This is a genomic window from Thalassobaculum sp. (genome assembly GCF_040219215.1).
Taxonomy (GTDB): Bacteria; Pseudomonadota; Alphaproteobacteria; order Thalassobaculales; family Thalassobaculaceae; genus Thalassobaculum_A.
Genome location: NZ_JAVJSX010000007.1, coordinates 1 through 361,354 on the forward strand (window position 1 = coordinate 1; position 361,354 = coordinate 361,354).

Consider the following 361,354-nt stretch of genomic DNA (forward strand, 5'->3'; position numbering starts at 1 on the left):
CGGCGGTGCCGGCGACACGGTGGTCGGCGGCGACGGCGACGACACCCTGTACCTGGGCTCGCCGGAGGACCTCGACGGGGTCGACTTCGACGGCATCGAGCACCTGGTGATCGACGGCGTCACGGCGCCGGCGGCCGGCACCAACCTGCTGATCAACGGCGGCTTCGAGAGCACCGGCCCGCTGAATACCAACAGCGTGTGGACGAGGTTCCAGTCGATCGAGGGCTGGACCGCCGAGGATCCCGACCCGAACCTGCCGGGCACCCCGCCGATCGAGATCCAGCACGGCCGGATCAACGGCGCGCCGGTGTCTCCGGACGGCTGGTCGCCGAGCAACAACGTCATCGAACTCGACTCCGGCCCGGAGGAAGGCGGCCAGGCCGTCGGTCACAACAACGCCGTGGTGTCCCAGACCTTCACGGTCTTTGAGGGTGGTACCCACGCGCTGTCGTTCGACTTCACGGCGCGCCAGTACGGAAGCCTGACGAGCGAGACCAGCGGCTTCTCGATCCAGATCGATGGCGAAACGGTCTACAGCAACCTCGGCCCGCAGTTCGGGTGGACCAGCGACTGGCTGAATCTGGACCTCGGCGTCGGCAGCCACACCATCTCGTTCACCGGCGAAGGAATTGCCGACCGCCACGGTGCGCTGATCGACAACGTCGAACTGGTTCTGGGCGACGCGCCGGTCCGCACGTTGCTGACGGATCTGGTGTTCGGCGGACCGACCAACCATGCCGATACCATCACCGGCACGAGCGGCGACGATGTGATCGACGCGCTGAACGGGGCGGACCTGGTCTACGGCGGCGACGGCAACGACACGCTGTACGGCGGCAACGGCGACGACTCCCTGCTCGGCGAGGACGGCGGCGACCTGTTGGTCGGTGGTAACGGCGACGATCTGATCATCGGCTCCACCGGTGCCGACACGCTGGTCGGCGACCATGGCAACGATCGTCTCGACGGCGGCAGCGGAAACGACGTTCTGTCGGGCAGCACGGGGGATGACGCCCTGTCCGGTGGCGCCGGGGACGATACGTTGTACGGCGGCGACGGCGTGGACTCGCTGTATGGCGGTGCCGGCAACGATGTAATCTACGGCGGCGACAACGACCGCGTGGTCGACGGCGGCGACGGTCAGGACACCCTGTACCTCGACTCGGCCGACGATCTCGACGGCATGGATGTATCCGGCATCGAAACGTTGGTCATCGCTGGCGTGACCGCTCCGGCGGCCGGGGCCAACCTGCTGATCAACAGCGATTTCGAGAACGTGTCCGGCTTCAACCACGGCAGCTGGGGCACCTTCAGCCAGATCCCGGGTTGGGTCGCCGAGGATCTCGATCCGAACGCGCCGGGGACCGCACCGCTGGAGATCCAGGTCGGCACCCAGAGCGGCGCACCGACCCGGCCGGCCGGCTGGGCGACCGACAACCAGGTGCTCGAACTCGACAGCCACGGCGAGAACGGCGGGGTCGGCGGCCACACCAACGTCAAGGCGACCCAGACCTTCACGGTCTTCCAGGCCGGCACCCACGCCCTGTCCTTCGACTTCGCGGCGCGGCTGTACCAGGGCCAGACCGCAGCGACCAGCCAGTTCTCGATCCAGATCGACGGCCAGACGGTCTACAGCCAGACCGACGCGCCGAACGCCTGGCAGAGCGACTGGTTCACCGTCGAGCTCGGCGTCGGCAGCCACACCCTGTCGTTCATCGGCGGCGACGCCGACGGCACCTCGGACTCCTACGGCGCGCTGATCGACAATATCGAGCTGGTGCTTGGCACCGAGCCCGCCCGCACCCTGCTGCCGGCGCTTGCCGTCACCGGGACCGCCGGCAACGACACCATGATCGGCACCGACGGCGACGACACGCTGGTGGCGCTCGCCGGCAACGACGTGGTGTCCGGCGGCGATGGCAACGATGTGCTCTCGGGCGGCGATGGCAACGACCTGCTGGTCGGCGGTGCCGGTGCCGACACCATCCTCGGCGGCAACGGCATCGATACCATCATCGGCACGGCGGCCGACCTGAACGGCGACTCGATCTACGACCTCGGCGCCGGCGACGTGCTGATGGTGTCCGGTGTCTCGGCCGCGGTGGCGACCATCACGGTGGCGGCGACCGCCGGAAACACCACGATCTCCATCGACGTCGATGGCGACGGGACGGTCGATACCGTGTTCACGGTCAACGGAACCTATGTCGGGGCGGCCCTGCAGGATGATGGGGCCGGTGGCGTCACCGTGCTGCTGGCCACCCCGCAGAGCAACATCGCGACCGCCGGCAACGACATCTTTATCGGAAACCAGTGGTCCGAAACCTTCCCCAATCTGGCCGGCGGCGAAGACCTCGCATTCGGCAACCAGGGCTCCGATACGATCAGCGGCGGCGACGGCAACGACACGCTGTACGGCGGCGCGGGCTCGGATCATCTGTTCGGCGGGGCCGGCAACGATCTGCTCGATGGCGGGACCAACAACGATACGCTGTACGGCGGGGCGGGCGATGACGTGCTCTACGGCGGCGGCGGCGACGCCCTCGCTGGGGGCGGCAACCGTGACGCGCTATTCGGCGAGGACGGCGATGACACGCTGTACGGCGGGGTCGGTAACGACTTCCTCTACGGCGGACAGGGCGCAGACACGCTCTCCGGCGGGGCCGGAAACGACAGGCTCAGCGGCGGGGCAGGAAACGACCTGCTCATTGGTGGGGCTGGCATCGACAGGCTCAGCGGCGGAGCAGGAGACGATACGATCTGGGGGGATGCGCTTGACAGTGTCCCCGACGGCGGACTCGACAGCGCGCTCGTAGGCGGTGACGGCAATGACGTCCTGGTCGTCGCCCAGGGTACCGACCTCAACACCCTGTCGCACAGCGGCTTTGAGACGGCATGGTTCGTCGATGGCAGCGGCACGGTGGTGGAGGTTCGCGATCTGACGGCCCCGCCGGCGCCGACCGGTCCGGTCGTCGCCTTCATCCATCCCGACGGCGTCGTGCAGTCGATTCAGTTCGAAGCCGGCATCCCGATGGCGACGGTCGACGTTGCTGGCCTTGCATCGACCTGGCAGTCGGCAGGTGCCGCCGACTTCGACGGCGACGGCATTGATGACGTGCTGCTCCGCAACGGCGATACCGGGTCGATCGCGATCTGGAGCTTCGACGATACCGGCATCGACATGGGTATCCTGCAGAGCATCAGCACCGATTGGCAGGTCGGCGCCCTGGCCGATTTCGATGGCAACGGCAAGGCCGACATCCTGTGGAGCAACTCTGGCCTGAACGCAGTGGCCGTGTGGACCGATGCGTTCGGACGCGGGCCGGTCAACTTCTTCGGTGAGTCCGGCTGGGAGATTGCCGAAACCGCCAATTTCGACGGCATCGGCGGCGACGACCTGCTGCTGCGGAACTCGAGCACCGGCGCGGTCTCGCTCTGGAACTTCGATGCGACCGGAACCCCGGCCAAGGGCGTTGCGCAGGGTGTCGACACCAGTTGGCAGATCGAGAAGCTGGGCGACTTCGACGGCGATGGCGGCACGGACATCCTGTGGCGCAACGACACCACCGGCCAAGTATCAGTGTGGACCAACAACGGTCTTGGCGGATCCACGCTCGGCGATGTCCACGACCTCGACTCGATCTGGACCGTGGCCGGCGTGGCCGATGTCGGCGGCGACGGCAAGGACGATCTGATCCTGCGCAACGCCCAGGACGGCCAAGTCACGGTCTGGGAGATGGACGGCGGCGCAGTCACCAACCGCGGCCAGACATTCGGCGATATCTCGGCCGATTGGAGCATCGCGGCGGTCCACGACTTCGACGGCGATGGCAAGTCCGACATCCTGTGGCGCAACAGCGTGACCAACACCGCGTCGGTCTGGGAGATGAACGGCGCGGACAGCGAGGTCCGGTACGACTTCGGCCTCGATGCCGACTGGGAGATCATCCGGATCGGCAAGCTGAACGGCGACGCCACCGACGACATCCTGCTGCGCAGCTCCGACGGCCGGTTCGCGACCATGGCGATGGTCGACGGCGGACCCCCGGAGATCACGCTGGTCGGCTCGCTGGATCCGGACTGGACCACGCTCTGACGGTCGATGACACTGCCGGCAGCGGATCGGCATCGACGACGAGCCCGGAGCCTGAATGCGAACGTATTGGTGGTCCAGCCCCGGCTGGGTGACGCTGCTGCTGATGGTCCCCATCGGCCTGTCGGTCGCCGCCATGCCGAAGCGCGTGTATCTCGACTTCGACCAGACGCGGCAGTTCCTTTCGGGCAACCAGCTTCTGGTGCTTCTGGCGGCCCTGCTGGCCTTTTCCGCTGGGTGCGGAGTCGTCGGATACGTCTCGCGCGGCGCCCGGTTGCAACGGAAGACCGGCGGCCCATCCAGCCGGATCCTGCATTCACACTACCGGCGCGTCATGCTGGCGATTGGCCTGATCGCGTTCGCCGGGAACATTGCCGTGGTCCTGCCGATCCTGGCCAATCCCGGGCTGGTTTGGGCGTTTCTAAGCGGCAAGGCGGCAATCTTCTCGCTGCTGAAGGAGCAGACCCTGCAGGTTCCGGGGCTGACATCGGTCAGCAACCTGGCCGCCCTGTTCGCAACGCTGTACGCGCTGAAGGACAAGATCGCCGACCGTCCCCTGGACAAGTTCGATCACATCTTCGCCGGTACGGTGTTCTTTGCCGTGATTCTGCGCGCGGTCTTCAACTCCGAGCGGCTGGCGATCATCGAGGTTGTCCTGCCGATCGGCATTGTCTGGTTCGGGACGGTCGGCAGCCGCTGGCGCTTCTCGTTCGCCATGGCCCCGGTCCTCGGGATCGCCGGCATCATCGGCCTCTTCGCCGTGACCGAGTATTTTCGATCATGGACCGTCTATAAATACTACTACACCGACTACACCGATTTCATTCTTTCGCGTATTTGGGGATATTATCTGACCGCCCTGAACAACGGGGCCGGACTGGTCGAGCTCTATCCGGCGACCTTTGACGGCACCTACACCATGAACTGGTTCTACCGGTTCCCGCTGTTCCCGTGGGTCAAGGCGGAAGAATCGGCTTTCTGGGACTATGCCTTCCAGTTCGCCAGCGCCGAGTTCAACAACACCTCAGGTGTCTTCGCTCCGATCCAAGACTGGGGAGTCATTCTGGGCGTTACCCTGTGGTTCTTTCTCGGCGTTCTCAGCGGGCGCATCTACGACGGATACAAGCAGGGAAAATTCCAGTACATGATCATCCATCCAACCTGGATGATTGGTGTTTACGAGATTCTTCGATTGTTTTACTGGGGATCGTCCAAGTATTTCCCAACCATGATCTGCACGATCGCCATCATCATGTTCATGGTCCGGCATCGAGCGGTCGCAACCGCGCCGATCATGCGCGGCGGTGTCCACCCGCTGGCGCCGGTCGCCGCCCGCGGAGACCGATCCCGCCCGTAAGCGGCTCACCCGTCGTCGAGCGAGGCGAGCCAGCTCCGGATGCCGGACGCAAGGTCGGTCTCGAACCGGTATCCGTCGGCTGTCAGACGGTCCGGGCGGACATCGGTGCTGATCAGCAGCTTGCGGACCCGGTCGCGGTCAACGCCGGTGCGCAGTCCAAAGCGCGCCAGAACCTCGAACCCCCACGCCGCCGCCATCACCGCCCCGGTCGGGACCGTCCACCTTGGGGCGCGCAGGCCGGCCGCCTTCGACAGGGTCCGGGCGATGGCTTCGATCGTGTGGGGCTCGGGATAGGCGAAATTCGCGTGGTAGACCCGGTCGTCCCGTGCGACCGCGAAGCCGATCGCCCGGACCAGTTCGCCCACATACCCGCAGCCCTTGATCGTGTCCCGGCGCCCGGGAAACACGAAGGCTCCGCGCCGCATCTGGCGCAGCAGCCGATCGAAATTGCCGTTCTCGCCACGGCCGAACACCACGCCCGAACGCAGCACCGCAAGCCGCCGGCTTTCGGGATCGACGTCGGCCCACTGCTCATGGATCGCTTCGGCCAGCGCCTTCGACCGCCCATAGGCCGACACAGGCCGCAGTGGGGTCGACTCCGTGCACGGCTCCTCGCGCGGTCCGTAGACCGCAATACTGCTGGTGAACACAAGGCGTTGCACACCGCGCCGCGCAGCGTACCCGCAGGCGTTCAGCGCCCCGGCGACGTTGGTGTCGTAGTAGGCGTGGTCGGGGTGGCCGGGTGTGCGATGGACCGCCGCGAGGTTGTAGACGACCGAGACCGCCTCGGGCACCAGCTCGTCGAACGGTGCTCGAACATCCCCATGCCGATAGTCGACGCCGTCAACCGGTCGTTCCGGTTTCGCAATATCAAGGCAGATCAGAGGCCGGACCCCGCGCGCCGCAAGGTCGGCCAGGAGATGGCTCCCGATGAAGCCGGCGCCGCCGAGCACCAGGGCGCCAGCACTCATGTGCCGGCCGGCCGCGGTATCAGAACGAGGTCGGCGTCTTCCCGCGGGATCCCGCCCGGCAACGGCCGCGAGGCGTGCCGGTCGGAATCGAAGACGTCGTAGCGGAGATCGTCAAAATAGGCCTGCAATGCCCCGACATCGGCGCCAAGCGACGGATGGGTGTCGAGAAGCACGATCGGGCGATGCCGTTCCAGCGTGGCCCGCGCGCCCGCCAGGACTGCCGCCTCGGCGCCCTCGACATCGATCTTGATCATGTCGACCCGGTCGAGGTCCAGGCTGTCGAGGCGCGCCACCGGCACGGTCGCGGGGGTTTCTCCACGTTTCTCGAGACCCGACACCAGCGAGTGCCAGCCGCTGACCGACGAGCGATAGAGCGTCGCTTCGCCGTCGCTGTCCGACAACGCCAGGCCGTGAACCGTGATCGTACCGAAGCCGTTGAGCGCCACATTCGCGCGGATGCCGTCAACATCGTCCGGATCGGGCTCAAACGCGTGGACACGCCCGGTCGGGCCGACGATACGGGCGGCGATCAGCGCGAAGTCGCCCTGGCTGGATCCCACGTCGACGAACACCGAACCGGCAGTCAGACGCCGCTCGATCTCGGCCGTCTTGCGCAACTCGTAAAGCCCGAGCGCCCGCAACAGGGTCATGTGGGACTCGCCGATGTCGATCAGCATGTCGACGCCGTTCGACCGGAACCGCCGACGCCGACCGCCCAGGATCACTCGGGCCACCGGAAACAGGGCGGTGATCAGACCGGCTTTGAGAGTCGAAAGCATTGAAAAACCTTGCCCATCCCCGTTCCCGCCGTCTGGTATGTATACCGGAGCATCGGCCCCGGTGCTACGGTGACGGTGTTGCTTGGTGCCGGCGGACGGGCGGGTTGCGAATGCTGAACGACATGGTTGTCGTGACCGGCATGAAGGTCGCGGGAACGCTTCTCTGGCTGATTTACACCGTGCTCCTTGCCAGGTTGCTGCCGCCGGACGACTACGGGCTGGTGATGTACGCGATCACCGTCCTGTCGATTGCCGGGCCGTTGACCTGTTTCGGGCTGAACAGCGCGATGCTGCGCCATGGCTCGGTCTACTGGCACCAGGATCGCCCGCACGCCCTCAAGGCCCTGCTTGCCGAGGCGCGCCGCGTCATCGTCATGGCGGCGCTGATCGGCGTGCTGGTAGTCGTTGTGGTGTTCCAGGTCGCCCTCGGCATCGGCGACGGGATCGGGTGGCCGACCGTCGCGATTGTCGCGATCGGGATGCCGCTGTATGGCGCCATGGACCTGCACCGCGAAACGCTCCGGGCGCTCGACCGGGTTATTGCCGGCTTTCTCGGATTCAACATCCTGCGTTCGCTGATCCCGGGCGCGGTGGCCGCGGCCCTGGCCGTCGTCGGCTGGCTTTCGGTCGACACCGCCCTCGCCGGGTTCGTCGGCGGGCTGGTCGTCATCGCCACCCTGGATGCCCGCCGGATCGCCTCCATCATGGACGCTCGTCGGTCCGCATCGGCGGTCGACCGGAGCGATCGATCGGACTGGTACCGGATCGCCCGGCCGATGGTCCTCGCCGAGGCATTGGTGTACTGGACCGCCCGTGGCGACATCCTGATTGTCGGCGCGATGATCGACCTGAAGGCAGCCGCAATCTACCTGACGGCGCAGCGCCTTGCGGTGCTGGTGACCTTCGTCGTGGACGCGGTGCGGTTGACCCTGGAGCCGATGATCGCCCGGCGGTTCGCCGACCGCGACCAGGCCGGAATGCAGGATCTGCTGGCCCGGGGAAGCCTCGCCTCGCTGGTGAGCGGATTGCCGATCGGGTTCGCCATCATCGCCGGCGGTTGGCTGCTGCTCGGCCTGTATGGCCCGGAATTCCAGCAGGGCTGGGCGGTTCTGGCGATCTTGACCGCCGGGCAGATGTCGACCGTGCTTGCCGGGCCGGTCAGCGCGGTGCTGCGGATGACCGGCCTGGAGCGGCCGTTGACCGCGATCCTGATCGCCGGCGCCGTCGGGCAGTCGGTGGCGGTCCCGGTCGGCATCCTCGCCGGCGGGCTGGAAGGCGCCGCGGCGGCTGCCGCCCTTGTCACCGTCGCCAGCAACTTTGCCTATCTGGCCATCGTCCGGCGCAGGCTGGGGCTGCGCAGCGGCCCGGGCAGCGGCATGTTCGAGCCGGCGCTGATCCGTTCCACCTTGGACGCCGTGACCGAGCGAGCCCGCACGCTGCTGGCCGGTACCGGCCGATGACCCCCGCCGAACCCGCCGCCGGCCCGGCGCTGTCGATCGTGATTCCGTCGCTCGGACGGGTCGACGAAGTCGCGGTCCTGCTGGCATCGCTGCGCGGCCAGTGCCGGGCCGACGATGAAGTGGTCGTGGTCGACCAGAACCCGGATCAGCGGCTGCTGCCGGTGCTGGCCGCAGCGGCCGACCTCGGGCCTCGCCACGTGCGCGCTACCGCACGCGGGGCGTCGCACGCCCGCAATGTCGGCCTGCTTCATGCGAACCGCGACCTCATCTGGTTTCCCGATGATGACGGCTGGGCGACCCCCGGCCAACTCGACGCGGTTCGGCACGCCGCGCGGGCCGAGCCGGAGGTGGACGTGTTCGGCGGGCGGTGCGTCGATGAGACCGGAGCGCCGTCCATGGGGCGTTGGCCCGAGCAGCCGGTGACCGCGACGCGGCGCAATGTCTGGCGGGTCGGAGCCGAGGCGACGCTGTACTTCCGCCGACGGTTCTTCGAGCGTGCCGGCGGATTCCGGGAATCGATCGGAGTCGGCACCGGCGGTCGCTGGGGTGCCGGCGAGGGCCAGGACCTCCTGCTGCGCGGCCTGTCGGCGGGTTGCCGGATCGTCTACCGACCGGCCATCGTGTTCGGGCACCCCAACAAGTTCGAGACCGACTCCGCCGCCATCCTGGCCAAGGGAGCGTCCTACGCCCGGGGCGTCGGCTATGTGATGGGAGTGAACGACTACTCGCCGGTCGAGATGGCTCCGCACCTCCTGAAGCCGCTGATCGCCGTCGTCGGCTACGCGCTGATGGGCCGGATCGGCCGGGTGCGCTACTACGCCGGGCAGCTCAGCAACCGCTGGATCGGCTGGCGCGCTGGCCGGCGTGACCGAGGGCATCCAGTAGACGCCGGGCCGAGTTCCGCCAGCTGAAGGCGCCCGCCCGCACCCGGCCGCGCTCGACCAACCCGGCCCGCCACTCACTGTCGGCCGACAACCGGTCGATCGCGACCGCCATGCCGGCGGTATCGTCGGGGTCGACCAGCACCGCGGCGTCGCCACACACCTCGGGAAGCGACGCCCGCGTGCTGGCAATGACCGGACAGCCCAGGGCCATGGCCTCCACCGCCGGCAGGCCGAAGCCCTCGTAATAGGACGGGAACAACAAAGCCAGTGCGCCGGCGTAGAGCGCGGCCACCGCCGCGTCGTCAACCGACCCCAGGAACACCACCCGGTCGCCGCCGCTGCCGCTCCCGGTCCGATCGGCGCCGAACACCCGCGGATCGGCGGCACCCACCACCGCCAGTCGCAGGGAGGGATCGGCGACCCGCTCGATCGCCGCCAGCGCGCCCGCCAGGTTCTTGTTCGGATGCAGGGAGCCGAGGAACAGCACGTACCGGCCGGCGGCGAGGCCGTGCCGGGCGAGGGCATCACGGTCCGGCTCGATCCGTGCGATGTGCTCCACGCCGTTGGGAATAACCGTGTAGCCGCCGGCGTTGGCGATCCCATGGTGGGACAGTTGCCCAGCCGAGAACGCCGAGACCGTGAACAGCGCCGCTGCCCGCCGGGCAAGCCGGGGCAGCATCAGCCGCATCGCCAGCCGGAACCGCCAGCTGTAGGCATCGGGCCGGTCGAACACCGACGCGTCGTGGATCAGGATGGCGTTGCGCGGATGACAGAGCGGCGCCACGTTGCCCAGGTTCAGCACCACCCGTCCGCGCGCGGCCCTGGGCAGGTCCCACTGCTCCCACAGATAGCCGATGTGATGGCCGACCCGACGAATGGCGATCGCGCGGAGATTGAGGCGGTCGAGGTCGGCATCCGGGGGGGCCAGAATCGTGGCCGCAACCGCCCGACCGTCCGGCGCGCTCAGCAGATCGTCCAGCGCCCGGACCAGCTCCGCCGCCGCGCGTTGGACGCCGGTCTGACGCTGCGCCAGGAAACGGCCGTTGATGATGAGCGTCTCGGCTCGGTCTCCTGACAAGCGCTTCTCCTGCGGGGCGGGAGCGAAGCGCGTAGCCTAGAGCAACTCCCAGTCGGTCGACAGCTGCCCGATCGGCGTGAATGTCGGAGCCTCGCCGTCGTTGAACATGAACACACCCAGATCCCCGGTCGGCGCACGGGCGAGGATTCCGGTGTCGCCGTCGGCCGACAGCTCGCGGATCTCCAGGATCTCCAGATTTCCGTCGAAGCCGAAGTCGTAACGCTGCTCCGGCGAGTCGCCGTTCATCTCCCAGACCGACATGACGCCGGCCTGTTCGTTGCGCCACAGGATATCGGCGTTGCCGTCGCCGTCGAAATCGCCGCCCCCGGCGACCGACCAGTCGGACGAAACGCCGTAGGTGATGCCTCGGGTCGGCTCGCCGGTGCCGTCCATCTGCCAAACCGCGATCAGGCCCTCGCTCTCGTTGCGCAGCAGAAGATCGGCTTTGCCGTCGCCGCCGAAATCGTCGACGCCCGCGATCGTCCAGTCGCTCGACAGCCCCAGCACGTCACCTCGACCGACTTCGCCTTCGCCCTCGGACGTCCAGACGGCCAGCGAACCGTCGTTCTGATTACGCAACAACAAGTCATCGTCGCCGTCGCCGTCGAAATCAGCGGTCGTGTTCAGTTCCCAGTCGGTCGAGAGACCGTGAACGACGCCTCGGATCGGCTGCGACGTCCCATCCATCTCCCACACGGCAATCGCGCCGGTATCGGAGTTGCGCCACAGGATGTCCTGCCCCCCGGTTCCGAACTGGCCGACCGCCGCGATCGACCATGTTTGATCGATGCCGAGCAGATCGCCCTTGGACAGGTCGTTGACGCCGTCGGTCGTCCACACGGCAACGTTCCCGGTCTCCTGATCGCGCCAGAGATAGTCGTCGGTGCCGTCGCCGTTGAAGTCCTGGAACGCCGCCAGGCTGTACTTCGACTCGATCGCCTGGACGTTGCCAAGTTCGATCGCGTTGGTTTCATCCGCCGACCAGACCGCAAACGCTCCAGTCTCCTGATTCCGCCAGAGATAATCGTCCTGGCCATCGCCGTTGACATCGCCCTTGCCGCCGAGTTGCCACTCGCTGCCCAACCCGGCCTGGGCGCCGAACTGCACGGCGGCACCGCCGTCGACCTGCATCGCGACTACCGGTCCGGCGCTGGATCGAAAAAGAAAGGTCGGGCCGTTGAGGTCGATCGGCGCCGTCAGGTCCTGGGTGTCCACAACGCTCCCGGACTCGTCCACGAACCACACGGTCTCGAAGCCGGTGTGGTCCAGCGAGTTCAGATCCGTGCCTTGCGCCACCACCAGCACGTCGGTGCCATCGCCGCCATCGAGCGTGGCATCACCGAACGCGCCCCAGATCGTGTCGTCGCCGGCCCCACCCGACAATGTGTCGGCGCCGTTGCCGCCGTAGAGGATGTCCGCATCCGCACCACCGACCAGCACATCATTGCCGTCCCCGCCCGACAGCGTGTCGGCACCGGCACCGCCGGACAGCGTGTCGTCGCCAAGCCCACCGATCAGCAGATCGCTGCCGTCCTGGCCGAACAGACCGTCCTCGCCGACGCCCCCCGACAGCACGTCGGCACCGACGCCGCCGAACAGCACGTCATTGCCGACTCCGCCGGACAGAACATCGTTCCCGCTGCCGCCCGACAGGGTGTCGGCACCGGCCAGGCCGGAGATCGTGTCATCGGCCGCGGTGCCGGTCAGGACATCGCCACCATCGGTCGCGCCCGCCACCGTGTCGTCACCGAACGGGTACTCCCAGCCCTGGCTGATCAGCCATTCGAGGTCGGCCGGATCCGGGTTCGCGGCCTTGGTCGTCACGGTCTCGACGCCGTCCAGGTCATACGTCATGACCAGCGTGCCCGACCCTTCTTCGATCCAGAAGAAACTGTCGCCCGGCGGCACGGTAACCGTGCCTTCCTGGGGGTCATCGGCCCCATACAGGTCAATGGTTGCCTGAAAGGACTCCGCGTTCGGATTGCGCAGGCGCCAGATCTGCTCTTCGTCACCGTCGCCGTCCAGATCGACGGTACCCATGGCGGTCAGCGTCAGCGGCGCGGCCGCAACCGTGTCATCGCCATCACCGCCAGAGATCGTGTCGTCGCCGTCGCCACCGGACACCGTATCGTCGCCGTCACCACCGGACACCGTATCGTCGCCGTCACCGCCGGACACCGTATCGTCGCCGTCACCGCCGGAGATCGTGTCGTCGCCATCGCCACCGGAGATCGTGTCGTCGCCGTCACCGCCGGAAACCGTGTCGACCGGATCTGTGTAGACAATGGTCTCGACATTGCGAACGTCGATACCGTCCAGGTCGGCCGCGGATCCGACGTAGAGCGTGTCGTTGCCGTCACCGCCGTCGATCACGCCGTCGCCGGCGTCGCCATACAGCGCATCATCGCCGGCGCCGCCGGAAAGAGTGTCGCGACCGGAACCGCCATACAGAACGTCCGACCCACCGGCGCCCGCCAGTCGGTCATCGCCGTCGCCGCCGGACAGCGTGTCGGCCGCCCAATCACCGGTCACCGAGTCGTTACCGGCCCCGCCCGCCAGAATGTCGGCCTCGCCGCCGCCAGTAATTGAGTCGTCGCCATCGCCGCCGACGATGGTGTCCCTGGCCCAACCGCCAACCAGCGTGTCGTCGCCGGCGCCGCCGTCGATGCTGTCGGTGCCGCCACCGCCGGACACCAGGTCGTTGCCGTCGCCGCCGGACAGCACGTCCGCGGCATAACCACCGGACAGGGTGTCGTTGCCGCCACCGCCGAGCAGCGTGTTGTTGCCGCCGCCGGCCTTGATCAGGTCCGCACCGTCACCCCCCGACAGGGTGTCGTCACGCCAATCGCCGACCAGGGTCTGGGCCTCGCCCGGCGCCGGCGCGTCGCCGTACACGATGGTTTCGACGTTGCGGACCGTCACTCCGTCGAGATCCGACCGGGACGCGACGTACAGCGTGTCGTCGCCGTCGCCGCCGTCGATCACCAGGTCACCGGCCCCACCGTACAGGACGTCGTCGCCTGCGCCGCCATCGATCGAGTCGTTGCCGGCGCCGCCCGACAGAACGTCGGCACCGTCACCGCCCGACAGAACATCGTTGCCGGCGCCACCGACCAGCGTGTCGGAGCCTACACCGCCGTACAGGGAATCATGGCTCGCGCCACCGGACATTTCATCATTGCCGGCACCGCCCGACAGCAGGTCATTGCCGTCGCCGCCGACCAGGGCGTCGTCGCCCAGCCCACCGAGCAGGCTGTCGTTGCTGCCGCCGCCGGAGAGGGTATCGGAACCGCCGCCGCCCGACAGCAGATCGTTTCCGCCACCGCCGGCCAGCGCGTCATCGCCTGCACCACCGCTCAGCGTGTCGTTGGCGTCACCGCCCCACAGAGCATCGGCTTCGCCGCCGCCAGCCAGGAGGTCGTTGCCGGCACCGCCCGAGAGCGCGTCGGCACCAGCACCGCCCGACAAGGTGTCGTCGCCCTCGCCGCCATACAGCGTGTCGGCGCCATCACCGCCGGCCAGCACGTCGGCGTCGCCCAACCCGAACAGCCGGTCGTCGCCGGTGCCACCGGACAGGGTGTCCTTGGCCCAGCCGCCGGACAGGGCATCGTTGCCGCCGCCACCGGACAGCAGATCGCGTTCACCCTTGCCCTGGATCAGGTCATCGCCGTCGCCGCCGCGGATCGTATCGCGCGACCAGCCACCGGAGATCGTGTCGTTGCCGCCTGCGCCATCCAGCACATTGGCGCCGCCGCCGCCCTGGATCAGGTCGTTGCCGGCGCCGCCGGACAAGGTCTCGTCCTGCCAGTCGCCGACCAGTGTCTGGTCGCCGCCCTGACGGTCGCCCCGGTCGTTCTCAATCTCGTCGGTATAGACGATGGTCTCGACGTTGCTGACCTTGACGCCCTCAAGGTCGGCGCGGGACGCGACGTACAACGTGTCGTCACCCTTGCCGCCGTCGACCGACTTGTCGTCGGCGTCGGCGTACAGCACGTCGTTGCCGTCGCCCCCGACCAGCGTGTCTTCGCCCACGCCGCCTGACAGGACGTCATCGCCGTCGCCGCCGGACAACCGGTCGTCGCCGGCACCGCCGAACAAGCTGTCGTCGCCGTCGTCGCCCTTTTCGGTATCGTCACCCGCGCCGCCCGACAGCAGGTCGTTGCCGTCTCCGCCGTCCAACCGGTCGTCGCCGTCATTACCGGTCAGCGCATCGTCGCCATCGCCGCCGGACAGCGTGTCCTTGTCGGAGCCGCCGATCAGCGTGTCGCTGCCGGCACCGCCCTCGAGTTTGCCTTCCGACTCGCCACCATCGATGCGGTCGTCCCCGTCGCCGCCTTCGATGGTGTCCTTGTCGGATCCACCGAACAGGCTGTCGGAGCCTTCCAGGCCATAGATCTTGTTGTCGCCGGCGCCGCCATGCACCACGTCGTCGCCCAGACCACCGGACAACGTGTCCTTGTCGGCGCCGCCAGAGAGGGTGTCGTTACCGGAACCGCCGTGCAGCAGGTTGTCACCAAGGCCGCCCAGCAGAACATCGCTGCCGTCGTCGCCGTAGAGCGTGTCCTTGTCGGCGCCACCCGAAAGGGTGTCGGCACCGTCACCGCCGTAGAGCAGATCGTCGTCGTCACCGCCCGAAAGAAGATCGTTGCCCGCGCCACCATAGATCCGGTCGTCGCTGTCGCGACCCGAGATGACGTCATCACCGGCCAGCCCCGACAGCGTGTCCTTGTCGGAGGTGCCTGCGATCAGATCGCCGCGTTCGGTGCCTATGATGTCGTCGTCCGTCTTCTTCTTCGCCACGGTGGCTCCTCATTTCGACCGCTGACCGGTTCCATCAGCACCTGCCACGTCCGATCCCGTGAAGGACGCGGCAGTAGTCGTTACGTTTCGGAGGGGAGAACGGATGACACGAACGCGACCGCTATCAAGCACCCCACCCCTGCAGGATAAGCGGACAGTGTCAAATTACGGCTATCAGGCGCAAATTTCAATAAAATTTTAGGTAGTTTGAATGGAATATCCCGCCCCAGGCCTGAGACCGGCAGCCTAAGCACGACCCCGCGCGCCCGCAGACGCCCGGAACAGGCGTCCAGGGACGTCACGGGAAATACGGTGGGTGGGCGCTGCTAGAGCAGGTCCCAATCGGTTGACAGTTGTCCGACGTGGGTGACGGTCGGCGCGGCGCCGTCGTTGAACATGTACACGCCGATATCACCGCCCGCGCTCTGGGCCAGGATGCCCTTGTCGCCGTTGGCCGCCAGATCGCGGATCGCCAGGATCGTCAGATCACCGTCGAAGCCGAAGTCATAGCGCTGCGCGGACGCGTCGCCATCCATCTCCCAGACCGACACCACGCCGGCCTGCTCGTTGCGCCAGACGATGTCCGCCTTGCCGTCGCCGTCGAGGTCGTCCACCGCGGCGATCTTCCATTCCGCCGGCACCGAGAATACCGCGCCACGGAGAGGCTCGCCGGTACCGTCCATCTGCCAGACCGCCACCGATCCGGTGGCCTCGTTGCGCAGCAGCAGGTCGGCCTTGCCGTCACCGCCGAAATCGGCCGCACCCGCAACCTGCCAGTCGCTGGACAGGCCCAGCACGTTGCCCCGGCTGACCTCGCCGCCGCCGTCGGACGCCCAGATGGCCAACGAGCCGTCGTTCTGGTTGCGCAGCAGCAGGTCGCTGTCGCCATCGCCGTCGAAGTCGGCGGTCGTGGCGATCTGCCAGTCGGTCGACAGACCATGGACCGCGCCGCGTGTCGGCTCCGCAGTGCCGTTCATCTCCCAGATCGCGATGTCACCGGTGGTGTCGTTCCGCCAGAGTATGTCGTGCCCGCCGGTACCGAACTGGTCGACCGCGGCAACGCTCCAGGAGTTGTCGATGCCGATCAGGTCGCCCTTGGCGACGCTGTCGAGCCCGTTGGACGTCCAGACGGCGATGTCGCCGGTGTTCTGGTCGCGCCAGAGGTAATCGTCGCTGCCGTCACCGTTGAAGTCCGCAAGTGCGGCGAGCGTGTAGTTCGGTTCGATTCCATGAACGGTGCCGAACTCGATCGGGCGGGTTTCATCCAGCGACCAGACGGCGAACGATCCGTCGTTCTGATTGCGCCAGACGTAGTCGTCCTGCCCGTCGCCGTTGATGTCACCCTTGCCGGCCAGCTGCCACTCCGTGCCGAGCCCGGTCACATCGCCGAACTGAACCATCTCGGCGCCGTCGACCTGGACGGCCTGCACCAGCCCTTCGGAACGGAACAGGAAGGTCGGCCCGTTGAGGTCGACCGGGGCGTCCGTCAGGTCCTGGGTTTCGACCACCGCGCCACTCTCGTCGACGAACCAGGCGGTCTCGAACCCGGCGTGCACGAGCGTGTTCAGGTCGGTGCCCTGGGCAACCACCAGCACGTCGTTGCCATCTCCACCTTCGAGGGTGCTGTCGCCGACGGCCGCCCAGACGGTGTCGTCACCGGCTCCACCGGACAAAGCATCGCTGCCGTCGCCACCGTACAGCAGGTCGCCGCCCTCGCCGCCCAGCAGCAGGTCGTCACCGTTTTCGCCGTACAAGACGTCGTTGCCGCCGCCGCCCGACAGGGTGTCGTTGCCGGTCCCCCCGTACAGGGTATCGTCGGCCACCGTGCCCAGCAGCAGGTCGTCACCCGCATTGCCCGGCACGGTCTCGGGATTCAGGTAGACGATGTGCTCTATGTTGCGAAGCTCGATGCCCGCAAGATCGGCTTCCGAGCCGATATAGAGGGTGTCCTCGCCGGCGCCGCCGTCGATCACGCCATCCCCGGCCCCGCCATACAGAACGTCGCGCCCGGCTCCGCCGAACAGGTCGTCGCTGCCGTCACCACCGTACAGAACATCGGCGCCGTCTCCACCGCGCAGGGTGTCGTTGCCGGATCCGCCGTAGAGCGTATCGCGCCCTGCCCCGCCGAACAGTTCGTCATCGCCCACGCCGCCGGACAGCACGTCCCTGCCCTTGCCGCCGCGCAGAACGTCGTCGCCCGAACCGCCTTCCAGCGTGTCGGCACCCCTGCGGCCAAACAGGAGATCGTCGCCGTCGCCCCCGGACAGCTCGTCGGCGCCACGGCCGCCGCCCAACCGGTCGTCGCCGGCACCGCCCGACAGCGTGTCCTTGCCCTTCGAGCCGTGCAGCGAATCGTTGCCGTCGCCGCCGGACAACAGGACGCGTCCGACGCCACCCGGGAGGAGGTCGTCGCCGTCCAGCCCGGACAGGGTATCGCCGCCGGCACCGCCGCGCAGCGTGTCGGCATCCGCCGTTCCGGTGATCCGGTCGCTGCCGCTGTTCACTTTGTTCTTAGCCACGGGCGTCTCCAAACATGCTGATACCTAGTCAACCGGCGTCGTTTGCGGCGCACGAACGTCGCAGGCGTGCCAATCGTTGGCGGAAGCGGTGCGCGTGCCCCACACACGAACAGACAACAATTTAGTTTGTATTATATTAACATTATTACGGTTTCCATGCAATTCGATGCGATTCCAGCGTACTCAGGGACTCGACCGCAATGGCATGGGCAGACCCGCCGGTGTTAGGGTTGTTGGATTGAAACGGGGGGGCGGCTTGAAGGTTGCAATCATTCACTATTGGCTGGTCACCATGCGCGGTGGCGAGCGTGTGATCGAGGCATTGCTCGACCTGTATCCCGACGCCGATGTGTTCACTCATGTCGTCGATCCTGCCGCGATCTCGCCGCGAATTGCCGCGCGCCTGAAAGGCACCACCTTCATCAACCGGATACCCGGCGCCCGGCGGTTCTATCAAAGGCTGCTGCCGCTGATGCCGCTGGCGCTGGAACGGCTGGACCTGTCGGGCTACGACCTCGTGATCAGCAGCGAAGGCGGCCCGACCAAGGGCGTGCTGGCACCGGCCGACGCGCTGCACGTCTGCTATTGCCACAGCCCGATGCGCTATGTCTGGGTGATCCCGGAAGGCTACTTGGCGGAACTGCCGGCCCTGGTAAGGCCGCTGGCGGCCTGGATGCTGCACCGCCTGCGCATATGGGACGTCACAACGGTCCCCAGGGTCGACCACTTCATCGCGAACTCGCAAACCGTGGCCCGTCGCATCCGGCGATACTGGGGGCGCGACTCGGTGGTCGTGCACCCGCCGGTCGACATCGACAAGTTCTCGGTCGATGCCGACGGGCCGGGTGACGCCTATCTGTTTATCAGCCAGCTGGTCAGCTACAAGCGTGCCGACATCGCGGTCCGTGCGTTTGCCGGCACCGGGCGAAAGCTGCTGGTGGCAGGCGAAGGCCCGGAGGAAGCGGCCCTGCGGCGAACCGCGTCCGGCAACGTGCAGTTCCTGGGACGGGTGTCGGACGCCGAGTTGGCCGGCCTGTACGCGCGCTGCCGCGCGCTGGTGTTCTGTGCCGAAGAGGATTTCGGAATCGTTCCCCTGGAGGCAATGGCGAGCGGTCGCCCGGTGATCGCGTTCGGGCGCGGCGGCGCGCGCGATACCGTGGTCGACGGCGTTACCGGGCTGTTTTTCCACGCCCAGACGGCGGAGTCCCTGCGGACAGCACTCGACCGGTTCGAGGACATGGAAAGCCGGTTTGATCCGGCCGCTATTCGTCGACACGCCGAAAGCTTCAGCAGCAGCCGCTTTACCCGCGAACTTGGAAGCCTGGTCCAGTCCTGGATGGCCGAGAACGCCGCCGGCAGTCGGGCCGATCAGTAGGCGTTCGGATCGCCCAGCAGAATGGTGATGGTCTGGGCGATGATCCGCAGGTCGAACAGCAACGACCAGTTCTCGATGTAGTGAAGGTCGTATTCGAGGCGCCGGTGCATCTTCTCCGGCGTGTCGATCTCCCCGCGCAAGCCGTTCACCTGCGCCCATCCGGTGATGCCCGGCTTCACCCGGTGGCGACCGAGGTAGCCGTCGATTGACTCCGCGTACTGGTCGTTGTGCGACACGGCATGGGGGCGCGGGCCGACCAGCGACATGTCGCCCTTGATGACGTTCACCAACTGCGGCAGCTCGTCCAGGCTGGTACGCCGCAGGATCCGGCCGAGCGGCGTGATCCGCGGATCCCCCCGACGGGCTTGCGGGACCACCGGACCATCATCGCTGGTGGTCATCGTGCGAAACTTGTAGACGCCGAAGGTGTTGTTGTTGAACCCGTGGCGCTGTTGCCGAAACAGCACCGGCCGACCGGTGGTCGCCAGGATCAACACGGCGATGATCAGCATCACCGGCGCGGCAAGAACCAGCAGCAGCGAACCGAGGACCAGATCCTCGATCCGCTTGACCACCGAGCTCCAACCCGACAGCGGGACTTCCGACAGGGACAGCGCCGGTACACCTGCCGGGCGCTCGAACCCCAGAACCGGCACCTGCCGAAGCGTGGACGGCAGAGCCAGCCGTACCGTGACCGCTTCGGACTTCAACTCGTTCATCAGGCTCTGCAGCGTAGTGTCGGGTTCACTGAGCGCAATCAGCACTTCCGATACCTTGCCGGCGCGGATGGTCTTCACCAGCCGTTCCAGGGCGGCCTCGGGGCTCGGATCCAGATCGTGCGCCTCGATCAGACGCGCCAGACCAAGCGGGTCGCGCAGCACCGCCTGGGCGGTTTCGTGAAGCGCCGCTCCACGCCCGATCACCGCTACCCGGGGCCCCAGCCGGCCCTCGGCCCCCAGATGCCGCAGATAGCGCAACGCCATCGCCCGGGCCAACACCAGGCAAAGGACGCCCAGGACAAAGGTTGCCACGATCCAGGAACGCGAGAACGCGTCTGTCGTCTGGGTCAGGTTGGTGACGGCGAGAAACATCCCGAACACGGCGGCCCAGCCGGCAAGCGCCTGGAACACCCGCGGGTCGAGCGGCTCCAGGGGATTCACCCGGTAGGCGCCGAACGGCCGAAGCAGGGCGAGTGCCGCAACGCCGAGCGCCAGCGACGTCTCGGGATACCATCCGGCCGAAGCGGCGTCCGGACTGACAATGACGTGGGCGAGCAGGCCACAGAGCGCCAGCATTGTCGCCTCGACAACCGAGAGCACGCCCATGGCGATCGAAAGGGTCTGTCTCACCTTCGGGATCCCCTGTCGTCCGACGTACAGCTCCAGCCCAACTCCGCGGCGGCCGGTCGGTCAGGCGGCATCCGACCGCCGATCGTCCTGGCCGTAGTAGTAGTACTCCGTGCCGCTGTCGAAGGACTGGATGCGCACATCGACCTTCGTCAGCACCAGCCCCAATACGTTCTCGCCGATCTCGTAGATGTCCCGCAGGCTCTGAATCACCATCTCGCGATGGGTCCGCTCCCACTCCACGACGAACAGGACGCCGTCCACCCGCGGCGTGACGATCAGCGCGTCACCGACGCTCGACACCGGCGCGGTGTCGATGATGACCAGGTCGAACTGGTGGCGGGCGGTGCGCAGCAGAACGTCCATGGCATCCGAGCCCAGCAGATCGTCGGGATTCGGGACACTGTGCCCGCGGGCCATGAAGTAGATCCCGGTTGCCGGGTCGAACTCGACGGCGTCATCCATCAGGACCGCGCCGGTCAGAACCTCCGACAGACCGACGAAGTTCGACATGCCGAAACGGGAGTGCAGGGTCGGGTTCTGCATATCGGCATCGATCACCAGCACGCGGCGTCCAGCCTGGGCCGACAGCGACGCCAGACCTTCGACCACGGAGCTCTTGCCCTCGCTGGATATCGTCGATGTCACCAGCACCACACGGCTGGCCTCGGTCTCACCCAGGCTGAGCGTGATCGTGGTGCGCAAGCGGCGCAGGGCCTGGGTGACCGACGACCCCGGTCGCTCGGCCACCAGGCGGTGCAGCGGCATCGACTGCTTGATGTCGGTGTTCAACGGAATCTGCGCCAGCACCGGCAGGCCGGTCGCCAGCTCAAGCTGCTGGGAGGTCTTGAAGCCGCGGATCGCAAACTCGATGATCAGGATCAGGAAGCAGCCGATCACCATCGCGCCGAGCACCGAGGCCAGCACCGCAATCCCGCGCCGCGGCGCAACGGCGGTCTGCGGCGTGACCGCGCGCGAGATGATGCGCGCTTCCGGGGCGTTGGCCGACTCGTCCTGAACGTTCGTTTCCTTCAAGCGGGTCAGGATCAGTTCATACAGGTCGCGGCTGGCCTCCACCTCGCTCTGGAACGAACGCAGGGTGGCCTCGGCGTCGGCCTGACCTTCCATCTTCTCCTGCAGGCGGCGGATTGCCGCCGACAGGTTCGCCTCGCGGACCCGCGCAATCTGCACGTCGTTGCGCAGGCTCTGGACGATCCGGTCGACCTCGGCACGGATCAGCGCCTGCACGTCGGCGAGTTGATCGCGCGCCTGCACCAAGGCGGGGTACTTCGGCTGGAACTGGTTCGACAGCTCCGCGATGCTCCGGCGCAGCTGGGTTTCCTGGGTACGGAGCGCGGCGATCACGTCCGACTTCAGCACCGGCTCCAGGCTCTCCAGCCCTCCCCTTTGGTCGGTCAGCGCGCGCACCTGGCTGTACCGGGCCTCAATCTCGGCACGCGAGGTTTCGGCCGCGATCAGCTGTTCGTTCAGATGGGTGATCTGCTGCAGGAGCAGCGATGCACCACCGGTCGAAACCAGCCCATTTTCGCGCCGGAACTGTTCCAGCTTCTGCTCGGATTCGATCACGTTCTGACGAAGGCCGCTGACGCGGTCGGTCAGGAACAGCGAAGCGCGTCTCAGCGCCTGCTCGGCCCGGTCGCGATTGTCGCGCAGGTAGGCGTCGGCGACGCCGTTGGTGATTCGCGCCGCGTTCTCGGGGCTGGTGGAGCGAAAGCGGATGGTGATGACACGGGCGAACCGCGACGCCTCAACCGAAAGCTTGGACAGGAACTCGTCGGTGACCATGGCGAGTTCGTCCGGCACTGGTGACGCCGGGCGTGACGGGTCCCCGGCCACAACCTGCTCGTCGCCGGACGGCAGCCACTCCAGAATGGGCTCAGCCCACGGCAGGACTTCCTCGGGCAGGGCCTCGCGGACACGGGTCGTCCAATGGACCTCGGCGTACTTGGCAAGCAGTGGATTGAACTCGGGATCGTCCGTGAGGTTGAGGGCCTTCACGGTCTTGATGGCGATGTCGCGTGAGGCGATGAACTCGGCCTCGGTCTGGACCGTGTTGGAGTCCCCTCCGAGCCCCGGGACCACGGCCTCGATTCCCAGCACCCGCTCGCGCTGCGCCTCGATCAGCAGACGGGACTCGGCAGAGTACTGCTTGGGCAGAAAGCTGACATACAGGGCGGTCAGGACCGGAATGACGGTCACCACGACCAGCAGCAGCTTCATGCGCCGCCGCATGATGCTGATCAGCCACCAGACATCATACGTCTCGGTCGTCATGAACACCGGTGCGGCCGGCGCGCGGCCGGCGCCGGTATCGGTATTGTCCGGATCGCGACGGCGCGGAAAGGCGGTAACGTTCGACATGGCCGGCCCTAGAATACCCGACGGTCGACTTCGATCACGTCACCCGGATAGAGCCGGGTTCCGAGGCCGACGAGCCGGCGGTCGCTGCGTCCGGCGATATCGCGCACCAGATAGGCCGCCCCGGTATCGGCGCGGCGGGTGAACCCTCCGGCGATGGCGACCGCCTTTCGGATATCAACCTCCGGTTCGAACGGATAGCTGCCCGGCCGGTTGACCTGGCCGAGCACATAGAACGGCCGGTACTTCGCCACGTCGAAGTTGACCTTCGGGTCCTTGATGTAGTCGCGGGCCAGCCGCTCGGTCAGCGCCGCGCGCGCTTCCGAGGCCGTCCGCCCGGCCACCCGCAACGAGCCGACCAGGGGCATCTCGATCGTGCCGTCGTCCGCCACGTCGGTCTCGATGGTCATGTTCTCCTGCTCGAGTACCGTCACCTTGACCCGATCCCCGGCGCCGATCACGTAGCTCTCCAGCGACGGCGTCGGCTCGGGCGGCGGCGGTGTCCCGGCGCAGCCGGCCACCGCCGCCAGAAGGACAGCGGCAAGCCCGATGGACCTCAACCGGGTCAAGGCAGTCCGGCGACGGAGGTCAGCGAAACACATCACCCACCACTCCCTTCCTCAACCAACGGCCATCCCGGCCCTCCATCGAATGATCGATCAAACAGCACAGCTTCAGACCGAACCGCAGCGAAGCCACCGTTGCCCGATACTCTTCGTTCGGATCGTCCGATGCCTGATCCTCCCACGAAAGCCCCGCACCCAGGTATGCATACTCGTTCAGCAGGTAGCGGACATCGACTCCGGTCTCCACCAACCGCTCATCGGCTACCGATCCCTGGTAGCGTTGGCTGGTCCATCGAACCTTCGTACCGAAGATCAGGTTGTCCAGCACCTCGTAGTCAACGCCCAACCCCAGCTTGGTCGTGGTCACGCTGCTGGCCGCCGACAGTTCGGAGTCTTCGTTCGACAACGACAGATCGGCGGTCACCGTCATCAGGTCCGTCGCGTTCCACAGCGCGTCCATACCGACGAGGGCGGACAATTCGGGATCGATGCCGGATTGATCGAATGTCCGGCGCGACGCTCCGACGAAGCCGGAGATCTGCGTGACGTCGCCCCCCGCATAGAACGCGCCCAGCGCGAGGTCTAGGCGGGTCGAATCGGGGTTTCCGGCCGTGTTGTCCACATAGTCGACACGCTGCACGGCAGGCTGGACGAAGAACGACACCTCGCCGAGGCGCGCAAAGCCGACCTTGGCGCTGCCGACTCCGATCCAGCGGTCGAGCGCGCTGCGATCGACGCCGGCCACATCGTCGAACCGGTACCATGTCGACCGCAACGTCCCGGTCATCGGGGTATCGGGGAGCATGACCGAGCTGAGTTCGGCACCGGCCGAGTAGGTCCGATAGGTCTGGACCCCGAAGGTCGGACCAAGGTCAAGGTCGGATCCCCGGTCGATGTGAAACCGGCCGACGTCGCCGGACAGAACCAGGCCCACATCGTCATCGACCTCGATCCGGCTCAGCAAGCCAAGTTCGAGATCCTCGTAGTTGTCGCCGCTGGACGCGCCGTAGCGGCCGACCGCTGCCTGTCCGGTCACCGCCGAGCGGTGGGTCTCGCCGTCCCACTGCACCGAGACACCGGGGCGCGTAACCGCAAAGGCGCTGGCGGTGGTACCCGTCGCGGTACGGCGGACGTTGCTGTCGTAGCCACCCTCGACCTCCAGGCGGGTGAAGGCATACACCGGCGATGTCCCGGTCGATCGGCCGCTGCGATCGACCGGGTCGAGCGACAATCCGTAGCTCTCGTAGTCCAGCCGCATCCGGCGCTCGACCGAAGCCGCTTCGGCCTCGTCGGACTGCGCCGACGCCGGGCCGGCGGCCCACAGGCACGATGCCACGCCGACAACCATCATCAGGAGATGAGGAATCTTTGGGGTCGGAACGCGCCGCGAAAACCGCGCCCGGGCCGGGATGGGACATGCCATGAGCGTGGTCGCTGTCCGTTCAACTCAGTTCAAACATTAATATATCCCACTAAATTATTGAAGAGAAGCTATTATTTCTCAGTAGTTGATGTAAGAACGCCAGACTGGACAGCCCTGTCATTGAATTTCCTGGAGTTTATCTCGATTTGAAGCTAATTGGCTAGCCTCGTGCCGCTCGTTTACGCGGACACTAGGCGGTGCTAGCGTGCATACGGCGCGGGTGGGGAGCGCCGTCACGCCGACACCATCGCTTCGACGGACGGGAGTTTCATGGCGGTCAGTCAGGTTCAGAACAGGTCGCGGGGCCCGAGTCAGGAGTATCTCCTGCTCGACTACCTGCAGCGTCTCGGGCGCAATCTCGCAGGGCGGATGGCTGTGCACGTGCACCTGTCGCGTCTGCGGCCGCAAAACCGCCAGGATCACCATATCCGGATTGCGGCGGCCACCTTCGAAGGGATGGTCAACAACTACGAAGGCCAGATCTTCGTGTTGTCGAACTCCGACCTGTTCTTCATCTGCAAGGACGCGGCGATCGAGGACATCGACGCCGCGATCATGAAGGTCCGCTACCTGTTCAGCGAAGACCCGCTGAGCCAGGGCGACGAAGAAGAGGATCTCGCCCGCTTCTGCACCTGGTACAATGTGGAAAGCCAGTTCGACGAGTTGCTGGACGTCGTCAAGTCCATGCACCGCGAGCGTGAACGCAAGGCGCGGCTCGCGGTAGCCAGCGACCAGGGTGCGCAGAAGGCCAAGGGATCGCGCAAGGCGCTGGATCCCGAGCAGCTTGGCAAGCTGGAGAATTTCCTGCGCCGGGCCGACCTGTCGAACCTGATGCGCCGGCAGGCGATCTGCGCCATCACTCCGGGCAGCACCGCTCCGCAGCCGGTGTTCCGCGAGCTGTACATCTCGATCGCGGACCTGCAGCAGTCGGTGTTGCCGGAATTCGACCTGGCCTCGAACCTGTGGCTGTTCCAGCACCTCACCCAGACCCTGGACAGCCGGATGCTGTCGATGCTGGTCCGCAACGACGACAGTTCGATCGCCAGTTCGTTCAGCATCAACCTCAACGTCGGCACGATCCTGTCACCGCCGTTTCTGAACTTCGACTCCTCGCTGAAGGCGATCGCACGGGGCACCGTGGTCATCGAACTGCAGAAGATCGACATATTCGGCGACATGGGCGCCTACATGTTCGCCCGCGACTTCATGCGCGAACGCGGCTACCGGATCTGCCTGGACGGGCTGAACCACCTGACCCTGCAGTTCATCGACCGGGAACGTCTCGGTCTCGATCTGGTCAAGCTGATCTGGTCTCCGGACATGGCCGACGATCTGTCGGGCAACCGGACGTCGGAGCTGAAAGAGCACATCGACCGGTGCGGCCGGGCGCGCATCATCCTGGCGCGCTGCGATTCCGACGAGGCGGTCCGCTTCGGCCAGTCGCTGGGCATCACGATGTACCAGGGCCGCTACATCGACAAGCTGCTGACCAGCGAGTCGCGGATCTGAGTCCATAGCAGTGTCTGCATGACCCGGCGGGAACGCCTGCCGGCTACCCGCGCGGTGCGTGCTTGGCCAGGATACGCTGCAGCGTCCGGCGGTGCATCCGCAGCCGGCGCGCGGTTTCCGACACGTTTCGATCGCACTGCTCGTACACCCGCTGGATGTGCTCCCAGCGCACCCGGTCGGCCGACATCGGATTCTCCGGCGGCGGCGGCAGGGCATCGGCATGGTCCAGCAAAGCGGCGGTAATGGCGTCCGCATCGGCCGGTTTCGGCAGGTAATCGATCGCCCCGGCCTTCACCGCGGCAACCGCGGTCGCGATGTTGCCATAGCCGGTCAGCATTACGATCCGGGCATCCGGTCGCGCCTCACGCAGGGAAGCGACCACGTCGAGGCCGCTGCCGTCGGCCAGCCGCAGGTCGATGATGGCGTAGGCCGGCGGATGCGCCCGGGCGGCCGCCAGACCTTCCCGCACGCTCTCGACCGCCGTCACCACGAATCCCCGCCGCTCCATCGCGCGCAACAGGCGATTCCGCAGCGGACCGTCGTCGTCGACGATCAGCAGGGTCGGGTCGACACCCGCGGGGACCACGATCGGCGGTGGGACGGGAGTTTGATCAGCCGTAGACATCGCTCTATCAAATGTCCTGATTGCCGACTCGGATCAAGTCTTTCGATGCGCCACGCGGAATACCGGCCGGTCACCGCGGTGTTTCAAGCCGGATACCGCCCAACCAGCGTACGTCGACCCGTGCTCCGCCATCGCTCCTGTTGGCAAAGCCGACCTCCGCGCCCGTCCGCTCCAGAAGCGTGCGGGCAATGAACACGCCCAGGCCCATATGGCCGTCCCGCCCGGTGCGGGTCGACACGTAGGGCTCGCCCAACCGCGACAGCACCGACGCCGCAAAACCCGGGCCATCATCCTCGACTTCGACGGACAGCGCGCCGGTGTCGTCCCAGGATACCGTCACTTCCACCGTGGCCGTGGCGAACTGCACCGCGTTCTGCACGATCGATCCCAAGCCGTGGAGCAGTTCCGGAGTCGGGCGGACCGTCGGCGGCCGCGCCGTGATCGGCGCGCCATCCGGCCCGTGGGCCTCAATGATCACGGCGATGCCGTCGCGCTGGTGCGGTTCGGCAGCTTGTTCCACCAGCGTATCGAACGGCACTTCCGCGAACGACGAGTGCGTATCGGGTTCGGACCGCCGCGCGAGACTCGCCAGGATGTCCCGGCATCGCTGGCTTTCCGACAGCAGCAATCGGGCATCCTCCGCGACGTCGCTGTCGGGCGGAAGATCGCGCACCAGTTCGCGCGCCACCACGGCGATGGTGCTCAGCGGACTGCCCAATTCATGGGCCGCCGCCGCCGCCAACGCGCCGACCGCCGCCAGGCGCTGCTGGCGCGCAAGCGCGGCCTGGGTGGCCGACAGCGCCGCCGAGATCCGGCGCGCCTCCTCCGCCACCCACCACGCATAGGCCGCGTTGAACACCAGCGCCACCACCAGTGCCGCCCACAGTCCGGCGGTGTAGATCGCCGGCAACCGGAAATCCTGGGCCGCCCATGGCAGCGGCAGATGGGCGAAAGCCAGTACCGACGCGCAGAGCAACGCTGCCAGGCACAGGTTGATGGTCGAGCGACGGGTCAGGATGGTCGCCGATACCGTGACCGGAGCCAGCAGCAGCAGGGCGAACGGGTTGCCCAGCCCGCCGGTCACGAACAGCAGGGCTGCCAGCTGGAGGATGTCGAAGCCCAGGTAGAACGCAGCTTCGCGCTCGTTCAAGCGGTCGCGGCCCGGACGTCGGCGAATCAGGGTCAGATTGAGGACCGCCGACGCGGCGACGATGGCCAGCGCCAACGCCAGCGGCAACGGGAAGCCCAGCCCGACATGCACGACGAGCAGGGTCACGACCTGCCCGGCTAGTGCCACCCAGCGGATCGCCGCCAGGGTCCGGGCGGCAACGGTTCGCGGTGCCGCTCCGGAATCGGGATCGAGAGATGTGGATTCGAAGGTCATCGCACGGAGCATGGCCGGTTCGCGGATTCCGCGCCAGCGCCGAGCCGCGCCATCGCCCCGGCTCGTTGTTTCCACTAGACGTATGGATTGATCGCGTTGGATCGCTAGACTGCAGCATCAGGCTGGCGACGCTGGGGCGATGGGCATTGGTTCGGAGGCGGTAAAGAGGCGCACCGCCGGCCGCACCCGGACTGCGAGGGCGCAAGGGCGGCAGATGATTGTGCACACCGAGATCACTGAGGGTATCGACCTGCTGGTCGAGAACCGGACCATCAGAGATCTGTATGCCGACTGGTCGAGCCTGAGCCGAGGCGGAAGCGCCCCTGCCTTGGACGCCTTCACGCCCGAGCGTCGACCGCTGATGCGGGACAATCTGATGGTATTGGTCCCGGAGGACGACGGCGAGTTCCGCTACCGGTACTATGGCGCCGCCATCGCCCGGCGCTCCGGGTTCGACATGACCAGCCAGTCGACACGGGACTTCAACAGCGAGATCGGACAGTTCTTTCGGGACAAGTACGCGGTCTGTCTGTCCACGCGGCGCCCGATCTACACCCTGCATCAGGCCGACCATGCCAAGGCGGTGCTGTCCTGGGAGCGGCTGATATTGCCGGTGGTGGACGCCGCGGGGCAGCCGCTCATCGTCTGCTACAACGCGCCGCTCGACAACAAGTCCGACGTCTTCGACGCGCTCATGGACAGCAGCCTCGAAGGCATCATCCTGATGCGGCCGGCCTACGGTGCCGACGGGGAGATCGAAGACTTCACGGTACTCGCCATCAACCAGCAAGCCGCTGGAATTCTAGGTTCCACGCCCACCGAACTGATCGGAACGGGCATGGTCGAGCGGTATCCGCGAACCCGGCGAACGACCTTCCCACGCTACTGTCGGATCTGGGCCGGCGGCAGTGCGGAGCGGTTCGTCGTCGACTACCGTCCCGAGGGCATTCCCTCCGTGTTTCAATTGAGCGCCTGCCGGGCGACGGATCGCCTGGTGGTGACCCTGACCGACATCACCGAGATATCGGAAACCCAAGCGATCCTGGAGCAGAAGCAACGGCAGCTCGAAGAGGCGGTGCAGTCGCGCACGACCGCGCAACACCGGGAAGAGGAGGCCCGCAACCGGCTGATCGGCGCGATCGAGGCCCTGCCGGACGGTTTCGCGCTGTTCGATACCGACGACCGGCTGGCGTTGTTCAACCAGACCTACGTCGAGATGTACAAGGAGAGCGGAGCGCTGATCAAGCTGGGCACCCTCTACGAGGATGGCATCCGGTACGGCGTCGAGCAGGGTCAGTACCCACAGGCACTGTCGCATCCCGACGGGCCGGAGGCATGGATCCGCGACCGCGTGGAGCGGCACCAGAATCCGGAAGGTCCGATCGAGCAGCGGCTCCCGAACGGACGGTGGGCCCGGATATGGGAGCGACGGACGCCAAACGGCGAGATCGTCGGGTTCCGGGTCGACATCACCTGGCAGAAGCAGGTGTCCGAGACCCTTCAGCGCCTCCAGGAAATCGGCAGCGACGACGCCCTGGACCCGGCCGAGCGATTGGCCAAGGCGATGGACCTGGCCCTGGAGATGACCGGCCTCGACATCGGTGTGATCCTGAAGACGCTCGGCGATGGACGGTACCAGATCATCGCCGCCAGCGGCGGAGCACGAAACGGCATTTCCGTCGGCTACATCGTGCGCACCGAGCCCGATGGGCAGGACGACACCACCGTGCTGCCGATCAATCAGCCGCTGCATGTGCCCGTCACCGTCGACAGCCGCACGGCCGGGCTGCTGAGCCTGGGGAGCACCTCCGAAACAGTCGAGCTCAGCGAGCGGCAACGCGACCTTGCTGAACGGATCGCGCACTGGATCGGCATTGAGGTAAGCCGCCAGGAAACGCTCGACGAACTGCGCCGGGCCAAGGAGGAGGCCGAGGCGGCGAGCGAGGCGAAGTCCCGGTTCCTGGCGATGATGAGCCACGAGATCCGCACGCCGATGAACGGGGTCCTCGGCATGATCGGGCTGGTCCTGCGGTCGGAGCTCAGCGCCGAGCAGCGCTCGATGATCACGCTGGCCAAGCAGTCGGCCGACAATCTGCTGATGATCCTCAACGACATCCTCGACTTCTCGAAGCTCGAATCGGGCCGGCTTGACCTCGAGGAGGTCGAATTCGATCTGGCCGACGTGATCTCCAGCGTCGCCGAGCTGTTGAGCCCCCAGGCCGAGGCCAAGGGCCTGGATATCATCAGCTTCATCGATACCCGGATGACCCTTGCACGGCTGGGCGATCCGGGAAGGCTGCGTCAGATCCTGATCAATCTGGCGGGCAACGCGGTCAAGTTCACCGAAGCCGGTTCCGTCGTCATTCGCCTGGAGCCGGCAGACGGCAACGAGGTTCGGTTCGACGTGATCGACACCGGCATCGGAATCCCCGCCGACATCCTGCCCCTGCTGTTCCAGGAGTTCACCCAGGCGGATTCCAGCGTTTCCCGTCGCTTCGGTGGAACCGGCCTGGGACTGGCAATCTGCGAACGCCTGACCCGCCTGCTGGACGGCACCATCTCGGTGACCTCCATTGAGGGAACCGGCAGCACCTTCAGCGTGACCATCCCGCTCACGATCGCTGAGAGCCCCGCCGAGTCCGCTGCCGATCTCGAACAGCTGCGCGGGCTTCGTTGCCTGGTGGTCGACGACACGCCGCTGAACCTCGAGATCTTTGAACGCCAGCTGGGAATCTGGGGGGTCGAGGTCCACACCACCACCGATCCCGAAGAGACCGAAGAAATCCTGCGCGTTGCCCGACGGGACGGCCGGCCCTTCGATATCGTCCTGCTCGATCACCGCATGCCCCGCATGACCGGAGTCGAACTCGGCCGCCGGATCCGCAGCGACCCGGAGATCGCGGCGACCCGACTGGTGCTCGCCAGTTCAGACGACGTCCACTTCGGCGACCGGAGCGAGGCGGCCACCGATTTCGACCGCGTCCTCGACAAGCCGGTGCGTCCTCTGGACCTGATGACCAGCCTGACCGCCGCTGCCGAGCCACATCGCCGTCAGGCAGGCGAGCCGATCAAGACCCTCGATCCCACGCTGGAACCCTTGGAGCCGGCGGTCGGCCGCCACCTGCTGGTCGCCGAAGACAATTCGATCAACCAGATGCTGATGGAGATGACGCTGAGCCGCCTCGGGCACTCGGTGGTTCTGGCGGCGACCGGGGTCGAAGCCGTGAACGCCGCGCTGAGGGAGCGCTTCGACCTGATCCTGATGGACATCGAGATGCCGGAGATGGGTGGTGTCGAGGCCGCGCAGCGAATCCGCGCCAGGCTCGGCAAGCGCACCCCGCCGATCATCGCCATGACCGCCCACGCCATGGACGGCGCACGGGAGTCGCTGATCGCCAGCGGGCTGGACGACTACCTGCCGAAACCGGTCGATCTCGGCGCTCTCGACAAAGCCATCCAGCGCTGGTCGGCAGAGACCAAGGCCGACGGTCCGATAGACGCTGAACCGGCCGCCTCGCCACCGGAGGCATCCGACCCCCGGTCGGGCCCGATACTCGACCTTGGCCGCCTGGAAACGCTGCGCGCCGTCCTGCCGGGGCCGCGCCTGGCCGACATGCTCGACGACTTCGCCGGAACGATCGTGGAGTACCAAGCCAAGATCGAGGCGGCGGCGGCCGGAGAGGATGCGCAAAATCTGGCGCGTGAGACCCATTCCCTGAAAGGGCTGTGCCTGAACTTCGGCGCGCCGGCTCTCATGCAGGTCGCCGCCGAGATGGAACAGATGGCCCAGAACTCAGACATCGAACGGTGCCGGGCGGCCCTGGACCGCTTGCCGGCGCTGGTGGGCCAAACCCAGGCGGCGGCGCAGGACCAGGCCAGACAGTGGCGGGACGCAGTGGATGCCGGACAGGCCCCGGATGGCCAATGACCGTGTGTTCCAGAATTCCACCGATTGCGCGACCGTCGTGCTCGGCATGATCCGCTGTGTCGGTTGCGGCGAACAAGGATTTGAGGCCGGGTCACCTGACCGCCTGATCAACCGGGAGAACCGGCGGTGACCGTATCGCTTCGCGCATTGACCGCCGGCTTGATCGCCTTGATCGCGGTCAACGCCATCGTTGTGATCAGCGGCGCGAAGCTGATCGCCGATCTGGTCGCGAACAGCCAGGAGGAGTGGCAGGGCTACCGCGACGCCAGTTCCCGGCGGGCGATCGCCCTGGTCGACCTGGGCAATCACCTCGGCTACGGCGGGGTGGTCCACAATCTGAAGAACTATGTGCTGCGGGGCGAGGCATCGAACCTCGCTGACCTGAGCGAATCGGCCGGCAGCGTGCGGGCGGCAATCGAGCGCTATCGCTCCGCCAGTCCTGACGCACGGGAACAAGCGGCCCTCACAACCATCGAGAAAACCCTGGTTCGACTCGAACGCGACGCCGGCACCGTGCGAACGATGCGAGCGGACAACATACCGGTCGAGGTGATCGAAACCGCCATCGCGTTCAACACCATGCCGACCCTCGACGCGCTGACCGTCCTCGACGCCGCGGTGGCCGAGCGCCGCGGCAGCCATGGCACTCCGCGCACCAAGCTCGAGATGCTCTACCGGCTCCGCCGGGCGCTTGGCTTCGGTGGCATGATCGAAGACTTCAAGGATCTGGTGCTGCTGTCCGACAAGCACCTGGTCGCCGACGTCCACAGGTCGATTGAGAGCGCCCGGGGCTATCTCAGCGGGTACCGGGCGCTCGGTGCGTCGCAGGACGAAGAATCGGCCCTGAATGCCATCGAGAGCGTACTCGACCAGTACTATGCCAACGCCAACATCATTGCAGGCATGGCTGCGGCCGGCGCCACCGCGGCGAGCATCGACCAGCAGGTCCGCATCGACGACGGCCCGGCACTGTCCGGGCTGCATGCTCTGGAAATCGCGGTGGCTCGGGATGCCAGCGCGCGCACCCAGCGGATCGATGAGGCGCTGAACTTCGTGGCGAACCTGTCGCGGGCGCGAATCGTGATCAACGTTCTGGTCACCCTGGCGGCCAGTGGCATCATCGCCTGGATTCTTCTCAGGGCCGTCCAGGCCCCGCTGACCCGCATCACCCAGGCGATGATCCGGGTCGCCAGGGGCGAAACCGGCGGTGCGATCCGGACCGGCAGCCGTGTGACCGAGATCGTCGCTCTCAGCGAGACGCTGGAGGTGTTCAACGCCCACGCCAAGGAGCTGGCCCTGAACGCCCGCAGTCTGCAGCAGTTCCAGCAGGCGTCGACCGACGTGGAGCTGAGTCTCGACCAGCGGATCGAGCGCATCCTGCGGTTCAGCCTTGAGCGTTTCGGCATGGAACAGGGTGCGGTGAGCTGTATCCGAAACGGAAGCTACATCGTCGAGCACTCTGTCGGAGGCTCGTCGGCCCGGCCTCGCGGCGCCCGTTTCGACCTCGACATCACATACTGCTCGCACACGCTCGGCGCCGGCCATGCCATGGCGCATCACGATGTAGCCAACAGCCCGCTTGCAGACGAGGCATGCTATCGAGAATTCGGGCTGAACGCCTACATCGGCGCCCCCGTGCAGGTGAACGACACGGTGTACGGCACGGTCAATTTCTCGGCACGCGACGCCCGCTCCCATCCGTTTGCCGATGGCGACCTCGCATTCATCGAGTTGATCGCGCGCTGGCTTGGCATGGAGCTCGAACGCGAGTTCACCTTGGAGAACTTGGCGAACGCCACGGTCGAGGCCGAGAAGGCGACCCGCGCCAAGGCCGAGTTTCTGGCCAACATGAGCCACGAAATCCGCACGCCGATGAACGGAGTGATCGGCCTGAGCGGACTGGCATTGAAATCGGAACTGCCGGAGCACGCCCGCGACTATCTGGAAAAGATCAACCGATCATCGCTGATGCTGTTGCGCATCATCGACGACATTCTCGATTTCTCGAAGATCGAGGCCGGCCAGATGTCGATCGAAGCCACCGAGTTCGATCTGGACGATGTCCTGCAGGACGTGGCCACCTTGGTCGCCGACCGGCAGGAACAGAAATCGGTCGAGGTGGTGTTCTCCTCGGATCCAAACCTGCCGCGAACCCTGGTCGGCGACCCGCACCGGCTGGGTCAGGTGCTGCTCAACCTGATCGGGAACGCGCTGAAGTTCACCGAAGCCGGGGAGATCGTGGTCCGGATTTCCGCGACCGAGCGAACCGGCGACCAACTGCGGCTGCAGGTCAGCGTCGCCGATACCGGGATCGGCATGACCGAAGAACAGGTGGCCCGGCTGTTCAAGGCATTCTCGCAGGCCGACGGGTCCACCACCCGTCGGTTCGGCGGCACCGGGCTGGGTCTGGCGATCTGCAAGCAGTTGGTCGAACTGATGGGCGGCACGATCTCGGTCGAGAGCACCCCCGGTTCAGGCAGCACGTTCAGCTTCAGCATCCTCGTCGGCTATCGTGAAACCGGCGAAGGGCGCCAGTTGGCACGACAGGTGGATCCCTCCGCCATCCGGGCATTGATTGTCGAGGACAACGCGGTGGCGCGCGCCGTGCTGGCCGATACCCTGAGGGGGCTGCGCTTCACCAATGTGGAGGCTGTGGCCGATGGTCCTGCCGCCCTCAGTACCTTCGCCGAAGCGCAGTTGCGCGGCCAACCGTTCGACCTTGTCCTGGTGGACTGGAAGATGCCGGGCATGGACGGCATCACCACCGCCCAGCGCCTGAACGAACTGTCGACGCCGGACGCCGTGCCGTCGATCCTGATGGTGACCGCCCACTCGCGCGCCGACGTCGTGAAGCGCGCGCAGGAAGTCGGGATACTCAAGGTCCTGGTCAAGCCGGTGAACGTCTCGATGCTGGTTGACGGCATTGCCGAGGCGCTCGATGCCGGCGCGCAGACCCACGCGGTCAGCGGCGCGGATCGCGATCGGGAAACCGCTCCCAGGCCCGCCCTGCAGGGTCTTCGGATCCTGCTGGTCGAGGACAACGAGATCAACCAGCAGATCGCCCGGGAGATTCTGGAGGATGTGGGAGTCACGGTTGCGATCGCCGACACCGGAACCACGGCGCTGTCGATGCTGCGCGGCGACGGCCAGCTACCGGACGCCATCCTGATGGACCTGCAGATGCCGGAAATCGACGGGTACGAGACCACGCGATGGATTCGCGCCGACGACCGGCTGGCCCACATTCCGGTCATTGCGATGACCGCGCACGTCACCGACGACGAGCGCAAGCGCTGCATGGCCGCCGGGATGGTCGATCACGTGGCCAAGCCCGTCGACGTCCGCAAGCTCCTGGACACGCTGGAGCGCTGGACGGGGGGCGGGACGCGGCAGCCACAGAAACCAGAAGGCCGTACGGCCGAGGTTGCCGCAGAACCGGTTCAGCAGGGTGCGGCTCCGGCCCTTGACCTGGCAGCCGCGTCCAGGCGCCTCGGCCTGCCGTTGAAAGCACTGCAGCGGGCGGCCCACCAGTTTGCCGCGACCTATCGCGACGCTCCGGCGACCCTCGCCGATCAGCTGGAGCGCGATCAGCGAGCGGAGGCGCAACGCCTCGCCCACACCATCGTTGGCCTGGCTGGAACCATCGGCAGCGAGGAGCTGGCAACGGAAGCCCGAGCGGTGGAAACCGCGCTGAAGCAATCCGACGGCGGACGGCCCGATCTGACCGCGCTGACCCGGGCGCACGCAACACTGTTCGCGGCACTGGACGAACTCACGACACCCCGGGAGCCGGTCCAACCGCCAGCCGCACCGGCGCCCGCGATCGATCGCTCCGGGTTGGCTGAGCTGATGGGGGAGATGGACCGCGGGCTGGCCACCAACCGCATGTCGGTCCGGCGGCGACTGGATGACCTGCGGTCAATGTGCGACGAACGGGCGTCCGGCGACCTTGAGCAACTGGCTGCCGATCTGGGGGCGCTGAACTACCCTGCCGCGCGCACGGCGCTGCGTGCAATTGCCGCCCTGTATCAGATCGAGATAGGCTCCGACGATGCCTGACGCCGCCCCCCTGCCGAAGATCCTGATCGTCGACGACGAGCCGACCAACATCGATCTTCTGGCCGCGGTTCTGGAGGATGACGGCGAGATCCTGTTCTGCACCGACGGCGCGTCGGCGATTGCGACCGCCGAGTCCGAACTGCCGGATATCGTCCTGCTGGACGTGGTGATGGGCGGGATGGATGGCTACGAGGTGTGCCGGCGCCTGAAAGACAACCCGATCACCGCCCAGATCCCGGTGATCTTCGTCACCGCCCTCGACCAGAAGACCGACGAGGAAGCCGGGCTCGCCCTCGGCGCCGTCGACTACGTCGCCAAGCCGATCAACGCCTCGATCACCCGCGCCCGGGTCCGCACCCATCTGGAACTGAAGCGCCATCGCGATCACCTGACCAACCTCGCCTATCTGGACGGCCTGACCGGTATCGCGAACCGCCGACGGTTCGATGAGTACGCCGCCGTCGAATGGCAGCGGGCGCGCCGGCACGCCCGGTCGGTGTCGGTCATCCTGATCGATGTCGATCAGTTCAAGCACTATAACGATCGCTACGGGCATCAGGAGGGCGACGCCTGCCTTCAGCAGATCGCCAATGCGTTGAGGACGACCGTGCATCGTCCGGCGGACCTGGTGGCCCGCTACGGTGGCGAGGAGTTCGTGTGCCTCCTGCCGGAGACCCCGGCCGAAGGCGCCCGGGAAATCGCCGAGCGCATGCGTGCCGCCGTGGCGCAGCTTGGCATCGCGCACGTTGGTGCAACCGCCGCCGAGTGCGTGACGATCAGCCTCGGCGCTTCCTGCACCGTCGTCGATATGGATACCGAACTCGAGACAGCTCTGAACGCCGCGGACGAGAACTTGTACAAGGCCAAGGCCAACGGCCGAAATCAGGTGGTAGGCCCCTGACGGTCGGCACGTCGCCGGCAGCGGCGGCTCAGTCGACCTTGTCGCCGGTCATCTGGCTCATCACTTTCTGAAACGCATCAGGCGGTATCGGCTTCTCGATCGTCGCCACAATGTTCAGGCCCAGCGCTTGGCCGTAGCTCTCGACCACTCCCAACATGGACGCGAGCTGCCCACTGACGATCATCACCGGAGCCTGCTGAACCTCCGCGGCTGCCAGCTTCTCCAGCGCCTGGACACCGTCGACGCCAGCCCCAAGGACCAGATCGAGGACGACCAGGCAATCATCCTCGATCGGCCTGTCGAACGACTTCGGGAACGCTGCGTAACCGGTCACATCCGCGATTCCGGACGCAAGCAGCAGCTCCAGCATCAACTCCCGGTCGCCTTTGGTGTCTTCGATTACGATTGCCCGATGTACCGGCATGCGGTGATCCTGTGATATCTCGCTGGTTCAATTTCAATCAATGCTTATAGCATTTGCAACGCATTCGATGAATGGACGATCACGGACGGTAGATCGTTCCCGCAGCATCATCCTTACGATATGATGAGGCGTAGTTCTATTTCCCGGATCCAGCATCTTCGCGGTTCAGACCTCGTTCCACAGGTTCAGAACCCACATCGTGAGACAAGCCGGCAATGGCAACACGTAGATGGTCCGTCGTCCTGGGCGCGGCAATCGCGCTGGCGCTTGGTGGTGGCGTGTTCGTGCTCCAGCAGTCGCAATCGACGGTTGCTCCGGCAAACGCCAACCCCGCGCCGGTGCCGGCGCGGGCCCGAGTGGCGGTGGAAGCCGTGGCCGTGACCCTCGACACCATCGTCGAGGACATCCGGGCCTTCGGGACCCTGGTGGCAAACGAGTCGGTGGTGGTCTCGCCGGAAATTCCCGGCCGGGTCGCCCGCATCAACTTCCAGGAAGCGGACAGGGTCGAGGCGGGTGCCGTCCTGATTGAGCTGGACGCCGACATCCTGAGCGCCGAACTTGCCAAGGCGCGATCCGACGTCAATCTGGCGACCGCCAACTACGAGCGTGCGTCGACCCTCGCCAGCCAGGGCACTGGAACGTTACGATCCCGCGATGAAGCCTCCGCCGCGTTCCACGCCGCGCGCGCCAACCTGACGCTGGCCGAGGCCCGGCTCGCCAAGACCAAGATCGTCGCGCCGTTTGCCGGGGTGGTCGGCTTCCGCTCGATCAGCGCCGGCGCCTATCTCAGTCCGGGCGACAGCATCGTCGAGCTGGCCAGCATCGACCCGCTGAAGGTCGATTTCCGGGTGTCGGAGACGTACCTGCCGAACCTCCGCGTCGGCCTGCCGGTGCGGATGACCGTGGACGCCCGTCCGGGCGAGACCATCGTCGGCGAGATCGTGGCGGTTGACCCGATCGTCGATGTCGACGGTCGGGCGGTCCGGCTGCGCGCCCGGGTCAACAATCCGGATCGCCAGCTCCTGCCCGGGTTGTTCGCGCGCATCCGCATCGTTCTCGAGCAACGGCCGAACGCCGTCATCATGCCGGAGGCCGCGCTGTTCCAGGATGCCGGCAAGCTGTTCGTTTACCGCATCGACGGCGGCAAGGCCGTCCGGACCCCGGTATCCATCGGTCAGCGCCTCCCCGGCTTCGTCGAGGTGCGCAGCGGCTTGAGCGCCGACGCGGTGGTCGCGACCGCCGGCCACCAGCAATTGCGGGACGGCGCGCAGGTCGACGTCGTGAACGGGCCGGGGGCGGGCAAGTCCTGACATGGGAACGCTGGAGTTCTTCATTCGGCGGCCGGTGTTCTCGACCGTCGTCAGTCTGCTGGTCCTGCTGATCGGCATCGTCTCGTTCTTCCGCCTGACGGTCCGCGAATACCCGAACATCGACCAGCCGGTGGTCTCGGTCGCCACCAACTACCCCGGCGCCAGCGCCCAGATCATCGAAAGCCAGGTGACGCAGATCCTGGAGGCGTCGATCGCCGGCATCGAGGGCATCGAGATCCTGGAATCGGTCAGCCGGCCGGAGACCAGCCGCATCACGGTGCGCTTCCTGCTCAGCGCCGATTCCGACGTCGCCGCCAGCGACGTGCGCGACCGGGTCAGCCGGGTGCGCGGCCGCCTGCCCGACGAAGTCGACGAACCGGTGATCGCCAAGGTCGAGGCCGACGCCCAGTCGATCATCTTCATCGCGTTCACCAGCGACCGGCACAGCCCGATCGAGATCTCCGACTACGCCGACCGCTACATCCGCGACCGGTTGCAGAACCTGCCCGGCGTGGCGGAAGTCCGGATCTTCGGCGAACGGCGCTACGCCATGCGGATCTGGGTCGACCGCACCCGGATGGCCGCCTACGACCTGACGGTGCAGGACATCGAGAACGCGTTGCGCCAGCAGAACGTCGAGGTGCCGTCGGGTCGGATCGAGAGCCTGGACCGCGAGTTCACGGTGCTGTCGCGCACCGGCCTGACGACGCCGGAGCAGTTCCGCCGGATCGTGGTGAAGGATGCCGCCGGCTTCGCGGTGCGGATCGGCGATCTGGCCCGCGTCGAGATCGGGCCCGAGGACGAGCGCCGCACCACCCGCTACAAGGGCGACAACGCGGTCATCCTGGGCATCGTCAAGCAGGCCGTCGCCAACCCGCTCGACGTCTCGGTGGCGCTGCGCGAGGCCATGCCCGACATCCAGCACGACCTGCCCGCCGGAATGAACGCCGAGGTCGCCTACGACAAGTCGATCTTCATCGACCGATCGATCGAGGCGGTGTTCATGACCATCGCCGAGGCGGTGGTGCTGGTCGTCCTGGTGATCTTCTTCTTCCTGCACACCGTCCGCGCCACCCTGGTGCCGCTGGTCACCATTCCGGTGTCGCTGATCGGGGCGTGCGCGTTCATGTACGCACTCGGTTTCTCCATCAACACGCTGACCCTGCTGGCCATGGTGCTGGCGATCGGCCTGGTGGTCGACGACGCGATCGTCGTGCTGGAGAACATCCACCGGCACATCGAGAACGGCATGAAGCCGTTCCGCGCGGCAATCGTCGGCATCGGCGAGATTTCCGGCGCCGTGGTCGCGATGACCCTGACCCTGGCCGCGGTCTACGCGCCGGTTGCGTTCTCGCCGGGCCGGACCGGCAAGCTGTTCACGGAGTTCGCGCTGACGCTGGCGGCGGCGGTGCTGGTGTCGGGCATGGTCGCCCTCACCCTGAGCCCGATGATGTGCTCCAAGCTGATGCGCGACCATGAGAAGCCGGGACCGATTGCCGGGTTCCTGGAGCGTGGGTTCGACGCCCTCAACAGCGGCTACCGACGCCTGCTGGTCGGCACCCTGACCGTCCGGTGGTTGATCGTCGGTTTGGTGATCGCGGTCGCCGGCGGCTCGTACTTCCTGCTGACATCGCTGAAGTCCGAGTTGGCGCCCATCGAGGACCGTGGCGTTCTGTTCATCGCCGGCTCGGCCCCGGAAGGCTCGACCATCGACTTCACCAGCCGATACGGACTTCAGGTCGAGACCTTGCTCACCAAGGTCCCGGAGGTCAGCCGCTACTTCATCATCTCCGGCTCGCCCGAAGTGACCGACTTCATTTCGTTCTCGCAACTTGACGACTGGGAGACGCGGGAACGCTCGCAGATGGACATCGCCGGCCAGCTGCAGCCGAAGATCCGCAAGGTCGCCGGTTTGCGCGCCTCGGTGAACAACCCCGGGTCGTTCGGACAGAGCCCGCGGGCCAGGCCGATCGAGTTCCTGATCCTGACCGCCGAACCCTATGAGCAGCTTGACCTGTACGTGAAGCAGTTCCTTGAGGCGGTGTCGGCGAACGACAAGCTGATCAACCTGGACAGCGACCTGAAGCTGAACAAGCCGCAGATCGAGGTCGAGCTGGACCGTGACCGGATCGCCGACATCGGCGCCGGCGTGCTAACCGTCGGACGCACGCTGGAAACCTTGCTGGGCGGCCGCAAGGTGACCCGGTTCAATTCCAACGGCGAACAGTACGACGTCATCGTGCAGGTCGCCCCGGGCGACCGGCGTACCCCCGGCGACCTGCAGGACATCTACGTCCGCGGCCACGACGGCGGGATGGTGCAGCTGTCGAACCTGATGTCGGTCGAGGAAACCGTCTCGCCGAAGGCACTGAACCGCTTCAACCAGCTGCGCGCCGCCAAGATCACCGGCAACCTGGCACCCGGCTACACGCTGGGCGAGGCCCTGACCTACCTGGAGGAGACCGCCGACCGCATCCTGCCGACCAGCACCCGGCACGACTACGGCGGCATCTCCCGCGAGTTCAAGCAGACCGGCGCCAGCCTCGTTTTCATCTTCATCCTGGCGCTCGGCTTCATCTACCTGGTGCTGTCGGCCCAGTTCGAGAGTTTCGTCGACCCGTTCATCATCATGCTGACGGTGCCGCTGTCGATGGCGGGCGCGCTCGGCGCGATGCACCTCACCGGCGGAACCCTCAACATCTACAGCCAGATCGGGCTGATCACGCTGATCGGCCTGATCACCAAGCACGGCATCCTGATCGTGCAGTTCGCCAACCGCCTGCGGGACGAAGGCAAGTCGGCGCTCGACGCGGTGGTTGAAGCGGCGACGCTGCGGCTGCGGCCGATCCTGATGACCACCGGCGCCATGGTCGGCGGCGCGGTGCCGCTGGCCCTGGCGCACGGCGCCGGGGCGGAGAGCCGGCAGGCCATCGGCTGGGTGATCGTCGGCGGCATGACCTTCGGCACGGTTCTGACCCTGTTCGTGGTGCCGACCGCCTACACCCTGCTGTCCCGAAGCCGCGGAACCGCCGCTGACAGTGCCGTCACCCCGGCGGCCCTGCACCGCCCCGCGGAATAGGCGCCGGTTGCGTCCGGGTGCGCGGCGTGGACCAGCCATCTCCGCACCGGTATCAAGACTGGATGCACGGTCGAGTTCACCTGGAAGTCGGGGAGGTTGCATATGACCGATTCGGTGCGGAAAGACATCGACATCACCTATTTCACCGAGGCCAACTCCGCCGATGCGGTGATCGAGCGGATGACCGGGGCGGGCACGCCGCGGATGGCCGAGGTCATGGGATCGGTGATCCGGCACCTGCACGCCGTGGTGAAGGAGGTCGAGCCGACCCAGGACGAGTGGATGGCGGCGATCCGGTTCCTGACCGCCACCGGCCAGATGTGCGACGACCGGCGCCAGGAGTACATCCTGCTGTCCGACGTGCTGGGCGTGTCCATGCTGGTCGACGCCATCAACACGCGCCGGCCGACCGGCGCCACCGAAAACACCGTGCTCGGCCCGTTCCATGTCGAGAACGCACCGGCCCGTCCCATGGGGGCGACGATCTCCGACGACGGCAAGGGCGAGCCGCTGGTGGTCACCGGCAAGGTCGTCGATACCGAGGGAAAGCCGATCACCGGCGCCGTGGTCGATACGTGGCAGACCAGCCATGACGGGTTCTACGACAGCCAGCAGCCCGGCATTCAGCCGGAGCACAATCTGCGCGGGGTGTTCAGAACCGGCCCCGACGGGCGCTTCTGGTACCGGACGATCAAGCCCTGCTACTACGGCATCCCGGACGACGGGCCGGTCGGCCAGATGCTGCGCGCCATGGGCCGCGGCAACACCCGGCCGGCGCACCTGCACTACATCGTCTCGGCCGACGGCTATGAGACCGTGACCACTCACATCTTCGTGGATGATGATCCCTACCTGGCCGAGGACGCGGTTTTCGGGGTGAAGGAGAGCCTGATCCGGAGCTTCGTGCACCACGACGACCCGGCCAAGGCTACCGAACTCGGAGTGTCGAACCCCTACTCGACGGTAGAGACCGATTTCGTCCTGACCGAAAGCCGTTGATCCGCACCGTTCCGCACGCTGGATGCCTGCAAACTGTTGACAGCATGACCGGAGCGGACCTGACTCCACGGAACCGCTCCGTTCGGCCGCGGTGCTCCGGAGGTCCCGTTGCCCGATCCTTGCCACCTGTCCCTGGCCGAGGCCGCCCACGCCATCGCCGCCGGGTCGCTGACCTCACGAACGCTGGTGGAGTCCTGCCTCGAGCGGATTGAACGGCTGGATCCGGTCATGCGCGCCTGGGTCGTGCTCGACCTTGCCGGTGCCCGGGGCCGTGCCGATCAGGCCGACGCCGAGATCCGGGCCGGGCGCCGCCGTGGGCCACTGCACGGCATCCCTTACGGTCTGAAGGACATCCTGCGCACCACCGAGATGCCGACCCGTGCCAACTCGCGGTTGCCGATCGGCGATGGCGCCGAAGCCACGGTCCACCGCAGGTTACGCGACGCCGGCGCCATCCTGATCGGCAAGCTCAACACCTACGAATTCGGGACCGGCACCGGCGCGGTGTACGACGACCTGCCGATGGCGCCGGCCCGCAACCCGTGGAACCCCGACCACTTCACCGGTGGCTCCAGCACCGGGGCGGGGGCGGCGGTCGCGGCCCGCATGGTACCGTTCACCCTCGGCACCGACACCGGCGGATCGGTTCGCCTGCCGGCCGCCGCCTGCGGGCTGGTCGGGCTGAAGGCGACCTATGGTCTGGTGCCGCGCACGGGGATGCTGCCGAACTGTCCGTCCCAGGATCACATCGGCCCGCTGGCCCGCACCGCCGAGGACGCCGGTCTGGTGCTGCAGGCGATCGCCGGGTTCGATCCGGCCGACCCCGGCAGTGCCGCCACCACCTTTACCGCTTCGACGGCGACCGCCCGGACCCTGGAAGGGCTGAGCGTCGCCGTGGTTCGCCCGTCCCATGATTCCGATCCGGTCACCGACCCGGCCATCGCCGAAGGATTCGCGCGAACGGTCGACGCCCTCGCAAGGCTGGGCGCACGGACCGTCGAGCGCGCCCTGCCCCACGGCGCCCGCGACTTCCGGGCCTGCGGGCGGATCATCAACGCCTGCGAGAGCTTCGCCATTCACCGGCGCTGGCTCGACGCCCCCTCGGCACCGATCGGTTCCGCCCTGCGCGACAAGCTGGAAGCCGCCGCCGGGGTCACGGCAGCCGACTACCTCGATGCGCTACGCTGGCGCCGCACCCTGTCCGCAGCCGTTCTCGACACGATGGCCGGCTGCGACGCCCTGCTGTGCCTAGGCACCGCCACGCCGGCGCCGCGCCTCGACGACGAACAGGGCTGCATCCGTTTCACCGGCGATTCCACCATGGCACCGTTCAGCCTGTCCGGGCTGCCGGCGCTGTGCCTGCCGACCGGGCTTGACCCCGACGGCCTGCCGATGAACGTCCAACTGGCGGGGCCGGCGTTCGGCGAAGCCGTCCTGATCCGCATTGCGGCGGCGCTCGACCCGCTGGTCGGGCTTGGCGACCGGCGTCCCCCCGAACCGGACCGGTTGCCCGACCGCTATGCCCCGCCCCCGCCGGCACCGCCGCGTGACGGCCGGGCGGCACGGCTGCGGCGCAGCATGGCCGAGAGCATCGCCCGCCTCCCCCACCCGCTTCCGGACGCCTTGGAGTCGGCGCTGGTGTTCAACGCGACCACCGATCGCGAACAGTCGACGAGGACCACCGGATGACGCCCGCACACCTGACCGCCTCCGAAGCCGTCCGGGCGATCGCCGAGGGGTCGCTCACCGCCACCGCATTGGTGCAGTCCTGCCTGGAGCGGATCGACAGCCGCGACGGCGCCGTGCGGGCCTGGCTGCACGTCGACCGCGGCGGTGCGCTGGCCGCCGCCGCCCGCCTGGACGCCGAACAGGCTGCCGGCACCCGGCGCGGCCCGTTGCATGGCGTGCCGTTCGGGGTGAAGGACGTGATCGACGTCGCCGGACTGCCCGGAACCCACAATTCACCGCTGCACGCCGACCGGATCGCCATCGACGACGCGGGAAGTGTCGCCCTGCTGCGCGCCGCCGGCGGCATCCCGCTTGGCAAGACCGACACCATCGAGTTCGCGTCCGGCGGTCGCCTGCCGCGCACCTTCAATCCCCACAACCCGGCGCGCACCGCCGGCGGATCGTCCAGCGGCTCGGGCGCCGCGGTCGCCGACCTTCAGGTCCCGCTGACCCTGGGAACCCAGACCGGCGGATCGGTGATCCGCCCGGCCGCCTATTGCGGGGTCTACGCCATGAAACCGACCTGGGGGGCCGTCAGCCGCGAAGGCGCCAAGCTGTACGCAGCGACCCTCGACACCATCGGCTGGTACGGCCGCAGCGTCGCCGACCTGTCCCTGATCGCCGCGGTGTGCGGCTTGCCGACCGAAGCCGCTCCGGAGATCCGCGGTCTGCGCATCGCGGTGTGCCGCACGCCCTATGCTGACACTGCCTCGGACGATGCCCACGCCGCCCTCGATACCGCCGTGCGGAAGCTCGAAGCCGCCGGCGCCACGGCAATCGTACGTGAACTGCCGAGTTCGTTGCGCAACCTGAACGATGCCAAGGAAACCGTGATGCGCGGCGAGGGCAGGGCCGCGTTCCTGCCACACGCCCGCGCCTACGGCGACCGCCTGCACGACGGCCTGCGCAGCCACGCCGAGAACCGCACCGGCATCAGCCCGGCGGATCTGAAAGCCGCCCTCGACTATGCGGCCCACAGCCGGGTGGCGTTCGAGGGCCACTACCGCGACGTCGACGCGGTGCTGACCCTGGCAGCGTCCGGCGAAGCCGACGTCCTGAGCGACAGCCACACCGGCAGCCCGATCCTGCAGTCGCTGTGGACCCTGCTGCACGTTCCGACGGTGGCGATCCCGGTCGGCGACGGCCCGAACGGCCTGCCGCTGGCGGTCCAGATGGTCGGATTCAGGTTCGCCGACGGGGCGCTGCTGGCGGTGGCCGACGCGGTCTCCCGGATCGTCGACCCGTGGGCCGGCCGGATCAGGATCCCGGGATGATCCCGGCCGGCAGGTCGGCGCAGTAGCGGGCGATCTCGCCCGGCGTGGTGACCCACAGCTGGTCGCGCTTGGCCAGGATCCGCTCCATCGCCCGGCGCAGGGCGCGCAGCCGGAACGGCTGGCCGATCACGAACGGATGGATCACCACGGTGAACACCAGAGGCCACTTGGCCGACTGCAGCAGCATCTCGTCGAACTGGTCGACGATCATGTCCTCGAACTCGCGCGCCGAGTGCTGCCGGAACACCATGGCCGGGGAATCGTTCAGTTCGATCGAGTACGGCACCGACAGCAGCGGCCCGGAGCGGGTGCGCATCCAGAACGGCTGGTCGTCGGCCGGCCAGTCCATGACATAGTCGTAGCCGGCCTCCTTCAGCAGATCGAGCGTGACCGGGGTCTGCGCCAGATACGGCCCGAGCCAGCCCTTGGGCCGCGTTCCGATATGACGGGCGATGCCGTCGGTGGACTCCGCGATCAGCCGGGCCTCGTCGGCCTCGTTCAGCACGTCCTGGCGCTCGGCGTTGGTGCGGCCGTGCCCGACCGCCTCGTCACCACGCTGGCGGATCCGCTCGCCGATCTCCGGGCAGTCGTCCAGCAGCAGCGAATTGAGATTGTGCGATGCAGGGACCTGCATCTCGTCGAGCAGGTCGAACAGGTACCACTGGCCGACCCGGTTGCCGTAGTCGCGCCAGGCGTAGTTGCGGGTGGTCTGCGGCGCGTTCAGCACCGTGCTGTCGCTGCCAAGCCCGGACAGGAAACCGAACACCTCGATGTTGTTGCAGAAGCACACTGCCAAGCGCTTGCCGTCGGGCCAGGAGTAGTCGGGTCGGCGGCTGAGCGGGACGTAGTCGTAGCGGTCGTGTTTCGGCAATTGCATGGGTCGGTCCATCGGTCAGCCGCGTTCGGGAAAGGGCGGAAGCGCGCCATCGGCATCTTGACAACGCGCCGGACGCTCCGTCAACTGTCGACAATTTTACGGCGTCGAATCATCGGTTGGGAGGCCATAATGCGCCCTTGGAGCAGCGTCATCACCGAGGAGGAGGAGCGGCGCTACGAAGCCGCCGGATTCGGCCGCTCCGGCGGGGTCGGCGTCCGACCGGCGCTGCTGATCATCGACGTCCAGTACCGCACCGTCGGCACTAGGCGCCTGCCCTACTGGGACGCCATCACGGAGTACCCGACCGCCTGCGGCGACGTCGGCTGGGCCGCCGTCGACCACATCGCCCCGCTGCTTGCCGAATTCCGGCGGCTTGGCCTGCCGGTGCTGTACCCGCACGTGGCGCCGAAAAACGCCGACACCGATTCCGGCCGGCTGGCCGAGAAGGTGCCGTCGATCATGACCATCGACGCCAAGGGCTACGAGTTCGTCGCCGAGGTCGCGCCCCGGAAGGGTGACGTGCTGCTGCCGAAGAAGCATCCGAGCGCGTTTTTCGGCACCCCGTTGGTCAGCCACCTGATCGACCTGGGCGCCGACACCCTGTTCGTGACCGGCTGCACCACAAGCGGCTGCGTGCGGTCCTCGGTCAGCGACGCCTTCGCCTACAACTTCAAGGTCATCGTCCCGCAGGAATGCGTCTACGACCGCAGCCCGACCTCGCACGCCGCCAACCTGTGGGACATGAACGCGAAATACGCCGACGTCATGCCGACCGCCGACGCGATCTCCGCCCTGCAAAAGGCGGTCACGGGCAGTGGCGCGTCACGCGCAGCCGGGGAGTGATCGACATGGACGGCACCAAACCTTCGTCATCCGACGCCGCCCGCATCGCCGAAGGCCTCGCCAACCTGACCCGGTGGTCGTCGACCGTGCGTTGGTCCGACATTCCGCCGGCGATCCAGCGCCGCGCCGCCGTGGTGCTGGCCGACGACCTCGCGGCGATCGTGGCGGCCCGCGACGAGCCGGAGTTGATCGGCCTGCACGACGGCATGGCGCGTTCATCGGGCGCGGCCGAGGCCACCGTGTTCAACGCGCGTGGCCAGAGGCTCGACCGATACTCCGCGGCGACCGCCAACGGCAGCGCCGCCGACTGGTGCGAACTCGACGAGGGCTACCGCCGGGTGATCTGCCACGCCGGGCTGTACTGCGTTCCCGCCCTGCTGGCGGAGGCCGAGGCGATCGGCGCGTCCGGCGAGGACACCCTGCGCGCACTCGCCATCGGCTACGAGACCTCGGCCCGGGTGGCCCGCGCCTTCACCTGGTCGACCCTGACCCTGCATCCGCACGGCAGCCTGGCGGCGGTCGGCGCGGCCGCCACGGTCGCCGCCCTGCGCCGACTGCCGGCCGAAACGGCGGCCGCCGCCATCGGTTCAGCCGCCACCATGGTCGTGCCGGGACCGTTCAACCACACCGTCCAGGGCGCGCTGGTCCGCAACGTCTGGCCGGGCGTCGGCGCCTGGTCCGGCCTGCGCGCCGTCGACTGGGCGACGGTCGGCATCACCGGTCGGCCGGAGAGCCTGCACGACGTCTACGCGGCCGCCTTCGGTGGCCACACCCACCCGGACGAGCTCACTGTCGAGCTCGGGTCCGCCTGGGCCTTGGCCGACGGCTATCACAAGCTGCACGCCTGCTGCCAGTACGCCCACTCAGCCGTCGAGGCGATGCTGGCGGCCCTGGAACAGGTCCCTGGCGGCGGCGCGTCGGTCAAGAACATCCACATCGACACCCACTGGCGCGGCCGGAAGCTCGACAACGTACACCCGGCCACGACCCTCGCCGCCAAGTTCTCCATGCAGCACATCCTGGCTTCGACCGCCCGCCACGGTCACGCCGGTGCCGAGGCGTTCCACGCCTCGACCCTGGGCGACCCGGCAACGGCGGCACTGCGCGAGACCGTGTCGATCGGGGCATTCGATCCGGAACCGGAATGGCCGAACGACCGGCCGGCCCGGGTAACCGTCGAAGCCACCGACGGCACCAAGGTGACGCAGGAGTGCCTGAGCGCGCGCGGCGGGCCGGACCGGCCGTTCGATCCGGCGGAGATCCGCGACAAGATCGTCGGCATCGTGGCCGCCCCCTATCCGGCGATGGCGCCGCTACTGGAACGGCTGATCGCGCTTGATCCGGCGCTGCTGGCCGCTCCGTGGGACCGGACGGTCGCGGACATGACCAAAGGCGCCCGCCCGTGAGTGCACAAGACACGCTCGACCTGCTGGTGATCGGTGCCGGCGCCTGCGGCCTTGCCGCCGCGGTCGCCGCGCACGACGCCGGCATCCAGGTGGCGATCGTCGAGAAGATGGACCGCCCCGGCGGCAACTCCTCGCTCAGCACCGGATCGGTGCCGGGGGCCGGCAGCCGCTACCAGCGCGACGCCGGCATCGAGGACTCGCCAGACCGGATGGTCACCGACCTGATGGGCGTCAGCAGGCACCACGACGCCGATCCGCTGACCCGCCTGATGGCCGAACAGTCGGCATCCCTGGTCGAATGGCTGATCGACGATCTCGGTGCCCGCATGGGGTTGATCACCGAGTACAAGCACGTCGGCCACTCGGTCCCACGCCTGCACGCGCCACGGTCACGCCGCGGCCAGGATCTGGTCGACGATCTGTTGCGGTGTGTTAATGATCGTGGAATCCCGCTGGCGGTAGGCAACCCGACCGAAGGCTTGGTGGTCGAGGGCGGCGCCGTCGTCGGAGCACGGGTCGGTGGAGAGGTTATCGCCTGCCGCAAGCTGCTGCTGGCGACCAACGGCTTCGCCGGCAATCGAGAGATGGTGGCCCGCTGGTGCCCGGAGATTGCCGCCGCCGACTATTTCGGCGCGCTCGGCAGCACCGGCGAGGCGGTCGCCTGGGGCGAACAGGTCGGCGCCGCGCTCGGCAACATGGGCGCCTACCAGGGTTACGCAGCTGTCGCCTACCCCCAGGGCAGCCTGTTGTCCTGGACCACCATCGAGAAGGGCGGGATCCTGGTCAGCGTCGACGGCACGCGCTTCGGCAACGAGGATGCCGGTTACTCCGGCTTCGCACCCGACGTGATGGCGCAGGGCGAGTTCGCCTACGCGGTCTACGACCGGCGCATCCACGCGATCGCCGAGCACGAGGAAGAGTACGCCGAGATGGCGGCGATGGGCGGCGTGCGCTGGGCCGATACACCGCAGGCTCTGGCGCACGCGATGGAACTCGACCCGCAGGGCCTGGCCGCCACGGTGGCCGCCTACAACGCCGCCGCACGCGGCGAGGCACCGGACGCGTTCGGCCGCACGCATTTCAACCTTGCGCCGCTGCAGCCGCCGCTCGGCGTCGTGCGGGTGAAGCCGGGGCTGTTCCACACCCAGGGCGGCCTGCTGGTCGACGCCGACGCCCGGGTGATGCGGCCGGACGGCACGGCGGTGCCGAATCTGTTCGCCGGTGGCGGGGCCGCGGCCGGGATCAGCGGACAGTCCGGCGCCGGCGGATACGCCTCGGGCAACGGCCTGCTGACTGCCCTCGGCCTCGGCCGGATCGCCGGTCTGCGGGCCGCTGCCGAGATCCAGGGCAGGGCATGACCACAGCCCGGCGCATCGCGTGTTTCGCCACGACCCTGCGCCTGGACGAGGTCCCGGCCCCGGTCGTGGAGGCGGCCAAGCTGCACCTGCTGGATGCCCTCGGCGTCGGGTTGGCGGCGTCGACCGTTCCGCTCTCGCAGCGCTGGGTGGAGGCGGCACGACGGATCGGCGGGAACACCGGCCGGTCGACCGGCCTTGGAGGGTCCAACGGGCTGACCGCGACCGCGGCGGCGCTGCTGAACGGATCGCTGATCCATTCGCTGGAGTTCGACGACACGCACACCCGCTCGGTGGTGCACGGCAGCGCGGTTGCGGCTTCGGCCGCTTTGGCGGCTGCTGAGGAGGCCGGCAGCGACGGCGGGTCCCTGCTGGCCGGTTATCTGGCCGCCTGGGAGGTGATGATCCGCCTTGGCTTGTCAGCGCCGGGCGCGTTCCAGGCCAACGGCTTCCAGATCTCGGCGGTCGGCGGGGCGATCGGCGGGGCGGTTGCCGCCAGCGTGGTCGGGCAGTTGGGTGAGGCGGCCGCGGTGTCGGCGATCGGCATCGCCGGCAGCCAGGCGTCCGGGCTGATGGAGTTCCTGAGCGACGGCAGCACCGTCAAGGCGCTGCACCCCGGATGGGCGGCGCACACCGGGATCGCGGCGGCCGCTTTGGCGCAGTCCGGGATGACTGGCCCCGCCAGCATTCTGGAGGGCCGGTTCGGATTCCTGGCGGCGTTCGCCCGCGATCCCGAAGCGGCCGGCCGGCTCGACCGGGCGCTGGACGATCTCGGCACCGTCTGGCACCTGCCGGACGCCGCATTCAAGCTGTACCCCTGCTGCCACTACATCCACCCGTTCCTGGAAGCCCTGCAGGACCTGATCGACGGCGGGCTGACGGTCGAGACCCTTGAGTCGCTGATCTGCGAGGTGCCGCAACCGGAAGCCCCGCTGATCTGCGAGCCGTGGGAGCGTCGCCAGCATCCGGCCAGCGGCTACGATGGCAAATGGGGGCTGGCCTACTGTCTGGCCGCCCTGCTGGTCGACGGCCGGATCGATGTCGACACGTTTGCCGGACCGCCTGCACCCGAGATCGCGTCGGTGGCGCGGCGCATGGCATGGCGGCCGATGGAGGGCCACCGGTTCCCGCACCGCTTCGAAGCCGCCCTCGAGGCGCGCCTGACCGACGGCGCGGTTCGCCGGGTGCGGGTCGACGACGTGCGCGGCGCGCCTGGGCGGCCGGTCGCCCCGGATGCCGTCTTGGCAAAGTTCGCGAACAACGCCGGCCGGACCCTCACCACCGACGCGGCGGCCGCCGTTCAGGCAGCGGTGCTCGGTCTCGATCGCGCGCCCGACCTCGGGCCGCTGACCCAGGCGCTGCGGGCGACCGGTCAGTAGCTCATCAGGTTCGGCAGGAACAGCGAGATCGCCGGAAACGCGATCAGCAGTCCAAGGGTGAACACGTCCATCAGCACGAACGGCGTCACGCCGGCGAACGCCTCTTCCAGGCTGAGCGGAACCGGCGAGGCGCTGCGCACCACGTAGACGTTGAGCCCGACCGGCGGGGTCAGCAGCGAGATCTCCGCCAGCTTCACCGAGATCACCCCCAGCCAGATCGGGTCGAAGCCGGCGCCGACCAGAATCGGGAACATGATCGGCAGGGTCATGACCATGATCGCGATCGGCTCCACGAACATGCCGAGGATCAGGTAGAGGCCGGCAAAGCACAGCAGGTAGAGGTAGGGGTTCAACTCCATTGCCAGCAGGCTGTCCGAGATCCCCGAGATCAGGCCGGTATAAGTCAGGAACCGCGCGAACAGCATCCCGCCGATCACGATGATGAAGATCACCGTGGTGGTGGTGCCTGCGTCCTTGAAGGTGTCGACCATGCCGGCGCGCGACAGCCGGCCCTTGCCCAGCACGATCAGGAACGCGCCGAACGCACCGATCGCTCCGGCGTAGGTCGGAATGAACCAGCCGAAGTAGATGCCGCCGATCACCAGCACGAACAGGAACCCGATGCCCCAGACGTGCTTGAGCGACTCCCAGCGCTCGCTCCATGGGATCTGGATGTCCGGGCGCGGGCAGAAATCCGGCCGCCAGTAGGCGATCGCCACGATGCCGGCCACGAACACCGCCGCCGACAGGAGGCCCGGCACCAGCCCGGCCATCAGCAGCTTGGCGATCGATTGCTCGGTGATGATCGCGTAGACCACCATCAGGATGCTGGGCGGAATCAGCGACGCCAGGGTCCCCGCCGCCGCGATGCAGCCGGCGCTCAGCCGCTTGTCGTAGCCGAACCGCACCATCTCCGGCATCGCCATCCGGGTGAACACCGCGGCATTGACAATGGTCGACCCGCAGGCCGCCCCGAACGCCGCTGACGCCATGGTGGTGGCGATCGCCAGCCCACCCGGCAGCCGGCCCATCCAGGCATAGGCGGCCCGATACAGGTCGGTCGTCAGCGACGCCTGGGTGGCGAGCGATCCCATCAGGATGAACAGCGGGATGACCGCCAGGGTGAACGAGTTGGTGGTGCTGAACGGGATGGTCGCCAGCTGCGCCCAGGCGGCATCCGGCCCGATCGCCAGATAGATGCCGAGAATGCCGCCGAGGCCGAGCGAGACCCCGATATGCACGCCCAGGGCAAGCATGACGAACAGCACCACCGTGACGATGATGCCCGTCGTGGCCGGATCCAGCACCGCGCTACCTCTCTGCTGCTCTAGTTTTTCTTGGCGTCGAGATCGATCAGATCGGCATAGGCCGGATCGACCGGGATCTCGAGTTCGGTGCCGTCAATCAGCCGCTGGGTATCGACGAACACGTCCAGGACCAGCCGCACCAGCAGCAACGCGGTGCCGGTCGCCAGAATGATACGCGCCGGATACAGCGGGAATCGGATCAGGCCGTCGGTCGCCTCGCCGATCTGCATGCTGAACTGCGCTTCGTTGATTGCCTGCCAGAGCAGCAGGCCGAAGAACAGCAGTCCGCACAGATCGGCCAGGATATCCAGGGCCGCGCGTCCGCGCGGCGGCAACCTCGTGTACAGCAGCTCGACCCGGATGTGGCTGCGCCGGATCTGGCCGTAGGTCAGCGCTCCGAACACGATCAGCACCATGGTGCTCTCGGTGATCTCCAGCGCTCCCGGCACCGGGCGGCCCAGCATCTGGGTCCCGACAACGTCGGCGGTGCCGAGGAACATCGACAGCAGCATGCCGATCCCGCCCACCAGGAGGACACCGAGGGCCAGCCGCTCCAGAAGTTTTGCGATCACGGTCATGGAACAGGGGCCGCCTTCCGCAAATGGTACCGGCCGGTGCCCGGACAGGGCACCGGCCGGAGATCAGTGTGGTCGCCGCATCAGTTCGCGGTCAACTCGCGCCAGCGCTTGGCAACCGCCTCGGCTTCGGCACCGCGGCCATCGGCTTCCATGCCCTTGACCCAGGCGGCCAGAAGATCCGGCGAGGCCTTGCGCCACTTCGCCATCTCCGCCGCCGGGAACGGCTTGAACACGCCGCCGCCCGCCTTGATCTTCTCCATCGCCTCGCCCTCGATCGTATCGAGGAACGGGATGTACTCGGCCTGGCTCTTGGCCGCCTGGTCGATGAAGATGTCCTGGATGTCCTTGGGCAGACGATCCCAGGTCCGGTTGCCGATGACAATCAGATGGCCGGCGATCGACATGATCGGGCCGCAGCTGTATTTGCCCGGCTCATACAGCTTGTTGGCTTCGATGTTGCCCGGGTTGAGGAACGAATAGTCCAGCGAGCCGCGCTGCAGCGCCTCGTAGATGTCGCCGACGCCGATCGTCACCGGAACCGCGCCGATCGCACCCTGGACCTGCGGAATGTCGGCGCCGAAGCTGCGGACCTTCTTGCCTTTCAGACCGTCGACCGAGTCGCAGTCCGGCGACGGGCCGGTCAGGTAGTACTGGCCGAGCGGCTGATGGAACAGGAACCGCACGTTCATCTTGTCGAGTTCGGCCTTGAACGGCGGCAGATCCTTGTAGGACGCGATCGACACCTCGATTGCCTGCTTCGGCGAGCTGAACACGAACGGAATCTGGAAAGCCTTCCAGAACCGCAGCTGGTCTGCGTAGTAGCCTGGAACCACCGAGGCCATGTCGATGGCGCCGCGGCCGGCCAGGGTCAGAACCTCGTTGCCCTTGCCGAGCGCGCCGGCATAGGCGATCTCGATCGTCACGCGTCCCTTGGTGCGCTCCTCGATCGCCTTGGCGAAGTCCTGCTCGGGCTTCAGGAACTTGCTGTTGCCGAGATAGTGACCCCAGCGCAGCTTGAATTCGGCCTCGGCCTGGGCTGCAGCGGCGATCGACACCGTCGAAAGCACGACCGCGGCCTGGACGAGCATGCGCATTGGCTTGTTCATTGCTTACCTCCGTTCCCCGTAGACGCTCTGGCTTCTTAAGTCCCCTGATCACCGTCGACCGGCATCTCGTCCCGTCACCTTGCAGGATCACGAACGAAAGAGCGCATCGACCGCCGGGGCAGAGCCTGAGCGCAACCACGACAATCGGTCAACTGTTGACATTTTTGCGGTGCGACGGCCTGCTGTCAACGCATTGCTGGAACAAGGATGCGCGGGCTGGAATACCCGTGCAAACGGGAGAAAGACGGGATGTCCAAGGGCGCTGCTGCCAACGCACCAATGACGGCGGACCCAGTCGAGGCCATGGCGCCGGCACCGCGTCGACCCGATTGGCGGGAGATCCTGGACCTGCTCGCCACCCGCTGCTCCTGCCGGGATTTCGACGGCTCGCCGATCGATCGAGCGGTCCTGGCCGACATCGTGGCAGACGGTACCGAGGCGCCGTCGTCGTGCAACCAGCAGCAATGGCACTTCATCGTGATCGACGAGCCGGCGCTGAAGCTGCGGGCGCACGAGATCTCCGGCGGCAACCATCACTTCGCCGAATGCTCGGCACTGATCTACCTGTGTTTCCAGAAAGGCTGGACCCACGGCAATTTCTCGGTCGTGCAGTCGGTTGCCGGCGCCGCCTACCATATGATGCTGAGCGCGCACCTGCGCGGGTTCGCGGCGATCTGGAACGCCGGGATCGGCGACAAGGCCGCACTGGCCGAGATGATGGGTGTTCCCCCGACCTTCGAGATCCAGGGCGCCCTTGCGATCGGCCGGCCGCGCCCATCGGCCCCCGCGATGAAGGCGCCGCGCCGGCCGTTTGCCGAGGTGCATTCCTGGAACCGCTTCGACCGGCCGGCGGTAACCCGCTATCCGGTCAAGCAGGCGGACGACTATCCATTCTTCCGGATTCGCAACGATGACAACCCGTTCGCGCTCTGGGACCCACAGCAATGGAGCTGGGACCAGATCGGCGATTTCCGTGGGTACTCGGTGTGGGCGAAGTCGCCGTTGGCCGGGGTCTACGTGTCGCGGCGCCAAGGTGCCGCGACCGAGGTCGAACTCGACCTGCTGCCGGACCTGCCGGCAGGCGCACGCGTCGTCGAGGTGATGCCGTGGGGCGGCACCTACAGCGTCGAGCTGCGCCGCCGGCTGAGTCCCGGGACCGAGCTGCATCTGGCGGAACTGTCGCCGCACAACCTGACCTTCATCGCCGAGCGCTTCCGGCAGGAACGGCTGCCGGTCGACCGCCTGCACACCGAGCTGATGCCGCAAGGCGTGCTACCCCATGCCGACGCCAGCGTCGATGCCGTGGTCCTGCCGCAGGTGCTGGAACACATGCCGGAGCCGGAACGAGTGCTCGACGAGGCCCGCCGTGTGCTGAAACCGGGCGGCCATGTCGTTGCCAGCGTGCGGAACCTCGATTCCGACTACGGCCGGCACTGGCGGGAGGTGGAATCCCGCGCCCAGATCCCCAACCAGGGGCCGTTCCGGCCGCTGCCGGCGGCGACCGTCCGGGACTGGCTGGCCGGCCGGTTCGGCGTCGAACGCGAGATCGGGATCGGCCGCGAGGTCGCCTCCGACGCGACCGTGCTTGACGGTCCGGACATTCTGGCCGGCCGGCTGTACGCCGCCCGGTACCGCCGTGACTAGGCGCAGCCCCTGCGCGCCGACCGCTGGGAGATCAGGCGAGGCGGCGGGGCAGGAAGCGGCCGGTGCCGCGCGCGCCGGCATTGAGCTGTCCATCCCGCACCGCGAATCCGCCCCGCACGATGGTGTGAACCACCCGGCAGGTCATCTCCTGGCCCTCATAGACCGAGTAGCCCGCGTCGGTGGCAAGGCCGGAGCGCTCCACCGTCCAGCGCGACTTCATGTCGAGGATGCTGAAATCGGCGTCGGCACCGGGCACGATCCGGCCTTTGCGCGGCGACAGGCCCATGGCGTCGGCGGGTTTCGCGGTCACCAGGTCGGCCAGCCGCTCCAGCGGGATGCCGCGGCGGTGATGGCCCTCGCTGAACAACGCCGGCAGGAACGCGTCCAACCCCGGAAATCCCGGCTGGGCCTTCCAGATCCCGCCATCCTTCGAAGACATCGGGCGGTGGATGTGATCGGTCGCCACGGTGTCGATGTCGCCGTTGCGGATGCCTTCCCACAGCGCCTCGCGGTCGGCCGGATCGCGCAGCGGCGGGTTGACCTTGGCCAGCGCGCCGACGGCGCTGGTGGTGTCGTGGGTCAGGTAGTGGGTGCAGGTCTCGATCGTGACCCGGCTGCCCTGGCGGCGCTGCTCGACCGCCGCCGCCAGCGCCTCGGCCGACGAGGTGTGGACCGTGTAGACCGGCGCGCCGACCACGCGCCCGAAATACGTTGCGCGGCGGATCGCATCGGCCTCCACGAACGGCGGGCGGGTGGCGTTCCAGGTGGCGAGCCCGCCGGCTCCCGCCGGATCGGCATCCAGCACCCGGTCGCGCAGCACCCAGGCCACCTCGATGTTCTCCGGATGCGGGCACAGCATGCCGCCATGGGCCTTCAGCACTTCCAGAAGCCGGAACAGGAAGCCATCATCGGTCCCCGGCAAGCCGAGCCGTGCGCCCTCGTCGCCGCGGATGTTCATGAACAGCTTGGCGGTCGGCACCCCGAATTCGGTGATGTAGCGCGGCAGTTCGGCCAGCTGCGCGTCGGTGCTGATGACGAAGTGGAAGCCGAAATCGATGCGCGCGCCCTCCTCGGTGATCGACTTAAGCTCGTCGAACAGCGAGGCGTACGGCGTGGTGCTCATGACATACGGGATGAAGCTGGTCACGCCGCCGATGGCGGCGGCAGCCGTTTCGGTATCGGCGTCGGAAGGCTGGCGCGGCCGGGAGATATCGCTGCCGTGGCCGAGATGCAGGTGCACGTCGCAGGCACCGGGCAGTACCGTCAAGCCGCCGAGCGCGATCGTTTCGGTAGCGGCGGGACCGCTGCCGGGTTCGGTAACCGCCGCAATGCGGCCGTCGGCGACCAGCACGTCGACCCGGCGGAACCCCAGGCCGGGCAGCAACACATCGCCATCCGCCAGTCTCAGGTCGATCTTGGTCATGAAATCTTCTCCTCTGCTGTCCGGCACCGGCCGGAGCCTTTTCCGGGAGGGTAGCGATGAGCGCTGATCGCATACCGTACTCGCCGATCGTGACCCGCCCGCGCCTGCGCTGGCCGAACGATGCCCGTGTGGCCGTCTGGGTGGTGCCGAACGTCGAGCATTACGAGTACCGCCCGGACCCGATCGGCATGCGGGATCCGTGGCCGCGCATGCCGCACCCGGATGTGCTCGGCTACGGCACCCGCGACTACGGCAACCGGGTCGGATTGTGGCGGATGATGGAGGTCACCGACCGGCTGAACATTCCGTGCACGGTGTCGCTCAACCTGGCCAACTGGGAACATTACCCCGATATCTGTGCGGCGATGATCGAGCGCGACTGGGACGTGCTGTGCCACGGTGTCTACAATACCCAGTACCATTGGGGCCTGGCCGAGGACGATGAGCGGGCGATCATCGCCGACTGCGTCGAGACATACCGGCGGTTCACCGGCAAACAGCTCGCCGGCTGGTTCTCGCCGGCCGCCACCTTCACCCACAACACCCCCGACCTCGTTGCCGAGGCCGGCATCACCTACTACTGCGACTGGTACCATGACGACCAGCCGACCCGGATGCGGGTGCGCAACGGCCAACTGGTGACCGTGCCGTACCAGATGGACGTCAACGACGCGATGGTCTGGCGCCACCCGTTCGAGGGCGAGGAATTCGCGCGGATGGTGACCGATCACTTCGACACCCTTTGGGACGAGGGTGCCGAACATGGCCGCGTGGTCTGCATCGCGCTGCACCCGTACATCATGGGTCACCCGCACCGCATCCGGCACCTGGAGCGCGCGCTGCGCCACATCGTGGAGCACGACGGGGTGTGGCTGGCCACCGGTAAGCAGATCGCCGACTGGTACGTGGCCCAACAGCCGGCCGGGGAGTCCTGAGATGCCGTCGTTCCGCGCACCCGGCATGGACCACGATTTGTACCCGTTCTCGGCCCTGCCCAGCCGGCCGCCGCTGTCCTGGCCGGGCGGCGCGCGAGTGGCGTTCGCGGTCGTCCTGCATCTGGAGCACTGGGAGCTGGACCCGCCGGCCGCCGCCGTCCGCGACCCGCGCTTCAAGGATCCGATGGGCGATTTCCGGCCCGACTTCCGCGCCTACACCCTGCGGGAGTACGGCAACCGGGTCGGCATCTTCCGGATCTTCGACGCGTTGGACCGGCACGGCATCCGCCCGACCGTCGCGGTCAACGCCGCCGCCTGCGAACGCTATCCCTACCTGATCGAGGAGTGCCGGCGGCGCGGCTGGGAGTTCGCGGCCCACGGCAGCCACGCCACCCGCATGGTCACCGCCAAGTTGACCGAACGCCAGGAGCGCGACCTGATCGACCGGTCGATCGCGACCGTTGGCCGTGCGACCGGCAGCCGGCCGCGCGGCTGGATCGCCCAGGACTATGGTGAGACGGCCCGCACGCCGCAACTGTTGGCCGAGGCCGGCTTGGAGTATGTTGCCGACTGGCCGAACGACGACCAGCCGTACCGGATGACCACCACACCCTCGCTGATCTCGATCCCCAGTCAGGCGGAATGGGACGACGTGCAGTTGCTGTGGCACCGCCGGGTCTTCACCCAGCGCTACCCGGCGCTGATCGAGGAGGCGCTGTCGGTGCTGCACGCCGAGGGGGCGTCGTCCGGCCGGTATTTCGGTCTGGGCATTCATCCCTGGCTGTTCGGGATGCCGCACCGCATCCGGTACCTGAACGAGGCGCTGGACCGGATCGTCGGCTTCGACGGCCTCTGGCAGGCGACGCTCGGCGAAGTGGCCGGGCACATGCAGACGCAGCCGGCCGACGGCTGACAAGACAAACGCGGGACAACGCCCGCGACGGTTCGAGGAAACAGAGACGTGACACAAGCTGACTACGCGCAACCCCTGGTCTCCGCCAACCTGTCCTCCCTGGCGTTCGAGCGCCTGGAGCAGGCGATCATGACCGGCGAGCTGAAGCCCGGTGAGCGGCTCAGCGAGACGACGCTGGCCAAACGCTACGGCATCAGCCGCGGCCCGCTGCGCGAAGCGATCGGCCGGCTGGAAGGCCGGAACCTGGTGGAGCGGGTGGCCAACCAGGGCGCCAGGGTGATCTCGCTGCGCAACGACGAACTCATCGACCTTCTGGTGATCCGCGAGAGCCTGGAGGGAATGGCCTGCCGGCTGGCGGCCACCCGGATCAAGCCGGCCGAGCTGAAGCGCCTGCAGAAGATGCTGGAGCAGCATGCCCAGGACGATGCCGTGGTCAGCGGCCGAGGGTATTTCCAGGGCGGCGGCGACCTCGACTTCCACTACCGGATCGTCAAGGCCAGCGGGAACGCCCGGCTGTTCCAGATGCTGGACGAGGAGTTGTATTCGCTGCTGCGCCTGTACCGCCAGCGGCTGAGCACCCGCCCCGGCCGCCCCAGGCAGGCGCTGGAAGAGCATCGCCGGGTGCTGCAGGCACTTGAGGCCCGCGATCCCGACGCCGCCGAGGCCGCGATGCGCGCGCACATCCAGAGCAGCCGGGCCAGCCTGGAACATCACATGGCAAGCGAGGCGGCGCCGGCCAGCGACGTCGCCTGAGGTCATGACCGTGAACCGATGACCCACCGGATCCGCCTCACCGGTCTGCCGCCGGCCAGTTGACCGGGATGTCCACCTCCAGCAGCGGCGCGTGCTGCTGGCAGCCGTATACGTCGGTGTCGCCGAGGTCGCCCGCCGGGATCGCCCGTGGAATCGTCGCCTTGAAGGCGAGGCCCGCCGGGTAGGGCGTGAACAGAACCTCGGCCGGCTCCACCCCGTACAGACGGCCGATCAGCTCGGCGTTCAGCACCCCGGTCGCCGCCACCGAATCGTACTGGGCACGGGTTTCAAACACCACGTCGATGGTCAGCTGAAACGGGCCGGCGTTCTTGCTCTTGCAGACCTTCGCGATATCCCGGATCGCCGCCATCACAAATCCTCGTAATGAATCGGGAACGGCGCCAGCGGATCGTCCAGCGCCATGGTCTGGAACACCGAGAACCGGTAGACCGGCCCGGTGGAGATATCGGACGGCGAGTACGGGAACGCCATGTTGCCCTCACGGCACAACCGGCCGGGAAAATCGGTGTGCAGCATGGTCACCCGGGCCAGCGCCAGCACCGAATCGGCGGTTTCCTGATCAGAGGCCACCACCTCGATGACGAAGCCGATCTCGTGCGGGGAGGCGTTGCGCAGCGGCTCGGCCGCTCCCATCACCCCGTCCACGCCGTAGCGCCGGATGATCAGGCGGTATTCGTCAGGCTCCACCCCGAGGGCGGCCGCCTTCTGGGCGACCGCGTCGCGGACCCGGGTCAGGAAGTCGTCGCGGGTGGCTATCAGCAGCGGGTCGCGGGTGCCGCACACCGTGATCGCGCGGTAGCCGGCGAGTTCCGCACCTTCCAGCTTCACGGTGTAGGGCTGCGGCTGCCAGGTCATGCCGGACACCCGCACCGCCCGGTCCGAGACGGCTTCGAACAGGCAATCAGTAGTGTCCAGGATGCCACCCGGCTCGACATGGATGCACGGGCTCGGGTTCTCATGCAGGCTGTGGTTGGCGACCGACGACGGCGTGCAGCGCCGCTCCGGCGCCGCCGGCTCCAGGACCACCCCGTCGCCGTCGACATCGACCAGCAGGCAGTCATGGCCCTTCGGCACCGCCGGCGTGGCGCCGCATTCCAGCATCTTGCCGGCATACCAGGCAGGCGCCGGCGGCAGGCCGTTGCGCATCGCCAGCGCGGCCCACGGTGCGGGATCGCTGGAGCGGCCGGCCAGCACCACCTCGGCCCCGCCATCGAGGGCGGCGGCGATCGGTTCGGGCCCCATCATGGCGACGACCCGCTCCGACCGCTCGATGGCTGCCGGGTCCGGCACCGGTCCGCCCGGCAATCGTGCCATGCGGCCGTCATCGTGGGCGCGCTTGAGCACCTGCTTGTCCTGCTCGGCCTCTATGGTCGCCAAGCGGAAGTGCAGGCCGTCTTCGGCGGCCAGCGCCCGGACGATGTCCGCGGTCATCGCCACATGCGGGGCGCCGCCGGCCCCGCCGCAGGTGCCGATGACCAGCGGCACGCCGTGCTTGCGGGCGGCGCGCAGCATCAGCTGGAGGTCCCGGCGCATGGCTCGGCGGGAGTTCAGGGTCTTGCCGGACCCCAGATAGTGCGGCCCCGGATCGGTGCTGCCGCCGTCGACGCCCAGCATGTGGATGCCGCGGTCCATGCCGCGTTCCAGCGAGCTTTCGGGAAAACCGTAGCCGAGGATCCCGCTGGTCGACAGCATGCGGCAGGTGGCGCTTGGGACAGCCACGATTCTCCTTCCGGCGCGGACGCGCTCGACCGACAATGAACCGGCGGATCGTCCAACGCCGTTCCGTAAATTGTCAACAGTTGACGGAGCCCATGAGTCATCGTTTATTGACCGTCAAACGGGAACAACACGTTCAAGCAGCCGGGACGGGAGTGAACGATGGCAGGTGGCAGCGCTTCGGGTGACCGGATCTCCGATCGGCGCAAGCGCCTGCGCGCCGCCGTCGACGAGCGCCGCGCGATACTGGTGCCGGGTGCCGCCAACGCGCTGACCGCCCGGGTCATCCAGGATGTCGGCTTCGACGCGCTGTACGTCACCGGCGCCGGGATCGCCAACACCCTGCTGGGCGTGCCGGACATCGGCCTGGTGACCCTGACCGAACTGGTCCACACCACCGAAGCGATCGGCGAGATCTGCACCCTGCCGATGATCGTCGACATCGACACCGGCTTCGGCAACGCCGTCAACACCCGCCGCACAGTGCGGGTGCTGGAGCGCGCCGGCGCCTGCGCGGTGCAGATGGAAGATCAGGTGTTTCCGAAGAAATGCGGTCATTTCGACGGCAAGGGCGTGATCCCGGTCGCCGAAATGGTGTCGAAGATCAAGGCTGCGGTCGATGCCCGCGAGGACTCCAACCTGCTGGTCATGGCCCGCACCGATGCCCGCGCCATCGAAGGCCTGGACGCCGCCATCGAACGGGCCGAACGCTACATCGAAGCCGGCGCCGACATGACGTTCGTGGAGGCTCCGACCACCGAGCAGGAGATGCGCACGATCACCGAGCGTCTGTCGGTGCCGCAGGTCGCCAACCTGGTGGTCGGCGGCCGCACGCCGCTGCTGTCGCAGCAGGCTCTCGCCGATATCGGGTTCTCGATCGTACTGTACGCCAACACCCCGCTGCAGGCCGCCATGCGGGCGATGGGCGAGGTGCTTGGCGCCCTGAAGCGCGACGGCGGCCTGGACGCGGTCAAGGACCGACTGGCCGGGTTCGAGGAACGCCAGCGGCTGGTCGACAAGGCGTCCTACGACGCCCTCGAAAAGCTGTACGCGGTGGAGTAAGCACGGCTGTCGGGCCCGATCCGGCCCCGCCGAATCCACAGGCCGCGAGGACCGTCGACATGAGCGCATCGCATCCCACGCTCCGCAGCCAACTGGCCGGCGATGAACTGGTGGTCGCCCCCGGCATCTACGACGCCCTGTCGGCACTGATCGCGTCTCAGGCCGGGTTCGGAACGCTGTACCTGTCGGGCGCGTCGATCGCCTACACCCGCTACGGCATGCCGGACATCGGGCTGATCGGCATGGCCGAGGTGGCCGACACCCTGACCGCGATCACCGACCGGGTCGCCACCCCGGTGATCGTCGACGGCGACACCGGCTTCGGCAACGCCCTGAACGTGATCCGAACGGTACGCAGCTTCGAACGTTGCGGCGCCCAGGCGATCCAGCTCGAAGACCAGGCCATGCCGAAGCGCTGCGGCCATCTCGCCGGCAAGACCCTGGTGCCGGCCGCCGACATGGTCGGCAAGGTCAAGGCCGCGGTCGACACGCGCGGGAACGAGGATTTCCTGATCATCGCCCGCACCGACGCAATCGCCGTGGAAGGCTACGAGCCCGCCCTGGAGCGGGCGGAACGCTACCTCGAAGCCGGGGCCGACGTGCTGTTCATCGAAGCTCCGCGCAACCGGGCCCAGATGGACGGCATCGTCGCCCGGTTCGGCGCGCGGGTGCCGCTGCTGGCCAACATGGTCGAGGGCGGGCACACCCCGCTGCACGACGCCGCCACCCTGCAAGAGATCGGCTTCAAGCTGGCAATCTTCCCCGGCGGCACCGTGCGGGCGCTGTCGCGCCTGCTGGGCGAGTACTACGGCAGCCTGAAGGCTCACGGCGGGACCGGACCGTTCCTGGACCGCATGAACCTGTTCGATTCATTGAACCAGCTGATCGAAACCCCGGCCTTTCTGGCGCGCGGCAAGGCCTATGACGGCTCGAACTTCGGAGACGATGCATGATCGACCCGGTCACCCTGGCGGTCATGAAGGGCCGGCTGGAGCAGATCGCCGACGAAATGGACGCGACCCTGTTCCGCAGCGCCTTCAACCCGATCATCGCCGAGGCCCACGACGCCTCGCACGGTCTGTACGACCCGCAGACCGGCGACACCCTGGTGCAGGGCAAGTCCGGCCTGCCGATCTTCGTCGGCAGCAACGCGTTCGCGGTACGGGCGGTGATCGACAAGGCGGCGCGCAGCGGCGGCATGGCCGAGGGCGACCTGTACATCTTCAACGATCCGTACGACGGCGGCACTCACCTGTCTGACTTCCGGCTGGTGCGGCCGTACTACCGGGACGGGGAACTGGTCTGCTACCTGGCGTCGGTCGGGCATTGGCACGATGTCGGCGGCAACGTCCCCGGCAACTACAACCCGGCCGCCACCGAGTGCTTCCAGGAAGGCATGCTGATCCCGCCGGTCAAGCTGTACGACCGCGGCACCTTCCGCCAGGACATCGTCGACATCCTGCAGAGCAACTCGCGCCAGCCCGGCTCGCTGTACGGCGACCTGAACGGCCAGCTCAGCGCCCTGGAACTGGGTGCGCGCCGGCTCGACGCACTGATCGACGAGTACGGCGTTGCCATCATCCGCGAGGCCCTGGTCGAGCTGCGCCGCCGCGCCGAACAATTGATGCGCGCCAACATCGCCGAACTGCCGGACGGCACCTATTCGGCCGAGGACTGGCTGGACAACGACGGCATCGTCGACGAGCCGCTGCGGATCGCCCTCGACCTGACGATCGCCGGCGACCGCATGACGCTGGACTTCACTCGCTCGGCCAAGGCCTGCCAGGGGCCGGTGAACATCGCCCGCTCGACCGCCGTCGCCTGCTGCTATGTGGCGCTGAAGCACGTCTTCACCGACGTGCCGGCCAACGCCGGCGTGCTCGACCCGATCACCTTCGTGATCCCCGAGGACTCCCTGCTCAGCGTGGTCGCGCCCAAGCCGGTCGGCGGCTACACCGAGACCATCCTGCGGATCATCGACGTGGTGTTCAGCGCGATCGCCCAGGCCGATCCGGCGCGCAGCAACGGCCATGCCTACGGCACGATCAATGCCTTGTCGCTGGCCGGGCACCGGGCCGACGGGCGGCGCTGGGTGATGTTCTCGTTCTTCGGCGGCGGCCACGGCGGCCATCCGCAGGGCGACGGCCTGAACCACGGCAACGCCCCGATCTCGACCGCGACCATCCCGCCGCTGGAGATCCTGGAGGCCGCCTATCCGATCCGCTTCACCCAATGGGCGCTGCGCCCGGACAGCGGCGGGCCGGGCCGCAGCCGCGGCGGACTGGGCGCGATCTACGAGATCGAAGTGCTGGAGAAATCCGGTGAAGCCTTCCTGTTCGGCGACCGCGGCCGGCACGCGCCGAAGGGCATCGCCGGCGGCGCCGATGCGGCGATGAACGCCTTCTTCTTCGACACCGACACCGGCGAGGTCAGCCCGCCGATGGCGTCGAAGATGGTCGGCATCAAGCTGCGGCAGGGCCAGCATGTCCGCATCGAAAGCCCCGGCGGCGGCGGCTACGGTGCGCCGCTGGAGCGCGATCCCGACCAGGTGGCCCGCGACGTGCGCCTCGGCTATGTCAGCCGCGGCCGCGCCGACTCCGACTACGGCGTGGCGCTGGGCGCCGATCTCACACCCGACCGGCCGGCGACCGCGTCCCTGCGCAACCGGAGGGCCGCGTCGTGAGCGGGCGCTACGTCATCGGGGTCGACGTCGGCGGCACCTTCACCGATGTGTTCATCCTGGATCAGCAGACCGGCACCGGCGAGATCCGCAAGGTGCCCTCGACCCGGCCGGACCAGTCCCAGGGCTTCCTGGCCGGCATCCGTTCCGGTGTCGATACGGTCGCTGCAGTCGCCACGGTGGTGCACGGCACGACGGTGGGCACCAACGCGCTGCTGGAGCGGCGCGGCGCCGCCACCGGCATCATCACCACCGCCGGCTTCCGTGACGTGCTGGAGATGCGCCGGCGCGACCGGCCGACAACCTGGGGCCTGTGGGGCCAGTTCGAACCGGTGATCCCGCGCGACCGGCGGCTCGAGGTGCCGGAGCGGGTGCTGGCCGACGGCAGCATCCACACGCCGGTCGACCTCGACGCCGTGACGGCCGCCGCCAACCAGTTGCTGGCCGACGGCTGCGAGGCGGTGGCGGTGGCGTTCATCAACGCCTACGCCAACACCGCCAACGAGGAAGCCGCGCTGGAAGCGGTGCGCGCGGTCTGGCCGAACGAGCACGTCACCGGATCGCACCGTATCTTGCCGGAGATCCGGGAGTTCGAACGGATCTCGACCGCCACGCTGAACGCCTACCTGCAGCCGGTGGTCGCCAATTATCTGCAGCGGCTGCAGGACGCGTTGCGCGGCGACGGATTCGCCGGCGACGTGCTGATCGTGCAGTCGAACGGCGGGGTGATGACGGTGGACACCGCGCGCCGGGTACCGATCCGCACCGCGCTGTCGGGACCGGCGGCCGGGGTGATCGCCGGCGCCCACATCGCCACCTCGGCTGGGTTCCCCAACATCGTCACCTGCGACATGGGCGGTACCAGCTTCGACGTATCCCTGGTGGTCGACGGCCAGACCGCATTGACGCCGCAGACCTCGATCGATTTCGGCATGGTGGTGCGCCAGCCGATGATCGAGATCACCACCATCGGGGCCGGCGGCGGCTCGATCGCCTGGGTCGACCGTGGCGGGCTGTTGCAGATCGGTCCGGAATCCGCCGGCTCCGATCCCGGTCCGGTGTGCTACGGCCTCGGCAACGACCGGCCGACCGTGACTGACGCGAATGTGGTGCTCGGGCGGATCAACGCCGAGCGGCCGATCGGCGGCAAGCTCGCCCGCCTCGACGTCGAGGCCGCCAAGGCGGCGATCGAAGCGACCGTGGGGCAGCCGCTCGGCCTGTCGGTGATGGCGGCGGCCGAAGCGATCATCAAGGTCGCCAACAGCCGGATGGCCGGCGCGATCCGATTGGTCTCGATCGAACGCGGCCATGATCCCAAGAGCTTCGTCGCCATGCCGTTCGGCGGCGGCGGCGCGCTGCACGCCGGGGCGCTGATCAAGGAGGTCGGACTGGCCGGTGCCCTGGTGCCGCGCTTCCCCGGGGTGACCAGCGCGCTGGGCTGCGTGATCGCCGACATGCGCCACGACTTCGTGCGCACCATCAACGGCCTGCTGGACACCGTCGACATCGCGTTCCTGGACGGTGAGGCGGCGGCGTTCCGCAACGAGGGGCAAGCGCTGCTCGACCGTGCCGGCGTCGCGTTTGAAGGCCGCGAGACCCTGGTCGAGCTCGACATGTCCTATCTGGGCCAGACCCACACCGTGGCGGTGCCGCTGACGGTCCATGGCACCGACGGCGACAGTCTGGGGATTGCGCGCGACGCCATTCGGACAGCCTTCGAGGCGCGCTACCACGAGGTCTACGGCAGGGTGCTGGAACGGCTGCCGATCCGGGTGCTGAACGTCCGGGTGACGGCCGTCGGTCGCCGGCCGAAGTTCGATTTGTCGATCCTGGCGCCGGGTGTGGACGGATCGGTGGAAGTCGCCGGTCGAGGCAATCGCCCGGTGTTCGTCGACGGCGCCTGGCACGACGCTGCGATCTTCGACCGCCTTGCCCTGCCGGTCGGGGCCGTGATCCCCGGCCCGGCGGTGCTGGAGCAGTCCGATGCCACGATCTTCGTCGAGCCCGACCTGCAGGCCGAAGTCGACCGCTTCGGCAACCTGATGGTCCGACGCAAGGAGCCGTCATGAGCCTCGGAGTTTCCGACCCCCAACGCACCGCGCTGGTGCTGGTCGACCTGCAGAACGACTTCATCCACCCGGACGGCGCCTATGGCCGCGGCGGTGCCAAGGTCGCCGAGATCGGCGCCCTGCCGGCCCGGCTGACGCCGCTGATCGACGCCGCCCGGCGCGCCGGCAGCCCGGTGATGTCGACCCACTTCACCCTGGTGCACGGCCCGGACGGCGAGCCCTACATCAGCGAGCACCTGCTGAAGATCCGGCCGTTCCTGCGGGCCGGCGACTTCGTGGCCGGAGGCTGGGGCCATGATCTGCTCGACGAGTTGCAGCCGTCGACGTTCAAGATCGAGAAGGTGGCGTTCTCGGCGTTCTACATGAGCCGGATGGAATGGGTGCTGCGCCGGGCCGGGATCGAGACCCTGGTGTTCGCCGGCATCGTCACCAATGGCGGCGTCGCCTCCACGGTTCGCGACGCCCACGTCCGCGACTTCCACGCCATCGTGCTGGCGGACGGCTGCGCCGCCTTCACGCCGGAGATCCACGATACCGCCATCGCCGCCTTGCGCCCGGTCGCCGAAATCTGGACCGTCGAACAGGCGACCGCGGCGTTCCGGGCCGCCGGGTCATGACCGTCCGGCCGCTGGCCGAGGCCGACTTCGCCGCCGAAGCCCCGGTGCTGGTAGTCGGCGGCGGGGCCTGCGGCCTGATCGCGGCCCTGGCGGTGCGCGACGCCGGTTGCGAGGTGGTGGTGCTGGAGCGCGATGCGGCGCTGTCGGGATCGACCGCACTCTCCTCCGGGTTCATCCCGGCCTGCGACACCCGCTTTCAGGCGTCCGCCGGCATCGAGGATCCGGTGGATCTGATGGCGGCTGACATCCAGCGCAAGAACGGCGGGCAGGCCGACTCGGCGATTGTCGAAGCGGTGTGCCGCCGCTCCGGCCGGACCATCGACTGGCTCGCCGAACGATGGGGCCTGCCCTTCGTGCTGCTCGACGGCTTCCTGTATCCCGGCCACAGCGTGCGACGGATGCACGCCCATCCGGAGCGGACCGGTGCGGCGCTGATGGGCGCCCTGCTGAACGCCGCCGAAGGTGCGGGCGTCGACATCGTCGGCAACGCCCGGGTGTCCGCCCTGTACGCCGGCACCGACGGCCGGATCAGCGGGGTGCGGATCGAGCGGCCGGACGGCGGCGGCGAGGATCTCGGCTGCCGGGCGCTGGTCCTGGCCTGCAACGGCTACGGCGGCGACCCGGCGATGGTGCGCCGCCACATCCCGGAAATGGCCGACGCGCTGTATTTCGGTCACGCCGGCAACCGCGGCGACGCGGTGCGCTGGGGCGAGGCGCTGGGCGGCGAGGCCGTCCACATGACCGCCTACCAGGGCCACGGCTCGGTCGCCCACCCGCACGGCGTTCTGATCACCTGGGCGCTGATGATGGAGGGCGGCATCCAGGTCAACCGCGAGGGCAGGCGGTTCTCCGACGAGCATCACGGGTACTCCGAGCAGGCGGTCAGCGTACTGGCCCAGCCGGACGGCATAGCGTTCAACCTGTACGACCAGCGCCTGCACGACCTCGGCCTCGGCTTCGACGACTACCGCGCCGCCGACAAGGCCGGGGCGGTGCGGCGGTTCGAGAGCCTGGATGCCTTGGCGTCGGCGCTGGACCTGCCGATGGCGGCGCTGGCGGAAACCGTGGAGCACGCCGCCCGTTGCGCCCGTGGCGAGACGACCGACCCGTTCGGTCGCGACTTCACCGGACAGCCCGAACTGCAGCCGCCCTACTACGCGGTCCGGGTAACCGGCGCGCTGTTCCACACTCAGGGCGGGCTGCGCATCGACGCCACCGCCCGGGTGCTGCGCCGCGACGGCACGGCGCTGCCGAACCTGTTCGCCGGCGGCGGGGCCGCGTGCGGGGTGTCCGGCTCGCAGGTGTGGGGTTATCTGTCCGGCAACGGGCTGCTGACCGCCACGACCCTGGGGCATATCGCCGGCGAGCAGGCGGCACGACTGGCCGCCAAGGCTTAGGCCGCGTTGTCCCTGGCGTAGCGCGCCACCTCGGCGTGGGTCGCGAACCAGGCGTCGCCGGTCGCCCGGATGTGCTCGATCAGCCGCTCCAGGATCCAGATGCGCGACCGGTAGCCGATGACGTGCGGATGCATGGTCAGCAGGAACAGCCCGCCCTCCTCGTGCGCCCGGTCGAACTCGCGGCGGAACACGTCGAACACGGTGTCCGGCGCGGTGTACGGGCGCAGGCCGGAAAACCGGTGCATGTTGAAGTACACCGCGTCGTCGCGGATCCACTCGACCGGCAGCTCGACGATGCCGGTCGGCTCGCCGGCTTCCAGCAGCTCGTAGCAGTCGTCGTCGGCCATCAGCGAGGAATCGTAGAGCAGCCCCAGCTCACGCTCGATCCGCAGGGTGCTGGGACTGAAATCCCAGCTGGGCGTGCGCAGGCCGACCGGGCGGACCCCGGTGATCCGCTCCAGGGTGTCGGTGGACCGGAACATCAGGTCGCGCTCGGCCTCGTAGGGCAGCACCGAGTTCAGCTCGTGGATCCAGCCGTGGATGCCGATCTCGTGGCCCTCGGCGGCCAGCATGCGCTGTTCGTCGGGATGCAGGAGGGCGGTGACCGCCGGCACGAAGAACGTCGCCTTGATGCCGGCCTTGTCCAGCGCCGCCTTGATCCGCGGGATGCCCTTGCGAGTGCCGTACTGGCCCCAGGACATCCGGCCGATCGAGCGGCCGCCGTCCCGCAGCTCGTTGGTCTCGTGATCGGAGTCGAAGGACAGCGCCACCGCGACCTTCTTGCCGCCCGGCCACGTCGCCGGCCGCAGCGTTCGTCCGGCGCGCACCTGGTCGACCGTGCGGCGCCAGGTTTCCTCGGGCCACTGCCAGGGTTCCGGATCGGTCATCGGTCGTTCTCCCGAGTGGTCGTTTCGGTATTGTTTCGTTCCATCGCGCGGACGTGACAGGCGACCAGCCGGTCCGTACCGTCTGCCATCAGAGCCGGCACGTCGCGCCGGCAGGCGTCGACCGCCAGCGGGCAGCGCGGGTGGAAGGTGCAGCCGGGCGGCGGTGCCAGCGGCGACGGAATCTCGCCGGTGATCGCGTTGAACTCGACCAGCGCGTCGTCCTCCAGAACCAGCCGCGGCACGCTGTCCAGCAAGGCGCGCGTGTACGGGTGCTTGGGGTCGCGGTAGATCTGCTCGGTGCTGCCGACCTCGACGATCCGACCGAGATACATGATCGCCACCCGGTCGGAGACATGCCTGACCACGCCCAGATCGTGGCTGATGAACAGGCAGGTGATGCCCAGGTCGCGGCGCAGTTCCAGGAACAGGTTGATGATCTGCGCCTGGATCGACACGTCCAGCGAGGCCACCGGCTCGTCGCAGACCAGCAGGTCGGGCTGCATCGCCAGCGCCCGGGCGATGGCGACCCGTTGGCGCTGGCCGCCGGAGAACTGGTGCGGGTAACGGCCCGCGAACTCCGGCTCAAGGCCGACGCGCTGCAGCCAACCGCGCACGTAGTCGACCGCGTTCGCCTTGGTGACCAGGCCGTGGGCGATCGGCCCCTCGGCCACGGTGTCGCCGATCCGCATGCGCGGGTCGAGCGAGGCGAACGGGTCCTGGAACACCGTCTGCACCCGGGTGGTGACCTTGCGGCCGTTCTGCAGCACCGGCTCGCCGTCGATCGTCACCGTGCCGGCCGTCGGCGGCAGGATCCCGGCGACGATCCGGCCCAGGGTCGACTTGCCGCAGCCGGACTCACCGACCAGTCCCAGGGTTTCGCCGGGATTGATCGTCAGGCTGACCTCGGTCACCGCCCGCACCGGCCGGTCCTCCACCGTGGCGCCGAAGCGCGCCGCGATGCGGTCGCCCAGGGTCAGGCGCGGATCGAACCGCTTGCTGATGCCGTCGAGGGTGAGGAACGCCGTGCTCATGCCGCGCGCTCCAGCGGGTGATGGCAACGGAAGGCCCGCACCGCGTCGACGCTGTGCTCGGGATCCACCACGCATCGTTCGCTCGCCCGCACGCAGCGCGGCGCGAACGGACAGCCTGGCGGCAGCGCCAGCAGCGACGGGGTGTTGCCGGGCACCTGCCGCAGTTCCTGCCCGGGCCGCGCGGTGGCCGGCAACGAGTCCAGAAGGCCGCGGGTATAGGGATGCCGCGGATCGCGCAGCACGGTCGAGGTCGGCCCCTCCTCCACCAGACGGCCGGCGTACATCACCATGATGCGCTCGGCGACGCTGGAGACGGTGGCCAGGTCGTGGCTGATCCAGACAAGCGCGGTGCCGCTCTCACGCGACAGCTCGCGCATCTCATGGAGGATCTGGGCCTGGATCGAGACGTCCAGTGCGGTGGTCGGCTCGTCGGCGACGATCAGGCCAGGGCTGTGGGTCATGGCGATGGCGATCGCCACCCTCTGGCGCATACCGCCGGAGAATTCGTGCGGGTAGGCGTCCAGCCGGGCGGCGGCGTCCGGAATGCCGACCCGGGTCAGCACGCTCGCCGCCCTTTCGCGTGCCGCGACGCCGGTAACCTTCTCATGGGCGCGGATCGCCAGGGTCATCTGGGCGCCGACCGTCAGCACCGGGTTCAGGGTCATCATCGGATCCTGGAACACCATGGCGATCTGCCGACCGCGCAACCGGCGCAGCTCGTCCAGCGGCATGCCGACCAGTTCCTCGCCGTCGAGCCGGATCGAGCCGCCGACGATCCGGCCGGGCGGATCGACCAGGCCGAGCAGCGAGAAGCCGGTAACCGACTTGCCGGACCCGCTCTCGCCGACCAGCCCCAGGACCTGGCCGCGCTCCAGGGTGAAAGACACGCCGTCGACGGCTTTCACCACGCCAGCGCGGGTGAAGAAATGCGTGCGCAGGTCGCGAACTTCGAGAAGCGGTGCACTCATCGCCGGAGCCTCGGGTTCAGCTGGTCGCGGATCTGATCGCCGACCAGATTGATGGCGACGATCAGGACGATCAGCGCGATGCCGGGATAGACCGAGATCCAGTAGCGACCGCTCATCATGTAGACGAAACCGTTGGAGATCAGCATGCCCAGGGACGGCTCGGTCACCGGCAGGCCGAGGCCGAGGAACGACAGGGTGGCCTCCAGTGAGATCGAGTTGGCGATCTGCACGGTCGCCACGACGATCAGCGGCGGCATGCAGTTCGGCAGCAGGTGCCGGAAGATCACCCGGGCGCGGGACAGCGGCGTGGCGGTGGCGGCCTCGATGTAGTCCTTGCGGCGCTCCGACGTGGCCGCACCATAGGCGGTACGCGCGAAATAGGCGTACTGTGCGGCGACCAGCGCGGTCACCAGCTGGGCCTTGCCCTGGCCCAGCAGGGCCACCAGGACCAGCGCCAGCAGGATCGCCGGAAACGACAGCTGCAGGTCGACGATCCGCATGATCAGGGTTTCGACGAGACCGCCGGCGTAGGCCGCGACCACGCCGAGCGACGCGCCGACCGCCAGGGCGACGCACCCGGCCATGAACCCGATCTGCACCGAGATCTGCAGTCCGTAAAGGATCGCGGACAGCAGGTCGCGGCCCTGGGCATCGGTACCCAGCAGGTGAACGTAGCCGCCGGTGCCGGTATGGCCGGGCGGGCGCCGGGCGTCGAGCAGCGATAGCCCGCCGAGGTCGTAGGGGTTCTGCGGGGCGATCCACGGAGCGCCGACCGCCAGCACGACGATCGCGACCACGACCACCAGCGCGACCACCGCCACGCGATTGTCGCGGAACTCGACCCAGAACCGGCCCAGCGGAGTGGCTGCCTGGGTCATGCGGCACCTCTGCGGGCGACCCGCGGATCGAGCACCGCGTAGGCGAGATCGATCAGCAGGTTGATGGTGACGAACAGCAGGGCCACCAAGATCAGGTAGGCGACCATCACCGGCCGGTCGAGGCTGGTGATCGAGTCGATGATCAGCTTGCCGACGCCCGGCCAGGAGAAAATCGTCTCGGTCACCACTGCGAACGCCAGGGTCGAGCCGAGCTCAAGGCCGAACACCGTGACGATCGGCACCGAGATCAGCTTCAGGACGTGGCGCAGCACGATGGTGCGCTCGGCCAGTCCGGCTGCACGCGCGAACTTGATGGTGTCGGTCAGCATGACCTCGCGGGTGCCGGCGCGCGCCAGGCGGATCATCATCGCCAGCTTGAACAGCGCCAGGTTGACCGCCGGCAGCAGCAGGTGGGACAGGCCCTCCAGGCTGAAAATGCTCCATTCCACACCAAACACCACGTCGACCGGGCCGCGCCCTCCGGCCGGCAGCCAGCCGAGCCAGACCGCGAAGGTCAGGATCAGGATCAGCCCGACCCAGAAGGTCGGAACCGAGAAGCCGAGGATGGAGACCCCCATGATGGTCTTCGACGACAGCGAGTCGGGCCGATAGCCGGCCCAGATGCCCAGCGGCACGCCGATCACCGCCGCTCCGATGACTGCCGCCAGGGTCAGTTCCAGGGTCGCGGGCAGACGGCTGGCGATCAGGTCCAGTACCGGGATGGCGTAGACGAACGAGCGGCCGAAATCGCCCTGCGCCACGTTCCCGAGGAAGATCAGGTATTGCCGCCACAGCGGCAGGTCCAGCCCGAACCGGGCGATGATCAGCTCCCGCACATCCTGCGGCGCGTCCAGCGGGATCAGCACGTCCATCGGGTTGCCGATGGCATACACCCCGACGAACACGATCACCGACATGGCGAACATGACAACGACGGCCTGCAGGCAGCGTTGAATGATGAAGCCGGACATTGCCCGGGCAGCCTCCGCTCATACGATTGGTCGCAACGCGATGGGCCGGGCGATTGCTCGCCCGGCCCGCCGCTGGGGTCAGATCCGCCGGATCACGTCGCCGGCTTGATGAAGAACGCCAGCGTGTCCTCGTCGGTCCGCGGGGTCATCTTCAGCTTGCCCTTGTCGGCCGCCCACACGGTCTGCAGGGTGACGATCGAGATGTAGGCGCGATCGGCCATGATCAGGTCCATCGCCTGCTCGTACAGCGCCTTGCGCTTCGGCGCGTCCAGTTCCCGCCCGGCGGCCTGCAGCAGTTCGTCGACCTTCGGGTTGCTGTACTCGATCCGGTTGAAGGCCCCCAGCTTCAGCTCGGCGTTCGGCGAGTGCGCCATCGAGCCGAGCGTGTAGGACGCTTCTCCGGTGAGCGTGCCCCAGCCGTTCATGAAGATCGAGTATTCCTTCTTCGCCTGGGCGGGGAAGTAGACCGACCGCGAAATGGCGTTGACGTTGGTCTTGACGCCGATCTGCGCGAACATCTGGCCGAGGCCCTGGCAGATCGCGCCGTCGCCCGGCAACCGGTCGCTGGTGCAGTACAGGTCCATCATGAAGCCGTTCGGATAGCCGGCTTCGGCCAGCAGCGCCTTGCCGCGCTTCGGATCGGGCGAGCGTTCCGGAACCTTCGCGCTCCAGCCGAAGAAGCCTTTCGGCATCAGCTGGTTGTTCGGCGTTCCGAGGCCCTCGAGAACCACCTCGACCATCGTCTGGCGATCGATGGCGAGATCGAGTGCCTCACGCACCTTGGGATCGCGCAGCGGGTTCTTGGCCAGCGGCTTGCCGTCGAGGTCGTAGACCTTCGGCGTGCTCTCGCGCTGGTCGAGCTGCAGGTTCATCACGTAGACGCTGTCGGCCAGGAAGGTGTCGGTCTTCGGGTCGCGCTTCAGCGCCTGCCAGTCGGCCGATGAGACGTAGTTGATCAGGTCGACCTGGCCGGCCTTCAGGGCCGCCAGCCGCGAGGAATCGTTCGGCATCTCCTTGCGCACGACCTTGGCCCACGGGCCCTTGCCGCGCCAGTAGCCGTCGAACCGCTCCAGCACGAGATCGCCCTTCGGCTACCAGGACACGAACTTGTAGGGGCCGGTGCCGATCGCCGCCTTGCCGGAGTTGAAGCCGCCGGCCGCGGTCTCCTTGGTCGAGTAGTCGGCCGCCGCCTTGTGCGAGACGATGAACAGGCGCACGAAATCGTTCGGCAGGGTCGCTGCCGGGCCATCGGTCTTCAGGTGCACGGTGTGGGGGTCGACGATCACGACTTCCTTCACCCGCCGCACATAGATCAGCAGCGTCGTCGGACCGGTCACCACCGGGATCCGCTCGATCGAGAACTTCACGTCCTCGGCGGTGAAATCGGAGCCGTCGTGGAACTTCACGCCCTTGCGGAGCTTGAACTCCCAGGTGGTGTCGTCCAACGGCTTCCAGGATTCAGCCAGCCCCGGCTCGATCTGCAGGTCGTCGCCCGACCAGACCAGGGTGTCGAAGACATGCTTCATGGCGTCGGCGTGCACGCCGAGCGCCGAATAGTGCGGGTCCATGGATTCCGGCCCGCCGCGCACACCCACGGTGAGCGTCTGCGCCGAAGCCCCGGCTGCGGCCACGCCGAGCCCGAGGGCTATGGCGCTGACCTGGAGCAATTTTGCGAATTTCATCCTCTGCCTCCTCGTCGTTGTCCTTGAAGGTCCGACGCCCCCGGCGGCGGCTCTCCGCGCTCCGGCCGGCGGATCGACCTGGAGCACCAAAGCTTCCATTTGGAACTTGTTTTTGACAGATTGAGAGGCGAGAATTTCCCAGCCAAGTTCGATTTGGAACTAATTGGTCATTCATGGCACGCCCCAATCACGTTTCCGGGAGGGACGACAACGTCCTTCCGATGTCGATCCCGCGCGGCACCACCGGGCTGGAAGCGCTCACCGAGGCCAAGCTGTGGCGGAACCCGTGCTGGTTCGCGTTCCGGTTCAACCACATCGCGCTGCGCTACAACTCACCGCTCTACGGCTGGATCAAGAAACAGACCGGGTTGAGCCGGCCGGAGTTCGTGGTGATCTACTCGCTCGGCCTGTTCGACGGTGCCCTGGCCCGCGACATCGCGATCTCCTCGGGCTTCCCGAAAAACACTCTGAGCCGGGCGATCGAGAAACTGGTCAGCCTCAGCCTGATCGAGAAGCGCGCGGACGCCGCCGACCGCCGCAACCAGACGCTGCACCTGCTGCCCGCGGGCCGGAAGATGTTCGACGATACCCTACCGCAGTTCGTTCTGTTTGAGGAACGAATGCTGCAGACCCTGTCGCCGGCCGAACGCGACACCCTGTCCAACCTGCTCGCCAAGATCGTTCTCGATACCCCCAACTGGGCGGACGAGATCGAGGACGACGCCCTTACCGGGAAGGATTCCGCCTGATGCGCATTGCCGACATGAACTGGATGCAGGTCGAGCGGTACCTGAAGGACGACGACCGCTGCGTCCTGCCGATCGGCTCGACCGAGCAGCACGCCCAGCTGTCCCTGTGCGTCGACATGATCCTGGCCGAGAAGGTGGCGGTCGACGCAGCGGAACCGCTGGGCGTGCCGGTCTACCCGGCGATCCCGTTCGGCATCGCGCCGTATTTCGGCGCGTTCCCGGGATCGGTCACCCTGCGGGTCGAGACCCTGCTCGCCGTGGCGCGCGACCTAGTGGCGTCGTTCCGGCGCAGTGGCTTCCGCCGGGTACTGCTGGTCAACGGCCACGGCGGCAACCAGCCGGTCGCCGCCCTCGCCCAGGAACTGATGGCCGAATGGCCGGAAATGTCGATCCGCTGGCACCAGTGGTGGAACGCGCCGCGCACCTGGGCGGAAGTCCAGCGCATCGACAAGGTCGGCAGCCACGCCAGCTGGATGGAGAACTTTCCCTGGACCCGGCTGCCCCACGCACCCGCACCCGACGGCGCCAAGCCGATGGTCGACACCGGCCTGCTGAAGGCCTGCGGGCCGGACGCCGCCCGCCAGTTGCTGGGCGACGGCAATTTCGGCGGCGACTGGCAGAAGCCTGACCCGGACATGCTGGCGCTGTGGAAGATCGGCGTCGAGGAAACCCGCGAGGCACTGGAGGGACCATGGCCGATCCGATCCTGATCTGGGGTGCCGGCGCCATCGGTGGCACGCTCGGCGCGTACTGGGGGCGGGCCGGTATCGACGTGTTGATGGTCGACATCGTGCCCGAGCATGTCGAGGCCTGCCGGACCACCGGCCTGACGATCGAGGGGCCGATCGACGAGTTCACCCAGGTGGTCCCGTCGGTGACGCCCGACCAGCTGACCGGCACCTACTCCCGGATCGTGCTGGCGGTGAAGGCCCACCACACCGCCGAAGCGGTCGACCGGCTGGCGCCGCATCTGGCCGAGGACGGCTTCGTTCTGTCGGCGCAGAACGGCCTGAACGAGATCATCATCGCCCGGCGGGTCGGCGAGGCGCGCACCATGGGCTGCTTCGTGAACTTCGGCGCCGACTGGCATGGGCCGGGTCGGATCCTGTACGGCAACCGCGGGGCCTGCGTGGTCGGCGAGGTCGACCGGACGATCGGCGAGCGCACCCGCGCCATGCACCAACTGATGCAGGTGTTCGAGCCGGACGCCGAGCTGACCGACGACATCTGGTCCTACCTGTGGGGCAAACTCGGCTACGGCGCGATGCTGTTCGGCACCGCGCTGACCAACGACTCGATGTCGGCCAACTTCGCCGATCCGGCCCGCACGCCGGCCTGGATCCGGCTGGGCCGGGAGGTGATGGCGGTCGCGGTGGCCAAGGGTGTGAAGCCGCGGGGATTCTCCGGATTCGATCCGGAAGCCTTCCTGCCGGGTGCGTCGGAAGATGCCGCGCGTGCCTGCATCGCCGCGCTGGCCGACTATACCAGCCGGACCGCCAAGACCCATTCCGGGGTGTGGCGCGACCTGGCGGTGCGCAAGCGCCGCACCGAGGTCGACGTGCAGATCGCCATCATTGCCGAGATCGCCGCCGAGGTCGGGGTCGACGTCCCCGGCATCCGCACCCTGGTCGGCCTTGTCCATGACGTGGAAGAAGGCCGGCGTCCGCTTTCCGGTGAAACCCTCCAGATCCTGGTCGACACATGCAACTCCGCTTCGACGGCCGCGTCGTAATCGTCACCGGTGCCGCCCAGGGCATCGGACGGGCCATTGCCAAGGCGTTCCGCGACGCCGGCGCAACCATCCACCTCGCCGACCTTGACGGCGACGGCATCGCCAAGACGGCGGACGAACTGGGCGGCACGCCGCATGTCCTGGATCTGTCGGACCGCGACGCGACCCACGGGCTGGTCGCCGATGTGATCGGGCACAGCGGCCGGGTCGATGTGCTGGCGCTCGCGGCTGGCGGGGTGCGCGGCCAGGTCGGCGGGCCGATCGAGAAGGTCTCGCAGCAGGACTGGCACCGGCTGTTCCAATCGAACGTCGACGGCGCGTTCTGGCTGGCCCAGGCCGCAGCACCGTCCATGAAGGCCACCGGTCGCGGTCGTATCGTTACCGTATCGTCCGGTGCGGGCCTGCGCCCCAGCCTGACCGGCATCCAGGCCTACGCCGCCGCCAAGCACGCCCTGGTCGGGCTGACCCGGCAGCTGTCCTGGGAGCTCGGGCCGTTCGGCATTACCGTGAACTCGGTCGCACCCGGCTTCGTGCGCTCCAACCCCGCCACCGAGCGGCAATGGGAAAGCTACGGTTCGGAGGGCCAGAAGCGGCTGGTCGACGGCATCCACACCAAGCGGCTCGGCACCGCCGACGACATCGCCGCAGCGGTGCTGTTCTTCGCCTCCGACGCGGCCGCCTGGATCAGCGGACAGGTTCTCTCGGTCGACGGAGGCCGCTCGTGAGCGATCCGGTGCTCGCCCGCCTGGCGGCCGACCGGGAGGGCATCCTGGAACGCCTGGGTGAGCTGCTGCGCGCGCCCTCGGTCAGCACCGATCCGGCCTATGCCGACGGCATGGCGGCCGCCCGCACGATCCTGATGAGGCGGATCACGGCTGCCGGGTTCGCCAATGTCCGTCTGCTGGACGCCGGCGGCCATCCCGCGGTCTACGGGGAATGGACCGGGGCGCCCGGCCGTCCGACGGTCCTGGTCTACGGTCACTACGACGTGCAGCCGCCGGACCCCACCGGGCTCTGGCACAGCCCACCGTTCGAACCGACGGTCCGCGACGGCCGCCTGTACGCCCGCGGCGCCTCCGACGACAAGGGACCGTCCTCGATCGCGCTCGAGACCCTGGCGGCGTTCCTGGCCGCCGAGGGCCGGCTGCCGGTCAACGTCAAACTGCTGCTGGAAGGCGAGGAAGAGGTCGGCAGCGCCACCCTCGGTGCCATCCTGGAGGGCAACCGGGCGTCGCTCGACGCCGACGTGGTGCTGTCGGCCGACGGCGGCCGCTGGCGTGCCGACCTGCCGACCATAGCGGTCGGCTCGCGGGGCATCGCCGCCCTGGAGTTCAGCGTCACCACCGCGGTGAAGGACCTGCATTCCGGCCGGTACGGCGGAATCGTGCCGAACGCGCTGCACGTCGCCGCCCGCCTGATCGCCAGCCTGCACCGGCCGGACGGGACGCCGGCGGTCAAGGGCTTTCTCGACGGCGTGGTCGAGCCTTCGGATGCCGAGCGCCGGTCGCTGGCGGCGATTCCGTTCGACGATCCCGGGCTGTTCGCCGGTCTTGGCGCCGAACCGGCCGGCGAGTCCGGCTACGGCACCCTGGAGCGGCTGTGGTACCGGCCGACCATCGACGCCAACGGACTGTGGGGCGGCTATACCGGCGCCGGCGGCAAGACGGTCATCCCGAACCTCGCCCACGCCAAGCTGTCGATGCGGCTGGTGCCCGGCCAGGACCCAGCCAACGCCGCGGCGGCGGTGATTCGCCATCTGCGATCCCACTGTCCGGCCGGCACGGCCCTTGCGGTCCGCGAGGGGCACCACTCGGCCGCCTATCTGGTCCCTGACACGCACCCGCTGCTGCTGGCCGCCGAGGCGGCGCTGGAGGAGACTACGGGAACAGTGCCGTTGCGGGTGCGCAACGGTGCCACCCTCCCGCTGTCCGACATCGTGCGCGGCGCGCTCGGCATCGACACCGTGATGTACTCGTTCTCGACCTCGGACGAGGATTTCCATGCGCCGAACGAGTTCATCCGGCTCTCGGCATTCGACGACGGCTTCGCCGCCTGGGTCGCCCTGCTGCGCCGGTTGGGACAGCAGACCTCCGCCGACTACGCCGGTTTCCGCCGCTAGCTCCTCGACAGCCGCCGGGGCCCAAAACGAAACGAGGCCCGAAGCGCTGTGCTTCGGGCCTCGTAGCGGATTTGGTGGAGCCAGACGGGATCGAACCGACGACCTCTACAATGCCATTGTAGCGCTCTCCCAGCTGAGCTATGGCCCCGAAACCTGGGTGCCCCGGTCTCCCGAAGCGCCCGCAGTAGGTAGCGGGTACGCCCTGGGTGATCAAGGGGTTTATCGAGGGGACTTCAGGTCGGTCCCCGTGCCTTGAATCAGCGTTCTTCCTCGTCCGGCTCGTCGGCTTCCTCGACCTCGTCCAGAGAGATCGTATCGTCATCGTCGTCGTCGGCGACGACCACCGCGTCATCGTCGTCATCGTCATCGGCAACGACCGCGTCCGGCGAGCGCTTCACCGGGTCGACGACCACATCGTCTTCTTCCTCGTCGTCGATATCATCGTCATCGACGATGACATCCTCGTCCTCGTCGAGTTCTTCCTCGTCCTCGTCGTCCGCCTCTTCGGGGTCGACCTTGTCCTTGACCCGCGCCTTGGGCTTGGGATCGTCGGCCGGCAACGGCCGCGCGCGCCGACTCTTCAGCACAGCCTCCGAATCGAACGTCGTGCCGCAACTCGGGCACACGATCGGGCTGCGTTGAAAGTCGTAGTAGCGCGCCCCGCACGATTGGCAGAGACGCTTGATGCCCCATTCCGGCTTGACCACCGTCGTTGCTCCGCGTCTGTCCGACGTTATCGCCCCGCGAAAACACCCGGAGGGCGGTGTGGCGGCGGAATATCCATGTTCGTGAACTCATGTCAAAGGCAAACTTCCCCGACCGGTCACCTAAAACGAAATCGGACCTCCGTATGACCCCGGCCGATCGCTGGCACAAACGCGCGTCGCTGACCCATCTTGCAGGTGACGCCACCGCTACGATCCGATCGGCCCGACACGGCGTCGCGCTGGATCCGGGCCGGCATGCGCTGGTGGCGATGCTCGCGTTCGCCCACCAGCGGTCCGGAACCTTCGACACCGGACGAATCGAGGCGGAACGGGCAACGATCCTTGCGCCGGCCCACGTCGACAGTTGGTGCCTGCTGGGCGCGCTCGCCCACGTGCTTGGCAGGCCGGAGCAGGCGCGCCGCGCCACCCGGCGGGCGCTGCTGTTGAAGCCGGCGGACCAGGCGGCAGCGCACAATCAGTTCGCCGCCCTTCGTCACGCGGGTGACTGGGACCGGGCCGTGACGGCCGGCCGACGGTCCCTGGCGATCGATCCACGCTTCGACAGCAACGCCTTCGAGCTCGGCATGCTTCTGCTTTCGCTGGAACGATGGAGGGACGGGTGGCCGTTGTACGACAGACGGCTCCGCCTCAGGCACGCCCGGCCGCGTCCGGACCGATTGCCGCAGCCGTTCTGGGACGGGCATGCCGACCCGAAGCTGTCGCTGGCGGTGTGGGGTGACCAGAATGTCGGCGACGAGATGCAGTTCGCCAGCCTGTTGCCGGAGGTGGCGCCAAGAGTCGGCCGCATCATCCTGGAATGCGACCCGCGGCTGGTGCCCCTGTTCGCCCGCTCGTTTCCCGAACTCGATGTGGTCGCCCGCGCCGACCCGCCTGATCCCCGGCTGATGGCTGCCTCGATCGGCGCGCAAGTTCCCCAGGGGAACCTGGGACGCCTTCTGCGTCCCGACACGGCTTCGTTCGGACGGGGGCCGCGATCCTGGCTGGTCGCCGATCCGGGCCGGGTCGCCGCCCTGCGCGCCCGGTATCGCGCCTGGTCCAGCGGCCGCCCGGTGATCGGGGTCGCCTGGAAATCGACCAACGCAGCGTTCAAGGGCAAGAACGTGCCTCTCGCCCAGTGGCGGCCGATCCTGTGCGGGCAGGAGGCGCTGTTCCTGTCCGTCCAGTACGGCGACGTGTCGGCCGACCTGGACGAGGCCCGAACGGTCACCGGGGTCGACATCGCCCACGATCCCGAGATCGACGCCTTGAGCGATCTGGACGGGTTTGCCGCCCAGTTGGCGGCGACCGATCTGGTGATCTCGATCTCGAACTCGACGATTCACCAGGCCTGCGGCCTCGGCCGGCCGGTCTGGGGCATTCTGCACATCCGCCCGGACTGGCGCTGGGGTGTTGGCGGCGACACCTGCCCCTGGTTCCCGACGCTCCGGCTGTACCGGCAGGCGACGCGCGGCGATTGGCCTCCGGTGCTGGACGCGATTGGCCATGACCTGCGGCGCTGGCTCGCCGACCGGCCGGGAGCGTGCTAAGACGCCGCCGATTCAGAACCTGTCGATCCAGAGGTCAGGAGGATCCGATGCCGACCCCGCTGCTGTCACGCCGCGCGCGCCCGCTGACCGGCACGCTGCGGATTCCCGGCGACAAGTCGATCTCGCACCGTTCGTTGATCTTTGGCGGCCTGTCGGTCGGCGAGACCACGATCGAGGGCCTGCTGGAGGGCGAGGACATCCTGGCCACGGCGAGCGCCATGCGGGCGTTCGGCTGCGAGGTGGAGCGTGGCAAGGACGGCCGGTGGCATGTGCACGGCCGAGGCGTCTCAGGGTTGGACGAACCGGCCGACGTGATCGACTGCGGCAACGCCGGGACCGGGGCCCGGCTGCTGATGGGCGTGGCCGCCCAGCAGCCGATGACCACGATCTTCACCGGCGACGGTTCGCTGCGCCGCCGGCCGATGGGCCGGGTGATGACCCCGCTGTCGCAGATGGGGGTACGGTTCGCCACTCGCGAGGGCGGGCGCCTGCCCGGCGCCGTCATCGGTCCCGAGACCCTGATCCCGATCGAATACACACTGCCGATGGCGTCGGCCCAGGTGAAGTCGGCGATTCTGCTGGCCGGGCTGGGGGCGGCCGGCCACATCACCGTGATCGAGCCGAAGCCGACCCGCGACCACACCGAAACCATGCTGCGTCATTTCGGCGCCGACGTGCGGGTCGAGGACATGCCCGGCGGCGGCCGCCGCATCACGCTGGTCGGACAGCCGGAGCTGACCGGCCGCAAAGTCGTCGTGCCGGCCGACCCGTCCTCGGCGGCATTCCCGGCCGTTGCCGCTCTGCTGGTTGAGGGCTCGGAGATCACCCTCCCCGGTGTCGGCACCAACCCGCTGCGCTTCGGCCTGTTCGAAACACTGATCGAGATGGGCGCCGACATCACCCTGACCAACCGGCGCACCGAAGCCGGCGAGCCGGTCGCCGACCTGATCGTCCGGCACGGCCCGCTGAAGGGCATCGACGTGCCGCCGGAACGGGCACCGACCATGATCGACGAGTATCCGATCCTGGCGGTCGCCGCCTCGGTTGCCGAGGGCACCACCGTGATGCGCGGGCTGGAAGAACTGCGCGTCAAGGAAAGCGACCGTCTCGGCGCCATGGCCAAGGGCCTGACCGCCTGCGGGGTGCGGGTCGATGTCGACGGCGACGACCTGACCGTGCGCGGCGCCGGCAACGGCGTGGCCGGCCGGACCACCATCCCGGTCGACCTCGACCACCGCATCGCCATGTCCTTCCTGGTGCTGGGCATGGTCTCGGAGGAGTTCGTGGCGATCGATGACGCCGCCGCCATCGCGACCTCGTTTCCGGGATTTGCCGACCTGATGAACGGTGCCGGCGCCGCGATCGCCCCGGCGACGGATGTGGCGGCGTGATCATCGCGATCGACGGTCCGGCCGGCGCCGGCAAGGGAACGCTGGGTCTGGCGCTGGCCAGCCGCCTCGGCCTGCGCCACCTCGATACCGGCGGCCTGTACCGCGCGACCGCCCTTCAGATCCTGCGCTCCGGCGGCGACCCGCACGACCCGGAGACCGCCGAGCGGGCGGCCCGCGCCCTCGACGTCGCGCTGCTCGGCTCGGCCGATCTGCGCCGCCCTGACGTCGGCACGGCAGCCTCGGTGGTGGCCGCGATCCCGGCGGTCCGCCAGGCGTTGCTGGACTTTCAACGCGAGTTCGCCAACACCCCGCCGGGCGCGGTGGTCGACGGCCGCGACATCGGAACCGTGGTTCTGCCCGACGCCCCGGTGAAGCTCTACGTGACCGCGTCGACGGAGGAGCGGGCCCGGCGGCGCCACAAAGAGTTGCTCGAACGCGGGGAGGCCAGTATATACCAGCGCGTTCGCGCCGAGATCGAGGCGCGCGACGCGCGTGATGCTGGACGGGCCGTGGCGCCGATGCGCAAGGCCGACGATGCGGTCGAGATCGACACAACCGATCTTTCCCCTGATCAGGTCCTGGCACGCGCGCTCGCCGCGATCGACGCACGGGCATAGCCGACACCGGCCGAGGCATGACGCCCGGTCGGTATATCAACCACCAACCCGGCGGCCGCGGATTTCGGTCGACACCCGGGAACGGAGACCCGGGGCGCCCGAGTTCAGGATCGGGCCTTAAGCGATCCCAGTTCGAGCCGCCGATGCGACGGACGCGCCCAGCGCGGACGTCCGTTCGCTTTCAGGAGAATTCATGGCTACCAGTAACGTCCTAATTGAAGATTTCGAGGCTCTGCTTGAGGAGTCCTTCGGCCAGGTGACCTCGATCGAGGGCAGCGTGGTCAAGGGGACCATCGTCAGCATCGAGAACGACATGGCGCTGATCGACGTCGGGCTGAAGTCCGAAGGTCGGGTCGCGGTCAAGGAGTTCGCGTCCCCGGGCCAGAAGTCGGAACTGAAGCCGGGCGACATCGTCGAGGTCTATGTCGAGCGCCTCGAGGACCGCAACGGCGAAGCGATGCTGAGCCGCGACAAGGCCCGCCGCGAGGAAGCCTGGGCGCAGCTCGAAGGCGCCTTCAACGGCAACGAGCGCGTGACCGGCGTGATCTTCAGCAGGGTCAAGGGTGGCTTCACCGTCGACCTGTCGGGCGCCGTGGCGTTCCTGCCGGGCTCCCAGGTCGATATCCGGCCGGTGCGTGACATCGGCCCGCTGCTGGGTACCCCGCAGCCGTTCCAGATCCTCAAGATGGACCGCCGCCGCGGCAACATCGTGGTGTCGCGCCGCGCCGTTCTCGAAGAGAGCCGCGCGGAAGCCCGCTCCGAGCTGGTCGCCTCGCTGAAGGAAGGCATGGTCCTGTCCGGCGTGGTCAAGAACATCACCGACTACGGTGCGTTCGTGGATCTCGGTGGCGTCGACGGCCTGCTGCACGTCACCGACATCGCATGGCGCCGCATCAACCACCCGACCGAAGCGTTGCAGATCGGCCAGACCGTCAAGGTCCAGGTCATCCGCTTCAACTCGGAGACCCAGCGTATCTCCCTCGGCATGAAGCAGCTCGAGGCGGATCCGTGGGAAGGCGTGGACGTCAAGTACCCGGTCGGTACCAAGTTCACCGGCCGCGTGACCAACATCACCGACTACGGTGCCTTCGTGGAGCTGGAGCCGGGGATCGAGGGCCTGGTGCACGTCTCCGAGATGAGCTGGACCAAGAAGAACGTCCATCCGGGCAAGATCGTCTCCACCTCCCAGGAGGTCGAGGTGATGATCCTGGACGTCGACCCGAACAAGCGTCGGATTTCGCTCGGCCTCAAGCAGTGCATGGGCAATCCCTGGGACGAGTTCGCCAGCAAGTACCCGACCGGCACCGAGATCGAGGGCGAGGTCAAGAACATCACCGAGTTCGGTCTGCTCGTCGGCCTGCCGGGCGACATCGACGGCATGGTTCACCTGTCGGACATCGATTGGGAGACCCCCGGCGAGGAAGCCATTCAGAGCTTCAAGAAGGGCGACATGGTCAAGATCAAGGTCTTGGATGTCGACACCGACAAGGAGCGCATCTCGCTCGGCATCAAGCAGCTGACCAGCGATCCGTTCGCGTCGGGTGCCGCCAGCCTGAAGAAGGGCGTGGTGGTGACCTGCACGGTGACGCAGATCACCGAAGGCGGCATCGAGGTCCAGCTGAGCGACGGCATGACCGGCTTCATCCGCAAGTCGGACCTGTCGCGCGAGCGTTCCGAGCAGCGGCCCGAGCGGTTCGCGGTCGGCGAGAAGGTCGATGCCAAGGTGACCAACATCGACGCCAAGAGCCGCAAGGTGACCCTGTCGATCAAGGCGCGCGAGACCGCCGAAGAGAAGCAGGCGATGGCCGAGTACGGCTCCTCCGACAGCGGCGCCAGCCTGGGCGAGATCCTCGGTGCGGCACTGCGTCAAGGCGAACAGGCGGCCAAGACCGACGACTGATTCCCGTCGGATCTGGAACATCGGACGGGCCGTTCGCCGCAAGCGAACGGCCCGTTTCCGTTGGAGGCCGCGGCGTTAGTCAAAAAACGGTTCTATTAGAGATACTTACGCTTGACCTGACCGACAGGCGCTGGCAATCTCCCAATTGGGGCGGGACAGTGTGCCGGTGAACTGGTGCTGGCCGCTTCGCGACAGGGAATCGCGGAGGTTCGCGATCATGACGAAGTCCGAATTGATCGCGCGGCTGGCGGAAGCCAACCCACACCTGTTTCAGCGGGATGTCGAGCGGATCGTTTCGACGATATTTGACGAGATCTCGAACGCGCTGGCCCGCGGCGACCGGGTCGAATTGCGCGGTTTCGGGGCGTTCTCGGTCAAGCAGCGGGAGGCCCGGGTCGGGCGCAATCCCCGTACCGGCGAAGCGGTAAAGGTCAGCTCCAAGTTCGTGCCGTTCTTCAAGACCGGAAAGCTGCTGCGCGACAAGCTCAACACCTGACCGGCATCAGCGTCCGGAGCCCGATCGTCCCGCTTGGTCGATCGCTTCGCGCACCATTCGGGCCGCCCAGGTCGCCCGTGCCCGCGGCAGCGAGGCAAACCCCACCAGCAATCCGTTGCGTTTGGCGGCCCCCCGGTAGAAACCGGACAGTGACGCCGGCGATACGCCGCGCGACCGCGCCGCCTCGACGACGGCCACATCGGACGAACCATCCACCAGATCCACCGTCAGGTTGATGCCGGTCTCCGGTCGCTCGACCCGCGCGCGTGCGCCGACGGCGGACTCCAGGGCATCGGCCAACGCGTCACGGCGGTCACGGTACAGGGTCCGCATCCGGCGCAGGTGCCCGGCCATATGGCCGTCGTCCAGGAACCGGGCCAGGATCACCTGGGCGTCCAACGCCGGCTGCCGGTCGAAGTGGCCGCGCAGCCGAACCAGCGTCTCGGCCAGGGGCGACGGCGCCACCACGAAACCGATGCGCAACGCGGGCGCCAGGGCTTTCGAGACCGTGCCGACATACAGCACCCGCCCGGCGCCATCGAGCGCCTTCAGCGGCGGGACCGGCCGGCCGCTGTAGCGGAACTCGCCGTCATAGTCGTCCTCCAGGATCCACGGCCCGTCGTCCCCCGACCCCGAACCACCGGCCCAGTCGACCAGCGCCCGGCGACGGGCGAGCGACAGGGTCACACCGAGCGGGAAATGATGGGTCGGCGTCACGGTCACCAACCGGGCATCGGGTGCCGATCGCCGCGCCGCCGCAACGTCCAGGCCCTCGCTGTCGACCGGCACCGCCACCAACCGAGCCCCGGTCGCAGCCATCGGCCCGCGCAAGCCAGGATAGCAGGGCTCCTCCAGCACGACGGCGTCGCCGGGATCGAGCAGCGCGCGCGACACCAGGTCGATGGCCTGCTGGGCGCCGGAAGTGACGATGACCGCATCGGGATCGAGCGACAGACCACGGAAGGCGCCGAGGTAGCGGGCCAATGCGTGGCGCAGCAACGGATGCCCCGCCGGATCGCCGTAACCGAAGTCGGTCGCTGGGGTCTCCCGCCAGAACCGTCCGGCGAGGCGGGCCCAGACCCGGCCCGGAAACGCGTCGAGGCCCGGTCGGCCGGGTTGCAGCGGCTCGGGAATCGAGGCGGAGCCCGATCCTCCGGTTCCGACCCGCTCGCCCAGCATGATCCGCGCGGCTGCCGACAACCGGACCGGCGGCGCCATCGCCGGGGTCGATCGTGTTGCAACCGGAATATTGGGCGTCAGATCGGGAAGATCGCGTGCGACCCGGGTCCCGCCGCCGCGCCGGCCCTCGACATAGCCTTCGGCGGCCAGCCGCTCATAGGCCAGGCTGACGGTGTTGCGTGCCACCACCATCTGCTCCGCCAGGCTGCGGGTCGACGGCAGTCGGGCACCGGGCCCGAGACGGCCGTCGGCGATCGCCCGCCGGAAGAACGCCGCTATCTGCTCCTGCATCGGCGCGGCTTCGCTGCGGTCGACTTGGAACACGCTCCAGACCGGCAAGGCATCTGCCATCTCTTGGCCCCATGAATGAAACGACTTTGGCCCTCATGATACGACCAACATCGGCGTAAGCGAACCCCTGTTCTGCCGCCCCGTTGGAGCCAACCATGTACATTCCGCCCGCCTTCAGGCTTGCCGATCACGCCGCCGCCCTGGAGGTCATGCGCGAGCATCCGTTTGCCCTGCTGATCGCGGCCACCGGTGCGGGCTCAGTGGAAATCGCGCACCTGCCGATCCTGGTGGACGCAGACGGCGAGGCCCTGGAGCTGCGCGGTCACGTCGCCAAGGCCAACCCGATGGCCCGGCTGATCGCCGAATCGTCCACCGAAGCGCCGGTGCGGGCGACCGTGGTGTTCACCGGGCCGAACGCCTATGTCTCGCCGGACTGGTATGTCACGGAGAATCAGGTGCCGACCTGGAATTATCTGGCGGTCCACGCCGCCGGCCCGCTGACCGAGGTCGACGACGGCGAGGCGGTCGTGGCGCTGCTGGCCGACCTGTCGGCCGAGCATGAGGCGGCACTGTTGCCGAAGCGTCCCTGGACCATGGACAAGATGATCCCGGGCACCGTCGATCGGATGCGCAAGGGCATCACCGCCTTCCGGATCGCGGTCGACCAGTTCGAGACCAAGGCCAAGCTGTCGCAGAACAAGAACGCCGCCGATCGCGGCGGGGTGGTGGCGGCGCTCCAGGCGCTCGACCGGCCGGGTACGTTAGCGACGGCCGGCTGGATGCAGCGACTGGCGGAGTAACGTTGAGATCCTTTCCGGTATTGTGAACCGGACACCCCGGCGCTCCAGCAATCCGAAGGCTGCCATGAATCTCCTGGTCAACATCGACGTCGACGACCTTCCAGCCGCCGAACGGTTCTATGTCGAGGCTTTCGCCCTGCGGGTCGGTCGTCGGCTCGGATCGGACGTCGTCGAACTGCTCGGCCTGGGTGCGCCGATCTACCTTCTGCGAAAACCGGCCGGGAGCACGCCGTTCAAGGGGGCGCACCAGACGCGCGACTACGCCCGGCACTGGACCCCTGTCCACCTCGACCTGGTGGTGGACGATGTCGATGCCACGGTGTCCCGTGCCGTTGCCGCCGGGGCGGTGCTGGAATCGCCGGCGCACAGCTACGAATGGGGGCGCGCCGCCGGTCTCGCGGATCCATGGGGAAATGGTTTCTGCGTGCTGCAGTTCCTGGGCCGCGGCTACGACGCGCTGGTCGACGCTTAGCGCCCGCATCGGTCAAGCCGCAGCCTTCTCCCCGGTGCCCTCACTGGCTAGGATGCCGCCTTCGGGCCACCGGCGCTGCGCCAGAAAGACCGCGAATGAGCAACGGCAAGAAGCTTGGTGATCGGGTCGGTCTTGCGGCCCGGGACGTTCAGTCGACCGGCGATCTGTACGATCTGTTCCTGTCACGAAATGACCGCGGCATTCACAAATGGCATCACTATTTCGATGTCTACACGCGTCATTTGGGCCGGTTCCGCGGCACGGCGTTCCGGGTTCTGGAGATCGGCGTGAGCAAGGGCGGGTCGCTGTCCCTGTGGTCCGAGTTTTTCGGCCCCGAAGCCAGGATCGTTGGTGTCGACGTCGACCCGCAGACGCTGGCGTTCGACGGCGGCTGGGCGAACGTCACCGTCCGCATCGGCGATCAGGCCGACCCGGAGTTCCTGGCGCGGCTGGATGACGAGTTTGGGCCGTTCGACGTCGTGATCGACGATGGCGGGCACACCGCCCGTCAGCAGATCAACAGCTTCAACCTGCTGTACCCGCGCATGACCGAGCGTGGCGTCTACATCTGCGAGGACACCCATACGAGCTATTGGGCGCGGTTCGCCGACGCCGGCCCGGGGGTGACGATGATCGAGCACGCGAAGAAGATGATCGATCATCTGCACGAACCCTATCGAGGCGGAGACAAGGCTTTTGACCGGTTCGGCATCCGACCGACGGACCGCGAGGGCAACCTGCAGGTTACGCGCTTCGCCGCCGAGACGTTCTCCGTCCTGTTCTACGATTCGATGATCGTCTTTGAACGGCGACCGCGCGCGGAGCCTTTCCGGGAGATCCGGTAGCGACCGAACTCTTCTCGCCGGCGCTGTCCAAGTGTCAGCGCCGGCATCGACTTTTCCCAAACGGTGTCGTTGTCTAGGATGCCGGCCGCGCGCGCAGGGCCCGCATTGCACCGGGAAACATCGGAATGAGTGACGACAAGAAGCTTGGTGACCGGGTCCGGATTCCGGCACGCGCCACTCAGTCCAGCGGCGATCTATACGACCGCTTTCTGTCGTCCGACGATCGCGGGATCTTCAAATGGCACCATTATTTCGACATCTATGAGCGCCATCTTGCCCGGTTTCGTGGATCGCCGGTCCGCATCCTGGAGATCGGTGTGAAGAACGGCGGCTCCCTGTCCCTGTGGTCGGAGTACTTCGGCGAGGCGGCAACGATCGTGGGACTGGATATCCAGCCGCGCTCGATGGTCCACGACGGCATGCGGCCGAACGTTTCCGTGCGCATCGGCGACCAGGCTGACCCGCAGTTCCTGCGCAAGGTCGAGGAAGAGTTCGGACCGTTCGAGGTGGTAATCGACGACGGCGGGCATTCCGCCCGCCAGCAGATCAACAGTTTCAATTTCCTGTATCCGCGCATGACGGCCCACGGCATCTACATCTGCGAAGACACCCACACGAGCTATTGGCCCCGGTACGCCGACGCCGGGCCCGGCGTCACGATGATCGAGCATACCAAGAAGCTGGTGGACCACCTGCACGAGCCGTATTTCGACGAAGGCAAGTCCATGCAGCGTTTCAGCATCGGTCCCGAGCAGCGCTCCGGCGATCTTCTGGCAACCCGGTTCGCCGCCGAGACGTTCTCGGTTCAGTTCTACGACTCGATCGTGGTGTTCGAGCGACGGCCGCGGTCGGAGCCGTACCGCGAGCAGCGCTGACACCGCAGCCGGGAGTGCACTGGAGAATCCGCTGAGGGTGACCATCTGATGGGGTATCGGCGGCGTGGCCCGGCGTTGTTCGGCGGCCGATGCGCCGATATGCTGCCGGCAACCGGATCTGGCGGCATCCGAACCACTTGAGGAGACGGCATCATGGCTCGACGCAACTGGGCGGTGCGACTGGCGTCCTTCATCGTGGTGTTCCCGATCACCGTACTGGTGGTCCTGTTCGCGATCTCCAACCTGCATCCGGTTCCGATCCAGTTCTGGCCGCTGCCCGGCGAGGTCGAGGTCTCGCTGTCGCTGATCGTTCTGCCCGCTATGGGGCTGGGCCTGCTGGTCGGCGAAGTGATTGCCTGGGCCGGCGAATTGGGGCACAAGCGCCGCGCGGAGCGCGCTGAGAAGCGGGCCGACGACCTGGAGCGCGAAATCGCCGTCATGCGCATCCGCGAGGAAGAGCTGCGGGCTCGCGCCGTGCCGGCGGAGCGGCGCCCGGCCCTGGTCGACCGGCGTCCCGGAAAGGCCGCATGACCCACAGCCCCGTCCAACCGAAAGACCGCATCCTTGTCGGCATCGACACCCCGGATCGCGGCGTCGCGATCGGCCTTGCCGAACGGCTGAGCGACTCCGTCGGCGGCATCAAGCTCGGCCTGGAGTTCTACAACGCCCAGGGCCCCGAGGGTATTCGCGCGGTGGCCGGCGCGATCCCGCTGTTCCTGGACCTTAAGTACCACGACATCCCGAACACGGTGGCCGGTGCCGTGCGCTCGGCGGTTGCCGCCTGCCAACCGCGGATTCTGAACATCCACGCCTCCGGCGGTACCGCCATGATGAAGGCGGCCGTCGCCGCCAACCACGAGACCGCCCAGGCGAACGGCATCGAGCGTCCCAAGCTGATCGCCGTCACCGTGCTGACCAGCCTGGACGATGAAGACCTGGACGCCGTCGGCCAGCACGGGCCCGCGGCCGAGCAGGCGCTGCGCCTGGCCCGACTGGCCCAGGACGCGGGCTGCGACGGTGTGGTGTGCTCGCCGCTGGAGATTGCCGCCATCCGCGCCGCCTGTGGACCGGACTTCCTGCTGATCGTCCCCGGCATCCGGCCGGCCGGCAGCGTTGGCGACGACCAGAAGCGCACGATGACCGCCGGAGCCGCGGTTGCCGCCGGCGCCGACTACGTGGTGATCGGCCGTCCGATCACCCAGGCCGCCGATCCGGTGGCCGCCGCCCGGGCGATGGCGGCCGAGATCGCGGCATGACCGCGATCCAGGTCAAGATCTGCGGCATCAACGATCCGGTGGCCGCCCGCACGGCGGCTGAAGCCGGCGTCGACATGATCGGCTTCGTGTTCTATCCGCCCAGCCCGCGCGCGGTGACACCGCAGCGCGCCGTCGAACTGGCGCGCGAGTTGCCCGCCGGTGTGATCCGGGTGGCTCTGCTGGTCGACGCCGACGACACGCTGGTCGATGCCGTGGTCGCGACCGGCGTGGTCGATCTGTTGCAGCTGCACGGCCGCGAAACCCCACAGCGAGTTTCCGCAATAAAGGCCCGGACCGGCCTGCCCGTCATGAAGGTGCTGGCGGTGGCGGTCCCCGCCGATATCGAGGCTGCCCGCGCGTTCGACGGCATCGCCGACCGCATCCTGTTCGACGCCAAGCCACCGAAGGACCTGAAAGGCGCCTTGCCGGGCGGCAACGGACTCAGCTTCGACTGGCACCTGCTGGATGGCCTGGCGCTCGACACGCCCTGGACGCTGTCCGGCGGATTGGACGCCGGGAACGTTGCGGCGGCTATCCGCCTGACCGGTACCGCGTCGGTCGATGCCTCTTCCGGGATCGAGGATCGGCCCGGTGTGAAGAATCCCGACAAGATCCGGGCGTTCGTCGCCGCGGCCAGGGCCGCCGGCGCCAACGACGGCCGTCCGGGCCTTGCGCCGTCCGGCGCCCGGCCTTAAGACCGGGACGGTATGCAGTTCGCGCGAAACGAGGTCTGACATGGCCGGTACGGCCCAACCCAACACGCTGCGCTCCGGTCCGGATGCCGACGGGCATTTCGGCATCTTCGGCGGGCGCTACGTTGCCGAAACGCTGATGCCACTGATCCTCAGCGTCGAGAAGGCGTACGAGCAGGCCAAGGCCGACCCCGAGTTCCAGCGCCAGATCGCCTACTACCACACCCACTACATCGGCCGGCCGAGCCCGCTGTACTTCGCCGAGCGGCTGACCGAGCACTTCGGTGGCGCCAAACTGTACTTCAAGCGCGACGAGCTGAATCACACCGGCGCCCACAAGATCAACAATGTCATGGGTCAGGCCCTGCTGGCCAAGCGCATGGGCAAGACCAAGATCATCGCCGAGACCGGCGCCGGCCAGCACGGCGTGGCGACCGCCACCGCCTGCGCGCTGTTCGGCATGGAATGCGAGGTCTTCATGGGCGCCGAGGACGTCGAGCGCCAGAAGCCCAACGTCGACCGCATGCATCTGCTGGGCGCCAAGGTCCACCCGGTCACCTCCGGGTCCGGCACCCTGAAGGACGCCATGAACGAGGCCCTTCGCTACTGGGTCTCCAAGGCCGAAACCCATTTCTACATCATCGGCACGGTCGCCGGCCCGCACCCCTACCCGGCGATGGTCCGCGACTTCCAGGCGATCATCGGCCAGGAAGTGAAGCATCAGATGATGGCGGCCGAAGGTCGGCTGCCGGACACCCTGGTCGCCTGCATCGGCGGCGGCTCGAACGCCATGGGGCTGTTCCACCCGTTCCTGGACGACGCCGACGTCGAGTTGATCGGCGTCGAGGCCGGCGGGCTGGGGATCGACAGCGGCAAGCACGCCGCCTCGCTGAACGGCGGCCGGCCCGGCGTGCTGCACGGCAACCGGACCTATCTGCTGCAGGACGACGACGGCCAGATCACCGAGGCACACTCGATTTCGGCCGGGCTGGACTATCCCGGCATCGGGCCGGAGCATTCCTGGCTCTACGACATCAAGCGGGTCAAGTACGTCGCCGCCAATGACGACGATGCGCTGCGGGCATTCGCGCTGTGCACCCGCAAGGAAGGCATCATCCCGGCCCTCGAGCCGTCGCACGCGCTGGCCCATGTCGGCACCTTCATCGGCGACCGGCCGAAGGATCAGATCGTGGTGATGAACCTGTGCGGCCGTGGCGACAAGGACCTCGGCGCGGTGATGCCCAAGCTGAAAGCCATGGGGTTGTTGTCGTGAGTGCGGCCATGACCGCCGGGGTCTCCCGCATCGACGCCCGTTTCGCCGCCCTGAAGGCCGAAGGCCGGGCCGCGCTGGGCGTGTTCGTCAGCGCCGGCGATCCGGATGCCGAGACCGGGCTTGCGATCCTGAAGGGCCTGCCCGGCGCCGGCGCCGACATGATCGAGTTCGGCATGCCGTTCACCGACCCGATGGCCGACGGCCCGGCGATCCAGGAGTCCAGTCAGCGCGCCCTGAAGGCCGGTATGACATTGAGCGGTGTGCTCGACATGGTGCGGGCGTTCCGTACCGGCGACCAGGACACCCCGATGATCCTGATGGGTTACTACAACCCGATCTACAGCTATGGGGTCGAGCGGTTCATCGCCGATGCACTGGCTGCCGGGGTCGACGGGCTGATCGTCGTCGACCTGCCCCCCGAGGAAGACGGCGAACTGTGCCTGCCGGCGCTCTCCAAGGGCCTTGGGTTCATCCGGCTGGCCACCCCGACGACCGACGATGTCAGGCTGCCGGCGGTGCTGAAGAATACCGCCGGATTCGTCTACTACGTCTCGATCACCGGTATCACCGGCTCCGCGGCGGTGCCCACCGACATGGTCAACAAGTCGGTCGAGCGCCTGAAGCGGCACACCGACCTGCCGGTCTGCGTCGGTTTCGGCATCACCACGCCGGAACAGGCGGCCGGGATCGCCCGCTGCGCCGACGGTGCCGTCGTCGGCACGGCGGTGGTCAAGGCCCTGAAGGCGTCCCTGGATGCCGACGGCAAGGCGACCGCAACTACGGTGCCGGCCACGCTCGACTTCGTGCGCGGGCTCGCCGAGGGCGTGCGGGGAGCCCGCCGCTGATCTGCCGCCGCCGAAAGGAAGGCTGACGATGAACTGGATCACCAACTCGGTCCTGCCGAAGATCCAGGCGCTGGTGCGCCGCGAGGTGCCGGACAATCTCTGGCACAAATGCGTGGCGTGCGGGCAGATGATCTTCCACCGCGACCTGGAGCAGAACCTGCACGTCTGCCCCGAATGCGGGCATCACCTGCGGATCGGCCCGATCGACCGGTTGAAGATGGTGTTCGACGACGGCAAGTACGACACCATCCAGCTGCCGAAGCCGGCGCTCGACCCGCTGAAGTTCCGCGATCAGAAGCGATACACCGACCGGCTGCGCGAGGCCCAGGCCAAGACCGGGCGGAGCGACGCCATGGTGGTCGCCCACGGAACCATCGGCGGTACGCCGGCTGTGGCGGCGGTCTTCGATTTCGGCTTCATGGGCGGCTCGATGGGCACCGGCGTCGGCGACGCCCTGGTCCGCGCCGCCAAGCTGGCCGAGACGCAGAATGCCGGCTTGCTGGTGTTTCCGTCGTCCGGCGGCGCCCGCATGCAGGAAGGCATCCTGTCGCTGATGCAGATGCCGCGCACCGTGGCGGCGGTCGACCGGGTCAAGGAACGCGGCCTACCGTTCATCGTGGTGCTGACCGACCCGACCACCGGCGGCGTGACCGCATCCTTCGCCATGTTGGGTGACATCCACCTGGCGGAACCGGGCTCGATCATTGGCTTTGCCGGCCAACGGGTCATCCAGGAGACCATCCGCGAGCAGCTGCCCGACGGCTTTCAGCGGGCCGAATACCTGCTGGAGCACGGCATGGTCGACGCGGTGGTGCACCGCAAGGATCTGAAGGCGACCCTGGGGCGGATCCTGGCCCTGCTGCTGCGGCCCCGCCCGACGGCGCAGATCGTGGCGCTGCCGCAGCCCGATGTCGACATCCCCGGCAAGGCGCCGGCGGCCAAGGACGGCGGGAAAGCGACGATCCAGGTCGCCGATACGCGCACCCCCACCGGCGAGTCCGACTAGAGTCCGCCCCATCGCCGGCCCGCGCCGGCCCAGACCGGAGGATGCTCCGATCACCGCCCCTCTGCCCGCGACGCCCGAGACCATCCTGGAGCGCCTGCTGCGCCTCCATCCCAAGGCGATCGACCTGTCGCTCGGCCGGATGGAAGGCATCCTGGCAGCACTGGGTCACCCCGAACGGGCCCTGCCGCCGGTGATCCATGTCGCCGGCACCAACGGCAAGGGCTCCACGGTCGCCAACCTGCGCTCGATCCTGGAAGCCGCCGGGCACCGGGTCCACACCTACACCTCGCCGCACCTGGTCCGCTTCAACGAGCGAATCGTGCTGGCCGGGCACGAGATCGACGACCCGGCGTTCGCCGCGATCCTGGAGGAATGCGAGCAGGTCAACGCCGGCAAGCCGATCACCCTGTTCGAGATCACCACGGCGGCGGCGTTCCTGGCCTACGCTCGCACCCCGGCCGATGCGCTGGTCCTTGAGGTTGGCCTCGGCGGGCGGTTCGATGCCACCAACGTGATCGACCGTCCGCTCGCCACCGCGATCTCGCCGGTGTCGATGGACCACCTGCAGTATCTGGGCGACACGCTGGAGAAGATCGCGTTCGAGAAGGCCGGCATCCTGAAGCCCGGCGTGCCGGGGATCATCGGCCCGCAGGATCCGCGCGGGCTGGCCGTGATCGAGGCCCGCGCGGCCGAGATCGGTGCGCCGCTGCATCGCTGGGGCCATGAGTTCACCGCCCGGATGGAAGGCGACCGGCTGGTGTTCGAGATGGCAGGCGTCCGCGAAATCCTGCCGCGCCCGGCGCTGCCCGGCGCCCACCAGGTCGGCAACGCCGCCATTTCGCTCGCCGTGGCCCGGGTGATCGAAGGCCACCTCGCCAACGCGCCGGTCGATCGCGCCCACGGACTGGAACGCACCCGCTGGCCGGCACGGCTGCAGCGACTGACTCGCGGCCCGCTGGTCAACCGGTTGCGCCCGGATTGGACGCTTTGGCTGGATGGCGGCCACAACGAGGATGCCGGCCGGGTGATCGCCGAGCACATCGCCGGCTGGCGCCGCGCCGAACCGGACGCGCCTGTCCATCTGATCCTCGGCATGCTGAACACCAAGGACCCGCGCGGCTATCTGCGGCACTTCAAGGGGCTGGTCGCCAGCCTCGCGACCGTGACGATCCCGGGCGAACCGGCCTCGCTGTCGGCTGAGGACGCGGCGGCGGCGGCCCGCGACGTCGGTATTCCGGTGTCGGTCGCGGCCAGCGTCGCCGAAGGCGTGGCGCGGGCTGCCGCCGATCCGAACGAACGCGGGCATGTCCTGGTCGCCGGCTCGCTTTACCTCGCCGGCAAGGTGCTCGCCGACCACGGGTAACGGGCGGGAGCGCGTTGCGCCATCCGGAAACAAAGCGGCCTCGCCGAAGCGAGGCCGTGAGCGTCGCACACACGCTTTTGGGAGGTTAGATCGACGATTCGATCCAGGCTTTGAGGTCGCCCTTCGGAAGCGCGCCGATCTTCATGGCGGCCACTTGGCCGTCCTTGAACAGCATCAAGGTCGGAATTCCTCGAACCCCGTAAGCTGCCGGGGTCTTTGGATTGTCGTCGATGTTGACCTTGGCCACGGTGACCTTGTCGCCAAGTTCGTTGGCGATCTCCTCCAGGGCTGGAGCGATCATCTTGCAGGGTCCGCACCATTCCGCCCAGAAGTCGACGACCACTGGCTTTTCGGACTTCAGTACGTCGTCGTCGAAGGAGCCGTCGGAAACCGGGACCGTCACCATCGAGTTATCCTCTCCAAGGATGCGTTGGGGGCGAATCTAGGAACGCAGGGGTGGGGGGTCAAGCTTCACCGCACGTCGACCCAGACCGACGCCCGGAACTCCGGGGCTAAAGCTCCATCAGCCGCGGGCCATCGGTCCACACCAGCGCACAGCGAATCGCATGCATCGGATAAAGGCCGGCAAGCAGAGTCCGGTAGGTGCCGAGCTGGCGTCGGTATGCTTCCGGTACGGCATCGACGGTCAACGGCGCCGGCCGGTTGGTCTTGAAGTCGACCACCAGCACCTCGTCATCGGTCACCGCCAGCCGGTCGATCCGCCCGGACACCACCACCGGGCCATCGGCGCCCTCGACCACGCCGACAATCGGAACCTCGGCCCGCGAGCCGGCAACGAACGCGGCGGCGAAGGCTGGATCGTCCAGCACCGCCATGGCCTCGGCGAGCCAAGCTTGGGCGGTAAGCGGGTCCAGCCCGTGAACCGGGCGCTGCAGGAAACGCAGGCCGGCGTCGGCGCGGCGTTCCGCCGCGATCTCCGGTAGGGTCTGCAGCAGCCGGTGCAGGATCAGGCCACGCTTGAAGCGCCGGCCGTCATCGGGGTCGAGCGGCGAGCGAACCGGCGGCTCCTCTCCGGCCGGGCGCGACGGCGCCAGCGGGACCGGCGGGCTCGGCTCGGGCTGCAGGGGCGGGCGTAACGCCCATTCGGGCAGGGTCGCCGCCTGCTGTGCGGTTTCGGGTGCGGGCGACGGCGCGGGCGCCGTCTGAGGGGTCTCCAACACCAGCATCGGCGGACCATCGGGGTCGTCCGGCACCGGTTGCTGCCCGGCGAACGGCGCCAGGCCGTTGCGGATCAGCTCGTACCAGTTGCCGGCGGTCCCGGCGCGCCGCTGCTGCCAGCCGCAGACCACCAGCCGGTCCTCGGCCCGGGTCATCGCCACGTACAGCAGACGCCGATATTCCTGGTCCTGCCGGCGCTTGGCCTCGGTCCGCGCCAGCGCAGATACCCGGTCGGCGGCCTTGCTCGACGCGGTCCACAGCGGGATCTCCGAACCGCCATCGGTCCCGTGCCACAGCCACTGATCCTGCAACCGGGGCACCCGCAGGGTATCCGGCAGGATCACGATCGGCGCCTGCAGGCCCTTCGCCCCGTGGACGGTCATGACGCGGACAGTGTCGCCGGCGCCTTCCAGCTCGCGCTTCACCTCGAAGTCGCCGACCACCAGCCAATGCAGAAAACCCTGCAGCGACGGCGTGCTTTCGCGCTCATAGACCAGGGTCTGGGCTAGGAACTCGTCGATGGCGTCCTCGGCCTCGAAACCAAGCCGGTGAATCAGTTGCTCACGCCCGCCGCGCGCCAGCACCCGTTGGTAGAAGTCATGCGGCGGCACCCGGTCGGCGAGGCGCAGCCAGGAGCGCACGCGCTCGTAGGCCTGCTGGTAGACCCCGCCCTCGACGGCCCGCCGCCGCAGCTCGCGCCACACCCGCTTCTCCCGCCGGCCCTGGCAGAGGCGATACAGTTGGTCTTCGTTCAACCCGACCAGCGGCCCCTTCAGCACGGTGGCGAGCGTCAGATCGTCCTCCGGCAACAGCACCGCCTGACCGATCGCCACCAGGTCCATCACCGCCATCTGGTCGGTCAGCATCAGCCGATCGACGCCGGCCACCGGAACCTCGGCCTTCTTCAGGGCAGCCACCAGCTCGTGGACGAACGGGCCGCGGCGCTGCACCAGCACCATGACGTCGCCCGGTCGGATCGGCCGGCCCCGCGCCGGAAGCGGTTCCTTGGTTGCAATCCAGTCCCTGATGCGTGCGGCAATCCGTGCCGCCAGCCGAGCCCGCGGTTCGTCGGTCGACCGCCGCTCGATCGGCGGCGCCCATATCTCGCCGGCCTCTTCATCCTGCGGCTCGACCAGCGGCCAGACCTCGACCCGGCCGGCATGGCCGGCCCGCACCGCGCTGTGCACGATCGGAACCGGTCCACCGGCGGATTGCACCTCGGCAACGCCGTCCTGCGCCTCCGGCTGGGCGAACACCGCATCGACCGCCCGAAGGACGGCGTCGGTCGACCGGAACGACTGTTCCAGCGGGACCCGGCGGAACAGCTTCTCGGCCTCCGCCACGCGCGTGGCGAAATGCCCGCGGGCGATGCCGAAGCCGGCCGGATCGGCGCCCTGGAAGCTGTAGATCGACTGCTTGACGTCGCCGACCGCGAAGATCGAGCGTTCCACCGTCGGGTGGCGGGCATCGTGGGCACCGGCGCCGGCGAAGAACTCCTCCGCCAGGGCCCGCACGATGTCCCATTGCGCGGGGCTTGTGTCCTGGGCCTCGTCGATCAGAATGTGGTCGAGCCCGCCGTCCAGCTTGAACAGCACCCAGGCCGCCACTCCCGGCCGGTGCAGCAGCGTCCGCGCCCGCTCCACCAGATCCTCGTAATCCAGTTCGGCACCCCGGTCCTTGGCGGCCTCATAGGCCCCGATCACCGACGCCGCCAATGTGACCAGGGCGATTGTCCGCTCGGCGGTGGCGCGCCCGCGACGCGCCTCCTCGACAAGGCACAGGCGCCCGGCCTCGGTCAGCAGCGTGTCGGCGGCGGCGGCGTCGAACGCCAGCGCTGCCTTGGTCGCCAGCGTCTTGCGCGGCTGCCCCTCCGCGGTCAGGAACACCCCGCGATAGGCCTCCCACGCGGCCGCGCGGCGGTCCGCTCCACCCAGCGCCAGCCAGTCCGCCAGGGTGCCGCTCCGTTCGACATCGGTCTTCGAGCCGTGGCCCAGCGCCTCGCAGGCCCGGCGCAGGCCCGCCGCGTCGAGCGCGGTGTCCGCGCAGGCGGCCCGCAGCAGGTCCAGGTCGCTCGACCCCGGCTCGACACCGAGACACGCGTGGATCGCCGCCGCCAGCCCGGCAAGCCCACCGGCGGTCTCGAGCGCTCCCGTCAGCCGGGTCCGCGCACCCAGGGCGGCGCGCATCAGGTCGCGGAATTGCTCCTGGCTGGCCCGCTCGGTGACGATGGACAGCGCGGCCGCGAGATCGGCATCGGCCGCCGAACGGGCGCGGGCCAGCATCGAAGCTTCCGCCTCGGCCAGCAGGGCGGCGCTCGCCCGGTCGTCGGCCAGCCGGAAGTTCGGCGGCACCCCGGCCTCCAGCGGAAACCGGCCCAGCAGCGACTGGGCGAAGGCGTGGATGGTCTGGATCTTCAGCCCGCCGGGCGCGTCCAGCACCTCGGCGAACAGCCGCCGGGCCTTGGCCAGCCGCGCCTGGGCCGGCGTGACGCCTGACAGCCGCGCCAGATCCTCGACCAGCGACGGCTCGTCCACGACGGTCCAGGCCGCCAGCCGGGACTGCAGCCGGGTCGCCATCTCCGCCGCCGCCGCCTTGGTATAGGTCAGGCACAACAGCCGCTCCGGCGACGCGCCGTCGAGCAGCAGGTTCAGCAGCCGGTCGGTCAGCACCTTGGTCTTGCCGGAGCCGGCCGACGCCGCCACCCACACCGAGGCCGCCGGATCGGCCGCCAGCCGCTGGCGCTCGTTGGCGGCGGCGAGGACGCTGGCGGCTGTCACGACCGCCCTCCATCCGAAATCGGCGCACTGTCACCGACAGTCGACCAGTTCGATATCGAAACGACCATTTCAGCCATCCTCGTCGCCCGCCGCCCACTCACCGATCCGGGCAAGATGGGCGTAGTCATTGAAGCGCGGCTTGCGGCCGGCGTCCGGGACCGAGTGATAGGGAGTGTCCTTGTCATCGAAGGTCGCGATCAGGGTGCGCAGCCCGGCCTCGGCCTCGGCGACCAGCTCGGCGACACCCGACTCCACTGCGTCGATCGCCCCCGGCGGATCGCCGCCCCCGACCCGCCAGTAGGCCAGCGACGACACCGGGGCGACCGGCAGGTCCGGGAACCCGCCCCCGGCCAGGATCAGCGCCTCCAGCGGCAGCTGCGGTGCCGCGCCGTTCTTCAGGTCGTTCTTCGACGGGTAGCCGCCGGTCTTGTAGTCGACGATCGCGTAGGTACCGTCGCCCAGCCGGTCGATCCGGTCGGCGATGCCGGTCAGCGTGAAGTCGCCGGCCGGGCCCGGGAGCGTCAGCCGGCCCCTCTGTTCGGTGACGGTGGCCGACAGGCTGCGTCGGCGGTCGCGCTCGACCTCGACGAACCAGGCGGCCACCCGCTCGAAGCGCGGCCACCAGAACGCCCACACGCCCGGCCGGTCCAGATGGTCGGCGAAACTCGCCCGCCCGCATTCGAGCAGCCGCTGCAGCGGGTCCGGCGGCAGGTCGCGCGGATGGGCGGCGACGAACGCATCGAGCGCGTCGTGGATCGCGTTGCCGCGCTCGGCGGCGTTCGGATCGGAATCCAGATCGTCCAGCGCCTGCAGATCCAGGATCCGCGAGGCGTAGATCGAGTAGGGATCGCGCAGCCAGGTGTCGATCCGGGTAACCGACAGGGTGCGCGGCCGGACATGAACCGGCGGGCACGGCAGTGGCGCCTTGCCCGGATCGACCCGTGCCGGACGGTCGAGCCGTCCGTGCCACGCCACCGGCGCCGGGTCCGGCCGGAACGCCACCTCGGCTCCCAGGGCGCGCGCCACGGTTTCCAGGCGCAGCAGCCAGCGCGACGGGACCGTCGGGGTGCCTTCGACCCGGGTCGCGCGGGTCAGCACCACCTCCGGCGCGCCAAATGCCATGGACACGTCGTGAGCGGCGAGACCGATCCGCCGTTCCGGCGCGGGCAGGCCGAAGTCCCGCCGCATCGGACGGCTCATCCATGGGTCGGGCGCGGGATCGGCCGGCCAGGTGCCCTCGTTCAACCCTCCGAGGATCACCCGATCGAATCGCTGCAGGCGGGCTTCCAGGGCCCCGAGAATGTGCAGGCGCGGATGCGCCCCCCAGCGCGGGCGGACCACCCGGCCTTCCAGCAGCGCCTCGAACAATCCCGGCCACGCGCGGCCCGGAAGCGGCTCCAGCACGCCAAGGGCGTCGCGCATCTCATCGAACAGTCGCGCCAGGGCTTCCCCGGCGTCACCGCGCCACAGCCGGTCGGCGCCGCTCTGCTGATCGCTCTGCGCCAGCGCCTCGGCGGCGCGCGCATGGGCGTCGGCCAGTTCGGTCGCGGCGACCGCCGGCCGGTCCAGCAGGTCGAGCAACGGACCGAGACGCCCGGCCAGATCGTCGATCCAGGCCAGTAGCCCGGCGCGCGTGTCGGCGTGCTTGTCCTCCAGGGCCTCGATCGCCCGCCGCAGCCCGGTGAATCCCGGCGCCGGACGCGGTCCGCGCAGCACCAGGCGCTCCAGGCGCCGCACCATCCGACGGAAGCCATCCGGCGTCTGCCCGCCGGCGGCCAGGGGGTGCTTCAGCGCGGCCAGCAGCCGAACAGGTGCGGCCTGCTCGGCCGCCAGGTCGCCGATCAGGCGCAGGAACGCCGCCGGCACGCTTTCGGCCAGCGGGCGACCGGCTGAATCGTCGACCGTCAGGTCCCAGCGCTCCAGCTCGCTGGCGACCCGCCGCGCCAGGCCACGGTCCGGCGTCACCAGGGCGGCGGTGCGGCCAGGGGTCTCCAGCACCTCGCGCATCAGCATGGCGATCGCGCCAGCCTCCTCGCGCGGGCTGGGTGCCTCCAGCCGCCGGATGCCGTCGAACGCGCCGGTCGCACGCGCAGCATGCTCCGTCGGAGTCGTCGCCAGCGTCCGCCAGGCCTCGGTGGTCGCGGCCGGGCGCATCGCCTCGCGCAGCATGCGGGCCCGCGCGGCGGTGGCCGGCGCGAAGGTCGTCGCACCCGGCCAGAGGCCGACATCGTCTCGCGGAACCCCAAGCCCGACCAGCAGCCGGTGCAACCCATGCTGGGGATGCGCGGCGTCGGCACCCACGCTCGCCCAGACACCATCGTCGGAATCCTGGTCCAGGCCGGGAAGCACCAGCATGCCCCGCGGCAGGCCGAGCACCGCCGTCATCAGGCCGGCGGTCGCCGGCACCGACCCGGTCGAGCCGGCGATGATCACCGGATCGGGCGGTGGTGCGGCCAGCCAGGCCGTCGCACGGGCGTGCATCAGGGCGTCGCGGCGCACCACCGGATCGACCGCGCCCTGTTCCTCCAGCCATTTCGGCCAGAGCTCGGTGACGATGGTCAGGAACCGCAAGGTGAGGCCCCAATGCTCGGCATATTCCGAAGGCACCAGCCCGGCGAGCGCCTCGAACGCCAGCCCCTCGGCCTGGACCTGGTCGATCAGTCCGGCCAAGGCGGCCGCCAGCCGGGCCGCCTGCTCCGGCGACCGTGGGGCTGCGACCCCGTCGGCCTCAAGCCGGTCGGCGTAGGCCAGAACCAGGCGGGCCAGCAGAAGCTGGCGGCGCAGCGCCGGGATTGCCGGGGGAAGGTCGAGCGCCGCCGCGACACCGGCATCGTCGCCATGCGCCAAGTCAAGCTCCTGCTCGTCGACGTCGGCGATCGCCTGCAGGGCCGGCAGCAGCATCGGCCGGCCGACGCCGAGCCGCAGGAAAGCCTCGGCGGCGGAACGCACCGCGCGCTGGGTCGGCAGCAGCACCGTCGCCCGTGCCAGCGCCAGGGGGTCTTTGCCGACCGCATCCCACAGGCCCAGGGCCAGCGCGTCCAGGAACGGCACGCCGACCGGTATCGAGTAGATGCGGCCCCCGTCCACGGCCCTCAGACGTAGGGTGTGTCCGGCACGTGGCCCTGGGAGAAGCGCCGGTTGGCCTCCTCCAGGTCGGCCGGTGTGGAGATGTGGTACCAGAGCCCGTCATGCACCGCGCCGAACAGGCGGCCAGCCTCCTCGGCCCTGTCGTAGATCCGGTTCAGCGAGAACGGACCGTCCGGGGTATCGGCGAAGATCCGCGGGTGCAAGATCGACACGCCCATGTAGGCGTAGGGCGCGACGTGGCTTTCCGGCTTGCGGGTCAACCGGCCGTCGGGATCCATCATGTAGTCGCCAAGCCCGTGCCAGCTCAGGACCCGGGCGAACGGGTAGAGCAGCAGCAGGACATCCATCTCGTCGCCGTTCCAGATCTCGGCGAAGCGGTGAAGGGAGTCCCGCAACCCGTCGAGCCAGAGACTGTCGCCGTTGATCACGAAGACCGGCTGTCCGTTGAAGTGCGGCAACGCGTTCCTGACCCCGCCGCCGGTCTCCAGGACCTCGTCCTCCCGGATCACCGTGACTTCCGGTTCGGCCCGGGTCGCCAGGTGGGATTCGATCTGGTCGGCCAGGTGATGGGCGTTGACGATCACGCGCGGCACCCCGGCGACGGTCAGCTTGTCCAGTATCCGGTCCAGGGTCGACCGGCCCGCCACCTCGATCAGCGGCTTCGGACAGGTATCGGTCAGCGGCGCCATGCGGGTGCCGTGACCGGCCGCCAGCACCATGGCGGTGTCGGGAACCCAGGATGAGCGTTTCTTCAGGCCTTGCAGGTGCATGTCGCGGTCGGCTCGGTCGGATGGGATGGCAACAGTATCACGTCGGGCGCCGAACCTCGGGCGCCGGCTGCACGCGGGCGTCAGCGGGGATATGGGCGTCGAGCCAAGCGCGGACGTCGTCCAGGCCGGCCAGGATAAGGTCGCGCTCGACATGCCGCCAGATCCGCGGGATGTGGTGCAGGTAGCGCGGATTGTCGTACAGCGCCGACTGCCGGCCGAAGATGCCGAAAACCTTGAGGCCGCGCTGGGCGCCGAAGCCGTAGTAGCTGCGGTCGAAAGCCATCGGATCGGCGATCGGCGTCGCCGCTCGGTAGCGGTCGAGCAGGGCGTCCTCCAGGCCGGGCGCCAGGTCGCGCCGGGAGTCCTGCAGCAGCGAGGCGAGGTCGTAGGTCACCGGCCCTTCGACGGCGTCCTGGAAGTCGAGCAACCCGCATGCGGCGATCCCCGGACGGCCCGGCAGCACCATCAGGTTGTCGACGTGAAAATCGCGCAGGACCAGTGTGTCCGGCGCGCCGCGCAGGACCGCAAGGCCGTCGCGCCACGCGGCCTCATAGCTCGCCCGTTCGGCCTGATCGAGCTCGCGCCCCAGCACCAGCGGGAAGTACCAGTCCAGCGGCAGCACGGCCTCGGCAATGAGCTTGTCGTCGGTATACGGCGGCACGTCGTAGCCGAGCGCACCGGTCCGGCGGTGCAGGTCGATCAGCAGGTCGGTGGCGCGGGCGTAGAGCATCACCTCCTCGGCGCCGCTTCCGAGCGCGCGGGTGTAGGTGATGTCGCCGAGATCCTCCAGCAGCAGGAAGCCGTCGGTGCGGTCTTCCGCCATGATTCGCGGTGCGCTGTAGCCGTAGCGGTGCAGTTGGGCGGCAACCGCCAGGAACGGCCGCACGTCCTCGCCCTTGTCCGGCGGCGCATCCATCAGCACCGCGCGCTCGCTTTTGCGGATCAGCCGGTCGTACGACCGGAACGAGGCGTCGCGCGCCAGCGGCTGGCGCTCGGCGTCGCCCCAGCCGGCGGACTCCAGGAATCGCCGCAACCGGGCCTCGCGCCCGTCGGTCCCCTGCGCTTTGGCATCCGTCGCTATTGCCGTCGTCACACCATCACCCTGTTTCGCGTCAGGCACCGGCCAGCTCGTCCATCCGCACGGCCCAGGCTCCAGAAGCCTTCAGCGTTACCCGCCGTGCGTCTTCCGCTTGTTCGCATATTTCGATGGCGAGTTCGAGGCGATCGGCCGGAAGCCAGGGGCCGAGCCGGTCCGGCCACTCCACCAGCATCACGGCTTCGGCAAAACCCTCGTCGATTCCCAGCTCCTGAAGCTCCTCCGGATCGCCAAGCCGGTACAGGTCGCAGTGCCAGACCGCGCCCCGCGGCCCATCATAGGGCTGGACCAGGGTGAAGGTCGGGCTTGGCACCTCGACCGCCGGATCAGCGACCCAGGCCCGCACGAACGCCCGGGCGAACGCGCTCTTGCCGGCGCCGAGCGGACCGGACAGCAGGACCGCTTCGCCCGGCCGGGCGAGTCCCGCGATCCGCCCGGCCAGCCGTTCGGTCGCCGCCAGGTCGGGCAGATCGACGACCGTCACGATGCGCCGGCGGTCCGTCGACCGGACCGCGGAATGCGGCAGATCACTTCAGTGCCGTGACCGGGCTCCGACAGCAGCTCCACGGTTCCGTGGTGCAGCTCGACCAGCGATTTGACGAGCGCCAACCCCAGTCCCGCACCCGCGTCGCGCCCGGCACGTTCGAACCGGTCGAACACCCGGCCCTGGTCCTCCAGGGCGATGCCAACGCCGGTGTCGGCCACCCGGAACAGAACCAGATCGCCATCTTCCTCCACCGTCACCAGCACGCGCCCGCCGTCGGGCGTGAATGCAAACGCGTTGGAAACGAGGTTGTACAGCGCCTGGGTCAGCCGGCGCTCGTCCACCATGATCGGGGCAACCGTGCCGTCGACCCTCACCGAAAAATCGATCCGGCGGGCCCGCGCCCGTTCTCGGCCCAGGCCCTCGACCGCCTCGATCAGACGCAGCGGGTCGACCTCGATGCGTTCCAGTTCCAGGTACCCGGCCTCGATCGAAGCGAGGTCAAGGATGTCGTTGACCAACCGGACCAACCGGTTCGAGGACTGCAGAATCGCCCGGGCATACTCCTTCTGCCGGTCGTTCATCGGACCCGCGTATTCCTGCTCCAGGATCTCCGAGAAGCCGATGATGGCGTTCAGCGGGGTCCGCAACTCGTAGGAGACGTTCGCCAGGAACTCGCTCTTCAGGCGATCGGCCATTTCCAGGGCCTCGGTACGCTCCTGCAGGGCGCGCTGCACCGCCAGGGTGTCGGTCACGTCCCGGAAGCTCAGCAGGGAGGCGCCGTCCGGCAACGGGACGACGCCGTAGTCCAGCACCCGGCCGTCGCTCTGCTCGATCCGTCCGGAGCGCGGTACCCGCTCGGCCAGCCGGGCGACCCATTCCGCCTTCACGTCGGTCCAGCGATCCTCCTCGGAGAACTTCAGCCGCATCGCCTCCAGCACCAGCCCGACATGCGGCTCGTCGTCGCCGAAATCGCCCGGCAAACCCCACTGATTGCGGTACGTCGGGTTGATCAGCTTCAGCCTGCCATCGGCACCGAAGGCGGCGATCCCGTCGTACAGGTTGTCCAGCGTCTCCTGCTGGACCGCCGTCAGCGTGTTGTAGGACCGCTCCAGGGTCAGGCGGTCGGTGACGTCCTCGAACACCATGAGCAGGCCGCCGAACGGGTGCGAGGTCACCGCCATGCGCACCGTGGTGTCGTCCGGCAGGAACAGCAGTTCCTCGTGACTGCCGATCAGGGTCGTGAACAGGCGGTTGAAGTCGTCCCGCCAGGCCCGGAAGTCGGACTGCTCCGGGAGCCGTCGGTTCTCGCGTGCCCGCTCCAGCACTTCGGTCAGGGTGGGGTCACGCTCCAGCAGGTCGGCGTCCACCGACCACAGCCGGCCGAACGCGGTGTTGGCGAAGATCAGTCGCTTGTCGGGGCCGAAGATCGCGACCGCAGTGCGCAGGGTTTCCAGCACGTCGGCGTGGGCATCGACGTGGCGGGCGAGTTCCGACTGAAGCTGTTCGAGTGCCGTAAGGTCGCGGGCGGTACCGACCGTTCCGCCATCGGCGGCCGGGGTCTCGGTCACGTCGACCAGACGCCGGTCGCCGTGCACCACCATGTTGCGGCTCTCGCTCTGGGCACGGCCGACATGAATTGCCCGCTCGGCCAGAGGGCCGACTTTCTCCAGTTCCGGATACAGAGGCATGGCCGGCGCGTTGCCGTAGCCAAGGCTACCGTCGGGCTTGCGCCGCCACACCGGAACCGCCACGCCCTCCAGGATCGAGCGTTCGTGCTCCTGCAGCCGGGCCGGCAGCGCCCGCTCCAGTTCCTGCACCGCCGCGCGCTCGGCGGCCAGGGCACGTTCGGCGTCCACGGTCTTCTTGATCTGGAGGGCGTACAGCAACGCCAGCAGGACCGTGAAGCCGCCCAGCACCATCATGGTGACGACATCCGTGCCGCCCGGTACCGCGTCTGCCGCGCTCTGGGCAAACGCCGACGCCGGAGCGACCAACGTCGCCCCGGCCCCGAACCATGCCGTTTTCCGCCCGTGTTTCACGCGGCGAGCCTACGCGGCGACGCCGGAGCCGACAAGCGCGCCCGCCGGCCCCGATCGCCGCGACAGGATCAGTCCGCGGCGTCCCGGTCGAGGGCGGCAGCCAGGGCCGACGCCTTGTCGGTGCGCTCCCAGGTCAGTTCCGGCTCGGGCCGGCCGAAATGCCCGTTGCTTGCGGTCTGCCGGTAGATCGGCCGCAGCAGGTCGAGCATCTGAATGATGCCCTTCGGCCGCAGGTCGAAATGCTCGCGAATCAGCTGTTCGATCCGGCGCTCCGGCACCCGCGCCGTACCCTGGGTGTTGACGTGGATGCTGGTCGGCTGGGCGACACCGATGGCATAGCTGACCTGCACCTCGCAGATGTCGGCCAAGCCCGACGCGACCACGTTCTTGGCGACGTAGCGCGCCGCGTATGCAGCCGAACGGTCAACCTTGGACGGGTCCTTGCCGGAGAACGCGCCGCCACCATGGCACCCGATGCCGCCGTAGGTATCGACGATGATCTTGCGACCGGTCAGGCCGCAGTCACCGTGCGGGCCGCCGACGACGAACCGGCCGGTCGGGTTGATCAGGTACTTGGTGTCTGCGGAAATCATCTCGGCCGGCACCACCGGCTTCACGATCTCCTCGATCACCGCCTCGGTCAGGGTGGCGTGATCCACATCCTCGGCATGCTGGGTCGACAGCACGACGGTATCGATGGCGGCCGGCTTGTCGTTCTCGTACCGAATCGACACCTGCGCCTTGGCGTCCGGGCGCAGCCACGGCAGCGTTCCGCTGCGCCGCACCTCGTTCTGCTGGCGGGTCAGCCGGTGCGCCAGCATGATGGGCATCGGCATGAGTTCCTCGGTCTCGCGGCAGGCATACCCGAACATCAGGCCCTGGTCGCCGGCTCCCTGGTCGAGGTCAAGGCCGGAACCTTCGTTGACGCCCATCGCGATGTCGGGAGACTGCTTGTCCAGCGCCACCAGCACGGCGGCGCTGGCGCCGTCGAAGCCGAGACGGCTGTCATCGTATCCGATGTCGAGCACGACATCGCGCGCGACCTGCGCGTAGTCCACCGACGCGGTGGTGGTGATCTCGCCGGCCATCAGGATCAGCCCGGTGTTCACCAGCGTCTCGCAGGCCACCCGGCTGTTGCGGTCCTGGGCGAGCAGCGCGTCGAGGACGGCGTCGGAAATCTGGTCGGCGATCTTGTCCGGGTGACCCGGGCCGACCGACTCCGACGTCAGAATATACGCATCACTCATCAACAACTCCGTTTGGTAGTACAGCAGGGACGACAGGAGGCCGCAGCCTCGGACCGCCGTGACTCAGTGTGTTCTGGCGACGAAATATTCCCAGCCGATCCGCCCGGCATCGGCGGCGTCGACCCAGAACTGCAAGGCCGCCGAGGTCCGGTCGACCGCTTCCTTGCCGATGCGGTCCTCGAACCACTCACGCCGCAACTCGAGCTGGTCGCGCACCCAGGCGTAGGTCGGGGCAACGTGTTCCGACCAGTTCTCGTGGGTTTCGACGCTGAACCCGGCCTGTTCCAGGGCCGTCAGATAGGCGCCGCTGTCCCACATGTCCGGCGACTTCACGCGGTCGTAGATCCGCTCGCGGTCGGCGGCAGGCGTTCCGTCGCGCACCAGCAGGTCCGTGAACACGATGGCGCCGCCCGGCTTCAGGACACGCTGTGCTTCCGTCAGGACCGCCGCCTTGTCGGCGGCGTGAAGGAACGCCTCCTGGCTCCAGTAGTAGTCGAAGCCGTCATTGTCGAACGGCAACGCATGGAAATCCGCCCAGGCGAAGCTGACCTTGTCGTCCAGTCCCTGCTCGGCGGTCAGTTCGCGACCCCACTCCAGCTCGCGCTCGGAAATGTTCGAGGCGACCACGTCGCAGCCGTAGCGCTTGGCCAGGAACCGGGCCAGCGCCCCGTAGCCGCTGCCGACATCGAGAACCGTGTCATCGGAGCCGAGCGCCACGCCCTTGGCCATGCGCTCGTTGGAACGCTTCATGGCCTCGCGCAGCGAGTCCTCCGAGTTCTCGAAATAGCCGATGTGGATGTTCTCGCCCCAGATGTGCCGATAGATCTGATCGGCCGGGCCGTCATAGTAGTCCTTGGTCTGGGCGACGATGCTGTCGACCGCCGCCCGGTCCTGCGTCTGTACGCTCATGCTCTGCTCCTTCCCGGTATCGACAGGGCCGCGGCTCAGTGGCGCGGCTTGACGGCGATCTGCTGGAAGAAGTCGACCTCGTCCGGCTCAAAGTTCTGCTCGAAGTCGCCGTAGGTGGTCACACTGGTGAAACCGGCGTCATCCAGCAGCTTCTGCATGTAGTGCCGACGCAGCGGGAACAGCGACAGGTGGAACTTGTTGCCGTCGGGATAGCTGTATTCGAACTTCACCAGATCGTCCTGGATGATCGCCGGACGCGCATCGACGCCGTTGCCGACGTAGTAGAACTTGCGCTTCGAGCTGTAGCCGTTGTCGAGAATCTTGTCGTAGTTGCGGTGATCGATGATCAGAAGCCCGCCCGGGCGCAGCACGGTGCGCATCGAATCCAGCGCCTTGGTCCGCGCCTCCTCGTCGAACAGGTGGGTGAAGGCGTTGCCAAGACAGACCAGGGCATCGAACCTGTTGGCGCCGAACGCCGTGTCCAGTTCCCGCCAGTCCACGACCTTCGCGTCGGCCAAGGCGACGTCCATGTCCTCGGCGTTCTGTTCGGTCTGCCGGATCATCGCCTCCGATCCGTCGGACGCAGTCGTCTCGAAGCCGGCGTGGGCCAGCCGGATCGCGTGAAATCCGGTTCCAGCGGCGATATCGGCGACCTGCTTGCAGTCGTGGCGGCGCAGGATCCGCTCGAAGAAGCCGTTCTCCCCCTCGGCGCGGCTGTCCCAGCCGATCAGGCGGTCCCAGCGGGATACGAACTCCCGGGTGTACTCCCGCTTGTAGGCATCGTTCTGCATGTCGACGTCTCCATGGTCTCAGGCTGAGCGACCCGATGAGCGGGCCACAATCCGTCACGGCCGCGAAACCAGCGCGGCACAACAACGGACAAGGATTGGGCGACTGCGAATGCTTGCGCAGCCGCACATAAGGTCGACCCGGAGATTCTTTACCTCAACAGGGCCGATTGATGTCTGATGACGACACCGATTCAACCGATTGACGTCTGAAATGCAACCCCGTTTAGAGGAATTTATCTGACAACCACACTTGGTGAATTATAATACATTGATATTGTTATGGAAATTTTGATGGATTGAGTTTAACGTTGATCGCGATCGGTTCAGATCCGCGATTCTCTCGCATCAAATTATCCTAGAATCGGCGTTTATATCTCATACTCGTCATTTCCGGCATCCCTCAGCACAGGATACAGCGCTCATCAAATCAACACAAATAAGACTATAATGGTTAATAGTTTTAATATTTGTGACTTATACACAGCAACGCGCAACCCTTGGAAAAACAAAAAGGGCGCCCACTGGGCGCCCTTTTCGGATTCGATCGCGGCACGCCGCTTCGGCTGACGCCTCAGTAGCGGTAGGTCTCGGTCTTGAACGGCCCGCTCGTCGGCACGCCGATGTAGCTGGCCTGCTCCGTCGACAGCTTCGACAGGTTGGCGTTGATCTTCTTCAGGTGCAGTTCGGCCACCCGCTCGTCGAGCTTCTTCGGCAGCACGTAGACCTGCTTCTCGTACTTGCTGTGATTCTTCCACAGCTCGATCTGGGCCAGCACCTGGTTCGAGAACGAGGCGCTCATCACGAAGCTGGGGTGTCCGGTGGCGCAGCCCAGATTGACCAGCCGGCCTTCGGCCAGGACGATCAGGCGCTTGCCGTCCGGGAACACCACCTCGTCGACCTGCGGCTTGACGTTCTCCCACTTGAAGTTCCGCAGCGCGCCAATCTGGATCTCGGTGTCGAAGTGACCGATGTTGCAGACGATCGCCCGGTCCTTCATGGCCCGCATGTGGTCGATCGTGATCACGTCCTTGTTGCCGGTCGCGGTCACGAAGATGTCGGCCGTCGGGGCCGCCTCTTCCATGGTCACGACCTGATACCCCTCCATTGCCGCCTGCAGCGCGCAGATCGGGTCGACCTCGGTCACCACGACCCGTGCGCCGGCGTTGCGCAGGCCCTGGGCCGAGCCCTTGCCGACGTTGCCGTAGCCGGCGACGACCGCGACCTTGCCCGAGAACATCACGTCGGTCGCCCGGCGGATACCGTCGGCCAAGCTCTCGCGGCAACCGTAGAGATTGTCGAACTTCGACTTGGTGACGCTGTCGTTGACGTTGATCGCCGGCACCGCCAGCGTGCCCTTCTTGGCCATCTCGTACAGGCGGTGGACTCCGGTCGTGGTCTCCTCGGAGACGCCGCGCACGTCACTCATCAGCTCGGGGTACTTCTCGTGCATGATGACGGTGAGGTCACCGCCGTCATCGAGCAGCATGTTCGGGCGCCAGCCGTCCTTGCCGACGATGGTCTGCTCGATGCACCACTCGTACTCCTCCTCGGTCTCGCCCTTCCAGGCGAAAACCGGGACCCCGGTGGCGGCGATGGCTGCGGCGGCATGGTCCTGGGTCGAGAAGATGTTGCACGACGACCAGCGGATCTCCGCACCCAGTGCCGTCAGGGTCTCGATCAGCACGGCGGTCTGGATGGTCATGTGCAGGCAGCCAGTGATTCGGGCGCCCTTCAGCGGCTTGCCCGGGCCGTACTCCTCGCGGATCGCCATCAGACCGGGCATTTCAGTTTCGGCAATCGCGATCTCGCGGCGGCCCCAGTCGGCAAGCTTGATGTCGGCGACCTTGTAGTCGGTAAACGCGGCCATGAACGGCTCCTTGTTCGGCGGAAAACAGACGGGCGCCAAAACGGCTGCCCGGATCCGTGACGGATCTGGCTCCGGTCCGTTGCGGATGTAACTCGAGGCGGGCGTATAGCAAGGTGGACGGCTCGGAGCAAGGTGAGCGGTGCGCATCGGTAACAATCTCGGGCTGTCCATCCCAACCGGGAAGCCCGGAAAACAGCGGTTCACGTACCGTTCAGCGCGGTGGTCACAAAGGTTGCGCAGCCGGACGCGCGGCGATCACAGAAGACGCGCACTTAGGACTTTCACCATGCTCATCGACGTCGGTTCGCTGAATCCCGGATGGGCCGTGCGCTTGGATTCGCGATACCCGAGACGCTCGAACATCGCGATGTTGCCGGGTAGCGCCAGCCGCACCCCCAGGGTCACGGACCGCGCTCCGGCCTCCGCCGCGAATGCCTCGACCGCCGCCACCAAGGTGGACGCCACACCACGCCCCCGACTGGCGGGCGGCACCGCCAGTCGGTCGAGATAGACCATGTCCGCCCGGATTTCCGCGCAGACCGCGCCGAGCACCACTCCGGTCGCGTCCTCGGCCAGGAGCACGGCACCATCGAGCAGCCGACGCGCTAGGCTGTCGGTCGTCTCGTTCAGCGCAGCCGATGGCGGTACCAACCGGTCCCGGTACTGGGCAAAGCCACGGTGAATCGCATCAAGTGCCTCGGGCAGACGCCCCGGACCGTCGAGCCGGACGACCCGGAACGGCGAGTTCACACGGCCCCCCGCAGCCGGTCGCCCACCTCGCCCATCCGCTCCGCCTCCAGATTGGCGAAGGCAAGGCGCAGATACGGGTCCTGGCCGGGTCCAAACACCGTGCCGGGCAGCGCCAGGACTCCATGATCCTGGGCCAGCCGCCTGGCGACCGCAGCCGCCGGCTCACCCGTGAAGGGGTGACGCAGATAGGCGAAGTAGGCACCGGTCGATACCAGTTCGAAGCCGAGATTGCCGGACTCGAACACCCGCAGCAGGGCGGCGCGGCGCTGCGCCATCATCGCCCGCTTCCCGTCGGCCCACGGCAGCAGGTGCCGCAACGCGTACAGGGCGCCATCCTGGGCGATCCGCGCGGTGCAGATCGAGATGGTGTCCATCAGCTTGGCCACCTGATCGACGAAGCCGGCCCCCGCGACGATCGAGCCGACCCGGTAGCCGGTCAGGCTGAACGCCTTGGAGAAGCTGTAGAGCTGTACGACCGTGTCGCCCCAGGCCGGATCGCGGAACAGGTCATGGCGCGGCTGGTCGGGATCGAGGAAGTCCTTGTAGGTCTCGTCCAGCACCAGGGCGACCCCATGTTCGGCGCAGACATCGCGGAATCCGGCCAGCACGTCCGGCGGAATCACCGCACCGGTCGGGTTGTTCGGAGTGACCAGCACCAGCGCCTTGGTGCGCGGGGTGATCAGCCGGACGGCATCCGCCGGGTCCGGCACCCCGCCGCGGTCGGGCCGAAACGGCAGATGCACGGCGGTCACCCCGAGGGAATCCAGCCACATCTAATGATTGAAGTAATAGGGCAGCGGCAGGATCACTTCGTCGCCGCGTCGGGCCAGCGCCATCAGAGTCAGGCTGTAGGCCTGGTTGCAGCCCGCGGTGACCAGCACGTTGTCTGGTTCGATGCTGCCGCCGTACACACCGGCCATGTGCTCGGCCAACGCCTCGCGCAACGGTGCGATCCCGGTGATCGCGGTGTACTGGGCGGTCTCGAACAGCCGGACCCGGTCGGCCAGATGCGCGCGCAGCTCCTCGGCCGGCGGGTAGCTGGGCACCGCCTGGCACAGGTCGAGCAGCGGCCGGTCCGCCGGATAGCTGCGGCCCGCCACCCACCCCTTGGCCTCGGCAATCGGCGGCTCGACGACGGCGATGACGTCGGGATTCGTGGTGTAGCGCATGAGCGGAGAACCGGGCGGCTGCAACGACGTGCGGAGATTAAGGCGTGGCTTGATTGCGGTCCAGCGAAGGAAGGTCGCACACGTTCCCTAATTCAGCCCGCCGGCGTCGATCCACGCGAGCAGCCGGACGACGTCGTCGTCGCTGTTGAACAGGTGGACCGAACAGCGCACCCGGCCGCTGCCGTCCCACAGGTGGATGCCGGCTTCGGCCGCACGTTCGACGATCGCCGCGTTTTCGACGTGGGCAAAGGCGATGTTGCCGGCCCGCTCCGCGCTCGGCGCCGGTGTGATCAGCTCCAGCCCCCGCTCCGTCAGACCGCGGTGCAGCGCCCCGCCGAGGCTGTCGACATGACCGGCGATCGCCTCGATCCCGTACGGCAACAGGCAGTCGAGGGAAGCTTTCAACAGGTAGACGTCCAGATGGTTGGAGTTGCCGGCCTGCGCCCGGCGGGCATCCCCGTGCGGGGCATAGGCCTGGCCGTCCGGCGCATCGCTTCCGGAAGCCCAGCCGACAGCCATCGGGTCGAACTTCGGCCGCCGGGACCTGTTCCAGGCGAGGATTCCCGACTGTGTGGCGCACAGGTACTTGTAGCAGCTCGACACCGTGAAGTCGGCAAGCCGGCCGTCGACCGGCACGACGCCGAGGGCATGGCTGGCATCGACGATCAGCACCGTGTCGCGGTCCGCCAGCCCCGCGGCCAGCGCCGCGATGTCCAGGCGCTGGCCGGTCAGCGACGTGACCTGGCTGACATACAGCACACGGGTCCGCGCGTCGCATGCCGCCAGCAGGTCGTCGACTTCGATCCGCCAGCCGCGCGCCGGAACGATCCGCGGGTTGACGCCAAGCGACCGTAGGCGCAGCAGAGCGTGCCGGCCGGAGGCGTAGTCCTTGTCGGCCACCACCACGTTGTCGCCGGCACGCCAGTCGACCGCCGACAGCACCCGCGCAATCCCCTCCGACGCGCTGCCGATCAGCGCATGGTCCGCAGCCGGCAGGCCGGTCAGGGTCGCCAGCTGTTCCTTGACCTGCGCTCCGACCTCCCAATGCCGTTGATAGCCGGCGGCACCCGCCGCCTTGTCGGCGGCGTAGGCTTCGAAGGCAGCACGGTGAGCCTTCAGCAAGGGCGGCTGCCCGCCGGTCGCGAGATGGACCCGCCCGTCATCCAGGCCGATGAAATCGGATTTCGATGCCAGCATGAAATCCAGTGTAGGCGTGCCGCCGGTCGAGCGAAATGGGCCAGATCGGTGGCAGCCGGTGCCAGTCGGCCCCATATTGCGAGCGTTGTTTGATGAAATGATGCTTCAACTCAAGAAACTCCGCGGTCCGAGAGCCGCGCGTTGCCAACACAGGGAGAAGATGGATGGACAGCAGCGACGGCCCTTCGGTGTTCGTGCGGCGCGACGGCGCGGTGGCGATCGTGACCTTGAACGAACCGGCCTCGCTGAACGCGCTGTCCGGCGGCATCAAGGCCGGGATCGAGCAGCAACTGCCCGCGCTCATCGCCGATCCGGAGGTGCGTGCCATCGTCCTGACCGGCACCGGACGGGCGTTCTGCGCCGGCGGCGACATCCGGGCCATGGACGAGCGCGACACCGTGTCGATGCGCCGGCGGATGCAGCGCAGCTACCGTTGGCTGGTCCCGCTGATGACCGCCGACAAGCCGGTGATCACGGCGGTCAACGGCGTGGCGGCAGGCGCCGGGTTCTCGCTGGCGCTGGCCGGCGACATCGTGTGCGCCTCGGTCGAGGCCAAGTTCAAGGCCGGGTTCCCGGGCATCGGCGCAATTCCCGACTTCGCGCTGGCCTACTCGCTGCCCCGGGCGGTCGGGATGATCCGCGCCAAGGAGATCCTGTTCTCCAACCGCGAGGTCACCGCCACCGAAGCCCACGACCTGGGTTTCGTCTCGCACCTCACGGAACACGCGGCGCTGATGGATACCGCTCTGTCCCTTGCGGCCACTTTGGCCGCCGGGCCGACCATGGCCTACGGCCTGACCAAGCAGTTGCTGCAGCGCGCCTACGAGATGCCGCTGGAAGGATTTCTCGAGCTGGAGGCCATGGCGCAGACGACAGCCTTCGGAAGCGCCGATTTCGCCGAGGGCACGACTGCGTTCAAGGGCAAGCGCAAGCCGGCGTTCCGCGGCAACTGACCGCCTACCCGGACGGCTTCGCAATTCGGCCGATCACCCCGGCGGCCTTCAACCGAGCGATCGTTTCGGAATCGCAACCCCAGTCGGCCAGTGCCTCCTCGGTGCCGGCACCGGCGGGCTCCGGCGGAGTCGGGATGCCGGGCTTGCTCCGGCTGAACCGGGGGGCCGGGGCCGGCTGCATCACCCCGTCGATCTCCACGAAGGTGCCTCGGGCCCGGTTGTGCGGGTGGCCCGGCGCGTCCGCCAGCGACAGGACCGGCGCCACGCAGGCATCGGTGCCTTCCAGAAGAGCGCACCACTCGGCCTGGGTCCTGGTTGCGATGCGCTCGGCTATCAAGCGCTTGGCGGCCGGCCAGTCGGCCGGGTCGGACCCGGTCGGCGCGGTCTCGTCCAGGCCGATCCGGGCGTAGAACTCGCGCCGGAACCGCTCCTCGATCGGCCCGACCGAGAGGTAGGCGCCGTCGGCGCAGACGTAGACCTCGTAGTAGGGCGCGCCGGAGTCCAGCACGTTGGCACCCCGGGTGCCGCTGTGCAGCCCGGCCGCCGAGAGGCCGTAGAACGCGGTCATCAACGAGGCCGCACCGTCGATCATGGCGGCGTCGACCACCTGGCCCTTGCCGGAACGCTGGGCCTCCAGCAGCCCGCACAGGATCCCGAAGGCGAGGTACAGCGAGCCGCCGCCGAAGTCGCCGACCAGGTTCAGCGGCGGAGTCGGCGGCTGGCCGGCGCGGCCGATGGCATGCAGGGCGCCGGTCAGCGCGATGTAGTTGAGATCGTGGCCGGCGGCAGGGGCCAGCGGCCCGTCCTGGCCCCAACCGGTCATGCGACCGTAGACCAGCTTCGGGTTGCGGGCGAGACACGGCTCCGGCCCCAGGCCCAGCCGCTCCATAGTTCCCGGCCGGAATCCCTCGATCAGCGCGTCGGCACGGCCCACCAGATCAAGCACCAGGGCGGTGCCGTCGGGACTCTTCAGGTCGACCGCCGCAGAACGCCGGCCCCGGTTGGTCAACTCGAAGCGCGCCGGGGTTTCGATGCCCAGGTCGGCCGCCGCCACCGGCCGGTCGAGCCGCAGCACCGTCGCTCCCATGTCGGCCAGCAGCATGGCGCACATCGGCGCCGGGCCAATACCGGCGAACTCCAGCACCCGGTAGCCTGTCAGAGGACCCATGTTGATCTTCCGGGTGTCGGAATCAGGATTCGGGGATGTCGCTTCATCTGTTGAAATGGCGTTTCACAAAATGTAGAACTGCGGGGAGCTGCTTCGTTTGCACACCCGTGAGGATAGCATGCCATCGTTCAAACCGGTCATCGCGCTGTCGCGCGGGCTCGACGTGCTGCGGGTGGTCAATCAAGAGAAGCTGGCGACCGTCGGCTCGATCCACAAGGCAACCGGTCTGGACAAGGCCACCGTCGTGCGGATGCTGGAAACCCTGGAGAACCAGGGCTACGTGATGCGCGACACCGAACGCGCGGCCTACGCGCCGACCGGCCGCACCCTGCTGCTCAGCCAAGGCTACGACCGACACCTGTGGATCGGCAGCATCGCTGACCCGATCCTGCAGGAGGTCCGCGACCAGGTCGGCTGGCCGGTCGACATCGCGCTGTTCGACCGCGACGCCATGATCATCTCGCAGACCTTGCAGGAACGCGGCTCGGTGTTCTTCGTCCGCCGCCGGCCGGGGTTCCGGATTCCGGTGCTGACCACCTCGCTCGGCCGCGCCTACCTGGCGTACTGCAGCGACGATGAACGCCGCACCATCGTCGGGCGGCTGGCGGCGATCCCGGGACCGTCGACCGAGCTCGCCCGCCAGCCGGAACGGCTTGCCCGGGCCATCGAGGACGTCCGCAGCCGCGGCTACGCGCTAACCGATCCGAGCTACAGCCACGAGATGTTCGACGACAAGGTCTGGGCGATCGGCGTGCCGGTGCGCAACGAGCAGACCGTGTTCGCCGCGATCAACGTCATGCTGCTGCACGGCGCCATGACCGAAGAAGCCGGCATCCGGCAGTTCCTGGAGCCGCTGCGGCGCACCGCCGACCGTATCGCCGGCGAACTGACCGCCCGCAGCGCGCTTACGCCTTGACGAACCGAAGATAGGCCGGCTCGCGGCCTTCGCGGCGGGCCTTTGCCTCGTACCGGGTCTCCGGCCAGTCCTCGGCTCGGGTGCGCCAGTCGGCGAGGCGCCCGCCGGTCCAACGCAAGCCGGGGTGCGCGGTAACGCGGGCCAGGATCCAGTGCAGGTAGGCGACATCGTCGGTGGCGATCCGCAGCTCGCCGCCCGGCACCAGCAGGTCGTGGAACCGCGCAATCGAGGCGTGCTGGATCAGCCGCCGGAAATGATGGCGCCGCTTCGGCCACGGATCGGGATGCAGGACGAACACCCGCTCCAGCGAGCCGGCGGGCATTGCGTCGATCATCGGCCGGGCATCGTCGGCCAGGATCCGGACGTTGTCGCTTTCGTCATTTTCCAGATGCCGCAAAAGCGAGGCGACACCGTTCATGAACGGCTCGGCGCCGACGATGCCGACATCCGGATTGGAGCGGGCCTGCCAGGCCAGATGCTCACCACCGCCGAAGCCGACTTCCAGCCACGCTGCGCGAACCGGCCGCGCGAACCAGGTCTTCGGGTCAGCCGATGCGGGTTCGGCCGGCACCGCTAGCTCGGGCAGACGGTCGTCCAGCAGCGCCTGCATGTTGGCGCGCAGCGGCCGTCCCTTGCGGCGACCGAAGAACAGCCGGTCGCCGGGGACCCGCCCGGGATCGCGGGGCTGGGGCATAAGGTCGGCGGTGGCGGTCAGGCCAGCGCCGCCTTCAGGTCGTCGACCAGGTCGAGCTTCTCCCAGCTGAACCCGCCGCTGTCGTCCGGCGTGCGGCCGAAATGGCCGTAAGCCGCCGTGCGGGCGTAGATCGGGTTGCTGAGCGCCAATCGGGTACGGATGCCACGCGGTGACAGGTCAACGTTCTTGGCGATGACCTTCGACAGCTTCTCCTCGTCGACCCGGCCGGTGCCGTAGGTCTCGACGAAGATCGACAGCGGATGCGACACGCCGATCGCGTATGAAACCTGGATGGTGCACTTGTCGGCAAACCCGGCGGCAACGATGTTCTTGGCGACCCAGCGCGCGGCATAGGCGGCCGAGCGGTCGACCTTGGTCGGGTCCTTGCCGGAGAACGCACCGCCGCCGTGCGGAGCGGCACCGCCATAGGTGTCGACGATGATCTTGCGCCCGGTCAGGCCGCAGTCGCCGTCCGGCCCGCCGATCACGAACCGGCCGGTCGGGTTGATGTAGTAGACGGTGTCGTCGTCGATCCAGCCTTCCGGCATGGTCTCTCGAATGAACGGCAGAACGATGCCCCGGACCTCGTCCTGCGACAGATTGGCGTCGTGCTGGGTGGAGATCACCACCGAGGTCGCCTTGACCGGCCGGCCGTTCTCGTAGCGCAGGGTGACCTGGCTCTTAGAGTCCGGGCCGAGGCCCTTGACCGTGCCGTCGTGGCGGGCCCGCGCCATGCGGCGCAGAATCTCATGGCTGTAGTGGATCGGCGCCGGCATCAGCGCGTCGGTCTCGGTGCAGGCATAGCCGAACATGATGCCCTGGTCGCCGGCCCCTTCGTCCTTGTTGCCGGCAGCGTCGACGCCAACGGCGATATCAACGGACTGCTCGTGCAGCAGAATGTCGACCGCGGCGGTCTCCCAGTGGAAACCCTCCTGCTCGTAGCCGATATCCTTGACCGCGGCGCGGACCCCTTCTTCCATCAGCGCCTGGGTGACGCTGGACGGGCCGCGCACTTCGCCGGCAAGCACGATCTTGTTGGTGGTGGCCAACGTCTCGCACGCCACCCGGCTGGCCGGGTCGGCCGCCAGGAACAGATCGACGATCGTATCGGAAATGCGGTCGCAAACCTTGTCCGGATGACCTTCGGACACCGATTCGCTCGTAAACAGGTAACTCGACTGGCTCAACAGAACCTCCGCGCGGCAGACCAGGGGACCGGGACTCTCAATGGAGGCGGAATCCCAACGGACCGGGAATCGACGAGGGCCGGCGTCGAACCGGCCCTGGCGTGAGACGGGGCGTTGTGGCCCGAATGCAGGTGCTGGTCAAGAGTGAAGCCGAGCTGTCGCCGCGGCTTCACCGCTCAGGCGGACAACTACCGTCCCCCGCCATCGATGGCATCAGCGATCGAGCGGGTCAGTTCATACAGCCGGCGTCGCGCCGTAGGGTCCGGGATACGATAGAAGGCGCGCACCAACTCTATGGTCTCGCGCTGCTGCATCGGATCGTCTGCCGGCGTGGCCGAGGTCGGCGGATGCTGGCCGTCGACTGCAGCGTCCGCTAGGTCGTCAAAGAAGAATCCAACCGGCACCTGCAGAGCCCGCGCCAAGTCGAACAATCGGCTGGCACCCACCCGATTGGCGCCACGCTCATACTTCTGGACTTGCTGGAACGTCAACCCGAGGGCGTCGCCAAGACGCTCCTGGCTCATCCCGAGCAGGGTGCGGCGCAGCCGGATGCGGACACCAACGTGCACATCTACTGGATTGGGATTCCCTGCGGTTGGCGGTCGACCGACCCGCCTGCGACCCGGCCGTTCGCTCACCATACCGCCCTCACCATTCGTTAACCAAAATTCGCGCGCATTATTCCATACTCATGTATGCAGTCAACGCCGCTCAGCAGCGTTGATGCACAAAAATCCAACAATTCGACGGTGTTAGTGGCGGCGGCGGCGGCTTTGGATACCGGTAGCGGCGAGTAAGGCGGCAACGACAACCAGAAAGATTGTGTCGCCGGCCCGCGAATACACGGTGGGCGCGAGCGCGCGGGGAAGCGGTGCGTCAAGACTGCCTGCAACGCCCAGCCCCAACTCCGCCAGGGTTCGGCCATACGGGTCGGCCACGAACGATATTCCGGTGTTGGCGGCCCGCACGATCGGCAGCCCTTCCTCGACCGCCCGCATCCGGGTGATCGCCTGGTGCTGGTATGGCCCGCTCGACCGGCCGTACCAGGAATCGTTCGTCAGGTTGAGCAGCCACCCCGGGCGCTGGCCCGGTTCCGTGACTTGGCCCGGGAAGATCACCTCGTAGCACACCAGCGGCGACACCGGCGGTGCGCCCGGCAGTTCCAGGGTCTGCAGCCCGCTTCCGGGCGTGAAGTCACGCGCGCCCTGGACCAGCGGTTCGATCGGCAGGACGGCCCGCAACGGCACATACTCGCCGAACGGCACCAGGTGAGCCTTGTCGTAAGCCCAGTTCAGGGCCGTGCCGTCACCGGTCAGGGCCAGGACGCTGTTGTATATCCGGCCGTCCTGTTCCCGCGGCGCCCCGAACAGCAGGGTGCCGCCGGGTGGAATGGCATCGGCCAGCCCGGTCAGCGGCGTGTTCGGACCGACGACATAGGCCACCGCCGTCTCCGGCCAAACCGTCACCGTCGGGATCGCGCCGTCCGCCAGACCGTCGGCGCGGACCGTCGGCGGCGAACCCGGCACGCTCATCGAGAGATAACGCAACATGTGACGCGGCTTCAGGGCAGCCTGCCATTTGTCGCGCTGGTCGACATTGCCCTGCACCACCCGCACGACCACACCGTCCATGGTCGGCGCAGGTCCGTCCGGGATCCGGCTGTATCCCCAGGCGCCGAACCCCAGCAGCAACGCAAGGCTCCCGGCCGTAGCCGCGATGCGACCGCGCCGACCGGCACCCGAATCGAACCACAGCGCCGGTACCGCCGCCGCCAGCAGGGTCGTCAGCGACAGGCCATAGGCGCCCACCAAAGCGGCCGGCTGCAGCATCGCCGGCACCGGATCCCAGATGTAGGCGGACAGGTTCCAGGGAAACCCGGTCAGGACATGGCCGCGCAGCCACTCCGCCACCGCCAGCGTTCCAACCAGAGCCAGCCAACCCGCGACGCCGTCGCGCGCCAGCCGGCGGCCGGCCCAGGCGGCGGCGGCGGTGAACAGGCCGAGAAGCGCCGGCAGGCCGGCAACCGCGAAGGGAATCAGCCAAGCGTGCCGCTCACCGTCGACCAGCAAGGCGTTGGCGATCCAGTACAACCCGGCGACGTGAAACCCAAAGCCCCACAGCCAGCCGGCCAGGGCCGCACCGCGCGGCGTGTCCGCCACCCGCACGGCCCAGACTAGAACGGCCACGCTGAAGATTGCCGGAATCGCGCCGACCGGCGGCAGTGCCGCCGCCGCAATCGCGCCGCTGAGCAACACCGCCCCCGCGCGCGGACCGGTGCGTGCCAAGACGGTCGTCAGTCTGATCGCAAGGCTACTCGGCGGCACGGTCCACCGCGGTCGGTCGGCGGCGCACCCGCAGAGTACGCAGGCGTCGCGGATCGGCCGCCACAACTTCGAAGTCCAGACCGGACGGGTGGCGGATCACTTCGCCACGCGTTGCCACGCGGCCGGCAAGGCTGAACACCAGGCCGCCCAACGTGTCGATCTCCTCGCGCTCCTCGCCGGTCAGCACCGGCCCGACCAGCGCCTCGAACTCTTCGACCGTGGCCCGGGCGTCGGCCAGGATCGTGCCGTCCGGCTTCTCCTCGAGCTTCGGGCCCTCATCGACGTCGTGCTCGTCGCTGATCTCGCCGACGATCTCCTCGACCAGATCCTCGATCGTGATCAACCCGTCGATGCCGCCGTATTCGTCGACCACCAGCGCCAGGTGCCGGCGGGTCATCCGCATTTCCTGCAGCAGGTCGAGCGCGCGCGACGACGGGGCCACGAACAGCACCTCGCGGGCCAGATCGGCAACCGGGACGTCCTCGCCGCGATTCAGATGCCCGACCACATCCTTGATGTGCACCATGCCGATCACGTCGTCGAGCGTGCCACGGTATATCGGCATCCGCGAGTGCGCCGCCTCGCCCATCAGCTTGGCCAGTTCGGCCAATGATATTGACTGTTCGACCCCCAGGATGTCGGCGCGCGGCACCATCACGTCGTAGGCCGTGATGTCGCGCAGGCCGAGCACGTTGCGGATGATGGCACCCTCGTGCGGATCGATCGGCGAGGAGTCCTCGCCGTTCTCCTCGATCAGTTCCTCCAGCGAGGCGCGCACCGCCGAATTGCCGTTGCGCCCCAGGCCGATCGCACGCAACAGCGTGCGCCAGGTATCGGTGCCGTTGCCGTTGTCGCTCATGCCGCCCTCTCGTCGCCGGGCAGGTCCGCATACGGGTCGGCAACGCCGAGACCGGCGAGGATCGTCCGCTCAAGATCCTCCATCTCTTCGGCATCGGTCTCGGTTTCGTGGTCGTAGCCGGACAAGTGCAGCACCCCGTGCACCACCAGATGGCGCAGGTGGTCGACCGCTGCCTTGCCCTGCTCGGCCGATTCGCGCTGCACCGTCTCCAACGCCAGGATCACGTCGCCCAGCGGACGGGGTCCGGCCGGCGGCACGAAGGCCGGTGGAAACGACAGCACGTTCGTCGGTGTATCCCTGCCGCGATGGTCGCGGTTCAGCGCCCGTACCGCGGAGTCGTCCGCGAGCACGACGGACAGTTCCACCGCTTCGGGTTCCAAGGCGTCCAGAGCAGCCAGGACCGCCTGTTCAACCACCGCCTCGGGGTCGTCCAGCAGCGCACGCCAGTCGGTGTGGTCCACCCGAACCATCAGATCGACCGTCGCGGCCGTGGCGCTAGATCGAGAAGGGTCGTCGTCGTTTGCGTCGTCGTCAGTCATCGAGAAACTGGTGTGGGCAGGAGGGATCCCTCCCGGCGATTATAGGCGTGCACGATGCGAGTGACCAACGGATGGCGCACAACGTCCGCGGCGGTGAACTCGATAAAGGAGACACCCTCGACAGAATCAAGAGCCTCGACGGCATCCCGCAGCCCGGATTTGTTGCCGAGCGGCAGGTCGACCTGCGACAAATCACCGGTAATCGCCATCCGAGAGTTCTCGCCCAGCCGGGTCAGGAACATCTTCATCTGGGTCGGCGTGGTGTTCTGCGCCTCGTCGAGAATCACGAAAGCGTTGGCCAGCGTGCGGCCGCGCATGAAGGCCAGCGGCGCCACTTCGATCTCGCCGGCAGCCAGCCGTCGCTCGACCTGTTCGCCCGGCATCATGTCGTAAAGCGCGTCGTAGAGCGGCCGCAGATAAGGGTCGACCTTGTCCTTCATGTCGCCGGGCAGGAAACCGAGCCGCTCACCGGCTTCGACCGCCGGGCGCGACAAAATGATGCGGTCGACCCGCCGGGCCTTCAGCATGGCCGCCGCCGCCGCCACCGCCAGATAGGTCTTGCCGGTTCCGGCCGGGCCGAGGCCGAACACCAGCTCATGTTCCAGCAGGGCCTTCAGGTAGAGCTGCTGGTTGGCCGACCGCGAATGCACCGGCCGCTTCCAGGTCTCCAGCACGCCCTCGCCGGCAGCGAAGCGCCCGACCTCGTCGGCTCCGACGTCGGAGGCCACCCAGGCCATCGCGGCGTCGATGTCGCCGAGTTCAAGCGCCCAGGGCTCGCGCCCCTTGCTGCGGGTCTTCTCCAGCCGCCGGTACAACGCTTCGAGGGTCTTCTGGGCCGCCGGTGCCGAGGCTTCGTCGCCGGAGATCCGCAGGGTGTTGCCGAACGGCGCGAGCGAGACCTTCAGCTTCTGCTCGATCCGCGTCAGGTTGCGATCATGCTCCCCGAACAGCAGCGGCAGCAGCGAGTGGTCGTGAAATTCGAGCTGGATCGAGGCAGCCTGCGTGTCCGAGCTCAAGCGATAGCCCTTTCAGCTGGAGGAAGCGTTCGTTCTGCCGGTGTGTCGCCCACCACTGCGACGGCACCGGACAGGCTGTTGGCATGACCGTCGAGGATCCGGACCGGCACGATCCTGCCCAGCAGCCGGTCCGGCGCGTCGGCATGCACCGACTGCATCCACGGACCGCGGCCAACGAGCTGGCCGGCTCGATTCCCACGACGCTCGAACAACACCGGCTGCACCGATCCGGTTGCGCCGGCATTGAACGCAATCTGCTGGGCGCCGATCAGCTGCTGAAGCGCCGTCAGACGCTCGGCCTTGACCGCTTCCGGTACGGCATCACCCAGATCTGCCGCCGGGGTACCCGGTCGGGCGCTGTATTTGAACGAGTAGGCCTGGGCGTAGCCGACCTCGCGCACCAGCCGCAGGGTGTCGACGAAGTCCTGGTCGGTCTCGCCCGGGAAACCCACGATGAAGTCGGAACTGAACGCCAGGTCCGGGCGGGCGTCGCGCAGCCGGTCGATGATGCAGCGATACGCATCCGCCGTGTGTTTGCGGTTCATCGCCCCCAGAATCCGGTCCGAGCCCGACTGAACCGGCAAGTGCAGATACGGCATCAGCTCCGGGATGTCGCGGTGGGCGGCGACCAGCTCGTCGTCGACGTCACGCGGATGCGACGTGGTGTAGCGGATCCGCTCCAGCCCGTTGATGTCGGCCAGCGCCCGGACCAGGCGGCCGAGGCCCCAGGTCCCGCCGCCCGATGCCGCCGCACCGTGGTAGGCGTTGACGTTCTGGCCGAGCAGGGTGATCTCGACGGTCCCGTTCGCCACCATGCGCCGCGCCTCGGCCAGCACGTCGGCTGCCGGTCGCGAAAACTCGGCACCACGGGTGTAGGGCACCACGCAGAACGTGCAGAACTTGTCGCAGCCTTCCTGGACGGACAGGAAGGCGGCAGCGCCCTGGCTGCGGCTCTCCTCCGGGAGGTGATCGAACTTCGCATCGGCCGGGAAGTCGGTGTCGACCACCCCGGTGCCGCCGGACAGGCTGCGGTCGAGCGCCCGCACCACCAGCTCCGGCAGGCGATGATAGGTCTGCGGACCGAACACCAGGTCGACCGCCGGGGCACGGCGGGCGATCTCCTCGCCCTCGGCCTGTGCCACACAGCCGGCGACCCCGATCAGCATCCGGCGACCCTGGCGCGCCGCCTCGTCCTTCAGGGCGCGCAACCGGCCAAGCTCCGAGTACACTTTCTCGGTCGCCTTTTCCCGGATGTGGCAGGTGTTCAGGATGATCAGGTCGGCATCGTCCGGCGAATCGCCGGGCTCGTAGCCGTGGGGCGCCATGACATCCACCATGCGGGTGGAGTCGTAGACGTTCATCTGGCAGCCGTATGTCTTGACGAAGAGCTTTTTGGCCAAGTTTGCCGCCTAACGCCCTTCAGCAGTACAAGCGGTCAACCGTCCGTATGCGAGCGACTTCAAGTCGGTCTCGATCCCTCTTGGCATGATCGCAAACGATCAGTGCGGATACGCGGTGCGCACCCTTCTCCACCTGCCAACCTACGACTCGCGCGCGGGGTGTCAAGCGACAGTCTCGTGACGCAGGCTCAGCGCCCGGAATTGGCCCGCGACACGCCGTCGGCAACCCGGTCCCGGCAGGTGATTGCCAGCGCCTTGCGCGAGCCGGATTCCGCAAGCGATGTGGGTTCGTGAAACTCCACCACCACCGTGATGCGGCCAAGGGCCACGACATCCCAAAGATGCGGCGCCAGCTCCATGTCGCCGTACCAGGCCAGGAACGGTCGCAGGCCGCGGCCGAGCGGCATGCCGTTCAGCCTGGTGTAGGCGATGGAAACCGGTTGCACCTTCAGCGGCCGTCCGTCCACTTCACGCTCGGCCGCCGCCAGGAGCCCGCTCTTGAACGGCAGAACCCGCGTGCCGTCGGTGCTGGTCCCTTCCGCGAACAGGATCAGGTTGTCCCGCGCCGTCAGGCGCTCGGCGATCGCATCGCCGTGGCGGGCAACCGCCGTGCGGCGGCGCTCCACGAACACCGTGCGCTGCAGCTTGGCCAGCAGCCCGAATCCCGGCCAGCCGGCGACCTCGGCCTTGGCGATGAACGAGCCGGTGATGACCGAACCGAGCACCATGATGTCCAGGTAGGAAACGTGGTTGCAGACGAACAGCACCGGCCGGTCGCGCAGGCGCCGTCCATTGACCACCAGGTCGAAGCCCAGCAGGCGCAGACAAAGCCGGTGATAGAAGCGCGGCAGCTGTTCCGCCAGCCGAAGCCCCAGCGCGACCGCGACCATCTGCACCGGCAACAGGATCACGGTCAGCAACCCGTACTGGGCCAGCCTCCAGACGCCGCGCACCCTCGACCGGATCAACCCGCCATGAAGCTCCAGCAGGCGGTTCTCTTCGGCCTCATCCACCCACACCGGCGGCTGCGGTTGCCGCATCGCATGGCCGGCACCGGACTCATCGATCGCCGGTGCGCTCACGTGCTTCGCGCCTCGCGCTCGTAGTGGCGGTAGTATTTGTCGGTGACCGCGTCGGTCTGCACGATCACGCAGACGTCGGTGGTGTTGAACTGCGGATCGATCACCGCGCCGTCGCCCACAAACCCGCCAAGCCGCAGGTAGCCCTTGACCAGCGGCGGCAGCGCGGCCAGGGCCGCCTTGGCGTCGAGCTGGTCCGCCGGCACCCGGTTCATCTCGACGTGCAGGGCCGGCAACGCGCGTACCCGCAGCCGTTCCGGCGCCAGGTGGTGATGGTGGAGGTAGGACAGCTGGCCGGCGATCGCGTCCACGTCGTTGCCGGGCAGCGACGCGCATCCGAACATCAGGGTGATGTCGTAGCGGAACACGAAGGCGGCGATGCCCTTCCACAGGAGCTGCATCGTCGGCCGGTTGCGGTATCCGGCATCGACGCAGGATCGGCCGAGTTCCAGGATCTCGCCCGGAAAGGCAACGATCTTGGCGATGTCGTACTCGCCCGCCGTGTAGAAGGCCCGCTTCGCTGCTTCGATCCGGCTGCGACGGATCAACCGATAGGTGCCGACGACCGCCTCGGTCCCCGCGCCGCGGGAATGGTCGAGCACCAGAAGATGGTCGGCCACGGCGTCATAGTCGTCGATGTCGCGCCGCAACGTGGCCATGTCGCCGACCGGCCTGGCCGACCGTTCCTCGTAGAACACCCGGTACCGAAGCGCCTGGGCGGCGTCGATCTCGGCATCGCTGGCCGCGAGCCGAACCTCCATGGTTCCTGACAGGGCGACGCCGAGGTCGCTCTCGGACGTGAAGCCGGTCGGGCGGGTGTGGATACTGGCGCTCGTGTCGCTCATCAGCCGCTGTCGATCGACGCTGTCGGGTCGGGCCGGGCCGTTCCCGAGTGAAGATCGGACCCTACATCCGGCCGTGACCCCGGACAACCCGATACCCGGCCGGTCACTGAACGTTCACATTCGGTGGAAAACTCAGCCAATCCTGCGGCGGCGAACCTCGGCGTCTACCGGTTCCGCACGGCCGATACGGTAGTAGTCCGGGCGCCTTGCCACGACCTGGTAGCCGATCGACTCGTACAGCTGCTTCGCCGGGGCATCGTCCGCAGCGACCTCCAGAACAGCCGACACCGCGCCCAGACCCGTCGCCAAGCCCTCGAACGCCAGAAGAAGCCGGCGGCCGATCCCGCGACGCCGAAACGCCTCGGCGACGGCAATCGAGTGAACCTCGGCCTCGTCGGTCACCACCTGGCCGATCAGATAGCCAAGCATCGCCGGGCTCGCAGGTCGTTCCGCAACAAGAACGATGGCCCCCGACAGCCCGGCGAGTTGCTGCACCGACTCGAGCGACCAGCGATCGGCGAACGAGGCTGCCTGAAGCTCCGTGATACCGACCATGTCGTCCGGGACCGCCGGCCGGACGCAAACGATGTCGGGTGCCGGAGTCTTGCGGTCGATCATCGCGGTGGCGTCACATCGGGCGCGCGCAGGTACAACGGGGTCAGGGGCCCGGTCGTCCCGGCCGCCAACCGGCGATACGCGACCGCCGCCACCGCCTGGGCGTCCGGTCCCACCGACCCGACGCGCCGGATCGAAACGCCGCCGGAGGCGACGGCGTCCGACACCGCCGCCGCCGCGTCCCCGGCAATCCGGACACCGGTGGATCCGGCCGGCCGGTCTGACCACAGCGACTCAACCCCGATCGCCCGAGGGGCACCGAGCGCGGCACCGTCCGAACCGAACCACTGGCCATAGAAGTCATTGCGCTTGGCATCGAGCACGATCAGCAGAGGTTCGGGCCCGGGCCCGACGGCCTCGGCCACCGCCTCGAGCGTGGTTACCGGCACCGTCGGCAAGCCCGCCGCCAGGGCAATCCCTCGCGCCGCCGCCAGGCCGATTCGCACACCGGTGAAACTGCCTGGGCCGACGGTCGCCGCAACCGCATCCAGATCGCGAGCGGCGACGCCGGCGTCGGCCAGGACTGCCGCGATCAGCGGCATCAGTGCCTCGGCCTGTCCCCGTTCCATGACGCGGCGCGCGGCCGCCAGCACGCCGGCGGCGTCCACAACCGCCGCCGAACAGGCACCCGCGGCACAGTCCAGCGCCAGCAATCGGGTCAACGGTGGACCTCCGCCGCGACCGTGCGTTGCGGGTGTCTTCGTTTCACATCGACCATCAGGTATTCTCCGCGACCATGAGCCGAACGCTTCTCAATCTGTGCTGCAGCCTGGTCGGTGCCCTGTTGGGCGCCGTCGCCGTTCTTGGCCCGCAACCAGCGCTCGCCGCCGATTGGGCGAGTGTCTTCATGTACCACCGATTCGGCGAGTCGGAATGGCCGGCCACCAACATTCGCCTCGACCAGTTCGAGGCTCATCTGGAGGAAATCCGCGCCGGCGGCTACACGGTTCTGCCGTTGCCCGAGATCATGACGCGGCTGCGCAACGCGGCGGAACTGCCGGATCGCACCCTCGGCATCACCATCGACGACGCCTATGCCTCGGTCTACGCCCAGGCGTGGCCACGTCTGAAGAAAGCCGGCCTGCCGTTCACCCTGTTCGTTTCGACCGACGCCGTCGATCGATCGTCACCCGGCTACATGACCTGGGACCAGATCCGCGAGCTCAAGGCCGCCGGCGCGACCATCGGCAGCCAGACCGCGTCGCACCCGCATCTTCCAGACATCGAGATCGAGCAGGTAAAGATCGAGCTTGATCGGGCCGCGCAGCGGATTGCCGACGAAACCGGCGAAAGACCGACGCTGTTCGCTTACCCCTATGGCGAGTATGGTGCAGCGGTGCAGCGCGTTGTGGCCGCGCGGGGCTATGCGGCGGCATTCGGGCAGCATTCCGGGGTCGCCCACGCCGGCTCCGATCGCTTCGGACTGCCCCGATTCGCTCTCAACGAGACCTATGGCGGCGTTGACCGATTCCGGCTGACCGCCAACGCGCTGCCGCTTCCGGTGCGCGACCGGGTGCCGGCCGACCTGGTGCTCCAGCAGAACCCGCCGACTTTCGGTTTCACCGTCGATCCGTCGATCCCCGACGTCGACCGGATCGACTGCTACGCCTCCGGCCAGGGACGCGCCAAGGTCGAGGCCCTGGGCTCGCGGGTCGAAGTCCGCCTGCCGGAACCGTTTCCGGCGGGACGCGCGCGCATCAACTGCACCATGCCGGGGCCGGACGGCCGGTGGCGCTGGTACGGGGTGCAGTTCTACATCCCCCGCTGATCGCCTCAGCCGTCGGCCAGACCCACCGCAACCGGATCGGCATCGGCGATCCGGCCGACCGCACCGAGAGCGACCCCGTCGAACATCGCCAGCCGGTTGTTCCGGATCATCGCCCGAACCTCCTCGATATAGGCGCCGCCACGCTCGCTGTAGCGCCCCAGGTGACGGGCAAGGTCGCCGCCTGACGGAAGCCCGCCGCTGGTCCGGCGCGCCGCTTCACGAGCCTGCCTGAACGACCGGTAGGCCGGATGGGTGTTGAGATTGAACACGTAGGCCTTCGCCGAATCCGCCAGCTTGTGGAACGCCCGCACCCGATGGGACTTGCCCGGCGCACGGGCGGCAGGAACGATTCCGGACGCGGCATCCCAGGTCCACTGACCGAACAAGGCGTTGCCGTCCACCGCAAACCGGGAAGTGCCCCAGCCGCTCTCCAGGATTGCCTGGGCTACGGCGAGCGATACCGGCACCGCATCGACCCGGCGCAGCAGCCGGCGGATACCGTCAACATCAGTCGCGGTATCGGCAACGCCATAGCGCTCGGCGATCCGGCTGACGTCCCGCAGGTCCGCGCCGCTCGGTGCGCCATCGGCCTCGAGCAGGGCCAGGGCCGCCTCGAGTCGGGCCCGCTCCTCGAGAACCGTCTCGTTCGCGCGCAACACGATCGGCAGGATCGCACGGATGAACAGCGCCTTGCGGTCCTTGATCGACCCCATGTCGGACAGGTCCGGCGGCAGTGCGGCAAGCTCCACGGCGGGCACCGGCACGATCCCGCTGCCGACGGCATCCAGGCGGTAGCCCAACCGATCGAACAGCCGCTCGAGCCGGGCAGCAGACGGGATCCGAACCGGTTCCAGCGGCAGCGGCGCAAAGATCGCCGGCTGGACCGGCCCGGACTGTTCGGAGAAACCCGACAGCCAGGACAGCGGGCCAACGAGCGCGTGGCCGACCGGCGCCATCGTCGCCACGGCCAGGGCAATCATACCCGCCGTCAAACGACGCTGGACTGTAGTGGCTGGTCTGAACAACGAGAGGGCGTGCTTCATGGTCATCGGGATACAGAACCAATCGTCCGGTTCTGTGGTTCCCGATGCCGCGAAGCTGCCGCTATGCGGCGAAATGCAGGCTCAGTAGAGGGCGGCGGCGCGGACTTCCCGAACTTCGGGAATGTAGTGACGCAGCATGTTCTCGATGCCCATCTTCAGGGTCGCCGTCGAGCTTGGGCATCCCGAACAGGCGCCCTGCATCTGCAGGGTCACCACCCCGTCCTCGTAGCCCTGGAAGGTAATGTCGCCACCATCCATCGCCACCGCCGGTCGTACGCGGGTATCAAGCAGTTCCTTGATCTGCGAGACGATCTCGGAGTCCTCGCCCGACTCCTCCGGAGCGCTCGCCGACGCGCCGTCCTCCACGATAGTGGGGCGTCCGGCCACGAAATGCTCCATGATGACACCGAGCACACCCGGCTTCATCAGGTACCACTCCTTGCCGTCGTGCTTGCTGACGCTGATGAAGTCGTAGCCGAGGAATACGCCGCTGACGCCATCCACCTGGAACAACGCCTGGGCGAGCGGTGACCGCGCCGTTTCGTCCTCCGACTTGAACTCGGCAGTGCCGCTCTCCATAACCTGCCGGCCCGGCAGGAACTTGAGCGTCGCCGGGTTCGGCGTCTCTTCCGTCTGAATGAACATGGTCACCCTCCAACTTGCCCTAACACCACGACGCACTGACAGCGGCATCGCGTGCCGGGCTCGACCGCATACTTGGGAGCTAGGACGATGACGTCAAGCGATCCGGGTTCGACGGTCAAGATCGGCCTGCCGAACGTTGACGCCGATTCGGCGGTCGGCCGCCATTTGCGGGTGCTGCACGACGGCGGCGGCTCCGGCATGGAAAGTCCGACCGCGCGCCCCGATCCGGCGCTGCCGCCGATCACCTGGCTGCTGACGGAAGCCAGCAGCCACACCTCCACGCGCACGCTGATCCGCGATCTGTCGGCGCTGCTGACCGACCGTGGCCTGCCGCTCACCCGGGTGACCTGCTTCGTGCGGACCCTGCACCCGCAGACCAGCGGGTCATCGGTGGTCTGGTTGCGCGACCGTCCGGATCCGCGCTCGCTGCGCATCCTGCGCGGCATGGAGGACACGCCGGCGTTCCAGGCCAGCCCGATGCCCCTGATCTTCGAGGGCGCGGCCGCCATCCGCCGCCGTCTCGACCTGCCCGAGCAGGAGCTGGATTTCCCGGTCCTCGCCGACCTGCGGGACATGGGCGCGACGGACTACGTCGCCATGCCGCTGGCCTTCTCCGACGGCATGATCAACTTCATGACCTGGGCCACCGATCGGCCCGGCGGATTCAGCACCGAGGAGCTGACGGTGCTCTGGGACCTGCTGCCGGCGCTGGCGCTGCGCATCGAGGTCATCGAACAGCGCGACCTGACCCGGCAGTTGCTGGAGGTCTATCTCGGCCGCCAGACCGGCCGGCGGGTCCTGGCCGGCGCGATCGCCCGCGGCGAGACCGCGGCGATGCGCGCCGCCGTCTGGTACTCCGACATCAAGGACTTCACCGTGCTGTCGGACAAGCTGCCCCGGCAGGATATCATCGATCTGCTGAACGGCTTCTTAGAGGCCGCGGACCAGGCGTTCGAGGAGCGTGGCGGAGAGATCCTGAAGTTCCTCGGCGACGGCATGCTGGCGATCTTTCCGGCCGAGGGTCCTGTCGACCGGGAGGCCGACCGGGCGGCCTGCGCCGCCGCCATCGGTGCTGCCCGCGACACCGTGCAGCTGGTGCGCGCCCTCAATCGCCGCCGCCTGAAGCAGGACAAGCCGGTGGTCGATTTCGGCATCGCCCTGCACATCGGCGAGGTCGGGTACGGCAACATCGGCGGGCTGGAACGGCTCGACTTCACGGTGATCGGCCCGGCGGTCAATCTCGCCAGCCGAATCGAGGGACTGACCCGCAACCTCGGCGTGCGGGTGCTGGCGTCGGCGGAGTTCGCATCCGCGGCCGACGAGACCCTGACCGCCATGGGGCGGCACCCGGTCAAGGGGCTGGAGCGCCCGGTCGAGGTGTTCGCGCCATCCGACCTGCTGTGAGACGTCCATGACCTCCGAGGCGTCGGTCCCGGCGCATGACGACGACAGGGCGGTCGCGCGCGCCGGACTGACGATCGGCTTGCTGTCGGTGGTCGCCAAGCTGACCGCCTTCGTGCGCGAGGCCACGATCGCGGCGGTCTATGGCCGCGGCCCGGAGGTCGATGCGTTCTTCCTGGCGCTGGCGGTGCCGGTGTTCCTGCTGGCCCTGATTGCCGGTTCGTTTCAGATCGCCCTGGTTCCGGCCTACCTTGCCCGCCGCCGCGCCGCCGGAGAGGCTGCGGCCGACACGCTTTTCGCCGCCGGATTAGGCCGCATGCTGGTGGCCGTTGCTGCCGGCACCCTGGTCATGGCCGCCGCCGCGCCGCTGTACCTGCCGTGGCTGGCTCCATCGTTCGCGGCCGACACCTTGACGCTGACGGCCGACCTGCTGTGGATCATGACGCTGTTCGTGGTGCTGGGGGCCGGCGCGGTGGCCTGGGGTGGGGTGCTGAACGCGCGCCGTCGCTTTGCGCTGCCGGCGATCGCCCCGGCGTTCACGCCGCTGGTGATGGCGATACTGCTCCTGGTTGCCCGCGACCGGCTGGGTATTTCGGCGCTGGCCTGGGGCGCCGTCCTGGGAACGGCGATCGAGGCCGCCCTGGTCGGCGGCGCGCTGCGTCGCCTCGGCGGACGCCTGCTCCCGGTCCTGGCAGCGCCGGATCTGGCTCCGCTGCTTGGCCGCTGGGGGCCGATCCTGCTGGCCAATCTGTTGCTGTACGGCGCCGGCATGCTCGACCAGATGATGGCCGCCCTGCTCGGCCCCGGCGCCGCCTCGGCGATCGGGTACGGCGCCAAGCTGGTTCTGGCGGGTCTGCACGTCGCCACCCTGGCGATCGGCGTGGCGGTCCTTCCGGCCTATTCCGATCAGGCCGCGGCCGGCGACGAGGCCGCCTTGCGCATGCGCCTGCGGCGGCACCTCGCGATCGTCGTCGGGCTGTCGGTTCCGGCGGTCGTCGCCGCCTGGCTGCTGGCCGAGCCGGTCATTCGCGTGCTGTACCAGCGTGGCGCGTTCGGGCCGGACGACACGGCGCTGGTCGCCGAGGTGCTGGCCGCCTATGCGGTCCAGCTCCCGGCTTATGCCGCCACGGTCGTACTGGTCCGGGCGGCGGCCGTTCTCGGGCTCGGGCGGGCCCTGGCGGCGGCAGCCGCAGCCAACCTGGCGCTGACCGTGGCGCTCAACGCCGGCTTCATGGCGTTGTGGGGGGTGGTGGGGATTGCCCTGGCAACCACGCCGGCCTTCATGGCCACGGCGTTCGTGCTGTACGTCGCCGTGATCAGGACACCCGCGACCGGACGGCGGTAGGCAGCGGCTGCGGGATCCCCCGTCCCGCCGGTTGTCGCGCGGGAACCTGTACGTTCAGCGGTGCAACCACCACCAGATAGCGATCGACAGCGGCAGCGCCTGATGCGTCATCTGAACTGAATCCGAATACGCCGCGGTAGATGTCGATGAACTCGCGATTGGCAATTGGCAGCGGTGTCCTGGAATACAGCGGCCCATGGCCGTTGCGAATCTTCTGGAACTCAGCCCGACGCTGGGCCACGACCGATCCCGGGAGGTCTTCACCGAACAGCTTGCCCTGATAGCTCATTCCGAAGGTCTTCCGGCAGCCGTCGCCGCAGATCACATAGCGCAGGCGCTCAGGATCGGCCGGGTCTTCCTGGCGCAGCAGCATCACCCAAGGCAGAACATACGGATAGTCGACGGGATCGAAGCTCGACCACGGCGCGATGCCGGTGGTACCGGCGAAGTTCGCCCAGCCGTCGCGGACATGCGCCACCGGATGCAGCGCAGGGATCTCCGACGGCTCGATCGAACGAAAACTCATGGGCCCGTTTCCCGTCGTTTGTGCAGGGAAACGGCTCATTAACCATCATTCGTCTGTTCAGCAATTCGGGAATATACGCAGTACCACGCGACCGGTCCGATGCCTGTCCCTCGGAATACTTGGCAAGAATTGTTTCACCACAGACGCTTGTGTCCGGATTGGTGGCGCGCCGCCCGGGGTTCGACAAGCCGTTGTTCGTAGAGCTCGATCAGTGATTCCCGCACCGCTGTCAGGCTGAATCGCTGCTCCACCCGCGAACGAGCCGCCGTTCCCATGGCGCGTCGACCCTCCGTGTTGCGGGCCAGATCCGCAATCGCGCTGGCCAGCGCCGGCGGATCGTGCGGCGGCACCAGCAGGCCGGTGACTCCCGGGTCCACCGCCTCGCGGCAGCCGGGCACGTCGGTGGCAACGGCCGGCCGGCCGCAGGCCGCGGCTTCCAGGACGCTCATGCCCAGCCCCTCGCGGTATGACGGCAGGACGGCGATGTGCGCCTGTCGCCACACCGCCGCAACGTCGTCGGTCTGCCCGCTCCAGTCGATTGCGCCCTCCGCCGCCCAGGCGCGCAGGCGGGTCTCCGGGATGGCCGTGGGGCTCTCCGGGTCCGGCGCTCCCACCAGACGGACCCGCACGGGTGACCCTCGGTCGCGCAGCAGACGCGCCGCGGCCAGCAGATCAGCGAGACCCTTCTCCTCCAGCATGCGTCCGACAAAGGCAACGACCGTCGGTCCGTCCGGCTCCGGCGTCGCGACAAACCGGTCAAGGTCCACGCCCGTGCCGGGCATCACCACGACGGAGCCGGCCGGTCTGCCGGAGAGGCGCGCGACCGCCGAACGATCATCGGCGTTCAGCACCATCGGCGTGACCGCCGCCGGCCCGAGCACCCGGCGCAGCAGGAGCGAGACCCCCGGCCGCAGAAGCCGGGCCTTCAGGGAGGTGCCGGTGAACACATGGCCGAGCCCCGGAAGCCAGGCCAGCCGGACCGGTATTCCGGCGCGTTCGGCCGCCAGGGTTCCGTACAGCACCGGCTTGAGGGCAACGCACTGGACCAGGTCGGGCGACAGGGTGCGGCACAGGGCCGTCAGTTCGGATATCGCGCGCAGATCGGCCAGCGGGTCGAGGCCGGTACGGTCAAGCCGGATCAGCGGGTGGACCTGGATGCCGGCATCCCGGATTGCGGCCGCGGCCGCCGGGCCACGCCGGCCGCATCGGGCCGCCAGATGCACTTCGGCTCCGGCGTCGACCAGCGCCGTGGCCAGCGGCAGATAGTGCAGCCGGAAGAACCAGTCCTCGGCGACGATCCACAGCAGACGCCTGCCGGCCAGCATCCGCCGGGCCAGCGTCAGGGTCGCAGGAACCCGACGATGTCGTAGACTTCCTCAAGAATCGGCCGGGCGATCTCGCTGGCCCGCTCGCCGCCGCGGCGCAGGATCGCGTCGATCGTGGCCGGGTCGTTCGACAGCCGCTGCATCTCGCTGCCGATCGGCCCCATGACCGACACCGCAACCTCGGCCAGGGTCTTCTTGAAGTCACCGAAGCCGCGCCCGCCGAACTCGGCCAGTACCTGTTCCGGAGTCTGGGACGCCAGCGCCGCGTAGATCCCGATCAGATTTCGCGCCTCCGGCCGCTCGTCCAGGCCCGCCATCTCGCTCGGCAGCGGCTCCGGATCGGTCTTGGCCTTGCGGATCTTCTGTGCGATCGCGTCGGCATCGTCGGTCATGTTGATCCGCGACATGTCGGACGGGTCGGACTTGCTCATCTTCTTGGTGCCGTCGCGCAGGCTCATCACCCGAGTCGCGGTGCCGAAGATCTGCGGTTCCGGCAACGGAAAGAAATCGACCCCGAACATCGAGTTGAAGGCCTGGGCGATGTCGCGGGTCAACTCCAGGTGCTGCTTCTGGTCGTCGCCGACCGGCACGTAGGTTGCCTTGTAGGCCAGAATGTCGGCTGCCATCAGATTCGGATACACGAACAGCCCGACCGTCGCGTTGTCGCGGTCCTTGCCGGCCTTCTCCTTGAACTGGGTCATGCGGCCGAGCCAGCCGACCCGGGCCACGCAGTTGAACACCCACGCCAGCATGGCGTGCTCGCGCACCGCGGACTGGTTGAACAGAATGCAGTCGTCCGGATCGACGCCACCGGCGATCATGCCGGCCGCGACCTCGCGGGTCGCCTGCCGCAGCGCCACCGGGTCCTGAGGCACGGTGATGGCATGCTGGTCAACCACGCAGAAGATGCACTCGTAGCTCTTCTCGCGCTGCAGAAGCGCCCAGTTCCGGATCGCCCCGAGATAGTTGCCGAGGGTCAGGTCGCCCGAAGGCTGAATGCCGGAAAAGATGCGTCTCATCGTCATACTCGCGATACGCGTGGTTGCTATGATGCCGCCGGGGCGGGTCCGGGTTTATCTCCGCCCCGGCGGCCGGAATCAAGCGTGTCGCAATGCACAGAACCATCCAGGCCCATCAGGAGATCGAAAACCATGCTGACCGTGCTCGATCAGGCGAACGACCCCGGCAAGGGCCGGGATTCCGAGGATCGGGTCGGGCACCGCATGGACGAGGGCATCGCCTGGGTACTGGACGGCGCCACCGATGTCTGCGCGACCCGGCTGTTTCCGAACGCGCCGAGCGACGCCTTCTGGTTCGCCGATGCCGCCGACGAATTGCTCCGGGGTCTGCCCAAGGGCGCTGCCACCGATGTGGTCGGCGCTTTGATTGACGGCTTGCGGGAACGGGTCGAGCGGCGTACCGGCCGAGCCATTGTCGACATCCCGCCCGGCGACATGCCAAGCGCCGCCCTGACCTGGATCTGCCTCAATCCGCAATCGGAACAATTCACTCTGGCATCCTATCCGGACTGCACCACAATCGTGCTGCCGCCGACCGGAGCCGGCTTCGCAGTCGAGCGGGAAGCGCCGCTGCTCGATGAACAGGCGCAGGCACGGGCGCTCATCGGTGCCGGCGCCGATATCCCGGCAATGTTGCGGGCACAGCGCGCCCTGATGAACCGCCCGGACGGCTATCCGGTGCTGAGCGTGCATCGTCAGGCCGTACCGCGGCTGGATATCCGTCAGGTCACGGCGCCGCCGGGAACGCGCGTCCTGCTGTGCACCGACGGATTCTTTCGCCTGACGGACATGTATGCGCTGTACACCGCCGACGCGCTCATCCGGGCCGCGCTCGACGGCGGATTGAGCCGATTGATCGAGCGATTGCGCAGCTTCGAGGCCGACGCCGGCGAGAATGTCCGTTTCGGCCGGTTCAAGACCTCCGACGACGCCGCGGCGCTGTTGCTTCAGGTCACCTGAGCGTCAACCGCCTCGACGCAGGGCGGCCTTCAACTCGGCCGGACGTGCCGCGCCGAACAGCATGCAGGACGCCGCATAGACCGCGATGCCGGCGCCGATCACCGCCGCCAGAGCCACAGCTCCGGACACCGTCCCGGCGGTCAGCCAAGGCTCCAGGCCGCGCGCCGAGGCCCAAACCGCCGCCGCCATCACGAGCACCGCCGCGGCGATCCGCAGGGCCCGGTCGCGCAGCCGCCGATCCGGCCGGAAATGCCCGCGCCGGGCCAGCATCCACGCCAGCAAACCGGCGTTCAGCCAGGCGGCCAGGGTGGTGGCCAGCGCGATCCCCACATGGGCGAACAACGGCATCAGGACCAGATTGAAAGCGAGGTTCGCCACCACCCCGACGATCGCGATCTTGACCGGCGTCGCGGTGTCGCGGCGCGAGAAAAAGCCCGGCTGGAACGCCTTGATCAGCACGAACGCCGGCAGGCCGGCGGCGAACGCCGCCATGGCGGCGGCCGTCGCGTCGCTGTCGCTCGCGCTGAAGCGCCCGCGCTCGAACAGCACCGCGGTCAGCGGGTCGGCGATCACCGCCAGGGCGGCGGCAGCGGGCAGGGTCAGCAGCAGGCCCATCTCGATCGCCCGGTTCTGGGTGTTTCCGGCTTCTGTTTCGTTCCCGGACCGAAGTTGCCGTGCCAGGATCGGCAACAGCGCCGTGCCAATCGCCACGCCGACCACCCCCAGCGGCAGTTGAACCACCCGGTCGGCATAATACAGGAACGACACCGACCCCGCCGGCAACAGCGACGCCAGCATCACGTCGATCAGCAGATTGACCTGCACCACCCCGGCGCCGAGCGCCGCCGGCAGCATCAGCTTCAGCAGCCGGCGCACCTCCGGGGTCAGCCGCGGCCACCGGAACCGCGGCAGCGCTCCCGCCCTTCGGCACGCTTCGGCCAGGAACAGCGCCTGCGCGACCCCGGCCAGCGAGACGCCCCAGGCCAGGGCGTGGCCCGGGGTCGGAGTCCGATCGGCCACCAGGACCAGAGCGGCGATGAGGATCAGGTTCAGCAGGATCGGCGCCGCTGCCATCGCCCAGAACTTGTCCAGGCTGTTCAGGATGCCGCCCCACAGGGCGACCAGCGAGATCAGCGGCAGATACGGGAAGGTGATGCGGGTCAACTCCACCGCCAGCTCGAAGCGCTGCGGATCGTCCGCAAAGCCGGGTGCCAGCACCAGCATCGCCCACGGCATGAAGATCTCGACCACCAGCAGGAACGCTACCAATCCGGCCAGCAGGACCGCCTGAACCTCCGACGCGAAGGCCAGAGCAACCTTGCGGCCGTCGGCCTCCAGCGAACCGGCGAACATCGGCACGAACGCGACGGTCAGGGCACCCTCGCCGGTCAGCCGGCGAAAGAAGTTCGGCAGCTTGAACGCCACGAAGAACGCGTCGGCAACCGGCCCGGCCCCCAGGATCGCGGCGATCAGGATGTCGCGCACGAACCCGGTGACCCGGCTGACCAGAGTGAAGCCGCCGACGGTGGCGATGGCGCGGACAAGGGACATGGGATCGAGGATCTACGCGATTCGGGAGCGGTCGGATAGCGCTGGATAGCGGCGAAACCTGGGCGCGGTCACGCCGCCTTCTTGGCGTCCGCCGCACCAAGGGCCTTCATCAGGGCCTGCCGGATGTCCTCCAGCTTGGACTTGCTGTCGACCTTAAGGCCGAACACGTCCTTCAGATAGAACACGTCGACGAACCGCTCGCCATAGGTTGAGATCGACGCCGAATGGATCTGCACGCCGACTCCGGCCAGCGCCCGGGTCATGCGCCACAGCACACCGGGCTCGTCGCGGCCGTTCACCTCGACCACCGTGTGGGTGACGCTCGCCTTGTTGTCGATCAGCACGCGCGGCGGGATCTTCAGGGCCCGGGTACGCCCGCCAAGAGTCGGCTTGCGCGCCTCCAGCGCCTTGTCGACCCGCAAGGTACCGCTGAGCGCCCGTTCGATTGCCGAGACCAGCTTTGCGATCCGGTCGGGCCGGTCGAACGCCACCCGGTCTTCGTCCTGGATCAGGAAGGTATCGAGAGCCATGCCGTTGGACAGGGTGAATATCCGCGCGTCGACGACATTCGCGCCGGTGGCCGCCATGGCACCGGAAATCCGCGAGAACAGCCCCGGATGGTCGGTGGCATACACTGTCACCTCGGTGACGGCGCGGGCCGCATCGATCCGGGTGTCGACCGCCAGATGCGCGTTGTCGCGGTTGGCCTCGCGAACCAGACGCGCCTGACGGGCATGGGTCTCGGTATCGAACGCAAGCCAGTAGGCCGGGTAGCCCAGCGCGGTGTGCGCCTCGACTTCGCTTTCGCTCCAGTCCGGCAGGGCGTCGGCCAGCCGGCGCTTGGCGGCTTCGATCCGGGTGGCCGTACCGCGCCGCGCCGAGTCCCCCGACAGCGCTTCCTCGGCCCGGTAGTAGAGGTCGCGCAGCAGCTGCGCCTTCCAGCCGTTCCAGACGTGCGGGCCGACGCCGCGGATGTCGGCCACCGTCAGGACCAGCAGCAGGCGCAGGCGCTCCGGCGACTGCACGATCTGGATGAAGTCCTCGACCGTCTTGGGATCGTTCACGTCGCGCTTGAAAGCGGTGTTCGACATCAGCAGGTGCCAGCGCACCAGCCAGGCGACCGTGTCGGTCTCCTCGTCGGTCATCCCGAGCCGTGGGCACAGCCGGCGCGCCACCCGCTCGCCCAGGATCGAGTGATCGCCGCCGCGGCCCTTGGCGATGTCGTGCAGGAACATCGCCACATAGAGCGCCCGGCGCGACAGCACCTTGTGCACCACTTCGGTGGCGATAGGCGCAATCTCCTTCAGCTCCCCGGCCTCGATGGCGTGCAGCACCGACAGGCAGACCAGGGTGTGCTCGTCGACGGTGTACAGGTGGTACATGTCGAACTGCATCTGCGCGACCACGCGGCCGAAATCCGGCACGAACTTGCCCAGAACCCGGGCCTCGCTCATCCGCCGCAGCGTCGGCGCCGGATTCTTGCGCCCCGCCAGAATCTCGACGAACAGCGCGTTGGCCGCAGGATCCTTGCGCAGGTCGGCGTCGATCCGATGCAGGTTCTGGGTGATCAGCCGCAAGGCGTGCGGATGCACCATGGCGCTGCGGGTCAGCGCCTCGTGGAACAGGCGGATGATGTTCACCGGATCGCGGGCGAAGGCCTCGTCGTCGAGAACCGTGATCCGGTCCGACTCGATCTTGAAGTCGCCGAACCGCTCCTCGACCATCAACCGGGCCAGCCGGACCCAGGGCCGGCGGCGCTTGTGCTGGGCCTCGATCGCAGCACAGAAGATCCGGGTCAGGTCGCCGACGGTCTTGGCGGTCAGGTAGTAGTGCTTCATGAAGCGCTCGACCGCGACCGCACCGGCGTGGTCGGTGTAGCCGAGGCGCTCGGCGATCACCGGCTGCATCTCGAAGGTCAGCCGCTCCTCCGGCCGCCCGGCCAGGTAATGCAGGTGGCAGCGGATCGTCCACAGCAGCTTCTGCGCCTTGGCGAAACGCCGCGCCTCGCCGAGCGTCAGGACGCCCCGGTCGACGAGCCGGATCACCTCGTCGACCCGGTACACGTACTTGCCGATCCAGAAAAGGGTGTGCAGGTCGCGCAGCCCGCCCTTGCCGGCCTTGACGTTCGGCTCGACGACATAACGCGAATCGCCCAGCCGCCGGTGCCGGTCGTCGGACTCCTGGAGCTTGGCTTCCACGAAACCCAGCGGCGAACCGGAAGCGATGTCCTTGTAGAACATCTGGCGCAACTCGTCGTAGAGATCGGCGTCGCCCCACAGGAAGCGTGACTCCAGAAGCGACGTCCGGATCGTGACGTCGGCCTTGGCCTGGCGGATGCAGTCGTCGCAGGACCGTGTCGCGTGGCCAACCTTCAGACCCAGGTCCCAGAGCATGTACAGCAGATACTCGACGATCTGCTCGCCGCGCGGCGTCTGCTTGTAGGGTCGCAGGAACAGCAGATCGACATCGGACTGCGGCGCCATCTCGCTGCGCCCGTAGCCGCCGACCGCGGCGATGGCGATGCGCTCCGAGGTGGTCGGGTTGGTCGCCGGGAACTCGTGGTCGGCCGCCAGTTTCGCAGCCGCCCCGATCAACTGGTCCATCAGCCAGGCGTTCTGGCGAACGCAGGCCGCGCCGTCGTTGCTGGCCTCGAATCGCCGACGGACCTCGGCGCTGCCGTCGGCCAGCGCCTCCTTGAGGCAGGCCAGCACCTCGGCGCGTCGTTCGACCGCGTCGCCGTCGCCCCGTGCGATCGCTTCGATGGCGACGGTAAGGGCCGCGACGTCACAGATCGCCTTCGAGTTCGGAACGCGTTTGCGGACGACGCCGAGACCGTCGAGATCGACGGGTCCGATATCGGCTTCGCTCGGCTCGTCCGTCCCAGGCGCCAGTTCGATCGCGGCCATGTCTCCTCCGGCGATTCGGTTCGCGGAGCATAGGGCCACAGCGGGTCGCCGTCACGCGAACAGGCGGTCGGCGGCTGCCACGGCGGCGCTTGCGGCGGCCGGGCAAATCCCCGAGGCTCCACCCTTTCAGAGGACGCAAACCGAGTGCGGGCGGACATGACCAAGGCAGACGTGGTGATCGTGGGCGGCGGGGCGGTCGGCTCGTCCGCCGCCTATTTTCTGGCTGCCGAAACCGGCTTCGGCGGCAGCGTCGTGGTGGTCGAGCGCGACCCGACCTACGCCCGCGCATCCACGCCGCTGTCGGTCGGCGGAATCCGCCAGCAGTTCTCGATCCGCGAGAACGTCGAGATCGGACTGTTCGCCCGGGACTTCATCGGCCGGATCGGCGACCTGCTGGCGGTAGACGGCGAGGCGCCGGATGTCGGTTTCGTCGAGGGCGGCTACCTGTTCTTGGCTTCGGAGGAGGGCCGGGCGGTCCTGGCCGAGAACCACCGTGTCCAGACCGATGCCGGTGCCGCGATAACCTGGCTGGAGCCGGACGCGCTGGCACAGCGCTTTGCCTGGATGAACGTCGACGGGCTGGCCGCCGGCACCCTGGGCGAGCGCGGCGAGGGCTGGATCGACCCGAACACCCTGCTGCAGGCCCTGAAGCGCAAGGCCCGCTCCCTCGGTGCCGAGTATCGGACCGACGAGGTGGTCGGCATCGAACGAGGCGACACCGGCGTGAAGGCGGTGCGTTTAGCCTCCGGGGATCGGATCGAATGCGGAACGGTAGTCATCGCCGCCGGCGCCGGGTCCGGCGCGGTCGCGCGGCTGGCCGGGGTGGAACTGCCGGTCGGGCCACGCATCCGCACGGTCTACCAGATCGCCTGCCGCGAACCCCTGTCCCCGCGCCTGCCGCTGACCATCGATGCCAGCGGAGTCTATGTGCGGCCCGAGGGTGCGGGCTATCTGTGCGGCGTCTCGCCCCCTGAGGACCAGGATCCCGAGACCTGGGAGATCGAGGTCGACTGGCGCTGGTTCGAGGAGACCGTCTGGCCGGCATTGGCGCACCGGATCCCGGCGTTCGAGGCAATCAAGCTGACCGGCGCCTGGGCCGGTCCATACGACTATAACGCCCTCGACCAGAACGCCGTGATCGGCCGACACCCGAAGATCGGCAACCTGCTGTTCGCCACCGGCTTCTCCGGCCACGGCCTGCAGCAGAGCCCGGCCGCCGGGCGGGCCATCATGGAACTTATCGCTCATGGCTGCTTCCGCAGCATCGACCTAACTCGTTTTGGAATCGAACGAATACTCGAAGGCCGCCCGCTGAAGGAGAAGAACGTGGTGTGAGGGCGAGCATCAGCCGGAGGCGGCGCAGCGACGGTCGGTCACGCCTCGGCGAGATTCTGGCGTTGTTCGATCAGCTGCTATGAAGGCCCCAGACGTCGTTCATCGATCCGGCAGCTTGGCCTTCAGCGCGTACAGGGTTTCCAGCGCCTGCCGAGGCGTCAGTTCGTCCGGGTTGACCGCGCCGAGCGCCTCTTCCACCGGGCTCTGACCCGCGGGCCCGGCCGCCTTGGATACTGGCCGGGCGGCCGAGAACAGCGGCAGGTCATCCATCAGGTCGCGGGCCGCCGGTCCCTGCTCGCCGCTCTCCAGCCGGTGTAGGACTTCTTCGGCACGGGCCACCACCGCCGCCGGCAGCCCGGCGAGCTTCGCGACATGGATGCCGTACGAGCGGTCGGCGGCGCCGGCAATCACCTCGTGCAGGAACACCACGTCGCCCTTCCACTCCTTGACCGCCATGGTGCGGCACGACAGCGCGTTCAGGCGATCGGCCAGTGCCGTCAACTCGTGATAATGGGTGGCGAACAGCGCCCGGCAGCGGTTGCTCTCGTGCAGGCTCTCCACGGTCGCCCAGGCGATCGACAACCCGTCATACGTGGCCGTTCCCCGGCCGATCTCGTCCAGGATCACCAGCGCCCGCGGCCCCGCCAGGTTCAGGATCGCCGCGGTCTCGACCATCTCGACCATGAAGGTGGAGCGGCCGCGCGCCAGATCGTCGGCCGCCCCGACCCGGCTGAACAGCCGGTCGACCACCCCGATGCTGGCCCGCGTGCACGGCACATAGCTGCCGGTCTGCGCCAGCACCGCGATCAGGGCGTTCTGGCGCAGGAAGGTCGACTTGCCGGCCATGTTCGGCCCGGTCACCAGCCAGACCCGGTCCTCCGGGGCGAGCCGGCAGTCGTTGGCGACGAAGGCCGACGGCCCCTCCGGCAGGGTTGCTTCGACGACCGGGTGGCGGCCGGCCTCGATCTCGAAGCCGAAGCCATCGTCGACGGCCGGGCGGCACCAGTCGCGGCTTGCCGCCAGCTCTGCCAGCGCCGCCGACACGTCCAATCGGGCCAACGCCGCCGCCGCCACGCCGATCGGCCCGGCCTGCTCCAGCACCGCCGCCACCAGGGTACGGAACACCTCCTGCTCCAGAGCCAGCGCCTTGTCGGCGGCGGTTGACACCTCACGCTCCAGCTCACCGAGTTCGACGGTGGAAAACCGCACCGCGTTCGCCATGGTCTGGCGGTGGATGAAGCCGTCGCGTCCCATCAGCTTGTCGGCATGGGCAGCCGTTACCTCAACGAAATAACCGAGCACATTGTTGTGCTTGACCTTCAGCGAGGCCACCCCGCTCTCACCGGCATAGCGCGCCTGCAGGGCGGCGATCAGACGGCGGCTTTCATCGCGCAGCGCCCGCAGACGGTCGAGCTCCGGCTCATAGCCGGCTGCCACGAGCCCGCCGTCGCGGGCCAGAAGCGGCAGGTCCGCCGCCAAAGCGCGGCCAAGCGTTGCGACCAGGGCCTCGTGCTCGCCGAGGTCCTCCAGCGCCTCCGCCACCGCATCGGGCGGCGGCGTCAACACTTCGGAGCCGGCGACCGCGGCGCGTACCGCGGTGGTCTCAGCCAACGCATCGCGGATCGCGGCGAGATCCCTCGGCCCGCCGCGCTCCAGCGCCAGGCGCGACAGCGCCCGGTCGACATCCGGAATCCGGCGCAGGATGTCACGAAGATCGTTCCGAGACCGCGACGACTTCACGAAGAAGGTTACCGCGTCCAGCCGTCGGTCGATCGCCACAGGATCGGTCAACGGCGCGGAAAGACGGGCGGCAAGCAGACGGGCGCCGGCGCCGGTGACCGTGCGGTCGAGCACTGCCAGCAGGCTTCCCTTGCGTTCGCCGGTCAGCGTGCGGGTCAGTTCGAGGTTGCGGCGGGTGGCGGCGTCAATCTCCATCAGCCCGCCCGGGCTCCAGCGCCGCAGCGCGCCAAGCCGCGGCAGCTTGCCTTTCTGGGTGAGTTCCAGATAGTCGACCAGCGCGCCGGCCGCCCCCAGTTCCGCCCGGCTGAACGCGCCGAACCCATCGAGCACCGAAACGCCATACAACGCCTCGAGCCGACGCCGGCCGTTCTCGCTGTCGAACCGGCTGCCCGGCAGCGCCGCCGCCACCGGCCGCCAATCGGTCAGCGCCGGTTGGTCCTGCAGGCGTTCAGGAAGCAGCAGTTCCGCCGGTCCCAGACGGGCCAGCGCCGCTTCAAGGCCGCGTCCGTCGACCGGCTGGGCCTGGAAATCGCCGGTCGACATGTCGACCCAGGCAAGGCCGAGCGCCCCGCCGGCCTCCGCCAGGGCCGCCAGGTAGTTGTTGCGCCGGGCGTCGAGCAGGCTGTCTTCGGTCAGGGTGCCGGGCGTGACGATGCGCACGACCGCGCGCCGGACCACCGACTTGCCGCCGCGTTTCTTGGCTTCCGCCGGATCCTCGGTCTGCTCGCACACCGCCACCCGGTGGCCCTGGCGGATCAGCCGGGCGAGATAGCCTTCGGCGGCGTGGTGCGGCACCCCGCACATGGGAATCGGCTCGCCCTGGTGCTGGCCCCGGCGGGTCAGGGTGATGTCCAGCGCCTGGGCCGCCACCACCGCGTCCTCGAAGAACATCTCGTAGAAGTCGCCCATCCGATAGAACAGCAGGCAATCCGGGTGCTCCTGCTTGACCTGGAAGAACTGCGTGAGCATCGGGCTGAGCCCGGACATCGCCGCGTCGGCGTCATCGGTACGCCCCCCTCCGGCATCGGATTGGGCAGGATCTGTCTTGAGGGCGCGATCGTTCACAGTCGGCACGGCATCGTCGGGTGGAACGGGGCCGGCACCCTACCATGCCGATCCGGACGATCACCATCGCGCGGGATGACACTTTTCGTGTGGGCTGGTGGCCGCTACGGTTAATGCAGAGGCGCGCAACGACGCCGCGAGGGAACGTCGCCCGATCCGGTCCGGATCGGGCCGACCGCAAGGAGCGACATGGACAACGACAAGAGCACGATGGCCCGCGATGCCCTGCTGTTTCACTCCAGCGGACGGCCCGGCAAGATCGAGATCACCCCGACCAAGCCGTTGACGACGCAGCGCGAGCTGTCGCTTGCATACTCGCCCGGTGTGGCGGTTCCGTGCCTGGAGATCGAGAAGGATCCGGCCAAGGCCTACGACTACACCAGCCGCGGCAACCTGGTCGCGGTGATCTCCAACGGGACCGCGGTGCTGGGCCTCGGCGACATCGGCGCCCTGGCCTCCAAGCCGGTCATGGAAGGCAAGGCGGTGCTGTTCAAGCGCTTCGCCGACGTCGACGGCCTGGACCTGGAGGTCGACACCCGCGACGTCGACGAGTTCGTCAACTGCGTGCGCTTCCTGGGCCAGACTTTCGGCGGCATCAACCTGGAAGACATCAAGGCGCCGGAGTGCTTCATCATCGAGCAGCGGCTGAAGGAGCTGCTGGACATCCCGGTGTTCCACGACGACCAGCACGGCACGGCGATCATTGCCGCCGCCGGCCTGATCAACGCCCTGCAGCTGACCGGGCGCGACCTGCGCGAGAGCAAGCTGGTGGTGAACGGCGCCGGGGCGGCGGCCATCGCCTGCATCGAGCTGCTGAAGGCCATGGGCATGCCCCATGACCATGTCATCATGTGCGATACCCGCGGGGTCATCTACCAGGGCCGCGAGCAGGGCATGAACCAGTGGAAGTCGGCGCACGCCGCCGTCACCGACAGGCGCACCCTGGCGGAGGCGCTGGAAGGCGCCGACGTGTTCTTCGGCCTGTCGGCCAAGGGGGCGGTCACGACCGACATGGTGAAGTCCATGGGGCCGCAGCCGATCATCTTCGCCATGGCCAATCCGGATCCGGAGATCACCCCGGAGGACGTGATGTCGGTGCGCGACGACGCGATCATCGCCACCGGCCGCTCCGACTACCCGAACCAGGTCAACAACGTCCTGGGCTTCCCCTACATCTTCCGCGGTGCGCTCGACGTTCGGGCGTCGGAGATCAACGAGGCGATGAAGATCGCGGCGGCCAATGCGCTCGCCGAACTCGCCCGCCAGGACGTGCCGGACGAGGTCGACGCCGCCTACTCCGGCCGTCGGCTGCATTACGGACGCGAGTACATCATCCCGGCGCCGTTCGACCCCCGGCTGATCGTCCATGTCTCGGCGGCAGTCGCGCAGGCCGCCATGGACACCGGCGTCGCCCGCAAGCCGATCGAGGACATGGATGCCTACCGCGCCTCGCTCAGCGGGCGGCTCGACCCATCCGCCGCCAGCCTGCAGATGATCCTCGACACCATCCGCAAGACTCCGCAACGCGTTGTGTTCGCGGAAGGCGAGGAAGAAAAGACCATCCGCGCCGCCGTTGCCTTCGCCGGCGGCGGCTATGGCATCCCGATCCTGATCGGCCGCGAGGAGCGGATCCGCGACAAGATCGTCGAGATGGGCATCGTCGGCGCCGAGCAGCTGGAGATTCACAACGCCCGGCTGTCCCGCTTCAATCAAAAGTACATAGAGTTCCTGTACAACCGTCTGCAACGGAAGGGCGCGCTGCAACGGGATTGCCAGCGAATGGTCAACCAGGACCGCAATGTCTTCGCCGCCTGCATGGTGGCGACCGGCGACGCCGACGCGATGGTCACCGGCCTGACCCGGAGCTTCGGCGTCGCCATCGACGACATCACGCGCGTCATCGACGAGCGTCCGAACGAGTTGCTGATGGCGCTGACCATGGTGATCGTGCGCGGACGAACCGTGTTCATCGCCGACACCAACGTGCACGAACTGCCCACCCCCGAGCAGTTGGCCGACATCGCCTGCCAGGCGGCCGCCAAGGCCCGGACCTTCGGGCACGAGCCGCGGGTGGCGCTGCTGTCGTTCTCGAACTTCGGCAACCCGATGCGCGAGAAGGCCATGCGGATCCGCTCGGCGGTCGACGTCCTGGACTCGCGGGAGGTCGACTTCGAGTACGACGGCGAAATGTCGGCCGACGTGGCGCTCGATCCGGAGGTGCGCAAGCTGTACCCGTTCTGCCGCCTGACCGGGCCGGCCAACGTGCTGGTGATGCCGGCGCTGCATTCGGCCAACATCTCGTACAAGCTGCTGCAACGTTTCGCCGGCGGTTCGGTTATCGGACCGATCATCATGGGCCTGGAGAAACCGGTCCAGATCGTCCAGATGGGGGCCGCCGTGTCCGATATCGTGAACGCCGCCGCCATCGCCGCCCATGAGGCGATCATCGCCTGATTGCCACCGCCGGTGACATCGGCGACGGGCGGTCAGGCACGGAATTGGGGAGGCCCATGACCGAAGACCGTTCGACGCCGGTGTTTCCGGGCGACGGCCACGGCGACAGTCCGCGACCCGTCGGCATCCCGGTACGGATGGCCGCGGCCCGCGCCACTGCCATTCTGATGGTACCGACCGCAGTCGTACTGCTCGGTCTGGTCGCAACCGGCTGGTTGGAACGCTGGCACGGGCTGGCGGCGATCGCGGCGATCGCGATCGCGACCTTCCTGCTGGTGCGCCGTCACTATGCCGATCTGGCCGTGTTGCGCCGGCATCTGGAAGAGCGTTCCGCGGCGGACAATCCGTGGACCGCCATGGCCGACCGCCGTGGCGCGCTCAGTTCGGTCGGCGAAGTCGGGCCGGTGGGCGAACTCATGCTGGCGCTCGAGCGTGCCGACCGCCACACCCTCGAGTGGGTCGAGCGAAGCCGCCAGCACTCGGAGTCCCGCGAACTGGTCATCGAGTCGATTCCCGATCCTCTGCTGCTGATCGACCCGCGCAGCCGGGTCGCCCTGGCCAACCGCGAGGCGCGCCGGCAGTTCGGACAGCAGATCGTCGGCCGGGACCTGAGCACCGTGATCCGCCATCCCGGAATCCTGGCCACCGTGCGGCGGGTGCTTGCCGGGGAGCCGGGCGGCGACGTCGAGATCGCACTCGCCGCTCCGGTCGAGCGGGTGTTCAACGTGCGCATCGAGGCGCTGATGGAACCGGAGCCGGAGGACGCATCGGCGCTGATGCTGTTCGTCGACCTGTCGGCCATCCGCCGGACCGAGCAGATGCGGGTCGATTTCGTCGCCAACGTCAGCCACGAACTGCGCACCCCGCTGTCCACCCTGCTCGGGTTCATCGAGACGCTGCAGGGGCCGGCCCGCGACGATGCCGAGGCTCGCGACCGCTTCCTGGAGATCATGAAGGTCCAGGGCAACCGGATGAGCCGGCTGGTCCAGGACCTGCTGTCGCTGTCGCGGATCGAGATCAGCGAACACAAACCGCCGTCGGAGCGGGTTGACCTGGAACCGATGCTGAACAGCGTGAAGGCCACGCTCGATCTGGAAGCGCGACGCAAGGACATGCGGGTCGGCCTGGAGGTCGACGCCACCCTGCCCCAGGTGGTCGGCGCCGCCGACGAGCTGACCCAGGTGGTGCAGAACCTGCTCGACAACGCCATCAAGTACGGCAAACCGGGAACCGAGATAACGGTGGCGGCCCGCCGGGCCGACCGGGTGCCCGCCAGCTATCCCGGCGGACCGTCCGGCAAGGCCGTGGCGATCGCCGTGCGCGACCGCGGCGACGGCATTCCGGCCGAGCACATCCCGCGTCTGACCGAACGGTTCTACCGGGTCGACGCCGCCCGCTCGCGCGACCTCGGCGGGACCGGCCTGGGTCTGGCGATCGTCAAGCACATCGTCAGCCGCCACCGCGGCACCCTCACCATCCAATCGACACCGGGCGAGGGTAGCGTGTTCACCGTCTACGTGCCGGTCGGCGAGCCGACGTCGCCGTCGCGGGACGCGACCGCCGCGTAGGGATTCCACGGTGCCCGACCCGATCGTCCGGGCCGTCATAAAACTTTCATCGATCTGACTTAAATTCTTTGTGGCCTGGCCGGTAAACGTCCGCCTGCCAGAGCGGACCAGCTGGGGTCCCGTGGCGCACCCTGAACCTCCCAAGCGAGAGACTGGAGGACCCACATGACGTCTTCTTTCGGTAAAGTGGCTGCGATCGCTGCCCTTGGCGTTATCGCGATGGCCGCGCAGGCCGAGGCACGCGATCAGATCCGCATCGTCGGGTCGTCCACCGTGTTTCCGTTCGCCACCGTCGTCGCCGAGAACTTCGGCAAGGCGACGAGCTACAAGACTCCGGTGATCGAATCGACCGGCTCCGGCGGCGGCCTGAAGCTGTTCTGCCAAGGTGTCGGCACCGAGCATCCGGACATCACCAACTCGTCGCGTCGGATCAAGAAGTCCGAAGTCGAGCTGTGCGCCAGCAATGGCGTGGCCGAGATCACCGAGATCAAGGTCGGCTTCGACGGGATCGTGCTCGCCAACTCCAAGAAGGCGAAGCACTACGAACTGACCCGTGAGCAGATCTTCCTGGCGCTGGCCAAGGAAATCCCGGTCGACGGCAAGCTGGTCGCCAACCCCTATACGAAGTGGTCGCAGATCGACAAGTCCCTGCCGGACGAGCCGATCGAAGTGCTCGGCCCGCCGCCGACGTCCGGTACCCGCGACGCGTTCGTGGAGCTGGTCATGGAGCACGCCGCCGAGAACATCGCGTTCCTGAAGGACCTGAAGAAGTCCGACAGCAAGAAGTTCAAGCAGGTCTACGGCTCGATGCGCGAAGACGGCAAGTTCATCGAAGCGGGCGAGAACGACAACCTGATCGTCCAGAAGCTCGAAGCCAACCCGGCCGCGCTCGGCATCTTCGGCTTCTCGTTCCTTGACCAGAACGCCGACAAGATCCAGGGCTCGACCGTCGAGGGCAACAACCCGACCTTCGAGAAGATCGCCGACGGCGCCTATCCGGTCTCGCGCTCGCTGTTCTTCTACGTGAAGAACGCCCACGTCGGTGTCATCCCGGGCATCCAGGAGTACGTGGCCGAGTTCACCAGCACCAAGGCTGCCGGGCAGGAAGGTTACCTGACCGACAAGGGTCTGATCCCGCTGCCGGAAGCCGACCGCAAGAAGTATGAATCAGCCGGCGCCAACCTGACCAAGCTGGTGCTCTGATCGCTGAACGGATTGCCGGCGGCCGGGAAACCGGCCGCCGGAGCCGTTTCGGACCCTGACGACCAACAGCCTCTCGACGCCGCGTCATTCGCTTCTTCAAGTTTTATTTTTGACATTAGACGCCGTGCCAACGACCTGACACCGCAGGTCACGCCGATCCGGACCAATGCCATCCCCGATCGGGGGCATCGAGTGGGGAGCCGTTATGCAGACCATGATCGTGATCCTCGCCCTCACCGGGCTGGCGCTGATCGGCTACATGACGGGTCGCGGCCGCTCGCTGGTGCTGGCGCGCGGCATCACCCCGCTGCATTCCCTGCCGAGCTACCACGGGCTGTACGTGGCGTTCTGGGTCGCCATTCCGGCGTTGCTGGTACTGGTCCTCTGGCTGGTGATCGAGCCGCGGGTCATCGAATGGATCGTGCTGGGCGCCCTGCCCTCCGGCACGCTGGACGGCCTGGCCGCGGACCGTGTGGGCCTGCTGCTGAACGACATCCGCAACACCGCGTCGGGCAACATCGCGAGCCAGAAGGACAATCCGGTCATCGAGGCCGCGGCCGCGCAGCTCAACAGCCTGCGGGCCATCGGCTTCGTGCTCATGGCCGTGAGCTGTGCCATCGCCGGCACCGGCGGACTGGTTCTGGCACAGCGCCGGATCGCCCCCGGCCTGCGCGCCCGGAACTCGGTCGAGCGGATCATTCACATCATCCTGATCCTGTCGTCGATGATCGCCATCCTGACCACCCTCGGCATCGTGCTGTCGCTGGTGTTCGAGAGCTGGCGGTTCTTCACCAAGGTGCCGGTCTGGGACTTCCTGTTCGGACTGGACTGGAGCCCGCAGACCGCGCTGCGCGCCGACCAGGTCGGCTCGTCGGGCGCGTTCGGCGCGGTGCCGCTGATCGCCGGCACCATGCTCATCACCTTCATTGCCATGATGGTCGCCGCGCCGGTCGGTCTGATGTCGGCGATCTACATGGCCGAGTATGCCGACCCGCGGTTCCGCGCGATCGCCAAGCCGATGCTGGAGATCCTGGCCGGCATCCCGACCGTGGTCTACGGCTTCTTCGCCGCCCTGACCGTCGCCCCGGCGATCCGCGGCTGGGGCGAGGCCATCGGCCTCAGCGTCTCGTCGGAGAGCGCGCTGGCGGCCGGCGTGGTCATGGGCATCATGATCATTCCGTTCGTGTCATCGCTGTCCGACGACGTGATCAACGCGGTACCGCAGTCGCTGCGCGATGGTTCCTACGCGCTGGGGGCCACCCGCTCCGAAACCATCACCAGCGTGATCATTCCGGCCGCCCTCCCGGGTATCGTCGGCGCCATCCTGCTGGCGGTCAGCCGGGCGATCGGCGAGACCATGATCGTGGTCATGGCAGCCGGACTGGCGGCGAACCTGACGATCAACCCGCTCGAGGCGGTCACCACCGTCACCGTGCAGATCGTCACCCTGCTGGTCGGCGACCAGGAGTTCGACAGCGCCAAGACCCTGTCGGCCTTCGCGCTCGGCCTGATGCTGTTCGTCATCACCCTCGCTCTCAACGTGATCGCGCTCGGCGTGGTCCGGAAGTATCGGGAAAAATATGACTGACGCCGCCATTCCCACCCCGGAGGCCACGCCACCGGAGGCTTCGCCGATCCGACGGCCGGTGCTGTCCGGTCCGCATCTGCGCCGCCGCTACGCCGCCGAGCGCCGGTTCCGGCTGTACGGGCTGGCCAGCATCGCGGTCGCCGGATTGATGCTCCTGCTGCTGGTCGGCAGCATCTGGCAGAAAGGCCACTCGGCATTCTGGCAGACCTATGTCCAGATCACGGTCACCTTCGCCGAGGGTGTGCTCAACCCCGACGGCGGTCCGGTCGACCGTCACGAGCTTGAACGCGCCGACTACCTGTCGCTGGTCCGCGATTCGCTCAAGGAGCAGTTCCCGGAGGCGGCCGGTGACCGGCGCCTGCGTCGGCAGCTCTATGGAATCGTATCGACCAACGCCGATTTCGCACTGCGCCGCATGGTGCTCGACGACCCCTCGCTGGTCGGCCAGCGCCGCGCGGTGTGGGTCAAGCTTTCCGACGACCTCGACAGCCTTGCCAAGGGCCACATCCGGCGCGACGTGGTGGAGGCGGACCGCCGCGTCTCGGACACCGAACTCGGGTGGTATGACGCCCTCGACAAGGCCGGGCGGATCGAATCCCGCTTCAACATCGACCTGTTCACCTCCGGCGACAGCCGGGAGCCGGTCGAAGCCGGCATCTACGGCGCCCTGGTCGGCTCGATCCTGACGATGACCGTAACCCTGCTGGTGTCGTTCCCGATCGGTGTGATGGCCGCGGTCTATCTGGAGGAGTTCGCCCCCCGCAACCGCCTGACCGACGTGATCGAGGTCAACATCAACAACCTCGCCGCCGTGCCGTCGATCGTGTTCGGCCTACTCGGATTGGCGGTGTTCCTGAACTTCTTCGGCCTGCCGCGCTCGGCGCCGCTGGTCGGTGGCCTGGTGCTGGCGCTCATGACCCTGCCGACCATCATCATCGCCAGCCGCTCGGCACTGAAGGCGGTGCCGCCGTCGATCCGCGAGGCGGCCTTCGGCCTTGGCGCATCCCCGCTGCAGGTGGTCACCCACCACGTCCTGCCGCTGGCGATGCCCGGCATCCTGACCGGCACCATCATCGGCATGGCGCAGGCGCTCGGCGAGACCGCGCCGCTGTTGATGATCGGCATGGTGGCGTTCATCGTCGACATTCCGCAGGGCTTCACCGATCCGTCGACGGTCCTGCCGGTGCAGATCTATCTGTGGGCGGACAGCCCGGAGCGGGCCTTCGTCGAACGGACGTCGGCAGCGATCCTGGTGCTGCTCGGGTTCCTTGTGCTCATGAACGCGGTCGCGGTGTTGTTGCGCAAGCGTTTCGAACGTCGCTGGTAAGGGAGACCATGATGTCCAACACGAACCAGGCGACAGCGGCGGCTCCAGCCGCCACGCCAGTCGCCCCGACCGGTGATCCAAGCGGCGGTGATCCGCGTCCGGCGACCGCGGCGGCGGTAAAGATCAAGGCCCGCGACGTCAACGTCTACTACGGCGACAAGCACGCGCTGAAGCACGTCGACCTCGACATCAACGAGAACGAGGTCACGGCCCTGATCGGACCGTCCGGCTGCGGCAAGTCGACGTTCCTGCGCTGCCTGAACCGCATGAACGACGTCATCGACTCCTGCCGCGTGATCGGTGACATCACGCTCGACGAGGCCGACATCTACGATCCGGCCCTGGATGTGGTCCAGCTGCGGGCCCGCGTCGGCATGGTGTTCCAGAAGCCGAACCCGTTTCCGAAGTCGATCTACGACAACGTGGATTACGGCCCGCGAATCCACGGTCTGGCCCACAACAAGGGCGATATCGACGACATCGTGCGCCAGAGCCTGGAGCGGGCCGGATTGCTGAAGGAGGTGCACGACCGCCTCGACCAGCCCGGCACCGGCCTGTCCGGCGGACAGCAGCAGCGCCTGTGCATCGCCCGGGCGATTGCGGTGAACCCGGAAGTCATCCTGATGGACGAGCCCTGCTCGGCCTTGGATCCGATCGCCACCGCCCGGATCGAGGAGCTGATCGACGAGCTGCGCGAGAACTTCACCATCGTGATCGTCACTCACTCCATGCAGCAGGCCGCCCGGGTGTCGCAGCGCACCGCGTTCTTCCACCTGGGCGACCTGGTGGAGGTCGGCAACACCGAGCAGATCTTCACCAACCCCAAGGACAGCCGCACGCAGGGCTACATCACCGGCCGCTTCGGCTGAGCCGGCTGCCCCACGTCGCGCAAGCAAGGACGCAAACCATGGCTGATCAACACATCGTCCGGCAGTTCGACGAGGAACTGGACGAGATGCGCGCGGTCATCGCGCAGATGGGCGGGCTGGTCGAACAGCAGATGGCGAACGCCATCGCCGCCCTCGGCCGACGCGACGACGCGCTGGCCAGGCGCTGCCAGGAAGCCGACGCCGAGATCGACGCCATGGAGGACAAGATCGAGGCATTGACGTTGCGCATGCTGGCGCTGCGGCAGCCGGTGGCGCTCGACCTGCGGGCGATCCTCGCCGCCCTGAAGATCGCCCACGATTTGGAGCGGATGGGCGACTACGCGACCAACGTCGCCAAGCGCGCCTCGGCGCTGGCCCAGCTGCCGGAGGTCGGACCGATCAACGGCATCGTGCGGATGGGCCGCCTGACCCACTCGGTGATCAAGGACGTCCTGGACTCCTACTCCGAGCCGAACGTCGACAAGGCGGTGGCGGCCTGGAACCGGGACCAGGAAATCGACCAGATGTACACCAGCCTGTTCCGCGAGCTGCTGACCTACATGATGGAGGATCCGCGCAACATCACGCCGTGCGCGCACCTGCTGTTCGTCGCCAAGAACATCGAGCGGATCGGCGACCACGCCACCAACATCGCCGAGACCGTCTATTTCCAGGAGATGGGCACGCGCCTAGAGGGGCTGCGGCCCAAAGGCGACCGCACCAGCTACGCGGTCGTCGAGCCGCCCGAGCCCGATGCGGCACCTTGATGACGTTGCGCCCGCGAGGATGATGACCATGAAGCCATTGATTCTGATCGTCGAGGACGAAGCCCCGATCGTCACGCTGCTGCGCTACAACCTGGAGCGCGAGGGCTTCCGGGTAGCCGACGCCGGGGACGGCGAGGAGGCCCTGCTGGTCGCCGCAGAGCGCAAACCCGACCTGATCTTGCTCGACTGGATGCTGCCGCTGCTGTCCGGCATCGAGGTCTGCCGCCGCCTGCGCCGGATTCCCGACACCAAGAACGTGCCGATCATCATGCTGACGGCGCGCGGCGAGGAGGGCGATCGGGTGCGCGGCCTCAACTCCGGCGCCGACGACTACGTGACCAAGCCGTTCAGCCCGTCGGAGCTGATCGCCCGGGTCCGCGCCGTGCTGCGCCGGGCCCGGCCGTCGACCGAAGACGAGATGCTGCACTACGGCGACCTGCATATGGACCTGGCGGCCCACCGGGTGAAGCGCAGCGAGCGCGACATCCATCTGGGACCGACCGAGTTCCGGCTGCTTCGGCATTTCCTGGAACATCCCGGCCGGGTGTTCTCGCGCGAGCAGCTGCTCGACACGGTGTGGGGGCCGGACGTCTATGTCGAGCCGCGCACCGTCGACGTGCACATCCGCCGGCTGCGCAAGGCGCTGAACGCCGAGCAGGACGACGACGTGATCCGCACGGTCCGCTCGGCCGGCTACGCCCTCGACGCTGCGGGCGCGCTGACCTGACCCGACCCTATCGCGTGAGCTGGGCCAGGCACCGCTGGTAGACGCCAAGCGCCGCCGCGTCGAAGCAGCAGAATGTGACCTGCCGGATGCGGGGTTCGCGGGCAGTCGTTTCGACAACCGTTGCGACGGCAATCCGCGCCGCCGCCTCCATCGGATAGCGATAGACACCGGTGGAAATCGCCGGGAACGCCACAGTTTCCGCGCCGTGATTGGCAGCCAACACCAGGGCATGGCTGTAACATCCGGCGAGCAGCGCCGATTCTCCGCGATCGCCGCCGTGCCACACGGGACCGACCGCGTGTATGACCCAGCGCGCCGGCAGCCTGAACCCTGGTGTGATCCGGGCCTCTCCGGTCGGACATCCGCCGATCGCCCGACATGCACCCAACAGTTCCGGTCCGGCAGCCCGATGGATCGCGCCGTCGACACCGCCACCGCCCAACAGGCTGGAATTGGCAGCGTTAACGATGGCGTCGACCGCGAGCATGGTGATATCGGCCTCGACCGCAACCAGGCGATCTTGCCCGCCGCTCATGCCGGTTTCTCGGACACGGCTTTCGGCGGGAACAGGCGCATCAGCACCAGCAGCAGCAGCAGTCCCGGCACCGCGATCACGGTCGAGGCGATGAAGAACTCGACCCACCCAAGATTCTCAGCCGCCCATCCGGACGGCGAGGCCAGCACGGTGCGGCCGAACGCCATGAATGAGCTCAGCAGCGCGTACTGCGTGGCGGTGAAGGCGACGTTGGTCAGCCGCGACAGGTAGGCGATGAAGGCGGCGGTTCCCATGCCGCCGGTGGCGTTCTCGACGCCGATGGTGACGATCAGCATGCCGACGTCGTTGCCGATAACCGCCTGCGCCGCGAACACCAGGTTGGAAGCGGCCTGCAGCACGCCGCAGATCAGCAGGGCCCACATCAGGCCGAGCCGGCGCACCATCGCCCCGCCGATCAACAGTCCCGCCAGCAGCGCCACCAGGCCGAACACCTTGGTGACCTCGGCGATCTCGGTCTTGGTGAAGCCTACATCGATGTAGAACGGGTTGGTCATCGCCCCGAGGAAGGCGTCGCCGAGCTTGTACAGCAGGATGAACAGCAGGATCAGCAGCGCCCAGGGTCGCCGCAGGAATTCGGCGAACGGCGCCACCACCGCCTCGCGCAGCCACCGCACGACCTTGCCCGCGGCATCCGCCGGGCCGGAAGCCGCAGGCGCGATCGCGTCGCCGGCCACCACGGGCTCTGAGCTGAGCAGGATGGTGACGAGGCCGACCAGCATCAGGCCAGCCATCACCGCGTAGGCCTGGAACCAGCCAAGGGAATCGGCCAGCAGCAACGCACCGGCCCCGGCCGCCAGGATGCCGACCCGGTAGCCGAGCACGTAGGCGGCCGCGCCCGCGCCCTGCTCGGTCTCCTCCAGGGTCTCGATCCGGTAGGCGTCGATGACGATGTCCTGGCTCGCCGAGAAGAACGCCACCAGCACGCCGAACAACGCCATCAGCCATGGGCTCGACAGCGGATTGGTGGTGCCGAGGCCGAGGAGGGTGACGATCAGCGCCAGCTGGGTGGCGACCATCCAGCCACGGCGGCGGCCCAGCAGCCGGGTCAGCGGCGGCAGCGGCAGCCGGTCCATGGCCGGCGCCCACACGAACTTCAGCGTGTAGGGCAGGCCGACCAGGCCGAACAACCCGATCGTCGTCAGGTCGACCCCGACCTCGCGCATCCAGGTGCTCAAGGTCGAGAACGACAGCAGCAAGGGCAGGCCCGAGGAGAAGCCCAGCAACAGGACCACCAGGACCCGACGCCTGAAATACAGCGTGAGCGTATCGCTGACCGCCGTCTTCCAGGCGCTGGTGTCCATCGCCGTCAGCCGAACCGCGCCGCGACCAGCTGCTTCAGGTCCACCTCGGGACGGGCACCGATGTGCGAGATGATCTCGGCGGCGCACAGCCCGCCCAGACGCCCGCAGGTCGCGGCGTCCCGGCCCTGGGTGTAGCCGTACAGGAAGCCGGCGGCGTACAGGTCGCCGGCCCCGGTGGTGTCGACGACCCGCGTCGCCTTCTCGGCATCAAGGATATGGACCTCGTCGCGGTGCACGACGACCGAGCCGCGCTCGCTGCGGGTCAGGGCCGCGGTCTCGACCTCGAAGCGGACCTTCTGCAGGGCTTCGTCGAAGTCCTTCGCCTCGAACAGCGAGACGATCTCCTGCTCGTTGGCGAACAGGATGTCGACGTGGTGGCGCACCAGCTCCAGGAACTCCGCGCGGTGGCGGCCGACGCAGAACGGGTCCGACAGGCTGAGCGCGACCTTACCGCCGGAGTCATGGGCGATCTTGGCTGCCTTAAGGAAGGCTTCCTTGGCCTGCGGCGGATCCCAGAGATAGCCTTCGAGATAGACCACCTGGGCTTCGGAGATCGCGGCCGGATCGACGTCTTCCGGCGTCAGGTTCACGCAGGCGCCGAGATAGGTGTTCATCGAGCGCTGCGCGTCCGGCGTCACCAACACCAGGCAGCGCGCGGTCGGCGGGCCGTCCATGGCCGGCGCCGTATCGAAGCGCACGCCCTGGGCGGTGATGTCGTGACTGAACACCTGGCCGAGGACATCGTCACGGACCTTGCCGACGTAGCCGGCACGGCCACCGAGCGCCGCCAGCCCGGCGGCGGTGTTGCCGGCCGAGCCGCCCGACACCTCGACCCCCGGCGGCATCGCCGCGTACAGCGACTGCGCGCGCTCGGCATCGATCAGCGTCATGGCGCCGCGCTCGACTCCGTGGGTGGTCAGAAACGCCTCGTCGATCCGGGCGATCACGTCGACGATGGCATTGCCGATCGCCACGACATCCAAACTCTTGGGCATGCACTCCTCCAACACTTCAGGCTTGCCGGAGCGGGTATCGTTCGCCCGCTCGGGCGCGGCCAATCTAACGGCACCGGCAGGGAAAGAGAACCCGGGCCACGGAAACGCCAAGACACGAGCCGCCGCGCTTGCAGAGCAATCCCAGCCATGGTTATTCCGCGGGACACGTGGCACCGGCGACGCATCGGAGGTTCGGGTGTTCCAGTCCATCGCCAAGACCTTGGGCCAGTTGAGCGACCCGCGGCTGCGCGGCGTGCTGGTGACCGCCATGCTGGCCACGCTGGCGCTGATCGTCCTCATCTCGGTGGTGGTCGGCGCCGGGATCGACGCCCTGCAGGCCACCGGCATCGCGTGGCTCGACGGGCTGCTCGGCGTCGTCGGCGCGGTCGGGGCCGTGATTCTCGCCTTCCTGTTCTTTCCGGGCATGGTGCAAGTGATCAGCGGCCTGTTCGCCGACCGGGTCGCCGAGGCGGTCGAGGCCCGGCACTATCCGGACCTGGGCCCGGCGCGTGACCAGTTGGTAACGGAGATCGTCGCCGACGCCTTGCGGTTCGCCGGGGTCTCGATCGGACTGAATCTGCTGGCCCTGCCGCTCTACCTGATTCCAGGGGTCAATCTGGTCCTGTTCTACGGATTGAACGGTTATCTGCTCGGACGCGAGTACGCCGAGATGGTCGCGACCCGGCGCATGGACCGGGCAGCGGTGAAAGCGTTTCGACAGCAAAATCAAGGCGCTCTGTTCGCCGGCGGCGTGATGATCGCCGTGGTCGCTACGATTCCGATCCTCAATCTTGCGACCCCGGTCCTGGCCACCGCCCTGGCCCTGCACGAGCACGAGCGGCTGCGACGGCAAGGAGCGGGCCATCAGGAAATATCAGCGATCCGTCATTGACCTGTTGCGATTCTGCACCAATCGAGGATAATAGCTGTGTTCCAGGGAGTTAGGGTGACGGGTTTCCATAGGAGATAAACAATGTTCGGGCGTCGCAAACCCATCGAATCCCCAACGCGCAACGATCCTTCGGGATCGACCGGTTGGACATCCGATAACCCGTCAGGCGACACCAAGGGCCCGACCCTGGTGTCCAGCAATGCTCCGCCGGTATCCGACGGCACACCCGACAGCACTTCCCCGGACAACGCGAAAGGCGCCACCATGTCGACCCAGCCTTCTTCGAAGCCCTCGACCGGCAGCTACGTGCCCGAGATCCCGCGTCGAGCGGCGGCCGACCACCTTCCCAGCAGCCAGCCCCGGCGGCCAACCCCGCGCTCGAACATTGAGAGCAAGCGGCTCCTGGTCGGCAAGGACATCTCGCTGTCCGGCGAGATCACCGCGTGCGACGTGCTGGTGGTCGAGGGAACGGTCGAGGCGACACTGGAGCAGAGCCAGATGCTGGAAGTGACCGATTCCGGAACCTTCCGCGGCAAGGTGCAGATCGAGGAGGCGGTGATCGCCGGCCTGTTCGAGGGCACGCTGACCGCCCGCGAGAAGTTGACCGTCAAGGGCACCGGGCGGATTATCGGAACGGTGCGGTTTGGCCAGCTTGAGGTTGAACTGGGCGGCGTGATCAAGGGCGATACCGGTCCGCTCGAGGAAACCACCGCGGAAGTCAAAGACATCAAGACGACGGGGACCGAATGACCCGACCACTCGGCGTGCTGACGGCAGGGATTGCAGCGCTGGCACTCGCCGGGTGTGTGACCGCGACCGGTCCGGGAGCGCCAGACGCTTCCCGGGCTGCCGTCGCAGCGGCCGGAACCCCGGCGCACGCGCCGGTTTCGGAAGCCGAGCGCGATCCGAACCGCCTGCGGACGCTCGGTCCGGACTCGGTCGCCCACCTGATCGGCATGCCGCATTATGTCCGCCGCGAAGGCGGTGCCACGGTCTGGCAGTATCACGCCGGCGGGTGCGTCATGGATCTGTTCTGGTACCCGGCGGCCGGCGGCCTCCACCTCGTCCACTATGAAGTGCGGGGTGTCCGGTTGGCCGGTACCGCCGAGGCCAGGACCTGTTTCGGCGACCTGCTGGCCAGCCAGCGCCACGACGTCACAAGCTGATTGCCGGCTACGTGACGGCCGGGGTCTTGTCCGGGTAGTTGCAGAACGCCCGGGAAACGCAGCGCCAGCATTCCGGCTTGCGGGCCTTGCAGACATAGCGGCCATGCAGAATCAGCCAGTGGTGGGCGTGCTGCATGTAATGCGCCGGCACACGCTTGAGCAGCGCCTGTTCCACCGCAAGCGGGGTCTTCCCCGACGCCATGCCGGTTCGGTTGGCCAATCGGAACAGGTGGGTATCGACCGCGATCGTCGGTTCGCCGAACGCGATGTTCAAGACCACGTTGGCGGTCTTGCGACCGACGCCCGGAAGCGCTTCCAAGGCGGCGCGATCCCGCGGAACCTCGCCGCCATGCTCCTCGATCAGTCTGGCCGACAGGGCGATCACGTTCTTGGCCTTGGCGTTGAACAGGCCGATGGTCTTAATGCACTGGCGCACCCCCTCTTCGCCGAGGGCCAGCATCTTCTGCGGGGTGTCGGCAATCGGAAACAGCCGCCGGGTCGCCTTGTTCACCCCGACATCGGTTGCCTGTGCCGACAGCACCACCGCGACCAGGAGCGTGAACGGGCTGGTCCAGTCCAGTTCCCCTTCCGGCTCGGGATTCGACAGCGCCAGGGCGGCGAAGAACCCCTCCACCGCGGCGTTGGTCATGCGTCGGGTCATGCTGGGTGTCTCGTGCCTGTGGAGCCGGGAGCCGAAGGATCGTGCCGGTCGGAACCATAGCAGAGTTCGACGCCGCCGACCGACGGCACAGTGTCACTCCAGGATCCCGCAATGCCTTTGACCGGCGTCGGCAACCGTCCCATATCTGCACCCATGAGCGCGCCGATCGTCCCTGCAACCGATGGCCATGCCCCGTCGCACGACAACGCGGCCTCCCTGCTGAACGTCGTCATGTATCCGCACCGCAGCCTCAGTTCCTCCGGCTTCATGGTTCTGATGGCCGCGCTCTGCGGATGCTCGTTCATCGTCGGCATGGTGTTCTTCCTCAGCGGGGCGTGGCCGGTCGTCGGCTTCCTCGGCCTCGACGTCCTGGTGGTCTACGTCGCGTTCCGGATGAACTACCGTGCCGGGCGCGCCTACGAGACCATAACCCTCACCCCGGCGACCCTCGAGGTCACCCAGGTCGATCCGCGCGGCCGCAGCCGCCGCTATCGCTTTCAGCCCTACTGGCTGGCGGTCGAGTTGGACGATCCGCCGCGCCGAGCCAGCCGCCTGACGCTGCGTTCGCACGGCCGAAGCCTGGAGATCGCCCGCTTCCTGAACGCGCAAGAAAAAGCTGAACTGGCCCGCACGCTGCGCCAGGCAATCCACCAGGGCCGGCAACCCGTGAGCGCGATCAGCACCGACCGATAGGTCGCCGCAACATCCGGTCCGTCAGAGAATGAATCGGCTGAGATCGGCGTTCTTGGCTAGTTCGCCGACGCGGGTCCGCACCAGGTCGGCGTCGATCACGATCGACTCGCCGGTGCGGTCGGACGCCGTGAAGCTGATTTCCTCAAGCAGCTTCTCCAGCACCGTGTGCAGGCGCCGGGCGCCGATGTTCTCGACCGTCCGGTTGATCTCCACCGCCAGATCGGCCAGCGCGTCGATGGCGTCCTCGGCGAACTCCAGCGTCACCCCCTCGGTGCCGAGCAGGGCGGTGTACTGGGTGACCAGGCTGGCCTCCGGCTCGGTCAGGATGCGTCGGAAATCGTTGCGGGTCAGGGCCTGCAGCTCGACCCGGATCGGCAACCGGCCCTGCAGTTCGGGCAGCAGGTCCGACGGCTTGGCGGTGTGGAACGCCCCCGAAGCGATGAACAGCACGAAGTCGGTCTTCACCGGCCCGTGCTTGGTGGCAACCGTCGTGCCCTCGATCAGCGGCAGAAGGTCGCGCTGCACTCCCTCGCGGCTGACGTCACCGCCGCCCCGCTGCTCCGACCGGGCGATCTTGTCGATCTCGTCCAGGAACACGATGCCGTTCTGTTCGACCGCTTCGATGGCGTTGCGCGTGACCAGTTCCTGGTCCAGCAGCTTGTCGGCCTCCTCCTTGACCAGCAGGTCGTAGGAGTCGGCCACCGACATCCGACGCTTGCGCTTCTGGCCGCCGAACGCCTTGCCGAGCATCTCGCTCAGATCGACCATGCCCATCTGGGCGCCGGGCATCCCCGGCAACTCGAAGGTCGGCATCCCCGGCGATCCACCGCCGCCGGTCAGCTCGATCTCGATCTCGCGTTCGGCGAGCGCGCCTTCACGCAGCATCTTGCGGAACTTCTGGCGGGTCTCGGCGCTGGCGTTGTTGCCGACCAGCGCATCGATCACCCGCTCCTCGGCCGCCAGTTCGGCCTTGGCGTGGACCTCGCGGCGCATGCGCTCGCGCGTCATGCCGATCGACACTTCGACCAGATCGCGCACGATCGACTCCACGTCGCGTCCGACATAGCCGACCTCGGTGAACTTGGTCGCCTCGATCTTGATGAACGGCGCCTCGGCCAGCCGGGCCAGACGACGGGCGATCTCGGTCTTGCCGACGCCCGTCGGGCCGATCATCAGGATGTTCTTCGGCAGGATCTCCTGGCGCAGCGCCTCCGGCAGCTGCCGGCGGCGCCAGCGGTTGCGCAGGGCGATGGCGACGGCACGCTTGGCGTCGTTCTGGCCGATGATGAACCGGTCAAGCTCGGAGACGATTTCGCGGGGGGAAAATGCGGTCATAGGGACTCTAGGGTAACCCGGTCGTTGGTGTAGATGCAGATTTCGGCGGCAATCGCCATCGAGCGCCGGGCAATCGCCTCGGCGTCCATGTCAGGCCGGTCGGCCAAGGCGCGGGCGGCCGACAGCGCGAACGCCCCGCCGGAGCCGATGCCGATCAGGCCGTCCTCCGGCTCCAGCACGTCGCCGGTTCCCGACAGGATCAGCGAGACCTCGGGATCGACCACCGCCATCATCGCCTCTAGCCGGCGCAGATAGCGGTCGGTGCGCCAATCCTTGGCCAGTTCGACGCAGGCCCGCATCAGCTGGTCCGGATGCTGCTCAAGCTTGGCCTCGAGCCGCTCGAACAGGGTGAAGGCGTCGGCCGTGGCCCCGGCGAAACCGGCAATCACCTGGCCGCCGGCCAGGCGGCGCACCTTGCGGGCGCCGGCCTTCATCACGGTGTTGCCGAAGGTCACCTGGCCGTCGCCGGCCACCACCACCCGGCCGTCCTTGCGCACCGACAGGATCGTCGTGCCGTGCCAGGTCATGCTGTGTCGGTTGTCTGAGGAATCGGTCATCACGGTCCATGGGACGGGCGTTGAGGCGTCCGCGGAATGTAAGGATCGGACGGCCGGGATCAAGCTCGGTCGTCGTCGACCACCCGGCAGCCCTCGGTAAACTGGCCGGAAACACCTCCCAAACGCTGGCGCCGCGCGTCCGACGCTGATAAACGTCCGCCGACTTCTCCACAAGGAGATCGGCCGAGGAGACCGGCATGAGCCAGGCCCGCACAGCGACCGTCGAGCGGAACACCGCCGAGACCCGGATTTCCGGCACCGTCAACCTGGATGGTACCGGCGTCTATGACGTGAAGACCGGCATCGGCTTCCTTGACCACATGCTCGAGCAGCTGTCGCGGCATTCGCTGATCGACCTGACCCTGCGGGCCGAGGGCGACCTGCACATCGACTTCCACCACACCACCGAGGACTCCGGCTATGTGGTCGGCGCCGCGGTGGCGCGCGCGCTTGGGGAACGCAAGGGCATCGCCCGCTACGGCTCGTGCCTGCTGCCGATGGACGAGGCGCTGACCCGGGTGGCGCTCGACCTGTCCGGCCGGCCCTACCTGTCCTGGGACGTGGCGATGCCGACCCAGAAGCTCGGCGACATGGACACCGAGCTGTTCAAGGAGTGGTTCCGCGCGTTTGCCCAGGCCGCCGGCGCCACCCTGCACGTCGACAGCCTGAAGGGCGAGAACACCCATCATATCGTCGAGACCTGCTACAAGGGCTTGGCGCGCGCCCTGCGGGCAGCGGTCGAGATCGACCCGCGCAAGGCGGACGCCGTGCCGTCCACCAAGGGCGCATTGCGCAGCGACTGACTGGCAACGACCAGATCCCGTCCCGTATCCGGGACGACGAACCAGGCGATCACGATGAGCATCACGGCGATCATCGATTACGGCTCGGGCAATCTGCGGTCGGCCGCCAACGCGTTCGAGCGGGCGGCCCGCGAGTCCGGGGCCCATACCCGGATCACGGTAACCGACGACCCGAAAGCCGTGCGCACCGCCGATCGCATCGTGCTGCCCGGTGTCGGGGCGTTCGCCGAATGCCGACGCGGCCTGCACGCGGTCGATGGCATGGTCGAGGCACTGACGACGCGGGTTCTGGGAGACGGGGTCCCGTTCATCGGCATCTGCGTCGGCATGCAGCTGATGGCGAAGGCCGGATACGAGCATGTGACGTCCGACGGCCTGGGCTGGGTCGACGGTGACGTTGAGATCATACGGCCCGCGCCGGAGCCGGACGGCCGGATGCGCAAGATTCCGCACATGGGTTGGAACGAGTTGCGCCTGGAATCGGTTGGCAGCGCACACCCCGTGCTTGCCGGGATCTCCGATGGCGATCACGCCTATTTCGTTCATTCCTACGCAATGACCATGCACGATGCCTCGCAACGTCTCGCATCCGTCGACTATGGCGGGCCGGTGACCGCCGTGGTGGCGCGCGACAACCTGATCGGCACGCAGTTCCACCCTGAGAAGAGCCAGGCGACGGGACTGCGGCTGATCGCCAATTTCCTCGGATGGCGGCCATGACGGACGGAACCGACAAGGATGTGCCCAGGGCCGGCCGGCCGCCGGAGCCGGCCGTGCCGCCGGTACCGACGGTCGAGCAGGCGGAGGCGCTGAACAGCAACGATCTGCACGACCTGTGCGACGCCGCCGAGGCGGCGATCCGCGACGGCGGCGGATTCGGCTGGCTGCAGCCGCCGCCGCGCCACACCCTGGAAGCCTATTGGAAGGGCGTGTTGCTGATCCCGGAACGGGTGCTGTTCGTTGCCCGGCTGGACGGGGTGATCGCCGGCTCCTGCCAGATCCACAAGCCGCCGCGCAACAACGAGGCGCAGGGCTTCGCCTGCAACCTGACCACCAACTTCCTGGCGCCCTGGTCGCGCGGCCATGGCCTGGCGCGGCAGCTGATCGAGATCGCCGAACGCTACGCCCGGGACGCCGGGTTCCGGGTGCTGAACCTGGACGTGCGCGAAACCCAGCGCGCCGCCATCAGGCTGTACGAGACCCTCGGCTACGCCAAGTTCGGCGAGCATCCCTACTATGCGTTCGCCAACAACCGCTATGTGCGCGGCTATTTCTACTACAAGGACCTGGCGCCGCTGGCGCCGGAGGCCAACCCGGCACCCCAGGAGAAGCCGTCGTGATCCTGTATCCCGCGATCGACCTCAAGGGTGGGCAGTGCGTGCGCCTGCTGCGCGGCGAGATGGCTGCCGCCACCGTCTACAACGACGATCCGGCCGCCCAGGCGCGTGCGTTCCGCGACGCCGGCTGTGCGTGGGTCCACGTGGTCGACCTGGATGGCGCCTTTGCCGGACGCCCAGTCAACGGCGACGCGGTCCGCTCGATCCTGGCCGCCGTCGACGTGCCGGTGCAGCTCGGCGGCGGCATCCGCGACCGCGCCGGCATCGAGGCCTGGCTGGAGGCCGGGGTTTCCCGCGTCGTGCTGGGAACCGTGGCCTTGCGCGACCCGGAACTGGTGATCGCGGCGTGCCGCGCGCATCCCGGCGCGATCGCCGTCGGCATTGACGCCCGCGGCGGCAAGGTCGCGGTGGAAGGCTGGGCCGAGACCGCCGAGATCACCGCCGAGGACCTGGCCCTGAAGTTCGAGGACGCCGGGGTGGCAGCGATCGTGTTCACCGACATCGACCGCGACGGCGCCCTGCAGGGCCCCAACCTGGCGGCAACGGCAGCGCTGGCGCGCAGTCTGTCGACCCCGGTGATCGCCTCTGGCGGGGTGGCGTCGCTGGACGACCTGAAGGCCATTGCCGGGCTGGCCGGCGACGGTGTGGCCGGCGCGATCGTCGGCCGGGCGCTGTATGACGGCCGGGTCGACGCCGCGGAGGCCGCCCGCGTGCTGGCCGAGGCCGCGTGATGCTGAAGATCCGTGTCATCCCCTGCCTGGACGTCAAGGACGGCCGCGTCGTCAAGGGCGTCAACTTCGTCGACCTGGTGGACGCCGGGGACCCGGTGGAGCAGGCCGCGCTGTACGACGCCGAGGGCGCCGACGAGCTGTGCTTCCTCGACATCACCGCCAGCCATGAGAACCGCGACACCATTTTCGACGTGGTCGGCCGCACCGCCGCGCGATGCTTCATGCCGCTGACCGTCGGCGGCGGGGTCCGCACGGTCGATGACATCCGCAAGCTGCTGCTGGCCGGCGCCGACAAGGTGTCGATCAACACTGCGGCGGTGAAGAACCCGGATTTCGTGCGCGAGGCCGCGCTGAAGTTCGGCAGCCAGTGCATCACCGTGGCGGTCGACGCCAAGCAGACGGCGCCCGGCCGCTTCGAGATCTTCACCCATGGCGGCCGCGAAGCCACCGGCCTCGACGCCGTCGAATGGGCGCGGCGCATGGCGGAATACGGCGCCGGGGAGATCCTGCTGACCTCGATGGACCGCGACGGCACCAAGCAGGGCTTCAACCTGCCGCTGACCCGCGCCATCGCCGACGCGGTACCGGTACCGGTGATCGCCTCGGGCGGAGTCGGTACCCTCGACCATCTGGTCGAAGGGGTTCTGGAGGGTCACGCCAGCGCCGTCCTGGCCGCCTCGATCTTCCACTTCGGTACCTACCGGATCTCCGAAGCGAAGGCGACGCTGGCCGCCGCCGGCATCCCGGTGCGCGGGGGCCGCTGATGACGACCGGCAACCCGACCGAGCACATCCTCGATCGTCTGGCCGAGACCGTGGCGGCTCGGCGCGGCAGCGATCCTTCCTCCAGCTATACCGCCAAGCTGCTGGCCGCCGGCCCGGTCAAGGCGGCCCAGAAGGTCGGCGAGGAGGCGGTCGAGACCGTCATCGAGGCGGCACGCGGCAACCTCGACGGCCTGGCGTCGGAGAGCGCCGATCTGCTGTACCATCTGACCGTGCTGTGGGCGGCTGCCGGGCTGGACCCGGCCCGGGTCTGGGCCGAACTGGAACGGCGCGAAGGCACTTCCGGCCTCGCCGAGAAGGCGTCGCGGACCACACCGAGCAAGGAGGGCTGAGGCCATGACCTATGATCCGAACAACATCTTCGCCCGGATCCTGCGCGGCGAGATTCCCAACAAGACCGCCTATGAGGACGAGTACGCGCTGGCCTTTCACGACATCAACCCGCAGACCCCGACCCACGTGCTGGTGATCCCCAAGGGTGCCTACGTCTCGTTCGCCGACTTCTCCGCCAAGGCCAGCGACGCCGAGGTTCTCGGATTCTTCCGCGCGGTCGGCAAGGTGGCGAAGGATCTGGGGGCGGACGAGCCCGGCTACCGGATCCTGGCGAACCACGGCCGCGACGCGCACCAGGAGGTTCCGCACTTCCACGTGCACATCTTCGCCGGCACCAATCTCGGCCGGATGATCAAGCCGGCCGATCGATAAATCGTCCATCCCGGCCCGGCCAAATGCTGATGATATTTTAGGCAAATCCCACAAACCTTTGATATCATTGACGTTTTAGATATTTGTCCACATACTCACGTATGGATTGGCCACGATCGCCACTGGTCGTGGCTGCCGGAGACCCGCGACACAACATGTGGCGGGTGACACGGGACGCGCAAAACGCGCGGGTGGGGACGCGATGAAACCAGCTCAGGATCTCGACTGGGACGTGGCCGAGGCTGTGCGCCGCCACGGCCTGTACCTCAAGGAGTACACCGGGGGCCAGCAGGCCGATTTCCGACACAAGATCCTGCGCGGCACCATGCTGGCGGCCGTCGACCTGCGGCAGGCGCTGTTCGCCGGCGCCGACCTGCGCGGTTCCGTGTTCGCCGGCGGGCACCTTGAGCGCGCCCAGTTCTCGACCGCCCGGCTGGAGCAGGTCGACTTCGCGGGTGCCAAGCTGATGGGCGCCAATCTGCGCGGAGCCAACCTCAAGGGCGCCAAGCTGATGGCCGCCGACCTTACCGACGCCGACCTGCGCCCAGCCAAGATCGTCGACATGAACCGGACGATCGAGCAGTCGGCCAATCTGCACAAGGCGGACGTGTCGAACGCCCAGTTCGTGCGGACCAACCTGTCCGGCGCCAACATGTCCGCCATCATCGCGGTCGGCACGGCGTTTCAGTCCGCCATGCTGCGCAACGTCAACCTGAGCCGTGCCGACCTGTCGAGGAGTTCGTTCAAGGGTTCCGACCTGCGTGGCTCGAACCTGCGCGGCGTCAACTTCGCCGACGCGGTGCTGACCGACACCGACCTGACCGGGTCCGACCTGCGGTCGTGCAACCTCGACGGCGCCGACCTGTCCGGCGCCGACCTGACATCCTGCATGATTGCCACCGGGCTGGAGAACGCTGCCCCCGACATCCAGCAGAAGGTGGTCGAGCATTTCGCCTGGATCAGTTCGGGCGGCAAGAAGGGCGCGCGCGCCTCGTTCAAGGGGCTGGATCTCTCGGGCATCGACCTGTCCGGCGCGGACCTCTCGGCCGCCGACTTCTCCGGAGCCAAGCTTGACGACGCAATCCTCAAGCAGTGCTCGTTCCGGTTCGCCGACCTGTCGGAAGCCACGCTGGAGCGGGCTGATCTGGCGCGCAGCGATCTGCGCGGCGCCCGCCTGAAGGCCGCCCGCCTGGACGGAGCGACGCTAACCCATGCCCGGCTGACGCCGATGCAGATCCTGAACCCGGCCACCCTGGATGTGCTGCGGGAGTGGCCGGCCGATCTGACCGGCGCCTCGCTTGCCGGAGCCAGGGCCGACAAGGCCGATTTCTCGGGCGCCATCCTGTGCGGAGCCGTCCTGGACCGCGCCGACCTCACCCATGCCAGCCTGGCGGGCGCGGACCTCCGCGACTGCTCGCTGGAGGGCGTGGCGGGTCTGGCGCCGTCGGTGTCGAGCGCCGCCGAGTAGATTGGCCGCCGTCGCGCCGATCTTGAATCAGAATACTCTTATATTTCAACAAAATACTGTGTTTTTCGTATACTTTACGTAAATCCATTTAGGGTGTGAATCGTCTTTCTATTAAAGTTTAGTATCAGTTTAAATATATTCTGTATCATATTGATTGAATTAACTTTAATGGACTTCCTCAGATTCGACTTAAACTTTGGCCGTTTTGGATGCTTTCGCTGAACATGAGGAACGCCTCGTAACTCCATGATCTTGTGGAAATACCTTCCCTCTGAATCGACCGCGTGCGTGATGCGATGCGCCGAATTCCTTCCCACCGCCGCCCATAGCCGCCGTACCGTTCACCGGCAGGGAGGTGGGGATGCCCGCCCGCGTGGCCACCGTCGCGTTCCGCGGCATCGAGACCTTGGAAGTCGACGTCCAGGTGCATGTCGGCGGCGGCGGCTGGCCCGGCATCTACGTGGTCGGCCTGCCCGACAAGGCGGTCGGCGAAAGCCGTGAGCGGGTACACGCCGCCCTGTCGGCCCTCGGCCTGGCAATCCCGCAGAAGCGCATCGTGGTCAACCTGGCGCCGGCCGACCTCCCGAAGGAAGGCAGCCACTTCGACCTCGCCATCGCGCTTGCCATCCTGCTGGCCCTCGGCGCGCTGTCGGTCGAGGATCTGGTGGACCGGGTGGTCATGGGCGAGCTGGCGCTGGACGGGCGCATCACCCCGGTGGCCGGCGTGCTGCCGGCGGCGATCGCGGCCGTCGGCGCCGGGCGCCGCGGGCTGATCTGCCCGGAAGCCAACGGGCCGGAAGCGCGTTGGGCCGACGCGCTGGAGATCATCGCCGCCCCGGACCTGTTGTCGCTGCTGAACCACCTGCGCGGCATCCAGGTCCTGCCGGAACCGCCGCGCGCCAACGCCGGGCCGGAACCGCGCTATCCCGACCTGCGCGACATCAAGGGTCAGGAGACCAGCAAACGCGCCCTGGAGGTGGCGGCTGCCGGATCGCACTCGCTGCTGATGATCGGCCCGCCCGGTGCCGGTAAGTCGATGATGGCGGCGCGCCTGCCGGGACTGCTGCCCGCTCTCACCCCGGCCGAGGCGCTGGAAACCTCGATGATTCGATCGATCGCCGGCGAGCTGAAGGGTGGCCGAATCGACCGCGCCCGGCCGTTCCGCACACCACATCACTCCAGCTCGATGCCGGCGCTGATCGGCGGCGGCAGCCGGGCCAAGCCGGGCGAGGTGTCGCTGGCCCATCGGGGCGTGCTGTTCCTCGACGAACTCGCCGAGTTCCCCCGGCCGGTGCTTGATGCGCTGCGCCAGCCGATCGAAACCGGCGAGGCGGTGATCGCCCGGGCCAACCACCACGTGACCTACCCGGCACGCTTCCAGCTGATCGCCGCCATGAACCCATGCCGTTGCGGCCATCTGGCCGATCCGTCGCGCAGCTGCGGGCGGGCGCCGCGCTGCGCCCAGGACTATCAGAGCCGCCTGTCCGGCCCCCTGCTCGACCGCTTCGACCTGACGGTGCAGGTGCCGGCGGTATCGGCCGCTGACCTGTCGCTGCCGCCGCCGGCCGAGGGAACCGCCGAGGTCGCCGGCCGCATCGCGGCGGCCCGCGCGCTGCAGGTCGACCGCTACCGCCGCCTCGACCCGGCCGGCACCACCCTGACCAACGCCGAGGCCGACGGCGAGATCCTGGCGGCGGTGGCCGAGCCCGACCCCGCCGGCCTCGACCTGCTGCGCCTCGCCGCCGAACGCCTGAAACTGTCGGCCCGCGGCTACCACCGGGTCCTGCGGGTGGCCCGCACCCTCGCGGACCTTGACGGCGCCGACAGCGTTACACGCATCCACGTCGCCGAGGCTCTGGGCTACCGTACCGGCGGGGCGTGACCAACGGCGGCAAGGGCAACAGCTATGCGAATCCTACGTTCATCCGACCACCGGACCATGCCGTGGAAGAACGGCGGTGGATCCACCACCGAGGTCGCGGTGTCGCCCGACGGCGCGGGGATCGAGGCCTTCGACTGGCGGATCAGCATGGCGGTGGTGGCGGCCGACGGGCCGTTCTCGGAGTTCCCGGGCATCGACCGCACCCTGTCAATCCTGGACGGCGCCGGGCTGGTTCTGACGGGATTGGCGGGTGGGCCGGTGCGGCTGGAGCGGGCCACCGAGCCGTTCGGCTTCCCCGCCGACGCGGCGGTGTCGGCCGCCCTGGTCGACGGGCCGATCACCGACCTGAACGTCATGGTCCGGCGCGGCCGGTTCCACGACCGCACCCGGCGCCTGTCGGCCAGCCGCAGCGTTTCCGCCCGTTGCCAGGGTACCGTTGCGTTGTTGTTGGCGGAAACGCCGTGCCGCGTGGTGATCGGGTCCGACTCCGTCGACCTCGGCCATCGCGACGCGCTGCGCCTCGACCGGCCGGACGGCGTCACGCTGACGCTGTCGGCCGACGGCCCGCTCGAAGCCTATCTGGTCGAGATGTTCGCAGCCGGCTGACCGGCTCGGCTGCCGACCGTCAGAGCTTGGCCTCGATCGCGTCCCACAGCATGGCCGCCACGTCGATGCCGTCGAAGCGCGACAGCTCCTGGATGCCGGTCGGCGAGGTCACGTTGATCTCGGTCAGGAAGTCGCCGATCACGTCGATGCCGACGAACACCAAGCCTAGCCGCTTGAGCTCCGGGCCGATCGCTTCGCAGATCGCGTGGTCGCGCTTGGTCATCTCGCATTGCACGGCACGGCCGCCGACATGCATGTTGGAGCGCGCCTCGCCTTGGGCCGGGATTCGGTTGATGGCGCCGACGCCCTTGCCGTCGACCAGGATCACCCGCTTGTCGCCCTGGCGGACCTCCGGCAGGTAGCGCTGGACGATCACCGGCTCGCGGTAGAACTGGGTGAACAGCTCCAGCAGCGAGTTCAGGTTCTCGTCGTCCGGCTTGATGTGGAACACGCCGGCACCGCCATTACCGAACAGCGGCTTGACGATGATGTCCTTGTGCTCGTCGCGGAACGCCTTGATCTCCTCGGGATCGTGAGTGATCAGGGTCGGAGGCATCAGCCCTTCGAAATGGGTGACGAACAGCTTCTCCGGCGCGTTGCGCACGCTGGCCGGGTCGTTCACCACCAGGGTCTTGGGGTGGATGTGCTCCAGCACATGGGTGGTGGTGATATAGCTCATGTCGAACGGCGGGTCCTGGCGCAGCAGCACCACGTTCATGGTCTTCAGGTCGACCGCCTCGCGCGGCCCCAGGGTGAAGTGGTCGCCCTGCACCCGGCGCACCTCAAGCGGCGCCACCCGCGCCGTCACCTTGCGGTCGCGGAAGGTCAAGTGTCGCGGAAGGTAGTGGTACAGCCTGTGGCCGCGCTTCTGGGCTTCCAGCGCCAGCGCAAAGCTGCTGTCGCCGTTGATCGATACCGTCTCGATGGGATCCATCTGGATCGCGACCTCGAGGGCCATGGGCGGTCTCCCTGACGTTGCTTGCGCCGGATGTTCAGCGGGCGACCATCCATCGCGACCGGTCGCGACGCAAGGGGGATGCGCGGTCGCGCACCGGAACTTCTGTCAGTTGAGCCGGGAACCGATGCTCGCCAGCTGGGACTGAAGCGCCGCCCTGGCCTCGCCGCCGCCGTGTCCCGCGTCCAGCCACGCGCGCAGCGTGGCGGTCGCCGCCCGCATGGAACCGGATGCCGCCAGCACGCCGGCCTCCTCGCTGACCAGTTCCGGCGCTTCCGGCGCCATGCGCCGCATCCGGGCCAGCGCGGCCAGGCCGCCCGCGGTGTCGCCGGACTGCAGGCGCCGCAGCTTGATGTTGTTCTGCAGGCGCAGCAGCACCGCCCGGTCGGACACCGCCGTCATTGCCGCCTGGGCGCTGTCGGCGCCTGGGCCGACCCGCTGCAGCAGGACCCGCAGCGCCTGGGGTTCGATCGGCTCGCCTCCGTTGAATGGATCGAGCGCGTAACGGTGGCCAGCGACCTCGACCCCGATCAGGAAATGCCCCGGCACGTTCAGACCGGCCGCCAGGTGCCCCTGCTGGCGGGCGGCGTGAATGTAAAGAATGCCGAGCGCCACCGGCAGGCCGCACCGCCGCTCGATCACCTGGATCAGGTCGGCATTGGCCAGATCGTCATAGGTCTCGTCGTCTCCCCGATAGCCCAGCCGGCCGGCAATCCCGGCCGCCAGCGCCGACTGCGGCTCGATGCCGCGAGCCTCGGCGTCGGCCACCGCCGTCTCGATCGCCACCAGCGCCGCGCGGCAGGGCATCAGATCAACGGGCCCACCTCCGGCGCCGGCACGGTCCAGCACGGCGAGCGCAAGGGCAGCTTCGGCAATGGCCAGCGGCGTGTCGCCGGCCGCCGCCACCGAGTCGAGCAGCGCGCCGGCCGCTTCGGGGGTCATGCGCGGCGCCTCACTTCGGCGGGGCGACCCGCACGAACTCCACGACCTGCCGGACATAGGTGATGTCGCGGGCGGTGCCGAGCACCCGCTGCAACTCGGCCTCGGATCGGGCCACGCCCATGATGTAGACGGTCTGGTTGACCACATCGACCGAGTAGTTGATGAACGACACTTGGTCATCGACCAGCAGCCGGGCCCGCAGCTTGGTCGCGATCCAGGCGTCGCGGCCCTTGTCGGTCAGGCCGCTTTCGTCGTCGATCTGGATCTCGTTGATGACCTCGCGCACGTCGCGCACGGTCCATGTCAGCTTTGTCGCCTCGAGCCTCGCCTCCGGCTTGACCACCCGGCCGGTCAGCAGGACGCGGCCCTCTTCCACCGTGAACGAAACGCGCTGGAAGAGATCGGCGTTGGTACGGAAGAACAGGGCGTTCAGCTCGGCGCGGATCCGGGTGTCGTCGACCGCGGCGGCAAATCCCTTCTCTTTCTGCGTGGCGGTCGCGCCGGCGGCGCCGGCACCGACGGCAACGCCGACAGGCGTGCAGGCGGCGACGCTCAGCCCGAGGATACCGGCAGCGAGTACCGTAGCGATTAGGCGAGGCGACATCGGAACTCTCCGCAGGATCAGGGACGCAGTGTGAGGTCTATATCTAGTGCGTTCGGCCGCCGGCGTCACCGTCGAGGTCGCCAGATGTCGACGAGATGCACCGGCAGGCGCCACGGCTGGATGGCGACGAGGTCGAACCGACGGTCGAGGCGGGCCAGCTCGGGCCGGCCTGACAGAAAGCTTTCCAGGCCGAGGGCGACCCGTTGCCGCTGCCGCGACGAGACCGAGTCGACGGCCGCCCCCAGCGTGGCTCGCGCCTTGACCTCGACCGCAATGACGGTTGTTCCCCGGCGGACCACCAGATCGACCTCCCCAGCCGGCGTGCGTACCCGCCGCGCCAGAACGCGGTAGCCGCGCAGCGTCAGCCACAGCGCGGCCAGCCATTCGGCGCGCAGGCCCCGGCGTTCGGCAGAGCGCCGGCGCCTGAGTTGGCCCGACCCGTCGGGCAGCGGGTCCGTCGCCGCTTTCCCGCCACCGCGACCGCGTTTACTTGACCGGCGGGCTCGATTAGCGTCCGTCACTGTCGGCGTCCGTCACCGGAGAACGATCCATGGGCCTTCCGCCACTCCGTCTTGCATCGCGCTGCCGGGTCACCGTCGGTGCCGGAGTGTTGTTCCTGGCGTTGTCGCTCGCCGGGTGTGGTGGTGGCGGAAGCGTACCGCCGCCGCAAACCGCCGGTCCAGCACCGACCGCGCCAGCCGCTCCGTCGACGCCGGCCGGTCCCCCGCCCACCGGGTCGTTGGAGCTCGGCCGATCGCTTCCCGCGACGGCCCCGCCCGTGCCGGCCGGCCCGCCCAACGTCGCGCTGCTTCTGCCACTGACGGGCCGGGCATCCGGGGTCGGCACTGCCATGCGCGATGCCGCGGAACTGGCGTTGTTCGAAATCGCCGACGACGCGTTCACGCTCTCGATCCACGACACCGGATCGACACCCGCTGGCGCCGCCGCTGCCGGCGAGAAGGCGATCGCCGGTGGCGCCAGGATGATCATCGGACCGCTGTTCTCCACCGAAGTGTCCGCCGTGGCGCCGCTGGCACGGGCTGCCGGAGTGCCAGTGGTCGCGTTCTCCAATGACCGCTCCGTCGCCGGCGACGGCGTGTGGGTGTTCGGCCTGCTGCCGGCCCAGCAGGTTGAGCGGGTGGTCCTGTACGCCCGGGCCAGGGGCCTGCAACGGTTTGGCGCGCTGGTGCCGGCCAACCCGTTCGGCTCCGCCGCCCTGCAGGCCCTCAACGCGGCCGTCGCGCGCACCGGGGGTGCGGTCATTGCGACCGACAGCTACCCGGCCGGCCGTGGCACCGACAACGGTCCGCTGGTGGCCAGCTTCGCGCGCCGGGTCGGGGCCAGCGAGACCGGCACCCCGACCATTGACGCCGTGCTGGTGCCGGACGGCGGTGCGGAGATCCGCAATCTCGCTCCATTGATGGCCTATCACGACATCGACAACAGCAAGGTCCGCTATCTCGGCAGCACGCTGTGGAACGAGCCCGAGCTCGGGCGAGAGCCGGCACTGGCCGGTGGCTGGTTCGCCGGACCGTCGCCGCAGATCCGGCGCCCGTTCGAGCAGCGGTACCGCTCTGTGTTCGGCAACCCGCCGCCCGGTCTTGCTTCGCTGGCCTACGACGCCGTGTCGCTTGCCGCGGTGATGGGTCGCCAGCCGGGCGGCCCGGCCTACGACCGGGAATCGCTGACCCAAGTAAGCGGGTTTGCCGGTGTCGACGGGCTGTTCCGGCTGATGCCGGACGGCACCAATCAGCGCGGTCTTGCAGTCCTGCGGTTGACCGCGCGCGGTATCGAGATCGAAGACCCGGCGCCGAGCAGCTTCGAAGCCCTGCTCAACTGAGACGCCCTCGGCCGTCAGCCGGCAGGCGGCAGCCAGTCGATCAGCCCGTGCTTGGCCATCCACACGATAGTCAGCTCTACGAAGTGCCGCCGCGGCTTCGGGAATCGGGCGACCACGTCGCCGACCGTGAGGGCATCGCCGCCGGCGATCATGGCCAGGATCGCCCGGCAGTCCGCCGGGGGCATGCGCCAGGCGGCGAACGCGCGGTCCAGATCGATCGTGCCCATGCGCGCCAGTTCGGCAGCGCCGACTCCGGCGCGCACCGACAGCCTGGTCTCTTCCGACATCTGTTCGGTGGCGAATCCGACGAAGTCCTGGAACGGATCCCCCTTGAGCGGATTGATGCGCCGGCGGCCCGACGGATCACCGGCGCGGGCGCGGATCGCCGACAGGTCGTCGATCAGTTCATTGACCTGACCCGCAATCACCGGCCAGTCGAATGCCTCCTTCACCCGGGCACGACCCGCCTCCCCCATCCGGCGGCGCAACTCGGGCGAGCGGATCAGGGCAGCCAGCGCCCCCGCAGCCCGCCCAACGTGGACAGCGGTGTGCTGTGCCACCGAGCCGGCATAGGCCTGGTAGGAATCGATCCTCAGCGTGTGGCGGGCGATCATCGAGCGCCCCAGCTGTCCCGGTGGTCCAAGCAGGGTCGGGATCAGGAAACCCTGCTCGCCGTCACGGACGGTGTAGCGGTAGCCGTCCCAATCGCTCACCACCACCGGCAGGCCGGCCGACATGGCTTCAATCGGGGTGATCCCGAAGGTTTCCTGGATGTTGTCGACCAGCGACAGGAAAACATCGGCCGCGGCCCACAGGGCACCCAGGCGCTGCCGGTCGTTGCCGTCGATGAAGTGGATCGGGGTCGACGGCGCGTGCGCCCGCGCTGCCTGCTCGTACTGAGCGCGGCCATCGGCGCCGGTCGGGAACCAGCCGGCAAGGGCAAAGTGAACACGGCGGCCGACGGCGCGCCCGGCCTCCTCGACGGCGCGGAACATCGGCTGCGGGAAGGCCTTCTCGAAGAACGACAGCCGCCCCACCCACAGCACGAGGATGTCATCGGCCGCGAGACCCAGTTCATCACGGAGCTCCGCCCGAACGCCCGGCCGGTCGGCGAGCGCTTGAATCGCTGCCTGATCAACCCCCAACGGCACAAGCGGCAACTGCGGCCGGGGCGGTTTACGGCCCCCGAAACGCTCGGCCAGATACTCGTCCCACTCATCGAACATGCAGCCCAGCGCCTGCTGGACGCTGGGCGAGGTGCAGATCATGGCGTCCCACGGTTGGATCGGGGCGACCGAAGCGGCCCCCATGTTCTGCCGAACCGCCGGCGGCGCGAGCGAATGGACCAGTCCGACCAGACTGTAGCTGCGGTCGCCAACCAGTTGATGACGCAACCATGCGAGATCGCCGAGATCGGGGGTGCCGCGCAACAGCGTCCCGGACGCGGCCGGACGCGAGACGTCCAGTATCGATCCGGCTCGCAGCCGCGTATCGGCGTGGTCGCCCTCCAGCAGGCCTTCGACCAGGGCGTCGTCGGTCATCTCGCCGTTGGAGAGAACATCGATCTGCTCAAACCCACCGTGCCGGGCAACGGCTCGCAGGAGCCCGAAGTTCGCGACGCTCATGCCAAAGACGTTGTCTCCGACACCGAGACCCGGCCCGGGCCAATACACCGACAGGCGTGATGCCATTCTGGTCGTTCTCCCTCAGCGAGCGTGAAGATTGCATCCGGTTGGGCCCGCGACAACGCCGCCTGATTGTCGGCGTCCGAGCGTGCTATCGCAGCGGCTGGCGGCCTCGCAGGAGGCGGTCGGTGACCGCATCGAGGCGGGCTCGTCCCATGGCGGTGGCGCGCAGACCGGCATCGTCCAGTTCGAGAAAGCCCCCATTGCCGAGCAGGTTGATTGTTTTGATATCGAACAGGTCTTCCGGTTGGCGTTCGAACAGCGCCTGCCAGCGCGTTCTCGGCATCCCCGCGGCGAGACGCAGCCCGGTCAGCGTTGCTTCCACCAGAACCTCATCGGGATCGAGCGGCTGGTCGTCGACCAGCGCGTGGCCGCCGCGCTCCACCCGGTCCAGCCAGATTGATGGCGCACGGTGGGTTCGGGTCGCGATCTTGCGCCCGCCCTCGGACAGGCGGCCATGAGCCCCGGGGCCGACCCCGAGATAGTCGCGGTAGGTCCAATAGACCACGTTGTGGCGGCATTCCTGGCCCGGCCGGGCGTGATTCGACACCTCATAGGCCGGCAGCCCGGCCGCGTCGAGCGTCTCCTGGGTGACGTCCCAGAGCGTCGCCGCGGTGTCCTCGTCCGGCAGACGGAAGGCGCCGCGGGCGTGCAGCGAGTGGAACGGTGTGGTTGGCTCGATCGTCAGTTGATACAGGGAGAGATGGCCCGCGGCATGCCGCAGCGCCTCGCCAAGCTCGCGCCTCCAGGAGTGCGGGCTTTGGTCCGGCCGGGCGTAGATCAGGTCGAAGCTCACCCGGTCGAACCGCTCGCGCGCCGCGGCCACCGCCGCCAGGGCCTCCGACGCCGCGTGGGTCCGGCCGAGGAAACGCAGCACGTCATCGTCCAGGGCCTGGACACCGAGCGACACGCGGTTGACCCCGGCGTCCCTGAACCCGTCCAGCCGCCCGGCCTCGACCGAAGTCGGGTTCGCCTCCAGGGTCACCTCGAGGTCGTTGGCGATTCGGAACGAACGGCGCACCGTGTCCAGCACCGCCGCTACCGTGTCCGGCTCCATCAACGACGGGGTGCCGCCGCCGAAGAACACGCTCTCGACGCGCCGTCGGCCGACCCGGGCCGCCTGGGTTTCCAGTTCGCGCACCAGGGCCCGCCGCCAGCGGTCATGGTCGACGCCATCGGAAACATGGCTGTTGAAGTCGCAGTACGGGCATTTCGAGCGGCAGAACGGCCAATGGACGTACACGCCCATCGGCTCGTCCGGGGCCGTGGTCAGTTCAGGAGCCGGGACCGCCATCGAAACACCGCTCCACCAGTTGGCGGAAAGCCTCGGCCCGGTGGCTTACCGAGTGCTTCCAAGCCGAATCAGCCTCGCCGAAGGTCTTGTCGTGGCCTTCCGGAACGAACATCGGATCATAGCCGAAGCCGTGATCGCCGCGTGGCGGCCAGACCGCCGTTCCGTGTACTTGGCCCTCAACCGTCTCCACATGCCCATCCGGCCATGCCAGGGTCAGCGCGCAGGTGAACCACGCCCGCCGATCGGTGGAGCCGGAGGCCTGGACCGCCGCCCAGACCTTTTCCATGGCCACGCCGAAGTCCTTCGAGGACCCGGCCCAGCGCGCCGAGTAGATGCCCGGGTCGCCGTTGAGCGCCGCGACGCAGAACCCGGAATCGTCGGCCAGCGCAGGCTTGCCCGCGGCCAGCGCCGCCGCCAGTGCCTTCAGCTCGGCGTTCGCGATGAACGTGTTGCCGGTCTCTTCGGGCTCGGGCAAGCCGAGATCGCCGGCCGAGACGGCGTCCAGCCCGAACGGACCGAGCAACTCGCCGATCTCGCGCACCTTCCCGGGGTTGTGCGAGGCGACGACCAGGGTCTTTCCGGTAAACTTGCGAGCCGGTGAGCCGGTCACGCCACCGCCTCCTCCTGGAGAGCCGCCAGTTCGGTGACCCCCTTGCGCGCCAGCCGGAGCAACTCGTGAAACGCCGCTTCCTCGAACGGCTCGGCCTCGGCCGTCGCCTGAATCTCGACGATGCCGCCGCGACCCGTCAGCACGAAATTGGCGTCGGTCTCGCAGTTCGAATCCTCGGCATAGTCGAGGTCGAGTACCGGCTGCCCCTTGTACAGTCCGCACGAGATCGCCGCGACCTTGTCGGTCAGGGGAAGCGATTTCACCGCTCCGAACCGCAGCAGCGTCGACATCGCCTGATGCAGGGCAACCCAGGACCCTGTGATGGCCGCGGTGCGAGTGCCGCCATCGGCCTGGATCACGTCGCAGTCGACCCGGATCTGCCGCTCGCCGAGCGCCACCAAGTCGGTAACCGAGCGCAACGACCGGCCGATCAGCCTTTGAATTTCCTGGGTCCGGCCGGACTGCTTGCCGCGCGCCGCTTCCCGATCGGTGCGGGTGTGGGTGGACCGCGGCAACATGCCGTATTCCGCGGTGACCCAGCCCTTGCCGCCGCCCTTCAGCCACGGCGGGACCCGGTCTTCCACGCTGGCGGTGCACAGGACATGGGTGTCGCCGAACCGTACCAGGCACGAACCTTCGGCGTGCTTGGCAAACCCCGGCTCCAGGCGAACGTCGCGCAATGCATCGACGGCACGGCCGGACGGGCGGCCGGCAAACGGATTGGTCATCTTTCGGCTCCTGCCGTGGTCGGCGGTGCTGAATTGAGCTCACCACCGGCGGGCCGGGAACCTAGCGCCGCGGCATCGACCCGTCCACCCCGCAACGCAAAGCCTGCCGCCGGACACGGCGTTGACCCGGCCGGGCTGGCTACCTAGATTCACCCGGCCATGAGCGTAAAATCCAGCGAGACCCAAGCCGGCGCAGTCGGCCAGTTGAACGAACGATCGCGGGAGATATTCCGGCACATCGTCGACGCCTATGTGGAGACCGGGGAAGCCGTCGGGTCGCGGACGTTGTCGAGACGGCTCGGTCTGGTGCTGTCGCCGGCAACCATTCGCAACGTGATGGCGGATCTGGAAGAAGCGGGCCTGCTGTACGCGCCGCACACCTCGGCCGGACGTCTCCCAACCGACGCCGGGCTGCGGATCTTCGTCGACGGATTGCTCGAGATCGGCGGCGACCTGAGCGTCGACGAACGCGCCAGCATCGACGGCAAGTGCGCCGCGGCAGGACGCACGGTCGCGGAGATGCTCGAGGAAGCGTCGTCGACCCTGGCCGGACTGTCACGCTGCGCAGGGCTGGTCGTCTCACCCAAATCCGAAGCGCCGCTGAAGCACATCGAGTTCGTGCCGCTCGGCAACCAGCGTGCACTGGTGGTCATGGTGACCGAGGGCGGGCTGGTCGAGAACCGGATCCTGGAGCTGCCGGCGGGACTGCCGGCATCGGCACTGACCGAGGCGAGCAACTACCTGAACTCCCGCCTCAAAGGCCAGATGCTGCAGGACCTGCGCCGTCAGGTGGAAACCGAGATCACCCAGCGACAGGCCGAGCTCGACGAACTGACGAGCCGGGTGGTGCAGGCCGGGCTTGCCGTCCGAAGCGAGGGTCCGCAAGGGCCCGCCCTGATCCTGCGTGGCCAGTCACAGCTGCTGACCGACGTGTCGGCGGTCGAGGACCTGGAGCGTGTCCGCGCCTTGTTCGAGATCCTGGAGGAGAAGGAGAGCACTCTGCGGCTGCTCGATTCCACCGGGGTTGCCGACGGCGTGCAGATCTTCATCGGCGCGGAGAACTCGCTGTTCCGGCACACCGGCTGTTCCATGATCATCTCGCCGTATCACGACCAGCGCCGGATGATCGTCGGCGCGATCGGGGTGATCGGGCCGACCCGGATGAACTACGCCCGGATCATCCCGATGGTCGACTACACGGCCAAGCTGATCGGCCGATTGCTCGACTGAACGCTTTTCATCGCGGGCCATGCGTCCTACATAGCGCCCGACCAGGATGGCGTTGGCTTATCGAGGACCACCCAGCATGTCGAATGAGACCAGCAAACCCGACCCGAACGAGGAGCCTTCGGCCTTTGACGTGGGCATCGACGATGAGGGCACGATCGAGACCGGCGCGCTTGACGACCCGCGCGACGCTCGCATTGCCGAGCTCGAGGCTCAGGCGGCCCAGTACCGTGACCAGGCGCTGCGGGCGCTTGCGGAGTCCGAGAACGTTCGCCGCCGTACCGAGCGCGACAAGGAGCAGACGCGGCTCTATGCCGCCGCCGGTTTCGCCAAGGACCTGCTGAACGCCGTCGACAACCTTCGCCGCGCCCTGGATGCGGCGCCGAAGGATCAGGAAGCGACCGACGAAGCGGTGAAGAACCTGATCGTCGGCGTGGAGCTGACCGAGCGTGAGTTGCTGAACGCGTTCGAGAAGAACGGCATCAAGCGCATCGAGCCGCTCGGCGAGCGCTTCGACCCGAACCTGCATCAGGCGATGTTCGAGGTCGAGAACTCCGGCAAGCCGGCTGGTACCGTGGTACAGCTGTTGGCGCCGGGCTATGTCCTGCACGACCGTCTGCTGCGCGCCGCCATGGTCGGCGTCGCGAAAGGCGGCGCCGCGCCGGGCGGCGACCGGCCGCGCGTCGATACCACCGCCTGAGCGCCGGTTGCTTTCCCGTTTGGTGATTTCGGGCCGGTGCTGGCCTGTGATGTCGCGAATCGGGCGTCCAAGCGGCTTGCACCGGTCACGCCGCCCCCTATATACCGGCTAACTCCAGTCACCCCCGTAGTTGGGGGCGGTCGTTGGTGCCTCCGGGGCCTTCGCCGCCTGCCGAAGAGAGAGGTATGTTCATGAGCAAAGTTATCGGCATTGATCTCGGTACGACCAACTCGTGCGTCGCCGTCATGGACGGCTCGAGCGCGAAGATCATCGAGAACGCCGAGGGCGCCCGCACCACGCCGTCCATGGTCGCGTTCGCCGATGGCGACGAGCGGTTGGTCGGTCAGTCGGCGAAGCGCCAGGCCGTCACCAATCCGGAAAAGACCCTGTTCGCGATCAAGCGCCTGATCGGCCGGCGCGCCGATGACGACGCCTCCAAGAAGTTCAACAAGCTCGTTCCCTACAGCGTGGTTGCCGGCGACAACGGCGACGCGTGGGTCGAGGTTGCCGGCCACAAGCACAGCCCGGCGCAGATCTCGGCGATGATCCTTCAGAAGCTGAAGGAAGACGCCGAGGCATATCTCGGCGAAAAGGTCGCCCAGGCCGTCATCACCGTGCCGGCGTACTTCAACGACGCCCAGCGCCAGGCCACCAAGGATGCCGGCAAGATCGCCGGACTCGAGGTGCTGCGCATCATCAACGAGCCGACGGCCGCCGCCCTGGCCTATGGCCTGGACAAGAAGCAGTCCGGCACCATCGTGGTCTATGACCTTGGCGGCGGTACCTTCGACGTGTCGGTGCTGGAGATCGGCGACGGCGTGTTCGAGGTGAAGTCGACCAATGGCGACACCTTCCTCGGCGGTGAGGATTTTGACCAGCGGGTCATCGACTACCTCGCCGATGAGTTCAAGAAGGACGCCGGCATCGACCTGCGCAAGGACAAGCTGGCGCTGCAGCGCCTGAAGGAGGCCGCGGAGAAGGCCAAGATCGAGCTGTCGAGCTCGATCCAGACCGAGGTGAACCTGCCGTTCATCACCGCCGACCAATCCGGCCCGAAGCACCTGAACATCAAGCTCAGCCGCTCCAAGTTGGAAGCGCTGGTCGATGATATGGTCAAGCGCACCGAAGGCCCGTGCAAGGCGGCGCTGAAGGACGCGGGTGTCTCCGCCGGCGAGATCGACGAAGTCATCATGGTCGGCGGCATGACCCGCATGCCGAAGATCCTGGAGACCGTGAAGAACTTCTTCGGCAAGGAGCCGCATCGCGGCGTGAACCCCGACGAAGTGGTCGCGGCCGGTGCCGCCATTCAGGCCGGCGTGCTGAAGGGCGAGGTCAAGGACGTCCTGCTGCTCGACGTGACCCCGCTGTCGCTGGGCATCGAGACTCTGGGCGGCGTGTTCACCCGGCTGATCGACCGCAACACCACCATCCCGACAAAGAAGAGCCAGGTGTTCTCGACCGCCGAGGACAACCAGACTGCCGTCACCATCCGGGTGTTCCAGGGTGAGCGCGAGATGGCGGCCGACAACAAGATGCTCGGCCAGTTCGATCTGGTCGGCATCCCGCCCGCACCGCGCGGCGTTCCGCAGGTCGAGGTGTCGTTCGACATCGATGCCAACGGCATCGTCAACGTGACGGCCAAGGACAAGGCGACCGGCAAGGAGCAGCAGGTCCGCATCCAGGCGTCCGGCGGTCTGTCCGATGCCGACATCGAGCGGATGGTACGCGAAGCCGAGGAAAACGCCGGCGAGGACAAGAAGCGGCGTGAACTGGTCGATGTCCGGAACCAGGCTGACAACATCCTGCACACCGCCGAAAAGACCCTCTCGGAGTTCGGCGAGAAGGTCGCGGACGCCGATCGCAAGACGGTCGAGACCGATATTGCCGCGTTGAAGTCGGCGCTCGAGGGCGACGACGTAGAGGCCATCCGATCGAAGATCGACGCCCTGCAGCAGTCGTCCATGCGGGTCGGCGAGGCCATGTACAAGGCGGCCCAGCAGGAGAGCGAGGCGGCCTCCGGCGCGGCGGGTGGCTCTGAGGACCAGACGCCCGGCGCCGACGCCAAGAGCGCCGACGACGTGGTGGACGCCGACTTCGAAGAAGTCGACGACCAGGACCGCAACAAGTCCGCCTGATCGCGGACAAGCACCGTGATGACCGCCGCCCCGACCAGTCCCCGCACACCAGCGGCCGGGCTGGTCGGGTGCGCGCGCCCCTTCCTCGCACGGTAATGATCCATGTCGAAGCGTGACTACTATGATGTGCTGGGGGTTAGCCGCGGTGCATCGAAGGACGATCTGAAGCGCTCCTATCGCAAGTTGGCCATGCAGTTCCACCCGGACCGCAATCCGGGCGACGACGAGGCCGAGCGCCAGTTCAAGGAGCTGAACGAGGCCTACGACATCCTCAAGGATGACGAGAAGAAAGCGGCCTATGATCGTTTCGGCCATGCCGCGTTCGAGAACGGCAGCGGCGGGCGACCCGGCGGCGGTGGCTTCGGCGGGGGCGGTTTTGCCGACATCTTCGAGGAGATGTTCGGCGAGTTCATGGGTGGCGCCCGGCGCGGCGGCGGTGCCGGCCGTGGATCGGACCTGCGCTACAACATGACGATCAGCCTGGAGGATGCGTTCCAGGGCCGGCAGACCGAAATCCGAATCCCAACCTCGGCCGCGTGCGAGAGCTGCAACGGCTCCGGCGCCGAGAAGGGCTCCAAGCCGATCGGCTGCCCGACGTGCCACGGTGCGGGAAAGGTGCGCGCCCAGCAGGGATTCTTTACCATCGAGCGGACCTGCCCGGCGTGCGGCGGCGTCGGCCAGGTCATCGAGAAACCCTGCAGAACCTGTGGCGGCGCCGGACGGCAGCGCAAGGAAAAGACCCTGTCTGTCAACATTCCGGCGGGCGTCGAGGACGGGACCCGCATTCGCCTGACGGGCGAGGGCGAAGCCGGGATGCGCGGCGCGCCTGCAGGCGACCTGTACCTGTTCCTGTCGGTCGAGGCGCATCCGCTGTTTCAGCGGGAGGGTGCCGACATCCACTGCCGGGTTCCGGTGTCGATGGTGGTTGCCGCCCTTGGCGGGCAGATCGAGGTGCCGACGATCGAGGGCGCGCGCGCGCGCCTGACGGTTCCGGAGGGCACCCAGTCGGGACGGCAGTTCCGCCTCAAGGGCAAGGGCATGTCAGTCCTGCGCAGCCCGGCCCGCGGCGACATGTACGTCGAAGTCGCGGTCGAAACGCCCATGAACCTGACCAAGCGCCAGCGCGAGCTCCTCGCCGAGTTCAAGGCAGAGGCGGGCGACGACACCACGAGCCCGCAGAGCCACGGCTTCTTCGACAAGGTCAAGGAACTCTGGGACGATCTTCGCGATTGACCGCGTGTTCAGGCGGTCATACCGCCTGAACACGCGGTAGCGAAGTTGGTAGTGTTTCTATAACTCATTGATCTCTAACGCGAGTGCTTCGGTCGATCGACGTCACGATCGCTTGGCCTTCGTGTTCGAGAAAATCGATGGCGGCCGCCAGTACCGTCAGCGAATAGCGGATCGTGAAGCGTTGTCCCTCGGTCATCGAATCCGCCGGCAAGCCCCGCAAACGCCGCTGCTCGCCTCGCAATCCGGCCAACCGCTCGCTCATCAGCCGACGCACGTCGTCCATCTCCAGCAGATGCGCGAAGAACATCCCCGCCAGGAACGGCGATCGGATGGTTTCGCCACCGTCGGTGGCCATCGCAGCGGCCGCCAACTCGGCCCGGCCGATCTCCGTGATCCGGAAATCCCGCTTCTCAAGCGGGGCGTCGGGGGCGCCGATCACCTCGATCGCGCCGCGCGCGGTCAACTTGGCCAGCGCCGGGTAGATCGCCCCCAAACTGGCCTGTCCGAAATGCTGAAACCACTCCTCCACGGCCCTGCGGATTCCGTAGCCGCTGGTGTCGCCGAAGCTCAGAACACCGAGGCAAAGCGCAGCAACATTCATTGTCGATATGTCCTATTGTCTGTCTAGTATATCAGCCCAAAAAATAGCATAGAACAAAGCTACTTGTGAGATAAACTTTGACACGCCGACGGACAGTGGTCCGATCGGCATGCGCCCCAAGCGGCGCGGTCGCCCTGCAGGACGGGAGAAACTCGAATGACCACCCAGATTGGCGTGTTTGGGGCCAACGGACGCATGGGCCGGATGATCGTCAAGGCGGTCGTCGAGGCGGACGGCGCGGCGCTGGCGGCAGCCTCGGTCAGGGCCGGTAGTGCCGACCTCGGAGCCGATGCAGGGACGCTTGCCGGGCTGCTTCCGATCGGCCTGCGGACGACTGACCAACTTGACGCGGTCCTGGCGTCCGACGTGGTGATCGATTTCACCCTGCCGGACGCCACGCTTGTCCATGCGGCCGCGGCGGCCGAAGCCGGCACGCCGTTCGTGACCGGGACCACCGGGCTGAGTGACCAGCAGGAGAGGTCGCTGGAGGCCCTGTCGGCGCGCATTCCCCTGGTCTATGCCCCGAACATGAGCGTCGGCGTCAACCTGCTGCTCGCCCTGGTCGAGCGGGTGGCCGCGGCGCTGGGCGATCCCTGGGATATCGAGATCATGGAGATGCACCACAACCGCAAGGTCGACGCACCGTCCGGAACTGCCATCGGCCTCGGCCGTGCGGCCGCAAAGGGCCGTGGCCGGTCGTTCGAGGACGTGGCCGTGCTGTCCCGCGAGGGTCACACCGGGGCGCGGATCCCGGGCCAGATCGGATTCGCGACCATGCGCGGCGGCGACGTGATCGGCGAGCACACCGTGGTGTTCGCCGGGCCGGCCGAGCGGATCGAGATCGGGCACCGAGCCGGCGGGCGGCACATATTTGCCAACGGGGCGGTCACCGCGGCGCGCTGGGCAGTTGGACGAGAGGCCGGGTTCTACACCATGATGGATGTGCTTGGCCTGCAGGATTCCTGCTGACTCAGGGATCTTCGAGCTCGGCCAGAAGGGTGTCCAGCCGGGCGTCGTCAAGATCGCCGATCCGTGCCGCGAGCCGGTTGGCGAGCTCGGTCGCCTTCGGGCTGAGGCCGGCCGTGTCCAGCACCACGCGAGGATCCGACAGCTCCGCCAACCGCCGCAGGTCCTCGGCGTCATCCCAGCCGAGATTGAAGTAGCCGTTGACCAGCTCCAGGAACACCGCCCGCGGCACTCCGCGCTTGCCGTGCTCCAGCGCGGACAAGTAGGCGGCCGACACCCCGAGGGCCGCCGCCATCTCCGCCAGCGTCGTGCCGCGGTCGGCCCGTAGCCGCCGCAACCGGGCGCCCAGCGGGGTCATGGCGCGCCGTCGCCGGTCGCGTCGTCACGGCGGCGGCGCAGCAGCACGTACCAGGCGCCGGACCCGCCGTCCTGGGGTTGAGCCGGGGCATAGGCAAGGACCCGCTGCTTGTTCGGGTGGTCGTCAAGCCACCCCGGCAGGGCGCGTCGGATCACGCCGATCTCGCGCTCCTCGGAACCCCAGGCCGGCTGCTGCCAGTCCGGACGGCCCTTGCCGGTGATGACCAGCACGCAGCGCCGGCCCAGCGCGTCCTGGCGGGCCAGGAACCGGTTCAAGCCGGCATGAGCCTTCTCGCGGGTCAGGCCGTGCAGGTCGATCCGTGCCTCGATCGGCAGCTGACCGCGCTTCAGGCGCAACTGGGTGCGCCGATCGATGCCGGGCGCCGTGCCATGGCCGTGATCGCTCAGCGCAGTCGGCCCGGGCGGCGGGTTCTTCGGCCCGCCGGAGGGCGGGGTCCTTGGCGACCCCACGGCAACCGCCGCCGGGCCGGGCTTCGCCGGGGCGTCTGGCGGTACGGTGGTCGCGGCCTCCTTCGCCGTGCCACGACGACGGCGCTTCAGCGGTTTGGTCTCGGCCATCACCCGCCCGAACAATTCCAGCTCATCGGGTGTCGGGGGACGCCGGGTCATCGCGGAACCAAGGCGCGGATCAACCGTCGACGACGATCACGTGCAGGCGGCGCGGGCCGTGGGCGCCCATTTGGATCTTCTGCTCGATGTCGCCGGTGCGCGAGGGGCCGGTGATCAGGTTGACCGTCCGCGGCATGGTGTGACCCCCGCCTTCGGCCCCGGCACGCGCCGAGCGCAGCCGCGCCCAGGCATCCTCCAGCGGGCCAACCACTTGGCTGCGGCGCACCACCGCGATGTGGTTCTCCGGCAGGAAGTTCAGCCCGGTCGGTGTTGCGACATCGGATTGCAGCATCAGGGTGCCGGTTTCGGAAACTGCCGCGAACACCGGGGTCACGCTGGTGTCCTCGGACCCGTCAGCGGTCCCGGTCTTGACCTCCAGCGTCGGGGTCTTCGACCAGTCGAGCCCGCCCTGCAGGACCGGCGCCTGAACGAGGCGGGCCGGCAGGTTCTCGCGCTGAAGCCAGGCGGCGATCCGTCCAGGAACCTCGTCGAGCGAGGCCACCTCGTCAACGGTGCAAGCCGCCTCGCCCAGCTTGGTGACCAACTGCCGGACCAGGCCGGAATCGTCCAGGCCGGCCGTCCGGTCGGGGATCAGGTTGCGGGCCGGGCTGGCGAGACGCTGGCGCAGGGCCGCCGCGGCTTCGCCGCCAAGCGCGTCGCGGCCGAGCGACTTGCGGATCGAGCCGAGGATCTGGTCGCGGGCCGAGGTCATCGCGCCGCCCTCCGCTCGGCCCACAGGGCGTGGAAGGTCCTGCCCTCGGGTGCCGGCATGTCGCGTACCCCGGTCCATCCGCCGGCCAGCGGCAGACTCCTGAACCGGCCGGCGCGGCGCCCGAAAGCGCCAAGAACCCGGGCCGCCATGCCCGTCAGGGCGCGGTACAGTGTCGGGCGGGTCGCCAGAAACGCCCAAAGCTTCAAGCCGGCCTTGGCCTTCGGCGGCGCCAGGCCGCGTTCGAACTCACGGGTGCGGTAGTGCCGCATCATCTTCGGCAGCGGGATCCTCATTGGGCACACGCTCTCGCAGCGCCCGCAGAACGTCGAGGCGTTCGGCAGGTGCCCGGCCTCCTCGATGCCGATCAACGACGGGGTCAGCACTGCCCCCATCGGGCCCGGGTAGACCCAGCCATAGGCGTGGCCGCCGACTGCTGCGTATACTGGGCAGTGGTTCATGCAGGCAGCGCAGCGAATGCACCGCAGCATGTCCTGAAACTCGGTGCCGAGCATCGCCGAGCGCCCGTTGTCCAGGAGGACGACGTGGAACTCCTCCGGACCATCCAGGTCCTCGGCGCGGCGCGGGCCGGTCGAGAACGTGGTGTAGACCGACATCTCCTGGCCGGTCGCCGAGCGGGCCAGCAGCCGCAGGATGGTCGCCGCGTCGTCCAGGGTCGGGACCACCTTTTCCAGGCTCGCCACGACCACATGGGCCTTGCCGAGCAGCTGGGTCATGTCGCCGTTGCCCTCGTTGGTGACGATCACGGTCGACCCGGTCTCGGCGATCAGGAAGTTGGCGCCGGTGATCCCGACATCGGCCTGGAAGTACCGGTCGCGCAGCTTGGCGCGGGCCTCGTCGGTGAAGTCGCGGGGTTCCTCCAGCCGGCGGTTCGGGTCGAGGTCGGCGTGGTGCCGGCGGAAATCGTCGGCGATCTGCTCGCGGGTCACATGGATCGCCGGCGCGATGATGTGGCTCGGCGGCTCGTTGCGCAGCTGGATGATGTATTCACCGAGGTCGGTCTCGACCGGCTCGATCGCGTTCGCCTCAAGGTACTGGTTGAGGCCGATCTCCTCGGCCACCATCGACTTGCCCTTGGTCACGGTCTTGGCGTTACGCCGACGGCAGATTGCCAGGATAGTCTCGCGCGCCTCCGCCGGGGTGCGGCACCAATGCACGACGCCGCCATTGGCGACCACGTTCTCCTCGAACCGCTCCAGGTAGAAATCGAGGTTCGCCAGGGTGTGGTTCTTGATGTCGCGGCCTGCGTCGCGCAGGGATTCAAACTCCGGCAGTGCCTCGATGACCTGGCGGCGCTTCTCCTGGAAGCCGGTCTTGATGTTGCCCAGAGCGCGCTGCAGGGTCGCGTCGTTCAGCGCGTGGTGGGCGTTCTGCTTGAACGAATGGCTGGTGGACTGCATGGCGGCTGTCTCCTCAGTCCTTGGCCGGTTCGCCGATCGCCGGGCCGTCGGCCATCCCGGCCAGCACCTCGGCAACGTGGCGTACTTTCGTTCCGGATCCCAGACGGGAGAGCTTGCCGGACATGTTCAGCAGACACCCCAGGTCGCCGGCCAGCAGCGTGGCGGCGCCGGTCCCGACCACGTCGGTCGCCTTCTCGGTGACCATCTTGTCGGAGATCTCCGGGTACTTGACGCAGAACGTGCCGCCGAAGCCGCAGCAGATCTCCGCGCCCGGCAGTTCCTTGAGGCTCAGACCTTCGACGGACGCCAGCAACCGGCGCGGCTGACCCTTGACCTGCAGCTCCCGCAACCCGGAGCAGGAATCATGGTAGGTCACGGTTTCCGGATAGATCGCCTCGACCCGCTCGATGTTCAGCACGTCGACCAGGAACGACACCAGCTCGTGGGTGCGTTTTGCCAGATGCTGGGCGCGCTGGGCGGTTTCCGGCTCGTCGGCAAACAGGGCGGGATAGTGCTCGTGGATCATCCCGGCGCAGGAACCGGATGGCGCCACCACGTAGTCGAAGCCTTCGAAGGCATCGATCACCCCGCGCGCCACCGCCTTGGTGTCGGCCGTATCGCCGGAGTTGAAGGCCGGCTGCCCGCAACAGGTCTGGGCCGACGGCACCTCGACGGTGCAGCCGGCATCCTCCAGCAGCTTGACGGCAGCGAACCCGACGGTGGGGCGATAGAGGTCGACGAGGCAGGTAACGAACAGGCCGACGCGTGGACCGGAACCGGTCATGGAGGGCTCTCCGGCAAGACTGCGGAGGTCATCGGCTAGCACGCGGGCGGGGGTCGGGCAAGGCGCCCGTCACCCGTCCTTGCGCGGATCCAGCCCCTTCGGCAGCAACAGCCAGTAGCGCCCCTTGGCCGCCATCGGGCCGGCCAGCGCCTCGGCCGGCTTGCCGGAGCCCCAGAACACGTCGGCCCGTACAGGGCCGCGAATGGCGCCGCCAGTGTCCTGGGTGATCATCAGCCGGCGCAGCTCGGATCCGGTGTCGGTCGGGTAGGCGACGTCGATCCACATCGGCGCGCCCAGCGGCAGATGCCGGCGGTCGATCGCCAGGCTGCGGCCGGCGGTCAGTGCGACGCCCTGGGCGCCGACCGGCCCCTCGCCGGTGAGCTGACGGAAGAACACGTAGGAAGGGTTGCGGTTGATCAGCTCCTGGCGGCGATCGGGATGGGCCGTCATCCAGTCGCGGATCGCCTGCAGGGACATCTTCTCCTTCGGCACCTCGCCCTCGGCGATCAGCCAGCGCCCGACCGCGTAGTACAGGTGGCCGTTGGCGCCGTCGTAGCCGACCCGGGTCCGGGTGCCGTCGGGCAGCACCACCAGCCCGGAGCCCTGGATGTGCAAGAAGAACGCGTCTATTGGATCGGCCAGAAAGAGCAGCGGATCGGCCTTGGCCACCAGGGCGCCGCCGTCGATGGCGGCGCGGTCGTCGTAGGGAACCAGCTTGCCGTCCTTGACCCGGCCGGCGATGCGCTCGCCCTTCAGCGCCTCGCGGAACGCGCCGAGGTCGACGTCGACAAGGTCGGGGGGCCGCTTGTACAGCGTGACCGGATAGGCCGGCGACTTGACGCGGGAACCCGCCAGCTCCGGCTCGAAGTATCCGGTGAACAGATCATCGTCGGGCTTTTCGTCGCTGGCCCGCCAGACGGCGAAGGTATCGCCAAAGAACCGGCGCACCTGGTCGGCATTGCCGGCATCGATCGCCGACGCCGTGCGGCAGGCCGGTGCCCAGTCCGCGCGGGTCCCGAACCGGCCGTCGGGCCCCATGGCCCGTGATTGGTCGCCTCGCAGCAACGGCGCACAGGAACGCCGGAACGCGGCCAGCGCCGTCCGCGGGTCATCGCGCGCCCATCCGGGCAGATCGTCGACACTGGCCGGCTGCAGGATCAGGCGTTCGTCGGCGTCGGGGGTCGGCTTCGGCTCACGGCCGCAGCCGCTCAGAACCAGCCCGGCAAGCAGCACCAACGCAATAACGCGGCCGGCGTTGCCTTGCATGCGGCCGGGCTCAATCTTCGGGAACACGGGTCGCGACCAGCTCCCAGTTCGGGTCCCGGTTGCCGATATCGCGCGCGAAGGTCCAGATGTCGGTCAGGATGTCGATCCGATCGGGATCACCCTCGATCACCTCGCCGTCCGGGCCGCGCGTGACCTTCACCTGTTCGGTGACGAACTCGACGGTGACCTTGGCGATGCGGTTTTCCAACGACGCCTCGACCACATCGGCCGAACGGATGGTGACGATGGTGGTTTCCTGGACCTCGCCCGCCTTCTCGCGGGCCTCGATGGCCGACGCGAAGCCGCCGTACAGCTCGCGCGACAGCAGCGGTCGCAGCCCGTCGACGTCGCCCTTGGCAAACGCCTCGACGATCATCGCAAACGCCGCCTTGGCGCCGTGCAGGAACTCCCGCTCGTCGAAGCTATCGTCAGCCAGCTTGATCTGCATGATCCCGGCGGCCATCGAGCTGCCCGAGGCATCGTCGTCGGTTGCGTCAAGGCTCTCGGCCGAGCGGTCCGGAAGACGCACGATGTTGCCGTTGTCATTGGTCTCGGGCGGCTCGGCGAACGGATCGGTCGGCCGCCGTTCATGCCCGGTGCGCCGGCCCAGCACGCTGCGCAGCTTGAAAATGACGAAGCCGGCGAGCATGGCCAGGAGGATGATGTCGAGATACGGCACACTGTTGCCTATTTTGATCGCGGCGCCATGCCTGGACCGGGCTGCGCACCCACGGTTAGAGTGGCGTCCGCCGCTGGCGACCAACCGTCAGACGAACGCGGCGCCGGAGCGGTCTCCGGACGTGTCGTTCTAGATAGGGCCTGAACTTCAGAAGGGCAAGCATGGGCTTCCTGGTTTTACTGGTCATCCTCGGCCTGCCGATCATCGAGATCTGGCTGATGATTGAGATCGGCAGCAATATCGGCGCGTTGCCGACTGTTGCGCTGATCCTGGCGACGGCCGGTTTTGGCGTCCTGTTGTTCCGGATCCAGGGCATGGCGACCCTGGCCCGGGTCCAGGAGCATCTGGATCGTGGCGAGACGCCGGTCGGCGAACTGCTGTCGGGACTCGGCCTGCTGGTGGCCGGCCTTCTGCTGCTGATCCCTGGGTTCATGACCGACGCCCTCGGGCTGATCCTGTTCATTCCGCCGGTCCGCCGACTGCTGATTGGCGCCATCCTGGCCTGGGCCATGGCGCGTGGCGGCACCCGGATCTGGGCGTCGCGGTCGACCGGCCCTGGCCAGCCCGCGCGCAGCGGCTCCGGCCCGGTCATCGACGGCGACTTCGAGGAAGTGCCCGAAGAGGACCCCAAGCAGCTCGACGACGAGAGGCGCTGACCCGATGTACCTGCTGCGCCACGGCCAGAGCGAGTTCAACGTTCACTTCGCCAAGACCCGGGTCGACCCCGGCATCGAAGACCCGGCACTGACCGACCTTGGCCGCGCCCAGGCCAGCGCGGCGGCCACCGCCTTGGTGCCGCGCGGGCTGACCCGCATCGTCGCCAGCCCGTACCGGCGCACCCTGGAGACCGCGGCGATCGTCGCCGAAACGCTTGGATTGCCGATCGAGATCGACTCCCTGGTACGCGAGCGCTGCTGGTTCGCCTGCGACATCGGCACGCCGGCCTCGGAGCTGCGCAAGCTGTGGCCGGGAATCGATTTCGATCGGCTGGGAGAGCGCTGGTGGTCGGCGAACGGCGAGTCCGAGGCCCAGCTGTCCGGCCGTTGCGGCGTGTTCGCCAGCCGGATGCACCGCGCGACCGATTGGGGCGAGACCGTCTATGTCAGCCACTGGGGTTTCATCCGTGGACTGACCGGGCTTGCGGTCGGCAACGGGACCGTCGTCGAGTTGCGGCCGGGGCCGGACGCCTCGGTTGTGCACACCCCGGAACCGTGATAGGCGACCGGCCATCCTCTCACTGCGGGAAGCGCTCACGCCATGTCCGACACCTCTGCGCCCCAGCCGGCCGTCGCCCTGCCGATCCAGATCCATGCCCAGTACGTCAAGGATCTGTCGTTCGAGAACCCGAAAGCCCCGGCCAGCCTGCAGCCACAGAGCGAAGCGCCGAGGATCGAGGTGAACGTCGACGTCCAGGCCGCCAAGGTGGCCGACAACGACCTGTACGAAGTCGTCCTGAAGATCACCGCCTCGGGCAAGAACAGCACCTCGCAGCTGTTTCTTGCGGAGTTGACGTATGGCGGACTGTTCACGCTGCAGGGCATCCCCGAAGACTCGTTGCATCCGGTGCTGCTGATCGAGTGCCCGCGGATCCTGTTCCCGTTCGCCCGTGCCATCATTGCCGAAGTGACCCGCGATGGCGGCTTCCCGCCGTTGTTGATCCAGCCGGTCGACTTCGCGTCGATGTACCGGCAGAGTGCCGGTTCCGGCGACGCATCGGAAACCAGCGGTGCCGCGCCGGCGGCAAGCACCCCTCCGGTGATCAACTGAACGGCAGCCGGCCGGGCGCTATCCCGCTGCCCAGATCGGGTCTTTGATCGACTCCAGGAACGCTTGGTGTGCCGCCAGTTCTTCGGCACTCGGCGCGTGCGGACGCGGCTCGCGGTAAGGCCGCGCTTCGCGGAGTTCCGACGTTCGCGCGCCGGATGATTCATCCGACGATTTCTGGGCCGCCAACGCCAGATCCGGCTGCCGGCCACCGATCAACTCCAGGTACACCGCCGCCAGCAGATCGGCATCAAGCAGCGCGCCATGCAGGGTGCGGTGGCCGTTGTCGATCTCGAACCGGCGGCACAATGCGTCGAGGCTGGCCTGGGCGCCCGGATACTTCCGCCGCGCCAGCTGAACCGTGTCGAGCGCCTGGCTCATCGGAATTTCCGGCCGGTTGAGGCGCCGCAGCTCGGCATTTATGAACTTCATGTCGAAGCTGGCGTTGTGAATCACCAGCACGGCATCTCCCAGGAACTCCAGGATCTCGTCGGCGAGCGCTCCGAACACCGGGTAGGCCGACAGGAACTCGCTGGACAGGCCATGCACCTCGAACGCACCCAGCGGCATGTCGCGCTCGGGATTGATGTAGTGGTGCAGGGTCCGCCCGGTCGGAACGTGGTTGATCAGCTCGACGCAGCCGATTTCGACGATCCGGTCACCGGTGTCGGGGTCCAGGCCCGTCGTCTCCGTGTCGAGCACGATCTCACGCATGTCGATCTTTCCCCTCGTCGAAGGTCGTTCACCAGGCGCGCCAGGCGACGCATCGTCACCGCCCGACCCAGGCCGGTCGGGATGACCACATCGGCTCGCCGACGCTTTTCCCGGTCCGGCATCTGCTTGGCTAGAATAGCCTTCAGGCGCGATTCCGTCATCCCCGGGCGGGCCAGGACGCGCTGCCGCTGCACCGCCGGCGGCGCGCTGACCACCGCAACGAGATCGCAACGCCGATGCCCTTTGCCTTCCAGGAGCAGCGGCACGTCCAGCACGGCCAGCGGCGTGCGGAGGCGACGGTGGCGCGCCAGGAAGCGCTCGGCCTCCCGTGCGACCAAGGGATGAACGATCGCCTCCAGCCGGGCCAGCGCGCTCCGGTCGGCGAAGACGATGCCTCCAAGCGCCGATCGATCGACCGCTCCGTCGCGCACCGTGTTTGGAAAAGCCTCGGCGATCGCCGGGACCGCGGCTCCACCGCGCGCCATCAACCGATGCACCGCCGCATCGGAGTCATGCACCGGTACACCGAGGCGACGCAGCATCGCTGCGGCAGTCGACTTGCCCATACCGATCGAACCGGTCAGGCCGAGGATCTTCATCAGCGCGCCAGCACCTGGTGGACCCGCAGAAAGTCCAGCAACGGCAACAGGGGTAGCCCGAGCACGGTGAAATAGTCGCCGTCCACCGCCGTGAACAACTGAGCGCCAAGCCCCTCGAGCTGATACGCCCCGACCGAGGACTGTACGTCGTCGCCGACCGCGTCCAGATAGGCGTCGATATAAGCCTCCGACAACGGGCGCATCCGCATCCGCACGGTCTGCACCGTGTGCCAGATCCGGGTGCCGGCCAGGGCGACCACAGCGCTGGTCACCAGCTGGTGCTCCCGCCCGGCAAGCGCAACCAGACTGGCGCGCGCGTGATCGCGGTCGATCGGCTTCTCGAACCAGATCCCGTTGCAGTCGAGCATCTGGTCGGAGCCGATCACCAGGGCATCCGGGCGGCGGCGCGATACCGCCACCGCCTTCAGTTCGCCCAGTGCGATGGCGACATCATCGGTCGATGCGCCTTCGGCACCCAGCGACTCCCGCACCGCCGCCTCGTCGACGCCCGCGACCACGACCGTGAACGGAACGCCGGCGGCTTTCAGCATCTGCGCGCGGAACCGGCTACCCGAGGCGAGGATGACCGGGGTGGTTGCCGATCCGCGCAGGACGGCGGCCTCATTCACCGGTTCAGCCATTGTCGGCATCGTCGTTCTCCAGATGCTGGAGCACGGCCGCGGCGGTTTCCTCGATCGACCGTCGGGTTACATCGATCACCGGCCATTTCTGCCGCTCGAACAGCCGACGGGCGTCGGAGACCTCCTTGCGGACCCGTTCCAGGGCCACGTAGTCGGTCTCCTCGCGCTGCTTGAGCATGAGCACCCGGTTGCGACGCACCTGGATCAGCCGGGTGGGATCCGTCGTGAAAGCCACGACCAGAGGCTTCTTGAGGTGAAACAGCTCGTCCGGCAGATCGATCCCCGGAACGATCGGGACGTTCGCGGTCTTGTAGCCGCGGTTGGCGAGATAAAGCGATGTCGGGGTCTTCGAGGTGCGCGACACCCCAACCACGACGATGTCGGCGTCTTCCAGGTCGTGCACGAGCTGCCCGTCGTCGTGGGCCAGAGTGAAGTCCATCGCCTCGATCCGGCGAAAATACGCCGCGTCCATCTCGTGCTGGCGACCGGGCCGGCCGTGCGACTGGAGCCCGAGATGCGCGCCCAGTGCCGAGAGGATCGGATCCAGCACGGATATGCACGGCACCTCAAGTCGCCGACACGCTTCCTCGAGACGGCGGCGAAGCTCCGGTTCGACCAGCGTGAACAGCACCGGCCCCGGATGAGCTTCCAGGCCGGTGATCACTTTTTCGAGATAGCTGCGGGTTCGAACCAACGACCAGACGTGCTCCTTGGCCCGCACGCCGTCGAACTGAACCAGACAGGCCCGGGCAATCTGATGATTGGTTTCACCCGTCGCGTCGGACACCAGATGAAGGTGGAGTATCGGGGACGAAGTCATCCACAGCGCCTTGGGGACAGGGTTGGGGGGATCAATGGGGTTATCCACGCCGCACCGGGTTCGAGCGAAGATATGCCGAAGCGTCCCTGGCACAACGCCGGGGCTGTCCCCAAGGGGATTGTTCTGCACGGCCAGCCGGGGAGTCGGGGAGAACTCGGTTGCGCTGGAAACATCCCCGTTATCCCCGTCATTCCGATCCCGCCTACATCGCCACTCTACAATGGACACAACCGGCTCATCCACCAACGCTCCACAACCCGCGACGCGTACGCGTCGACGCCAACAGCTTGTGTGTCGAATCGGGGATAGCAGATAATCCCCGATCTTCATGGGTCCTACTGCTACCTCCCTCCTTCTATTTAAAAATAAATAGATTAGTGATAGGGGCCAACCAGGGAGCCTGACCGGATGACCCAATCTCTGCTGCTGCGTGCGCTGGCCGGTGAAACACTGGATACACCGCCGCTCTGGATGATGCGCCAGGCTGGTCGCTATCTGCCGGAGTACCGGGAGCTGCGGGCCCGGGCCGGCAGTTTCGTCGACCTCTGCCTGTCGCCGGAGATGGCTGCCGAGGTGACATTGCAGCCGATCCGGCGCTACGGCTTCGATGCGGCGATCCTGTTCTCCGACATCCTGATGGTGCCGTATGGGCTGGGCCGTTCCTTGCGTTTCGAGGAAGGCCGCGGGCCGATCCTGGAACCGATCCGGGACCGAGCCGGAATACCGGTGTTCGATCCCGACACCTTCGCAGCCAAACTCGCACCGATCTGCGAGACGGTGGCGCGCGTCCGCGCCGCCCTGGGACCCGAGACGGCGTTGATCGGCTTTGCCGGTGCGCCCTGGACCGTTGCTTCGTACATGGTGGAGGGCGGCAGCAGCCGCGACTTTGCGGCCTTGAAGCTGTGGGCCTACAGCGATCCGGACGGGTTCTCGGTCCTGATGGGAACGCTGGTCGACGCCACCGTTCTCTATCTCGACCAGCAGATCCGGGCGGGTGCCCAGGTGGTGAAACTGTTCGACAGCTGGGCGGGGGCGGCACCAGAGAGCCTGTTCGAAAAATGGGTGGTGCAGCCGACGGCCACGATCGTACAGCGGTTGAATGCCTTGCATCCGGGCGTACCGGTCATCGGCTTCGCCCGCGGTGCCGGGGTGATGACCAGTGGCTACGGCTCGGCAACGGGAGTGACGGCGCTGGCACTGGACTCCGGGATTCCATTGGCGATGGCGTGTGCGTTGCAGGCGGAGCGGCCGGTTCAGGGCAATCTGGACCCGATTGCGCTGGTGGCCGGCGGCGATGCTCTGGCGGCCGAGACCGACCGGATCCTCGATGCGTTGAGCGGCGGGCCGTTCATCTTCAACCTTGGTCATGGCATCTTGCCGCACACCCCGCTGGCCCACGTCGAGGCCCTGGTGGCGCGGGTACGGGGCTGAAGGGGAAAGAGTCGCGATGGACTGGTACGGCATTGCCAAGGCATTGCACATCATCAGCGTGATCGCCTGGATGGCGGGGATGCTGTATCTGCCGCGGCTGTTCGTCTACCACGCGGAAGCGGATTCAGGGACTTCCCAGTCGGAAACCTTCAAGGTCATGGAGCGGCGCCTCTTCCGCGCGATCATGAACCCGGCGATGGTCGGGACCTGGGTGTTCGGTGGGGCCATGCTGGCGCTCAGTCCGGGGTGGCTGTCGGATGGCTGGCTGCATGCAAAGCTAATGCTGGTAGTCGCGATGACTTTCGTGCACCATCTCTTCGGCTACTGGCGAAAGACGTTCGAACGTGATGAGAATCGTCGCTCGCCTCGGTTCTACCGGTTCTGGAATGAGATGCCGACCTTGCTCTTGATCGGAATTGTCTTCCTGGTAGTCCTGAAACCCTTCTGAATGCCGCGTGTATACAACAGACGGTGATTGACAAGCTTCGCGCGTTTCGGTAACGCGTTTGAAAAAGCCCGCCTGAAGGCGGTTTGGGAATCCTTCCGGGACAACTCGCATCGATACGACACTGGCCGCTGGCCGGTGTGACCGGCAAACCGAAACGCCGAGTCGTCCCGCCAATCCATAAGCTCGGATCCAATGAATCTCCAGGAACTGAAAGAAAAATCGCCCGCCGACCTTCTGCAGTTTGCCGAAGAGTTGGAGATCGAGAACGCCAGTACCCTGCGTAAGCAGGACATGATGTTCGCGATTCTCAAGCAGTTGGCCGACAACGACGTGGCGATCTTCGGCCAAGGCGTGCTTGAAACGTTGCCGGACGGATTTGGTTTTCTCAGATCGCCGGAGTCGAATTACTTGCCGGGCCCGGATGACATCTATGTGTCACCGAGCCAGGTGCGGCGGTTCGGATTGCGGACCGGCGATACGGTCGAAGGCGAGATCCGCGCGCCGAAGGACGGTGAACGGTATTTCGCGCTCCTGAAGGTCAACGCGATCAACTTCGAGGATCCGGACGCGGTGCGGCACCGCATCAACTTCGACAACCTGACGCCGCTGTATCCGGACGAGAAGCTCAGCCTTGAAGTGCCGTTCAAGCCTGAGAACAAGGAATTCACCACCCGGGTCATCGACCTGATCTCGCCGCTCGGCAAAGGCCAGCGCGCCCTGATCGTGGCGCCGCCGCGCACCGGCAAGACCGTGATGCTGCAGAACATCGCGCACGCGATCGCCGAGAATCACCCCGAGGTCTACCTGATCGTGCTGCTGATCGACGAGCGGCCCGAGGAAGTGACCGACATGGACCGCTCGGTGAAGGGCGAGGTCATCTCCTCGACCTTCGACGAGCCGGCGACCCGCCACGTCGCCGTCACCGAGATGGTGATCGAGAAGGCCAAGCGGCTGGTCGAGCACAAGCGGGACGTGGTGATCCTGCTGGATTCCATCACCCGTCTGGCGCGCGCCTACAACACCGTGGTTCCGTCGTCCGGCAAGGTCCTGACCGGCGGTGTCGACGCCAACGCCCTGCAGCGGCCGAAGCGGTTCTTCGGTGCCGCCCGGAACATCGAGGAGGGCGGTTCGCTGACTATCATCGCGACCGCGCTGATCGACACCGGCTCGCGCATGGACGAGGTGATTTTCGAAGAGTTCAAGGGTACCGGCAACTCCGAGATCATCCTGGACCGCAAGCTCGCCGACAAGCGGACCTTCCCGGCGATCGACATCACCCGGTCGGGCACCCGCAAGGAAGAGCTGCTGGTCGACAAGCCGGTGCTGTCGAAAATGTGGGTGCTGCGCCGCATCCTCATGCAGATGGGCACGGTCGACGCCATGGAGTTCCTGGTGGACAAGCTCAAGCACTCCAAGAACAACGCGGACTTCTTCGACGCCATGAATTCCTGAGGGAACTGGCCGGCGAATACCAAAAGGGCGGGTCCATCGGACCCGCCCTTCGCTTGTCTGGACCGCCGTTCGAATTACGGCATCAGCACCGTGGAGCCGGTGGTCTTGCGGCCTTCCAGGTCCTGGTGGGCCTTGACCACATCGGCGAGCGCGTAGGTCTGCTCGATGTTGATCTTCACCTTGCCGGACTTCACCGCGTCGAACAGGTCGTTGGCCATGGTGGCCAGGCCCTCCTTGGTCGCGGTGAAGGTCATCAGCGTCGGCCGGGTAAACACCAGCGAGCCCTTCTGGGCGAAGATGCCGAGATCGACCGGGGGGATCGGGCCCGAAGCCTGGCCGAAGCTGACCATGGTGCCACGTGGCCGCAGCACGTCGAGCGAGGCCGGCCATGTGTCCTTGCCGATGGAGTCGTACACCACCGGCAGTTTCTTGCCGCCGGTGATCTCCAGGACTTTCTCGACGAAATTATCGCGGGTGTAGATGATCGGATGGTCGCAGCCGTTGGCCTTGGCCAGCGCCGCCTTGGCATCGGAGCTGACGGTGCCGATCACGGTGGCGCCCAGGGCCTTGGCCCACTGGCTGACGATCAGCCCGACGCCGCCGGCAGCGGCGTGGATCAGAATGGTGTCGCCGGACTGCACCTTGTAGACCTGACGGATCAGGTACTGCGCGGTCATGCCCTTCAACATCATCGCGGCGGCGGTCTTGTCGTCGACCCCGTCCGGGACCTTGACGACCTTCGTCGCTTCGATGTTGCGGGCTTCCGAGTAGGATCCCGGCGGCGGGGCGGCGTAGGCGATCCGGTCGCCGGCCTTCAGGTCGGAGACACCGGCTCCGACCGCGGCGACGGTCCCGGCACCCTCCATGCCGAGGCCGTGCGGCATCGGAAGCGGGTACAGCCCACTGCGGTGGTAGGTATCGATGTAGTTCAGACCGATGGCGGTGTGCCTGACCTGCACCTCACCGGCGGCCGGGGCGGCCAGATCGACGTCCTCGAGGCGCATCACCTCGGGCCCGCCGGGCTTGTGGAAACGAATGGCCTTGACCATGGTCCTAGACTCCCAGTGGACGGAATTTTAGCGCGGCGCCGACCCTAGGGCCGTGCGTCACAGCGGAAAAGACCCCACGCGGCATGGCAGTCCTGCCGCGCCGGGACCGATCATCCAAGATGCCGGGCGAGGAAGTCGCGCGTTCGCTGGTTGGCGAGGTCGGCCGACGCCTTGTCATAGTGCTTGCCGCCGACCCGGGCGAAGGCGTGGTCCTGGCCCTGGTATACGTGCACGGCGGCGTTCGGGTGCGCTTCCAGCACCGGCACGAACTTGGCCTGGGCTTCCGGCGGCACGAAGCCGTCCTTCTCGGCGACATGCGCCAGGAACGGGGCGGATATCCCGTTGGCCTCGGCGATCAACTCATCCAGTCCGACCCCATAGTAGCTCACATTGGCCTGGGCATTTGACCGCGCGGCCATCAGGTAGGCGAGCTTGCCGCCGAGGCAGTACCCGACGGAGCCGGCCTTACCGGTGCATTCCGCCATGCCGCGTGCGTGCTCCAGGGTGGCGATCAGGTCCTGCACGCCGGCGTCGACGTCGAACTTTCCGAACAGCTCAAACGCCTTCTGCCATTCCGCCTCGGTCTGGTCGGTGATGTCGATCCCCGGCTCGATGCGCCAGAAGATGTCCGGGCAGATCGCCAGGTAGCCCATGGCGGCGAAGGAATCCGTCAGGTCGCGCATCACCTTGTTCACCCCGAAGATCTCCTGGATGACCACCAGGGCGGGGGCGGGGGATTTCGCGGGCGTCGCCACATAGGCCTGGAACGAGCCGCCGTCCTTGGCGGTGACGGTTGCATAGGGCATCACGTTCTCCCTGTCAGGGCCGGTGTTCGGGAGCCGAAACCCTAGGACGACGACCGGCCGGCCGTCTACATGCCCCGCAGCGCGACAACGGCGGTCTAGAACAGGCGGGCCTGGCCGCGCTCGAAGTCGAGCAGCCATTGCTTGGTCGCGACGCCGGCGCCGCCGGAGAACCCGACCAACCGTCCGTCGGAGCCGACTACCCGGTGGCAGGGCACGACAATCGGAATCGGGTTGCGCCCACAGGCGCCGCCGACGGCCCGGGCGACCCCGTCGGTGAGGGTGGCAAGGTCGCCATAGGTCTTGGTCTCGCCCCAGGGAATGGCCCGCATGGCATCCCAGATCGCCCGTTCGAAGGCGGACCCGCCGCGGTACCGGATCGGCAGGTCGAACACCGTCAGGCGGCCGTCGAAATAGGCGGACAGCTGGGCGGCCGTTTCACGTGAAACAGCGTCAGGTATTGCCGGTTCGAGGCTTGCTCCGGGCTCGATCCAGGTGATCCCGACCACGGCATCGCCGTCGCTGGACACCCGGATCGGGCCGGTGGGACTGTTGAGATCGATGGTGGGCATGGCGGATCCCGTCGGTTGCCGGCGTTCGGACCGTACGCCGAAGCAGTATCGGGGATGGTGTCGCGGGCGGCAATCACCGGAACCGCCCGCCGGGCGGATCTTGACGTTGACGAGCGGGCCGTTCATCACCGCGATGAAGCGAGGATCAGACGGGATCGTGACGGTGTCGGGATGAGCGAAGGCGGTGGTGACACGATTGCGGCTCTGGCGACAGCGCCTGGGCGGGCGGGGATCGCGGTGATCCGGCTGTCCGGACCGGCAGCCTTGGGCGCGGTCAAGGCGTTGACCAGCCGGATCCCGGCGTCCCGCAGGATGAGCCGGGCGTTGCTGCGCGATCCACGGGATGGCGAGGCGCTGGACGATGCCATGGTCGTGGTGTTTCCGGGGCCGGCCAGCTTCACGGGCGAGGACGTGGCGGAGCTTCACCTGCACGGCGGGCGTGCCGTGATCGACGGGGTGCTGGGCGCCCTGCTGAGCCTGCCCGGCGTCCGTCCCGCCGATCCGGGTGAGTTCACCCGACGCGCGTTCCTGAACGATCGCCTCGATCTGACCGCGGCCGAGGCCGTGCTCGATCTGGTCGATGCCGAGACCGCCGCCCAGCGCCGCCAGGCCCTGCGCCAGGCATCCGGCGGGCTCGCCGGGATCTATGAGGGGTGGCGGGCCGCCCTGGTCCTTTCCATGGCGCGGCTGGAGGCCTGGATCGATTTTCCCGACGAGGATCTGCCGACGGATGTCCTGGAGGGGGTGACAGGCGATCTTGGCGGCCTGGCCGAGGCGCTGGAGCGCCATCTGGCGGACGCCGGACGCGGGGAGCGTCTTCGGGAAGGCCTGCGTATGGCGATTGTCGGACCTCCGAATGCGGGTAAGTCATCCCTGCTCAACTGGTTGGCAAATAGAGATGTAGCGATCGTCAGTGCAACCGCCGGGACGACCCGGGAGGTCCTGGAGGTATACCTGGACATAGGAGGGTATCCGGCGACCGTAGCGGACACCGCCGGGCTGCGCGAATCCGCCGATTCGGTGGAGCGGGAAGGGGTCCGGCGCGCCCTGGCGCGGGCCGAGGACGCCGATCTCCGCCTTGTGGTGGTCGATTGGAGTGCCGGCGGTGTCGACCGTGAAACGGTTGCCCGTTGGTTGGACGGCGATGCGATCGCCATTGCCAACAAGATCGATCGGGGCGGAAACCCTCCAGATCCGTGGATTGCGGTGTCAGTGACCACTGGACAAGGGCTGGACGCGCTGATGCGCCGGATCGGGACCGAGCTGGAGGCCCGGATGGCGGTTCGCGAAGCCCCGACCTTGACCCGCGCGCGCCACCGTCACGCCGCTGAGGAGGCGCTGGACGGTGTGCGACGCGCCCGCGATGCTCTGAGAGCGGGCGTCCCGTTGGAGCTGCCGGCCGAGGATCTGCGTCTGGCGGCGCGCACGCTGGGCCGGATCACCGGGAAGGTTGATGTCGAGGAGCTTCTGGACGTGATTTTCCGCGAGTTCTGCCTCGGCAAGTGATCTCCACGATGTTTCACGTGAAACATCGCGCCGATTCTTTGACAGACGGTGGCGGAATCCGTATCTCCAGCGAATGGAAAGTCAGGCGACACCGCGGGGATACGACGTCATCGTGGTCGGTGGCGGGCACGCCGGATGCGAGGCCGCGGCCGCTGCGGCGCGGATCGGCGCCCGGACCTTGCTGCTGACCCATCGAATCGACACGATCGGCGCAATGTCGTGCAATCCGGCGATCGGCGGGCTCGGCAAGGGTCATCTGGTGCGGGAGATCGACGCGCTCGACGGCATCATGGGCCGGGCCATCGATCGAGCCGGTATCCAGTTCAGGGTTTTGAACCGCTCGAAAGGCCCGGCGGTCCGCGGCCCGCGGGCCCAGGCCGACCGAAAGCTCTACAAGGCCGCGATCGCCGACATCCTCGCCGAGTTCGAATGCCTGGCGATCGAGGCCGGAGCGGTTGAGGACCTGATCGTATCGGACGGCCGCTGTCTCGGGGTTCGGCTGGCCGACGGGTCCGAACGGCGGTCGGGGGCGGTGGTCCTGACCACGGGGACGTTCCTGCGCGGCGAGATCCACCTTGGCGAGGAACGCACGCCGGCGGGCCGGGTCGGGGACGGTCCGGCCGTGGGCTTGGCGCGCACGCTCGAGCAGGCGGGATTTCCGCTCGGACGACTGAAGACCGGAACGCCGCCGCGGCTGGATGGCCGCACCATCGACTGGGGCGGCCTGGAGACCCAGGACGGCGACAATCCGCCCGAGCCGTTCTCGACCCTGACCGACCGGATCACCGTCCCGCAGACGGTCTGCCACATTACCCATACGTCCGAGGCCGCGCATGAGCTGATCCGGGCCAACCTGCACCGGGCGCCGATGTACTCCGGACAGATCAGCGGGACCGGGCCGCGCTACTGCCCGTCGATCGAGGACAAGGTGGTCCGGTTCGCCGACAAGCCGCGGCACCAGATCTTCCTGGAGCCCGAGGGGTTGGACGATCCAACGGTCTATCCAAACGGCATCTCGACCTCGCTGCCGCGCGACGTGCAGGACGCGGTTGTCGCCTCGATCCCCGGGCTGGAGCGGGCGCGCATCCTGCAGCACGGCTATGCCATTGAGTACGACTATGTCGACCCGCGGGAACTGACCCCGGCACTGGAAACCCGCCGGATTCCGGGTCTGTACCTCGCCGGCCAGATCAACGGGACCACGGGCTACGAAGAAGCGGCCGGCCAGGGCCTGATCGCGGGTGCGAACGCGGCCTTGGCGGCTGGCGGCGCGACGGCGGGTTTCGCGGTGGACCGGGCCGACGGCTATCTCGGCGTCATGGTCGACGACCTGATCAGCCGCGGAGCGCCTGAGCCTTATCGCATGTTCACCTCCCGGGCCGAGTATCGGCTGCGGCTGCGGGCCGACAACGCCGACCAGCGCCTCACGGGGCTCGGCCGAGACGCCGGCTTGGTGGGGCAAGCGCGCTGGAAAGCCTACTGCGCGAAGCGCGACGCGCTGAATGTTTCACGTGAAACACTGCGGAATCTGGCGGGGACCCCGCCGGAGCTGGCCCGCCGCGGCATTTCGGTGAACCAGGACGGTCAGCGACGCCGGGCCTGGGATCTTCTCGGGCATGCCGGGGTCTCGCGGGAGCAGATTCTGCAGGCCTGGCCGGAGATCGCGACGATACCCCCGGGGATTCTCGACCAGTTGTCGATCGAAGCGCTGTACGCCAGCTATCTGGAACGTCAGGACATCGACATCCAGGCGTTTCGCCGCGACGAGGCCCTGGTGCTTCCCGATGACTTGGATCCGGCCAGCATCGGCTCGCTCTCGACCGAAATACGCGGGATTCTGCAGCGCGCTCGTCCGCGAACCCTTGGTCAGGCGGCCCGACTACCAGGAGTGACGCCGGCCGCTACCCTGGCGTTGCTGCGTCATGTGAAGGGCCAGAAACCGCGTGAATCTGCCACGTCTGAGCCTGTTGACACGGTATGAACCAGGCGGATGTTCAGGCGGCGCTGGGCTTTGACGATGCGACCGGCGCCCGGCTGGCGGCGTATGTCGCGTTGCTGGTGAAATGGCAGGCGCGCATTAACCTGGTGGCACCAGCAAGCCTGCCGGATGTCTGGTCGCGCCACGTCCTGGATTCGGGGCAACTGTCCCGGCACATGGAAGGCTTGGCCGGGCCGGTGCTCGACCTTGGTTCCGGTGCCGGCTTTCCCGGACTGGTGCTGGCGATTCTCGGCCGAAGCGACATCACCTTGGTCGAGGCCGACCGCCGCAAGGTGGCGTTCCTGCAGGAGGCCGCCCGCGTAACCGACACGAAAGTGACAATCGAGTGCTGCCGAATCGAGGCACTACGTCCGATTCGCGCGGGAATCGTCACTGCGCGGGCATTGGCATCGGTTTCGGAGTTGCTGCACTACGCCCGTCCATTCGTCGATAAATCAACCGTATACCTGTTCCTGAAGGGCGAGCGGACGGATGCCGAGTTGACTACCGCTCAGGAACACTGGAACATGAGGATTGACAAGGCTCCGAGCCTTAGTGATTCGCGCGGGGTCGTACTTCGGTTGGAGGGTGTGACCGATGTCTGAAACCGACTCTAGGATGGTAGTGGCACCGCGCATTCTGGCAATCGTGAACCAGAAGGGCGGCGTCGGCAAAACCACCACGGCGGTGAATCTCGCCACCGCCATGGCAGCCTGTCAAAAGCGGGTGCTGGTGGTGGATCTCGACCCGCAGGGCAACGCATCGACCGGGTTCGGCGTGCCGCGCAAGGCGCGCGACGCGGATTCCTACGCGGTGCTGATCGGCGAGGCTTCGATCGCCGAGGCGGCGATCCAGACCGAGGTCCCGGGGCTTGAGGTCGTGCCGGCCTCGCCGAACCTGTCGGGGGCGGAGATCGAGCTGGTCACGATGGAGCATCGCGAGTTCCGTCTGCGCGAGGCGCTGGTCCGTCACGCCGCGGGCTCGCCCTACGACTACATCCTGATCGATTGCCCGCCGTCGCTCGGCCTGCTGACCTTGAACGCGCTGGTCGCCTCGGACGCCGTGCTGGTGCCGCTGCAGTGCGAGTTCTACGCCCTGGAAGGGCTGTCGCAGTTGATCCGTACGGTCGAGCGGGTGCGGAAGTCCCTGAACCCCGACCTGGAAATCCAGGGGGTAGTGCTGACCATGTTCGACCGGCGAAACAACCTGTCGGAGCAGGTGGCGGCGGATGTGCGCGGGCATTTCGGCGATGTGGTGTACCGGACGGTGATCCCGCGCAACGTCCGGGTGTCCGAGGCTCCGTCCTACGGAAAGCCGGTGATCGTGTACGACATGGCGTGCAGCGGGGCGCGGGCCTATCTGGATCTGGCGCGCGAGGTGCTGCGCCGCGAGCGGGCACTGGCCGAGGCGGCCTGAGCAGAGGATTCCCGAGCGAATGACAGACGACTCCACCCGCCGCCGGACCAACAAGCTTGGACGCGGCCTGTCCGCGCTGCTCGGCGACGAGGAGGAGGATCAGGCCCAGCTCGAGCGGCTCCGCCAGACCCGTACGCTGCCGGTGGAGCGCCTGGGTCCGGGGCCGTTTCAGCCGCGCCGCCGGTTCGACCAGGAAGACCTCGCCGAACTGGCCGAGAGCATCCGCGAGCAGGGCGTGCTGCAGCCGATCCTGGTTCGTCGATCACCGGACGGCGAGAACTATGAGATCATCGCCGGCGAGCGCCGCTGGCGGGCCGCGCAGCTGGCGCAGCTCCATGAAGTGCCGGTGCTGGTCCGCGAGTTCGACGACCGCACCGCGATGGAGATCGCGCTGGTCGAGAACGTTCAGCGCCGCGACCTGACCGCGCTGGAGGAAGCCGACGGCTACCACCGGCTGATCGAGGAATACGGTCACTCCCAGGAAGACGTGGCGCGGGCGGTCGGCAAGAGCCGCAGCCACGTCGCCAACACCCTGCGGCTGCTGAACCTGCCGGACGAGGTTCGCTCGCTGCTGGAAGACGGCCAGCTGACGGCCGGGCACGCCCGGGCGCTGCTCGGTCACGACGACGCGGTGGCCCTGGCGCGCGAGGTCGTCACCCGCAAGCTGAACGTGCGGGACACCGAGCGCCTGGTCCAGCGGGGCCGGCCCGAGCCGGCACAGCGGCCGGCCAAGGCGCCGCGCGTCGCGTCATCCGGCCAGATGGTCAAGGACGCCGACACCCTGGCGGTCGAGCGCGACCTGCGCGAGCAGCTGGGTCTCGCGGTGTCGATCGACCACGACCCGCGGTCCGGCGGCGGCAGCGTGGTCGTCAGCTACACCGACCTGGAACAGTTGGATCTGGTCATCGAACGGCTGTCGGGAATCCCCGCCGGGCGCTCGGCCGGCGCCGCTGGTGGGCCGTTGCCTGACGCCGGACTCCCCGGTGACGGCCCGGACGACGATGGTGGCCCGGACGACGATGACGGGCCGCAGGAGTGGTCGTTCGATGATGACGACGAGGTCAGGCTCGACGGCGAGGAACTCGACGACGATCCCGACGACCCGCTGATTCCGCAGTCCTGACGCCGGTCAGCGCGCCCGTCGGGCGCCCGCGCGCAGCGCCATCCGGGCCACATCGATCAGCGCCTGGCCGCACTCGGCCTCGTCCGGGTAGCCCGTGGTCTTGCAGCGGATCTCGGCCTGGCCGAGTCGGGCCAAGGCCCCGGCGAGCGCGGTCGGCGACCAGCGGGACACCTGACGGGTCATCGCGTCCACAGCTTTGAAGAACACCGGCGGGCGCAGCGATTTGACGGCGTCGGCCGGGCCGCGGCCGTCGGCGGCCCGGCTGGCTGCCAGATGCAGGCGCTGGAAGTACCCCTGGGCGGTACGCAGGACGCGGATCGGCGACTCGCCCTGCCGGAACGCCCGGTCAAGGCCGGAGACGATGCCTTCCGGCCGGCCGTCGGCGGCCGCGGTGATCAGGCTGTCGATCTCCAGGGCCGCGCCGTCGCCGACCGCCTCCATGGCGGTTTCCAGGTCGAGCACGCCATCCTGGCCGACCATCAGCGCCAGCTTGTCGAGCTCGGTACGGGTCGCCATCCTGTCGCTGCCCAGCCGTTCCAGCAGAAACTGACTGGCGTCAGGTGCGACCCGCACGCCGGCGGCCTCGAAGGATTCGCGCAGCACGCGGGCAAGGTCGCGCGCGTCGTCGGCATAGCAGGCGAGTGCCGCAAGGTCGCCGCGCTTGTCCTCGAACAGCTTGCGCAGCCCGGTGCCGGCCTTCAGCTCGCCGGCTTCGACGACGACCAGGGTATCGGTTTCCGGACCGGAGAACGCGTTGGCCAGCGCCTCGGCGGTACGGTCGCGGGCGTCGCGCACCCGCACCAGCCGGCGCCCGCCCATCAGCGAACGGGCGGCAGTCTCGTCGGCGACCCGGGCGGGGTCGGCCTCGGCCTCCTCGCCGGTGAGAACCGTGACATTGAACGGATCGGACAGGTCGGCGACGACCGACCGGCCGATCCGTTCGGCGGTCTCGCGCACCTTGCCGCCGTCGGGGCCGTAGACCAGAACACCGCGCAGCCCGGCGGGAGGTTGCCGCACGAAGCCTTCCAGCTCGCGCGGCGCGACCTTCATCCGTCGGTGCGCTGAAAGTACAGGCCCAGGCGCAGGACGATGTCCTCGGCGACCGCCGTCACGACCCGTCGGCGGGCGTCTTCCTCGGCCTGCAGCGAGGCAAACTCCGACGAACTGATCGAGTAGCTGGCAATGCGCCGGCTGCGCCCCTTGGTGACCGGGGCGTCAGTGGACAGGTCGACCAGAACCCATCTGGCATCGCCGACATACTTGGCGAAGGTCGCGGTGGCATCGCGCAGAATCACCAGATCGCTGGTTGTCTCGTTCAGCGCGACATCAAGGCGCCAGCGCGCCTGACGCGGGACGCCGGTCGGCACCAGCCGGTCGCGCAGTTCGTTGCGCAGCATCTGTCCGGCCCGGTCGGCGATCGGCGAGATGCTGATCTGGGCCATCTCGGGCATGGCCATCGCCCCGCCGCCCTTGCGGTTGCCGTACAGCGGCTCAAACCCGCACGCCGCGAGCCCGAGCGGTAGCAACAGAAGGCTGCGGCGGTCGATCATCTCAGGCCACCAGATTCACGATCTTGTTCGGCACGGCGATCACCTTCCGCGGGGTCTTGCCCTCGAGCTGGCGCTGAACGTTCGGATGGCCAAGGGCTTCGGCGATCAGCGCGTCCTTGTCGGTATCCTTCTGGACCTGGATGGTGGCCCGCAGCTTGCCGTTGATCTGAACCGCGATGGTCACGGTCTCGTCCTCCGCCAGCGTGCGGTCGGCCTCGGGCCAGGGGGTCGCGGTCAGCAGGGCGGTGTGTCCAAGCTGGACCCACAGCTCCTCGGCGATGTGCGGCATCATCGGTGCCAGGAGGCGGACCGCGGTCTCCCATCCGAAACGCAGCACCCATGGTTCGCCCGCTCCCCGGCCGTCCAGACCCAGCAGGAGGTTGGTCAGTTCGCGGATCTGCGCAACCGCGGTGTTGAACCGGAACCGCTCGATCGCGTCACCGACTCCGAGAATGGTCTTGTGGCACGAGCGCCAGGCTTGCTCCGCGGCTGGCGACAGTGTCTCCGGCTTCGGCGTGCCGACCGGAGGCAGGACAATCTCGGATTCCGTGATGGCGCGCCACAGCCTGTTCAGATAGCGCCAGGCGCCGTCCACACCGGCCTCGGTCCATTCCAGATCGCGCTCCGGCGGGCTGTCCGACAGCATGAACAGCCGGGCGGTATCGGCTCCGTAGGCATCGATGATGTTGGCCGGGTCGACCGTGTTGCGCTTCGACTTCGACATCTTCTCGACGCGGCCCACCGTCACCGGCGCCCCGCCGTCGACGGTGACGGTCGTACCGGCTTCATTCTTGCTCACTTCGGACGGGTACAGCCATTTGCCGTCGGGACCCTTGTAGGTCTCGTGACAGACCATGCCCTGGGTGATCAGGCCGGCGAACGGTTCGGCAATCCCCAGATACCCGCAGTCGCGCAGGGCGCGGGTGTAGAACCGCGAATACAGCAGGTGCAGGACGGCATGCTCGACGCCGCCGATGTACTGGTCGACCGGCAGCCAGTAGTCGGCCTCGCGGCGGCCGAACGCAGTCGCCCCCTGGGCGTCGGTGAAGCGTGCGAAGTACCAGGACGACTCGAAGAAGGTGTCGAACGTGTCGGTCTCCCGCCGTCCGGGCGCGCCGCAACTCGGGCAATCGGCGTGCTTCCAGGTCGGGTGGCGGTCCAGCGGGTTCCCCGGCGTGTCGAAATCGACGTCCTTCGGCAGGGTTACCGGCAGCTGGTCCTCCGGCACCGGCTGCGGTCCGCACGCGTCGCAGTGAATGATCGGGATCGGGCAGCCCCAGTACCGCTGCCGCGACACGCCCCAGTCACGCAGCCGCCAGGTCGTGGTCCGCTCGCCACGATCCATCGCAACCAGACGCTCGGCGACGGCGGATTTCGCCGCTTCGATCTCCAATCCGTCCAGGAAGTCCGAGTGATAGATCGTGCCCGGGCCGATATAGGCCTCGCCGGCGATCTCGAAGCTGGCCGGGTCGGCTTTCGGCGGCAACACAACTGGAATCACCGGCAGGTCGTATTTGCGGGCGAAGTCCAGGTCGCGCTGATCGTGTGCCGGGCATCCGAAGATCGCGCCGGTCCCGTACTCCATGAGCACGAAGTTGGCGACGTAGACCGGCATCGTCACGCCCGGGCGAAACGGATGCTGGACTTCCAGCCGGGTGCGGTAGCCCTTCTTCTCGGCGGTCTCGATGTCGGCTTCGCTGGTGCTGCTGCGGTTGCACTCCGCGATGAACGCCGTCAGTTCCGGGTTGCCCTCGGCCATTTCGACGGCCAGCGGATGATTCGGCGAGACCGCGCAGAAGCTGGCGCCGAACAGGGTGTCGGGCCGGGTGGTGAATACTTCCAGCGTATCGCTGCGGCCGACGATCTCGAACCGGACCCGCGCGCCTTCGGAGCGGCCGATCCAGTTGTGCTGCATCAGCCGGACCTTCTCCGGCCAGCGGTCAAGTCCGTTCAGGGCGTCCAGCAGGTCCTGGGCATAGTGGGTGATGCGCAGGAACCACTGGCTGAGCTTGCGCTTCTCGACCAGCGCCCCGGACCGCCAGCCACGGCCGTCGATGACCTGCTCGTTGGCCAGAACGGTGTTTTCCTCCGGATCCCAGTTGACCCAACTCTCCTTGCGGTAGGCGAGGCCGGCCTTCAGGAAGTCCAGGAACATCTTCTGTTCGTGGCGGTAGTAGCTGGGATCGCAGGTCGCGATCTCGCGGCGCCAGTCGTAGCTCAGGCCCATGCCCCTGAGCTGCTCCTTCATGGCGTCGATGTTCTCGTGGGTCCAGCCGTGCGGATGGACGCCCCGCTCGATCGCGGCGTTCTCCGCCGGCAGACCGAAGGCGTCCCAGCCCATCGGGTGCAGGACGTTGAAGCCGCGGGCCTTCTTGTACCGGGCTACGACGTCGCCCAGGGTGTAGTTGCGGACGTGCCCCATGTGAATCCGGCCCGACGGATACGGGAACATCTCGAGCACGTAGTACTTCGGCCTGGCGGGATCGACCTCGACCTCGAAGGCCCCGGTCTCGGCCCAGCGGCGCTGCCAGCGTGATTCGGTTTCCTTGACGTTGTAGCGCGCCATGCGATCGGTCTTTCGGACTGCGGAGAGGGTCTGCGGTTTTCGGCCGGGCCGGTCCGCCATGGTTGCCTTATTTGACGGCGGCCTGCTGAATCCGGATCTGCCGCGCCCGGGTCAGGATCGCGTCTTCGAGGTCCTTGCCAAGGGTCGGCTCGACCGTGGCATCCACCCATTGCCCGGCGCCCGTCCGTTCCTGCCGGAACACGTTGGCCCGGATGCCGTCCGAACGCAGCGCGCGGTCAAGGATATAGATGGTGATCTTGAAGCGCTCGCCCTGCGACTGGGGCGGGCTGTACCAGTCCGAGATGATCACGCCGCCGAACGGGTCGGCGGAAGACAGCGGCATGAACGACAGAGTATCCAGCGATGCACGCCAGAGAAACGCGTTGACCGCCACGCCGCTGCCGCCGGTGTTCTGCTCCTTCGCCCGGCCCAGCGAGAACAGGTCGACGCCGTCCGGACCGACCAGGCTCTCCTTCTTCTCGTAGGTCGGCTTTCCGCCCGGCCCGGATGTCGGATAGGAGTACTCGACAGGCACCCCCGAGCATCCGGCGAGCAGGACGGTACCGGCGAGAATGGCTTTCGTTCGGATCCAGGCAGTCATGGTAAGCGTCCTCGACGTTTGTCACTGTATTAGCGGTGGCCGTTCCGCCATGCAATCGCCGCAGCGTCTGGCGGCGTACAGCGGTTGTGGCATTTTCGTCACATTGAGACAGTTTTGCACCGGCTAAGTGGCGAGCTTTGTTGACGGTGCCGGTGCAGCGGCATAGCAATACCGACGACGCGGCGACACAACGTCGATTGGCGGTACACGTCAACAACGACATCGTCGCGTGCCCGGAATAACACCTCGAACTCGGGAGTAGGGGAATGAAAAAGGTTCTTCTCGGCACGACGGCGATCGTCGCCGCGGGCATGATTGCATCCAGCCCCGCCTCGGCGGCCGAAAAGATCTCGGCCAAAGTCGGCGGCTACATGGAGCAGTGGATTGGTTATGCGTCCGTTGATCAGTCGGGCTCGACCCGTGACATCGACGGCTTCGACATCAAGTCGGACTCGGAAATTCACTTCACCGGCATGACGACCCTGGACAATGGCATCGAGTTCGGTGTGAACGTCCAGCTCGAAGCGAACAGCAACTCGGGCGACCAGATCGACGAGTCGTACCTGATCGTGAAGGGCAGCTTTGGCGAGATCAATCTCGGTTCCGAGAACTCCGCCATGTACAAGATGCACTATGCCCCGACCGACTACGGCATCAGCCTGAACTCGGGTGACCAGATCGACTGGGCCGCGGTGTCCGGTTCGGGCCACTCGACCGGTGGTTACTTCCGTAACCCGTACGGCTCCACCTATGTCGAGCCGGGCCAGGCCAACGACTCTGAGAAGCTGACCTACTACACGCCGCGTTTCGGTGGCTTCCAGATCGGCCTGTCCTACTCGCCGGACGGCAACCAGGACAACAACAACAGCCCCGACCGCAATGCGTCCGCTACGGACATGGTCGCGGTTGGCGCGAACTTTAAGGGTGACTTCGCTGGTGCCTCCCTCGGTATCTCGGGCGGCTACGGCAAGTTCATGAACAGCGCCACCGGCAGCACGGTTGAGCCGGAAGCCTACAACTTCGGCCTGACCGTCGGCTTCGGCGGGTTCGAGATCGGCGGTTCGTACGCGAAGGCCGACGAGAACAACAACGGCACCGACGGCGACGGCTACAACATCGGCGTAGCCTACACCACCGGTCCGCTGGGCGTCAGCCTGTCGTACTTCACCGGCGAGCGTGAAGGCCTCACCAGCACTGCTGGCGTGCGTACCGTTCATGCTGAGCAGAAGACGGTTCACCTCTCGGCCAACTACACCTTGGGCCCGGGCGTGACGGCAGCGGCCACCCTCGGCCATGCTCAGTTCGAGTCGAAGAACACGACGGCGATCGCCGACATCGAAGCGACCTACTTCGTCACCGGTATCAAGCTTAGCTTCTGATCCTGGTTACGTGAGGTTCGGGGAGGAGCCGCCTTCGGGCGGCTCCTCTTCCATTTCGGGAGGACGTTTCGTTAAGGGAGGCTAGGCATGGATGTTTCCTTCGATCGGCTGTTCAAAGCGATCGATCGTCAGACCTTCGTGCGCGACTACCTTGATCAGCGCGTCTACCACGAGGCCGGCTCCGTTCAGGATGTCGGCCGTTTGTTTTCCTGGGACAAGCTGAACGACCTGCTGCAGCGCCCGAAGCTGTGGGACGGCAAGTCCATCGAAATGGCGCTGGCCGGGCGTGTGCTTGACCCGCGTGAGTATTGCCGCCCCGGCCTCGGCCGGACCGGCGAGCCGATTCTGCGGCCGGACCGCCAGAAGGTCATGGCGCTGCTGCAGAAGGGCGCGACTTTCGTGCTCGATTATCTGGACGGCATTGATCCGGACATTGCCGCGGTCACGCGCTGCTTCGAACGGCTGTTCGGGACCAACACCTCCTGCAACATGTACTGCTCGTGGCAACAGGTGCCCGGCTACGCGTCGCACTTCGACACCATGGACGTGTTCGCCATCCAGATCACCGGCGAGAAGACCTGGAACATCTACGACGGCCGTTTCCGCGAGGCGACCTTCACCGCGGGCATTCGCCCGGCCGACTTCACGGTTGAGCAGCACAACCGCATGCGGGGCAAGGTCGCGCAGCGGATCACCATGCGCCCGGGCGACATCCTCTATCTTCCGCGCGGCGTGTATCATGACGCGCTGGCCACCGATTCCGCATCGTTGCATCTGTCTTTCGGCGTGTCGCCGCAGGTCGGCTTCACCGTCGTCGGCATGCTGGCAAGCGAGGCCCCGAAGCACGAGTTTCTGCGAAAGCGGCTGCCGCATTTCGAGGACCGGGAGGAGCTTGCCGGGTACCTTGCCGCCGTCGGCGATCATCTCAAGACCATGCTGAGCGACCCCGGGTTCGTCGATTACCTGTCCGGCTATCTGCGGGACCGGACCTTCGAGAAGGTCACTGACTACCGGTTGCCGGACCGGGCCGCCGACCAGTACTTCTACGTCTCGCGGCACCGGCCTGAGGTTCTGGAAGCCGGCGGACAGCTGAAGCTGCGAACGTCAACGGGCTCGGAGGTGCCGCTGCAGCGCGGGGATCGGGACATGGTCAACTGGATCCTTGAACGCGAGGTGTTCTGGCTGTCCGAGCTGAACGTGGCGCACGGCAACCGCGGGCCGGCCGGTGAGCGGGTCCTGAACGCGCTGGTCGAGAGCCGGGTGGTTTTTCCGGTTCAGGCGTGAGGCATTCATGGCCGGCGGCATTCTCTGGCTCGCGTCCTATCCGAAATCCGGCAACACCTGGGTCAGGATCTTCATCGAGAACCTGTTCCGGAACGCCCACGCACCGGCGTCGATCAACGATCTGACGGTGGTCGGGTTCGGGGACGCCCATATACCCACCTATGAACGGCTCGCCATGCGCCGGATCGGCGAGATGACGGACAGCGAGCTGCATGCCCTCAGGGAGTCGGTGCAGCGCGATCTTGCCAATCGGGATGAAACCAGCATCGTCAAGACGCACAACATTCTCGATGTGCACGAGGGAAGACCGCTCATCTACCCGCAGTACACGATGGGCGGGATCTACATCGTCCGGAATGTGTTCGACGTGACGGTATCGATCGCCCGGCACTACAACATCTCGGTCTCCGACGCGGTGGAGGCGATCTGCGCGCCCGGGTTTCGAACTCCGACTACTGCCGCCGCGGTGTTCCAGGTTCTGGGCCGATGGTGCGATCACTACCGTTCCTGGACGGCGCTCCCCCAGTTGAGCCCGCTGGTCCTGCGCTACGAGGACCTCCGCTCCAAGCCGTTCAAGACCTTCGGCAAGGTCGTCAAGTTTCTGAAGTTGCCGGCCGATGCGGAGCGGATCAAACGGGCGATACGTTTCAGCAATTTCGACGAGGTATCGAGCCAGGAGCGCGCCGCCGGCTTCAAGGAACGGGTCCGCGAAGACCAGGTGTTCTTTCATTCCGGCCGGGTCGGCGCCTGGCGCGATCATCTGACGGACGACCTCATCGGCCGCCTGATCGACGCTCACGGCGAGGTGCTGCGCGAGTTGGGGTATCTCGACAAGCAGGGCCGTCCCACGGTCTGATCGCGGCATGACCGCTCGCCGCCTCTCCCCGAAAATCCTCTCCGCAGTCGACCGGGCGGTTTCCACCGGCGACCCGGCGCCGGCGCGGCCCCATCACCATGCGTTGATGGCGGCGACCGATCTTCCGGCCGGCGTGCTGTACCGCCTGGCGATGCTCGAGGCCCGGTCCGGCGCCGCGGACACCGCCATCCGGCTGCTGGAGGCCGCGCGCGCGGGCGGACCGGCCAATCCCGATCTTCTGGTAAATCTCGCGCAGCTCAAGCTTGGCCGTGACGATCCGGCCGGCGCCTACGAATGCCTATGCGGCCTGCCGGCCTCCGCCCGCGCCCATCCCGTGGTGGCGCGCCTTGAAGGCGACGCCCTGGCCGGGCTCGGGCGCCACGCAGAGGCGGTCGCCACATACCAGACCGGCCTGCGCCGGGCCCCTTACGATGCCGCCCTGCACGCCAACCTGGGCGTTGCCTGTCGGGCGCTCGGGCGGTTGCGCGAGGCGGCCCATCACCTGGAAACCGCGTTGGCGCGTGCCCCCACCGTCGAGGCCCGGGTCAATCTCGCCGGCCTGCTGGTCGACCTCGATCAGGCGGACCGTGCCGTCGAGCTGCTGGCCCGTGGGCTTGCGGACACCCCCGGCGTGGGTCTGCTGCACCGCCATCTGGCGTTCGCCGCGCGGGCCGACGGCGACGCGCTGCTGGCCAACGCGGCGGCGCGCCGGGCGCTGCTGCTGGTCCCGGCCGACGTCTCCGCCACCGCCACCGTTGCGGAACTGGCCGACAACCGGGCCGACCTGCCGGAGGCGGCGCGTTGGGTCGGCCGTGCGCGGGTCCTCGATCCCCGGCATGTGACATCCGCACAGCTGGCGGTGCGACTGGCACGCCGGTTGAAGCGGTTCGATGAGGCCCTGACGGTCGCCGACGGATGGCTGGCCGCAGAAACCATGCCTGCCCGGCGCTATCCGGTGCTGTTCGAGCGGGCCCAGGCCTCGGAGGCTGACGGCGATGCCGTTGCCGCCTTTGCGGCGTTTGAGGCGGCCAACGCGGCGCAGGCCATTGCCGCGCCGGGGGCTCTCGATCCTGGCCACGCATTCCGCCAGCTGGCCGAACTGGACCGATTGTACGCGGCCGCACAACCGACGGCGGCGATGCCGGCGTCCAGCCCGGACGACGGGCCATCCCCGGTGTTTCTGGTCGGCTTTCCGCGCTCCGGGACCACTCTGCTGGACCAGGTGCTCGATGCGCACCCCGAGATCGCGGTTGTCGAGGAGCGGCCGTTCATCGCCGGCCTGATCGCCCGCTTCAGCGTTGCCGGACGGAGCTACCCCGAGGCGCTGACGACGTTGAGCGATGCCGACCGGGCCGAGATGCGCGCCTGGTACCGGGCCCGAATGAAGCGCTTTCTGCCCGACGCTCCGACCCGCTACGTCGTCGATAAGATGCCGCTGAACCTGGTCCACGCCGGGCTGATCCGCTCGGTGTTTCCGGAAGCCCGCTTCCTGCTGGCGCTGCGTCATCCCTGCGACGTTGTGCTGTCCTGCTTCATGCAGAACTTCCATCTCAACACCTGGATGGCGTCGTTCACCACGCTGGACGGTGCCGCAGGCCTGTACCGGGCCGCGCTCGGCGTATGGGAAACCTATGCCGGCGTGTTCGATCCGCCGCGCATCACCGTGCGCTACGAGGATCTGGTGGACGATCTTCCACGCGAGGCCGCCAGGGTGTTGCGGTTTCTGGACCTGCCGTGGGACGACGGCGTCACCCGGTTTCACGAGCACGCCCGGAGCCGCGGGGTCCTGGCGACCCCGAGTGCGGCGCAGGTCACCCAGCCGGTCTACCGAACGGCGCTGGCCCGCTGGCGACGGTACGATTTCGCGATGACACCGATTGCCGGGACCCTCGCCGAGGAGATCCGCCGGTACGGCTATGACGACCAGGAGGAACACCAATGACCGATGCTGTCGCCGAGGTCGCCGCCAATCTCGCCGAAGTTCGGGCGAAGGTGGCGGCGGCCGCCGCCGAGGCCGAGCGTGATCCGGCGGGGGTTACGCTGATTGCCGTCGGCAAGGTTCAGCCGATCGAACGGGTGGAAGCCGCGCTGGCCGCCGGGCAGCGGGTGTTCGGCGAGAACCGGGTCCAGGAGGCACAGGGCAAGTGGCCAGCGCTGCGGGCGCGCCATCCCGATACCGTGCTGCATCTGATCGGGCCGCTGCAGACCAACAAGGTCAAGGACGCCGTCGCGCTGTTCGACGCGATCCAGACGGTGGATCGCCCGAAGCTCGCGGCCGAACTGTCCAGGGAGATGGCGAAGCAGGGCCGTCGGCTGGACTGCTACATCCAGGTCAACACCGGTGAGGAAGATCAGAAGGCCGGGGTCCTGCCGGCTGACGCCGACGCCTTCATCGAGAGTTGCCGGAAGGAGCATGGACTGCCGGTCGTCGGGCTGATGTGCATACCGCCGGTGTCCGACGATCCGGCGCTTCACTTCGCCATGCTGCGCGAGATTGCGAAGCGCCATGGCCTGCCGGGTTTGTCGATGGGGATGAGCAGCGACTACGAACTCGCCGTTCAGCTCGGCGCCACCCATGTGCGCGTTGGAACCGCGATCTTCGGTGCCCGCGACTACGGCTGACGCCGGAGACGCCCGGAACCGAACCGGGCTCTATGCGTAGCTGATGTCGATCATGCTTTCCGACCCGACCGCCACCAGGACGGCCAGCATGTCATCCCGCGCCAGGGCGACGCATCCTTCGGTCGGCCTCCCGTCGGGGCGGGCCAAGTGCAAAAAGATTGCGCTGCCGCGCCCCGGGACCGGCGGCGCGTCGTTGTAGCCGAGCTCGATCACCAGGTCGTACAGGCCGTCGTCGCGCCACATCCGTTCGTGCCTGGAGTCGAAGGGCAGCCTGACCAGTCGGTTGTAGTGCACGGGATCGCCGGGGTCGTCGCACCATCCCAGGTGCTCCGACAATGGCAGGATCGGCAGACCGGTGGCAATGGCGCTCTCGCGGTCCGGCCGGTAGAGCAGGCGGCGCAACGGAAACCGCCCGACCGGAGTGCCGCCGTCGCCCTCGCGCTTGTCCGCCACGATACCGCCGCGACCGAGCACGCACGGCCGGACCCGCTCGCCAACGGCCAGCGTTCCGCGGATAGCGTGCGGGGCGGCTCGTACAATCAGCAGCGTCAATCGTCCGGACTCGGTCAGCCAGTCTCCTGCTTCTGCATATGCTCGTATTTCTCCAGCGCCCGCAACATCCACTCGTTGACGGTACCGGCGTCGTTGCCGGCCAGCGCCAACACCGGCTCGGCCCGCTGCTCGGTTTCGCGCGATCCGTCCTTGGGCTTGCCAGCGATGCCCGGCGGTTTGAGGGCGGCCGCCTGCAGGCGTGCGGTATCGCCGATCGAGCCCGGCATCGGACCCGGCCGCTTGACGGCGTTGGCGCTGCGGATGAAAGCGTCGAGCCGATCGGCGGTCCGGCCCTCGAACTGGGTGGTCGCCGGTGCCTCGGATCTCTCGGCTGGCGCCGTCTGCGCCGACCGGGGGGTGAAGCTGGCCACCACGATCCGGTTCGGATCCTCTACCGGGGGGCTCGCCGGTTCCGGTGGGGTCGGTTCGGCAGGTGCCGCCGGTGCTGCCGCCACCATCGTGTCGGAGCCAACGGCGGTTTCCGGTGCATCGTGCAACCAGGCGAGCGCGGTGTCGCCAATGTCATGACCGGTCTCGTGCTCGACCACGACATTGGCGAGCGCGCTGATCAGACCGAGCGGGCCGCCGTACAGCGCGCCACCGGCCATCCTTGCCGTGTCGGTCATGGTGTCGCCGGTCAGTGCCCGGTAAAGCGTGCCGACGACCGGCAAATGCTGCAGGGGGTTGAGGACATCCAGCAGGTCGCCGAAGCCGAGGCTCTCGCCTCCTGAGTCCGTGTCCTGGCCCGGCAATACCTCGTCGCCGCCAGGATCGGAGCGGCGGAGCACCCAATGCGCCGGGGTGTTGGCGGTAGCGTCGATCGGGGACGTGGTCATGCGCGCACTCCTTCCTTCAACAGGATAGAAGCAAGCGCTGTGCCAGAGAGATCGCCCAGAAATCGCCTAGAACAGGTGCCCCGAGCGCCCGGCCTTGGTCGCCAGGTAGCGTTCGTTGTGCTGGTTGGACGGGAACACGTGCCGGACCCGCTCCACCACCTCGACGCCGCAGGCGGCAAGCTGGCCGATCTTCTCCGGGTTGTTGGTCATCAGACGGACCCGAGTGATGCCGAGCAGATTCAGCATCTCCGCCGCCGGGAAGTACACCCGTTCGTCGTCGTCGTATCCAAGCATGGTGTTGGCGTCCACCGTGTCGGCGCCGAGGTCCTGCAGGCTGTAGGCCTTGAGCTTGTTGACCAGCCCGATGTCCCGTCCTTCCTGGGCGAGGTAGACCAGGACGCCGCCGCCGGCGTCGGCAATCGCCTTGATCGCGCCGCGCAGCTGGTCGCCGCAATCGCAGCGCAGGCTGCCCATCAGGTCGCCGGTAAGGCACGACGAATGCAGGCGGATCAGCACGGGCTGACCGGGGTCAGGATCGCCGATCCGGATCGCCACGTGCTCGAGCCCGCCGTCGATCGGCCGGAAAGCGATCAGTTCGCAGTCCTCGGCATCGATCAACGGCACCCGGGCCGACGCGGCGCGCACCAGGCGCGTGGCGCTGACCTGCCGGTGTGTGTCGATTGCCCCGCTGTCGACCAGCAGGAGCGCGTGCCCGCGGGCCCAGACGTCCATCCGTGCGGGCGGTACGTCGGACACCGTGGCGACCAGGGCGGCCGGAATCAGCCGTGCCAGCTTGACCAGCCGGACGGCCGCCGCTGCGGTTCCGGACTGCGGTTCCGGAAGGGTGATCAATCCGCCGGTGTCGACCGTGCCGGCCGTCGGATCGGCGATCGCCGCGACACGGTCGGCGGAACTGCCGGGCGGGAGGGTCACCGTGACCACCGGGGCCGGACCTCCGGACCCAAGCGCGATCGCCCGGTTCCGGGTGATCGCCAGCACGGGGTCGGAGCCGGTCAGCCGCCGCAGCTGGCCGACCGTGTCGTCGGTGATCATCTCGGCTGCCACCATCAGCGCCAGGCGATCACGGTCGGCGCCGGCGCGGACCGCGACGATACCGCCCCGGCGCAGTTCGGAGACGGCACGGTCGACCGCGAGATGGTCGGCGGCGCGTGGCGCCTTGCGGGTGGGGGCTGGGTCGTTCGGCATGCCGCGCATATTGAGGGGCTGACGTCGGGAATCAAGCAAAGTCGTGCGGATGCGGCGTGTTGCACGCGGAAAATCCAATCCGCTACTGTGCGGGGGAAGGAGACCTCCATGCCGCTGTACCGCGACTACGATCAGGCAGGGCTCGACGCCCAGTACGACAACCGCCGCAAGGTGCCCGAGGCCGGGGAGATCTCGGAGCGCTGGATGGCGCGCGGTGCGGAGGCACGGGCGCTGCTGTCCTGCGACCTCGACCGTGGCTATGGCCCGGACCCGCGCCAGGCCGTCGACGTGTTTCCGGCGGCGCGCGGCGATGCACCGATCCTGGCGTTCGTCCACGGCGGATACTGGCATTCCCGTGACCGCACCCTGGTCCACTACCTGGCGCCGACCTACGTGGCCGCCGACGTGACCTTCATCTCGATCGGATACCGGCTGTGCCCGGCCGTCACGATGGCGGAGGTCGCTGTGGACGTGCGGGCGGCCCTGACCTGGATCCACGCCAACGGACATGACCTCGGCGGCGACCCGAACCGACTGTTCGTCGCCGGTCACTCGGCTGGTGGCCATCTGGCGGCGCTGATGGCCGGCCCGGCCGGCGTGCCGGCTCTGCTGAAGGGCGGCTGCAGCGTGTCCGGCCTGCACGATCTGGAGCCGATCCGCCTGAGCTACCTGAACGAGCAGGTCCATCTGCGCGCCGAGGACGTCCCCGGACTGAGCCCGGTCGTGCACGCGCGCAACCTCAAGCCGGGAGAGATGCGCCTGCCGCCGCTGATCGCCACGGTCGGCGGGGACGAGGGGCCCGAGTACCTGCGCCAGCGCGACGAGCTGGTCGCGGCCCTGAAGGCCGCGCGGGCGCCGGTGGAAAGCGTCGACGTGCCGGGCGGCAACCACTTCACCGCCCTGGAAGCCTTCGGCGATCCGCACCACGCGCTCTGCCAGGCGATGCTGCGGCTGATCCTGGCGCCCAGTTTCTGACCGGCACACCGGATCGTGACATGGCGCGAGCGACCCTGAACGGCGTGGTCCTGGCCGACAGCGACGCGGTCGAGATCGTCGAGGGCTGCCTGTATTTTCCGCGCGACCGGGTCGCGATGAAGCACCTGGAACCCAGCAAAACCCGCACAATCTGTCCGTGGCGGGGTGTTGCCACCTATTATGATGTGCGGGTCGGCGACCAGGTCGAGCCGGCGGCGGCCTGGTCTACGAAGCACCAAAGCGCCGGGCGCGGCGTCTCGAAGGACCCGTCGCATTCTGGAAGGCAATCGACGTGGAGCCTTGAGGTCCAAGAGGCGCTACACTATTTGCCGACAGGAGCGGAAGCATAGAGACCATGAATATTCGGGGGCGGGAGCCGGTATGACGAGCGGACGCAAGATCCTTCTGGTCGACGACGACGATGCGCTGCGATCCACTCTGGCCGAGCAACTGCAGCTCCATGAAGAGTTCGTGACCGCCGAGGCTGCGACTGCAGCCGACGGGCTGCTGGCGGTCAAGGACACCCACTACGACCTGATCCTGCTGGATGTCGGCCTCCCGGACATGGACGGGCGCGAGCTGTGCCGACTTATGCGCAAGCACGGCGTGAAGGCGCCGGTGATCATGCTGACCGCCCAGGACTCCGACGCCGACACCATTCTCGGCCTGGACGCCGGCGCCAACGACTACATCACCAAGCCGTTCAAGGTGGCGATCCTGCTGGCCCGGATCCGAGCCCAGCTCCGGCAACACGAGCAGAGCGACGATGCGGTGTTCACCATCGGCCCGTACAGCTTCAAGCCGGCGGCCAAGATCCTGCTGGACGAGGCGCGCAACAAGAAGGTCAGGCTTACGGAGAAGGAAACCGCGATCCTGAAGTACCTGTACCGGGCGGGCGACCGGATGGTGAAGCGCGACACCCTGCTGAACGAGGTCTGGGGCTACAACGCCGGTGTGACCACCCACACCCTGGAAACCCATGTCTACCGGCTGCGCCAGAAGATCGAGCCCGACCCGCAGCGGGCGGCGATCCTGGTCACCGACGCAGGCGGGTACCGACTGGTTCCGTAGCCAGCGCGGGGTCTGGTCGGGACCGATTCAGTCGGGGCCGCGGCGCCCCATCCGTGCCAGACCGAGGGCGAGCAGCATGCCGCCGATCGCGTCGAGCGTGGTGATGAAGCCGAACACCGGCCCGCTTGCGCTCCACACCCCGGTCAGCAGCAGGACCTGCGGCAGCAGAATGGGGCCGATCAGCACGCCGAGGTTCCGCCCGGTCATGATGGTTGCGAACGCGCCGGGGCCGGCACGCCGCGAGCCGAGGATCGTGCTCGGCATGGCGAACAGGCACACCGGCGTGATGCCGATGCCGATCCCATACAGCAGCAGTGACGCTATCCCGATGGCCAGACCTTCGGTCCAGGGCATCGCCCACCACACTGCCGCCTGCAGCAGCATCGATCCGGCCAGCATCGGGCCGACCGGCGCACCGCGCCGGATCCACCGTGATGACAGCAGGCCGACAACGATCAGGGTCAGGACCGGGATGGAGTAGCCGACCGTCGCCATCCCGGGTCCCAGACCGTGCGCCTCCACCAGGAACTGAGGCAGCCACGTCATGTAGGCGAAGTACTGGGCCGACCACAGGGTGAACAGCAGCGCGCTTAGGGCAAGCGCCCAGCGCTCCTCGCCGGTCAGCGGCGACTGTCCGGCGGACGGCCGGCGGCGCAGGTCGAGGTCGGCCGTCCCGCGCAGCCGGATGACCAGGGTCCATGCCGCCATCATCGCCGTGGCGGCGGCGGTGGCCAGCCATCCGATCCGCCACCCGATCCCGGTCTCGGCCAGTGGAACCAGCAGGTTCGCCGCGATCTGTCCAACCGGAATCCAGATGGCGCTGAGCGCGATCGCCAATGCCAGATGACCGGGTCCGGCATGGCGGTTCGTGTAGACCGGCCCGGCGATGGCAAACACCGCGAACGCGAACCCCTCCAAGGCCCGCGAACCAAGTACTACCCACGCATCCTCCGGCACGATCAGCGCCAGAAGATTGCCGGAAATCGCGGAAAAGAACGCAAGACCGAGGATATACCCGGTGCCGAGACGCGCCATGACGCCGCTCAGCGCCAGGGACACCGCCAGGCCGATCACGGCATAGACCGACATGAAGGCGCCTGCCAGGGTCTTGGGATAGCCGAACTCCGCCAGCATGGACGGCAGCATCGGCGGCAGCTTGAACTGTTGAAAGGCGGCGAGCGAAGCCAGCAGGAATCCGAAGAGAACGCCGGTCCAGTTGGTGGTGCCGTGCGGCACAGGCGGTCGTGTCGTGCGGCCGCGGTTCAGGGGCATGGCAGGATGGGTCCGGATGGGGCGCGACGGTTGGCGTGGGATCGGGGCCGGTGGGGCGCTGCAGTCTGGTCCGGGACCCGTTCCGGCACAAGCCGGCGATCAATCCAGCCGCCGTTTCCGGCGCAGGGCGGGTGTGTTATGGGTGAACGTGCCGCCCGACGCCGGGCGGGCGGGTGTCGCACGCACGGTCGGTCGCGGCTCCGCGCCGAGGTGGGAGGTTGGGTTGGCGAAGGACGATGTCCTGATCCGGATCTGGGGCGGGCGCGGAAGCGTCGCCTGTCCGGGGCCGAAGACGGTGCGGTACGGGGGCAACACCGCCTGCGTCGAAGTCCGCTGCGGACCGCACCTGGTCATTTTCGACGGTGGTACCGGGATCCGCGAACTCGGCAAGGCGCTGACCGCCGAAGCACCGGTGGAAGCCGACGTTTTCCTGACGCATTTTCACCTCGATCACATTGTCGGGCTGCCGTTCTTCGCGACGGCCTACGACTCCCGCAACCGCGTGCACTTCCATGCGGCCCGGCTCGACACCGCGCTGACCCTGAAGACCATCGTGACGCGGATGATGTCGCCGCCGCTGTTTCCGGTTCCGGTCGACGAGTACCGGGCCGATGTCGATTTCGTCGATTTCGCCGTCGGCGACCGACTGGAACCCCATCCAGGACTGGTCCTGGAGACCCGCGCGCTTTGCCACCCCGGCGGTGCCTGCGGGTATCGGCTGACATGGGCCGGCAGGACCGTCGCCTATGTCACCGACACCGAGCACCCGCAGGACGGCAGCCTGGATCCCAATGTCCAGCATCTGATGGCGGGGGCCGACGTGGCGATCTACGACGCGACGTTCACCGATTCCGAATACGCCTGCTACCGCGGGTGGGGGCATTCGACGTGGCGCGAGGGGGTGCGCGCCGCGGATGCCGCCGGGGTTGGGACGCTGGTGCTGTTCCATCACGATCCGACGCACGACGATGACGCCATGGACCAGATCGCCGCCGATGCGGAAGCGGCTCGCCCCGGTACCCTGGTAGCGCAAGACGGCATGACCCTGCATCGGTAGTGATTGCGCGTGCATATGCGAATTAAGTCATTGAAAAACAGACTATCAGCGGTTCTGACGGTCCTTGGTATGACCCAGGGTGGGTTCTATATCCCACACCGGTATGCCGCCTCTGTTGCGCCGCCCGCCGGCTATCCGGAACTGGATGCGCTGTTCGTCGAAGCCGCCCCGCAGTTCCGCGACGTGCTGGACGCGATCGACCGACATGGCGCGATCGTCGACCGGTTCGACGGCGCCAGGCCACCGTTGCCGCGCTGGCAACAGGACTGGTTTCCGGGCCTGGACGGCGCCGCGGCCTATGCTCTGGTCCGCGAAACCCGACCAAATCGCATTGTCGAGGTCGGTTCGGGCCATTCCACGCGGTTTCTGGCCCGCGCGGTGCTGGATGCCGGCCTGACCACCGAGATCGTGTGCATCGATCCCGCGCCCAGGGCCGATATCACGGGCCTGGCGGAGGCCGCGTCGTTACGCGTAACCCGCAGAACCCTGCAGGACACCGGCGTTGAGAACCTGCCGACGCTGGGTCCGGGAGACATCCTGTTCATCGACTCCAGCCATCTTGCCCTGCCGGGTACGGACGTCGATCTGCTGTTCACCCGGGTCCTGCCCCGGCTGCCGGCGGGCGTCCTCGTCCACGTGCATGACATCTTCCTGCCGGACCGCTATCCGCCGACCTGGGACTGGCGCGGCTACGCCGAGCAGATGGTGGTCGCGGCGTGGCTGGCCGGGGGCGGCCTTCGGCTGCGGTTCGCCAGCCGATGGGTGCGCACCCGGATGGCCGAGGAGTTGGCGTCCGGCGCGGCCGGCCGGATTCCGGTGGGCCGCGGGGCCTACGAATCCAGCATCTGGGCGGTGACCACCGGCTCGATCACGAGCGGTTGATGTTCGGCCGCCGGAGGTCACGCAGCATTGACCGTTCCCGGGCCGCGCCCGCAGCTAAAGTGTAGACATGACCGAGCCCGCTGTTCGTCCCGATCAAAGTCGCTCGATTCCCGCACGCACCGGGGATGCCGTGCTGCCGGTTCGGGTGCGGGACGCGCTGCGCGACCAGCAGGCGTCGAGCGAGATCCTGATCGGCTGGATCCAGTTCGCGGTGGTCGGTGCGTTCGGCACCCTGTACGCGATCTCGCCGAAGGCGTTTCCGGCGGAGGTCGAGTTCCGGCCGATCCCCTGGGTGCTGGGCGCCTACTTCGCGTTTACCCTGGCGCGCCTCGGGCTCGCCCATGCCCGGCGGCTGCCGCGCTGGTTTCTCGGCCTGTCGATCCTGGTCGACATGGCGCTGCTGCTCGGCATGATCTGGAGCTTCCACCTGCAGTACATGCAGCCGGCGGCGTTCTACCTGAAGGCGCCGACCCTGCTGTACGTGTTCATCTTCATCGCGCTGCGCACCCTGCGCTTCGAGGCGGTCTACGTGCTGCTCGCCGGCGGGGCCGCGGCCCTCGGCTGGCTGTTCATGGCCGGCTACGCCCTGATGTGGGATCCGATGGCAGCGCCGGTGACCCGTGACTACGTGCTGTACCTCACCTCCAACGCAGTCCTGATCGGCGCCGAGTTCGACAAGATCGTCTCGATTCTGACGGTCACCGCGATCCTGGCCGTCGCGATCGTCCGGGCGCGCCGCCTGCTGGTGCGGGCGGTGCGCGAGAGCCTGGCGGCCCGCGAACTGTCGCGGTTCTTCGCGCGGGACGTCGCCGACCGGATCGTCGATCTGGACGCCGGTATCGAGATCGGCCGCGGCGAGCTGCGGGACGCCGCCGTGCTGAACGTCGACATGCGGGGATTCTCGCAGCTTGCCACCGAAATCCCGCCGGACGACCTGATCGCCCTGTTGGCCGAGTATCAGAGCACGGTGGTCCCGGTGATCCAGGCGCACGGCGGCAGCATCGACAAGTTCCTGGGCGACGGCGTGATGGCGACGTTCGGGGCGACCCGGTCGAGCGCAACGCCGGCGGCCGATGCGCTGCGCTGCCTCGACGACCTGTCGGCTGCCGCGACGGCCTGGTCGGATCGCCGGCAGTCCGCCGGGCTGCCGGCCCCGGCGGTCGGATTGGCGGTGGCCTCCGGTCCGGTGGTGTTCGGCGCGGTTGGGGACGAGAGCCGGCTGGAATACACCGTCATCGGAACCGCGGTGAACCTCGCGGCCAAGCTGGAGAAGCACACCAAGGTCGAGGCGGTGCGGGCACTGACCGATGCGGCAACCTATTCGGCGGCCGGCCTGCAGGGATACCGGCCTGCGCGACCGCCGGAACGCCGCCCGGGTCGGCGGGTCGCCGGTCTCGACTACGAGCTGGATCTGGTGGTGCTGGCCGCGTAGCGGAGGCGGCGTGACGGTCCCTGGACGGCGGTGGCTGGGGCGGCAGGGATCGAACCTGCGAATGGCGGTACCAAAAACCGCTGCCTTACCGCTTGGCTACGCCCCACCGGCCGGCGGGCCGAACATACGCAGGACGTCCGCGCACGGCAAGAGCCGGATCGACGGGGTGCACCGTCGGCCTGAAACCGTTACAATGAGCCGATTCGCGACGATGCAGGGAGCTGGTGGTGGCACGGCGTGACGGCAAGGCCCGAATGCCCTGGAGCGTCAAGGGCGTTAGCCCGGAGGCGCGTGAGCTTGCCAAGACGGCGACGGCGCGCGAGAGCGAGACCATGGGCGAGTGGCTGAGCGACGTCATTCGCCGGGTCGGGGCGGCGGAGGCCGCCGGCCGGCCGCTAAGCCTGCCGCATCGCCGGACGGCAGCGGCGCTGCCGGGACGGGTTCCGGCCCGCGGCACGCGGGTCGAGCCGTACCTGCATCCACAGGCCCCGGCGGCGCCTGCCGAGCGTGACGCGGACCCGGACACCGTCGACGAAGCGGCGCTGGCGGCGCTGGTGGCCGAGCGGGTCGAGCGGACGGAGACCCGCCTCGTCGGCCTGCTTGAATCCCTGGAAGACATCGTCGTGCGGCTTGCTGGTCGCCTGGATCGGCTTGAGCGTGCCGTTGAGGAGCCTTCATCGGTGGATGATGACCAGAGGTCGCTCCCGGGTTCGTGAACGGTATGCCCTCGGTTTTCCCTTACGGCCGCAGTACCCTTGCGCTGTGGACAATTACCAACAATGCCATATAATCCTCCGCTTACGGTGTCATACCGATAGCAGGACCGAGTGCTCCGGGAGTCCGAACGTGCCGATACGTCGATCCCGATGGGAGAATTCATGAGCGGCGCATCGCCGTGGAGCGTCAAAGGCATCTCTGCCGAGGAACGCGACTTGGCCAAGCAGGCCGCCCGTCGGGCGGGCGTGCCGATTGGCCAATGGCTGTCGCGCCAGATCCGCGACGCCGCCGAACAGGAGCGGGCTGAACGGGCTCCCGGGCGAGGCGCGGGATCCTGGCGAGCCGCGGAGCCGCCGCACGAACTGCATCCGCACGGCCCGACCGCGGCCGCGTGGCGTAGCGCGCTCGCGACGCCGCCCCCTGCGGTCGAGGCCCCTTACCCGCCGCCGGTCCACTACGCGCCGCCGCCGCCACCCCCGGCGCCGGTCGCGACTGTTCGCCCGGCCCCGGCGTCGGTTGATCCGGCGCGGGTGCGGGACCTTGAACGGCGGCTTGATGAACTGCCGGATGTCCAAGGACGCCTGAAAGCCCTTGAGAAGCTGGAGCAGCGTCTGGCCGCGGTGGCGACCGAACTGGCCGAGGTCGGCACACGCCTCGATCAGATCGAAAAGCGCGCCGAGGGAAAGAGCGTAGCGCTGACCCGCGAGGTGTCGGCGCTGGCCGAGCAGGTCGAAGAGCTGCAATCGCGCCCGTCCGACGGCGGCGGTGGGGGTGCGGCGGCGGTGGCGGCCAGCACCGCGCCGATCGAGCGGGCGGTCATGCGCCTGGCGGAACGGCTGCAGCGGGTGGAGGAACTGACCCTGCCCGACGAACGCTCGGACCGCGGCCTGTTCGGACGCCTGTTTCGGCGCTGATCCGCGCACCTCAGCGGGCACTACGCCTCATTGGGTCTTTTATCAACGGCGCTACCATCATATAGTGACGGCGCTACCCAGTGACTGAGGAGACGGCGTGGCTCGGCAGGCGACGGCTTGGAGCGTCAAGGGCGTCGATCAGGCGACCCGCGACATCGCTCGGCGTGCCTCCCAGGCAGCCGGCGTCACGATCGGAGAATGGATCGACCAGGCGATCCGTGCCGATGCCCAGGTCCATGGCGACAGCGACCCCGCCGAGTCGAAGGCGGATGCCTTACCGACGCCGGCGTCGAGCCGCGCGATCGCATCCGGCCGCGTCTCGTTGTCCACCGTGGATCAGCTCGCGAGCCGGCTCGATGCCGCGGATGCCCGGCTTGACGCTGCAATGCGCCCCATCGCCTACGCGCTTCAGGATATTGCCCAGCGTCTCGTTGCGGTCGAACAGCGGGCCGAGTTGGATGGCCCCCGCCACCGGGTAACGGCCCCCAAGGCCTTGAGCGACGCCCGCGGTCCGGAGATCTCGCCGGCCGTGGCGGACCCGTCCCAGGCCGTCCCGTCTTCGACCGATCCCGTTTGGGACGAGCAGCCGGTCCAGGACGATGCATGGGTTCGGCCGGCGGAGAGCACGGCGCCACCGCCCTACAGGCCCGCCGCGGATCCACCGGAGGAAGAAGAAGACGATGTGCCGGACGAGATCGCCCTGGCAATCGAGCGGACCGTTGCGAAACGCCGGCTGCCCGAGGCGCCGCCTGCCGGATGGGAGGCAGCGGTTCGGATCAACCACGCCGAACTTGCCGACGCGGCGGATGCGATGCAAGCCGAGCGGGCGGTACCCGACGTAGCGCCTGATGACGTAGCGCCTGATCCGGATCCTGACCCGGTCCTTGAGCCCGCGTCCCTGCTGGAATCAGACGCGTTCCGCCTGGAGGATCTCCCTTCCGACGCCCGGATCCCGGACACCCAGGGTCGTCAGGCTGATCCCGCGGCGCCCGAGGAGGAACACGAGCCCGAAGCGCCGACCGAGGCCGCGGCGCCGGTAGCGGCCGTCGCCGAGCGGGCGGCCCGTCCGGACCCGGTCCCGCCCACCGCCGATATTCCCCCGGACGGATCGCTGACCGGCACAGTCGATGCCTCCGTGCCCGGTTGGCTGACCCGGCCAGCGGCGTCGGAGCGTGCGCCGCTGGCCGCCCGTGCCCCGGAGCGGGCGCGTCCGGCACCTGCGCGCCGCCGGCCGCGTCGGGCGGCTTGGGCTGCCGTTGCAGCCGTGCTGGTCATCGTGGCTGCCGCAGCCGGATGGATGGCGTTCGGCGGAAGCGCCGCACCCACCGTGGAAGCGATGCGGGACCGCATGATCGAAACGGCAGAAGTCCTGCAGGCGGAAGCTGAGTCCGCGGCGTCGGCCGCAGGGGCTGAACTCGATTACTGGATGGCCCGGCTGGCGACGGTGTTCGATACCGCCACGGGTGAACCACCACAGCCGTCGACGGCGAGTGCGCCTCCGGTGGAGGCCGCGCCCGCAACCCAGCCACCGCCCACGGTCCCGGCTGTCGGCGCCGAACCGGCGCCGGCGGTTCCGCCTGCGGCGCCCCCGACGGTCGCGCAAGCCACGCCGCCAACAGCACCGGCAACCCCGTCGGCTGCGCCTGCGCCGGCCACCCCGGTGCCCGCCGATGCGGCCCCCGATGCACCGGTCGCAGCGCCGGCAAAGCCGGCCGACGCGGCCGTGCCCGGCCCGTCCAGCGCCCCGGTTGTCGCAGCCCCTGCGGTCAAACCGAGCCCGCCGCCGCCGGCTCCCGATCTGCAGGCGCCGGTTCAACCGGAGCCGAAATCGGCGACCGGACAGCTGGCGGCACTTCCTCCGGCACTCGCGCCGGCTGCCGGGGCAGACCGGGCGGCGCTGCTGGCAAGCGCCCGGTCGGGCGATCCGAGCGCCCAGTACACCCTGGCTGCCCAGCTGGCATCGGCCGAACCGCCGGATTTCCAGCAGGCGGCGAACTGGTTTCGCGAGTCCGCGATCCAGGGAGTTCCGAACGCCCAGTACAATCTCGGCGTGCTCTACGAACGCGGGCTCGGCCTGCCCCAGGACGATACGCGTGCGCTGCTCTGGTACCACAGCGCCGCCGAGCAGGGTCATCCGCTGGCTCAGTACAATCTTGGCGTCCTGTACTCCGCCGGGCGCGGCATCCCCCTGTCGTACGCGGAGTCGGCGCGCTGGTTCCGCCGGGCGGCCGAGCGCGGGGTTCCCGCGGCGGCATACAACCTGGCGGTCCTGACCGAGGGTGGCCTGGGACTGACGCGCGATCCGGCCGAGGCGGAGCGGTGGTTGCGCCGGGCTGCGGAACTCGGTCACTCCGAGGCGAAGAAGCGGCTGGCGGCCGGCGGGCTGGGCAAGTCCGAGTCGGCGCTGGACGAGACCGCGACCACGGCGACCAACGATGGGGTTGCTGAAGAGGATGTCGCTGCAATCCAGCGAGGGCTCTCGCGGCTCGGCCTGTACGACGGTGCCGTGGACGGCATTGCCGGCCCCAAGACCCGCGACGCGATCAGCCGCTATCAGGTCCGCGAGGGTCTGCCGGCCAACGGCCTGCCGTCGACCAGCCTGAGGAAGCTACTGGGCGGCTGATCCGCGCAGGCGGGTCGGCCTGACCCACCAGTCCGGATGCCGATGCGCAAGTTCGGCCGCGGCGTTTCCTGCGTCGTCGTCGTCGTCGAACAAGCCGAACACCGCCGAGCCGCTGCCGGTCATGCGGGCCAACCGGCATCGCCGCAAACCCTGTACGGCCGCCAGCGCCGTGGCGATGGCCGGCTCGGTCCGACACGCGGCATCGGTCAGGTCGTTTCTCAGGTCCGCCAGCGCGTCGAGCGGATCCGTCGCTAGGCGTTCCAGCGCGGTTTCCGGCACCGGGGATCCGAACGGTCCGCTCCGTGCCTGAAACACCGCCGGCGTCGCCACCGGGCGACCCGGCCACACCAGCACGACCGGAAGATCGCGGGCGAACGTCAGGGGGGTTAGGACATCACCGAGTCCCTGCGCGCGCCAGGGCCTGGGATCCAGGCACATCGGGACATCGGCACCCAGCGCCGCCGCGTCCACCGCCGGCGGGTGTCCGCCATCATGCAGCGTCTTCATCAACCGCAGCACGGCGGCCGCGTCGCTCGATCCGCCCCCGAGGCCGGCGCCGGCCGGGAGGTATTTGACGAGCGACACCGAGAGTCCCGGAATCCCGGTCAGCGCGTTCGCCCCGGCCGCCAGAGCCCGCCATGCCAGATTGGCAGTACCCGCCGGCACTACCACTGTCGTTGAACCCGCTGAAACTCGTGCATTTCTGCAGGTTACCGCCAGTTCCACACGGTCGGCGACCGGCCGGAGACCGACCACATCGCCGACCTCGGCGAAGGCGACGATGCTGTCCAGTTCGTGATAGCCGTCCGGCCGCCGGCCGGTGACGTGAAGGCACAGATTGACCTTGGCGGGCGCCAGCGTCTCGATCGGCTCGAAGGTCACGGCCGGTTATCGGTCGCAGCGTCAGCCGGGACGCCGGTCGGTACCACCGGCTGTCCCGGATCCGCCGATTCCCTTGCCGGACCGGTCCGATGGGCTTGCCAGCCCGTCGCGCAGCTTGCGCTCGATGTCGGCGGCGAGATCCGGCGTCGGCTCGAAGGTCAACGCGCGCTGCCACTGGAAACGCGCCTCGTTGCGCCGTCCGACCCGCCAATAGGCGTCGCCCAGATGGTCGTTGATCGTGGGATCGGTCGGACGCAACGCCACGGCGCGTTCCAGATGACCGACCGCACCGGCGTGGTCGCCCAGCCGATACAGCGCCCAGCCCAGGCTGTCGACGATGTAGCCGTCTTGTGGCCGCAACTCGACCGCCTTCTCGATCATCGCCTTGGCGCGATCAAGATGCTCGCCGCGATCGACCCAGGAATAACCCAGGTAATTCAGCACGTACGGCTGGTCTGGCCGCAGCTCGAGCGCCCGCAGGAAGTCCGGTTCGGCCTCTTCCCACCGCTTGGCCCGCTCCAGCGCGATCCCGCGAGTGTACAGCACGGACCAGTGCCTGGGCTCCAGCGGACGCATGCGCGCCAGGGCCTCGCCATACGCCGCAATCGCCGCGTCCCAGTTCTCCCGCCCACGCTCCAGGTCGCCCAGGCGGATCAGCGGGTCGGGCAGCTCGGGCCGATCGGCCGCAAGGGCGATCAGTTGCCGGGCGGCCTCGTCCTCGCGCTTCAACCCCTCGAGGCTGCTGACCGCCCGCAGCCGCGCCAGCAGCCGGTATGGCGAGTCCGGTTGAACAGCCTCGTAGAGGGCCAGGGCCTCCTCATAGCGCTTTCGATCGTCGAGGATCTCCGCGACCAGCATCGCCGCGAGGTCGAAGTCCGGCTGCAGATGCAGCGCCAGCCGGGCGAAGATCATCGCGGTGTCCGACCCGCGGTCACGCTGCAGGGCGCTCGACAGATCGAACAGTGCTTCGGCGATGCCCTTGGCTGCGGTCGGGGCCCGCGGCTCGCCGCCATCGGCGACCCGGCGCAGCATGGCCTTGAGCGCCGCCGGATCGCTGACGCTGCCCTCCGCCTCGTCGATGCGCGCAAGCGCCTGGTCGAGTTGTCCGTTGCGGGCGTCGAACGCCGCGGCCACCAGCCGCAGGCGCAGCGGCGGGGTGGCGCTGCGGGCCAGTGCCGCCGAGTAGCGCCTGCGCGCCTCCTCGATCCGGCCGCTGGCTTCCGCCAGCATCGCGGTGTGCAGCGTGTACAGGCCGGCAAAGCCCTGCTCGCCGGCCAGCTTGTCGAGTTGCGCTTCCGCCGCCTCCGGCGCGCCCCGCCCGAACTCGGCCCAGGCGGCGATGATGGGGCCGAGAATCTGATTCAGCCGCCGGTCGTCGAGCCGGCCGATCTCGGCAACCGCCTCGGAGTACCTGCCTTGCCTCGCCTGTTCGACAGCCAGATAGAGGCGCGCGATCGAGGAGCCGTCTCCCGGGGTATCGGCGACCGTCCGCGCAAGTCCGGCGGCCGCGTCCAGGTGCCCGGCCTCCAGCCGCAACAGGAACGCACGCCGCTGCAGCGCCGCGTTGCCCGGGTCGCTTTCCAGAACGCGATCCATGTAGAAGCTTGCGCGCCGGATGTCCTGGGAACGGATCGCGTGCTGGGCTGCCAGATAGGCTCCGACCGTGGAGTGCAGTTCAACCGGCGCCGGGTCGTGGTCGGCCACGCGCTCGGCGCCCGGACTGGCGGCACAGGCACCAAGGGCTGCGGCCAGCAATGCGGCTGATGCCCGGAGATTGATCCGCCGGCTACGCGGCCTGAAGTGACGCAAGCTCGTCCTCACATGTTCGGGTAGACCGGTCCGCCTCCGCCCTCCGGCACCACCCAGTGGATGTTCTGCAACGGGTCCTTGATGTCGCAGGTCTTACAGTGAACGCAGTTCTGCGCGTTGATCTGTAGCCGCGGGTTGCTGCCGTCGGCATCGCGCACGATCTCGTAAACCCCGGCGGGGCAGTAGCGTTGCTCTGGCGCGTCGTACAGCGCCAGATTGTGGTCGATCGGAACCGAGCCATCCCGGAGCGTGAGGTGCGCCGGCTGGTTTTCCTCGTGATTGGTGTTCGACAGGAACACCGAGGACAACCGGTCGAAGCTGATCGTGCCGTCCGGCTTCGGATAGTTGATCGGGATCGACTGGGCGGCCGGACGAAGGCTCTCGTGGTCCGGGTGGTGATGCAGCGTCCATGGCGCCTTGCCGCGGAACAGGAAGGTGTCGATCGCCGAATAGGCGATCCCGGCAAACAGGCCGAGATGGAACGCCGGACGGATGTTGCGGGCGCGATGCAGTTCGTCCCACACCCAGGACTGTTTCAGCCGCTCGGGATAGTCGTTCAGCATCACTCCGTTGCCGGCAGTGCCGTCCTTCAGGGCGGCGAACGCCGCCTCGGCCGCCAGCATGCCGGACTTCATGGCGGTGTGGCTGCCCTTGATCTTTGGGACGTTCAGGAAGCCGGCGCCGCAGCCCATGATCGCCCCGCCCGGGAACACCAGCGTCGGGATGGCCTGAAAGCCGCCCTCGTTCAGGGCGCGGGCGCCGTAGGAGATCCGCCGGCCACCCTCCAGCAGCGGCCGCACCGACGGGTGCTGCTTGAAGCGCTGAAACTCTTCGAAAGGCGACAGAAAGGGATTCTTGTAGTCCAGCCCGACCACGAACCCGATCGAAACCTGGTTGTCCTCGAGGTGATAGAGGAACGAGCCGCCATAGGTCTCGCCGTCGAGCGGCCAGCCGACGGTGTGCACGATGGTGCCGGGCTTGTGCTTGGCCGGATCGACCTCCCAAAGCTCCTTCAGGCCGATCCCATAGGTCTGCGGATCGCAGTCCTCGCGCAGGGCGAACCGCTCGAACAGGCCCTCGGTGAGCGACCCGCGACAGCCCTCGCCGAACAGCGTGACCTTGGCGTGGAGTTCCATGCCCGGCTGGTAGCTGGCGGTTTTCTCGCCGTCCTTGCCGATCCCCATGTCCCCGGTGGCGATGCCCTTGACGCTGCCGTCATCGTGGTAAAGCACCTCGGCTGCGGCGAATCCCGGATAGATCTCGATACCCAGCTCGGTCGCCTGCTCGCCGAGCCAGCGGCAGACGTTGCCAAGGCTGACGATGTAGTTGCCGTGGTTGTTCATCTGCGGCGGATTCGGCAGGCGGTAGGCGCCCTTGGCGGTCAGGAACATGAACCGGTCATCGGTGGCCGGAGTGTTCAGCGGCGCTCCGCGTTCCTTCCAGTCCGGAAACAACTCGTTCAGGGCTCGCGGTTCGATCACCGCGCCGGACAGGATGTGCGCACCGACTTCGGCGCCCTTCTCCAGGACCACGACGGACAGATCGGTGCCGGCCTCTGCACACAGCTGTTTCAGCCGGATCGCCGCGGCCAGCCCCGACGGGCCGGCGCCGACGACGACGACATCGCACTCCATCGATTCGCGTTCAGTGCTCATCGTACCTCCTGCCGCCCATGACTTCCCAAACACCGTCGGCATGGCCCGACGCGTCATGACCTGTCATATATCACGCATGTGCCGTGATCCAGGGGCAGCCACCGGCGGTAGCGCCGGATTCCATATCGACGGTCGTTCGCTCGGGGCGTTGCCATGAGCGATTCCCGCGCGGCTGCCCGGGCGTTGCTGGCCTGGTATGTCGACGCCGGGGTCGACGAGCCGATGGGCGATACCCCGGTCGACCGGTTTGCCAGCCGCCTCCCTTCGCCGCATGCGGCACCAGCCGCCGCGCCCCTGAAGCCTGCGCCGACGGCGGCTCGGCACGCCGCGCCGGCGGCCCGACCGGCAGGGCCTGCGCGTCCCGTCACGGTCGACAATCAACCCGGCGCTGCCCGCTCGGCCGCCTTCTCCGCCGGGAGCCTGGACGAATTGCGCAGCATCCTGCAGGCGTTCGATGGCTGCCCGCTCAAGGTCACCGCGACCAACACCGTCTTCGCCGACGGGGTTCCGGGCGCGCCGGTGATGATCGTCGGCGAGGCTCCCGGCGCCGACGAGGATCGTGCCGGCCGGCCGTTCGTCGGGCTGAGCGGTCAATTGCTCGATCGGATGTTGGCGACCATCGGCCTTGATCGCCAGCGCAACGTCTACATCAGCAATGTCCTACCGTGGCGCCCGCCTGGAAACCGCAACCCGACCGACAACGAAATGGCGACGTGCCTGCCGTTCATCCAACGGCATATCGAGCTTGCGGCGCCGCGGGTCCTGGTCCTGGTCGGCGGAACGTCGGCGAAGACCCTGTTGGACCGCCGAGAGGGCATCACCCGGCTGCGCGGCCGATGGTTCGATTGGCAGGGACCATCGGATGGCGCGGCCATCCCGGTGCTTGCAACCTACCACCCGGCCTATCTGCTGCGCTCGCCCGGTCAAAAGGCAAGCGCCTGGAAGGACCTGCTTGCGCTGAAGCGATGGCTGGTTGAAGCCGGCATCGGCACCGCCGCACCTGACACATGATTGAATCAAACCGACCGATTGCTGCAGTGCATTCTATCGATCCTTAGCCGGATTCTGATCGATTCGACCGAAATTGATGAACCGCACGCACCGCCTGCGATTTATCCACATCTTTGACCCTCGCCTAGTCTGTCAATGGCTTGTCTAGGGCGAGGAATTATCCTAATTGTTAACGCATGCTCCCGCCACATTTTAGACACATTTGGCGAATGCCTGACCGGGTCGTTCGAAGGAAGTTCCTCGGGACCCTGGTGGTTGCCGGCTGGTTCGTCTGCACGGCTGGGCCGTCCCAGGCCCAGGACGTCGGTGAGGCGTTGCGTTCCGATCAGGCGCTGACCAGCAGCGCGGATCTGGAGACGGCCTTTCTGCCGCCCGATCTGCGCCGCGACAGTTTCCGCGATGATCCGGCCGAGTTGCCCCGGATTCTGTCCGAGGCCGATGTCCGTCGCTACCAGGAGATCTTTCGGTTCCAGGACGAAGGCAAGCTCAAGGCGGCGGACCGGCAGATCCGAGCCCTTGAGGATCGCATCCTGATGGGCCACGTCCAGGCGCAGCGTTTCCTTCATCCGACGGCCTACCGATCGACCTGGCGGGATCTGCGTGGTTGGCTGGCCCTGTACGCCGATCATCCGGATGCCGATCGGATCGAGCGTTTGGCGATGAAACGCAAGCCGGCCGATGCGGCGGACCCGACCTCGCCGGTCGGCGGTTATCTCGGCGGAAACGGCGCCGACGCGGTGGTCGACGTCACGCTCTACGTATCGCCCCGCAAACGCGCCGGTACCGAGCAGGCCGCGATCCGCAGCCTGAAGCGCGAGCTGCGCCGCATGATCCGGGCCGGCCGCCCGTCGGCCGCTTTGGCGCGGCTGGCCCGCCCCGACGCACTGGACCTGCTGGATTCGGTCGAGGTGGCGGATCAGCGCGGCAAGATCGCCGTCGGCTACTTCGTTCAGGGCCACGACGAGGATGCGCTGCGACTCGCGGCGGCCAGCGCCGAACAGGCCGGCGAGTTCCTGCCCTGGGTGCACTGGACCGCCGGGCTGTCGGCGTGGCGGCTGGGCCGGATTCCCGAGGCCGTGGAGCATTTTCAGTCGCTGGCGATGGCTGAGCGGACGTCCCGGACACTGCGGTCGGCCGGGGCCTACTGGGCGTCGCGCGGGCATCTGCAGCTTCAGCAGCCCGCGGAATCGACCCGCTGGCTGGCCCGGGCGGCGCAGTTTCCACTGACGTTCTACGGCCTTTTGGGACGGCGCGCGCTTGGTGTCGAGGTGCCGTTCGACTGGTCGCTGCCGCGGCTCACCACCGCGCGCTTCACCGCGCTGGCCGCCCATGACGGCGGCCGACGGGCGTTCGCCCTGCTCCAGGTCGGGCAAAGCGAGCGGGCCGAGAAGGAATGGCGCAAGCTGTTCCCCCGGCTCGACCCGTCCCTGCGCGAGCCGTTGATGACCATTGCCGCGCAGAACGACATGCCGGGGTTGGCAATTCGCCTGGCCGGAATCATCCGGGTGTCTACCGGCCGCACCTACCATGCCGCCCTGTTCCCGCTGCCGAGCTGGGCCCCGTCGTCGGGCTTCTCGGTCGACCGTGCGCTGGTCTACGGCATCATCCGCCAGGAATCCGGCTTCGACCGGCGCGCCCGCTCGTCGCAAGGTGCTCGCGGGCTGATGCAGTTGATGCCGCGAACCGCGAGTTTCGTCGACGAGGACGACGAGCTCGATCACCGGCACGAGTTGTACGTGCCCGAGCTGAACATGGCGCTCGGGCAGCGCTATCTGGTTCACCTGCTCGATCTCGACCGGGTCGAGGGCGACATGTTCCGGCTGCTGGCGGCGTACAACGCCGGGCCAGGCAACCTCGGTAAATGGACCAGGCGCGTCGACTTCCGCGACGATCCGCTGCTGTTCATCGAATCGATCCCGTCGCGCGAGACCCGCGAGTACATCGAGAAGGTGCTCGCCAACGTCTGGGTCTACCGATACCGGCTGGGCCAGACCCAGCCGTCGCTGGATCAGGTGGCCGCGGGCGAGTGGCCGCGCTACATATCATCGGATCGATCCTCCGACCCGGTGATCCGCGATGCCCGGTATTGACCAGTCCCGTCCGTTCGTTCCCGTTCACATTGCGGTTCTGACCGTTTCCGACACCCGCACGCCGGACAGCGACCGGTCCGGCGATACGCTGGTCCAGCGCCTGACCGATTCCGGGCATGTGCTGGCCGCCCGGGCGATCGTCACCGACGATGTTCCGGCGATCGTCGATCAACTTCAGGCCTGGATTGCCGATGACGCCATCGAGGTGGTGATCGCCACCGGCGGCACCGGGGTGACCGGCCGCGATGTGACGCCGGAGGCGTTCGAGCAGGTCTACGAGAAGCGGATCGAGGGCTTTGGCGAGATGTTCCGCTGGCTCAGTTTCCAGAAGATCGGCACCTCGACGATCCAGTCGCGGGCGACCGCCGGGGTGGCGCGCGGGACCTACCTGTTCGCGCTGCCGGGATCGACCGGCGCCTGCAAGGACGCCTGGGACGACATCCTGGTGCACCAGCTGGATTTCCGGTATCGGCCCTGCAATTTCGTCGAGATCCTGCCGCGTCTGCGGGAGCATGAGGGCGCGCGCGGCAAGGTGTGACGCCTCGACCGGGTCAGTCGCCCAGGCGCTGCAGCCAGCGCGGCGGAATCCGCAGCCCGAACAGCACGAGACGCAAGGCCCCGGCACAGGTTGGCCACGGTCCAACGGCCGGCCGAACCTGAGCCGCCACGTCGAACAGCGCCAGCCGCCCCAGGCCCAGCCGGCGTGCCAGCACCAGGTCCTCGCCCCTGTCGAGATCCGGAACGCCGCCCAGATGCGCCAGGAACCGCCGGCGGATCACCAGCCCCTGGGCGCCGGACGGCAGGCCGAGCCAGCGGTTGCGGAACCGCACGGCCCGTTCGATCCACCGTGCGGCCGGGTCGTCGGAGGCGGCCCGGTAGCTGTATACGGCCCCGCGCTCGCGGTTGCGTTCCTCGTGAGCGAACACCACGAGGGTGGCGTCCCAGCCCCGCTCCAGCACCGTCCCGGAACGCAGCAGCAGCAACCATTCGCCGGTCGCCGCCTTGGCGCCTGACCCGAACCGCGCGCCGCGCGAGCCGGTCGCCGGCACGACCCGTGCCCCGGCGGCCTCGGCAACCTCCCTGACCGCCGGTGAGTCATCAGCGTCAATCACCAGGACTTCCGGCTCGATCCCGCGTCGGGGGGCGGTCGCCAGTGCGTCGAGGCAGGCTCCCAAACGATCGGCGTCGCCGTCGACGACGATTATCACGCTCAGGCTTATCTGACGGGACCCGGGCGGACCGACCGCGGCGGCGGCATCGCCGCGCATCGCCCGTGGTCGCGGCAGATCGGGACGCGGCAGGGAGGAGCGGGGCATGCGTCGGCCGGGGCACTGTGCTAGGGGATTCCAATGCTAGACCAACCCTCGCCTTCGCGCGCCACCCTCGCGTCGATTCTTGGCATTGCCGTCGGGCGGCTGGCGGAAACCCCGCTGCCCGGGCGGGTACATGATCACTGGCCGTTGCAACCCGAGTCCGGCGGTCCGGCGCTGATGGTGCGGGTCCCGAAGCTCAGCCACCTCGGTCTCAGCCCGAGGGCTGCGCTGATCTACGAGGCCCAGGCGTTCCGGCGCGCCGAGCCCAGCGGCAGCACGCCGCGGCTTCACGGACTCCTTCGGGTCGGCCGCCGCCTGCCCTGGGGCGGGCTGGTGGTCGACGCGATCGACGGCCGCCCGCCCCGTCTGCCCGACGACCTGCCGGCGCTGGGCCGGGCGCTGGCTGGGGTCCATGGATTACCGGTCCCGGTGCCGGCGCGGCGCCGGCCGCTGCTCGACCCGCCGGATCCGGTCGGCTATCTGCTGCAGGTGGTGCGCAGCCAGCTTGATCCGATCCGGGACACCCTGGCCGACTCGGTGCGGCGCCTGCTCGATGCCGAGATGGCCGCCGCGGCCGCGACTGTCGGCGCTGATCGTCCGGCGCCGCGCCTGACGCTGGCTGATACCCATCCCGGCAATTTCCGGATTCGGGCCGACGGGACCGCGGTGATGCTGGATGTCGAGCGGCCGGTGTACGACAGCCCGGCGGTCGATCTCGCCCACGCCAGCCTGCCGACGTCCCTGACCTGGGATCCGGCGGTGACCGGCGGTGCTGGCCGCCCCGATATCGTCGGTTTCCATAGAGCCTGGGCCACGGCGGTGCCCAGGCCGGTCGCCGCGACGGTGCGGCCGCATGTCCTGGCCTACCGTCGGCTGATCTGGCTGCGGACCACCACCTGGGCCTGCGCCTGGGCCGCGCGCACCGATGTTGCGGCGGCGCTGGCGTCGTCAAGGCCCGAGGTTGCCGACCAAGCAAGACGGCTTGCGCGTTTCGTCGATCCGGCGATGATGGAGGCGGCCCGCCAGCAATGGACTGGGCCCAGGGCGTTCACCGCGGAGGAGCTGGTTCCGTGAGCGGCAATGTCGTGAACCTCAGAAGCCACCGCAAGCACAAGGAACGGGTGGCGCGCGAGGCGAAGGCGGCGGAGAACCGGACGACATACGGCCGTACCAAGGCCGAGCGCCAGTTCGACGCGCGGCGCAGCGACGAGTCGGTCCGGCAGCATGACGGTCGTCGGCTGGATCCGGACGATGAAGGACCGGCGCCTGCTTGACCGAGGGATTGATCAGGTGTCGTTCTTGATTTGTTCTAAAGCTGGGCGTATCGTCGCGGTATGGCCCGTGTCCGTTCGCAATCCGCTGATCCGCTGGAGGTGTTCGCTGCCGATTTCGCGCAGGACACGCCGCCGGAGGAGTACGGCGATTTCGGTGGCGACGAGGAACCGGTCCGTCTGGTCGATCTGCCCAGCGATGTGATTCCCCCGACCGCCCGCAAGGGCCGGGGAGCCGTGTCCAACCAGGCGGGACGTTACGAGGCCCACACGCGGGACCGGATCGACGATGGTTGGGTGAAGCCACCGGATGCCGGAAGCCCCGACGAAGACGAGCCGCGGTTGCGCACCACGGTGGCGATCGACGCCAGCCGCACGGTGATCGCCCGCAACAACTCCCCTGACGTGCCGTTCGACCGGTCGATCAATCCCTATCGCGGTTGCGAGCATGGCTGCATCTATTGCTTCGCCCGGCCGACCCACGCCTGGCTGGGGCTGTCGCCGGGCCTGGACTTCGAAACCAGGCTGTTGGCCAAGCCGGAGGCGCCGGCCCTGCTGCGCAAGGAACTGGCCCGCAAGGGCTACGAGTGCGACACCATCGCCATGGGGACCAACACAGACCCCTACCAACCGGTCGAGCGCGAGATGCGGATCACCCGCGGCGTGCTCGAGGTCCTGGCGGAGCACGATCACCCGGTGATGATCGTGACCAAGTCCGACCTGGTGGTGCGTGATCTGGACATCCTGGGCCCGATGGCGGCGAAGGGTCTCGCCAAGGTCGGGTTGTCGATCACCACCCTGGACCGCGCGCTTGCCCGCACGTTGGAGCCGCGGGCGCCGCGCCCGGACAAGCGGTTGGCGGCAATTCGGGCCTGTGTCGACGCGGGCGTTCCGGCCAGCGTGCTGGTGGCGCCGGTCATTCCGGCAATCAATGACCACGAGATCGAGCCGATCCTGGAAGCCGCGGTCGCGGCGGGCGCCGAGGCGGCGACCTGGGTGATGCTGCGATTGCCGCTGGAGATCGCCGGCTTGGTGGAGGAGTTCCTGCGTGCGCACTTCCCCGACAGGGCCGAACGTGTTCTGTCGCTGGTGCGTCAGACCCGGGACGGCGAACTGTATCGGGCCGAATGGGGAACCCGCATGCGCGGCCAAGGGCCGTATGCCCAGATGATCGCCCAGCGGTTTCGGGCCGCCTGTCGGCGCCTGGGGTTGGCGCGCCGCACGGCGGGCCTGAACACCACCTTGTTCGCCGCTCCGAAACCGGTTCGTTCACAATTATCGTTGTTTGGGGAGTGATTGGAGGACCAGTTGTTGCGCATCGTATGAAGATATAGTCATATCATATTGAAAATACGTATTAATACCGGTAGCACCTGTGTGGTCGTGAATAACTGAAAATGAAGTTGATCGCCGTCGCTACTACCCTATCGTGCCCTCATGCCATCCACTCCCAAAGTTTTTCCCACCGATGATCTCGAGCGCGCCGCGGGTGCCCTGGATGGAGCGTTGGTCATTGGTGTCGACGAGGTTGGACGGGGCCCATGGGCCGGGCCGGTGGTCGCCGGTGCCGCCGTACTCGACCTCGCCGCGATGCCGAAGCCCGTTGCGGCGCTGATAGCCGACTCCAAGGCCCTCTCCGCCTCGGGCCGTGCGGCCGCCCGGATCGCGTTCACGCCATACGTGACCGTCGCGCTCGGCCGTGCCGAGGTCGAGGAGATCGACGCGGTGAACATCCTGCAGGCGTCGATGCTGGCGATGCGGCGGGCCGTCGACGGCCTGCTGGCGACCCTCGCCCGCCCGCCCGCGCTGATCCTGGTCGACGGAAACCGGTTGCCCGGTTGGTCGCATCCGTCGCGCTCGGTCGTGAAGGGCGATGCGACGTGCCTGTCGATCGCCGTGGCGGCGATCGCGGCCAAGCTGGCGCGGGATGCCGAGATGATGGCCCTCGCCGAACGGCACCCCGGCTATGGCTGGGAACGCAACGCCGGCTATGGAACGCCCGAGCATCAGGTCGCCTTGCGGCGCCTCGGCCCGACGATCCACCACCGCCGGAGCTTCGCCCCGATCCGCGCTGCACTCGAGTCAAACGCCGAATAAGGCGTTTATGACCCAGTCCTACCGCAATATCTTGCGTCATACCAGCAAGCCATTGAGTCTATTCATAGATTCAATTTTCAAAAGTTGACCGACTCACCCGGTCGTGCGATTCTGTCGCCCTCGGTTCTAGGAACGGGTGGGGACAATGACGGACAGCGCACGGCTTCCGGTCGGACGGATTCTGACCGGCGACTGCATCGAGGAGCTGCGTTCGCTCCCCGACCGCAGCGTCGACCTGATCTTCGCGGACCCGCCCTACAACCTGCAGCTAGGCGGCGAACTGCTGCGACCGAACAACACCCGGGTCGACGGCGTCGACGACGCCTGGGACCGGTTCGGGGGGTTCGAGGCCTATGACAAGTTCTGCCGGGCGTGGCTGGGGGAATGCCGGCGGGTGCTGAAGGACACCGGCACGCTGTGGGTCATCGGCAGCTACCACAACATTTTCCGGGTCGGCGCGATCGTCCAGGATCTCGGGTTCTGGATGCTGAACGACGTGATCTGGCGCAAGGCCAACCCGATGCCGAATTTCCGCGGCAAGCGCTTCACCAATGCCCACGAGACCCTGATCTGGGCGGCGCGCAGCGAGGACAGCCGGCGCTACACCTTCAACTACGATGCCATGAAGGCGCTGAACGACGACCAGCAGATGCGCTCCGACTGGTTCCTGCCGCTGTGCACCGGCACCGAGCGCCTGAAGGCCGAGGACGGCTCCAAGGCGCATCCGACCCAGAAGCCCGAAAGCCTGCTGGCCCGCGTGCTGCTGGCGGCCAGCCGTCCCGGCGACATCGTGCTGGACCCGTTCTTCGGAACGGGCACCACCGGCGCGGTGGCCAAGCGGCTGGGCCGGCGCTGGATCGGCATTGAGCGCGATCCCGGCTACGCGGCGATTGCCAACAAGCGGATTGCCGAGGTCGAGGCGGTTGACGATCCGATGGCGCTGGCGCTTGCCAACCGGCGCGAGCAGCCGCGGGTGCCGTTCGGCCGGCTAGTCGAGGAAGGCCTGATCCGGCCGGGAGAAGTGCTGTTCGACTCCCGCCGGCGCTGGTTCGCCAAGGTGCGGGCCGATGGCCATCTGATCAGTGAAAGCCACAAGGGCTCGATCCACAGCGTCGGTGCCGCGGTCCAGGGCGCGCCGGCCTGCAACGGCTGGACGTTCTGGCACGCCGAGCGCAAAGGCATGCCGATGCCGATCGACGTGTTCCGCCAGCAGATCCGCGCCGCCGGCGAGGCCCCGGCGGTCCGGGTCGGGGCATAGGGCCCGCCTAGAGCGCGACGCCGCGGCCTCGCGGCTCCCGGACCGTCAGCAACAGCAGGAATCCGGCAACCAGGAAGGCCAGGATCGTCGCCATGCCGGCGCGCTGGCTGTCGAACAGCAGGGTGGCCCAGCCCAGCGTCAGGGGCCCCGCGAAGTTCGTGGCCTTTCCGGACAGCGCGTACAGCCCGAACATCTCCGCACTCTGCTCCGGCGGGGCCAGCTTGGCCATCAGGGTCCGGCTGGCCGCCTGGGCCGGGCCCATGAAGGTGCCGAGCGCCATGCCGGCGATCCAGAACCAGGTCTTGTCAGGTGCGATCAGCGCCAGCGCCCCGAACAGGATCAGCCCGACCAGGGCAACCAGTATGGCCCGCTTCGGGCCGACCCAGTCGTCGATCCAGCCAAACGCCATCGCACCGGCGCCGGCGGTCAGGTTCAGGGCGATCCCGAAGACGATGATCTCGGAAAAATCCATGCCGAAGGTGCCGGCCGCGTAGATCCCGCCGAAGGTGAACAGCGTGGTCAAACCGTCGGCGTACAGCATGTGGGCCACCAGGAACCGGGCGACCGGGCTGCGCGGGTCGAGGCGGCGCAACGTTGACCAGAGCTGGCGGCAGCCGGCGGCGATCGCCTGGCCGAGAGGCTCGCCCGCAGCCTTGCCGTCCTCGGGAACCAGCAGAAACGTGGGCAGCGCGAACGCCGCGAACCAGACGGCCACCAGCAGGACGGTCGCCCGCACCGGCTCGGCGGTATCCGGATCGAGGCCGAACGGCGGCGGCTCGGCCTTCACCAGCCCGAACAGCGCCACCACCAGGCAGACCAGCCCGCCGGCATAGCCGCAGCCCCAGCCGATGCCCGACACCCGCCCCATCCGGCCGGGCGGGGCGACCGACGGCAGCATGGCGTTGTAGAACACGTTGGCGAACTCGAAGCCCAGCGTGGCGACCACCACCAGTACCAGGGCGCGAACCGCGTAGTCCGGATCGGGCAGCACGGTCCACAGCGCCGCCGTGGCCAGGATGCAGACGATCGTGCAGGCGGCGAGCCACGGTTTGCGCCGGCCGGTGCGGTCGGCGATGGCGCCGAGCATCGGGCTGAAGATGGCGATCGCGACCGCGGCAACCGCGGTGGCGTTGCCCCACAGGTAGGTGCCCTCGGTCTCGCTGGCCGCCACGCCCTTGGTGAAGTAGGCGGCGAACACGAAGGTCGAGACGACGGTCGGGAATGCCGAGTTCGCCCAGTCATACAGGCACCAGCCTGCGACGGCCCGGCGTTGCGGGGTCACCACGGTCGTGTCGGCGTCACCGGGCCCGCCACGTGATCATCGGGCAAGCAGGGCCCGCATCTGACCGTTGGCCACCGCGAGCATGGCAAGATCGACCTGATCGGTCGCGCGCAGGTCGCTCAGCAGCCGGTCGGTTCGATCGACGCCGTCGGGCCGCGTTTCTGCCCAGCCGGCAATCACGGCTTCCGGGCCGGCCCGGCCGGATCTCGACTTCTTCTTTTCGGTCGCACCGCCGCCATTGGTCATCGCCAGGACATCCTGGGTCAGCATGTTCTGGTGGCCGTAGAAATCGTCGATCAGCGCGCCGACCGCCAGTTTCTGCCAGTAGGAATCGGCCGCGACGGTCCCTGCCTTCTCACGCAGCCAGTCGAGTCCGAACCGGGCGCCGACGCCGAAATACACGGTGGCGACGCGGTCGACCGGCTGGCCGGTGGCGGCGGCGAGCCGGATGACGTCACACGCCGATGCCAGCACGTCGAGGGACGCCACCGAGTGCGCCAGGTCGGCGGGAACGCCCTGATCGGTGAAGCGCTTGGCGGCGGTCGCCAGATGCTGCCGGTCGAGCGGGCCGAGCACGTCGGCCAGGCAGGCCCTCAGGTCGGCAACCCCGGCGCCGAATTCGGCAACATGGCCGGCGATGTCGAGCGGCTGGCGGCCGTTGCGCAGGAACCAGACCGTCAGGCGCTCGACGAGCCCCTGGATCTCCAGCAGCATGGCGGTCTGCAGCGCCGCCGACACCTTGTTGTCCAGGCTCTCGATCCCCTCCCACAACGCGCGCAGGCCGAAGCCGTCACGGACGATGGCGTAGGCGCGGGCGATGTCCGACGGCGACGACCCGGTTCGTTCGTGAATGGTGTTCACGAACGCCGCCCCAACCCGGTTGATCATCGAGTTGGTGACCGAGGTCGCGATGATCTCGCGGCGCAGGCGGTGCTCCGCCAGGGCGGTGGCGTACTTGGTGCGCAGCTGCTCCGGGAAATACAGCGCCAGATCGGTCCCGAGCTGCGGGTCGTCCGGCAGGTCGCTGTCAAGCAACTGGTCGTACAGAGCCATCTTGGCGTAGGCGAGCAGCACCGCCATTTCCGGCCGGGTCAGGCTGATCCCGGCGGCCGCCCGCTCGGCCAGGACCTCGTCGTCCGGCAGGAACTCGATCGCCCGGTTGAGCTTGAGGTGGCCGCGTTCCAACTCGCGGATCAGCCGTGTCTGGGCGTCCAGGAGTGCGGCACCCCGCGACGCCGTCACCGACAGCGCCTGGGTCTGGTCGTAGTTGTCGCGCAGGACCAGCTGGGCCACGTCATCGGTCATTGCCACCAGCAGGCTGTCCCGCTGCTTCAGGGTCATGTCGCCGGCGGCAACCACCGCGCCTACCAGGATCTTGATGTTGACCTCGTGGTCCGAGCAGTCGACCCCGGCCGAATTGTCGATGGCGTCGGTGTTGATCCGACCGCCACGCAGCGCGAACTCGATGCGGCCGCGCTGGGTGACGCCCAGGTTGGCGCCTTCGCCGACCACCTTGGCGCGGATCTGGGTGGCGTCGATCCGAACCGTGTCGGTCGCCCGGTCGCCGACTTCGGCGGCGGTCTCCCGGGTCGCCTTGACGTAGGTGCCGATGCCGCCGAACCACAGCAGGTCCACCGGCGCCGCCAGCATCGCCTTGATCAGGTCGTTCGGGGGCATGCTGTCGGCAGTCAGGCCGAACAGCGCCTTGATCTCCGGAGTAAGCTTGATCGACTTGGCGCTGCGCGCGAACACACCGCCGCCCTTGGAGATCAGCGAGGTGTCGTAGTCCGCCCAGGTCGAGCGCGGCAGGTCGAACATCCGCTTGCGCTCGGCCCAGCTCTTGGCCGGATCCGGCGTCGGGTCGATGAAGACGTGCAGGTGGTTGAACGCCCCGACCAGCCGGATGTGCCTGGACAGCAGCATGCCGTTGCCGAACACGTCGCCGGACATGTCGCCGACGCCGACCACGCTGAAGTCCTCGGTCTGGATGTCGTGGCCGACTTCGCGGAAATGCCGCTTGACGGATTCCCAGGCGCCGCGGGCGGTGATGCCCATCTTCTTGTGGTCGTAGCCGGCCGAGCCGCCCGACGCGAACGCGTCGTCGAGCCAGAACCCGTAGTCCTGGCTGACCCCGTTGGCGATGTCGGAGAAGGTCGCGGTGCCCTTGTCGGCGGCGACCACCAGATAGGGGTCGTCGTCGTCGTAGCGCACCACCCGGGGCGGCGGCACCACGGCCGGACCGCTGATGTTGTCGGTGATGTCGAGCATCCCGCGCATCAGGATCTTGTAGCACTCGATGCCTTCGGCCTGGATCTCCTCGCGGGTGCCGCCGGCGGGCGGGTGCTTGACCACGAAGCCGCCCTTCGAGCCGACCGGCACGATGACCGCGTTCTTGACCTGCTGGGCCTTCATCAGCCCGAGGATCTCGGTGCGGAAGTCCTCGCGCCGGTCGGACCAGCGGATGCCGCCGCGCGCCACCTTGCCGCCGCGCAGGTGCACCGCCTCGACCCGCGGCGAATACACCCAGATCTCGACCAGCGGCCGCGGCAGCGGCAGCTCCTCGATCGCCCGGCTGTCGAGCTTGATCGACAGGTAGTCCTTCGGCGCACCGCCCTTGGCCCCGTCGCCGCCGGCCGGCTGGAAGTAGTTGGTGCGCAGGCTGGACTGGATGAGGTTCAGGAAGCGCCGCAGGATGCGGTCCTGGTCCAGGTTGGCGACGCCGTCGAGCTCCTCCTCGATCGCCAGGGTCAGCTCGCGGCAGCGCGCGACCCGCTGGCCGAGGTCGAGGTCCGGGTCGAAGCGGGCCAGGAACAGCCGGGCCAGCCGGCGGGCGATCTTCGGATAGGCGCGGAGGGTCTCCTCCATGTAGTCCTGGGAGAAGGTGAAGGCGGCCTGCCGCAGGTACTTGGCATAGGCCCGCAGCACCGTGACCTCGCGCCAGGTCAGGCCGGCGCCCAGCACCAGGGCGTTGAAGCCGTCATTCTCCATCCGGCGGTCCCAGACCGCGCCGAACGCCTCCTGGAACGGCTGCTTGATCTCGCCGAGCTCGATGTCGCCCCCGGCCCGCAGCCGCATGGCGAAGTCGTGGATCCAGATGCCGTCCGGGCGATCGCGGACCGCCATCTCGAACGGCACCTCGGACAGCACCCGCACGCCCATGTTCTCCAGCATCGGCATGACGTCGGAGAGCGGCACCGGCGAGCCGCGGTGGAACAGCTTGAGATGCAGGACGTCGTCGTCGGCGCCGACCGGGCGGTAAAGGTTCATGCCGAGGTCGCGTCCGGTGGCGACTTCCTGCATCCGCTCGATGTCGAACACCGCGGCATGGGCGGTGTAGAGCTCGCGGTAGTTGGTCGGGAAGGCCTGCCCGTACTGCCGGAAAAGCTGGTTGGCGGTCTCTTCGCCGCGCGACTCGACCAGCGCTTCCAGCAGCTTGTCCGGCCACGACCGGCCGGCCTCGACCAGCCGGTCCAGCAGGTCGTCGACGTCGATCGCCGGCACCTGGCCACGGGTGGTGTTGATGATGAAGTGCAGCCGGGCCAGCACGGAGTCCGACATCTGCGTGTAGAACGCTGCCATCTGGCCGTTGAAGGTACGCTCCAGGATGCCCTGGAAGGTCATCCGCAGCTGGGTGTTGAAATGGTCGCGCGGCACGTAGACCAGGGCCGAGACGAAGCGCTCGAATGCATCCTGGCGCACGAATACCGCGGTCTTCTGGCGTTCCTGCAGGTGCAGAACGCCGATCGCGATGTCGTAGAGCTCGTCCTCGCTGGCCTGGAACAGCTCGTCGCGCGGGAAGGTCTCCAGGATGTTGACCAGGGCCTTGCCGTCGTGGCTGGCCGGCCGGAACCCGGCGCGCGCCACCAGCTTGGCGACGCGCTGGCGCAGCAGCGGGATCTCCTTGGGGCTCTGGTTGTAGGCGACCGAGGTGAACAGCCCGAGGAAGCGGTGCTCGCCCGTCACCTTGCCGTCCTTGATGACCTTCACGCTGATCGAGTCGAGCGGCACCGAGCGGTGCACGGTGGAGGCCCGGTTGGCCTTCATGATCAGCAGCAGGGTCGGGCTCAGCAGGAATTCCCGGACGTCGGGCGGCAGCGTGCCGAGTTCCCGCATGCCGTCGAACACCTGGACCTCGGGCGAACGCAGGATGCCCAGGCCGGTGCCGTCGACCACCTGCATGTGCGCCTTGGCGCCGCTGCCGACATAGTCGTACCGGCGGTAGCCGAGGAAGGTGTAGTGGTTGTCCTCGAGCCAGCGCAGGAAGGCGCAGACCTCGGCCACGTCCTCCCTGGACATGGTCTTCGGCGGCGCCTTCTCGACGCCGGCGATCACGTCGACCATGGTCTGGCGCATGGTCCGCCAGTCCTCGACCGCGGCGCGCACGTCGGACAGCACCGCCAGCAGCGCGGCCTCGATCTCGGCCAGCGCCTCGGCCGAGGTCTGCTCGGAGACCGTCAGGTGCATGAAGGACTCGGCGACCGCCTCCTTGTCGGCGGCCTCCGACTCCGCCAGCCCGGTGGCGATTCCCTTGGCGTTTCGGACGACCCGCAGGATCGGGTGGATGACCAGGTGGACCGTCAGGTCGCGCTTGTTGAGCGCCGCGGTCACCGAGTCGACCAGGAACGGCATGTCGTCGTTGACGATCTCGATGACCGTGTGCGGCGACTGCCAGCCGACTTCCTCGAAGCGCGGGTTGTAGGCCCTGACCTTCGGGACGCCCTGCGGCCGCTCGCGGCCGAACGCCCAGATGGTGATGGCGGCGCCGAACAGGTCCTCGACCTCGTCCTGCGCCATGTCCTGCGGTGCCACGTTGGCGTAGAACTGCCGCAGGAAGCGTTCCGCCAGGCCGGCCTTGGCCTCCGGCAGCCGTTCGTGGACCAGGGCCACCGCGGCGTCGATCTTCTCGGTCTTCTGGGTCTCGTGCCTGGTGCGCATTTGTCCTCCCCTCGGCGTCTGCGCGCCGATCGCACTCCCGGTCGAGCGTATCGCAAAGCCGAATCCCTCGAAAGCCGTGGAATTCTTACGGTTTGACGGAACCGTGCCGGCACTGGCCACGGCCGGCCGCTTCCGGTCTAGAGTGGGCCGCGACCGCAACCGCCGAGGGCCCCGCCATGACCACGCTCGTCACCGTCGACGCCGTCCATCGGGCGGCGGCCGCGATCGCCGGCCATGTCCTGCGCACCCCGTCGGTCGACAGCCCCGGCCTCGCCGCCCTGCTGGGCCGGCCGGTCGCGCTCAAGCTCGAGATCCTGCAGATGTCCGGCTGCTTCAAGCCGCGCGGCATCGTCAACAAGGTGCTGTCGCTGACCGAGGCGGAACGGGCGCGCGGCCTGCTGACAGTTACCGGCGGCAACCACGGGATCGCCCTGGCGCTGATTGCCCGCCGCTTGGGCCTCCAGGCGGTGATCGTGATGCCGGCGGCGGCCCCCGAGCGCTCCAAGGCGCGGGTGCGGGCCGACGGGGCCGAGCTGATCGAGGCGCCGGACGTGACCGCCGCCTTCGCGATCGCCGACGAGCAGCGGGCGCGCGGCCTGACCTATCTGCATGCCTATGACGACCCGGTGATCGTCGCCGGCCACGGCACCGTCGGGCTGGAGTTCGCGGCCGACGTGCCCGACCTGACCGACGTGCTGGTCAGCATCGGCGGCGGTGCGCTGAGCGCGGGCGTGGCGGTCGCGCTGAAGGCGGCGAACCCGGCGATCCGGGTATGGGGCGTCGAGACCGAGGGCGCCGATGCCATGACCCGGGCGCTGGCGGCCGGCGCGCCGGTGCCGATCAGGCCGACCTCGATCTCCTCGACCCTGGGGGCGCCGGTGGTCTCCGAGCTCACCCTGGCGCACGCCCGGGAATTGCTGGAGGACGTGCTGGTGGTGCCGGATGCCGAGGCGGTGGCCGGCACCGTGGCGCTGGCCGAGGAGGCGCGCTGCTGGACCGAGCCGGCGGCCGGCTGCCTGGTGCCGGCGGCCCGCACGGTGATCGCACGGACCGGCGGGGAGGGAAGGCCGGCGGCCAGGCTGGGGCTGGTGCTGTGCGGCGGCAACGCCACGGTCGAGCAGCTGGCCGGCTGGCGCCAGCGCTTCGGGGTGTGACCTCAGCCCGGCCCGTGGGTCAGAGGTCGCGCAAGCTGGGCACGTTGCCGACCAGCAGCCGGTCGACCGTGCCGTCGTCGCCGGCGAACGGCAGGATCACCCGGTTCCAGTCGGCGGACTGGATGGCGTGGTGGGTGGTGTGGTGCGAGAACAGCGGCCGCCGCTTGCGGCAGACCGCCTGGTAGGTTGCGAGAAAGAACGCGGCGACCCGCGGCGACGGCAGGTCCCAGACGGTCCTCCCGGTCATCTCGAGGCCGGCGTATTCGGCGATCGCCGTGCCGTAGACCCGGTAGCGGAAGTCGGCGCCGCCGTCGATCGGCTCCAGCAGCATCAGGTAGCCGAGGGCGGGGCGCAGCTCGAGCGCGTCGATCGTCCGCGAGGCCGGAAGCCGGTCGGTCTCCGCCCGGTCCAGCCACAGCCGCAGCAGGAACCGTAGCGGCCCGTCCTCCAGCTCGCTCTCCGAGGGCTCCCAGCGGGTGGTCGGGGTCGGGCTGTCGATGGTGGCGAACAGCGCGGCGATGGCGCCGGGCGGCCCGCCGACCAGCTCGTCGGTCAGGCGCTCGACGTCGCGCAGCAGCGCTTCGCTCGGCGGATTCGCGCTCGGTCGACGGCCGGCTGACAAGAGAGGATGCTCCGCGTGGGGACGCTGTCGGCGCAGCGTAGCAGCCCGGGACCGCCGGTACATCGGCCGGCCCGGGGTCGGGTCATCGGTCTGCGGAAAATTGGAGCGGGCGATGAGATTCGAACTCACGACCCCAACCTTGGCAAGGTTGTGCTCTACCCCTGAGCTACGCCCGCGCTCCATGTCCGCCCGTAGGCGGCGTCGAGGCGGCGGATAATAGCGTCGAGTTCGGCGAATGCAAGCGGTCTCGTGCGAAAATCTTCTGCGCTTTCCGGACGCTGGCGGAGGCCGGTTTTACGCGCGTTTGCAACGGCTTCCCGGCCGCGTCGCGCGGCGCGACCGGCGCGCCGAGCCTTCCCTTTGCCGCGGCCGTTGGCTACAACCGCCCCGCCGATCGATGCCGTCGACCCGGAAGGCAGAGCGAGATGAGCGATTCCGTGACCGATTCCGTGGTGCCGCCCACCAGCCCGGAGGCGCTGCTGGCCCGCCTGGACGAGCTGGGCGTTGCCTATGTTCGCCACGACCACCCGCCGCTGTTCACGGTCGAGGATTCCAAGGCCCTGCGCGGCGACCTGCCGGGCGGCCACTGCAAGAACCTGTTCCTGCGCGACCGCAAGGGCGCCATGTGGCTGGTGGTCTGCCTGGAGGACCGGGCGGTCGACCTGAAGGCGCTCGGATCCCTGCTCGGCGGCGTCCGGCTGTCGTTCGGCAGCGCCGACCGGCTGATGCGGGTGCTCGGCGTGGTCCCCGGCGCGGTGTCGCCGTTCGCCCTGATCAACGACACCGCGGTCGAGGTGACGGTGATCCTCGACAAGGCGATGCTGGCGCACCGGCCGCTGAACTATCATCCGCTTGTCAACACCGTGACGATCGCGGTGGCGCCCGAGGACCTGGTGCGGTTCGTCGAAGCCTGCGGCCACACGCCGCAGGTGCTGGATCTCGACGCCGCCGCCGGCTGATCCGGCGGGAAGGCAGCCGTTCCGCGGTTGCCGCTTGTTTGGGCAGGCACGGACTTTACATTATCCTCACCGAGAACGAGGGAAGTACCCATGGAATCGATCCTCAGGCCCGACGGCAGCGCCTTCGCCCCCTCCGGCGCCCCCACCGGCGGCCCGGCCGGCGCGGCCGGGGACGTCATCAAGGACGCGACCTCCGCGACTTTCATGGCCGACGTCGTCGACGCGTCGATGGACACCCCGGTCCTGGTCGACTTCTGGGCGCCGTGGTGCGGGCCGTGCAAGCAACTGACGCCGTTGATCGAGCGCGTGGTGCGCAACGCCGCCGGTGCGGTCAGGCTGGTCAAGGTCAACGTCGACGAGTGCCCGGAGATCGCCCAGCAGCTCCGCATCCAGTCGATCCCCACCGTCTATGCCTTCAAGAACGGGCAGCCGGTGGACGGCTTCCAGGGCGCGGTGCCGGAGAGCCAGATCCAGCAGCTTATCGACCGGCTGACCGGGGGGGCGGCCTCGCAGTCTCCGGTCGCCCAGGCCATGGAGCAGGCCGACGAACTGCTCGAGCAGGGCGATCACCAGGCCGCCGGCTCGGTCTACCAGCAGGTGATGTCGCACGACCCGGAGAACGCGCCGGCCTATGCCGGATTCCTGAAATGCCTGGTGGCCGACGGCCGGATCGCCGAGGCCAAGGAGGTTCTGGAGGCACTCGAGGACGCGATCCGCGCCGACAAGAGCGTCCAGGCCGTGATCACCCAGATCGAGCTGGCCGAGCAGGGCGCCAAGGCGGCCGGCGAGCTGGCCGGGCTGCAGGCCCGCATCGCGGCCGATCCGAAGGACCATCAGGCCCGGCTTGACCTGGCGTCGGCGCTGTATGCCACCGGCGACGTCGAGGGGGCGCTCGGGCAGCTTCTCGAGAGCATCCGGCTCGATCGCAAATGGCAGGAAGAGGCGGCCCGCAAGCAGCTGCTGAAGTATTTCGAGGCGCTCGGCCCGACCGATCCGCACACCGTGGCGGCGCGCCGGCAGCTCGCATCGCTGCTGTTCTCGTGACGGCGGGTCCCGTGATCGCCGGCCGGCGCCGGTCATGACCGACGACCCGTTCGGCACCCGCTACGAGGACCTGCCGGCGACCCTGCCGGTGTTTCCGCTGACCGGAGTGCTGCTGCTGCCGCGCGGCAAGCTGCCGCTGAACATCTTCGAGCCGCGCTATCTGGCGATGACCCGGGACGCGCTCGGCGCCGGTCGGCTGATCGGCATGATCCAGCCGCGCCTGGCCGACGATCCGGCCGAGGTGCCGGCGCTCTACGAGATCGGCTGCGCCGGGCGGATCACCCAGTTCGCTGAGACCGACGACGGCCGCTACCTGATCACCCTCACCGGGGTCTGCCGGTTCGCGATCACCGAGGAGGTCGCCTCGATGCGCGGGTACCGCCGGGCACAGGTCGACTGGAGCCGGTTCCGCCAGGATCTCGACGAGCCGACCGGCGTCAGCCTGGATCGCGAGGGCCTGGTCGAGCGGTTGCAGCGCTATTTCGACGGCAGGGGCATCCAGGCGGACTGGAACAGCATCCGCTCGACTTCGGACGAGCGGCTGGTGACCACCCTGGCGATGGTCTGCCCGTTCGAGCCCGGCGAGAAACAGGGGCTGCTGGAGTGTCCGAGCCTGGAGGATCGCAGCGCGCTGCTGATGGCCCTCATCGAGATGGCGGCGGCCGGTGGCGACAAAGGAGACGACCATGTCCGACACTGATACCGGCGGCACCCCCCGGGGAGGCACGTCCGGCGGGGACACCCCCGTCGATCCCCGGCTGCTCGAGATCCTGGTCTGCCCGATCAGCAAACGGCAGCTGACCTATGATCGTGAGGCCGGCGAGCTGATCAGCGAGACCGCCCGGCTGGCCTTCCCGATCCGCGACGGCGTCCCGATCATGCTGGTCGACGAGGCCCGGTCGCTGGACGACGAGCCGGGGCGGGCGCCCGCGGGGCCGCGATGAGCAGCCTGGAAACCGGCGACGACCGCTTCGATACCCCGCACTGGCCGGCCGAGATCCGGGTCGCGAAGGACCGGCGCAGCCTGTCGGTGGCGTTCCGGGACGGCCCGACGGTCGGGATTCCGGCCGAGCTGCTGCGGGTCGAGAGCCCGTCGGCCGAGGTCCAGGGCCACAGCGCCGCCGGCAAGACGCTGGTCGCGGGCAAGGCCGGGGTGGCGATCGCCTCGGTCGAGCCGGTCGGCAACTACGCGGTGCGCATCGGCTTCGACGACGGCCATTCGACCGGCATCTACACCTGGCGCTACCTGCACAAGCTCGGCACCCAGGGCGAGGCCATGCTGGCCGACTATGCCGCAGCGCTGGCGCAGAAGGGCCTGAGCCGGGACGCCTGACCGGCCCCGGCCGCGTCGCCGACCGGGACGCTACAACGGCTCGCCGCGCAGCAGCCGCGGCAGGGTGCCGAGGGTGCCCATGGCGTGGCGGATCGCCATCCGCTTGAACGGCGGGATCCGCTCGACCAGACCGAGACCGAGGTCGCGCACCGCCCGCACCGGGGTCACGTCGTTGGAGAACAGCCGGACCAGCCCATCGGTCGAGGCCATCAGGCTGGCGCTGTCGAAGCGCCGGCGGCGCTGGTAGTCGCGCAGCACGGTGGCGGCGCCGGGGTCCAGGCCGAGCCGCACCGCGTCGGCCATCACCTCGGCCAGCGCCGCGACGTCCCGCAGCCCGAGGTTGAAGCCCTGCCCGGCGACCGGATGCATGGCGTGGGCGGCGTCGCCGACCAGCGCCACCCGGTCGGCCACGAAGCTCTCGGCGGCCACCAGCTCGAGCGGGAACACCCGGCGCGGGCCGAGCGGCCGCAGCCGCCCGAGGGAATCGCCGAAGCGCTCGGTCAGGGCCGCGGCGAAGGCGTCGTCGTCGAGCCGCGCGATGCGCTCGGCCACGGCGCTGCGCTCGGTCCAGACCAGCGCGGAGCGTCGGCCGGACAATGGCAGCAGGGCCACCGGTCCGCCCGGCATGAAGCGCTCGTGCGCGATCCCCTGGTGCGGCAGGTCGTGCCCGATGGTGTCGACGATGCTGGACTGCCGGTAGGGCAGCCGGGTCACCCGCAGCCGCGCCAGCGACCGCACCGCGGAGTCCCGGCCGTCGGCGCCGACCACCAGCGCGCCGGTCAGCCGCCGGCCGTCGGTCAGGGTCAGGGTGGCCGCGGCCGGCGTCACCGATAGCTCGGCGACGGTCCCGGGATCCGCGATGACGACCTCGGGCCGGGCGGCCAGCCGGTCCAGCAGCGATTCCTTCAGGGCCTGGTTGACCACGATGTGGCCCATCGGCTCGTCGCCGACCGCCTTGTGGTCGTAGTGCATGTGCAGCGGCGAGTCGGCGTCGGACACCCGGATGTCGAGGATCGGCTCGGCGTCGCCGGCGACCGCATCCCAGGCGCCGAGCGCGGTCAGCAGCCGGCGCGACGACAGCGAGATCGCCGTGGTGCGGATGTCGCCGCCCGGCGAGCGCGGGTGTGTGGCGCGCGGGTCGGAGCGGTCGACCACCGCCACCCGCAACCCGGCCTCGGCCAGGGCCAGGGCGACCGACAGGCCCGAGAGCCCCGCCCCCGCGATCACGGCATCCGCCCGTTCCATGCTGCCTGCTCCGTGACCGGTGACCCTCGGACTAGACACTAGCGGAGACCGGACGGCGGGCAAGCGCGACGCCGCGTCGCGGGTGGCTGATCAAAAGGCAGGCATGTTCGAGTTTGTGCACATAAAATATGCATACATTCTGGTGCAGTCTTGTCTCGCCGGCCGCCGATTCGGCGCAACATACTGTCATTAAACGATTTATTGCACTGCAAGAAAACCGGCACGCTTCTTGATGATCTGACACCCGGCCCGCCGAGTGCGGGTGATCCGCGCGGCGCGCGGGCTGTCCTGGGGGGAATATCGGGGTCGCCCGGACGCCGCTCGGATCTTTCGGGAACACGCAATGGCGCGAGGGTTGGCGACATGAAACTGGTCATGGCCATTATCAAACCCTTCAAGCTCGACGAGGTCCGTGAAGCGCTCACCGCCCTGGGGATCCAGGGTCTGACGGTCAGCGAGGTCAAGGGGTTCGGTCGGCAGAAGGGCCAGACGGAAATCTACCGGGGCGCGGAGTACTCCGTGAATTTCCTGCCGAAAGTGAAGGTCGAAGTGGTGGTCGGAGACGACCTGGTGACGCCGGTGGTGGAAGCCATCCAGAAGGCGGCGAACACCGGCCGGATCGGCGACGGCAAGATCTTCGTGCTCGACGTGTCGCAGGCGGTGCGGATCCGTACCGGCGAGACCGACGCGGACGCGCTCTGAGAAAGGCGGGGGATCCCTACGATGAAGAAGTTCACGACCTTCAGCCTGCTGGCCTTCGCCACGACTGCCGCGACCGCAGGGTTCGCGCACTCGGCGTCGGCGGCGGTCGATCCGGAGACGGTGTTCATCCTGAACAGCCTCTCCTTCCTGTTGCACGGCTTCCTGGTGATGTGGATGGCCGCCGGCTTCGCGATGCTCGAAGCCGGTCTGGTCCGCACCAAGAACACCGCCATGCAGTGCACCAAGAACATCACGCTCTACGCGATCGCCGGCCTGCTGTACTGGGTGATCGGCTATAACCTGATGTACAGCGGCGTCGACGGCGGCTACTTCGGCACGCCCGGCCCGTGGGCCGCGGCCGACGCCCAGGTGACGGCGGACGGCTTCGTGTTCAACGCCGACGAGTCGTCCTACGCGGCGGCCTCCGACTGGTTCTTCCAGATGGTGTTCGTGGCGACCGCGGCGTCGATCGTCTCCGGCACGCTCGCCGAGCGCATCAAGCTGATGCCGTTCCTGATCTTCACGGTCGTGCTGACCGGCGTGCTGTACCCGATCCAGGGCTCCTGGAGCTGGGGCGGCGGCTGGCTGAGCGGGATGGGCTTCCTGGACTTCGCCGGCTCGACCATCGTGCACTCGGTGGGCGGCTGGGCGGCCCTGACCGGCGCCATCATCCTCGGCGCCCGGCGCGGCAAGTTCAACAAGGACGGCAGCGTCAACCCGATGCCGGGCTCCAACCTGCCGCTGGCGACCCTCGGGACCTTCATCCTGTGGCTCGGCTGGTTCGGCTTCAACGGCGGCTCGCAGCTCGCCATGGGCTCGGCCGCCGACATCGTGTCGATCGCCACGATCTACGTGAACACCAACATCGCGGCCGCGGCCGGCGTGGTGGTCGCGGTGATCCTGACCTCGATCATGTACAAGAAGGTCGACCTGACGATGGCCCTGAACGGCGCCCTCGGCGGGTTGGTCGGCATCACCGCCGAGCCGCTGGCCCCGTCGGTCGGCATGGCGGTGTTCGTCGGTGCCGTCGCCGCCGTGCTGGTGGTCTTCACGGTGCCGCTGCTCGACAAGCTGAAGATCGACGACGTGGTCGGCGCCATCCCGGTTCACCTGGTGTGCGGCGTCTGGGGCACCATCGCGGTGGCGTTCTCGAACGGCGACGCGACCTTCGTGAACCAGATCGTCGGCATCCTCGCGGTCGGCGTGTTCATGGTGGTCACCAGCGGCATCGTCTGGCTGGTGCTGAAGACGATCATGGGACTGCGGCCGAGCGAGGAAGACGAGGACATGGGCCTCGATCGCGCCGAGCTCGGCCTGGAGGCCTACCCCGAGTTCGGGCGCGGCTCCCAGACCATCTGACGACGACCCGGTCCGGGGCGGCTCCCGCGGAGCCTCCCCGGGCCTTCCACTCTCCCTCGACTCGGGCCCGGCGGCATCGCTTCCGGGCCCGTTTTCTTTGGCGGGCCGGTCCGGGCCCTGCGGGATTCATCGGAAACAGCTTAGGCTCTGCCTGAAGGTTGCTCGCTAAGCACTTGTCCGTTAGAGTAGAAATCCGATTGGAACAAAACCGATACGGCGATATCCCCAGGATGGGGAGAGGCGCCGTGCTGCGACGGGGATGGCGGAACCATGGCGCGCGCCAGCAGCCGAGGCGAAACGAGGACCTTGTTGCCGGACGTCGCGAGCCGCTACCTGAAGCGGCGCGCGGCGGAGATCGCCGGCATCGTGCTGGTGGCGCTGGCCGCCGCCCTGGCGGTGGCGCTGGTCGGGTTCGACGTCGCCGATCCGTCGCTCAACACCGCCGGTGCCGCCGGCGGCCGCGAGATCGCCAATCCGCTCGGCCTGGCCGGCGCGGTGGTGGCCGATCTGCTGCTGCAGTCGCTCGGCGTCGCCAGCGCCCTGCTGGTGCTGGTGCCGGCGATCTGGGGCTGGCGACTGCTGCGGCACGAGGCGATCGGCCGCCCGGCGTTGCGCGTCGCCCTGCTGCCGCCGGCGCTGGCCCTGGCCACCCTGGCGGCGGCGGCCGCCCCGGTGCCGCCGACCTGGCCGCTGCGGGCCGGGCTCGGGGGCTTCCTCGGCCAGCTGTTCCTGCAGCCATCCGGCCGGCTGATCCCGTATCTCGAGCCGGTCGGCGGCATCGTGCCGGTCGCGATCCTGGCCGGCCTGCTGGCGATCGGGCTGGCCCTGTGGTGCGTCGGCTACAGCGTGCGCGACGCCGCGGTCGGGCTCTGGATGCTGGCCCGCGCCGCCGCGGGCCTGATCGGCCGCGGTGCCCGGCTCGGCTGGCGCGGCGCCGGCGCCGGCGCCCGGGTCGGCAGGCGCTTCGGCGCCCGCGCCCTGGCCCGCAGCCGCGACGGCCGGGAAGAGCCGCAGTTCGGCCGTGCCCCGGCCGGGCGCGCTTCGGGTGGCGACACCGACCCGGACGACGACGAGCCGCCCTTCGAGGTAGACGGCCGGCCGGCCGGCCGATGCCGCGAGCGGGACGCCGGCGACGCAGACAGCGGCCCGGCGGTGGCCGTGCGGGCCGCCCAGCGCGCCGCCAAGCGGGTCGAAAAGCCGGCGCCCCGGCCGCCGCGGCCCACCACCGCCAGCCAGGGCAGTCTCGATCTCGGACCGGGCGGCGACTACGCCTATCCCGCGCTCGACCTGCTGACCGAGCCTAAGGTGCTGGGTCACGGGCCGGAGGAGGACTCGCTCGAGCAGAACGCCCGGATGCTGGAATCGGTGCTGCAGGACTTCGGGGTCAAGGGGACCATCGGCAAGGTCCGCTACGGCCCGGTGGTGACCCTGTACGAGCTGGAGCCGGCGCCCGGCACCAAGTCGTCGCGGGTGATCGGGCTGTCCGACGATATCGCCCGGTCGATGAGCGCGGTGTCGGTCCGCGTCGCCGTGGTCCCGGGCCGCAACGTCATCGGCATCGAGCTGCCGAACAGCCGGCGCGAGACCGTCTACCTGCGCGACATCCTGGAATCCGAGGCCTATGGCGGCAGCGGCGGCAAGCTGACGATCGCGCTCGGCAAGGACATCGGCGGCAGCCCGGTGGCGGTCGACCTGGCCCGCATGCCGCACCTGCTGATCGCCGGCACCACCGGCTCCGGCAAGTCGGTGGCGGTCAACACCATGATCCTGTCGCTGCTGTACCGGCTGCCGCCGGAGCGCTGCCGCTTCATCATGATCGACCCGAAGATGCTGGAGCTGTCGGTCTACGACGGCATCCCGCACCTGCTGTCCCCGGTGGTCACCGACCCGAAGAAGGCGGTGGTGGCGCTGAAGTGGACGGTGCGCGAGATGGAGACCCGCTACCGGGCGATGTCCAAGCTCGGGGTGCGCAACATCGAGGGCTACAACGCCCGGCTCGCCGAGGCGGTGAAGAAGGGCGAGATCCTGAAGCGCCGGGTGCAGACCGGGTTCGACGCCGACACCGGCAAGCCGGTGTTCGAGGAGGAGCCGCTCGACCTGACGCCGCTGCCGTTCATCGTGGTGGTGATCGACGAGGTCGCCGACCTGATGCTGGTGGCCGGCAAGGACATCGAGGGCGCCGTGCAGCGCCTGGCGCAGATGGCGCGGGCCGCCGGCATCCACGTGATCATGGCGACCCAGCGCCCCTCGGTCGACGTCATCACCGGCACCATCAAGGCCAACTTCCCGACCCGCATCAGCTTCCAGGTCACCTCGAAGATCGACAGCCGCACCATCCTCGGCGAGCAGGGCGCCGAGCAGCTGCTCGGCCAGGGCGACATGCTGTACATGGCCGGCGGCGGCCGGATCACCCGCGTGCACGGACCGTTCTGCTCGGACGAGGAGGTCGAGGACGTGGTCCGGCACCTGAAGACCCAGGGCGAGCCGGAATACAACGACAGCATCACCGAGGACGACGAGGGCCTGGGCGACCCGCTCGGCATGGGCGGCGGGGTCGGCGAGGGCGGCGGTTCCGGCGACGACCTGTACGACCAGGCGGTGGCGATCGTGGCGCGCGAGGGCAAGTGCTCGACCTCGTTCATCCAGCGCCACCTGAAGATCGGCTACAACCGCGCCGCCACCATCGTCGAGCGGATGGAGAGCGAGGGCGTGGTCAGCCAGGCCAACCATGTCGGCAAGCGCGAGGTGCTGGTCGGCGACCATTCCGAGCCGTGATCCCGGCCGGTGTCACAATCCGCCTTGGTCCCGACCGCAAATCGCCGCTTGAACCGGCCGGGCGCCGGGGGCAAATGAGGCGCATGACACGCACCCTGAGAACGGCCCTGACGGGCACGCTGATCGCCGCCGGCCTGCTGGCCGCCGCGGCGCTTCCTCAACCGGTCGCGGCGGCCCCGCTGAGCGCCGAGGACCGGGCAGACATCGCCCGGGTCGAGCAGTACTTCAACGACATCACCTCGATGCGCTCGAGCTTCCTGCAGGCCAGCTCGACCGGCAACGTCGCCAAGGGCACGGTCTGGCTTCGGCGGCCGGGCCGGATGCGGTTCGAGTACGATCCGCCGTCCCCGATTCTCATTACATCGGACGGAACTCTTATTACTTATCAGGATCTTGAGCTTAAACAGACCAACCAGATCCCGCTGTTCAGCTCGCCGCTCAGCATGCTGGTCGACGACGACGTGAAGTTCGGCGACGAGCTGATCGTCGAGGAGGTCCGCAAGGAATCCAACGTGCTGCGGATCACCGTCCGGCAGCGCTCCGAGCCCGGGCAGGGCTACGTCACCCTGGTGTTCCAGGACCGGCCGCTGTCGCTCAAGCAGTGGACCATCGTCGACGCCCAGCAGGTGTCGGTGAAAGTCGCCCTGCTCGACCCCGAGTTCGGCGTGACGATCGCCAACGAGCTGTTCCGGCCCAGGGACTTCGGCAAGCCCGGCGACGAGGTCGGCCGCTGACCCGGATCCCGGCGCCGCCGAGGCGCCGCCGCCGCAGTCGGCGGTGGTGCGCGGCCGGCCGGCTGTCGTATTCTGGGCGCCGGACAGCGCCGGAGCGACGGGGACGAGCATGGCCGAGAACATGATGCCGCTGATCGGGGTCACCGCCTGCCGGATCAGGACCGAGGAGCACGCCCAGCAGCGGGTCACCGAGAAATACGTGACCGTGATCGTCGACGAGGCGATCGGCTGCCCGGTGATGATCCCGGCGCTGGAGGTCGGCATGCATCCCGAGGTGCTGGTCCGGCGACTCGACGGGATCCTGCTCACCGGCAGCCCCTCGAACGTCGAACCGCAGCACTACCAGGGCACTCCGAGCGAGAATCCTGCGGAACACGACCCGGCGCGCGATGCGGTGACCCTGCCGCTGATCCGCGCGGCGGTCGCCGCCGGGGTGCCGATCCTGGGGCTGTGCCGCGGCGTCCAGGAGATGAACGTGGCGTTCGGCGGCAGCCTGGTGCAGCGCATCCACGACGACACGGGCAAGCTGGACCACCGGATGCGCCCGCAGGTCCCGTTCGACTGGAAGTACCGCAAGGCGCATCCGGTCGCGCTCACCCCCGGCGGCCTGCTCGAGGCGATCGCCGGGCCCGGGCCGCACTTGGTCAACTCCCTGCACGGCCAGGGCATCGACCGGCCGGGCGCGCGGGTGCGGGTCGAGGCGACCGCCCCGGACGGGGTGATCGAGGCGATCTCGATCGCCGAGGCGCCGGGCTTCGCGCTCGGCGTGCAGTGGCACCCGGAATGGCCGCGGCCCTGTGCCGGCATCGACCGGGCGGTGTTCCGGGCGTTCGGCGAGGCGGTGCGGGCCCGCATGCGCGGGATCGCCGCCCAGGCGGCGGCCGCCGAGTGAGAACGCGCATGCCGACCCGCCTGCGGCCCTGAGCTGCGACGATGACGCTGGATCCCGCACTGCTGGCCGGGCTGGAATCCGCTTCCGCCATCCTTTTCAACGTCCTGGCCGCGGCCGCGGCGGTGGCGGCGGCGATCCGCTACTTCGTGGTCACCAAGGCGCTGACCGCCCACACCCTTCTGGGGATCTCATGGTCGCCGGTCCTGTGGCGCGACGACGCCCGGCTGATCGAGCTGGTGTTCGACGTCCAGAACCAAAGCGTCGAGGCCTTCCGCTTCTACAACCTGTTCGTCCGGGTCTCCGCGGTGCGGCTGGCGGACGGCGACGCCAGCTCGACGGCTGACGGTTGCGCCGTGCAGGAGGAAATCGTGCTCGACTGGCGCAACCTGATCGAGGAGCGGGAGGAATGGGTCCGCCTGAGCCCAGGACGCGACTACCAGGTTTCCCTGCCGGTCCGGCTCGGCGGCGCGGTCGAGGCGATTCGGGTCGACATGGTGGTCCCGTACCGCCGAAAGCGCATCCCGACCCATGACGGCAGCATCGCCGGGCTGACCGCAGGCGACGAATACAACAGCCTGACCCGACACTTCGACGTCCGGCCAAGCGCCCGGGCGGTCAGCCGAGGAACCCCACCAGCCAGAGCGTGATCGAGGGGAACGCGATCAGCAGAACCACCCGCACGCCGTCCGAGATCAGGAACGGCAGCACGCCGCGGAAGCTCTCGAGCATCGGCACGTCGCGCGCCATCGAGTTGATGATGAACACGTTCATCCCGACCGGCGGGGTGATCAGCCCGACCTCGACCACCACCAGCGCGATCACCCCGAACCAGATGGCGGTGCCCTCCGGCGTCAGGCCGAAGTCCAGCGCCATGATCACCGGGAAGAAGATCGGGATGGTCAGCAGGATCATCGACAGGCTGTCCATGACGCAGCCGAGCGCCAGGTACAGCACCAGCATGGCGACCAGCACCATCAGCGGCGGCAGGCCGCTGCCGCCGATCAACTCGGCCAGCAGGTCCGGCATCCGGGTCAGCGCCAGGAAGCCGTTGAACAACTCGGCCCCGAACAGGATCAGGAAGATCATCGCCGAGGCCTCGGCCGCGCCCAGCAGGCACTCCTTGAGCCCCTGCCAGCCCATGCGCTCCTTCGCGACCGCCAGCAGGCCGGTGCCGGCGGCGCCGAACGCCGCCGCCTCGGTCGGGGTGAACACGCCGGTGTAGATACCGCCGATCACCAGCGTGAAGATCAGCATCGCCGGCCAGATGTCGATCAGCGACCGCAGCTTCTCCGACAGCGGATGCTCGGGGCCGGCCGGGCCCTCCTCCGGATACAGCCGGACGTAGATCGCGATCGCCGCCAGATAGCCGAACGCCGCCAGGATGCCCGGGATGAAGGCGGCCAGGAACATCTTCGCGATGTTCTGCTCGGTCAGGATGGCGTAGATCACGAGTATGACCGACGGCGGGATCAGAATCCCCAGAGTCCCGCCGGCAGCAAGGGATCCGGTCGCCAGTGCGCCCGAGTAGTGATAGCGCTTCAGCTCCGGTAGTGCCACCTGGCCCATGGTAGCGGCGGTCGCCAGGGAGGATCCGCAGATCGCCCCGAACAGGCCGCAGCCGCCGATCGCCGCCATCGCGATGCCGCCCGGCCGGTGCCCCAGCCAGGCGTTGGCGGCGCCGAACAGCCCGCGCGACAGCCCGGACTTGGTGGCGAACTGGCCCATCAGCAGGAACAGCGGGATCACGGTCAGGGAGTAGCTGGAGAACAGGTAGTAGGCGCTGGACTTGAGCTGGGCGATCAGCGGGGTCCAGCCGACGATCAGCGCGAAGCCGCCGCCGCCGGCGACCATCATCGCCACCCCGATCGGCATGCGCAGCGCCATCAGCGCCAGCATGCCCGCGAATACCGCGAGGCCGAGTTCGATGCCGGTCATGTCCTGTCGCTCATTCCGCGGTTGCGCCGGCGGTGCCCGCGGGCTCGACGCCGTGCCGGAGCCGGATCGCCGCGCCGTGCAGGCAGACCAGGCACAGCAGGCCGAAGGCCGGCACCATGACCACATAGCTGATCCAGACCGGCACCCCGAGCACCATGGTCTCGTCGTTGCTGGCATAGGTGTCGATGCCGCCGAGCGCCATCTGCCAGGCCACCAGCCCGGCGCAGAACGCGAACACCAGGCCGTGCAGGGCATCGATCCGGATGCGGGCCCGGGCGGAGGTCGCCGCCGTGAAGAAGTCGACGATGACGTTGCCGCCGCGAACCTGGCAGTACGGCAGGAAGGCGGCGACCGCCGCCCCGGCGGCCAGTTCGACCAGCTCGACATCGCCGGAGATCGGGGCCGAGAACAGGTAACGGCCGGTGACGCTGACCACCGTCAGCACGGCGCCGCCGGCCAGCAGCAGGCCGCCGAGCACCGCCAGGGCGGCGGACAGCCGGCGCAGCACCGCCCCCACCGGATCGGAGGGGGCGGCCGGGGAGGAAGGGGCCGTCATCGACGGCCCCGGGCGGCGGCCGCGTGTCGGCTCACTGCGTGTACTTGTCGATCAGGGCGTCGGCGTCCTTCAGGAGCGCGGCGCCGTCCTTGCCGATGCCGTTCATCTCGGCGATCCAGTCGCCGCGCACGCTGGCGGTGACCGCCCGCATCTTCTCGACCTGGTCGGCCGACAGCTCGCGGACCGTGCCGCTGGCCTTGGCCTTGGCCAGTCCCGGGGCCTCGATCTCGTCCCAGACCTTGCCGACCCACTTGGCCATGTGCATGCCGCTGTGGTCGTCCAGGATCTTGCGCAGGTCGGCCGGCATGCCCTCGTACTTGGCCTTGTTCATGGCCAGCACGAACACCGAGGTGTAGAGGCCGCGCGACCCGGGCGTCACCAGGTGGTTGTCGACCAGCTCGGCGATCTTCAGGGGAATCGTGATCTCCCACGGGATCACCGCGCCGTCCACGACGCCCTTGGACAGCGCCTCCGGCAGCGCCGGCACCGGCATGAACACCGGCGTGGCGCCCATGGTCTCCAGCGCCTTGCCGATCGAGCGGCTGGGCGCGCGGACCTTCAGGCCCTCGAGGTCGGCGATCTTCTCGACCGGCTTCTTGGTGTGGATCACGCCGCGGGCGTGGACGTGGAACATCAGCGGGTGGACGTCCGAGAACTCGTCCCGCATGTGCTTCTCGTAGAACTCCTGCACGGCCATGGTGGTGCCGGCCGCGGTCGACACCATGAACGGCAGCTCGAACACCGCCGCCGTCGGATAGCGGCCCGGGGTGTAGCTCGGCAGCGCCCACACGATGTCGACGACGCCGTCGCGGGCCTGGTCGATCAGCTGCGGCGGCTTGCCGCCCAGCTGCATGGCCGGGAAGATCTCGATCGCGATGCGGCCGCCCGACGCCTCCTCGACCTCCTTCTTCCACGGCACCAGCACCTTGGCATGGGTGTTGGCGACCGGCGGCAGGAAGTGATGGACGCGCAGGGTGACCTCGGCCGCCTGGGCGGCGCCGATCGATGACGAAAATGCGGCGGCGGCCAGCGCGCCGAGCACGAGACGGCGAGTCTGCATGTTGAATCCTCCCAATGTGAAGTCAGTTCCCCGATTCTCTCGCCGGGCTCGCAAATCCCGCGCGGCGGCGGATAACGAGGACTATGAAAACCGCCGGCAGTCATGTCAACGATCCAGAATTCAATCAATCAAAACTGTCCTATAACTAACGGACAACTTGAGATGTGTTGTTTGGTTATGGCTGAGCGCGGGGAGCCGGACCGGGCTCCGTCCGGATTCCGGGGAGGTCACCCGGGCGACCAGGCTGGACCGCCGGCCGGCTTGCCGTTCAAATACCCGCCGCCGCCGGCCTGCGGCGGCTGTCCGGAGACCGGGTCTTGCGCGGAGCAACGCCCGTCAGCGCCGTTCAGTCAAGCATATCGATCCGAATTAAATCGAGGATACAATGAGGTATTGGACAGAACACGGAATAGAGGGCGCCGGGCGCGTTGCCGGCGGAAACGACGTTCGTCCGCTTCACCGGCGGCCGGGCGACCGCCGGAACGCCGCCTCGGCGGTGCCCCAAGAGGCCCGACGCCGGGGTCGTGAAGGTCCGGTTCTCCAGGCGAAGCGCCAGGAATCGCCGCCGACCGACCCGACACAGTGCCATCCACCGTGCATCGGAGGTCTTCATAACGCATTCGAAACAACCAAGGCGTCGAGGCCGCGCCGCCGCGACGAGACGCCGCACGGGCCCGCCGGCCGGGTCCGCTACCGGAATATCCGGCCTGCCCAGCATCGGCAGGTCGCCTGACATGCGGATCGCGACCTGGAACATCAACTCGGTGCGGATGCGGCTGCCGCGCGCCCTCGAGCTGCTGGCGCAGTCCCGACCCGACGTACTGTGCCTGCAGGAGACCAAGGCGCTGGAGGACCAGTTCCCGGCCGCGGCCTTCGCCGAGGCCGGCTATCCCCATCAGGCGGTGGTCGGAATGAAGGGCTACAACGGCGTCGCCGTGGTCTCGCGGCTGCCGATCCGGGAGACCGAGCGTCACGACTTCTGCGCCAGGGGCGACGCCCGGCACGTGGCGGTCCGGATCGACGGCGGCCCGGAGCTGCACAACCTCTACGTCCCCGCCGGCGGCGACGTGCCCGACCCGGCGGCCAACCCGAAATTCGCGCACAAGCTGGACTTCCTCGCCGAATTGCGGGCCTGGCTCGCGGCCAGCCGCAGCGCGACGCAGCCGATGATCCTGGTCGGCGACCTGAACATCGCCCCGCTGGAGACCGACGTGTGGTCGCACAGGCAACTGCTCGACGTGGTCAGCCACACCCCGGTCGAGGTCGACGCGCTGACCGAGCTGCAGGCCGGGCTCGGCTGGATCGACGCGGTCCGGCACCGCATCCCGCCGGACCGGCGGCTGTACACCTGGTGGAGCTACCGGGCCCGCGACTGGGCGCTGTCGGACCGCGGCCGCCGGCTCGACCACATCTGGGTGACGCCGCCGCTGGCCGGCGCCGTCGCCGGGGTCGAGGTGCTGCGGGCGGCCCGCGGATGGGAGAAGGCGTCCGACCACGTGCCGGTGCTGGTCGACCTGGACCTGGGCTGACCGGCGCCCGCCGGCTGCCGCATCAGCCGGCCTGTCCGGAGCCCGACAGCTCCCGGTTCAGGAGCTTCAGCAGCAGATGGGCGTAGCCGCGGGCATCGTCGATCGCCCGGTGGCTGTGATGGTGTCCGCCCAGCCATTCCGCGGGGTAGTGCACCCGTTCGCAGTCCCGGTAGTGCCGTCCGGTGGCGACCATGACCATCGATTGCAGGTCGAGCCCGCCGGCATGGCAGAGACCCGGCGAGCGCGGCCGGCGGAACAGCCGGCAGCCGACGAAACGCCGCAGATACCAGTCGATCCACAGGCCGTCGAACGTCAACGGATGGGCGACGAACACCGGCATGCCGGGCAGGCTGCGGACCCAGTCGGCGAACGCCCGCATGACGGCCGCCGGGTCCTGTGGGTCGCGGGTGGTCTCGCGCCAGGCGTCCGGCTCGGTGCGCCACCACGCCATCGTGCCGACGTCCTGCCCGGCGCCCGGCAGGGACTGCAGGTTGGCGGTGAACTCGCCGAGTTCGCGGCCGTCCCGGTCGACCGCCACGCTGCCGAAGCTCAGCATCGAATTCGCGCCGGGATCGGGCCCGTCCGCCTCGATGTCGGTGACGACGAAGCTGGTCGCCGGGCAGCTTGCCGGGCCGGCCGTCACGCCCGCACCAGCATGTGGATCCGCCCGGGCTCGACGCCGTCCGGCAGCGGCAGCGGGTCAAGGCCCGGCACGCCCTCGATCGGCTGGTCGCTGACGACAACCGCGCCGGCGGCCAGCAGCCCGGCGATCAGCGGCGCGGCGCGGGCCACCAGGGCCATGCTGCCGGCCTTGTCGCCGGTGCCGATGTCGAGATGCGCCAGGACCGCGCAGGGGCCGAGCTCGGCCAGCGCCCGCGGCAGGGTCTCGAACAGGTCGCCGAGATACAGGTCCCGGTCCGGCGGGATGCAGTCGGGATGCGCGGCGACCTGCCGGTCGAACACCACGATCCGGCGCCCCGGCAGGATCGCGCGGAGGTGGTCGTAGGTGCGGCCGTTGCCGAGCCCGAACTCCAGGACCGGGCCGTCCAGGCCGGCCACCCGGTCCGCCGCGTCCTCGAGCGCCGCTTTCTGGGCCTGCAGACGGCGGATCGCGCTGTCCAGACGACTCATGATCAAAAGTCCTTGATTTCGATTAAACAATCGGCTCGTTACTGCGGCCCGCCGCGGCTGACCGCATCCCGCAGCTGGGCATTGGTCCGCTCCAGGCGGGCGGCCAGCTCGCGCATGATCTCGATGGCGATCTGCGGGAACTCGTTGACGAGCCGGAAGAACAGCTCCTTGGTGATCTTCAGGGTCGTCACCCGCTCGGTCGCGGTCACCGTGGCGGTCCGCGGCACGTCGCACAGGATCGCGATCTCGCCGACCACGTCGCCCCGGCCCAGCCGCGCCACCTCGATCTCGCCGGACGGCGTGGCGATCCGGACCGCCGCGACCCCGTCGATGATGATGTAGGCGGCGTCTCCCAGGTCGCCCTGCCGGCACAGCACCTGGTCGGGCTGGTAGGTCAGGCGCTCGGAGGTGAACGCCAGCAGCTTCAGTTTCGACGGCTCGATCTTGGCGAACAGCGGAATGTTCCGCAGGAGTTCGACTTCCTGATTGATGCTCATCGTGCTCCTCTCGCCGGTCAGCCGCCGGCGGCCATGGCCCGGAACTCGGTTCCGGCACGATCAAGTTTGTCGGGCGGCCCGTCCTCGACCACCTTGCCGCCGCGCAGCACCAGCACACGGTCGAACCGCCGGGCGAGCTCGGCGTTCTGCAGCGCCCAGACCACGGTGCGGCCCTCGGCCTCGGCCAGGATGCGGTCGATAACCCGGCCCTGGGCGCCACCGTCGAGCGCCGCGATGGCGTCGCTGAACACCAGCACTTCCGGCCGCCGCAGCAGCACGCGCGCCACGCCGATCTTTTGGCGCTGGGCGGCCGACAGCCGCGAGCCGCCGATGCCGACCTGGAAGTCGAGCCCGACCTCGATCACCGTCGAGCGCAGGTCGAGGGCGGCCAGCACCTCGGCGATCACCGTGCCGACCCGTTCCGCCGCGTCGGCCTGGCCATAGGCGATCTTGCCGAACAGCACGTTGTCCTGGACCGATGCGGCGGCGTTGTAGCTGTCCTCCGAGAAGAACGCGACCGCGCTGGTCAGCTCCGGCGGCAGGTTCTCGGCGAATGCCCGGCGCGCCTCCAGGATCCGCCGCTGCATGGTGTCGTCCAGCAGGCCGAGCCGGTGGCGCGCCTGGATCAGCTTGAACGGCAGCGACAGCAGCCGGGTGCGGTCCTCCTCGGGCAGGCTGTCGAGGCCGCCGCGATCGGTCCGGGTGACCAGCGACTGGAACTCCGGCAGGTCGTCCGGCGAGATGAAGCTGAACTGGGCGAAGAACTCGTGGTCGGCCGGCAGGTCGGCGAACAGCTCGACCATGGTGGCCGCCATGTCGCGGCCCATGGTCAGGAAGTCCTCGGTCAGCCCGACGGTGTCGAGCGTGCTGCGCACATAGTCGTTAGCGGCGATCGCGTCGACCGAGAAGGTACCGTCCACCGGCGTGCCGAACAGCAGGTTCTCGGCCACCGAGGCGTTGGTGTTGTAGCGATCGGCGGCGAACGGCTCGACCAGCTCGACCAGCGCCGGGTCGCCGGCCAGGCGCTCGGCGAAGCCGCGACGCGCCTCCAGGATGCGGGCGGCGGCATTCGGCCGCTGTTCCGGGTCGAGGGTGCCGCGCAGGCCGAGCAGGTAGCAGTCGTCCCACAGGTCGACCACGTCCAGCAGCTCGACCAGCCGCCCGGACAGGCTGGACGCATCGGCGGGTACGCCGATCGCGTCGTAGTCGACCCAGTCGGCGCCCGGGTCGTCGACCGAGTTGCCGGAAACCTCGGCGTTGGAGAGTGCCTTGTGCGCCAGGGCGCGGGCGGCCTCGTCGCGCTCCGGCTCCAGCAGCGGGCGGTGCATGGCGCCCATCAGCAGGTTCTCGCGGATCGAGGTCGAGAACGCGAAGGCCGCCGGTCCGACATAGCCGATCCGGCGCCCGGTCACCGCCTCCGGCAGGGCCGCCATGTCGCGGTCGCCGAACGACAGGCTGCCGGCGGTCGGCAGCACCAGCCGGGCCAGCACCAGGCCGAGCGCCTCCTTGCCGCCGTTGGTCGGTCCGAGCAGCGCGACCCGCTCGCCCGGCTCGATCCGCAGGCTGATCCCGTCCAGCTGGGTCTCGCCGTCGTCGTCGACCAGGCCGAGGTTGGAGGACCGGAAGCCGGCCGGGCCCGCCGGCCCGTCGGCGGCGTCGCCGGCCTGCACGGCGGCGTCCATCACGCCCGGCGGATCGAACTGCTCGATCACCTGCTCGTACTTGATCCGGGCGTCTTCCTTGCGCTCGTAGTAGCCGAGCAGCTCCTTCCACGGCGCCGACAGGTCCTTGTAGGCCGCCAGCACCGCGACCATCGCGCCGATCGACAGTTCGCCCTGAATCACCAGATAGCCGCCGATCGAATAGAAGAAGAACGGCGTGAGCTGGGCCAGGAAGTTGTTCAGGAACTTGATGAAGAACTTCTTCTTGTAGATGTCGAAGCGGATGTCGTAGATCCGCCCCAGGCGCTCGGCGAAGCGGGCCAGCATCAGCCGCGCGCCGTCGTTGGCATGCACCTCCTGCACGCCCGAGACGGTCTCCCCGATCTTGTCGGACAGCGCGCGCACCGTGCGCACCCGCTCCTTGCCGAGCAGGTTCACCTGGCGCTGCAGCTTGGGGATCACGTAGGCCTGGATCGGGTACAGCGAGATCGCCGCCAGCCCGAGCACCGGGTCCTGCATGAACATGAAGAACAGGATGGTGATGAGGGTGCCGCCCTGGAACGCCGGCAGCGAGATCGAGTCGCCGATGAATCCGCCGAGCGGCTCGACCTCGGCGGTGATCATCGGGATGATCTCGCCCTGGCTCATGCGCCGGAACCGGCCCAGCGGGAACCGCAGGACCCGCGCGTACAGATCGTAGCGCAGCCGCCGCAGCATGCGCTCCCCGAGCTGGCCGCGGTAGACGTTGACGACGTATTTGAAGCCGCCGTTGATGCAGACCAGCGCCAGGAACAGCCCGGACAGGGTCCACAGATACTCCAGCTGATCGAAGGTCAGGCCGAGCCACTCGACCGGGAATCCGCCCGCGCCCTTGGCCCCGAGCGCCTCGTTGATGATCTTCTTGGGCAGGTCGAGGGAGTAGTACAGGAACGGGAACGACAGTCCCGTCATGATCAGCAGCACGATCTGTTCGCGCTTGCTGTACCGCAGTATGAACCGGTAGATACTCGGTTCCATGGTAACCGGTCCGGCAGAGTTGATGGCAGCGGAGTTTGGGGGCATTCACCCGGCCGATCAACTGCGGAGAGGCTGAAAAGGTTACGGTTTCGGGGACAGACCCGATGTGGCATAGTCGGCCCGCGAGGGGTCGCAGCCGATAGTCGTAAGTTTCCGGCAACGGTCGCGAGGAGACCGATGAGTCAGCTAAGGCGTCGGACGCACGCCCGCGTCCTGATGTACAGCCACGACACGCTCGGTCTCGGACATCTGCGCCGATGCCGCGCGATCGCGCATGCGCTGGTCGAGGCCGATCCCGGGCTCAGCGTGCTGATCCTGTCGGGCTCGCCGATCATCGGCAGCTTCGACTTCCGGACCCGTGTCGACTTCGTCCGGATTCCCGGTGTCATCAAGCTGCGCAACGGCGACTACACCTCGCTGTCGCTGCACATGGACATCGAGGAGACGGTGCAGCTGCGCGCCGCCATCATCAAGCACACCGCCGAGCATTTCGATCCGGACGTGTTCATCGTCGACAAGGAGCCCTGGGGGCTGCGCGGCGAGGTCAAGGAAACCCTCGAGATGCTGAAGGCCCGCGGCACCCCGCTGGTGCTCGGGCTGCGCGACGTGATGGACGAGCCGGAGCTGCTGCTGCCGGAATGGGAGCGCAAGAAGGTCCTGCCGGCGCTCCAGGACCTGTACGACGAGATCTGGGTCTACGGCGTCAAGGAGGTCTGCGACCCCTACGAGGGCATGGAGATGCCCGCCGCCGTCAAGCTGAAGACCCGCTACACCGGCTATCTGCGCCGCCACGCCTCGGGGGTGACGACGCCGGCGGCGGCGCTGCCGTTCGGCGACGAGCCCTACCTGCTGGTCACGGCCGGCGGCGGCGGCGACGGCGAGCCGATGATGGACTGGGTGCTGCGGGCCTATGAGGAGGATGCCCAGCTGCCCTACCCGGCGCTGATGGTCCTCGGCCCGTTCATGCCGCACGAGCAGCAGCACGAGCTGATCGAGCGCTCCGAACGCCTCGACCGGGTGCACGCCATCACCTTCGACTCGCGGATCGAGGGGCTGATGGACCGCTGCGCGGCGATCGTCGCGATGGGCGGCTACAACACGTTCTGCGAGATCCTGTCGTTCAACAAGCGGGCGCTGATCGTGCCGCGCACCGTGCCGCGCCTGGAGCAGTACATCCGGGCCAAGCGTGCCGAGGAGCTCGGCCTGCTGAGCGTGATCGTCGAGGACGGCGACCGCGACCCGAAGGCGATGGCCGAGGCGATCCGGCGGCTGCCGGCCCAGAAGCTGCCGTCCGAGGCGACCGGTCTGGAACTGCTGGACGGGCTCGACCGGGTCGCGCAGCTGGTCGACCGCTGGGTCGTCGCGCGCGCCGCCAGGCCGGTGGTCCCGTTCCGCCAGCAGGCGTGACCGGCGCAATCGAGGGGGGCGCGGTCGAGGGCGGCGGTCGGCCGGGCGGCCGGGTGGCTGTGGTCCTGAAGGGTTATCCGCGGCTGTCGGAGACCTTCATCGCCCAGGAGTTGCTGGGCCTGCAGCGCCGCGGCCTGGACTTCCGGATCGTCTCGCTGCGCCACCCGACCGACCGGGCCACCCATCCGGTCCACCAGGCCATCACCGCCGCGGTCGACTACCTGCCGGAGTATCTTTACCAGGAGCCGCGGCGGGTGCTGCGCGGCTGGCTGGCGGCCCGCCGGCTGCCCGGCTACCGGGCGGCGCGGGCGACCTGGTGGCGCGACCTGCTGCGCGACCCGACGCCGAACCGGGTGCGGCGCTTCGGCCAGGCCTGCGTGCTGGCGGCCGAGCTCGACCCCGCGACCACCCATCTGTACGCACATTTCCTGCACACGCCGTCCTCTGTCGCGCGCTATGCCGCCGTGATGACCGGCCGCGGCTGGTCGGTGTCGGCGCATGCCAAGGACATCTGGACGACGCCCGACTGGGAGAAGCGCGAGAAGCTGGCGGACGCCGCCTGGGCGGTGACCTGCACCGCGGTCGGCCGCGACCACCTGGCGGCGCTGGCCCCGGATCCGGACCGGGTGGCGCTGCTGTATCACGGCCTCGACCTCGCCGACTTCCCGCAGCCGCCGGCGCGGCCGCGGCGCGACGGCGGCGACCCGGCCGACCCGGTGGTGATCGTCTCGGTCGGCCGGGCGGTCGCCAAGAAGGGCTACGACGACCTGCTGGCGGCGCTGGCCGCGCTGCCGGCCGGGCTGCACTGGCGGTTCGTGCATGTCGGCGGCGGCGGCCTCACCAAGGCGCTGCGGGAACAGGCCGGCCGGCTCGGAATCGCCGACCGGGTGACCTGGTCGGGCGCCCTGCCGCGCGCCGGGGTCCTGGCGGCGCTCGCCGCAGGCGACCTGTTCGTGCTGGCCAGCAAGATCGCCGGCGACGGCGACCGCGACGGCCTGCCGAACGTCCTGATGGAGGCCCAGGCGTCCGGCCTGCCGGTGGTGGCGACCCGGGTCTCGGCGATCCCGGAGCTGATCGACGACGGCCGGACCGGCCTGCTGGTGCCGGCCGGCGACCCGGCGGCGCTGGCAGCCGCCGTGGCCGAACTGGCGGGCGATCCTGATCGCCGGGCGGCGCTGGCGGCGGCCGGCCGTGAGCGGGTGTGCGCCGAGTTCGGGCACGACGCCGGCATCGACCGGCTGGCCGCCCGCTTCGGCCTGCCGGCGCCGGGCCTCGCCGACGTGGCATGATGGCGGCCGGTCGGACCAGGGCGGTCGCGATATGAGGGTGGCGTTCCATGCGCCGCTGAAGCCGCCCGACTCGGACCGGCCGTCCGGCGACCGGACCATGGCGCGGCTGCTGGTCCGGGCCCTGCGCCGGGCCGGGCACGAGGTCGAGCTGGCGTCCCGGCTGCGCAGCCGCGACGGTGCCGGCGATCCCGACCGGCAGCGCCGGCTGGCGGCCCTGGGGGCCCGGCTGGCCGACCGCTACGTCGCCTCGGTCCGGGCCGGGCGCCGGCCGCGGCCGGACCTCTGGTTCACCTATCACCTGTACTACAAGGCGCCGGATCTGGTCGGCCCGGCGGTCGCCGCTTCACTCGGCATCCCCTATGCGGTGGCCGAGGCGTCGGTCGCCCACAAGCGCGCCGGCGGGCCGTGGGACGGCGGCCACCGGGCCGTCCTGGCCGCCCTGTCCGGCGCCGCCCTGGCGGTCGGCCTCAACAGCCGCGACGCCGCCCTGGTGCGCCCGGCGCTGGGACCGCAGGGTCGCTACGAGCAGCTGCGGCCGTTCCTGGAGCCGCCGGCGCCGCCGGCGCCCGGGCCGGCCCGCAGCGAGCTGGCGGCGGCCCTGGACCTGCCGGCCGGCGCACCGGTCCTGCTGACGGTCGGCATGATGCGGCCGGGCGCCAAGCTGGAATCCTACCGCCTGCTCGCCACGGCGCTCGCCGGCCTCGCCGGCCGGCCGTGGACCCTGGTCGCGGTCGGCGACGGCCCGGCCCGGCCGCAGGTGGCCGAGGCCTTCGCCGCGATCGCCGGCCGGGTCCGGCTGACCGGGACGCTGCCGGCCGACCGCCTCGCCCGGATCTACGCCGCCGCCGACCTGCTGGTCTGGCCGGCGATCCAGGAGGCCTACGGCATGGCGCTGCTGGAGGCCCAGGCGGCCGGCCTGCCGGTGCTGGCCGGCGACGCCGGCGGGGTGCCGGACATCGTGCGCCACGGCAGCACCGGCGTGCTGGTCCCGGAGGGCGACGCCGCTGCCTTCGCCGCCGCCCTGAGCGGCCTGCTCGACGACCCCGGCCGGCTGCCGGCGATGGGCGAGGCGGCCCGCCGCACGGTGCTGGCCGAACACGGCCTGGACGCCGCCGCCGCCGCGCTCGACGGCTGGCTGCGCCGCGCCGCCGCGGAGGTCCGCCGATGATCCGGCTGGCCCTGCTGCGCCACGGCCCGACCGCCTGGAACGCCGGGCGCCGGCTGCAGGGCCGGGCCGACATCCCGCTGTCGCCGGAGGGCGTCGCGGCGGTGCGCGAGCGCCGGGTCCCGGCCGAGCTGGCCGGCTTCCGCTGGCTGGCCAGCCCGCTCGCCCGGGCCCGCCAGACCGCCGATCTGCTGGGCGTGGCGGCCGAGCCGGAGCCGGCGCTGATCGAGATGGACTACGGCGCCTGGGAGGGCCTGACCCTGGCGGCGGCGCGGGCCGGCGACCCGGGGGCCGTCGCCAACGAGGCGCGCGGCCTCGACTTCACGCCGCCCGGCGGCGAGAGCCCGCGGGTCGTGCAGGCCCGGCTGGCCGGGCTGGCGGCGCGCCTGCTGGCCGACGGCCGCGACACCGCCGCAGTCACCCACAAGGGCGTGATCCGGGCGGCGCTGGCGCTGGCCACCGGCTGGGACATGACCGGCAAGCCGCCGCGGCGGCTTGACTGGGCCGCCGCCCACCTGTTCCTTCTGGACGCCGCCGGGCATTGGTCCCTGGTGCGCGCCGACATCCCGATGACCAGCCGCCCGCCGGAGCCGCCCGAATGACCGCGCCCGCCCCCCGTGTCCTGCTCTACGTCCAGAACCTGCTGGGCATCGGCCATCTGCGGCGGGCCGCGGCGGTGGCCCGCGGGCTGACCGCGGCGGGTATGGCGGTCGACTTCGTGTCCGGCGGCATGCCGGTGCCGCACCTGCCGCTCGGCGGCGCCGAACTGGTGCAGCTGCCGCCGGTGCGGGCCCTGGACGACCAGTTCAAGGTGCTGGTGGACGAGCACGACCGGCCGATCGACGACGGGTTCCGCGACGCCCGCCGCGACCGGCTGCTGGCACTGCTGGCCGAGCGCCGGCCGGACGCGGTGATCACCGAGCTGTTCCCGTTCGGGCGCAGGCAGATGCGGTTCGAGCTGCTGCCGCTGCTGGCGGCGGCGCGGGCCGCCGCCTGGCGCCCGGTGGTGCTGTCGTCGATGCGCGACATCCTGGTCACCAAGCCGCGCGCCGACCGCAACCGCGAGATCGTCGACACCCTCAACGCCTGGTACGACGGCGCGCTGATCCATGCCGACCCGCGGCTGATCCGGCTGGAGCGCACCTTCCCGATGGCCGCCGACATCCGGGTGCCGGTCGACTACACCGGCTACGTGGTCAACGTCGACGAGCTGGCGGTCCCGGAGGCCGACCCGCTGGCCGCCGGCGAGGTGCTGGTGTCGGCCGGCGGCGGCGCTGTCGGGCACGACTTCATGCGGCGGATCGCCGACGCCATGCCGGCGCTGCCGATGGCCGACCGGACCTGGCGGTTCGTCACCGGCCACCACATGCGGGCGGACGCCGTCGACCACCTGCGCGGCCTCGGGCGGCCGAACCTGATCGTCGAGACCATGCGTCCGGACCTGCCGGCGCTGATGGCCGGGGCGGCGCTGTCGATCAGCCAGGCCGGCTACAACACCCTGCTCGAGCTGATGGCGGTGCGGGCCCGCGCCGTGGTGGTGCCGTTCGAGGGCGGGGTCGAGACCGAGCAGCGGCTGCGCGCCGAGCTGCTGGCCGAGGCCGGCGCCCTCGAGGTGGTGGCCGAGCCGGACCTCGGCCCGGACAGCCTGGCGGCGGCGATGACCCGGGCGGCGGCCCGGCCGCGCGACGCGGTCCCCGCGGTCGACCTGGACGGCGCCCGCGCGACGGCGGCGCTGGTGGCGCGGGCGATCCGCGACCGGACCACGGCATGACCGGCGCGGTTGCCGGGGCCGGGATCGATCGTCTGCGCGCGATCCTGGACGACCTGGCGGCGGCCGGCCGGACGGTCGGCCTGTGGTGGCGCGACGACGACCTCGAGCAGCCGACGCCGGCGCTCGATGCCCTGCTCGAGGCGCTCGGCGAGCACGGCATCGCGCCGGCCCTGGCGGCGGTCGCCGGGCGCGCCGTGCCGGCGGCGGTGGCGGCGCTGGCCGGCAGCCCGGCCCGGGTGTTCGTGCATGGCTGGACCCACGCCAACCATGCCCCCGCGGGCGCCAGGAAGTCGGAATTCGGGCCGGAGCGCGAGGCCGGGACGCGGCTGGCGGAGATCGCCGAGGCGCGCCGGCGCCTGGCGGCCCTGGCCGGCGAGCGGGCGCTGGCCTGCTTCGTGCCGCCGTGGAACCGGATCGGCGACGACCTGCTCGCCCGGCTCGGCGAGACCGGGATCGTCGCGCTGTCGGGCTTCGCCCCGGCCGGGCGGGCGGTGCCGGCCGCCGCGGTGCCGCGGCTGGACACCCATGTCGACCTGATCGACTGGCGCGGCGACCGCCTGCCGCTGACCGCCGCCGCCGCCGCCGCCGCGCTCGCGGTCCGCATCCGATCCCGGTCGTCGGCGGAAGATCACGATTCGCCGGTGGACGGGCCGATAGGAATCCTGTCCCATCACCTGGTCACCGGAGCCGCGGCATGGCGCGCATGGCGGCCGCTGCTGGCCGCCCTGGGCGGGCATTCGGCGGTGCGGTGGCTGGATCCGGCGGCGGCCCTGGCGGCCGTGGGGGCCGTCGTGGGGGCCGCCTCGGCTCCCGGACCGGGGCCCGGCAACGAGACGCGGAGGATGGGGTGACGACGCACCGATACGAGCGGGGCGCGATCTTGGGGGACTATACCCGCGGCGGGTTCGGGCTGCTGGTGACCGCCGGGCCGGTGCTGTTCCTGCCGATGGTGTGGTGGCTGGCCGCCGCCTTCGCGGTCTGCGCCCTGCTGTTCGTCGTCTACCTGTTCCGCACCTGGCAACGCGGCGCCGCCGTCATCGAGGTCGACGACCGGGGCATCCGTTCGACCGGGCCGCTCGGCCGGGCCATCCGCTGGGACGCCCTGGAAGGTCTCGACCTGAGCTATTTCGCGACCCGGCGCGACAAGGAGGGCGGCTGGATGCAGCTGCGGCTGCGCGGCGACGGCTCGGCGATCGCGGCGGAATCGAGCCTCGACGGCTTCGAGACCGTGGTCGAGCGGGCGGCGGCGGCGGCGACGCGCAACCGGCTTGCGCTTTCCCACGTCACTCGGGAGAATCTGCGGGCACTCGGCGTCGCCGCGGGGGGGAGCCCGCAGACGCTGCCGCAGGGGCTGCAACCGGGGGACACGGCGTCGAGATCCGACGACCGCGTGGGGATGGGATGAACGACCGCACCACGCCACTGCTGCGGGTCAACGACCTGCGGGTCGGGTTCGACCTGCCGGAAGGCCGGTTGGTCGCGGTCGACGGCGTCTCGTTCCAGGTCAGGCGCGGCGGCACGGTCGCCCTGGTCGGCGAGTCCGGCTCCGGCAAGTCGGTGGTCAGCCAGGCGATCATGGGGCTGTTGCCGCGGCCGGCGAAGGTGCTGGGCGGCTCGATCCTGTTCGCCGATCCGAACAAGCCGGGCACCATCACCGACATCGTGCGGCTGGCGCCGGACGGCAGGGCCATGCGCGACCTGCGCGGCGGCCGCATCTCGATCATCTTCCAGGAGCCGATGACCTCGCTGTCGCCGCTGCACACGGTCGGCGACCAGATCACCGAGGCGCTGCGGCTGCACCGCTCGGTGTCCGGCTCCGAGGCCAGCGAGCTGACCCGCGACATGCTGCGGCTGGTCGGCTTCCCGGACCCGGCCCGGGCCCTGCGGACCTATCCGTTCGAGCTGTCGGGCGGCCTGCGCCAGCGCGCCATGATCTCGATGGCACTGGTGTGCCGGCCGGCGCTGCTGATCGCCGACGAGCCGACCACCGCCCTCGACGTCACCATCCAGGCGCAGATTCTGAAGCTGATCCGCGACCTGCAGGCCGAGCTGCGGATGGCGGTGCTGATGATCACCCACGATCTCGGGGTGGTGGCCAACGTGGCCGAGGAAGTGGTGGTGATGTATCGCGGCCGGGTGATGGAATCCGGCGGCGTCGAGGACATCTTCCGGCGCCCCGAGCACCCGTATCTGCGGGCGCTGATGGGTGCGGTCCCGCGCTTCGACATGGCGCCGGGCGAGCGGCTGAAGCCGCTGCGCGAGATCCAGACGGTGACCGGGCACCTGCTGTCCGGCGGCGAGGACGGGAAGTCGGCGTCCCAGGCGGCCCTCCAGACGGCCCCGATGCTGAAGGTGAGCGGCGTCAGCAAGTCCTACACGATCCGCAAGGCCGGGCTGTTCGGCAAGCAGGCCCGGACCATGCTGGCGCTCGACGACGTGTCGTTCGAGGTCCGGCGCGGAGAGTGCCTGGGCCTGGTCGGCGAGTCGGGCTGCGGCAAGACCACGCTGTCGAAGGTCATCATGCGCGCGGTCGGCCCGGACGCCGGCGGCGTGACCTTCACCGACGACGACGGCGAGACCGACGTGCTGGCGCTGCAGGGCGAGGCGCTGACCGCGTTCCGGCGCAAGCTGCAGTTCGTGTTCCAGGATCCGTTCGGGTCGCTGAACCCGCGCATGACGGTGTTCGACATCATCGCCGAGCCGCTGGTGATCCACGGCGTCGGCACCCCGGCCTGGCGCCGCGAGATGGTGTCGGAGCTGATGAAGCTGGTCGGCCTCGACGCCCGCCATCTCAGCCGCTACCCGCACAGCTTCTCGGGCGGCCAGCGCCAGCGCATCGGGATCGCCCGGGCCCTGGCGCTGAAGCCGCCGATGCTGATCTGCGACGAGCCGGTCTCGGCGCTCGACGTCTCGATCCAGGCACAGGTCCTGAACCTGCTGAAGGACCTGAAGGCGACCCTCGGCCTGACCTACCTGTTCATCTCGCACAACCTGGCGGTGGTCGACTACATCGCCGACCGGATCGCGGTGATGTGCGCCGGCCGTCTGGTCGAGCTGGCGCCGCGCGAGGAGCTGTTCCGCAACCCGGTGCATCCCTACACCCGGGCGCTGCTGGCGGCGGTACCGGACCCGAACCTCGACAAGCCGCTCGACTTCACGCGCATCATGGACGAGCGGGCCTCGCATCCGGCCGACTGGCCGGCGCCGTTCACCATCGACGACGGCCACAGGCCGGCCTTCGTCGATCTCGGCGACGAGCATTTCGTGCGTGCCGACCCGCGCATCCTGACCCTGAGGCTCGCGTCATGACCCGTGCCCCGCTGGTTGCCCTTTTCACAGCCCTGCTATGGCTCTCCGCAGCGGTGCCCGCCGCCGCCGCCGGCTATGTCGAGCCGCCGGCCCTGGCCGGCGAGGTCGCGGCCGGCAAGCTGCCGCCGATCGCCGGGCGCCTGCCGCAGCGGCCGGCGGTGGCCGACTTCAGCCCCGACGGGCGCGAGCCCGGGCAGTACGGCGGCACCCTGTCGATGATCATGGGCCGGGACAAGGACACCCGGCAGATGGTGGTCTACGGCTACGCCCGGCTGGTCGGCTACGAGCCCAACACCTTCGAGCTGAAGCCGGATCTGGCGGAGGCGGTCGAGGTCGAGGACGACCGGGTGTTCACCTTCACCCTGCGCGAGGGCCATCGCTGGTCCGACGGCGCGCCGTTCACCACCGAGGACTTCCGCTATTTCTGGGAGGACGTGGCCAACAACCCGGAGCTGTCGCCGACCGGGCCGCCGAGCGAGCTGATGCTGGACGGCGAGGCCCCGAAGGTCGAGATCCTGTCGCCGACCAGGGTCCGCTACTCCTGGTCGCGGCCGAATCCGGAGTTCCTGCCGGCGCTGGCCGGGGCGCGGCCGCTCTACCTGTACCGCCCGTCGCACTACCTCAAGCAGGTGCACGACAAATACGCCGACCACGCCGAACTGGAGAAGCGGGTCAAGTTCGGGCACCAGCGCAACTGGGCGGCGCTGCACAACAAGCTCGACAACATGTACAAGTTCGACAACCCGGCGCTGCCGACGCTGCAGCCCTGGATGGCGGTCACCGAGCCGCCGGCCGACCGCTTCGTCTACCGCCGCAACCCCTACTACCACCGGGTCGACCCGGAGGGCCGGCAGCTGCCCTACATCGACGAGGTGGTGTTCCAGGTCGCGGCGCCCGGGCTGATCCCGGCCAAGACCGGCGCCGGCGAGTCGGCGCTGCAGGCCCGCTACCTGTCGTTCGACGACTACACCTTCCTGCGGCAGTCGGAGACCCGGTCGGGCTACGAGACCTATCTGTGGCGCACCGCCTACGGGTCGCACCTGGCGCTGTACCCGAACATGAACGCCGAGGACCCGGCGTGGCGCGGCCTGATGCGCGACGTGCGGTTCCGACACGCCCTGTCGCTGGCGATCAACCGGCACGAGATCAACGAGGTCATCTACTACGGGCTGGCGCTGGACGGGAACGACACCGTGCTGCCGCGCTCGCCGCTGTACCGCGACGGGCTGCGCGACAGATGGGCGGCCTACGATCCGGCGGCGGCCAACGCGCTGCTCGACGAAATCGGCCTGACCGCGCGCGACGACCGCGGGGTGCGGCTGCTGCCCGACGGCCGCCCGGCCGAGATCGTGGTCGAGACCGCCGGCGAGAGCACCGAGCACACCGACGTGCTGGAGCTGATCCACGACGGCTGGATGGCGGTCGGCATCAAGCTCTACACCCGGCCGACCCAGCGAACCGTGTTCCGCAACCGGGTGTTCGCCGGCAAGACCCTGATGTCGATCTGGTCGGGCATCGAGAACGGCCTGGCGACCGCCGACACCAGCCCGCAGGCCTTCGCGCCGACCGACCAGAACCAGTACATGTGGCCGAAATGGGGGCAGCACTACCAGACCGGCGGCAAGGCCGGCGAGGCGCCCGACCTGCCGGCGGCCCGCGAGCTGATGGCGCTGTACCGCGGCTGGCGGGTGGCCGACTCGCGCGCCGAGCGGACCCGGATCTGGCAGGAGATGCTGACGATCTGGGCCGAGCAGACCTACACCATCGGCCTGATCGCCGGGGTACTGCAGCCGGTGGTCGTCGACCTCGAGCTGCACAACGTGCCGGTCCAGGGCATCTATGCCTGGGAGCCCGGTGCGCATTTCGGCATCTACCGGCCGGACACCTTCTTCTTCGGCCCGGCGCGTCCGCGGACGCCGGAGTCGGTGCTGACCGCGGCCGTGCGCAGCCGACGCTAGGGGCCGGACATGTTCGACTATCTGGTGCGACGGCTGCTGGTCATGGTGCCGACCCTGGTGGCGATCAGCATCATCACCTTCATCATCATCCAGCTGCCGCCCGGCGACTACCTGTCGACCCTGATCGCCGAGATGGAAAGCCAGGGCGAGAACGTCGACCTTGCCAAGATCGCGGCGCTGCGCGCCCAGTACGGCCTCGACCTGCCGATGTGGCAGCAATACGCGGTATGGGCCGGCGGCCTGCTGCGCGGCGACTTCGGCTACAGCTTCGAGTACCAGCTGCCGGTCTCCGACGTGGTCGGCGACCGGGTGCTGCTGACCGTGGTGCTGAACTTCGGCACCATCCTGTTCATCTACCTGGTGTCGTTTCCGATCGGCATCTACTCGGCGACCCACCAGTACAGCGTCGGCGACTACGGCCTGACCCTGGTCGGCTTCATCGGTCTGGCGACGCCGAACTTCCTGCTGGCGCTGGTGCTGCTGTACTTCGCCAATGTGTGGTTCGGCACCTCGATCGGCGGCCTGATGGACCCGTCCTACATCGACCAGCCCTGGACCTGGGGCAAGATCCTGTCGGTGCTCGAGCACCTGTGGGTGCCGGTGGTGGTGATCGGGACATCGGGGACCGCCGCGATGATCCGCCGGCTGCGCGCCAACCTGCTCGACGAGCTGCAGAAGCAGTATGTGGTCACCGCCCGGGCCAAGGGCCTGCCGCCGCTGCGGGCGCTGCTGAAATACCCGCTGCGGATGGCCTTGAACCCGTTCATCGCCGACATCGGCAACATGCTGCCGCAGGTGGTGTCGGGCTCGGCGGTGGTGGCGATGGTGCTGTCGTTGCCGACCACCGGGCCGATGCTGATCGGCGCGCTGCAGAGCCAGGACATGTATCTCGCCGGGTCGTTCCTGATGTTCCTGGCGGTGCTGACGGTGGTCGGGATGCTGCTGTCGGACCTGGCGCTGGCCTGGCTCGACCCGCGGATCCGGCTGGGCGGGGGGACGGCGCGATGAGGGGCCCGATGAAGGGGACGGCACGATGAGCGCCAGCGACGCGCCGCGTCCGCGGCCCCGCCATTTCGTCGACCGGGCGCCGTTCAACCCGGCGGCCGACGAGGCGCTGACGCCGCAGCAGGAACGCTACTACATGGCGTCGCAGTGGCGGATGATGTGGTGGAAGCTGCGCCGCCACCGCCTGGCCGTGATCTCCGGCGTGGTGCTGGCGGTGCTGTACGCCTCGGTGCTGATCTCCGAGCTGATCGCGCCCTACGCGCTGGCGACCCGCCACACCGAGCACATCTACGCCCCGCCGCAGGGCATCCACCTGTTCCACGAGGGCCGGTTCGTCGGGCCCTACGTGCTCGGCCTCGACTACACCCTCGACCTGCGCACCCTGAAGCGCACCTACGAGCCGAACCCGGAGAAGGTGCAGAAGCTGCGGTTCCTGTGCTCCGGCGACCCGTACCAGTTCTGGGGGCTGTTCGACGCCGACCTGCACCTGGTGTGCCCGGCCGAGGGCGGCACCCTGTTCCTGCTCGGCACCGACCGGCTGGGCCGCGACATGTTCTCGCGGATCGTCTTCGGCACCCGGATCTCGCTGACCGTCGGCCTGATCGGCATCATCGTCAGCTTCGTGCTGGGCATCGTGATCGGCGGCATCGCCGGCTACTACGGCGGCTGGATCGACGCCTCGATCCAGCGGGTCATCGAGATCATCCGGTCGTTCCCGGAACTGCCGCTGTGGATGGCGCTGTCGGCGGCGCTGCCGGTGACCTGGAGCCCGATCGTGATCTATTTCGGCATCACCCTGATCCTCGGGCTGCTGGACTGGACCGGGCTGGCGCGCGCCGTGCGCTCCAAGCTGCTGGCGCTGCGCGAGGAGGATTTCTGCGTGGCCGCCGAGCTGATGGGGGCGAAGCCGCGCCGCATCATCGGCCGCCACCTGCTGCCCAGCTTCATGAGCCACCTGATCGCCTCGGCCACCCTGACGATCCCCAGCATGATCCTGGGCGAGACCGCGCTCAGCTTCCTCGGCCTCGGCCTGCGGCCGCCGATCACCTCCTGGGGCGTGCTGCTGACCGAGGCGCAGAACATCAACGCGGTCGAGCTGTATCCCTGGATCATGACGCCGGTGATCCCGGTGATCGTGGTGGTGCTGGCCTTCAACTTCTTCGGCGACGGCCTGCGCGACGCGGCGGATCCGTATCGGTAGCGGTCACTCCCGGGCGTCGACGGTGCCGACATGGCCGGCAACGCCGTACGCCAGGATCGTGCGGTCCCCGGTCAGCAGCGGAAAGCCCTCGTGTCGTGCGGTCGCAATGATCATCCGGTCGGCCGGATCGCCTTGCGCGTCACCCGGCAATCGCACGCTGTCGACGCAGATCGCCGGCTCGAGCGGGACGACATGCACGCCGGGCAGGGACAGGACCTCGTCGATCCAGGCCGCCACGTCGCGACCGAGGGCCAGACGGCCACGCTGCACCAGCATGGCAATCTCCAAGGGCGTGATCGCGGCCACATGGAGCCCATCGGCGCGTATCGCCTGGTCGATCAGCGCGCGCGCCGAGCTGCCCAGCCGGCGGTCGTCCTGGACGGCCCAGACCAGGACGTGGGTGTCCACGACGATCAACGCTGAGCGTCCCATTCCTCCGGGCCGGCCGCCGGCGCGAACGGCTCGTCATAGCGCAGGACCGTGCCCTTCATGGCGCCGATGATCGATGGCCGCAACCTCCCGGCCGGCTCCTACGGCCGGTCGGCGACGATCACCTTCGAGAGATAGGCCAGCGCCGACCCCGACGGCACCAGTCCCGCCTCCGTCAGCAGGGCCCGCACGTCGGCCGCCACCCAGCCCGCGTAGTACGGCTCGTGGAAGTGCTCGGGGAAGCCGCGCAGCAGCGGGTCGAGCGCCGGCAGGTCGCCGAGCTGGATCGAGTCGACCACCACCAGCCGGCCGCCCGGCCGCAGCACCCGCGCCGCCTCGGCCAGCACCGCGGTCCGCGCCGCCGCCGGCAGCTCGTGCAGCAGGTAGACCGCGGTGACCAGGTCGACCGAGGCCGCGGGCAGCGGGATCGCCTCGGCGTTGGCCGCGTGCCAGGCCGCGCCGCGCCCGGCCAGCCGGGTTCGGGCGCGTTCGAGATAGGCGGTCGACAGGTCGAGGCCGTGCAGCGCCAGCGCCGGGAACGCCGCGGCGACCTGCGCCAGCATCGCCCCGGTGCCGGTGCCGAGATCGAGCAGCGTGGCGTCCTTGCGGCCGGACGCCGCCAGCCAGTCGGCGACCGGCGGCAGGGCCTGGCGGCGCATGGCGTCGGCCAGCCCGCCGAACAGGATCTCGACCTGGGTGTCGTACAGCGCCGCCGACTCCCCGCTCAGCCAGCCGTCGGACTGGTCGTGGAAGCTCTGCAGGTAGTAGTCCGGGTAGCCCCCCGCACCGTCCGGCGCCGCGGGCGCCGTCCCGACCGCCCCGCCGGCCCGCCGCCGGCGCCGGCGCAGGGCGACCCGCGGCAGGTCGCGCCAGTAGCGCGCCGCGTCGACCCCGGCCGCCAGCGGCCGCGGTAGCAGTTCGGCCGGCAGCGGATAGATGCCGGCCTGTACATTTGCCAGGTCGCGCGCGGCGAGCGCCAGCGCGCCACGGGTCAGCACCGCCTGGATGCGGGCCCCGACGATCCGGCCGCGCAGGCTGCGGCGCGGTCGCCGGCCGCCCTCGACCCGCTCGAGCCAGCGCCGGCTGGCGGCGTAGTGGCCGAGATACCAGCCGGAACGGAGCAGCTGGCCGGCGCCGTAGGCGGCGGCGAGGGCGAGCGGGCCGGGTGTCGGTCGGGTCATGGGAATAAGCGTGGGGGCGCCGCCGGTCGGATCAAGGGCAGCCACCCGGAGAAATGCCCATGCCGGACAGGTCCCCCGCCTCTTGCCCCCCGGGCGGCGCTGTGGCACATCCCGCCGACAATGCAGTGGCGTGGGGATGCGCGGCGATGGCGGCGTTCAAGACCCTGGATCAGGTGGATGTGGCCGGCCGGCGGGTGCTGGTGCGGCTCGACCTCAACGTTCCGATGAAGGACGGCCGGGTGACCGACGCGACCCGCATCGAGCGGGCGGCGCCGACGGTCCGCGAGCTGGCGGGCAAGGGCGCGAAGGTGATCGTCGCCTCGCATTACGGCCGGCCGAAGGGCAGGCGCGACCCGGAGATGTCCCTGTCCCCGCTGGTCGACCCGCTGTCGGCGGCGGTCGGCCGCAAGGTGGCGTTCGCCGCGGACTGCGTCGGGCCGGATGCCGAGGCGGTGGTCGACGGCCTGGCGGATGGCGGCGTGGCGCTGCTGGAGAACCTGCGCTTCCATGCCGGCGAGGAAGCCAACGACCCCGACTTCGCCGACGCCTTGGCGGCGCTGTGCGACCTCTACGTCGACGACGCGTTCTCGGCGTCGCATCGCGCCCACGCCTCGATCGACGGGGTGGCGCGGCGGCGCCCGGCCTATGCCGGCCGGCTGATGCAGGCCGAGCTCGAGGCCCTGAGCCGGGCGCTGGAATCGCCGGCGCGGCCGGTCGCGGCGGTGGTCGGCGGCGCCAAGGTGTCGACCAAGCTCGAGCTGCTCGGCAACCTGGTCGAGAAGGTCGACATCCTGGCGATCGGCGGCGGCATGGCCAACACCTTCCTGCACGCCCAGGGCGTCGAGATCGGCCGCTCGCTGGCCGAGCGCGACCTCGCCGACACCGCCCGGGCGATTCTGGCCAAGGCCGAGTCCCGCGGCTGCGAGATCCTGCTGGCGCTCGACGCCGTGGTCGCCGACACCCTGGCGGCCGGCGTGGCGACGGCGGTGGTCGGGGTCGACGCGGTGCCGGCCGACCGGATGATCCTGGACGTCGGCCCGGCGACGGTGGCGGCGATGGCGGAGCGCCTGGCGGCCTGCCGGACCCTGGTGTGGAACGGTCCGCTCGGCGCCTTCGAGACCGCGCCGTTCGACGCCGGCACCACGGCGCTCGCCAGGGCGGCGGCCGAGCTGACCGACCAGGGCCGGCTGCTGACCGTCGCCGGCGGCGGCGACACGGTGGCGGCGCTCGCCCATGCCGGCGTGCTCGAGCGGTTCTCCTACGTGTCGACCGCCGGCGGCGCCTTCCTGGAGTGGCTCGAGGGCAAGGAGCTGCCGGGCGTCGCGGTGCTGCGGGCCTGAGCGGGCCGCCGCCCGGGATTGCCATACCAGCCGCGGCCGAAGGTCGCAGGACCGCCAGGGGCGGAGACCCGGGGAACGCGCGGCGTCGTCCAACGTTGCGTTCCGGTTACAGGTCCCCTATCCAGGATGCTCATCATCCGGCCGGGCAAACACGGCCGATCGAGGGTGGAGGAAGCAGCGTGAATTTTGTCGGCGACACCAGGACCCGCGGCGGGCTCGAGGCCCATGGTCTGACCAACCTGAAATCGGTGCGTTGGAATCTCGGGCCGGCGGCGCTGTACGAGGACGCGATCCGGCGCGGCGAGGGCATCGTCACCGGCGGCGGCGCGCTGCTGGTCACCACCGGCGAACACACCGGGCGGTCGCCGAAGGACAAGTTCATCGTCGAGAGCGACGCCACCCGCGGCGCGGTCGACTGGGGCGCAATCAACCAGCCGATCAGCCGGGCGCAGTTCGACGCCATGCATGCGCGGGTGGCGGCCTATTACCAGGGTCGCGACGCCTATGTGCTGGACTGCTGGGCCGGCGCCGACCCGGCGTACCGGCTGCCGGTCCGGGTGGTGACGGAGACCGCCTGGCACAATCTGTTCGCCCGCAACATGTTCATCCGGCCGGAGCCGGCGGCCCTCGAGGGTTTCCAGCCGTCCTTCACGATCCTGCACGCGCCCGGCCTGATGGCGCGTGGCAAGGAGGACGGCGTCAACTCCGGCACCTTCATCCTGGTCGACTTCGACCGCCGGATCATCCTGATCGGCGGCAGCTGGTATGCCGGCGAGATCAAGAAGTCGATCTTCGGCGTGCTCAACTACCTGCTGCCGGAGCAGGGCGTGATGCCGATGCACTGCTCGGCCAATGTCGGCGACAAGGGCGACGTCGCGGTGTTCTTCGGCCTGTCCGGCACCGGCAAGACCACCCTGTCGGCCGACGGCACCCGCACCCTGATCGGCGACGACGAGCACGGCTGGTCGGACCACGGCATCTTCAACTTCGAGGGCGGCTGCTACGCCAAGGTGATCCGGCTGTCGGCCGAGGCCGAGCCGGAGATCTGGGCGGCCAGCCATCGCTTCGGCACGGTGCTGGAGAACGTGGTCCACGACCCGGTCACCCGCGCGCTGATGCTGGACGACGACGCGCTGACCGAGAACACCCGGTCCTGCTACCCGCTCGACTTCATCCCGAACACCTCGACCACCGGCGTCGCCGGCCATCCGGCCAACATCGTCATGCTGACCGCGGACGCCTTCGGGGTGCTGCCGCCGATCGCCAGGCTGACTCCCGAACAGGCGATGTACCACTTCCTGTCGGGCTACACCGCCCGGGTCGCCGGCACCGAGAAGGGCCTCGGCAAGGAGCCGCAGGCGACCTTCTCGACCTGCTTCGGCGCGCCGTTCATGCCGCGCCATCCGTCGGTCTACGGCGCCATGCTGCGCGACAAGATCGCCCGCCACGGCGCCACCTGCTGGCTGGTCAACACCGGCTGGTCGGGCGGCCGCGCCGGCAACGGCGGCGACCGCATGAAGATCGCCTACACCCGCGCCATGGTGCGGGCCGCCCTGGACGGCCGGCTGGCCGATGCGCCGGTGCGCGAGGACGGCCGTTTCGGCCTGCTGGTGCCGGAGGCCTGCCCGGACGTGCCGACCGCGGTGCTGCAGCCGCGCGGCGCCTGGGGCGACAAGCAGGCCTACGACACCACGGCCCGCGACCTGTGCGGCCGGTTCGAGGCGAACTTCAAGAAGTTCGAGCCGTTCGTCGACGACAGCGTGAAGGCCGCCGGGATCGTCCAGGCGGCGTGACCGGCGGTTCGGACGCGGGAAGCCGTCCGAGGATCAGGCGCCAGGCAGTTCCCCGGCCTCGGTCAGCACCCGGGCCAGGTCGTCGGCCAGGGTCTTGCCGAGCTTGACCACCGCCACGCCCTGCGGCAGGCCGGCCAGCTCCGGGTGACCGGCGTCGAACGAGGTCACCACCGCCACCGGCATCCGTGCGGTCGGGCGCACGGTGCGCAGCGCCCGCAGCAGGTCGATCCCGCCGAGCCCGTCGAGCACCGCCGAACTCAGCACCACGTCGGGCTGCTCGGCGACCGCGAAGCGCAGGGCCTCGAACGGGTCGGAGGCCAGCTGCGCCCGGTAGCCGCAGTTCGCCAGTTCGCGGGCCAGCATGTGCCCGAGGGTGCGGGCCCGGGTCACCACCAACGCGCGGCCGGGGCGGCCGACCACCGAGTCCGGGTCGAACTCGAAATATGACGGCAGCCCGCGCAGGATCGCGGCGGTGCGGTCGGGATCCGGGTTGCGGCCGCTCTCGACGATATCGAGCAGGGTGTCGGCGAATCCCTGAAGCTGGGCGACCGGCAGCGGATCGGCCTCGGCGCCCGCCTCCAGGTAGTCCTCGTAACGGTCGGCCACCAGCGAGATGGTCGGGAAGCCGTACATCTTGCCGGCGCCCTTGAGGTTGTGGATCTCGCGGGCGAGGTCCAGCAGCAGCGCGCGGCGATCCTTCGGGCGGGCCGTCAGGTCGGTCAGCGTGACCTGCATGCGGGCGAGCCGGTCGCCGGCGTCATCCAGGAACTCGCCGGTCAGCCGGGCGATGATATCGTCGGCGATCGCCATTCGGGCACCCTCCGCAAGCACTGCTTCCCCTTGCGCGAGGATGCGGAGAAGACAATGAACGGGCCGTTAACGCCGGGAGCGAGGTGCCGGCGCCGCCGGCTGGCGGCTGTTGACCCAGGTCAACGTGCCCGGCCTCCGGCACCCCTAAGGTCCGCGGGTCGGGAGGGATTCCGGATCACGACCGGGGAGTGACCTGCGGTGGAGCGACGCTGGATCTGGATTGCGCTGGTGGCGGCCGGGCTGCTGTTGCCGTTCTGGCTGGCGTCGCGGGTCGAGCGCGCGCCCGGCGAGGGTGCCGCGATCGCCTACTCGACCTTCAAGACCCTGGTCGACGAGGGCCGGGTCGAGAGCGTGACCATGCGCGGCGACGAGATCGCGGTGCAGCTGGACGCGCCGATGGAGGTCCGGCCCGGGGTCAGCTCGCCGTCGGTCAGCACCCGGATCCCGTCGACCGGCGACCCGGCGCTGCTGCCGGCGCTCGAGCAGCACGGCGTGGCCACCACCGCGCTGCCGGCGGACGGCGGCAACTGGCTGGTATCGATGCTGCCGTGGCTGCTGTTCATCGGCATCTACCTGTTCTTCTGGACCCGCTTCGCGCGCGCCGGCGGGCTCGGCGGCGGACTGGGGGGTGGACTGGGGAGCGGTGGCGTCGACGCCTTCCTCAAGGGCCGCGCCGGCAAGGAGGAGGTCCAGAGCAAGCCGGTCACCTTCGCGGACGTCGCCGGCCAGGACAACGCCAAGCGCGAGGTCGCCGAGCTGGTGGAGTTCCTGCGCGACCCCGAGCGCTACCGCAGGCTGGGCGCCGAGCCGCCGCGCGGCATCCTGCTGATGGGCCCGCCGGGAACCGGCAAGACCCTGCTGGCGCGGGCGCTGGCCGGCGAGGCCGGGGTGCCGTTCTTCAACATCTCGGCCTCCGAGTTCATCGAGATGTTCGTCGGGGTCGGCGCCAGCCGGGTCCGCAACATGTTCGACGAGGCCAAGAAGCGGGCGCCCGCGATCCTGTTCATCGACGAGCTGGACGCGATCGGCCGGGTGCGCGGCGCCGGCTTCGGCGGCGGCCACGACGAACGCGAGCAGACCCTCAACCAGATCTTGTCGGAGATGGACGGATTCGAGGGCCATGAGGCGGTGGTGGTGCTGGCCGCCACCAACCGGCCCGACGTGCTGGACCCGGCGCTGCTGCGGCCCGGCCGGTTCGACCGTCACGTCACCCTCGACCTGCCGGACAAGGACGCGCGCGAGGCGATCCTGCAGGTTCATGTCCGCAACAAGCCGATGGCCGACGATATCGACCTCGGCGTGATCGCCGCCGGCACCCCGGGCTTCTCGGGCGCCGACCTGAAGAACCTGGTGAACGAGGCGGCGATCGCCTGCGCCCGCGAGAACGGCGAGCAGGTCGCCATGCGGCATGTCGACGAGGCGCGCGACCGGGTGATGATGGGCATGGAGCGCAAGCTGACGATCCGGCCGGCGGAGAAGCACCGGCTGGCGGTCCACGAGGCCGGCCACACCGCGGTGGCGCACGCGCTGCCGAATGCCGACCCGATCTACAAGGTCACGATCATCCCGCGCGGCCGGGCGCTGGGCGGCACCCACATGATCCCGGAGGCCGAGCGCTACACCCAGTCGAGCGGTGAGCTGGCCGATCGGCTGGCGGTGCTGCTCGGCGGCCGGGCGGCGGAACAGGCGATGCTCGGCGACGTCAGCTCGGGGGCCGACGACGACATCCGCCAGGCCACCCGGCTGGCCCGGGCGATGGTGTCGCGCTGGGGCATGTCGGAACGGCTCGGTCCGGTCGACCTGCGGCAGAGCGACGAGCACCCTTTCCTCGGCCGCGAGATGGCGCAGCCGCGCGAGTTCAGCGACGGCACCGCCCACGAGGTCGACCTGGAAGTCCGGCGGATCCTGCAGGAGGCCGAGGCCCGGGCGGCCGCGGCGATCGCCGGCAACCGGACCGCGGTCGAGCGGTTGGTGTCCGAGCTGGAGCACCGGGAGACCCTCGACCGGGCGGCGGTGACGGCGTGCCTCGGCGAGCGGCGGCGGCCCGGCGCTGCGGCAGGCGAGGCGGGGGCCGACACCGCCAAGGCGGCAGAATGAAAGCGACGGCGTGACCGGCATGGCGAAGACACCCTACGAGGTCCTCGGCGTGGCGCCCGACGCCAGCCAGGACGATATCCGCAAGGCCTACCGCAAGCTGGCCAAGAAGCTGCACCCGGACCTGAATCCCGGCGATGCCGATGCCGAGGCGCGGTTCAAGGAAGTCGGCCAGGCCTACCGGGTCGTCGGCGACGAGGAGAGCCGCGGCCGCTTCGACCGCGGCGAGATCGACGCCACCGGCGCCGAGCAGCAGCCGCACCCGTTCTACCGGTCCCATGCCGGCGGGCCGGGTGGACGCGGGCACGACCATCCCTACCATTCGACCCGCGGCTTCGAGGACTTCGAGGACCTCGGCGACGTGTTCTCCGAGCTGTTCCGCCAGCAGGCCGCGCGTGGCGGTCCCCAGGGCGGTCCCCAGGGCGGTCCCCGGGGCGGCCCCCGGGGCGGCGGCCGGCACGGGTTCCATGCCCGCGGCGGCGACCTGCGCTACCGCCTGGAGGTCGATTTCATGGACGCCGCCCGCGGCGGCCGGGCCCGGGTGACCATGGCCGACGGCCGCACCCTCGACGTGACCATCCCGGTCGGCGCCCATGACGGCATGACCCTGCGGCTGGCCGGCCATGGCGGGCCGGGCTTCGGCGACGGGCCGCCCGGCGACGCCCTGATCGAGCTCGCGGTGCGGGCCCATCCGGTGTTCCGCCGCGACGGCGACGACATCCACCTGGAGCTGCCGATCACCCTCGACGAGGCGGTGCTGGGCGGCAAGGTGCCGGTTCCGACGATTCATGGCCCGGTGACGGTGACGGTGCCGAAGGGCTCCAGTTCCGGCCGGGTTCTCCGGCTCCGGGGCAAGGGCGTGCGGGCCGGCCGCGACCACGGCGACCAGCTGGTGGCCCTGAGGATCGTGCTGCCGGCGACGGTCGACCCCGAGCTCGAGCGGATCGTCACCGAATGGCGGGCCGGCCATGCCTACGATCCGCGCGCCGGCCTGATGAAGGAGGCCGGCCATGCTTGACGTCACCGCGGTGGTCGCGCGCGTGCGCGGCCTGTCGGAGGAGCGCCTGCTGCTGTGGGTCGACGAGGGGCTGGTGTGCCCGGATGTCCGGCAGGGCGGGCTGGTGTTCGCCGAGGTCGACGTCGCCCGGCTGCGGCTGCTGGTGACCCTGGAGGCCGAGCTCGGGGTCGAGCCCGACACCGTGCCGGTGGTGGTCGACCTGCTCGACCAGATTCACGGGCTGCGCCGGGCCCTGCGCACCCTCGGCGAGGCGGTGGCGCGGCAGCCTGAGCCGGTCCGTGCCGAAATCCGTGCCGCCGTCACCGCGCTGCGGGATGCCGACAGCCCGGACGCCGGCGGGGAGCAGGAGCGATGACCGCGACCCCGATCGGCCGGCCGGCGCCGGCCAACGACCAGCGGTCCGCCGCCGCGCTGCCGACGGTCGACAGCGTGGATCCGCCGGAGCCCTTGTGGGGCGGCCTCGGGGGCGAGGCGATCGACCGCCAGGTGCACGCCTCGATCGCCCGGCTGACCATGGGGCTGTCGCCGGCGTCGCTGGCCGAGGCGTTCGGCGACTGGGCGATCCACCTGGCGATCTCGCCGGGCAAGCAGGCGCAGCTGGTCCAGAAGGCGGTGCGCAAGGCGGTGCGGCTGTGGCTGCACGCCTGCGAATGCGCGGCGACCGGCGCCGCCGCCGGGCCCTGCATCGCGCCGCTGCCGCAGGACCGCCGGTTCGTCGGCGCGCCGTGGCAGGCGGCGCCCTACAGCATGATCTACCAGTCATTCCTGCTGACCCAGCAGTGGTGGCACAACGCCACCACCGGCATCCCCGGGGTGTCGCGGCATCACGAGGCGGTGGTGTCGTTCGTGGCCCGCCAGCTGCTCGACGTGATGTCGCCGTCGAACTTCCTGGCCAGCAACCCGGAGCTGCAGGCCGCCACCCTGCGCGAGGGCGGCGCCAACCTGCGGCGCGGCGCCGCCAACCTGCTGGCCGACTGGGAGCGGACGATGGCCGGCCGGCCGCCGGTCGGCACCGAGGCGTTCCGGCCGGGTGAGACCGTGGCGACGACCCCCGGCAAGGTGGTGTGGCGCAACGAACTGATCGAGCTGATCCGCTACGCGCCGTCGACCGAGGCGGTGCATCCCGAGCCGGTGCTGATCGTGCCGGCCTGGATCATGAAGTACTACATCCTGGACCTGTCGCCGGAGAACTCGCTGGTGCGCTGGCTGGTCGGCCGGGGCCACACCGTGTTCATGATCTCCTGGCGCAACCCGGGGCCCGAGCAGCGCAACCTCGGGATGGAGGACTACCGTCGGCTCGGGGTGATGGCGGCGCTCGACGCGGTCGAGCGGGCGATGCCGGGCCGCAGGGTGCACGCCGCCGGCTACTGCCTGGGCGGGACGCTGCTGTCGATCGCGGCGGCGGCGATGGCGCGCGACGGCGACGACCGGCTGGCCTCGCTGACCCTGCTGGCCGCCCAGGTCGACTTCACCGAGGCCGGCGAGCTGACCCTGTTCATCGACGAGAGCCAGGTCCGCTTCCTCGAGGACATGATGTGGGAGCAGGGCTATCTCGACACCAGGCAGATGGCCGGGGCGTTCCAGCTGCTGCGCTCGAACGACCTGATCTGGTCGCGCATGGTGCGCGACTACCTGCTCGGCGAGCGCGAGCCGGTCACCGACCTGATGGCGTGGAACGCCGACGCCACCCGCATGCCGTACCGGATGCACTCGGAGTACCTGCGCGGGCTGTTCCTGGACAACGACCTGGCCGAGGGCCGGTTCATGGTCGATGGCCGCGCGGTCAGCCTGGCCGACATCCGGCTGCCGGTGTTCGCGGTCGGCACCGAGCGCGACCACGTCGCGCCCTGGCGGTCGGTCTACAAGATCACCACCCATCCGGCCGCCGAGGTGACCTTCCTGCTGACCTCGGGCGGCCACAATGCCGGGATCGTCAGCGAGCCGGGGCATCCGCACCGGCACTATCGGGTCTCGACCAAGGCGCCGGGCGACGTGTTCGTCGACCCGGCGACCTGGGAGGCGGCGACGCCGGTGGCGGAAGGCTCCTGGTGGCCGGAGTGGCAGGCCTGGCTGGCCGCCCGCTCGGGGACACCGGTGGCGGCGGAACCGATCGCCGCGGCATCCGCCGGCCGGGCGCGCGCGGTGCTGCCGGACGCGCCGGGCAGCTACGTCCTGCAGCCCTGACGCGGGACGGCGCTCAGGCCGCCGGCTTGCGTTCCGGCTTGCCCTGCTGGCCGGGGGCTTCGGGTGCCCCGGTCTCGAAGGCCCCGGTCTCGAGGGCCGACCCGGCCAGCATCTCGCCGAAGCCCGAGCAGGCGTACTGCACCTCGGCGGCGATCTCCGACAGCCGGCCGGCCTCCTCGGTGTAGTCCTCGACGGTCCGGCGGGCGGCGTCGGCGCAGACCTGCCAGGCGTCCTCCGGGGACCGGCAGGCCAGCAACTGCCGCTGGCGGTCCAGGTCCTCCTCGAGCCGGCGGATCACGAACCGGCTGGTCTCCTGCTGCAGCTTGCCGACCCCTTCCAGGACCGCGCGGTTGAACTGCATCCAGGCCTGGACAGCGTGCTCCCGGCCCTGGTCGACGCTGTCCGTCTGAGGCGTGAAGGCGTTCGCGAACGGGTTGCCGGCGAACAGATTGGCGGCGAACGGGTTGGCAGTCGGGCCGAACGGCGACGGCCCGGTCGGGTTTCCGGCGGTTTGCTTGGTCATGGCACTCTCCCGGTTGAGGCGGTGTCCGACCCCCGCTCCGACACGCCGTATGTCGCAGCTTGGCGGTCCGCGACCACACCCGCATTGAGGGAGATCAAAGGCGGCCGCCGGCTGTCCTGCCAATATTGAAGGGTCGCCGCCCGGACCCGGGCGGCGGATAGCCGTCACGAGGAGCGCGTAGTCATGTCGATGGTTCGGGCGTTGTATCTGGTCGCCGCCGCGGGTGCGGCATTGACCCTGGCCGGTTGCGCCACCGAGAGCGAGGTCAGCTCGATGGAAAGCCGGGTCGGCAAGCTCGAGACCGGCGTCACCGATCTGGGGCGCCGGGTCGATGCGCTGGCCGCCGGCGATCGCGCGGCGGTCGAGCGTGCCGTCAAGGCGGCCGAGGACGCCAGGGCGGCGGCGAACGCCGCCCGGCTGGCCGCCGAGGCCGCCGCCGAGAGCAGCGCCAAGGTCGAGGCGATGTTCCGCAAGTCGCTGCGCAAGTAGCTATTCGGCCGGGTCCTTCGGCGCAGCGGCCGAGATCAGCCCGGGCACGCCGTGGCGTGCCAGGGCGATCCGGCCTACGACCGTCCAGTCGACCAGCCGGTCGTCACCGCCGGTCGCCCGGCGGATCAGCGCCGTCGGATCCTCCGGTGGCCAGTCGGCGGCCGAGTGGCCGGCCTCGATCGCGTCGACCTGGCTCTGGGTTGCATGCACCTCCAGGAACAGCCGGCCGCCCTGCCAGCCGACCTTGATCGACTGGTCGACGACATGCACCGGCGTGCCGGTCGGCACCGCGCCGAACAGCGCCTCGATGTCGGCCGGATACAGGCGGATGCAGCCATGACTGACCCGGCGGCCGACCCCGTAGGGCCGGTTGGTGCCGTGAATGCGGTACAGCGGCCAGCCGAGCTCCAGGACATAGTCGCCGAGCGGGTTCTCGGGACCCGGTGGCACGGCGGCGGGCAGTTCCGGGCGCTCCGCCCGGATCGACGCCGGCGGCCACCAGGTCGGGTTCTTGCGCTTGCCGGTCACCCGGGTCTCGCCGGCGGGGGTCTCGAGGCCCTCGCTGCCGATTCCGATCGGCATGCTGCGGACCCCGCCGTCGCGCGCGAAGTGATAGAGACGCAACTCCGCCAGATTGATGACGATACCGCGGCGTGGTGCGTCGGGCAGGATATGTTCGCCGGGGATGACGAGCTCGCTGCCGACGCCCGGTCGCCAGGGGTCGACGTCCGGATTGGCGGCCGCCAGCTCGACGTAGCCGACCCCGTAGCTGACCGCGATGTCCACCAGCACCTCGCCGGCCGCGACGGTGTGCAGGCGGTTGCGGCCGATCAGATCGTTGCGCCCGGCAGTGGCGTCAGGGGCGGCGGCCAGCAGCGGGCCCGGGCCGCCGGCGATCGCGGCCGCCGCGGCAAGCAGTCGGCGACGGCAGGTCGTCGGTCCCCGCCGGCCGGGACCGTCCTCGCCGGGACCGTCCTCGGATGATCGGGTGCCGCCCAGCTGTCGCATCGGTCCCATCGAGGTCGCCGCCGGCCGCGTCACCGGCAAAAGCTGATCGAGCCCTCGGCGCAGACCCGCTTGCCGTCGACCCAGGTCGCGCCCGACAGGTCGGCCCGGAAGAAATTGGCGTCGCGCAGCTTGGCGCCGGTCAGGTCGACCCCGCGCAGGTTGGCCGAGACCAGGCGGGCCTCGGCCAGGTCTGCGCCCTTGAACGAGGCGTTCTCGAGCTTGGCTTCGGTGAAGTCGGCGCCGCGCAGCCGGGCGCCGTCGAACACCGCCTCCTTGAGGTCGGCTCCCAGGAACCGGACCCGGCCGCCTTCCAGCCGCGAGAAATCGGTCCCGGCCAGGGTCGCCCGGTTGAAGCTGGCGTTGTCGAGCCGGGCGCCGGTCAGGTCGATGCGGGCCAGGTCGTAGCGGTCGAAGTTGCACTGCCGCCAGTCGACCCCGGGCTGCGGCGGGTCGGTACAGGCGGCCGAGGCGGTTCCCGCCGTCAGGATCAGCAGGGAGGCCGCGACGGCGGCGCGCAGCAGGGATCGTCCGGTGGATTTCATGGGACGAAACCTAGCACGCAGCCGGCGACGGAACAGCGAAAGCGAATCACTTTCGTGACGGCCCCGCGTGCCGGGACGGCGGGCGCGCGGGATCCTGGGGTCGGAAACGGAACGGGCGCCGAAGCCTCGCGGCCCCGGCGCCCGACCGTCGCCCGGCAAACCGGGCGCGACCACGCCGATGCGGAAGGTCCTCGGGAGCGCCTCGCGACTGTCTTTGGCACGGACTCCGCCGGCTATCCACCGACGGACGCTCCCGCAGCCGGCCCGTGAGCCCGCGAATCGACCCCAGCGTTCCGGCGATCCACCGGCCGCCCCTTCCCTTGGCCCGAAGGAACGGCCATGCCTCGGAGCGGAGATCTCCGGGCCCGGGCGGCGCGGCACGGGCGCGCCTCCCATCGGATCGCACGGGCCGCATCGGCGGCGGACCGGTGCCGGCCCCAGGAGAAGAGCCGGCACCCCGGACCGGGTCGGATCCCTCACGCGTCAGTCCCGGTGGCGGCCAGCGCCCCCCGAACCGTCGCGGTTCCGGATCCGAACCCCACGTGATGAAGGAATACTGCCCGAAAGACTTGCCCGCGACAATAAAAAATGTAAAGTACCCGGCCCAATTTCGGATCGAATACTTATCAATACAAATAAACATGATCTCCATACATTATCCACGAGTTTATCCACAACGCAATTCTTGACGTGTCGGCGACAGATCGCCGAAAAACAGGGAGTTGTACGGACGGGGCCGGCTGTGGTCGCCCGTCTGCCGAAATCTGGGGATAGCCGGCCTGTCGGTTATCCACGCGCCGCCGGGGCCGCTGTATTGCGCGAATCGTCGGGTTTGTAGCGGCCCTTCGATGGTCTATAACGGCCGCGTCGACCCGGCGGCGCCGGCGCGCTAGCTTCGGGTCGGCTGGGTTCGGGTCGGGCGGGCGGCCGCAGGGGTGCCGCCCGGCAAGCGAAGGCCGTGAAGGGGATCTGCCCGTGAGGGGGTTCGAATGAGCGTTGACCGTCGGCCATTGTCGCCGCATCTCCAGGTTTACAAGCCGCAGCTCACCAGTGTGCTGTCGATCTCGCACCGCATCACCGGGGTCGCCCTGGCGGTCGGGACGCTGCTGCTGGCCTGGTGGCTGATCGCCGCCGCCGCCGGCCCGGACGCCTTTGCGGTGGTCCAGGGCTTCCTCGGCTCCTGGCTGGGCTATCTCATCCTGTTCGGGTTCAGCTATGCGCTGATGTACCACCTGTGCAACGGCATCCGGCACCTGTTCTGGGACGCCGGCTACGGCTTCGAGCTGGAGACCGTCTACAAGTCCGGCTGGGCGACGGTGATCGCATCGGCGGCGCTGACCGTGATCGCCTGGGCGATCGCGATCGTGTCGGCCTGAGCGCGCGGAGGAAACGAGAATGGCAGGCAATTCCGTGCGCTCGATGCGCACGCCGCTGGCCCGGGTCCGCGGGCTCGGTTCGGCGAAAGACGGCGTGCACCACTGGTGGGCGCAGCGCCTGACGGCGATCGCCCTGGTGCCGCTGACGCTGTGGTTCGTGGTCTCGGTCGCCGGCATGGCCGGGATGGACCACGCCGAGGCGGCGGCCTGGGTCGGCTCGCCGGCGGTCACGGTGCTGCTGGTGCTGCTGGTCGCCGCGACCTTCTGGCACGCCCAGCTGGGTGTCCAGGTGGTGATCGAGGACTATGTCCATGGCGAGGGCTGCAAGCTGGCCGCCCTGATTGCCGTGAAGTTCGCAGCCGTCCTGCTGGCGGTCGCGACGATCGTCGCGGTGCTGCGACTGGCGTTCGGAGGCTGAAGTCATGGAAGCGTACAAGATCGTCGAGCATGAATACGACGTGGTGGTGGTCGGTGCCGGCGGCGCCGGGCTGCGCGCCGCCCTCGGCATGTCCATGGAAGGCCTGAAGACCGCCTGCATCACCAAGGTGTTCCCGACCCGCAGCCACACCGTGGCGGCGCAGGGCGGCATCGGCGCCGCGCTCGACAACATGGGCGAGGGCGACAACTGGCGCTTCCACATGTACGACACCGTCAAGGGCTCCGACTGGCTCGGCGACCAGGACGCGATCGAGTACATGTGCCGCAACGCCATCCCGGCGGTCATCGAGCTCGAGCATTTCGGCGTGCCGTTCTCGCGCACCGACGAGGGCAAGATCTACCAGCGGCCGTTCGGCGGCCACACGCTGAACCACGGCAAGGCGATGGCCAAGCGCGCCTGCGCCGCCGCCGACCGTACCGGCCACGCCATCCTGCACACCCTCTACCAGCAGTCGCTGCGCAACCACGCCGAGTTCTTCGTGGAGTATTTCGCGCTCGACCTGATCATGGACGACGACGGTGCCTGCCGCGGCGTCATGGCGCTGTGCCTGGAGGACGGCACCATCCACCGGTTCCGAGCCCACCAGACGGTGCTGGCGACCGGCGGCTACGGCCGCGCCTACTTCTCCTGCACCTCGGCGCACACCTGCACCGGCGACGGCAACGCCATGGTGCTGCGCGCCGGCCTGCCGCTGCAGGACATGGAGTTCGTGCAGTTCCACCCGACCGGCATCTACGGCGCCGGCTGCCTGATCACCGAGGGCGCGCGCGGCGAGGGCGGGTACCTCACCAACTCCGAGGGCGAGCGCTTCATGGAGCGCTACGCGCCGACCGCCAAGGACCTGGCCTCGCGCGACGTGGTCAGCCGGGCGATGACCATCGAGATCAACGAGGGGCGCGGCGTCGGTCCGAACAGCGACCACATCATGCTGCACCTGGAGCACCTGGATCCGGCGGTGCTGCACCAGCGGCTGCCGGGCATCTCCGAGACCGCCAAGGTGTTCGCCGGCGCCGACGTCACCAAGGAGCCGATCCCGGTGCTGCCGACCGTGCACTACAACATGGGCGGCATCCCGACCAACTACCACGGCGAGGTGATCGCGCCGACCGCCGCCGACCCGAACCGGGTGGTGCCCGGCCTGATGGCGATCGGAGAGGCGGCCTGCGTGTCGGTGCACGGCGCCAACCGCCTCGGCACCAACTCGCTGCTCGACATCGTGGTGTTCGGCCGGGCCGCCGCCCATCGGGCCGCCGAGACGGTGAAGCCGGGCGAGGGCCACAAGCCGATGCCGAACGACGCCAGCGAGAAGGCGATCGCGCGCCTGGACCGCATGCGCCAGGCCAAGGGCGGCACCAACGCCGGCGCCATCCGCCTCGACATGCAGCGCGCCATGCAGACCCACGCCGCGGTGTTCCGCACCGACGAGCTGATGCAGAACGGCCTGAAGAAGATCCACGAGGTCGCCGGCTCGATGGCCGACGTCGGGCTGCACGACCGCTCGCTGATCTGGAACTCCGACCTGGTCGAGGCGCTGGAGCTCGAGAACCTGGTGAGCCAGGCGATCGTCACCCTGACCTCGGCGTCGCTGCGCAAGGAGAGCCGCGGGGCGCACGCCCACGAGGACTTCCCGGACCGCGACGACGCGAACTGGATGAAGCACACCGTCATGTGGCTGGACGAGAAGAACCAGCACAAGACGATGTACCGCGACGTTCACATGAACACGCTTTCGAACGAGGTGGAGAGCATCCCGCCGGTGGCCCGCGTCTACTGACGCGACCGCTTCCGCACCGCTCCCACCAGCTGACGGGGACCATCGATGGCCGAGTTCACCCTGCCCGCCAATTCCAAGGTCAAGATTGGCGACACCTACAAGGCGCCCGACGGCGCCAAGCGCGTGAAGAAATTCAAGATCTACCGCTGGGATCCCGACAAGGGCGGCAACCCGCGGCTGGACACCTACGAGATCGACCTCGACGACTGCGCGCCGATGGTCCTGGACGCGCTGATCAAGATCAAGAACGAGATCGACACCACCCTGACCTTCCGGCGGTCCTGCCGCGAGGGCATCTGCGGGTCGTGCGCGATGAACATCGACGGCACCAACACCCTGGCCTGCTTGAAGCCGATCGACGAGGTCGACGGCGACGTGGCGATCTACCCGCTGCCGCACATGCCGGTGATCAAGGACCTGGTCCCCGACCTGACGGTGCCCTACACCCAGCTCGCCTCGGTGCAGCCCTGGCTGCAGGCCGACACCCCGCCGTCGCCGACCGAGGAGCGAAGGCAGAGCCCGGAGGAGCGCGAGAAGCTCGACGGGCTGTGGGAATGCGTCCTGTGCTTCTGCTGCCAGACCTCGTGCCCGAGCTACTGGTGGAACGGCGACCGCTATCTCGGCCCGGCGGTGCTGCTGCAGGCCTATCGCTGGATCGCCGACAGCCGCGACGAGTACACCGGCGAGCGGCTCGACGCGCTCGAGGATCCGTTCCGGCTGTACCGCTGCCACACCATCATGAACTGCACCAAGACCTGCCCGAAGGGCCTGAACCCGGCCAAGGCGATCGCCGAGATCAAGAAGCTGATGGTGATGCGGCAGTAGCCCGGCACGGGCGGCCTGGCCCGGTCGCCTCGTTCCGCCCTCCGATTGCCATCCTTTCGCCCGCTGGCTATGGTCGCCTCGCCGTCCGCGACCTCCGGACGAAAGGACCGATCATGCCCCGAAACCACACCCTTCCCGTCGTTCTGATCCTCGCCGCCCTCGCCCTGCCGGCCGCCCCGGCCTGGGCGCAGAAGGCGGCCGAGTCCGACGCCGAGACCGCGATCGAGCGGCAGGGGCCGGCCGACGACGAGGTGACCCTGGAGCTGTCGGTCGAGGACTGGGTCGAGACCAGGACCGCGACGGTCCGGGTCGGCGCCGACCTGGCCGTCGAATCCGGCCGCTTCGGTGCCGCCCGCCAGGACCTGGTCGCCACCCTGCAGGGCTTCGGCACCGGCGCCGAATGGCGGATCGTCGACTTCGGCAAGCTCGGCGACGACGCCGGCTTCGAGCGCTGGCGCCTGGTTGCCGAGGCGCGGGTGCCGGAGGCGACGCTGGCCGAGCTCGCCGGCAAGACCAAGGACGCGACCAGGCCGGGCCGGGCCCTGTCGGTGGCCTCGATCGAGTACACCCCGACCCTGGCCGAGCGCGAGGCGGTGCTGGATCGCCTGCGGGCCCGGGTCTACGACCGGGTCGCGGCCGAGATCGCGGCGCTCAACAAGGCGTTTCCGGACCGCAGGTTCCGGGTCCGCAGCCTGATGATGGGCACCATGCACCGGCCGATGCCGCAGATGATGACCATGGCGCGCGCCGAGGGCGCGATGGCCGGCAAGGCGACCGACATGGGCGGCGGCCTGGCCGGCGCCGAGAAGGCGCAGATGACTGCACGGGTGACCCTGGCGGCGACCGTGCCGGCCGAGTAGCAACGCGAATTGGCAACGGGAGGGGCAGGATGTCCGGAAAGGTTCTGATCGTGACCGGCGGCTCGCGCGGCATCGGTGCCGCGGTGTGCCGCCGTGCCGCCGCCGACGGCTGGGACGTGGCGGTGAACTACGCCGGCAACGCCGACGCCGCCGAGAAGACGGCGGCGGCGGTCCGCGCGGCCGGCCGCAAGGCGATCACGGTGCAGGGCGACATGGCCGAGGAGGCCGACATCCTGCGGCTGTTCGAGACCGCCGAGCGCGAGCTCGGCCCGCTCGGCGGACTGGTCGCCAATGCCGGCATCACCGGCTCGATCACCCGGGTCGAGGACATGACCGCCGACGCCATGCGCTCGGTGATCGGCCTGAACGTCATCGGCCTGATGATCGCCAACCGCGAGGCGGTCCGCCGGCTCTCGACCAGGCGCGGCGGTCAGGGCGGCGGGATCGTGAACCTGTCGTCGATCGCGCCGCGCATCGGCTCGCCGAACGAGTTCGTGCACTACGCCGCGTCCAAGGGCGCGGTCGACGCCTGGACCACCGGCCTCGGCCGCGAGGTCGCCGGCGAGGGCATCCGGGTCAACGCGGTGGCGCCGGGCATGATCGACACCGACATCCACGCCACCGCCGGTGCCCCGGACCGGGCGCAGCGGCTCGGCGCCACCGTGCCGATCGGCCGCGCCGGCACCGCCGAGGAGGTCGCCGAGGCGGTCGTGTGGCTGCTGTCGGACGCCGCCCGCTACTGCGTCGGAACGGTCCTGAACGTCAATGGCGGCCGCTGAGGCCGATCCGCCGGCGTCCGAGGCCGGGCCGCTCGCCCGCTACCGGGCGCGGGTCGGCTCGGGCGCGCTGAAGGGCGACGACGACCAGGAGGCCGCGGCGGCACGGCTGGACGAGCTGTCGCGGGCGGTCGACGGCTGGCAGGCGCGCTCGGCGTCCTCCGGCGGCTGGCTGTCCAAGCTCGGCCTGCGCCGCTCGCGGGACGCCGCCGCCCCGACCGGCCTGTACCTGTTCGGCCCGGTCGGCCGCGGCAAGTCCATGCTGATGGACCTGTTCTACGAGGCCGCCCCGGTGAGCGCCAAGCGGCGGGTGCACTTCCACGAGTTCATGCAGGAGGTGCACGGCCTGATCCACCGGTTCCGCCAGCAGGGCGGGGCCGGCGACTCGCCGATCCTGCAGGCCGCCGCGACCGTCGCCGAGCAGGTGTCGCTGCTGTGCTTCGACGAGATGGAGGTGCGGGACATCGCCGACGCGATGATCCTGGCGCGGCTGTTCACCGCCCTGTTCGAGCGCGGCGTTGTGGTCGTGACGACATCGAACCGGCCGCCCGACGACCTGTACAAGGGCGGCCTGCACCGCGACCGTTTCCTGCCGTTCATCGAGCTGCTGAAGGAGCGGCTGGACGTCGCCGACCTGGGCGACGGCACCGACTATCGGCGCGACCGGCTGGCCGGCGAGACCCTGTTCTTCACGCCGGCCGACGCCGATGCCCGTGCCGGCCTCGACCGGCTGTTCGGGGAGCTGTCCGGCGGTGCCGAGCCGGAACCCGACAGCGTGGTGGTGCTCGGCCGCGAGCTCGAGGTGACGCGGGCCGCCAAGGGGGTGGCGCGGTTCTCCTTCGAGGAGCTGTGCGGCCGGCCGCTCGGCCCCGGCGACTTCCTGGCGATCGCCCGGCGCTACCGGGCGGTGCTGATCGACGACGTCCCGGTAATGACCGACGCGATCCGCGACCGCGCCCGGCGCTTCATGATGCTGATCGATGCCCTGTACGAGCGCCGGGTGTCGCTTGTGTGCTCGGCCGAGGCCGAGGCCGAGAGGCTCTACGCCGGCAGCGACTGGGGCTTCGAGTTCGACCGCACGGTGTCGCGGCTGATGGAGATGCGCTCGGCCGACTACTTCGCCGAGCCGCACCGGCCGTAGGGAGATCGGAGGACCGGATGGCCGAGATACCGATCCGTTGCTTCGCCGTGTCGGTGGTCGTCATGCGGTTCGAGAAGGGTGAGGCGCAGGTTCTGCTCCTGCGTCGCACCCAGACGCTGGCTGGCGAGTGGTGCCAGGTCGCGGGAAAGATCGAGGATGGCGAGACGGCTTGGCAGGCGGCACTTCGTGAAGTGCGGGAAGAGACAGGCCTGGAGTGCGCCCGGCTCTACTCGGCCGATATCTGCGAGCAGTTCTACGAGGCGGAGCGGGACGCGATCAGCATGCTGCCGGTCTTCGTCTGTATCGCCCATGTGGCCGACGTGGTCCTGAACCATGAGCATAGCGAGTTCCGCTGGGTCGACTTCGACGGCGCGTTGGCGATGGTTCCGTTCGCGGGTCAGCGCCACGTCCTCCGCCACATCCGCACGGAGTTCGTCGATCGCGAACCGGTCCGGCACCTGCTGATCCACGCGCTGCGGTAATCGCAGGGGACGTCAGAGCCCCTCGTTGAAGTCGTCCAGCAGGGTGGCGATCCGGGTCTCGTCGGCCTGGTCCATGATGGCGCGGGCGCGCTGGGTGGCCGGGCCGGCGGCCAGCCGGCGGATGCGCTGCTTGACCCGCGGCAGGGCGGTGGCGGCCATCGACAGCTCGCGTACCCCGAGCCCGACCAGCAGGGGCGCGTAGCGCGGGTCGCCGGCGATCTCGCCGCAGACGCTGACCGGGATGCCGTTGCGCAGGGCGGCCTCGACGGTGAACTGGATCAGCCGCAGCAGGGCCGGGTGCAGCGGGTTGTAGAGGTCGGCCACCTGCTCGTCGCCGCGGTCGATGGCGAGCGTGTACATGGTCAGGTCGTTGGTCCCGAGCGCCATGAAGTCGCATTCGCGGGCCAGCGCGTCGGCGGTCAGCGCCGCCCCCGGCACCTCGATCATGATGCCGACCGGCGGTATCGGCCTGGCGATCCGGGCCTTGCGGCGCTTCAGCCGGGACACCACCCGGGCCAGGATGGCGCGCACCGCCCGCACCTGGCTGATCGACGAGATCATCGGCAGCAGGATGCGCACGGGGCCGTGCGCCCCGGCCCGCAGGATTGCCGAGAGCTGGGTCTCCAGCAGCTTCGGCTCCTTGAGCGCCAGCCGGATCGCGCGCAGGCCGAGCGCGGGGTTGGCGGATTCCGCGATGCGCTCGCCGAGCGCCGTCGCCAGCTTCTCGCCGCCGACGTCCAGGGTGCGGATCGTGACCGGCCGGCCCTGCATCGACTCGACTACCTGGCGGAGCGCGGCGTACTGCTCGTCCTCGGTCGGCAGGTCCGGGCGGTTCATGAACAGGAACTCGGTGCGCAGCAGGCCGATACCCTCGGCCCCGCCCTGGTGGGCGTTCTCCAGGTCGCGCGGCAGCTCCAGGTTGGCCTGCAGGGCGATGCGGACGCCGTCGGTGGTGGTCGCCGGCATCGCCCGCAGCCGGGCCAGCTGGCGCTCCAGGCGCTTGCGGGCCTCGGCCTTGCGCCGGTACTCGGCCAGGGTGTCGGCGTCGGGGTCGACGATGATCCGGCCGGCCTCGCCGTCGACGATCAGCCGGACGCCCGGGCGCACCCGCGCAGACACCGCCGGCACCCCCAGCACCGCCGGGATCCCCATGGAGCGCGCCATGATCGCGGTGTGGCTGTCGGCGCCGCCGAGCGCCGTGGCGAAGCCGCCGACCAGGGCCGGGTCCATCAGCGCGGTGTCGGCCGGGCTGAGCTCCTCGGCCACCACGATGGTGCCGGGGGTCAGCAGCGCGAAGGCGTGATAGGGCGTCGCGGTCAGGTGCCGCAGGATGCGGTCGCCGACCTCCCGGATGTCCTGGCCGCGCGAGGCCAGATAGGCGTCGCCGACCGCCTCCAGGCCGCGCACCAGCTCGCCGACGACCGCCTGCACGGCGGCCTCGGCATTGACCGACCGGGTCCGGATCGCGGACTCGACGCCGCCGGCCAGCCGGCTGGAATCCAGCATCGCGGCGTGGGCGTCGAGCAGCGGGCCGAGTTCCTCCAGCACCGACACCGGCAGCGCCTCGGCCTTGCGGCGCAGCTTGCGGATCTGCCGGCGCGCCTTGGCGAGCGCGGCCTTGAAGCGGTCGACCTCGGCCTCCAGGGCGTGCGCCTCGACCGTGAACTCCGGCACCTGGGCGATGCCGCCCTCCAGCACATAGGCCGGCCCGATGGCGATGCCGCCGGACACCCCGATGCCTTCGAACGAAGTCGGCCGGGCGGGCCGGCGGGTGGTGGTGCTAGTCTTCATCGAACTTGCCGTCGACCAGCGCGGCGATCGCCGCCACGGCCGCCTCGGCCTGCCTCCCGTCGGCGGTCACCTCGATCGAGCTGCCGGGCGCCGCCGCCAGCATCATCAGGCCCATTATCGAGCGGCCCGACACCGCCTGACCGTCCTTGTGTACCGTGACCTCGGCATCGAACGAGCCGGCGCACTGCACGAACTTGGCCGCGGCCCGGGCGTGCAGGCCGCGCTTGTTGGTGATCAGCAGAACCCGACGCGCCGTCATCGGCGCCGTTCCGCGGCTGGCGGGCCGCTACGCCCGGCGATGTCCGTCATCTCACCGTCCCGTGCCGCCGAGGACCTCGGAGGCGATCGAGATGTATTTGCGGCCGGCGTCGCGGGCGGCGGCGGCGGCCTCGGCCAGGCTGCCGCCGATCCGGGCGCTCGCCAGCTTGATCAGCATCGGCAGGTTGACGCCGGCGATCACCTCGACGCCGGGCCGGTCCAGGATCGAGATCGCCAGGTTCGACGGGGTGCCGCCGAACATGTCGGTCAGGACCACCACTCCGCGCCCGGCGTCCATGGCGTCGACCCGCTCCAGGATCTCGCGCCGGCGCTGCTCCATGTCGTCGTCCGGTCCGATGCAGACGGTGGCGATCGCCGTCTGCGGGCCCACCACGTGCTCCATGACCTGCCTGAGCTCCTCGGCGAGCCGGCCGTGCGTCACCAGCACCAGGCCGATCACCGGGTCCCCCGCCCCGGCGTCAGTCATTCCCATGATCGTCAGCCATGCCGCGCCTCATCAGTCGGCTGCTCCCCCTCGCCTGCCGCTGCCGGCAGGTCGCGATGCCTGAGCGTGACAGGAGTGCCGAGGCTCTTCAACCACGCCGCCAAGCGCTCGGCCGTGACCACCGAGCGGTGCTTGCCGCCGGTGCAGCCGACGGCGATCGTCAGATAGCTCTTGCCCTCGCGCTCGTAGCGCGGCAGCAGCGGCTGCAGCAGGGACTTCAGATGCCCCAGGAACGGCGCGAAGTCGGGGTCGCGGTCGACGTAGGCGGCGACTGCCGGATCCCGGCCGTCGCGCGGCCGCAGCTCGTCGACATAGTGCGGGTTCTCCAGGAACCGCACGTCGAACACCAGGTCGGCTTCGCGCGGCAGGCCGCCGCGAAAGGCGAAGGACAGGACGGTCACGGTCATGCGGCGGGCGCTGTCGACCGCCAGGGCCGCGACCAGGGTCTGCCGGAAGCCGGCGAGCGTCAGCGCCGTGGTGTCGATGACCACGTCGGCGGCCTCGCGCAGCGGCATCATCACGTCGCGTTCGATCCGGATGCCGTCGGCGACCGGCCGGTCGGTGGCCAGCGGGTGCCGGCGCCGGGTCTCGGTGAAGCGCCGGATCAGGACCGCGTCGTCGCAGTCGAGATACAGCACGCGCAGGTCGAGATCGGCCCGGGCCCGCATGGCGGCCAACTGGTCGAGCAGCAGGCGTTGGTCGAAGCCGCGGGTCCGCAGGTCGACGCCGACCGCCACCCGGGCCGTGCCGGACGGCCCGGCCCCATCGCGGCCGGGAGCCAGCAGCATCGGCAGCAGCGACAGCGGCAGGTTGTCCACCGCCTCGAAGCCCTCGTCCTCGAGGATCTTCAGGGTGGAGGTCCGGCCGGCGCCACTGAGTCCGGTGACCAGCACCACCAGGACGCGGTCGCCCGTCGGGCTCCGGTCCGGGCTTCGGTCCAGCGTCGTCACAGTCGCCTCGTACGGCGTCGGGTCATTCCTCGGTCACCATGCGCACGGCCAGCCTGACCTTGGCCGGCGTCGAGGCCTCGAAGGCGGTCAGCACGATCAGCGGGATCGACACCCCGGCATGACTCCAGCGCCCGGGTTCCGGCAGCCGCGGGACCTGTTCCGGCGGCACCAGATCGACCACCAGCACCAGGGGGGCCCGCGCCACCCCGGCGATGGTGACGATGCCGATACCGCGGACCTCCAGGCGGTTGCGCAGCGCCTCCGGGGCCCGCGCCACCAGCCGGTCGCCTTCGCGGACCAGTTCGGTGCGATCATCCGACACCAGCCCGGCGCCGGCGTCGATCAGGCGCAGTGCGACATCCGACTTGCCGGCGCCCGACGGTCCGCGCAGCAGCACAGCCCGGCCGTCGATCGCCACCGTGGTTCCCCAGATCGTCTCCATGGCAGGCAGAATGGCCGCCGGGCGCTGCCTGTCAACGGCCATTCCCGCCGGTGGAAGCGGTCGCTCCCTGAACGGCGCGCCGCCCGGTGTCCGTCACGTCCTCGATCAGCGCGCCCAGCGCCTCGGCGTTGGATCGCCCGGAGGCGGCGACCAGCCGGCGTGACCGTTCGGCCAGTGCCGGGAACCCGACGTTCTCGGCGGCCGAAACCAGGCTGACCGCCAGCGACCGCATGGCGTCGCGTTCGTCCCTGTCGACCTTGGTCAACCGGTCCAGCAGTTCGCCGATCCGCTCGACGTTCTCGTCGCCGACCGGCTCCCCGGACCGGTTGTCGGCCGTGCTCTGGCCGGCGTTCCCGGCCGCCGGCGCGACAACGGCCGCAGCCGCACCGCTGCCCCTGCCGGTCCCTCCGCCCCAGCGATCCAGCATCGCCTGCAGTTTGGCCCGCTCCAGCGGCTTGGTCAGGAAGTCGTTCATGCCGGCATCGAGGCAGGCCTTGAGATCCTCGCGCGAGGCGTAGGCGGTCAGGGCGATGATCGGCGTCGCGGCGACGGCGCCACCCATCGCCCGGATCGCCCGGGTGGCGGCCAGCCCGTCCATCACCGGCATCTGGACGTCCATCAGGACGATGTCGAAGTTCGACCCGGCCACCGCGTCGACCGCGTGCTGGCCGTCGGACACCACGTGGACCGAGTGCTGCGCCTGTTCCAGCGTGGCCTGGATCATCTCGGCGTTCAGCGCGACGTCCTCGGCCACCAGGACGCGCAGGGACCGGCTCGCCCGGTCGACCTTTGCCCTGTCGTCACCCGGCCGGACCGGGGGAGCGGTCGCTACGCCGGCCGGAATCCGGACCGTCACCGTGGTGCCCTCGCGGGGCGTGCTCTCCAGCGCCAGGTCGCCGCCCATGGCCTCCACCAGCATGCGGCTGATCACCAGGCCGAGGCCGGTCCCGCCGCGGCCGATGTGGTCGCCCTGGGCGAACGGGCTGAACAGCCGGGTGCGCTCGTCGCCGGTCATCCCGATGCCGGTGTCGGCGACGACGACGACCAGCTCGCCGGACCCGGCTGCGGGCCCCGGCTCGTAGCTCAGCGCGACCGTGACACCGCCGGTATCGGTGAACTTGACGGCATTGCCCAGCAGGTTCAGCAGCACCTGCCGCAGCCGGATCGGGTCGGCCTCGACGGCGGCCGGCAGCGTGTCGGCGAGATCGAGGGTGCAGGCCAGGCCCTTGGCCTCGAACTGCGGCAGCAGCAGCGTCCGGCAGCTCTCGACCAGTGTCGCCGGGTCGACCGGCTGTGGCTCGAGCAGGACGTTGCCGGCATCGATCTTCGCGAAGTCCAGGATGTCGTCGATGATCCGCAGCAGCCCCTGGGCGGCTTCGCGGATCTGTTCGGCGCAGCGGCGCTGGAAGGTGTCGAGGCTGGAGTCGCGCAACAGGTCGACGAAGCCGACCACGGCGTTCATCGGGGTGCGGATCTCATGGCTCATCGACGCCAGGAACCGGGTCTTCGCCTCGGTGGCGGAGCGAGTCCGCGCCTCGGTCTCCCGCAGGTCGTCCTCCAGGACCCGCCGGCGCCGGTCCTGCTCGAGCAGCGTGCCCAGGACCAGCACGCCGATCACGTTGCCGGACAGCAACAGCCACCAGGCCTGTTTCAGGACGGAAACCCCGGTCTGCCATTCCGGATAGACGAAGAAGGAGGGCAGGACGCACACCGTGCCGAGCAGCGCAAACCCGAGAAACCACGCCGTATCCGGGCGCCGCCGGCTTCGCGTCAGGTAGTGCCGGGCCGCCAGGCCGACCGCCGCATAGATCGCGAAGCCGAGCACGCCGCCAGGGGCACCGGCGCCGCCCACCCAGGCCCGGGTGGCCGATCCCATGAGGGCGGTCACGACCGCGGCAACCGGCCCGCCGTAGATGCCGGCCAGCATCGCCGGGCCGCCGCGCGCGTCGAAGGTGGCACCGGGCGACAGGGTCACCGGGTCGAGCATGACGAAGGAAGCGGTGGTCCCGAACACCAGGCCCATCAGCGTCGACCGCCGCCAGCCGGCGGAATCCGTCATCCGGCCCGGCTGCAGCATCGAGATGCCGATCGCCACCAGGGCCAGAAGCCCCAGGTTGTGCAGTATCGAGACCGCCGATGTTGCCGACGCGCCCAGCATGGCAGGCTTGCTCCCCCTCCAAGAGGCGCACCCTGGTCCGCTCCTCGTTAATGTTCCGTTAGCGTGCGGGCGATGCCAGGGGCAGCCGTAGCACGAAGCGCGCACCGAGCACACTGCCCTGGGCCGATCGGCGGTTCTCGGCCCGGATCGTTCCGCCATGCGCCTCGACGATCTGCTTGGAGATCGACAGGCCCAGCCCGGAGTGGGTTCCGAACTTCTCGCCTTCCGGGCGTTCCGAATAGAACCGGTCGAACACCGCCTGGAGCTTGCCCTCGGGCAGGCCCGGGCCGTCGTCCTCGACGCTGATCGCAAGCTGGTCGCCCTCGCGCCGGGCGCGCAGCCGGATGGCGCCGTCGGGCGGCGAGAAGCTGCGGGCGTTCTCGATCAGGTTGCGCAGGACCTGGACCAGACGGCCCTCCTGGCCGGCCACCACCAGGGCGTCGGCGTCCTCCACCTCGGCCAGCACCGGCGGCCCGCCGCGCTCCTCCGCGGTCGCGGCATAGACCTCGGCCAGCGCCGAGAGCATCCGTCCGACGTCGACCGCGCTGCGGTCCTCGCGCGACAGCTCGGCATCGACCCGCGAGGCGTCCGAGATGTCCGAGATCAGGCGATTCAGACGGGCGACGTCGTCCACGATCACGGTCATCAGGCGCTGCCGGCGCTCCGGGTCGTCGACCCGGGTGGCGGTCTCGACCGCGCTGCGCAGCGAGGTGAGCGGGTTCTTGATCTCGTGGGCGACGTCGGCGGCGAACCGCTCGATGGCGTCCATGCGCGCCCACAAATCCTCGGTCATCGCCTTCAGCGAGCGCGACAGGTCGCCGATCTCGTCGCCGCGGCGACCGAAGTCGGGGATCGTCTGACGCCGGCTGTGGCTGGCCCGCACCGCCTCGGCGGCGCTCGCCAGCCGTTGGATCGGCCGGGTGATGGTGCCGGCCAGGTAGAGCGACAGCAGGATGGTGATGGCCAGCGTCACCGCGAACATGCCGAGGATCTCGAACCGGACCTCGCGCACCGCGGTGTCGATGTCCTCGCCCTCGACCGACAGCATCAGCGCGCCCAGCACCTGCTTGTAGCGCTGCACCGGCACCGCGACCGACAGGAACAGGCCACCGGCCTCGGTGCCCCGCACCTTGCGGGTGACGGTGCCGCCGAGCGCCAGCTGGACGTCCTCGAACAGCGCCGCCGGCCCGGTGGTCTCGTTCCAGATCGGCAGTTCGGAGCGGCGCGGCAGCCAGTTCACGATGCGCTCGTAGAGCCGGTTGGCGAAGCGCTGCAGCGGGTCCGGCTCCGGCGGCGGCAGCGGCTGGATCCGGACCGTGCCGCCGGGGCCGGTGAGCATCCGGCTGTCGGCGATCAGCCTCCCCTCGCTGCCGTAGATTCGGACGCGCGACGCCAGCACGCCCGACAGCACCCGGACGATGCGCCGGACCCGCTCGGTGATGAGTCCCGGGTCGACGGTGGCGTCGCTGTCGACGGCCAGTTCGGCGACCGCCCGGGCCATCACCTCGGCCTGCCGGTCGAGGGCGTCGAGCTCGCCGCGGATCAGGCTGTTCTGGTAGCGGTCCAGATACAGCACGCCGATGAAAAGGATCGCCACCGACAACAGGTTGATCGCCAGGATCCGGATGGTCAGCCCGGAGACCCGGAAGCCGAACTTGCGGCGGGCCGCCTTCAGCCGCCGGATCGGCCGGCGGGCGATCGGCGTCGCGCTCAGCGGCGACGTCTGCCGGGCGTTTGCCTCGCCGCTGGATGCATCCGTGTCCGGCGGATTCCGGGACGTCGGCGCGGGGTCGCGCTCCGCTCGCAGCGTGTCGGTCGCCGGCACCCGGTCACCCCCTTCGTCGCCGCATCCCGGCCGCCGCTCAGCCCGGCTCGCGGTAGCGGTAGCCGATGCCGTAGAGGGTTTCGATCTCGTTGAAGGCGTCGTCAATGGCCTTGAACTTCTTGCGCACCCGCTTGATGTGGCTGTCGATGGTGCGGTCGTCGACATAGACGCTGTCGCCGTAGGCGGCGTCCATCAGCTGGTCGCGGTTCTTGACGTGGCCCGGCCGCGACGACAGCGCGCGCAGGATCAGGAACTCGGTGACGGTCAGCGCCACCGGCCGGCCCTTCCATGTGCACATGTGGCGGGCGCCGTCGAGCACCAGGTCGCCGCGGGTGATGATGGCGTCTGAGGTCGGATTGGCCTCGTCGGCGGCCAGGTCCTGGCGCCGCAGCAGGGCGCGGATCCGCTCGATCAGCAGGCGCTGCGAGAACGGCTTCTTGATGTAGTCGTCGGCGCCCATGCGCAGGCCGAGCACCTCGTCGACCTCGTCGTCCTTGGAGGTCAGGAAGATCACCGGGACCGTGCTGCTCTTGCGCAGGCGCTGCAGCAGCTCCATGCCGTCCAGTCGTGGCATCTTGATGTCCAGCACCGCCAGGTCGACCGGACGCTGGCTCAGGCCGCGCAGCGCCTCCTCGCCGTCCTTGTAGGTCCGGACGTCGAAGCCTTCGGCCTCCAGTGCCATCGTCACCGAGGTCAGGATGTTCTGGTCGTCGTCGACCAGCGCAATCGTGTTCGTCATGAGACCGCCCCTTCTCCTGTGCGCGCGGTAACCGGATCCGCTTACCGCACCCACATGAGGGTTGTTTCAGGCATCGCTTGGGCCCGAATGAGGCACAATATAGGGTCTGTGCCCCCGCTTTGCCCCATTGAACCGTCACGGGCCCGCAATCCGCAGGTGAATCGATGACCGATCCGGCTTCCCCGCCATCAACGCCCGGGACCCCTCCCGGTGCCCCTCCCGGGGCCGTCGTCCGCGGCCTGCTGCGGGCCGCCGACCGGGCCACCCTGGCCACCACGCTCGTCGCCGGAGCCGGCGGCGATGCGCCCCCCGCCGGCGGCTGGCCGTACGCCTCGCTGGTACTGATGGCGGTCGACCACGACGCGGCGCCGCTGCTGCTGGTGTCGACCCTGGCCGAGCACACCCGCAACCTGCAGGCCGATCCGCGCGCCGCGATCCTGGTCGACGGCACCGCCGGGCTCGACGAGCCGCTCACCGGCGCCCGCGCCACGCTGCTCGGCCGGTTCGCGCGCGACGACGATCCCGAGCGCCGGGCGCGCTATCTGCGCCGGCACCCGTCGGCCGCCGGCTATGCCGGCTTCGGCGACTTCGCGATCTGGCGGATGACCGTCGAGCGCGCCCATCTGGTCGCCGGCTTCGGGCGGATCCACTGGATGGCGGCCGACGCGGTGCTCGGCGAGCCCGGGCTGCCGCTGGCGGCGCGCGAGGCCGACGTGGTCGCGCACATGAACGAGGACCATGCCGACGCGATCCAGCTCTACGCCCGGGTGCTGCTCGGGCTCGACGGCGAGGGCTGGAGGATGACCGGCTGCGACGCCGAGGGCGCCGACCTGCGCCTCGGCGGCCGGGTCGCCCGACTGCCGTTCGACCAGCCGGTGCGCGACGCCGAGGCCGCCCGGATTCAGCTCGTGAAGCTGGTCAAGCGGGCCCGGGAACGGGCCGGCGGGTAGCGGGCGCCGGGTTTCGGCCGATGCCGCATCCCGGGGTACTCCTGAAGGCGAAACCTGCTTTCCGGCTCAAATCTTGAAGTTCTCCGGCCGTCGGCATATATTATTCGGTCAGGAGAACCGCGATGTTGCCTCCGATTACCAGTCCAATCCCGGTAAACGCACCGACCGCGGTGGTGGTTGCGCCGCGTCCGGCGACCCAGGAGCCGGGCAACGGACGGGCTCGCAACATCACGGCGCGCGCGGTCGACAGCCACGACGAGGCCGACGCGGCACAAGAGGACAACCAGAACGCCCGGAACCAGCGGGTCGAGGGCAAGCGGCAGTCCTCGTCCTTCCACAAATCCTTCGGATTCCTCGGCCAGTACGTCGATCTCCTGGTCTGACGCCCACCTCCCCTTCGGCAACTCCGTTCCGGCCCGGCTTGCGACGTTCCGCGGGCGGCGGCACAGTGGGCGGATGAGCGCTCCCGACCTTCCTGCCGACCGACCCCGAGGGCCGGTCAGCCGCCGCATCCCGCCCGGCGAGGACCGCGAGCGGCTGGTCTGCGACGACTGCGGCTTCATCAACTACGTCAACCCGAAGATCGTGGTCGGCTCGGTGGCGCTGTGGGAGGACCGCATCCTGCTGTGCCGGCGGGCGATCGAGCCGCGCGACGGCTGGTGGACGCTGCCGGCCGGCTACATGGAGGAGCGCGAGACCACCATCGAGGGCGCCCGGCGCGAGGCCTGGGAAGAGGCCTTCGCCCGCATCGAGATCGACGCGCTGATCGGCGTCTACAACATCCCCCGCATCAGCCAGGTGCAGATGATCTACCGCGCCCGGCTGCTGTCGCCGGAGGTCGCGGCCGGCCCCGAGAGCCGCGAGGTCGGGCTGTTCGAGTGGGACGATATTCCCTGGGACCACATCGCCTTCCCGAGCGTGCACTGGGCGCTCGGCCACTGGCGCGAGACCCGCGGGCTCACCGGCTTCCCGCCGTTCGGCGAGCCGCCCGAGGGGCTGTGAGGCGGGCGGCTGTGAGGCGCACCGGGAGCCGGCCGGCATGAACCAGGCGGACTGCGCGGGACTGGAGGGCTGGCTGATCGAGGCCGGGCTGTCCGGAACCCAGGAGACCGAGATCCTGGCCGGCCTGTGCGAGCGTCTGACCGGCCTCGGCATGCCGGTCGCTCGGGCGATGGTCATCGTCGACACCCTGCACCCGGTCTACGAGGGCCGGCTGTTCCGGTGGCGCCGCGACCGCCGCGAGGCCGAGTCGACCGAGTATGGCCGCTCCGACGCCGACGAGCAGGCCACCGCGCGCTGGCGCGACAGCGTGTTCTACCACCTGTTGCAGGCCGGACGGTCGCATCTGCGGCAGCGCCTGACCGAGCCGGCCGGCCACGAGTTCCCGCACTACGCCGAGCTTCGCGCCGACGGCATGACCGACTACCTGGCGATCGTGAAACCGTTCGCCGCCGCCGGTACGATCGGCGAGATGGACTGCGTCTACCAGTCCTGGGCGACCGACGACCCGGACGGATTCCGGGACGCCGACATCGCGGCCCTGGTCCGGCTGACGCCGACCCTGTCGCTGGCCGTCAAGTCGGTGTCGCTCGCGCGGGTGGCGGAGACCCTGGTGGAGACCTATCTCGGGCGCGACGCCGGCCGGCGGGTGCTGAGCGGCCGGATCTCGCGCGGCGTCGCCGACCGCATCGACGCGGTGCTCTGGTTCAGCGACCTGCAGGGCTACACCCGGATCACCGAGGCGATCGAGCCGGAGGCGATCATCCCGCTGCTGAACGCCTATTCCGAGGCCGCCATCACCGCCATCACCGCCGTCGGCGGCGACGTGCTCAAGCTCATGGGCGACGGCATCCTGGCGATCTTCCCGGCCGGCGCCGGGCCGGCCGAGCGGGCCGCCGCCTGCCGGGCCGCGCTGGCCGCCGCCGGGGACACCTGGCGGCGGATCGCCGCCGTCAACGCCGAGCGCGCCGCCGACGGCCTGCCGGTCACCGGCATGTATCTCGGGCTGCACATCGGCGAGATGTTCTACGGCAACATCGGCAGCGCCGAGCGGCTCGACTTCACGGTGGTCGGCCCGGCGGTCAACGAGGTCAGCCGGATCGCCGCGATGTGCCGGTCGGTCGACCAGCCGGTGCTGGTGTCGTCGGCGTTCCGGGAGGCCGCGGGCGACGCCGCCGGGCGGCTGGTGTCGGTCGGGCGCTACGCCCTGCGCGGGGTCGGGGCCCCGCAGCACCTGTTCACCCTCGACCGCGGGCCCTGACCCGCCGGTCAGCGGCCCAGGTATCCGTCCCAGGCGAACCAGTAGGAGACATGGCCGGGCAGCCGGGCCAGCCGGGTGCCGTCCGGCGCCACCAGGGCGTCCTCGGTTACCGCCCAGTCGACCCCGCCGGTGCTGACGGTTCCCGGTGCCGCGCCCTCGGCGAATTCCCGGTCGCCGCGCCGATAGGCCCGGACCGTGCGGGTCTCGGCCTCGCCGACCAGCACCACGGTCTCCAGCCCGACCGCGTCGTTGACCACCGCGCCGCCGAGGAAGTCGGTCAGCGGCCAGGCCTTCGCACCCCCGGCCACCCGCACCCCGAACACATGGGCCTTCGGTCCGAGCGGCGTGTCGGGCGCGACCGCCGCCGGGAACATCAGTCCCGGGCTGGCGAAATAGTCGCGGTACACCACGCCGGAGCCGTAGTCGCGGTCGAAACCGGTGTCGAGCGCCAGCACGGTGGTCCCCGGGTTGGCCGCCCGCCAGGCCGCCCAGCCGGTGATCGCGACCGGCCGGATCGCCAGTTCGATGCCGCTGCCGCGCAGCGGGCCGGAGACCGGCCGGCCGGTGAACTGGTTCCACAGGCTGTCGGTCTGGCGGTCGAACATCAGCTTGTTGGAGCGGTACAGCAGGCCCGACGAGCCGAACACCAGCGGCTCTTGGCGGCCCTCGACCAGGGTCTCGAACAGGATCCCGGCGCCGCACAGCGTGCAGTAGGCGAGCGCCACCGGCACCCCGCCGACCACGTCGTTGAACATCTCGTGCCAGCCCATGATGCGCAGCGGATAGGCCCGCACGTCGCCGGCGATCGCCACCCCGAACACCAGGTCGTCGTCCTGCAGCCACCCGGCCTCCGCCGCCGGGACCATCCTCGGGTGATCGAGCGAGGGGATGCCGTCGACCCGCACCCCGCCCCAGGTGATCTCCTCCAGCCGGATGTCCAGCTTGCCGGGCTGGCTCAGCTCGCCGCCGAGGAACCGCAGGAAGTTCGGGTCGAGCCGCTCCAGCAGTTTGAGCTTGAGGACCCGGTAGCTCGGATGCGGCGTGATCTCGGGATGCGCCTGCTGCCAGACCATGGCGTCGAACCAGGTGCCGGCCTCGCTGCCGGTGACCGCCTGGAAGGCGAACGGGGTCTCCAGGGTCACGTCGCGGCGGTAGCGCATGGCGGTGATCAGGGTGGCCGCCACGTCCGGCTCGCCGCGCGCCGCCAGCCGGCCGAGCGCGTCCAGCCGCGAGGTGCCGTGGCCGAACAGCGCCAGCTCGCTCAGGCGGGCGACCTCGTCGTCCGGCATCGGCCGCGGATCGGCGGCGCCGGCCGGCCGGGCCGCGAACAGGAGGACGGTGAGGAGCGTGACGAGCAGCCGGGGCATGCCGGCATTGTAGAGCAAGCCGGGGCCGGCCGCGCCGGTTGCCGGGCCGGGCTCACCGAGCGGTGTTCAGGCGTGATCGCCGCAGCTGTCGCAGTCGGGGCGGCGGCGGTAGCGGACCTCCTGCATCGACGCCGACAGGGCGTCGTACAGCATCAGCCGGCCGGCCAGCGGCTCGCCCAGGCCGAGGATCAGCTTCAGGGTCTCGACCGCCTGCAGGGTGCCGATCACCCCGGCGACCGCGCCCAGGATGCCGGCCTCCTCGCAGCGCGGGGTCAGCGACGGGTCCGGGGTCTCCGGGAACAGGCAGCGGTAGCAGGGCCGGCCGTCGCCCGGCAGAATGGTGGTCAGCTGGCCCTCGAAGCGCGACAGCGCGCCGGCCACCAGCGGCACCCCGGCGGCCAGGCAGGCGTCGTTCAGCAGGTAGCGGGTCTCGAAATTGTCGGAGCCGTCGACCGCCACCGCACAGCCGGCCACCAGGTCGGCGGCGTTGTCGGCGGTCAGCCGCTTGCGGTGGGTCTCGAAGTTGATCCCGGGGTTGATCCGCGACAGGGTCTCGGCGGCCGAGTCGACCTTGGCGTGCCCGACGGAGTCGGTGGCGTGCACGATCTGGCGCTGCAGGTTGGTCAGGTCGACCTCGTCGTCGTCGACCAGCACCAGGGTGCCGACCCCGGCGGCCGCCAGATACATCGAGACCGGGGCGCCGAGGCCGCCGGCGCCGACGATCAGCACCCGCGCCTCGAGCAGCCTGCCCTGGCCCTCCTCGCCGACCTCGTCGAGGATCAGGTGGCGGGCGTAGCGGTGGAACTCGGACTCGGACAGCTCGCGCATCGGCGCCTCGGCGATCGGTGTCGTTTGGTCGGCAACCATGTGTATCTGGGCATGCCGTCCGGTTCTGCCAATCCGGGTCAGACGCCGGTCGAACCGAAACCGCCGGCGCCGCGGCCGGTTGCGTCGAGCGTCGGAACCTCCTCCCAGGCGACCCGCGCGACCGGCGCCACCACCATCTGGGCGATGCGGTCGCCGCGCGCCACGGTGAACGGCTCCCGGCCGAGGTTGACCAGCAGTACCAGGATCTCGCCGCGGTAGTCGCTGTCGACGGTGCCCGGCGCGTTGACCATGGCGATGCCGTGCCGCCGGGCCAGCCCGGACCGTGCCCGCACCTGGGCCTCGTAGCCTTCCGGCAGGGCGACGGCGATGCCGGTCGGCACCGCGGTGCGCTCGCCCGGCGCCAGGACGACCGGGGCCTCCAGGGCGGCGCGCAGGTCCATGCCGGCGGCGCCGGCGGTCTCGTAGGCCGGCAGCGGCAGGTCGGCGGCGTGCGGCAGCCGGGAAATGCGGACGGCGACGGTCATCGATGCTCCGGAACGGTTCAGACGGCGAAATGCGCGGCGATGCGGGCGGCCAGTCGCTCGCCGACCTCGGCCTTGCTGGCGCGCGGCCAATCCTCGACCCCGCCGCCCTCGACCCCGCCGCCCCCTACCCCGCCGCCCTCGACCGGGCCGCCGGTGATCAGGTGCACGGTGTTGGCGTCGCCGCCGAAGGTGCCGGTGGCCGGCGACACGTCGTTGGCGACGATCCAGTCGCAGCCCTTGCGGGCGCGCTTGGCCCTGGCGTGCTCGACCACTTTCTCGGTCTCGGCGGCGAAGCCGACCACCAGGGCCGGGCGGTCGTTCTCGCGCGTCGACAGGGTGGCCAGGATGTCCGGGTTCTCGGTCAGCGCCAGGGTCGGCAGGCCGCCGCCCTCCTTCTTCAGCTTCTGGCCGGCTTCGGCCGCGACCCGCCAGTCGGCGACCGCGGCGGCGCACACCGCCACGTCGGCCGGCAGCGCGGCCAGGCAGGCGTCCAGCATCTGCCGGGCGGTCTCGATCCGCACCACCGTGACCCCGGCAGGGTCGGGCTCGCGGGTCGGCCCGGTCACCAGGGTGGTGGCCGCCCCCATCCGGGCCAGCGCCGCGGCGATGGCGTGGCCCTGCTTGCCGGAGGAGCGGTTGGCGATGTAGCGCACCGGGTCGATCGGCTCGTGGGTCGGGCCGCTGGTCACCAGCGCCCGGCGGCCCTGCAGCGGGCCGGCGGCGGCCGCGAAATAGGCTTCCGCCGCCGCGACGATCTCCAGCGGCTCGGCCATCCGGCCGAACCCGAACTCGCCGCAGGCCATCGGGCCGTCGTTCGGGCCGGCGACGCGCACGCCGCGGGCCTTCAGCGTGGCGAGGTTGGCGCGGGTCGCCGGGTGCTCCCACATCCGCACGTTCATCGCCGGGGCCACCAGCACGTCGGTGTCGGTCGCCAGCAGCAGGGTCGAGGCGAGGTCGTCGCACAGGCCGTGCACCATCCGGGCCATCAGGTTCGCGGTCGCCGGCGCCACCACGATCAGGTCGGCCGAGCGCGACAGCTGGATGTGGCCCATCTCGGCCTCGTCGGTCAGCGAGAACAGCGCGTCGTAGACCTTGTCCTCGGTCAGCGCCGACAGCGACAGCGGGGTGACGAACTGCTTGGCCGACTTGGTCAGCACGCCGCGCACCGTGGCGCCGCGCTCGCGCAGCCGGCGCACCAGGTCGAGCGACTTGTAGGCGGCGATGCCGCCGCCGACGATCAACAGGATCCGCTTGCCGTCGAGCATGGGAAGCCTCCGCTGCGAAACGCGCGGAGTGTAGGCGGGACCGGGGCGGGCGTCACCATCGGCCCTTCGTGGCCGCGCGTTGCGCGGCGCCTCAGGATGAGGAGGCCGAATGTTGCCGTCCTTTCTCCATCATCCTGAGGTGCCGGCCGAAGGCCGGCCACGAAGGATCAATACCCCGGCTGCGACTTCCAGAGCTCCTCGTTGACCTCGCGCATGGTGCGGTCGTGGCTCTTCGCGAGGCAGCCGCGCAGGGTGATCTTGAAACCCATGTCGGCATAGGCGGCGCAGCGGTCGACCTCCGACCTGGCGCGCGCCAGGCCTTCCTTCGACACCCCCTCGAGGGCGCCGCTGGCCTGCACCTTGCCCCAGGCCGCGTTCGCGGCGGCCGCGATGGCGCCGGCCGGTTGGGTGCGGACCGGGCCGGAGGCCGGCAGCAGGCTGATCAGTCGGGACATGGTGACCGCGGCGTCGGCCCGTTCGCTGCCGGGCCTGAAGAACGCCTCGGCGGCGAACCGCGCGGCCCCCTCGGCGGTCTCGGCGTCGCGGGCGGCGACGGCGGCCGGCACCGGCCGGTCGATGCGCGGCATCAGTGACACCATCGGGGCGATCCGGACCGCCACCTCGGCGGCGCCGAGCGAGGCCAGCCGCTTCTCGGGCAGCTCGATCCGGGTGCGGGTGAAGTCGCCCTCGCTGACATAACCGAGCAGCCCGGCGGCCGAGACCTCGGTGGTGCTGCCGTCGGTCCGGCGGACCAGCAGGGTCACGTCGCCGGCGCCGGCGGTGTCGTAGCGCTGCCCGGCGCCCGGCGGCGGCCGGTCCTCCTGCAGGCAGAACGACGAGACCAGGGCGGTGCAGGCGCCGTCGGCGCAGGTCAGCGGGATCGGCGTGGCCGAGGCGATCAGGCCCAGCACCTGGGGCGGCAGGGCATCGTCGATCGGGATCGACGCCGTCCTGACGGCCGAGGGGCTGTCGGCAAGAGCCGGCGCGGACAGGGCGAGCAGCGAAGCGGCGAAAGCGAGCGTCAGACGCGAACGCATGGACGTTTCCCTCCTGAGTTCGGCCCACACGCCACACTCCGGTGCCGTCCGGACCGATCGCCCGAAGTGTCGCACCGGCCATGCCGGCGGTCAAACAGGCGGGCGCCGTCGGGCCCGACACGTCCGCGTGAGTTGCCGCGTGAGCCGCGGGGTAGCCAAAGCGCGACTTGCAGGCGTCGCGCCGGTGCAAGACGCGGCCCGGCCCTGCGCGGACACTCCGCCCCGGTTCGGGAGTACTGCGCGGCTCGGAGGCTGCCATGACAGACGATATCGACGGCCTGATCGACACCACCGGCGCCACGGACGCGGCAACTGCCGGCGAGCCGCGCGAGCGCCGCGGCCGCGGCGCCGCCAGCGGCCGCGAGGCTCGCCGCGCCGCCCGGTCCCGGCCGAAGACCGCCTACGCGCCCTACATCCTGCGCCGGGTGCCGACCTTCGACGTGCTGTCGGAGGAGGGGCTGCAGATCATCGAGGCCAATGCCGAGACCATCCTCGAGGAGATCGGCATCGACTTCCGCGACGACGCCGAGGCGCTGGATCTCTGGCGCGAGGCCGGGGCCGACGTCCAGGGCGAGCGCGTGCACATCCCGCGCGGCCTGGCCCGCAAGCTGATCGCGACGGCGCCGGCCGAGTTCACCCAGCACGCCCGCAACCCCGAGCGTTCGGTGCAGATCGGCGGCAAGGCGACGGTGTTCGCGCCGGTCTACGGCCCGCCCTTCGTGCGCGGCCTGGACGGCGGCCGGCGCTACGCCACCATCGAGGACTTCCGGAACTTCGTGAAGCTGGCCTACCAGTCGCCGGCGCTGCACCACTCGGGCGGGACCGTGTGCGAGCCGGTCGACCTGCCGGTGAACAAGCGCCACCTCGACATGAACTACGCCCATATGCGGTATTCCGACAAACCGTTCATGGGCTCGGTCACCCATCCGCTGCGGGCGCTCGACACCATCGAGATGGCGAAGATCCTGTTCGGCGCCGAGTTCGTCGAGCACAACACCGTCATCACCTCGCTGATCAACGCCAACTCGCCGATGGTCTGGGACTCGACCATGCTCGGCGCCCTGAAGAACTACGCCCGCGCCAACCAGGCGACCATCGTCACGCCGTTCATCCTGGCCGGTGCCATGTCGCCGGTGACGGTGGCCGGGACCCTGGCCCAGACCCTGGCGGAATCGATGGCCGGCATGGCCTTCGCCCAGCTCTGCCGGCCCGGCGCCCCGGTGATCTTCGGCAGCTTCGCGTCGTCGATCTCGATGCAGTCCGGCGCCCCGACCTTCGGCACCCCGGAGCCGGCGCTGGTGCTGTACGGCTGCGCCCAGCTGGCCCGCCGCCTCGGCGTCCCGTTCCGCTCCGGCGGCTCGCTGTGCGGGTCGAAGACCGCCGACGCCCAGGCCGCGTTCGAGAGCGCCAACACCCTGCTGCCGACCGTGCTGGGCGGCGTGAACTTCGTGCTGCACGCCGCCGGCTGGCTGGAGGGCGGGCTGGTGTCGTCCTACGAGAAGTTCGTCATGGACGCCGACCAGCTCGGCATGATGCGGACCATGCTGGAGGGCATCGACCTCAGCGAAAACGGCCAGGCGATGGACGCCATCCGCGAGGTCGGGCCGGGCGCCCACTTCCTCGGCTGCGCCCACACCCAGGCGAATTTCGAGACCGCCTTCTACCGGTCGTCGATCGCCGACAACAACACCTACGAGCAGTGGCTGGCCGAGGGCGAGCGCGACGCCAACACCCGCGCCGGCGCGCTGGCGAAGAAGATGCTGGACGAGTACGAGGCCCCGGCGATCGACCCGGCCGTCGACGAGGCGCTGGTCGCGTTCATCGCGAAGAAGAAGGCCGAGTTCCCCGACTCGAACATCTGAGGGCGCGGCGCGGGCAGGGACAGGGGTCCTCGCCGTCGCCTACGAGGCCTTTGCCGTGTACGCCTTCATGGCCGCCAGGGTCTCGGCGCTGACGGTGTGCTCCATGCCTTCGGCGTCCCGGCGGGCGGTCTCCCGGCTGACCCCGAGGGCCAGGAGGAAGTCGATGACGACGCGGTGGCGGCACCGGCTCTCCTCGGCCCGGGCCCGGCCGGCATCGGTCAGGAACACGGCGCGATAGGGGCGCTGGGTGATCAGGCCTTCCTGGGCGAGACGCTTGAGCATCTTGTTCACCGTCGGCTTGGCCACGCCGAACCGGGCCGCGATATCGACCGGGCGCGCCTCGCCGCCGTCGTCGACCAGGTCGGCGATCAGCTCCACGTAGTCCTCGACGAGTTCGTTGCGCCGGGCCTCGCGCACGTGCCGGAATGCCGTCGCCTGGACCTCCACCGGGGCCAGCCCCTCGACGACCGGCGATTCCCCGTCTTCCGCGCGCGTCGGGCGGGCGGACCGCTGGGGCATATCGGGCATCGACCGTCTCTCGCTCTCGGCAAGTTAGATTGAGCTAACTTCAGTAGCGACAATTTACACGGCCGATCGGACGGTCGCCAGGGCGATCTACGGGGCGCCGACGGTGTTTCGCAGCGGCAGAGTTACCTATTGCTAACTTCTCGCTACGATACTAAATGTTATCGAGGTTACTAACTCGCCGGTGGCGTCGGAGGGCGCCCCATCCAGGGAGATGCCCGTGTTCCGACCTTTCCTGCACCTCGCCGCCGTGGGCCTGCTGGCGACCTGCACGGCAACCGCCGCCGCCGCCGACCGGATGAAGGTCGTCACCACCTTCACGGTGATCGCGGACATGGCCGGCAACGTGGCGGGCGATGCTGCCGAGGTCGTGTCGGTCACCAAGCCGGGGGCGGAGATCCACGGCTACGAGCCCACGCCCCAGGACATCGTGCGGGCCAGCGGCGCCGACCTCATCCTGTGGAACGGCCTGAACCTGGAGCGCTGGTTCGAGCAGTTCCTGGCCAATCTCGGAGACGTGCCCTCGGTCACCCTGAGCGACGGCATCGACCCGATCCCGATCTCGGCGGGGACCTACCAGGGCAAGCCCAACCCGCACGCCTGGATGAGCCTGGACAACGCGCTGGTCTACGTCGACAACATCGCCGAGGCCTTCGCCCGGCACGACCCGGGGAACGCCGCGACCTACGCGCGGAACGCCGGCGCCTACAAGGACCGGCTGCGGGCCACCATCGCGCCGCTGAAGGCCCGCATCGCCCGGATCCCGGAGAGCCAGCGCTGGCTGGTGACCTGCGAGGGCGCCTTCAGCTACCTGGCCCGGGACTTCGGCATGAAGGAGCTCTACCTCTGGCCGATCAACGCCGACCAGATGGGTACGCCACAGCAGGTGCGCGGCGTGATCGACGGGGTGAGGGCCCACCGAATCCCGGCGGTGTTCTGCGAGAGTACCGTGAATACGGCACCGGCCAGGCAGGTGGCGCGGGAGACCGGGGCCAACTACGGTGGCGTCCTCTATGTCGATTCACTGAGCGCGGCTGACGGTCCGGTTCCGACCTATCTCGACCTCCTGAAGATCACCGCCCAGACGATCGCGGACGGTCTGGCAGCCACGAACTGACAGGACGGCATTCTCCGCCACCGCCTTCACGACGGACCCCGGCGATACCCCATGCAGAGCGATCAGCAGGCCTCCCCCCCCGACCAGTGGTCGACCGAGCCCGACGGACCGGGTGGTGGCATTCTGGCGCGCGACCTGTGGGTGACCTATCGCAACGGGCACACGGCGGTCCATGACGCCAGCTTCGCCATCCCGCGCGGCACGGTGACCGGCCTGGTCGGCGTGAACGGGGCGGGCAAGTCGACGATCTTCAAGGCGATCATGGGGTTCGTCCCGGTGGCGCGTGGCGAGATCCGCCTGCTCGGCCGCAGCGTCAAGCAGGCTCTCAAGGACAAGCTGGTCGCCTATGTGCCGCAGTCGGAGGAGGTCGACTGGAGCTTTCCCGTGCTGGTCGAGGACGTGGTGATGATGGGGCGCTACGGCCATATGGGGTTTCTGCGCCGGCCGTCGGCCCGGGACCGCGAGGCGGTCGACCTGGCGCTCGCCCGCGTCGGCATGCAGGACCTCCGCGAGCGGCAGATCGGCGAGCTCTCCGGCGGCCAGCGCAAGCGGGTGTTCCTTGCCCGCGCCCTCGCCCAGGACGGCCAGGTGATCCTGCTGGACGAGCCGTTCACCGGCGTCGACGTCAAGACCGAGGAGCAGATCGTCACGCTGCTGCGCGAACTCCGGGCCGAGGGCCGGGTCATGCTGGTGTCCACCCACAATCTCGGCTCGGTGCCGGAATACTGCGATCGGACGGTGCTGGTGAAGGGCACGGTGCTGGCGCACGGCCCGACCGAGACCACCTTCACCCGCAGCAATCTGGAGCGTGCCTTCGGCGGCGTGCTGCGGCACTTCACCCTGGGCGGGGAGGTGCTGCACGACGATGCCGACAGCCGCGCGGTCACCATCCTGACCGACGACGAGCGACCCTTCGTGCAGTATGGCGAACGCACCGTGCAGAGCGAGGAGGGGTCGTGAGCGCCCTGCTGCTCGAGCCCTTCGGCTACGGCTACATGACGAACGCCATGTGGGTCTCGGCGCTGGTCGGCGGCGTGTGCGCCTTCCTCTCGGCCTATCTCATGCTCAAGGGCTGGTCGCTGATCGGCGACGCGCTGTCCCATTCGGTGGTGCCGGGGGTCGCCGGCGCCTACATCCTCGGCCTGCCGTTCGCCCTGGGGGCGTTCATCGCCGGCGGGCTGGCGGCCGCCACGATGCTGTTCCTGTCCGAGCGCTCGGGCCTCAAGGTCGACGTGATCATCGGACTGATCTTCACCTCGTTCTTCGGACTCGGGCTGTTCATCGTGTCGATCAACCCGATGTCGGTGAGCGTCCAGACCATCACCATGGGCAACATCCTGGCGATCAGCCCGGACGACACGCTGCAGCTGGCGATCATCGGCTTCGTGTCCCTGGCGGTTCTGCTGGCGAAGTGGAAGGACCTGATGGTCACCTTCTTCGACGAGAACCATGCCCGCTCGGTCGGACTGCGGCCGGGGCTGCTGAAGGCCGTGTTCTTCATGCTGCTCTCGGCCTCGGTGGTGGCGGCGATGCAGACCGTCGGCGCCTTCCTGGTGATCGCCATGGTCGTCACCCCGGGCGCCACCGCCTACCTGCTCTGCGACCGGTTTCCGCGGCTGATCGTCACCTCGGTCGCGATCGGCGCGGCGACCGCCTTTGCCGGCGCCTATGCCAGCTATTTCCTGGACGGCGCCACCGGCGGCATCATCGTCACGCTGCAGACCGCGATCTTCCTGGTCGCCTTCGTCCTGGCGCCGAAGCACGGCCTGCTGGCGGCGCGACGCAAGGCGGCCGCGGCGCTGCGCCGCGGGAGGGTGACCCCGTGACCGATCTCGACGCGCTGCTCCTGCCCTTCGGCTTCGGCTTCATGCGGAACGCCTTCTACATCTCGATCCTGGTGTCGGTGCCGACCGCCCTGATCTCCTGCTACCTGGTGCTGAAGGGCTGGGCGCTGATGGGCGACTCGGTGAGCCACGCGGTCCTGCCGGGGATCGTGCTGGCCCATATCCTCGGCATCCCCCTGATCATCGGCGCGTTCGCCGCCGGCATGACCTGCGCGCTCGCCACCGGCTACCTGTCGCATAACAGCCGGGTGAAGCGGGACACGGTGATGGGGGTGGTGTTCTCGGGCATGTTCGCCGTCGGCATCGTGCTGTACGTCTCCATCGAGACCGACGTCCACCTCGACCACGTCCTGTTCGGGAACATGCTGGGGGTCGAGCCCCACGAGCTCTGGACCGCCGGCCTGATCTCCCTCGCGGTGACCGTCGCCGTCGCCGTGAAGTGGAAGGACCTCCTGCTGCACAGTTTCGACCCGGCCCAGGCCCAGGCGTCGGGACTGCCGGTCGTCTGGATCCACTACGGGCTGCTGGCGGCGCTGTCCCTGACCATCGTCGCGACCCTGACGGCGGCCGGCCTGATCCTCGCCGTCGGCCTGCTGATCGGTCCCGGCGCCGTCGCGTTTCTGCTGGTCCGGAGCTTCGGCCGGATGCTGCTGGTCGCGGTCGCGGTCTGCATGGCCTCGATGCTGTCCGGCGCCTATCTGAGCTTCTTCCTCGACAGCGCGCCGGCCCCGACCATCGTGCTGGTGCTCACCGCGGTCTTCATCCTGGCGTTCGTGCGGCGCCAGATCGTGACCCGCAGCCGTTCCCGACGGGCCGTCGAAGCCGCTGCCGCCGAGTGACGCCGGGCGATCTCACGATGGGCCGGCGGTCTCGGCCGTGGAGTTAGTATAAGCTAAGAATCGAAGATGACCCTCCAACTTGTCATTGGCCGTCGAGTGCTGTAAGGCCCTGGCGATGACGGCGGATCCCAAGCACCAGGCCCTCGCCCATGTCAGCCGCCCGGGCGAGCCGGGCCGGCTGATCGACGCCGAGCAGCACGCCCGCCAGCACACCGGCGTGCGCAAGGCGCACGAGACCGAGCTGGTCGAGGACTATGTCGAGTTGATCGCCGACCTGATCGACGCCACCGGCGAGGCCCGGGCGGTCGACATCGCCCAGCGCATGGGCGTGCGGCAGGCCACCGTCGCGGCCATGGTGCGGCGCCTGCAGACCCGCGGGCTGGCGACCAGCGAGCCCTATCGCGCGATCTTCCTGACCGAGGCCGGCCGCCGCATGGCCGACGATTCGCGGGCCCGGCACGCCGTGGTCCTGCGCTTCCTGCTGGCGCTGGGGGTGCCCGAGACCGTGGCGTTCCGCGACGCCGAGGGCATCGAGCACCATGTCAGCCCGACCACCCTCAAGGTGCTCGACGACTGGATCGACCGGCTGGAGGCGACCGGCGGCAAGCCCTGAGCGGCGACTTGGCCCCAGCGGCCGCGTGCCGGCAGGACTCACCGAAGACCCGGGCCTGGTGTATCCTGTGGCCGGGAATCGCGGCGAATCGCGGTTCCCGTCGGAGACCATGGCCATGATCCGCCGGGCGTTCCGCATGCTTGCCGCCGCCGCGCTGCTGTCGACCGGCGCGGCCCACGCCGTCCTCGCCCAGACCGCCGCGAACCCGGACGCCGTAAGGACCACCGACATCAACATGGTGGTCGCGCTCGACCGCTCGGAATCGGTCGATATCGACGAACGCACGGCCCAGGCCGAGAGCCTGGCCGCCGCCCTGACCGACCCGCGCTTCGTCGCCGCGGTGCGGGCCGGCTGGCTGGGCCGCATCGGGATCGCGGTGATGACCTGGTCGAGCTTCAACCGGACCCAGGTCGTGGTGCCGTGGACGGTGATCGCCGGCGACGCCGACGCCGCGGGGATCGTCGCCATCCTGCGCGAGTACCAGGCCAGCGGCGGCGACGTCGAGCACCGGCCGCAGACCGACATCGCGCTGGCGCTCGGCGCCGGCGCCGAGCTGCTGGCCGCCGCCCCGTTCCAGGCGCCCAAGCAGATCCTCAACGTGATCTCCGACGGCATCGACAATTTCGGCCGCGAGGCCTTCGTGGACCGCGACGAGGCGCTGGCCCACGGCATCACCATCAACGGCCTGGTGCACGCCCGCGGCGCCGCCATCCCGATCGTCGAGCGGTTCTTCGAGCGCCAGGTGATCGGCGGGCCCTACGCCTTCGTGCTGTCGACCCCGACGCCGGACAGCTTCACCACCGCCATGCTGCGCAAGATGCTGCTGGAGATCGCCGCCGCCGGGCGGTCCAGCCGCCCGGACGGCTCAGGATCCGTGAAGGTGCCGCCGCACCGGCCGTTGCGCGGCTAGCCGGCCTCAGAAACCGGCCTCAGAAGAAGGCCTCCGGCCGGTCGATCGGCCGCTCGTCGACCAGCACCAGCCAGCCCTTGACGATCCGCCAGATCAGCCAGAGATGGGCGGCGAGCAGGATCAGCCAGCCGACCAGCAGGATCACGGTCAGCCAGCCGGCCACCACCATCAGCAGCCACAGCCAGAACGTCCGGATCTGCCAGGCGACGTGGGTCTCCAGATAGCTGCCGGCGACCTCGCCGCGCTTCAGATAGGCCAGGATCACCCCCAGCATGCCGGGGATCTGGAACACCACCGACAGGCCGAACAGCGCGTAGACCACGTGGATCGCCAGCTTGTCGTTCTCCGGCAACGAGAGCCGGAACGGCAGGTTGCGGCGGGTCGAGGGAATGTGGTCGGGCATGGCGGATCCGGCGGTGGCTGTCGTCCGACAGATGGGGGCGCCGGGCCGGGTCGGCAACGAGGCGGCGGCCGGGCGTACGTCTTCGTTCCGCTGGCGTTCAATCTTGCCTCTGCCGTACCGCGGCGGTCCGCGTCTATCATGGCCGACGCTTGTTCGACCCGATCACCGAGGACCCGCCCATGGCCGCCCCTGCCGCTTCCGCTCCCGCCCGCCCGAAGGTCGACCTGTATTCCGACACCGTCACCCGCCCGACCGCCGGCATGCGCAGGGCGATCGCCGAGGCCGAGGTCGGCAACGAGCAGGCCCACGAGGACCCGACCGTCAACCGGCTGCAGGACATGGTGGCCGAGCTGCTCGGCAAGCCGGCGGCAGTGTTCCTGCCGTCCGGCACCATGTGCAACGAGATCGCCTACCGGGTGTGGTGCGCACAGGGTGACGAGATCATCCTGGACGAGACCGGCCACGCCCTGCATTTCGAGGCCGGCGGCCCGGCCGCCCTGGCCGGCGCCATGACCCGGACCATCCCCGGGGTGCGCGGCATCTTCTCCGGCGCCGACGTCGACGCCGCGATCCGCCCGAAGACCCGGCACGCGCCGCGCCAGAAGGTGGTCTCGATCGAGAACACCGCCAATCTCGGCGGCGGTGCCGTCTGGCCGCTGGAGACCGTGCAGGGCGTGGCGGCCGCCGCGAAGCGCCACGGGTTGAAGCTGCACATGGACGGCGCCCGGCTGCTGAACGCGGTGGTGGCCAGCGGCATCCCCGCGGCGACCTACGCCGCCGACTGCGACTCGGTGTGGATCGACCTGTCCAAGGGGCTCGGCTGCCCGATCGGCGGCGTGCTGGCCGGCTCGGCCGACTTCATCGAGGAGGCCTGGCGCTTCAAGCACCAGTTCGGCGGGGCGCTCAGGCAGTCCGGCATCGTCGCCGCCGCCGGGGTCTACGCACTGGAGCACCATGTCGAGCGCATGGCCGACGACCACGCCCGGGCACGGCGCTTCGCCGAGGCGATCGCCGGGGTGAAGGGGGTCGGCGTCTCGGCCAACGAGATCGAGACCAACATGGTCTACTTCACGGTCGACGGCACCGGGCTGGACGCCGCCGCATTCTCGAAGCGGCTGCTGGCCGAGCACGGCGTGCGGATCGGCGCGCTCGGCGCCCGGTTGCGCGCGGTCACCCATCTGGACGTCGACGACGCCGGCATCGACGCCGCGATCGCCGCGGTCAGGGCGGTGGCGGGCGCGTAGCGGTCGGGGTGTCCGTCGCCTCGTGGGTTCCGGGTCGCGCTACGCTTGCCCGGAATGACGACAGGAGAGGAGAGCCGCCTGCCTCTCTCTCCTCGTCATTCCGGACGGACGCGCCGCCCCCGGTGCGACCGAGCCGGAACCCACGAAGCGACGGGCACTACCCCAGCATCTTGCGCAGCGCCGCGATCGATCGGGCGGTGACCGCCGGGCCGTCGTCCGGGCGGTGGGTCTCGATCGCCACCGGCATGACGCCCGAGGGGGCGTGCTCGCGCAGCGCGGCGAACAGCGGGGCATGGTCGACGATGCCCTCGCCGAGCGCCACGTAGCGCCGGGGTGCGGCGGTGAAGTCCTTGACGTGGACGCAGCCGGCGATGCGGGCGGCGGCGGCCAGGACCTCGGCCGACGGCGCCGGCGGCCGGGCCGCCCGGTGGTTGGCGAGGTCGACGACGCCGCGCAGCCGCGGATGCGCCCGGCGCGCCACCACCGCGGTCAGGTCCTCCAGGGTGGCGACGTTGCAGACATGCTCGTTCTCCAGCACCAGGGTGACGTCGTGGGTCTCGGCCAGGTCGAGCAGCCGGTCCAGGTCGTCGTCCAGATGCTCGGGCATGAAGCCGTCATAGGTGAAGTAGGAGAAGATCCGGAGCTGGCCGGCGCCCAGGCGGTTGGCGACGTCGAAGGCCATCGGCACCGCGTCCTCGGGCGGCAGCACGCCCGGATCGAAGCCGTGGAAGTTCGCGCCCTCCGGGATCTTGGCGCCGGAGCGCGGCCATTTCAGCAGCGGCGAGCAGTAGCAGCCGACCGTCACCCCGGCGTCGCGCAGCCGGGCCGCCAGGTCGCCGAGTTCGCCGTCGTCGAACAGGATCACGTTGCGCTCGTCCACCGACCGGATGTCGACCCGGTCGACCCCGTGCCCGGCGACGAAGGCCAGTGCGGTGTCGATGTCCTCGGAGACCTCGTCGGTGATGACGGCGATAACGGGGTTGAAGGGCATGGCGGGGCTCCCGTTCGGCGCGGCAGGGTCTGTCGGCAGGCTCCGATCGGCAGCGTCCGTCTGTGCCGTCCGGGCGAACAGCCTACATGATTGCATGATACGAAAGCCGATACGCCGGGAGAACCGCCCATGCGCGTCCGCCTCGTTCAGGTCCTGACCGTCGGCCTTTTGCTTGCCGCCTGCGCTGCCGACAAGGACGCCTTCTACCCGGAGACCGCGTCGGCCGACCGGGTCCTGGAGCAGCGGGCGCTAGCCCGGCTGCCGGCACCCTACCGGCCGGTGTCGGTGACGGTGATCCGGCAGTGGGGGCCGTTGGGGGGCCCGGGCGGCGACACCGACATCGTCGGCTACAACGCCTGGATCCGGGTCGCGGGCTGCAAGGGCCACGTGCTGGTGCGGTTCGACCGCGCCGGCGGCCACCGCGGCACCGCCGACCTCACGCGCTGCGACTGACCCTGGGCGACAGAACAAGGGGGCGAATGACCCGGCGGAGGTGCCGTCGCGCCGCGGCGTCCCCATATGGATCGGGGGGACGACCCGTTCATGGAGGATCGCGCATGCGCAGCGTTCCCACGGCCCTGGTCCTGGCGGCCGGCCTGCTCCTGGCGGCCTGTGCCGGCGACCCGAACACCTTCTATCCCGGTACCGCCAGCGGCGAGCGGATCCTCGAGCAGCGTGCGCTCGCGCGGGTGCCGCCCCAGTACAAGCCGACCTCGGTGACCATCGTGAAGGAATGGGGCCGGCGCTCGAACGCCGCCTTCGGGGCGGCCTGGGCCGGGCTGCCGACCGGCTCCGGCATCGGCGACCCGGAGGTGGTCGGCTACAACGCCTGGGTCCGGGTCGAGGGCTGCAAGGGCCACGTCCTGGTCCGGTTCGACGCCTGGGGCCACTACCGGACGACCGGCGACATGACGAAGTGCGGCTGACGGCGGCGAACGTCGGAACGCTGCCCGGCCTCGCCGGTTGGTGCGGACGGGAGCGACCGACAACGATGGAGGCAGCCTTGCGCCCGCTCCGACTGACCCTGCTGCTGATCCCTCTCGCCTTCCTGCCGGCCTGCGCCGGCTCCGGCGGCGAGAAGGTGCAGATGACCGACGCGATCGACCCGACCGTCAGCTACACCTACAAGGACGCGGGGGACTTCCCGTCGGCGTCGTCGCGCGCCGACACCTTCTGCTACGAGAACTACGGCAACGACGCCGAACTCCTGGAGACCACGACCCGGGACGGCTTCTTCGAGGCCAGGTTCCGCTGCCAGTAGACCCCTGACCGCGGACCCGGCCGGCGCGGCGACGCCCGGCCGGGCGCCCGGCGGCTCCCCTCAGGCCCCGAGCCGCCAGCGCAGCAGGTCGATGCGGTCCTGGCCCCAGAAGATCTCGCCGTCCGGCAGCTTCCAGCTCGGCGCGCCGAAGACGCCTTCGGCGGCGGCCTGTTCGGTGTCGGCCTTGAAGCGGTCGGCATAGCCGGGGGCGGCGTTGACCAGGGCGTGACCGTCCAGGCCGACGCTGTTGGCGACCGCCACCACCTCGTCCGGGTCGCCGAGGTTGCGGTCGTCGCGCCACAGCGCGGTCAGCAGGGCGTCGGACAGGGCCAGCGCGTCGGCCCCGGTCTCGCGCGCCGCGATGATGGTGTAGGCGGCCAGCGGCGCGGTCAGCGGGAAGTTCGTCGGCTCCAGCACGATCGGGATGCCGAGATAGTCGCGCCAGCGCTTCAGCTCCATCATCCGGTAGGCTTGGCGCTGCGGGGCCCGCTTCGGCAGCGGCAGGCCGCCGGACTGGGCGAAGATCGGCCCGAAGTCGACCGGGTAGACGTTGACCGTCGCGCCGACCTTCTTCGCGATCTCGATGAACCGGCCGGAGCCGAGATAGGTCCACGGGCTCGAGGTCGAGAAATAGTAGTCGATGGTGGTGCTCACGGCTGATCTCCCCGGGTTCCGGCCGCGTGGCGTTCGCGCAGCACACGCCGCATGATCTTGCCGGTGGCGGTCATCGGCAAGTCGTCGACGAATTCCACGATACGCGGATACTCGTGGGCCGCCAGCCGCCGCTTCACATGGTCCTGGATCTCGGCCTTCAGGGCGTCGCTCGGCACGCTGCCCTCGGCCAGCACGATGCAGGCCTTCACCGCCTCGGTGCGCAGCGGGTCCGGCACGCCGATGACGGCGGCCAGCGCGACCGCCGGATGGGCGGCCAGGCAGTCCTCGATCTCGCCCGGGCCGATGCGGTAGCCGGCCGAGGTGATGACGTCGTCGTCGCGCCCGACATAGTGCAGGTAGCCGTCGCCGTCGCGCCGGCCGAGGTCGCCGGTCAGCATCCATTCCTGATCCGGGCCGGCGAACTTGGCCGCGGTCGCCTCAGGATTGTTCCAGTAGCCGAGGAACATCACCGGGTCGCCGCGCCGGACCGCGATCGACCCGGTGGTGCCGTCGGTCACCGGCGTGCCGGCCGCGTCGACGATCGCGACCTCGTGGCCGGGGGTCGGCTTGCCCATGGATCCCGGTATCACGGGCAGAATAGACGAGCAGTTTCCGACGATCAGGTTGCATTCGGTCTGGCCGTAGAACTCGTTGACGGTCAGGCCGAACACCGACCGGCCCCAGTCCAGCAGCTCCGCCCCCAACGTTTCGCCACCGGAACAGAGCGACCGCATGGCCAGGGCGTGGCGGGCCCGCGGGTCCGGCACCTGCCGCATCAGCTTCAGCGCGGTCGGCGGCAGGAAGGCATTGCGCACGCCGTGCCGGGCAATCAGGTCGAAGGCGGCGTCGGGGTCGAACTTGGCGAAGCGGCGGGCCACCACCGGCACGCCGTGGTGCAGCGACGGCAGCAGCACGTCGAACAGCCCGCCGATCCAGGCCCAGTCGGCCGGGGTCCAGAACCGGTCGCCGGGCGCCGGGAAGAACTCGTTGGACAACTCGACCCCCGGCAGGTGGCCGAGCAGCACCCGGTGGGCATGCAGGGCGCCCTTGGGCTGGCCGGTGGTGCCGGAGGTGTAGATGATCACCGCCGGGTCGTCGGCGGCGGTGTCGACCGGCGCGAAGCCGTCCGAGGCGGCGGCCAGCGCGCGGTCCAGCGCCCGCCACCAGCCGCCGTCGGCGGCCGCGTCGGTCACCAGCACCAGCCTGAGGCCCGGCAGCCGGTCGCGGATCGCCTCGATCTTCGGCAGCGAGTCGCGGTCGGTCACCAGGGCGGCCGCCCCGCAGTCGCCCAGCCGGTAGGCCAGCGCGTCCTCTCCGAACAGGGTGAACAGCGGCACCGACACCATGCCGGCCTTGTGGGCGGCGATATGGGCGATCGCGGTCTCCGGGCGCTGCGGCAGCAGGATGCCGACCCGGTCGCCGCGGCCGAGGCCGGCGGCCGCCAGCACGTTGGCGAGCCGGTTCGAGGCCCGCTTCAGGTCGCCGAAGCTGTGCTCGGTCACCGCGCCGTCGGCGCCGACATGGATCAGCGCGGTGCCGCGCCCGGCGTCGGCATGCCGGTCGCAGACGTCGACGCCGATGTTGTAGCGCGCCGGGATCCGCCAGCGGAACCGCCGGTACAGGTCTTGGTAATCGTCGGCCCGTTCGAGCATGCTGTCCTCCCGGCGGCGATCAAAGCGCGCAGGCCGGGCGACGGCAAGGGCCGGCGCTACGCCGCCGGCGCCAGGCGCTCCAGCAGGGCCGCCCGGTTGGCGGTGACGTCGGCCAGGCTGTGGCGGTCGAGCTCGGCCAGGAAGGCCTCGGCGGCGCCGCGCAGCATGCCGGTCAGCCGGCACGCGCCGTCGATCGGGCAGCCGCCGCCGCCCGGGCCGGCGTCCGGCCCGCAGGATCCCGGGCGCAGGCACTCGGCCATCGCGAAAGTCGTTTCGGTGCCGCGCACCACATCGCCGACGCGGATGCGATCGGCCGGCATGCCGAGCCTGATTCCGCCGCCACGCCCACGGGTAGCCTGCAGAAACCCGAGCCGGGTGAGCTGGTGGACCACCTTGCGGACATGGTCCTTGGAGATGCCGTAGGCGGTCGCGACCTCGTCGATGGTGGTCCGCCGGTCGGCGTTCAGGGCCGTCAGGATCAGGGTGCGCAGCGCGTAGTCGGTGAACTGGCTGAGCTGCACGGAATCACCCCGCGGGTTGCTGTCTGGTCCGGAAGAAATCGAGGCCGTGCAGCAGCGATGCGGCGATCAGCTGGGCGCGCCCGACGAATTCGTCGGCGGCCTCCGGGCGGCAGACCTCGCGCGCGGCGGCCTCGAACAGCGCCAGCCAGCGGTCGAAATGGCGCTTCTCCAGGACCCCGAGCGCCACATGGGCGCGCATCGGGTTGCCCTCGTAGCCTGGTTGCCGGCGGAGCACCTTGCGCCAGAACGCCGCGATCTTGGCGAGATGGGCATTCCATTGCGCATCCGGAATGGCCTCGCGGAACACCGGCCCCAGCAGGGAGTCCTCCCGGGCGCGGCCGTAGAACAGGGCGACGGTGCGCTCGATCTCGGCCTCGCTGACGAGGATCTCGACGTCGGTGTAGTCGGTCATGGCGGGCCCGCTCGCGTAAAGAGGCAGCAGAAATGCCCCTTTTGACCGCCGGCTTCAAGGCCGCGCCGTGCGCGATTTCGCCGCAGACAAGGGGGCGTCCGGCTGCGCAGCCCGGCCCTCGCGGTACAGGAACGGGAACATCCGCTGGTAGCCGGCGCGCTCCAAGGTGAAGAACCCCATGATTCCACGCGGCAGTTGCCGGCGGTCCACGGTCGCCAGCCCGACGGCCGCCAGGCAATGGAGGGCCGCCGCTACGGACATGACGGCGGTCGCGACCCCGGCGATGGTCGCGATCCTGCGCAGCTCGTAGGCGGAACCCTCGGCGGCCACGAGGAGCACCGTGAACAGGGTGTTCCAGACGGCGAACCAGCCGACCGAGATCAGGTAGGAGGAGTAGGGCTTGTGCCGGTTCACATAGGTGTAGGGCACCATGACCAGGACGCCGAACGCGTAAAGCAGCGCGAGCAGCATGAACGAAAGATAGTCGAGTGCCTCCATCCGGGACCCCGTGGACCTGTTTCGCTCCCAGTCTACCCCAGCAGCTCGCCGACATGGTCGGCGATCGCCAGGGACGAGGTCACGCCCGGCGACTCGATGCCGTAGAGGTTGACCAGCCCGGGCACGCCGTGGTCGCGCGGGCCCTGCACCATGAAGTCGAGGGCCGGCTGGCCGGGCGCCTGGATCTTCGGGCGCATGCCGGCATAGCCCGGCTGCAGGGAGTCGTCCGGCAGCCCCGGCCAGTACTTGCGCACGGCGGCGTAGAAGCTGTCGGCGCGCCGCGGGTCGACCGCGTAGTCGATGGTCTCAACCCACTCCACGTCCGGGCCGAACCGGGCCTGGCCGCCGAGGTCGAGGGTGAGGTGGATGCCGAGCCCGGCCTGCTCGGGGGCCGGGTAGATCAGGTGGCGGAACGGCGCCCGCACCCCGGACAGGGTGTAGTAGTTGCCCTTGCAGAAATACTGCGGCGGGACGTGCCCGGCCGGGAAGCCCTGCAGCGAGGCCGCCGTCGGCTGGGCGTGCAGTCCCGCCGAGTTCACCACCGTGGTCGCCTTCAGGGTCATGGGATCGGCGCCGCCGACCACCAGCTCGATGCCGTCCTCGTCGACCCGGCCGCCGGCGACCGGTGCGTGGAACGCGATCATCGCGCCGCGTTCCTCGGCGTCGCCCTGCAGGGCCAGCATGTAGGAGTGGCTGTCCAGCACTCCCGTCGACGGCGACAGCAGGGCGGTGACGCAGCGCAGGTCCGGCTCCAGCGCGGTCACCTCGTTGTGCGACAGGAAGGCCAGGTCGTCGACCCCGGCCCTGGCGGCGCGGTCCTGGATCTGCTGCAGCGCCGGGATCTGGTCCTCCGAGGTCGCGACGATCAGCTTGCCGAGCCGGCTGTAGGGCACGCCGTGCTCGTCGAGATAGCGGTACAGCCTGGTCTTGCCCTCGACGCAGAACCGCGCCTTCAGCGAGCCGACCGGGTAGTAGATCCCGGCGTGGATTACCTCGGAATGCCGCGAACTGGTCTCGGTGCCGATCGCCTCGGCCTTCTCCAGCACCAGCACCTCGCGGCCCTGCAGCGCCAGGGTCCGCGCGCAGGCCAGCCCGACCACCCCGGCGCCGATGACGACGGCGTCGACCCGCTCGCTCATCGCGCCTGCCTCTCGAGCCCGCCCCACTCGGCCATCACGTCGTAGAGCAGCGGCACGTGGTCGTCGCCGTGCCCGGTCGAGCAGGCCAGGGTGAACAGCTGCAGCGCGGTCGAGCCGAACGGGCTCGGCAGCCCGGCCTCGGCTGCCATCGCGGCGTAGTAGCCGACGTCCTTGCGGGCGTTCGCCATGGCGAACTGCAGGCCGGAGGCGTCGCCGTCGACCGCGTAGGCCATGATCTTCTGGAACATCCCGGAGTTCACGGCGCCGGCCGACACCACCTCGCGCAGCTTGCCGAGGTCGACGCCGTTGGCGCGCGCCGTCACCGCCGCCTCGGCCACCAGCGCCGACATGGTCATGCTCATGAAGTTGTTGATCAGCTTCAGCGAATGCGCCGCACCCAGGCCGCCGATGTGGAATACGTTTCGGGCATAGGCGTCGAAGGCCGGGCGCAGCCGCTCCAGCACCGCCGCCTCGCCGCCGACCAGCACGTTGAGGGTGCCGTCCTCGGCCTCCTTCGGGGTCATGGTCAGCGGCGCGTCCAGCATGTCGGCACCCTTTTCCGCCAGCGCCGCGCCGACCCGCCGGGTCGAGCCGGGCTGGGCGGTGCTGGAATCGACCAGGACGAAGCCCGGCCGCGCCGCCTCCAGGATGCCGTCGGGGCCGAGCACGACCTGCTCGACGACCGCCGAGTTCGGCAGGCACAGGATGACCGCGTCGGTGACCTCGGCGAGCGCCCGGGGCGAGGCCTCCTCGACCGCCCCGCGGGCCTTCAGGTCCTCGACCGGGCCGCGGTTGCGGTTGCCCAGCAGGGCGACGGGAAACCCCTTCGCGAGCAGGTTCTTCGCCATGCCGTGGCCCATCAGCCCGACGCCGACGAAGCCGATGCGGAGCTGCTCCGCCATGTCATCCTCCCGTTGGTTCGCGGCGAGAGTAGGTCGCCGCCGGGGAGGATGGAAGGGCCGGATCAGCGCGGCAGCGGTGCCGGGAAGACGATGCCGTCGATGATGGTCGGGCCGCGTACCGCGACGCTCCGGCCGACCGGGCCCTGAGCCGGAACGGCGTCGTCGGCGGCCTCGCCGCCCTGCATCGCGGTGATCAGCAGTGCCGCGAATCCGCCGCCCGACGACCGATGCTGCTGTCCCGTGGTCGTGGCGGCCGCGACCGGGGTGACGAGCGGGTATGGACTGCGGACTCGTGTCTCGTTCATGGCGGCGCCTCCGTGCTCCCCGGGGACCGCGGAGGGGGTCGAGCACCCTCCCGGTTCCGCCGGCAGACCTACACGTAATGACCGTCGAGGCCGCCCGTTGCTTCCTGGAGAAGTGTTAAGGTTGTGGCAATCCGGTGCCGGGCCGCCCGGTTGCGCCTCAACCGGCGAGCAGCATGGCGGCGAGCGCGAAGCCCATCAGCGACAGGCCGGCCAGCCCGAGCGCGGCTGGAACCAGTGTCGTGGTCTGCGGGCGGTGGTGCCGGGTGCGCATGGCGATAGTCTCCAGGTTGCGGCCTCGATGCGCCGGGGCGCGGCCTCGTCGAGTTAATGTCGCGAACGCCGCCCGGCGGCAGATCCGTCGCGGCGACACCCAACCACAGGGAGAAACCCGCCATGTCGGACCCCGTTCCCGCGATCCTGGAGGGCGAGGCCCGCGGCGAGACCGCCCGGATCTTCGCCGACATCCGCGAGACCCTGGGCAGCCCGGTGGTCAACCTGATCTGGCGCCACCTGGCGACCGTCGACGGCGGGCTGGAATGGGCCTGGACGGCGGCCCGGCCGATCTATGCCGGCCGCCAGGCCCAGGCCGCCGCCGCCCGGCTGTACGCGCGGCTCGACCCGCCGCTGCCCTGCCCGCTGCCGCCCGGCGCGCTGGCCGCCGTCGGAGTGAGCGCCGCCGACCTGCCGCGGCTGCGGGCGGTGGCCGACGGCTACAACCGCGGCAACGGGCCGAACCTGGTGGCGCTGACCGCGCTGCTGGTGGACCCGGCCGGCACCGCGCCGGCCGACCCGGTCCCGGCGGCGGGGGCGCCGGCGCCGCTGCCGCCGCTGATCTCCGAGCCCGACGTCGATCCCCAGACCTGGGCGCTGGTGAAGGCGATCAACCTGCTGGGCGCCCGGCCGGACGAGCCGATCCTGGCGACCATGTACCGCCACCTCGCCAACTGGCCGGGCTTCCTGGCGCTGATGCACGCCGCCTGGGCGCCGCTGGCCGCCGACGGCCGGTTCGAGGCGGCGATCGGGCGGGCCCGGGCGCTGTCGCGCGAGGAAGCGGCGCGGCTGGCCAACCTGCGCGCCGACGCCGGCCCGGCGCCGGAAGCGGCCCGGGCGGCGCTGGTGGAGTTCACCGACCACGTGATCAGCCGCATGGTGCCGGTCGGGGTGGCGCTGGCCCGGTGGCTGCCGTCCTTCGCGGCCGCGAAGGGCGCGGCACCTCAGGATGAGTGAGAGAGGGCGGTCCTCGCCGTTCGCCCTCTCACCCTGAGGTGCCCCGCGCAAGCGGGGCCTCGAAGGGCGCCTTGTGGCTGCGTGCGATCTTCTCGGCGATGTGGGCGCCGGCGGTGGTCGGCGGGTGCCGCGGCGCTTCGCCCGGCCCGGGAAGGCACTCGATGGCGGCGTCGAAGTCGGGGTGCACGAAATAGCCGATCGACAGTCGCCGGCTGCCGCTGTCGCCGAGTTCCGGCACCACGACGCGGTGCAGGGTCGAGACCCAGCGGTCGTTGGTCCAGCGCTGCATCATGTCGCCGAGGTTGACCACCAGTTCGCCGGGCGCCGGCAGCACCGGCAGCCAGCGTCCGTCGGGGGTGCGCGCCTCCAGCCCGCCACGGCCCTCGGTCATCGCCAGGATGGTCATGGCGCCGAAGTCGGTGTGGGCGCCGGCGCGCAGCTGGCCGGGCTCGGGCGCGGTCGCCAGGGCCGGGTAGTGGTGGACGCCGAGGATCGAGAAATGCCGGGCCATCAGCGCCGTGAAGTGGTCCTCGGGCAGGCCGAGCGCGACCGCGACGATCCTGAGCAGGTCGAGGGACAGCCGCTCGTATTCCCGGTAGATGCCGGTGAACGCTTCGGCGGTGCCCGGCGGGTCGTCGGGCAGGATGTTCGGGGCGTAGGCGGTCGCTGCCTCGGGCAGGTTCGCGAAATGCACCTGGTGGTCGTCGACCGGTCCCAGGAACACCGACTCCCGCAGGTCCAGCGGGGTCTGCTGGCCCAGGGTGGCGGCCAGGCTGCGGGTCGCCACGCCGTGATAGCCGCGCTGCCTTGCCGGCCCGGTCGGGCCCCAGCGCGCCTTTTCGGCGGCCGGCAGGTCGTAGAAGGCGAAGGCCCGGCGGAAGGTTTCCTCCAGGGTCTCGCGCGAAATGCCGTGGCCGGCGATCACCAGGAAGCCGGTCTCGCGGCAGGCGGCGGCGACCTGCTCCACCACGGCGCGACGACCGTCCGGGTCGCCGGCCAGGAACGGGGCGATGTCGATGGTCGGGATGGCGTCCATGGGCAATTTCCTCCCGTTCGGGCGGTGCGGCGGCGGGTGGGTACCGGCTCGGCCACGCCGGGGCGGCGCGTCCGTCCGGAATGACGAATGATAAAGTTGGGCACTGCGAGAACGCTTCCCTTCATTTCGTCATTCCGGACCGGACCGCCGGAGGCGGGACGGAGCCGGAACCCACGGAGCGACGGGCGCCTCAGGCCGATCCGCCCAGCGCCTCCGCCGTGATGGCGTCGTCGACCGCGCGGTCGTAGGGCACGTCGTATCCGATCAGCCCGCCGGACAGCAGCGACGCCTTCAGCCGCACGAAGGTCGCGGCCGGCAGCTCCGGCGAGCGCGCCCACACCCCCGAGGACCGGTAGCCCTCGATCATCCGGGCCAGTGCCGCCGGCTCGAAGCCGGGGAACCAGCCGGCGACCTGGCCGGCGATGTCGGCGGCCGGCTCGGCGAACAGGGCGGCCTGGGCGGCGGCGATGCCGCGCACCAGCGCCCGGCAGGTCGCGCGCTCCTCGGCCGCGAACCGCCGGGTCGTGTAGAAGCTGGTGTAGCTCATGTCGCCGCGCACCGCGAAGCGGTGCCAGACATGGCCGAAGCCGCCGGCGACGGCGCGGTCCACATAGGGTTCGAACAGCTGCACCACGTCGGCCTTGCCGGCCCTGAGCCGTTCCAGGTTCTCCGCCATCGGCAGGTCGGGCAGCCGGTTGATCGCGGCCGGGTCGATGCCCTCGCGCCGCAGGTCGTCCTGGAAGGTCATCCAGGGCGTCGGCACGTCGACCGCGACGCCGATGCGCGGTCCCGGCCAGTCCCGGGAATGCGCCAGGTCGGAGAACCGGAACGCCGGGTTGGCGTGCCGGCCGACCAGCACGAAGGGCTCGCCCGAGACCACCTGGCCGAAGCACACCAGCGGGCAGTCGCGGTCGGCGTCGTGGTGCAGCATCACCCGCATCGGGCCGCCCCAGGACACGTCGGCTCGGCCGTCCAGCAGGGCGGCCGCGGTCTGCGCGGTCGCCGGCGAGGTCTCGATGCGGACCTCCGCACCCTCGCGGGCCCAGTCGCCGCGCTCGGCCGCCAGGTAGAACGGCACGTAGGGCACCGCCCGCATGTTCTCGAACAGGACGATCGGCCGGCCCATGCAGTGACCTCCTTCCAGGGCTCCTAGCCGGCGATCCGCGGCAGCCAGAGCGCCAGGTCGGGCACCAGCATCAGCAGCACGATCATCGCCAGCAGGGTGACCACGAAGGGCAGCGAGCCGATCATCACGTCGCGGATCTGCCCGCGCGGCCGCACCCCCTGGACGATGAACAGGTTCAGCCCGACCGGCGGGGTCACCAGCGCGGTCTCCAGCAGCAGCATCATCAGCACACCGAACCACACCGGGTCGTAGCCCATGTTGATCACCACCGGTGTGATGATCGGCACGGTGGCGATCATCATCGACAGCGACTCCATGAACATGCCGAGCACCAGGTACAGCGCCACGATCATCCACATGGTCTGGATCGGGGTCAGGCCGCTCTCGGTGATCAGCTCGGTGACCTGATTGCCGATGCCGACCGAGGTGACCGCAAAGCTCAGGAAGGTGGCGGCGATCAGGATCAGCATGATCATGCCGGTGGTGCGCATGGTTCCTTCGCAGGACTCGCGCAGCATCGACCAGCTCAGCCGGCGCTTCCAGGCGGCCAGCGCCATCGCCATCAGCACGCCCAGCGCCGCCGACTCGGTCGGCGTGGCGAGGCCGGTGTAGATCGAGCCGATCACCACCGTGAAGATCAGCAGCGGCGGCACCAGGTCCGGCAGGGTGCGCCAGCGCTCGCCCCAGCTCACCGCGATCTTGTCGCCGCCCCAGGCCGGCCGGGCCATGCAGGCGACGATCACCGTCACCATGAACAGCGCCGCCAGCACCAGGCCGGGGATGATGCCGGCCAGGTAGAGCTGCGGGATCGAGGTCTCGGTCAGGGCGCCGTACACGATCATCACGATCGACGGCGGGATCAGGATGCCGAGCGTGCCGCCGGCGGCGATGGTGCCGAGGAACAGCCGCTCGTTGTAGCCGTGCCGGTCGATCTCGCCGACCGCCACGGTGCCGATGGTCGCGGCGGTCGCGACGCTGGAGCCGGACACCGCCGCGAACAGGGTGCAGGTGCCGATGTTGGAATGCATCAGTCCGCCCGGCAGCCAGGACAGCCACTGGCTCATGGCGGCGTACATGCGCTCGGCGATGCCGGAGCGCAGCAGCAGCTCGCCCAGCAACACGAACAGCGGGATGGCGAACAGGATGAAGTCGGTCGAGACCCCCCAGCTCATCTCGCCCAGCGCCAGGCGCAGCGGCATCCAGGAGTACAGGTAGTCGAGCGACAGGCCGAGCGCGGCGAGCGCCGCGGCGATCGGGATGCTGAGCGCCAGCAGCGCCATCAGCATCGCCACGGTGACCCAGATCATGGCCGGTCCTCCGCCGGTTCGGCGCGTCTGCGCAGGCTTTCCAGCTCCTCTTCCAGGTCCTGCTGGCCGGTGCGCGAGCCGGCGATGCGCTGCACCGTGGCGATGTCGCCGGTAACCAGGGCGTGGCAGGCGCGCAGCAGCAGCAGCAGCGTCACCAGGGCGAAATAGGCAAGCCCGACCAGCCACAGGAACTGCGGGTAGGCGAGCGGCGTGGCGATCGCCGTGACGGCCCGCGAGCCGAGGTTGAAGGACTGGTGGAACACGTTCCAGCCGTGCCAGGTCAGCAGGGCGGCGAAGCCGAGCATCACCATCAGCCCGAGCACGTCGAGCGCGGCGCAGGCCCGCACCGGCAGGTGGACGTACAGGGAATCGATGCGGATATGGGCGCGGTCCAGCAGTGCCAGCGCCAGTGCCCAGGACGACGAGATCGCCAGCACGTAGCCGGACAGTTCGGCGGCCCCGCCGAACGCCAGGACGAACAGCTTGCGGACCACGATGTCGAGGCCGATCACGAAGGCGGCCAGGATCACCAGGGCGCCGCCGGCCCAGGCGCCGTAGCGCGCCAGCCGGTGGGCGAGGTCGAGAATTCGGTCCATCACGGCTCCGGGCGGGCCCAAGAATAATGTCGCACGCAGGATACCGCCCTCCGGGGGGAGGGCGGTACCGTTCGTTGCGCGGCTCGGATCAGAGCTTGTCGAGCGGGATCGTCAGGCCGACCACCTTGCCGACCGTGTCGTTCCACTTGGCGGCGCATTCCTTGCCGCAGCGCTTGCCCCACTTCACCAGCACGACGTTCTGCACGACGTCCTCGCGCTTCGCCTTGTCGGCGTCGGACAGCGGCACCAGGGTCATCTTGCCCTTCTTGCCGAGGGTGCAGGGGTCGTTGCCGATGTTGCAGTTCACGCCCTGCTCGGTGGCCTGGCCGCCGATGTCCCAGTTCATGTTCTCGAGCTCGGCGAACTCCTTGTCCATGAAGGCCTGGACCTCCGGCGCCCAGCCTGCGTAGGAGCCCTCGTTGACGGCGGTGTAGTAGATCGACCAGCCGACCGGCAGCGGGTACAGGTGGGTCGCCACTTCCGGCCAGCCGGCGGTGTTGCCGGACAGGGTGCCGGTCAGCGCGCAGTCCACGACGTTGCGCTGCAGGGCCGGGACGACCTCGCCGAACGCCATGGTGATGGTGGTGGCGCCGACGGCGGACACGAAGTCGGACTGGGTGGTGTTGAACACCCGGACCTTCTTGCCCTTCAGGTCGTCCAGGCCGGCGATCGGCTTGTTGCACCAGAACACGATCGGCGGGTTGTTGCCGAGCGCCACGAGCCGGGCGTTGAACTTCTTCTTCATGGCCTCGGCCATCACCGGCTTCCAGACGTCGCAGGCCTTGCGGGCGGTGGCGATGTCGGTGGTGATGCCGGCCAGGTCGCAGCCCTCGAACACCGGGTGGTCGCCGGCCATCTTCGAGATGTCGCCGACCCCGGCGTCGGCCACGCCGGCCTGGGTCAGCCGCAGCAGCGAGAAGTCCTTGATGCCCAGGATGTCCTGGTTGTTGTAGTCGGCGGTCACCTGGCCGTTGGAGTCCTTCGCGAGCTTCTCGGTCCAGAACGGCTTCTCGACCTCCTTGGTCTGCAGCAGGTTGCTGTAGTTGCCGACCACCTTGATGGTGGTCTTCGGCAGTTCGGCCGCCTGCGCGGCGGTCGCCGCCAGCAGCAGCGCGGTCAAGGCCGCGGTCGTCGTCCAGCGCATGGTCATGGTGTCTCCTCCGTGGGGTCCCTTGGATGGGCAGGCGGGACTTCCGGATCGCGATCGACCACGGTCCCGCTCGAATTGGTGCAAGCGTCCACATGCACATCAGATGGCCGGACGGGAGCCTGCCCACCGGTCTGATGTCATAATGTATGACAAGCCTAACGCCGGACTCGTTGCCTGGACAACCGCCCCACGGGCACGGCAGTGATGGCGCGGAGCGAACGGATCGACCCGGCGGCCGGTGCCGGCCTCAGGACCCGGGCGTCAGGCCCCGGTTGTCAGACCCCGGGCGTCAGGCCCCGGCGCGCGCCAGCACCCGGTACATGCTGCGCAGCACCGGCTTCTCCAGCAGCTTGCCGTCCAGCACCACCAGGCCGCTGTCGGCGGTCTCGAAGGCCTCGACCACCCGCCGGGCATAGGCGACCTCGGCCGCGCTCGGGGTGAACACCGCGTTCAGCACCGGCACCTGCCGGGGATGGATCGAGCCCTTGCCGGAGAAGCCGAGCTCGGCCGCCGCCTCGGCCTCGGCCCGCATGCCGTCCATGTCGTTGAGGTCGAGATAGGGCACGTCGATCACGTCGACCCCGGCGCCGGCCGCCGCGTGCACCACCCGCGAGCGGGCGTACAGCAGGGCGTTCCAGGAATTGCGGCAGCGCAGGTCGGCGGCCATGTCGACGCCGCCGAAGAACAGGGCGTCGATGCGGTCGCTGGCCCGGGCGATCTCCCAGGCCGCCTCCAGCGCCTCGTTGGTCTCGACGATCACCTGCAGGCGGGTCGCGATCTTCAGCTCGTCGAACAGCTCGGCCAGCGCGGTGATCTCGGCCGGCGACTTGACCTTCGGCAGCATCAGCGCCGGCGGCGCCTTGGGCGAGCCCAGGATGGCGTCGATGTCGCGCATGCCTTCCGGGGTGCGCGGCGCGTTGATCCGCACCATCGCTTCGACCGACCCGTCCAGCGCGGCCTCGGCGAACCACTTCAGCGTGGCGGCCCGGGCCTCGGCCTTGTGCTGCGGCGCGATCGCGTCCTCCAGGTCGACGCACATGATGTCGGCGCCGACCGCCAGGGCCTTGGGGAACATGTCCGGCTTGTTGCCGGGCGCGAAGATGAAGCTGCGGCGGGGGCGGATGGCGGCGGCGGTCATGGGCGGGGCTCCTGGGTCGGGCGGTACGGCGCAGTCGGTCCTGTGGCTCGACGAGGGCATCGCCTCACGCCGAATTGCGGACAAGCATACTCCCTCCCTCGTCATTCCGGATGCATCCCGCCGCTGGCGGTCCGCTCCGGAATGACGGTGTGATGAGGGGCGGGATCCCAGTGAGGTCGTTGCCGAAAGTTCCGATCTTCCCCCGGCTTCCGCCCCGCTCTACCCTGCTTCCCATGCCGCTCGACGCCCTCGACTCCCCCGCCATCGTCCCCTCGGTCTGCCCGCATGACTGCCCCAGCGCCTGCGCGCTGGAGGTCGAGCGGCTCGACGCCCACACCATCGGCCGGGTGCGGGGGGCCGCGTCCAACGACTACACCGCCGGCGTGGTGTGCGCGAAGGTGGCGCGCTACGCCGAGCGGGTGCATCACCCGGACCGCCTCAAGGTGCCGCTGCTGCGGGTCGGGCCGAAGGGCTCGGACCAGTTTCGCGAGATCGCCTGGGACGAGGCGCTGGACCGGGTCGCCGGCGCGTTTTCCGAGGCCGCTGCCCGGCATGGCCGCGAGACCGTGTGGCCCTACTACTTCGCCGGCACCATGGGGCTGGTGAACCGCGACGGCATCAACCGCCTGCGCAACGTCATGGGCTATTCCGGCCAGGACGCCAACATCTGCACCACCGTGGTGAAGGCCGGCTGGATCGCCGGCGCCGGCAAGGTCGGCGGCAGCGACCCGCGCGAGATGGCGGAGTCGGACCTGATCGTCATGTGGGGCGGCAACCCGGTCTCGACCCAGGTCAACGTGATGACCCACGTGTCGCGGGCGCGCAAGCAGCGCGGCGCGCATTTCGTGGTGGTCGACCCGTACCGCACGCCCACGGCCGAGGCCGCCGACGAGCACGTCATGGTGCGGCCGGGCACCGACGGCGCCGTGGCCTGCGCGATCATGCATGTGCTGTTCCGCGACGGCTATGCCGACCGCGACTACCTGGCGCGCTACACGGAAGGGGCGGCCGAACTGGAAGCGCACCTCGCCACCCGCACGCCGGCATGGGCCGAGGCGGTCTCCGGCGTCCCGGCGGCGCAGATCGAGGCCTTGGCCGCCCGCTACGGCCGGACCGACCGGGCCTATATCCGGGTCGGCTACGGCTTCGCGCGCTCGCGCAACGGCCCGATGCAGGTGCATGCCGTCGCCTCGATCCCGGCGGTCGGCGGCAAGTGGCGGCACCGCGGCGGCGGCGCGCTGTGGAAGGTCGACGGCTACTACACGGTCGACAAGACCCTGATCGAGGCGAGCGACCGGATCCGCCCCGGCACCCGGGTGCTGGACATGTCGCGGATCGGCCCGGTGCTGACCGGCGAGGACGCGGTGGTGCGCCGCGGCCCGCCGGTGACCGCCATGCTGGTGCAGAACACCAACCCGGCGGCGGTCGCGCCCGACAGCCACCGGGTGCTGAGGGGCCTGAACCGCGACGACCTGTTCCTGTGCGTCCACGAGCAGTTCCTGACCGAGACCGCCCGGCACGCCGACGTGGTGCTGCCGGCGACCACCTTCCTGGAGCATGCCGACATCTACACCGCCGGCGGCCACCCGCATCTCGAGGTGCACGACCGGGTGATCGAGGCGCCGGGCCAGTGCCGGTCGAACCACCGGCTGCAGAACGACCTGCTGCGCCGGCTCGGCGGCGAGCACCCGGCGATGGACATGACCGAGGCCGAACTGATCGACGCCACGCTGAAGCGCTCAGGCTATCCCGGCTTCGACGAGATGGTCGGCCGCAAATGGCTGGACGTGTCGCCGTCCTTCGAGGAGCAGCACTTCCTGAACGGCTTCCCGACGAAATCCGGGCGGTTCGAGTTCGCGGCCGACTGGGCGGCGGTCGGGCCGCTGGGCGCCGGCATCCCGGGGTTGCCCGACCATGTCGACATCATCGACCGGGCGACCGACGAGAAGCCCTACCGGATGGTGACGGCGCCGGCCCGCAACTACCTGAACACCTCGTTCACCGAGACGCCCACCAGCCGCAAGCGCGAGGCCCGACCGACCGTTATGGTACATCCCGACACCGCGGCGGCGCTCGGCTTCGGCGACGGCGACCGGGTGCGGCTCGGCAACGGGCAGGGCTCGGTGGTGCTGCACGCCCGGCTGTTCGACGGGGTGCAGCCGACCACGGTGATCGTGGAGTCGGTGTGGCCGAACGCCGCCTTCGAGGAGGGCATCGGCATCAACGCGCTGACCAGCGCCGACTCGCCGCCGCCGTCCGGCGGCGCGGTGTTCCATGACACCGCGGTGTGGATGCGGCGGGCGTAGGCCCGGCTACCGCGCCAGCTCGGCCCGGACGATCGCGGCGCCGTCGGCCATCGCCTTGAGCTTGCCGAACGCAACGGCGCGCGGCAGGTACTTCATGCCGCAGTCCGGGGCGACCATCAGCCGCTCCGCCGGCACGTGCCTGAGGGCGGCGCGCAGCCGGCCGGCGACCACCTCGGCGGTCTCCGCCTCCGGGTCGTTCAGGTCGATCACGCCGAGCATGATGCGCTTGGACGGCAGCGCCGCCAGGGCCTGCGGGTCGAGGCCGGGCTGGGCCGCCTCGATCGAGACGATGTCGGCGGAGCATGCATCGAGCTCGGGCAGGAAGGAGTAGCCGCTCGGCTTGTCCTTCACGATCGCCGCATAGCCGAAGCAGAGATGCACCGCGGTGGTGCCCGGCGCGTCCCGCAGCGCCCGGTCGATGGCCGGGACGGCATAGTCGTGCGCGACCTTCGGGCGGGCCTGCATCCAGGGCTCGTCCAGCTGCACGATGTCGGCGCCGGCGGCGAACACCGCCAGCAGCTCCTCGTTGACCGCCGCCGCATAGGCCATCGCCAGGTCGGCGTCGTCGGCATAGTGCTCGTTCGCCGCCTGCTGGGTCATGGTGAACGGCCCGGGCAGCGTCACCTTGATGGGCCGGTCGGTCTGGGCTCGCAGGAACCGCACCTCGTCGACGATCACCGGCCGGGTCCGCCGGACCGGGCCCACGACCCGCGGAACCAGCGTGGTCTGGCCGTAGCGGCCGATCGTGCTGCCCGGCGTCTCGATGTCGACGCCCTCGAGCGCGGTGGCGAACTGGTTGGAGTAGCTCTCGCGGCCGGCCTCGCCGTCGCCGACGATGTCGATGCCGGCGCGCTCCATGTCGTGCACCGCCAGCACCGCGGCGTCGCGCTGGCCCTCGGCCAGCTGCTCGCCGGACAGCCGCCAGATCCCCTTGGCCCGCAGCCGCGGCACGCCGGCCTGCTTCAGCGCCTCCGGATCGACCAGCCAGCCGGGTTGCGGATAGCTGCCGACCACGGTGGTGGGCAGCAGCGGCAATTTGGCGATCCGGTCCGTCATCATGCGTAGGCGCTCCCTCGTCGTCCGGCTCCGGTGCCGGGTTCGCGTCGAGGCGCCACTCTACACGGCGGCGGGCGGTGCGGAAGGCCTCAGCGCCCGTCGCTCCGTCTTCGGGATTCACACATTTCTCGGCGGCGGGTAGGTTCCGGAGCCGGACGCTCGCGCGTCCCCTCCGGAATGACGAAGGTGGGCAGGATTTGGCCGGCTTCCCTCCCGGATCCACCCCTCACTTCGAAAATTCGGTGACAGTGCACTCTATTCCCGTCCTGGATGTGACGCCTC

The 361,354-nt window shown here is 69.0% G+C and carries 322 protein-coding genes, 3 tRNA genes and 2 pseudogenes; 173 read left to right on the forward strand and 154 right to left on the reverse strand.

Features of this window, described 5'->3' with window-relative positions; genetic code table 11:
• Window positions 1-4,096 (forward strand): FG-GAP-like repeat-containing protein (locus RIC54_RS03670; protein ID WP_350150549.1); only part of this gene is annotated, 4,096 nt, incomplete at its 5' end.
• Window positions 4,097-4,151: 55 nt separating this feature from the next.
• On the forward strand, window positions 4,152-5,450 hold the full coding sequence (locus RIC54_RS03675; protein ID WP_350098186.1) for a hypothetical protein: 1,299 nt from the start codon (window positions 4,152-4,154) through the stop codon (window positions 5,448-5,450).
• 5 nt (window positions 5,451-5,455) lie between these two features.
• Here RIC54_RS03675 and RIC54_RS03680 read toward each other — a convergent pair whose 3' ends face one another.
• A complete protein-coding gene (locus tag RIC54_RS03680; RefSeq protein ID WP_350098187.1) occupies window positions 5,456-6,421 on the reverse strand; it encodes an NAD-dependent epimerase/dehydratase family protein in 966 nt (321 codons plus the stop codon).
• Entirely contained in the window at window positions 6,418-7,200 is a 783-nt protein-coding gene (locus RIC54_RS03685; protein WP_350098188.1) for an FkbM family methyltransferase, read from the reverse strand. The genes RIC54_RS03680 and RIC54_RS03685 overlap by 4 nt, the downstream gene beginning before the upstream one ends.
• A 110-nt stretch (window positions 7,201-7,310) precedes the next feature.
• Between RIC54_RS03685 and RIC54_RS03690 the strand changes: the two genes are divergently transcribed.
• Both RIC54_RS03690 and RIC54_RS03695 read left to right on the forward strand, forming a co-directional pair.
• The gene (locus tag RIC54_RS03690; protein WP_350098189.1) at window positions 7,311-8,660 is read left to right on the forward strand and encodes a lipopolysaccharide biosynthesis protein; all 1,350 of its coding nucleotides are present in this window, start codon (window positions 7,311-7,313) and stop codon (window positions 8,658-8,660) included.
• Complete coding sequence (locus tag RIC54_RS03695) at window positions 8,657-9,571, forward strand: glycosyltransferase family 2 protein (protein ID WP_350098190.1); 915 nt, start codon at window positions 8,657-8,659, stop codon at window positions 9,569-9,571. The genes RIC54_RS03690 and RIC54_RS03695 overlap by 4 nt, the downstream gene beginning before the upstream one ends.
• Here RIC54_RS03695 and RIC54_RS03700 read toward each other — a convergent pair.
• The 3 genes from RIC54_RS03700 to RIC54_RS03710 form a co-directional block, all read right to left on the reverse strand.
• Window positions 9,489-10,622 carry a glycosyltransferase family 4 protein gene (locus RIC54_RS03700; RefSeq protein WP_350098191.1) on the reverse strand — a complete coding sequence of 378 codons (1,134 nt, stop codon included), beginning with the start codon at window positions 10,620-10,622 and terminating at the stop codon, window positions 9,489-9,491. The genes RIC54_RS03695 and RIC54_RS03700 overlap by 83 nt on opposite strands.
• A gap of 36 nt (window positions 10,623-10,658) precedes the next feature.
• Window positions 10,659-15,422 (reverse strand): calcium-binding protein, encoded by a 4,764-nt coding sequence (locus RIC54_RS03705; RefSeq protein ID WP_350150550.1) that lies wholly within the window; start codon window positions 15,420-15,422, stop codon window positions 10,659-10,661.
• A gap of 326 nt (window positions 15,423-15,748) precedes the next feature.
• Window positions 15,749-17,941, reverse strand: a complete 2,193-nt coding sequence (locus tag RIC54_RS03710) for an FG-GAP-like repeat-containing protein (RefSeq protein ID WP_350150552.1) — start codon at window positions 17,939-17,941, stop codon at window positions 15,749-15,751.
• A gap of 256 nt (window positions 17,942-18,197) precedes the next feature.
• Between RIC54_RS03710 and RIC54_RS03715 the strand changes: the two genes are divergently transcribed.
• Window positions 18,198-19,316 (forward strand): glycosyltransferase, encoded by a 1,119-nt coding sequence (locus RIC54_RS03715; protein ID WP_350098194.1) that lies wholly within the window; start codon window positions 18,198-18,200, stop codon window positions 19,314-19,316.
• On the opposite strand, the gene RIC54_RS03720 is transcribed toward RIC54_RS03715, so the two are convergent.
• Genes RIC54_RS03720 through RIC54_RS03735 form a run of 4 tightly spaced genes read right to left on the reverse strand, consistent with a single transcriptional unit; the run spans window position 19,310 to window position 24,958 of the window.
• On the reverse strand, window positions 19,310-20,665 hold the full coding sequence (locus RIC54_RS03720) for an undecaprenyl-phosphate glucose phosphotransferase (RefSeq protein WP_350098195.1): 1,356 nt from the start codon (window positions 20,663-20,665) through the stop codon (window positions 19,310-19,312). The genes RIC54_RS03715 and RIC54_RS03720 overlap by 7 nt on opposite strands.
• A gap of 60 nt (window positions 20,666-20,725) precedes the next feature.
• Window positions 20,726-23,044, reverse strand: a complete 2,319-nt coding sequence (locus RIC54_RS03725) for a GumC family protein (RefSeq protein ID WP_350098196.1) — start codon at window positions 23,042-23,044, stop codon at window positions 20,726-20,728.
• Window positions 23,045-23,052: 8 nt separating this feature from the next.
• Window positions 23,053-23,643: a polysaccharide biosynthesis/export family protein gene (locus RIC54_RS03730; RefSeq protein ID WP_350098197.1), complete on the reverse strand. Its 591-nt coding sequence runs from the start codon at window positions 23,641-23,643 to the stop codon at window positions 23,053-23,055.
• Entirely contained in the window at window positions 23,630-24,958 is a 1,329-nt protein-coding gene (locus RIC54_RS03735; RefSeq protein WP_350150554.1) for an outer membrane beta-barrel protein, read from the reverse strand. The genes RIC54_RS03730 and RIC54_RS03735 overlap by 14 nt, the downstream gene beginning before the upstream one ends.
• A gap of 342 nt (window positions 24,959-25,300) precedes the next feature.
• On the opposite strand from RIC54_RS03735, the gene RIC54_RS03740 reads away from it, so the two are divergent.
• A complete protein-coding gene (locus RIC54_RS03740) occupies window positions 25,301-26,539 on the forward strand; it encodes a hypothetical protein (protein ID WP_350098199.1) in 1,239 nt (412 codons plus the stop codon).
• A gap of 43 nt (window positions 26,540-26,582) precedes the next feature.
• Here RIC54_RS03740 and RIC54_RS03745 read toward each other — a convergent pair whose 3' ends face one another.
• On the reverse strand, window positions 26,583-27,164 hold the full coding sequence (locus RIC54_RS03745; RefSeq protein WP_350098200.1) for an ActR/PrrA/RegA family redox response regulator transcription factor: 582 nt from the start codon (window positions 27,162-27,164) through the stop codon (window positions 26,583-26,585).
• 70 nt (window positions 27,165-27,234) lie between these two features.
• Complete coding sequence (locus tag RIC54_RS03750) at window positions 27,235-28,560, reverse strand: ActS/PrrB/RegB family redox-sensitive histidine kinase (protein ID WP_350098201.1); 1,326 nt, start codon at window positions 28,558-28,560, stop codon at window positions 27,235-27,237.
• Between the two features lie 202 nt (window positions 28,561-28,762).
• Here RIC54_RS03750 and RIC54_RS03755 point away from each other — a divergent pair, with 202 nt between their 5' ends.
• From RIC54_RS03755 to RIC54_RS03765, 3 genes are all read left to right on the forward strand, one after another.
• Window positions 28,763-32,476, forward strand: a complete 3,714-nt coding sequence (locus RIC54_RS03755) for a response regulator (protein ID WP_350098202.1) — start codon at window positions 28,763-28,765, stop codon at window positions 32,474-32,476.
• A gap of 126 nt (window positions 32,477-32,602) precedes the next feature.
• On the forward strand, window positions 32,603-36,535 hold the full coding sequence (locus tag RIC54_RS03760; protein ID WP_350150557.1) for a hybrid sensor histidine kinase/response regulator: 3,933 nt from the start codon (window positions 32,603-32,605) through the stop codon (window positions 36,533-36,535).
• The gene (locus tag RIC54_RS03765) at window positions 36,528-37,436 is read left to right on the forward strand and encodes a diguanylate cyclase domain-containing protein (RefSeq protein ID WP_350098204.1); all 909 of its coding nucleotides are present in this window, start codon (window positions 36,528-36,530) and stop codon (window positions 37,434-37,436) included. Before RIC54_RS03760 ends, RIC54_RS03765 begins: the two co-directional genes overlap by 8 nt.
• A 28-nt stretch (window positions 37,437-37,464) precedes the next feature.
• On the opposite strand, the gene RIC54_RS03770 is transcribed toward RIC54_RS03765, so the two are convergent.
• On the reverse strand, window positions 37,465-37,860 hold the full coding sequence (locus tag RIC54_RS03770; protein ID WP_350098205.1) for a response regulator: 396 nt from the start codon (window positions 37,858-37,860) through the stop codon (window positions 37,465-37,467).
• Window positions 37,861-38,075: 215 nt separating this feature from the next.
• Here RIC54_RS03770 and RIC54_RS03775 point away from each other — a divergent pair, with 215 nt between their 5' ends.
• The 5 genes from RIC54_RS03775 to RIC54_RS03795 all read left to right on the forward strand — a co-directional run bounded on the left by RIC54_RS03775 (window position 38,076) and on the right by RIC54_RS03795 (window position 46,250).
• The gene (locus tag RIC54_RS03775; protein WP_350098206.1) at window positions 38,076-39,170 is read left to right on the forward strand and encodes an efflux RND transporter periplasmic adaptor subunit; all 1,095 of its coding nucleotides are present in this window, start codon (window positions 38,076-38,078) and stop codon (window positions 39,168-39,170) included.
• Window position 39,171: 1 nt separating this feature from the next.
• Entirely contained in the window at window positions 39,172-42,249 is a 3,078-nt protein-coding gene (locus RIC54_RS03780; RefSeq protein ID WP_350098207.1) for an efflux RND transporter permease subunit, read from the forward strand.
• A gap of 102 nt (window positions 42,250-42,351) precedes the next feature.
• Window positions 42,352-43,248 (forward strand): intradiol ring-cleavage dioxygenase, encoded by an 897-nt coding sequence (locus RIC54_RS03785; RefSeq protein WP_350098208.1) that lies wholly within the window; start codon window positions 42,352-42,354, stop codon window positions 43,246-43,248.
• A 108-nt stretch (window positions 43,249-43,356) separates the two neighbouring features.
• Window positions 43,357-44,937: an amidase gene (locus RIC54_RS03790; protein WP_350098209.1), complete on the forward strand. Its 1,581-nt coding sequence runs from the start codon at window positions 43,357-43,359 to the stop codon at window positions 44,935-44,937.
• The gene (locus RIC54_RS03795) at window positions 44,934-46,250 is read left to right on the forward strand and encodes an amidase (protein ID WP_350098210.1); all 1,317 of its coding nucleotides are present in this window, start codon (window positions 44,934-44,936) and stop codon (window positions 46,248-46,250) included. The genes RIC54_RS03790 and RIC54_RS03795 overlap by 4 nt, the downstream gene beginning before the upstream one ends.
• Here the strand turns inward: RIC54_RS03795 and RIC54_RS03800 are convergent.
• On the reverse strand, window positions 46,234-47,127 hold the full coding sequence (locus tag RIC54_RS03800) for a polysaccharide deacetylase family protein (protein ID WP_350098211.1): 894 nt from the start codon (window positions 47,125-47,127) through the stop codon (window positions 46,234-46,236). The two genes, RIC54_RS03795 and RIC54_RS03800, sit on opposite strands and share 17 nt — an antisense overlap.
• 129 nt (window positions 47,128-47,256) lie before the next feature.
• On the opposite strand from RIC54_RS03800, the gene RIC54_RS03805 reads away from it, so the two are divergent.
• The 4 genes from RIC54_RS03805 to RIC54_RS03820 are packed head-to-tail and all read left to right on the forward strand — an operon-like array spanning window position 47,257 to window position 52,110.
• Window positions 47,257-47,970: an isochorismatase family protein gene (locus RIC54_RS03805; protein ID WP_350098212.1), complete on the forward strand. Its 714-nt coding sequence runs from the start codon at window positions 47,257-47,259 to the stop codon at window positions 47,968-47,970.
• 5 nt (window positions 47,971-47,975) lie between these two features.
• The gene (locus tag RIC54_RS03810; RefSeq protein ID WP_350098213.1) at window positions 47,976-49,376 is read left to right on the forward strand and encodes an MmgE/PrpD family protein; all 1,401 of its coding nucleotides are present in this window, start codon (window positions 47,976-47,978) and stop codon (window positions 49,374-49,376) included.
• On the forward strand, window positions 49,373-50,734 hold the full coding sequence (locus RIC54_RS03815) for an FAD-dependent oxidoreductase (protein ID WP_350150559.1): 1,362 nt from the start codon (window positions 49,373-49,375) through the stop codon (window positions 50,732-50,734). The genes RIC54_RS03810 and RIC54_RS03815 overlap by 4 nt, the downstream gene beginning before the upstream one ends.
• Window positions 50,731-52,110: an MmgE/PrpD family protein gene (locus RIC54_RS03820; protein WP_350098215.1), complete on the forward strand. Its 1,380-nt coding sequence runs from the start codon at window positions 50,731-50,733 to the stop codon at window positions 52,108-52,110. Before RIC54_RS03815 ends, RIC54_RS03820 begins: the two co-directional genes overlap by 4 nt.
• Here RIC54_RS03820 and RIC54_RS03825 read toward each other — a convergent pair.
• The 3 genes from RIC54_RS03825 to RIC54_RS03835 all read right to left on the reverse strand — a co-directional run bounded on the left by RIC54_RS03825 (window position 52,104) and on the right by RIC54_RS03835 (window position 55,101).
• Window positions 52,104-53,417: a TRAP transporter large permease gene (locus RIC54_RS03825; protein WP_350098216.1), complete on the reverse strand. Its 1,314-nt coding sequence runs from the start codon at window positions 53,415-53,417 to the stop codon at window positions 52,104-52,106. The genes RIC54_RS03820 and RIC54_RS03825 overlap by 7 nt on opposite strands.
• A gap of 20 nt (window positions 53,418-53,437) precedes the next feature.
• Window positions 53,438-53,995 carry a TRAP transporter small permease subunit gene (locus tag RIC54_RS03830; RefSeq protein WP_350098217.1) on the reverse strand — a complete coding sequence of 186 codons (558 nt, stop codon included), beginning with the start codon at window positions 53,993-53,995 and terminating at the stop codon, window positions 53,438-53,440.
• Between the two features lie 80 nt (window positions 53,996-54,075).
• Window positions 54,076-55,101 (reverse strand): C4-dicarboxylate TRAP transporter substrate-binding protein, encoded by a 1,026-nt coding sequence (locus RIC54_RS03835; RefSeq protein WP_350098218.1) that lies wholly within the window; start codon window positions 55,099-55,101, stop codon window positions 54,076-54,078.
• A gap of 249 nt (window positions 55,102-55,350) precedes the next feature.
• Here RIC54_RS03835 and RIC54_RS03840 point away from each other — a divergent pair, with 249 nt between their 5' ends.
• Window positions 55,351-56,745 (forward strand): nitroreductase family protein, encoded by a 1,395-nt coding sequence (locus RIC54_RS03840; protein WP_350098219.1) that lies wholly within the window; start codon window positions 55,351-55,353, stop codon window positions 56,743-56,745.
• A 31-nt stretch (window positions 56,746-56,776) separates the two neighbouring features.
• Here the strand turns inward: RIC54_RS03840 and RIC54_RS03845 are convergent, their stop codons facing one another.
• Window positions 56,777-58,168, reverse strand: coding sequence for a dihydroorotase (locus tag RIC54_RS03845; protein WP_350098220.1), 1,392 nt, complete (start codon window positions 58,166-58,168; stop codon window positions 56,777-56,779).
• A gap of 56 nt (window positions 58,169-58,224) precedes the next feature.
• On the opposite strand from RIC54_RS03845, the gene RIC54_RS03850 reads away from it, so the two are divergent.
• From RIC54_RS03850 to RIC54_RS03860, 3 genes are read left to right on the forward strand one after another with little or no spacing between them, the layout of a single operon-like run.
• Window positions 58,225-59,103 (forward strand): polysaccharide deacetylase family protein, encoded by an 879-nt coding sequence (locus RIC54_RS03850; protein ID WP_350098221.1) that lies wholly within the window; start codon window positions 58,225-58,227, stop codon window positions 59,101-59,103.
• A 1-nt stretch (window position 59,104) separates the two neighbouring features.
• The gene (locus RIC54_RS03855) at window positions 59,105-60,016 is read left to right on the forward strand and encodes a polysaccharide deacetylase family protein (protein WP_350098222.1); all 912 of its coding nucleotides are present in this window, start codon (window positions 59,105-59,107) and stop codon (window positions 60,014-60,016) included.
• A 48-nt stretch (window positions 60,017-60,064) separates the two neighbouring features.
• Window positions 60,065-60,769, forward strand: a complete 705-nt coding sequence (locus tag RIC54_RS03860) for a GntR family transcriptional regulator (protein ID WP_350098223.1) — start codon at window positions 60,065-60,067, stop codon at window positions 60,767-60,769.
• A 37-nt stretch (window positions 60,770-60,806) separates the two neighbouring features.
• Here RIC54_RS03860 and RIC54_RS03865 read toward each other — a convergent pair whose 3' ends face one another.
• Window positions 60,807-61,139 carry a DUF4387 domain-containing protein gene (locus RIC54_RS03865; protein WP_350098224.1) on the reverse strand — a complete coding sequence of 111 codons (333 nt, stop codon included), beginning with the start codon at window positions 61,137-61,139 and terminating at the stop codon, window positions 60,807-60,809.
• Window positions 61,139-62,509 (reverse strand): acyclic terpene utilization AtuA family protein, encoded by a 1,371-nt coding sequence (locus tag RIC54_RS03870; RefSeq protein WP_350098225.1) that lies wholly within the window; start codon window positions 62,507-62,509, stop codon window positions 61,139-61,141. Before RIC54_RS03870 ends, RIC54_RS03865 begins: the two co-directional genes overlap by 1 nt.
• 159 nt (window positions 62,510-62,668) lie before the next feature.
• Here RIC54_RS03870 and RIC54_RS03875 point away from each other — a divergent pair, with 159 nt between their 5' ends.
• The 6 genes from RIC54_RS03875 to RIC54_RS03900 are packed head-to-tail and all read left to right on the forward strand — an operon-like array spanning window position 62,669 to window position 70,331.
• A complete protein-coding gene (locus RIC54_RS03875; RefSeq protein WP_350098226.1) occupies window positions 62,669-63,568 on the forward strand; it encodes an isocitrate lyase/PEP mutase family protein in 900 nt (299 codons plus the stop codon).
• A gap of 59 nt (window positions 63,569-63,627) precedes the next feature.
• Entirely contained in the window at window positions 63,628-64,521 is an 894-nt protein-coding gene (locus tag RIC54_RS03880) for an isocitrate lyase/PEP mutase family protein (protein ID WP_350098227.1), read from the forward strand.
• Window positions 64,518-66,251, forward strand: a complete 1,734-nt coding sequence (locus RIC54_RS03885) for a hydantoinase B/oxoprolinase family protein (protein ID WP_350098228.1) — start codon at window positions 64,518-64,520, stop codon at window positions 66,249-66,251. The genes RIC54_RS03880 and RIC54_RS03885 overlap by 4 nt, the downstream gene beginning before the upstream one ends.
• Window positions 66,248-68,317, forward strand: a complete 2,070-nt coding sequence (locus tag RIC54_RS03890; protein ID WP_350150562.1) for a hydantoinase/oxoprolinase family protein — start codon at window positions 66,248-66,250, stop codon at window positions 68,315-68,317. Before RIC54_RS03885 ends, RIC54_RS03890 begins: the two co-directional genes overlap by 4 nt.
• The gene (locus tag RIC54_RS03895) at window positions 68,314-68,934 is read left to right on the forward strand and encodes a cysteine hydrolase family protein (protein ID WP_350098230.1); all 621 of its coding nucleotides are present in this window, start codon (window positions 68,314-68,316) and stop codon (window positions 68,932-68,934) included. The genes RIC54_RS03890 and RIC54_RS03895 overlap by 4 nt, the downstream gene beginning before the upstream one ends.
• Entirely contained in the window at window positions 68,931-70,331 is a 1,401-nt protein-coding gene (locus tag RIC54_RS03900) for an FAD-dependent oxidoreductase (RefSeq protein WP_350098231.1), read from the forward strand. The genes RIC54_RS03895 and RIC54_RS03900 overlap by 4 nt, the downstream gene beginning before the upstream one ends.
• Here RIC54_RS03900 and RIC54_RS03905 read toward each other — a convergent pair.
• The 6 genes and pseudogenes from RIC54_RS03905 to RIC54_RS03930 form a co-directional block, all read right to left on the reverse strand.
• Window positions 70,328-71,218: a polysaccharide deacetylase family protein gene (locus RIC54_RS03905; protein ID WP_350098232.1), complete on the reverse strand. Its 891-nt coding sequence runs from the start codon at window positions 71,216-71,218 to the stop codon at window positions 70,328-70,330. The genes RIC54_RS03900 and RIC54_RS03905 overlap by 4 nt on opposite strands.
• On the reverse strand, window positions 71,215-72,249 hold the full coding sequence (locus tag RIC54_RS03910) for an ABC transporter ATP-binding protein (protein WP_350098233.1): 1,035 nt from the start codon (window positions 72,247-72,249) through the stop codon (window positions 71,215-71,217). The genes RIC54_RS03905 and RIC54_RS03910 overlap by 4 nt, the downstream gene beginning before the upstream one ends.
• The gene (locus RIC54_RS03915; protein WP_350098234.1) at window positions 72,246-73,217 is read right to left on the reverse strand and encodes an ABC transporter ATP-binding protein; all 972 of its coding nucleotides are present in this window, start codon (window positions 73,215-73,217) and stop codon (window positions 72,246-72,248) included. The genes RIC54_RS03910 and RIC54_RS03915 overlap by 4 nt, the downstream gene beginning before the upstream one ends.
• Window positions 73,214-74,095: an ABC transporter permease gene (locus RIC54_RS03920; protein ID WP_350098235.1), complete on the reverse strand. Its 882-nt coding sequence runs from the start codon at window positions 74,093-74,095 to the stop codon at window positions 73,214-73,216. Before RIC54_RS03920 ends, RIC54_RS03915 begins: the two co-directional genes overlap by 4 nt.
• Window positions 74,092-75,066 (reverse strand): ABC transporter permease, encoded by a 975-nt coding sequence (locus RIC54_RS03925; protein ID WP_350098236.1) that lies wholly within the window; start codon window positions 75,064-75,066, stop codon window positions 74,092-74,094. Before RIC54_RS03925 ends, RIC54_RS03920 begins: the two co-directional genes overlap by 4 nt.
• A gap of 92 nt (window positions 75,067-75,158) precedes the next feature.
• Window positions 75,159-76,847, reverse strand: a pseudogene (locus RIC54_RS03930) (ABC transporter substrate-binding protein).
• Between the two features lie 74 nt (window positions 76,848-76,921).
• Here RIC54_RS03930 and RIC54_RS03935 point away from each other — a divergent pair.
• From RIC54_RS03935 to RIC54_RS03955, 5 genes are read left to right on the forward strand one after another with little or no spacing between them, the layout of a single operon-like run.
• A complete protein-coding gene (locus RIC54_RS03935) occupies window positions 76,922-77,497 on the forward strand; it encodes a MarR family winged helix-turn-helix transcriptional regulator (protein WP_350150564.1) in 576 nt (191 codons plus the stop codon).
• Window positions 77,497-78,207, forward strand: a complete 711-nt coding sequence (locus tag RIC54_RS03940) for a creatininase family protein (RefSeq protein WP_350098239.1) — start codon at window positions 77,497-77,499, stop codon at window positions 78,205-78,207. Before RIC54_RS03935 ends, RIC54_RS03940 begins: the two co-directional genes overlap by 1 nt.
• Window positions 78,189-79,229, forward strand: a complete 1,041-nt coding sequence (locus RIC54_RS03945; RefSeq protein WP_350098240.1) for a ketopantoate reductase family protein — start codon at window positions 78,189-78,191, stop codon at window positions 79,227-79,229. The genes RIC54_RS03940 and RIC54_RS03945 overlap by 19 nt, the downstream gene beginning before the upstream one ends.
• Window positions 79,199-79,954, forward strand: a complete 756-nt coding sequence (locus RIC54_RS03950) for an SDR family NAD(P)-dependent oxidoreductase (protein ID WP_350098241.1) — start codon at window positions 79,199-79,201, stop codon at window positions 79,952-79,954. Before RIC54_RS03945 ends, RIC54_RS03950 begins: the two co-directional genes overlap by 31 nt.
• Window positions 79,951-81,348, forward strand: a complete 1,398-nt coding sequence (locus RIC54_RS03955; protein WP_350098242.1) for a dipeptidase — start codon at window positions 79,951-79,953, stop codon at window positions 81,346-81,348. The genes RIC54_RS03950 and RIC54_RS03955 overlap by 4 nt, the downstream gene beginning before the upstream one ends.
• 72 nt (window positions 81,349-81,420) lie before the next feature.
• On the opposite strand, the gene RIC54_RS03960 is transcribed toward RIC54_RS03955, so the two are convergent.
• Together RIC54_RS03960 and RIC54_RS03965 are read right to left on the reverse strand one after the other, a co-directional pair.
• Window positions 81,421-81,496: transfer RNA gene (locus RIC54_RS03960), tRNA-Ala, on the reverse strand.
• 109 nt (window positions 81,497-81,605) lie between these two features.
• Window positions 81,606-82,055: a TIGR02300 family protein gene (locus RIC54_RS03965; RefSeq protein WP_350098243.1), complete on the reverse strand. Its 450-nt coding sequence runs from the start codon at window positions 82,053-82,055 to the stop codon at window positions 81,606-81,608.
• 143 nt (window positions 82,056-82,198) lie between these two features.
• On the opposite strand from RIC54_RS03965, the gene RIC54_RS03970 reads away from it, so the two are divergent.
• The 5 genes from RIC54_RS03970 (at window position 82,199) to ihfB (ending at window position 88,006) form a co-directional block, all read left to right on the forward strand.
• The gene (locus RIC54_RS03970) at window positions 82,199-83,602 is read left to right on the forward strand and encodes a tetratricopeptide repeat protein (protein ID WP_350098244.1); all 1,404 of its coding nucleotides are present in this window, start codon (window positions 82,199-82,201) and stop codon (window positions 83,600-83,602) included.
• 47 nt (window positions 83,603-83,649) lie between these two features.
• Window positions 83,650-84,993, forward strand: coding sequence for a 3-phosphoshikimate 1-carboxyvinyltransferase (gene aroA, locus RIC54_RS03975; RefSeq protein WP_350098245.1), 1,344 nt, complete (start codon window positions 83,650-83,652; stop codon window positions 84,991-84,993).
• Entirely contained in the window at window positions 84,990-85,610 is a 621-nt protein-coding gene (gene cmk / locus RIC54_RS03980; protein WP_350098246.1) for a (d)CMP kinase, read from the forward strand. Before aroA ends, cmk begins: the two co-directional genes overlap by 4 nt.
• A gap of 193 nt (window positions 85,611-85,803) precedes the next feature.
• A complete protein-coding gene (gene rpsA, locus RIC54_RS03985; protein ID WP_350150566.1) occupies window positions 85,804-87,510 on the forward strand; it encodes a 30S ribosomal protein S1 in 1,707 nt (568 codons plus the stop codon).
• Window positions 87,511-87,727: 217 nt separating this feature from the next.
• A complete protein-coding gene (gene ihfB, locus RIC54_RS03990) occupies window positions 87,728-88,006 on the forward strand; it encodes an integration host factor subunit beta (RefSeq protein WP_007671251.1) in 279 nt (92 codons plus the stop codon).
• A 6-nt stretch (window positions 88,007-88,012) separates the two neighbouring features.
• On the opposite strand, the gene pdxR is transcribed toward ihfB, so the two are convergent.
• The gene (gene pdxR, locus RIC54_RS03995; protein ID WP_350098248.1) at window positions 88,013-89,536 is read right to left on the reverse strand and encodes a MocR-like pyridoxine biosynthesis transcription factor PdxR; all 1,524 of its coding nucleotides are present in this window, start codon (window positions 89,534-89,536) and stop codon (window positions 88,013-88,015) included.
• Between the two features lie 95 nt (window positions 89,537-89,631).
• Here pdxR and RIC54_RS04000 point away from each other — a divergent pair, with 95 nt between their 5' ends.
• From RIC54_RS04000 to RIC54_RS04050, 11 genes are all read left to right on the forward strand, one after another.
• Complete coding sequence (locus RIC54_RS04000) at window positions 89,632-90,276, forward strand: FMN-binding negative transcriptional regulator (protein ID WP_350098249.1); 645 nt, start codon at window positions 89,632-89,634, stop codon at window positions 90,274-90,276.
• A 64-nt stretch (window positions 90,277-90,340) separates the two neighbouring features.
• Complete coding sequence (locus tag RIC54_RS04005) at window positions 90,341-90,748, forward strand: VOC family protein (RefSeq protein WP_350098250.1); 408 nt, start codon at window positions 90,341-90,343, stop codon at window positions 90,746-90,748.
• A 95-nt stretch (window positions 90,749-90,843) separates the two neighbouring features.
• Window positions 90,844-91,593 (forward strand): class I SAM-dependent methyltransferase, encoded by a 750-nt coding sequence (locus RIC54_RS04010; protein WP_350098251.1) that lies wholly within the window; start codon window positions 90,844-90,846, stop codon window positions 91,591-91,593.
• A gap of 125 nt (window positions 91,594-91,718) precedes the next feature.
• Entirely contained in the window at window positions 91,719-92,468 is a 750-nt protein-coding gene (locus tag RIC54_RS04015; RefSeq protein ID WP_350098252.1) for a class I SAM-dependent methyltransferase, read from the forward strand.
• Window positions 92,469-92,621: 153 nt separating this feature from the next.
• Window positions 92,622-92,999: a LapA family protein gene (locus tag RIC54_RS04020; RefSeq protein ID WP_350098253.1), complete on the forward strand. Its 378-nt coding sequence runs from the start codon at window positions 92,622-92,624 to the stop codon at window positions 92,997-92,999.
• A complete protein-coding gene (pyrF, locus tag RIC54_RS04025) occupies window positions 92,996-93,724 on the forward strand; it encodes an orotidine-5'-phosphate decarboxylase (RefSeq protein WP_350098254.1) in 729 nt (242 codons plus the stop codon). Before RIC54_RS04020 ends, pyrF begins: the two co-directional genes overlap by 4 nt.
• Window positions 93,721-94,419, forward strand: coding sequence for a phosphoribosylanthranilate isomerase (locus tag RIC54_RS04030; protein ID WP_350098255.1), 699 nt, complete (start codon window positions 93,721-93,723; stop codon window positions 94,417-94,419). Before pyrF ends, RIC54_RS04030 begins: the two co-directional genes overlap by 4 nt.
• A 40-nt stretch (window positions 94,420-94,459) precedes the next feature.
• Window positions 94,460-95,689: a tryptophan synthase subunit beta gene (trpB, locus tag RIC54_RS04035; protein ID WP_350098256.1), complete on the forward strand. Its 1,230-nt coding sequence runs from the start codon at window positions 94,460-94,462 to the stop codon at window positions 95,687-95,689.
• A gap of 8 nt (window positions 95,690-95,697) precedes the next feature.
• The gene (trpA, locus tag RIC54_RS04040; protein WP_350098257.1) at window positions 95,698-96,534 is read left to right on the forward strand and encodes a tryptophan synthase subunit alpha; all 837 of its coding nucleotides are present in this window, start codon (window positions 95,698-95,700) and stop codon (window positions 96,532-96,534) included.
• Window positions 96,535-96,562: 28 nt separating this feature from the next.
• Window positions 96,563-97,540: an acetyl-CoA carboxylase, carboxyltransferase subunit beta gene (gene accD, locus RIC54_RS04045; RefSeq protein WP_350098258.1), complete on the forward strand. Its 978-nt coding sequence runs from the start codon at window positions 96,563-96,565 to the stop codon at window positions 97,538-97,540.
• Between the two features lie 139 nt (window positions 97,541-97,679).
• Window positions 97,680-98,903, forward strand: coding sequence for a bifunctional folylpolyglutamate synthase/dihydrofolate synthase (locus tag RIC54_RS04050; protein ID WP_350098259.1), 1,224 nt, complete (start codon window positions 97,680-97,682; stop codon window positions 98,901-98,903).
• An 85-nt stretch (window positions 98,904-98,988) separates the two neighbouring features.
• On the opposite strand, the gene trxA (RIC54_RS04055) is transcribed toward RIC54_RS04050, so the two are convergent.
• From trxA (RIC54_RS04055) to RIC54_RS04120, 14 genes and pseudogenes are all read right to left on the reverse strand, one after another.
• Window positions 98,989-99,309: a thioredoxin TrxA gene (gene trxA, locus RIC54_RS04055; protein WP_007678948.1), complete on the reverse strand. Its 321-nt coding sequence runs from the start codon at window positions 99,307-99,309 to the stop codon at window positions 98,989-98,991.
• A 106-nt stretch (window positions 99,310-99,415) separates the two neighbouring features.
• Window positions 99,416-102,859, reverse strand: a complete 3,444-nt coding sequence (addA, locus tag RIC54_RS04060; protein ID WP_350150568.1) for a double-strand break repair helicase AddA — start codon at window positions 102,857-102,859, stop codon at window positions 99,416-99,418.
• 69 nt (window positions 102,860-102,928) lie between these two features.
• A complete protein-coding gene (gene addB / locus RIC54_RS04065; RefSeq protein ID WP_350098261.1) occupies window positions 102,929-105,946 on the reverse strand; it encodes a double-strand break repair protein AddB in 3,018 nt (1,005 codons plus the stop codon).
• A gap of 5 nt (window positions 105,947-105,951) precedes the next feature.
• Window positions 105,952-106,716, reverse strand: a complete 765-nt coding sequence (locus RIC54_RS04070) for a nucleotidyltransferase family protein (RefSeq protein ID WP_350098262.1) — start codon at window positions 106,714-106,716, stop codon at window positions 105,952-105,954.
• Window positions 106,717-106,753: 37 nt separating this feature from the next.
• Window positions 106,754-107,836, reverse strand: coding sequence for an aminoglycoside phosphotransferase family protein (locus RIC54_RS04075; RefSeq protein ID WP_350098263.1), 1,083 nt, complete (start codon window positions 107,834-107,836; stop codon window positions 106,754-106,756).
• Window positions 107,829-108,296 (reverse strand): tRNA (adenosine(37)-N6)-threonylcarbamoyltransferase complex ATPase subunit type 1 TsaE, encoded by a 468-nt coding sequence (gene tsaE / locus RIC54_RS04080; protein ID WP_350098264.1) that lies wholly within the window; start codon window positions 108,294-108,296, stop codon window positions 107,829-107,831. Before tsaE ends, RIC54_RS04075 begins: the two co-directional genes overlap by 8 nt.
• The gene (locus RIC54_RS04085; protein WP_350098265.1) at window positions 108,293-110,338 is read right to left on the reverse strand and encodes a sensor histidine kinase; all 2,046 of its coding nucleotides are present in this window, start codon (window positions 110,336-110,338) and stop codon (window positions 108,293-108,295) included. The genes tsaE and RIC54_RS04085 overlap by 4 nt, the downstream gene beginning before the upstream one ends.
• 68 nt (window positions 110,339-110,406) lie before the next feature.
• Window positions 110,407-111,588: a methionine adenosyltransferase gene (gene metK / locus RIC54_RS04090; RefSeq protein ID WP_502990165.1), complete on the reverse strand. Its 1,182-nt coding sequence runs from the start codon at window positions 111,586-111,588 to the stop codon at window positions 110,407-110,409.
• Between the two features lie 60 nt (window positions 111,589-111,648).
• The gene (locus RIC54_RS04095; protein ID WP_350098267.1) at window positions 111,649-112,494 is read right to left on the reverse strand and encodes a methyltransferase domain-containing protein; all 846 of its coding nucleotides are present in this window, start codon (window positions 112,492-112,494) and stop codon (window positions 111,649-111,651) included.
• A gap of 35 nt (window positions 112,495-112,529) precedes the next feature.
• On the reverse strand, window positions 112,530-113,285 hold the full coding sequence (locus RIC54_RS04100) for a class I SAM-dependent methyltransferase (RefSeq protein ID WP_350098268.1): 756 nt from the start codon (window positions 113,283-113,285) through the stop codon (window positions 112,530-112,532).
• A gap of 571 nt (window positions 113,286-113,856) precedes the next feature.
• A complete protein-coding gene (gene ahcY / locus RIC54_RS04105; RefSeq protein ID WP_350150573.1) occupies window positions 113,857-115,152 on the reverse strand; it encodes an adenosylhomocysteinase in 1,296 nt (431 codons plus the stop codon).
• 255 nt (window positions 115,153-115,407) lie between these two features.
• Window positions 115,408-115,902 (reverse strand): GNAT family N-acetyltransferase, encoded by a 495-nt coding sequence (locus RIC54_RS04110; RefSeq protein WP_350098270.1) that lies wholly within the window; start codon window positions 115,900-115,902, stop codon window positions 115,408-115,410.
• Window positions 115,899-117,071 (reverse strand): annotated as a pseudogene (locus tag RIC54_RS04115) (aminotransferase). Before RIC54_RS04115 ends, RIC54_RS04110 begins: the two are co-directional and overlap by 4 nt.
• An 87-nt stretch (window positions 117,072-117,158) precedes the next feature.
• A complete protein-coding gene (locus tag RIC54_RS04120) occupies window positions 117,159-118,268 on the reverse strand; it encodes an aminotransferase class V-fold PLP-dependent enzyme (RefSeq protein WP_350098272.1) in 1,110 nt (369 codons plus the stop codon).
• 164 nt (window positions 118,269-118,432) lie between these two features.
• Here RIC54_RS04120 and RIC54_RS04125 point away from each other — a divergent pair, with 164 nt between their 5' ends.
• A complete protein-coding gene (locus tag RIC54_RS04125; RefSeq protein ID WP_350098273.1) occupies window positions 118,433-119,221 on the forward strand; it encodes an enoyl-CoA hydratase/isomerase family protein in 789 nt (262 codons plus the stop codon).
• A gap of 4 nt (window positions 119,222-119,225) precedes the next feature.
• Here the strand turns inward: RIC54_RS04125 and RIC54_RS04130 are convergent, their stop codons facing one another.
• Window positions 119,226-120,389 carry a CaiB/BaiF CoA transferase family protein gene (locus RIC54_RS04130; protein WP_350098274.1) on the reverse strand — a complete coding sequence of 388 codons (1,164 nt, stop codon included), beginning with the start codon at window positions 120,387-120,389 and terminating at the stop codon, window positions 119,226-119,228.
• 118 nt (window positions 120,390-120,507) lie between these two features.
• Here RIC54_RS04130 and RIC54_RS04135 point away from each other — a divergent pair, with 118 nt between their 5' ends.
• Window positions 120,508-121,305, forward strand: coding sequence for an IclR family transcriptional regulator domain-containing protein (locus RIC54_RS04135; RefSeq protein ID WP_350098275.1), 798 nt, complete (start codon window positions 120,508-120,510; stop codon window positions 121,303-121,305).
• On the opposite strand, the gene trmB is transcribed toward RIC54_RS04135, so the two are convergent.
• The 12 genes from trmB to tsaB all read right to left on the reverse strand — a co-directional run bounded on the left by trmB (window position 121,295) and on the right by tsaB (window position 132,525).
• Entirely contained in the window at window positions 121,295-121,999 is a 705-nt protein-coding gene (gene trmB / locus RIC54_RS04140) for a tRNA (guanine(46)-N(7))-methyltransferase TrmB (protein ID WP_350098276.1), read from the reverse strand. The genes RIC54_RS04135 and trmB overlap by 11 nt on opposite strands.
• A gap of 17 nt (window positions 122,000-122,016) precedes the next feature.
• Window positions 122,017-123,186: a methionine adenosyltransferase gene (gene metK / locus RIC54_RS04145; protein WP_350098277.1), complete on the reverse strand. Its 1,170-nt coding sequence runs from the start codon at window positions 123,184-123,186 to the stop codon at window positions 122,017-122,019.
• A gap of 188 nt (window positions 123,187-123,374) precedes the next feature.
• Window positions 123,375-123,827 carry a helix-turn-helix domain-containing protein gene (locus RIC54_RS04150; RefSeq protein WP_350098278.1) on the reverse strand — a complete coding sequence of 151 codons (453 nt, stop codon included), beginning with the start codon at window positions 123,825-123,827 and terminating at the stop codon, window positions 123,375-123,377.
• Window positions 123,828-123,938: 111 nt separating this feature from the next.
• A complete protein-coding gene (gene lnt / locus RIC54_RS04155) occupies window positions 123,939-125,471 on the reverse strand; it encodes an apolipoprotein N-acyltransferase (protein ID WP_350098279.1) in 1,533 nt (510 codons plus the stop codon).
• A gap of 25 nt (window positions 125,472-125,496) precedes the next feature.
• Complete coding sequence (locus RIC54_RS04160) at window positions 125,497-126,369, reverse strand: hemolysin family protein (protein WP_350098280.1); 873 nt, start codon at window positions 126,367-126,369, stop codon at window positions 125,497-125,499.
• Entirely contained in the window at window positions 126,366-126,908 is a 543-nt protein-coding gene (gene ybeY, locus RIC54_RS04165) for an rRNA maturation RNase YbeY (protein ID WP_502989711.1), read from the reverse strand. The genes RIC54_RS04160 and ybeY overlap by 4 nt, the downstream gene beginning before the upstream one ends.
• Window positions 126,905-127,924 carry a PhoH family protein gene (locus RIC54_RS04170; RefSeq protein WP_350098281.1) on the reverse strand — a complete coding sequence of 340 codons (1,020 nt, stop codon included), beginning with the start codon at window positions 127,922-127,924 and terminating at the stop codon, window positions 126,905-126,907. The genes ybeY and RIC54_RS04170 overlap by 4 nt, the downstream gene beginning before the upstream one ends.
• Window positions 127,921-129,324, reverse strand: coding sequence for a tRNA (N6-isopentenyl adenosine(37)-C2)-methylthiotransferase MiaB (gene miaB / locus RIC54_RS04175; protein ID WP_350098282.1), 1,404 nt, complete (start codon window positions 129,322-129,324; stop codon window positions 127,921-127,923). Before miaB ends, RIC54_RS04170 begins: the two co-directional genes overlap by 4 nt.
• Before the next feature lie 188 nt (window positions 129,325-129,512).
• Complete coding sequence (locus RIC54_RS04180; protein ID WP_350098283.1) at window positions 129,513-130,406, reverse strand: lysophospholipid acyltransferase family protein; 894 nt, start codon at window positions 130,404-130,406, stop codon at window positions 129,513-129,515.
• The gene (locus RIC54_RS04185) at window positions 130,403-131,248 is read right to left on the reverse strand and encodes a GNAT family N-acetyltransferase (RefSeq protein WP_502989712.1); all 846 of its coding nucleotides are present in this window, start codon (window positions 131,246-131,248) and stop codon (window positions 130,403-130,405) included. The genes RIC54_RS04180 and RIC54_RS04185 overlap by 4 nt, the downstream gene beginning before the upstream one ends.
• Window positions 131,249-131,380: 132 nt before the next feature.
• Window positions 131,381-131,866, reverse strand: coding sequence for a GNAT family N-acetyltransferase (locus tag RIC54_RS04190; protein ID WP_350098284.1), 486 nt, complete (start codon window positions 131,864-131,866; stop codon window positions 131,381-131,383).
• Window positions 131,863-132,525 carry a tRNA (adenosine(37)-N6)-threonylcarbamoyltransferase complex dimerization subunit type 1 TsaB gene (tsaB, locus tag RIC54_RS04195; RefSeq protein ID WP_350098285.1) on the reverse strand — a complete coding sequence of 221 codons (663 nt, stop codon included), beginning with the start codon at window positions 132,523-132,525 and terminating at the stop codon, window positions 131,863-131,865. The genes RIC54_RS04190 and tsaB overlap by 4 nt, the downstream gene beginning before the upstream one ends.
• A 2-nt stretch (window positions 132,526-132,527) precedes the next feature.
• On the opposite strand from tsaB, the gene RIC54_RS04200 reads away from it, so the two are divergent.
• Window positions 132,528-133,631 carry a polysaccharide deacetylase family protein gene (locus RIC54_RS04200; protein ID WP_350150575.1) on the forward strand — a complete coding sequence of 368 codons (1,104 nt, stop codon included), beginning with the start codon at window positions 132,528-132,530 and terminating at the stop codon, window positions 133,629-133,631.
• 5 nt (window positions 133,632-133,636) lie between these two features.
• On the opposite strand, the gene RIC54_RS04205 is transcribed toward RIC54_RS04200, so the two are convergent.
• Together RIC54_RS04205 and RIC54_RS04210 are read right to left on the reverse strand one after the other, a co-directional pair.
• On the reverse strand, window positions 133,637-134,611 hold the full coding sequence (locus RIC54_RS04205; protein WP_350098287.1) for a glucosaminidase domain-containing protein: 975 nt from the start codon (window positions 134,609-134,611) through the stop codon (window positions 133,637-133,639).
• Between the two features lie 144 nt (window positions 134,612-134,755).
• Window positions 134,756-135,319 (reverse strand): NifU family protein, encoded by a 564-nt coding sequence (locus tag RIC54_RS04210; RefSeq protein WP_350098288.1) that lies wholly within the window; start codon window positions 135,317-135,319, stop codon window positions 134,756-134,758.
• An 87-nt stretch (window positions 135,320-135,406) separates the two neighbouring features.
• On the opposite strand from RIC54_RS04210, the gene RIC54_RS04215 reads away from it, so the two are divergent.
• Window positions 135,407-136,723, forward strand: a complete 1,317-nt coding sequence (locus RIC54_RS04215) for an adenylate/guanylate cyclase domain-containing protein (protein ID WP_350150577.1) — start codon at window positions 135,407-135,409, stop codon at window positions 136,721-136,723.
• A gap of 7 nt (window positions 136,724-136,730) precedes the next feature.
• Window positions 136,731-138,065: a murein biosynthesis integral membrane protein MurJ gene (gene murJ / locus RIC54_RS04220; protein WP_350098290.1), complete on the forward strand. Its 1,335-nt coding sequence runs from the start codon at window positions 136,731-136,733 to the stop codon at window positions 138,063-138,065.
• Here murJ (RIC54_RS04220) and RIC54_RS04225 read toward each other — a convergent pair.
• From RIC54_RS04225 to trpS, 3 genes are all read right to left on the reverse strand, one after another.
• On the reverse strand, window positions 138,037-138,591 hold the full coding sequence (locus tag RIC54_RS04225; RefSeq protein WP_350098291.1) for a PAS domain-containing protein: 555 nt from the start codon (window positions 138,589-138,591) through the stop codon (window positions 138,037-138,039). The genes murJ (RIC54_RS04220) and RIC54_RS04225 overlap by 29 nt on opposite strands.
• A gap of 134 nt (window positions 138,592-138,725) precedes the next feature.
• The gene (locus RIC54_RS04230; protein WP_350098292.1) at window positions 138,726-139,916 is read right to left on the reverse strand and encodes a glycosyltransferase family 4 protein; all 1,191 of its coding nucleotides are present in this window, start codon (window positions 139,914-139,916) and stop codon (window positions 138,726-138,728) included.
• 14 nt (window positions 139,917-139,930) lie between these two features.
• Entirely contained in the window at window positions 139,931-140,935 is a 1,005-nt protein-coding gene (trpS, locus tag RIC54_RS04235; RefSeq protein WP_350098293.1) for a tryptophan--tRNA ligase, read from the reverse strand.
• Between the two features lie 132 nt (window positions 140,936-141,067).
• On the opposite strand from trpS, the gene RIC54_RS04240 reads away from it, so the two are divergent.
• Window positions 141,068-141,895, forward strand: coding sequence for a SpoIIE family protein phosphatase (locus RIC54_RS04240; protein WP_350098294.1), 828 nt, complete (start codon window positions 141,068-141,070; stop codon window positions 141,893-141,895).
• Window positions 141,896-141,898: 3 nt separating this feature from the next.
• On the opposite strand, the gene murJ (RIC54_RS04245) is transcribed toward RIC54_RS04240, so the two are convergent.
• A complete protein-coding gene (murJ, locus tag RIC54_RS04245; protein ID WP_350098295.1) occupies window positions 141,899-143,446 on the reverse strand; it encodes a murein biosynthesis integral membrane protein MurJ in 1,548 nt (515 codons plus the stop codon).
• 68 nt (window positions 143,447-143,514) lie between these two features.
• The gene (locus RIC54_RS04250; protein WP_350150579.1) at window positions 143,515-146,352 is read right to left on the reverse strand and encodes a [protein-PII] uridylyltransferase; all 2,838 of its coding nucleotides are present in this window, start codon (window positions 146,350-146,352) and stop codon (window positions 143,515-143,517) included.
• A gap of 156 nt (window positions 146,353-146,508) precedes the next feature.
• On the opposite strand from RIC54_RS04250, the gene RIC54_RS04255 reads away from it, so the two are divergent.
• A complete protein-coding gene (locus RIC54_RS04255; protein WP_350098297.1) occupies window positions 146,509-147,687 on the forward strand; it encodes an NAD(P)/FAD-dependent oxidoreductase in 1,179 nt (392 codons plus the stop codon).
• 99 nt (window positions 147,688-147,786) lie between these two features.
• Here the strand turns inward: RIC54_RS04255 and mutS are convergent, their stop codons facing one another.
• On the reverse strand, window positions 147,787-150,414 hold the full coding sequence (gene mutS / locus RIC54_RS04260; protein ID WP_350098298.1) for a DNA mismatch repair protein MutS: 2,628 nt from the start codon (window positions 150,412-150,414) through the stop codon (window positions 147,787-147,789).
• Window positions 150,415-150,681: 267 nt separating this feature from the next.
• Here mutS and RIC54_RS04265 point away from each other — a divergent pair, with 267 nt between their 5' ends.
• The 8 genes from RIC54_RS04265 to phoB all read left to right on the forward strand — a co-directional run bounded on the left by RIC54_RS04265 (window position 150,682) and on the right by phoB (window position 160,995).
• Window positions 150,682-152,946, forward strand: a complete 2,265-nt coding sequence (locus RIC54_RS04265) for an NADP-dependent malic enzyme (protein WP_350098299.1) — start codon at window positions 150,682-150,684, stop codon at window positions 152,944-152,946.
• Between the two features lie 56 nt (window positions 152,947-153,002).
• Window positions 153,003-154,514, forward strand: a complete 1,512-nt coding sequence (locus RIC54_RS04270; protein WP_350098300.1) for an ATP-binding protein — start codon at window positions 153,003-153,005, stop codon at window positions 154,512-154,514.
• 165 nt (window positions 154,515-154,679) lie between these two features.
• Window positions 154,680-155,717, forward strand: coding sequence for a PstS family phosphate ABC transporter substrate-binding protein (locus tag RIC54_RS04275; protein WP_350098301.1), 1,038 nt, complete (start codon window positions 154,680-154,682; stop codon window positions 155,715-155,717).
• A gap of 205 nt (window positions 155,718-155,922) precedes the next feature.
• A complete protein-coding gene (gene pstC / locus RIC54_RS04280; RefSeq protein WP_350098302.1) occupies window positions 155,923-157,305 on the forward strand; it encodes a phosphate ABC transporter permease subunit PstC in 1,383 nt (460 codons plus the stop codon).
• Window positions 157,298-158,632, forward strand: coding sequence for a phosphate ABC transporter permease PstA (gene pstA / locus RIC54_RS04285; RefSeq protein ID WP_350098303.1), 1,335 nt, complete (start codon window positions 157,298-157,300; stop codon window positions 158,630-158,632). The genes pstC and pstA overlap by 8 nt, the downstream gene beginning before the upstream one ends.
• Window positions 158,633-158,643: 11 nt before the next feature.
• A complete protein-coding gene (gene pstB / locus RIC54_RS04290; protein WP_502990166.1) occupies window positions 158,644-159,501 on the forward strand; it encodes a phosphate ABC transporter ATP-binding protein PstB in 858 nt (285 codons plus the stop codon).
• Between the two features lie 38 nt (window positions 159,502-159,539).
• Window positions 159,540-160,268, forward strand: a complete 729-nt coding sequence (gene phoU, locus RIC54_RS04295; RefSeq protein ID WP_350098305.1) for a phosphate signaling complex protein PhoU — start codon at window positions 159,540-159,542, stop codon at window positions 160,266-160,268.
• Window positions 160,269-160,296: 28 nt separating this feature from the next.
• Window positions 160,297-160,995: a phosphate regulon transcriptional regulator PhoB gene (gene phoB, locus RIC54_RS04300; protein WP_350098306.1), complete on the forward strand. Its 699-nt coding sequence runs from the start codon at window positions 160,297-160,299 to the stop codon at window positions 160,993-160,995.
• A 7-nt stretch (window positions 160,996-161,002) separates the two neighbouring features.
• Here the strand turns inward: phoB and RIC54_RS04305 are convergent, their stop codons facing one another.
• Genes RIC54_RS04305 through RIC54_RS04315 form a run of 3 tightly spaced genes read right to left on the reverse strand, consistent with a single transcriptional unit; the run spans window position 161,003 to window position 163,847 of the window.
• The gene (locus RIC54_RS04305) at window positions 161,003-161,530 is read right to left on the reverse strand and encodes an O-acetyl-ADP-ribose deacetylase (RefSeq protein ID WP_350098307.1); all 528 of its coding nucleotides are present in this window, start codon (window positions 161,528-161,530) and stop codon (window positions 161,003-161,005) included.
• Window positions 161,527-162,852, reverse strand: a complete 1,326-nt coding sequence (locus tag RIC54_RS04310) for an AmpG family muropeptide MFS transporter (protein ID WP_350098308.1) — start codon at window positions 162,850-162,852, stop codon at window positions 161,527-161,529. The genes RIC54_RS04305 and RIC54_RS04310 overlap by 4 nt, the downstream gene beginning before the upstream one ends.
• 5 nt (window positions 162,853-162,857) lie before the next feature.
• Complete coding sequence (locus RIC54_RS04315) at window positions 162,858-163,847, reverse strand: adenosine kinase (protein WP_350098309.1); 990 nt, start codon at window positions 163,845-163,847, stop codon at window positions 162,858-162,860.
• A gap of 196 nt (window positions 163,848-164,043) precedes the next feature.
• Here RIC54_RS04315 and RIC54_RS04320 point away from each other — a divergent pair, with 196 nt between their 5' ends.
• From RIC54_RS04320 to RIC54_RS04330, 3 genes are all read left to right on the forward strand, one after another.
• Entirely contained in the window at window positions 164,044-164,739 is a 696-nt protein-coding gene (locus RIC54_RS04320) for an EI24 domain-containing protein (protein WP_350098310.1), read from the forward strand.
• Between the two features lie 81 nt (window positions 164,740-164,820).
• Window positions 164,821-165,489 carry a bactofilin family protein gene (locus tag RIC54_RS04325; RefSeq protein ID WP_350098311.1) on the forward strand — a complete coding sequence of 223 codons (669 nt, stop codon included), beginning with the start codon at window positions 164,821-164,823 and terminating at the stop codon, window positions 165,487-165,489.
• Entirely contained in the window at window positions 165,486-165,905 is a 420-nt protein-coding gene (locus RIC54_RS04330; protein ID WP_350098312.1) for a hypothetical protein, read from the forward strand. The genes RIC54_RS04325 and RIC54_RS04330 overlap by 4 nt, the downstream gene beginning before the upstream one ends.
• A gap of 7 nt (window positions 165,906-165,912) precedes the next feature.
• Here RIC54_RS04330 and nth read toward each other — a convergent pair whose 3' ends face one another.
• Entirely contained in the window at window positions 165,913-166,554 is a 642-nt protein-coding gene (gene nth, locus RIC54_RS04335; protein WP_350098408.1) for an endonuclease III, read from the reverse strand.
• A 129-nt stretch (window positions 166,555-166,683) separates the two neighbouring features.
• Here nth and RIC54_RS04340 point away from each other — a divergent pair, with 129 nt between their 5' ends.
• Entirely contained in the window at window positions 166,684-167,259 is a 576-nt protein-coding gene (locus RIC54_RS04340) for a DUF2244 domain-containing protein (RefSeq protein WP_350150584.1), read from the forward strand.
• 21 nt (window positions 167,260-167,280) lie between these two features.
• Here the strand turns inward: RIC54_RS04340 and hslU are convergent, their stop codons facing one another.
• Window positions 167,281-168,594 carry an ATP-dependent protease ATPase subunit HslU gene (gene hslU / locus RIC54_RS04345; RefSeq protein ID WP_350098314.1) on the reverse strand — a complete coding sequence of 438 codons (1,314 nt, stop codon included), beginning with the start codon at window positions 168,592-168,594 and terminating at the stop codon, window positions 167,281-167,283.
• On the reverse strand, window positions 168,591-169,151 hold the full coding sequence (gene hslV / locus RIC54_RS04350; protein ID WP_350098315.1) for an ATP-dependent protease subunit HslV: 561 nt from the start codon (window positions 169,149-169,151) through the stop codon (window positions 168,591-168,593). The genes hslU and hslV overlap by 4 nt, the downstream gene beginning before the upstream one ends.
• A 197-nt stretch (window positions 169,152-169,348) precedes the next feature.
• On the opposite strand from hslV, the gene hisB reads away from it, so the two are divergent.
• The 10 genes from hisB to RIC54_RS04400 all read left to right on the forward strand — a co-directional run bounded on the left by hisB (window position 169,349) and on the right by RIC54_RS04400 (window position 177,465).
• Window positions 169,349-169,954, forward strand: a complete 606-nt coding sequence (hisB, locus tag RIC54_RS04355; protein ID WP_350098316.1) for an imidazoleglycerol-phosphate dehydratase HisB — start codon at window positions 169,349-169,351, stop codon at window positions 169,952-169,954.
• A 54-nt stretch (window positions 169,955-170,008) separates the two neighbouring features.
• Entirely contained in the window at window positions 170,009-170,674 is a 666-nt protein-coding gene (hisH, locus tag RIC54_RS04360) for an imidazole glycerol phosphate synthase subunit HisH (protein ID WP_350098317.1), read from the forward strand.
• Complete coding sequence (locus RIC54_RS04365) at window positions 170,671-171,294, forward strand: GNAT family N-acetyltransferase (protein ID WP_350098318.1); 624 nt, start codon at window positions 170,671-170,673, stop codon at window positions 171,292-171,294. The genes hisH and RIC54_RS04365 overlap by 4 nt, the downstream gene beginning before the upstream one ends.
• Window positions 171,291-172,022 (forward strand): 1-(5-phosphoribosyl)-5-[(5-phosphoribosylamino)methylideneamino]imidazole-4-carboxamide isomerase, encoded by a 732-nt coding sequence (hisA, locus tag RIC54_RS04370; RefSeq protein ID WP_350098319.1) that lies wholly within the window; start codon window positions 171,291-171,293, stop codon window positions 172,020-172,022. The genes RIC54_RS04365 and hisA overlap by 4 nt, the downstream gene beginning before the upstream one ends.
• Complete coding sequence (gene hisF, locus RIC54_RS04375) at window positions 172,022-172,786, forward strand: imidazole glycerol phosphate synthase subunit HisF (RefSeq protein WP_350098320.1); 765 nt, start codon at window positions 172,022-172,024, stop codon at window positions 172,784-172,786. Before hisA ends, hisF begins: the two co-directional genes overlap by 1 nt.
• A complete protein-coding gene (locus RIC54_RS04380) occupies window positions 172,786-173,136 on the forward strand; it encodes a phosphoribosyl-ATP diphosphatase (RefSeq protein WP_350098321.1) in 351 nt (116 codons plus the stop codon). Before hisF ends, RIC54_RS04380 begins: the two co-directional genes overlap by 1 nt.
• Window positions 173,137-173,140: 4 nt before the next feature.
• Entirely contained in the window at window positions 173,141-173,509 is a 369-nt protein-coding gene (locus RIC54_RS04385; RefSeq protein WP_350098322.1) for a histidine triad nucleotide-binding protein, read from the forward strand.
• A 202-nt stretch (window positions 173,510-173,711) separates the two neighbouring features.
• On the forward strand, window positions 173,712-174,977 hold the full coding sequence (locus tag RIC54_RS04390) for a pentapeptide repeat-containing protein (RefSeq protein WP_350098323.1): 1,266 nt from the start codon (window positions 173,712-173,714) through the stop codon (window positions 174,975-174,977).
• 361 nt (window positions 174,978-175,338) lie between these two features.
• Window positions 175,339-176,859 carry a YifB family Mg chelatase-like AAA ATPase gene (locus RIC54_RS04395; RefSeq protein ID WP_350098324.1) on the forward strand — a complete coding sequence of 507 codons (1,521 nt, stop codon included), beginning with the start codon at window positions 175,339-175,341 and terminating at the stop codon, window positions 176,857-176,859.
• Window positions 176,860-176,883: 24 nt separating this feature from the next.
• The gene (locus tag RIC54_RS04400) at window positions 176,884-177,465 is read left to right on the forward strand and encodes a HutD/Ves family protein (protein ID WP_350098325.1); all 582 of its coding nucleotides are present in this window, start codon (window positions 176,884-176,886) and stop codon (window positions 177,463-177,465) included.
• A 19-nt stretch (window positions 177,466-177,484) separates the two neighbouring features.
• Here the strand turns inward: RIC54_RS04400 and gshB are convergent, their stop codons facing one another.
• The 4 genes from gshB to RIC54_RS04420 form a co-directional block, all read right to left on the reverse strand.
• The gene (gene gshB / locus RIC54_RS04405; RefSeq protein WP_350150586.1) at window positions 177,485-178,423 is read right to left on the reverse strand and encodes a glutathione synthase; all 939 of its coding nucleotides are present in this window, start codon (window positions 178,421-178,423) and stop codon (window positions 177,485-177,487) included.
• Between the two features lie 105 nt (window positions 178,424-178,528).
• Window positions 178,529-179,362: a transglutaminase family protein gene (locus RIC54_RS04410; RefSeq protein WP_350098327.1), complete on the reverse strand. Its 834-nt coding sequence runs from the start codon at window positions 179,360-179,362 to the stop codon at window positions 178,529-178,531.
• Between the two features lie 10 nt (window positions 179,363-179,372).
• The gene (locus RIC54_RS04415) at window positions 179,373-179,966 is read right to left on the reverse strand and encodes a BON domain-containing protein (RefSeq protein ID WP_350098328.1); all 594 of its coding nucleotides are present in this window, start codon (window positions 179,964-179,966) and stop codon (window positions 179,373-179,375) included.
• Window positions 179,967-180,031: 65 nt separating this feature from the next.
• A complete protein-coding gene (locus RIC54_RS04420) occupies window positions 180,032-180,415 on the reverse strand; it encodes a YraN family protein (protein WP_350098409.1) in 384 nt (127 codons plus the stop codon).
• A gap of 101 nt (window positions 180,416-180,516) precedes the next feature.
• Here RIC54_RS04420 and RIC54_RS04425 point away from each other — a divergent pair, with 101 nt between their 5' ends.
• On the forward strand, window positions 180,517-181,806 hold the full coding sequence (locus RIC54_RS04425) for a penicillin-binding protein activator (RefSeq protein ID WP_350098329.1): 1,290 nt from the start codon (window positions 180,517-180,519) through the stop codon (window positions 181,804-181,806).
• A 14-nt stretch (window positions 181,807-181,820) separates the two neighbouring features.
• Here the strand turns inward: RIC54_RS04425 and RIC54_RS04430 are convergent, their stop codons facing one another.
• The 4 genes from RIC54_RS04430 to rph all read right to left on the reverse strand — a co-directional run bounded on the left by RIC54_RS04430 (window position 181,821) and on the right by rph (window position 186,123).
• Window positions 181,821-183,497, reverse strand: a complete 1,677-nt coding sequence (locus RIC54_RS04430; protein WP_350098330.1) for a glycosyltransferase family 4 protein — start codon at window positions 183,495-183,497, stop codon at window positions 181,821-181,823.
• An 85-nt stretch (window positions 183,498-183,582) separates the two neighbouring features.
• Window positions 183,583-184,785 carry a radical SAM family heme chaperone HemW gene (hemW, locus tag RIC54_RS04435; RefSeq protein ID WP_350098331.1) on the reverse strand — a complete coding sequence of 401 codons (1,203 nt, stop codon included), beginning with the start codon at window positions 184,783-184,785 and terminating at the stop codon, window positions 183,583-183,585.
• The gene (rdgB, locus tag RIC54_RS04440; RefSeq protein ID WP_350098332.1) at window positions 184,766-185,395 is read right to left on the reverse strand and encodes an RdgB/HAM1 family non-canonical purine NTP pyrophosphatase; all 630 of its coding nucleotides are present in this window, start codon (window positions 185,393-185,395) and stop codon (window positions 184,766-184,768) included. The genes hemW and rdgB overlap by 20 nt, the downstream gene beginning before the upstream one ends.
• Entirely contained in the window at window positions 185,392-186,123 is a 732-nt protein-coding gene (gene rph, locus RIC54_RS04445) for a ribonuclease PH (protein WP_350098333.1), read from the reverse strand. Before rph ends, rdgB begins: the two co-directional genes overlap by 4 nt.
• 159 nt (window positions 186,124-186,282) lie before the next feature.
• On the opposite strand from rph, the gene hrcA reads away from it, so the two are divergent.
• From hrcA to dnaJ, 4 genes are all read left to right on the forward strand, one after another.
• Complete coding sequence (gene hrcA / locus RIC54_RS04450) at window positions 186,283-187,353, forward strand: heat-inducible transcriptional repressor HrcA (protein ID WP_350098334.1); 1,071 nt, start codon at window positions 186,283-186,285, stop codon at window positions 187,351-187,353.
• Window positions 187,354-187,429: 76 nt separating this feature from the next.
• Window positions 187,430-188,050: a nucleotide exchange factor GrpE gene (gene grpE, locus RIC54_RS04455; RefSeq protein WP_350098335.1), complete on the forward strand. Its 621-nt coding sequence runs from the start codon at window positions 187,430-187,432 to the stop codon at window positions 188,048-188,050.
• Window positions 188,051-188,241: 191 nt separating this feature from the next.
• Window positions 188,242-190,185 carry a molecular chaperone DnaK gene (gene dnaK, locus RIC54_RS04460; RefSeq protein WP_350150588.1) on the forward strand — a complete coding sequence of 648 codons (1,944 nt, stop codon included), beginning with the start codon at window positions 188,242-188,244 and terminating at the stop codon, window positions 190,183-190,185.
• A 102-nt stretch (window positions 190,186-190,287) separates the two neighbouring features.
• On the forward strand, window positions 190,288-191,418 hold the full coding sequence (dnaJ, locus tag RIC54_RS04465; protein ID WP_350098337.1) for a molecular chaperone DnaJ: 1,131 nt from the start codon (window positions 190,288-190,290) through the stop codon (window positions 191,416-191,418).
• A gap of 64 nt (window positions 191,419-191,482) precedes the next feature.
• Here the strand turns inward: dnaJ and RIC54_RS04470 are convergent, their stop codons facing one another.
• The gene (locus tag RIC54_RS04470; RefSeq protein ID WP_350098338.1) at window positions 191,483-192,019 is read right to left on the reverse strand and encodes a PadR family transcriptional regulator; all 537 of its coding nucleotides are present in this window, start codon (window positions 192,017-192,019) and stop codon (window positions 191,483-191,485) included.
• Between the two features lie 156 nt (window positions 192,020-192,175).
• On the opposite strand from RIC54_RS04470, the gene dapB reads away from it, so the two are divergent.
• Entirely contained in the window at window positions 192,176-192,988 is an 813-nt protein-coding gene (gene dapB / locus RIC54_RS04475; protein ID WP_350098339.1) for a 4-hydroxy-tetrahydrodipicolinate reductase, read from the forward strand.
• A gap of 1 nt (window position 192,989) precedes the next feature.
• Here the strand turns inward: dapB and RIC54_RS04480 are convergent, their stop codons facing one another.
• The 7 genes from RIC54_RS04480 to RIC54_RS04510 form a co-directional block, all read right to left on the reverse strand.
• On the reverse strand, window positions 192,990-193,343 hold the full coding sequence (locus RIC54_RS04480; RefSeq protein ID WP_350098340.1) for a helix-turn-helix domain-containing protein: 354 nt from the start codon (window positions 193,341-193,343) through the stop codon (window positions 192,990-192,992).
• Complete coding sequence (locus tag RIC54_RS04485) at window positions 193,340-193,972, reverse strand: Smr/MutS family protein (protein ID WP_350098341.1); 633 nt, start codon at window positions 193,970-193,972, stop codon at window positions 193,340-193,342. The genes RIC54_RS04480 and RIC54_RS04485 overlap by 4 nt, the downstream gene beginning before the upstream one ends.
• Before the next feature lie 19 nt (window positions 193,973-193,991).
• Window positions 193,992-194,684, reverse strand: coding sequence for a LutC/YkgG family protein (locus tag RIC54_RS04490; protein WP_350098342.1), 693 nt, complete (start codon window positions 194,682-194,684; stop codon window positions 193,992-193,994).
• On the reverse strand, window positions 194,681-196,102 hold the full coding sequence (locus RIC54_RS04495) for a LutB/LldF family L-lactate oxidation iron-sulfur protein (protein ID WP_350098343.1): 1,422 nt from the start codon (window positions 196,100-196,102) through the stop codon (window positions 194,681-194,683). The genes RIC54_RS04490 and RIC54_RS04495 overlap by 4 nt, the downstream gene beginning before the upstream one ends.
• A gap of 13 nt (window positions 196,103-196,115) precedes the next feature.
• Window positions 196,116-196,886 (reverse strand): (Fe-S)-binding protein, encoded by a 771-nt coding sequence (locus RIC54_RS04500; RefSeq protein WP_350098344.1) that lies wholly within the window; start codon window positions 196,884-196,886, stop codon window positions 196,116-196,118.
• A gap of 69 nt (window positions 196,887-196,955) precedes the next feature.
• Complete coding sequence (gene mltA / locus RIC54_RS04505; RefSeq protein ID WP_350098345.1) at window positions 196,956-198,152, reverse strand: murein transglycosylase A; 1,197 nt, start codon at window positions 198,150-198,152, stop codon at window positions 196,956-196,958.
• Window positions 198,153-198,162: 10 nt separating this feature from the next.
• Window positions 198,163-198,831: a Tim44/TimA family putative adaptor protein gene (locus RIC54_RS04510; RefSeq protein ID WP_350098346.1), complete on the reverse strand. Its 669-nt coding sequence runs from the start codon at window positions 198,829-198,831 to the stop codon at window positions 198,163-198,165.
• 161 nt (window positions 198,832-198,992) lie between these two features.
• On the opposite strand from RIC54_RS04510, the gene RIC54_RS04515 reads away from it, so the two are divergent.
• Genes RIC54_RS04515 through secB form a run of 3 tightly spaced genes read left to right on the forward strand, consistent with a single transcriptional unit; the run spans window position 198,993 to window position 200,598 of the window.
• Window positions 198,993-199,487, forward strand: coding sequence for an FxsA family protein (locus tag RIC54_RS04515; protein ID WP_350098347.1), 495 nt, complete (start codon window positions 198,993-198,995; stop codon window positions 199,485-199,487).
• 4 nt (window positions 199,488-199,491) lie between these two features.
• Window positions 199,492-200,046 carry a histidine phosphatase family protein gene (locus RIC54_RS04520; protein WP_350098348.1) on the forward strand — a complete coding sequence of 185 codons (555 nt, stop codon included), beginning with the start codon at window positions 199,492-199,494 and terminating at the stop codon, window positions 200,044-200,046.
• Between the two features lie 42 nt (window positions 200,047-200,088).
• Entirely contained in the window at window positions 200,089-200,598 is a 510-nt protein-coding gene (gene secB / locus RIC54_RS04525) for a protein-export chaperone SecB (protein ID WP_350098349.1), read from the forward strand.
• Window positions 200,599-200,616: 18 nt separating this feature from the next.
• Here secB and dnaQ read toward each other — a convergent pair whose 3' ends face one another.
• The 4 genes from dnaQ to RIC54_RS04545 are packed head-to-tail and all read right to left on the reverse strand — an operon-like array spanning window position 200,617 to window position 203,369.
• Window positions 200,617-201,309, reverse strand: coding sequence for a DNA polymerase III subunit epsilon (gene dnaQ, locus RIC54_RS04530; RefSeq protein ID WP_350098350.1), 693 nt, complete (start codon window positions 201,307-201,309; stop codon window positions 200,617-200,619).
• Window positions 201,222-201,908, reverse strand: a complete 687-nt coding sequence (gene coaE / locus RIC54_RS04535) for a dephospho-CoA kinase (RefSeq protein ID WP_350098351.1) — start codon at window positions 201,906-201,908, stop codon at window positions 201,222-201,224. Before coaE ends, dnaQ begins: the two co-directional genes overlap by 88 nt.
• Entirely contained in the window at window positions 201,908-202,549 is a 642-nt protein-coding gene (locus tag RIC54_RS04540; protein ID WP_350098352.1) for a Maf family protein, read from the reverse strand. Before RIC54_RS04540 ends, coaE begins: the two co-directional genes overlap by 1 nt.
• Window positions 202,542-203,369 carry a pyruvate, water dikinase regulatory protein gene (locus RIC54_RS04545; protein ID WP_350098353.1) on the reverse strand — a complete coding sequence of 276 codons (828 nt, stop codon included), beginning with the start codon at window positions 203,367-203,369 and terminating at the stop codon, window positions 202,542-202,544. Before RIC54_RS04545 ends, RIC54_RS04540 begins: the two co-directional genes overlap by 8 nt.
• A gap of 408 nt (window positions 203,370-203,777) precedes the next feature.
• On the opposite strand from RIC54_RS04545, the gene hemE reads away from it, so the two are divergent.
• The 3 genes from hemE (at window position 203,778) to rho (ending at window position 206,700) form a co-directional block, all read left to right on the forward strand.
• The gene (gene hemE, locus RIC54_RS04550; protein ID WP_350098354.1) at window positions 203,778-204,800 is read left to right on the forward strand and encodes a uroporphyrinogen decarboxylase; all 1,023 of its coding nucleotides are present in this window, start codon (window positions 203,778-203,780) and stop codon (window positions 204,798-204,800) included.
• A 16-nt stretch (window positions 204,801-204,816) separates the two neighbouring features.
• On the forward strand, window positions 204,817-205,248 hold the full coding sequence (hemJ, locus tag RIC54_RS04555) for a protoporphyrinogen oxidase HemJ (RefSeq protein WP_350098355.1): 432 nt from the start codon (window positions 204,817-204,819) through the stop codon (window positions 205,246-205,248).
• Window positions 205,249-205,440: 192 nt separating this feature from the next.
• A complete protein-coding gene (rho, locus tag RIC54_RS04560; RefSeq protein WP_350150591.1) occupies window positions 205,441-206,700 on the forward strand; it encodes a transcription termination factor Rho in 1,260 nt (419 codons plus the stop codon).
• Between the two features lie 74 nt (window positions 206,701-206,774).
• Here the strand turns inward: rho and RIC54_RS04565 are convergent, their stop codons facing one another.
• The 3 genes from RIC54_RS04565 to RIC54_RS04575 form a co-directional block, all read right to left on the reverse strand.
• Window positions 206,775-207,749 carry a quinone oxidoreductase family protein gene (locus tag RIC54_RS04565; protein ID WP_350098356.1) on the reverse strand — a complete coding sequence of 325 codons (975 nt, stop codon included), beginning with the start codon at window positions 207,747-207,749 and terminating at the stop codon, window positions 206,775-206,777.
• Between the two features lie 110 nt (window positions 207,750-207,859).
• The gene (locus tag RIC54_RS04570) at window positions 207,860-208,555 is read right to left on the reverse strand and encodes a dienelactone hydrolase family protein (RefSeq protein WP_350098357.1); all 696 of its coding nucleotides are present in this window, start codon (window positions 208,553-208,555) and stop codon (window positions 207,860-207,862) included.
• A 95-nt stretch (window positions 208,556-208,650) separates the two neighbouring features.
• Window positions 208,651-209,124 carry a methylated-DNA--[protein]-cysteine S-methyltransferase gene (locus tag RIC54_RS04575; RefSeq protein WP_350098358.1) on the reverse strand — a complete coding sequence of 158 codons (474 nt, stop codon included), beginning with the start codon at window positions 209,122-209,124 and terminating at the stop codon, window positions 208,651-208,653.
• A 171-nt stretch (window positions 209,125-209,295) separates the two neighbouring features.
• Between RIC54_RS04575 and mnmE the strand changes: the two genes are divergently transcribed.
• The 5 genes from mnmE (at window position 209,296) to RIC54_RS04600 (ending at window position 215,147) form a co-directional block, all read left to right on the forward strand.
• On the forward strand, window positions 209,296-210,630 hold the full coding sequence (mnmE, locus tag RIC54_RS04580) for a tRNA uridine-5-carboxymethylaminomethyl(34) synthesis GTPase MnmE (RefSeq protein ID WP_350150800.1): 1,335 nt from the start codon (window positions 209,296-209,298) through the stop codon (window positions 210,628-210,630).
• A 73-nt stretch (window positions 210,631-210,703) separates the two neighbouring features.
• On the forward strand, window positions 210,704-212,611 hold the full coding sequence (mnmG, locus tag RIC54_RS04585) for a tRNA uridine-5-carboxymethylaminomethyl(34) synthesis enzyme MnmG (RefSeq protein ID WP_350098359.1): 1,908 nt from the start codon (window positions 210,704-210,706) through the stop codon (window positions 212,609-212,611).
• Window positions 212,608-213,213: a 16S rRNA (guanine(527)-N(7))-methyltransferase RsmG gene (gene rsmG / locus RIC54_RS04590; protein WP_350098360.1), complete on the forward strand. Its 606-nt coding sequence runs from the start codon at window positions 212,608-212,610 to the stop codon at window positions 213,211-213,213. Before mnmG ends, rsmG begins: the two co-directional genes overlap by 4 nt.
• Window positions 213,206-214,024, forward strand: a complete 819-nt coding sequence (locus tag RIC54_RS04595) for a ParA family protein (RefSeq protein ID WP_350098361.1) — start codon at window positions 213,206-213,208, stop codon at window positions 214,022-214,024. Before rsmG ends, RIC54_RS04595 begins: the two co-directional genes overlap by 8 nt.
• Before the next feature lie 19 nt (window positions 214,025-214,043).
• On the forward strand, window positions 214,044-215,147 hold the full coding sequence (locus RIC54_RS04600; RefSeq protein WP_350098362.1) for a ParB/RepB/Spo0J family partition protein: 1,104 nt from the start codon (window positions 214,044-214,046) through the stop codon (window positions 215,145-215,147).
• 6 nt (window positions 215,148-215,153) lie between these two features.
• Here the strand turns inward: RIC54_RS04600 and holA are convergent, their stop codons facing one another.
• The 4 genes from holA to RIC54_RS04620 all read right to left on the reverse strand — a co-directional run bounded on the left by holA (window position 215,154) and on the right by RIC54_RS04620 (window position 219,864).
• Entirely contained in the window at window positions 215,154-216,197 is a 1,044-nt protein-coding gene (gene holA / locus RIC54_RS04605) for a DNA polymerase III subunit delta (RefSeq protein ID WP_350098363.1), read from the reverse strand.
• Window positions 216,194-216,697 (reverse strand): LPS assembly lipoprotein LptE, encoded by a 504-nt coding sequence (gene lptE / locus RIC54_RS04610; protein ID WP_350098364.1) that lies wholly within the window; start codon window positions 216,695-216,697, stop codon window positions 216,194-216,196. Before lptE ends, holA begins: the two co-directional genes overlap by 4 nt.
• A gap of 1 nt (window position 216,698) precedes the next feature.
• Window positions 216,699-219,263: a leucine--tRNA ligase gene (gene leuS / locus RIC54_RS04615; protein ID WP_350098365.1), complete on the reverse strand. Its 2,565-nt coding sequence runs from the start codon at window positions 219,261-219,263 to the stop codon at window positions 216,699-216,701.
• A 67-nt stretch (window positions 219,264-219,330) separates the two neighbouring features.
• A complete protein-coding gene (locus RIC54_RS04620) occupies window positions 219,331-219,864 on the reverse strand; it encodes a DUF3576 domain-containing protein (protein ID WP_350098366.1) in 534 nt (177 codons plus the stop codon).
• A gap of 266 nt (window positions 219,865-220,130) precedes the next feature.
• Between RIC54_RS04620 and RIC54_RS04625 the strand changes: the two genes are divergently transcribed.
• The 5 genes from RIC54_RS04625 (at window position 220,131) to RIC54_RS04645 (ending at window position 226,005) form a co-directional block, all read left to right on the forward strand.
• Window positions 220,131-221,243, forward strand: a complete 1,113-nt coding sequence (locus RIC54_RS04625) for a porin (RefSeq protein WP_350098367.1) — start codon at window positions 220,131-220,133, stop codon at window positions 221,241-221,243.
• An 87-nt stretch (window positions 221,244-221,330) separates the two neighbouring features.
• A complete protein-coding gene (locus tag RIC54_RS04630; RefSeq protein WP_350098368.1) occupies window positions 221,331-222,527 on the forward strand; it encodes a JmjC domain-containing protein in 1,197 nt (398 codons plus the stop codon).
• 7 nt (window positions 222,528-222,534) lie between these two features.
• A complete protein-coding gene (locus RIC54_RS04635; protein ID WP_350098369.1) occupies window positions 222,535-223,383 on the forward strand; it encodes a sulfotransferase domain-containing protein in 849 nt (282 codons plus the stop codon).
• 7 nt (window positions 223,384-223,390) lie between these two features.
• Entirely contained in the window at window positions 223,391-225,325 is a 1,935-nt protein-coding gene (locus tag RIC54_RS04640; protein WP_350098370.1) for a tetratricopeptide repeat-containing sulfotransferase family protein, read from the forward strand.
• A complete protein-coding gene (locus RIC54_RS04645; protein ID WP_350098371.1) occupies window positions 225,322-226,005 on the forward strand; it encodes a YggS family pyridoxal phosphate-dependent enzyme in 684 nt (227 codons plus the stop codon). Before RIC54_RS04640 ends, RIC54_RS04645 begins: the two co-directional genes overlap by 4 nt.
• A 30-nt stretch (window positions 226,006-226,035) precedes the next feature.
• Here RIC54_RS04645 and RIC54_RS04650 read toward each other — a convergent pair whose 3' ends face one another.
• The 3 genes from RIC54_RS04650 to ribA form a co-directional block, all read right to left on the reverse strand.
• The gene (locus RIC54_RS04650) at window positions 226,036-226,557 is read right to left on the reverse strand and encodes a L,D-transpeptidase family protein (protein WP_502989714.1); all 522 of its coding nucleotides are present in this window, start codon (window positions 226,555-226,557) and stop codon (window positions 226,036-226,038) included.
• Between the two features lie 14 nt (window positions 226,558-226,571).
• Window positions 226,572-227,393: a hypothetical protein gene (locus RIC54_RS04655; protein WP_350098372.1), complete on the reverse strand. Its 822-nt coding sequence runs from the start codon at window positions 227,391-227,393 to the stop codon at window positions 226,572-226,574.
• A 66-nt stretch (window positions 227,394-227,459) separates the two neighbouring features.
• A complete protein-coding gene (gene ribA, locus RIC54_RS04660) occupies window positions 227,460-228,599 on the reverse strand; it encodes a GTP cyclohydrolase II (RefSeq protein ID WP_350098373.1) in 1,140 nt (379 codons plus the stop codon).
• Between the two features lie 108 nt (window positions 228,600-228,707).
• Between ribA and RIC54_RS04665 the strand changes: the two genes are divergently transcribed.
• Genes RIC54_RS04665 through RIC54_RS04675 form a run of 3 tightly spaced genes read left to right on the forward strand, consistent with a single transcriptional unit; the run spans window position 228,708 to window position 230,645 of the window.
• Entirely contained in the window at window positions 228,708-229,574 is an 867-nt protein-coding gene (locus RIC54_RS04665) for an alpha/beta hydrolase (protein ID WP_350098374.1), read from the forward strand.
• A 20-nt stretch (window positions 229,575-229,594) separates the two neighbouring features.
• The gene (locus tag RIC54_RS04670; protein WP_350098375.1) at window positions 229,595-229,924 is read left to right on the forward strand and encodes a DUF427 domain-containing protein; all 330 of its coding nucleotides are present in this window, start codon (window positions 229,595-229,597) and stop codon (window positions 229,922-229,924) included.
• 31 nt (window positions 229,925-229,955) lie between these two features.
• Entirely contained in the window at window positions 229,956-230,645 is a 690-nt protein-coding gene (locus RIC54_RS04675) for a response regulator transcription factor (RefSeq protein ID WP_350098376.1), read from the forward strand.
• 27 nt (window positions 230,646-230,672) lie between these two features.
• Here RIC54_RS04675 and RIC54_RS04680 read toward each other — a convergent pair whose 3' ends face one another.
• A complete protein-coding gene (locus tag RIC54_RS04680) occupies window positions 230,673-231,917 on the reverse strand; it encodes an MFS transporter (RefSeq protein WP_350098377.1) in 1,245 nt (414 codons plus the stop codon).
• Window positions 231,918-232,140: 223 nt separating this feature from the next.
• On the opposite strand from RIC54_RS04680, the gene RIC54_RS04685 reads away from it, so the two are divergent.
• From RIC54_RS04685 to RIC54_RS04695, 3 genes are all read left to right on the forward strand, one after another.
• A complete protein-coding gene (locus RIC54_RS04685; RefSeq protein WP_350098378.1) occupies window positions 232,141-232,974 on the forward strand; it encodes an MBL fold metallo-hydrolase in 834 nt (277 codons plus the stop codon).
• Between the two features lie 69 nt (window positions 232,975-233,043).
• A complete protein-coding gene (locus RIC54_RS04690; RefSeq protein WP_350098379.1) occupies window positions 233,044-233,856 on the forward strand; it encodes a class I SAM-dependent methyltransferase in 813 nt (270 codons plus the stop codon).
• A gap of 67 nt (window positions 233,857-233,923) precedes the next feature.
• The gene (locus RIC54_RS04695) at window positions 233,924-235,288 is read left to right on the forward strand and encodes an adenylate/guanylate cyclase domain-containing protein (protein ID WP_350098380.1); all 1,365 of its coding nucleotides are present in this window, start codon (window positions 233,924-233,926) and stop codon (window positions 235,286-235,288) included.
• Window positions 235,289-235,319: 31 nt separating this feature from the next.
• Here the strand turns inward: RIC54_RS04695 and RIC54_RS04700 are convergent.
• Window positions 235,320-235,394, reverse strand: a tRNA-Gln gene (locus tag RIC54_RS04700).
• Window positions 235,395-235,515: 121 nt separating this feature from the next.
• Between RIC54_RS04700 and RIC54_RS04705 the strand changes: the two genes are divergently transcribed.
• The 3 genes from RIC54_RS04705 (at window position 235,516) to RIC54_RS04715 (ending at window position 239,542) form a co-directional block, all read left to right on the forward strand.
• On the forward strand, window positions 235,516-236,004 hold the full coding sequence (locus RIC54_RS04705; protein ID WP_350098381.1) for a hypothetical protein: 489 nt from the start codon (window positions 235,516-235,518) through the stop codon (window positions 236,002-236,004).
• Between the two features lie 162 nt (window positions 236,005-236,166).
• Window positions 236,167-236,919, forward strand: coding sequence for a hypothetical protein (locus RIC54_RS04710; protein WP_350098382.1), 753 nt, complete (start codon window positions 236,167-236,169; stop codon window positions 236,917-236,919).
• Between the two features lie 97 nt (window positions 236,920-237,016).
• Entirely contained in the window at window positions 237,017-239,542 is a 2,526-nt protein-coding gene (locus tag RIC54_RS04715) for an SEL1-like repeat protein (RefSeq protein ID WP_350098383.1), read from the forward strand.
• Here the strand turns inward: RIC54_RS04715 and RIC54_RS04720 are convergent.
• The 3 genes from RIC54_RS04720 to RIC54_RS04730 form a co-directional block, all read right to left on the reverse strand.
• Window positions 239,528-240,424, reverse strand: coding sequence for a 4-(cytidine 5'-diphospho)-2-C-methyl-D-erythritol kinase (locus RIC54_RS04720; protein WP_350098384.1), 897 nt, complete (start codon window positions 240,422-240,424; stop codon window positions 239,528-239,530). The two genes, RIC54_RS04715 and RIC54_RS04720, sit on opposite strands and share 15 nt — an antisense overlap.
• Window positions 240,425-240,445: 21 nt before the next feature.
• Entirely contained in the window at window positions 240,446-242,128 is a 1,683-nt protein-coding gene (locus RIC54_RS04725) for a tetratricopeptide repeat protein (RefSeq protein ID WP_350098385.1), read from the reverse strand.
• A gap of 113 nt (window positions 242,129-242,241) precedes the next feature.
• A complete protein-coding gene (locus tag RIC54_RS04730) occupies window positions 242,242-243,888 on the reverse strand; it encodes an electron transfer flavoprotein-ubiquinone oxidoreductase (RefSeq protein WP_350098386.1) in 1,647 nt (548 codons plus the stop codon).
• Between the two features lie 153 nt (window positions 243,889-244,041).
• Here RIC54_RS04730 and RIC54_RS04735 point away from each other — a divergent pair, with 153 nt between their 5' ends.
• The 3 genes from RIC54_RS04735 (at window position 244,042) to moaB (ending at window position 247,527) form a co-directional block, all read left to right on the forward strand.
• A complete protein-coding gene (locus RIC54_RS04735; protein ID WP_350098387.1) occupies window positions 244,042-244,899 on the forward strand; it encodes a uracil-DNA glycosylase in 858 nt (285 codons plus the stop codon).
• Window positions 244,900-245,108: 209 nt separating this feature from the next.
• Window positions 245,109-246,989, forward strand: coding sequence for a lytic transglycosylase domain-containing protein (locus RIC54_RS04740; RefSeq protein WP_350098388.1), 1,881 nt, complete (start codon window positions 245,109-245,111; stop codon window positions 246,987-246,989).
• Window positions 246,976-247,527 (forward strand): molybdenum cofactor biosynthesis protein B, encoded by a 552-nt coding sequence (moaB, locus tag RIC54_RS04745; RefSeq protein ID WP_350098389.1) that lies wholly within the window; start codon window positions 246,976-246,978, stop codon window positions 247,525-247,527. Before RIC54_RS04740 ends, moaB begins: the two co-directional genes overlap by 14 nt.
• Window positions 247,528-247,540: 13 nt before the next feature.
• Here the strand turns inward: moaB and RIC54_RS04750 are convergent, their stop codons facing one another.
• Window positions 247,541-248,305 carry a glycosyltransferase family protein gene (locus RIC54_RS04750; protein ID WP_350098390.1) on the reverse strand — a complete coding sequence of 255 codons (765 nt, stop codon included), beginning with the start codon at window positions 248,303-248,305 and terminating at the stop codon, window positions 247,541-247,543.
• A 33-nt stretch (window positions 248,306-248,338) separates the two neighbouring features.
• Here RIC54_RS04750 and RIC54_RS04755 point away from each other — a divergent pair, with 33 nt between their 5' ends.
• From RIC54_RS04755 to RIC54_RS04775, 5 genes are all read left to right on the forward strand, one after another.
• Window positions 248,339-249,376: a phosphotransferase gene (locus RIC54_RS04755; protein WP_350098391.1), complete on the forward strand. Its 1,038-nt coding sequence runs from the start codon at window positions 248,339-248,341 to the stop codon at window positions 249,374-249,376.
• Window positions 249,373-249,576: a DUF4169 family protein gene (locus tag RIC54_RS04760; protein ID WP_350098392.1), complete on the forward strand. Its 204-nt coding sequence runs from the start codon at window positions 249,373-249,375 to the stop codon at window positions 249,574-249,576. The genes RIC54_RS04755 and RIC54_RS04760 overlap by 4 nt, the downstream gene beginning before the upstream one ends.
• Before the next feature lie 60 nt (window positions 249,577-249,636).
• Window positions 249,637-250,869 carry a PA0069 family radical SAM protein gene (locus RIC54_RS04765; protein WP_350098393.1) on the forward strand — a complete coding sequence of 411 codons (1,233 nt, stop codon included), beginning with the start codon at window positions 249,637-249,639 and terminating at the stop codon, window positions 250,867-250,869.
• Window positions 250,870-251,010: 141 nt separating this feature from the next.
• A complete protein-coding gene (rnhB, locus tag RIC54_RS04770; protein WP_502989715.1) occupies window positions 251,011-251,670 on the forward strand; it encodes a ribonuclease HII in 660 nt (219 codons plus the stop codon).
• A 145-nt stretch (window positions 251,671-251,815) separates the two neighbouring features.
• Window positions 251,816-252,928, forward strand: a complete 1,113-nt coding sequence (locus tag RIC54_RS04775) for a site-specific DNA-methyltransferase (protein WP_350098395.1) — start codon at window positions 251,816-251,818, stop codon at window positions 252,926-252,928.
• A 7-nt stretch (window positions 252,929-252,935) separates the two neighbouring features.
• On the opposite strand, the gene RIC54_RS04780 is transcribed toward RIC54_RS04775, so the two are convergent.
• The gene (locus tag RIC54_RS04780; RefSeq protein ID WP_350098396.1) at window positions 252,936-254,210 is read right to left on the reverse strand and encodes an MFS transporter; all 1,275 of its coding nucleotides are present in this window, start codon (window positions 254,208-254,210) and stop codon (window positions 252,936-252,938) included.
• A 36-nt stretch (window positions 254,211-254,246) separates the two neighbouring features.
• On the reverse strand, window positions 254,247-259,145 hold the full coding sequence (locus tag RIC54_RS04785) for an NAD-glutamate dehydrogenase (RefSeq protein ID WP_350150594.1): 4,899 nt from the start codon (window positions 259,143-259,145) through the stop codon (window positions 254,247-254,249).
• Between the two features lie 176 nt (window positions 259,146-259,321).
• Between RIC54_RS04785 and RIC54_RS04790 the strand changes: the two genes are divergently transcribed.
• Complete coding sequence (locus RIC54_RS04790) at window positions 259,322-260,299, forward strand: threonine ammonia-lyase (protein ID WP_350150596.1); 978 nt, start codon at window positions 259,322-259,324, stop codon at window positions 260,297-260,299.
• Between the two features lie 19 nt (window positions 260,300-260,318).
• Here RIC54_RS04790 and RIC54_RS04795 read toward each other — a convergent pair whose 3' ends face one another.
• On the reverse strand, window positions 260,319-261,050 hold the full coding sequence (locus RIC54_RS04795) for a PAS domain-containing protein (RefSeq protein WP_350150598.1): 732 nt from the start codon (window positions 261,048-261,050) through the stop codon (window positions 260,319-260,321).
• Window positions 261,023-261,097, reverse strand: a tRNA-Gly gene (locus RIC54_RS04800). The genes RIC54_RS04795 and RIC54_RS04800 overlap by 28 nt, the downstream gene beginning before the upstream one ends.
• A gap of 249 nt (window positions 261,098-261,346) precedes the next feature.
• On the opposite strand from RIC54_RS04800, the gene RIC54_RS04805 reads away from it, so the two are divergent.
• The 5 genes from RIC54_RS04805 (at window position 261,347) to RIC54_RS04825 (ending at window position 264,257) form a co-directional block, all read left to right on the forward strand.
• Window positions 261,347-261,880, forward strand: a complete 534-nt coding sequence (locus RIC54_RS04805; RefSeq protein WP_350150600.1) for a prolyl-tRNA synthetase associated domain-containing protein — start codon at window positions 261,347-261,349, stop codon at window positions 261,878-261,880.
• Window positions 261,881-261,970: 90 nt separating this feature from the next.
• Entirely contained in the window at window positions 261,971-262,924 is a 954-nt protein-coding gene (gene trxA, locus RIC54_RS04810; RefSeq protein WP_350150602.1) for a thioredoxin, read from the forward strand.
• Between the two features lie 34 nt (window positions 262,925-262,958).
• Window positions 262,959-263,624, forward strand: coding sequence for an LON peptidase substrate-binding domain-containing protein (locus RIC54_RS04815; RefSeq protein WP_350150604.1), 666 nt, complete (start codon window positions 262,959-262,961; stop codon window positions 263,622-263,624).
• Window positions 263,611-263,868 carry a Trm112 family protein gene (locus RIC54_RS04820; RefSeq protein ID WP_350150606.1) on the forward strand — a complete coding sequence of 86 codons (258 nt, stop codon included), beginning with the start codon at window positions 263,611-263,613 and terminating at the stop codon, window positions 263,866-263,868. Before RIC54_RS04815 ends, RIC54_RS04820 begins: the two co-directional genes overlap by 14 nt.
• Window positions 263,865-264,257, forward strand: coding sequence for a gamma-butyrobetaine hydroxylase family protein (locus RIC54_RS04825; RefSeq protein ID WP_350150608.1), 393 nt, complete (start codon window positions 263,865-263,867; stop codon window positions 264,255-264,257). Before RIC54_RS04820 ends, RIC54_RS04825 begins: the two co-directional genes overlap by 4 nt.
• A gap of 30 nt (window positions 264,258-264,287) precedes the next feature.
• Here RIC54_RS04825 and RIC54_RS04830 read toward each other — a convergent pair whose 3' ends face one another.
• Window positions 264,288-265,502, reverse strand: coding sequence for a UbiH/UbiF/VisC/COQ6 family ubiquinone biosynthesis hydroxylase (locus RIC54_RS04830; RefSeq protein ID WP_350150610.1), 1,215 nt, complete (start codon window positions 265,500-265,502; stop codon window positions 264,288-264,290).
• A 363-nt stretch (window positions 265,503-265,865) separates the two neighbouring features.
• On the opposite strand from RIC54_RS04830, the gene RIC54_RS04835 reads away from it, so the two are divergent.
• The 6 genes from RIC54_RS04835 to RIC54_RS04860 all read left to right on the forward strand — a co-directional run bounded on the left by RIC54_RS04835 (window position 265,866) and on the right by RIC54_RS04860 (window position 272,611).
• Window positions 265,866-266,204: a P-II family nitrogen regulator gene (locus RIC54_RS04835; RefSeq protein ID WP_350150612.1), complete on the forward strand. Its 339-nt coding sequence runs from the start codon at window positions 265,866-265,868 to the stop codon at window positions 266,202-266,204.
• Window positions 266,205-266,225: 21 nt separating this feature from the next.
• Window positions 266,226-267,563 (forward strand): ammonium transporter AmtB, encoded by a 1,338-nt coding sequence (locus tag RIC54_RS04840; protein ID WP_350150614.1) that lies wholly within the window; start codon window positions 266,226-266,228, stop codon window positions 267,561-267,563.
• Window positions 267,564-267,872: 309 nt separating this feature from the next.
• The gene (locus RIC54_RS04845) at window positions 267,873-270,338 is read left to right on the forward strand and encodes a DNA translocase FtsK (protein ID WP_502990167.1); all 2,466 of its coding nucleotides are present in this window, start codon (window positions 267,873-267,875) and stop codon (window positions 270,336-270,338) included.
• Window positions 270,339-270,421: 83 nt separating this feature from the next.
• Window positions 270,422-271,072, forward strand: coding sequence for a LolA family protein (locus RIC54_RS04850; RefSeq protein WP_350150619.1), 651 nt, complete (start codon window positions 270,422-270,424; stop codon window positions 271,070-271,072).
• A 109-nt stretch (window positions 271,073-271,181) separates the two neighbouring features.
• Window positions 271,182-271,964: a gamma-glutamyl-gamma-aminobutyrate hydrolase family protein gene (locus tag RIC54_RS04855; protein WP_350150621.1), complete on the forward strand. Its 783-nt coding sequence runs from the start codon at window positions 271,182-271,184 to the stop codon at window positions 271,962-271,964.
• A 41-nt stretch (window positions 271,965-272,005) separates the two neighbouring features.
• Window positions 272,006-272,611 carry a hypothetical protein gene (locus RIC54_RS04860; RefSeq protein ID WP_350150623.1) on the forward strand — a complete coding sequence of 202 codons (606 nt, stop codon included), beginning with the start codon at window positions 272,006-272,008 and terminating at the stop codon, window positions 272,609-272,611.
• Here RIC54_RS04860 and RIC54_RS04865 read toward each other — a convergent pair.
• From RIC54_RS04865 to RIC54_RS04875, 3 genes are read right to left on the reverse strand one after another with little or no spacing between them, the layout of a single operon-like run.
• The gene (locus RIC54_RS04865) at window positions 272,580-273,899 is read right to left on the reverse strand and encodes a TRAP transporter large permease (protein WP_350150625.1); all 1,320 of its coding nucleotides are present in this window, start codon (window positions 273,897-273,899) and stop codon (window positions 272,580-272,582) included. The genes RIC54_RS04860 and RIC54_RS04865 overlap by 32 nt on opposite strands.
• A gap of 10 nt (window positions 273,900-273,909) precedes the next feature.
• On the reverse strand, window positions 273,910-274,455 hold the full coding sequence (locus tag RIC54_RS04870) for a TRAP transporter small permease (protein WP_350150628.1): 546 nt from the start codon (window positions 274,453-274,455) through the stop codon (window positions 273,910-273,912).
• A 31-nt stretch (window positions 274,456-274,486) separates the two neighbouring features.
• Window positions 274,487-275,515: a TRAP transporter substrate-binding protein gene (locus tag RIC54_RS04875; protein WP_350150630.1), complete on the reverse strand. Its 1,029-nt coding sequence runs from the start codon at window positions 275,513-275,515 to the stop codon at window positions 274,487-274,489.
• A 734-nt stretch (window positions 275,516-276,249) separates the two neighbouring features.
• Between RIC54_RS04875 and RIC54_RS04880 the strand changes: the two genes are divergently transcribed.
• On the forward strand, window positions 276,250-277,044 hold the full coding sequence (locus tag RIC54_RS04880) for an exodeoxyribonuclease III (protein ID WP_350150632.1): 795 nt from the start codon (window positions 276,250-276,252) through the stop codon (window positions 277,042-277,044).
• A 22-nt stretch (window positions 277,045-277,066) separates the two neighbouring features.
• Here the strand turns inward: RIC54_RS04880 and RIC54_RS04885 are convergent, their stop codons facing one another.
• The 4 genes from RIC54_RS04885 to RIC54_RS04900 are packed head-to-tail and all read right to left on the reverse strand — an operon-like array spanning window position 277,067 to window position 281,350.
• Complete coding sequence (locus tag RIC54_RS04885; protein ID WP_350150635.1) at window positions 277,067-277,687, reverse strand: 3'-5' exoribonuclease domain-containing protein; 621 nt, start codon at window positions 277,685-277,687, stop codon at window positions 277,067-277,069.
• Window positions 277,684-278,175, reverse strand: a complete 492-nt coding sequence (locus RIC54_RS04890; RefSeq protein ID WP_350150637.1) for a class I SAM-dependent methyltransferase — start codon at window positions 278,173-278,175, stop codon at window positions 277,684-277,686. Before RIC54_RS04890 ends, RIC54_RS04885 begins: the two co-directional genes overlap by 4 nt.
• Before the next feature lie 38 nt (window positions 278,176-278,213).
• Entirely contained in the window at window positions 278,214-278,672 is a 459-nt protein-coding gene (locus tag RIC54_RS04895) for a cyclic nucleotide-binding domain-containing protein (RefSeq protein WP_350150639.1), read from the reverse strand.
• A 17-nt stretch (window positions 278,673-278,689) separates the two neighbouring features.
• Window positions 278,690-281,350 (reverse strand): ABC transporter transmembrane domain-containing protein, encoded by a 2,661-nt coding sequence (locus RIC54_RS04900; RefSeq protein WP_350150641.1) that lies wholly within the window; start codon window positions 281,348-281,350, stop codon window positions 278,690-278,692.
• 177 nt (window positions 281,351-281,527) lie between these two features.
• Here RIC54_RS04900 and RIC54_RS04905 point away from each other — a divergent pair, with 177 nt between their 5' ends.
• From RIC54_RS04905 to RIC54_RS04955, 11 genes are read left to right on the forward strand one after another with little or no spacing between them, the layout of a single operon-like run.
• Window positions 281,528-282,757 (forward strand): glycosyltransferase family protein, encoded by a 1,230-nt coding sequence (locus RIC54_RS04905; protein ID WP_350150643.1) that lies wholly within the window; start codon window positions 281,528-281,530, stop codon window positions 282,755-282,757.
• On the forward strand, window positions 282,754-284,046 hold the full coding sequence (locus tag RIC54_RS04910; RefSeq protein WP_350150645.1) for a glycosyltransferase: 1,293 nt from the start codon (window positions 282,754-282,756) through the stop codon (window positions 284,044-284,046). Before RIC54_RS04905 ends, RIC54_RS04910 begins: the two co-directional genes overlap by 4 nt.
• Before the next feature lie 31 nt (window positions 284,047-284,077).
• Window positions 284,078-285,214, forward strand: a complete 1,137-nt coding sequence (locus tag RIC54_RS04915) for a glycosyltransferase family 4 protein (protein WP_350150647.1) — start codon at window positions 284,078-284,080, stop codon at window positions 285,212-285,214.
• Entirely contained in the window at window positions 285,211-285,813 is a 603-nt protein-coding gene (locus RIC54_RS04920) for a histidine phosphatase family protein (RefSeq protein ID WP_350150649.1), read from the forward strand. The genes RIC54_RS04915 and RIC54_RS04920 overlap by 4 nt, the downstream gene beginning before the upstream one ends.
• Window positions 285,810-286,982, forward strand: a complete 1,173-nt coding sequence (locus RIC54_RS04925) for a glycosyltransferase family protein (protein ID WP_350150651.1) — start codon at window positions 285,810-285,812, stop codon at window positions 286,980-286,982. Before RIC54_RS04920 ends, RIC54_RS04925 begins: the two co-directional genes overlap by 4 nt.
• Entirely contained in the window at window positions 286,979-287,833 is an 855-nt protein-coding gene (locus RIC54_RS04930; RefSeq protein ID WP_350150653.1) for a polysaccharide deacetylase family protein, read from the forward strand. The genes RIC54_RS04925 and RIC54_RS04930 overlap by 4 nt, the downstream gene beginning before the upstream one ends.
• Window positions 287,830-288,387 carry a hypothetical protein gene (locus RIC54_RS04935; RefSeq protein WP_350150655.1) on the forward strand — a complete coding sequence of 186 codons (558 nt, stop codon included), beginning with the start codon at window positions 287,830-287,832 and terminating at the stop codon, window positions 288,385-288,387. Before RIC54_RS04930 ends, RIC54_RS04935 begins: the two co-directional genes overlap by 4 nt.
• Window positions 288,384-290,291, forward strand: a complete 1,908-nt coding sequence (locus RIC54_RS04940; protein ID WP_350150657.1) for an ABC transporter ATP-binding protein — start codon at window positions 288,384-288,386, stop codon at window positions 290,289-290,291. The genes RIC54_RS04935 and RIC54_RS04940 overlap by 4 nt, the downstream gene beginning before the upstream one ends.
• Window positions 290,288-292,249: an ABC transporter substrate-binding protein gene (locus RIC54_RS04945; protein WP_350150659.1), complete on the forward strand. Its 1,962-nt coding sequence runs from the start codon at window positions 290,288-290,290 to the stop codon at window positions 292,247-292,249. The genes RIC54_RS04940 and RIC54_RS04945 overlap by 4 nt, the downstream gene beginning before the upstream one ends.
• Window positions 292,250-292,258: 9 nt before the next feature.
• Window positions 292,259-293,257, forward strand: coding sequence for an ABC transporter permease (locus tag RIC54_RS04950; protein ID WP_350150661.1), 999 nt, complete (start codon window positions 292,259-292,261; stop codon window positions 293,255-293,257).
• A 25-nt stretch (window positions 293,258-293,282) separates the two neighbouring features.
• The gene (locus RIC54_RS04955; protein ID WP_350150663.1) at window positions 293,283-294,455 is read left to right on the forward strand and encodes an ABC transporter permease; all 1,173 of its coding nucleotides are present in this window, start codon (window positions 293,283-293,285) and stop codon (window positions 294,453-294,455) included.
• A 3-nt stretch (window positions 294,456-294,458) separates the two neighbouring features.
• Here RIC54_RS04955 and RIC54_RS04960 read toward each other — a convergent pair whose 3' ends face one another.
• Both RIC54_RS04960 and RIC54_RS04965 read right to left on the reverse strand, forming a co-directional pair.
• Entirely contained in the window at window positions 294,459-294,863 is a 405-nt protein-coding gene (locus RIC54_RS04960; RefSeq protein ID WP_350150802.1) for a type II toxin-antitoxin system VapC family toxin, read from the reverse strand.
• A 122-nt stretch (window positions 294,864-294,985) separates the two neighbouring features.
• On the reverse strand, window positions 294,986-296,065 hold the full coding sequence (locus RIC54_RS04965) for a class I SAM-dependent methyltransferase (RefSeq protein ID WP_350150665.1): 1,080 nt from the start codon (window positions 296,063-296,065) through the stop codon (window positions 294,986-294,988).
• A gap of 146 nt (window positions 296,066-296,211) precedes the next feature.
• Between RIC54_RS04965 and RIC54_RS04970 the strand changes: the two genes are divergently transcribed.
• Complete coding sequence (locus RIC54_RS04970; protein WP_350150666.1) at window positions 296,212-297,405, forward strand: phosphoglycerate kinase; 1,194 nt, start codon at window positions 296,212-296,214, stop codon at window positions 297,403-297,405.
• A 179-nt stretch (window positions 297,406-297,584) separates the two neighbouring features.
• Entirely contained in the window at window positions 297,585-299,198 is a 1,614-nt protein-coding gene (locus RIC54_RS04975; protein ID WP_350150668.1) for a phosphoenolpyruvate carboxykinase, read from the forward strand.
• Window positions 299,199-299,231: 33 nt separating this feature from the next.
• Here RIC54_RS04975 and RIC54_RS04980 read toward each other — a convergent pair whose 3' ends face one another.
• Window positions 299,232-300,008: an Hpt domain-containing protein gene (locus tag RIC54_RS04980; RefSeq protein WP_350150670.1), complete on the reverse strand. Its 777-nt coding sequence runs from the start codon at window positions 300,006-300,008 to the stop codon at window positions 299,232-299,234.
• 198 nt (window positions 300,009-300,206) lie between these two features.
• Here RIC54_RS04980 and ftsH point away from each other — a divergent pair, with 198 nt between their 5' ends.
• From ftsH to RIC54_RS05000, 4 genes are read left to right on the forward strand one after another with little or no spacing between them, the layout of a single operon-like run.
• Entirely contained in the window at window positions 300,207-302,105 is a 1,899-nt protein-coding gene (gene ftsH / locus RIC54_RS04985; protein ID WP_350150672.1) for an ATP-dependent zinc metalloprotease FtsH, read from the forward strand.
• Between the two features lie 19 nt (window positions 302,106-302,124).
• Window positions 302,125-303,120: a DnaJ C-terminal domain-containing protein gene (locus RIC54_RS04990; RefSeq protein WP_350150674.1), complete on the forward strand. Its 996-nt coding sequence runs from the start codon at window positions 302,125-302,127 to the stop codon at window positions 303,118-303,120.
• Entirely contained in the window at window positions 303,113-303,475 is a 363-nt protein-coding gene (locus RIC54_RS04995; protein WP_350150676.1) for a chaperone modulator CbpM, read from the forward strand. Before RIC54_RS04990 ends, RIC54_RS04995 begins: the two co-directional genes overlap by 8 nt.
• Window positions 303,472-305,304, forward strand: a complete 1,833-nt coding sequence (locus tag RIC54_RS05000) for a PHA/PHB synthase family protein (RefSeq protein WP_350150678.1) — start codon at window positions 303,472-303,474, stop codon at window positions 305,302-305,304. Before RIC54_RS04995 ends, RIC54_RS05000 begins: the two co-directional genes overlap by 4 nt.
• A 13-nt stretch (window positions 305,305-305,317) precedes the next feature.
• On the opposite strand, the gene RIC54_RS05005 is transcribed toward RIC54_RS05000, so the two are convergent.
• Window positions 305,318-305,827, reverse strand: a complete 510-nt coding sequence (locus RIC54_RS05005) for a phasin family protein (RefSeq protein WP_350150680.1) — start codon at window positions 305,825-305,827, stop codon at window positions 305,318-305,320.
• Window positions 305,828-306,010: 183 nt separating this feature from the next.
• On the opposite strand from RIC54_RS05005, the gene RIC54_RS05010 reads away from it, so the two are divergent.
• Complete coding sequence (locus RIC54_RS05010) at window positions 306,011-306,316, forward strand: Lpp/OprI family alanine-zipper lipoprotein (protein ID WP_350150682.1); 306 nt, start codon at window positions 306,011-306,013, stop codon at window positions 306,314-306,316.
• Here RIC54_RS05010 and RIC54_RS05015 read toward each other — a convergent pair whose 3' ends face one another.
• Together RIC54_RS05015 and RIC54_RS05020 are read right to left on the reverse strand one after the other, a co-directional pair.
• The gene (locus tag RIC54_RS05015; RefSeq protein WP_350150685.1) at window positions 306,317-307,324 is read right to left on the reverse strand and encodes a L,D-transpeptidase family protein; all 1,008 of its coding nucleotides are present in this window, start codon (window positions 307,322-307,324) and stop codon (window positions 306,317-306,319) included.
• Window positions 307,325-307,353: 29 nt separating this feature from the next.
• Complete coding sequence (locus RIC54_RS05020; RefSeq protein ID WP_350150687.1) at window positions 307,354-307,866, reverse strand: pentapeptide repeat-containing protein; 513 nt, start codon at window positions 307,864-307,866, stop codon at window positions 307,354-307,356.
• 989 nt (window positions 307,867-308,855) lie between these two features.
• Here RIC54_RS05020 and sdhC point away from each other — a divergent pair.
• The 8 genes from sdhC (at window position 308,856) to RIC54_RS05060 (ending at window position 315,539) form a co-directional block, all read left to right on the forward strand.
• Window positions 308,856-309,242, forward strand: a complete 387-nt coding sequence (gene sdhC / locus RIC54_RS05025; RefSeq protein WP_350150689.1) for a succinate dehydrogenase, cytochrome b556 subunit — start codon at window positions 308,856-308,858, stop codon at window positions 309,240-309,242.
• Between the two features lie 19 nt (window positions 309,243-309,261).
• On the forward strand, window positions 309,262-309,660 hold the full coding sequence (gene sdhD, locus RIC54_RS05030) for a succinate dehydrogenase, hydrophobic membrane anchor protein (RefSeq protein WP_350150691.1): 399 nt from the start codon (window positions 309,262-309,264) through the stop codon (window positions 309,658-309,660).
• A gap of 4 nt (window positions 309,661-309,664) precedes the next feature.
• The gene (gene sdhA, locus RIC54_RS05035; protein WP_350150692.1) at window positions 309,665-311,455 is read left to right on the forward strand and encodes a succinate dehydrogenase flavoprotein subunit; all 1,791 of its coding nucleotides are present in this window, start codon (window positions 309,665-309,667) and stop codon (window positions 311,453-311,455) included.
• A 45-nt stretch (window positions 311,456-311,500) separates the two neighbouring features.
• Window positions 311,501-312,280, forward strand: a complete 780-nt coding sequence (locus RIC54_RS05040) for a succinate dehydrogenase iron-sulfur subunit (RefSeq protein WP_350150694.1) — start codon at window positions 311,501-311,503, stop codon at window positions 312,278-312,280.
• A gap of 113 nt (window positions 312,281-312,393) precedes the next feature.
• Window positions 312,394-313,140, forward strand: coding sequence for a hypothetical protein (locus tag RIC54_RS05045; RefSeq protein WP_350150696.1), 747 nt, complete (start codon window positions 312,394-312,396; stop codon window positions 313,138-313,140).
• A gap of 29 nt (window positions 313,141-313,169) precedes the next feature.
• On the forward strand, window positions 313,170-313,919 hold the full coding sequence (locus tag RIC54_RS05050; RefSeq protein ID WP_350150698.1) for an SDR family oxidoreductase: 750 nt from the start codon (window positions 313,170-313,172) through the stop codon (window positions 313,917-313,919).
• Entirely contained in the window at window positions 313,906-315,057 is a 1,152-nt protein-coding gene (gene zapE / locus RIC54_RS05055) for a cell division protein ZapE (RefSeq protein ID WP_350150700.1), read from the forward strand. Before RIC54_RS05050 ends, zapE begins: the two co-directional genes overlap by 14 nt.
• A gap of 17 nt (window positions 315,058-315,074) precedes the next feature.
• Window positions 315,075-315,539 (forward strand): NUDIX hydrolase, encoded by a 465-nt coding sequence (locus tag RIC54_RS05060; RefSeq protein ID WP_350150702.1) that lies wholly within the window; start codon window positions 315,075-315,077, stop codon window positions 315,537-315,539.
• Between the two features lie 12 nt (window positions 315,540-315,551).
• Here RIC54_RS05060 and ptsP read toward each other — a convergent pair whose 3' ends face one another.
• Genes ptsP through RIC54_RS05100 form a run of 8 tightly spaced genes read right to left on the reverse strand, consistent with a single transcriptional unit; the run spans window position 315,552 to window position 324,207 of the window.
• Entirely contained in the window at window positions 315,552-317,330 is a 1,779-nt protein-coding gene (gene ptsP / locus RIC54_RS05065) for a phosphoenolpyruvate--protein phosphotransferase (RefSeq protein WP_350150704.1), read from the reverse strand.
• Window positions 317,320-317,589 carry an HPr family phosphocarrier protein gene (locus tag RIC54_RS05070; protein ID WP_350150706.1) on the reverse strand — a complete coding sequence of 90 codons (270 nt, stop codon included), beginning with the start codon at window positions 317,587-317,589 and terminating at the stop codon, window positions 317,320-317,322. The genes ptsP and RIC54_RS05070 overlap by 11 nt, the downstream gene beginning before the upstream one ends.
• Window positions 317,590-317,640: 51 nt before the next feature.
• A complete protein-coding gene (locus tag RIC54_RS05075; RefSeq protein ID WP_350150804.1) occupies window positions 317,641-318,048 on the reverse strand; it encodes a PTS sugar transporter subunit IIA in 408 nt (135 codons plus the stop codon).
• Window positions 318,049-318,086: 38 nt separating this feature from the next.
• The gene (rapZ, locus tag RIC54_RS05080; RefSeq protein ID WP_350150708.1) at window positions 318,087-319,043 is read right to left on the reverse strand and encodes an RNase adapter RapZ; all 957 of its coding nucleotides are present in this window, start codon (window positions 319,041-319,043) and stop codon (window positions 318,087-318,089) included.
• 22 nt (window positions 319,044-319,065) lie between these two features.
• The gene (locus RIC54_RS05085) at window positions 319,066-319,527 is read right to left on the reverse strand and encodes an HPr kinase/phosphorylase (RefSeq protein ID WP_350150710.1); all 462 of its coding nucleotides are present in this window, start codon (window positions 319,525-319,527) and stop codon (window positions 319,066-319,068) included.
• Window positions 319,517-321,643: an ATP-binding protein gene (locus tag RIC54_RS05090; protein WP_350150712.1), complete on the reverse strand. Its 2,127-nt coding sequence runs from the start codon at window positions 321,641-321,643 to the stop codon at window positions 319,517-319,519. The genes RIC54_RS05085 and RIC54_RS05090 overlap by 11 nt, the downstream gene beginning before the upstream one ends.
• 58 nt (window positions 321,644-321,701) lie before the next feature.
• Complete coding sequence (locus RIC54_RS05095) at window positions 321,702-323,468, reverse strand: sensor histidine kinase (RefSeq protein WP_350150714.1); 1,767 nt, start codon at window positions 323,466-323,468, stop codon at window positions 321,702-321,704.
• Window positions 323,469-323,505: 37 nt separating this feature from the next.
• The gene (locus RIC54_RS05100) at window positions 323,506-324,207 is read right to left on the reverse strand and encodes a response regulator transcription factor (RefSeq protein ID WP_350150716.1); all 702 of its coding nucleotides are present in this window, start codon (window positions 324,205-324,207) and stop codon (window positions 323,506-323,508) included.
• A gap of 164 nt (window positions 324,208-324,371) precedes the next feature.
• Here RIC54_RS05100 and RIC54_RS05105 point away from each other — a divergent pair, with 164 nt between their 5' ends.
• From RIC54_RS05105 to RIC54_RS05120, 4 genes are all read left to right on the forward strand, one after another.
• On the forward strand, window positions 324,372-325,157 hold the full coding sequence (locus tag RIC54_RS05105) for a HugZ family pyridoxamine 5'-phosphate oxidase (RefSeq protein ID WP_350150718.1): 786 nt from the start codon (window positions 324,372-324,374) through the stop codon (window positions 325,155-325,157).
• 122 nt (window positions 325,158-325,279) lie between these two features.
• Complete coding sequence (locus tag RIC54_RS05110) at window positions 325,280-325,540, forward strand: hypothetical protein (protein ID WP_350150720.1); 261 nt, start codon at window positions 325,280-325,282, stop codon at window positions 325,538-325,540.
• Window positions 325,541-325,613: 73 nt separating this feature from the next.
• Window positions 325,614-326,159: an NUDIX hydrolase gene (locus RIC54_RS05115; RefSeq protein WP_350150722.1), complete on the forward strand. Its 546-nt coding sequence runs from the start codon at window positions 325,614-325,616 to the stop codon at window positions 326,157-326,159.
• Window positions 326,160-326,196: 37 nt separating this feature from the next.
• Entirely contained in the window at window positions 326,197-327,417 is a 1,221-nt protein-coding gene (locus RIC54_RS05120; protein WP_350150724.1) for an adenylate/guanylate cyclase domain-containing protein, read from the forward strand.
• An 8-nt stretch (window positions 327,418-327,425) separates the two neighbouring features.
• Here the strand turns inward: RIC54_RS05120 and RIC54_RS05125 are convergent, their stop codons facing one another.
• The 5 genes from RIC54_RS05125 to RIC54_RS05145 all read right to left on the reverse strand — a co-directional run bounded on the left by RIC54_RS05125 (window position 327,426) and on the right by RIC54_RS05145 (window position 332,438).
• On the reverse strand, window positions 327,426-328,784 hold the full coding sequence (locus RIC54_RS05125; protein ID WP_350150726.1) for a DUF3179 domain-containing protein: 1,359 nt from the start codon (window positions 328,782-328,784) through the stop codon (window positions 327,426-327,428).
• A gap of 66 nt (window positions 328,785-328,850) precedes the next feature.
• Window positions 328,851-329,651 carry a HesA/MoeB/ThiF family protein gene (locus RIC54_RS05130; RefSeq protein WP_350150728.1) on the reverse strand — a complete coding sequence of 267 codons (801 nt, stop codon included), beginning with the start codon at window positions 329,649-329,651 and terminating at the stop codon, window positions 328,851-328,853.
• 38 nt (window positions 329,652-329,689) lie between these two features.
• Window positions 329,690-330,136: a dUTP diphosphatase gene (gene dut / locus RIC54_RS05135; RefSeq protein ID WP_350150730.1), complete on the reverse strand. Its 447-nt coding sequence runs from the start codon at window positions 330,134-330,136 to the stop codon at window positions 329,690-329,692.
• 17 nt (window positions 330,137-330,153) lie between these two features.
• Entirely contained in the window at window positions 330,154-331,401 is a 1,248-nt protein-coding gene (gene coaBC / locus RIC54_RS05140; protein ID WP_350150732.1) for a bifunctional phosphopantothenoylcysteine decarboxylase/phosphopantothenate--cysteine ligase CoaBC, read from the reverse strand.
• 167 nt (window positions 331,402-331,568) lie between these two features.
• Window positions 331,569-332,438, reverse strand: a complete 870-nt coding sequence (locus RIC54_RS05145; RefSeq protein ID WP_350150734.1) for a hypothetical protein — start codon at window positions 332,436-332,438, stop codon at window positions 331,569-331,571.
• A 257-nt stretch (window positions 332,439-332,695) separates the two neighbouring features.
• On the opposite strand from RIC54_RS05145, the gene RIC54_RS05150 reads away from it, so the two are divergent.
• A complete protein-coding gene (locus tag RIC54_RS05150; protein WP_350150736.1) occupies window positions 332,696-334,300 on the forward strand; it encodes a trimethylamine methyltransferase family protein in 1,605 nt (534 codons plus the stop codon).
• Window positions 334,301-334,339: 39 nt separating this feature from the next.
• Here RIC54_RS05150 and mntR (RIC54_RS05155) read toward each other — a convergent pair whose 3' ends face one another.
• Window positions 334,340-334,828 carry a manganese-binding transcriptional regulator MntR gene (gene mntR, locus RIC54_RS05155; protein WP_350150738.1) on the reverse strand — a complete coding sequence of 163 codons (489 nt, stop codon included), beginning with the start codon at window positions 334,826-334,828 and terminating at the stop codon, window positions 334,340-334,342.
• Window positions 334,829-335,045: 217 nt separating this feature from the next.
• Between mntR (RIC54_RS05155) and RIC54_RS05160 the strand changes: the two genes are divergently transcribed.
• The 6 genes from RIC54_RS05160 (at window position 335,046) to RIC54_RS05185 (ending at window position 340,148) form a co-directional block, all read left to right on the forward strand.
• On the forward strand, window positions 335,046-335,942 hold the full coding sequence (locus tag RIC54_RS05160; RefSeq protein ID WP_350150740.1) for a metal ABC transporter substrate-binding protein: 897 nt from the start codon (window positions 335,046-335,048) through the stop codon (window positions 335,940-335,942).
• 51 nt (window positions 335,943-335,993) lie between these two features.
• Complete coding sequence (locus RIC54_RS05165) at window positions 335,994-336,902, forward strand: manganese/iron ABC transporter ATP-binding protein (RefSeq protein ID WP_350150742.1); 909 nt, start codon at window positions 335,994-335,996, stop codon at window positions 336,900-336,902.
• Complete coding sequence (locus RIC54_RS05170; protein WP_350150744.1) at window positions 336,899-337,768, forward strand: metal ABC transporter permease; 870 nt, start codon at window positions 336,899-336,901, stop codon at window positions 337,766-337,768. The genes RIC54_RS05165 and RIC54_RS05170 overlap by 4 nt, the downstream gene beginning before the upstream one ends.
• On the forward strand, window positions 337,765-338,625 hold the full coding sequence (locus tag RIC54_RS05175) for a metal ABC transporter permease (protein ID WP_350150746.1): 861 nt from the start codon (window positions 337,765-337,767) through the stop codon (window positions 338,623-338,625). Before RIC54_RS05170 ends, RIC54_RS05175 begins: the two co-directional genes overlap by 4 nt.
• A gap of 115 nt (window positions 338,626-338,740) precedes the next feature.
• Window positions 338,741-339,238 (forward strand): manganese-binding transcriptional regulator MntR, encoded by a 498-nt coding sequence (gene mntR, locus RIC54_RS05180; RefSeq protein ID WP_350150748.1) that lies wholly within the window; start codon window positions 338,741-338,743, stop codon window positions 339,236-339,238.
• A 109-nt stretch (window positions 339,239-339,347) separates the two neighbouring features.
• The gene (locus RIC54_RS05185; RefSeq protein WP_350150750.1) at window positions 339,348-340,148 is read left to right on the forward strand and encodes a DUF1194 domain-containing protein; all 801 of its coding nucleotides are present in this window, start codon (window positions 339,348-339,350) and stop codon (window positions 340,146-340,148) included.
• Window positions 340,149-340,167: 19 nt separating this feature from the next.
• Here RIC54_RS05185 and RIC54_RS05190 read toward each other — a convergent pair whose 3' ends face one another.
• A complete protein-coding gene (locus RIC54_RS05190; protein ID WP_350150752.1) occupies window positions 340,168-340,551 on the reverse strand; it encodes a DUF4870 family protein in 384 nt (127 codons plus the stop codon).
• Between the two features lie 179 nt (window positions 340,552-340,730).
• Here RIC54_RS05190 and RIC54_RS05195 point away from each other — a divergent pair, with 179 nt between their 5' ends.
• Complete coding sequence (locus tag RIC54_RS05195; RefSeq protein ID WP_350150754.1) at window positions 340,731-341,795, forward strand: threonine aldolase family protein; 1,065 nt, start codon at window positions 340,731-340,733, stop codon at window positions 341,793-341,795.
• Window positions 341,796-341,952: 157 nt separating this feature from the next.
• Here RIC54_RS05195 and RIC54_RS05200 read toward each other — a convergent pair whose 3' ends face one another.
• Window positions 341,953-342,786, reverse strand: coding sequence for a sugar phosphate isomerase/epimerase family protein (locus RIC54_RS05200; protein WP_350150756.1), 834 nt, complete (start codon window positions 342,784-342,786; stop codon window positions 341,953-341,955).
• Between the two features lie 129 nt (window positions 342,787-342,915).
• On the opposite strand from RIC54_RS05200, the gene RIC54_RS05205 reads away from it, so the two are divergent.
• From RIC54_RS05205 to RIC54_RS05215, 3 genes are all read left to right on the forward strand, one after another.
• Window positions 342,916-343,239: a hypothetical protein gene (locus RIC54_RS05205; protein WP_350150758.1), complete on the forward strand. Its 324-nt coding sequence runs from the start codon at window positions 342,916-342,918 to the stop codon at window positions 343,237-343,239.
• A gap of 104 nt (window positions 343,240-343,343) precedes the next feature.
• Window positions 343,344-343,712, forward strand: coding sequence for a hypothetical protein (locus tag RIC54_RS05210; RefSeq protein WP_350150760.1), 369 nt, complete (start codon window positions 343,344-343,346; stop codon window positions 343,710-343,712).
• Window positions 343,713-343,789: 77 nt separating this feature from the next.
• Window positions 343,790-344,047 carry a hypothetical protein gene (locus tag RIC54_RS05215; protein ID WP_350150762.1) on the forward strand — a complete coding sequence of 86 codons (258 nt, stop codon included), beginning with the start codon at window positions 343,790-343,792 and terminating at the stop codon, window positions 344,045-344,047.
• Window positions 344,048-344,107: 60 nt separating this feature from the next.
• On the opposite strand, the gene RIC54_RS05220 is transcribed toward RIC54_RS05215, so the two are convergent.
• The 8 genes from RIC54_RS05220 to RIC54_RS05255 form a co-directional block, all read right to left on the reverse strand.
• Complete coding sequence (locus RIC54_RS05220; protein ID WP_350150764.1) at window positions 344,108-344,701, reverse strand: 2-hydroxychromene-2-carboxylate isomerase; 594 nt, start codon at window positions 344,699-344,701, stop codon at window positions 344,108-344,110.
• Window positions 344,698-346,353, reverse strand: a complete 1,656-nt coding sequence (locus RIC54_RS05225) for an acyl-CoA synthetase (protein WP_350150766.1) — start codon at window positions 346,351-346,353, stop codon at window positions 344,698-344,700. The genes RIC54_RS05220 and RIC54_RS05225 overlap by 4 nt, the downstream gene beginning before the upstream one ends.
• A gap of 56 nt (window positions 346,354-346,409) precedes the next feature.
• Entirely contained in the window at window positions 346,410-346,874 is a 465-nt protein-coding gene (locus RIC54_RS05230) for an Rrf2 family transcriptional regulator (RefSeq protein WP_350150768.1), read from the reverse strand.
• A 4-nt stretch (window positions 346,875-346,878) separates the two neighbouring features.
• Window positions 346,879-347,286 carry a group III truncated hemoglobin gene (locus tag RIC54_RS05235; RefSeq protein WP_350150770.1) on the reverse strand — a complete coding sequence of 136 codons (408 nt, stop codon included), beginning with the start codon at window positions 347,284-347,286 and terminating at the stop codon, window positions 346,879-346,881.
• A gap of 54 nt (window positions 347,287-347,340) precedes the next feature.
• Window positions 347,341-347,784: a hypothetical protein gene (locus RIC54_RS05240; protein WP_350150774.1), complete on the reverse strand. Its 444-nt coding sequence runs from the start codon at window positions 347,782-347,784 to the stop codon at window positions 347,341-347,343.
• A gap of 32 nt (window positions 347,785-347,816) precedes the next feature.
• Window positions 347,817-348,923, reverse strand: coding sequence for an NAD(P)/FAD-dependent oxidoreductase (locus tag RIC54_RS05245; RefSeq protein WP_350150776.1), 1,107 nt, complete (start codon window positions 348,921-348,923; stop codon window positions 347,817-347,819).
• On the reverse strand, window positions 348,920-349,825 hold the full coding sequence (locus RIC54_RS05250; protein ID WP_350150778.1) for an NAD(P)-dependent oxidoreductase: 906 nt from the start codon (window positions 349,823-349,825) through the stop codon (window positions 348,920-348,922). Before RIC54_RS05250 ends, RIC54_RS05245 begins: the two co-directional genes overlap by 4 nt.
• A 62-nt stretch (window positions 349,826-349,887) precedes the next feature.
• Window positions 349,888-350,130 (reverse strand): hypothetical protein, encoded by a 243-nt coding sequence (locus tag RIC54_RS05255; protein WP_350150780.1) that lies wholly within the window; start codon window positions 350,128-350,130, stop codon window positions 349,888-349,890.
• 393 nt (window positions 350,131-350,523) lie between these two features.
• Here RIC54_RS05255 and RIC54_RS05260 point away from each other — a divergent pair, with 393 nt between their 5' ends.
• A complete protein-coding gene (locus RIC54_RS05260) occupies window positions 350,524-351,357 on the forward strand; it encodes a hypothetical protein (protein WP_350150782.1) in 834 nt (277 codons plus the stop codon).
• 28 nt (window positions 351,358-351,385) lie between these two features.
• Here RIC54_RS05260 and RIC54_RS05265 read toward each other — a convergent pair whose 3' ends face one another.
• From RIC54_RS05265 to RIC54_RS05290, 6 genes are all read right to left on the reverse strand, one after another.
• Window positions 351,386-352,393 (reverse strand): isopenicillin N synthase family dioxygenase, encoded by a 1,008-nt coding sequence (locus RIC54_RS05265; protein WP_350150784.1) that lies wholly within the window; start codon window positions 352,391-352,393, stop codon window positions 351,386-351,388.
• 190 nt (window positions 352,394-352,583) lie between these two features.
• Window positions 352,584-353,519, reverse strand: coding sequence for an ABC transporter substrate-binding protein (locus RIC54_RS05270; protein ID WP_350150786.1), 936 nt, complete (start codon window positions 353,517-353,519; stop codon window positions 352,584-352,586).
• A gap of 23 nt (window positions 353,520-353,542) precedes the next feature.
• The gene (locus tag RIC54_RS05275) at window positions 353,543-354,826 is read right to left on the reverse strand and encodes a TRAP transporter large permease (RefSeq protein WP_350150788.1); all 1,284 of its coding nucleotides are present in this window, start codon (window positions 354,824-354,826) and stop codon (window positions 353,543-353,545) included.
• Window positions 354,823-355,422 carry a TRAP transporter small permease subunit gene (locus RIC54_RS05280; protein WP_350150790.1) on the reverse strand — a complete coding sequence of 200 codons (600 nt, stop codon included), beginning with the start codon at window positions 355,420-355,422 and terminating at the stop codon, window positions 354,823-354,825. The genes RIC54_RS05275 and RIC54_RS05280 overlap by 4 nt, the downstream gene beginning before the upstream one ends.
• An 88-nt stretch (window positions 355,423-355,510) precedes the next feature.
• A complete protein-coding gene (locus tag RIC54_RS05285) occupies window positions 355,511-356,572 on the reverse strand; it encodes a TRAP transporter substrate-binding protein (protein WP_350150792.1) in 1,062 nt (353 codons plus the stop codon).
• A 289-nt stretch (window positions 356,573-356,861) separates the two neighbouring features.
• Window positions 356,862-357,710 (reverse strand): HpcH/HpaI aldolase/citrate lyase family protein, encoded by an 849-nt coding sequence (locus RIC54_RS05290; RefSeq protein WP_350150794.1) that lies wholly within the window; start codon window positions 357,708-357,710, stop codon window positions 356,862-356,864.
• A gap of 233 nt (window positions 357,711-357,943) precedes the next feature.
• On the opposite strand from RIC54_RS05290, the gene RIC54_RS05295 reads away from it, so the two are divergent.
• On the forward strand, window positions 357,944-360,016 hold the full coding sequence (locus RIC54_RS05295) for a molybdopterin-containing oxidoreductase family protein (RefSeq protein WP_350150796.1): 2,073 nt from the start codon (window positions 357,944-357,946) through the stop codon (window positions 360,014-360,016).
• Window positions 360,017-360,022: 6 nt separating this feature from the next.
• Here the strand turns inward: RIC54_RS05295 and RIC54_RS05300 are convergent, their stop codons facing one another.
• Window positions 360,023-361,075, reverse strand: coding sequence for a uroporphyrinogen decarboxylase/cobalamine-independent methonine synthase family protein (locus RIC54_RS05300; protein ID WP_350150798.1), 1,053 nt, complete (start codon window positions 361,073-361,075; stop codon window positions 360,023-360,025).
• Window positions 361,076-361,354 lie beyond the last annotated feature (279 nt).

Excerpts from the sequence above, each read along its gene's own strand:
- RIC54_RS03675 (WP_350098186.1), top strand. The coding sequence starts at position 4,152 with ATGCGAACGTATTGGTGGTCCAGCCCCGGCTGGGTGACGCTGCTGCTG.
- RIC54_RS03680 (WP_350098187.1), bottom strand. The coding sequence starts at position 6,421 with ATGAGTGCTGGCGCCCTGGTGCTCGGCGGCGCCGGCTTCATCGGGAGC.
- RIC54_RS03685 (WP_350098188.1), bottom strand. The coding sequence starts at position 7,200 with ATGCTTTCGACTCTCAAAGCCGGTCTGATCACCGCCCTGTTTCCGGTG.
- RIC54_RS03690 (WP_350098189.1), top strand. The coding sequence starts at position 7,311 with ATGCTGAACGACATGGTTGTCGTGACCGGCATGAAGGTCGCGGGAACG.
- RIC54_RS03695 (WP_350098190.1), top strand. The coding sequence starts at position 8,657 with ATGACCCCCGCCGAACCCGCCGCCGGCCCGGCGCTGTCGATCGTGATT.
- RIC54_RS03725 (WP_350098196.1), bottom strand. The coding sequence starts at position 23,044 with ATGTCGAACGTTACCGCCTTTCCGCGCCGTCGCGATCCGGACAATACC.
- RIC54_RS03730 (WP_350098197.1), bottom strand. The coding sequence starts at position 23,643 with ATGTGTTTCGCTGACCTCCGTCGCCGGACTGCCTTGACCCGGTTGAGG.
- RIC54_RS03735 (WP_350150554.1), bottom strand. The coding sequence starts at position 24,958 with ATGATGGTTGTCGGCGTGGCATCGTGCCTGTGGGCCGCCGGCCCGGCG.
- RIC54_RS03740 (WP_350098199.1), top strand. The coding sequence starts at position 25,301 with ATGGCGGTCAGTCAGGTTCAGAACAGGTCGCGGGGCCCGAGTCAGGAG.
- RIC54_RS03745 (WP_350098200.1), bottom strand. The coding sequence starts at position 27,164 with ATGTCTACGGCTGATCAAACTCCCGTCCCACCGCCGATCGTGGTCCCC.
- RIC54_RS03750 (WP_350098201.1), bottom strand. The coding sequence starts at position 28,560 with ATGCTCCGTGCGATGACCTTCGAATCCACATCTCTCGATCCCGATTCC.
- RIC54_RS03755 (WP_350098202.1), top strand. The coding sequence starts at position 28,763 with ATGATTGTGCACACCGAGATCACTGAGGGTATCGACCTGCTGGTCGAG.
- RIC54_RS03765 (WP_350098204.1), top strand. The coding sequence starts at position 36,528 with ATGCCTGACGCCGCCCCCCTGCCGAAGATCCTGATCGTCGACGACGAG.
- RIC54_RS03770 (WP_350098205.1), bottom strand. The coding sequence starts at position 37,860 with ATGCCGGTACATCGGGCAATCGTAATCGAAGACACCAAAGGCGACCGG.
- RIC54_RS03775 (WP_350098206.1), top strand. The coding sequence starts at position 38,076 with ATGGCAACACGTAGATGGTCCGTCGTCCTGGGCGCGGCAATCGCGCTG.
- RIC54_RS03780 (WP_350098207.1), top strand. The coding sequence starts at position 39,172 with ATGGGAACGCTGGAGTTCTTCATTCGGCGGCCGGTGTTCTCGACCGTC.
- RIC54_RS03785 (WP_350098208.1), top strand. The coding sequence starts at position 42,352 with ATGACCGATTCGGTGCGGAAAGACATCGACATCACCTATTTCACCGAG.
- RIC54_RS03795 (WP_350098210.1), top strand. The coding sequence starts at position 44,934 with ATGACGCCCGCACACCTGACCGCCTCCGAAGCCGTCCGGGCGATCGCC.
- RIC54_RS03800 (WP_350098211.1), bottom strand. The coding sequence starts at position 47,127 with ATGCAATTGCCGAAACACGACCGCTACGACTACGTCCCGCTCAGCCGC.
- RIC54_RS03805 (WP_350098212.1), top strand. The coding sequence starts at position 47,257 with ATGCGCCCTTGGAGCAGCGTCATCACCGAGGAGGAGGAGCGGCGCTAC.
- RIC54_RS03810 (WP_350098213.1), top strand. The coding sequence starts at position 47,976 with ATGGACGGCACCAAACCTTCGTCATCCGACGCCGCCCGCATCGCCGAA.
- RIC54_RS03820 (WP_350098215.1), top strand. The coding sequence starts at position 50,731 with ATGACCACAGCCCGGCGCATCGCGTGTTTCGCCACGACCCTGCGCCTG.
- RIC54_RS03830 (WP_350098217.1), bottom strand. The coding sequence starts at position 53,995 with ATGACCGTGATCGCAAAACTTCTGGAGCGGCTGGCCCTCGGTGTCCTC.
- RIC54_RS03835 (WP_350098218.1), bottom strand. The coding sequence starts at position 55,101 with ATGAACAAGCCAATGCGCATGCTCGTCCAGGCCGCGGTCGTGCTTTCG.
- RIC54_RS03840 (WP_350098219.1), top strand. The coding sequence starts at position 55,351 with ATGTCCAAGGGCGCTGCTGCCAACGCACCAATGACGGCGGACCCAGTC.
- RIC54_RS03845 (WP_350098220.1), bottom strand. The coding sequence starts at position 58,168 with ATGACCAAGATCGACCTGAGACTGGCGGATGGCGATGTGTTGCTGCCC.
- RIC54_RS03850 (WP_350098221.1), top strand. The coding sequence starts at position 58,225 with ATGAGCGCTGATCGCATACCGTACTCGCCGATCGTGACCCGCCCGCGC.
- RIC54_RS03855 (WP_350098222.1), top strand. The coding sequence starts at position 59,105 with ATGCCGTCGTTCCGCGCACCCGGCATGGACCACGATTTGTACCCGTTC.
- RIC54_RS03865 (WP_350098224.1), bottom strand. The coding sequence starts at position 61,139 with ATGGCGGCGATCCGGGATATCGCGAAGGTCTGCAAGAGCAAGAACGCC.
- RIC54_RS03875 (WP_350098226.1), top strand. The coding sequence starts at position 62,669 with ATGGCAGGTGGCAGCGCTTCGGGTGACCGGATCTCCGATCGGCGCAAG.
- RIC54_RS03880 (WP_350098227.1), top strand. The coding sequence starts at position 63,628 with ATGAGCGCATCGCATCCCACGCTCCGCAGCCAACTGGCCGGCGATGAA.
- RIC54_RS03885 (WP_350098228.1), top strand. The coding sequence starts at position 64,518 with ATGATCGACCCGGTCACCCTGGCGGTCATGAAGGGCCGGCTGGAGCAG.
- RIC54_RS03895 (WP_350098230.1), top strand. The coding sequence starts at position 68,314 with ATGAGCCTCGGAGTTTCCGACCCCCAACGCACCGCGCTGGTGCTGGTC.
- RIC54_RS03900 (WP_350098231.1), top strand. The coding sequence starts at position 68,931 with ATGACCGTCCGGCCGCTGGCCGAGGCCGACTTCGCCGCCGAAGCCCCG.
- RIC54_RS03905 (WP_350098232.1), bottom strand. The coding sequence starts at position 71,218 with ATGACCGATCCGGAACCCTGGCAGTGGCCCGAGGAAACCTGGCGCCGC.
- RIC54_RS03910 (WP_350098233.1), bottom strand. The coding sequence starts at position 72,249 with ATGAGCACGGCGTTCCTCACCCTCGACGGCATCAGCAAGCGGTTCGAT.
- RIC54_RS03915 (WP_350098234.1), bottom strand. The coding sequence starts at position 73,217 with ATGAGTGCACCGCTTCTCGAAGTTCGCGACCTGCGCACGCATTTCTTC.
- RIC54_RS03920 (WP_350098235.1), bottom strand. The coding sequence starts at position 74,095 with ATGACCCAGGCAGCCACTCCGCTGGGCCGGTTCTGGGTCGAGTTCCGC.
- RIC54_RS03925 (WP_350098236.1), bottom strand. The coding sequence starts at position 75,066 with ATGTCCGGCTTCATCATTCAACGCTGCCTGCAGGCCGTCGTTGTCATG.
- RIC54_RS03935 (WP_350150564.1), top strand. The coding sequence starts at position 76,922 with ATGGCACGCCCCAATCACGTTTCCGGGAGGGACGACAACGTCCTTCCG.
- RIC54_RS03940 (WP_350098239.1), top strand. The coding sequence starts at position 77,497 with ATGCGCATTGCCGACATGAACTGGATGCAGGTCGAGCGGTACCTGAAG.
- RIC54_RS03945 (WP_350098240.1), top strand. The coding sequence starts at position 78,189 with ATGGCCGATCCGATCCTGATCTGGGGTGCCGGCGCCATCGGTGGCACG.
- RIC54_RS03950 (WP_350098241.1), top strand. The coding sequence starts at position 79,199 with ATGCAACTCCGCTTCGACGGCCGCGTCGTAATCGTCACCGGTGCCGCC.
- RIC54_RS03970 (WP_350098244.1), top strand. The coding sequence starts at position 82,199 with ATGACCCCGGCCGATCGCTGGCACAAACGCGCGTCGCTGACCCATCTT.
- aroA (WP_350098245.1), top strand. The coding sequence starts at position 83,650 with ATGCCGACCCCGCTGCTGTCACGCCGCGCGCGCCCGCTGACCGGCACG.
- rpsA (WP_350150566.1), top strand. The coding sequence starts at position 85,804 with ATGGCTACCAGTAACGTCCTAATTGAAGATTTCGAGGCTCTGCTTGAG.
- ihfB (WP_007671251.1), top strand. The coding sequence starts at position 87,728 with ATGACGAAGTCCGAATTGATCGCGCGGCTGGCGGAAGCCAACCCACAC.
- pdxR (WP_350098248.1), bottom strand. The coding sequence starts at position 89,536 with ATGGCAGATGCCTTGCCGGTCTGGAGCGTGTTCCAAGTCGACCGCAGC.
- RIC54_RS04000 (WP_350098249.1), top strand. The coding sequence starts at position 89,632 with ATGTACATTCCGCCCGCCTTCAGGCTTGCCGATCACGCCGCCGCCCTG.
- RIC54_RS04005 (WP_350098250.1), top strand. The coding sequence starts at position 90,341 with ATGAATCTCCTGGTCAACATCGACGTCGACGACCTTCCAGCCGCCGAA.
- RIC54_RS04010 (WP_350098251.1), top strand. The coding sequence starts at position 90,844 with ATGAGCAACGGCAAGAAGCTTGGTGATCGGGTCGGTCTTGCGGCCCGG.
- RIC54_RS04015 (WP_350098252.1), top strand. The coding sequence starts at position 91,719 with ATGAGTGACGACAAGAAGCTTGGTGACCGGGTCCGGATTCCGGCACGC.
- RIC54_RS04020 (WP_350098253.1), top strand. The coding sequence starts at position 92,622 with ATGGCTCGACGCAACTGGGCGGTGCGACTGGCGTCCTTCATCGTGGTG.
- pyrF (WP_350098254.1), top strand. The coding sequence starts at position 92,996 with ATGACCCACAGCCCCGTCCAACCGAAAGACCGCATCCTTGTCGGCATC.
- RIC54_RS04030 (WP_350098255.1), top strand. The coding sequence starts at position 93,721 with ATGACCGCGATCCAGGTCAAGATCTGCGGCATCAACGATCCGGTGGCC.
- trpB (WP_350098256.1), top strand. The coding sequence starts at position 94,460 with ATGGCCGGTACGGCCCAACCCAACACGCTGCGCTCCGGTCCGGATGCC.
- trpA (WP_350098257.1), top strand. The coding sequence starts at position 95,698 with ATGACCGCCGGGGTCTCCCGCATCGACGCCCGTTTCGCCGCCCTGAAG.
- accD (WP_350098258.1), top strand. The coding sequence starts at position 96,563 with ATGAACTGGATCACCAACTCGGTCCTGCCGAAGATCCAGGCGCTGGTG.
- RIC54_RS04050 (WP_350098259.1), top strand. The coding sequence starts at position 97,680 with ATGGAAGGCATCCTGGCAGCACTGGGTCACCCCGAACGGGCCCTGCCG.
- trxA (WP_007678948.1), bottom strand. The coding sequence starts at position 99,309 with ATGGTGACGGTCCCGGTTTCCGACGGCTCCTTCGACGACGACGTACTG.
- RIC54_RS04070 (WP_350098262.1), bottom strand. The coding sequence starts at position 106,716 with ATGCACCTGCAAGGCCTGAAGAAACGCTCATCCTGGGTTCCCGACACC.
- RIC54_RS04095 (WP_350098267.1), bottom strand. The coding sequence starts at position 112,494 with ATGAGCGTACAGACGCAGGACCGGGCGGCGGTCGACAGCATCGTCGCC.
- RIC54_RS04100 (WP_350098268.1), bottom strand. The coding sequence starts at position 113,285 with ATGCAGAACGATGCCTACAAGCGGGAGTACACCCGGGAGTTCGTATCC.
- ahcY (WP_350150573.1), bottom strand. The coding sequence starts at position 115,152 with ATGGCCGCGTTTACCGACTACAAGGTCGCCGACATCAAGCTTGCCGAC.
- RIC54_RS04120 (WP_350098272.1), bottom strand. The coding sequence starts at position 118,268 with ATGCTGGCATCGAAATCCGATTTCATCGGCCTGGATGACGGGCGGGTC.
- RIC54_RS04125 (WP_350098273.1), top strand. The coding sequence starts at position 118,433 with ATGGACAGCAGCGACGGCCCTTCGGTGTTCGTGCGGCGCGACGGCGCG.
- RIC54_RS04130 (WP_350098274.1), bottom strand. The coding sequence starts at position 120,389 with ATGGGTCCTCTGACAGGCTACCGGGTGCTGGAGTTCGCCGGTATTGGC.
- RIC54_RS04135 (WP_350098275.1), top strand. The coding sequence starts at position 120,508 with ATGCCATCGTTCAAACCGGTCATCGCGCTGTCGCGCGGGCTCGACGTG.
- trmB (WP_350098276.1), bottom strand. The coding sequence starts at position 121,999 with ATGCCCCAGCCCCGCGATCCCGGGCGGGTCCCCGGCGACCGGCTGTTC.
- RIC54_RS04150 (WP_350098278.1), bottom strand. The coding sequence starts at position 123,827 with ATGGTGAGCGAACGGCCGGGTCGCAGGCGGGTCGGTCGACCGCCAACC.
- RIC54_RS04160 (WP_350098280.1), bottom strand. The coding sequence starts at position 126,369 with ATGAGCGACAACGGCAACGGCACCGATACCTGGCGCACGCTGTTGCGT.
- ybeY (WP_502989711.1), bottom strand. The coding sequence starts at position 126,908 with ATGACTGACGACGACGCAAACGACGACGACCCTTCTCGATCTAGCGCC.
- RIC54_RS04185 (WP_502989712.1), bottom strand. The coding sequence starts at position 131,248 with ATGAGCGACACGAGCGCCAGTATCCACACCCGCCCGACCGGCTTCACG.
- RIC54_RS04190 (WP_350098284.1), bottom strand. The coding sequence starts at position 131,866 with ATGATCGACCGCAAGACTCCGGCACCCGACATCGTTTGCGTCCGGCCG.
- RIC54_RS04205 (WP_350098287.1), bottom strand. The coding sequence starts at position 134,611 with ATGATTGCCCTGGCCGTGGCGACGATGGCGCCGGTCGGCCACGCGCTC.
- RIC54_RS04210 (WP_350098288.1), bottom strand. The coding sequence starts at position 135,319 with ATGTTCATTCAGACGGAAGAGACGCCGAACCCGGCGACGCTCAAGTTC.
- RIC54_RS04215 (WP_350150577.1), top strand. The coding sequence starts at position 135,407 with ATGACGTCAAGCGATCCGGGTTCGACGGTCAAGATCGGCCTGCCGAAC.
- murJ (WP_350098290.1), top strand. The coding sequence starts at position 136,731 with ATGACCTCCGAGGCGTCGGTCCCGGCGCATGACGACGACAGGGCGGTC.
- RIC54_RS04225 (WP_350098291.1), bottom strand. The coding sequence starts at position 138,591 with ATGAGTTTTCGTTCGATCGAGCCGTCGGAGATCCCTGCGCTGCATCCG.
- RIC54_RS04230 (WP_350098292.1), bottom strand. The coding sequence starts at position 139,916 with ATGCTGGCCGGCAGGCGTCTGCTGTGGATCGTCGCCGAGGACTGGTTC.
- trpS (WP_350098293.1), bottom strand. The coding sequence starts at position 140,935 with ATGAGACGCATCTTTTCCGGCATTCAGCCTTCGGGCGACCTGACCCTC.
- RIC54_RS04240 (WP_350098294.1), top strand. The coding sequence starts at position 141,068 with ATGCTGACCGTGCTCGATCAGGCGAACGACCCCGGCAAGGGCCGGGAT.
- murJ (WP_350098295.1), bottom strand. The coding sequence starts at position 143,446 with ATGTCCCTTGTCCGCGCCATCGCCACCGTCGGCGGCTTCACTCTGGTC.
- RIC54_RS04250 (WP_350150579.1), bottom strand. The coding sequence starts at position 146,352 with ATGGCCGCGATCGAACTGGCGCCTGGGACGGACGAGCCGAGCGAAGCC.
- RIC54_RS04255 (WP_350098297.1), top strand. The coding sequence starts at position 146,509 with ATGACCAAGGCAGACGTGGTGATCGTGGGCGGCGGGGCGGTCGGCTCG.
- mutS (WP_350098298.1), bottom strand. The coding sequence starts at position 150,414 with ATGTCCGGGCTCAGCCCGATGCTCACGCAGTTCTTCCAGGTCAAGCAG.
- RIC54_RS04265 (WP_350098299.1), top strand. The coding sequence starts at position 150,682 with ATGGACAACGACAAGAGCACGATGGCCCGCGATGCCCTGCTGTTTCAC.
- RIC54_RS04270 (WP_350098300.1), top strand. The coding sequence starts at position 153,003 with ATGACCGAAGACCGTTCGACGCCGGTGTTTCCGGGCGACGGCCACGGC.
- RIC54_RS04275 (WP_350098301.1), top strand. The coding sequence starts at position 154,680 with ATGACGTCTTCTTTCGGTAAAGTGGCTGCGATCGCTGCCCTTGGCGTT.
- pstC (WP_350098302.1), top strand. The coding sequence starts at position 155,923 with ATGCAGACCATGATCGTGATCCTCGCCCTCACCGGGCTGGCGCTGATC.
- pstA (WP_350098303.1), top strand. The coding sequence starts at position 157,298 with ATGACTGACGCCGCCATTCCCACCCCGGAGGCCACGCCACCGGAGGCT.
- pstB (WP_502990166.1), top strand. The coding sequence starts at position 158,644 with ATGTCCAACACGAACCAGGCGACAGCGGCGGCTCCAGCCGCCACGCCA.
- phoU (WP_350098305.1), top strand. The coding sequence starts at position 159,540 with ATGGCTGATCAACACATCGTCCGGCAGTTCGACGAGGAACTGGACGAG.
- phoB (WP_350098306.1), top strand. The coding sequence starts at position 160,297 with ATGAAGCCATTGATTCTGATCGTCGAGGACGAAGCCCCGATCGTCACG.
- RIC54_RS04305 (WP_350098307.1), bottom strand. The coding sequence starts at position 161,530 with ATGAGCGGCGGGCAAGATCGCCTGGTTGCGGTCGAGGCCGATATCACC.
- RIC54_RS04310 (WP_350098308.1), bottom strand. The coding sequence starts at position 162,852 with ATGGACACCAGCGCCTGGAAGACGGCGGTCAGCGATACGCTCACGCTG.
- RIC54_RS04315 (WP_350098309.1), bottom strand. The coding sequence starts at position 163,847 with ATGCCCAAGAGTTTGGATGTCGTGGCGATCGGCAATGCCATCGTCGAC.
- RIC54_RS04325 (WP_350098311.1), top strand. The coding sequence starts at position 164,821 with ATGTTCGGGCGTCGCAAACCCATCGAATCCCCAACGCGCAACGATCCT.
- RIC54_RS04330 (WP_350098312.1), top strand. The coding sequence starts at position 165,486 with ATGACCCGACCACTCGGCGTGCTGACGGCAGGGATTGCAGCGCTGGCA.
- nth (WP_350098408.1), bottom strand. The coding sequence starts at position 166,554 with ATGACCAACGCCGCGGTGGAGGGGTTCTTCGCCGCCCTGGCGCTGTCG.
- hslU (WP_350098314.1), bottom strand. The coding sequence starts at position 168,594 with ATGACCGCATTTTCCCCCCGCGAAATCGTCTCCGAGCTTGACCGGTTC.
- hslV (WP_350098315.1), bottom strand. The coding sequence starts at position 169,151 with ATGACCGATTCCTCAGACAACCGACACAGCATGACCTGGCACGGCACG.
- hisB (WP_350098316.1), top strand. The coding sequence starts at position 169,349 with ATGAGCCAGGCCCGCACAGCGACCGTCGAGCGGAACACCGCCGAGACC.
- hisH (WP_350098317.1), top strand. The coding sequence starts at position 170,009 with ATGAGCATCACGGCGATCATCGATTACGGCTCGGGCAATCTGCGGTCG.
- RIC54_RS04365 (WP_350098318.1), top strand. The coding sequence starts at position 170,671 with ATGACGGACGGAACCGACAAGGATGTGCCCAGGGCCGGCCGGCCGCCG.
- hisF (WP_350098320.1), top strand. The coding sequence starts at position 172,022 with ATGCTGAAGATCCGTGTCATCCCCTGCCTGGACGTCAAGGACGGCCGC.
- RIC54_RS04380 (WP_350098321.1), top strand. The coding sequence starts at position 172,786 with ATGACGACCGGCAACCCGACCGAGCACATCCTCGATCGTCTGGCCGAG.
- RIC54_RS04385 (WP_350098322.1), top strand. The coding sequence starts at position 173,141 with ATGACCTATGATCCGAACAACATCTTCGCCCGGATCCTGCGCGGCGAG.
- RIC54_RS04390 (WP_350098323.1), top strand. The coding sequence starts at position 173,712 with ATGAAACCAGCTCAGGATCTCGACTGGGACGTGGCCGAGGCTGTGCGC.
- RIC54_RS04395 (WP_350098324.1), top strand. The coding sequence starts at position 175,339 with ATGCCCGCCCGCGTGGCCACCGTCGCGTTCCGCGGCATCGAGACCTTG.
- RIC54_RS04400 (WP_350098325.1), top strand. The coding sequence starts at position 176,884 with ATGCGAATCCTACGTTCATCCGACCACCGGACCATGCCGTGGAAGAAC.
- gshB (WP_350150586.1), bottom strand. The coding sequence starts at position 178,423 with ATGGCCCTCGAGGTCGCGATCCAGATGGATCCCATCGAGACGGTATCG.
- RIC54_RS04410 (WP_350098327.1), bottom strand. The coding sequence starts at position 179,362 with ATGACCCCCGAAGCGGCCGGCGCGCTGCTCGACTCGGTGGCGGCGGCC.
- RIC54_RS04415 (WP_350098328.1), bottom strand. The coding sequence starts at position 179,966 with ATGTCGCCTCGCCTAATCGCTACGGTACTCGCTGCCGGTATCCTCGGG.
- RIC54_RS04425 (WP_350098329.1), top strand. The coding sequence starts at position 180,517 with ATGGGCCTTCCGCCACTCCGTCTTGCATCGCGCTGCCGGGTCACCGTC.
- RIC54_RS04430 (WP_350098330.1), bottom strand. The coding sequence starts at position 183,497 with ATGGCATCACGCCTGTCGGTGTATTGGCCCGGGCCGGGTCTCGGTGTC.
- hemW (WP_350098331.1), bottom strand. The coding sequence starts at position 184,785 with ATGGCGGTCCCGGCTCCTGAACTGACCACGGCCCCGGACGAGCCGATG.
- rph (WP_350098333.1), bottom strand. The coding sequence starts at position 186,123 with ATGACCAATCCGTTTGCCGGCCGCCCGTCCGGCCGTGCCGTCGATGCA.
- hrcA (WP_350098334.1), top strand. The coding sequence starts at position 186,283 with ATGAGCGTAAAATCCAGCGAGACCCAAGCCGGCGCAGTCGGCCAGTTG.
- grpE (WP_350098335.1), top strand. The coding sequence starts at position 187,430 with ATGTCGAATGAGACCAGCAAACCCGACCCGAACGAGGAGCCTTCGGCC.
- dnaK (WP_350150588.1), top strand. The coding sequence starts at position 188,242 with ATGAGCAAAGTTATCGGCATTGATCTCGGTACGACCAACTCGTGCGTC.
- dnaJ (WP_350098337.1), top strand. The coding sequence starts at position 190,288 with ATGTCGAAGCGTGACTACTATGATGTGCTGGGGGTTAGCCGCGGTGCA.
- RIC54_RS04470 (WP_350098338.1), bottom strand. The coding sequence starts at position 192,019 with ATGAATGTTGCTGCGCTTTGCCTCGGTGTTCTGAGCTTCGGCGACACC.
- dapB (WP_350098339.1), top strand. The coding sequence starts at position 192,176 with ATGACCACCCAGATTGGCGTGTTTGGGGCCAACGGACGCATGGGCCGG.
- RIC54_RS04480 (WP_350098340.1), bottom strand. The coding sequence starts at position 193,343 with ATGACCCCGCTGGGCGCCCGGTTGCGGCGGCTACGGGCCGACCGCGGC.
- RIC54_RS04485 (WP_350098341.1), bottom strand. The coding sequence starts at position 193,972 with ATGACCCGGCGTCCCCCGACACCCGATGAGCTGGAATTGTTCGGGCGG.
- RIC54_RS04490 (WP_350098342.1), bottom strand. The coding sequence starts at position 194,684 with ATGACCTCGGCCCGCGACCAGATCCTCGGCTCGATCCGCAAGTCGCTC.
- RIC54_RS04495 (WP_350098343.1), bottom strand. The coding sequence starts at position 196,102 with ATGCAGTCCACCAGCCATTCGTTCAAGCAGAACGCCCACCACGCGCTG.
- RIC54_RS04500 (WP_350098344.1), bottom strand. The coding sequence starts at position 196,886 with ATGACCGGTTCCGGTCCACGCGTCGGCCTGTTCGTTACCTGCCTCGTC.
- mltA (WP_350098345.1), bottom strand. The coding sequence starts at position 198,152 with ATGCAAGGCAACGCCGGCCGCGTTATTGCGTTGGTGCTGCTTGCCGGG.
- RIC54_RS04515 (WP_350098347.1), top strand. The coding sequence starts at position 198,993 with ATGGGCTTCCTGGTTTTACTGGTCATCCTCGGCCTGCCGATCATCGAG.
- RIC54_RS04520 (WP_350098348.1), top strand. The coding sequence starts at position 199,492 with ATGTACCTGCTGCGCCACGGCCAGAGCGAGTTCAACGTTCACTTCGCC.
- secB (WP_350098349.1), top strand. The coding sequence starts at position 200,089 with ATGTCCGACACCTCTGCGCCCCAGCCGGCCGTCGCCCTGCCGATCCAG.
- dnaQ (WP_350098350.1), bottom strand. The coding sequence starts at position 201,309 with ATGCGTGAGATCGTGCTCGACACGGAGACGACGGGCCTGGACCCCGAC.
- coaE (WP_350098351.1), bottom strand. The coding sequence starts at position 201,908 with ATGAAGATCCTCGGCCTGACCGGTTCGATCGGTATGGGCAAGTCGACT.
- RIC54_RS04540 (WP_350098352.1), bottom strand. The coding sequence starts at position 202,549 with ATGGCTGAACCGGTGAATGAGGCCGCCGTCCTGCGCGGATCGGCAACC.
- RIC54_RS04545 (WP_350098353.1), bottom strand. The coding sequence starts at position 203,369 with ATGACTTCGTCCCCGATACTCCACCTTCATCTGGTGTCCGACGCGACG.
- hemE (WP_350098354.1), top strand. The coding sequence starts at position 203,778 with ATGACCCAATCTCTGCTGCTGCGTGCGCTGGCCGGTGAAACACTGGAT.
- hemJ (WP_350098355.1), top strand. The coding sequence starts at position 204,817 with ATGGACTGGTACGGCATTGCCAAGGCATTGCACATCATCAGCGTGATC.
- rho (WP_350150591.1), top strand. The coding sequence starts at position 205,441 with ATGAATCTCCAGGAACTGAAAGAAAAATCGCCCGCCGACCTTCTGCAG.
- RIC54_RS04565 (WP_350098356.1), bottom strand. The coding sequence starts at position 207,749 with ATGGTCAAGGCCATTCGTTTCCACAAGCCCGGCGGGCCCGAGGTGATG.
- RIC54_RS04570 (WP_350098357.1), bottom strand. The coding sequence starts at position 208,555 with ATGCCCTATGCAACCGTCACCGCCAAGGACGGCGGCTCGTTCCAGGCC.
- RIC54_RS04575 (WP_350098358.1), bottom strand. The coding sequence starts at position 209,124 with ATGCCCACCATCGATCTCAACAGTCCCACCGGCCCGATCCGGGTGTCC.
- mnmE (WP_350150800.1), top strand. The coding sequence starts at position 209,296 with ATGAGCGAAGGCGGTGGTGACACGATTGCGGCTCTGGCGACAGCGCCT.
- mnmG (WP_350098359.1), top strand. The coding sequence starts at position 210,704 with ATGGAAAGTCAGGCGACACCGCGGGGATACGACGTCATCGTGGTCGGT.
- rsmG (WP_350098360.1), top strand. The coding sequence starts at position 212,608 with ATGAACCAGGCGGATGTTCAGGCGGCGCTGGGCTTTGACGATGCGACC.
- RIC54_RS04595 (WP_350098361.1), top strand. The coding sequence starts at position 213,206 with ATGTCTGAAACCGACTCTAGGATGGTAGTGGCACCGCGCATTCTGGCA.
- RIC54_RS04600 (WP_350098362.1), top strand. The coding sequence starts at position 214,044 with ATGACAGACGACTCCACCCGCCGCCGGACCAACAAGCTTGGACGCGGC.
- holA (WP_350098363.1), bottom strand. The coding sequence starts at position 216,197 with ATGAAGGTCGCGCCGCGCGAGCTGGAAGGCTTCGTGCGGCAACCTCCC.
- lptE (WP_350098364.1), bottom strand. The coding sequence starts at position 216,697 with ATGATCGACCGCCGCAGCCTTCTGTTGCTACCGCTCGGGCTCGCGGCG.
- leuS (WP_350098365.1), bottom strand. The coding sequence starts at position 219,263 with ATGGCGCGCTACAACGTCAAGGAAACCGAATCACGCTGGCAGCGCCGC.
- RIC54_RS04620 (WP_350098366.1), bottom strand. The coding sequence starts at position 219,864 with ATGACTGCCTGGATCCGAACGAAAGCCATTCTCGCCGGTACCGTCCTG.
- RIC54_RS04625 (WP_350098367.1), top strand. The coding sequence starts at position 220,131 with ATGAAAAAGGTTCTTCTCGGCACGACGGCGATCGTCGCCGCGGGCATG.
- RIC54_RS04630 (WP_350098368.1), top strand. The coding sequence starts at position 221,331 with ATGGATGTTTCCTTCGATCGGCTGTTCAAAGCGATCGATCGTCAGACC.
- RIC54_RS04635 (WP_350098369.1), top strand. The coding sequence starts at position 222,535 with ATGGCCGGCGGCATTCTCTGGCTCGCGTCCTATCCGAAATCCGGCAAC.
- RIC54_RS04640 (WP_350098370.1), top strand. The coding sequence starts at position 223,391 with ATGACCGCTCGCCGCCTCTCCCCGAAAATCCTCTCCGCAGTCGACCGG.
- RIC54_RS04645 (WP_350098371.1), top strand. The coding sequence starts at position 225,322 with ATGACCGATGCTGTCGCCGAGGTCGCCGCCAATCTCGCCGAAGTTCGG.
- RIC54_RS04655 (WP_350098372.1), bottom strand. The coding sequence starts at position 227,393 with ATGACCACGTCCCCGATCGACGCTACCGCCAACACCCCGGCGCATTGG.
- ribA (WP_350098373.1), bottom strand. The coding sequence starts at position 228,599 with ATGCCGAACGACCCAGCCCCCACCCGCAAGGCGCCACGCGCCGCCGAC.
- RIC54_RS04665 (WP_350098374.1), top strand. The coding sequence starts at position 228,708 with ATGCCGCTGTACCGCGACTACGATCAGGCAGGGCTCGACGCCCAGTAC.
- RIC54_RS04670 (WP_350098375.1), top strand. The coding sequence starts at position 229,595 with ATGGCGCGAGCGACCCTGAACGGCGTGGTCCTGGCCGACAGCGACGCG.
- RIC54_RS04675 (WP_350098376.1), top strand. The coding sequence starts at position 229,956 with ATGACGAGCGGACGCAAGATCCTTCTGGTCGACGACGACGATGCGCTG.
- RIC54_RS04680 (WP_350098377.1), bottom strand. The coding sequence starts at position 231,917 with ATGCCCCTGAACCGCGGCCGCACGACACGACCGCCTGTGCCGCACGGC.
- RIC54_RS04690 (WP_350098379.1), top strand. The coding sequence starts at position 233,044 with ATGACCCAGGGTGGGTTCTATATCCCACACCGGTATGCCGCCTCTGTT.
- RIC54_RS04695 (WP_350098380.1), top strand. The coding sequence starts at position 233,924 with ATGACCGAGCCCGCTGTTCGTCCCGATCAAAGTCGCTCGATTCCCGCA.
- RIC54_RS04710 (WP_350098382.1), top strand. The coding sequence starts at position 236,167 with ATGAGCGGCGCATCGCCGTGGAGCGTCAAAGGCATCTCTGCCGAGGAA.
- RIC54_RS04730 (WP_350098386.1), bottom strand. The coding sequence starts at position 243,888 with ATGAGCACTGAACGCGAATCGATGGAGTGCGATGTCGTCGTCGTCGGC.
- RIC54_RS04735 (WP_350098387.1), top strand. The coding sequence starts at position 244,042 with ATGAGCGATTCCCGCGCGGCTGCCCGGGCGTTGCTGGCCTGGTATGTC.
- RIC54_RS04740 (WP_350098388.1), top strand. The coding sequence starts at position 245,109 with ATGCCTGACCGGGTCGTTCGAAGGAAGTTCCTCGGGACCCTGGTGGTT.
- moaB (WP_350098389.1), top strand. The coding sequence starts at position 246,976 with ATGCCCGGTATTGACCAGTCCCGTCCGTTCGTTCCCGTTCACATTGCG.
- RIC54_RS04750 (WP_350098390.1), bottom strand. The coding sequence starts at position 248,305 with ATGCCCCGCTCCTCCCTGCCGCGTCCCGATCTGCCGCGACCACGGGCG.
- RIC54_RS04755 (WP_350098391.1), top strand. The coding sequence starts at position 248,339 with ATGCTAGACCAACCCTCGCCTTCGCGCGCCACCCTCGCGTCGATTCTT.
- RIC54_RS04765 (WP_350098393.1), top strand. The coding sequence starts at position 249,637 with ATGGCCCGTGTCCGTTCGCAATCCGCTGATCCGCTGGAGGTGTTCGCT.
- rnhB (WP_502989715.1), top strand. The coding sequence starts at position 251,011 with ATGCCATCCACTCCCAAAGTTTTTCCCACCGATGATCTCGAGCGCGCC.
- RIC54_RS04775 (WP_350098395.1), top strand. The coding sequence starts at position 251,816 with ATGACGGACAGCGCACGGCTTCCGGTCGGACGGATTCTGACCGGCGAC.
- RIC54_RS04785 (WP_350150594.1), bottom strand. The coding sequence starts at position 259,145 with ATGCGCACCAGGCACGAGACCCAGAAGACCGAGAAGATCGACGCCGCG.
- RIC54_RS04790 (WP_350150596.1), top strand. The coding sequence starts at position 259,322 with ATGACCACGCTCGTCACCGTCGACGCCGTCCATCGGGCGGCGGCCGCG.
- RIC54_RS04805 (WP_350150600.1), top strand. The coding sequence starts at position 261,347 with ATGAGCGATTCCGTGACCGATTCCGTGGTGCCGCCCACCAGCCCGGAG.
- trxA (WP_350150602.1), top strand. The coding sequence starts at position 261,971 with ATGGAATCGATCCTCAGGCCCGACGGCAGCGCCTTCGCCCCCTCCGGC.
- RIC54_RS04815 (WP_350150604.1), top strand. The coding sequence starts at position 262,959 with ATGACCGACGACCCGTTCGGCACCCGCTACGAGGACCTGCCGGCGACC.
- RIC54_RS04820 (WP_350150606.1), top strand. The coding sequence starts at position 263,611 with ATGTCCGACACTGATACCGGCGGCACCCCCCGGGGAGGCACGTCCGGC.
- RIC54_RS04825 (WP_350150608.1), top strand. The coding sequence starts at position 263,865 with ATGAGCAGCCTGGAAACCGGCGACGACCGCTTCGATACCCCGCACTGG.
- RIC54_RS04830 (WP_350150610.1), bottom strand. The coding sequence starts at position 265,502 with ATGGAACGGGCGGATGCCGTGATCGCGGGGGCGGGGCTCTCGGGCCTG.
- RIC54_RS04835 (WP_350150612.1), top strand. The coding sequence starts at position 265,866 with ATGAAACTGGTCATGGCCATTATCAAACCCTTCAAGCTCGACGAGGTC.
- RIC54_RS04840 (WP_350150614.1), top strand. The coding sequence starts at position 266,226 with ATGAAGAAGTTCACGACCTTCAGCCTGCTGGCCTTCGCCACGACTGCC.
- RIC54_RS04850 (WP_350150619.1), top strand. The coding sequence starts at position 270,422 with ATGACACGCACCCTGAGAACGGCCCTGACGGGCACGCTGATCGCCGCC.
- RIC54_RS04855 (WP_350150621.1), top strand. The coding sequence starts at position 271,182 with ATGGCCGAGAACATGATGCCGCTGATCGGGGTCACCGCCTGCCGGATC.
- RIC54_RS04860 (WP_350150623.1), top strand. The coding sequence starts at position 272,006 with ATGACGCTGGATCCCGCACTGCTGGCCGGGCTGGAATCCGCTTCCGCC.
- RIC54_RS04865 (WP_350150625.1), bottom strand. The coding sequence starts at position 273,899 with ATGACCGGCATCGAACTCGGCCTCGCGGTATTCGCGGGCATGCTGGCG.
- RIC54_RS04870 (WP_350150628.1), bottom strand. The coding sequence starts at position 274,455 with ATGACGGCCCCTTCCTCCCCGGCCGCCCCCTCCGATCCGGTGGGGGCG.
- RIC54_RS04875 (WP_350150630.1), bottom strand. The coding sequence starts at position 275,515 with ATGCAGACTCGCCGTCTCGTGCTCGGCGCGCTGGCCGCCGCCGCATTT.
- RIC54_RS04880 (WP_350150632.1), top strand. The coding sequence starts at position 276,250 with ATGCGGATCGCGACCTGGAACATCAACTCGGTGCGGATGCGGCTGCCG.
- RIC54_RS04890 (WP_350150637.1), bottom strand. The coding sequence starts at position 278,175 with ATGAGTCGTCTGGACAGCGCGATCCGCCGTCTGCAGGCCCAGAAAGCG.
- RIC54_RS04895 (WP_350150639.1), bottom strand. The coding sequence starts at position 278,672 with ATGAGCATCAATCAGGAAGTCGAACTCCTGCGGAACATTCCGCTGTTC.
- RIC54_RS04900 (WP_350150641.1), bottom strand. The coding sequence starts at position 281,350 with ATGGAACCGAGTATCTACCGGTTCATACTGCGGTACAGCAAGCGCGAA.
- RIC54_RS04905 (WP_350150643.1), top strand. The coding sequence starts at position 281,528 with ATGAGTCAGCTAAGGCGTCGGACGCACGCCCGCGTCCTGATGTACAGC.
- RIC54_RS04915 (WP_350150647.1), top strand. The coding sequence starts at position 284,078 with ATGAGGGTGGCGTTCCATGCGCCGCTGAAGCCGCCCGACTCGGACCGG.
- RIC54_RS04920 (WP_350150649.1), top strand. The coding sequence starts at position 285,211 with ATGATCCGGCTGGCCCTGCTGCGCCACGGCCCGACCGCCTGGAACGCC.
- RIC54_RS04925 (WP_350150651.1), top strand. The coding sequence starts at position 285,810 with ATGACCGCGCCCGCCCCCCGTGTCCTGCTCTACGTCCAGAACCTGCTG.
- RIC54_RS04930 (WP_350150653.1), top strand. The coding sequence starts at position 286,979 with ATGACCGGCGCGGTTGCCGGGGCCGGGATCGATCGTCTGCGCGCGATC.
- RIC54_RS04940 (WP_350150657.1), top strand. The coding sequence starts at position 288,384 with ATGAACGACCGCACCACGCCACTGCTGCGGGTCAACGACCTGCGGGTC.
- RIC54_RS04945 (WP_350150659.1), top strand. The coding sequence starts at position 290,288 with ATGACCCGTGCCCCGCTGGTTGCCCTTTTCACAGCCCTGCTATGGCTC.
- RIC54_RS04950 (WP_350150661.1), top strand. The coding sequence starts at position 292,259 with ATGTTCGACTATCTGGTGCGACGGCTGCTGGTCATGGTGCCGACCCTG.
- RIC54_RS04955 (WP_350150663.1), top strand. The coding sequence starts at position 293,283 with ATGAGCGCCAGCGACGCGCCGCGTCCGCGGCCCCGCCATTTCGTCGAC.
- RIC54_RS04965 (WP_350150665.1), bottom strand. The coding sequence starts at position 296,065 with ATGACCCGACCGACACCCGGCCCGCTCGCCCTCGCCGCCGCCTACGGC.
- RIC54_RS04970 (WP_350150666.1), top strand. The coding sequence starts at position 296,212 with ATGGCGGCGTTCAAGACCCTGGATCAGGTGGATGTGGCCGGCCGGCGG.
- RIC54_RS04980 (WP_350150670.1), bottom strand. The coding sequence starts at position 300,008 with ATGGCGATCGCCGACGATATCATCGCCCGGCTGACCGGCGAGTTCCTG.
- RIC54_RS04990 (WP_350150674.1), top strand. The coding sequence starts at position 302,125 with ATGGCGAAGACACCCTACGAGGTCCTCGGCGTGGCGCCCGACGCCAGC.
- RIC54_RS04995 (WP_350150676.1), top strand. The coding sequence starts at position 303,113 with ATGCTTGACGTCACCGCGGTGGTCGCGCGCGTGCGCGGCCTGTCGGAG.
- RIC54_RS05000 (WP_350150678.1), top strand. The coding sequence starts at position 303,472 with ATGACCGCGACCCCGATCGGCCGGCCGGCGCCGGCCAACGACCAGCGG.
- RIC54_RS05005 (WP_350150680.1), bottom strand. The coding sequence starts at position 305,827 with ATGACCAAGCAAACCGCCGGAAACCCGACCGGGCCGTCGCCGTTCGGC.
- RIC54_RS05010 (WP_350150682.1), top strand. The coding sequence starts at position 306,011 with ATGTCGATGGTTCGGGCGTTGTATCTGGTCGCCGCCGCGGGTGCGGCA.
- RIC54_RS05015 (WP_350150685.1), bottom strand. The coding sequence starts at position 307,324 with ATGCGACAGCTGGGCGGCACCCGATCATCCGAGGACGGTCCCGGCGAG.
- RIC54_RS05020 (WP_350150687.1), bottom strand. The coding sequence starts at position 307,866 with ATGAAATCCACCGGACGATCCCTGCTGCGCGCCGCCGTCGCGGCCTCC.
- sdhC (WP_350150689.1), top strand. The coding sequence starts at position 308,856 with ATGAGCGTTGACCGTCGGCCATTGTCGCCGCATCTCCAGGTTTACAAG.
- sdhD (WP_350150691.1), top strand. The coding sequence starts at position 309,262 with ATGGCAGGCAATTCCGTGCGCTCGATGCGCACGCCGCTGGCCCGGGTC.
- sdhA (WP_350150692.1), top strand. The coding sequence starts at position 309,665 with ATGGAAGCGTACAAGATCGTCGAGCATGAATACGACGTGGTGGTGGTC.
- RIC54_RS05040 (WP_350150694.1), top strand. The coding sequence starts at position 311,501 with ATGGCCGAGTTCACCCTGCCCGCCAATTCCAAGGTCAAGATTGGCGAC.
- RIC54_RS05045 (WP_350150696.1), top strand. The coding sequence starts at position 312,394 with ATGCCCCGAAACCACACCCTTCCCGTCGTTCTGATCCTCGCCGCCCTC.
- RIC54_RS05050 (WP_350150698.1), top strand. The coding sequence starts at position 313,170 with ATGTCCGGAAAGGTTCTGATCGTGACCGGCGGCTCGCGCGGCATCGGT.
- zapE (WP_350150700.1), top strand. The coding sequence starts at position 313,906 with ATGGCGGCCGCTGAGGCCGATCCGCCGGCGTCCGAGGCCGGGCCGCTC.
- RIC54_RS05060 (WP_350150702.1), top strand. The coding sequence starts at position 315,075 with ATGGCCGAGATACCGATCCGTTGCTTCGCCGTGTCGGTGGTCGTCATG.
- ptsP (WP_350150704.1), bottom strand. The coding sequence starts at position 317,330 with ATGAAGACTAGCACCACCACCCGCCGGCCCGCCCGGCCGACTTCGTTC.
- RIC54_RS05070 (WP_350150706.1), bottom strand. The coding sequence starts at position 317,589 with ATGACGGCGCGTCGGGTTCTGCTGATCACCAACAAGCGCGGCCTGCAC.
- RIC54_RS05085 (WP_350150710.1), bottom strand. The coding sequence starts at position 319,527 with ATGGCCGTTGACAGGCAGCGCCCGGCGGCCATTCTGCCTGCCATGGAG.
- RIC54_RS05090 (WP_350150712.1), bottom strand. The coding sequence starts at position 321,643 with ATGCTGGGCGCGTCGGCAACATCGGCGGTCTCGATACTGCACAACCTG.
- RIC54_RS05100 (WP_350150716.1), bottom strand. The coding sequence starts at position 324,207 with ATGACGAACACGATTGCGCTGGTCGACGACGACCAGAACATCCTGACC.
- RIC54_RS05105 (WP_350150718.1), top strand. The coding sequence starts at position 324,372 with ATGACCGATCCGGCTTCCCCGCCATCAACGCCCGGGACCCCTCCCGGT.
- RIC54_RS05110 (WP_350150720.1), top strand. The coding sequence starts at position 325,280 with ATGTTGCCTCCGATTACCAGTCCAATCCCGGTAAACGCACCGACCGCG.
- RIC54_RS05115 (WP_350150722.1), top strand. The coding sequence starts at position 325,614 with ATGAGCGCTCCCGACCTTCCTGCCGACCGACCCCGAGGGCCGGTCAGC.
- RIC54_RS05120 (WP_350150724.1), top strand. The coding sequence starts at position 326,197 with ATGAACCAGGCGGACTGCGCGGGACTGGAGGGCTGGCTGATCGAGGCC.
- RIC54_RS05125 (WP_350150726.1), bottom strand. The coding sequence starts at position 328,784 with ATGCCCCGGCTGCTCGTCACGCTCCTCACCGTCCTCCTGTTCGCGGCC.
- RIC54_RS05130 (WP_350150728.1), bottom strand. The coding sequence starts at position 329,651 with ATGGTTGCCGACCAAACGACACCGATCGCCGAGGCGCCGATGCGCGAG.
- dut (WP_350150730.1), bottom strand. The coding sequence starts at position 330,136 with ATGACCGTCGCCGTCCGCATTTCCCGGCTGCCGCACGCCGCCGACCTG.
- coaBC (WP_350150732.1), bottom strand. The coding sequence starts at position 331,401 with ATGCTCGACGGCAAGCGGATCCTGTTGATCGTCGGCGGCGGCATCGCC.
- RIC54_RS05145 (WP_350150734.1), bottom strand. The coding sequence starts at position 332,438 with ATGCGTTCGCGTCTGACGCTCGCTTTCGCCGCTTCGCTGCTCGCCCTG.
- RIC54_RS05150 (WP_350150736.1), top strand. The coding sequence starts at position 332,696 with ATGACAGACGATATCGACGGCCTGATCGACACCACCGGCGCCACGGAC.
- mntR (WP_350150738.1), bottom strand. The coding sequence starts at position 334,828 with ATGCCCGATATGCCCCAGCGGTCCGCCCGCCCGACGCGCGCGGAAGAC.
- RIC54_RS05165 (WP_350150742.1), top strand. The coding sequence starts at position 335,994 with ATGCAGAGCGATCAGCAGGCCTCCCCCCCCGACCAGTGGTCGACCGAG.
- mntR (WP_350150748.1), top strand. The coding sequence starts at position 338,741 with ATGACGGCGGATCCCAAGCACCAGGCCCTCGCCCATGTCAGCCGCCCG.
- RIC54_RS05185 (WP_350150750.1), top strand. The coding sequence starts at position 339,348 with ATGGCCATGATCCGCCGGGCGTTCCGCATGCTTGCCGCCGCCGCGCTG.
- RIC54_RS05190 (WP_350150752.1), bottom strand. The coding sequence starts at position 340,551 with ATGCCCGACCACATTCCCTCGACCCGCCGCAACCTGCCGTTCCGGCTC.
- RIC54_RS05195 (WP_350150754.1), top strand. The coding sequence starts at position 340,731 with ATGGCCGCCCCTGCCGCTTCCGCTCCCGCCCGCCCGAAGGTCGACCTG.
- RIC54_RS05200 (WP_350150756.1), bottom strand. The coding sequence starts at position 342,786 with ATGCCCTTCAACCCCGTTATCGCCGTCATCACCGACGAGGTCTCCGAG.
- RIC54_RS05205 (WP_350150758.1), top strand. The coding sequence starts at position 342,916 with ATGCGCGTCCGCCTCGTTCAGGTCCTGACCGTCGGCCTTTTGCTTGCC.
- RIC54_RS05210 (WP_350150760.1), top strand. The coding sequence starts at position 343,344 with ATGCGCAGCGTTCCCACGGCCCTGGTCCTGGCGGCCGGCCTGCTCCTG.
- RIC54_RS05225 (WP_350150766.1), bottom strand. The coding sequence starts at position 346,353 with ATGCTCGAACGGGCCGACGATTACCAAGACCTGTACCGGCGGTTCCGC.
- RIC54_RS05235 (WP_350150770.1), bottom strand. The coding sequence starts at position 347,286 with ATGACCGACTACACCGACGTCGAGATCCTCGTCAGCGAGGCCGAGATC.
- RIC54_RS05240 (WP_350150774.1), bottom strand. The coding sequence starts at position 347,784 with ATGGAGGCACTCGACTATCTTTCGTTCATGCTGCTCGCGCTGCTTTAC.
- RIC54_RS05245 (WP_350150776.1), bottom strand. The coding sequence starts at position 348,923 with ATGAGCGAGCGGGTCGACGCCGTCGTCATCGGCGCCGGGGTGGTCGGG.
- RIC54_RS05250 (WP_350150778.1), bottom strand. The coding sequence starts at position 349,825 with ATGGCGGAGCAGCTCCGCATCGGCTTCGTCGGCGTCGGGCTGATGGGC.
- RIC54_RS05255 (WP_350150780.1), bottom strand. The coding sequence starts at position 350,130 with ATGAACGAGACACGAGTCCGCAGTCCATACCCGCTCGTCACCCCGGTC.
- RIC54_RS05260 (WP_350150782.1), top strand. The coding sequence starts at position 350,524 with ATGTCGGACCCCGTTCCCGCGATCCTGGAGGGCGAGGCCCGCGGCGAG.
- RIC54_RS05265 (WP_350150784.1), bottom strand. The coding sequence starts at position 352,393 with ATGGACGCCATCCCGACCATCGACATCGCCCCGTTCCTGGCCGGCGAC.
- RIC54_RS05270 (WP_350150786.1), bottom strand. The coding sequence starts at position 353,519 with ATGGGCCGGCCGATCGTCCTGTTCGAGAACATGCGGGCGGTGCCCTAC.
- RIC54_RS05275 (WP_350150788.1), bottom strand. The coding sequence starts at position 354,826 with ATGATCTGGGTCACCGTGGCGATGCTGATGGCGCTGCTGGCGCTCAGC.
- RIC54_RS05280 (WP_350150790.1), bottom strand. The coding sequence starts at position 355,422 with ATGGACCGAATTCTCGACCTCGCCCACCGGCTGGCGCGCTACGGCGCC.
- RIC54_RS05285 (WP_350150792.1), bottom strand. The coding sequence starts at position 356,572 with ATGACCATGCGCTGGACGACGACCGCGGCCTTGACCGCGCTGCTGCTG.
- RIC54_RS05290 (WP_350150794.1), bottom strand. The coding sequence starts at position 357,710 with ATGACCGCCGCCGCCATCCGCCCCCGCCGCAGCTTCATCTTCGCGCCC.
- RIC54_RS05295 (WP_350150796.1), top strand. The coding sequence starts at position 357,944 with ATGCCGCTCGACGCCCTCGACTCCCCCGCCATCGTCCCCTCGGTCTGC.
- RIC54_RS05300 (WP_350150798.1), bottom strand. The coding sequence starts at position 361,075 with ATGATGACGGACCGGATCGCCAAATTGCCGCTGCTGCCCACCACCGTG.